Annotated in this window: 451 protein-coding genes, 3 tRNA genes and 8 pseudogenes (2 of these 462 running past the window's edge); 236 read left to right on the top strand and 226 right to left on the bottom strand. The window is 64.5% G+C overall.

What is annotated here, in order from left to right:
- The 26 genes from ACQY4Y_RS16545 to ACQY4Y_RS16420 form a co-directional block, all read left to right on the top strand.
- A protein-coding gene (locus tag ACQY4Y_RS16545; RefSeq protein ID WP_428491698.1) for a phage portal protein crosses the window boundary here: on the top strand, window positions 1-1,776 show its 3' portion. It extends 444 nt beyond the left edge of the window; the window shows 1,776 of its 2,220 coding nt (coding positions 445-2,220); its start codon lies off the left edge, out of view; the stop codon is at window positions 1,774-1,776.
- A gap of 61 nt (window positions 1,777-1,837) precedes the next feature.
- The gene (locus tag ACQY4Y_RS16540; protein ID WP_428491697.1) at window positions 1,838-3,340 is read left to right on the top strand and encodes a hypothetical protein; all 1,503 of its coding nucleotides are present in this window, start codon (window positions 1,838-1,840) and stop codon (window positions 3,338-3,340) included.
- Between the two features lie 45 nt (window positions 3,341-3,385).
- Entirely contained in the window at window positions 3,386-4,939 is a 1,554-nt protein-coding gene (locus ACQY4Y_RS16535; protein ID WP_428491696.1) for a hypothetical protein, read from the top strand.
- Between the two features lie 69 nt (window positions 4,940-5,008).
- On the top strand, window positions 5,009-5,212 hold the full coding sequence (locus ACQY4Y_RS16530) for a hypothetical protein (protein WP_428491695.1): 204 nt from the start codon (window positions 5,009-5,011) through the stop codon (window positions 5,210-5,212).
- Window positions 5,205-5,975 carry a hypothetical protein gene (locus ACQY4Y_RS16525; RefSeq protein WP_428491694.1) on the top strand — a complete coding sequence of 257 codons (771 nt, stop codon included), beginning with the start codon at window positions 5,205-5,207 and terminating at the stop codon, window positions 5,973-5,975. The genes ACQY4Y_RS16530 and ACQY4Y_RS16525 overlap by 8 nt, the downstream gene beginning before the upstream one ends.
- Complete coding sequence (locus tag ACQY4Y_RS16520) at window positions 5,972-6,394, top strand: phage virion morphogenesis protein (RefSeq protein WP_428491693.1); 423 nt, start codon at window positions 5,972-5,974, stop codon at window positions 6,392-6,394. Before ACQY4Y_RS16525 ends, ACQY4Y_RS16520 begins: the two co-directional genes overlap by 4 nt.
- Complete coding sequence (locus tag ACQY4Y_RS16515) at window positions 6,391-6,834, top strand: hypothetical protein (protein WP_428491692.1); 444 nt, start codon at window positions 6,391-6,393, stop codon at window positions 6,832-6,834. The genes ACQY4Y_RS16520 and ACQY4Y_RS16515 overlap by 4 nt, the downstream gene beginning before the upstream one ends.
- Before the next feature lie 18 nt (window positions 6,835-6,852).
- Window positions 6,853-7,491 (top strand): hypothetical protein, encoded by a 639-nt coding sequence (locus ACQY4Y_RS16510; RefSeq protein WP_428491691.1) that lies wholly within the window; start codon window positions 6,853-6,855, stop codon window positions 7,489-7,491.
- 122 nt (window positions 7,492-7,613) lie between these two features.
- On the top strand, window positions 7,614-7,931 hold the full coding sequence (locus tag ACQY4Y_RS16505; protein ID WP_428491690.1) for a hypothetical protein: 318 nt from the start codon (window positions 7,614-7,616) through the stop codon (window positions 7,929-7,931).
- Between the two features lie 104 nt (window positions 7,932-8,035).
- Complete coding sequence (locus ACQY4Y_RS16500; protein WP_428491689.1) at window positions 8,036-8,176, top strand: hypothetical protein; 141 nt, start codon at window positions 8,036-8,038, stop codon at window positions 8,174-8,176.
- Complete coding sequence (locus tag ACQY4Y_RS16495) at window positions 8,169-10,349, top strand: phage tail tape measure protein (protein WP_428491688.1); 2,181 nt, start codon at window positions 8,169-8,171, stop codon at window positions 10,347-10,349. Before ACQY4Y_RS16500 ends, ACQY4Y_RS16495 begins: the two co-directional genes overlap by 8 nt.
- Window positions 10,346-10,948 (top strand): DUF2460 domain-containing protein, encoded by a 603-nt coding sequence (locus ACQY4Y_RS16490; RefSeq protein WP_428491687.1) that lies wholly within the window; start codon window positions 10,346-10,348, stop codon window positions 10,946-10,948. The genes ACQY4Y_RS16495 and ACQY4Y_RS16490 overlap by 4 nt, the downstream gene beginning before the upstream one ends.
- Window positions 10,949-11,812, top strand: coding sequence for a DUF2163 domain-containing protein (locus tag ACQY4Y_RS16485; RefSeq protein WP_428491686.1), 864 nt, complete (start codon window positions 10,949-10,951; stop codon window positions 11,810-11,812).
- Window positions 11,772-12,485 carry a C40 family peptidase gene (locus tag ACQY4Y_RS16480; protein ID WP_428493729.1) on the top strand — a complete coding sequence of 238 codons (714 nt, stop codon included), beginning with the start codon at window positions 11,772-11,774 and terminating at the stop codon, window positions 12,483-12,485. The genes ACQY4Y_RS16485 and ACQY4Y_RS16480 overlap by 41 nt, the downstream gene beginning before the upstream one ends.
- Before the next feature lie 149 nt (window positions 12,486-12,634).
- Window positions 12,635-15,142, top strand: coding sequence for a phage tail protein (locus tag ACQY4Y_RS16475; RefSeq protein WP_428493654.1), 2,508 nt, complete (start codon window positions 12,635-12,637; stop codon window positions 15,140-15,142).
- Between the two features lie 19 nt (window positions 15,143-15,161).
- Complete coding sequence (locus ACQY4Y_RS16470) at window positions 15,162-16,496, top strand: hypothetical protein (protein ID WP_428491685.1); 1,335 nt, start codon at window positions 15,162-15,164, stop codon at window positions 16,494-16,496.
- Between the two features lie 39 nt (window positions 16,497-16,535).
- Window positions 16,536-16,859, top strand: coding sequence for a hypothetical protein (locus ACQY4Y_RS16465; RefSeq protein WP_428491684.1), 324 nt, complete (start codon window positions 16,536-16,538; stop codon window positions 16,857-16,859).
- Window position 16,860: 1 nt separating this feature from the next.
- Entirely contained in the window at window positions 16,861-17,130 is a 270-nt protein-coding gene (locus ACQY4Y_RS16460) for a hypothetical protein (protein ID WP_428491683.1), read from the top strand.
- Window positions 17,131-17,304: 174 nt separating this feature from the next.
- Window positions 17,305-17,766 (top strand): M15 family metallopeptidase, encoded by a 462-nt coding sequence (locus ACQY4Y_RS16455; protein ID WP_428491682.1) that lies wholly within the window; start codon window positions 17,305-17,307, stop codon window positions 17,764-17,766.
- Window positions 17,767-17,782: 16 nt separating this feature from the next.
- Window positions 17,783-18,052 carry a hypothetical protein gene (locus ACQY4Y_RS16450; protein ID WP_428491681.1) on the top strand — a complete coding sequence of 90 codons (270 nt, stop codon included), beginning with the start codon at window positions 17,783-17,785 and terminating at the stop codon, window positions 18,050-18,052.
- Between the two features lie 44 nt (window positions 18,053-18,096).
- The gene (locus ACQY4Y_RS16445) at window positions 18,097-18,513 is read left to right on the top strand and encodes a hypothetical protein (RefSeq protein WP_428491680.1); all 417 of its coding nucleotides are present in this window, start codon (window positions 18,097-18,099) and stop codon (window positions 18,511-18,513) included.
- A complete protein-coding gene (locus ACQY4Y_RS16440) occupies window positions 18,514-18,732 on the top strand; it encodes a hypothetical protein (protein WP_428491679.1) in 219 nt (72 codons plus the stop codon).
- 61 nt (window positions 18,733-18,793) lie between these two features.
- Window positions 18,794-18,982, top strand: coding sequence for a hypothetical protein (locus ACQY4Y_RS16435; RefSeq protein ID WP_428491678.1), 189 nt, complete (start codon window positions 18,794-18,796; stop codon window positions 18,980-18,982).
- Window positions 18,983-18,999: 17 nt separating this feature from the next.
- A complete protein-coding gene (locus ACQY4Y_RS16430; protein ID WP_428491677.1) occupies window positions 19,000-19,302 on the top strand; it encodes a hypothetical protein in 303 nt (100 codons plus the stop codon).
- Window positions 19,302-20,042, top strand: coding sequence for a hypothetical protein (locus tag ACQY4Y_RS16425; protein WP_428491676.1), 741 nt, complete (start codon window positions 19,302-19,304; stop codon window positions 20,040-20,042). Before ACQY4Y_RS16430 ends, ACQY4Y_RS16425 begins: the two co-directional genes overlap by 1 nt.
- Window positions 20,039-20,371, top strand: coding sequence for a hypothetical protein (locus tag ACQY4Y_RS16420; RefSeq protein ID WP_428491675.1), 333 nt, complete (start codon window positions 20,039-20,041; stop codon window positions 20,369-20,371). Before ACQY4Y_RS16425 ends, ACQY4Y_RS16420 begins: the two co-directional genes overlap by 4 nt.
- Before the next feature lie 113 nt (window positions 20,372-20,484).
- Here ACQY4Y_RS16420 and ACQY4Y_RS16415 read toward each other — a convergent pair whose 3' ends face one another.
- Window positions 20,485-21,561 carry a heme-binding protein gene (locus ACQY4Y_RS16415; RefSeq protein ID WP_428491674.1) on the bottom strand — a complete coding sequence of 359 codons (1,077 nt, stop codon included), beginning with the start codon at window positions 21,559-21,561 and terminating at the stop codon, window positions 20,485-20,487.
- A 449-nt stretch (window positions 21,562-22,010) separates the two neighbouring features.
- On the opposite strand from ACQY4Y_RS16415, the gene ACQY4Y_RS16410 reads away from it, so the two are divergent.
- The 4 genes from ACQY4Y_RS16410 to ACQY4Y_RS16395 are packed head-to-tail and all read left to right on the top strand — an operon-like array spanning window position 22,011 to window position 25,234.
- The gene (locus ACQY4Y_RS16410; protein WP_428491673.1) at window positions 22,011-22,400 is read left to right on the top strand and encodes a hypothetical protein; all 390 of its coding nucleotides are present in this window, start codon (window positions 22,011-22,013) and stop codon (window positions 22,398-22,400) included.
- The gene (locus tag ACQY4Y_RS16405; protein ID WP_428491672.1) at window positions 22,397-22,597 is read left to right on the top strand and encodes a hypothetical protein; all 201 of its coding nucleotides are present in this window, start codon (window positions 22,397-22,399) and stop codon (window positions 22,595-22,597) included. The genes ACQY4Y_RS16410 and ACQY4Y_RS16405 overlap by 4 nt, the downstream gene beginning before the upstream one ends.
- On the top strand, window positions 22,597-23,838 hold the full coding sequence (locus ACQY4Y_RS16400; protein ID WP_428491671.1) for a hypothetical protein: 1,242 nt from the start codon (window positions 22,597-22,599) through the stop codon (window positions 23,836-23,838). The genes ACQY4Y_RS16405 and ACQY4Y_RS16400 overlap by 1 nt, the downstream gene beginning before the upstream one ends.
- A 22-nt stretch (window positions 23,839-23,860) precedes the next feature.
- Window positions 23,861-25,234, top strand: a complete 1,374-nt coding sequence (locus tag ACQY4Y_RS16395; protein ID WP_428491670.1) for a hypothetical protein — start codon at window positions 23,861-23,863, stop codon at window positions 25,232-25,234.
- A gap of 46 nt (window positions 25,235-25,280) precedes the next feature.
- On the opposite strand, the gene ACQY4Y_RS16390 is transcribed toward ACQY4Y_RS16395, so the two are convergent.
- Window positions 25,281-25,841, bottom strand: coding sequence for a hypothetical protein (locus ACQY4Y_RS16390; RefSeq protein ID WP_428491669.1), 561 nt, complete (start codon window positions 25,839-25,841; stop codon window positions 25,281-25,283).
- Window positions 25,842-26,031: 190 nt separating this feature from the next.
- Between ACQY4Y_RS16390 and ACQY4Y_RS16385 the strand changes: the two genes are divergently transcribed.
- Both ACQY4Y_RS16385 and ACQY4Y_RS16380 read left to right on the top strand, forming a co-directional pair.
- Window positions 26,032-26,919: an SOS response-associated peptidase gene (locus tag ACQY4Y_RS16385; protein ID WP_428491668.1), complete on the top strand. Its 888-nt coding sequence runs from the start codon at window positions 26,032-26,034 to the stop codon at window positions 26,917-26,919.
- A gap of 63 nt (window positions 26,920-26,982) precedes the next feature.
- Window positions 26,983-27,195 (top strand): DUF2945 domain-containing protein, encoded by a 213-nt coding sequence (locus ACQY4Y_RS16380; protein ID WP_428491667.1) that lies wholly within the window; start codon window positions 26,983-26,985, stop codon window positions 27,193-27,195.
- 219 nt (window positions 27,196-27,414) lie between these two features.
- Here ACQY4Y_RS16380 and ACQY4Y_RS16375 read toward each other — a convergent pair whose 3' ends face one another.
- From ACQY4Y_RS16375 to ACQY4Y_RS16365, 3 genes are all read right to left on the bottom strand, one after another.
- A complete protein-coding gene (locus ACQY4Y_RS16375) occupies window positions 27,415-28,266 on the bottom strand; it encodes a hypothetical protein (protein ID WP_428491666.1) in 852 nt (283 codons plus the stop codon).
- 217 nt (window positions 28,267-28,483) lie between these two features.
- Window positions 28,484-28,858 (bottom strand): hypothetical protein, encoded by a 375-nt coding sequence (locus tag ACQY4Y_RS16370; RefSeq protein WP_428491665.1) that lies wholly within the window; start codon window positions 28,856-28,858, stop codon window positions 28,484-28,486.
- Between the two features lie 91 nt (window positions 28,859-28,949).
- A complete protein-coding gene (locus ACQY4Y_RS16365) occupies window positions 28,950-29,309 on the bottom strand; it encodes a single-stranded DNA-binding protein (protein ID WP_428491664.1) in 360 nt (119 codons plus the stop codon).
- Between the two features lie 43 nt (window positions 29,310-29,352).
- Between ACQY4Y_RS16365 and ACQY4Y_RS16360 the strand changes: the two genes are divergently transcribed.
- The gene (locus tag ACQY4Y_RS16360; RefSeq protein ID WP_428491663.1) at window positions 29,353-29,484 is read left to right on the top strand and encodes a hypothetical protein; all 132 of its coding nucleotides are present in this window, start codon (window positions 29,353-29,355) and stop codon (window positions 29,482-29,484) included.
- A gap of 210 nt (window positions 29,485-29,694) precedes the next feature.
- Here ACQY4Y_RS16360 and ACQY4Y_RS16355 read toward each other — a convergent pair whose 3' ends face one another.
- Window positions 29,695-29,850, bottom strand: a complete 156-nt coding sequence (locus ACQY4Y_RS16355; RefSeq protein WP_428491662.1) for a hypothetical protein — start codon at window positions 29,848-29,850, stop codon at window positions 29,695-29,697.
- A 150-nt stretch (window positions 29,851-30,000) separates the two neighbouring features.
- On the opposite strand from ACQY4Y_RS16355, the gene ACQY4Y_RS16350 reads away from it, so the two are divergent.
- From ACQY4Y_RS16350 to ACQY4Y_RS16320, 7 genes are all read left to right on the top strand, one after another.
- Window positions 30,001-30,372, top strand: a complete 372-nt coding sequence (locus ACQY4Y_RS16350) for a hypothetical protein (protein WP_428491661.1) — start codon at window positions 30,001-30,003, stop codon at window positions 30,370-30,372.
- Entirely contained in the window at window positions 30,372-30,734 is a 363-nt protein-coding gene (locus ACQY4Y_RS16345) for a hypothetical protein (RefSeq protein ID WP_428491660.1), read from the top strand. Before ACQY4Y_RS16350 ends, ACQY4Y_RS16345 begins: the two co-directional genes overlap by 1 nt.
- Window positions 30,735-30,947: a hypothetical protein gene (locus tag ACQY4Y_RS16340; protein WP_428491659.1), complete on the top strand. Its 213-nt coding sequence runs from the start codon at window positions 30,735-30,737 to the stop codon at window positions 30,945-30,947.
- A complete protein-coding gene (locus ACQY4Y_RS16335) occupies window positions 30,944-31,246 on the top strand; it encodes a hypothetical protein (RefSeq protein ID WP_428491658.1) in 303 nt (100 codons plus the stop codon). Before ACQY4Y_RS16340 ends, ACQY4Y_RS16335 begins: the two co-directional genes overlap by 4 nt.
- A gap of 133 nt (window positions 31,247-31,379) precedes the next feature.
- Window positions 31,380-32,300, top strand: coding sequence for a hypothetical protein (locus tag ACQY4Y_RS16330; protein WP_428491657.1), 921 nt, complete (start codon window positions 31,380-31,382; stop codon window positions 32,298-32,300).
- Window positions 32,297-33,172, top strand: coding sequence for a hypothetical protein (locus ACQY4Y_RS16325; protein WP_428491656.1), 876 nt, complete (start codon window positions 32,297-32,299; stop codon window positions 33,170-33,172). The genes ACQY4Y_RS16330 and ACQY4Y_RS16325 overlap by 4 nt, the downstream gene beginning before the upstream one ends.
- A gap of 62 nt (window positions 33,173-33,234) precedes the next feature.
- Entirely contained in the window at window positions 33,235-33,597 is a 363-nt protein-coding gene (locus ACQY4Y_RS16320) for a PRC-barrel domain-containing protein (RefSeq protein ID WP_428491655.1), read from the top strand.
- Between the two features lie 310 nt (window positions 33,598-33,907).
- On the opposite strand, the gene ACQY4Y_RS16315 is transcribed toward ACQY4Y_RS16320, so the two are convergent.
- Window positions 33,908-34,456, bottom strand: coding sequence for a thermonuclease family protein (locus ACQY4Y_RS16315; RefSeq protein WP_428491654.1), 549 nt, complete (start codon window positions 34,454-34,456; stop codon window positions 33,908-33,910).
- A 44-nt stretch (window positions 34,457-34,500) separates the two neighbouring features.
- Here ACQY4Y_RS16315 and ACQY4Y_RS16310 point away from each other — a divergent pair, with 44 nt between their 5' ends.
- From ACQY4Y_RS16310 to ACQY4Y_RS16300, 3 genes are read left to right on the top strand one after another with little or no spacing between them, the layout of a single operon-like run.
- The gene (locus ACQY4Y_RS16310) at window positions 34,501-34,719 is read left to right on the top strand and encodes a hypothetical protein (protein WP_428491653.1); all 219 of its coding nucleotides are present in this window, start codon (window positions 34,501-34,503) and stop codon (window positions 34,717-34,719) included.
- Window positions 34,720-34,776: 57 nt separating this feature from the next.
- Window positions 34,777-35,058, top strand: coding sequence for a hypothetical protein (locus ACQY4Y_RS16305; protein ID WP_428491652.1), 282 nt, complete (start codon window positions 34,777-34,779; stop codon window positions 35,056-35,058).
- A complete protein-coding gene (locus ACQY4Y_RS16300; protein ID WP_428491651.1) occupies window positions 35,059-35,424 on the top strand; it encodes a hypothetical protein in 366 nt (121 codons plus the stop codon).
- On the opposite strand, the gene ACQY4Y_RS16295 is transcribed toward ACQY4Y_RS16300, so the two are convergent.
- The 9 genes from ACQY4Y_RS16295 to ACQY4Y_RS16255 all read right to left on the bottom strand — a co-directional run bounded on the left by ACQY4Y_RS16295 (window position 35,421) and on the right by ACQY4Y_RS16255 (window position 41,329).
- Entirely contained in the window at window positions 35,421-35,765 is a 345-nt protein-coding gene (locus tag ACQY4Y_RS16295) for a hypothetical protein (protein ID WP_428491650.1), read from the bottom strand. The genes ACQY4Y_RS16300 and ACQY4Y_RS16295 overlap by 4 nt on opposite strands.
- A complete protein-coding gene (locus ACQY4Y_RS16290) occupies window positions 35,758-36,372 on the bottom strand; it encodes a hypothetical protein (RefSeq protein WP_428491649.1) in 615 nt (204 codons plus the stop codon). The genes ACQY4Y_RS16295 and ACQY4Y_RS16290 overlap by 8 nt, the downstream gene beginning before the upstream one ends.
- A gap of 278 nt (window positions 36,373-36,650) precedes the next feature.
- Window positions 36,651-37,046 carry an H-NS family nucleoid-associated regulatory protein gene (locus ACQY4Y_RS16285; RefSeq protein ID WP_428491648.1) on the bottom strand — a complete coding sequence of 132 codons (396 nt, stop codon included), beginning with the start codon at window positions 37,044-37,046 and terminating at the stop codon, window positions 36,651-36,653.
- Between the two features lie 53 nt (window positions 37,047-37,099).
- Window positions 37,100-37,666: a hypothetical protein gene (locus ACQY4Y_RS16280; RefSeq protein ID WP_428491647.1), complete on the bottom strand. Its 567-nt coding sequence runs from the start codon at window positions 37,664-37,666 to the stop codon at window positions 37,100-37,102.
- A 31-nt stretch (window positions 37,667-37,697) separates the two neighbouring features.
- Window positions 37,698-37,901 carry a hypothetical protein gene (locus ACQY4Y_RS16275; RefSeq protein WP_428491646.1) on the bottom strand — a complete coding sequence of 68 codons (204 nt, stop codon included), beginning with the start codon at window positions 37,899-37,901 and terminating at the stop codon, window positions 37,698-37,700.
- 62 nt (window positions 37,902-37,963) lie between these two features.
- Complete coding sequence (locus ACQY4Y_RS16270) at window positions 37,964-38,401, bottom strand: hypothetical protein (protein ID WP_428491645.1); 438 nt, start codon at window positions 38,399-38,401, stop codon at window positions 37,964-37,966.
- Window positions 38,398-38,907 carry a hypothetical protein gene (locus ACQY4Y_RS16265; protein WP_428491644.1) on the bottom strand — a complete coding sequence of 170 codons (510 nt, stop codon included), beginning with the start codon at window positions 38,905-38,907 and terminating at the stop codon, window positions 38,398-38,400. The genes ACQY4Y_RS16270 and ACQY4Y_RS16265 overlap by 4 nt, the downstream gene beginning before the upstream one ends.
- Window positions 38,904-40,595 carry a type IV secretory system conjugative DNA transfer family protein gene (locus tag ACQY4Y_RS16260; RefSeq protein WP_428491643.1) on the bottom strand — a complete coding sequence of 564 codons (1,692 nt, stop codon included), beginning with the start codon at window positions 40,593-40,595 and terminating at the stop codon, window positions 38,904-38,906. The genes ACQY4Y_RS16265 and ACQY4Y_RS16260 overlap by 4 nt, the downstream gene beginning before the upstream one ends.
- The gene (locus ACQY4Y_RS16255; RefSeq protein WP_428491642.1) at window positions 40,592-41,329 is read right to left on the bottom strand and encodes a hypothetical protein; all 738 of its coding nucleotides are present in this window, start codon (window positions 41,327-41,329) and stop codon (window positions 40,592-40,594) included. The genes ACQY4Y_RS16260 and ACQY4Y_RS16255 overlap by 4 nt, the downstream gene beginning before the upstream one ends.
- 58 nt (window positions 41,330-41,387) lie before the next feature.
- On the opposite strand from ACQY4Y_RS16255, the gene ACQY4Y_RS16250 reads away from it, so the two are divergent.
- Window positions 41,388-42,299 carry a hypothetical protein gene (locus ACQY4Y_RS16250; RefSeq protein ID WP_428491641.1) on the top strand — a complete coding sequence of 304 codons (912 nt, stop codon included), beginning with the start codon at window positions 41,388-41,390 and terminating at the stop codon, window positions 42,297-42,299.
- Entirely contained in the window at window positions 42,296-42,652 is a 357-nt protein-coding gene (locus ACQY4Y_RS16245) for an ankyrin repeat domain-containing protein (protein WP_428491640.1), read from the top strand. Before ACQY4Y_RS16250 ends, ACQY4Y_RS16245 begins: the two co-directional genes overlap by 4 nt.
- Here ACQY4Y_RS16245 and ACQY4Y_RS16240 read toward each other — a convergent pair.
- The 13 genes from ACQY4Y_RS16240 to ACQY4Y_RS16180 all read right to left on the bottom strand — a co-directional run bounded on the left by ACQY4Y_RS16240 (window position 42,647) and on the right by ACQY4Y_RS16180 (window position 49,040).
- Window positions 42,647-43,102, bottom strand: a complete 456-nt coding sequence (locus ACQY4Y_RS16240; protein ID WP_428491639.1) for a hypothetical protein — start codon at window positions 43,100-43,102, stop codon at window positions 42,647-42,649. The genes ACQY4Y_RS16245 and ACQY4Y_RS16240 overlap by 6 nt on opposite strands.
- 50 nt (window positions 43,103-43,152) lie before the next feature.
- Window positions 43,153-43,229: transfer RNA gene (locus ACQY4Y_RS16235), tRNA-Leu, on the bottom strand.
- A 7-nt stretch (window positions 43,230-43,236) separates the two neighbouring features.
- A complete protein-coding gene (locus ACQY4Y_RS16230) occupies window positions 43,237-43,491 on the bottom strand; it encodes a hypothetical protein (protein ID WP_428491638.1) in 255 nt (84 codons plus the stop codon).
- Window positions 43,492-43,560: 69 nt separating this feature from the next.
- Window positions 43,561-43,803, bottom strand: a complete 243-nt coding sequence (locus ACQY4Y_RS16225) for a hypothetical protein (RefSeq protein WP_428491637.1) — start codon at window positions 43,801-43,803, stop codon at window positions 43,561-43,563.
- Between the two features lie 11 nt (window positions 43,804-43,814).
- On the bottom strand, window positions 43,815-43,997 hold the full coding sequence (locus tag ACQY4Y_RS16220; protein ID WP_428491636.1) for a hypothetical protein: 183 nt from the start codon (window positions 43,995-43,997) through the stop codon (window positions 43,815-43,817).
- On the bottom strand, window positions 43,994-44,392 hold the full coding sequence (locus ACQY4Y_RS16215; protein ID WP_428491635.1) for a hypothetical protein: 399 nt from the start codon (window positions 44,390-44,392) through the stop codon (window positions 43,994-43,996). The genes ACQY4Y_RS16220 and ACQY4Y_RS16215 overlap by 4 nt, the downstream gene beginning before the upstream one ends.
- Entirely contained in the window at window positions 44,389-45,372 is a 984-nt protein-coding gene (locus ACQY4Y_RS16210; protein WP_428491634.1) for a DUF6551 family protein, read from the bottom strand. Before ACQY4Y_RS16210 ends, ACQY4Y_RS16215 begins: the two co-directional genes overlap by 4 nt.
- 28 nt (window positions 45,373-45,400) lie before the next feature.
- The gene (locus ACQY4Y_RS16205; RefSeq protein WP_428491633.1) at window positions 45,401-45,790 is read right to left on the bottom strand and encodes a hypothetical protein; all 390 of its coding nucleotides are present in this window, start codon (window positions 45,788-45,790) and stop codon (window positions 45,401-45,403) included.
- A complete protein-coding gene (locus ACQY4Y_RS16200) occupies window positions 45,787-46,527 on the bottom strand; it encodes a hypothetical protein (protein ID WP_428491632.1) in 741 nt (246 codons plus the stop codon). Before ACQY4Y_RS16200 ends, ACQY4Y_RS16205 begins: the two co-directional genes overlap by 4 nt.
- 36 nt (window positions 46,528-46,563) lie before the next feature.
- Window positions 46,564-47,064: a hypothetical protein gene (locus tag ACQY4Y_RS16195; RefSeq protein WP_428491631.1), complete on the bottom strand. Its 501-nt coding sequence runs from the start codon at window positions 47,062-47,064 to the stop codon at window positions 46,564-46,566.
- Window positions 47,061-47,726 (bottom strand): hypothetical protein, encoded by a 666-nt coding sequence (locus ACQY4Y_RS16190; protein WP_428491630.1) that lies wholly within the window; start codon window positions 47,724-47,726, stop codon window positions 47,061-47,063. The genes ACQY4Y_RS16195 and ACQY4Y_RS16190 overlap by 4 nt, the downstream gene beginning before the upstream one ends.
- 44 nt (window positions 47,727-47,770) lie before the next feature.
- Window positions 47,771-48,088, bottom strand: a complete 318-nt coding sequence (locus ACQY4Y_RS16185) for a hypothetical protein (protein ID WP_428491629.1) — start codon at window positions 48,086-48,088, stop codon at window positions 47,771-47,773.
- A gap of 415 nt (window positions 48,089-48,503) precedes the next feature.
- Window positions 48,504-49,040, bottom strand: coding sequence for a hypothetical protein (locus ACQY4Y_RS16180; RefSeq protein WP_428491628.1), 537 nt, complete (start codon window positions 49,038-49,040; stop codon window positions 48,504-48,506).
- Between the two features lie 359 nt (window positions 49,041-49,399).
- Here ACQY4Y_RS16180 and ACQY4Y_RS16175 point away from each other — a divergent pair, with 359 nt between their 5' ends.
- Together ACQY4Y_RS16175 and ACQY4Y_RS16170 are read left to right on the top strand one after the other, a co-directional pair.
- Window positions 49,400-49,903, top strand: a complete 504-nt coding sequence (locus ACQY4Y_RS16175; RefSeq protein WP_428491627.1) for a hypothetical protein — start codon at window positions 49,400-49,402, stop codon at window positions 49,901-49,903.
- Window positions 49,904-49,905: 2 nt separating this feature from the next.
- On the top strand, window positions 49,906-50,331 hold the full coding sequence (locus ACQY4Y_RS16170) for a GFA family protein (protein WP_428491626.1): 426 nt from the start codon (window positions 49,906-49,908) through the stop codon (window positions 50,329-50,331).
- Here the strand turns inward: ACQY4Y_RS16170 and ACQY4Y_RS16165 are convergent.
- Together ACQY4Y_RS16165 and ACQY4Y_RS16160 are read right to left on the bottom strand one after the other, a co-directional pair.
- Complete coding sequence (locus ACQY4Y_RS16165) at window positions 50,319-50,501, bottom strand: hypothetical protein (RefSeq protein WP_428491625.1); 183 nt, start codon at window positions 50,499-50,501, stop codon at window positions 50,319-50,321. The genes ACQY4Y_RS16170 and ACQY4Y_RS16165 overlap by 13 nt on opposite strands.
- A gap of 91 nt (window positions 50,502-50,592) precedes the next feature.
- Window positions 50,593-51,072, bottom strand: a complete 480-nt coding sequence (locus tag ACQY4Y_RS16160; RefSeq protein WP_428491624.1) for a hypothetical protein — start codon at window positions 51,070-51,072, stop codon at window positions 50,593-50,595.
- Window positions 51,073-51,340: 268 nt separating this feature from the next.
- Between ACQY4Y_RS16160 and ACQY4Y_RS16155 the strand changes: the two genes are divergently transcribed.
- A complete protein-coding gene (locus ACQY4Y_RS16155) occupies window positions 51,341-51,988 on the top strand; it encodes a DUF3597 domain-containing protein (protein WP_428491623.1) in 648 nt (215 codons plus the stop codon).
- A 206-nt stretch (window positions 51,989-52,194) separates the two neighbouring features.
- On the opposite strand, the gene ACQY4Y_RS16150 is transcribed toward ACQY4Y_RS16155, so the two are convergent.
- The 10 genes from ACQY4Y_RS16150 to ACQY4Y_RS16105 form a co-directional block, all read right to left on the bottom strand.
- The gene (locus ACQY4Y_RS16150; RefSeq protein ID WP_428491622.1) at window positions 52,195-53,439 is read right to left on the bottom strand and encodes a hypothetical protein; all 1,245 of its coding nucleotides are present in this window, start codon (window positions 53,437-53,439) and stop codon (window positions 52,195-52,197) included.
- Window positions 53,440-53,829: 390 nt separating this feature from the next.
- Window positions 53,830-54,009, bottom strand: coding sequence for a hypothetical protein (locus ACQY4Y_RS16145; protein ID WP_428491621.1), 180 nt, complete (start codon window positions 54,007-54,009; stop codon window positions 53,830-53,832).
- Entirely contained in the window at window positions 54,006-54,338 is a 333-nt protein-coding gene (locus ACQY4Y_RS16140; protein WP_428491620.1) for a hypothetical protein, read from the bottom strand. Before ACQY4Y_RS16140 ends, ACQY4Y_RS16145 begins: the two co-directional genes overlap by 4 nt.
- Window positions 54,335-54,517 (bottom strand): hypothetical protein, encoded by a 183-nt coding sequence (locus tag ACQY4Y_RS16135; protein WP_428491619.1) that lies wholly within the window; start codon window positions 54,515-54,517, stop codon window positions 54,335-54,337. The genes ACQY4Y_RS16140 and ACQY4Y_RS16135 overlap by 4 nt, the downstream gene beginning before the upstream one ends.
- The gene (locus ACQY4Y_RS16130) at window positions 54,514-55,419 is read right to left on the bottom strand and encodes an ArdC family protein (RefSeq protein WP_428491618.1); all 906 of its coding nucleotides are present in this window, start codon (window positions 55,417-55,419) and stop codon (window positions 54,514-54,516) included. Before ACQY4Y_RS16130 ends, ACQY4Y_RS16135 begins: the two co-directional genes overlap by 4 nt.
- A gap of 40 nt (window positions 55,420-55,459) precedes the next feature.
- Window positions 55,460-55,963 (bottom strand): hypothetical protein, encoded by a 504-nt coding sequence (locus tag ACQY4Y_RS16125; RefSeq protein ID WP_428491617.1) that lies wholly within the window; start codon window positions 55,961-55,963, stop codon window positions 55,460-55,462.
- Window positions 55,964-56,190: 227 nt separating this feature from the next.
- Window positions 56,191-56,463 carry a hypothetical protein gene (locus ACQY4Y_RS16120; protein WP_428491616.1) on the bottom strand — a complete coding sequence of 91 codons (273 nt, stop codon included), beginning with the start codon at window positions 56,461-56,463 and terminating at the stop codon, window positions 56,191-56,193.
- Window positions 56,463-56,744, bottom strand: a complete 282-nt coding sequence (locus ACQY4Y_RS16115) for a hypothetical protein (RefSeq protein ID WP_428491615.1) — start codon at window positions 56,742-56,744, stop codon at window positions 56,463-56,465. Before ACQY4Y_RS16115 ends, ACQY4Y_RS16120 begins: the two co-directional genes overlap by 1 nt.
- 11 nt (window positions 56,745-56,755) lie before the next feature.
- The gene (locus ACQY4Y_RS16110) at window positions 56,756-57,103 is read right to left on the bottom strand and encodes a hypothetical protein (RefSeq protein WP_428491614.1); all 348 of its coding nucleotides are present in this window, start codon (window positions 57,101-57,103) and stop codon (window positions 56,756-56,758) included.
- 272 nt (window positions 57,104-57,375) lie between these two features.
- Window positions 57,376-58,710 (bottom strand): DUF4942 domain-containing protein, encoded by a 1,335-nt coding sequence (locus ACQY4Y_RS16105; RefSeq protein WP_428491613.1) that lies wholly within the window; start codon window positions 58,708-58,710, stop codon window positions 57,376-57,378.
- A gap of 300 nt (window positions 58,711-59,010) precedes the next feature.
- Here ACQY4Y_RS16105 and ACQY4Y_RS16100 point away from each other — a divergent pair, with 300 nt between their 5' ends.
- From ACQY4Y_RS16100 to ACQY4Y_RS16075, 6 genes are all read left to right on the top strand, one after another.
- Entirely contained in the window at window positions 59,011-59,307 is a 297-nt protein-coding gene (locus ACQY4Y_RS16100) for a plasmid mobilization protein (RefSeq protein ID WP_428491612.1), read from the top strand.
- Entirely contained in the window at window positions 59,304-61,328 is a 2,025-nt protein-coding gene (locus ACQY4Y_RS16095) for a relaxase/mobilization nuclease domain-containing protein (protein WP_428491611.1), read from the top strand. Before ACQY4Y_RS16100 ends, ACQY4Y_RS16095 begins: the two co-directional genes overlap by 4 nt.
- Window positions 61,329-61,373: 45 nt before the next feature.
- Window positions 61,374-61,577 (top strand): DUF433 domain-containing protein, encoded by a 204-nt coding sequence (locus tag ACQY4Y_RS16090; RefSeq protein WP_428491610.1) that lies wholly within the window; start codon window positions 61,374-61,376, stop codon window positions 61,575-61,577.
- Window positions 61,558-61,911, top strand: coding sequence for a hypothetical protein (locus tag ACQY4Y_RS16085; RefSeq protein WP_428491609.1), 354 nt, complete (start codon window positions 61,558-61,560; stop codon window positions 61,909-61,911). Before ACQY4Y_RS16090 ends, ACQY4Y_RS16085 begins: the two co-directional genes overlap by 20 nt.
- Before the next feature lie 304 nt (window positions 61,912-62,215).
- Window positions 62,216-62,716, top strand: coding sequence for a CRISPR-associated protein Cas4 (locus ACQY4Y_RS16080; RefSeq protein ID WP_428491608.1), 501 nt, complete (start codon window positions 62,216-62,218; stop codon window positions 62,714-62,716).
- 284 nt (window positions 62,717-63,000) lie between these two features.
- Window positions 63,001-63,074, top strand: a tRNA-Gly gene (locus ACQY4Y_RS16075).
- A gap of 37 nt (window positions 63,075-63,111) precedes the next feature.
- Here the strand turns inward: ACQY4Y_RS16075 and ACQY4Y_RS16070 are convergent.
- The 4 genes from ACQY4Y_RS16070 to ACQY4Y_RS16055 form a co-directional block, all read right to left on the bottom strand.
- Complete coding sequence (locus ACQY4Y_RS16070) at window positions 63,112-63,600, bottom strand: hypothetical protein (protein WP_428491607.1); 489 nt, start codon at window positions 63,598-63,600, stop codon at window positions 63,112-63,114.
- Between the two features lie 240 nt (window positions 63,601-63,840).
- Window positions 63,841-64,242, bottom strand: a complete 402-nt coding sequence (locus tag ACQY4Y_RS16065) for a response regulator (RefSeq protein WP_428493653.1) — start codon at window positions 64,240-64,242, stop codon at window positions 63,841-63,843.
- A 276-nt stretch (window positions 64,243-64,518) separates the two neighbouring features.
- Window positions 64,519-64,974 (bottom strand): hypothetical protein, encoded by a 456-nt coding sequence (locus ACQY4Y_RS16060; RefSeq protein ID WP_428491606.1) that lies wholly within the window; start codon window positions 64,972-64,974, stop codon window positions 64,519-64,521.
- 1 nt (window position 64,975) lies between these two features.
- Window positions 64,976-66,304, bottom strand: coding sequence for a FliI/YscN family ATPase (locus tag ACQY4Y_RS16055; protein ID WP_428491605.1), 1,329 nt, complete (start codon window positions 66,302-66,304; stop codon window positions 64,976-64,978).
- Window positions 66,305-66,497: 193 nt separating this feature from the next.
- Between ACQY4Y_RS16055 and ctrA the strand changes: the two genes are divergently transcribed.
- On the top strand, window positions 66,498-67,235 hold the full coding sequence (gene ctrA / locus ACQY4Y_RS16050) for a response regulator transcription factor CtrA (RefSeq protein ID WP_428491604.1): 738 nt from the start codon (window positions 66,498-66,500) through the stop codon (window positions 67,233-67,235).
- Between the two features lie 10 nt (window positions 67,236-67,245).
- Here the strand turns inward: ctrA and ACQY4Y_RS16045 are convergent, their stop codons facing one another.
- Window positions 67,246-67,515 (bottom strand): hypothetical protein, encoded by a 270-nt coding sequence (locus ACQY4Y_RS16045; RefSeq protein WP_428493728.1) that lies wholly within the window; start codon window positions 67,513-67,515, stop codon window positions 67,246-67,248.
- Between ACQY4Y_RS16045 and dapF the strand changes: the two genes are divergently transcribed.
- Genes dapF through ftsY form a run of 3 tightly spaced genes read left to right on the top strand, consistent with a single transcriptional unit; the run spans window position 67,402 to window position 70,324 of the window.
- Entirely contained in the window at window positions 67,402-68,169 is a 768-nt protein-coding gene (dapF, locus tag ACQY4Y_RS16040; protein WP_428493652.1) for a diaminopimelate epimerase, read from the top strand. The two genes, ACQY4Y_RS16045 and dapF, sit on opposite strands and share 114 nt — an antisense overlap.
- Window positions 68,166-69,395 carry a tRNA (N(6)-L-threonylcarbamoyladenosine(37)-C(2))-methylthiotransferase MtaB gene (gene mtaB, locus ACQY4Y_RS16035; protein ID WP_428491603.1) on the top strand — a complete coding sequence of 410 codons (1,230 nt, stop codon included), beginning with the start codon at window positions 68,166-68,168 and terminating at the stop codon, window positions 69,393-69,395. Before dapF ends, mtaB begins: the two co-directional genes overlap by 4 nt.
- Complete coding sequence (gene ftsY / locus ACQY4Y_RS16030) at window positions 69,395-70,324, top strand: signal recognition particle-docking protein FtsY (protein ID WP_428491602.1); 930 nt, start codon at window positions 69,395-69,397, stop codon at window positions 70,322-70,324. Before mtaB ends, ftsY begins: the two co-directional genes overlap by 1 nt.
- Before the next feature lie 77 nt (window positions 70,325-70,401).
- Here ftsY and ACQY4Y_RS16025 read toward each other — a convergent pair whose 3' ends face one another.
- The 3 genes from ACQY4Y_RS16025 to ACQY4Y_RS16015 all read right to left on the bottom strand — a co-directional run bounded on the left by ACQY4Y_RS16025 (window position 70,402) and on the right by ACQY4Y_RS16015 (window position 72,328).
- A complete protein-coding gene (locus tag ACQY4Y_RS16025; RefSeq protein WP_428491601.1) occupies window positions 70,402-71,256 on the bottom strand; it encodes a class I SAM-dependent methyltransferase in 855 nt (284 codons plus the stop codon).
- A 103-nt stretch (window positions 71,257-71,359) separates the two neighbouring features.
- Window positions 71,360-71,566 carry a hypothetical protein gene (locus tag ACQY4Y_RS16020; RefSeq protein WP_428491600.1) on the bottom strand — a complete coding sequence of 69 codons (207 nt, stop codon included), beginning with the start codon at window positions 71,564-71,566 and terminating at the stop codon, window positions 71,360-71,362.
- A 3-nt stretch (window positions 71,567-71,569) separates the two neighbouring features.
- Window positions 71,570-72,328 (bottom strand): hypothetical protein, encoded by a 759-nt coding sequence (locus ACQY4Y_RS16015; RefSeq protein ID WP_428491599.1) that lies wholly within the window; start codon window positions 72,326-72,328, stop codon window positions 71,570-71,572.
- A gap of 262 nt (window positions 72,329-72,590) precedes the next feature.
- On the opposite strand from ACQY4Y_RS16015, the gene pyk reads away from it, so the two are divergent.
- The gene (pyk, locus tag ACQY4Y_RS16010) at window positions 72,591-74,024 is read left to right on the top strand and encodes a pyruvate kinase (protein WP_428491598.1); all 1,434 of its coding nucleotides are present in this window, start codon (window positions 72,591-72,593) and stop codon (window positions 74,022-74,024) included.
- Window positions 74,025-74,155: 131 nt separating this feature from the next.
- On the opposite strand, the gene ACQY4Y_RS16005 is transcribed toward pyk, so the two are convergent.
- Window positions 74,156-75,742 (bottom strand): ABC transporter substrate-binding protein, encoded by a 1,587-nt coding sequence (locus ACQY4Y_RS16005; protein ID WP_428491597.1) that lies wholly within the window; start codon window positions 75,740-75,742, stop codon window positions 74,156-74,158.
- Window positions 75,743-76,762: 1,020 nt separating this feature from the next.
- Here ACQY4Y_RS16005 and ACQY4Y_RS16000 point away from each other — a divergent pair.
- Window positions 76,763-77,593 (top strand): hypothetical protein, encoded by an 831-nt coding sequence (locus ACQY4Y_RS16000; RefSeq protein WP_428491596.1) that lies wholly within the window; start codon window positions 76,763-76,765, stop codon window positions 77,591-77,593.
- Between the two features lie 60 nt (window positions 77,594-77,653).
- Here the strand turns inward: ACQY4Y_RS16000 and ACQY4Y_RS15995 are convergent, their stop codons facing one another.
- Window positions 77,654-78,475 carry an isocitrate lyase/PEP mutase family protein gene (locus ACQY4Y_RS15995; protein ID WP_428491595.1) on the bottom strand — a complete coding sequence of 274 codons (822 nt, stop codon included), beginning with the start codon at window positions 78,473-78,475 and terminating at the stop codon, window positions 77,654-77,656.
- A complete protein-coding gene (locus ACQY4Y_RS15990) occupies window positions 78,475-79,620 on the bottom strand; it encodes a CaiB/BaiF CoA transferase family protein (RefSeq protein WP_428491594.1) in 1,146 nt (381 codons plus the stop codon). Before ACQY4Y_RS15990 ends, ACQY4Y_RS15995 begins: the two co-directional genes overlap by 1 nt.
- Window positions 79,621-80,025: 405 nt before the next feature.
- Here ACQY4Y_RS15990 and ACQY4Y_RS15985 point away from each other — a divergent pair, with 405 nt between their 5' ends.
- Window positions 80,026-80,970 (top strand): radical SAM protein, encoded by a 945-nt coding sequence (locus ACQY4Y_RS15985; protein ID WP_428491593.1) that lies wholly within the window; start codon window positions 80,026-80,028, stop codon window positions 80,968-80,970.
- Here ACQY4Y_RS15985 and ACQY4Y_RS15980 read toward each other — a convergent pair.
- From ACQY4Y_RS15980 to ACQY4Y_RS15965, 4 genes are all read right to left on the bottom strand, one after another.
- The gene (locus ACQY4Y_RS15980) at window positions 80,853-81,929 is read right to left on the bottom strand and encodes a hypothetical protein (protein WP_428491592.1); all 1,077 of its coding nucleotides are present in this window, start codon (window positions 81,927-81,929) and stop codon (window positions 80,853-80,855) included. The two genes, ACQY4Y_RS15985 and ACQY4Y_RS15980, sit on opposite strands and share 118 nt — an antisense overlap.
- 4 nt (window positions 81,930-81,933) lie before the next feature.
- Window positions 81,934-83,343 carry an MBOAT family O-acyltransferase gene (locus tag ACQY4Y_RS15975; protein WP_428491591.1) on the bottom strand — a complete coding sequence of 470 codons (1,410 nt, stop codon included), beginning with the start codon at window positions 83,341-83,343 and terminating at the stop codon, window positions 81,934-81,936.
- 5 nt (window positions 83,344-83,348) lie between these two features.
- Complete coding sequence (locus tag ACQY4Y_RS15970) at window positions 83,349-83,597, bottom strand: acyl carrier protein (RefSeq protein ID WP_428491590.1); 249 nt, start codon at window positions 83,595-83,597, stop codon at window positions 83,349-83,351.
- Between the two features lie 176 nt (window positions 83,598-83,773).
- A complete protein-coding gene (locus ACQY4Y_RS15965; protein ID WP_428491589.1) occupies window positions 83,774-84,334 on the bottom strand; it encodes a YqgE/AlgH family protein in 561 nt (186 codons plus the stop codon).
- A 222-nt stretch (window positions 84,335-84,556) separates the two neighbouring features.
- Here ACQY4Y_RS15965 and ACQY4Y_RS15960 point away from each other — a divergent pair, with 222 nt between their 5' ends.
- The 3 genes from ACQY4Y_RS15960 (at window position 84,557) to ACQY4Y_RS15950 (ending at window position 87,317) form a co-directional block, all read left to right on the top strand.
- A complete protein-coding gene (locus ACQY4Y_RS15960; protein WP_428491588.1) occupies window positions 84,557-84,940 on the top strand; it encodes a Zn-ribbon domain-containing OB-fold protein in 384 nt (127 codons plus the stop codon).
- Window positions 84,940-86,106: an acetyl-CoA acetyltransferase gene (locus ACQY4Y_RS15955; RefSeq protein ID WP_428491587.1), complete on the top strand. Its 1,167-nt coding sequence runs from the start codon at window positions 84,940-84,942 to the stop codon at window positions 86,104-86,106. The genes ACQY4Y_RS15960 and ACQY4Y_RS15955 overlap by 1 nt, the downstream gene beginning before the upstream one ends.
- Before the next feature lie 68 nt (window positions 86,107-86,174).
- Window positions 86,175-87,317: a hypothetical protein gene (locus tag ACQY4Y_RS15950; RefSeq protein WP_428491586.1), complete on the top strand. Its 1,143-nt coding sequence runs from the start codon at window positions 86,175-86,177 to the stop codon at window positions 87,315-87,317.
- A gap of 57 nt (window positions 87,318-87,374) precedes the next feature.
- On the opposite strand, the gene ACQY4Y_RS15945 is transcribed toward ACQY4Y_RS15950, so the two are convergent.
- A complete protein-coding gene (locus ACQY4Y_RS15945) occupies window positions 87,375-88,145 on the bottom strand; it encodes a pentapeptide repeat-containing protein (RefSeq protein ID WP_428491585.1) in 771 nt (256 codons plus the stop codon).
- 166 nt (window positions 88,146-88,311) lie between these two features.
- On the opposite strand from ACQY4Y_RS15945, the gene ACQY4Y_RS15940 reads away from it, so the two are divergent.
- Window positions 88,312-89,316 carry an alpha/beta hydrolase gene (locus tag ACQY4Y_RS15940; RefSeq protein ID WP_428491584.1) on the top strand — a complete coding sequence of 335 codons (1,005 nt, stop codon included), beginning with the start codon at window positions 88,312-88,314 and terminating at the stop codon, window positions 89,314-89,316.
- A 26-nt stretch (window positions 89,317-89,342) separates the two neighbouring features.
- Window positions 89,343-89,693 carry a hypothetical protein gene (locus ACQY4Y_RS15935; RefSeq protein ID WP_428491583.1) on the top strand — a complete coding sequence of 117 codons (351 nt, stop codon included), beginning with the start codon at window positions 89,343-89,345 and terminating at the stop codon, window positions 89,691-89,693.
- Window positions 89,694-89,702: 9 nt separating this feature from the next.
- On the opposite strand, the gene ACQY4Y_RS15930 is transcribed toward ACQY4Y_RS15935, so the two are convergent.
- Together ACQY4Y_RS15930 and ACQY4Y_RS15925 are read right to left on the bottom strand one after the other, a co-directional pair.
- Window positions 89,703-90,644: a LysR family transcriptional regulator gene (locus ACQY4Y_RS15930; RefSeq protein ID WP_428491582.1), complete on the bottom strand. Its 942-nt coding sequence runs from the start codon at window positions 90,642-90,644 to the stop codon at window positions 89,703-89,705.
- Window positions 90,645-90,901: 257 nt separating this feature from the next.
- Window positions 90,902-92,011 carry a M20/M25/M40 family metallo-hydrolase gene (locus ACQY4Y_RS15925; protein ID WP_428491581.1) on the bottom strand — a complete coding sequence of 370 codons (1,110 nt, stop codon included), beginning with the start codon at window positions 92,009-92,011 and terminating at the stop codon, window positions 90,902-90,904.
- A gap of 91 nt (window positions 92,012-92,102) precedes the next feature.
- On the opposite strand from ACQY4Y_RS15925, the gene ACQY4Y_RS15920 reads away from it, so the two are divergent.
- The 4 genes from ACQY4Y_RS15920 (at window position 92,103) to ACQY4Y_RS15905 (ending at window position 96,418) form a co-directional block, all read left to right on the top strand.
- On the top strand, window positions 92,103-93,236 hold the full coding sequence (locus tag ACQY4Y_RS15920) for a threonine synthase (protein WP_428491580.1): 1,134 nt from the start codon (window positions 92,103-92,105) through the stop codon (window positions 93,234-93,236).
- Window positions 93,237-93,294: 58 nt separating this feature from the next.
- The gene (locus ACQY4Y_RS15915) at window positions 93,295-94,854 is read left to right on the top strand and encodes a M81 family metallopeptidase (RefSeq protein ID WP_428491579.1); all 1,560 of its coding nucleotides are present in this window, start codon (window positions 93,295-93,297) and stop codon (window positions 94,852-94,854) included.
- A gap of 328 nt (window positions 94,855-95,182) precedes the next feature.
- Entirely contained in the window at window positions 95,183-95,653 is a 471-nt protein-coding gene (locus ACQY4Y_RS15910; RefSeq protein ID WP_428491578.1) for a TspO/MBR family protein, read from the top strand.
- Between the two features lie 150 nt (window positions 95,654-95,803).
- On the top strand, window positions 95,804-96,418 hold the full coding sequence (locus tag ACQY4Y_RS15905) for an ankyrin repeat domain-containing protein (protein WP_428491577.1): 615 nt from the start codon (window positions 95,804-95,806) through the stop codon (window positions 96,416-96,418).
- A 59-nt stretch (window positions 96,419-96,477) separates the two neighbouring features.
- On the opposite strand, the gene ACQY4Y_RS15900 is transcribed toward ACQY4Y_RS15905, so the two are convergent.
- Together ACQY4Y_RS15900 and ACQY4Y_RS15895 are read right to left on the bottom strand one after the other, a co-directional pair.
- Window positions 96,478-97,002, bottom strand: a complete 525-nt coding sequence (locus ACQY4Y_RS15900) for a UGSC family (seleno)protein (RefSeq protein WP_428491576.1) — start codon at window positions 97,000-97,002, stop codon at window positions 96,478-96,480.
- A 41-nt stretch (window positions 97,003-97,043) separates the two neighbouring features.
- The gene (locus ACQY4Y_RS15895) at window positions 97,044-98,114 is read right to left on the bottom strand and encodes a hypothetical protein (protein ID WP_428491575.1); all 1,071 of its coding nucleotides are present in this window, start codon (window positions 98,112-98,114) and stop codon (window positions 97,044-97,046) included.
- Between the two features lie 207 nt (window positions 98,115-98,321).
- Here ACQY4Y_RS15895 and ACQY4Y_RS15890 point away from each other — a divergent pair, with 207 nt between their 5' ends.
- A complete protein-coding gene (locus tag ACQY4Y_RS15890; RefSeq protein ID WP_428491574.1) occupies window positions 98,322-99,167 on the top strand; it encodes a formate/nitrite transporter family protein in 846 nt (281 codons plus the stop codon).
- A gap of 13 nt (window positions 99,168-99,180) precedes the next feature.
- Here ACQY4Y_RS15890 and ACQY4Y_RS15885 read toward each other — a convergent pair whose 3' ends face one another.
- From ACQY4Y_RS15885 to lipA, 3 genes are all read right to left on the bottom strand, one after another.
- Window positions 99,181-100,257 (bottom strand): threonine aldolase family protein, encoded by a 1,077-nt coding sequence (locus ACQY4Y_RS15885; protein ID WP_428491573.1) that lies wholly within the window; start codon window positions 100,255-100,257, stop codon window positions 99,181-99,183.
- Window positions 100,258-100,319: 62 nt separating this feature from the next.
- Entirely contained in the window at window positions 100,320-100,805 is a 486-nt protein-coding gene (locus ACQY4Y_RS15880; RefSeq protein ID WP_428491572.1) for a type II toxin-antitoxin system RatA family toxin, read from the bottom strand.
- 13 nt (window positions 100,806-100,818) lie between these two features.
- A complete protein-coding gene (lipA, locus tag ACQY4Y_RS15875; RefSeq protein WP_428491571.1) occupies window positions 100,819-101,865 on the bottom strand; it encodes a lipoyl synthase in 1,047 nt (348 codons plus the stop codon).
- A 260-nt stretch (window positions 101,866-102,125) separates the two neighbouring features.
- Here lipA and ACQY4Y_RS15870 point away from each other — a divergent pair, with 260 nt between their 5' ends.
- The 5 genes from ACQY4Y_RS15870 (at window position 102,126) to ACQY4Y_RS15850 (ending at window position 106,791) form a co-directional block, all read left to right on the top strand.
- A complete protein-coding gene (locus ACQY4Y_RS15870; RefSeq protein ID WP_428491570.1) occupies window positions 102,126-103,514 on the top strand; it encodes a hypothetical protein in 1,389 nt (462 codons plus the stop codon).
- The gene (locus tag ACQY4Y_RS15865; protein ID WP_428491569.1) at window positions 103,514-104,161 is read left to right on the top strand and encodes an HAD family hydrolase; all 648 of its coding nucleotides are present in this window, start codon (window positions 103,514-103,516) and stop codon (window positions 104,159-104,161) included. The genes ACQY4Y_RS15870 and ACQY4Y_RS15865 overlap by 1 nt, the downstream gene beginning before the upstream one ends.
- Before the next feature lie 140 nt (window positions 104,162-104,301).
- Window positions 104,302-104,592, top strand: a complete 291-nt coding sequence (gene hfq / locus ACQY4Y_RS15860) for an RNA chaperone Hfq (RefSeq protein ID WP_428488584.1) — start codon at window positions 104,302-104,304, stop codon at window positions 104,590-104,592.
- Between the two features lie 95 nt (window positions 104,593-104,687).
- Window positions 104,688-105,995, top strand: a complete 1,308-nt coding sequence (hflX, locus tag ACQY4Y_RS15855; protein ID WP_428493651.1) for a GTPase HflX — start codon at window positions 104,688-104,690, stop codon at window positions 105,993-105,995.
- A gap of 43 nt (window positions 105,996-106,038) precedes the next feature.
- Window positions 106,039-106,791, top strand: coding sequence for a haloacid dehalogenase type II (locus ACQY4Y_RS15850; RefSeq protein WP_428491568.1), 753 nt, complete (start codon window positions 106,039-106,041; stop codon window positions 106,789-106,791).
- Between the two features lie 44 nt (window positions 106,792-106,835).
- On the opposite strand, the gene ald is transcribed toward ACQY4Y_RS15850, so the two are convergent.
- On the bottom strand, window positions 106,836-107,966 hold the full coding sequence (gene ald, locus ACQY4Y_RS15845) for an alanine dehydrogenase (RefSeq protein ID WP_428491567.1): 1,131 nt from the start codon (window positions 107,964-107,966) through the stop codon (window positions 106,836-106,838).
- A gap of 163 nt (window positions 107,967-108,129) precedes the next feature.
- Between ald and ACQY4Y_RS15840 the strand changes: the two genes are divergently transcribed.
- The 9 genes from ACQY4Y_RS15840 to ACQY4Y_RS15800 all read left to right on the top strand — a co-directional run bounded on the left by ACQY4Y_RS15840 (window position 108,130) and on the right by ACQY4Y_RS15800 (window position 120,896).
- Window positions 108,130-108,834 carry a haloacid dehalogenase type II gene (locus ACQY4Y_RS15840; protein ID WP_428491566.1) on the top strand — a complete coding sequence of 235 codons (705 nt, stop codon included), beginning with the start codon at window positions 108,130-108,132 and terminating at the stop codon, window positions 108,832-108,834.
- 71 nt (window positions 108,835-108,905) lie between these two features.
- Window positions 108,906-110,162, top strand: coding sequence for an ABC transporter substrate-binding protein (locus tag ACQY4Y_RS15835; RefSeq protein WP_428491565.1), 1,257 nt, complete (start codon window positions 108,906-108,908; stop codon window positions 110,160-110,162).
- A gap of 99 nt (window positions 110,163-110,261) precedes the next feature.
- A complete protein-coding gene (locus tag ACQY4Y_RS15830; protein ID WP_428491564.1) occupies window positions 110,262-111,038 on the top strand; it encodes a glutaminyl-peptide cyclotransferase in 777 nt (258 codons plus the stop codon).
- Window positions 111,039-111,367: 329 nt separating this feature from the next.
- Window positions 111,368-116,008 (top strand): glutamate synthase large subunit, encoded by a 4,641-nt coding sequence (gene gltB / locus ACQY4Y_RS15825; protein ID WP_428491563.1) that lies wholly within the window; start codon window positions 111,368-111,370, stop codon window positions 116,006-116,008.
- A 146-nt stretch (window positions 116,009-116,154) separates the two neighbouring features.
- Entirely contained in the window at window positions 116,155-117,606 is a 1,452-nt protein-coding gene (locus ACQY4Y_RS15820) for a glutamate synthase subunit beta (RefSeq protein ID WP_428491562.1), read from the top strand.
- A 148-nt stretch (window positions 117,607-117,754) separates the two neighbouring features.
- A complete protein-coding gene (locus tag ACQY4Y_RS15815; protein ID WP_428491561.1) occupies window positions 117,755-118,696 on the top strand; it encodes a phosphate/phosphite/phosphonate ABC transporter substrate-binding protein in 942 nt (313 codons plus the stop codon).
- Between the two features lie 11 nt (window positions 118,697-118,707).
- Window positions 118,708-119,472: a phosphonate ABC transporter ATP-binding protein gene (locus tag ACQY4Y_RS15810; protein WP_428491560.1), complete on the top strand. Its 765-nt coding sequence runs from the start codon at window positions 118,708-118,710 to the stop codon at window positions 119,470-119,472.
- Window positions 119,469-120,293: a phosphonate ABC transporter, permease protein PhnE gene (gene phnE, locus ACQY4Y_RS15805; RefSeq protein ID WP_428491559.1), complete on the top strand. Its 825-nt coding sequence runs from the start codon at window positions 119,469-119,471 to the stop codon at window positions 120,291-120,293. The genes ACQY4Y_RS15810 and phnE overlap by 4 nt, the downstream gene beginning before the upstream one ends.
- 63 nt (window positions 120,294-120,356) lie before the next feature.
- Window positions 120,357-120,896 carry a flavoprotein gene (locus ACQY4Y_RS15800; RefSeq protein ID WP_428491558.1) on the top strand — a complete coding sequence of 180 codons (540 nt, stop codon included), beginning with the start codon at window positions 120,357-120,359 and terminating at the stop codon, window positions 120,894-120,896.
- 25 nt (window positions 120,897-120,921) lie between these two features.
- On the opposite strand, the gene ACQY4Y_RS15795 is transcribed toward ACQY4Y_RS15800, so the two are convergent.
- Complete coding sequence (locus ACQY4Y_RS15795) at window positions 120,922-121,926, bottom strand: VOC family protein (protein WP_428491557.1); 1,005 nt, start codon at window positions 121,924-121,926, stop codon at window positions 120,922-120,924.
- A gap of 504 nt (window positions 121,927-122,430) precedes the next feature.
- Here ACQY4Y_RS15795 and ACQY4Y_RS15790 point away from each other — a divergent pair.
- From ACQY4Y_RS15790 to katG, 5 genes are all read left to right on the top strand, one after another.
- The gene (locus ACQY4Y_RS15790) at window positions 122,431-123,702 is read left to right on the top strand and encodes a phospholipase D-like domain-containing protein (RefSeq protein WP_428491556.1); all 1,272 of its coding nucleotides are present in this window, start codon (window positions 122,431-122,433) and stop codon (window positions 123,700-123,702) included.
- A 203-nt stretch (window positions 123,703-123,905) separates the two neighbouring features.
- The gene (locus ACQY4Y_RS15785; RefSeq protein ID WP_428491555.1) at window positions 123,906-124,391 is read left to right on the top strand and encodes a (2Fe-2S)-binding protein; all 486 of its coding nucleotides are present in this window, start codon (window positions 123,906-123,908) and stop codon (window positions 124,389-124,391) included.
- A gap of 35 nt (window positions 124,392-124,426) precedes the next feature.
- Window positions 124,427-126,808, top strand: a complete 2,382-nt coding sequence (locus tag ACQY4Y_RS15780) for a xanthine dehydrogenase family protein molybdopterin-binding subunit (protein ID WP_428491554.1) — start codon at window positions 124,427-124,429, stop codon at window positions 126,806-126,808.
- A 107-nt stretch (window positions 126,809-126,915) separates the two neighbouring features.
- On the top strand, window positions 126,916-127,710 hold the full coding sequence (locus tag ACQY4Y_RS15775; RefSeq protein WP_428491553.1) for an FAD binding domain-containing protein: 795 nt from the start codon (window positions 126,916-126,918) through the stop codon (window positions 127,708-127,710).
- Between the two features lie 226 nt (window positions 127,711-127,936).
- Window positions 127,937-130,135: a catalase/peroxidase HPI gene (katG, locus tag ACQY4Y_RS15770; RefSeq protein ID WP_428491552.1), complete on the top strand. Its 2,199-nt coding sequence runs from the start codon at window positions 127,937-127,939 to the stop codon at window positions 130,133-130,135.
- A gap of 546 nt (window positions 130,136-130,681) precedes the next feature.
- On the opposite strand, the gene ACQY4Y_RS15765 is transcribed toward katG, so the two are convergent.
- From ACQY4Y_RS15765 to ACQY4Y_RS15755, 3 genes are read right to left on the bottom strand one after another with little or no spacing between them, the layout of a single operon-like run.
- Window positions 130,682-131,266: a nitrile hydratase subunit alpha gene (locus ACQY4Y_RS15765; protein ID WP_428491551.1), complete on the bottom strand. Its 585-nt coding sequence runs from the start codon at window positions 131,264-131,266 to the stop codon at window positions 130,682-130,684.
- Window positions 131,263-131,541: an SH3-like domain-containing protein gene (locus ACQY4Y_RS15760; RefSeq protein WP_428491550.1), complete on the bottom strand. Its 279-nt coding sequence runs from the start codon at window positions 131,539-131,541 to the stop codon at window positions 131,263-131,265. The genes ACQY4Y_RS15765 and ACQY4Y_RS15760 overlap by 4 nt, the downstream gene beginning before the upstream one ends.
- Complete coding sequence (locus tag ACQY4Y_RS15755; RefSeq protein WP_428491549.1) at window positions 131,541-131,849, bottom strand: nitrile hydratase; 309 nt, start codon at window positions 131,847-131,849, stop codon at window positions 131,541-131,543. Before ACQY4Y_RS15755 ends, ACQY4Y_RS15760 begins: the two co-directional genes overlap by 1 nt.
- A gap of 46 nt (window positions 131,850-131,895) precedes the next feature.
- On the opposite strand from ACQY4Y_RS15755, the gene ACQY4Y_RS15750 reads away from it, so the two are divergent.
- Both ACQY4Y_RS15750 and nth read left to right on the top strand, forming a co-directional pair.
- Window positions 131,896-132,672, top strand: coding sequence for an N-formylglutamate amidohydrolase (locus tag ACQY4Y_RS15750; RefSeq protein WP_428491548.1), 777 nt, complete (start codon window positions 131,896-131,898; stop codon window positions 132,670-132,672).
- Window positions 132,672-133,394, top strand: coding sequence for an endonuclease III (nth, locus tag ACQY4Y_RS15745; RefSeq protein WP_428491547.1), 723 nt, complete (start codon window positions 132,672-132,674; stop codon window positions 133,392-133,394). Before ACQY4Y_RS15750 ends, nth begins: the two co-directional genes overlap by 1 nt.
- 11 nt (window positions 133,395-133,405) lie before the next feature.
- On the opposite strand, the gene ACQY4Y_RS15740 is transcribed toward nth, so the two are convergent.
- The 8 genes from ACQY4Y_RS15740 to ACQY4Y_RS15705 all read right to left on the bottom strand — a co-directional run bounded on the left by ACQY4Y_RS15740 (window position 133,406) and on the right by ACQY4Y_RS15705 (window position 139,940).
- Window positions 133,406-134,686 carry an MFS transporter gene (locus tag ACQY4Y_RS15740; protein ID WP_428491546.1) on the bottom strand — a complete coding sequence of 427 codons (1,281 nt, stop codon included), beginning with the start codon at window positions 134,684-134,686 and terminating at the stop codon, window positions 133,406-133,408.
- Between the two features lie 193 nt (window positions 134,687-134,879).
- Entirely contained in the window at window positions 134,880-135,170 is a 291-nt protein-coding gene (locus tag ACQY4Y_RS15735; RefSeq protein WP_428491545.1) for a hypothetical protein, read from the bottom strand.
- Window positions 135,171-135,282: 112 nt separating this feature from the next.
- Window positions 135,283-136,326 carry a DUF2125 domain-containing protein gene (locus ACQY4Y_RS15730; protein ID WP_428491544.1) on the bottom strand — a complete coding sequence of 348 codons (1,044 nt, stop codon included), beginning with the start codon at window positions 136,324-136,326 and terminating at the stop codon, window positions 135,283-135,285.
- Entirely contained in the window at window positions 136,326-136,517 is a 192-nt protein-coding gene (locus tag ACQY4Y_RS15725; protein ID WP_428491543.1) for a hypothetical protein, read from the bottom strand. The genes ACQY4Y_RS15730 and ACQY4Y_RS15725 overlap by 1 nt, the downstream gene beginning before the upstream one ends.
- 70 nt (window positions 136,518-136,587) lie before the next feature.
- Complete coding sequence (locus ACQY4Y_RS15720) at window positions 136,588-137,289, bottom strand: lysophospholipid acyltransferase family protein (protein WP_428491542.1); 702 nt, start codon at window positions 137,287-137,289, stop codon at window positions 136,588-136,590.
- The gene (locus tag ACQY4Y_RS15715) at window positions 137,286-137,900 is read right to left on the bottom strand and encodes a YdcF family protein (protein ID WP_428491541.1); all 615 of its coding nucleotides are present in this window, start codon (window positions 137,898-137,900) and stop codon (window positions 137,286-137,288) included. The genes ACQY4Y_RS15720 and ACQY4Y_RS15715 overlap by 4 nt, the downstream gene beginning before the upstream one ends.
- Before the next feature lie 370 nt (window positions 137,901-138,270).
- Window positions 138,271-139,191: a cell division protein FtsX gene (locus ACQY4Y_RS15710; protein ID WP_428491540.1), complete on the bottom strand. Its 921-nt coding sequence runs from the start codon at window positions 139,189-139,191 to the stop codon at window positions 138,271-138,273.
- Entirely contained in the window at window positions 139,188-139,940 is a 753-nt protein-coding gene (locus tag ACQY4Y_RS15705) for a cell division ATP-binding protein FtsE (RefSeq protein WP_428491539.1), read from the bottom strand. Before ACQY4Y_RS15705 ends, ACQY4Y_RS15710 begins: the two co-directional genes overlap by 4 nt.
- A 275-nt stretch (window positions 139,941-140,215) precedes the next feature.
- Here ACQY4Y_RS15705 and ACQY4Y_RS15700 point away from each other — a divergent pair.
- From ACQY4Y_RS15700 to ACQY4Y_RS15690, 3 genes and pseudogenes are all read left to right on the top strand, one after another.
- Window positions 140,216-140,389: pseudogene (locus tag ACQY4Y_RS15700) on the top strand (zinc-ribbon domain-containing protein); the annotation flags it as partial.
- Window positions 140,390-140,551: 162 nt separating this feature from the next.
- Window positions 140,552-140,884 carry a hypothetical protein gene (locus ACQY4Y_RS15695; protein WP_428493727.1) on the top strand — a complete coding sequence of 111 codons (333 nt, stop codon included), beginning with the start codon at window positions 140,552-140,554 and terminating at the stop codon, window positions 140,882-140,884.
- A gap of 170 nt (window positions 140,885-141,054) precedes the next feature.
- Window positions 141,055-143,550, top strand: coding sequence for a glycogen/starch/alpha-glucan phosphorylase (locus ACQY4Y_RS15690; RefSeq protein ID WP_428491538.1), 2,496 nt, complete (start codon window positions 141,055-141,057; stop codon window positions 143,548-143,550).
- 56 nt (window positions 143,551-143,606) lie between these two features.
- Here ACQY4Y_RS15690 and ACQY4Y_RS15685 read toward each other — a convergent pair whose 3' ends face one another.
- Window positions 143,607-144,389 carry an SDR family oxidoreductase gene (locus ACQY4Y_RS15685; RefSeq protein WP_428491537.1) on the bottom strand — a complete coding sequence of 261 codons (783 nt, stop codon included), beginning with the start codon at window positions 144,387-144,389 and terminating at the stop codon, window positions 143,607-143,609.
- Between the two features lie 392 nt (window positions 144,390-144,781).
- Here ACQY4Y_RS15685 and ACQY4Y_RS15680 point away from each other — a divergent pair, with 392 nt between their 5' ends.
- The 7 genes from ACQY4Y_RS15680 to ACQY4Y_RS15650 all read left to right on the top strand — a co-directional run bounded on the left by ACQY4Y_RS15680 (window position 144,782) and on the right by ACQY4Y_RS15650 (window position 156,672).
- Window positions 144,782-146,095 (top strand): MFS transporter, encoded by a 1,314-nt coding sequence (locus ACQY4Y_RS15680; protein WP_428491536.1) that lies wholly within the window; start codon window positions 144,782-144,784, stop codon window positions 146,093-146,095.
- Window positions 146,096-146,673: 578 nt separating this feature from the next.
- A complete protein-coding gene (gene glgC, locus ACQY4Y_RS15675) occupies window positions 146,674-147,939 on the top strand; it encodes a glucose-1-phosphate adenylyltransferase (protein ID WP_428491535.1) in 1,266 nt (421 codons plus the stop codon).
- The gene (glgA, locus tag ACQY4Y_RS15670; RefSeq protein WP_428493650.1) at window positions 147,939-149,384 is read left to right on the top strand and encodes a glycogen synthase GlgA; all 1,446 of its coding nucleotides are present in this window, start codon (window positions 147,939-147,941) and stop codon (window positions 149,382-149,384) included. Before glgC ends, glgA begins: the two co-directional genes overlap by 1 nt.
- Window positions 149,381-153,664, top strand: a complete 4,284-nt coding sequence (gene glgX / locus ACQY4Y_RS15665) for a glycogen debranching protein GlgX (RefSeq protein ID WP_428491534.1) — start codon at window positions 149,381-149,383, stop codon at window positions 153,662-153,664. The genes glgA and glgX overlap by 4 nt, the downstream gene beginning before the upstream one ends.
- 28 nt (window positions 153,665-153,692) lie before the next feature.
- Window positions 153,693-154,070 (top strand): hypothetical protein, encoded by a 378-nt coding sequence (locus tag ACQY4Y_RS15660; RefSeq protein WP_428491533.1) that lies wholly within the window; start codon window positions 153,693-153,695, stop codon window positions 154,068-154,070.
- A complete protein-coding gene (locus ACQY4Y_RS15655) occupies window positions 154,067-155,386 on the top strand; it encodes a glutamate--tRNA ligase (RefSeq protein WP_428491532.1) in 1,320 nt (439 codons plus the stop codon). The genes ACQY4Y_RS15660 and ACQY4Y_RS15655 overlap by 4 nt, the downstream gene beginning before the upstream one ends.
- Window positions 155,387-155,715: 329 nt before the next feature.
- Window positions 155,716-156,672 (top strand): peptidyl-alpha-hydroxyglycine alpha-amidating lyase family protein, encoded by a 957-nt coding sequence (locus ACQY4Y_RS15650; protein WP_428491531.1) that lies wholly within the window; start codon window positions 155,716-155,718, stop codon window positions 156,670-156,672.
- An 18-nt stretch (window positions 156,673-156,690) separates the two neighbouring features.
- On the opposite strand, the gene ACQY4Y_RS15645 is transcribed toward ACQY4Y_RS15650, so the two are convergent.
- A complete protein-coding gene (locus ACQY4Y_RS15645; RefSeq protein WP_428491530.1) occupies window positions 156,691-157,497 on the bottom strand; it encodes a DsbA family protein in 807 nt (268 codons plus the stop codon).
- Between the two features lie 185 nt (window positions 157,498-157,682).
- Between ACQY4Y_RS15645 and ACQY4Y_RS15640 the strand changes: the two genes are divergently transcribed.
- The 3 genes from ACQY4Y_RS15640 (at window position 157,683) to ACQY4Y_RS15630 (ending at window position 160,962) form a co-directional block, all read left to right on the top strand.
- Window positions 157,683-159,257, top strand: a complete 1,575-nt coding sequence (locus tag ACQY4Y_RS15640) for a gamma-glutamyltransferase (protein WP_428491529.1) — start codon at window positions 157,683-157,685, stop codon at window positions 159,255-159,257.
- Between the two features lie 50 nt (window positions 159,258-159,307).
- On the top strand, window positions 159,308-159,661 hold the full coding sequence (locus tag ACQY4Y_RS15635) for a hypothetical protein (RefSeq protein WP_428491528.1): 354 nt from the start codon (window positions 159,308-159,310) through the stop codon (window positions 159,659-159,661).
- A 140-nt stretch (window positions 159,662-159,801) separates the two neighbouring features.
- Window positions 159,802-160,962: a pyridoxal phosphate-dependent aminotransferase gene (locus tag ACQY4Y_RS15630; protein ID WP_428491527.1), complete on the top strand. Its 1,161-nt coding sequence runs from the start codon at window positions 159,802-159,804 to the stop codon at window positions 160,960-160,962.
- Between the two features lie 33 nt (window positions 160,963-160,995).
- Here the strand turns inward: ACQY4Y_RS15630 and ACQY4Y_RS15625 are convergent.
- From ACQY4Y_RS15625 to ACQY4Y_RS15610, 4 genes and pseudogenes are all read right to left on the bottom strand, one after another.
- Window positions 160,996-161,392: pseudogene (locus ACQY4Y_RS15625) on the bottom strand (IS21 family transposase); the annotation flags it as partial.
- A 288-nt stretch (window positions 161,393-161,680) separates the two neighbouring features.
- Window positions 161,681-163,075: an LLM class flavin-dependent oxidoreductase gene (locus ACQY4Y_RS15620; protein ID WP_428491526.1), complete on the bottom strand. Its 1,395-nt coding sequence runs from the start codon at window positions 163,073-163,075 to the stop codon at window positions 161,681-161,683.
- A 44-nt stretch (window positions 163,076-163,119) separates the two neighbouring features.
- Window positions 163,120-163,875, bottom strand: a complete 756-nt coding sequence (locus ACQY4Y_RS15615; RefSeq protein ID WP_428491525.1) for a hypothetical protein — start codon at window positions 163,873-163,875, stop codon at window positions 163,120-163,122.
- Between the two features lie 52 nt (window positions 163,876-163,927).
- Window positions 163,928-164,098, bottom strand: a complete 171-nt coding sequence (locus ACQY4Y_RS15610; protein WP_428491524.1) for a hypothetical protein — start codon at window positions 164,096-164,098, stop codon at window positions 163,928-163,930.
- A 363-nt stretch (window positions 164,099-164,461) separates the two neighbouring features.
- On the opposite strand from ACQY4Y_RS15610, the gene ACQY4Y_RS15605 reads away from it, so the two are divergent.
- On the top strand, window positions 164,462-164,896 hold the full coding sequence (locus ACQY4Y_RS15605; protein ID WP_428491523.1) for a hypothetical protein: 435 nt from the start codon (window positions 164,462-164,464) through the stop codon (window positions 164,894-164,896).
- Between the two features lie 205 nt (window positions 164,897-165,101).
- On the opposite strand, the gene ACQY4Y_RS15600 is transcribed toward ACQY4Y_RS15605, so the two are convergent.
- Entirely contained in the window at window positions 165,102-165,614 is a 513-nt protein-coding gene (locus ACQY4Y_RS15600; protein ID WP_428491522.1) for an SRPBCC domain-containing protein, read from the bottom strand.
- Between the two features lie 38 nt (window positions 165,615-165,652).
- Window positions 165,653-166,114 (bottom strand): winged helix-turn-helix domain-containing protein, encoded by a 462-nt coding sequence (locus tag ACQY4Y_RS15595; RefSeq protein WP_428491521.1) that lies wholly within the window; start codon window positions 166,112-166,114, stop codon window positions 165,653-165,655.
- Here ACQY4Y_RS15595 and ACQY4Y_RS15590 point away from each other — a divergent pair.
- Together ACQY4Y_RS15590 and ACQY4Y_RS15585 are read left to right on the top strand one after the other, a co-directional pair.
- Window positions 166,095-166,976, top strand: a complete 882-nt coding sequence (locus ACQY4Y_RS15590; RefSeq protein ID WP_428491520.1) for a TauD/TfdA dioxygenase family protein — start codon at window positions 166,095-166,097, stop codon at window positions 166,974-166,976. The genes ACQY4Y_RS15595 and ACQY4Y_RS15590 overlap by 20 nt on opposite strands.
- 103 nt (window positions 166,977-167,079) lie before the next feature.
- Window positions 167,080-167,991, top strand: coding sequence for a tyrosine recombinase XerC (locus ACQY4Y_RS15585; protein ID WP_428493649.1), 912 nt, complete (start codon window positions 167,080-167,082; stop codon window positions 167,989-167,991).
- An 88-nt stretch (window positions 167,992-168,079) separates the two neighbouring features.
- Here the strand turns inward: ACQY4Y_RS15585 and ACQY4Y_RS15580 are convergent, their stop codons facing one another.
- Window positions 168,080-168,946, bottom strand: a complete 867-nt coding sequence (locus ACQY4Y_RS15580; RefSeq protein WP_428491519.1) for a universal stress protein — start codon at window positions 168,944-168,946, stop codon at window positions 168,080-168,082.
- Between the two features lie 295 nt (window positions 168,947-169,241).
- On the bottom strand, window positions 169,242-169,832 hold the full coding sequence (gene pdxH, locus ACQY4Y_RS15575) for a pyridoxamine 5'-phosphate oxidase (protein ID WP_428491518.1): 591 nt from the start codon (window positions 169,830-169,832) through the stop codon (window positions 169,242-169,244).
- 173 nt (window positions 169,833-170,005) lie between these two features.
- On the opposite strand from pdxH, the gene ACQY4Y_RS15570 reads away from it, so the two are divergent.
- Together ACQY4Y_RS15570 and ACQY4Y_RS15565 are read left to right on the top strand one after the other, a co-directional pair.
- Window positions 170,006-171,172, top strand: coding sequence for an acyl-CoA dehydrogenase family protein (locus tag ACQY4Y_RS15570; protein ID WP_428491517.1), 1,167 nt, complete (start codon window positions 170,006-170,008; stop codon window positions 171,170-171,172).
- Window positions 171,173-171,221: 49 nt separating this feature from the next.
- The gene (locus ACQY4Y_RS15565; protein WP_428491516.1) at window positions 171,222-171,686 is read left to right on the top strand and encodes a hypothetical protein; all 465 of its coding nucleotides are present in this window, start codon (window positions 171,222-171,224) and stop codon (window positions 171,684-171,686) included.
- Window positions 171,687-171,797: 111 nt separating this feature from the next.
- On the opposite strand, the pseudogene rsmD reads toward ACQY4Y_RS15565, so the two are convergent.
- From rsmD to purD, 3 genes and pseudogenes are all read right to left on the bottom strand, one after another.
- Window positions 171,798-172,412: pseudogene (gene rsmD, locus ACQY4Y_RS15560) on the bottom strand (16S rRNA (guanine(966)-N(2))-methyltransferase RsmD); the annotation flags it as partial.
- 98 nt (window positions 172,413-172,510) lie between these two features.
- Complete coding sequence (locus ACQY4Y_RS15555; RefSeq protein WP_428491515.1) at window positions 172,511-173,281, bottom strand: pseudouridine synthase; 771 nt, start codon at window positions 173,279-173,281, stop codon at window positions 172,511-172,513.
- Window positions 173,278-174,543 carry a phosphoribosylamine--glycine ligase gene (gene purD / locus ACQY4Y_RS15550; protein ID WP_428491514.1) on the bottom strand — a complete coding sequence of 422 codons (1,266 nt, stop codon included), beginning with the start codon at window positions 174,541-174,543 and terminating at the stop codon, window positions 173,278-173,280. Before purD ends, ACQY4Y_RS15555 begins: the two co-directional genes overlap by 4 nt.
- A gap of 156 nt (window positions 174,544-174,699) precedes the next feature.
- Here purD and xseA point away from each other — a divergent pair, with 156 nt between their 5' ends.
- Window positions 174,700-176,235 carry an exodeoxyribonuclease VII large subunit gene (gene xseA, locus ACQY4Y_RS15545; protein WP_428491513.1) on the top strand — a complete coding sequence of 512 codons (1,536 nt, stop codon included), beginning with the start codon at window positions 174,700-174,702 and terminating at the stop codon, window positions 176,233-176,235.
- Here the strand turns inward: xseA and ACQY4Y_RS15540 are convergent.
- From ACQY4Y_RS15540 to ACQY4Y_RS15510, 7 genes are all read right to left on the bottom strand, one after another.
- Entirely contained in the window at window positions 176,230-177,078 is an 849-nt protein-coding gene (locus ACQY4Y_RS15540; RefSeq protein ID WP_428491512.1) for an SDR family NAD(P)-dependent oxidoreductase, read from the bottom strand. The two genes, xseA and ACQY4Y_RS15540, sit on opposite strands and share 6 nt — an antisense overlap.
- 23 nt (window positions 177,079-177,101) lie before the next feature.
- Window positions 177,102-177,488, bottom strand: coding sequence for a carboxymuconolactone decarboxylase family protein (locus ACQY4Y_RS15535; RefSeq protein ID WP_428491511.1), 387 nt, complete (start codon window positions 177,486-177,488; stop codon window positions 177,102-177,104).
- A gap of 53 nt (window positions 177,489-177,541) precedes the next feature.
- Complete coding sequence (gene ureG / locus ACQY4Y_RS15530) at window positions 177,542-178,165, bottom strand: urease accessory protein UreG (RefSeq protein WP_428491510.1); 624 nt, start codon at window positions 178,163-178,165, stop codon at window positions 177,542-177,544.
- On the bottom strand, window positions 178,162-178,812 hold the full coding sequence (locus ACQY4Y_RS15525) for an urease accessory protein UreF (RefSeq protein ID WP_428491509.1): 651 nt from the start codon (window positions 178,810-178,812) through the stop codon (window positions 178,162-178,164). The genes ureG and ACQY4Y_RS15525 overlap by 4 nt, the downstream gene beginning before the upstream one ends.
- A 64-nt stretch (window positions 178,813-178,876) precedes the next feature.
- Complete coding sequence (locus ACQY4Y_RS15520) at window positions 178,877-179,350, bottom strand: urease accessory protein UreE (RefSeq protein ID WP_428493648.1); 474 nt, start codon at window positions 179,348-179,350, stop codon at window positions 178,877-178,879.
- Window positions 179,350-181,059, bottom strand: a complete 1,710-nt coding sequence (gene ureC / locus ACQY4Y_RS15515; RefSeq protein WP_428491508.1) for an urease subunit alpha — start codon at window positions 181,057-181,059, stop codon at window positions 179,350-179,352. The genes ACQY4Y_RS15520 and ureC overlap by 1 nt, the downstream gene beginning before the upstream one ends.
- A complete protein-coding gene (locus ACQY4Y_RS15510; RefSeq protein ID WP_428491507.1) occupies window positions 181,059-181,367 on the bottom strand; it encodes an urease subunit beta in 309 nt (102 codons plus the stop codon). The genes ureC and ACQY4Y_RS15510 overlap by 1 nt, the downstream gene beginning before the upstream one ends.
- Window positions 181,368-181,462: 95 nt before the next feature.
- On the opposite strand from ACQY4Y_RS15510, the gene ACQY4Y_RS15505 reads away from it, so the two are divergent.
- Together ACQY4Y_RS15505 and ACQY4Y_RS15500 are read left to right on the top strand one after the other, a co-directional pair.
- Entirely contained in the window at window positions 181,463-181,792 is a 330-nt protein-coding gene (locus tag ACQY4Y_RS15505) for a BrnT family toxin (RefSeq protein ID WP_428491506.1), read from the top strand.
- The gene (locus tag ACQY4Y_RS15500; protein ID WP_428491505.1) at window positions 181,776-182,042 is read left to right on the top strand and encodes a BrnA antitoxin family protein; all 267 of its coding nucleotides are present in this window, start codon (window positions 181,776-181,778) and stop codon (window positions 182,040-182,042) included. The genes ACQY4Y_RS15505 and ACQY4Y_RS15500 overlap by 17 nt, the downstream gene beginning before the upstream one ends.
- A 158-nt stretch (window positions 182,043-182,200) precedes the next feature.
- On the opposite strand, the gene ACQY4Y_RS15495 is transcribed toward ACQY4Y_RS15500, so the two are convergent.
- From ACQY4Y_RS15495 to urtA, 7 genes are all read right to left on the bottom strand, one after another.
- Window positions 182,201-182,503, bottom strand: a complete 303-nt coding sequence (locus ACQY4Y_RS15495) for an urease subunit gamma (RefSeq protein ID WP_428491504.1) — start codon at window positions 182,501-182,503, stop codon at window positions 182,201-182,203.
- 21 nt (window positions 182,504-182,524) lie between these two features.
- Complete coding sequence (locus tag ACQY4Y_RS15490; protein ID WP_428491503.1) at window positions 182,525-183,376, bottom strand: urease accessory protein UreD; 852 nt, start codon at window positions 183,374-183,376, stop codon at window positions 182,525-182,527.
- Window positions 183,339-184,034: an urea ABC transporter ATP-binding subunit UrtE gene (gene urtE, locus ACQY4Y_RS15485; protein ID WP_428491502.1), complete on the bottom strand. Its 696-nt coding sequence runs from the start codon at window positions 184,032-184,034 to the stop codon at window positions 183,339-183,341. The genes ACQY4Y_RS15490 and urtE overlap by 38 nt, the downstream gene beginning before the upstream one ends.
- Window positions 184,034-184,783, bottom strand: coding sequence for an urea ABC transporter ATP-binding protein UrtD (gene urtD / locus ACQY4Y_RS15480; protein WP_428491501.1), 750 nt, complete (start codon window positions 184,781-184,783; stop codon window positions 184,034-184,036). The genes urtE and urtD overlap by 1 nt, the downstream gene beginning before the upstream one ends.
- Window positions 184,780-185,898 carry an urea ABC transporter permease subunit UrtC gene (urtC, locus tag ACQY4Y_RS15475; protein WP_428491500.1) on the bottom strand — a complete coding sequence of 373 codons (1,119 nt, stop codon included), beginning with the start codon at window positions 185,896-185,898 and terminating at the stop codon, window positions 184,780-184,782. Before urtC ends, urtD begins: the two co-directional genes overlap by 4 nt.
- Window positions 185,895-187,487 carry an urea ABC transporter permease subunit UrtB gene (gene urtB / locus ACQY4Y_RS15470; RefSeq protein ID WP_428491499.1) on the bottom strand — a complete coding sequence of 531 codons (1,593 nt, stop codon included), beginning with the start codon at window positions 187,485-187,487 and terminating at the stop codon, window positions 185,895-185,897. Before urtB ends, urtC begins: the two co-directional genes overlap by 4 nt.
- A gap of 126 nt (window positions 187,488-187,613) precedes the next feature.
- Window positions 187,614-188,951: an urea ABC transporter substrate-binding protein gene (gene urtA, locus ACQY4Y_RS15465; protein WP_428491498.1), complete on the bottom strand. Its 1,338-nt coding sequence runs from the start codon at window positions 188,949-188,951 to the stop codon at window positions 187,614-187,616.
- A 427-nt stretch (window positions 188,952-189,378) separates the two neighbouring features.
- Here urtA and ACQY4Y_RS15460 point away from each other — a divergent pair, with 427 nt between their 5' ends.
- Window positions 189,379-190,347 (top strand): NAD(P)-dependent oxidoreductase, encoded by a 969-nt coding sequence (locus tag ACQY4Y_RS15460; protein ID WP_428491497.1) that lies wholly within the window; start codon window positions 189,379-189,381, stop codon window positions 190,345-190,347.
- On the opposite strand, the gene ACQY4Y_RS15455 is transcribed toward ACQY4Y_RS15460, so the two are convergent.
- From ACQY4Y_RS15455 to ACQY4Y_RS15445, 3 genes are all read right to left on the bottom strand, one after another.
- Complete coding sequence (locus ACQY4Y_RS15455) at window positions 190,325-191,545, bottom strand: MFS transporter (RefSeq protein ID WP_428491496.1); 1,221 nt, start codon at window positions 191,543-191,545, stop codon at window positions 190,325-190,327. The genes ACQY4Y_RS15460 and ACQY4Y_RS15455 overlap by 23 nt on opposite strands.
- Window positions 191,546-191,552: 7 nt before the next feature.
- Entirely contained in the window at window positions 191,553-192,308 is a 756-nt protein-coding gene (locus ACQY4Y_RS15450; protein WP_428491495.1) for a PRC-barrel domain-containing protein, read from the bottom strand.
- A gap of 74 nt (window positions 192,309-192,382) precedes the next feature.
- Complete coding sequence (locus ACQY4Y_RS15445) at window positions 192,383-193,309, bottom strand: DMT family transporter (protein WP_428491494.1); 927 nt, start codon at window positions 193,307-193,309, stop codon at window positions 192,383-192,385.
- Window positions 193,310-193,374: 65 nt separating this feature from the next.
- Between ACQY4Y_RS15445 and ACQY4Y_RS15440 the strand changes: the two genes are divergently transcribed.
- A complete protein-coding gene (locus ACQY4Y_RS15440) occupies window positions 193,375-194,688 on the top strand; it encodes a UdgX family uracil-DNA binding protein (protein WP_428491493.1) in 1,314 nt (437 codons plus the stop codon).
- Window positions 194,689-194,715: 27 nt separating this feature from the next.
- Here the strand turns inward: ACQY4Y_RS15440 and ACQY4Y_RS15435 are convergent, their stop codons facing one another.
- The gene (locus tag ACQY4Y_RS15435) at window positions 194,716-195,099 is read right to left on the bottom strand and encodes a VOC family protein (protein WP_428491492.1); all 384 of its coding nucleotides are present in this window, start codon (window positions 195,097-195,099) and stop codon (window positions 194,716-194,718) included.
- A gap of 278 nt (window positions 195,100-195,377) precedes the next feature.
- Between ACQY4Y_RS15435 and ACQY4Y_RS15430 the strand changes: the two genes are divergently transcribed.
- Window positions 195,378-195,466, top strand: a tRNA-Ser gene (locus ACQY4Y_RS15430).
- 283 nt (window positions 195,467-195,749) lie between these two features.
- Here ACQY4Y_RS15430 and ACQY4Y_RS15425 read toward each other — a convergent pair.
- The 4 genes from ACQY4Y_RS15425 to ACQY4Y_RS15410 form a co-directional block, all read right to left on the bottom strand.
- Complete coding sequence (locus ACQY4Y_RS15425; RefSeq protein WP_428491491.1) at window positions 195,750-197,744, bottom strand: acetyl/propionyl/methylcrotonyl-CoA carboxylase subunit alpha; 1,995 nt, start codon at window positions 197,742-197,744, stop codon at window positions 195,750-195,752.
- 5 nt (window positions 197,745-197,749) lie between these two features.
- The gene (locus tag ACQY4Y_RS15420; protein WP_428491490.1) at window positions 197,750-199,345 is read right to left on the bottom strand and encodes a carboxyl transferase domain-containing protein; all 1,596 of its coding nucleotides are present in this window, start codon (window positions 199,343-199,345) and stop codon (window positions 197,750-197,752) included.
- Between the two features lie 24 nt (window positions 199,346-199,369).
- A complete protein-coding gene (locus tag ACQY4Y_RS15415) occupies window positions 199,370-200,557 on the bottom strand; it encodes an acyl-CoA dehydrogenase family protein (RefSeq protein ID WP_428491489.1) in 1,188 nt (395 codons plus the stop codon).
- A gap of 80 nt (window positions 200,558-200,637) precedes the next feature.
- Window positions 200,638-200,883, bottom strand: a complete 246-nt coding sequence (locus tag ACQY4Y_RS15410) for a GDCCVxC domain-containing (seleno)protein (RefSeq protein WP_428491488.1) — start codon at window positions 200,881-200,883, stop codon at window positions 200,638-200,640.
- A gap of 144 nt (window positions 200,884-201,027) precedes the next feature.
- Here ACQY4Y_RS15410 and ACQY4Y_RS15405 point away from each other — a divergent pair, with 144 nt between their 5' ends.
- The 4 genes from ACQY4Y_RS15405 to ACQY4Y_RS15390 all read left to right on the top strand — a co-directional run bounded on the left by ACQY4Y_RS15405 (window position 201,028) and on the right by ACQY4Y_RS15390 (window position 205,032).
- Window positions 201,028-201,663, top strand: coding sequence for a TetR/AcrR family transcriptional regulator (locus tag ACQY4Y_RS15405; protein ID WP_428491487.1), 636 nt, complete (start codon window positions 201,028-201,030; stop codon window positions 201,661-201,663).
- Window positions 201,642-203,570, top strand: a complete 1,929-nt coding sequence (locus ACQY4Y_RS15400; RefSeq protein WP_428491486.1) for an AMP-binding protein — start codon at window positions 201,642-201,644, stop codon at window positions 203,568-203,570. The genes ACQY4Y_RS15405 and ACQY4Y_RS15400 overlap by 22 nt, the downstream gene beginning before the upstream one ends.
- Before the next feature lie 319 nt (window positions 203,571-203,889).
- Window positions 203,890-204,459 (top strand): DUF4337 family protein, encoded by a 570-nt coding sequence (locus ACQY4Y_RS15395; RefSeq protein ID WP_428491485.1) that lies wholly within the window; start codon window positions 203,890-203,892, stop codon window positions 204,457-204,459.
- A 72-nt stretch (window positions 204,460-204,531) separates the two neighbouring features.
- A complete protein-coding gene (locus tag ACQY4Y_RS15390) occupies window positions 204,532-205,032 on the top strand; it encodes a hypothetical protein (RefSeq protein ID WP_428491484.1) in 501 nt (166 codons plus the stop codon).
- 541 nt (window positions 205,033-205,573) lie between these two features.
- Here the strand turns inward: ACQY4Y_RS15390 and aat are convergent.
- Window positions 205,574-206,242 carry a leucyl/phenylalanyl-tRNA--protein transferase gene (aat, locus tag ACQY4Y_RS15385; protein WP_428491483.1) on the bottom strand — a complete coding sequence of 223 codons (669 nt, stop codon included), beginning with the start codon at window positions 206,240-206,242 and terminating at the stop codon, window positions 205,574-205,576.
- Between the two features lie 73 nt (window positions 206,243-206,315).
- On the opposite strand from aat, the gene ACQY4Y_RS15380 reads away from it, so the two are divergent.
- On the top strand, window positions 206,316-206,723 hold the full coding sequence (locus tag ACQY4Y_RS15380; protein ID WP_428491482.1) for a VOC family protein: 408 nt from the start codon (window positions 206,316-206,318) through the stop codon (window positions 206,721-206,723).
- 27 nt (window positions 206,724-206,750) lie between these two features.
- On the opposite strand, the gene ACQY4Y_RS15375 is transcribed toward ACQY4Y_RS15380, so the two are convergent.
- Window positions 206,751-207,395 carry a hypothetical protein gene (locus tag ACQY4Y_RS15375; RefSeq protein WP_428491481.1) on the bottom strand — a complete coding sequence of 215 codons (645 nt, stop codon included), beginning with the start codon at window positions 207,393-207,395 and terminating at the stop codon, window positions 206,751-206,753.
- A gap of 121 nt (window positions 207,396-207,516) precedes the next feature.
- Between ACQY4Y_RS15375 and ACQY4Y_RS15370 the strand changes: the two genes are divergently transcribed.
- Together ACQY4Y_RS15370 and ACQY4Y_RS15365 are read left to right on the top strand one after the other, a co-directional pair.
- A complete protein-coding gene (locus ACQY4Y_RS15370) occupies window positions 207,517-209,217 on the top strand; it encodes a dihydroxy-acid dehydratase (protein WP_428491480.1) in 1,701 nt (566 codons plus the stop codon).
- A 369-nt stretch (window positions 209,218-209,586) separates the two neighbouring features.
- Window positions 209,587-210,405, top strand: coding sequence for a TauD/TfdA dioxygenase family protein (locus tag ACQY4Y_RS15365; RefSeq protein ID WP_428491479.1), 819 nt, complete (start codon window positions 209,587-209,589; stop codon window positions 210,403-210,405).
- A gap of 156 nt (window positions 210,406-210,561) precedes the next feature.
- Here the strand turns inward: ACQY4Y_RS15365 and ACQY4Y_RS15360 are convergent, their stop codons facing one another.
- Window positions 210,562-211,398, bottom strand: a complete 837-nt coding sequence (locus tag ACQY4Y_RS15360; RefSeq protein ID WP_428491478.1) for an NAD-dependent epimerase/dehydratase family protein — start codon at window positions 211,396-211,398, stop codon at window positions 210,562-210,564.
- 32 nt (window positions 211,399-211,430) lie between these two features.
- Here ACQY4Y_RS15360 and ACQY4Y_RS15355 point away from each other — a divergent pair, with 32 nt between their 5' ends.
- Window positions 211,431-212,774 (top strand): amidase, encoded by a 1,344-nt coding sequence (locus ACQY4Y_RS15355; RefSeq protein ID WP_428491477.1) that lies wholly within the window; start codon window positions 211,431-211,433, stop codon window positions 212,772-212,774.
- Between the two features lie 58 nt (window positions 212,775-212,832).
- On the opposite strand, the gene ACQY4Y_RS15350 is transcribed toward ACQY4Y_RS15355, so the two are convergent.
- Window positions 212,833-213,528 (bottom strand): ABC transporter ATP-binding protein, encoded by a 696-nt coding sequence (locus ACQY4Y_RS15350; RefSeq protein ID WP_428493647.1) that lies wholly within the window; start codon window positions 213,526-213,528, stop codon window positions 212,833-212,835.
- Window positions 213,529-213,629: 101 nt separating this feature from the next.
- Window positions 213,630-214,424 (bottom strand): ABC transporter permease, encoded by a 795-nt coding sequence (locus ACQY4Y_RS15345; protein ID WP_428491476.1) that lies wholly within the window; start codon window positions 214,422-214,424, stop codon window positions 213,630-213,632.
- Between the two features lie 377 nt (window positions 214,425-214,801).
- Between ACQY4Y_RS15345 and ACQY4Y_RS15340 the strand changes: the two genes are divergently transcribed.
- Complete coding sequence (locus tag ACQY4Y_RS15340) at window positions 214,802-216,052, top strand: lytic transglycosylase domain-containing protein (protein ID WP_428491475.1); 1,251 nt, start codon at window positions 214,802-214,804, stop codon at window positions 216,050-216,052.
- 120 nt (window positions 216,053-216,172) lie between these two features.
- On the opposite strand, the gene ACQY4Y_RS15335 is transcribed toward ACQY4Y_RS15340, so the two are convergent.
- From ACQY4Y_RS15335 to ACQY4Y_RS15310, 6 genes are all read right to left on the bottom strand, one after another.
- Window positions 216,173-216,427 carry a CBU_0592 family membrane protein gene (locus ACQY4Y_RS15335; protein ID WP_428491474.1) on the bottom strand — a complete coding sequence of 85 codons (255 nt, stop codon included), beginning with the start codon at window positions 216,425-216,427 and terminating at the stop codon, window positions 216,173-216,175.
- A gap of 12 nt (window positions 216,428-216,439) precedes the next feature.
- A complete protein-coding gene (locus tag ACQY4Y_RS15330) occupies window positions 216,440-216,691 on the bottom strand; it encodes a CBU_0592 family membrane protein (protein WP_428491473.1) in 252 nt (83 codons plus the stop codon).
- Window positions 216,692-216,828: 137 nt separating this feature from the next.
- Window positions 216,829-217,977 (bottom strand): hypothetical protein, encoded by a 1,149-nt coding sequence (locus ACQY4Y_RS15325; RefSeq protein WP_428491472.1) that lies wholly within the window; start codon window positions 217,975-217,977, stop codon window positions 216,829-216,831.
- Window positions 217,977-219,326, bottom strand: coding sequence for a hypothetical protein (locus tag ACQY4Y_RS15320; protein ID WP_428491471.1), 1,350 nt, complete (start codon window positions 219,324-219,326; stop codon window positions 217,977-217,979). Before ACQY4Y_RS15320 ends, ACQY4Y_RS15325 begins: the two co-directional genes overlap by 1 nt.
- Window positions 219,327-219,345: 19 nt before the next feature.
- A complete protein-coding gene (locus ACQY4Y_RS15315; RefSeq protein WP_428491470.1) occupies window positions 219,346-220,272 on the bottom strand; it encodes an OmpA family protein in 927 nt (308 codons plus the stop codon).
- Window positions 220,273-220,443: 171 nt separating this feature from the next.
- A complete protein-coding gene (locus ACQY4Y_RS15310) occupies window positions 220,444-221,007 on the bottom strand; it encodes a carboxymuconolactone decarboxylase family protein (protein ID WP_428491469.1) in 564 nt (187 codons plus the stop codon).
- A gap of 533 nt (window positions 221,008-221,540) precedes the next feature.
- On the opposite strand from ACQY4Y_RS15310, the gene ACQY4Y_RS15305 reads away from it, so the two are divergent.
- The 3 genes from ACQY4Y_RS15305 (at window position 221,541) to ACQY4Y_RS15295 (ending at window position 224,904) form a co-directional block, all read left to right on the top strand.
- Window positions 221,541-222,332: an arsenite methyltransferase gene (locus tag ACQY4Y_RS15305; RefSeq protein ID WP_428491468.1), complete on the top strand. Its 792-nt coding sequence runs from the start codon at window positions 221,541-221,543 to the stop codon at window positions 222,330-222,332.
- Between the two features lie 93 nt (window positions 222,333-222,425).
- Window positions 222,426-223,748: a chloride channel protein gene (locus ACQY4Y_RS15300; protein WP_428491467.1), complete on the top strand. Its 1,323-nt coding sequence runs from the start codon at window positions 222,426-222,428 to the stop codon at window positions 223,746-223,748.
- A 286-nt stretch (window positions 223,749-224,034) separates the two neighbouring features.
- Window positions 224,035-224,904 carry a DMT family transporter gene (locus tag ACQY4Y_RS15295; protein ID WP_428491466.1) on the top strand — a complete coding sequence of 290 codons (870 nt, stop codon included), beginning with the start codon at window positions 224,035-224,037 and terminating at the stop codon, window positions 224,902-224,904.
- 64 nt (window positions 224,905-224,968) lie between these two features.
- On the opposite strand, the gene ACQY4Y_RS15290 is transcribed toward ACQY4Y_RS15295, so the two are convergent.
- Complete coding sequence (locus ACQY4Y_RS15290) at window positions 224,969-225,847, bottom strand: oxygenase MpaB family protein (RefSeq protein WP_428491465.1); 879 nt, start codon at window positions 225,845-225,847, stop codon at window positions 224,969-224,971.
- 232 nt (window positions 225,848-226,079) lie between these two features.
- Between ACQY4Y_RS15290 and ACQY4Y_RS15285 the strand changes: the two genes are divergently transcribed.
- The 5 genes from ACQY4Y_RS15285 to ACQY4Y_RS15265 are packed head-to-tail and all read left to right on the top strand — an operon-like array spanning window position 226,080 to window position 232,609.
- Complete coding sequence (locus ACQY4Y_RS15285) at window positions 226,080-228,053, top strand: hypothetical protein (RefSeq protein ID WP_428491464.1); 1,974 nt, start codon at window positions 226,080-226,082, stop codon at window positions 228,051-228,053.
- Entirely contained in the window at window positions 228,050-228,967 is a 918-nt protein-coding gene (locus tag ACQY4Y_RS15280) for an NADH-quinone oxidoreductase subunit H (RefSeq protein WP_428491463.1), read from the top strand. The genes ACQY4Y_RS15285 and ACQY4Y_RS15280 overlap by 4 nt, the downstream gene beginning before the upstream one ends.
- Window positions 228,964-230,595: a hypothetical protein gene (locus tag ACQY4Y_RS15275; protein ID WP_428491462.1), complete on the top strand. Its 1,632-nt coding sequence runs from the start codon at window positions 228,964-228,966 to the stop codon at window positions 230,593-230,595. The genes ACQY4Y_RS15280 and ACQY4Y_RS15275 overlap by 4 nt, the downstream gene beginning before the upstream one ends.
- On the top strand, window positions 230,592-232,115 hold the full coding sequence (locus tag ACQY4Y_RS15270) for a hypothetical protein (protein ID WP_428491461.1): 1,524 nt from the start codon (window positions 230,592-230,594) through the stop codon (window positions 232,113-232,115). The genes ACQY4Y_RS15275 and ACQY4Y_RS15270 overlap by 4 nt, the downstream gene beginning before the upstream one ends.
- Window positions 232,115-232,609: an NADH-quinone oxidoreductase subunit B family protein gene (locus ACQY4Y_RS15265; RefSeq protein WP_428491460.1), complete on the top strand. Its 495-nt coding sequence runs from the start codon at window positions 232,115-232,117 to the stop codon at window positions 232,607-232,609. The genes ACQY4Y_RS15270 and ACQY4Y_RS15265 overlap by 1 nt, the downstream gene beginning before the upstream one ends.
- Window positions 232,610-232,981: 372 nt before the next feature.
- Here the strand turns inward: ACQY4Y_RS15265 and hpnD are convergent, their stop codons facing one another.
- From hpnD to hpnA, 4 genes are read right to left on the bottom strand one after another with little or no spacing between them, the layout of a single operon-like run.
- Window positions 232,982-233,845, bottom strand: coding sequence for a presqualene diphosphate synthase HpnD (hpnD, locus tag ACQY4Y_RS15260; RefSeq protein WP_428491459.1), 864 nt, complete (start codon window positions 233,843-233,845; stop codon window positions 232,982-232,984).
- Window positions 233,846-233,871: 26 nt separating this feature from the next.
- A complete protein-coding gene (gene hpnC / locus ACQY4Y_RS15255) occupies window positions 233,872-234,723 on the bottom strand; it encodes a squalene synthase HpnC (RefSeq protein ID WP_428491458.1) in 852 nt (283 codons plus the stop codon).
- Window positions 234,720-235,835, bottom strand: a complete 1,116-nt coding sequence (locus tag ACQY4Y_RS15250; RefSeq protein WP_428491457.1) for a glycosyltransferase — start codon at window positions 235,833-235,835, stop codon at window positions 234,720-234,722. Before ACQY4Y_RS15250 ends, hpnC begins: the two co-directional genes overlap by 4 nt.
- Window positions 235,832-236,824, bottom strand: a complete 993-nt coding sequence (hpnA, locus tag ACQY4Y_RS15245; RefSeq protein WP_428491456.1) for a hopanoid-associated sugar epimerase — start codon at window positions 236,822-236,824, stop codon at window positions 235,832-235,834. Before hpnA ends, ACQY4Y_RS15250 begins: the two co-directional genes overlap by 4 nt.
- A gap of 15 nt (window positions 236,825-236,839) precedes the next feature.
- Between hpnA and ACQY4Y_RS15240 the strand changes: the two genes are divergently transcribed.
- The 3 genes from ACQY4Y_RS15240 to ACQY4Y_RS15230 are packed head-to-tail and all read left to right on the top strand — an operon-like array spanning window position 236,840 to window position 239,532.
- Window positions 236,840-238,000, top strand: coding sequence for a lysylphosphatidylglycerol synthase domain-containing protein (locus ACQY4Y_RS15240; protein ID WP_428491455.1), 1,161 nt, complete (start codon window positions 236,840-236,842; stop codon window positions 237,998-238,000).
- Between the two features lie 58 nt (window positions 238,001-238,058).
- Complete coding sequence (locus ACQY4Y_RS15235) at window positions 238,059-239,192, top strand: bifunctional 2-C-methyl-D-erythritol 4-phosphate cytidylyltransferase/2-C-methyl-D-erythritol 2,4-cyclodiphosphate synthase (protein WP_428491454.1); 1,134 nt, start codon at window positions 238,059-238,061, stop codon at window positions 239,190-239,192.
- A 28-nt stretch (window positions 239,193-239,220) separates the two neighbouring features.
- The gene (locus ACQY4Y_RS15230; RefSeq protein ID WP_428491453.1) at window positions 239,221-239,532 is read left to right on the top strand and encodes a hypothetical protein; all 312 of its coding nucleotides are present in this window, start codon (window positions 239,221-239,223) and stop codon (window positions 239,530-239,532) included.
- 180 nt (window positions 239,533-239,712) lie between these two features.
- Here ACQY4Y_RS15230 and ACQY4Y_RS15225 read toward each other — a convergent pair whose 3' ends face one another.
- The gene (locus tag ACQY4Y_RS15225) at window positions 239,713-240,777 is read right to left on the bottom strand and encodes an Ldh family oxidoreductase (protein ID WP_428491452.1); all 1,065 of its coding nucleotides are present in this window, start codon (window positions 240,775-240,777) and stop codon (window positions 239,713-239,715) included.
- Between the two features lie 117 nt (window positions 240,778-240,894).
- On the opposite strand from ACQY4Y_RS15225, the gene ACQY4Y_RS15220 reads away from it, so the two are divergent.
- From ACQY4Y_RS15220 to ACQY4Y_RS15210, 3 genes are all read left to right on the top strand, one after another.
- On the top strand, window positions 240,895-241,719 hold the full coding sequence (locus ACQY4Y_RS15220; protein WP_428491451.1) for a nitroreductase family protein: 825 nt from the start codon (window positions 240,895-240,897) through the stop codon (window positions 241,717-241,719).
- 97 nt (window positions 241,720-241,816) lie between these two features.
- Complete coding sequence (locus ACQY4Y_RS15215) at window positions 241,817-242,491, top strand: NUDIX domain-containing protein (protein ID WP_428491450.1); 675 nt, start codon at window positions 241,817-241,819, stop codon at window positions 242,489-242,491.
- An 87-nt stretch (window positions 242,492-242,578) separates the two neighbouring features.
- Window positions 242,579-243,970 carry an amidase gene (locus ACQY4Y_RS15210; protein WP_428491449.1) on the top strand — a complete coding sequence of 464 codons (1,392 nt, stop codon included), beginning with the start codon at window positions 242,579-242,581 and terminating at the stop codon, window positions 243,968-243,970.
- A 48-nt stretch (window positions 243,971-244,018) separates the two neighbouring features.
- Here the strand turns inward: ACQY4Y_RS15210 and arfB are convergent, their stop codons facing one another.
- Window positions 244,019-244,435 (bottom strand): alternative ribosome rescue aminoacyl-tRNA hydrolase ArfB, encoded by a 417-nt coding sequence (gene arfB / locus ACQY4Y_RS15205; protein WP_428491448.1) that lies wholly within the window; start codon window positions 244,433-244,435, stop codon window positions 244,019-244,021.
- A gap of 142 nt (window positions 244,436-244,577) precedes the next feature.
- Between arfB and ACQY4Y_RS15200 the strand changes: the two genes are divergently transcribed.
- Entirely contained in the window at window positions 244,578-245,915 is a 1,338-nt protein-coding gene (locus ACQY4Y_RS15200; protein WP_428491447.1) for an ABC transporter substrate-binding protein, read from the top strand.
- A gap of 125 nt (window positions 245,916-246,040) precedes the next feature.
- On the opposite strand, the gene ACQY4Y_RS15195 is transcribed toward ACQY4Y_RS15200, so the two are convergent.
- Window positions 246,041-247,057 (bottom strand): C-terminal binding protein, encoded by a 1,017-nt coding sequence (locus tag ACQY4Y_RS15195; protein WP_428491446.1) that lies wholly within the window; start codon window positions 247,055-247,057, stop codon window positions 246,041-246,043.
- Between the two features lie 68 nt (window positions 247,058-247,125).
- On the bottom strand, window positions 247,126-247,347 hold the full coding sequence (locus ACQY4Y_RS15190) for a hypothetical protein (RefSeq protein WP_428491445.1): 222 nt from the start codon (window positions 247,345-247,347) through the stop codon (window positions 247,126-247,128).
- A gap of 136 nt (window positions 247,348-247,483) precedes the next feature.
- Between ACQY4Y_RS15190 and ACQY4Y_RS15185 the strand changes: the two genes are divergently transcribed.
- Window positions 247,484-248,239, top strand: coding sequence for an SDR family NAD(P)-dependent oxidoreductase (locus ACQY4Y_RS15185; protein WP_428491444.1), 756 nt, complete (start codon window positions 247,484-247,486; stop codon window positions 248,237-248,239).
- Window positions 248,240-248,241: 2 nt separating this feature from the next.
- Here ACQY4Y_RS15185 and ACQY4Y_RS15180 read toward each other — a convergent pair whose 3' ends face one another.
- Window positions 248,242-248,982: an AraC family transcriptional regulator gene (locus ACQY4Y_RS15180; protein WP_428491443.1), complete on the bottom strand. Its 741-nt coding sequence runs from the start codon at window positions 248,980-248,982 to the stop codon at window positions 248,242-248,244.
- A 217-nt stretch (window positions 248,983-249,199) separates the two neighbouring features.
- Here ACQY4Y_RS15180 and ACQY4Y_RS15175 point away from each other — a divergent pair, with 217 nt between their 5' ends.
- From ACQY4Y_RS15175 to ACQY4Y_RS15145, 7 genes are all read left to right on the top strand, one after another.
- Entirely contained in the window at window positions 249,200-250,435 is a 1,236-nt protein-coding gene (locus ACQY4Y_RS15175; RefSeq protein ID WP_428491442.1) for an MFS transporter, read from the top strand.
- Window positions 250,436-250,489: 54 nt separating this feature from the next.
- Window positions 250,490-251,119 (top strand): LolA family protein, encoded by a 630-nt coding sequence (locus tag ACQY4Y_RS15170; protein WP_428491441.1) that lies wholly within the window; start codon window positions 250,490-250,492, stop codon window positions 251,117-251,119.
- 87 nt (window positions 251,120-251,206) lie between these two features.
- Window positions 251,207-252,007 (top strand): gamma-glutamyl-gamma-aminobutyrate hydrolase family protein, encoded by an 801-nt coding sequence (locus ACQY4Y_RS15165; protein ID WP_428491440.1) that lies wholly within the window; start codon window positions 251,207-251,209, stop codon window positions 252,005-252,007.
- A 182-nt stretch (window positions 252,008-252,189) separates the two neighbouring features.
- The gene (locus ACQY4Y_RS15160) at window positions 252,190-252,750 is read left to right on the top strand and encodes a NifU family protein (protein ID WP_428491439.1); all 561 of its coding nucleotides are present in this window, start codon (window positions 252,190-252,192) and stop codon (window positions 252,748-252,750) included.
- 146 nt (window positions 252,751-252,896) lie between these two features.
- Complete coding sequence (locus ACQY4Y_RS15155) at window positions 252,897-253,484, top strand: malonic semialdehyde reductase (RefSeq protein WP_428491438.1); 588 nt, start codon at window positions 252,897-252,899, stop codon at window positions 253,482-253,484.
- Window positions 253,485-253,532: 48 nt separating this feature from the next.
- Entirely contained in the window at window positions 253,533-254,186 is a 654-nt protein-coding gene (gene tsaB / locus ACQY4Y_RS15150) for a tRNA (adenosine(37)-N6)-threonylcarbamoyltransferase complex dimerization subunit type 1 TsaB (protein ID WP_428491437.1), read from the top strand.
- Window positions 254,186-254,608 (top strand): GNAT family N-acetyltransferase, encoded by a 423-nt coding sequence (locus tag ACQY4Y_RS15145; RefSeq protein WP_428491436.1) that lies wholly within the window; start codon window positions 254,186-254,188, stop codon window positions 254,606-254,608. The genes tsaB and ACQY4Y_RS15145 overlap by 1 nt, the downstream gene beginning before the upstream one ends.
- 5 nt (window positions 254,609-254,613) lie before the next feature.
- Here the strand turns inward: ACQY4Y_RS15145 and ACQY4Y_RS15140 are convergent, their stop codons facing one another.
- Complete coding sequence (locus tag ACQY4Y_RS15140) at window positions 254,614-254,808, bottom strand: sulfurtransferase TusA family protein (RefSeq protein ID WP_428491435.1); 195 nt, start codon at window positions 254,806-254,808, stop codon at window positions 254,614-254,616.
- A gap of 150 nt (window positions 254,809-254,958) precedes the next feature.
- On the opposite strand from ACQY4Y_RS15140, the gene ACQY4Y_RS15135 reads away from it, so the two are divergent.
- From ACQY4Y_RS15135 to ACQY4Y_RS15115, 5 genes and pseudogenes are all read left to right on the top strand, one after another.
- Window positions 254,959-255,372, top strand: a complete 414-nt coding sequence (locus tag ACQY4Y_RS15135; RefSeq protein WP_428491434.1) for a MucR family transcriptional regulator — start codon at window positions 254,959-254,961, stop codon at window positions 255,370-255,372.
- 198 nt (window positions 255,373-255,570) lie between these two features.
- Window positions 255,571-255,978, top strand: a pseudogene (locus tag ACQY4Y_RS15130) (Fur family transcriptional regulator); the annotation flags it as partial.
- 221 nt (window positions 255,979-256,199) lie between these two features.
- Window positions 256,200-257,027 carry a GNAT family N-acetyltransferase gene (locus ACQY4Y_RS15125; protein WP_428491433.1) on the top strand — a complete coding sequence of 276 codons (828 nt, stop codon included), beginning with the start codon at window positions 256,200-256,202 and terminating at the stop codon, window positions 257,025-257,027.
- 19 nt (window positions 257,028-257,046) lie between these two features.
- Window positions 257,047-258,594 (top strand): apolipoprotein N-acyltransferase, encoded by a 1,548-nt coding sequence (lnt, locus tag ACQY4Y_RS15120; protein WP_428491432.1) that lies wholly within the window; start codon window positions 257,047-257,049, stop codon window positions 258,592-258,594.
- Between the two features lie 168 nt (window positions 258,595-258,762).
- On the top strand, window positions 258,763-259,218 hold the full coding sequence (locus tag ACQY4Y_RS15115) for a helix-turn-helix domain-containing protein (RefSeq protein ID WP_428491431.1): 456 nt from the start codon (window positions 258,763-258,765) through the stop codon (window positions 259,216-259,218).
- A gap of 35 nt (window positions 259,219-259,253) precedes the next feature.
- On the opposite strand, the gene ACQY4Y_RS15110 is transcribed toward ACQY4Y_RS15115, so the two are convergent.
- Both ACQY4Y_RS15110 and ACQY4Y_RS15105 read right to left on the bottom strand, forming a co-directional pair.
- A complete protein-coding gene (locus tag ACQY4Y_RS15110; RefSeq protein ID WP_428491430.1) occupies window positions 259,254-259,754 on the bottom strand; it encodes a DUF2244 domain-containing protein in 501 nt (166 codons plus the stop codon).
- An 84-nt stretch (window positions 259,755-259,838) separates the two neighbouring features.
- Entirely contained in the window at window positions 259,839-260,336 is a 498-nt protein-coding gene (locus ACQY4Y_RS15105) for a hypothetical protein (protein ID WP_428491429.1), read from the bottom strand.
- Between the two features lie 214 nt (window positions 260,337-260,550).
- Here ACQY4Y_RS15105 and ACQY4Y_RS15100 point away from each other — a divergent pair, with 214 nt between their 5' ends.
- On the top strand, window positions 260,551-262,065 hold the full coding sequence (locus ACQY4Y_RS15100; protein WP_428491428.1) for a peptide ligase PGM1-related protein: 1,515 nt from the start codon (window positions 260,551-260,553) through the stop codon (window positions 262,063-262,065).
- A gap of 20 nt (window positions 262,066-262,085) precedes the next feature.
- Here the strand turns inward: ACQY4Y_RS15100 and guaB are convergent, their stop codons facing one another.
- A complete protein-coding gene (gene guaB / locus ACQY4Y_RS15095; protein ID WP_428491427.1) occupies window positions 262,086-263,606 on the bottom strand; it encodes an IMP dehydrogenase in 1,521 nt (506 codons plus the stop codon).
- A gap of 152 nt (window positions 263,607-263,758) precedes the next feature.
- Window positions 263,759-264,991, bottom strand: a complete 1,233-nt coding sequence (locus ACQY4Y_RS15090) for an ABC transporter substrate-binding protein (protein WP_428491426.1) — start codon at window positions 264,989-264,991, stop codon at window positions 263,759-263,761.
- A 200-nt stretch (window positions 264,992-265,191) separates the two neighbouring features.
- Between ACQY4Y_RS15090 and ACQY4Y_RS15085 the strand changes: the two genes are divergently transcribed.
- Both ACQY4Y_RS15085 and ACQY4Y_RS15080 read left to right on the top strand, forming a co-directional pair.
- Window positions 265,192-265,722 carry a DUF3833 family protein gene (locus ACQY4Y_RS15085; RefSeq protein WP_428491425.1) on the top strand — a complete coding sequence of 177 codons (531 nt, stop codon included), beginning with the start codon at window positions 265,192-265,194 and terminating at the stop codon, window positions 265,720-265,722.
- 406 nt (window positions 265,723-266,128) lie between these two features.
- The gene (locus ACQY4Y_RS15080; RefSeq protein ID WP_428491424.1) at window positions 266,129-267,421 is read left to right on the top strand and encodes an ABC transporter substrate-binding protein; all 1,293 of its coding nucleotides are present in this window, start codon (window positions 266,129-266,131) and stop codon (window positions 267,419-267,421) included.
- A gap of 58 nt (window positions 267,422-267,479) precedes the next feature.
- On the opposite strand, the gene ACQY4Y_RS15075 is transcribed toward ACQY4Y_RS15080, so the two are convergent.
- Window positions 267,480-269,135, bottom strand: coding sequence for an ATP-binding response regulator (locus ACQY4Y_RS15075; RefSeq protein WP_428491423.1), 1,656 nt, complete (start codon window positions 269,133-269,135; stop codon window positions 267,480-267,482).
- A 605-nt stretch (window positions 269,136-269,740) separates the two neighbouring features.
- Between ACQY4Y_RS15075 and ACQY4Y_RS15070 the strand changes: the two genes are divergently transcribed.
- Entirely contained in the window at window positions 269,741-270,808 is a 1,068-nt protein-coding gene (locus ACQY4Y_RS15070) for an amidohydrolase family protein (protein WP_428491422.1), read from the top strand.
- Between the two features lie 83 nt (window positions 270,809-270,891).
- On the opposite strand, the gene ACQY4Y_RS15065 is transcribed toward ACQY4Y_RS15070, so the two are convergent.
- The 3 genes from ACQY4Y_RS15065 to ACQY4Y_RS15055 form a co-directional block, all read right to left on the bottom strand.
- Complete coding sequence (locus ACQY4Y_RS15065; RefSeq protein WP_428491421.1) at window positions 270,892-271,461, bottom strand: N-acetyltransferase family protein; 570 nt, start codon at window positions 271,459-271,461, stop codon at window positions 270,892-270,894.
- Window positions 271,458-272,747 carry an RsmB/NOP family class I SAM-dependent RNA methyltransferase gene (locus ACQY4Y_RS15060; protein ID WP_428491420.1) on the bottom strand — a complete coding sequence of 430 codons (1,290 nt, stop codon included), beginning with the start codon at window positions 272,745-272,747 and terminating at the stop codon, window positions 271,458-271,460. Before ACQY4Y_RS15060 ends, ACQY4Y_RS15065 begins: the two co-directional genes overlap by 4 nt.
- Window positions 272,748-272,822: 75 nt before the next feature.
- Window positions 272,823-273,194, bottom strand: a complete 372-nt coding sequence (locus ACQY4Y_RS15055; protein ID WP_428491419.1) for a nuclear transport factor 2 family protein — start codon at window positions 273,192-273,194, stop codon at window positions 272,823-272,825.
- Between the two features lie 185 nt (window positions 273,195-273,379).
- Between ACQY4Y_RS15055 and ACQY4Y_RS15050 the strand changes: the two genes are divergently transcribed.
- The gene (locus ACQY4Y_RS15050; protein WP_428491418.1) at window positions 273,380-274,711 is read left to right on the top strand and encodes an MFS transporter; all 1,332 of its coding nucleotides are present in this window, start codon (window positions 273,380-273,382) and stop codon (window positions 274,709-274,711) included.
- A gap of 31 nt (window positions 274,712-274,742) precedes the next feature.
- Window positions 274,743-275,345, top strand: coding sequence for a carbonic anhydrase (locus ACQY4Y_RS15045; protein WP_428491417.1), 603 nt, complete (start codon window positions 274,743-274,745; stop codon window positions 275,343-275,345).
- Here ACQY4Y_RS15045 and ACQY4Y_RS15040 read toward each other — a convergent pair.
- On the bottom strand, window positions 275,325-275,981 hold the full coding sequence (locus ACQY4Y_RS15040; protein WP_428491416.1) for a cation transporter: 657 nt from the start codon (window positions 275,979-275,981) through the stop codon (window positions 275,325-275,327). The genes ACQY4Y_RS15045 and ACQY4Y_RS15040 overlap by 21 nt on opposite strands.
- Before the next feature lie 148 nt (window positions 275,982-276,129).
- Here ACQY4Y_RS15040 and ACQY4Y_RS15035 point away from each other — a divergent pair, with 148 nt between their 5' ends.
- Window positions 276,130-276,516, top strand: coding sequence for a MerR family transcriptional regulator (locus tag ACQY4Y_RS15035; protein ID WP_428491415.1), 387 nt, complete (start codon window positions 276,130-276,132; stop codon window positions 276,514-276,516).
- A gap of 62 nt (window positions 276,517-276,578) precedes the next feature.
- On the opposite strand, the gene mfd is transcribed toward ACQY4Y_RS15035, so the two are convergent.
- Both mfd and ACQY4Y_RS15025 read right to left on the bottom strand, forming a co-directional pair.
- On the bottom strand, window positions 276,579-280,100 hold the full coding sequence (mfd, locus tag ACQY4Y_RS15030) for a transcription-repair coupling factor (protein WP_428491414.1): 3,522 nt from the start codon (window positions 280,098-280,100) through the stop codon (window positions 276,579-276,581).
- Window positions 280,097-280,408: a succinate dehydrogenase assembly factor 2 gene (locus tag ACQY4Y_RS15025; RefSeq protein WP_428491413.1), complete on the bottom strand. Its 312-nt coding sequence runs from the start codon at window positions 280,406-280,408 to the stop codon at window positions 280,097-280,099. Before ACQY4Y_RS15025 ends, mfd begins: the two co-directional genes overlap by 4 nt.
- Here ACQY4Y_RS15025 and recG point away from each other — a divergent pair.
- Window positions 280,407-282,509: an ATP-dependent DNA helicase RecG gene (gene recG, locus ACQY4Y_RS15020; protein ID WP_428491412.1), complete on the top strand. Its 2,103-nt coding sequence runs from the start codon at window positions 280,407-280,409 to the stop codon at window positions 282,507-282,509. The two genes, ACQY4Y_RS15025 and recG, sit on opposite strands and share 2 nt — an antisense overlap.
- Before the next feature lie 10 nt (window positions 282,510-282,519).
- Here the strand turns inward: recG and ACQY4Y_RS15015 are convergent, their stop codons facing one another.
- The 6 genes from ACQY4Y_RS15015 to ACQY4Y_RS14990 all read right to left on the bottom strand — a co-directional run bounded on the left by ACQY4Y_RS15015 (window position 282,520) and on the right by ACQY4Y_RS14990 (window position 289,304).
- Window positions 282,520-282,699 (bottom strand): hypothetical protein, encoded by a 180-nt coding sequence (locus tag ACQY4Y_RS15015; RefSeq protein WP_428491411.1) that lies wholly within the window; start codon window positions 282,697-282,699, stop codon window positions 282,520-282,522.
- A 4-nt stretch (window positions 282,700-282,703) separates the two neighbouring features.
- On the bottom strand, window positions 282,704-282,925 hold the full coding sequence (locus ACQY4Y_RS15010; RefSeq protein WP_428491410.1) for a hypothetical protein: 222 nt from the start codon (window positions 282,923-282,925) through the stop codon (window positions 282,704-282,706).
- 129 nt (window positions 282,926-283,054) lie between these two features.
- Complete coding sequence (locus tag ACQY4Y_RS15005) at window positions 283,055-286,240, bottom strand: efflux RND transporter permease subunit (protein ID WP_428491409.1); 3,186 nt, start codon at window positions 286,238-286,240, stop codon at window positions 283,055-283,057.
- Window positions 286,241-286,336: 96 nt separating this feature from the next.
- Window positions 286,337-287,575 carry an efflux RND transporter periplasmic adaptor subunit gene (locus ACQY4Y_RS15000; protein WP_428491408.1) on the bottom strand — a complete coding sequence of 413 codons (1,239 nt, stop codon included), beginning with the start codon at window positions 287,573-287,575 and terminating at the stop codon, window positions 286,337-286,339.
- 240 nt (window positions 287,576-287,815) lie between these two features.
- Window positions 287,816-288,370 carry a TetR family transcriptional regulator C-terminal domain-containing protein gene (locus tag ACQY4Y_RS14995; protein ID WP_428491407.1) on the bottom strand — a complete coding sequence of 185 codons (555 nt, stop codon included), beginning with the start codon at window positions 288,368-288,370 and terminating at the stop codon, window positions 287,816-287,818.
- Between the two features lie 160 nt (window positions 288,371-288,530).
- Window positions 288,531-289,304: an SDR family NAD(P)-dependent oxidoreductase gene (locus tag ACQY4Y_RS14990; RefSeq protein WP_428491406.1), complete on the bottom strand. Its 774-nt coding sequence runs from the start codon at window positions 289,302-289,304 to the stop codon at window positions 288,531-288,533.
- A gap of 273 nt (window positions 289,305-289,577) precedes the next feature.
- Between ACQY4Y_RS14990 and ACQY4Y_RS14985 the strand changes: the two genes are divergently transcribed.
- Both ACQY4Y_RS14985 and ACQY4Y_RS14980 read left to right on the top strand, forming a co-directional pair.
- Window positions 289,578-291,062: a DHA2 family efflux MFS transporter permease subunit gene (locus ACQY4Y_RS14985; RefSeq protein WP_428491405.1), complete on the top strand. Its 1,485-nt coding sequence runs from the start codon at window positions 289,578-289,580 to the stop codon at window positions 291,060-291,062.
- Between the two features lie 93 nt (window positions 291,063-291,155).
- Window positions 291,156-292,190: a glycosyltransferase family 9 protein gene (locus tag ACQY4Y_RS14980; protein WP_428491404.1), complete on the top strand. Its 1,035-nt coding sequence runs from the start codon at window positions 291,156-291,158 to the stop codon at window positions 292,188-292,190.
- Between the two features lie 25 nt (window positions 292,191-292,215).
- Here the strand turns inward: ACQY4Y_RS14980 and ACQY4Y_RS14975 are convergent, their stop codons facing one another.
- From ACQY4Y_RS14975 to pgeF, 3 genes are all read right to left on the bottom strand, one after another.
- Window positions 292,216-292,641, bottom strand: a complete 426-nt coding sequence (locus ACQY4Y_RS14975) for a CHRD domain-containing protein (RefSeq protein ID WP_428491403.1) — start codon at window positions 292,639-292,641, stop codon at window positions 292,216-292,218.
- 162 nt (window positions 292,642-292,803) lie between these two features.
- A complete protein-coding gene (locus ACQY4Y_RS14970; protein ID WP_428491402.1) occupies window positions 292,804-293,727 on the bottom strand; it encodes a hypothetical protein in 924 nt (307 codons plus the stop codon).
- A gap of 168 nt (window positions 293,728-293,895) precedes the next feature.
- Complete coding sequence (gene pgeF, locus ACQY4Y_RS14965; protein ID WP_428491401.1) at window positions 293,896-294,657, bottom strand: peptidoglycan editing factor PgeF; 762 nt, start codon at window positions 294,655-294,657, stop codon at window positions 293,896-293,898.
- Window positions 294,658-294,831: 174 nt separating this feature from the next.
- Here pgeF and ACQY4Y_RS14960 point away from each other — a divergent pair, with 174 nt between their 5' ends.
- On the top strand, window positions 294,832-295,716 hold the full coding sequence (locus tag ACQY4Y_RS14960; RefSeq protein WP_428491400.1) for a 2-dehydro-3-deoxygalactonokinase: 885 nt from the start codon (window positions 294,832-294,834) through the stop codon (window positions 295,714-295,716).
- Window positions 295,717-296,143: 427 nt separating this feature from the next.
- Here the strand turns inward: ACQY4Y_RS14960 and ACQY4Y_RS14955 are convergent, their stop codons facing one another.
- On the bottom strand, window positions 296,144-297,418 hold the full coding sequence (locus tag ACQY4Y_RS14955) for an ISNCY family transposase (RefSeq protein WP_428489471.1): 1,275 nt from the start codon (window positions 297,416-297,418) through the stop codon (window positions 296,144-296,146).
- A gap of 695 nt (window positions 297,419-298,113) precedes the next feature.
- Between ACQY4Y_RS14955 and ACQY4Y_RS14950 the strand changes: the two genes are divergently transcribed.
- Complete coding sequence (locus ACQY4Y_RS14950) at window positions 298,114-299,265, top strand: calcium-binding protein (RefSeq protein WP_428491399.1); 1,152 nt, start codon at window positions 298,114-298,116, stop codon at window positions 299,263-299,265.
- Between the two features lie 224 nt (window positions 299,266-299,489).
- Here ACQY4Y_RS14950 and ACQY4Y_RS14945 read toward each other — a convergent pair whose 3' ends face one another.
- Window positions 299,490-300,926 (bottom strand): trypsin-like peptidase domain-containing protein, encoded by a 1,437-nt coding sequence (locus tag ACQY4Y_RS14945; RefSeq protein ID WP_428491398.1) that lies wholly within the window; start codon window positions 300,924-300,926, stop codon window positions 299,490-299,492.
- A gap of 245 nt (window positions 300,927-301,171) precedes the next feature.
- Here ACQY4Y_RS14945 and ACQY4Y_RS14940 point away from each other — a divergent pair, with 245 nt between their 5' ends.
- The 6 genes from ACQY4Y_RS14940 (at window position 301,172) to rho (ending at window position 309,463) form a co-directional block, all read left to right on the top strand.
- Entirely contained in the window at window positions 301,172-301,708 is a 537-nt protein-coding gene (locus ACQY4Y_RS14940; RefSeq protein ID WP_428491397.1) for a GcrA family cell cycle regulator, read from the top strand.
- Window positions 301,709-301,848: 140 nt separating this feature from the next.
- On the top strand, window positions 301,849-302,535 hold the full coding sequence (locus tag ACQY4Y_RS14935; RefSeq protein ID WP_428491396.1) for a protein-L-isoaspartate O-methyltransferase family protein: 687 nt from the start codon (window positions 301,849-301,851) through the stop codon (window positions 302,533-302,535).
- 278 nt (window positions 302,536-302,813) lie between these two features.
- A complete protein-coding gene (locus ACQY4Y_RS14930; protein WP_428491395.1) occupies window positions 302,814-304,355 on the top strand; it encodes a TolC family outer membrane protein in 1,542 nt (513 codons plus the stop codon).
- A 15-nt stretch (window positions 304,356-304,370) separates the two neighbouring features.
- Window positions 304,371-305,027, top strand: a complete 657-nt coding sequence (locus tag ACQY4Y_RS14925) for a DUF2497 domain-containing protein (protein WP_428491394.1) — start codon at window positions 304,371-304,373, stop codon at window positions 305,025-305,027.
- Between the two features lie 173 nt (window positions 305,028-305,200).
- Window positions 305,201-307,900, top strand: a complete 2,700-nt coding sequence (locus tag ACQY4Y_RS14920; protein ID WP_428491393.1) for a valine--tRNA ligase — start codon at window positions 305,201-305,203, stop codon at window positions 307,898-307,900.
- 288 nt (window positions 307,901-308,188) lie between these two features.
- Complete coding sequence (gene rho, locus ACQY4Y_RS14915; RefSeq protein WP_428491392.1) at window positions 308,189-309,463, top strand: transcription termination factor Rho; 1,275 nt, start codon at window positions 308,189-308,191, stop codon at window positions 309,461-309,463.
- Window positions 309,464-309,478: 15 nt separating this feature from the next.
- Here the strand turns inward: rho and ACQY4Y_RS14910 are convergent, their stop codons facing one another.
- On the bottom strand, window positions 309,479-311,089 hold the full coding sequence (locus ACQY4Y_RS14910) for an acyl-CoA synthetase (protein WP_428491391.1): 1,611 nt from the start codon (window positions 311,087-311,089) through the stop codon (window positions 309,479-309,481).
- 123 nt (window positions 311,090-311,212) lie between these two features.
- Between ACQY4Y_RS14910 and ACQY4Y_RS14905 the strand changes: the two genes are divergently transcribed.
- From ACQY4Y_RS14905 to ACQY4Y_RS14890, 4 genes are all read left to right on the top strand, one after another.
- A complete protein-coding gene (locus ACQY4Y_RS14905; protein WP_428491390.1) occupies window positions 311,213-311,965 on the top strand; it encodes an SDR family NAD(P)-dependent oxidoreductase in 753 nt (250 codons plus the stop codon).
- Window positions 311,966-312,140: 175 nt separating this feature from the next.
- Entirely contained in the window at window positions 312,141-313,517 is a 1,377-nt protein-coding gene (locus ACQY4Y_RS14900; RefSeq protein ID WP_428491389.1) for an NtaA/DmoA family FMN-dependent monooxygenase, read from the top strand.
- A gap of 148 nt (window positions 313,518-313,665) precedes the next feature.
- The gene (locus tag ACQY4Y_RS14895; protein WP_428491388.1) at window positions 313,666-314,730 is read left to right on the top strand and encodes a zinc-binding metallopeptidase family protein; all 1,065 of its coding nucleotides are present in this window, start codon (window positions 313,666-313,668) and stop codon (window positions 314,728-314,730) included.
- Window positions 314,731-314,796: 66 nt separating this feature from the next.
- On the top strand, window positions 314,797-315,876 hold the full coding sequence (locus tag ACQY4Y_RS14890) for an NAD-dependent epimerase/dehydratase family protein (RefSeq protein ID WP_428491387.1): 1,080 nt from the start codon (window positions 314,797-314,799) through the stop codon (window positions 315,874-315,876).
- Here ACQY4Y_RS14890 and ACQY4Y_RS14885 read toward each other — a convergent pair.
- From ACQY4Y_RS14885 to ACQY4Y_RS14865, 5 genes are all read right to left on the bottom strand, one after another.
- Window positions 315,836-316,651, bottom strand: coding sequence for an HpcH/HpaI aldolase family protein (locus ACQY4Y_RS14885; RefSeq protein ID WP_428491386.1), 816 nt, complete (start codon window positions 316,649-316,651; stop codon window positions 315,836-315,838). The two genes, ACQY4Y_RS14890 and ACQY4Y_RS14885, sit on opposite strands and share 41 nt — an antisense overlap.
- Before the next feature lie 118 nt (window positions 316,652-316,769).
- On the bottom strand, window positions 316,770-317,555 hold the full coding sequence (locus ACQY4Y_RS14880) for a fumarylacetoacetate hydrolase family protein (protein WP_428491385.1): 786 nt from the start codon (window positions 317,553-317,555) through the stop codon (window positions 316,770-316,772).
- Window positions 317,556-317,571: 16 nt separating this feature from the next.
- Window positions 317,572-319,248, bottom strand: a complete 1,677-nt coding sequence (locus ACQY4Y_RS14875) for an AMP-binding protein (RefSeq protein WP_428491384.1) — start codon at window positions 319,246-319,248, stop codon at window positions 317,572-317,574.
- Between the two features lie 169 nt (window positions 319,249-319,417).
- The gene (locus ACQY4Y_RS14870; RefSeq protein ID WP_428491383.1) at window positions 319,418-320,218 is read right to left on the bottom strand and encodes a hypothetical protein; all 801 of its coding nucleotides are present in this window, start codon (window positions 320,216-320,218) and stop codon (window positions 319,418-319,420) included.
- Between the two features lie 165 nt (window positions 320,219-320,383).
- The gene (locus ACQY4Y_RS14865) at window positions 320,384-321,274 is read right to left on the bottom strand and encodes a VOC family protein (protein WP_428491382.1); all 891 of its coding nucleotides are present in this window, start codon (window positions 321,272-321,274) and stop codon (window positions 320,384-320,386) included.
- Between the two features lie 255 nt (window positions 321,275-321,529).
- Between ACQY4Y_RS14865 and ACQY4Y_RS14860 the strand changes: the two genes are divergently transcribed.
- Complete coding sequence (locus ACQY4Y_RS14860; protein ID WP_428491381.1) at window positions 321,530-322,828, top strand: MFS transporter; 1,299 nt, start codon at window positions 321,530-321,532, stop codon at window positions 322,826-322,828.
- A gap of 194 nt (window positions 322,829-323,022) precedes the next feature.
- Here the strand turns inward: ACQY4Y_RS14860 and ACQY4Y_RS14855 are convergent, their stop codons facing one another.
- The gene (locus ACQY4Y_RS14855) at window positions 323,023-324,708 is read right to left on the bottom strand and encodes a thiamine pyrophosphate-dependent enzyme (RefSeq protein WP_428491380.1); all 1,686 of its coding nucleotides are present in this window, start codon (window positions 324,706-324,708) and stop codon (window positions 323,023-323,025) included.
- A 216-nt stretch (window positions 324,709-324,924) separates the two neighbouring features.
- Here ACQY4Y_RS14855 and ACQY4Y_RS14850 point away from each other — a divergent pair, with 216 nt between their 5' ends.
- The 7 genes from ACQY4Y_RS14850 to ACQY4Y_RS14820 all read left to right on the top strand — a co-directional run bounded on the left by ACQY4Y_RS14850 (window position 324,925) and on the right by ACQY4Y_RS14820 (window position 334,727).
- Window positions 324,925-326,535, top strand: a complete 1,611-nt coding sequence (locus tag ACQY4Y_RS14850) for an AMP-binding protein (RefSeq protein ID WP_428491379.1) — start codon at window positions 324,925-324,927, stop codon at window positions 326,533-326,535.
- A gap of 97 nt (window positions 326,536-326,632) precedes the next feature.
- On the top strand, window positions 326,633-327,211 hold the full coding sequence (locus ACQY4Y_RS14845; RefSeq protein ID WP_428491378.1) for a YqaA family protein: 579 nt from the start codon (window positions 326,633-326,635) through the stop codon (window positions 327,209-327,211).
- Between the two features lie 113 nt (window positions 327,212-327,324).
- Complete coding sequence (locus ACQY4Y_RS14840) at window positions 327,325-328,887, top strand: glucan biosynthesis protein (RefSeq protein ID WP_428491377.1); 1,563 nt, start codon at window positions 327,325-327,327, stop codon at window positions 328,885-328,887.
- Between the two features lies 1 nt (window position 328,888).
- The gene (gene mdoH / locus ACQY4Y_RS14835; RefSeq protein ID WP_428491376.1) at window positions 328,889-331,114 is read left to right on the top strand and encodes a glucans biosynthesis glucosyltransferase MdoH; all 2,226 of its coding nucleotides are present in this window, start codon (window positions 328,889-328,891) and stop codon (window positions 331,112-331,114) included.
- Between the two features lie 189 nt (window positions 331,115-331,303).
- Window positions 331,304-331,540, top strand: coding sequence for a hypothetical protein (locus tag ACQY4Y_RS14830; RefSeq protein ID WP_428491375.1), 237 nt, complete (start codon window positions 331,304-331,306; stop codon window positions 331,538-331,540).
- Window positions 331,541-331,740: 200 nt separating this feature from the next.
- Entirely contained in the window at window positions 331,741-333,138 is a 1,398-nt protein-coding gene (locus ACQY4Y_RS14825; protein ID WP_428491374.1) for a carotenoid oxygenase family protein, read from the top strand.
- Window positions 333,139-333,299: 161 nt separating this feature from the next.
- Window positions 333,300-334,727, top strand: coding sequence for an MFS transporter (locus ACQY4Y_RS14820; protein WP_428491373.1), 1,428 nt, complete (start codon window positions 333,300-333,302; stop codon window positions 334,725-334,727).
- Window positions 334,728-334,738: 11 nt separating this feature from the next.
- On the opposite strand, the gene ACQY4Y_RS14815 is transcribed toward ACQY4Y_RS14820, so the two are convergent.
- The gene (locus ACQY4Y_RS14815; protein ID WP_428491372.1) at window positions 334,739-336,025 is read right to left on the bottom strand and encodes an MFS transporter; all 1,287 of its coding nucleotides are present in this window, start codon (window positions 336,023-336,025) and stop codon (window positions 334,739-334,741) included.
- A gap of 160 nt (window positions 336,026-336,185) precedes the next feature.
- Here ACQY4Y_RS14815 and ACQY4Y_RS14810 point away from each other — a divergent pair, with 160 nt between their 5' ends.
- Window positions 336,186-336,770 (top strand): ferritin-like domain-containing protein, encoded by a 585-nt coding sequence (locus tag ACQY4Y_RS14810; protein WP_428491371.1) that lies wholly within the window; start codon window positions 336,186-336,188, stop codon window positions 336,768-336,770.
- Between the two features lie 175 nt (window positions 336,771-336,945).
- Here the strand turns inward: ACQY4Y_RS14810 and ACQY4Y_RS14805 are convergent, their stop codons facing one another.
- Complete coding sequence (locus tag ACQY4Y_RS14805; RefSeq protein WP_428491370.1) at window positions 336,946-338,133, bottom strand: iron-containing alcohol dehydrogenase; 1,188 nt, start codon at window positions 338,131-338,133, stop codon at window positions 336,946-336,948.
- Between the two features lie 187 nt (window positions 338,134-338,320).
- Between ACQY4Y_RS14805 and ACQY4Y_RS14800 the strand changes: the two genes are divergently transcribed.
- Window positions 338,321-338,599 (top strand): hypothetical protein, encoded by a 279-nt coding sequence (locus ACQY4Y_RS14800; protein WP_428491369.1) that lies wholly within the window; start codon window positions 338,321-338,323, stop codon window positions 338,597-338,599.
- A gap of 28 nt (window positions 338,600-338,627) precedes the next feature.
- Here the strand turns inward: ACQY4Y_RS14800 and ACQY4Y_RS14795 are convergent, their stop codons facing one another.
- From ACQY4Y_RS14795 to ACQY4Y_RS14785, 3 genes are all read right to left on the bottom strand, one after another.
- Entirely contained in the window at window positions 338,628-343,772 is a 5,145-nt protein-coding gene (locus ACQY4Y_RS14795) for a beta strand repeat-containing protein (RefSeq protein WP_428491368.1), read from the bottom strand.
- A gap of 262 nt (window positions 343,773-344,034) precedes the next feature.
- A complete protein-coding gene (locus tag ACQY4Y_RS14790; protein ID WP_428491367.1) occupies window positions 344,035-345,231 on the bottom strand; it encodes a formyl-CoA transferase in 1,197 nt (398 codons plus the stop codon).
- A 41-nt stretch (window positions 345,232-345,272) separates the two neighbouring features.
- Window positions 345,273-346,163: a TauD/TfdA dioxygenase family protein gene (locus ACQY4Y_RS14785; RefSeq protein ID WP_428491366.1), complete on the bottom strand. Its 891-nt coding sequence runs from the start codon at window positions 346,161-346,163 to the stop codon at window positions 345,273-345,275.
- A 161-nt stretch (window positions 346,164-346,324) separates the two neighbouring features.
- Between ACQY4Y_RS14785 and ACQY4Y_RS14780 the strand changes: the two genes are divergently transcribed.
- Together ACQY4Y_RS14780 and ACQY4Y_RS14775 are read left to right on the top strand one after the other, a co-directional pair.
- A complete protein-coding gene (locus ACQY4Y_RS14780; protein WP_428491365.1) occupies window positions 346,325-346,699 on the top strand; it encodes a hypothetical protein in 375 nt (124 codons plus the stop codon).
- A 459-nt stretch (window positions 346,700-347,158) separates the two neighbouring features.
- Entirely contained in the window at window positions 347,159-347,860 is a 702-nt protein-coding gene (locus tag ACQY4Y_RS14775) for an ATP-binding protein (RefSeq protein ID WP_428491364.1), read from the top strand.
- 9 nt (window positions 347,861-347,869) lie between these two features.
- Here the strand turns inward: ACQY4Y_RS14775 and ACQY4Y_RS14770 are convergent, their stop codons facing one another.
- Genes ACQY4Y_RS14770 through ACQY4Y_RS14760 form a run of 3 tightly spaced genes read right to left on the bottom strand, consistent with a single transcriptional unit; the run spans window position 347,870 to window position 350,425 of the window.
- The gene (locus ACQY4Y_RS14770; protein WP_428491363.1) at window positions 347,870-348,364 is read right to left on the bottom strand and encodes an N-acetyltransferase family protein; all 495 of its coding nucleotides are present in this window, start codon (window positions 348,362-348,364) and stop codon (window positions 347,870-347,872) included.
- Between the two features lie 29 nt (window positions 348,365-348,393).
- On the bottom strand, window positions 348,394-349,638 hold the full coding sequence (coaBC, locus tag ACQY4Y_RS14765) for a bifunctional phosphopantothenoylcysteine decarboxylase/phosphopantothenate--cysteine ligase CoaBC (RefSeq protein WP_428491362.1): 1,245 nt from the start codon (window positions 349,636-349,638) through the stop codon (window positions 348,394-348,396).
- A 37-nt stretch (window positions 349,639-349,675) separates the two neighbouring features.
- Window positions 349,676-350,425, bottom strand: a complete 750-nt coding sequence (locus ACQY4Y_RS14760) for a class I SAM-dependent methyltransferase (protein ID WP_428491361.1) — start codon at window positions 350,423-350,425, stop codon at window positions 349,676-349,678.
- 28 nt (window positions 350,426-350,453) lie between these two features.
- Here ACQY4Y_RS14760 and mutM point away from each other — a divergent pair, with 28 nt between their 5' ends.
- Complete coding sequence (gene mutM / locus ACQY4Y_RS14755; protein WP_428493646.1) at window positions 350,454-351,353, top strand: bifunctional DNA-formamidopyrimidine glycosylase/DNA-(apurinic or apyrimidinic site) lyase; 900 nt, start codon at window positions 350,454-350,456, stop codon at window positions 351,351-351,353.
- A gap of 3 nt (window positions 351,354-351,356) precedes the next feature.
- On the opposite strand, the gene ACQY4Y_RS14750 is transcribed toward mutM, so the two are convergent.
- Window positions 351,357-352,034, bottom strand: coding sequence for an ABC transporter substrate-binding protein (locus ACQY4Y_RS14750; RefSeq protein WP_428491360.1), 678 nt, complete (start codon window positions 352,032-352,034; stop codon window positions 351,357-351,359).
- 374 nt (window positions 352,035-352,408) lie between these two features.
- Between ACQY4Y_RS14750 and ACQY4Y_RS14745 the strand changes: the two genes are divergently transcribed.
- Together ACQY4Y_RS14745 and ACQY4Y_RS14740 are read left to right on the top strand one after the other, a co-directional pair.
- Window positions 352,409-353,188: an enoyl-CoA hydratase gene (locus ACQY4Y_RS14745; RefSeq protein ID WP_428491359.1), complete on the top strand. Its 780-nt coding sequence runs from the start codon at window positions 352,409-352,411 to the stop codon at window positions 353,186-353,188.
- Window positions 353,189-353,339: 151 nt separating this feature from the next.
- Entirely contained in the window at window positions 353,340-354,542 is a 1,203-nt protein-coding gene (locus ACQY4Y_RS14740) for an EAL domain-containing protein (protein WP_428491358.1), read from the top strand.
- Between the two features lie 39 nt (window positions 354,543-354,581).
- On the opposite strand, the gene ACQY4Y_RS14735 is transcribed toward ACQY4Y_RS14740, so the two are convergent.
- Entirely contained in the window at window positions 354,582-357,194 is a 2,613-nt protein-coding gene (locus ACQY4Y_RS14735; RefSeq protein WP_428491357.1) for a CoA transferase, read from the bottom strand.
- Between the two features lie 40 nt (window positions 357,195-357,234).
- Complete coding sequence (locus tag ACQY4Y_RS14730) at window positions 357,235-358,101, bottom strand: alpha/beta fold hydrolase (RefSeq protein ID WP_428491356.1); 867 nt, start codon at window positions 358,099-358,101, stop codon at window positions 357,235-357,237.
- 167 nt (window positions 358,102-358,268) lie between these two features.
- On the opposite strand from ACQY4Y_RS14730, the gene ACQY4Y_RS14725 reads away from it, so the two are divergent.
- Together ACQY4Y_RS14725 and ACQY4Y_RS14720 are read left to right on the top strand one after the other, a co-directional pair.
- The gene (locus ACQY4Y_RS14725; protein ID WP_428491355.1) at window positions 358,269-358,517 is read left to right on the top strand and encodes a type II toxin-antitoxin system Phd/YefM family antitoxin; all 249 of its coding nucleotides are present in this window, start codon (window positions 358,269-358,271) and stop codon (window positions 358,515-358,517) included.
- Entirely contained in the window at window positions 358,514-358,936 is a 423-nt protein-coding gene (locus ACQY4Y_RS14720) for a type II toxin-antitoxin system VapC family toxin (protein ID WP_428491354.1), read from the top strand. Before ACQY4Y_RS14725 ends, ACQY4Y_RS14720 begins: the two co-directional genes overlap by 4 nt.
- 15 nt (window positions 358,937-358,951) lie before the next feature.
- Here ACQY4Y_RS14720 and ACQY4Y_RS14715 read toward each other — a convergent pair whose 3' ends face one another.
- The 8 genes and pseudogenes from ACQY4Y_RS14715 to rplU all read right to left on the bottom strand — a co-directional run.
- Window positions 358,952-360,151, bottom strand: a complete 1,200-nt coding sequence (locus ACQY4Y_RS14715) for an acyl-CoA dehydrogenase family protein (protein WP_428491353.1) — start codon at window positions 360,149-360,151, stop codon at window positions 358,952-358,954.
- 60 nt (window positions 360,152-360,211) lie between these two features.
- On the bottom strand, window positions 360,212-361,129 hold the full coding sequence (locus ACQY4Y_RS14710) for an LLM class flavin-dependent oxidoreductase (protein WP_428491352.1): 918 nt from the start codon (window positions 361,127-361,129) through the stop codon (window positions 360,212-360,214).
- A gap of 10 nt (window positions 361,130-361,139) precedes the next feature.
- The gene (locus ACQY4Y_RS14705) at window positions 361,140-361,793 is read right to left on the bottom strand and encodes a VOC family protein (protein WP_428491351.1); all 654 of its coding nucleotides are present in this window, start codon (window positions 361,791-361,793) and stop codon (window positions 361,140-361,142) included.
- A complete protein-coding gene (locus ACQY4Y_RS14700) occupies window positions 361,790-362,170 on the bottom strand; it encodes a hypothetical protein (RefSeq protein ID WP_428491350.1) in 381 nt (126 codons plus the stop codon). Before ACQY4Y_RS14700 ends, ACQY4Y_RS14705 begins: the two co-directional genes overlap by 4 nt.
- 94 nt (window positions 362,171-362,264) lie before the next feature.
- Window positions 362,265-363,380: a glutamate 5-kinase gene (gene proB / locus ACQY4Y_RS14695; protein ID WP_428493645.1), complete on the bottom strand. Its 1,116-nt coding sequence runs from the start codon at window positions 363,378-363,380 to the stop codon at window positions 362,265-362,267.
- 14 nt (window positions 363,381-363,394) lie between these two features.
- Window positions 363,395-364,414, bottom strand: coding sequence for a GTPase ObgE (gene obgE, locus ACQY4Y_RS14690; RefSeq protein WP_428491349.1), 1,020 nt, complete (start codon window positions 364,412-364,414; stop codon window positions 363,395-363,397).
- An 87-nt stretch (window positions 364,415-364,501) separates the two neighbouring features.
- The gene (gene rpmA / locus ACQY4Y_RS14685) at window positions 364,502-364,771 is read right to left on the bottom strand and encodes a 50S ribosomal protein L27 (RefSeq protein ID WP_428491348.1); all 270 of its coding nucleotides are present in this window, start codon (window positions 364,769-364,771) and stop codon (window positions 364,502-364,504) included.
- A gap of 177 nt (window positions 364,772-364,948) precedes the next feature.
- A pseudogene (rplU, locus tag ACQY4Y_RS14680) lies at window positions 364,949-365,257 on the bottom strand (50S ribosomal protein L21); the annotation flags it as partial.
- A 258-nt stretch (window positions 365,258-365,515) separates the two neighbouring features.
- Between rplU and ACQY4Y_RS14675 the strand changes: the two are divergent.
- Genes ACQY4Y_RS14675 through ACQY4Y_RS14660 form a run of 4 tightly spaced genes read left to right on the top strand, consistent with a single transcriptional unit; the run spans window position 365,516 to window position 369,246 of the window.
- Entirely contained in the window at window positions 365,516-366,292 is a 777-nt protein-coding gene (locus ACQY4Y_RS14675; RefSeq protein ID WP_428491347.1) for a glucose 1-dehydrogenase, read from the top strand.
- A gap of 46 nt (window positions 366,293-366,338) precedes the next feature.
- On the top strand, window positions 366,339-367,556 hold the full coding sequence (locus ACQY4Y_RS14670) for an amidohydrolase family protein (RefSeq protein WP_428491346.1): 1,218 nt from the start codon (window positions 366,339-366,341) through the stop codon (window positions 367,554-367,556).
- The gene (locus ACQY4Y_RS14665) at window positions 367,553-367,855 is read left to right on the top strand and encodes a DUF4387 domain-containing protein (RefSeq protein WP_428491345.1); all 303 of its coding nucleotides are present in this window, start codon (window positions 367,553-367,555) and stop codon (window positions 367,853-367,855) included. The genes ACQY4Y_RS14670 and ACQY4Y_RS14665 overlap by 4 nt, the downstream gene beginning before the upstream one ends.
- Complete coding sequence (locus ACQY4Y_RS14660; RefSeq protein ID WP_428491344.1) at window positions 367,852-369,246, top strand: acyclic terpene utilization AtuA family protein; 1,395 nt, start codon at window positions 367,852-367,854, stop codon at window positions 369,244-369,246. Before ACQY4Y_RS14665 ends, ACQY4Y_RS14660 begins: the two co-directional genes overlap by 4 nt.
- A gap of 20 nt (window positions 369,247-369,266) precedes the next feature.
- Here the strand turns inward: ACQY4Y_RS14660 and ACQY4Y_RS14655 are convergent, their stop codons facing one another.
- Window positions 369,267-370,853, bottom strand: a complete 1,587-nt coding sequence (locus ACQY4Y_RS14655) for an ABC transporter substrate-binding protein (protein ID WP_428491343.1) — start codon at window positions 370,851-370,853, stop codon at window positions 369,267-369,269.
- A gap of 118 nt (window positions 370,854-370,971) precedes the next feature.
- On the opposite strand from ACQY4Y_RS14655, the gene pncA reads away from it, so the two are divergent.
- The 5 genes from pncA to ACQY4Y_RS14630 all read left to right on the top strand — a co-directional run bounded on the left by pncA (window position 370,972) and on the right by ACQY4Y_RS14630 (window position 375,136).
- Window positions 370,972-371,622 carry a bifunctional nicotinamidase/pyrazinamidase gene (pncA, locus tag ACQY4Y_RS14650; protein ID WP_428491342.1) on the top strand — a complete coding sequence of 217 codons (651 nt, stop codon included), beginning with the start codon at window positions 370,972-370,974 and terminating at the stop codon, window positions 371,620-371,622.
- A gap of 46 nt (window positions 371,623-371,668) precedes the next feature.
- Window positions 371,669-372,187 (top strand): DUF2147 domain-containing protein, encoded by a 519-nt coding sequence (locus ACQY4Y_RS14645; RefSeq protein WP_428491341.1) that lies wholly within the window; start codon window positions 371,669-371,671, stop codon window positions 372,185-372,187.
- 226 nt (window positions 372,188-372,413) lie between these two features.
- Complete coding sequence (locus ACQY4Y_RS14640; RefSeq protein ID WP_428491340.1) at window positions 372,414-373,346, top strand: NAD-dependent epimerase/dehydratase family protein; 933 nt, start codon at window positions 372,414-372,416, stop codon at window positions 373,344-373,346.
- Between the two features lie 64 nt (window positions 373,347-373,410).
- Window positions 373,411-374,088, top strand: coding sequence for a YdcF family protein (locus ACQY4Y_RS14635; protein WP_428491339.1), 678 nt, complete (start codon window positions 373,411-373,413; stop codon window positions 374,086-374,088).
- Entirely contained in the window at window positions 374,066-375,136 is a 1,071-nt protein-coding gene (locus tag ACQY4Y_RS14630; protein WP_428491338.1) for a GNAT family N-acetyltransferase, read from the top strand. The genes ACQY4Y_RS14635 and ACQY4Y_RS14630 overlap by 23 nt, the downstream gene beginning before the upstream one ends.
- Here the strand turns inward: ACQY4Y_RS14630 and ACQY4Y_RS14625 are convergent.
- The 7 genes from ACQY4Y_RS14625 to ACQY4Y_RS14595 form a co-directional block, all read right to left on the bottom strand.
- Window positions 375,110-376,258: a GNAT family N-acetyltransferase gene (locus tag ACQY4Y_RS14625; protein WP_428491337.1), complete on the bottom strand. Its 1,149-nt coding sequence runs from the start codon at window positions 376,256-376,258 to the stop codon at window positions 375,110-375,112. The two genes, ACQY4Y_RS14630 and ACQY4Y_RS14625, sit on opposite strands and share 27 nt — an antisense overlap.
- Window positions 376,252-377,592 (bottom strand): glycosyltransferase, encoded by a 1,341-nt coding sequence (locus tag ACQY4Y_RS14620; protein ID WP_428491336.1) that lies wholly within the window; start codon window positions 377,590-377,592, stop codon window positions 376,252-376,254. The genes ACQY4Y_RS14625 and ACQY4Y_RS14620 overlap by 7 nt, the downstream gene beginning before the upstream one ends.
- Before the next feature lie 672 nt (window positions 377,593-378,264).
- Window positions 378,265-379,467: a DNA methyltransferase gene (locus ACQY4Y_RS14615; protein WP_428491335.1), complete on the bottom strand. Its 1,203-nt coding sequence runs from the start codon at window positions 379,465-379,467 to the stop codon at window positions 378,265-378,267.
- Between the two features lie 47 nt (window positions 379,468-379,514).
- On the bottom strand, window positions 379,515-380,240 hold the full coding sequence (locus tag ACQY4Y_RS14610) for an MBL fold metallo-hydrolase (protein WP_428491334.1): 726 nt from the start codon (window positions 380,238-380,240) through the stop codon (window positions 379,515-379,517).
- A 6-nt stretch (window positions 380,241-380,246) separates the two neighbouring features.
- Window positions 380,247-381,221 (bottom strand): S1C family serine protease, encoded by a 975-nt coding sequence (locus ACQY4Y_RS14605; protein WP_428491333.1) that lies wholly within the window; start codon window positions 381,219-381,221, stop codon window positions 380,247-380,249.
- Window positions 381,222-381,422: 201 nt separating this feature from the next.
- Entirely contained in the window at window positions 381,423-381,968 is a 546-nt protein-coding gene (locus ACQY4Y_RS14600) for a hypothetical protein (RefSeq protein ID WP_428491332.1), read from the bottom strand.
- A 264-nt stretch (window positions 381,969-382,232) separates the two neighbouring features.
- Entirely contained in the window at window positions 382,233-383,306 is a 1,074-nt protein-coding gene (locus tag ACQY4Y_RS14595; protein ID WP_428491331.1) for an NADH:flavin oxidoreductase/NADH oxidase, read from the bottom strand.
- Window positions 383,307-383,839: 533 nt separating this feature from the next.
- Between ACQY4Y_RS14595 and pdxY the strand changes: the two genes are divergently transcribed.
- Window positions 383,840-384,700 carry a pyridoxal kinase PdxY gene (gene pdxY / locus ACQY4Y_RS14590; protein ID WP_428491330.1) on the top strand — a complete coding sequence of 287 codons (861 nt, stop codon included), beginning with the start codon at window positions 383,840-383,842 and terminating at the stop codon, window positions 384,698-384,700.
- Between the two features lie 3 nt (window positions 384,701-384,703).
- Here the strand turns inward: pdxY and ACQY4Y_RS14585 are convergent, their stop codons facing one another.
- Window positions 384,704-385,564, bottom strand: coding sequence for an N-acetylmuramoyl-L-alanine amidase family protein (locus tag ACQY4Y_RS14585; protein WP_428491329.1), 861 nt, complete (start codon window positions 385,562-385,564; stop codon window positions 384,704-384,706).
- A 116-nt stretch (window positions 385,565-385,680) separates the two neighbouring features.
- Here ACQY4Y_RS14585 and ACQY4Y_RS14580 point away from each other — a divergent pair, with 116 nt between their 5' ends.
- Window positions 385,681-385,890, top strand: coding sequence for a hypothetical protein (locus ACQY4Y_RS14580; RefSeq protein ID WP_428491328.1), 210 nt, complete (start codon window positions 385,681-385,683; stop codon window positions 385,888-385,890).
- 63 nt (window positions 385,891-385,953) lie between these two features.
- On the opposite strand, the gene ACQY4Y_RS14575 is transcribed toward ACQY4Y_RS14580, so the two are convergent.
- Together ACQY4Y_RS14575 and ACQY4Y_RS14570 are read right to left on the bottom strand one after the other, a co-directional pair.
- Window positions 385,954-387,204, bottom strand: coding sequence for a pyridoxal-phosphate-dependent aminotransferase family protein (locus ACQY4Y_RS14575; protein WP_428491327.1), 1,251 nt, complete (start codon window positions 387,202-387,204; stop codon window positions 385,954-385,956).
- Window positions 387,205-387,349: 145 nt separating this feature from the next.
- Window positions 387,350-387,946 (bottom strand): TetR/AcrR family transcriptional regulator, encoded by a 597-nt coding sequence (locus tag ACQY4Y_RS14570; protein WP_428491326.1) that lies wholly within the window; start codon window positions 387,944-387,946, stop codon window positions 387,350-387,352.
- 158 nt (window positions 387,947-388,104) lie between these two features.
- Between ACQY4Y_RS14570 and ACQY4Y_RS14565 the strand changes: the two genes are divergently transcribed.
- The 4 genes and pseudogenes from ACQY4Y_RS14565 (at window position 388,105) to ACQY4Y_RS14550 (ending at window position 391,686) form a co-directional block, all read left to right on the top strand.
- Window positions 388,105-389,223 (top strand): HlyD family secretion protein, encoded by a 1,119-nt coding sequence (locus tag ACQY4Y_RS14565; RefSeq protein WP_428491325.1) that lies wholly within the window; start codon window positions 388,105-388,107, stop codon window positions 389,221-389,223.
- Window positions 389,224-389,260: 37 nt separating this feature from the next.
- Window positions 389,261-389,554 carry a hypothetical protein gene (locus tag ACQY4Y_RS14560; protein ID WP_428491324.1) on the top strand — a complete coding sequence of 98 codons (294 nt, stop codon included), beginning with the start codon at window positions 389,261-389,263 and terminating at the stop codon, window positions 389,552-389,554.
- A gap of 27 nt (window positions 389,555-389,581) precedes the next feature.
- Window positions 389,582-390,838 (top strand): annotated as a pseudogene (locus ACQY4Y_RS14555) (DHA2 family efflux MFS transporter permease subunit); the annotation flags it as partial.
- Between the two features lie 140 nt (window positions 390,839-390,978).
- Window positions 390,979-391,686 (top strand): DJ-1/PfpI family protein, encoded by a 708-nt coding sequence (locus ACQY4Y_RS14550; RefSeq protein WP_428491323.1) that lies wholly within the window; start codon window positions 390,979-390,981, stop codon window positions 391,684-391,686.
- A 65-nt stretch (window positions 391,687-391,751) separates the two neighbouring features.
- Here ACQY4Y_RS14550 and ACQY4Y_RS14545 read toward each other — a convergent pair whose 3' ends face one another.
- The 5 genes from ACQY4Y_RS14545 to ACQY4Y_RS14525 all read right to left on the bottom strand — a co-directional run bounded on the left by ACQY4Y_RS14545 (window position 391,752) and on the right by ACQY4Y_RS14525 (window position 396,992).
- Window positions 391,752-392,567, bottom strand: coding sequence for a DUF72 domain-containing protein (locus tag ACQY4Y_RS14545; RefSeq protein WP_428491322.1), 816 nt, complete (start codon window positions 392,565-392,567; stop codon window positions 391,752-391,754).
- Window positions 392,568-392,569: 2 nt separating this feature from the next.
- On the bottom strand, window positions 392,570-393,700 hold the full coding sequence (locus ACQY4Y_RS14540) for an alpha/beta fold hydrolase (protein ID WP_428491321.1): 1,131 nt from the start codon (window positions 393,698-393,700) through the stop codon (window positions 392,570-392,572).
- 3 nt (window positions 393,701-393,703) lie between these two features.
- Window positions 393,704-394,006: a hypothetical protein gene (locus ACQY4Y_RS14535; RefSeq protein ID WP_428491320.1), complete on the bottom strand. Its 303-nt coding sequence runs from the start codon at window positions 394,004-394,006 to the stop codon at window positions 393,704-393,706.
- Window positions 394,007-394,279: 273 nt separating this feature from the next.
- Complete coding sequence (locus ACQY4Y_RS14530) at window positions 394,280-395,104, bottom strand: polysaccharide biosynthesis/export family protein (protein ID WP_428491319.1); 825 nt, start codon at window positions 395,102-395,104, stop codon at window positions 394,280-394,282.
- A gap of 313 nt (window positions 395,105-395,417) precedes the next feature.
- Window positions 395,418-396,992, bottom strand: coding sequence for a hypothetical protein (locus ACQY4Y_RS14525; RefSeq protein ID WP_428491318.1), 1,575 nt, complete (start codon window positions 396,990-396,992; stop codon window positions 395,418-395,420).
- A 234-nt stretch (window positions 396,993-397,226) separates the two neighbouring features.
- On the opposite strand from ACQY4Y_RS14525, the gene ACQY4Y_RS14520 reads away from it, so the two are divergent.
- The gene (locus tag ACQY4Y_RS14520) at window positions 397,227-397,718 is read left to right on the top strand and encodes a sigma-70 family RNA polymerase sigma factor (RefSeq protein ID WP_428491317.1); all 492 of its coding nucleotides are present in this window, start codon (window positions 397,227-397,229) and stop codon (window positions 397,716-397,718) included.
- 135 nt (window positions 397,719-397,853) lie between these two features.
- On the opposite strand, the gene egtD is transcribed toward ACQY4Y_RS14520, so the two are convergent.
- Window positions 397,854-398,807, bottom strand: coding sequence for an L-histidine N(alpha)-methyltransferase (gene egtD / locus ACQY4Y_RS14515; RefSeq protein WP_428491316.1), 954 nt, complete (start codon window positions 398,805-398,807; stop codon window positions 397,854-397,856).
- A 12-nt stretch (window positions 398,808-398,819) separates the two neighbouring features.
- Window positions 398,820-400,022, bottom strand: coding sequence for an ergothioneine biosynthesis protein EgtB (gene egtB, locus ACQY4Y_RS14510; protein ID WP_428491315.1), 1,203 nt, complete (start codon window positions 400,020-400,022; stop codon window positions 398,820-398,822).
- A gap of 257 nt (window positions 400,023-400,279) precedes the next feature.
- On the opposite strand from egtB, the gene ACQY4Y_RS14505 reads away from it, so the two are divergent.
- Entirely contained in the window at window positions 400,280-400,456 is a 177-nt protein-coding gene (locus tag ACQY4Y_RS14505) for a DJ-1/PfpI family protein (RefSeq protein WP_428491314.1), read from the top strand.
- Window positions 400,457-400,463: 7 nt separating this feature from the next.
- Here ACQY4Y_RS14505 and ACQY4Y_RS14500 read toward each other — a convergent pair whose 3' ends face one another.
- Window positions 400,464-402,110: an FAD-dependent oxidoreductase gene (locus ACQY4Y_RS14500; RefSeq protein WP_428491313.1), complete on the bottom strand. Its 1,647-nt coding sequence runs from the start codon at window positions 402,108-402,110 to the stop codon at window positions 400,464-400,466.
- Complete coding sequence (locus ACQY4Y_RS14495; RefSeq protein WP_428491312.1) at window positions 402,107-403,531, bottom strand: MFS transporter; 1,425 nt, start codon at window positions 403,529-403,531, stop codon at window positions 402,107-402,109. The genes ACQY4Y_RS14500 and ACQY4Y_RS14495 overlap by 4 nt, the downstream gene beginning before the upstream one ends.
- A gap of 81 nt (window positions 403,532-403,612) precedes the next feature.
- Between ACQY4Y_RS14495 and ACQY4Y_RS14490 the strand changes: the two genes are divergently transcribed.
- Window positions 403,613-404,299, top strand: coding sequence for a helix-turn-helix transcriptional regulator (locus ACQY4Y_RS14490; RefSeq protein WP_428491311.1), 687 nt, complete (start codon window positions 403,613-403,615; stop codon window positions 404,297-404,299).
- Window position 404,300: 1 nt separating this feature from the next.
- On the opposite strand, the gene ACQY4Y_RS14485 is transcribed toward ACQY4Y_RS14490, so the two are convergent.
- Genes ACQY4Y_RS14485 through ACQY4Y_RS14475 form a run of 3 tightly spaced genes read right to left on the bottom strand, consistent with a single transcriptional unit; the run spans window position 404,301 to window position 407,818 of the window.
- The gene (locus tag ACQY4Y_RS14485; RefSeq protein WP_428491310.1) at window positions 404,301-405,542 is read right to left on the bottom strand and encodes an ABC transporter substrate-binding protein; all 1,242 of its coding nucleotides are present in this window, start codon (window positions 405,540-405,542) and stop codon (window positions 404,301-404,303) included.
- 39 nt (window positions 405,543-405,581) lie between these two features.
- Entirely contained in the window at window positions 405,582-406,427 is an 846-nt protein-coding gene (locus tag ACQY4Y_RS14480; protein ID WP_428491309.1) for an FAS1-like dehydratase domain-containing protein, read from the bottom strand.
- Window positions 406,424-407,818 (bottom strand): class-II fumarase/aspartase family protein, encoded by a 1,395-nt coding sequence (locus ACQY4Y_RS14475; protein ID WP_428491308.1) that lies wholly within the window; start codon window positions 407,816-407,818, stop codon window positions 406,424-406,426. The genes ACQY4Y_RS14480 and ACQY4Y_RS14475 overlap by 4 nt, the downstream gene beginning before the upstream one ends.
- A 171-nt stretch (window positions 407,819-407,989) precedes the next feature.
- Between ACQY4Y_RS14475 and ACQY4Y_RS14470 the strand changes: the two are divergent.
- Window positions 407,990-408,390, top strand: a pseudogene (locus tag ACQY4Y_RS14470) (RidA family protein).
- 124 nt (window positions 408,391-408,514) lie between these two features.
- Here ACQY4Y_RS14470 and ACQY4Y_RS14465 read toward each other — a convergent pair.
- The 6 genes from ACQY4Y_RS14465 to ACQY4Y_RS14440 form a co-directional block, all read right to left on the bottom strand.
- Complete coding sequence (locus ACQY4Y_RS14465; protein WP_428491307.1) at window positions 408,515-408,994, bottom strand: hypothetical protein; 480 nt, start codon at window positions 408,992-408,994, stop codon at window positions 408,515-408,517.
- Window positions 408,995-409,697: 703 nt separating this feature from the next.
- Entirely contained in the window at window positions 409,698-410,345 is a 648-nt protein-coding gene (locus ACQY4Y_RS14460; protein WP_428491306.1) for a hypothetical protein, read from the bottom strand.
- A 63-nt stretch (window positions 410,346-410,408) separates the two neighbouring features.
- Window positions 410,409-410,870, bottom strand: coding sequence for a glycine/sarcosine/betaine reductase selenoprotein B family protein (locus tag ACQY4Y_RS14455; RefSeq protein ID WP_428491305.1), 462 nt, complete (start codon window positions 410,868-410,870; stop codon window positions 410,409-410,411).
- 67 nt (window positions 410,871-410,937) lie between these two features.
- Window positions 410,938-411,657 carry a pyridoxamine 5'-phosphate oxidase family protein gene (locus ACQY4Y_RS14450; RefSeq protein WP_428491304.1) on the bottom strand — a complete coding sequence of 240 codons (720 nt, stop codon included), beginning with the start codon at window positions 411,655-411,657 and terminating at the stop codon, window positions 410,938-410,940.
- 93 nt (window positions 411,658-411,750) lie between these two features.
- The gene (locus tag ACQY4Y_RS14445; protein WP_428491303.1) at window positions 411,751-412,386 is read right to left on the bottom strand and encodes a glutathione S-transferase family protein; all 636 of its coding nucleotides are present in this window, start codon (window positions 412,384-412,386) and stop codon (window positions 411,751-411,753) included.
- A gap of 204 nt (window positions 412,387-412,590) precedes the next feature.
- Window positions 412,591-413,112, bottom strand: coding sequence for a hypothetical protein (locus tag ACQY4Y_RS14440; RefSeq protein WP_428491302.1), 522 nt, complete (start codon window positions 413,110-413,112; stop codon window positions 412,591-412,593).
- Between the two features lie 175 nt (window positions 413,113-413,287).
- Here ACQY4Y_RS14440 and ACQY4Y_RS14435 point away from each other — a divergent pair, with 175 nt between their 5' ends.
- From ACQY4Y_RS14435 to ACQY4Y_RS14375, 13 genes are all read left to right on the top strand, one after another.
- A complete protein-coding gene (locus ACQY4Y_RS14435; protein ID WP_428491301.1) occupies window positions 413,288-414,175 on the top strand; it encodes a S1C family serine protease in 888 nt (295 codons plus the stop codon).
- Window positions 414,172-414,714: a response regulator transcription factor gene (locus ACQY4Y_RS14430; protein ID WP_428491300.1), complete on the top strand. Its 543-nt coding sequence runs from the start codon at window positions 414,172-414,174 to the stop codon at window positions 414,712-414,714. The genes ACQY4Y_RS14435 and ACQY4Y_RS14430 overlap by 4 nt, the downstream gene beginning before the upstream one ends.
- 98 nt (window positions 414,715-414,812) lie before the next feature.
- Window positions 414,813-416,183, top strand: coding sequence for a transcriptional regulator PpsR (gene ppsR / locus ACQY4Y_RS14425; RefSeq protein WP_428493644.1), 1,371 nt, complete (start codon window positions 414,813-414,815; stop codon window positions 416,181-416,183).
- A gap of 20 nt (window positions 416,184-416,203) precedes the next feature.
- A complete protein-coding gene (locus ACQY4Y_RS14420) occupies window positions 416,204-418,354 on the top strand; it encodes a GAF domain-containing protein (protein ID WP_428491299.1) in 2,151 nt (716 codons plus the stop codon).
- Window positions 418,355-418,507: 153 nt separating this feature from the next.
- Window positions 418,508-419,524, top strand: a complete 1,017-nt coding sequence (gene bchI / locus ACQY4Y_RS14415; RefSeq protein WP_428491298.1) for a magnesium chelatase ATPase subunit I — start codon at window positions 418,508-418,510, stop codon at window positions 419,522-419,524.
- Entirely contained in the window at window positions 419,521-421,278 is a 1,758-nt protein-coding gene (locus ACQY4Y_RS14410) for a magnesium chelatase subunit D (RefSeq protein WP_428491297.1), read from the top strand. Before bchI ends, ACQY4Y_RS14410 begins: the two co-directional genes overlap by 4 nt.
- Before the next feature lie 8 nt (window positions 421,279-421,286).
- The gene (gene bchO, locus ACQY4Y_RS14405) at window positions 421,287-422,159 is read left to right on the top strand and encodes an alpha/beta fold hydrolase BchO (RefSeq protein WP_428491296.1); all 873 of its coding nucleotides are present in this window, start codon (window positions 421,287-421,289) and stop codon (window positions 422,157-422,159) included.
- Window positions 422,143-423,450 (top strand): DUF3422 family protein, encoded by a 1,308-nt coding sequence (locus ACQY4Y_RS14400; protein ID WP_428491295.1) that lies wholly within the window; start codon window positions 422,143-422,145, stop codon window positions 423,448-423,450. Before bchO ends, ACQY4Y_RS14400 begins: the two co-directional genes overlap by 17 nt.
- On the top strand, window positions 423,434-423,802 hold the full coding sequence (locus tag ACQY4Y_RS14395; protein WP_428491294.1) for a hypothetical protein: 369 nt from the start codon (window positions 423,434-423,436) through the stop codon (window positions 423,800-423,802). Before ACQY4Y_RS14400 ends, ACQY4Y_RS14395 begins: the two co-directional genes overlap by 17 nt.
- 140 nt (window positions 423,803-423,942) lie before the next feature.
- On the top strand, window positions 423,943-425,406 hold the full coding sequence (locus ACQY4Y_RS14390; protein ID WP_428491293.1) for a phytoene desaturase: 1,464 nt from the start codon (window positions 423,943-423,945) through the stop codon (window positions 425,404-425,406).
- A complete protein-coding gene (locus tag ACQY4Y_RS14385; RefSeq protein WP_428491292.1) occupies window positions 425,390-426,421 on the top strand; it encodes a phytoene/squalene synthase family protein in 1,032 nt (343 codons plus the stop codon). Before ACQY4Y_RS14390 ends, ACQY4Y_RS14385 begins: the two co-directional genes overlap by 17 nt.
- 12 nt (window positions 426,422-426,433) lie before the next feature.
- Window positions 426,434-426,787: a hypothetical protein gene (locus ACQY4Y_RS14380; protein WP_428491291.1), complete on the top strand. Its 354-nt coding sequence runs from the start codon at window positions 426,434-426,436 to the stop codon at window positions 426,785-426,787.
- The gene (locus tag ACQY4Y_RS14375) at window positions 426,784-427,002 is read left to right on the top strand and encodes a hypothetical protein (protein ID WP_428491290.1); all 219 of its coding nucleotides are present in this window, start codon (window positions 426,784-426,786) and stop codon (window positions 427,000-427,002) included. The genes ACQY4Y_RS14380 and ACQY4Y_RS14375 overlap by 4 nt, the downstream gene beginning before the upstream one ends.
- Window positions 427,003-427,162: 160 nt before the next feature.
- Here ACQY4Y_RS14375 and ACQY4Y_RS14370 read toward each other — a convergent pair whose 3' ends face one another.
- The 3 genes from ACQY4Y_RS14370 to crtD all read right to left on the bottom strand — a co-directional run bounded on the left by ACQY4Y_RS14370 (window position 427,163) and on the right by crtD (window position 431,231).
- On the bottom strand, window positions 427,163-428,731 hold the full coding sequence (locus ACQY4Y_RS14370; protein WP_428491289.1) for a c-type cytochrome: 1,569 nt from the start codon (window positions 428,729-428,731) through the stop codon (window positions 427,163-427,165).
- A gap of 77 nt (window positions 428,732-428,808) precedes the next feature.
- On the bottom strand, window positions 428,809-429,717 hold the full coding sequence (locus ACQY4Y_RS14365) for a carotenoid 1,2-hydratase (RefSeq protein WP_428491288.1): 909 nt from the start codon (window positions 429,715-429,717) through the stop codon (window positions 428,809-428,811).
- Window positions 429,714-431,231 (bottom strand): 1-hydroxycarotenoid 3,4-desaturase CrtD, encoded by a 1,518-nt coding sequence (gene crtD, locus ACQY4Y_RS14360; RefSeq protein ID WP_428491287.1) that lies wholly within the window; start codon window positions 431,229-431,231, stop codon window positions 429,714-429,716. Before crtD ends, ACQY4Y_RS14365 begins: the two co-directional genes overlap by 4 nt.
- A 136-nt stretch (window positions 431,232-431,367) precedes the next feature.
- Between crtD and ACQY4Y_RS14355 the strand changes: the two genes are divergently transcribed.
- The 12 genes from ACQY4Y_RS14355 (at window position 431,368) to ACQY4Y_RS14300 (ending at window position 443,051) form a co-directional block, all read left to right on the top strand.
- On the top strand, window positions 431,368-432,237 hold the full coding sequence (locus ACQY4Y_RS14355; protein WP_428491286.1) for a polyprenyl synthetase family protein: 870 nt from the start codon (window positions 431,368-431,370) through the stop codon (window positions 432,235-432,237).
- 179 nt (window positions 432,238-432,416) lie between these two features.
- The gene (locus ACQY4Y_RS14350) at window positions 432,417-433,529 is read left to right on the top strand and encodes a methyltransferase (RefSeq protein ID WP_428491285.1); all 1,113 of its coding nucleotides are present in this window, start codon (window positions 432,417-432,419) and stop codon (window positions 433,527-433,529) included.
- 92 nt (window positions 433,530-433,621) lie between these two features.
- Window positions 433,622-434,557, top strand: a complete 936-nt coding sequence (gene bchC, locus ACQY4Y_RS14345; RefSeq protein WP_428491284.1) for a chlorophyll synthesis pathway protein BchC — start codon at window positions 433,622-433,624, stop codon at window positions 434,555-434,557.
- Window positions 434,554-435,546, top strand: coding sequence for a chlorophyllide a reductase iron protein subunit X (locus ACQY4Y_RS14340; RefSeq protein WP_428491283.1), 993 nt, complete (start codon window positions 434,554-434,556; stop codon window positions 435,544-435,546). The genes bchC and ACQY4Y_RS14340 overlap by 4 nt, the downstream gene beginning before the upstream one ends.
- Window position 435,547: 1 nt before the next feature.
- The gene (gene bchY / locus ACQY4Y_RS14335) at window positions 435,548-437,023 is read left to right on the top strand and encodes a chlorophyllide a reductase subunit Y (RefSeq protein ID WP_428491282.1); all 1,476 of its coding nucleotides are present in this window, start codon (window positions 435,548-435,550) and stop codon (window positions 437,021-437,023) included.
- A 3-nt stretch (window positions 437,024-437,026) separates the two neighbouring features.
- Complete coding sequence (gene bchZ / locus ACQY4Y_RS14330) at window positions 437,027-438,472, top strand: chlorophyllide a reductase subunit Z (protein WP_428491281.1); 1,446 nt, start codon at window positions 437,027-437,029, stop codon at window positions 438,470-438,472.
- Between the two features lie 129 nt (window positions 438,473-438,601).
- The gene (gene pufB, locus ACQY4Y_RS14325; RefSeq protein ID WP_428491280.1) at window positions 438,602-438,832 is read left to right on the top strand and encodes a light-harvesting antenna LH1, beta subunit; all 231 of its coding nucleotides are present in this window, start codon (window positions 438,602-438,604) and stop codon (window positions 438,830-438,832) included.
- 12 nt (window positions 438,833-438,844) lie between these two features.
- Window positions 438,845-439,030: a light-harvesting antenna LH1, alpha subunit gene (gene pufA, locus ACQY4Y_RS14320; RefSeq protein ID WP_428491279.1), complete on the top strand. Its 186-nt coding sequence runs from the start codon at window positions 438,845-438,847 to the stop codon at window positions 439,028-439,030.
- An 86-nt stretch (window positions 439,031-439,116) separates the two neighbouring features.
- Window positions 439,117-439,944, top strand: a complete 828-nt coding sequence (gene pufL, locus ACQY4Y_RS14315; protein WP_428491278.1) for a photosynthetic reaction center subunit L — start codon at window positions 439,117-439,119, stop codon at window positions 439,942-439,944.
- Between the two features lie 21 nt (window positions 439,945-439,965).
- On the top strand, window positions 439,966-440,943 hold the full coding sequence (pufM, locus tag ACQY4Y_RS14310; RefSeq protein WP_428491277.1) for a photosynthetic reaction center subunit M: 978 nt from the start codon (window positions 439,966-439,968) through the stop codon (window positions 440,941-440,943).
- Window positions 440,940-441,956: a photosynthetic reaction center cytochrome PufC gene (gene pufC, locus ACQY4Y_RS14305; RefSeq protein WP_428491276.1), complete on the top strand. Its 1,017-nt coding sequence runs from the start codon at window positions 440,940-440,942 to the stop codon at window positions 441,954-441,956. Before pufM ends, pufC begins: the two co-directional genes overlap by 4 nt.
- Window positions 441,957-442,082: 126 nt before the next feature.
- Window positions 442,083-443,051, top strand: a complete 969-nt coding sequence (locus ACQY4Y_RS14300; RefSeq protein WP_428491275.1) for a c-type cytochrome — start codon at window positions 442,083-442,085, stop codon at window positions 443,049-443,051.
- A gap of 96 nt (window positions 443,052-443,147) precedes the next feature.
- Here the strand turns inward: ACQY4Y_RS14300 and ACQY4Y_RS14295 are convergent.
- The 12 genes and pseudogenes from ACQY4Y_RS14295 to bchL all read right to left on the bottom strand — a co-directional run.
- Window positions 443,148-444,087, bottom strand: a pseudogene (locus ACQY4Y_RS14295) (IS630 family transposase).
- 127 nt (window positions 444,088-444,214) lie between these two features.
- Entirely contained in the window at window positions 444,215-444,484 is a 270-nt protein-coding gene (locus ACQY4Y_RS14290; RefSeq protein ID WP_428491274.1) for a high-potential iron-sulfur protein, read from the bottom strand.
- A gap of 38 nt (window positions 444,485-444,522) precedes the next feature.
- Entirely contained in the window at window positions 444,523-445,734 is a 1,212-nt protein-coding gene (gene hemA / locus ACQY4Y_RS14285; RefSeq protein ID WP_428491273.1) for a 5-aminolevulinate synthase, read from the bottom strand.
- Window positions 445,731-446,558, bottom strand: coding sequence for a putative photosynthetic complex assembly protein PuhE (puhE, locus tag ACQY4Y_RS14280; protein ID WP_428491272.1), 828 nt, complete (start codon window positions 446,556-446,558; stop codon window positions 445,731-445,733). The genes hemA and puhE overlap by 4 nt, the downstream gene beginning before the upstream one ends.
- A gap of 7 nt (window positions 446,559-446,565) precedes the next feature.
- The gene (gene acsF, locus ACQY4Y_RS14275; protein ID WP_428491271.1) at window positions 446,566-447,612 is read right to left on the bottom strand and encodes a magnesium-protoporphyrin IX monomethyl ester (oxidative) cyclase; all 1,047 of its coding nucleotides are present in this window, start codon (window positions 447,610-447,612) and stop codon (window positions 446,566-446,568) included.
- Window positions 447,609-447,887 (bottom strand): hypothetical protein, encoded by a 279-nt coding sequence (locus ACQY4Y_RS14270; protein WP_428491270.1) that lies wholly within the window; start codon window positions 447,885-447,887, stop codon window positions 447,609-447,611. Before ACQY4Y_RS14270 ends, acsF begins: the two co-directional genes overlap by 4 nt.
- Window positions 447,884-448,327, bottom strand: coding sequence for a photosynthetic complex assembly protein PuhC (puhC, locus tag ACQY4Y_RS14265; protein ID WP_428491269.1), 444 nt, complete (start codon window positions 448,325-448,327; stop codon window positions 447,884-447,886). Before puhC ends, ACQY4Y_RS14270 begins: the two co-directional genes overlap by 4 nt.
- Window positions 448,328-448,340: 13 nt before the next feature.
- Window positions 448,341-448,994, bottom strand: a complete 654-nt coding sequence (gene puhB, locus ACQY4Y_RS14260) for a photosynthetic complex putative assembly protein PuhB (protein ID WP_428491268.1) — start codon at window positions 448,992-448,994, stop codon at window positions 448,341-448,343.
- A complete protein-coding gene (gene puhA, locus ACQY4Y_RS14255) occupies window positions 448,991-449,755 on the bottom strand; it encodes a photosynthetic reaction center subunit H (RefSeq protein WP_428491267.1) in 765 nt (254 codons plus the stop codon). The genes puhB and puhA overlap by 4 nt, the downstream gene beginning before the upstream one ends.
- A 4-nt stretch (window positions 449,756-449,759) precedes the next feature.
- Window positions 449,760-451,196, bottom strand: coding sequence for a PucC family protein (locus tag ACQY4Y_RS14250; protein ID WP_428491266.1), 1,437 nt, complete (start codon window positions 451,194-451,196; stop codon window positions 449,760-449,762).
- Entirely contained in the window at window positions 451,193-451,879 is a 687-nt protein-coding gene (bchM, locus tag ACQY4Y_RS14245) for a magnesium protoporphyrin IX methyltransferase (RefSeq protein ID WP_428491265.1), read from the bottom strand. The genes ACQY4Y_RS14250 and bchM overlap by 4 nt, the downstream gene beginning before the upstream one ends.
- Window positions 451,879-452,469, bottom strand: the 3' portion of a protein-coding gene (gene bchL, locus ACQY4Y_RS14240; RefSeq protein ID WP_428491264.1) for a ferredoxin:protochlorophyllide reductase (ATP-dependent) iron-sulfur ATP-binding protein. Its footprint extends 300 nt past the window's final position; only the last 591 of its 891 coding nucleotides appear in the window; its start codon lies beyond the right edge, outside the window; it ends in the stop codon at window positions 451,879-451,881. Before bchL ends, bchM begins: the two co-directional genes overlap by 1 nt.

Here is a 452,469-nt window from a genome sequence, read left to right as displayed (position 1 = left end):
GCCGTGGCGATCTACAAATGCCGCGACATGAAAGGGAGACTTTACTCCCTCGACCTGCTCCCGGGCGACACCATCGCACTCCTCGGTGACAGCACGGGCCGCCGGCCGCCCCCGCCGGACCCGGCCTACCATCAGGTGCACAAGGGCTCTATCGTCAACAACTTCACGACCGACGAGCTTCTCTACGCCGCCCGAAATGTCAGCACGCGCGACATTTACGGCTACAGTCCTGTCCGGTGGATATACACGACCGTCAATACCGCCATCGAGCGCGCACAAACGCAGCTGAGCCACTACACCGACGGCAACCTGAACAAGGGCATTTTCTGGATCGACCCAAGCGTCAGCGCCGATCAGATGTCCACGCTGCAGTCCTGGTGGAGTTCCCTGATGAAGGGGAACAACAAGGCACGGCAGGAAGCCGCGTTCCTGCCCGGCAAGCCCGGATCCTTCCAGGCGATCGTCGACGCGACGCTTAAAGACGACTTCGACGAATGGCTCGCCCGCATCATCTGCTTCGCCTTCTCGGTATCGCCGACGCCGTTCGTCAAGCAGGTAAACCGCGCCACCGCGGAATCCGCACAGCAGGCGGCTTTGGAAGAAGGCCTTGGCCCGCTCCAGAGCTTCATCAAGGGCCTGATCGACCGCATCATCTTTCAGGACTTCGGCTTCGACGACATCGAATTCCAGTGGAAAAACGATGCCGAACAAGACCCGCAGGTCGCGGCGAACATTCGCAAGATCGACGTCTCGACCGGGATTATCAGCATCAACGAAGCGCGCGCCGATATCGGCCGCGATCCGATCCCCGGCGCCGCGGATCAGTTGGCGATCATCACCGCAGTCGGCTTCATGCCCCTGCCCTCGCCGGAATCCATCCAGGCCCAGGACGACGCCAAGGTCGCGGGCTCGCAGGCGGCGACGGATACCGCGAAGAACCCGCCCGAACCCGTGAATAATCCGCCGCCCGCAAACGACGATAAGCCCGTCCCCGACAAAGAGGAGGGCAAGCCGGCCAAGGCCCTCGGAAAAAAGCGATCCTACACCAACCCGCTGGATCGTGCGGTTGCGAAGACTGCGCGGGCCGCTATCCATAAGCGGGTCAGCACCAACCTTCATCACGCGGCCCAGCATACGGCCGCCCAGCTGCGTGGCATGGCGATCATGCGCAAGGCCGACGAGACGGACGACGAGCGCAAGGCCCGCGCCGACAAGATCGCCGACCAGCTGAATTTTGACTTCGGCGACCTCAACGCGCTCTCAGGGCCCATGTCCGACGTGGCTGTCGACGCCGCCGGCGTTGCCCTCGACAACACGGGCGCGACGATGGGCACCGGTTTGTTTGGTCAGGTCAGCCAGAAATCAGTGTCATGGGCGCAGGATCACGCTGCGGATCTCGTGACGCAGATCACGGACAGCACCCGCGACAAGCTGCGGGCGGTCATTGCCGATGGCCTGCAGGACACGGACATCCACGGCATCGCCGATCGGATTGCGGCCTCGGCACCGTTCTCGGATGAACGGGCATTGTTGATCGCCAACACCGAAACGGCCATCGCCAGCGGACAAGGCGCGCTCACCGGCCTCCATCAGGCCCGTGACCTCGGCATCAAGATCAAGAAGCAATGGCTCGACGATCCGACCGCGTGCCCCATCTGCGTCGGCAATGCTGAAGACGGCCCGATTGACCTCGACGACGTGTTCTCCAGCGGCGATTCGACGGTTCCCGCGCACCCCCGCTGCAGCTGCGCGATTACGTCAATCATCGAAGACTGACCCCATTCCTACCCCAACTCGAAGCCCCGTCCTGGGGCTTTTTTCTTTTCAGAGGACCTCAATGGAAAACCTTAACGCATTCATGCGCCTGACCAAGGCCGACGCCGCGCAACAAATGGTCTGGGGCGTTCTCGCCGCCGAAGTCGCCGATCATTCCAGGGAGATCATGGATTATGAAACAGCCGTCCCGGCGTTCAAATCCTGGTCTGTCGACCGTGAACAGGCCACTGGCGGCAAAAGCCTCGGCAATATCCGTGCGCAGCACGGCAATGTCATTGCGGGTGTCTTGAAGGAAATCACCTACGACGCCGATACGAAATCTATTCTGGGCAAAGCTCACATCATAGACATTAACGAATGGAACAAAGTTGCCGGGGGTGCCTACACCGGCTTCTCCATCGGCGGCGCCTACGCGAAATGCTGGGCTGATGCAGCGGACCTCAAACTAACACGCTACACGCCGATCCTGAAAGAAATCTCCATCGTCGATGTGCCGTGCATCCCAGTGGCAAAGTTCGAATACGTCAAGGCCGACGGCACCATGGAGATGCGCAAGTTCAAAGCCGTCGTTGACGCTGAAGAAGTCGGCGTTGCCGTTCAGCAAGGCTGGCAGGCCAAAGACGGGACATTCTTCAAAGCGAAACAGGACGCTATCGACCACAATCTGTCCGTTGAGCTGACCAAGGCCAGCGATGCGGTCACGGGCGCGCTCGATGCCTTGGCAAAAGCGAAGGAGGCTTTGGCGTCCCCCACCGAGGCGCCGCTTAAGAAGGCCACCGAAGCCGAACCGGCCAAGGATGGCGAAGGCAAAATCGTCACGGAAGCAGACGTCAAGAAGGCCGACGATGCCGATGCGCTGAAGAAGGCCGCGCTGGCCGAATGCGTTAAAGCGGCATCGGATACTCTAGGCAAGCGCCTGATCGACATCGGCACCGTTGTCGATGCCATCACCAGCCTGAGCTGGCTTCAGGACGGCCTCGAGTGGGACACGATTTTTGTCGGCAAGGAAACCACGCTGCCTGCCGACTTAAAACCGATCCTCGGTTCTCTTTGCGACTTCCTGTCTCAGGTCGTGGCGGACGCCACCGCCACCCTCACCGCCGAGAAAGCCGCCGGCCTCTCTCTGAACCAGGTCGAAGCCCTGCGCAAAGCCACTGGCAACGCTGAGTTGCTGAAAGACTTCAAGCCAGCGGATCCCGCACCCGACAACACCGCACTCGAAAAGGCCGCCGCCGACGCCGCGGCGCTGACCACCGAACTTGAAGCCACGAAAACAGCGAAAGGCGATCTTGAAAAGACCGTCACTGAACTGACCGATGGCATTAAGGAGATGACCAAAGGCATCACCGATCTGAAATCGGTCAATGTCGATATGGCGAAACGCCTTGAGCATCTCGAAGCCCAGCCAGCCATGGCCAAGGGCGTCAAGTATCAAACCCTTCTGAATGGCCACGAGGGACCGGACACCACCGAAGTCCCCGTCGAGGTCGATATGCGCAAATACAACGGCATGTCCCCGGACGAGGCCCGCGAACAGATGCGCAAAGACAGCAAGCGCAAGTAACCCCCCTTTCCGACCATTTCAGCCCCATAACGGAGAATTATCCAGATGCGTAAGATCAACCCCACCGCCATCGAAAAGATGCGCAAAAGCCTCGACGCCCCGCTGAACAAGGGCAACGCCGAAGGTGACCTGAACAAATCGGGCATCACCCAGTCGCTCGGCCTGAACGCCTACGACCTGCGCGCCCCGGCTCTCGAACACATCCCGTTCCTGACGCCTGTCCGCGACATGCTGCCCCGCACGGCCCGCAACGCCCCCGGCATCGCGCTGAACTGGAAAGTCCTGACCGGCATCGTCGGCTCCGGCGTCCAGAACATCGCCCTGGTCCCCGAAGGACAGCGGAGCGCCACCAAAAATATCCTCACCCGCGACGCCAACGCGAAATACGTGACCCAGGGCGAGGAAGGCTTCACCACCGACGAAGCCAAGCTCGGCTCCCAAGGCTTCATGGATGTCGAAGCCCGCGACCGCGTGCTGACGATGGAATCGCTGTGGCTGAAAGAGGAGTCCACCCTGCTCGGCGGCAACCGTAACCTCCGCCTGGGCACGCCCTCCGCTCTGACCACGAGCGCCGCCGCCGACGCCAATTCGACGGTCCCCGCCGGCACCTACTATGTCTGCGCCGTCGCCCTGACGTTCGAAGGCATGGGCAACTCGACCGCCGTGGGCGGCCTGATCCAAAGCGTCACCATCAACGGCAACGACCGCAAGACCTATACTGTCAACGGCGGCAGTTCCAACCGCTCGCCGATCTCCGGCGCTCAGGCGGTCAGCACCGGCCAGGCGCTCATCGGCTACGTCCCGAACGTCCAGGGCGCGATGGGCTATGCATGGTATGTCGGCACCACCGGCGCGCCGAACGCTATGTTCCTGCAGGCCATCACCACGGTGAACTACCTGAAACTGGAATCGTTTGTGACCGGCACCCGCCAAACCGCCGATTACGTCACCGCCGACTGCAGCTACAACGACGGCACCCAGACGGGCGCCAACGCCGTTTCTTCCTTCGACGGCTTGTCCACCACGGCCCTGATCCCCGGCAACAACGCCTATTTCTACTCCATGCCCTGCACCGCGGCGGGCGGCCCGACCAGTCTCACGCCAGACGGCGCCGGCGGCATCGTCGAGATCAAAAACATGTTCAAGACGATGTGGAACAACTATCGCTGCGGCGTCGACATGCTGATGATGAGCGCCAACACGGCGGACTCGATCTACACCAAGATCCTGAACAACAGCTCGGCACCCCTGCTGCGCATCAACAAGGATGACAACAGCGGCGCCATCGAGCTGTCCGCCGGCGGCACGATCCAGGCTTACTTCAGCCCCATCGGCAACCCGTACGGCGGCATGAAAGCGTCGATCATGGTTCACCCGAACCTGCCGGACGGCACGATCCTGGGCTGGGCGACGACCCTGCCCTCCTGGTACCGCAACAACGAAACCCCTGTCGTTGCCGAGGTGCTGACCCGCCGCGAATACTACTCCGAAGACTTTGCCCGCACCACGCGCGGCACGGAATACGGCGTGTATGTCGATGAATGCCTGGCAGTTTACGCGCCCTTCGCCATGGGCGTCATCACCAACATCGCGGTCTGATAACCACCACGGCGCGCGCGGGTTTTGCTCCTTTCCCCGCGCGCGCCGCCAGTTTCCGGGAGTGCAGCGATGGCGGCCTATTATCACGGGATCAAGGACTTTCGTCTTGTCCATTGCCTTGAGTGCGGCGCACCGATGCACGCCATTTACGACCCCGACATCCGGGACACCTGCAGCGACTGCGGCGGCGAATCCAAGTCCATCGACGCCAGCGAAGCCCGAGAGCAGATCCGGCGCGAGTATCTCGCCAGAATGAGAGAGCGCCGTGCCTGACCTGACCACTTTGAAGGCCTTCAAAGCCTGGCTCGGCCTCGCCAATCAGGAACAGGACGACGCCCTCTTCTCCGGCCTGATCAGCCAGGTCAGCGGCATGATCCTCTCCTACCTGTCCCGTCCCGACATCCTGAAGCGCCAATGGACGGATCAGTTCATAAGTTCCGGCCAGTCGGTCCGGATGTTGAAGAATTACCCCGTGATCTCAGTCTCCAATGTCACGGCGTGCGCTCAGTCCCTCACTGGCTACTGGCTCGACCCCGACGACGGCGTGCCTCCAGGCCGCCCGCAGACGGTCAACCTGACCTGCGGTGGTTTCCGCCAGATGTGCTCGATCACCTACCAGGCCGGCTACGCCGTTATCGGCGAGCCACAGACCGCCGCCGCAATCGTCACCGCTGACGCTCCATACGGCTCATGGGCGCGTGACGAGGGCGTGACCTATGGCAGCGGCCAGGGGATGATGAAGGTCGCCGCAGCGCCTTCCCTGGGGCAATACGCGCTCAATGCGAAGGTGCCGGGGCAGTATGTGTTCAATCCCGGCGAAGCGGGGTCACCGATACTGCTCAGTTACAGCTATGTACCATACGTCCTGGAGCAAGCCTGCATCGAGACTGTTGCCGAGCGATACAAATACAAGAGCCGCATCGGGCAATCGTCGCAGAGCGCCAATGGCATGACGACATCGGCCTACAGCCTGAAAGACATGCAGGATTACGTGAAGCTCTCCCTGCAGCCCTTCAAACGCATGGCGCCGATATGATCACCGTCGAGGTCGATGACCGGACAATCATGACCCGGCTTCAGTTCATGCCGGATCGCCTGCGGGACAGCCTGCGCAAGGAGATCACGAAGCTGGCTTTAACACTGGTCAGCCGGATCCAGCAGGACAAGCTTAGCGGGCAGGTTTTGAACGTCCGTACCGGAAATCTGCGCCGCAGCATCACGGACGAAGTCACAGCGACGGCAACCTCCGTCACCGGGCGGGTATTTTCCGACAAGAGCGTCAAGTACGCGGCGATCCATGAATTCGGCGGCACCATTCAGCGCGTTGGACGGATCAAGGGTCCGTACGAAATCAAAATGCCGCAGCGAGCCTACATGCTGCCCACGTTCCGGGACATGCAGCCTGAAATCGAAGAGGGCATGAAGGAAGCCGTCAAGGAAGGATTGCTGCCATGATCACCCGCGAACCGATCATGCGCGCGCTCAAACAACGCCTTACAGATAACCTGCCCGAATTTAACACGATCTCCCGCCGCTTTCGGTTGCCGGAGAACGTCACGTCGCCCGAAATGCCGGCCCTGTTCATCGTCGAGCCGTCCGAAACGCATGTTCAATCCATCGAGGGTCTCCCGGACAACGCGACAATCGACATCTCGCTTTATCTATACACCAACGCCGGACTCGATCCGAACGAAGAGCCCATCACCACCCTCAATCTCTTGATCGACAAGGTTGCCGCCGCGCTGACGTCGGACGCCCCGCCCCCGTTCGACCAAGTCTGCACGCTTGGCGGCATGGTCCAGCATTGCTGGATCGAGGGGACGCTCGCCAAGGATCCAGGCGACCTTGAAGGTGTCGGCCTGGCGCGCATTCCACTGAAAATTCAAGTCCCTTAACATTTCACGGAGATATCCATGACCCAGACAACCTCGTACGCCTTCGGGGCGGGGGACGTGTTCCTGACATCCGCCGGCAACGCTCCAGCCCTTGTCGGCACGCTGCAGGACGTCGAGATTGATATCTCGGCCAGCACGCAAATGCTTTACGGCCAGAACCAGTTTGCCGAACTGGTCGCGCGCGGCGAAGGCAAGATCACCGGGAAAGCCAAGACCGGCAAGATCGACCTTGGCTTGATCTCGACGCTCTATAGCGGGCAGTCCCCTGACCTGACAGGCTACGAAAAGCTGGTTAAGCTTGAAGCTCATACGATTCCGGCCTCCAGTTCATACATTGTCACCGCGTCGCATATTACCGGTGGCATTACCGACCAGGGCGTCTATTACGCCGCTGGCGGCCAACTCACACCCGTCACGGCAGGCAGCGAAGCAACCGGCAAATACAGCGTCAACCTGACGACCGGCGTCTATACGTTCGCCGCCGGAGATGAAGGCGTTGCGATCTTCCTGAATTATACATATGTCGCCACAACTGGCAGCCAGATGTTGGTCACCAACCAGGCCATGGGCGTCAATCCTGTCTTCCAGTTATTCATGCAGCAAGGCGCGACTGCCGTCGCCGGGCGCCAGAACGTGACCATGCGCCTGTATGCCTGAGTCTTTAGCAAAATGACGTTCCCGTTCAAAAATAACGGCTTCATGATTTCGGAATTCGACTTCGATGCGTTCGCCGATGGCAGCACCCCGCCGAATGTCTACAAGATGGGAGTTGGCACCTAATGGACCCGACAATCACGCTGGCCGGCAAAGAATATCCAATCCCTTTACTGGCACCGAAACAGCAACGCATCATCGGCCCGGCCTTGGGCCGGCTGCGCGGCATGAAGGTCGACGCGATGACCACCGAACAGTTCGACGATCTTCTGGAGTGCGTATTCCTGGCCGTCCAGCGCGGCACGCCTGACTTCAGCAAGGTGGCGTTCATGGACAGCCCCATTGGAACCCGTGAACTGTTCGAGGCAATCCCTGTCATCGTCCAGCAGACAGGCTACATGAAAAAGACGGAGGCGCAGGACAGCCAGGGGGAAGCGCAGTAGGCGGTGAACTCCCTGACTGGGATAGGATCATCGCCCGCGCCTGCAATAATCTTCCGGGCACGACATGGGATTATTGGGAAGACAGCCTGACCTGGACCCGTCTGATGGCCCTGCACGAGGAATGGTCTGAAAACCCGCCCACGCATCTGATATTGGCAGCGGTTCACATGGCGAGAAAATCCAAGGTCAAGGGCGATCCGGCTGACCTGCTGAACGTGCAAGAAGGCGGAACGGTTCATGGCTGAAGACGTAAGTGTGAAATTCGGTGCTTCCATCGAAGGCGTGGTTGCGGGCGTCAACGCCGTAAAGGAGCAGCTCGAAGGACTAGCTGAATTTAGCAAAGGCGTTCAGGACACCTTCACCGAACTTGGCGAGGCGATGATTGCCGCTTTCGCCATCGAGAAAATTGACGATTTCCTCGAACACATTACAGACTTGGGCCTGCAGGTCGAGCGGACCGCGCAACAGATTGGCTTGTCGGTTGAACAAGTCAGCCTTCTCCAGTACGCCGCATCGCTGTCTGACGTTTCGCTCGAAGAACTACGGCACGGCCTTGAGAGATTTTCGGTCGGAATTCAGGACGCAGCTAAGGGCACCGGTACACAGGCCGCTGCGTTTGAGACATTAGGCATTTCGGTCCGTAATGCCAGCGGTCAGATAAAACCGCTGGATGCCATTTTAACGGAGGTAATGGACGCCTTCGGGAAGACAGCAGACGGCGGCAACAAGACGGCCGTTGCGATGATGCTGTTCGGGCGGCAGGGCGCCGACTTAATACCAGTCCTCGACCGTGGCAGCTCCGGTCTTGAGGACCTAAAGGCCGCGCTTACGGACACCGGCGCCGCCATGACGACCGAAATGGACGATGCGCTTGCGCAGACAAAACAGGGCATAACGAATATGCATGCGTCCTTTCAGGGCGTCAGCAACACCCTCTTCGAACAATTTAAGCCGGCGATCGACGCGGTCGTCAGCGAACTTACCTTCCTTGCCCAAGGCTTCGTAGCTTCCGCTCGCGACGGCGGTACGGTTTCCTATGTTCTCACGGCGATCGAAGTAGCAATCGACACCCTGATTACGGCGATCACCGGCCTTATCTCCATCTTCGATGTGATGTGGGATGTCGCAAAAAACACATTCCTCAATATCGGGGAGATGGCGTTGAAGACTGCGGTCATGATAAAGGATGCCGCAACCTTCAATATGAAGGGTGCTTCCGAAGCCTACGACCAGATGGGCAAGGACATGGCCGTCCGAGACAAGGAGATGGTCGATAACGCCACCAATGTCTGGACTGACTACGCCACCAAGATGAAGGCTTTGTGGCAGCACGCACTTCCACCGAAACCATCTGAAGATAAGCAGCCCAAGCCTGGTATGGGCGCGCCCGGCGACCACATGGGCAAGGAAGGCGACAAAGATCAGATGCAGGCCTGGCAGGCCGAGCTCGACAACATGCTGATAGCGCAGCAAATCTTTGGCGACAAAGCCAAACAGGTCGAGGAGGATTTCTGGAAGGCCAAACTGGCGACGGCGGACAAGGGGTCGAAAGAATACAACGCCCTCGTCGAAAAGGTTTATTCGTTCGAAAATCAGGAATATCAAAAGGACGTTCAAGCCACCATTGCGGCCTACGACCAGAAAATTAAAGCTGCCCAAGGCAACTTTGCGCAGGTCGAGGCCCTTGAAAACAAGAAGCTGGCCTATCTGCTGCAAATATACGGCAAGGACGCCAAAAACTACCAGGACGAGCTGCGAAAAAAGCAGCAAATGGACAACCAGCATGTCCAGCAAGAACAACAGAAGTTCCAGCAGTTTTTCAATTCGATGTTCAGCGGATTCAACTCCGCTATCACAGGGATGATCAAAGGCACCGAAACGTTCGGACAGGCCGTTGCTTCGGTCATGGACGGAATGCTCACCGCCGTGTTGGGTGTGCTGGAAAAGTGGGCTGAGCAACAACTAGCCACCCTTATCTTTGGTGAAACCAGCACGCAGGCCGCCGCACGAGCCAACATTGCGGCAAATGCTGCGCAGGCAGGCGCGGGCGCTTATGCTGCCACGGCCGCTATCCCGTACGTCGGTCCAATCCTGGCCCCGGCGGCAGCTGCCACAGCCTACGCCAGTGCACTGGCCTACGAAGGCCTCGCCTCCTACGACGTCGGCGCTTGGAAGATCAATTCGGATCATGTCGCCATGGTGCACGCGGGCGAGACGATCATGCCAGCCAGCGCTGCGGAGGCGTGGCGACAGGGCCAGAGCGGTGCAGCCGGAGGCGGCGACATCCACGTCCACATTCAAACCCACGACGCGAAGTCCTTTCAGGAAATGTTGCGCTCCAACCCCGACGCCATCGCCAGCGCGGTCAGGACCGCTCATCGCAACGGCAACAGTGACCTACGGGCTGCAATGCGATGACCGCCATATTCCCGACCCTCCCCGGCCTCGGCTGGGACGTCCAGCACGACTTCGACTGGACGGGAAACAACGTCATTGAGTCGGTGTCCGGCCAGCGGTCGGCCATCGGCAACCGGCTTTACCCGCGCCACCGCTGGACGCTGGCCTACAACTTCCTGCGGGCCGACTCCAACGCCGAGTATCAGGCCCTCGTCGGCATCTATAACGCCTGCAACGGCATGTTCGGGACATTCCTGTACCAGGACGCCACGGACAATGCAGTGACCGGCCAGGCCATTGGGACCGGCGACGGGACGAAGACGGCGTTTCAGCTCGTGCGTTCATGGGCAAATTTCGTAGAACCAGTCCTCGCCCCGCACACGGTCAGCAAGGTCTATCTGGACGGCGTTAACCAAACGTCGGGTTGGTCTGTCTCGGCCTACGGCACCGCGACGCCGGGCGTTCTGACATTTACGTCCGCCCCGGCAGCCGGAAAGGTCATCACGGCTGATTTCAGCTTCTATTTCCCGTGCCGGTTCGACAACCCGACGTTATCGACGAAAAATTCGTACGCCGGAATTTATACGTCGGATACGGTTCAGTTTTCGAGCGAGTTTTGAATGAAAGCCGTATCCTCGGATCTGCTGGCATTATGGGCGAGCCGGAATTTTTTCGGAGCCACACTTTACACAATCACATTATCCTCCGGCACGGTGCTGCGTTACACCTCGTATGGAATGGACATCGTCCATGACGGATTCACCTTCTCCGCTGGACTTGGCGGCGGCGCGGCGTTCGAAACCAGTCCGGCAAAATCGACCTGGAAAAACGGTCTCGATGTCAGCACGCTGTCGTTCGACGTGATGCCGAAGCAGGCCACGATCAACGGCGTTCCATTCATTGTCGCTGCCGTCAACGGTGTTTTCGACAACGCGACCGTCATGCGCGAACGGGCTTACATGCCGACCGGATCGGCCGCGGCGGTCGGGTCGATCATTCTCGACGGCGGCCAGGTGTCCGAGATCGATCTGGGCCGGGAAAAGGTGACGTTCAACGTCGCCGACTTCCGGCAGCTTTTGGATATTCAGATGCCGCGCAGGCTGTATCAAGCTAGTTGCAGCAATGCCTTATTTGACGCATCCTGCGCCCTGAATCGCGCAACATTTACGGCCGTCGGAACCGCGACCAGTGGATCAACCGCCAGCGTTGTGAGCGCCAGCTTGGCGGCCTCATCTGGTTATTATGATCTCGGTGTCATCACCTTCACAAGCGGTGCAAACGCCGGACTATCACGGACCGTCAAGACTTACACGACGGGCACGATTCAGGTCATCGTACCGTTCCCGAGTGCGCCGGCGACGGGGGACGGGTTTAGTATTTACGTCGGCTGCGACAAATCATTATCGACGTGTGGCAGCAAGTTTTCAAATCAGGCCAACTTTCATGGCCAACCCTTTATTCCGATTGCAGAAACGGCTTCTTGACATAATGGATATCGAGCAGGAAACCCGCGCCGCAATCGTCGCCGAAGCCCGCACTTGGGTGGGCACGAAGTATCATGTGTTAGGTCAACTCAAACGCGTCGGCGTCGACTGCATGACGCTGGTCGTTCTTGTCGCCAAAGCTTGCGGCCTACTCGGCGATTTCGAGATTAAATACTACAGCCCGCAGTTCAACCTGCATCGCTCGACGGAAACCTATCTCGACGGGGTGCTGAAATACTGCCGCGAAGTCGAAACACCGCAGCCAGGCGATATCGTCCTATGGAAATTTGGTCGTTGTTATAGTCATGGAGCGATCGTCGTCGACTGGCCGACCGTCATCCACGCGCACGTCAAGCAGGGCGTGGTGATGGAGAACGTCGAGCAGGCAGGGTGGCTGACCATGAACGGCAGCAAGCCACGGGAGCGCAAATTCTTCAGCTATTGGAAGTGTGAATGTCCTTTTTCGGTAAACCAAAGGTTCAGGCGCAGCAACAGCCCGCATATACCAGCATCAACCTTCAGACATCCACGGCCGGCCAGGCGATCGCCATCGTCTACGGCAGCGTCCGGCTCGCGCCCAACATTATCTGGTACGGCGATTTCGCTTCCCGGTCCTACAAGACGGGCGGGGCGGCGGGCAAGGGTGCAGGCGGCAACAGCGGCAGCACTCTGAACTACATCTACAGCATCTCTGCCCTGTTCGCGGCCTGCGAAGGGCCGATTCAAGGCTACGGCAAGCTATGGCGCGACAAGGAAGTCGACGCCGCGCTGCAGTATTTCAACCGCTTTACCGGCGGCTACGACCAGCTGGCGTGGGACTTCATGACGGTCCACCACCCGGACGTCGCTCTGAACTATCGCGGCCTGGCCTATGCCGGGACGGCCGGATACGAACTGCCGAACGGTTCTCCGTCCATGCCGTCCCACAATTTCGAAGTGCTGGGCTTCTATTCGGACACCATCAACGGTTACGACGCCGACGCATCGCAGGTCGTCACGCACTTCCTGTCCGATCCACACTGCGGCTGCGGCTTTCCCGCGGCGATGGTCGGCGATCTGACCACCTACCAGAATTACGTTATCTCGACGGGCCTGTTCGTGTCCTTCATGCTTGACCAGCAGCAGGCCGCGAACAGCACGCTCGCCGACCTGATGACCGCGACCAACAGCGAATTCGTCTGGTCGCAGATGCAGCTGACCGTCGTGCCCTATGGGGACGAGACGGTTACCGGCAACGGCAAGACCTACACGCCGCCGTCGGAACCGCTGTTCGATCTTGACGACGATGATTTTCTGCCAAAGGACGCCGGACCAGTTCAGTTAAAACGGACGCGTCCCTCCGACGCCTACAATTCGGTTCAGGTCGAATATCTGGACCGCACGAACGACTACAACACCCAGATCGCGCAAGCAGACGATCAGGCCTCGATAGATGCCAATGGTCTGCGTCAGATCACCGCGTCGGCAAGCCATATCTTCTGCAACGCGACCGCCGCCAACTTGTCCGCCCGCCTGCAGCTTCAACGGAACCTGGTCAGAAACCAGTACACGTTCAGCACCGACGAGCGGTACATCGCGCTCGATCCGATGGACATCATTTCAATCACGGATGCCAAGCTCGGCCTCAACAAGCAGTGGGTCCGCATCCTTGAGATGGATATCAACGGCGACGGCACGATTGATTTCACCGTCGAGCAATACCTTGCCGGGACCGGCCACGCCCCAGCCTACTCGTTCCAAACGAGTTCGGGCTACAGCCAGAATTACAATGCCGATCCCGGCGACTGCAATGTACCGGTTATCTTCGAGCCGCCCGTGCAACTTGGAACCACCTCCGGCCTCGAAGCATGGATGGCGATCTCCGGCGGCGACCTGTGGGGCGGCGCCGAGGTCCACATATCAAGCGACGACGAGAACTATAAGCTAGCCGGCCGAGTCCTCGACAAGGCCCGCCAGGGCGCGTTGACGGCCACCCTGCCTTCGTCGCCGGACCCGGACACGATGCACACGCTGTCGGTCGATTTGAGCGAGAGCGACGGCCAGTTGCTGTCCGGGACGCAAGACGACGCGGATCAGGGCCATACGCTCTGCTACGTCGGCGGCGAACTTGCTGCTTACCAGACCGCGACGCTGACCGGCGCGAACACTTACGACCTGACCTATCTGCGCCGGGGGATGTACGGGACGACGGCCAGCTCCCACGCCTCCGGCAGCCAGTTTGCCCGCCTGGACGACGCGATCTTCGTCTACGGCTATGACAAGAGCCAGATCGGCCAGACGATTTACGTCAAGCTGCTGTCGTTCAACCTGTTCCAGGCGGGCGAGCAATCGCTCGCCGATGTCGAGCCCTATTCGTACACGATCCAAGGGCCGCCGCACCCGGACGACGTGGCCAACTTCGTCGTCCAGCAGAACGGCAACACGGTGAACTTCACCTGGAGCCAGGTCGCCGATTACGCCCTCAAGGGCTATGACATCGGCTATGCCGCGATGGGCGAGACCGACTGGCATGAATTCACGCTGCTGACCGAGGCCAGCCGCGGCACGGAGATGACCAACGCCGCCGTTCCTCCGGGGACATGGACGTTCGGCATCAAGGCCCGCGACATCGCGGACCAGGTTTCGGCCCACATCGCGACGTTCGACCTTGTCGTAGTGAACAACAATGACACCACGACGGTTCAAGTCCAGGAAGCGGACTGGGCCGGGACAATGGTCGGCTTCGTCCGTCACTGGACGGGCGTTCTCGTTCCAGACAGCACAACGCTGGCGAACTCGACATCCGATTTCACGATCTTCAACAACTTTGTCACCGATCCAGTTTCGACGGCCTATTACATCACACCGTCTTTCGACATTGGGTACATCAATAGCCTGCGGATTCACTCGGCCTACCAGATCACGGCGGGACCGGGGCAATCGGGCGGCGCGACGGCCTCGACCCAGCTCGACGCCTGGACGACCGGCAGCGATCCGGGGACGTATGTTGACTGGACCGTCGGCGAAGTCCCGGTCCGCTACCTGAACATGAAGATCATCTACAATCCGAGCGCCGGGGCAGTCGGGTATTTGAATGACTTCACCTACACCGTGGATCGGTCGCCGCTGATCGAGCAGGTGCAAAACGCCACCATCGCGGCGGGCGGGACGACAGTGACCTTCCCGCAGCCATTCCATGACGTTCCGTATGTCGTGCCGACGGCGATTTCCTCTACCGCGCTTTTTGCGGCGGCATCGATGATAACAACCACCGATTGCGTCATCCACGTCTGGAACGCCAGCGGCACCGACGTCGGCGGAACTGTGACGATTCAGGCCAAGGGCATCTAGCTGCCCGGAAAGACTACCCATGACGATCGCGCCTTATAGCCTGCTCAATAATACCGCCGTCACCGGGTCCGTCTATAAAAATAACATCGATAATAACAGCGTCGCCGCGCAGCGCATCGTCGGCCGGTTCGCGCCGCATGCGCAGACTTCCCCCAACATGACGATCATGCTGGACGCCGGCAGCCTCTTCGACGGGACGACGCTGACCGAGAAGACCGCGCAGAGCACGGGAACGATCACCGCGCCTGCTTCCCACCCCCGGATCGACCGGGTGGTGATCGATAACGTGACAGGCGTCGCATCGGTCGTCACCGGCACCGAAGCCGTTTCGCCGACACCACCGGCGATTCCGTCCGGCAAAAGCCCGGTCGCTCAGATCCTGCTTCAGACCAGCACGACCTCGATCACCAACGCCATCATCACCGACGAGCGTAACTTTGCGGCCCTCAGCCCCGGCGGGTTCGGCGCGCAAGGGTCGATATCCTCGGCCTCTACCTGTGATCTCGGCAGCATCCTCAGCCGGAACGTCATGATCACCGGCACGACGACGATCACATCGTTCGGATCGTCTGCAGCTTTAACTTCGCCGATCTACCTGATCGAATTCACGGCGGCGCTGACCCTTACGCACAGCTCGAACCTGCTTTGCCCCGGCCTGGCGAACATCGTCACGGCGGCTGGCGATACCGCGATAGTCGAATATCTGGGCTCCGGGGCTTGGCGAATTCGCACATATCAGAGGGTTAGCGGCAAGCCGTTGGTGTCATCCACGCCGACCTATCAATACCTGACCAGCGGAACGACCTACACGCGCCCGGCGGGCGTGACTTCCATCCTTGTCGAGATGGTCGGCGGCGGTGGTGGTGGCGGGGGTTACGGCGGTTCGCGTTATGACGGCGGCAATGGCGGCGCGACTAATTTTGACACCATTTACGCGGTTGGCGGAGGCGGTGGTGGAGGTTTCAGCAGCACAGCCTATCCAGGCCCAGGCGGGACAGGCGGTTCCGGCTCGGCGGATAAACGGCGCGCTGGACAGGCCGGAAGTTTCATCGCGGCGGATAGCACCACGGGCGGCAACAGCGAGATGGGCTTTGGTGCGGCAGGAACGGTGACTGGCGGGGCCGCATCGTCAGCAGCGGCAAATTCCGGCGGCGGTGGAGGTGGCGGCGCGTCCGGCTCCGGGTCCATTAACAGCTCCGGCTCCGGCGCGGGCGGCGAATATGCACGCAAGCTCATCTCGTCTCCGGCATCCACATACACCTTCAACATCGGTTACGGCGGATCCGCTGGCGGCGGCACAAATCCCGGCGGAAGCGGCGGGTCCGGCTACATCGAAGTGACTGAATACTATTGACACCAGCAGAACCCGCTCAGAAACGGGTGGAGTAAAATCATGATAGAATACCTCATCGAATACAAGGAGATCACCGGCCTCATAACCCTGATCCTGTCGGCCTTCGGGTTCGTTCTGAGCCTCCTTCTGTGGGCATTCATCCGGCGCTCGCGGGCCGAGATTGCCCGAAGCATGTCCCGCGTCTATCTGGCCGACTCGATGATGTTCCTGATTACCGCCTGTTTTGGTATGTCGGGCGCTTTTAACGCCGGCCATACAACCTGGACCATTATATATTTTATACGTCCCTTCGTTATAGCGTGTCTGATCTGGGCCTTATGGAGGCAGTACCGGAACTTCCGCAAAATCGGAAAAAGGCTGTGATATGCCTCAACAAGCCCTTGAAATAGCCAAGGACTTCGGGCCGTGGTGCTTTTTAACCGTTCTAATTATGTTATTAGCTGCGGGACTAATTGTCCTCCTGATGCGTTGGCATAAAAGCGAACGGGATGAATGGAGGACGGATATGAAGACTATTCAGGATAGTCATCGCCAGGAACGCAAGGACTGGGCTGAAAAACAGGAAAAGCACGCCGAGAAAGTGACGGATAAAATTACCGAAGTGCTTATTCAAATCGGCAAGAAAACGCGTTAACAAACCGAGTAATCTCATGCGGACCAGCATTATAGCCGTGCTGGTCCTGACCAGCTGCGCATTCAAGCCATACTGCACCCCGCATATCATCTGCCCCCTAAATCACCAACGCGGCCATGGCGCCTGCAATCTTTCCCTCGATTGCGGCATCAAGGTCGAGAAAGCGTCTGACAATTGACCTTCCAGCTCTCGCATCACTCCCTCGTAAATCTTCAAGGCGTCCATCCCGATCTCCAAAAACTGGTCGTCCGCACGCTGCAAATCTCGCCCCTCGATTTCGCCATCATCGAGGGCTTGAGGACGGAAGAGGAAGAGGCTCAGTGCGTCGCGTCCGGGAAGTCTGAGACGATGAATTCCCGCCACCTGACCGGCAAGGCCGTGGATTTTATGGCCTTCGTTGATGGCAGGGGAACGTGGGATGACGCGCCTTACCACGTCATCGCCGAGGCATTCCGCCAGGCCGCTGTGGAACTTGGGATCGCGATTGAGTGGGGTGGCTGTTGGAATTGCCGCCTCGACCAACAGCCATCCGCAGACGCCGCTTATTCAGGCTACGTCGCCGGGCGCAAAGCCCTCGGCAAATCCTGTTTTACCGATCTCGACCACATTCAACTCGACCCCACCGTTTACCCCTGATTTAAGGACACCATTCATGAAAGTAGTCATGGGCAATACCGCGATGGCGGCAACCCTCATAACCAACTGCGTCGTCACCATCATGAACGACAGCGGCTTCACCGTCACCGACGCCATCCAGGACCAAATCAATACGGTCGCCATGACAGTCGTCGGCCTGGCCATCACGGCATTCATTCAGTGGGCGCACGACCATATGAGAACGCAAAAGGACAAGACCATCGTCAGCCTTGTGGCATCCAATCAGAAGTTAGCTGAAACGCCCGCTGTACAACGGGCGAAATAGACGGTACCATAGCGCATCGAATTAACCAATAACAGGGCATCATCATGACCGACACATCAACCGGCGGCGGCTTTCATAATATCATCAGCGGCATCGAACACATCCCGGCCCATATCGAGGCATGGATTGCCGGCGAAAGCGAGCTCAGCCCGCAGGTAAAAGCCGTCCTGGCCCTGATCCCGAAAACAATTGCCAAGCTGGCGGCTGAAGCGGCGGCCGTTGGCTTACCGGTCCTTGAAAAGGCCGGCGCGACCATCGCTGAAAATGTCGCTGGAGTTTTGACCGGCGCGGAAAGCAAGGGCGCGGCTGGCTCGGCGGTCATCGCGGACGTCAAGGCGACCGGCACGGCTCTTCTGGACGACACGCTGCACATCCTGACCACGGAAGCCCTAACGGACGTGACAGCTGTTGAAACCGCGCTGACGCCCCCCACCCCCGCAACTGAAACCCCGGCGGCTTAAATGGGCCCGATCATCGCGGCGGTCATCGGATTTTTCGGTTCGATCATCTCCGGCATCATGGGAAAAAACAAAAGCCGCGATGACGACGTTCAATTGGGGAAGGATGAGAATGAGTTGCAGCACGTCAAACAGGAAAACGCCGACCGCGCGTCCATGGAGGCCGTTCCTCCTGCTACCGCTGCTGACACTGCTGACAGCCTGCGCACTGGACGGTTTTAAGCCTGTTGTAGCCGTTCGATCATCCGCGCCGGTGCAAAGCGCAGCCGCACGCGTTCCCCGCGTGCTGCCGCCTCTTTATGCCTATTCCGACGACGTGCAGCTCAAAGCCCTCGACGAGCTGAACGTCCTTGCGACGGGCTGCGCGCGGCTTGCCGTTGATACATCGCACTGCTCTGCCCTGCAAACCATGATGCCGGACTATTTGACCGTCCGAAACAAGCTGCGCGATCTCGGCGCGAAACCCCAATAGCATTTTAGGAGATCCGAATGGCCACAACCATGTACGTCGCATGGCATAAATGGAACCGCGTCTTTATCGCCGGGGTCGATATGCAGACCGAAGGCCCTTTCATTGCCAGCGAGACGATCGACATCACCACCGGCGGCTCCACCAATCCCGCACCGGCTGGCGCTGAATATGCGGCGGTGTGGGCCGACGCGCCGTTCGAGTTCGCCATCGGATTAAGCCCGACTGCCGCCAAGGGTAATGCCAGCAAGGCCTATCCTGGCAACGATCCCGTGCAGGTGCCGGTGATCGGCGGCAATAAAATTGCCGGGATTATTATCTGATGCGGCTTGGTCTTGGTTTAGGGCTGGCCCTGCCCCAGTCTGGAACGCGCCCGTTCAAGCCGACCTCGATCCCCAACATTGCGCTCTGGCTTGACGCCGCCGATGCCTCGACCATCGCGCAGGTATCCGGTTCGGTCAACCAGTGGAACGACAAATCCGGCAATGGTTATAACGCCATGCAACCAACTGGCGCGAAGCAGATGGTCAGCGGCAGCAACACCATCAACGGCTTGAATGTTTTATACGCCAACGCCAAAAACATGATTCTGCCCGCAGGGCTATATTCGTATTTCGGCCCCAGCCAGCCATGGACGATGTTCATCGTCAAGCAGGACCTGATAGCGCAAGGCGCAAGTCAGTTTTTTTATCTCGGCTCCAACGGACTGAGCAATATCAACGAGGCGAGCGGCGTGCTTTCCAACAAGCGCGGCAACTCGGATCACGGTGGGCAACTGGCGATCACCCAGGACCTTTTGCCGCACATTGTTGGCGGGATCAGCCGGGCGAATAACTTCCTTTATGCCATACGTGACGGCGTCATCGGGTCTTTCTATGCGGAACCCACAGCAGGTACGCAGACGCAAATGTATATCGGATCTTATAATAGCGCCACTTCGGCAGCTGTAGTCGTGAACTACGCAGAGATCTTGTTGTATGCGCAAGAGTTTAATAATGGAAACGGCGGCCCTGACTTCGATGCGGTAAACAGCTATTTGAAAACCAAGTGGGGCATTTCATGAATGAGACGCTGATCCTCGAATTTCAAACACAAGATGCAGCCCAGGCATGTCTGAATGCGGTCAATTCCGCCTATGCCGCAAAGGCCCGCGCCGGTGGCTATACGGTCATGGATGACGGATCAATCATCGGAAAGATCGACGCCACCGGTCAAAATGTACTGGCCGCGCTGACGACCGCCTGGGACACCGTCAAAGACAGCCCTGACGGCACGTTTTATTTCACCCAGCCCGACGATGACGCAATGTCGCAGCTGGGGGGATTCGCGTTCGAGTCGAGGGCGATGCCGGATGCGTGGAATACAGACGCCTCTACTCCGCCGCCGATATAGGTGCAACATTGAGGCCCGTGGTGCGGGCGGCTGGAACGAGGCCGATCACGACAAATACGCGCTGATTCGAGCAGCGGCTGACGGAACCGATTCGTCAGCCGCGCCCGAAAGGGTCAGTCGCAGAAGGTAACGGTATTGCAGGTGACGTGCGGGAAAACGTATTCCTTGACCCTTTCTGTTTGTGCGATTGGAATCCTCAGGATCAAAATGATCGTCTGGGTATAGGCCAGATACTTTTTCCCATCCTTAAAAAGGAGCCAGTAGTCGGCAAAGTAGTCTTTGACCTTCGAAACTTCCTGTTCGAACGGGATGTTTGTTACCACGCCTTTGCCGCCCAACAGCGGTTGGGTTGTAACACGCCAGTGCATGAAAGATTCGGGCCGGATGATTGCGACGGCCTCCTGAAGCGGCTTGTTGGGAAACTGAGTAAGTTGCGGATGGGGATTCTCGAAATCAGCGGGATCTGCCCGGAGCGCGGAATAGCGTTCATCGGCATTGAGAATTGATTCTAATACTGGCGGAATCGGATCGCCAAGGGGAAGCGGAACCGGTACTTCTGGCGCCGGATAAGGGGATGCGCCATCAGGAATTACAGGACTTCCGTTTATGATGGAGGTTCCGTTCCATGCCCCGGCTCCGTTGGGTCCCGGCACCGTGTCAAAGTTGCCAAGGGCGAGAATTGAATTGCCGTGCGGCACCGAAATCTGCTTGGCAATCGTCATATTCGATGGCTGTTGAAGCGCATTCGAGACTAGCGTTCCTGGCGGGTCAGCGGGATATGGTCCAGGCTGCTGAATATACCGGGGTAGCCACAGCCAGGCTCCGTTCTCCACATGCACTACCGTGCCCGCGCCGGGACCTTCGGCAAATATGACCTGTTGTTCGTAGAACAACGCGCGCGCGTCCTGATTCACCTGTCCTCCCCGGTTGGGAGCGCGGGCCGCGACGGCAAGAGTGTGTTCAACATCGTCATTGTTGAAATGCAGCCTCTCGTGATACTTGAAATTCTTCAAGATGTATCCATCCGGATCGGATGTCTGCGGCAATGGCATAATATTGTAGGATAGCGGGTGCTCCTCTCCGCCGACGGCAACACCATGAGCATTTTGCCCAAAGTCCTGATTTCTCCAGTTTCCAACGAGCTGTTGCTGGAATTCAGCCAGTATGGCAATCGGTGCAAGGGACGGCATTATTTGCTCCTGTTGACTTCAAAAACATGTCGGGCTGCGCCCGCATGGACCGGTCGTGCGCGGCGAGGGCACACGGTTTCCCGAATGCTCCATGGAAAAACGGCGGGGTGCTTGCGCTCGTTCTGGAACTACATTGCATTCAATTGAGAGTTTCGACTGTGACTTAGATCACACCTGATGCGGACGACCGCAGGCGGCACGGCACATCAATGGTTTGCCTTTAGAGCGTGTCCACAATTTCAGGTCGGATGTACGAGACGCGGTGCAATTACCAGACACGCGTCGCAATCATGTAGATCACCCGTCAGGAATTTGTCAACGCCGGTCTCGTGGTCATCGAGGTCAAGTCGCGTACCCGCGTATTGTGGGCCTCAGAACTTCAACGCAATCCCGCTTGGCCGCAGGTCCAGTCAAAGCTGGGCCTTCAACACTCAACAGATAGCAAAACCATGACGCCGCTGCTCTACGAAATGACGCAGGGCGATTCCTTTTACGCGGAACTCGCCTTCGTCGATCAATATGGGTCGGTGGTGGACGTCTCCACCTGGACGTTGAGCGTCGGCTTCAAAACCGCCTATGCCGATGCGGTTCCCGCATTCTCTCTCACCGTTTCGAACGGCGGCATCATCGCGGTCGAGACCGGCGTCATCGCCCTGAATATTCGATCCGCCATTCTGACCGACATCGACATCGACCCCCGGCCAAAGAACGGTGATCTCATCCCGTGGCGCTGGCTGTATGGAGAACTACAGATGACGCCGCCTGCCTTAATCGAGTTTTCGCAGGGCGACGGAGCGCGGACGTCAATTCTCATCAAGGTTTACGCGGGGATCGCATGACTTTTACTCCCCGCCTGCGCGCGACGATCATCCTGACCATCAAGGCCGCGCCCTACACCGGACTGCTCGACCAGAACGGCGCGCCGATGCAGGACGAGTCCGGCCAGATCCTTGAAGATAGCGGTTCGCCGGCCATGCAAGACCAATCCCTCAATTCAATGCAAGACGAATCCCAGAACCCGATGGAGACTATTTGATGCGCCATTTTACCGCCGCCTTCCTGCTTTCCCTGCTGGCTTTCACCGCCCCGGCCAATGCCGTGCAGATCAGCGCTTATCCGGCGGCCGGGACGCTGACCGGCACCGATATCATCCCGATGGTGCGCGCCGGCACGCCGGGCGGCTTTCAAACCAACCCCGCTGCTTTCGCCGTCTATGACCAGACGCACGCCCCCGGCACGAGCGGTCAGTTTCTGTTCAACTCCGCTGGGTCAATGACCACCATCGCGCCGGCCTCCGCCGCCTCGCTGCTCGGCCTGGCTTCAGTGGCATCCACAGGAGCCTACGGCGACCTCACGGGTAAGCCGACCCTCGGCACAGCCGCGACGGCAAACACCGGCACCAACGGGGCCACGCTGGGTCTGCTGAACGGCAATCTGACCCTATCGGGCGCGGTCGCCTTCACCAGCGCCCTTACCATCGATCGCAACGCAGCTGCGCTTTCAGCCCCAAGAACGGGCACGATCCTGCAGGGAGGCAACATAGACGGCACCGCAACACGCCTGGAGGCCGACGCCTTCGCGGCCCCGGCATTCTTTACCGCCGTCCGATCCGACGGCACAGCGGCCTCCCCAACGGCCGTACAGGCCAACGATGAGATGGGCGGCTTCAACGCCTATGGCTACAACGGCACAGCCCTGGTCGGCCCGCAGGCGTCCTTCCGGGCCTATGCGTCGCAGAACTGGACCACCGGGGCGACGGGCACCTATGGCGATATCGCCATCACGCCACCGAACAGCATCACGCTGACGTCCGTCATCCGGTTCGAGAGCGACACCGGGGTTACCGTGCCGCCGACGGTCACGGGCGGCGACAAAGGCGCGGGGACGATCAATGCGACGGGTCTGTATGTGAACGGCGCGGCCCTGATCACGGCAGCCACTCCGACCACATACACCGCCCAGCAGAATTTCGGCACGGCCACCCTGACCGATGCCGCTACGGTCACCTGGAACCTGAATACCGCTCAGACCGCCAAAGTCACTCTGGGCGGCAACCGAACCATGGCGACTCCGACGAACATGATCGACGGCGGCAATTATATGCTTCGCGTCATCCAGGACGGCACGGGCAGCCGGACGATCACCTGGAACGCGGTGTTCAAATGGCCGTCGGGGACGGCGCCGACATTATCGACGGGGGCGGGCAAGGTTGACTTGCTGTCCTGCACCTCCGACGGCGCCAGCATGTTGTGTGTTGCCACGCTTGATTTGCGCTAACGGGTAGAAAGGCAGCACGATCATGTTTTTGAAACCATCGGGCTTGGGCTCGAAGAATGTCCTGAAAACGCTATTTATTGCGCTAATGCTATTGACGACGCCCATCGCACAGGCTGGCGTCGTCAATCCTCTAGGCTTCAACCAAAGTTCCGCCCTGCTTCCGTTGAGGGTAGCGTCTGTCCAGAACAAGATAGCCAACAGCTCGCAGACTATGTCGAGTTTCACAAACTTGATTGATCGAGAGCCTGAGGTTCTAGGCCAAGACATGCGCACCCTGACTGCCATGTTTTATAATTGGTACGACAGCGGCGGCGAACAGAATACCGGCAATGCGGTCACGATATTGAAAGTCTCGATTGAGACTAATACCGGCCTTTCTATACCGTTGTATAAAAACGGCTCACGCTCATACACGATGGCAAGCGGCGAGAACAATGTGGTGTTCGATACGGTTTCAGCAGCGGCAAACGGGCTGACCGTATTTCCGCGTGGCGCCGTGTACTGGTTGCGCTACGAGCTGCAGACGAGCGGAAGCGCCAACACGATCAGCAATTATATCCCGACAGCAGATTACTCGGGTTCTCAATCGATATTCTACTTGCCAGCTAATACTACAATCACCAACGGCGTTGATGGCACCGGACTAGTTACATACAGCGGCACGACGCCTGCGGTCGACAATAAACTGTCGGGTGTGCCGATGCTTTTGGGCAACCCTTCTAGCGATAGTATATCTGTCTTTGGCCTTGGCGATAGCACCATGGTTTTGGGCACTGAGAGCGGTAATGCTCAGGGACCTTATGGAATCGGATTTTTCCAGCACTCCATGCACGACGCTTCCGGTTTCACCAATCCCCGCCCCATCAACGTGGCCCGCTCGGGCACTACTGCTGCGTTCTTCACCGGGACCAATACCAAGTGGCAAGTGCTGGCAAAATACTGTAACGCGGCGATTGTCGGCATTGGCACCAATGATATTGGCAACTCCGGCACGGCGAACGTCGCTACGATCGAGACGAACATCCAGACGATCGTCGCCGGTCTTCAGGCAAATGGAATTACAAGCAATCGGCTGATGTTCTTCAAGCTTGGGCCGCGCACCACATCGACAGGCAGCGTATGGAACCAGGATAGCGATCAGACCTACGTGGCCGGATGGGCCGTGGCAGATTATTCGTCCCAGCTCAATTCCTGGGTCGATACCAAGGTATCTGACGGAACGTTCATATACGCCTTCCCCAGGGTCAATATCAGAAGCACGACGGATGCTCTCAAATGGCGAGGCAATGGATCTGGCGGACCTGCGAACCTTATGACCCTTGATGGGCTGCATCAGGATGCCTACGGCAATGAGCAGGACGCCATCGAAGTTCGCGCGTTTCTGTCAGGCTTGTGAGAAAGCCTGCCAACCCTTCCCTGCGGACTCCATAACCATTGGCCGGCTACTTGATCTTATCTGCGGGCGGCATGCCCAAGTGATCGCTAAACCAATTATGCGGATGGGAGTCGGTTATCAGGTTTCTGCATACTTCCGCGTTGAAGTGCTCCTTTATGTCCGGCGGCGGACTCGGTGGGTGATTGATTGTCCATTCGAGGCCGTAGATCAGATTGAAAAATACCACGACGCCGGCGACCCCGGCAGCCAACCATAACAAAGCCGCAGAAAACCTCACAATGCAGAGCCGCCTCGGCATGCGGATTTCTAGGAAAAATCGCGCTAGCCGAAAAATGGTGGCGATTAGCACAATTGCGCCCATCCCTCCTAAGATAATCGCCTCGAGTGTAATCTGCGTAACCGCCAACGCGCCGCATCGCATCATAGGCTCGTCGGCGTAGAGATTCGGCACCGCCGCCGCGAACACTGCGATGCCCGCGCCTATTAAACCGAGCCACAGGCCTAAAACCACTTTCTCGACGAAGCGAGCGCCTGACAGAAAGCGGCTCCAGGCGCGCACCTTCATAGTGGGGGTCGTATTTTCTGCCTGTTCGGATGGCGGCTGCATTTCCATCTTATGAGCACGCACATATAGCAGTTAGCAATCTCTGGCCGGGGCCAACATCCCTCCGGCTGGATAGCTTCGATCAGCCCCGCCCTTGGCTTATGCCGGGGCGGGGCTTTTCTGCGTTTACTTCGAACACCGCCGTTCACCGGCGCTTCCAGCTTTCCCGGTCCCGCACCATCACCACGCCGTCTTGGCGCGCGGCCGGCTTGCACCAGAAGCAAATGACAGCTGCCGGACACTTAGCCTGGGAAGGGCGTTCCCATGCCCGACCTGCTATAGAGGCGCCATGTGCAACCTCTACAGCGTGACCAAGGGCCAGCAGGCGATCCTTGCCGCTACCCGCGCGATGACGGACCGAACCGGCAATCTACCGCCACTGCCCGGCATCTTCCCGGATTACGGCGCTCCCATCGTCCGGAACGGCCCGGACGGCAAGGAACTTGTCCTGGCGCGATGGGGCATGCCGTCGCCGGTCTTTGCCCTGAAGGGCAAGAAGACCGATCCCGGCGTCACAAACATCCGCAACGTCGGATCCCCTCATTGGCGACGGTGGCTTGGACCGGAAAGCCGGTGCCTGGTGCCGTTCACCAGCTTCTCCGAAAACGAATTAGCTCCCGGCGGATCGAAACAACCGATCTGGTTTGCGCTAAGCGACGATCGTCCGCTGGCGTTTTTCGCCGGCATATGGACCCGATGGACCTCCGTCCGGAAGATAAGAGAGAGCGAAGTGGCGGCCGATCTGTTCGGGTTTCTGACAACCGAGCCGAACGCCGAGATCGCAACCGTTCACCCGCAGGCGATGCCTGCCATTCTGACGACCGAGGAGGAACGGGAGGCCTGGCTGCGGGCGCCGTGGTCCGAGGCTAGCGCTCTCCAGCGCCCGCTCCCCAACGGTTCGCTCAGCATCGTGCTTCGCGGCGAAAAGCAGGATGGAACGATGGAACTGGTGAATCTTGCCGCCGCAGCTAGTGTCGAACGCGCCGCGTCTCCATTGCCGTTGCTTGAAGGAGATCCCGGATCATCCGAACGACGCGGGGACGATGGCGAGCAGAAAGAACCAATATTGACAACACCGTGAGCCAGCGTAGGCAGGCCGCCTTTGGCCCTCATTTCCATCGCCAAGAGCGGCAGGAGTACACCGATGGCGAAATCACTGAAAGCTGGCGACAAGGTCGAGTGGAACACCGCCCAGGGCAAGACGAGCGGCACGGTTGAAAAGAGGCAGACCTCTGCGACGCAGATCAAGGGCCACAAGGTGGCGGCTTCGAAGAACGAACCCCAATACATCGTCAAGAGCGCAAAGACCGGACGGAAGGCCGCGCATAAAGCCGAGGGACTTGCGAAGAAAGCCTGAAGCGAGTCTCACACCGCCGCTGGCCCCGGCAGTGCTATCGGCGCGCCGCCGGGACGCGCCTTGTAATGGCCCGAGGCCGACCGCCTTCGGGTATGGCCGGTTGGGCGGAACGTCAGCAGCGTCCGGAACGACGGGCCGGGACTGCTGGAGGCGGTAGAGGTCAAGGACGACGAACCGCTGTTGATTTAGAGTCGCAGGGCTCGGATGCGCCCTTAGCACTTAAAGCCGCGACTGTATCCAGTCATCAACCTGGTGGATCAGACCCTCGGCGACTGGAATGACCGCTTGAACAAACGCCAAAGTCGCTGGCCCATCCAGGAGTATCTTGTCGCCCATTTTGGCCTTTGGCAGCGCAGGATACGAATCAACCCGGTTCAAATACTCAAGATCGCAATAACCGGCATTGTGTTCCAGCGCATGGCGCAGCGAAGACAGGATATCTAACGCCTGATCACTCATAGCGGCTGGAATTGGATCGGGACCAAAAACCTGACGATAGCTTTTCCGGGCGGAAGGCAGGCTCGCAAACCGCAACGCGTCTGGATCAATTGGCTTGATCGATGGCACCGAGTGCAGATCACGCACATGACAGGCTTCCCGACAAAGACGGCGGTATAATGATTCGACCGCCGTCCAGGTATTTGTGACCTGGTTCTCCAGCGTGGCCTGCAACGCCGCGCCCCCATCAGCATATGCGATTACCGAACCAAGGATATCTTCCCTATCCCCCGGCTCAAGCGGATCACCGGGAATATCCCGCTCGCCTGGAAAGGCCAATGTCCTAAACGTAAGCCACTCAGCTTTTGCCATCGCCCGAAGGCTGTCTTTAACAACTTGCAAGTCATCAGAGTTAATGAAGGGCCGTGCAAGCGTCTGCATCCGTACGCGATAGCGCGCCCGCTCATGCAATCCTGTAGAATGCATGACGCAATCCAGGAGCTCGTGCGAAAACAGCGATCGATGGACATTCGCGACATACGCCAGAATCAAGGGACGGAGTGCCTGTGTTTTCACGGTGTCGGCGAAACTCTTTGAGGTCCAATGAAGCTGCGATGCGCTCGAGAAGTTCATGACGGACGGGTCCTTTGGGCTGAAATGGGCGGCAGTTCTAATCGGCGCGATGATTGCCCGTCAAGCAGTCTAAACGTCCATCACAGTACGGATTCGCGCCACCTCAATCAGGCCCTCGTCGCCCTGCAGCAACGCTTTATCCGCCAGATAGACCTCCGTAAACCCTCGATAGCCCCGAACCCTCTCAACCTTAACTGGTCGAGGGTGATGTTATATTTCATCGCCGATATAGGGGCGCTAACAGCGTCCTCGCCTTTTCGATATACTCTTTGGCATTATCATCACTTGCGTCTCTCATGCTGTTGGCATCTTCAATCTGCTCGATCACTCTGAAATTAGCGTCAACGAGTTCCTCCAACGCAGCGTGAACGACATCGAGATAGTCGCGTTCTTCACCTTCAGGCATACAATCAACCAACAAAGCCAATCCAATAGAACTGAATTTCTCCGCGCTTCCGTCCGCTCCCATGCGAACGTGCGCGGCACCCCCGACACCATCAAATCCAATGATAGCGACCGGCTCTGTGCCTCCTGCCTCAAACTTGATGAGCTCAAACCGTCCGACTGCTTTGAAGTTTCCGTCCGAAGACATCCCGTTCTCCCCTGGTATTACGCACAGCGGGCTTGCATACCACACCCTCGGCCCTAACCGGTCGAGGGTGCTTCTTTGCATTCAAACCGCCTCACCCAGGCTCGCGCTTTGAATTTAGCAACCCGATCGACGCCCTCGGCCCGCGCAAGACGACCTCGGTGACGGAGCGCTTCGAACCATCCTTCTCATACTCCCGCGTCTCGTTCTGGCCGACCACCTGCACAAGGTCGCCCTGCCGCACGTAATCCGAGACGATGTTGGCGACGGGGCCGAACGCGACTACCAAATGCCACTGGGTCTTCTCCTGTTTTGCGCCCTCGCCGTCTTTCCAGCTTTCAGACGTTGCCAAACTGAACGCCGCGCGCTTGGAGCCGTCATTGAAGGTGTGCGTTGTCGGATCCTTGCCGACGCGGCCGGTGAGGATTGTTTGGCTGAATGTTCCGTTGGACATGGGGGTTTTCCTTTGTTGTTGGACCGGTTGGTCAGGAAGGAGAATGAATGAAAATCTCCGCCAGTACAACCTTTTCGACTACCGCCTCTTCCAGCTGTTACAGTCCAACACCATTACCAGACCGAAGACCCAAAACCCGGCCTGCCAGATGCCGGGTAGCGGCATCCCGTCCTGATGGGCCGCCGAGAGGGCCAGCAGTGACACCCCAACCCAAATGCAGGCGAGAACGCGGAGCCAAAGCGGCGCGCGTCGACGCTGTTTTTTGATCTCGACAGGCACGGCATAAAAAACGATCCTGTTTGATCGCATCGGAGTTATCTTTCCCATCACCATCTCCCGTTGATCTCCTGAAGGAATACGGCAGGACGACCGGACACAGACTGGACTAGGCAATCGGTTCAATCCTCGCCGATACGACCGTCGGGACCATGATCACGCCGGCGCGCTCTTTGTCGGCTTGCGTGAAGCTGGGAAAGGTGTGGGTTTCCGTGCGGCCTGATCGATACGTGACGACAAGTTTGTGCGTATGCGGCTTTGCCATCCGCTCGTCCTCTTGAAAGAGGCCCCAGACTGGCATAGGCCTGTTGGTCAGCGGATGGACAGAGCGCACGTAATTTAATTACTCAAATACGCAACAGAATTACTCAACATCCTTTTGCCGTTTGTTTCGATTTGTGATTATCCTGTTCATATGATTTACAGTGTAACAGACAGACAAAAGTCCGTGCTCGACGCCATCACCTCCTACACCAAAGAGCATAACGGCCTGTGCCCGACGCTACGGGAGATCATGGCGGCAACCGGGCTCAACAGCATTTCGGGCGTAGCCACGCATCTGAAGGCCCTCGAACGCCGGGGCCGGATCAAACGCCTGCCCGGCCTGGCGCGCGGCATCGCCATCCTGGAGCCGCAGGACGACAGGATAGACGCCTACAACGCCGTATATCTCGCGCTCGACCGAGCCAAAGCCGCAGCGTTTAAACACCATGGCGTCGCGGGGATGCGCGAGTACAGCCATGCGATTGACTGCCTTGAGGTCATCAAGCCGGAGGGGATTATCTAATGGAACACTGCGATTGCCGATACGACCCCTGCGGCGACGGCTGCGAGATATGCGATCCGGGGACAATGAGGGCGCCGGATGCGATTGCCGAACTGCGGACAAAAACCCAAGGCAAATGCGACGCATTCTATCATGTATCGCTTGGTTTTTCGCTTGAAGTCTTGGCGGCGTACGACGCCCTCCACGCCGAGAACGCCCGGCTGCAAAAGCGGTGCGAGGAGGCGGAGGAGATGGCACGGTTTTATGGTGATCTTAAGAACTACGAGTTTCTTATCGATAATAAAGACAATTGGCAGGTAATAATTATTAAAGAAAATGGCAATCGCGCCCGCGCATACCTGGAACGGGTGGGGGAGAAGTAGATGGACGACATGCCATTTATGGCCATAGGCACCGATGAATTGGATGCCTACATAGGCGAAAAAGCAATCTGCCCAAATTGCCGTCAGATGCATGATGTTCAATATGCCGACGAAGTAAGGGACGGAAAGACGTATCCATCCAAACTGCTTGGCTTCGTGAAATGTGGTGAAAACGCCTACGTGGTTGCTATCGATGGAAGGGCTCTATCATGACCCACCTCCCCCAACTGAAAGCCGTTATCGCGGCGAGAGAGAAGGCCTCGGCACGGCTTTCTATTGTCCTGCAAACACGCGGCTACACGATCATCGACACAGATTACAAGCCTGATGATGTGAAATTTTATAACATTGCGTCCGCATTCTTCCTCACCGACGCCCCGAAGCTTGTGGCGGAGATCGAGCGGTACAGGGCGGCGTTGCAGAAATGCTCTGCACATACAAGCCGCACCGAAAAAACATTAAAGGCTGAGTGCATTGCAGCCCTGACCGGCAAAGGGGAAACGGGATGCTGACATGGGCAATATGCTGGCTCTCGGCGGCTGCCAGTAAAATCAACAATAAATTCGCTGATCCCGGCCATTTGGTTTTTATCGCCATGATCTGTGATGTTCTCATATTCTACTTCATCGGAAAGGCGATACGGCCATGACCCAGGACAAATTTGAAAAGGCGCTGCAATTCCTCAAAAGCAAAAATGAGTGGCGCATGTATACGGGCGGACATGCCGACACTGTCCTCGAATCCCTGCAAATCGCCTCACGCTGCGCCGGGCAGACGGATGGGGAGGCGGTGGCATGGCAGGTAACAATAGACGCGGAAGTTGTTCATACAGGGGATAGTAAAGAATACGCCGATGAACTAGTGGATCGCTATACTAGCGCAACGCAGCCGGTTATTATCCGCCCGCTATACACCCAATCCCCCGCGCCCGCAAAGCCGGATTTGGAGGCGTTGCTGGGGCAGGTGCTGGAAGGATGGCGGCTAGATTTCTTACGACAGTATCTGGACGAGGATACTTTTGCCTGCTGCTTTTATCGCCGCAATGACGGCAAAATTGATCAAATAAGAGGCACAGGCCCAACCCATACGCCGCAATCGCCGCCGCGATGGATGGGGTGCGGGGTGGTGCGTGATGGAATGCCTGACTGGTATCTCACCAAAGACGGGGACGCCTCCTGCCTCGCAATGTATGAGCGGCATTATTCCGCCTATCAGTACAAAGACGGAAGGGTGCGCAAACTATTCTGCGGGCCGGGAGAAAAGATTGTCCTCCGAACCCGCGCGGCCGAAGCAATCTTTGTTTGGCGAAAGTTTATTGATGCGTCGGGACAGACAGGAATTAATTGCGCAGTTTTCAGAAATGAAGGGCCAATTAGATCATCGGACCTTATCCGACAAGCTGACGAAATCGCTGATTTCTGCTGGCCTGGTCAAAGGCATTACACCTATGTCCGTGCGTCGGCGGTGCGGAGTGCCAATCCCGGATTTTGTTTTATATCTGCCGGATGGAACCCGTGTGGAGCAACTAAATCTGGATTGAGAATATTGGAAAGGATTAAGCCATGACCGACGCGAAAAACGAGATGCCGGAATGCCGCGATGCTTTTGAAGCGTGGGCTAAGCATAGAACCATGCAAAGAACTGCGGAAACGCATTGGGAAACATGGCAAGCCGCATGGAACGCCCGCCCCAACACCGCGCCACGGTCGGGCGGAGATGATTTGTATGTGCTTATGCGGCAAATTATTAAAGATATCCTCGGTTTTGAGCCGGATGACGATTTAGAAAATCACCTTAACTACGGGTGTCATTCTACTTTAGAGCACGCCTTGAAATATCTGACGCAGCGCGGCCTACTCCGCACCAATCCGCCAGCCGACGCGCTGCCGGGTGTGACGGTGGAGGATTTATGCGACGATTGCCCGCCGATCGGATACCCTACCGATAAAACGCGATGCTTGCCTTGCCCGCGCCGCAACGCCATCGCCGCCAGCGGGGATTGGGTTATGGTGCCGAGGGAGCCGACGGTAGAAATGAATTGTGCTGCAGTAGATGAGTTCAGAAGAACATTGTCTGCACCGTCGATCTGGAATGCCATGCTCGCCGCCGCGCCCGCGCCAGAATTGGCCCGCGAGGTAAATTTACGTGAAGGGGTAAGCGGTAATAAATCCATCCCCGCGACAAACGGATCGTACCAGGTGGATGACGCCGCGACCGGCGCGCAGGAAATGCCACCGGGGCGCACAGAAACGGACCGGGGCGCACTCGAAGTTGCGCTCAAGGCAGCAGATGCGCTGGCGGAAGCAGCCGGCGAACTTGCGACCGACGATATGCACGACAGGATTGGCATAGCGTACATGGCCTATATCTCGGCGCGTGCCGCTGTCACCGGCGGTGAATCAGCTCCGCAACCCGCTGCCTCCGAGGGCGTTTACTGATTGCAAACAACGCAATATGGGAGACGGCGCACATGCTTCGACATTCGATGGCTGCCTTGGCCTTGGCAACGCTGGCGGCAGCGGCGCCCGCCCTGGCGCAGCCAGCCCCCGGAACCCCGAGCCACCCTAAGCTGACCGTCGCCTCCGTGCGCCTCGACAATGGCTATCGAGCCTCCAAGATCATCGGCGCCGCGGTTTACAATGATCAGAACCAGCAGGTCGGCGATGTATCGGACCTCTTTCTGAGCAAGCAGAACCAGGTCGCAATGGCCGTCATATCGGTCGGCGGCTTTCTCGGCATCGGCGCGAAGCTGGTCTCGGTGCCGATCGACAAGCTCCAGATCGATGGCAAGAACAAGGTCATCATGGCAGGGGCAACCAAGGACGAGTTGAACCATATGCCGAATACACAGTTCAGCAATTAGGTCCTCTGACCACTATGTGTCCTGCCCTCGTGCCCTACGCTTCGGGCGGAGGTACATATGTTTGAAGAAACCCGTCACATCATCCGCGCCACCCGCATCGCGGGTTTGCGCCGACTCCTAACAGTCGCAATCCAGAAGGACAGGCGGCTTGAAATTACGCTTGCTGAAGCACACAAGTCGCTCCGTATCCCGGACGGATGGACCTATTCAGATGCCGGGCTGAAGGCAATGGTCAGGCAATGCCGCCTTCCCATCCAGGAGACACTGGAGGCGGCGTTAATGGTGTATGAGGCGCATTACTGGCCGGAGGTCAACGCCCGCCATGCCGCCACTCCCACGGCGGTATCCGCCGACCCGCCTGAAGCCCCCATAGCCCTCTCCCCGCCGCCTGCGCGGCAGCCTGGAGGTCCGGCATCCGCTGATCGCGGTCATGGGCCGGCTCGAATTGAATCGCGCTCCACGCCCAGCCCTCGCTAACCAGAGCCTCGCTCACGTCCACCGGATTGCCGTCAATCCTGACGGTGGTCCGGCAAACGTCGCGGCGGTAGCTGTGTTGGCCGGTGCATTCAAGATCAACCGTCTTATCTCCGATCATCTTCCATAGGGCATCGCGGGCTTCATCCGCGCCGGGTTGTTTGACCCAGCGGCCGGGCCATGGATCTTCCGGCGCGTCCAAACCAGCCATTCGGACATTGATAATGCCCTCGGCTGTCAGGACATGGCACGTATCTCCGTCATGACATGCCAGAACCCTACCCGGTTCCGCCCGCGCCGGAGCCGTAAGGCCGACCAGCGCAACGCATAGCATGATAATCCTGCGCATTTTAACTTCTTTCTTTTCCATTCGTTCCGGATACATTATAATAAAATCGGAATTCGATCACCTAAATAATCGGAGACGCGATGCGCCATAAAACACCCGCACACGACCCAGGCGTAATCCGGAACGAATTCAGCCGCATCGTCCTGACCGACGCTTGGAGTCTTGCGCGTCACGGCGCAGACCGCTTCGGCGGCCGTGCGGCCGAATACCGCGACCAGGCTATGGGAATGTCATGGCGTGACACCAAGGCCAATCCGCGTTCGATAGCGACGGCCATGCTGGCGGCGGATTTCCGGTAACTGTCCATCTCCTGACCAGCCACACCTCGGTAAGCTTCGCATTTTCCGCGAGGCACCATGCACCAATTTACCATTTACCACTTCGGCGTCGCCTTCATGGCCATGAGCCCGGCCTATTTCATCCTCGCGAAGATCACCGACCAGTTCAAAGTCAGCGACAACGTTCTGATGAACATCGCCAGAACGGTCGCCGCGCTCTACGTTGGGATGATCGTCGCCAACCTTGCGCTTGATCACCATTTCAAGGTCGGCAAGATCGGCGTGGCGACAATGGAGGCGAATCATGATGTCCGGGATCTTTGGAGGTGGGGAAAGATGGTGCGGAAGGAATATGGTTGATTGGCGGTATTACTCTGTTACACTATGCGCATGGAAGAACGATGGAAAGAAACTGTCCGCGCGATTTACGATGAACTGCATTTTGGCACGGACAATATTTTCAACAGCAATTTAGCCGACCACATCGTGCGGATGATCGAGGAGCGGCACAGCGCCTATTTTTCTGAAGCGCACGCCTGTCCGGCCAACGGTCTCAATACGGCCGAGGGCGCCCGCCAATACTACGCCGCCCACGCTCCTATCACGCTGGCGGACGCCCTCGGCCAGTATTCAGAAACCGATAGGCCAACCAACGAGGCCGTCATGCGCAGGCTAGCGCGGATGCGCTGGCACTACGCCGACGCGATGATTGCGATGGAAAGCTAACGCTCCCAGCCAGTATCCCGCTCAATCTTGCGCACCCCTGAAAAATCCACCCGTTCAACCCGCGCGAGCTGGATCCCAAGATGTTCGTACCGCCGCTCCATCTGCCTAATCGCGGACACGAACCCGGACCAGCGTTCAGCGTCGGGAGTCTTATCCGCTTTTCCAGATTGCCAGTCCTTATGCGCTTCCTGGGCCTGCTTTGCGTCCTGGGCGGTCCGGAAATGGCCCTGCATCCATGTGAGGACTTTTTGGGTCGAATAGTATTCCGATGCCCGGCTGTATACGGGCTTGTTAGATTCATGGTATTTGGTTTCAATACTGACCTCGTGCCAGTTACTCATGGTCCAGCACCTTGGCACCGACTGTCCGATATTTTAATTCGCGGTGGACGTCATGCCAAAAGCTCCAGTCGCGGCCTTGGCAACCGGAATGGAGAAGATTTGCTATTTCGATAGCCTCAAAAACATCCCCGGTTTCCGCAAGGAGGTCCGTGATCACAACCTCAACCGTCGCCTTATTGTCTAGGGCGTAGGAGTTTTGTTGCCGAACGATCATTTCGGCACAGTTTTCAGCGGTCCTTACATCCAGTCCGCATATCTCCACCGCAAATCGGACGATGCAGACTGGGTTAGCGATCTCAACCCCCTTCCGGAACCGGACGTATTTCTCCCGATACAATAGCCGGTCACGGTGGCGATTTTGGCTATCCTCCGTCGTCGGGCAGTCTTGCCATCCGGCCAACCTGCAATATCGTTCAATGGCGATTTGCATTTTTTCTGTGCTAAACGGACTATACCGAACGTCCAGTAGACCGTGCTTTGCGTTCTCTTCCTTTCTCTTTTCGATGGTGGCCCGCTGGATGAAAATGACGACCAGCATCACGGCGACAGAAATCGACATGATAACCGCGGTGACATGCACCAGGACGTTCTCGATAACCCAAACCATGCCCTATCCTCCGAAAACGGAAGAATAGAGCGCCTAGGCAGGACACCGTTTGGTCAGTATCGAGACCAGTCGGTCAGGCCCTTCCGCTCCCCACAATAAAGGCAGTTTATCGTGACCCAGGTCCCCATCATGGAGGGCGTAAACGTATATGAGAACGTCTCCCCCATTGACAGCGGCACATCGATCACCGGCTTGCATTCATGCGCCTCCGCCCACGCATGAGCTGCTGCGGCCTCTTTGGCCGATATCGTAAAGTAGTATGGCTCCTCGGGCATGGCCTACCTCTTTCGAACCAGAAATTCATCCATCTTCCGGCCCTGAGAGACCAGATCCGCAAATACCCGAGGCGTACGGCCCCTTCCGCTCCAGGACGTACCGTCAGGACCGCGATATTTGACCGGAGCCGGTTTTCGATTTCCTTTGCCCGCCGACAGCGCGGGCTCCCGCGGCACCAGCGCATTCAGAGGCAGATCCAGTTCCTGAAACCTCGCGCGGGTTTCCTCCAACAGGGTTTTTCGGGCCGCCTCGAGCTTCCCGGCTTTCGCCGCCGTCGCTCGCGCGATCAAAGCATTCAAATCCGGCATGGACATGGATTCGATAGCCCCGGGCTGCGCGAGTTCCCCGATAATCCCATCCGGCACCGCAGCCTTTTTCTTGCGTGGCGACGCTGGCATAGCTGTCACTCCCGTAAAATCAGGAGCTATTTAACGCAATTGGTCGGATATGTCTAAAAGGGGATTAAATCGTCGAAATCTCCGCAGCCAGGTTCCCATTGGGGAAGATCGTCAGGCGATCCATCTGATCGCTCCCCAAGCGCCCGACGGGCCTTCGCGCGCCAGCCATCTATTTCCCGCGCGATATCGCGTCCCGGCGCGACGGCCTGCCAGGCCTGCAGTAATGGCCCCTTGTCTGCCTCCGGAATCCGGTCGAACTCTTCGACGGCGGAAAGAGGCGAGCGGCTGAACTCTGCCCACAGGGCCGCAGCCTGCAACAGCAATCCCGATTCCCGCCGCGCGTCATCCCCCATTTTGCCGTACATCGCCTCGACCGGCGCGATGCATTGATTCCGGGCCATGACGTGCAGCAGTGTGGAGATGCTGATATCGCCCTTCATCGCACGGATGCCGGTGACGATAGCTTCGTTTACGGAGAACGTAAGCGAGTCCGGCCCAACCACCTCGCGTAGCCATTTCAACAACCTTGGATCCAGCCGAATCGTCACAGGTATCGTGGACGCGTCCTCGTACTCCTGCGGTTCGGGATACAGGGCGCGACGGCGGGCTTTGGTAACCATGATCAGTGCCCGCCGCGCTTACGCCGGATACTCACCGCTCAATCTCAACATTCCGGCTGCGCGGCTGGCTATTAGCCGCCTCCTGCTCGCCCTTTTCCCGCGCGATCCGCGCATCCCGCCCAGCGATATCCTTTGAGATCCGCTCCGGGGTTCGCGGCACCAGGACGCCTGCTTCGTTGTACACCCAGGCGGGCTTTTCGGCGTTCTGATCTTTGTATTTGTCATCGGGTGACATGATTTTACCTATTATCTCGGGAACAAGACCGATTTAGCCAAAAAAACATGGACAGAGCGTGGTCACCTGAGTCTTTTCACCGGTGCGCCGATCTGTTTATTTGCGGGACCGCCAAGAGCCGCGCGGCGTCCGCCACTGCCATCCACCGCATCACAGGTCATCGCGGGTGTCGTCGAACCGAACGCGCCGCAGCTCTTGCGGCACATGAACGACCCCTTTGGCGACAGCGCACCGCAGACATGCGCTTGGCAATCCCCGCAGATAATCCACACCGTGTCGCGGCAGCCGGGACATGGCGGGCGGTCGAGTTCGGCGAGATTGATGGAAGCTGGCCGCTCAACCGCCGCCGATTCGCGCCGCAGCATGGATTGAAATCCGCCCTTGAGCGTCGGCTTTGCTCCGGGAGCATCCGGAATGGGCTTGAAGCGACCGTCGATACGCTCGTAGCTGATTGTAAAGTTCTCGTCCTTCAGCGCGCAGGCGTGCTTAATTTTGATCACTTCTTCCATCCTTTCACGGCGCGAAGTTCGTCCCGCGCCTGGTTGAGCCGTTGCGACATCCAGGCGACGCCAGTCACGTCCTGATGGCAGATCTTCATCAGGCGTTTGAACTGGTCCTCCATCTCCTGCTTCGTGAACTCGCCTGACAGACCAAGGATCGCCGGCGCGTCCTCAATGACCTTCTCTTTCTCTTCCGGCGTCATTCTGTCGGCCATTCTCTCCGCGCTGCGGTCAATGGCGTTTCCGAAGGGCGCCCACGCTTTTCCGCATCCCGCCGCAATAAGGAACAGCAGCATGGCGCCCACCTGAATGATGCGGCCCGCAATCGCCGGGACCGCTGCCCTAACGAAAGCGGATATGCCGTAGGCGATGGCCGCCAGTATCACCCCGCAGACGCCCAGAAAGACCCTGACCGACACGAAGGCGATCACGATGGAGGCGATCCCCACCGGGATCATCGCCAGCGGGGGCAAAGCGATGAACCACAGCCATAGCGCGTCGATCACAGGAAGCCTCCGAAGGCGACAGCGGCGGCGATGGCTGCGACAACGGCACCGGGGCCGATCAGCCCGGACAGGACGCGCAACCCGAAGCCGAGCAGGGCTTGGAGGGGGAACGATAGGGGAAGGCCGGGTGTCCGCTCTGGGTAATAAAACGGGTTGTCATAGAACTTGCCCCGTAACCCAGGACGTTCCCAGTATGGACGAATTCGCAGCTTCACGGGCGACAGGTTATTGATGAAGACAATCTGCTCCATCATCGACATGCGCATGACCTCGTCGGGCGTGATCAAGTGGCGAGATATGAGTTGTTCACCGTTCGCGGTTTTCTCTACGATAGACGTATCACCGCACATTTTCGAAACGTGTTCTGCCGTATCGAGTCCCCAGGCCGACAGATACTGCCGAACGTCACACGAACCCTCGATCACCTTCCATCCGGCCTCGCCATACGTATCCTTGGCCTGCGCGATGCTCTGCGTGACCAGGTGAATGCGGAGCTTGTACTTGCCCATCTCCGACAGCGCCTGGACAAGTGCGTCAAATTTCCCCAATGAATTAAATTCATCCACTTGGAGCAACACCCGGGATCGCGCCCTTTTCTCGGTATCCATCATGGTCCGCAGAACGCTCGTGATAGCGAGACGAACGAACGCGGCATGACTGGTCTTGAACTCCAGCGGAAGGATGACCGCGAACACCGCGCCCTTGATTTTCCTGCCCTGCTCGTCGTAGCCCTTCAGATCTTTTAGCCGAATGTTCGAGTGGCGAACCGAGTTCTGGATTGCCACGTCATCAAGCCACTTCGTGGCGATTTCCATGGTCGAGATGATGCCGCCGAATGCCTTCGGCTCGTTTATCATCATTCTTTGCCATTCATGGCCCTGAGCCTTGACGATCGCGTCCTTACTATCGGTCATGTCGGTAACGAGTTGGGCCCATTCGAGCATACTGCCGCGAAGATATTGGCGAATCCGCACAAGATTCTGACGCTCTGGCGCCTCCTTGATCTTCACGTGCATGAATAGCGCCTGATACGCGCCGAAGCTTTTCTGGTGGAAGTAGTTCCCGTCCTCCCCGCGTGGCGCGGAGCCGACCATTTGCGACGCATACAGCAGAGCGGTGCTGGCGAACGAATCGCTGTTCGGGTCGAGATCGTCACACACATTCAAGCTGCCGGACGCCAGGTTGTGCGGAAGACCGGTGTGAACACCCATCGGATTCAGCAGATGGATGTTGAGGCCCTGCCTCCGCCATTCCTTGACGCAGACGGCGGAGATTTCGCCTCCAGGATCAACAACGGCCAAGAACTTATGGCGAAGGGCGTTGGGGATGATGACGCCGGCACCCTTCATCGAGCGCGGTGAACCAACCGTGAGGATGTTCGACGCGCCCCTGTAGTAAACGCCCAGGAGGCAGGGAATGTGGAAGCGCCACACTGGAATGCCGCGCCAGTCGCCCAGCAGGAAGCCAGGATTGCCCTGGAGATCGACCCACAGGAACAGGCCGATACCAGCGGCGGCGGCGCCGACCCGCGCCCACGCCGCCTGCCACAGCTTCATCCAGTGCGCCGAGCCGCGCGTGGTCCCGCCCATCCGATAGCGCCTGGCAATCAGGATCAGCCCGGCGATGAAAACAACGCCAGCCCAGAACTGGCCTGCGGTGATGCTGTCGATGATGTCGTCGAAGGTCATTCTGCGGCCTCCAGACGCGGGACAGTCGGGATTTCCTCGGCGGCGCCGTCGATGGTGAAGGGTCCGGAGGGCTGTTCAGGCTGTTCGCCATCCGGCCATTCGATACGTGTTGGACCATGTTTCGGGCAGCCTGGAGGCCCTACACGCGCCCATTCCGCAGACACTCGTACCAGATAACCGCAACGCTTCTCGTTCTCTACGAATACACATTCCGCGCGCAGCATGCGTGTTCCTTGCTTTGGCGGACGGTTCGTCGCACCCTTCACGCGAACTTTATCGTAGTCGATGGCCTGATGAGGGATCGGCCCCACTTCCTTCGCTATCGCGTCTAAACGTGTCTGTAGATGCGGCTTTGGTCTGGCATTTTTCAGCCCAGCCGAGACATCCATCCCAATACTAAGTGCGATATCCCGGTAGGCCTTGTTCCGCTCAGGCCCCGTGATCGTATGGATAAGCTGGTTAAGCATCGCGCAGATGATCTCGCACGGGTCATCAATTGCGCTTCGAATGATGACCTCATGCGGGCCACCGGTAGCCTCAGGTCCGATCCATTCGCCTACAACCTTCGACTTCTTACCGCCGGACGGAAAACCAAAGCTGGGAATGATGTTTTCTGCGATGCGGTAGCCCGATTCCTCGAAGATCGGCCTTGTCAGGTCAATCGCCTGACGCTGCCATACTTCGCGGATATCGTGGTTGTTCTTCCTGACCTTTTGCTCCATGGGGGCAGCCATCGACCTTGCTCCTCGATTGTGGTAGCGAGGCGCGTATCAGAATGTGGCTGGACGGATTATGGACGCGTCGGAATCATGGAGTATCGCCCAGCGCCTGGTGGCCTATCAGCGGGAACACGGGCTGAGTTACGCTGACCTGATCAAGCGGATAAACACTGAGACCGAGGCGCTCGTCACAGAACCGCAGATAGCGGTTTTCCTGGCAACGGAGAAACTTCCCGGCGCGACACCCCGTGAGTTGCAAGCCTTCCTGACCGAAGTGGCCGCGTTTCTTGATGGACGGAAGCTGGACAGGGAAAAAGCGCCATCCGAGGAGACCAAAGATGCCTATGACGGCCCGGTTTTCACCGAGGACGAACGGGCTGTGATTCGGCAGAAGTTTATATATTACGGGCAGGAACATGGGATCGGCGTGCCGACAATCGCTAAACGGGTCGGCGCGCCACTCAAGACAATGCAGCGATTCCTGACGCCCATACCTCCCAAAAAAGAAGAAGATAAAGATAAACCGCCTGTTTATATGCGATCAGCCGATAGTTTCACCGCTGCTTGCGCTGAATTCGCAGCAAAGAATATTGAGTATCATGATCCCGCGTTCGATATCGGCATGGCGCTGTGCCGTATATATCCGCTGACGCTTCCATTCGAAGATAAATATACAACGATCCAATTCGGCAGCCACGAAAGCCGTACCCGTGAGGATCTTCTTATCCTTTTTCTGGGCGAGCTACAGACACGATCATATCTTGGGCACTTATTCATCGGACTTACCAATAAGGACTATGACGGAGCTTTAATCAACACTGCAGAGGGCTATATAGCGACGGTACGTGATAGATTTGAGTCAACGTCGTACTTTGTCCGCGCCGAGAATACCGAGGACGGTTTTTGGGTTGGGAAGCTGTCTGACAGACAGTTTAGCAGACTAGAACTTATGGCGGTAAAAACTCCTATTAGGTTTATAAAATGAGCGACGTTCTCGTATGCGGTGGCTATGACTACACGATTTTTGAAAGCGCCGCCGACGGCGATGTAGGGAAAATGTCGATCCTCTTAAGCCGGGGCGTGGACGTCAATTCCGTACACCCGACAAATGGCATGTCAGCTTTGCATTACGCTATAGGCCGACATCAATTCCAAATGTCGCAATATCTGATCGAGAAAGAGGCAAATTTCTTTCCTGATCGGCTAGGGCGCATGCCATCTATTCTCGCTCGTATAATGGAATGCAGCGAGGAGATGTGTGACCTGATTGATGAGGCGGAAGCCGCTCAAACCACTGGCGACAGAGTTCCTGATCTGTCATCCAATAGACGGCTATAGTCGCCCCCGCATCTCCCCAATCTCCACCTGCACACACGCCTCAAACCCCGGCGCGTCGGCACTTCCCCGCATCCTGAGAACGCGGCGTTCGGCTTCGGCGCGGTAGAACTCTTCGCGGGTCATCGGGCGCATCGGCGCCGGGTCGGGCGGCCGTTCGGTGATCTGGGACGGCTCCGGCATCACTCCGCAGTTTCTGGAGCCGTACCGCGGCGGTGCTAGCTTCGACGGCCTGGCCAGCCTCTCCGCAAACACCATGAAATGCCCGACCACCAGCATCATCCGGTACCAATCGCGTTCCCCGATATCGGCCCGCCAGCACAGGATTTGCTCGGGCAGGAGGTCGATGTCATACAGGAGGCTTTCGACTTCAGGCGTGACCTTGATGAAGGCGCGAACGCGCTCGAAAGCGGCAGATTGGGCGGGGGATAGGGTGAAGGGTTGGTCTTCCATGGTGACGCTGCTTTCTCCGCCTGTTCCCCGGCGGCGGCTAAATAAAATAGTGGTCCCCACGGTCGGAATCGAACCGACATTCTTACGGTTTTTGAGACCGGTGACTCTACCATTCGTCTACGTGGGGGATGATTTCAAATGCTCCAAAACCGCTGCACGATCCCATGCGCCCGCACCGGATCCGCTTCACTGACAGCCTCCTCCGCAATCTCCATCCGCTGCCCGGCGTTGTGAACGTCCGGATCGCCAAGATCGATCTCGGCATGGATCAGGGCGTCATGGGCAAGGGCGCGGATCAGCTTCGGATTGAGGGTGATAGGGTCGGCTTCAAGGGCCTGGCGCACGAGGCGGTTGGCGACGTGGGCGAACGATTGAGTTGTGGTAGGCATGGTCTAGTCTTTCTGCCCTTCAGGGCTTTCGTTGCACATACGCCCGCAGATCATCCACGGTTTTGATCTTCATGCGCGGCCCGCCGTTCTGATTGTCCAGTTCTTGAGGAAGCCACCACATGCGGTTCCTTTTATTCGAATACCCGCGGGTGATGTGGCAATGAAGCCGTTCCTGAAAAGATCGTTTTGGTCGCATCCGAAGACTACTGGGCCTGTCAATTGAATCTCGGTATACCCTTGTTCAATTAGAGCTTCGCGTGCCTCATCTTCACGGCAAGCGCACAACGTCAATACAGTGAGCAGGCCAAGCATCAAGGTCGTTCTCATTCCAGCCCCGCCTTCAGCCGAATCATCGCCTTCCGCCACGCCAGCACCGCCTTCACCGCCCGCATCTCATCCGGGGTCAGTTCGCCAGCGGCTAGCCGGATATCCTGTTCCGAAACATCGAGCATCATGGAAGCCGCGCCCATGCCGTCGATCAGGCCTTGGTCATAGGGTTGGGTCATGCCGCACCCCGCTTGAACGTAGATACAACAGCATTCAGTACTTTACGGACGCGATTATCGGCTTTTATCCCCAGAGCCTCTTTCAACGCGGCAAACTGCCCCTCTTGAAGTCCCGCGACCGGTGGAACGGCTACAGCGTGCCCACGGGCAACCGCCAGCAGCAGTTTTTTATTGGCGATTGACCGGCAATCGTTGCGGGCTCTCTCCGTTATCGACAGCCAGTATGTTTCAGGTGTGTCTTGCCGCTCTTCGGCATTCGCGAATTCCGTCCAACAATAGGCGCAGGCCAAGGCTTCGCGGGCGGTCCAGCAGGACGGGCGCAGTTTGAGGTCTGATTTCGGCTCGCCCGCCAGAGCATCGGCCTTGATGGTCCGCATATCGATGTGGTCTGTCATAACCGCCCACCAATCCCGACCAACGAGGCCTGAGTAATTGGCAACGCATGTCTTCCGGCTGGTAGCGCCTCGTTATAGGCCTCGGCAAGGGCAGCGATCATCCATGGCGTACGGCCGGTCGAGTTTGTCGACCGTTGCGAAGCTTCTTCCCGCAATTGATCAAGGTCTTTATCGAGCAGCACGGACTGGATCGTATTGTCGTGAATCGGGAAGTCCGCATAGGCCGCGTAAAAAGCCGACAACAACCGGACGGCAGTGGCGGTGATCATGCCTGGTTCATCGGGATAAACGTCGCGGAGCAGGCGCAGCGCCCAAATGAGGGCATCGTCACCGTGAACACGCATCGCAGTTTTCAGCGCTGCAATGGCCATCGTTTCATTAGGTTTGCTCACGGTCGCCATCTTCGGATATCGAGGGATCGAAACGCCGGTTTTTTCGCAAATGGCGGCCAGGCGGGCGCTTAATGGGTCTTCGGCCGCTACCATCGCATGATGGATGGCATAAGCGTTGACGGAGACTCGCTTGCCATTGATGCCGGCGAACGCCAAAGCCTGCTGCGCCGAAGTGAGATTATCGAGCAGCACAGCTGGGATTTCGCGGATACCGATTTGCTGTGCAGCGATCATCCGGTGCTGGCCGTCGATCACCCAGTATCCAGCTTCATCGCGCTGCGTGATTGTGATCGGCTGGAAAAGCGGCCACTGGAAGTGTGCGACAATGTCCTTGATGACCGCCTGACCGCGCTTCGTCGACACGTTCCGCTGATAGCTTTGATTAATATGGAGTTCGGTTGCAGGAACCCACATGAGGACCGGCTTGGCGCCCAAGTCACGCGGCGGCGCTAATTTCTTTGGAGGCGGCGGCGAAGCTGGTGCCGGGATTGGCGCGGGCGACGGAGCTTTCACTTGGGCCGGCGGCTCGACGTTGCCAGCCGGCAAACACTTCGTAACGCCGTTTCGTGCAATAAAGATCGCTTTCATAGCCGCAAGGTCGGCGCTAGATGTCTGTTTAGACTGCTTCACTTTCTCCTTCTTTCTGGCCCAAGGCCTTTATCTCCGACGCCCTCGGCATCCCCAATTTCCGCCAGTCCCCGCCAGGCTTCCCGGAGGGCAGCCCCGCCTTCCTGCACGCCATGCTGACCGCCTGCCGGGTCACGCCGATCTTGCGGGCGATCTGTGCGATCTGCATGCCCCTACGCCGCAGCCTCACAGCCTCCCTGGGCCAGTTGGGGTCGATATCCCTGCCCTGCAGGTGCGCGGCCCTCTGAGGGCTTGCGGAGACGCCCCTGACCGCCCTGCGGACCTGTGCGGCGCTCTTGCCCGTCGCCGCAGCGATATCCGGGACGCTCAGGCCGGTGCGGTGGAGGCGGACGGCCTCTTTGTGCCAGGCAGGGGTCATGACGGGCCTCCGGGCGTCGGGGGCGACGGCACAGAGGGGTATTCATCCTCCATGAGATCGACGGTCGCCGCGCCCCCTGCCTCGTCTGTGACGGAGAACACCGTGGCGATGCTGTCAGGGTCCTGGATCTTCCGGTCACTAGGAGTTGTCCTGACGAATTCACGGGGGCCATCTTTGTAGATGCGGGCAGCGATACTGACCGCTGCGCCAAATTGCGCACCAGATAAGCCCAAACTGGAGAGTTTGTCGCCGATCTTTTCGTGCAGAGTGTCGGCATAGGCCCGCATCCCACCGCCCTTATCCCAGCAGGAGGCATCAGCGGTTTCCGCGATCATCTGCCGCAGTATCTCTATCGCCGTGACCTGGATGGCCTGTTCATATCCCGGACCGAAACCGCCCATCTCAATCGACCAGACTGTTTTACCTGCGTCCCACTTGTCGATGACGTCCTGGGGCAACGTGCCGTAGGACTCATGCTCCTGGTGATCCTGTTCCTCATCCAGCGTGCGGTAGAAGACGACTTCGCCATTGATCGTCAGGCCGCGCACAGCGTAGCCAATGCCTTTGCCGTAAAAGCGGCATGTGTCGCCAACTTTCGGGGTAGCGGGGCTGTTGGCGGGTACGAAGAAAGACCAGCCATCGTCGCGTCTTATATTCCATCCACCGTCCGGGTAGGCAGTTACCTCCCCAGCTTTTACTTCCTCAAACTCTGTGTCGCTTTCATGTTTCCGTTCCACGATCTCCTGGCTTTCTCCGGCCTCCGCCGGGGTTGGTTAAAACAAGTCGAGTTGCATCGCCTTGGCTACCGGCTTTGCCACGTTCGCCGGAGCAATCCCGCCCTCGACCATCTTCGACAGCACGCCCGTCAATTCCCGCGCATCGCACTTAAGAGATTCAGACGCACAGCTGCTCGTCTCGTTGGCGATCTGGTCGAACCATGCCGCCGCTGCGGCCAACTCGTGCTGGAGCGCCTCTTGTCGCGTCTCGAAGGCATATCCGGCCCAGACAGATGGACCGCCGGATGTCGAAGCGAAGCCCTGGGCCTCGAAATCATGCCCGGAAAGCCAATGCCCACGGCCATTGAGCATCAACATGACGCGTGCGCTGCATCCGCGCACCTTCGCTAACACCACGGTTTCGCATTCCATATCCGATCCGTGCTCATTCGCACCGCCGCCATGCCACTCACAAAGGAATGCAGCTGCCGCATCACGCGCATCTCCGTTCAGGCCCCGGCCCCCGGCTTCGCGGACGATGGGTTCGAGGTCGATCACAGCGTCAACTCCATCTGCCGACCGGCAGATGCGCCTGGACAATAACGGCCCAGATCACCCCATTGACTTGCCATCGCACTTGCTACGCCACTGAAGAACCGCGACCGTTCGCGCCACCTTTCCGGCCCCGGCGACGCACGGTGAACCCTGTTTTCCCTGCCATCGACGATATCAGTCGGCGTCAGGGGCGGAAGGTTTTTCAGCCAGAAGCATGTGCGTTTCGTCTCTCCGTGACCAAATTGCCAAGGCTGTACGCTTTGCGCGAATTCTTGATAATTGCGAATCCGCTCTTTCGCGTGCCTGTGCATAACTGGATTCTCAATGCAAATCCGATCGATGGGGGCATTCCAGAAGGCGGAGAATAAGCCCGCGCCTTCATCCAGTTCCCGCCACATCTGTTGCAGCGTCTTGCCTTCAGGCGGCTTGGACAGCCAGCGCACGCCGCTATTGCAAAGACGGGTGCAGGGAGGATGGGCAACCATCAACAAATCCCACCCATCATCCAGAACGTCCCGCGCGTCGCCCCGAATATGACGGTTGCTCCCGTCCTCGGTTGGCAGAAGGTCGCAGGACCAAGCATCATGGCCTTTAGCCAAAAATGCGTTACGGACCGTTCCTGAAAATTCGCATGCGATCAAAACGCGTAAAGGCTCAAATAGCACAATCTCCTTATTCTTTCTCCGACACACCCTGTCGGCGGCCTCGTTTAGACGCTCTCGTATTTCAACTTCAGCCGCCGCAGCGTATCCAGCTCCTTCAGGCGATGACGCTCCAGATCAGCCTTCTCGCGCCCTTCCCGTTCCGCCCGCTCCTCCGCTGTTTCCGGGCGTTCGTACGTGATCCGAATGCTTGTGCTGTATTCGTCAGTGTTGAACTCCACCTCCGCGATCTCGCGGTATTCAAGGGGGACTGATTTCAATTTTTCCTGAAACCACATAATGACATCACCCAATTTTTCGCCGGGCATATCGCCGGAAATATCGCCGGGGTTGTAGGTGCATACGTTCATTGTGGGTGGCGACATTTTCTCCTTTGACTTTCTCCAACTGCATCCGCGTTGGCCGGTGTTGAACGTGCCTCGACGTGCCATGACTGTCCGCCGGAAACGGACACCCGGAAGGAACCAGGCTGTTGCGGCACATCGAGAAAGGCCGGGCCGAAGCGCCTTCCCCTAGAAGATTATCTTGTGCCGAGTGACCACGTACAAAACGGGCGATTTGCCCTGATCCTGGAGGTCTTTGTAGCGCCCAGTCGCGGCGGTCGCTGTATCGAATTCTTCCGTAACCCCGTCACAAACGACTTCGATTGTTGCGCCTTTTTCCATCATCTTTTTCCTTCTTCTTGGGCCGCTCCATCGCCGCCGTTGATTAGTTGTAGCAAATCCGGACTGAATGTACACGCCTAGAATGGGTAATATCGTTGCGTTGTTTTAGACATAGTCAGCCATTCAGCCGGTAAACCTCGACGCCCTCATCATCGCTTGTCATTTCGATCATCCCATTGGGGGCGACGACCAGCTCACAGCGATGCAACCTCCCCTCATGGACCATCGCCGCCGCAAGTGTGAAACTACGCGGATAAGATGATACCGCGATCACCTTAAGCGGCGCGGGCTGAATGGTCGACTGATCCGCTGTCCTATAAAGCCCGTCGGTCTCAACGATGACAAACGGGCTGCGCCCCGCGCCCGCGATCCAGAGGAAAAATCGAACGTACTCGGCAACCGTCTCCTCGCTCAGACGCAGACCGCCGATGGAATTGAGATCGTCGATCCAGATATCTTTTGCATCCAGATGATGGAGATCATCATCGACGGATAAAAAGACATGTTTTCTTGCTGCCTGCATCACGTATATTAGGACGCCCTCTTCATAAAATCGCGGCTTCTCATAGGTCGCGATAAAATCCCCATGAATGCCGTAAATCTCAAGCCGATCAGCCAGGTTTTTCAACTTGCAATCATCAACCCCGCCCATGACGACGATAAACTCCTCTCCTGTCGCGTTATATACATCAGTGCGAAGATGTACAACAGGCGAAGTAATGGGCGCATTGAGCCGGAGCCCCACTTAAGCGCGAAATGTCGTTGCGCAAAATCCTCAGAGCAACACAGGCGGCCACAGAACAGCAAAACGAAATCTTCTGTCGAGCGAAAAGCATTGACTCCAACAGCGGATTGTGAAGACTCCACGCATCAAGAAAAATATTGCGGGAGGATTCAATGTCTTATGTGGTAGCACGCATATACTCAGGGTCCGGCGGCGCGAGCGTAGAGGAACTTTGCTCGATAGCGAATGAGGACCTCCTCCCCAGGCTGAAGAAAGGCCCGGGTCTAATGCTCTATTCCACACTCGCTCTGACGGATGGCCGCTTCGGATCGTCTTCGCTCTATCAGAGCCGAGGGGACGCCGACCGTGGACGTGAAATCGCCAAGGATTGGGTTCAAGCAACCCCGATCATGCGGGACTATAAGATCGATGAAAACATCGACGGCGAGGTTGGCCTCATGATCGAAGGCCGCGTGAAACCCGAAGGGCGTCATCACCGCATCGGCAGAATTTACAAGAGCGCCGCGACCGTCGATGAGGTCACGACCGCGCTTGAAGAAGAGGGTGGCGAGATCATCCGGTCGTTTCCCGGCCTTATCCGATATTCGGTCATGCATATCTACGATGGCCGGATCGGCACCTTCGGCTCGTTCGATACCCAGGAGAATGCACGGAACTCCTCAACGCAGGCGGCAGCGCTGCGAAACAAGAGCGATTCGAAGATTGCCCGCGTTTTTCCAGGCGAGCCCGAGGTTATGGAAGCGACGATCCTGAGCACCTATCGGGCGTAGCCATGGAACTGCCCCTGACCGGCGGATGCCTGTGCGGCGCGATCCGCTACCAGATCACGCAAAAGCCGCCCGACGTCTACACCTGTCACTGCACTGATTGTCAGCGCATGACGAGCAGCGCTTTCTCGCTGGCCATGTTGGTGCCGACCGAGACGTTTCATCAAACTGGCAAGGAGGCCGTTGCCCTTCCCGGCGGCGTCACCGGTAAGGGACGCGCCAAGAGCCGCTGGGTCTGTCCAGACTGCGGGGTGTGGCTCTATAGCGGCCCGAAGCTGGGCGCCGAGCCGCCGGGATACCATCGCAATGTTCGTGGCGGTACATTGGATGATCCATCCTGGCTGCGTCCGACCACGCATTACTGGACAAGAAGCGCCCAGCCGTGGGCGCTGCCGACGGACGGCATGATCTATGAGACTCAGCCGGACTGAATCTCAGCTAGAAAGATCGGCGCTTCCGGCCTTTCTTCTTCGCCGCCACCGGCTTCATCGCCGCAGCCATATTCCGCTTCGCCGCCGCTGCCGCATGACCACGAAACGCGCCGCCCCAGGCGTTCGCCGCGCTTAAAAACATGCTCATTGCCGGGTTTTTCTTGAGCCATGGGTTTCGCATCGGCTGTCCCTACTCACTGCAATACAACCGTAGCATGAGTTTTATCCGAGGAGCACCCCCTATCCCACGACCGGCGACGGCTATCGCGCCACCGGCGTCGGCGCGGGCAACGTCAGCGGTGGGCCGCCAGTAAATACCTCGACGTGATAGGTCGCCCACATGGCCATGTAGTCGGCTGGCAGGGGTATCACGGCAGACGCCACATACTGATTGCTGACTTCTGCTGGCGTGGGCTTTCCAACCGGCACACCGACACCGAGGCCAGAGCCAAATCCGCAACAGCCGCTGAACCCGAATCCGCCGATGCCAAGACCAATCGTCGGGGGCTGATTGTAAAGCACATGCGGGCTGCTCAAAAGCGACAGGCCGGCAGCTGGATACCGCGCCCCGGATGCCGACACCAACGACGCCGAGGTCGGCATGGCGAAGCTGCTGATCGTCACCTGCACCGCCCGGGCGCGACCGTCATACGTCGCCTGGGCGGTATTCGGCGGCGGCAGTTTAGGCCCGGAACAGGCCGCTATGGAGAGGATCGCAAGCAACGAAAGAAGACGCAGCATGTCGCGGACTCCTGACTGAAGACCAACGCAGCCTGGCCAAAATGGCTGCGAACACGCGAAAAAATGATTGCGAATGATCTCCGGATTGTCAGCGGGTTTGCCATCCGGAAATAGGCGTCCAAATATCGGCTCACCGCAGGGAAGCTTTCAATTATGCCACATGAGACGTCGCCCCCCGATCTCGCCGCCGCACCGCCCCCATCGGATCACCGACAGCTGCTCCGCATCCAGAGGAGATGAAAGGGACCGTCAACGTCGGCGTCGGTAAATGGATTTCGGTCTCCGCTACCTGGCGCGCCACCCCGGCGGGACTGATTTGCGCCGCAATGCTCGCGTGCGCGATTCTGGTGCCTGTGTTGCGGTCAAGGGGGCGGAAGTAGGGCGATTTGCAGCGGCCGCTTCTTCACGGGCAGGCCCCAAACTAAGCAACCGCCCGGCCACGGCGGCGTTGCTTGATGACAAGCAGCCAGTCGGGGTCCTCATGAGCATCTTCGGTTCGATCATGTCCAAAATCTTCTCGTCCGCCGAGACGGCTGTCGGGATGGGACAGACGGCGTCCAAGCCCGCTGAGGTGCCCCCGTCCGCCCCGGCATCATCGACCGCCGGCAGCCCGGCGTCGCCGAGCCAGAACATCTCAGCCGCAGGCCAGGCGCAGGCGCCTGTAGACGTCGGGGCGGTCCTGTCGCAAATGGCCGAGCAGAAAGGCGGCGGTGGGAATTACCGGAGCTCGATCGTCGATCTGCTCAAGCTGCTCGACCTGGACTCCAGCTTGAACGCCCGGAAGGAGCTGGCCCAGGAGCTGAACGTCCATGCCGGCGCAGACGGTTCAGCCGAGGAGAATGTCGCCCTTCATAAGGCCGTCATGCAGAAGCTGGCGGAGAATGGCGGCAAGGTGCCTGAGAACATGAAGCGATGACTTATCGGCGGCGGACAACCATAAGTGCCCTCAAAGCGGCCCGAATTCAAGCCGCGACCGCACGGCATACGCCAGCGGCCCGCTGATCTTCCTATCCCCTGTCTTGTATTGCCGGATGGAGCGACTGTCCTTGATCCCGAACTCCCTGGCCGCCTCCGATTCCGAGAGGCCAAGGGTTTTCAGGGCTGCGGTAAATTCAACCGGGCTCAAAGGATCTGCCCCGTCACAGTTTCACCCAGCCGGACAACCAACTCGAACAGGTGGCTTTGCATAGACCGGCTGCAATCGGTGTAACCGTATTTCAAATGGATAAATTCTTCCAGCAGACCCAGGGCCAGCATCTTCCGGCCCATATTGAATATCTTTTGCGTCAGAACGATCTTTCCATCTTCTGCTATCGCTAGCGTGCTTTCGCCCAGCGTCTCGACGAAAATGATCGGATATTCGTCGATGTAGTAGCCCATCTTAGCGAGAAAATCGATTGCATCGGTCAGAATAGCTTGCTCGTCCTGATCCGGTTTGAACGTCTTGAATTTATCGACGACTTTCAGATCACGTTCGAATAACCGCATGGCCGATGTATTTGATTTGTCTGGCCTTGTCCGGCGCAGCTCCCCCGCAACCTTGCGGAAGGTATCCGACGCCACAGCCCGGTTATCCATGAAGTCAAGCGTGGATTCATGGGTGTGATCCGGCGCGGTCAGGATGCTTTCAATAAATTCCTCATCGTCGCTGGTTAGAACCGTATCGACGATTGAGTCGCTCACTTGCCAGGAAAACTTAACCGTCCGGTCTTCCGTAAGATCGATGTGTTTTTGAATATCGTAGCGATACATGAGCGGTTTGTGCATCGTACTAATACGGATACCGCGATAGAAAATATGGTTTGACTGACCACCGTGAATTTTCGCATGTTCGGTTTCTTCAAACGGTTCGCCCTGGATAAAGATTTCCGACCGATTAACGAAGAGTTCGACAAACTTGTCGCTTTCAACGATGATCTGGGTGACGCCTTCTAGCGGTTCCGCTAGGTCCGAATCTGCTTCGGTCTTGCCAAACTCATCGACGCAGTTTGAGTAGAGTTCTCGGAACGCCTGCCACAGTTCCCAGTTCTTTCCGAGATCTGTCGTAAACCCGATAAGCTCGCCATTCATGCACACCAGCTCGAACGGCTTTGAACGAACAATATCCCGGCGGACGCTGAATTTATAAACATCCAGCCCGCTCATGATGGTGATAGGTATGTCATGGCGCAGCAGCACGGCGATAGCGTATTTCAGGCCCGTGCCAAAGTAGCCGATTGGATTTGTATTGTTGGGGTCTTTAGCCGATATTCCAAAGGTCGTAATGGCCCGAACATCGATCAGCCCGCGATTGCGAAAGGTGACGAAACGGGGACGCTGTAATTCTGTTTGGATTGGTTCTTCGTACTGGACTTTTGCGATATACATCTTCAATCTCCTTGGCGTTGAAATACCCGGTCAACATGACCTGATGACCTGGACTGTACCGGAGCAATATACTAGGTACAATACCATATTTGAGTTATATTCTTTCATTCTTCTAGCGATAATCCCGGATCGTTTATAGCCCCAACTCCATCTGCTTCCCCCGATACGCAGCGACCCTGTGCCAATCGCTCAGACAGGCCGGATTGCCGCACATGATCTCAATCCCTCGCATGAGGACCGGATCGCGCCGCGCCTTCTGCATGAGCGCCCAGCGCAAGCTTCACCTCGTCGATTGATACGGCCTTTTCCCCGGTAGCCGGGTGGATGATGTTCATTGTCTCCTTGCTCTTTCCCCAGCTGGTCCGCGCTGGCCGGGTTGTTTAAACGGCTTCAGATCAGCCCCTTCTCCATGGCCAGCCACTCCGGCATGGCGAACGTGCCATCCGCCGGATCGTGCTCAACCATCGATTTCGCCAGCCATACCGGCTTCTCCAGCCCAGTATCGACCAGATAGGCTTTATCGGTTTCGTGCTGGATCGTGCCGGCTATGTCGATCAGGTCGCTTTTCATAGCCCGACCCCCGCCTCATACCAAAACGTAATTCTCGGCGGCTCCGCATATACCGCGACCAGATGCGGGTTCGCATCGCCGTATTTCTTCGCGGCCTTGCGCAGCGTCCGACCGCTTTGAATCGCCGTGTCCACAATCAGCATCCGGCCCAGCTCTGGCGGGCACGACTGACCGAACGGGATAAACGGGACGCCGAGGATGTGGGAGGCGTAGACAGCCGCTACAGCCCCCGAGCGGCCTGGCCCGGTGACCGCGCCGATATCGGCGGAAACTTCGGAGAGGGATTCGCGGATGCGCTGCGCGAATTCTGGTTCGGCGATGGTTCTCATGGCGCCGCCCCCGCATCAGCCTTGCTGCCCATGAAGACCTTTTTGCTAACGCACATCGGGCAATAGGACTTTCCAAACTTCGCCAGGTCATGCGCATCGATTGGCGTATAAAACAGCACCCATTCATGCGTGCAGTCTCCGCAGTGAACCCAGACGGCACTTTTCTCTTCCGCGCTCATACCGCCACCCCCGGCGCGGCATGCTGGATGGATGCAGCTTGCGGCTGCTTGCCGTGCAGGAAGTCCACCGCTTTCTGCGCATGGCTGGCGGCAGTGAAAATCGCACGCTTGTCTTCCTTCAGCACCTTAAGCCAATGCTCAATATAACTGGCGTGATCCGGGCGAATCTCCGGCGTCAGGCCGAGGTCGGCGCACAGGAAAGCCGCACCGAGTTCGGCCACCAGTTCCTCAGCCGCATACCCCTCATCGCCCCACCGCTTGCGCCCGAACTCCCGGTTCAACCTACTTTCGTGCCGCGTCCAGTGCGTCAGCTCATGCGCTTCGGTCGCGTAGAAGCTGGCGGCGTCCCGGAACGCCTCGAAGGGCGGAAGCTGCACATGGTCCGTGCTGATCGAATAATAGGCCTTGTTGCCGCCGGTCTTGAGGTTCGCGCCCGTTGCCTTGAAGAACGCATCCGCCATGGCGTCACGCTGGACAGGATCGATCTGCGGCGCGGCCACGGTGTAAAAATGCGCCGGTAGATTATCGACTTGTTCAACATTAAAGACCGTGTAACCCTTCATGAAGGAGATGATCTTTTCTTCATCAGTCTTTTCGTCCCGTCTCTTGATCTTGTCGGCATAGACGACCATCGAACCATGCTCACCCTTGCGGACGCTGCCGCCGAGTTCGAGGGCCTGCTTAAACGTGCACCATACCGGGGCTGTGAAGCTTTTCGTCATCGCCTCGCCCCACAGCAGGAGCACGTTTATTCCGTTATACGGGACACCGTTGGCGCGGAGGGGCCGGGTAATGCGCCCGGCGGCATGTTCGGCGTTCCATGGCTGCGACCATGGGCGTGTTCCGGCCTCTAATGCCTCGATGATTTTCGCGGTGACTTTTTCGTAGATATCTGTTTTCACGTTCTCCTTGATCTTTCTCCGGCGAGCCGCGCCGGGCGGGTTAAGCTGCTACTTCGTGCGGATATTCATGGTCATCTTCATACCTGCACCGGAAGGTGAACTCGACATCCGGGAACATCTCGCACATTTTTGCTAATACGGGTTCCGGGGCCGACCAAGCGGTTTGATACCGGATTTCTATCTGTCCGAATTCCTTGCTGTCTTCATTAGTCTCGGTCCCGCTAGCGTTCCACTTCGTTCCCCAGTTCGAGCATGACCACTCATACCAGTCTGTAAATCCGATCTTGGCGAGTTCGGCTTTTTCTTCATCGGTAAAGGGCCTGTTCAGATCATCCTTGCCATGGCCCTCGCTATACCATGCGGTATGCTTTTTCCCGTCAAATTCTCGGGTTCCATGTCCTGTTTTTGAGAGAATGGCGGGCATGGGGATGAGCTTGTTAAAATCGACTTGATGTATGGCGTCTAAAATACCATCAAGCACTTCGTCCAGCTTAGCTTTGTCACCTGATTCAATCAGGATGTAATTTGAACACCAGTTAGGCACGTTCTCCTTCAGCTTTCTCCAACGCATCCCGGTTGGCGGGGTTGTTTAAACGGTTTCAGGGATCAATCGCTGCCCGGTCATCCGGCGCGTGTTCGCCGATCAACGCATCCCGGCAATAGCAGCACCGGCAGATATCCCCCGGCACCTCAATCCCGTTCTCATCCATCAGGCTATAGGCTTCCGGTTCGTCGTCGGTATCGACGGGGGAGCCGCAGCCAGCGCATCTATCAAGCGACATCGACGATCTCCCCACACTTACAAACGATCCCGTCCTCATCCCGGGAAATCAGGTCCATGGGGTTTTCGTTCTCTGTTTTGCTGACATGGCCGAAGTCCGCATAGACCAGATAGGGCAGTTCCGCCGGATAGCTGGAGCCGACCGCAACGGCGCGGACACGGCCATGCAGTTCATCGGATATAATGACCGCCTGTTTTCCGTCCCGCCGCTTCCAGATTGAGCCGAGGATGTAGGGCGGTGGGCGTTTGTTTTGTGTTTCCATCACGTCCTCGCAAAATGGTTTATCAGGTCCAGAATGGCATCGCGTTTCGTCTTACCCCATCCATAGTTCCCGCTTTCTTCCGTGCCTTCAAAGTAAGCGCACCAGTCATGCGAGCAGTCAGGGATTGGCGGGAAGACATGGCTTGTGACGATATTCATCCGCTCGGAAAATCTATCCTCCCATGCCTCAAGGTTTTTGCGGACATCGGCATAGACCTTTCCCGCATCCATACATGCAATGTGTAAATCTTCCGCTGCTTGCTGGACGGTTTTGGTTTCCATGATATCCCCCCTTATGCCGTTATGCGGTGATCGACGACCGATACGCCAGGCATCAGGTCGAAGTGTTTCCCCGCATCAAACACATGAACCGTCACGCCATCCGTCATTGAAGCGGGCAGGACAGCCGCAGGATCGAAAACCTCAAGCGCGTATGGACCTGCGCCCGTGATGACAGCTTTACCAGCACCGGCAAGGTCAACGCTATTGGGACGAAACAGGCTGTTTATTTCCACACCATGCTTTTCACACGCGGATTTCAGGGCGGCGTATGAAGCGTTTTCTGCTTCTATCGACCAGCCGCGCTCCCGATTTTGATCGACACGGTAGTTATTCAGGGCGGTTTGAATTTCGGTGTTCATGGCGTTCCTCTTGTTTGTTTGTCGTTCCGTTGATTATTTATACGAAACTCATTGCTTACTTGCACGAAGAAAAGGCGTAATATCGTTGCGTTGTTCTGGTCATAATCCTGGGATATAGCAGCTTCAACATCAGTGACAGACTTGCACACATATCCACAGGCCGCCTCCGTCATGCTCGTTGGGAGCACTGCGGCGGCCTGTGGATATGTGCACAAGTCGCAGCCGGAGAGGGACGGCGAGGGGGTAAGGCGGGACCGTGTAAACGGTCTGGCTCACCCCTTCGGCGCATACAGCGTCAGCACGGTCGTATTGATATTCGTCCCGCTTTCACTGAATGACCCGACCGGCAAATCGGACCATGGCGAACTATAGCGGCCTTGGCTTTTAATCAGATCATCAAGCGCCCCGTGGTCATACCGCGCCGTAATTGGGAGGATCGCCGTCAGCTTGCCGCCCGGTTTCAGAAACATCAGCGCATGCTTAATGTGCTTGGCGTAGTGCCGGCCAAAAAATGGCGGGTTCATAACCACCTGATCCATGTCACCAGTCGGCACGGTTTCGAGGAAGTTGGCGGTTAGGACGTTGTGGCCCTTGTCGCGGCACATCCCGGCTCGCACTGGATCGACTTCAACGCCCCAGACATCTGCACCGGCAGCGCGTAAAGCATCAAGAAAGCGACCACAACCGCATGATGGTTCAAGAACGCGCTCTCCCTTCTGGATATGCAGATTCCCTATAACCCGCTCAACAACGGCTTTCGGTGTCGGATAATATTGCAGGTCTTTCGATATCGCCGTGCTTTGCCGCTTTTCCGGTTCATCGTCATCGCTGCAATCGGCCAGCACTTCGCCATAGTATTCAGCGAGAGCGCGGTTGATGTCCCGGAGCGTGTCAGGTTCAAAAAATAGGTGGCCGTTGCCGTTAGAGAAGGTGCGGAGGCGGATTCCACGGGAGGACAGTAACGCGTTTTCGTCCTTTCTCAGCGCATCTATTTCTTGATATTCAACGAGCGGCTTTGCCTGATACACCGCGAGCGCGTTGATTACGTCCGTGAGTTTCTCCCTGCCCCATGACCCGTAGCTGTATTCCCCAAAGCCGGACAGGATCACCCGCTTAGGCAATCCAGACACACCGATTTTCACCTTGTCATGCGACTTGTAAGCCGGATCGAGGGACGCGAACACTTCCGCCAGACCGCGCAGGATGTTGCCCCGTGGATCAATGATATACTTCCCGAATTTATCCCGGATGTTCTCGATGGTGAAGGGCGGCGGGCTGGTCATCATTTGCGCGAGCCGCTTCTTATCTTCAGCCGATGCAATGCACTCGATAGGAAGATAATTGTAGACGTGCAGCCATGCTGACTTCAGGAGCGAGCTTAAAACATCCCGTTCATCTACGCGGCCAGTTTCAATCGTCGTCTGTCCCCACGTTCCACCGATGCAGCAGGCCGTTTTGAGAGTTGACCCGGCTTCGGCGAAGGCACTGACTACGCTTTTAACAGCGGCGGTCTTTTCATCGTATTCGTCCAGGAAGTCGGACAGTTTACGTTTTAGGGCGAGTTGGTTTTTCGTGTTGTCGATGTTTCCGATATATGCGGTTTGCACGTTCTCCTAGCTTTCTCCCCACTGTGGGGCTGCGTTTCCCTACCTCTATTTCTACCAAACCCACTTATATTTACCAGCAATATCAGCACAACAATATTGCTTTGTTCTGTTCATGATATGCGTATAAACGGGAGGGAATTCGGAATTATAGTCAGGCAATTTTAGCCGGTTCTATACACATTTTATGCACGGTTTTACTTAATGTGGCATTGGGAGTTGTAAGTAAGGAGCAGGGTGATTATTTGGGGCGTAGGTCAGGTGGTCAACAGTGCTTTTGGGCCACAAACAGGAACCCTATCCGTGCCCTTAAAAGAGAACCGCACAGAGTTTATCAAGGCCCGCTTAACGCCGGATGAGCGCATTCAGGCCGAGCAAACCGCGGCCATGCTCAACGTCACCATGTCGGACCTGATTCGCCTTCTCATCCTTGAAGGCACGCAGGACCGACCAAGTGGTTTAAGCGCTGACGATCGAAATACCCTGAATCTTATCCTGCGCTATCTCCAGCAGATTAAGGGTGCGCCAATATCGCCCGAAATGCTGACCGCAGTGCTCGGGCAGCTCGGGGCCCTCATTCAACGCATCGACGACACATGAACGTTGCTAGGGGCGGTGGAACGGGACGCGGCAGTTCCTTCAAATCCACCGTCGCTTACGTGCTGCACGATAAGGACCGCGATACCAAGGAACGCGTCGGCGCGGTCAAGATGCTCAATATGGGCGGTAAAGTCCCGGAACGATCCTGGCGCGAAATGCAAACCACTTGCGAAGCCTCCACCGCCGTCAAGGCGCGGAATGGCATCAAGCAAACCGGGCGCAAAAACGAAAAACCCGTGTACCACTACTCGCTCAGCTGGCACCCGGACGACAAACCAGATCCCACGCACATGATGGAAAAGGCACGGGACACACTCAAACTGCTCGGCCTGTCAGAACACCAGGCGCTGATCGTCCAGCACACCGACCGGCCTCATGCGCATGTCCACGTCGTGGTCAATCTTGTCCATCCAGAAACCGGCCGGACCGCGTCGCTCGCCCACGACGGCTTGAAGCTCGACCGCTGGGCTCATGAGTATGAGGTTTCCCGCAACACCATCCGCAGTTTTAAGCGCGCGGCAAAGCACGAGAGAATCATGGAACACAAAAAGGATGCAGCCCGTGACGGGTTTGAAAAGGCAAAGGCCGCGCGGGAGCAATTCGGGCCGCCGAAGCCTGAGCCCGCGCGCGCCGGGCTTTCAGGAGCGCATGACGCCGCGATGAGGGCCGTACACGTTAAGGCCGACAGCCTGAGGGAACAGCTGGCAACCAAACGGACCGCTCTGGCCGAGAAACATCGCACCGCTGCACAGGGGCGGTTGGCCCAGCAGAAGGCCATCGAGCGGGAATACGACGACCTCAAAGCCGACATCAAGACCGCCTTCGCACCGCGCAAGCCGAAAGCGCCCGTGCTTGAACTCACTCCTCCCTATACCCCGCATCGACGTCACGAGGGACTTAGGCTGGCGCGCGCCATGCTTGAACAGGGCATGTTCAAGGGCCGAAACCCAATCCGCCACGCCTTCACTCAATCACTTTCCCGCATTGGTTCCAGCGAGCATCTGACGATGTTGGCGGGCAAATTCCGCAAGATCATCGAGGGGCGGGACGTCATGGCGCCGATCCGCAGCTCCCCGGAAGTCAGGAAATTCTCCGAGCCGCATCTCAGGGAGAGAGCAAAGGGCGAACTTAAGCGAGCCGCGAACTTCGCTCTGGCAAATGCGGCGATGGATTACAAGATCACGCGCTTCAAACTGCAAGAAGCGCACGCGAAGGAAGCTGGACAGGAAAAAGCCGAGAAACAGCAATTCAACGCCCAAAAGAATCGCGCCTGGGCCGACTTCCGCAGAGAGAACGGCCTGCCCACGCGAGAGAGCGAATGGGAGGCGAAACGCCAGGCCAACAAGGTGCGGTTCAATGAAGCTGCGAAAGAACCTGTCAAGCCTGAAGTAACGAAGGAGCCCGTGGATCGCCGCGTCACCGCAAAGGTCCTGGATCAATCCCCCGACCTGCCGCAAGCCAACGATAACGCAAAATCGCTGCCCACGGCGCAATCCCCCGAGGTTCAGACCGAGATGACGACCGATCTGTGGCAAACCGGCAGGGTCGGCGATCACACTTACCGCGCCAAGGTCTGGGCCGAGCCGTCTGTCCACGGGATTCAGCGCGGGCACATATCCAAGTTGGAGATACACAATGCCCAGGGCGAACGCGTCGCACTCTATGACGGCGGCTGGGATAAGCGCCCGAGCCCGTGGAAAGCCGAGCGCGGCGTCACCGAAAAAATCATTCAGTTCTATTCCGACCATGCCAGGGAATTACCGACGGTCCCGTCAGACCTGGGAAAGGGGCATGAAGCACAACAGGATGGGCACAGGCGATTGGAGCCGACTCAGACGAAGATCCCGGAGCAGGAACAGGCCGCGCCGAATACGGAACAGCCTTCGCGTCAGAAGTCGCCCGAGGAAATCGCCGCCGATACGCCGGACGTCGCGAGATACCAAGAGGACCGCGCATCGGATCTTGTCCGCCAGTGGCAGGACGCGGCGGCGCTGGAGAGGGGGAACGGGATCGAGCGGTAGGCCGATGGAGCAATTCGTGCTAAGATCTGCTTGAAAGGGCGGCGCATGTCATTCATCGAAACCATTCCCGGCAAGGTGTCGGGCGTCCCTCTGGTTAAGGGAACCCGCGTTCCTGTTCAGGCTGTGGTCGACAACGCCGAGGCCGGTGTTTCGCCGGCCGAGATCGCGGGCTTATTCGACGTGCCGGTCGAGACCGTAACGGCCGTGATCCGGCAGGTCAGGGAGCAGCGTGGCCCGCGTCCTGATTGACCAAAGCGCGCCGCGGCGCATCGCACAGTTCCTGACCGCCCATCACGTTGAGGTCGCCTATGACCGTGGTTGGGCAACTCTGACAAACGGCGATCTTCTGGATGCCATCGAACAAGCAGGCTTCGAAGTGTTTGTGACGGCCGACCAGAATCTGCGATTCCAGCAAAACCTCCGTCACCGTCGCGTCGCCATAGTGGTCATTGGCACGAACACCTGGCCGGTGATTGCTGGCAACTCTGCTCCTGTCGTCCGAGCGGTCGCCGATGCAAAGCCGGGCGCGGTGAGTTTTGTGCCGTATCCAAAGCCGCCGCGGCCGAAAGGGCCACAGCCCTGATTGCACCGTCAGCAAGCGGCGCAATCGCTCTGGCTTTTTCGTCACGTCCGCCCCACCCTCGCGCCATGCCCGAACGCTACATCCGAGCCTCGGATATCGCTACGCACAGTTTTTGCGCGCGCGCGCTCCACCTGAAGGATCGAGGCGCTCCGACGTCTCATACACAGCTGCAGGCGGCCGGGACCGACTACCATGAAGCGCACGGCACTCGCGTTCACTCCGCCGCCCTCACGCCCCGGCTATCAGGATGGCTCATACTAGCCGCCATTCTGCTGATCGGACTGGCACTGATCCTTGCTGCGCGATGATCGGCGCCCTTCTCATCGCTGGCGTCTCCTTGCTGATCCTCGCGCTGGTCCTGCGGGCCAGATCCGCGCCGCGCTTTGTCGGTGAGCTGGTTTATTCGGATACCGACAAACAAAGCATCACGTCACCGATCAACTCGCACACGAGCCGACTGACCGGCAAACCCGATTATGTTTACGAGTCCCAAGGCCATGCGACGCCAGTCGAAGTGAAAAAGCGCCGGATAGGACGTTTCCCTCCACGGGAATGGGACACCGACCAATTAATGGCCTACGCCGTCCTGCTTGAGGATAACGGCGCGATCGTCCGCAACGGAATTCTGGAATACTCGGACAGGCAGTTCAGGCTCCCCTACGCCTCAAACGACCGGCGCCGCGTGTTGGAGCGGGCCGAGCGGATACGGCAGGAGCGGCTGGCAGAAACGGTAGACCGAAGCCACCGCGATGCCTGGCGCTGCCAGCGATGCGGATTCAAGGCCGTCTGCGGCCAGGCGCTTTAGGGATTCCGCCGGAAATGGCGGCGTTACGCCGGCACGACAGAACTGCTGTTCAGAACGGTTGCTCGCTTCTGGCGGTGCCTCTGATTAGTTTCATCAGTTTGACGAGAGGCCGTCGAAGCTTGACCGCACTAACGCCCGCTGGCATATCCGCCACAGCAGAAGCTCGTGGATCAATCTGTATCACCATCTCTGAATGGTGGGACCACACCACGGATCGCCACGAACCTCTGCGAAACTCGGCCAACTACGATTAATGACGGTTTACCTAGCTATATTAATGGCTTGCGGGTGTAGTTCAATGGTAGAACGGCAGCTTCCCAAGCTGCACACGAGGGTTCGATTCCCTTCACCCGCTCCAGCCGACCACGCGCTCCGGCCCCTCATACGGTCCCGCCCTATCGCGGTGTGCCTGTGATCGATCGGTTGGAGCCCCGATCAGCGGTATCCGAACCGTCGTCGAACAGCGGCGTTTCAGTGTCCTGCGAACGGGTGCCGGCGATTTCTGATCCGTCGGTCGTGGTATAGAGCGGTGTTTCGGTGTCGGAGCGGCCGACCGAACGCGGCTTCGGCAAGCGGAACGGCGCCGGATCCCGGGAAAACGGCGATCCTTCGGACGGCGGCGTCTCTTTGAAGAAGTCGGTTGCAGGCGGCGTTACCTTGGCTGGTGCCATGGTTTTCTGCTGATCGGAACCGGGCCCGCCGAGGAACGACAGCCCGTAATCCTTGTCCAAGGTCGATGGTGTTTCAGGCGAATCCCCCAACCCCTGATACTGTGACTGGGCCTGCTGGGAAGCATCCTGGGCGCGCAAACCGGCCGCCGGTAACGCCAGCGCCGCAACACAGGTCGGCAGCAGCCATGCCCGCGAGATCCGTGACCGCTTCATATCGCCTCTCCTTTGCAGACAGCCGACCAGACCCGATGCAGTGGGCGCAAAGCAAATCGCTCCTGCGTGAAACGGCGCAATTCCGGCGCAGGTTCTCGCCACCGGACGGGCCTCGGTCGGGAACCTGAAATATGCCCCACCGCCGCCCGGCGGATTAATCTGGAAACCTGAGAGCCGGACGCACTATTTGGCTGGCGCACGCCATTGCGGCACCGCACACAATCGACAATGCTGAAACGGTCACGAGTCGAGCAGCGCGGCGATGCGATGCGCGACCTGGGTCTGCGAGTACGGCTTCTCAATGAACCTGGCGCCGGGGATCGTGGCCGCGGGAACAGTTCTTCCGCCGTAACCCGAGGTCAGCAGCACCGGCACAGTTGGGTAATGAAAACGGAACCATTCGGCCAATGCAAACCCATCCATTTTTCCCGGCATGCGGACGTCGCTGAACACCAGGCTGACCGGGTCGTCGCTGTCCATCGCCGCAATCGCCTCGCTGGCGTCGCCGGCCTCGACCACGTTGTAGCCACAATCGCGCAAATACTCCGCAATCGGCATCCGCACCATCATTTCGTCCTCGACGACGAGAACGGTGTGTATGCCGTTCGGCTCCGTGAAACTACAGCTTCTTGCAATAGACATCGTATTCATAACTCTCGATCTAATGCAGAGGTCCTGGGAATGCCGGGATTGTCGCGGCAATTTCTCGTGATGAAACGGGTTTCTCGAAGCTGACCGAAACGACTTTGCGGCATGAATTCGTTTCATACTCAAAAAACCCGATGGGTGCGCGCCTTACCCGACTGAGTTCTGACGGGGCATTTCCTGACCGCCCACCACTTGCGGGACGATCATAGCCCCCCCCGAATGGGTCGTCCGTGTCTGGCGTTCGAGCGCCTCGAAGGTTCGCCGGCGCAATCATTTGCTATTTGTCGGGGCGCGCGGGCGAGCGGCGCGCCGACGGGCCGAACGCGCAATGTCGTCCAACTCGTGTTGCGCCCGCCTGGCGGCATCGGCCTGACTGGCCGCCGCCCGCTCGGCGATCAACTGGTCCACCGCCTCCGCCGCGGTTCGCGTAGCTGTGAGAATGCTTCGTGCCTGCTCCGAAGCGGTCGCGGCCTCAGACAGTTGCAATGCGGCCATGTCGCGTTCCTCCCGCCTGGCCGCAGACCGGATTGCCGCCATCTCCTGGAAGTGATGGCCGTCCTCCCAGGTATCGCTGATTGCCAGATCCCGCCGTGCGGATGCATCAAGCAGGCCGATCCGCGCGGCAATTTCGGCCTCGGCGCGCAGGCAGGCTGCGAGCGCTTGGCGGGCGGACTCAACCGCCCGACGCCGCACCGCCTGCAACACAAGCAGCCGATCGCCGGGCACTTCAGCCCGCCAATGCCAGGTTCAGCCGCTCGAACGATTCAACGAAGTCGGACCGCTCGCCCGGCGCCTGTCGCAGAATTTCCTCGATCGCCGGGGTCAGCCGCAACGCTTCGTCCACGGTCGCGTCGGTGCCGGGTCGATAGGCGCCCAACCGGACCATGTCTGCCATTTCGCCTTGCAGCGACAGGATCGCCCGCGCGCGCCGCAGCGTGGCGGTCTGCGCTTCGTCAAGACAAGAAGCAGCGACCCGCGACAGCGACCGTAGCACGTCGATCGCCGGATAGCGGCCGGCCTCGGCGATCTTGCGGTCCATGACGATGTGCCCGTCCAGGATCCCACGCACGGCATCCGCCACCGGCTCGTTATGGTCATCGCCTTCGACCAGCACGCTGAACAGCCCGGTGATCTGCCCGGCGCTGCCATCCGGACGCACCGGACCGGGTCCGGCGCGTTCCAACAGCCGCGGCAGTTCCGCGAACACGCTGGGCGGGTAGCCGCGGGTTGCCGGCGGCTCGCCCATCGACAGCCCGATCTCACGCAGCGCCAGGCAGAACCGGGTGACGCTGTCCATCAGCAACAGCACCGAAAGTCCTTGATCACGAAAATGTTCGGCAATCGTCATAGCGGTGTAGGCGCACTGACGGCGCATCAGCGGCGGTGAGTCCGAGGTCGCCACTACGACAACCGCGCGCGCCAGCCCGTCCGGGCCAAGCTCGGTCTCGATAAAGTCGCGCACCTCGCGCCCACGCTCCCCCACCAGCGCCAACACAACCACATCACATGCGGTGCCCCGGGTCAGCATCGCCAGCAGCGTCGATTTCCCGACGCCCGATCCGGCAAACAGACCCAGGCGCTGCCCCTGTCGGCAAGTGGCGAAGCAGTTGAGCGCGCGCACGCCGAGATCGATGCGCTTACCAAGACGGGCGCGGGTGGTTGCCTCGGGCGGTGTGACGCGCGTCGATCTGGGTTGCGACCCGCCGAGCAGAATCCCCGCCTGGTCGAGCGGGTTGCCCAGCGGATCGATGACTCGGCCGAGCCAGCAGGACCCGACGTCCAACATCGCTTCGGACCCGCCGAGCAGCAGCGCCTTGGCGCCGTGCGCCAGGCCGTCGAGCGAGCCATACGCCATCGCCTGCAGCGCGGCGTCACGAAACCCGATCACTTCGGCCGGAACGATACGATCTTGACGGGTGCGAAGCGCCAGCCGATCGCCAATCGCGGCAAGCCCGGTCAGTCCTTCCACCTCGACGACGAGGCCCAGCAGGTTGGTAACGGTTCCGCTGATTTCGGCGATCTGGGTGCGACGCAGGCGTGCTTTACAGGCGTCCACTCTCTTAACGAGATTATAACGTATTATTGACACCTAAATGTCCAAATAATATTCATGTTCTGTGTACATTCGCATGTAATTCGGCCGATTCAGCGATCATCAGCAAAAATTACATGATTTCGTTGAGAAAATGTTAGCCAAAAACACGCAATGGTGATATACATTCATTCATGTTTGGTTAAGGAGAGGCCGGATGCGCGTCCTTCTGGTGGAAGAAGATTTGATCGCCGCCCGCGGCATCACGCTGATGCTGAAGGCTGCCGGTTCGGTGGTCGATCAGACCGACAGCGGGGAAGACGCGTTGGAGCTGCTGCGCCATTATGAGTACGACATTGTTCTACTCGATCTGGCGCTGCCCGATATCGAGGGTTTCGAGGTCGTGCGGCGCATGCGGGTGTCGCGCAACGACACCCCGGTCTTGATCCTGTCCGGCCTGACGCTGCCGCAGGCTCGGGTCAAGGCGCTCAGCCTCGGGGCCGACGATTTCATCACCAAACCATACGACAAGGCCGAGTTGCTGGCGCGGATGCAGGCCATCATCCGCCGCAGCAAAGGCTTCAGCCAGCCAACAGTGCGGTTCGGCCGGTTGGAACTGAATCTCGATAGCCGGGAAGTGTCGGTGGACGGCAAGGACGTGCACCTGACCGGCAAGGAATACGCGATCCTGGAGCTTTTGGTTCTGCGCAAGGGCATGGTGTTGACCAAGGAAGCATTCCTCAACCATCTCTACGGCGGGATGGATGAACCAGAGGTTAAGATCATTGACGTTTTTGTCTGCAAATTGCGCAAGAAGCTGGCCCGCGCGGGCGCTGACGGCATCATCGGAACGATCTGGGGCCGCGGCTACATGATCCGCGAGGTGGCGCCGCAGGAACCGATGACGCCGGCGCTCGAACCACTGCGGATTCCACGTTTGTCGCCCGCCGCCTGATCTGAACCATTCACGCGCCGGCCGCGCTGTAATCGGCGCGGCCGGCGACGCCGTGGTCGAGGATGCCCGGCGGGACCGCCGGCTGTGCGCCAGCGGCAATCTGTTCTATATCCGTGGCATGACCATCTGCTTCCTGAAGATGCATGGCTGCGGCAACGATTTCGTCATCCTCGATCAGCGCATACATCGCTTCGACATCGATCCGGCACAAATCGCGGCGCTGGCCGACCGCCGCTTCGGGATCGGCTGCGACCAATTGATTGTCATCCAGCCCGCGCAATCGGCGGACGCCTTCATGCGCATCTATAATCAAGACGGCTCCGAGGCGGGCGCCTGCGGCAATGCGGCGCGCTGCGTGGCCGACATCCTGCTGCGGCAAACCGGACGCAGCGACGCCTCCATTTGCACCGTTTCGGGGGATCTGACTGCCACTCGGCGCGCCGATGGGCTTGTCGAGGTCAATATGGGGCCGGTTCGGCTGGACTGGGCCGACATACCGCTCGCCCGTCCGATGGATACGCTGCAACTGGAGCTACTTGGCGCGCCCGCCGCCGCCAACATGGGCAACCCGCACGCGACGGTGTTCGTGCCCGACCTGGACGCCGCGCCGGTCACCACGCTGGGTCCAACGCTGGAACGCGATCCGATGTTCCCCCAGCGCGCCAACATCGGCTTCGCCCAGGTGCTCGATCCCGAAACCATTCGACTCAAGGTCTGGGAGCGTGGCGCCGGCCTGACCCTGGCCTGTGGTTCCGGCGCCTGCGCCGCACTGGTCAACGCCCATCGCCGGGGACTGACCCACCGGCGCGCCACGGTCATCCTCGACGGCGGTGCGCTCGACATCGAATGGCGCGACGACGGCGACGTGCTGATGACCGGACCGGTTGCCACCAGCTTCCAAGGCCAGGTCGCACTGAAGACCGACCCGCAATGACGGTCGAAATCCTGACCTTCGGCTGTCGCCTGAACACCTACGAAAGCGAGGTGATGCGCGGGTTGTCGGCGAACCGCGCCGATACCGTCGTGGTCAATACCTGCGCCGTGACGGCGGAGGCCGAACGTCAGGCGCGCCAGGCGATCCGCAAACTGGCGCGCGAACGCCCCGGCGCGCGCATCGTCGTCACAGGCTGCGCGGTGCAGATCGATCCCGCCGCCTGGGCGGAATTGCCCAACGTTCACCGCGTGCTGGGCAACGACGACAAACTGAGGCCCGAAAACTGGCTGCCGGACGCCACATCAGCGGTATCCGACATCATGGCGGCGCGCGAAACCGCGGCGCACCTGGTCACCGAATTCACCACGCGAGCCCGGGCGTTCGTGCAGGTGCAGCAGGGTTGCGACCACCGCTGCACGTTCTGCATCATCCCGTTCGGCCGCGGTCCGAACCGATCGGTGCCGATCGGCGCGATCGCCCAGCAGGTGCGCATGCTGGTCGCCGGGGGATATCAGGAGATCGTGCTGACCGGGGTGGATGTCGCCTCTTACGGCGCCGATCTGCCGGGAGCACCGTCGCTTGGCCAGATGATCCGGCGGTTGCTGCTGGCGGTGCCGGAGCTGCCTCGGTTGCGGCTGTCCTCGATCGACCCTGCCGCGATCGACGTCGATCTGTGGCGCCTGATCGCCGAGCAGCCGCGGCTGATGCCGCATTTGCATCTGTCGCTACAGGCCGGCAGCGACCTGATCCTGAAACGGATGCGTCGCCGCCACTCGCGCGCCGAGGCGATGGCCGTGGTCCGTCGCGCCCGCGACCTGCGCCCCGGCATTGCCATCGGGGCCGATCTGATCGCCGGCTTTCCGACCGAGACCGAGGCGCTGTTCGAAGACACGCTGCGTTTCGTGCAAGAGGCCGCCCTGCCCTATCTGCACGTGTTTCCCTATAGCGAACGCCCCGGCACCCCGGCCGCGCGGATGCCCGCCGTCGCCAAGCCGGTGCGCCGGGCTCGTGCCGCCGCGTTGCGCGCCGCGGGGGCGTCCGAAGCGGGCCGTTTCTTCGCCCGTCAGATCGGGCGGCAGATCTGGTTGCTGACCGAGGCTAATCAGTCCGGCCACAGTGAACATTTCGCCCCCGTCCGCCTGGCGCGGCCAATCGAGGCGAACCGGCTGGTCCGCGCGACCGTCACCGGATCGACCGGTGACCTGCTGCTGGCCGAGGTCGCCTGATGGCGCTCGGTGGTTTCATCTCGCGCCTGAAGGAAGGCCTGTCGCGCAGCACGCAGAAACTGTCCGGCGGCATCTCTGCGGTGTTCCGGAAGCGCCGGCTGGACGACGAGGCGCTGGAAGAACTCGAGGAACTACTGATCTCGGCTGATCTCGGCACCGCAGCCGCCGCCAAGGTGATTGCCGCGTTCCGCCGCACCCGTTTCGGCAAGGAAGTGACCGACGAGGAGATCCGGCAAGCCCTGGCCGAGGAAATCGTAGCCATCCTGGAGCCGGTCGCCAAGCCACTGGAACTCGACCCGGCGCACCGCCCGCACGTGGTGCTGGTGGTCGGCGTTAACGGCACCGGCAAGACCACGACGATCGGCAAGCTGGCGCAGATCTACAGGGAGCAAGGCAGGCGCGCGGTGATGGCGGCCGGCGATACCTTCCGCGCGGCAGCGGTGGAGCAGTTGCAGATCTGGGGTGACCGCAGCGGAACCCCGGTGGTGGCTGGCGGCAAGAACGCGGACTCGGCCGGCCTGGCGTTCGATGCGCTGACCCGGGCGAAGGCCGACGGCGCTGACGTGCTGCTGATCGACACCGCCGGTCGGCTGCACAACAAGGCCGCGCTGATGGATGAATTGGCCAAGATCATCCGGGTGCTTCGCAAACAGGATCCAACCGCGCCGCACTCGGTGCTGCTGGTGCTGGACGCGACCACCGGACAGAACGCGGTGCAGCAGGTCAGGATCTTCAAGGAGATGGTGGCGGTGAGCGGCCTTGTTGTCACCAAGCTGGATGGCAGTGCCAGGGGCGGCATCGTGGTTGCGCTGGCGGAAACCTTCGGGCTGCCGGTCCATGCCGTGGGGGTTGGCGAGAAGGCAGGCGACCTGCGCCCGTTCGACGCCGAGGAGTTTGCCCGCGGCCTGGTCGGCGCCGAGGCCGGATGATACCAGCGCCGGTTCGTCGCCGGACCGCCGCGAGCATCGGCGTCATGCGGGTCAACGGTCCGGCTTGCGCGTAACAGTCAAAATGGTTTTTGGGCCACGATCTCCACTGCCCGCGTGCGGCCGTCCTCAGCCGCGCGCTGCGCATTCATCCGGCACCGCTGGTATTGTTCGCCCATCAGCACATGCACCCCGACCGGCGGCAGACCTTGTTGCTCGATTCGCTGCCGCATGGCCACGCCATCCGCAAGGTTGGCTTGCGAGACATCGCGGAACGCCAGGATCTTGAACCCAGCCGCGGCCAGATCCCGACTCGTTTCCGCATCCGTTGCCAGGAAGCTGTTTCGCGCCACCGCCGCCCATGGCACGGGAAATTCGGGCGGCCTGTTTGGTCCGGCGCCGTTTGATCCGGCGTTGATATGGCATAACACCAACCGTCCACCCGGTTTGATCACCCGAAAGGCCTCGCGATAGACTGCCGCCTTGTCGGCGATATTCATGACCGCGTTGTGCGAATAGGCCCGATCGAAGCTGGCATCGGGAACCGGCAGATCGAGTGCGCTGCCGTGCATGATACTCACCCGGTCCGACATTCCCGCCGCGATGTTCAACGCCCGCGCCGCATCGCAGAAGGCCGGGGTAAGGTCCACGCCGGTGACGCCGCAATTAAACTTCATGGCGATCCATCGCGCCGGTCCGCCGATGCCGCTGCCGATGTCCAGGATCGACTCGCCCGGCGCTGGGTCCAGCAAGTCGACAAGCTGCTGGGTGGCCCGCACGCCGCGGCCGTGGACATGGTCCAACGGCGCCAGTGTCTCGGGGTTGATCGCGACATCCGTGCCGTGGGCGACGCGCAGCGCCTGCAGGAGGCGGGCAGCGATTTCGAGTCCGGTGCTTGACCCGGCGTAATGGTCCTCTACGCGATGGCCTGGCATCGGGTGTTCTCCGCTGCGGATGTGGGCGCTTGCCGTGATTGCGGGAACGCCATGTCGATGGCGTCCGCGGTTGTGTCCGGGATGCCGGCCACGGGTGATCCGGTTACAGGTCGGCCAGCCGGATCCAGACGCCGATTGCCACCGCCACGAAAAGACCGCTGGCGATCAAGGTCAGGCTAGGTGGCCATCGCGTCAACTGAGCGGCGCACAAGAGCCATAGCACGAAGCAGCCGACGGCGATGACATAGCCGCCGACCAACGAGGCGACGTTGCGCTTGCGCGGCGCGATGTCCCGGATGGTAACGGCCACGGTCTATTCCCCTGCCATCGCCGGCGCGGGCCGATCGCCGGGGCGTGGTTTCGGCATCTCGGCGCGGATGAAGCGCGTGTCGTAGCCGTTGAACAAATGCCCGAGCAGGCCGCGGTTCAGGTCGCTGGTGCCGAACAGCCAGTCGGCGAACGGGTAGGTCAGGTTCATGTTGCGGTGCATCATGATCGCCGTGTTGTGGTGGGCGATATGGTGCCGCCGGATGGTGTTGACGAACGGCACACGGCGCAGCACGCGGTCGTCCCGCACATGGCAGCACCAATGGAAGAATTCGTAATTCATATACATGCCGGCGGCGGTGCAGACGACGAACCAGCCGGCGTTGGCCGACCACAGCAGCGCCAGAATGGAGCCCAATACCGCGGCCATCACCAGGAAGGCGATCAGCGCGTATGGCGGAAAGAACACGATACGGTAATCGCGCGTGGTGTCATGATATGGCGCGTCCTGGGTGAAGAACTGGTGATGCGCCAAGGTGTGGCGGTTATAGATGCCCATCAGGCCGGGACGTGGGCGGTGCATGACCTGGGCGTGTAACAGCCATTCGAACAGGTTGGCCAGGATCACCACGGCGGGGGCGACCAGCCATTGCGCCAAAGTAGCGTTGCGAATCTGGCACGCCGCGTACCAAAGCGCCGCGCCGCCGATTAGATAGATCAGCGCGACGTGGATCACGCCATGATAGGCGGGTGCGATCTGAGCACGGTAGGCGGCTCGAAATTCCGCCTGACGAGGGGACATCATGAGGCGTCTCTCCGGATCGGTGACTGAGGCTAACATATCAGCGCCATGTTTCAATCCGGGCAGCCGCGTGGGCAGTCCTATGATCTCTCGTGATGACATCCCGATCTCGTTTTTATCGCGCGATCCAGGCAACCGGGACGTTCCGCTCAGCGCCATGATGCTTTAGCCATGATCGCTGACGGGCGGTCGCGCCCGGCGGAACATTCACCACGTGCGAACCACGCGACAAAACAAAAAGCTTGAGCAACACGAAGGAATTTCCATGGCTGTTCGCCCGAAGATGCGCCGCCGCCGCCGCACCAAGATCATCGCCACGCTCGGCCCGTCGAGTTCCTCGCCGGAGGTGATGACCCGGTTGTTCCAGGCCGGTGCCGACGTGTTCCGGCTGAATTTCTCGCATGGCAGCCACGAGGATCACGCCGCGCGCTTCACCATGATCCGCGAGCTCGAGGCGCGCTTCGACCGCCCGATCGGGATCCTGGCCGATGTGCAGGGGCCAAAGCTGCGGGTCGGACGGTTTGGCGGTGGACGGGTCCACCTACAGACCGGTCAACGGTTTCAGTTGGATCTGAACGCGACTCCGGGCGACTCTCAGCGCGTCAACCTGCCGCATCCCGAGATCATTGAGGCGGCCTTGATCGGTTCCTCGCTGCTGCTGGACGACGGCAAGCTGCGACTTCGCGTGGTGCACAAACGCGGCGAGGCGTTGGAGACCGAGTGCGTTGTCGGCGGCCCGCTTTCGGACCGCAAGGGCGTCAACGTGCCGGACGTGGTGCTGCCGATCCCGGCGCTGACGGCGAAGGACCGCGAGGACCTGGAATTCGCCGTCTCGCATGGTGCCAACTACATCGGCCTGTCGTTTGTGCAGCGGCCCGAGGATGTGGTCGAGGCGAAGCGTCTGATCGACGGTCGCGCCTGGGTCATGGTGAAGCTGGAAAAACCGCAGGCGCTGGACAACCTGCCGGCGATCCTGGCGCTGACCGACGCGGTGATGGTGGCGCGCGGGGATCTGGGCGTCGAACTGCCGCCCGAGGAAGTGCCGCTGGCGCAGAAACGCATCGTGCGGCTATCGCGTGCGCTGGGCAAGCCGGTCGTGGTGGCGACGCAGATGCTGGAGAGCATGATCAGCGCCCCTGCCCCGACCCGCGCCGAAGCCTCCGACGTCGCCACCGCGGTGTTCGACGGCGCCGATGCGGTGATGTTGTCGGGTGAAACCGCGGCCGGCCAATACCCCTATGAGGCGGTCAATATGATGGACCGCATCGTCGCCAGGGTGGAGCAGGATGGTGGCTGGCGGGCCGGGATGGATGCCTCGCGCGTGTTGCCCGAAAAGAGCGCGGCGGATGCCATTGCCGCGGCAGCCGCTCAGGTTGGACGCACCATCGAAGCCAGCGCGATCGTGGCGTTCACCGCGCTGGGCAGCACTGCACTACGAGTGGCGCGCGAACGCCCGGAAGCGCCGGTGATCGGGCTGACACCGAACCAGAATACCGCGCGGCTGCTGGCGGTGGTGTGGGGCGTTCATGCCGCGATCACGCCCGACGTGCATTCGATGACCGAGGCGGTCGCTCGGGCGGGACGGGTGGCGCTGTCGGAAGGGTTTGCCGCGCACGGCGACGAGATCGTGGTCACCGCCGGTGTGCCGTTCGGTCATTCCGGGACCACGAACGCGCTGCGGGTGGCAACGGTCAAGTAACGATAGTTTGGTATCTTTCGTTAGCCCATTTCGGACTTTCTGTTTACGTGCCGGAGCGCCGCACACCGGCGACGCCGCAACACTTGCCACTGCCGCAAAGGACGCAGAGGCTCGCATCATTGTTCGGCCGGTCAACTCCGGCGCACGTTCCAGAAGATCGCAAAGCCGTCCATCATGTCATTGATATCCTTACGGAAAGCGGTTGGCTGATAAGCGAACCCGAGCGGGAAGTAGGGGACGAAGTCGAATGCTTCGGTTTGGATTTCGGCGCCGATCTTTTTCTGGGCCGTCAGATCGGAGGCTTCAAACCAGGCGTTGCGCAGATCTTCCATCTTCGAGTTAGTCGGCCAACCGAACCATGCGCTTTTTCCATTGCCGCGCAGCGGCAGGTCGCCGGCCGGATTCGACAGATCCAGTCCAGCAAACCCAGTAATAAACATGTTCCAGCCGCCATCAGCGGGTAACTTCCGCAGCGACCGGCGTTGCACAACCGAGCCCCAGTCGGTCGCCTGATACTCCAGATCAAGGCCGGCGCGCTTCAGCACGTCGTCGGCTACCTCATCGAGCGCGTTCAAGTTGGCCTGGTCGGTGGATGCCATGAAAACGATCTTTTCGCCCTTGTAGCCCGCCGACTTCAGCGCCGCCTTGACTTTCGTGTAGTCGGGCGGCCCGGACGGTAGTGCTGAGATGCCGGCGTCGTTGGCCAACGGCGTACCAGGCGGGAAATAGCCACACGGAACCTTCCACAGCGCCTTGTCGGTTCCCATCATCGCCGTCATGAACTCGGATTGGTGGATTGCGCCCAGCAAGGCGCGACGGACGGCCGGATTGTCGAAGGGCGGATACAGGAAGTTGGGCCGCATGATCATGCACTCGCCGGTTGGATCCTTGATCGCGACGTTCACATCACCGCTCTTGGGAAACATCGGCAGTAAATCGCTGGTCGGGTCCTCCCACCAGTCGACCTCGCCCGATTGCAGTGCATTCGCCTTAGTGGCCGGGTCGGGTATCACGTGCCACTCAACGCGGTCGAAATGAACGAGTTTGGGTCCCGCGGTCCAGTCCGGTTTGCCGGTTGGGCAAGGCTTGTATAGCTCGAATCGCTGATATGACACGAACGAACCCGGAACACGTTCTTTGACATTGAACTGGAATGGTCCGCTGCCCACCACCTCGGAGATCTGCTGAAAGGCATCTGTCTTAGCCACACGCTCCGGCATTATGGCGCACATGTTCGAATAGGAGTGCCCCAGCGCCTCGGGCAACAACGCGAAGGGCCGTTTCAACTTGAACACGATCGTCTTGTCATCCGGCGCGGTGAGCGCATCCGTCCGCGCCATCAGAGCCTGGCCAAATGCGTCCCGCTTCGCCCATCGCTGGATGCTGGCCACACAGTCCCGCGCCAGCACCTTCTCCCCAGTATGGAACAGCAACCCGTCACGCAAGGTCAACGTCCAGGACTTGCCGTCATCCGCGATGACGTGACCCGCCACCATCTGCGGCGTGGCCTTGAACGCGTTCGCTGGCCCGGTTTGGCCATACAGCGTGTCCCAGACCATGAACCCATGGTTGCGGGTCACGTAGGCCGTGGTCCAAATAGGATCGAGCACTGCCAAATCCGATTGTGGCACAAACTTCAAAGTTCGATCCGCGGCTCGGCTGAACGCCGGCACGGCGAGTTGCGCGGCGGCTGCCGCCATGAACGTCCGTCGCCGCATGCTTGCTTCCCTACTTTGCTTCACAGACTTTTATTAGACCCCAGCCGATCAGTTCAGGCCATGCGGAATCGAGTGTTACCGTGGCTACAATCATTAATATTTTTGTCATGCAGAATGTCGGTCGGTATCCGGGAGCAAATCCGGCGACCCACGGTGTTACGCTCACTGACGCTGGTTGCGACGCGAGTAGTACCGCCGCAAGCTCCAAGATTGGCAATAGCTGGAACGCCCAGCGCCAAACGAGGGCGGCGGGAAAAGCCGCCTTGGCCAGACCAAGGAGCCGCACAAAACGGACGGCCCACCTATCCCCGCATGAACGCATTCAGCGCCGGGTCACCTCGGTCGAGGTAAACGTCCCGCATCGACCGCATCGCTGCCAAGGCGGCGACGATACGCTTGACTAACTGCTTCGGCGCAAACAGCACTTATGCCAGATCACCAGTCGCATCCTCGATCGAAGCCCCGACCACTGTCGGCGACGAACCGGTTGGCATTTGCAGTGACCCGCGGCGTATCGCCAAAACCCTTGTATAGGTGGGCCGGACCGGAAGATCTGTGGCATCAGCTCGCTAGAGTTAATCCATGCAAAATGCAACCGAGTCAACGAAGCGGCGTTATCCCGTTGATCGTAACAGGTAGACGACAATCCGCCCAACTAGAGCCCGCTCAGGCAAATCGCAGACGTGTCTGCGAGGCTTGTGCGGAATGAAGCCGTAGAGCCACAGGCGGAAACCTTGGAGATCACGCTTTTTCGAAAAGCCTGTTCTGACACCCAGATCGAGCGGATTCCGCCACGCGATCAAGCGATTCCGGCCGCGCGTTACGAATAGAAGAGATATAAAAATACCCTTTCGGGTGCGCGGTTGCGCTCTCGATCTGCTTCAGGAGGAAGCTTTGTCCACTAGCGCCTACAGTCCCCAAATGTCTCGACCAACCGCTACAGACGTTGCAGCGGCCAACTCGTTCTCCGGCCGGTCCCATTTGCATCGACGAATTTCCTGGGGCGCCATCTTTGGCGGCGTGGTTCTTGTTGTTGCCATTCAACTGCTGCTCAGTCTGCTGGGCGCGGGAATCGGCTTGGGAACGGTCAATACGACGGCCGCCAGCACACCCGCCGCCGGCAACCTTGGGATGGGAGCTGGGATCTGGTGGGTGGTCAGCAGTTGCATCGCGCTGTTTGCCGGCGGCTATGTCGCCGCTTGGCTTGCCGGAATCGAAATTCGTTTCGACGGCATCCTGCATGGCCTGGTCACCTGGGGCATCGCGACACTGCTGATCTTTTGGCTATTGACCTCGGCGATCGGCGGCATCATCGGCGGTGGATTTTCGGCACTGGGCACGCTTGCCGGCGCGGCCGGGAGCGGCATCAGCGACGCAGCCAAGCCGGTGGCCCAGGCGGCCGGAATATCGCCCGACATGGTCAAGCAGGAGGCTCAGTCATATCTTCAGCCCGCCAATTCTGACCCGGCCACCATGTCGCCGAAGGATGCCCAAAAAGAGGTTGCGTCGAATCTTGTCACCTACGCCAAGGGCGGCAGCGATGCCCCCGCCGCCAAGGAGAAGGTCATCGCCATCATGGCTGCGCAATTGAAAATCAGCCACGATGACGCGGCCAAGCAATTCGATGCCAATCAGGCCAAGCTGAAGCAAGTCCGCGACCAGGCGGTCCAAAGCGCCAAAGTCGCGGCCGATGACAGCGCGGCGGCGGTCTCCACCGCGTCGTTCGCCGGCTTCGGCGTATTGCTGCTCGGCCTGATCGCCGCGGCAGTCGGCGGGTCGCTTGCCGTCCAGCGGCGCACTCTGATCACGTCGCAAACTGACGGTCGGGTCTCCGCGTCCACCCCGGCCTGATATACACCCGCCTTTTCGAATGCCGCCCGAATCGCCGATAGCAGGGTTCGGGCGGTCGAGCTATTCGCGCATGAACGCGTTGAAGGCGGGGGTTGGCAAGGTGTTGTCGAGATAGCCGAACGTGCCGGTTTCGCAGACCTCCTTCGCCGCGTTCAGCAAGCCAGTCATCGCCGCCCGATACAGCGACGTCGCCAGGCTGATGCGCTTGACGCCGGCACCGGACAGCGCCGCCACGGTGAACGACTTGCCCTTGATGCCGGCCATGAAATTCACCGGCCGCGACAATGCGGCACAGACCGCACGCACCGCATCGAGGTCCGGCAGACCCGGCGCCATCAGCACGTCGGCGCCGGCGATTTCGAAGGACTGCAAGCGCCGGATCGTGTCATCCAGATCGGGATTGCCGCGCAGATAGTTTTCAGCGCGTGCGGTCAAGGTAAACGGAAACGACATCGCCCGGGCCGCTTCCACCGCGGCGACGATACGCTCAGCCGCTTGGGCGGGTTCGAACAGCGCTTGCGCCGGATTGCCGGTCGCATCCTCGATTGAGGCCCCGACCAGCCCGATTTCGGCGGCGAGCCGGATGGACTCGGCGGCTGCCTCCGGCGTATCGCCGAACCCTTTCTCCAGGTCGGCCGAAACCGGCAAGTCGGTCGCCTGCACGATCGCCCGGCAATGCGCCAGCGCTTCGGTCCGCGACACCGCGCCGTCACGCCGTCCCAGCACACCGGCACAGGCACCGCTCGATGTGGCCAGGGCCTTAAAGCCCAGCGCGGTGAGCATGCGAGCCGATCCGGCGTCCCAGGCGTTGGCGATGACGAAGCTGTCGGCGGCCTGATGCAACGCGCGAAACCGGTGGGCTTTCTCGGCTTGGTTGGACATCATTCGGCGGCCTTGGGTTGGTTCAGGACTTCGTCGGTGTGCTCACCCAGACGCGGAGCGGCACGACGCACCGACCCTGGCGTGGCGGACAGTTTGACCGTCACGCCCATGGTGCGAAACGGCCCGGTAACAGGGTGATGGGTCTCGACCACCATGTCGCGAGCCAATATTTGCGGATCGGTGTAGACCTCATCGTAGTGCAGCACCGGCCCGGCCGGGATGCCTAACCGCTCCAGTGCCGCCAGCCAGTGTGCCGAGGGCTGCGCGCGCAGCCTGCCGGCCAGCAGCGCCACCAGCGCATCGTTGTGGCCAACCCGTTCGGCGTTGCTGGCGAAGCGTGGATCATCGACCAGCTCCGGCGCACCGACAAGCTCACAAAACTGGATGAAGAATTTCTGTTGCGAGGCACCGACGGTGATGTAGCCGTCAGCGGTCTGGAAGCACTGGTACGGCGAACTGCCGCGATGCGCCTGGCCAATCCGTTCTGGCCTTGTCCCGGTGGCGAAGTAATGCGCGGACTCATAGACCGCGAGCGACGTTGCCGCTTCCAGCAAGGAAGTCTCGACGTGCTGGCCCTCATCGGTGCGATGCCGAGCCTCGACCGCGGCGAGCACCCCGAACGCCAGGAACATGCCGGCGGTGACGTCGGAGATCGCGATCGGCAGCCGGTGGGGCGGTCCGTCGGCGGGTCCGTTGGTGCTCATCAGGCCCGACATCGCCTGGGTGATCAGGTCGAAGCCGCCGCGCCCGCTGTATGGGCCGGTCTGGCCGAACCCCGAGATCGATGCCAGGATCAGCCGCTTGTTGCGCTGATGCAGCACCGGCCAGCCAAGGCCGAGCCGATCGAGCACGCCGGGGCGGTAGTTTTCCACCAGTATGTCAGCGCGATCGATGAGCTTCAGCAGCGCGTCCTTGTCGGTGGGCTGCTTCAGGTCCAGCACAACCGAGCGCTTGTTGCGGTTCCACGTCATGAACGGCGCGCTTTCGCCGTTGATGAAGGGTGGCATGCCACGCGCGGAATCGCCCTTTGGCGGCTCGATCTTGATGACCTCGGCGCCGTGGTCGGCCAGCAGCATCGCACAGTACGGTCCGGACAGATGGCTCGTCAGGTCCAGAACCAGAAGGTGATCGAGCGCAGCGGCCATGACGTTTGCTCCGTTGTTGCGGCGGTCGTGACGGCAGGATGCCGACTTGGCTACCTGCCGGTTTCCAGCATCATCCGGTTCGGATGCGACATCGAGCGCGCCACCATCTTTTCCATGATAAGGGCGCCAATATTCTGATGTCCTTGGCCGCATATCAAGCTTCGCCATCCACGAGGCTTTGGCCTGTGGCGTGGATCTTCTGTCCTGGCCTTGGTTTGGAACTGCCTCGCAACGCGCGACTTGATGCCCACACCGCGTTCAGCGATGGATATCAGCCCCCGCTTCAACGCTTCGCTCTTGTGCGATCGATCCCGCCGGGATAGTGGCCGCTGCCTGCCTAGGTTCGCCCAACCCGCGCCCGGTCACCGACCCATCCGCCGGCACGCACCTGACCGGAGAAAGCCCGTGGACCAGATCGCCCGCACACTGGACCCAGCCAAGTTCCGCGACCCCTTGGTCACCGCCGGCGGCGACAACCGCGCCACCGTCGCCCTGCGAGCGCTGGAGACCTTGTGGTTCAACACCGGCACGCTGTGCAACCTGACCTGCCGCAACTGCTACATCGAATCATCGCCGCGCAACGACCGCCTGGCCTATCTCACCGCGACCGAGGTCGAGACCTATCTGGACGAAATCACCCGTGACCGGCTGCCCACCCGGCTGATCGGTTTCACGGGCGGCGAGCCGTTCATGAACCCCGCCATCATCGCCATGCTGCGGGCCGTGCTGTCACGCGGGCTGGACGCTCTGGTGCTGACCAATGCGATGAAGCCGCTGCGCAAGCTGCGCTCCGACCTGCTGACATTGCGCCAGCGCTACGGCGACCGGCTGACCATCCGGGTCTCGATCGACCATTACGACAGCGCCATCCATGAGCAGGAGCGTGGACGCAGAAGCTGGGCTCCGGCGTTGGACGGGCTGATCTGGCTGGCGCGTAACGGCTTCAGGATCGATGTCGCCGGCCGCCGCTTCACCGGCGAAACCGAAGCCTCCTTGCGCCAAGGCTTTGCCGCGCTATTTGCCGCGCACGACATCCCTGTGGACGCTCATGACCCGGTGCGGCTGATGCTGTTCCCGGAGATGGAGCCGGAGCGCGATGTGCCGGAGATTACCACCGGCTGCTGGGCCATCCTGCACAGATCGGCCGACGACGTGATGTGTTCGGGCGCCCGCATGGTGGTGAAGCGCCGCCACGCCGCCTCCCCCGTCGTGCTGGCCTGCACTCTGCTGGCCTATGACCCGCGCTTCGAGATGGGGACCACCCTGGCTGGGGCAGCAGCGCCGGTTTCGCTGAACCATCCATTCTGCGCCTCGTTCTGCGTACTGGGTGGCGCGTCCTGCAGCCGCTGACCAAGCTGATCGCTGAACCGTTCGGCACCGGCGGGATTGAGGTGGCCAAATCGATCGCCGAACCACCGGTCAGGCCAATGCGGCATTATATCGGAGGCGACATGAAAATGTTTGTAGCGACGCTCGTATGCCGCCAGGTAGTGGGCGAAGCCGTCGCGCACCGCCGGGTGGACCTCGCGCCACGTCGCGTCATTCACCGGCATGGCAATGAAGCGGGTCTCGATGCCGTGCCGATCCAACGTCGCCAGTAGCGTGTCGAAGTAGTGGTCCAAGATCGGCAGCGGCCGAAACCGGTCCATATGGGCATCGACGGTGACCGTGCTGGAACCTGGATCGGTGCCGAAATAGTAGTGCCCGCGCGAGGCCAGGGTGCCAGCCAGTATGCGCTCGTTCCGCCGCCAGCGAAACACCAGGCCGCCATGCGCCAGGCTGGAGAAATACAGCGGCGGAAATCGGACATTGTACAACCACGCCCGCACCGCCAAGGGCACGCCATCGAGCGGATGGGAGGCATATACCGAGGCATCGCCGGTCCGAAGCGATGCCTCACGCAACCCGGCAATATCGGAGCCGGTCACGAACCCGAGGCGGACGCTGCGGTCCCAGAATTGATCCGGCCGGCTGAAATGCCCCGGATCCAGCGAGATGATGACCAGCCGCGGCGGCGTCGGACAGGCCAGCGCCCGGTTCAGCGCCGACAGTGCCTCGATCGCCTCGCCACCGCCCACCGCGAGGTTGGTGACGCGCATCGGCAGTCTTGCGGGAAGGATGTCGGCGGCGGCGCGGGAATCGCCAAGAATAATGGCCTCCCCAAGGTCGCAACGGTCCAGCATCCGCTGCTTGGCCTGCCAGGACGCGTATTCGATGTCCATGTAGGCCATCGGCATCGCCGCCACCCAACCCCAGACCAGGGCAAAACTTAGCCCGGCGGACAGCGCGAAAAATCGCAGATAGCGCACCGGGTCAGAACCGGAAATAGAGGAATTCGCCAGTTCCCCCGGCTGCCAGCACACCCAGCGTGGTTGCGCATCCTAGCACCATCGCCCACTGCGGCGATGGCCGCCACGCGAGCCACAGGCGTCGATCGCCAAGCATCCATTGCCGCGTGGTCGGGGCCAGCCAGACGATGGCATAGAGCGCCAATAGCCAGGCGACGTCGGTGGCCAAACGGATATCCGGGTGGATCGCGCCCACTCCGTGCAAGCCGGCCATTCCAGCCAGCATCGATGCCGCGGCTTCGACACTCGTGGCGCGGAACAGCACCGATCCGACCAGCACGCAGAGATAGGTCAACGCGACGCTCGCGAGGGTCGGCAAAGCCGGACCGCGCTTTATCCGCCAGAGATGATTGACCAGCAGGAAGGTGGTGTGCAGCAGCCCGAACAGCAGGAACGGCAAACTCGCGCCGTGCCACAGCGAGATCAGCACCATGGTCACCAGGATTGGCCCGGCGATCATCGTGGAGAACCCGGCCCAACTCGCCTGCGCAGCCTGACCGATCGGCCGGTGGTGCCGCTTGCGCCAGCGCAGCACCGCCATGGTCAGCGGCGCATGCACGTTGCTCATGAGGAACCGGGTAAGCGACATGTGCCAGCGCTGCCAATATTCGATCACGGAGGCGGCCCGATACGGCCGGTCGAAATTATCCGGGAACCGCAGGCCGAACATCCACGCCAGCCCGATCGCCATGTCGGTGTAGCCGGAGAAATCAAAGTAGAGCTGCAACGAGTAGGCCATCGCGGCCTGCCAGGCCGGAAACGCCGTCAGAGCGGCGGGATCGGCGAAGCCCTGCCCGACCACGCCGGAAAGCGGATCCGCCAAAACGGTCTTTTTCAGTAGACCTACAAGGAAAAAACCGCTGCCGACCGTCAGGTTATCGGCGGTCAGCCGCCAGCCGCCGCGGCGGGCGAATTGCGGCAACAGCTCTCCCGGATTGAGGATCGGACCAGCCAGCAGGGCCGGGAAGAACGCCGCGAACAGGGCATAATCGCGTGCCTTCGGCGGATCGGTGTCGCCGCCGGCGTGATACAGCAGGCAGCCGATCTGGCTGAAAGTGAAGAAACTCAGCCCGAGCGCGGGCATCGGGTCAAGATATTTGAACCAACCCAGAACCGCCAGGTTCAGCGCGACGCCGAGCATTGCCCAGCGGCCGGGCCGGGCTGATTGGTGCATCGCGTGCAGCAAGGCGAAATTGCCGCCGACCGATAGCACAAGCAGCGGTAGGAACGCCGGGGCGCCGAGGCCGTAGAACAACAGCGACGCGGCGATCAGCCAGGCTTTCGCCCATGCTTCCCCGCAGCGCGCAGCCAATGCGAAGCCGCACAGCACCAGTGGCAGAAAGCCGAACAGGAATGGAAAACTGCTGAACGTCACCGCGGTCAGGCCGCGAAATGCGCCTGCTTGGCCGTGATCATACGCAGCAGATCACCAACGGTGGTCAGCCGATCGATCTCGACAAGCTCGAACTGGACATTGAACCGGCATTCAGCCTCGACCACGACGGCGACCAGATCCATCGAGTCCCAGCCGGGCAGATCCTCGAAGCGGGTGGTCGCGGCGACTTCACAGCTATTGTCCCGCAACACTTCGCGCAGGATGGCGGTGATTTCGGGTAACGCTGCGGCCACGACCAATTCCTCGGCATATGTCGCAGGGGGTTGTACCGAGGAAATCTTAGCGGAAACTTAACGCGTCAACGCCGAATTTAGCGCATCAGAGACGTGATGCATCGCGTTTGTCTGAAACTACGCCTCATGCGCCGAATGGTTGACGCTCGGCCTCTCGGCGTCTTTGCGAGCGGATACTAGGCGTGGCCGGCTGTATCGGACAGCAACAGCGGGTCAACCCGCAACTTGGCGAAGGCGCGCCGCCATTTCGTGTCATGCTGGGCATCGAACAGCAGCGTCTCATCCGGCTGCACCGACAACCAGGCATTCTGTTGGATTTCCTCGTCGAGCTGGCCCGGTCCCCAGCCGGCGTATCCCAGCGCCAGCAGGCACTCCCGCGGGCCGCCGCCTTCGGCGATAACCTTCAACACGTCCAGGCTGGCGGTGAGGGCCATGCTGCTTCCGACCTTCAGGCTTCCCTCCCCGGTCCAATCGCTGGTGTGCAGGACGAAGCCGCGGGCGTTTTCGACCGGGCCACCGGCGCACAGCTTGATCTGACGGACCGGCGGCAGTGGTTCAACGCTGAGTTGCTTCAGCAAGTCGTCGAACGTCGGTTTGACCACCGGGCGGTTCAATACCAGCCCCATGGCGCCTTCCGGGGTATGAGCGCAGACGTAGATCACGCTTTGCTGAAACCGCGGATCCGCCATGGCTGGCATGGCGATCAGCAACTGGCCGGTCAGAAAACCCTCGGGCAACGGCGCATCGGTAGCGGCGCGCCTGAACGATTCAGGCTTGGGGGCATCCGTCCTGGAGGCAACGGGGCCGGGAGCATCGGTTTTGGAACGGGTCGTCGCCATTCGCCGAATTTGGTCTCAACCCCAGCCTGGTGCAAGAGTCCTGTGCAGGCAGCTCCGGTAGGTTTGTCCACGGTCGCTTGGGTTGCTAGCCTGAAGTTCAAACGCCGGGGAAGCAACGCCATGCCGAATGCAGCCGAATCGCCACTGGCGACCTACATCGCCCATCTGAAGCGCGGCGAATTGGGCTACCAATTTAGTCCGTCGGCGGGTCAGACGGTATTCTATCCTCGCGTCATTGCCCCGAAAACCGGCGCGGCAGATCTGGAATGGCGGGTCAGCAGCGGGCTCGGCACGGTTCACGCGACCACCGTCGTCCATCCGCAACAGGGTGCCAACTATAATGTGTGCCTGGTGGATGTGGATGAAGGCTTCCGCATGATGACCAGGGTGGAGGACATCGAACCGTCCGCGGTGAAGATTGGCATGCGAGTAAAATTCCGCGTCCACACCCCAGGCGGCGACGAAGACCCCTACCCGGTGTTCACGCCGGCGCAGGGCGTCTGATGACCGCCGCGCACACAACCCCAACTCGCGGCAGCGTCGCGATCGTCGGGGCCGCCGAATCCGATCTGGGCGCGGTTGCCGCGCTAATGAGCCCGATCGACCTGATGGCGCAGGGCATCCACCGCGCGCTGGATGACGCCGGACTGACCCTGGCGGCGGTGGATGGGCTGTTCTGCGCGACGACCCAGGCTCGAACCTCGGCAATGTCGCTGGCGGAATACCTGGGTCTGCCGAATGCCTACACCGACAGCACGATCGTCGGCGGATCGTCGTTCGAGGTCCATGTCGCCCATGCCCATGCCGCGCTGGAGGCTGGATTATGTTCGGTCGCGGTGGTCGCCTATGGCAGCACGCAGCGCACCGTGGGCCGGCGTGCCTCCAGCGCTCGGGAGTTCAATCCGTACGAGACCCCATACAAGCCGTTCCTGCCGGCTTCCGCCTACGCCATGGCGGCCAGCCGGCACATGCACGAATACGGCACCACCCGAGAGCAGATGGCGGCGGTCGCAGTGGCCGCCAGGGCGTGGGCACTGCTGAATCCGGTGGCATGGGAAAAAAAGCCGCTGACCATCGCCGACGTGCTGAATGCCCGCCCAATCAGCGACCCGTTCACCGTGCGTGACATCTGCCTGGTCACCGACGGCGGCGGGGCGATCGTACTGGTTCGGTCCGACCGAGCCCGCGCCGGCAAACGCGCGCCGGTCTATGTGCTGGGCAGCGGGCAGTCGATCACCCACGCGTCGATCACCTCGATGCCGATGCTGACCCATACCGGCGCGATCGAATCCGGGGCGCGGGCTTACCGGGCAGCCGGCGTCCGGGCGTCCGACATCAACGTCGTGGCGCTGTACGACGCGTTCACCATCAACACCATCCTGTTCCTGGAGGATCTGGGCTTCTGCGCCAAGGGCGAAGGCGGCGGCTTCGTCGAGGGTGGCCGCATCGCGCCGAACGGGTCGCTGGCGGTCAACACCAATGGAGGTGGGTTGTCGTACTGCCATCCCGGCATGTATGGGCTGTTCCTGCTGATCGAGGCGGTGCGGCAGTTGCGCGGCGAATGTGGGCCGCGCCAGGTCGCGGGGGCTGAACTAGCGCTGGTGCACGGCAATGGCGGCGTGTTGTCGGCACAAGCAACAACGATACTGGGTGGTCCGACGACGGTTTAAGTGGGCGGCCCTGATACGGGATAACCAAGAACCGCGATCAATGCGGATCAAACTGGGAGGCGAATGACATGCCGATTCCAACCGAACCGGTCGGCTCGCTGCCGCGGCCGATCGCATTGCAACATGCGCTGGCTGATTATGACGCCGGCAAGATCACCCACCCGGAACTGGAACGCGAACAGGATGCGGCCTGCCTGGATTCGATCAGGCGGGGCGAAGCGACGGGCGCACCAATCATATCCGACGGCGAACAGCGTGTATCGAGTTTTGCGACCTATCCGCTTGCCGATACGCTTGCCGGAACCGGTTTGGCTGCCAATCTAGCAGGTGACGGGCAGTATTTCGCGATCTTTTCCGATGGACATCATCGGCAACTGCCGCGTTTGACCGGCGGCCCATTCAACTACAGAACGTTTTCGTCCTACTACGTCGAAAAAGCCATGAAAATGGCGACCAAGCCGCTGAAGCAGGCGGTCATCGCGCCTTCGATGCTGGCATTGCTATATCCGCTCGATGGCGAGGTCCCGGGTTATACGCGGGATGCCTTTCTGTCCGACCTGGTCGAACAATGCGAGCAGGACATCCGCGGCGCGTTCGCCGCCGGGGCCAAGCGGGTGTCGATCGACTTCACCGAGGGTCGCCTTGCCTGCCGCAACGATCCCGCGAACCCCTGGACCGGCCGCGGGATGCTGTCGCAATTCATCGCCTTGAACAATCGCGTGCTCGATCGCTTTTCGCCCGAGGAGCGGAAGAATATCGGGATTCACACTTGCCCGGGTGGCGACTGCGATGCAACGCACAGTGCCGACGTCGACTACGCCGAACTGCTGCCCAGCATGTTCAAGATGAATGCTGGATATTTCCTGATGCAACTGTCCAGCGAGAAGGACAAGGAACGGGTCTATAAACTGTGCGGACAGCACAGCCGGGAGGATGCCAACGGTGTCGGCCAGGTTTGTTTCATAGGTGTGATAAATCCACAGAATCCACGCGTCGAAACACCGGAGGAGGTGTGCGAGGATCTGATCACGGCGTCGAAATACATCGCCAAGGAGCGTCTCGGTTCGACCGACGATTGCGGCTTCTCGCCGTTCAGCATCGACGTGAAGCCGAAGCACGGATCACCCGACGTCGCTCGAGACATCGCCTTCCAGAAGATCGCGTCGCGAGTGCAGGGTACCGAGATGGCATCGGAGAAACTTGGTTTGTGACGATTGCGCTGCGGGCAGGCCAATGACGGCTTCTTGTCCGTCAGCGCCTGCCACCCTTCACGGCGGCGCGATCTTCAGCCCTTTCACGCCGGTCAAGGTGGCCGACTCGAAATCGGCACCGTCGGTTTTTGCTCCGGTGAAATCAGCATTGTCGAGATAGGCGCCGATAAACTCCGCCTTGGTGAGGTCAGCGCCGCGGAAATTCGCGCCGTGCAGCCGAGCGAAGTGGAACGCCACGTGACCCAAGCCGGCAGCGGCGAAATTGGCGCCATCCAGATCGCAGCCGTTGAACTCGGTGCGCAACAGGCCCATCGACTGGTTTGCCATCACCACGGTCATGTCGGCGTGGGAAAAATTGGCGCCGCGCATGTCATACAAGCTGAAGTGAACCGTCGTATGCGTATCGGAAAGGTCGGCCCCGACGAACTTGGCTGCCTGGTCCTTGGTGTTTTCCATCCCGCGGGAGGTGACCACGGTCTGCAGCGTTGCACCGTGCAGATCGGCGTGGGTGAAATTGGCCCGGATGAACCAGGCGAAAGTCAGGTCGGCGTTGACCAGACGGGCGCCCGTGAGGTCGCTGTCCACCAGTTTCACGCCATGCAGGTTGGCGCGCGACAGGTCGGCTCCGGTAAGGTTTGCGCCGCTCAGGTCAAGTTCGCTCAGGTCATCGCCTGACATGTCCTTGCCGGACAGATCGACCCTCCCCCCGTGTGCCGCAGCTACGGCGGCACGCACCTGATCGGCCCCAAGATGCTTATCCGCGAGCGCGGGTCCCATGCCTAGCAACATGGCCAGCGGCAGCGCGATCGTGCGGCGACTGATGGGCATGGACAATCCCCCCTTTATTGCCCGGGTCAGGTGCATCGACGGCATTACGTCGTCAACCGTACGCTGCGGTCCGCGACGCGGAATCGCTGTGCACGGCCGTTCGCTCCCTGGACGCAGCATGCAAATCGGTCCTCAATATCGCCGAGCAAAACAAAGAAGGCTAACCATGGCGGGGAAAAACCAGACAACCACCACCTCCAGACGCGGCGTTCTCCTCAGCGCTTCACTCTCAGCGGCCGCGGTCGCGGTGCCCGCCGTTGCCGGCGAGTTATTCTGGACCGCGCGCTACCAGGCCAGGAAGGGCGACGTCACGTTGGCGATGTATCGCAAGCGACTACATGCCCCAGGGCCGAACGAGGCGAAACTGCCGGTGCTGTTTCTGGTGCACGGATCTTCGATCTCGGCGTTGCCCAGTTTCGACCTGACGGTCCCTGGGGCTGGCGAATACTCGTTGATGAATGTCTTCGCGCGTTATGGTTTCGACGTCTGGACGATGGATTTCGAGGGTTACGGCAAATCGAGCGTGACCTCCGGCAACTCCGACATCGCATCGGGCGTCGCTGATTTGCGGGCCGCGACCCCCGTTGTCGAACACGAGACCGGACAGTCTAAATTCCATTTCATGGGCGAAAGCAGTGGCGCAATCCGAGCCGCGGCGTTCGCGGTGGCGGAACCTGGCAGGGTGGATCGCCTGGTGCTGGAGGCGTTCACCTATACCGGCAAAGGGTCGCCGACGCTGTCCAAGCGGGGCGAGCAGACCGAATTCTACCGCACCCACAACCGCCGCCCGCGCGGCGAGAATATGATCAAGAGCATCTTCACCCGCGACAAGCCCGGCACTTCTGACCCACGTGTGCCGCTGGCCATCGCCAAGGCCGAGATGCCGAACGGCGATAGCGTCCCTACCGGCACATATCTGGACATGACCGCCAACTTACCGCTGGTCGATCCCACCAAGGTGCAGTCCCCGGTGCTGATGGTTCGAGGCCAGTATGACGGTATTTCCACCGAGGAAGACCTGCTCGACTTTTTCACCAAGCTGCCGACACCGGACAAGCAATACGCGGTCATTCCGGGCGCGGCACACGCCGTCGGCATGAGCCTGACACGGGCCGATCTCTGGCATGTGATGCATGAGTTCCTCACCATGCCGAAGACCGCCCCGGCGTAGATCTCGATCAAAAGCGGAGAAGAACAATGCGCATCCACAACATATACGTCGACGGGACCGGTGAAACTCACTGGCGCGACATTGAGGTTCAATGGGTCGAGGATCGCAACAGCAGCAGGCTATCGGCCCGCCTGCCGGCCAATGGCATCATCTTCCGTGAAACCGCCGGCGATTACGATCTTAGCTGGCACCCGGCGCCGCGCCGTCAGTACATCATCAACCTGGACGGCGGCGTGAAGATCACCGCCAGCGACGGCGAGGCCCGCGAGATCGGTGCCGGCGAGGTCATTCTGGTCGAGGACATAAGCGGCAAGGGTCACCTGTCAAAGTCGATCGGGGGGACGATGCGGCATTCAATATTTGTCCCGATCGAATAACAAATAAACTCACGCCAGCCAGGTGGCGTCGTTGTCCCCCCACTCCCGCCGGTCGCGCATCCGGGAGTCCAGTTCCCGGAACTCCTCGATCAGGAAATCAATTACCAGCCGCGTGCGCTGCGCAAGGTGCCGGCGGGACGGATAGACCACGAACGATGGCCGGCGCCGCGCCACGTAGTTTGGTAACAGACGATACAATCGTCCGGCACGGACTTCGCTGAAGGTCAGCGGATCACTCAGCAGCGCGATGCCGTGGCCGGCCAGTGCCGCCTGGCGCACGACCAGGCTGTTGTTTGATCTGAATGAACCCGTGACCTCGACCTCGACCGCGCCGTCGGGGCCGGAAAACGCCCAGTGCGTGCTGTCCGGCCCGGTATCCTGGATGATGCAGGCATGATCCAGGAGGTCCGAAGGATGCTCCGGCGCGCCGTGGCGTTCCAGATAGGCCGGCGCCGCCACCGCCGTGGACCCGACCGTCGCCAACGCCCGCGACACCAGCGAGGTATCCGCCGACTGACCGAACCGCAGCGCCACATCCAGCCGCTCCGCCACCAGGTCATCGGAGACTTCGCTGACCACGAGTTCGACCGCCAGGCCGGGGTGCTTGTCCAGCAGCGCGGCAAAGTCCGGAACCAGCAACAGCGCAGCGCCCACCGGGACGCCGACCCGGACTAGGCCGGTGGGAGCACCGCCATCCTTGCCGAACGTGTCTTCGAGATCCTCGGCTTCCTCCAGCAGGTGCCGCGCCCTTACGACCAGGTCCTGACCCTCGTCGGTGAGGCTAAGCTTGCGGGTCGTGCGATGCAGCAGCCGAACCCCGAAATGCTCCTCGAGTTGGGCTACCTGACGGGTGACCGCTGACTGGCTGGCATTGGTCTCGCGCGCTACGGCGGAGAACGACCCGGTTTCAACCACACGAAGGAACGTGTGCAGACCGTTGATCAGGTCCATCGGGCGCCTAGCATCGGTCGCTTTCGCTTTTTCACGGTGATTACAAGGGCCCATCGGGCCGGTTCTTCAACGGGTGCATGGCAAGCGTCCAACACATGTCACTTAGGCACGCAGTTCATAATGAAGAGAGTTGCAATTTCCGGTACAGGCACCCGCTAGGGTGGGTCTCGCCATCGGCAGCCCTTGCGTTCGGTTGTTCGTACACAGGCCGCCGCCTACCCGCCTCAGCGCCGGGCATTGCACCGGCCTCCGGTTGCTCAACCCGACAGCCGCGCGGCCAGCGCCTGGAATACCGGCACCGCCGCTGCCAGTTGAGCAATGCGAACCGCCTCGCCGGGCTTGTGGGCGACAGCGATATCGCCGGGTCCCATCACCACGCAGGGGGCAATCGCCTGCAGGATCGAGGCATCGGTGCCGAACGGAGCGGTGGTGGCAGACTGACCGCTGACCTCGATGCATTGCGCCACGAAGGGATGGTCCGCCGCCAGCTCGGGCGGACACCCCTCCTCCGCCTCGGTCACCGTCACGCCATGGCGAGCAGCCGCGTCGTGCACCGCCGCCCGGACCGACGTCGGGTCGATCCTCGCCGAGTAGCGAAACTTGATCCGCGCCGTCGCCACCGGCACCGTGACATTGACCGCCGTGCCGTGATTGTCGATCACCAGATTGAAGTCACTGAACGGCGGGTCATAGGCGTCGTCCTGCAGGGACCGGTCGGTCAACAGCTTCTCGTGGACTGATTTCATCTCGGCCAGGAATGGTATAAGCGCCCAGTTCGCATTGCGTCCCTTGCCCATCGAACTGTGGGCCTGCACCCCTAATGACACGCAGCTGAACGCAATGTGGCTGCGATGACCGCGCACCGGGCGCATTGTGGTCGGTTCCACCACCAGTATGCCTCTCGGCCGAACCGAGCGCGCCAGTTCCGACCGCTCGACGATCGCCCTCGCGCCCTGTTTGGTGGTTTCCTCATCGGTGGTCAGCAACAGGGTCACCGGCAGCGTTGCCACCAGTCCGCGCGCCGCGATCAGCGCGGCCGCCACCGGCCCCTTCATGTCGGTGCTGCCCAGTCCGTACAGCATGCCATCGCCGTTGACCCGCGCCGACCACGGATCGTCCTGCCACCCGGTGTCCGGCACCGTGTCCATGTGGCCGGAGAACGCGATCCCTCCGCCACCGCCGCGATGCGCAACGATCACCCGCTTGGTGACACCCGCGCGATCCGTATAGTCGATGCGTTCGACCTCGAACCCACGCAGTTCCGACTCCAGCCGCTCGGCGACGGCAAGGTTGGAGACCGAGCTGCGGCTGTCCAGCGCCACCAGGTCGCGGGTCAACTCGGTGATCAGAATCGTCGGATCGATCATGGCCCTGGATAATGCCGCATCCGGCCAGACCACAACACCCTGGCCGTCTCGCTGGCTTGAGAGTCGGCGCGGTTCCGACCAAACTCCGGCTATGATCCCCGATTACATCGATCCGCGCTCCGGCGCGACCTTCCCGCTCGACCAGCCGCGCTGGTGCGGCGAGGAGCGCGCGCCCCTGCTGCTCACACCGCTGCCCGGCCTGACGCGTGAACAGATCGACCCGGCCACGCGCAGCCTGTGGCGCTATCGAGCGGCTTTCCCGCTGCAGTCGGACAACCCGATCACTCTGGGCGAGGGCGCGACCCCGCTGATCCCCGGCAGCGTCGCCGGTGTTCAGGTGCACCTGAAATGCGAGTGGTTCAATCCGACCTGTAGCTTCAAGGATCGCGGCGCCAGCGTCATGCTGTCGCTGCTGCGGACGCAAGGCGTCGATCACGTCCTGGAGGACAGCTCCGGCAACGGCGGCGCCGCGATCGCGGCCTATGCGGCGGCCGGCGGGATGGCGGCAACGATCCTTACTCCGGAATCGACGAGCGCGGCCAAGACGCTGCAGATGCGGGCTCACGGCGCAACTGTGGAACTGGTTCCCGGCAGCCGCCAGGACACCGCCGACGCCGCCCTCGCCCGTTCGGCGGAGATCTTCTATGCCAGCCACAACTGGCACCCGTTCTTCCTGCAGGGCACCAAGACCCTGGCGTACGAACTGTGGGAGGATCTTGGTTTCCGCGCCCCCGACAACGTCATCGTGCCATGCGGCGCCGGTTCCAACGTCCTGGGTTGCGAAATCGGCTTCTCCGAGCTGCTGCGGGCCGGCCAGATTGAGTTCCTGCCGCGCATCTTCGCGGCACAGCCGGCGAACTGTGCCCCGATCGCTGCCGCCTTCCTGGCCGGTTCGGATGAGCCGGTGGCGACCGAGATCACCCCCACCATGGCGGAAGGCACCGCAATCGCCAGACCAATTCGCCTGCGCGAGGTGCTCGGCGCGCTGCGCGAAACTCGCGGCGGTGCCGTGGCGCTCACCGAGGCGGACATCGCCCAGGCCACGCTCGATCTGGCGCGCACCGGGATCTATGTCGAACCCACATGCGCCCAGGTTGCAGTGGCGTTCGCCAAATTACTGAGTACCGGCACCATCACGGCGGAGCAAACCACCGTGCTGGTGCTGACCGGCACCGGGCTGAAGGCGACGCCTCGGATCGCTGAATTGATGGGGATCGCCCTGTGATCGCGGCCGGCCTGTCGGACTGGTGGAAAACCGGCGCCATCACCTGGGCGTATACAGCGTGAGAGAGCCGCCCCGCATCGCCCTGCTCGGCTTCTCCATTGAGTGCAACCGCTTCGCCCCTGTCGCGACCGAAGCCGATTTTCGCACCCGCACGCTGATCGGCGGCGCGGAACTGATCGCCGAAGCTCGCTCCCCTGCCCCGCGGATGCTGGGCGAACTGCCCGGCTTCCTTGCCGCCATGGACCAGTCGGGCGGGTGGCAGCCGCTGCCCAGCCTGCTGGCGATGGCCGAACCGAACGGCCCGGTCGACCAGACATTTTTTGATGGACTGATGCGGCGCTGGGAAGCCGATCTGACCGAGGCAGGCGGTCTCGACGGCGTCTACATCGTGCTGCACGGCGCCGGTCTCACCACCGAAGACCACGACCCGGAAGGAAGTCTGCTGGATTTGGTCCGCCGCATCGTCGGCCCAGACACTCCCGTGGTTGCCACCTTCGATCTGCATGCCAACGTCTCCGATGCCGATGTCGGGCTGCTGAACGGTTTCGTCGGTTATCGCACCAACCCGCATCTCGATATGCGCGAGCGCGGCGCCGAGGCGGCGGTGCTGCTGCGTCGCCTGATGTCCGGGACAAGAAGCTTTCTGGCCCATATCCGCCTGCCGATCGTGCCGCCGACGGTGACCCAGCTCACCGGCAAGGACGCAGCTCAACGGCCATACGGCGAACTGATCGACATCGGCCAACGGCGCATGGCGGAGCCGCCTTACGCCGGACGAGTGTTGAATGTTTCGGTGATGGGCGGGTTTGCCTATGCCGACACTCCGTTCAACGGCCTGACTGTGGTGGTGACTGCCACTGATCAGGCCGCGGCTGACGCCCTCGCCGGCGAAATCGCCCAGGCCGGCTGGGATCGTCGCGACCGGTTCCGCCCTGCCCTGACCAGCCTCGACGACGCCGTTCGGCTGGCCAAGACCACCGAGACGCCGCTGATTTTCGCCGATGTCGCCGACAACCCAGGCGGTGGCGGCCGCGGCAATACCATGGCGATCCTGCGGTCGTTCCATGCAGCTGGCGTGGAAGACGCCTTGATCGGCGTCATCCACGACCCCGCGCTGGCTGCCGAAGCGCACGAGCAGGGCATTGGCGCCGCGTTCCAGGCGCGCTTCAACCGCGACGGCGGGGATATGTTTTCGCAGCCCTTCGCTGCGCCGGCCATAGTCACCGCGCTGCGCGACCAATCAATCCGCGGCCGGCGCGGGATCTACGCCAACAACACACTCGACATCGGCCAGGCAGCCGCGCTGACGCTCGCCGGGATCACCGTCATAGTGCTGACCCACCGCTACCAATGCGCCGACCCGATCTTTTTCGAATGCTTCGGCCTCGACATCGCCGCGGCCCGTGTCGTGGTGGTCAAATCGCGCGGCCATTTTCGCGGCGGCTTCGACGAGTTCTTCCGCCACGACCAGGTTATCGAGGTCGATGCACCGGGCCTTACCAGCCCGATCCTGTCGCGTTTTGCCTGGCGGCATATGCCGCGCCCGGTTCTGCCGATCGACGACACCGCCGATTGGGCGCTGCCCGCCGGGAGGCGCCATATTCCAGCGCACAAATAATTGTGATAGAAACTGTCGCGGTCGCGGCAAGAGGGCAGCTGATGTCGCCGCAACTGTCGTGAGTAGGCGCGGTCCGCGACCCGCAGCCCACTTCCTCGCTGATCAGGCGTTGCGATGCTGGCGGGCAGCAGCGATCGGGCGACGCCGCGATCTTGCCGTGGCGATAACATCGGCCCCGAACAACCCGGATCAGCCCAGTTGAAACTTGCGGATTTCCGTGAAGCTACCCAATGTGATCACATAACTTAAAGCTCTATCGGATCACGAAAGGAAACGTGTCTTCCAGCAATCTGGTCCAAACGACTGGGGTTCGTATCCGGGCTCATCCATGCCGGTCTCGCCGACGCTTGCGTTAGTGGGCTTTGTTGGGTTGTGCCTGCTGGTTGGGCTGGTCGGCGGATCGATGACCGCGCGGGCGGTCCAGCACTGGTACCTGACGCTGCACGCGCCCGCGGGGACGCCGCCGAATTGGTTGTTCGCGCCGGTCTGGGGGGCGCTCTATGTGATGATTGGCGTTGCCGGCTGGCTGGTATGGAGGCGAATCGGCGCCGCACCGCCGCTGCGACTTTGGGGCTGGCAGCTTGCGGCCAACGCGATCTGGGCACCGACGTTTTTTGGCCTCCACAGCCCCGCCATGGCGATGGGCGTGATGATCCTTCTGCTGCTTCTAATTGCACTGACGATCCGGTCATTCCGGCGGATTCACCGACCCGCCACGATCCTGATGATCCCCTATGGTGCATGGTGCCTCTACGCTGCCTATCTCAACGCGGGTTTCCTGGTGCTGAACCGCGGCTGATGTAGAGGGGCGGTCTCACCAACTGTCGACGCAATCGACCGATCGCTGCTATGGAAGCCACCGACTCGCGCTGAGAACACGGCTGATGCCAGGAAGGTCTGGGCCATGAACCGATTTGCCAGGACTGCTTGCCGGTGCCCACGGATTTCCATGCTGGCTCTGGGACTCACCCTGGGCGTGATAAGGCCTTCCGCGGCATGGGCACAGCTCGGTTCCGGACCGGTCGGCACCACCGGTCACGCCGGACAACTTCCCAATCGTCCACAGAAGCCGCCCGAGCCGGCGCCGGAGGCAATGCCGGGGTCCAGGGCGAAAGAGCCCGCCGCGCCGGCCACCAGGCCCGCCGGCGACATGCAGCCGACCGACGCGCTGTTCGACGCGATCAATCGCGGCGATATCGCTTCAGCACGAGACGCATTGAATCGCGGCGCCGACCTGAATGGCGTCAATGTTTTGGGCATGACGCCGATGGAGCTATCGGTCGATCTCGGCCGCAACGATATCTCATTCCTTTTGTTGTCGATGCGCGGCGAGGACTCCAGCCGCGGTTCACGGGCGGTCGGGCTCGGCGCCCAGCCGGCAAATTTGTCGGACAACACCGCCAAGGCCAGCCCGGGCAAGAAGGTGCCGGTTAAGCTGGTTCAGACGGGGGGAATTATCCCGGCCAAACCGGTGGCGACACCAAAGCTGTTCGCCAATGACGGCGGCACGCCAGTCCCAAGCGCCGGTTTCCTTGGCTTCGGCTCGCGCTCCGCATCGAATTAGCGGGTGATCGCGACGGACGGAACGCCCCGTTGCACAATGGGCGGTCCGCTCAGCGCGGCCTATCGCAGCGACAGCAAACCGCGGGCCTGTTCGATCGTAGCCTGTGCCATCGCAGCAAGGGCCTGGTCGCTGGCGCTGCTGACCGGATGGTCGATCACCGCGAACGCGAAGCCCGGCATACCCAGCACCCGGCTCATCAATTCGGCGGCGCTGACGAACCTCGTGGTCATCACCGCCACCGCGGGAACGCCCATACGCTCAGCAACTATGGAGTCATGCAGACTGCACGACGAGCAACTGCCTCAGTCGCCGATGCCGGTGACGATGGCATCCCAGTTGGCGATCTCTCCGACGATATAGCCATCCGCCGGCGCGCTGTAGTTCGACTTGACGCAGCTGACCACGTCGTCCACGCCTAACTCTTGCCGCAACATCCGATCCAGGTGGGCGAAGAAGCCCTTCGTCCCCTCCTTGCCGTTGGAGATGAAGCCAACGGTCTTGCCGCGCAGCGAAGTCGGCCGTGCCGCCAACTGCCCAAGCGGTGGCGCCGCTTCATTGGTCGGATCAAGAACCTTGAAAACCATGCAAGCGTTCTCCTCGGCGTTGCAGATCCACTCAGGCGGATTTACTCGGGGTCGGCTCGGCCGTTCGGGGGCTCGCAGTCAACACACACCCCGACCGGCATCGTCACCGCGCGGCTTTTATGTCCAAGCCAGGGCGGGATCACCGCGCCGAACCCCCCGGCCGGGCCGCCGGCGGCGACGACCAGCAGATGGTCGGATGAGGGCAAAGCCGGATAGATCGTGTCGCCGCGGTCGCGCACAACCGCCGCCTTGCCGACGTCGGCCCATTCGCGCCGGGGGATTCGCGCGCGCTGGTGGATGAACGCGGCGACATCGGTCTTGCTCCAGCCTGCGGTCTGCAGATGGTCGCGCAACTGCGTTGGGATGACCAGCGCGTAGTTGCCGGGATGCAGCGAGTAGTGTCGTAGATTGGCGCGCATCTCGGCGGCGAAGGTTTCGAGGATCTCCTTGGGCTGAGTGGTCCATTCGTTCATGATCTGACGCGGTGCGCCGGCGGCCATCACCGTTACGGCAGAGGCGCCGGGCGGCATTCCGCGCTGGCTGGCGACCGACTGCCACGGGCTATCGTCCTCATCCTCGGCGACGCAATAGCTGAACTTGCCCGGATGGCCCAGGGTGGACCGATCGATGCCGCCGGGCCTGACATCGAGGATATTGATCAAGGCCAGCCTCAGCGCGCGGCCGATCACCGCGGTTGCGCGATCGGAGTTGCCCAGCGCGTTGAAGCCGCCCGATGCACCGATCTCGTGGCGGATCGGGCCATTGAGGACGACAAAAACCGCGCAGCCGCCGGTGCTGGCGGTGGCGCCGTGCAGCAGGAACTTCGCATCCAGCATGGCGGTGACGGCGGTCACCACGATGGGAAAATGCATCGGCAGGCAGCCGGCCATCACCGCGTTGATCGCCAGTTTCTCGGCGGTCACCGGCTGCGCCCGCACCGGTTCGATGCCGAGAAGCTGGTCGGGCGGAATCATGGCCCATTCCAGACAGGCTTCGACCGACGCCTGGGTCGGTGGCACGATCGGCAGTCCGTCTGTCCAGCCGTTGGCGTGATACAGCTCCTGAACCGCCGCGATGTCGTCGGCTCGATGGAGTCTGGATGCCAGTTGCACGTGGATGATCCGTTCGCTTCTCAGGCGCCCGGCAGCCGGCGTGTGGCCGAAACAGCGACGCAACGGGCCGGGGCTGAGCGACTAACCAAGCATGATCCGCCGCCGTTGTCACCGGTGGCGGCGGACCGGCCGGCGCAAACCGAGACCGCGTCAGGATCCTTGCATCGCTCGGAGCGTTACGCTCGCGCATATCAGTGGGAAGCAGGCATGGCCGAGGCCGGAGAAGAATCACCACATCTAGATCGAAAGGAGCAGCGCCAGGCCGCCGCCGGAGCACCGATCGGCGCGCTGGTCATCCACGAAATCGTCCGCGACCAGGGCGAGGAGGAACTCGAGCGTTCGTTCAGCGGCCTGGCCTGGTCAGGTATCGCCGCCGGCCTGTCGATCGGGTTTTCGTTCCTGGCTCAGGCGACGCTGCAGGCGCGCCTGCCCGACACATCATGGCGGCCGCTGGTTTCCGGCTTCGGCTACTCGATCGGGTTCCTGATCGTCATCCTGGGTCGCCAGCAACTTTTCACCGAGACCACGCTAACCGCGGTGATCCCGACGCTGACACGACGCAACCTCGGCACCGTCCTGCTGACCCTGCGGGTCTGGGTCATCGTGCTGATCGCCAACATCGCGGCCACCTGGATCTTTGCCGCGATCGCTGCCCAACGGAGCATTTTTCCCGCCCCGACAATGCAGGCGATGGAGCAGTTGTCGGCCATCACGATGAAGGGGCCGTTCTGGCATACGATGATAACCGGTGGGTTGGCCGGCTGGCTGATCGGCTTGATGGTTTGGCTGCTGCCGGCCGCCAACGCCAGCCGGGCACCGATCATCATTCTGCTGACCTACGTCATCGCGATCTGCCAGTTTCCGCACATCATCGCCGGATCGGTCGAAGCGGCGTTCGGTGTATTGGCGGGACACGCCAGCGTCGATGATTACTTGTTCGGCTTCCTGGTGCCGACCTTCCTTGGCAATGTCGCGGGCGGCACGATCCTCGCGGCGCTACTGAACCACGCGCCGCTGGCCGGCGAATTGAGGGATCGGAACGGGGGTGCATGATGCGCCGCCGGTTTCATGCCTTGGGCGATCTCACCGCCTGGGCAATGACCGCAGTGGCGAGAGTCACCCCCGCGGCGTCGACGTCGAGGTGGGTGCAGGCCCGCAGCCGATAGGCGCCAACCGTGGAGACCGATACGCCCTGGCGCCGCGCCAGCCGCGCCAGGGTCTCGGCGGTCAGGCCGGTGGCGCTGCTGTCGAAGAACACCAGATTGGTTTCCGGTTGCTCCACTGCTAGCCCTGGCACACGCGCCAGGCCGCTTGCGAGGTCGCGGGCGTTGGCATGATCCTCGGCCAATCGATCGATGTTGTGGTCGAGCGCGTAGAGGCAGGCCGCCGCGCATAGACCGGCCTGCCGCAACGACCCGCCGAGCCGCTGTTTCCAGCGCCATGCCTGGTCGATGAATGCTTCGGACCCGCACAGCGTGGCCCCTAGCGGCGCGCCCATTCCCTTGGTGAAATCCAGCCACACGGAATCGCAGTGCCGCGCCATTTCGCTGGCCGGCACGCCGGCGGCGACCGCCGCGTTCATCAGCCGGGCGCCATCCATGTGGGTTTGCATGCCTTCGTCATGGGCCAGGCACAACACCTCGGTCAGCAAAGCCAAAGGCCAGACCGAACCGCCGCCGGCGTTCGACGTTTGCTCCACCGCGACCAGGGTCTGCGTCGGCGCGTGCCGGCGTTTTTCCCGCAGCGCGGCCGTTAGCGTCGCAGCTTCGAACATGCCGCGGGCGCCTTGCAGACCGAGAACCACGGCCCCGGCCAGGGCCCCGGGGCCACCGCCCTCGTTGGCGACGATATGGGCGTCCTGGTGGGCCAGGATCTCATCACCCGGACGGCAGTGCACTAGGATGGAAATCTGGTTGCACATGGTACCGGAGGGCAGGAACATTGCCGCCGGCTTGCCCAGCAGCGCCGCCATCCGATCGCACAGCGCGTTCACCGTGGGATCATCGCCGTTCTGCTCGTCACCGAGTTCGGCGCGCATCATCGCGTCCTTCATGGCGGCGGAGGGGCGGGTCTGGGTATCGGAGAAAAGGTTGATCCGCATCGGCGGCAGAGATTGGTCCGGCTGAACGGGCGCATAAACCATGCGGCTATCCTCTTATGTGAGATGGGTCTGTCGTTGGATGGGCCGATTGTGCCAGCGACCGGCTACGAGACTGGCGTGCCGGGAGGCTGGCCACGCAGAGCCACTTCAGTAGACACCGGGGGTCCATAGACGTCGCGGGCGCGCTTGCGAAAAGCGTTCACCATGCGACGCACCGCCTCGTTGAAAACGACACCGATGGCGGCCTGCAGGATCCGGCTGCGAAATTCGAAATCGACGAAGAACGCGACCTCGGTGCCGCCTTCGTGTGGCGCGAAGTCCCATTGGTTGTTGAGATACCTGAACGGACCGTTTTCGTATCTCACCATGACCCGCTTGGGCCGATCGAGCGTCACGCGGCTGGTGAAGGTCTCCCGGAACGGCCCGAACCCGATCGTCAGGTCGGACACCAGAACGGTGTCCGTACGACTGCGCACCCGGGAGCCCACGCACCAGGGCAGGAACTGCGGATAGGAACCGACGTCGGCGACCAGATCGAACAGTTGTTCTTGGCTATAGGGGAGGATCCGCCGCTCCGCGTGCGTTGGCATCAGATACCGGGCATCAAATGGCGCTTTGAGCCGGTTGCTCGTCGCGAGGTATCGGCGCGCTCTGCTCTCGCGTTGTCGGCACTTTCGCTTCCCGAGCTGCCCGTAGTTTTTCTTCCCGAACCGCCCGCAGCGAAGCGAAATCGGCATCGGCATGATAGGAACTACGGGTCAGTGGGGTGGCGGAAACCAACAGGAACCCCTTGGCCCGCGCGATCGAGGCGTAGTCGGCGAAATCGTCCGGGGTGACGAAGCGGTCCACCGCGGCGTGCTTGACCGACGGCTGCAGGTATTGGCCGATGGTCAGGAAATCGACCTCGGCGATGCGTAGGTCGTCCATAACCTGCATGATCTCGGCTTTTGCCTCGCCCAAGCCCACCATCAGTCCGGACTTGGTAAAGATCGATGCATCGATCTGCTTCATCCGATCCAGCAGCCGCAGCGATTGGTAATAGCGGGCGCCCGGCCGCACCGACGGGTAGAGCCGCGGTACCGTTTCGAGGTTGTGGTTGAAAACGTCGGGACGGGCGGCGGCAATGATTTCCGCCCCGCCTGGCTTGCGCAGGAAGTCCGGCGTCAACACCTCGATCGTGGTGCCGACGGCGGCCTGGCGGATGGCCCCGATAACCGCCGCGAAATGCGCCGCGCCGCCGTCCGGCAGGTCATCCCGGTCCACCGAGGTGATCACCACGTGCCGCAGACCCAGCTTGGCGACAGCGTCGGCGACGCGGGCGGGTTCATCGGCGACGAGCGGCAGCGGTTGACCGGTGCGAACGTTGCAGAAGCCGCAGGCGCGGGTGCAGGTGTCTCCCATGATCATCATCGTGGCGTGACGCTGCGACCAGCACTCGCCGATGTTGGGACAGGCAGCCTCTTCGCACACCGTCACCAGACGGTTGTCGCGGATCAGCGCCTTGGTCTGGTGGTAGATCGGGTGGGTCGGCGCCTTGACCCTGATCCATGCCGGCTTGCGCTGAATCGGGTTGTCCGGCCGGTGCGCCTTTTCAGGATGCCTGAGCGGAACCTGGGTACGATGATCGATGACAAGGCGGGTTGTTGACATGGCAACGCAGATGTGGACGGCGGCCGGCGACCCGTCAAGCAGTGCCGCGGTGTGATCCGGCCAATCCCCGCGACAGCGAGACGACGTCTTATGTCGCGGGATCCTTATCGTTTTGTGGAGAGTGCGCCAATTGTATCGATTTTTTAGCCGTTCGCGGCGCTTGTCAAATGGGGCTTTCATCAAATAGTAGTCAATCCTTTGGAACCGGCGCGCAGACGTTGGACATTGGCGTTTTAGGGATCGGAAACACGAGGCATCAGATGGCAGTCGAATGTGACCTGACGATCAGCTTCGCGGCAACCGGCAATAGTCTGGCCTATCTCGGTGGCGGCTGGGCGCGGGCCGAGGATACCTTCACCTGGTGCGTCGGCGCGGAAAGCCATCTGGTGTTTCCCCGGCTCGCCGAGGCGGACGAGTATGTGCTGATGCTCGATGTTGTTCCGTTCGTTCACGCGCCCGAATTGCCCGGTCAGCGGCTGATCGTCTCGGTCGATGACAACGTCGTCGGGTCGAGCGAGATTAGCCGCCCGACCCTGCTGGGCTACCGTATTCCGGCCAGCCTTACCCGTCGGGCCGACCGGATGGTGGTCACGTTGCAACACCCGGATGCGGCCTGCCCGCAAGATTTTTTCGATATCGCCGACGATCGGTCGTTGGCATTCGCCGTGTCCGGAGCGAAGCTGCTTAGGATCGCGTATACAACCGCCGCTCGGCACGGGCGTCTGCCGACCGGGTTGATGCTGGGTGCGTCGCAAGCGTCGAATTTTGGCGTGCATACCGGCGGCGAACTGGCGCAATGGGCAACGAGCCGTACCGGGCTCACCCTTCCGCAAATCGCACTGGCGTTCGAATCACTTGGCGAGAACTGCGAGTTTGGCCTGTTCCAGCGCCGCTGCGACGCCGAACCGCTGGGTTTGCTGCGATTCTCCAGCACGTTCATGCGCAACCTTATTCGCGGCATCGATAGCGGCTTCGCCGGCCTGGGCGAGATCGACGATATCGATCCGCGACTGGAGGGGGAATCCCGCAAGGAGTACATGATCCACGAAAGAAAGTTTGGCCTAGTGTATCATAGTTTCGTCTATGAGGGGCAGCGCAGCGTCTGGCTGATGCGCGAACAGGAATCGGCCCGGCTGCGGTTTCTGCGCCGCAAGTTCATCGAGGAACTCGAAGCCGCGGACAAAATCTTCGTCTATCAATTTGGGTCAGCGGTTTCCGAAGAGGAAATTCTGCCGTTGCACATGGCGCTGAACCGCTATGGCGAAGCGACCCTGCTATGGGTGGTGCAGGCCGAACGTGACCGACCGGCGGGGATGGTGGAGGTGGTCATGCCCGGCCTGCTGAAAGGCTACATCGACCGCTTTGCCCCGGAGAAAAATGCCCACGACCTGTCGTTCGACGGCTGGCTGCGGGTTTGCGCCAACGCCTGCGTGCTGGCGCGCCTGCAGCGCCCGGCGTCCAAGTTCGATGATCCGGCCCCAGACATGTCGACCGGTGGCGACCCGGGGTCCGGCGTCTTGACCGGCGGCGTTTCGAACGAAGGCGTCGGGGCCCCCAACGGGTTGAACCCCGACGACCCAATGTCCCCAGCCGACAATGACGATCGGCGCGAACAGTCCATGACGGTGCCGATCAGCGTGCAGCCCTGATGTGGGATCGTCGACCGTCTGTGCTGCTGTATGATTGGGACAACACCCTGGTTGACGGGTGGGCCGGCATCACCGCCGCGCTGAACGCGGCATTCGCCGCGTTCAGCCGCGAGCTTTGGAGCGTGGACGAAACCCGAAATCGGGTCCGCGTCTCGTTGCGGGACAGTTTCCCGGTGATGTTTGGCGACCGATGGGAGCAGGCTCGCGACATCTTCTACGAAACCCTGAGGCAGCAACACCTGAATAATGTCAGCCCGATGCCCGGAGTGCCAGAGGTGCTGGAGGCGGGAGTCGGCTGGCCGCAAGGCATCATTTCCAACAAGGCCGGGGCCTTCCTGCGGCGGGAAGTCACCCATCTGGGGTGGGATGGGTTTTTCGGCGCCGTGGTGGGTGCCGGCGACGCCGCCGCCGACAAGCCCGACCCGGCGCCGATCCAGCTTGCCTTGTCGCATTTGCGCCGCGCCAGCGACGCCTCAGTTTGGTACATGGGCGACACGGCGCTGGATATGCAGGCGGCGCGCGCCGCCGGTGTGACGGCCGTGCTTATCGGCAATGCGGATCACAATGGGGGCGTTGAACGCGCCGCCCCGCATATCCATTTCACATCCGCTCATGACCTTCGCGCACGATTACGTGACCTTGCGTGAGGAGGGTGTGCTGTTAAAGTAGCCGAACTCGGTGGGCCATGCCACGAACCCCCGGAACTCGGTTCAAGTGAACTTGCGCTAGAATTCGCATCCAGAACTCGCACACAGAACTGACATCTAGAAAAAGAAGGATTGTGGCCGTGGCCAACGAAAAATCGCAGAATGTTCAGGACGTGTTCCTGAACCACGTGCGGAAAAGTAAAACGCCGGTAACGGTTTTCCTTGTGAACGGTGTCAAACTCCAGGGGATCATCACCTGGTTTGACAATTTTTCCGTTCTGCTGCGCCGGGATGGGCATACCCAACTGGTGTACAAGCACGCCATCAGCACCGTCATGCCGGGCGCGCCGATTCAGTTGTTCGATGCTACCAAGGTGGAAGGCGCCGCGGCGCCTGCTCGGGAACTCAGCGGCGTGACCGGGAACGACTGATCATCCGCCCAGTGAAATCCCGATCGATCAATCCGGGGTACCCGGACATGGCGGGTCCACCAGGCGCTGATACCGCCAGTCTGCATCCGGCTGGCTTGGATAGCCACGCGGATGCGATCCGCGCGGCTGTCATATTGCCTTGGGAACGACAGGTTCGGGATGTGCCCGGTCGGGATTTGCCCGGTGCGGAGCAGCCGCGGGCGGCCGAAGCCAGACTGGCCGAGGCGGTGGGTCTGACCGCGTCGATCGGGCTGATCATCTCGCATACGGCGATACTGCCACTTCGCACCCGGCGCCCGTCGATGTTGTTCGGCGAAGGCCAGGTGGCAACCCAGGCAGAAGCGATCAAGCAAAACGACATCGAAGTGGTAATCGTCGACGCTGCGCTGTCGCCGGTGCAGCAGCGCAACCTGGAACGCGCCTGGAGCTGCAAGGTTATCGACCGCACCGGCCTGATCCTGGACATTTTCGGCGAGCGCGCCGCCACCAAGGAGGGCACGCTTCAGGTCGAGCTGGCGCATCTGGCGTATCAGCGGTCCCGGCTGGTACGATCCTGGACCCACCTCGAGCGCCAGCGCGGCGGCTTCGGCTTCCTCGGCGGCCCTGGCGAGACCCAGATCGAGGCCGACCGGCGGTTGATCGATGATCGCCTTGTCCGGTTGCGCAAGGACCTGGAGCAGGTCCGGCGGACCCGCGGGCTGCACCGGTCAGCCCGCCGGCGGGTGCCGTTTCCGGTGATCGCCCTGGTCGGCTACACCAACGCTGGGAAGTCGACGCTGTTCAATGCTTTGACCGGGGCCGAGGTCACCGCCAAGGATCAGTTGTTCGCGACGCTCGATCCGACGATGCGCGGACTGCGGCTGCCCTCGGGCCGGCGAACGATCCTGTCCGATACCGTCGGTTTCATCAGCCAGTTGCCGCACGAACTGGTCGAGGCGTTCCGGGCGACGCTGGAAGAAGTGTCCGAGGCCGATGTCATACTGCATGTCCGCGACGCCGCTCACCCCGAGACGGTGGCGCAGCGCGGCGACGTCATCAAGGTGCTGGACGACATGGTCGCCGACGGCACGCTGGACCCGGGCTGGCCGGAGCGAACGATCGAGGTGCTAAACAAGGCAGACCTGTTGGGCGGCGCGGTTCGGGTTCCGCTGCGCGATGGCGCGGTGGCGGTTTCGGCCATGACAGGCGACGGCCTGGTTGCGCTGAAGGCGGCCATCGACCAGCGTGTCGCCGAGGGGATGGAGGTCGCGGACTATGACATTCCGCCGCAGGACGGCGCTCGCATGGCGTGGCTTTATCAGCACGGCGAAGTGGTGGAGCGCCATGACGATGATGCCGCAGTACATATGAAAGTGCGGCTATTGCCGGCAGACCGCGCCCGGTTCGAGCGTGAATCACCATGAGGACCGACGACATCCGCGACGGGGCAGCCACGGCGGCAAGGCCATGACGACCAAGGCGATCGTATTCGACGCCTATGGCACACTGTTCGATGTTCAGACGGTCGCCGTCGCCACAGAGGCGGCGTTTCCCGGTCACGGCGAATACATCACCCAGGTGTGGCGCCTGAAGCAGTTGGAATATAGCTGGCTGCGCTCGCTAATGGGCCGCTATCAGGATTTCCGTGTCGTCACCGGGGACGCACTTCGCTACACACTGGGTACGCTTGGCCTTCCAACCGACGCCGCGGTCGTCGAGCCAATCGTCGATGCCTACGACACGCTGTCGCCCTACTCCGAGACGGAGCAAGCGCTGCGGCAATTGGGACAGTACCGGCTGGCGATTCTTTCCAACGGCAGCCCGAACATGTTGGACGCACTGGTCCGCAACAGTGGGCTGGCGCGATATTTTCAGGCGGTGATCAGCGTCGATGCCAAGCAGGCCTTCAAGCCGGACCCGCGCGCCTATGAACTGGTGCAGGAACGGCTTGGCGTCCGGCCACAGGAGGTCATGTTCGTATCCTCAAACGGATTTGACGTCGCCGGGGCGCGCGGCTTTGGCTTCAAGGTGGCGCGGATCGAGCGGGTGACGCCGGCGGCACTCCGCCAGGAGCTGGCGGCGGCCCAGATTGGCCCGGCGGCAATGTACCGGGCCCTGCGGTCACAAACCGAGATGCTGGACCTGGCACCCGACGCCGTGGTGCAGTCGCTGCTTGATCTGCCTGGACTGCTTGGCACCCGCCCTGACGCCCCGCCCTGACGCCTCGCGGGCAAACTGGGCGTGCCGGTCGTTTGACGCGTGATTCAGGTCTGCACCATCGGCACCAGGGCGTCCCGCACCGCCGTGTAGTGCAACCCGAGTGCCTGGGCGACGGCCAGGTGGGTCACCTGCCCGGCGTGAATGTTGAGGCCCGCAGCCAGATGCGGATCGTCAAGCATCGCCTGCCGCCAGCCCTTGCCGGCGAGCGCCAGCACGAACGGCAACGTGGCGTTGGTCAGTGCGAACGTCGAGGTCCGCGCCACCGCCCCAGGCATGTTGGTGACGCAATAATGCACCACACCCTGTTCGATAAAGACCGGATCGGAGTGCGTGGTCGGCCGGCTGGTCTCGAAACAGCCGCCCTGATCGATGGCGATGTCGACGACGACCGCGCCCGCCCGCATGCGCCCGATCATCTCGCTTGTGACCAATTTGGGCGCGGCCGCGCCCGGCACCAGCACGGCACCGATCACCAGGTCGGCCGCCAGAACTGCCTGCTCGATTGCCTCGCTGGTGGCGAACAGGGTTGTCGCGCGCGGGCCGAATTGCAGGTCCAGTTCCTTCAGCCGGGTCAGTGACTTGTCGATGATGGTGACACTAGCTTCCAGGCCCACCGCCATTCGGGCGGCGTTGGTGCCGGACACTCCGCCACCCAGCACCACCACCTTGGCCGGCGGCACGCCGGGAACCCCGCCCAGCAGGATGCCAGCCCCGCCCTGCTCGCGTTCTAGGCAGTGGGCGCCGACCTGAACCGCCATGCGGCCGGCGACCTCACTCATCGGCGCCAGCAGCGGCAGCGATCCGGCGCGGTCGGTGACGGTTTCGTAGGCGATACAGGTGGCGCCTGACTGCCGCAACCCCTGGGTCTGAGCCATGTCGGCGGCCAAATGAAGGTAGGTGAACAGCACCTGGCCACGGCGCAGCAGGGCGATCTCAGGCGGTTGCGGCTCTTTCACCTTGACGATCATCTCGGCGCCGGAAAACAGTTCGGCCGGGTTGTCAACGATGCTGGCGCCCGCCGCGCGATAAGTGTCATCGCCGAAGCCGATACCGACGCCGGCGTCGTGCTCGACCAGCAGAGCATGGCCGTGCTGGACCAGTTCGCGCACCCCGGCGGGGGTCATGCCGACGCGATACTCCCGGGTCTTGATCTCTTTCGGAACACCAACCTTCAACTGCCTGCTCCTTACGATGACGATCCTGAGATCGGCGGCGACGCGGCCAAATTCAATACGACCAAGGGACATTCGGTAGGGACATTTGGCGCGGATATTCGGTTTTCGTATATTCGACTTCGGGCCAGCGGTTCGCCAACATGGTCCACGCCGGGGAACAGCCATGACCGATATCGCAACACTGAAGTCATCCGTCACGGTCTGCATGTTCGACCAGTACGGCACCGTCGTCGACATGCAGGGCGGGCTGAGTGAAGCCGCGGCCGAATTTCTCCGCGCAAAGGGCTGGGCCGGCGATCCCAACAGCTTCGTCACCTGGTGGCGGCGCACGCATTTCGAAAACTCGATGATCGACGCGCTGCTGCAGCGTGAGCATATGGCGTATCGCGAGATCGGCGAGCTTTCGGTCCGTCAGGTGATGGACCGGGCCGGCATCGCCCACACCAAGGACGAGGTTCGCCGGCTTGTCGCCGCCATCGAACGGCTGCGTTGCTTCCCCGAAGTTCCCGAGGCGCTCGGCCGTCTGCAGACGCGCTTCAAGCTGGCCGTGCTGTCCAATGGCGATCCGGACATGCTGGAGCGGGCAAAGCCGTATCACGGCATTCCGTTCGATGCGGTGATATCGGTGGCCGAGGCGAACGCGTTCAAGCCGCACCGGGCAACCTACGAAATGGCGGCGCGCAAGCTGGGTGTGGCGCTGGATCGGGTGCTGTTCGTGGCGAACCACGAGTTCGACTGTGTAGGTGCCAAGGCGGCCGGCATGGCCACGGTGTTCATCGACCGCCGCCGTCGTCCGTTCGCGCGCTGGCCGTATCAGCCGGACCTGATCGTGTCCAGCATGACCGAACTGGCCGACCTGATGGCCTGACCGGGGTCGGCCCGTTCCGCTCGGCGCGATCATGCTCTATGCATATCCAGGGACCTGCAAAGGGAAACGAGATGCCGAACGCCACCCGCCGATCGATCGCCCGCTTGGGTCTGGCGGCGCTTGCGGTGCTGCCGCGGCGGTCGCGCGCCGCCGATGCGCCGGTGCGGATCGGCGCGCCCTATCCGCTAACCGGGGGCGCTGCATCGGCCGGCATCTCAGTCAAGCAGGCGATCGAGGTCGCCGTCGATATCATCAATAATCCGCACCCCGATCTGCCCAACCTGCCGCTTGCGCGTGGCGCCGGGCTGACCGGTCTCGGTGGCCGCAAGGTGGAGGTGATCTTTGCCGACCACCAGGGCAATCCGGCGATCGCACAGAGCGAGGCGCTTCGCCTGATCACCCAGGACAAGGTCGTCGCCTTGGCCGGTTGCTATCAATCCAGTTGCACGTTGACCGCCAGCGCGGTCGCGGAACGATACGGCATCCCTTTCATGGCCAGCGAGTCGTCGGCCCCAAGCCTGACGGAACGTGGTTTCAAATGGTTCTTCCGACCGACGCCAATCGGCACGGATTTTGGTGCGGCCTATGCATCGTTCCTCACCGAGCGCAAGGCGGCGGGGCTCAAGATCGACAAGGTCGCGCTGGTCAATGAGAATACCGAATACGGCACCTCGACCGGCAGTGCGATCGTTGCCGCGGCCACCGGCAAAGGGCTGAAGGTGGATCCGCGAATCGCCTATAACGCCAATTCCAGCGACGTCAGCGCACAGGTCTTGCAATTGAAAGGCGCTGCCCCGGACGCGGTGATCTTCGTCAGTTACACATCAGATTCGATCTTGTTCATGAAGACGATGCACACGTTGAACTGGAAGCCCCCGGTGTTGATCGGCGATGATTCCGGCTTTTCCGACGACGCGTTCATCGAGGCGGTGAGTGATCTGGCGCAGGGTGCGGTAAACCGCAGTTCGTTCGAAATTGGCAAGCCCGGTTCGGCGTCCTATGTGGTGAACGGACTCTATCAGAAGCACGCCGGGCACGCGCTGGACGATACATCGGCGCGCGGAATGGCGGGGTTCCTGGCGCTGATGGACGCGATCAACCGAGCTGGGTCGACGGTGCCGGCTAAGATTCAGGCGGCGCTGGTGAGCCAGGACTTAAAGCCGGAACAATTGATGATTGGCTACAACGGCATCAAATACGACAAGAAGGGACAGAATACCCTGGCGGCGACATTGCTTGTCCAGTTGGAGGGCAAGAAGTACTTCGCCGTCTGGCCGGACAAGGCGGCGGTCCAACCAGTCGCGCTGCCATTCAAGGGCTGGACCTGACCGACGAGGCTTCGGCGTTCAATCGGGCTTCACCGGCTAGGCGGATTGAATTTGGGGGGCATGGCAATGACGATGCGAATGTTCGGAGTGGCTGCGTTGATGATGGTCGGTCTTGCCGCGGCAAGTCCCGGCCGGTCGATCGCCGCGGTCGCTGAATATAATGCGGTGATCGTCAAGACCTTCCCGCACGATCCGACTGCTTTTACCGAGGGACTGCTTTACCAGGACGGTTTCCTGTATGAGAGTACCGGGCGGAACGGGAAATCCTCGATCCGCAAGGTCGCGCTGGATACCGGCACCGTGCTGCAGCAATACGATCTCGATCCAAAATACTTTGGCGAAGGTATTGTCACCTGGAAGGACCGAATTGTCGGTTTGACCTACAAGGCCGAGACCGGATTTGTTTACGACCTCGGCAGCTTCAAGCCGCTGTCGGACTTCCACTACAGCGGCGAAGGATGGGGCATGACCAAGGACGACGCCCATCTGTTCATGAGCGACGGAACCAGCGACCTGCGCGTCCTGGATCCGGCGAACGAGAGCGAGATTGGCCGTATCCACGTCACCTGTGAGGGCCGGCCAATCAAGAACATCAACGAGCTGGAATGGATCAAGGGCGAGATCTACGCCAATATCTGGCTGACCAGTGAGATCGTGCGGATCAACCCAAAGACCGGGGATGTCGACGGGCTTATCGATGTCAGTAACTTGTTGACGCTGGCCTCGCAGTATCGGGCGGTGGATGTGGCGAATGGCATCGCCTACGACGCGGCGGGCGATCGGGTTTTCGTTACCGGCAAGCTGTGGCCGTCACTATATCAGATCACGCTTTCGCCGCGGCCAAGCGAGGCTGATCCTTGCCATGGCTTGCCGTGACCCGGTTCACGCCGGTGCCGAGTTGTCGTGCAAGCAGTGGCGGCCTTGGATCGGTGTCGCGGGAGGCGGGCACCGCCGGTCTTGAGATCTGGGCGGCCACGCCGAGCGGGGTCGGTGACGGGGTAAGACTGGCTTATAGCGCCGGGTTTCTGCTCAACGGCACGTCGTCTGCCGGCGCCGAACCGATCGCTTGCCGCTGGCGCGGAAATTAGCTTACGCTGCGGTGCGTCAGGACCATTGCCTTTCGTTCATCCAGCAGGCAGAACGGTCCATTGCGCCCGCGCGCACCCCGCAACGGCAGATACGTTACGCCAAGGAAAGTCGTGGCTATGCAGAAGGATGTCAGACAAGGCCTGTACGATCCGCAAAACGAACATGACGCCTGTGGCGTCGGCTTCGTGGTGAACATCAAGGGACGAAAATCCCACGACATCATCACCCAGGGTCTGAAAATCCTGGAGAACCTCGATCATCGCGGCGCGGTCGGGGCTGATCCGCTGGTCGGCGACGGCGCCGGCATCCTGATCCAGATGCCGGATGCGCTGCTGAATGACTGGGCACGGGCCAACAGCAAGTCCCTGCCAGCCGCTGGCCGTTACGCCGTGGCGATGTGCTTCCTGCCGCGCGACGCTGCCGCGCGTGAGCACGTCATCCAGCACTTCGAGCAGGTCGTGGCCAAGGAAGGCCAGACCATTGTCGGCTGGCGCGACGTGCCGATCGACCTGACCGGGCTCGGCAAAACTGTCATCGAAACCATGCCGGTGATCCGCCAGGCGATCGTCGGGTCCAGCATGTCGATCCGCGACCAGGCCGCGTTCGAGCGCAAGATCCTGGCGATCCGCAAGCAGATCCTGAACAACCTCCGCGCCCTGGCCGAGAAGCGGAAGATCCCGGGCGTCACCGAACTCTACATGCCGTCGTTCTCCACCCGGACGATCGTCTACAAGGGCCTGCTGCTGGCGACCCAGGTCGGCAGCTTCTACCAGGACCTCGGCAACCCGCTGACCACTTCGGCGCTTGCGCTGGTTCACCAGCGCTTCTCCACTAACACCTTCCCCTCCTGGAAGCTGGCGCACCCCTACCGGTTCCTCGCGCACAACGGCGAAATCAACACCGTCCGCGGCAACGTCAACTGGATGTACGCGCGCCGCCGATCGATGGAATCCGACCTGATCGGGCCCGACCTGAACAAGATGTGGCCGATCATCCCGCACGGCCAATCCGACACCGCCTGCATCGACAACGCGCTGGAGATCCTGGTGGCCGGCGGCTACTCGCTGTCGCATGCGATGATGATGCTCATCCCGGAAGCATGGGCGCACGATCCGCTGATGGATCCGGAACGCAAGGCGTTCTACGAGTACTACGCCGCATTGATGGAACCCTGGGACGGTCCCGCCGCGATCGCCTTCACCGATGGCCGCCAGATCGGCGCGACGCTGGACCGCAACGGGCTGCGGCCGGCGCGTTATGTCATCACCGACGACGACTACGTCATCCTGGCATCGGAATCCGGCGTGCTGGCCGTGCCGGAGGAAAAGATCGTCCGCAAGTGGCGGCTGCAGCCCGGCCGGATGCTGCTGATCGACCTGGAAGAAGGCCGCATCATCGACGACGCCGAGATCAAGCAGAAGCTTGCCCGGAAGCACCCATACGCGGAGTGGCTGAAGCAGACCCAATACAAACTGGAGGAACTGCCCGAAAGCGAGGAGCAGCGCGCGCTGCCCCGGCCAAACGATCTGGACGCCCTGCTGCACCATCAGCAGGCGTTCGGCTACACCCAGGAAGACATCCAGTTCTTCCTGCAGCCGATGGCAACGCTGGGCGACGACCCACTGGGATCGATGGGCACCGACACGCCGCTGGCGGTGCTTTCGGACAAGCCAAAGCTGCTGTTCAATTACTTCAAACAGAACTTTGCCCAGGTCACCAATCCGCCGATCGATCCGATCCGCGAGGAACTGGTGATGTCGCTGGTCTCCATCATCGGGCCGCGGCCCAACCTGCTGGGGCACCACGCCGGCAACTACCTGCGGCTGGAGGTCGCACAGCCGATCCTGACCAACACCGACCTGGAGAAGATCCGCGACATCGACAACGTTGCCGGCGGCGCCTTTCGCACCCGCACCATCGATATCACGTGGCCGGCGGCTGACGGCGCCGACGGGATGGAGAAGGCAATCTCGCGGGTCTGCCAGGAGGCGACCGAGGCGGTGCTGGCCGATTACACCATCCTGATCCTGTCCGATCGCGAAGTCGGCGAGGACCGCATCCCGATCCCGTCCCTGCTAGCCACCGCATCGGTGCACAACCACCTGATCCGCCAGGGCCTGCGTATGAGCACCGGCATCGTGGTGGAGACCGGCGAAGCGCGCGAGGTGCATCATTTCTGTGTGCTGGCCGGCTACGGCGCCGAGGCAATCAATCCATATCTGGCATTCGAAACGCTGGAGCAGATCCGCGTCCGCTCCAAGATGACTATCTCGGCTGTCGAGGTGAAGAAGAACTACCTGAAGGCGGTCGGCAAGGGCATCATGAAGGTGATGTCCAAAATGGGCATCTCCACCTATCAGTCGTACTGCGGCGCGCAGATTTTCGACGCCGTCGGGCTAAGCTCGGCATTCGTCGAACGTTGTTTTACCTGCACGGCAACCACCATCGAAGGCGTCGGTTTCACCGAGATCGCCCAGGAAGCTGTGGCGCGCCATCGATCGGCCTACGGCAATAACCCGATCTATCGCGGCATGCTCGACGTCGGCGGTGATTACGCCTTCCGCCTGCGCGGCGAGGCGCATGCCTGGACCCCGGAAACCGTCGCCAAATTGCAGCACGCCGTGCGCGGCAACCTGCCGGCCGACTTCCACGCCTTCACCCGCACGATCAACGATCAGAGCGAGCGCCTGCTGACCATTCGCGGCCTGATGGACCTGAAGTTCGCACCGACCCCGGTACCGCTGGCCGAGGTCGAACCGGCGAAGGAGATCGTCAAGCGTTTCGCAACCGGCGCGATGAGCTTCGGGTCGATCTCGCGCGAAGCCCACACCACTCTGGCGGTCGCGATGAACCGGATCGGCGGCAAATCAAACACCGGCGAGGGTGGCGAAGAATCCGATCGCTACGTCCGGCTGCCAAACGGCGATTCCCAGCGTTCCGCGATCAAGCAGGTGGCATCCGGGCGGTTCGGGGTGACGACCGAATACCTGGTCAACGCCGACGACATCCAGATCAAGATGGCGCAAGGCGCCAAGCCCGGCGAAGGCGGCCAATTGCCCGGCCACAAGGTGGACCGCAACATTGCCCGCGTGCGCTATTCCACGCCGGGCGTCGGACTGATCTCGCCGCCACCGCACCATGACATCTACTCGATCGAAGATCTGGCGCAATTGATCCACGATCTGAAGAATGCCAACGCGCAGGCACGCATTTCCGTCAAACTGGTCGCCGAAGTCGGGGTTGGCACCGTCGCCGCCGGGGTGTCCAAGGCGCGGGCGGATCACGTGACCATCTCGGGGTTTGAAGGCGGCACCGGGGCCAGCCCGTTGACCTCTCTGACCCATGCCGGTTCACCTTGGGAGATCGGCTTGGCCGAGACCCAGCAAACCCTGGTGCTGAACGAACTGCGCTCGCGGATCGCGGTTCAGGTCGATGGCGGACTGCGAACCGGCCGCGACGTCGTGATCGGGGCGCTGCTCGGCGCCGACGAGTTCGGCTTTTCCACCGCGCCATTGATCGCCGCGGGCTGCATCATGATGCGCAAGTGCCACCTGAACACCTGCCCGGTCGGCATCGCGACGCAGGACCCGGTATTGCGCAAGCGCTTCACCGGCGCCCCCGAACACGTCATCAACTTCTTCTTCTTTATCGCCGAGGAAGTGCGCGACCTGATGGCCAGGCTCGGCTTCCGCACCTTCAATGAAATGATCGGCCAGGTTGGCAAGCTGGACCCGCGCCGAGCGGTGGAGCACTGGAAGGCGCACGGCGTCGATCTTAGCCGAATCCTGTATCAGCCCGCCTTGAAACCTGGCGTTGGCACTCACCGCAGCGAATCGCAGAATCATCACCTCGACAAGGCGCTGGACAAGGAGCTGATCCAGGAAGCGGCGTCCGCGCTGGAACAACAGATGCCGGTGCGGCTGGAACATCCGATACGAAACGTCAATCGAACGGTCGGCGCCATGCTCTCGGGCGAGGTCGCGCGCAGATACGGCCATGCCGGTCTGCCCGAAGACACAATCTCGGTCCATCTCGATGGCAACGCCGGCCAGAGTTTCGGCGCGTTCCTGGCACGCGGCGTGTCGCTTTACCTGAGCGGTGATGCCAATGACTACGTCGGCAAAAGCCTGTCAGGTGGCCGTGTTGTGGTGCGCCAACCGCCGGCCGCGAAGCGAGATCCGGCGAAGAACATTATTGTCGGCAATACGGTTCTGTACGGCGCGGTTGCCGGCGAGGCTTATTTCCAGGGCGTCGCGGGCGAACGGTTCGCGGTGCGCAACTCCGGCGCCGTGGCGGTAGCCGAGGGCTGTGGCGACCACGGCTGCGAATACATGACCGGCGGCGTGGTGGTGGTGCTGGGCGAGACCGGGCGCAACTTCGCTGCCGGCATGTCTGGCGGCGTCGCCTATGTCTACGACGAAAACGCTCGGTTCAGCCGGCTTTGCAATATGGCCGGCGTCGAGTTGGAGGCGATCGGCGTAGCCGAACTCGGACTTGCCGACGAACCCGGGCGGCCGCGGCAACGCGCCGCCAGCGTCGATGACAGCGGCATGGGTGACCCGCTACGCTTCGACGCTGAACGGCTGCGCATCGTCGTGGAGCGGCATTTGCTGTTCACCGGCAGTGCCAAGGCGCGGGCGTTGCTGGAGGATTGGGACGGCGCCCTATCGCGCTTCGTCAAGGTGATGCCGCGCGACTACAAGCGCGCCCTGCTGGAACAGCAAGCCGAGGCCACCGCCGCGGTCGCCGCCGAATAGCTTGGGCTGCGCTGAGAAGAACCGGTCGATTTGCGGCGAGCGCAGATCGACAAACATCGGTGGCGGTTCAGTCGGGCACAAAATTGACAAACGGTCGATGCGGCATGGGTTGAATGCTCGGAGCCGTAATCGGTGTGGAGACGATCATGGGTAAAGTAACCGGCTTCCTGGAAATCGAGCGGCACGATCGCATTTACGAAAAAACCGAGCTGCGGCTGAAATCCTTCGGCGAATTCGTCAAGCCGCTGCCGCCCGTTGAGCTCAACGCCCAGGCCGCGCGCTGCATGGATTGCGGCATTCCGTTCTGTCACACCGGCTGCCCGGTCAACAACCAGATCCCCGACTGGAACAACTTGGTTTATCATGACCAGTGGCAGCAGGCGCTGATCAACCTGCACTCGACCAACAATTTCCCGGAATTCACCGGCCGCATCTGCCCGGCCCCGTGCGAGGCGGCCTGCACGCTGAACATCGACGACAATCCCGTCACCATCAAGACGATCGAGTGTGCCATCGTCGATCGCGGCTGGGAGGAAGGCTGGATCGTGCCGGTTCCACCGACCGCCAACACCGGCAAGACAGTCGCGGTGGTCGGGTCCGGGCCGGCCGGAATGGCCTGCGCGCAACAACTGGCTCGCGTCGGTCACGCGGTTACGCTGATCGAGCGGCAGGATCGCATCGGCGGCCTGCTGCGCTACGGCATTCCCGACTTCAAGATGGCAAAGCATCTAATCGATCGCCGGATTGACCAGATGGCGGCCGAAGGGGTGACGTTCCGCACCAATACCGAAATTGGCTCCGACGTCTCGATCGACCAGTTGCTGAGCGAGTTCGACGCCGTCGTGCTGACCGGGGGCGCCGAATGGCCGCGCAACCTCGACATCACCGGGCGCGAGCTCACCGGCATCCATTATGCGATGGATTTCCTGATCCAGCAGAACAAGCGCGGTGCCGGCGACGACGAGGCGGAGGCGGCGCCCGAGGGCGGCATCAGCGCCAAGGGCAAGCACGTCATCGTGGTCGGCGGCGGCGATACCGGATCGGACTGCATCGGCACCTCGGCGCGCCAGAGCGCGGCTTCGATCACCCAGATCGAGATCATGCCGAAGCCGCCGGTGAAGGAGAACAAGGCGTTGGTCTGGCCAGACTGGCCAGTCAAGCTGCGCTCCTCACACGCGCACGACGAGGGGGTGGAACGGGACTGGGCGGTGCTGACCAAGAACGCCGTCGGCAAGGACGGCAGGATTGCGGCCTTGGACTGTGTTCGAGTCGAGTGGCAGCGCACGCCGGACGACCGCATGACGATGCGGGAAATCCCCGGTAGCGAATTCCGAATCAAGGCCGATCTCGTGCTTTTGGCGATGGGGTTCCTGGGGCCGCGGCGCGGCGCGTTGCTGGACCAGGCGGGGGTGGAGCTGGACCAACGCGGCAACGTTCTGGCGAACACGGTCGAGTACCGCACTTCGCGGGAGGCACTGTTCGCCGCCGGCGACATGCGGCGCGGGCAGTCGCTTGTGGTCTGGGCGATCCGCGAGGGCCGCCAGTGCGCCAGGGCGGTGGATCAGTTCCTGATGGGGGAAAGCAGCTTGCCGCGGTAGCGGGCTAGCGTCGGCACGTCCTGCGCCCCGGTGCGTCAGCCATCTCCAACGATGGATACGCCCGCCAATGTTCATGGCTTTGTCATCCAACTAAGCGCCCTGTGGCCTAAAGAAGTCCGTCAGAAAAAAGATCTGCCAGGGGTCGAACATGCAGATGAAACCGCAACGCAACCCGGCGCTGGCGGCGGTGTTGGCTGCCGCCATTGCTGCGGCCATCCCGCAAGCCGCACGCGCAGCCGATGCCCCCGCCGCGCGAGCGGCCGATGCCAAGGACTGCCCCAACGACGGCGTCGTTCGCTTCGGCGTGGAGCCATTCGATACCTCCGCCAAGCTCGTCCCGATCTACGACCATATAGGCAAGTTGCTGGGCGAAAAGATCGGCTGCCAGGTGAAGGTCTATATCGCCACCAACTACAACGCCGAAATCGAGGCGATGCGAAACGGCAAGCTCGAAATCGGCGAATTCGGTCCGCTCGGCTATGTACTGGCGCACCAGGTGGCCAAGGCCCAGGCGGTCGCCGCGTTCAGCAGCAAGGACGGCAAGCCCGATACTTATTGGGCCAGCCTGGTCACCTACCCTGGATCAGGCATCAAGACGGTGGCCGAAATCCGCGGCCATTCGTTCGCCTTCTCCGACCCGGCATCGACTTCGGGCCACCTGTTTCCGGCCTACGGGCTGCGCAAGGCCGGCATCAATCCCGACAAGGACATCAAGGCGCTCTACGCTGGTAGCCACACTGCGTCATACGAGGCGCTATACAACCACAAGGTCGACGCCGGCGAACTCAACAGCGAGCAGTTGCAGTCGGCGACCCAGCGCGGCCACTACAAGGACGGCGATCTGATCTTCCTGTGGAAGTCCGACCCGATCCCGACCGACCCGATCACCGTGCGCGGCGACCTGTCCGAACCATTCAAGGACCGGGTAACCAAGGCACTGCAGACGCTCGACCTCAGCACGCTGCCCGAGGCCGACCGCAAGATCATGGGCCTCGGCGGCGCACGCTTCGTGCCGCAGACTGACGCCGCCTACGACGGCGTCCGCGACCTGGTGAAGACGCTGCACATCGACCTGGACAAACTGAGCTGAACCGGCCAGCGATGGACCGCCCGTCAGACGTGCGTTTGTCGGTGCGTGGGCTGACACTGTGTTATCCGAACGGCACGCAGGCTTTGCGCGGCATCGATCTGGAGGTGCGCGCCGGAGAACTGCTGGTCGTCCTCGGCGGCAACGGATGCGGCAAGACCACCCTGCTCCGTTGCATCACAAGAGCATTGCGGCCAGGCACCGGCGATGTCTGGCTGGGCGGGCGCAATCTGGCGGATCTGAATGGACTGCAACTCCGCCAGGCGCGCCAGGTACTGGCGCTGATCGGCCAGCACGCCGCCCTTGTCCGGCGCCGCAGCGTCATGGCCAACGTGGTCTGCGGCGCCCTGGCTCGGCACAAGACGGCCTGGACCGCACTGGGCGGCCTTCCGGCATCTGAACTGCCGGGCGCCCTCGCCTGCCTGCAACAAGTCGGGCTGGCACACTTGGCGGACCGACGCGCTGCCACCCTGTCAGGTGGTCAGGCGCAACGCGTGGCGATCGCGCGCGCCTTGCTGCAGCATCCCCTAGTGGTACTGGCGGACGAGCCGGTCGCCAGCCTCGACCCCGGGGCGGCCAACGACATCATGCGGCTGCTTCGCCGGCTCGCTCATGACGAGGGTCTCGCGGTACTCTGCGTCCTGCATCAGGTGAACCTGGCGTTCGCTTATGCCGACCGCGTTGTAGGCATGCGCGATGGCACGGTGGCCTTCGATCGCCAACGCGCCCGCCTCGCCGTCGACGAGGTCAATAGTCTCTACGTTGCGCGCGCGGCGTGAGCGCCAACAATTCTCCCATCGCTTCGCGGATAGCAGACATCACCACGCCCGGCTGGGCACGCTCGCTGGCGATCGCCCTGCGTGCCGTCTTCGTGGTTCTGAGTATGGCCGTCTTGGTCCAGGCACTGATCGTCGTGCAGGCCCGGCCACAGGATCTGGTCAGCGGTTTCCACGGCATGGTGGACATCGTCCGTCGCTCGATGCCGCCCGACTTCTCCGCGCTGCCCGATGTCGCGTGGCCGACACTGGAAACCCTCGATATCGGCCTGTTCGGCACCGTCATGGGCATCATCCTGGCGTTGCCGCTTTCGGTGCTCGCCGCCGCCAACGTGACGCCATCTCGATGGCTATACTATCTGGCGCGGGGCGTCATCGGCTTCACCCGATCGGTGCCCGACCTGGTATGGGCGCTGTTGTTCGTCACCGCCGTCGGGCTCGGTCCGTTTCCGGGCGGCCTCGCCTTGGCCGTTCATTCCGTCGGCATGCTGGGCCGCCTGTTTGCCGAAACGATCGAGAATATGGACATGTCGCCGATCGACGCGCTGTCGCTGACCGGAGCCAGCCGGATGCAGGTTTTCACCCACGGCGTGGTGCCGTCGGTGCTGCCCGCGCTGGCCGGTATCGGCCTGTATCGGCTTGACGAGAACATCCGCTCGTCGCTGGTTTTGGGCTTTGTCGGCGCCGGCGGCATCGGGTTCCAGCTCCTGACGGCGATGAACCTGTTCCAATACCGGCAGGTCTCTCTGCTGCTGATCATCGTGTTCGTCATCGTCTTCCTGGCCGAACGCCTGTCGGCGATCTGCCGCGAGCGGTTGGCCTAAGTCAGCGCCCCGCCTGGACGGCCCACCTGGGCTGCACCGGCCATTTCAGGTAATCCACCCCGGATGCCCAACACCCCTGCCCCTGAGCAATTTGACGTCGCCTACCTGCTGCTGAGCGGCGCGACGACCGCAAACCGGGCACCGGAGTTGTTGCGCGGTCTGCTGACGCTCGGCTTCCAGACCATGATGGTGGTGCCAACGCCCAATGCGTCGCGCGTCATCGCGCAGCGCGAACTCGCGGACATCGCAGGCGTGCAGGTCGTCGGGTCTTACTTTGACCAGGCGATCCGCCCACGGCCACCGCGCGGTGTAATTATGTTCACGCCGTGCAGCTTCAATTCGCTCAACAAGCTGGCCAACGGCATTGCGGACAATCTCGCTTTGTCGATCGCGGCGGAGGCAATCGGCCGCGGCACGCCGGTAATCGTCGGCCCGTCGTTGAACCAGCCACTGTTGGACCATCCCGCCGCTCAGGCGTCCCTGGCGACGCTTTCGCGATGGGGCGTGACCGTCGTAGCACCGGTCGATGACGGCAGCGGACCGCGACTGCCGCCATTGGATGATTTGCTCAACCTCGCCCGACCCTATGCTCGCAGCAAATGACGCTCCGTCTGAGCTTCACTCAGTTCTACCCGGACGCCCCGACCGCGGCATCCCACCAGGGGCAAACCCCGGCCATCCGGTTGTAGTTGCCGTCGATCACCTGCAGCGGCTCCCGAGTGCCGTCGGCCGCCGCCTTCAGGCGCATGTCGCGCGCCCGCCGGCGTTGATCCTCCGGCAGCCAGGCGCGGTCGTGGCCCCACAGGCTGGGCCCCACGGTCACCTCGCTCGGCGTCCAGTCCCCGGGCGTGACCACCTTGCCGCCCCACCCGTATTCCAGCATGAAGCCGCCCGGCGAGCGCAGATAGTACGACGTGACCGCATCATTCGGGTGGCGACCCAGCGTGGTGGCGATTTTTTCCGGCTCACCCAGCGCGATGTCATAACCCTGACCGACGTCGTCCAGCGAAAACAGCTCGACCATCAGATGGTGCAGGTCCTGCCGACCGGTCTCGATCAGCGCCACCGAGTGGTGCCGAGAATTGGTGTGCATGAAATAGGCTCTGAATGGCGTGCTGATGTAATCGCTAACGCCGAAACCCAGCAGGTCTCGATAGAATCCCAGCAGGTCGTCGATGTTCTTCACATGGAACACCACGTGCCCCATCCCCAGCGCGCCGGTCCGAAAGCCAGAGATCGCTCGACCGGGCCGGAACGGCTGATCGGCAACGGCGGCACCCCAGAACGCCTCCAGGTGATTGCCACCGGGGTCGTCAAAGCTGATCAGTTGCTGGACGAAGCGCTGATCGGCTAGTGATTTCGGCTCCTGCCGAACCGCAACTCCAGCCGCATCAAGCCGAGCGGCCAGGGATTGCAACGCGATGGCGTCGGCGACCTCGAAGCCGAAATATCGGTCTCCCTCGGCCAGCGACCGATCCACCACCAGGCGCTGGGTGCGATCGTCCATCCGGAAGGCGCGGGCCGTATTGCCGCGCTCTATCATCTGCATGCCCAGCCAGTCGGTGGCAAACGTCGTCCAGTCGGTGAGGTCCGAAGCACCGACGCCCATGTAGCCAAGGCCACGGATTTCCATTGTTGTCCCTCCTGGTCGCGTCGCGAAAATAGTTTTCGCCGCTGCACGCCATCTTTCGCGCGCTATCGATTCAAGCTTAGCAGCGAGCGCGTGTCTGGCAATGGCTTACCGACGTCACGCCGCGGCCGCGCAATCAGGTGTGTCACGGCCGGATCGGCACAACAACGATTTGCCGCCGCCCGATCAATGCTATGCTCGCCGCATATCGGTGACAAAGGATATTCCTTGTCCGTTTGTTACATTACGTCTCGGTTATAATACTATTAGATATTGGCAGAAATCGGTCTGAACTGACGCTGATTTGTTCGCGGTAGGCTTGAAGCTCGCTTAAAATTCGGCTTATGGGGCACGTTTGTTGCTGCGGAACCAAGGGGATGACGTTTGCCTGTTTCAGGATCGAGACCACTTAGCAGGCGCCGAATTGCCGCGATCAGCGCCGCCGGCCTGCTCAGTCGGTGCGCGTCAGTACCGAACATCGACGGCCTCAGTGGACACGACGTCGGCTTGTCTCGGCGTCCGCCGCAGCCCGATTTAGCGCCGGGGGCGGATCGCTCGCCGCCGGCCGACCCCCGGCCCGGCACTAACGCCGATCCGCTGCAGCAGCAATATGACCTGCAGCGCCGGCTGTCCGCGGCCCCGATCGTGTTCGGCAACCAGGTGACCCTGTTGTCCAGTGGCACCGAGGCATTTCAGGCGATCTTCAAGGCGATCGGTGAGGCCCGCGACAGTATCAATATGGAATATTTCATCCTCGCCGACGTCCAATCCGATGGCGTGCAGCTATCGAGCCTGCTGCATGACCGGCTGGCGGCGGGCGTGAAGCTGAACATGATCTACGACGCCTACGGGTCACGCCACACGCCGGCGGCGTTCTTCGACGCCTTGCGCAAAGCCGGCGCCAAGGTGCTGGAGTTCAACCCGATCAACCCCTTCGCGGACCGGATCGGCTGGTCTCCGAACGACCGTGACCATCGCAAGATCACCGTCGTCGATGGCCGCATCGGCTTGACCGGCGGTGTCAACCTCGACACCGCCTATCAGAACCCGCCCAGCGCGGGAATTCCGGCCAACGGCGACACCAGCAAGGCATATTGGCGGGATACCGCGATCAGGATCGAAGGCCCGGCGGTAGCGGAGTTGCAGAAGTTGTTCTTCGGCACCTGGCGGGAGCAGAAGGCGCCCGCTGCCGCTCCGGCCGACTATTTCCCCTCGCTGCCGCGAAAGGGCGTGCAGACCATCCGCATCATCGGCAGCTCGCCGGGCAACCGAAGTCCATTGTATTACGCCTCGCTGATGACCGCCATGCAAGCCGCCCGCCGACGGGTCTGGCTGTGCAGCGGCTACTTCATCCCACCGCATCAGGAACGTCAGGAACTCGCCCGGATTGCCCGCGCCGGGCTCGATGTCCGGATCGTGGCGCCGGCTTTCAGCGATGTGCAGAGCGCGGTCTATGCCTCCCGCTCCGCCTATGGCGACCTGCTGGAGGCCGGCGCGCACATCTACGAGATGCGCGACGCCGTGCTGCACGCCAAGCTGGCGGTGGTGGACGATACCTGGGCAGTGATCGGCTCATCCAACCTCGACCGCCGCAGCGTTGTGTTTAACAACGAGGTCGACGCGGTGGTGCTCGGGCACAACACCGCGGGGCAGGTTGAGGCGGTCATGCGGCACTACATGCAGGTCGCGCGTGAGGTCGATCTCGGGCGATGGGATCGACGCTCGCTGCCCGAGCGACTGCGGGAAATGCAGGCCAGGGTGTGGCAATACTGGATGTGAGCAACGCCGGTTCTTCGCCTCTCATCGCGGCTCGCCGGGCGAGCACTCCGGGGCAGGCGGACCGATATCGCCCCCCGGCTTGACCACGCCTGCCCTGATTGACCAAACTCTTATCAGCGGGATCGTCCACGGGCATCGGCCACGCGCCGGCTTAAGGCCCCTGGCGGCTCGACGCGTAGAGCGACACCACGAAAGGGAAAGCGATGCCTCAGGTCAGCTTGACGGTCAACGGCAAGCAGCACACGGTAGAGGTGGAAGGACGCACCCTGCTGGTTGAATTACTGCGTGAGAAGTTGGGCCTCACCGGCACCCATATCGGCTGCGATACCAGCCAGTGCGGCGCCTGTGTCGTGCACGTCGATGGGATTTCGGCGAAAGCCTGCACCATGCTTGCGCTTCAGGCGGACGGCACCAGCGTGCTGACGATCGAGGGCCTCGCCGCGGCGGACGGCACGCTGCATCCGATGCAGGAAATGTTCCGCGAACATCACGCCCTGCAATGTGGCTTCTGTACCCCTGGCATGGTGATGACCGCGGTCGACCTGGTGCAGGCGCATCCGGACGGGCTGACCGAGAAGGAAATCCGTGAAGGCCTGGAAGGCAACCTGTGCCGCTGCACCGGCTACCACAACATCGTCAAAGCGATCGCCGCCGCACATCCGTTGATGCACGCCAAAGCGGCCGAATAATGCGCCGCGGCCGATAACAATCGGGGGGAACACTTATGGGATTCGAGGGCATCGGCGCAGCCGTTCGCCGCAAGGAGGATGTCCGATTCCTCAGTGGCCGCGGGAACTACACCGACGACATCAACCGCCCCGGCCAACTGCACGCCATCATCAAGCGATCGGACCGACCGCACGCCACGATCAACGCCATCGACATCGCCCAGGCGTCAGCCGCGCCGGGCGTGGTGAAGGTATTCGTCGGCGCCGATATGGTGGCGGAAAACATCGGCGGGCTGCCGTGCGGCTGGCAGATCCACAACCAGGACGGCTCGCCGATGGCCGAACCGCCGCATCCGGTGCTTGCGGTGGGCAAGGTGCGCCATGTCGGAGACCCGGTCGCCGTGGTAATCGCGGAAACCAAGCAGGCCGCGAAGAACGCCGCCGAATTGATCGAAATCGACTACACCGACCTGCCGGCGGTGGCAAACCTGACCGACGCGGTCGCCCCTGGCGCGGTTCAGCTGCATGACGGCGCCGCCGGCAACCTCTGCTACGACTGGGTGATCGGCGACAAGGCGGTGGTGGACGGCGTGTTCGCCAACGCCGCGCACGTGGTGAAGCTGGACCTGACCAACAACCGGCTGATCCCCAATGCCCTGGAACCGCGCGTCGCGCTCGGTGACTTCGATCCATCCTCGGGCGATTTCACCCTCTACACCACCAGCCAGAACCCGCATGTGATCCGCCTGCTGATGGGCGCCTTCGTGCTGCACATTCCGGAGAACAAGCTACGCGTCGTGGCACCGGATGTCGGCGGCGGCTTCGGGTCGAAAATCTACCATTACGCGGAAGAAGCGATCGTCACCTGGGCCGCCGGCAAACTGCGCCGCCCGGTGAAGTGGACCTGCGAGCGCAGCGAAAGTTTTATGAGCGACGCGCACGGCCGCGACCACGTCAGCACCGCCGAGATGGCGGTCGATAAGGACGGCAGCTTCCTCGGCCTGCGCATCACCACGCTGGCCAACATGGGCGCCTACCTGTCCACATTCGGGCCGGCCGTGCCGACCTATCTGTACGCCACACTGCTGGCCGGAGTTTACAAAACCCCGGTGATCTACTGCAACGTCAAGGCGGTGTTCACCAACACCGTGCCGGTGGACGCCTATCGCGGTGCCGGCCGCCCCGAAGCGACCTTCCTGCTGGAGCGGCTGGTCGATGTCATCGCCCATGATACCGGCCTCGACCGGATCGAACTGCGGCGCAAGAACTTCATCCCGGCCAACGCCTTCCCCTATCAGACCCCGGTGGCGCTGCAGTACGACAGCGGCGACTACCAAACCACACTGAAGGTTGGCCTAAAGAACGCCGATTGGGACGGTTTCGCGGCTCGTCGTGCCGAGGCCAAGGCGCGCGGCAAGCTGCGGGGCATCGGCATCTCCACCTATGTCGAGGCCTGCGGCATCGCGCCGTCGGCGGTGGTCGGGTCACTGGGCGCCCGAGCCGGACTGTATGAGGTGGCGGAGATCCGGGTTCATCCGACCGGCAGTGTCACCGTGTTCACCGGCACCCACAGTCACGGCCAGGGACACGAAACCACCTTCGCGCAACTCGTGGTCGATCAGCTCGGGGTGCCATTCGACCAGATCGAGGTCGTGCACGGCGATACAGCGAAGATTCCCTTCGGCATGGGCACCTATGGCAGCCGCAGTCTTCCGGTCGGCGGATCGGCCATGGTCAAGGCGATGGACAAGGTCATCGCCAAGGGCAAGAAGATCGCCGCGCATCTGATGGAAGCCTCGGTCGAGGACATCGAGTTCAAGGACAACACATTTCGCGTCGCCGGCACCGACAAGTCGAAGACGCTGACAGACATCTCGCTGGCCGCCTACGTGCCGCACAACTACCCGATCGAGGAACTGGAACCGGGACTCGACGAAACCGCGTTCTACGATCCGAAGAACTTCACCTTCCCCGGCGGCTGCCACATCGCCGAGGTCGAGATCGATCCGGAAACCGGTTCGGTGGAGATGATCAACTTCACCGCGGTCGATGACGTCGGCCGCGTGGTCAACCCGATGATCGTCGAAGGCCAGGTGCAGGGTGGCGTCGCCCAGGGCATCGGCCAAGCGCTGATGGAGGCCTGCAACTACGACCCCAGTGGACAACTTCTGACGGGGTCGTTCATGGACTACACGATGCCCAGGGCAAACGACATCCCCAGGCTGTCGGTCGCCACCGAGAACACCATGTGTACGCACAACCCGTTGGGGTCGAAAGGCTGTGGCGAAGTCGGTGCGATTGGTTCCCCGCCGGCGGTAATCAATGCCGTGATGGATGCACTGAAGGACTACGGTATACGACATCTGGACATGCCGGCGACCGGGGCCAAACTCTGGTCCATCATCCAAGGTGCCCAACCGCGGATTGCGGCGGAATAGACCAGCCAGGGCCGCGCGCCGGATTTAGCTGCCGCGACCCGACCGGAACGACAGCGACCAAACGCCGCAAACAGCGGCCGGAACGAAGAGGCAGAGGGAATACCGCAATGTACGATTTCACCTATCAGAAGCCCGGCAGCCTTGCAGATGCGGTGAAGATCCTGACAGACGACCCGGAGGCGAAGGCGCTTGCCGGCGGTCAGACCTTCATTCCTGTACTGAAACAACGACTGAACAAGCCGTCCACGGTGATCGACCTGGCCAAACTGGGACTTTCCGGAATCACTGTTTCCGGTGACAAGATAACCATCGGAGCGATGACCACGCACGCCGCAATCGCCAGCAATCCCGACATCAAGGCCAAGATTCCCGGTCTGCAGCATCAGGCCTCTATGATCGGCGACGAGGCGGTGCGCCATCGCGGCACCATGGGCGGTTCTCTTGCGAATAACGATCCGGCCGCTTGCTACCCATCCGCGCTGCTGGCGCTCGGCGGCACCATCAAGACCGACCGCCGCTCGATCCTCGCTGACGATTTCTTCCAGGGCATGTTCACCACCGCGCTGGAACCGGGCGAGATCATCACCGCCGTCGAGCTGCCGATCCCCGAGAAATCGGCCTACGAGAAGTTCCGCAACCCCGCTTCGCGCTACGCCATCGTCGGTGTGTTCGTGGCGAAATTCCCAACTGGCGCGCGGCTGGCCATCACCGGCGCGAGCCAGGGCGGGGTGTTTCGCCACGCCGAGATGGAAAAAGCACTGTCGGCCAATTTCTCGCCCGACGCGATTGGCGGCATCGTCAGTCCGGCGGATGATCTGAACAGCGATATCCATGCCAGCGCCGAATATCGGGCGCACCTGATCGGCGTGGTGTCGAAACGAGCGGTGGCAAAGGCGGCTTGAGCACGGGAATCCCGCCGCCTGCGTTCGCCGCGTCCATCCGGCAAACGCCGGCGGTTGTTGACGATCTGCCCCGGCGATCCAGATATGTCCCATCTGGCTAGCGAACTTTCCAGCCTATTTTGATCGAATCGTTCTCAGTTTGCGGATAAAACCAACTGGATCGACCCACGCCGACGGGCTATGCCCTCGGACACGTGGAACAACGCGCGCGATGATCGGAGAGAAGATGGACGACGAGAGCAAGTGCCCAGTCATCGGCAAGACCGATAGGAACGCGGTCGTTCTGGAAATGTCGAACCGCCTATGGTGGCCGAATCAGCTCGACCTGAAGATTCTCCACCAGAACCCGCCGCAGTCCGACCCCTTGGGCGAAGGATTCAACTACGCCGAGGCGTTCAAGAGCCTCGACCTGCACGCGGTAAAGCAGGACCTTTTCGCACTGATGACGACGTCGCAGGACTGGTGGCCGGCCGACTATGGCCACTACGGGCCGTTCTTCATCCGCATGGCATGGCACAGCGCGGGCACCTATCGCATCGGCGACGGCCGCGGCGGCGCTGCGTCCGGCACCCAACGCTTCGCGCCGCTCAATAGCTGGCCCGACAATGCGAACCTCGACAAGGCGCGTCGATTGCTGTGGCCGATCAAGCAGAAATACGGACGCAAGCTGTCCTGGGGCGACCTGATGATTTTGGCCGGTAATTGTGCCCTGGAATCGATGGGTTTCAAGACGTTCGGTTTCGGCGGTGGGCGCGCCGACATCTGGGAACCAGAAGAGGACATCTACTGGGGGTCCGAGGACACCTGGCTCGGCGACAAGCGCTACACTGGCGACCGACAGCTGGAGAACCCCCTCGCCGCCGTCCAGATGGGTCTGATCTACGTCAATCCCGAGGGACCGAACGGCAACCCCGATCCGCTCGCCGCGGCCCGCGACATCCGCGAAACCTTCGCGCGCATGGCGATGAACGACGAGGAGACGGTTGCCCTGATCGCCGGGGGACATACCTTTGGTAAAACCCATGGCGCCGCCGACCCCAACCAATATGTCGGCCCTGAACCCGAGGGCGCCAGCACCGAACAGCAGGGCCTCGGCTGGAAGAATAGCTTCGGCCACGGCAACGCCGGCGACACCATCACCAGCGGGTTGGAAGGCGCATGGACGACGCAACCGGCGAAGTGGGACAACAACTTTTTCGACAACCTGTTCAACTTCGAATGGGAACTGACGAAGAGCCCGGCCGGCGCGTCACAATGGACGCCGAAGGATCCCTCCGCCGCGGGCATCGTGCCTGACGCGCACGACCCATCGAAGCGCCATGCCCCGATGATGCTGACCACCGACCTGGCCCTGAAGGTGGACCCGATCTACGCGCCGATTTCGAAGCGCTTCCACGAAAGCCCGGACGCGTTTGCGGACGCCTTCGCCAAGGCCTGGTACAAGCTGACGCACCGTGACATGGGGCCGTTCAAACGCTGCCTTGGCGCACTGGCTCCGACGCAGCCGCAACATTGGCAGGACCCGGTCCCCGACGTCGATCATGAACTGATTGGCCAGCAGGACATCGCCGCCCTCAAGGGCAAGATCCTCGCCTCCGGCCTGACCATTTCCCAACTGGTCACCACCGCCTGGGCGTCGGCGTCAACCTTCCGCGGCACCGACAAACGCGGCGGGGCGAACGGGGCCCGCCTGCGCCTCTCGCCGCAGAACGCTTGGGAAGTCAGCCAGCCGGCCGAATTGGCGAAGGTCCTGCAGACGCTGGAGCCGATCCAGACCGCATTCAACAGTTCGCAGTCCGGCGGGAAAAAGGTTTCGCTCGCCGACCTGATCGTTCTTGGCGGGTGCGCGGCCGTCGAGCAAGCCGCGAACAAAGCCGGCCACGCTGTCGAGGTGGCCTTCACGCCAGGCCGCACCGATGCGTCGCAGGACCAGACCGACGTGGAGTCGTTCGCCGTACTGGAACCGACCGCGGACGGGTTCCGCAACTACCTGCGGCCAGGACAGCAGCAACCGGCCGAGAAGCTGTTGGTGGATAGGGCGCACCTGCTGACGCTGACCGCCCCTGAAATGACGGTTCTCGTCGGCGGCCTGCGCGTGCTCAACGCAACCGTCGGGCATAGCAAACTCGGTGTCTTCACCAGCCGGCCCGAGACGTTGACCAACGACTTCTTTGTCACCCTGCTCGACATGAATCTGACGTGGCAGCCGTCGGCCACGTCCGAAGGGGCGTTCGAGGGGCGCAGTCGCGCGACCGGTGAGGTCAAGTGGACCGGCACCAACGTCGATCTCGTCTTCGGTTCGAACTCCCAACTTCGAGCCCTGGCGGAAGTCTATGCTAGTGACGACTTCGGGCGGGCGTTCGTGCACGACTTTGCCCGCGCATGGACCAAGGTGATGAACCTCGATCGCTTCGACTTGACCTGACCGTGGCGGGAAGATCTTCTTTCGGCGCCTGCAATATCCTGACTCAGGCTGGGATATTGCAGGCCGCGAGGGCTGACCACCCCTGCTGACACCGATGCCAACGCTGCCGCCATTTCAACGCGGTGGCCACGTCGCGGCTGTGCTACAGCCCGCCCAAAAGGGCGTTGGCGCATTGGCACGAAAACGAAAACCGATGTCGCCCAGCAAGTGATCCCGACAATGCGGGCGGACCAAGCCGGTCTCAGGGCTGCCGGCATTATCCGCTTGTCGCTGTCTGGCTCCGCCGCGCGCGGTGATGCCGACGCCGGCGTGAAACTCGCGGCCGGGTTTGATCCAGAGGCCCACATGAACTTGCTGAGCCTCGCGGCGCTGCAGAGCATGGTGGGACGGTATCCGTGGTATGGATAACCGGTTGCGCCACCTACGACCCCATCAATCTCAAAATCTTATGGAAAGCCGCCCGGAACGCACCGCCCGGAACGGGTGCCCTCGTTCGGAGCGGATGCGCGGCAAGTGCTGGAGCGGCGGCGAGCAGCAGGCTATGTTCTAAGCCATCCTCGGCACTGTCACCCCGATCATATCCCCCTCCCGCACAATCCCTGCCAGCCGCGCCTCATCCCAATCATCCGTGCCTGCGGGCCTGGCCGGCAGCACCATCCAACGATAATCCGCCGTCGAATCGACGACGCGAACCTTGACTGCATCCGGAATGACCGTCTTCCACTCCGCCGCCAGCAGCCCCCTCGGATCGCGCACCGCCCGCGCCCGGAAAGCCGCCGACTTGTACCAGAACGGCGGATATCCCAACACTGCGCGCGGGTAGCAACTGCACAGCGTGCAGACCACCAGATTGTGCACCTCGGCAGTATTCTCCAGCACCCCCAGCGGAGGCATGCCGCGCATCGGAATCCCGAGTGCCTCGGCGGCCTTTGCCCCATCCTCCAGCATCGACACCCGATACCCGGGATCGACCCAGGCGCGAGCCACCATCCGCGCGCCCTGCCCCGGGCTGGCCGCATCGGTCGCCGCCATGCGCTGCCGGACTTCCTCGGTCGACACAATACCCTTGTTCTCCAACAACGACCGAACCGCCAACAGCAAACGGTCGCTATCCGTGTCCAGGATGTTCATGGCCGCTCCAGCCAATGTTCGAAGATCTCGATCAGCAGCTCGTCATCCGGCCTGGCTTCCAGCCAGATCGCGCCTTTGCGGAACCGCACATGATAAAGCCCCTGGCGCTCAGCTGCTCGGCCGAACGCCAGGTCCTCGGGATTGGGGAACTCGCCCAGACGCCGCACCACCTCACCGGTCACGCCGCGCACGTAATGCGGCGTACGAATGTGCACCGGGCCGGTCGCCTCGGGCCAGGCGTCCTTGACCCGCACGGTATCGCCGGCCGCGAACATCACAAACCGCCCATTGCCGTCTGAAGTTCCTCTTGAGTAATGACCCTGCTGCGCAAAAGGTTGTCGGCGATCGAGCGTATCCAGCGCTGGTAGTAGCTCAGCCGATGATATTCGGCCTCCGGGATCGCCTCGATTCCGCGGCGCAGTTCATCAACCGACATCAGCTTCTTCGCCGCCAGCATCTGGCGCAGCGCATCGACCTCGCGGTCGAAATCTGTCAGCCCGTGCGGCTTGGTGTCCACCGGCTCGCACATGAATTTCGACGCCCCGCCCAGGTCGTGGTGCGCCCGCTTGGCTTCCTTGTCCATGCGCCAACGTTAGCGCATTGTGCAACCGCTGCAACCAGGGGCGCCGATGCTGCTGACTGCCGACGATCCGCCGCCGTTCCGTGTGCTACGCGAAGCCGGTGCCTCCGACCTGTTGCTCACCGCCGACCACGCCGGCCGGGCGATACCCACCGCGCTCGGCGACCTCGGCCTGGCCGAGGCTGAACGCGCACGCCACATTGGCTGGGACATCGGCATCGCCGCGGTCACCGAACGGCTGGCGGACCTGCTGGATGCCACCGCGGTGCTGCAGACCTATTCCCGGCTGGTGATCGACTGCAACCGCGACCCGTCCTGGCCAAGCGCGATGCCCGAGGTCAGCGAATATACCGAGATCCCCGGCAACAAGGACCTGTCCGCACAGGCGAAAGCCACCCGTGTCGCCGCCATCTTCACCCCCTACCACGACCGCATCCGCGGCCTGTTGGACGCTCGCGCGCACCGCCGTTCGGTGCTGGTCGCGATGCACAGCTTCACGCCTTCGTTCAAAGGCGAAGCCCGAGCCATGCAGGTCGGCATGCTGTACAACAAGGACGCGCGGCTGGCGCGCATCCTGCTGGATCTGCTGCGCAACGAACCCGATCTGATTGTCGGCGACAACGCGCCTTATGCCATTACCGACGACAGCGACTACAGCGTCCCGACCCATGGCGAGCAGCGTGGGCTGCCGCATGTCGAGATCGAGATCCGCCAGGACCTGATCGCCGACGCCAACGGCCAGAACGCCTGGGCGCATCGTTTCGCCCGCCTGTTGACCACCGCCGATGCGATGCTGAAAGCCGCCGCCCAAGCGGACGGCCGCTGATGCCGACCGCGGCGGCCAGGACCGCGCCCCGCCCGCCGCCACAACGGCCGCGCAAGCCGAAGCCGATGACCAGGGCCGAGGTCAGCGCCTTCATCGACGCTCTGGCGGCGCATAACCCGGCGCCGGAAACCGAACTCAGCTTCGCCGACCCGTTTACCCTGCTGGTGGCGGTGGTGTTGTCGGCGCAGGCCACCGACCTCTCGGTGAACCGCGCGACCGAGACCTTGTTCCAGGTCGCTCCGACGCCGAAGGCGATGATCGAACTCGGCGTGGACGGCGTGGCGTCCCACATCCGCTCGATCGGCCTGTGGCAGACCAAGTCCCGCAATGTCGTGCAACTCGCCCGTGAATTGGAGTCAAGCCACGACGGCAAGGTGCCCGCCGATCGCACGGCGTTGGAAGCGTTGCCCGGGGTCGGCCGCAAGACCGCCAATGTCGTGCTTAACGTGGCCTTTGGCGAGGCCACGATGGCGGTGGACACCCACATTTTCCGCCTCGGCAACCGCACCGGCCTGGCCCCCGGCAAGACCCCGCGCGAGGTCGAGGACGGCCTGCACAAGCGCCTGCCGCGCCGACGTCTGCGTGACTCCCATCACTGGCTGATCCTGCACGGACGTTACGTCTGCAAGGCGCGACGGCCGGAGTGCTGGCGCTGCGTGGCGGCAGCCTGGTGCCATTACCGCGACAAGGTTACGGCGCCCGAAACCGAACAACGGCCCTGAGCCTTGAACCGTCAGGCGCCTCGCACCGCGCCGACCGGCGCCGCGGCGATCCGGTGCCGGAGGATGCGCTCACGATCCCGGGCCGGCCACATCAGCAACAGCCCGGCGATCCCGCCGATGATCTGCGCCGAACCGCTCACCATGTAGCCGTTCTGATAGCCATCCAGCACCGTGGTCGCGCCCTGGATCAGGCTGCCGCTGACATAGGGCGCGATGATGCCGGCCAGGGTGTAGATCGCCCCGAAGATGGCGATCACCGCCCCGCGCTGCGCGATCGGAGTGAATTCGGCGATCATCGGCGCGCACACCACGTAGATCGGACCGGTCAGTCCGCCGCCGACGACCAGCAGCGCCAGTTTCCCGGCCGCATCGGACACGTGCGGCACCGCCAGCACCAGCAGGCCGCCAACGATCATAGGCACGCAGCCCAATACTCCACGGGCGATCCGGCTGCTGACCCCGCGCGCCACCAGTATCTGAGAGGTCCAGCCCGCCAGCATGACCGTACAGGCGCCCATCAGCCAGGGCAGTGTCGAGATGAAGCCGGCGCTGGCCTGCGAGAAGCCCAGCGCCTTGATCACGAATGGGGTGAACCAGGTCAGCCCAAGCGACAGTGCCCAATAGGCCCCGAAGCAGGCCACCACGCTGCCGATGAAGGTCGGCGCAAGCAAGATTCGGGAGTAACCGACCCGTGAGGAGCCCGCCTCCGGCATCGGCGGGTCGACGATCGGGCCTTCCCGGCCCAGCAACCACCAGCCCACCACCCAGCACAATCCGACGATCCCGAGCGTTCCGAAGGCCCAGTGCCAGGAGGCGTGGACGATGATCATATTCAGCAGCGGCAGCGCGACGACGACGCCGACCGCCGCGCCCTGCGACAGGATCGCGGTCGGGATGGTGCGTTTCTCGTCGGGGAACCATTTGTAGATGGCGTGCAGCCCGACCGACCCGGCCGGTCCCTCGCCGGCGCCCAACACGATCCGGCAAATCAACAGCGTGGCGAAGCTGACGGTCCCGATCATGGGAAATTGCGCCAGTGCCCATACCATTGCTATCAGCAGGATGATCCGGCGGGTCGAATAGCTATTGGCGGCGAAGCCGACCAGGATGCCGGAGATCGAGAACAACAGGAAAAAGCTGGATCCCAGCAGGCCATATTCCCGAGGCGATAGGCCAAGTTCGCGCATGATCGGCACGGCGGCGAGGCCGACGACCGCCTTATCGGCGAAATTCACCAGCATGTACAGGAACAACATGCCGGCGACTGTCCAGGCGCCTTTGGGGGTCTGCATCCGGTTTCCTCGACGTCTGGCTCGCTCTGTTCGGCGATTTGTTGGGCTCGATCAGCCTCGGACGCAGCCTATGTCCAATCGGGATCGCCAACAACGGCCGTCGCGACCTGCCGAACCGGCGGCCTGGCCTAGGCCGAAAGTGTGTGGCCCACGCCGGCTTGTTCGCCGGATCGGAACGAACGGAAACCGGTTTCTAGGCTACCTGACGCAGGCAGGATCGGGCGACGCGCGATACGCTGCGCACGCCTACCACCTGGGTCAGGTTGCCCTCCACAAGGTGGACGACCTCCGCCGGCATCGCCTCCATGGCGATCTCCACGTGAACCGTATCGCCGGCACGGTGGGACCACATCCGGTCAGGCACAAGGTCACGCTTTGCATAAGGCTGCAACAGGCGCGATAGAAGCCCCGGCGAAACATCGGCATCGAGCAAAAATCGGACGAAAACGACGGACGGCTGTTCAGGTGTCAGGTCAACGGACATCAGAAGAATCTCCAGGCGGATGATCAAAAAAGCGGGACTATCCCCGGCTGCTAGGCAGCCGGGCCGCTAATTCGAAGGCTCTGGAACCCGTTTCGCATAAGTCTGTATACCACTACCGCGCCGGCCAGTCTACTTCCGGCAGCCTCAGCAAGGGCACCAACCCTATAGAGAGTGTGCGATATTGTAGCTTCAGAGGTACATCTACCGACGACGGGTCATCCGCGTCGCTGGTAGCCGCCATCAGCGAAAGCACCGCCTTCGCAGCCGTCGCCGCCGGCCGGGTCAGCGCTCCCGACGCCGCTAGCCTGTCAAGCGTCTCGGCATAGCCGATAATCCGCCCGTTGCCGCTGCCCATCGGTTGAAGCTGATCATCCAACGCTAGCCTGGCCGAGGATGTCAGACCCAACGGCCCCCACCCCATCGCCAGATGGGCTATGTTCAGCGACCCCCCGGCATTCCGCCAAGCCTCGGCCCATTGCCTGCTGTCTTGGCCGTCAGACTGCGGCAGGTCGGTCAGCGTCCCCTCCGCCGAAAGCGACGAGACATTGGTCCCAAGCGGCCATCTGACGACCGCCGGCAGGGCAATCGCCTCCGAACCGATGGAGAATGAGGTGCCCGGCTTGGGCTGGCCCGCGGCGGCAGAGTCAGCGATTTCCGCCTGGGCGTTCAAAAGGCCGACCGTCAAGTGCCAGGCGCCGGTCGCCGGTTCCAGGCGCAGCCCGCGCGCGTGCAGCGCGACCGATTGCGGTCCGGTCGGTTGCAGCGGCACCGTCGCCACCGCGGTCTCACCGGTGACGATCACATCAGGCAGTTCGCCGGCTCGCACATGCATCGGTCCGTCCAGCGACAGGCCCAACGTGGTCGGATCGAACAGCGCGACCGAAAGATCTAGCCCAGCCAACGCCAGTCTCACATCGCCCGGGACCATCGGCCCCGCATGGCGGAGTGTCAAGTTAGGCACCGTCACCACAGCCGACCGAGGCCAGCCGCCGATCGACGGCGGCCCCGATTCGATTTGCCAGCCGTCAGCAACCTGTTCAGCCGCCCACGCCTGATACCCTGACCGCAGCCGTTCGGCCGCGATTCGCCAGTAGATAGCCTCGCCCACCAGCAGAACGATCGGGACAATGAGAACGATCCAGAATCCCCTGCGCATCATGCGCCCGGCTGACGGGCGGGCATTTTTCCGGGAATACCGCGGCTTCGGCGACAAAGTAGCAGCCGGTGTTCGGCCTTCAACCTGGAGACGAACGTGAGCGTTTCGTCCACAAACTCGATGATTATGTGCAACTCAGTAATGTTCATCATTAATGCCATCGTTTCAGGTGATTGCAGGATGTTTTTCAAGCCTTCTCAAAACCGTGAGCAAATCTTCCGCACAGAGTTCTCCACAGGGTCCGCGCGGCCTCAGCGGCGGCTATTCGGGTCCGCGATCCAGCGCCGTCATGCCGTCCTCCAACGCCCGGATCAGCGCTTTCCGCTCGGTCCGCGAAGGAATCGCTGGCCCGATCAAGATCCGGATCGTTCCCGGCCGCTTACGGAATGCCCGGCGGCCCCAGAGGTGGCCCGAATCGGTGGCAACCGGTACCACTGGCAGGCCGGTGCGCGAGGCCAACGCCACGATGCCGGATTGCAGGCTGCCCGGACTTCCGGGGTCACGGCGAGTGCCCTCGGGGAAGATCACGATCTGGCGCTGCTCCCGCACCGCCCGTTCCGCCCCACGCAACAAGCCGCGGATCGCGGCGCCGCCGCCGTTCCGGTCGACCTCGATCATGCCGCCCGCGCTGATCGACGGACCGAACAGCGGAATCCGCGACAGGTCGTCCTTGAACACGTAGCAGCAGCGCGGCAACAACGTCAGCCACACGAAAGTGTCGAACGCGGATTGGTGGCGCGAGGCAATCAGTGCCGCACCGCGCGGGATGTGCTCGAGCCCGCTCACTTGCAGTCGGATGCCGCAGATGATCCGAACCGAGATCAACAGGCAGCGCGCCCACAACATGGCCACCCCGAGGACCCGCTCCGGCGCCAGGTAGCGCGCCCCGGTGGCCAACACGGCCATCGCCAGGCTGACGGCAAAGAACACCACATTGAACAGCGCAGAACGCAAAACCATCATGCCCCGGCCCCACCCGGCATCACAGGCGCGGACAGCGGCTCGCGGCGTGGGAACCATGCCGAAAGACCCGACAGGGTCAGCAGGTATTTCGTATACTCCTCCGCCTCCATCCGCATGCCGGGACCCTTTTCGACGACATCGGTGCGCGCGGCCAGCACCGGCTCAGGATACAGCCTGACATCGGGCACCGCTCGGCGCAGTTCCGCCAACGCGCGCGGCATATGATACCCCGCGGTCACCACGATTAGCGAACGGATGCGGTTCTGCTCCGCCCAGACGGCGGTCTCCACGCCATTGCCGCGAGTCGAGGCGGCGTAGCGGCCCAGCGTGATGCGATCGGCTAAACCCGCCGTGTCGACCCCTGCTAGGCGGCCCAGGGTGGCCAATTCGGTGCCCCCGCCGATGCCGCTCAGCAACAGCCGGCGCGCCTGACCGCTCGCCAGCAGGCGCAAGGCCAACTCCACCCGGCCAGCACCGCCGGTCAGGGCGACGATACCGTCGGTGTGAGGTGGCGATCGGGCCGGTCGACCGGTGACCGTCGCGAACCAGACGAAGCCGCCCACCCAGGCGGCGACCATGACCGCGATGAGCGCGACCAACAGACGCGGCATGACGCGGCGTCGCCACCTCCATTCCCGGGGATGATCATCGTCCGGCCGCGCCCGTCTGTTCGGGACCAGTCCGTCAAGGCTTCCGCCTGCCATCGTCGTTCCATCCGGTTTGCCGGGCGCCGGCTTCCCAGGCACCGGCGGTCCCGTCGTGGATGCCCCGATCACGACATCTCCAGTCACTGGGGTTCCAGTCACTGGGGTTCCAGTCTTGGGGGCTCCAGTCTTGGGGGCTCCAGTCTTGGGGGCTCCAGTTACGGTGGCCCCACTCACGGGCGCTTCAGCCACCGGGGCCCCGGCCATGGTTTCGGCCGCGGCGTGGTCGTCGCCGATCGGCCGCCATCCCGCGTTGCTGGTCATTGCACCAGGCCGGTCATGGCAATCGCCGCAACCAGCGACGGACCGCACCCTGAGCGGTGGCGAAGCCGATTGCCGCGGCGACGACCGGCAGCCCCGGCAAGGCCAGCCAGAGCGGTGCCGGAAGAGTTGCTAGCGCCGCCTGCAATCCGTCCCAGGCGGCGTCGCTGTCACCGGAAAACGGCGCTGCCATGCGCGCCAGGGTCAACAGGATCGGCAACGCCGCGAATGCGCCCCCTGTTGCCCCGACCGCCGCCAATATAGTTGCCCTGGCGGCAAACCGGCCTGCGATGTAGCTGTCGGTCGCACCCAGGCCGTGGACGATCTCGATCGCCTCCCGCCGGGTCGATAGGCCGGCCCGGGTTGCCACCGAGATCACCGCCGCCGCCACCCCGGCCACCATCAGCAGCGCCAGCCCGGCGCAGGCCTGCAGGCTGCGCGCCAGCACCGCGACCCGCCGCAGCCAGACGCCGTGATCCTCGACCAACGTGCCTGGCGCGGCCTCGGACAGGCGCCGAGACAGTGACGACAGGCTGGCATCGCTGTCGGTCAGTCGAACCGCGATCACTGCGGGAATCGGGATCGCCAACCGTTCGGCTCCCTGGCCTAGCCATGGCTTCAGCAAGTCCGACAGTTCCTGATCCGACAGCGCGTGCGCCGAGGCGACACCGGGGGTACCGGTCAGCAAGCCCAGCACCGCGGTCAGGCGAGTCTCGCTGGTGCGCGCCGATGCGGCGGACGGTTGCGGCACCTGAACCGTCAGCGACGACCCGGCGCCCTGCCGCCAGTGTCGCGACAGCGCCGCGGTACCGAACCAGCCGGCCATGGCGAGCGCCGCCAGGAACGCCATCGCCGCCACCAGCAGCGGCAGCATGCGCTCGGACAATGCGCGGCGCAGACCCAACTCGTCGAAGCCGGAAGGCCGCAGTGAAATCACCGATTCGCTTCCTCCCCAAGCAGATGCCCTCGCATCAAGCCACCATCACGCCCGATCGCGGGGCCGGTGCTGGCGGCGAGACGGCCGCCGGCAATGTGCAGGGCCGGCGCCGGATGTCGCGCCACCAACGATTCGTTATGGGTGGCAACGATCACCGTGGTGCCGATACGGTTCAGTTCCTTGAACAACTGCATCAACCGTTCGGCCTGCCCGTCGTCCAGGTTTCCGGTCGGCTCATCCGCCAGCAACAGCGCCGGACGGGTAATCACGGCTCGGGCAATGGCGACGCGTTGCTGCTCGCCGCCAGCCAGTTCCGCCGGTCGGGCGTCGAGATGACCTGACAATCCCACCCAGCGCAGCAATTCCCCCACATCGGCGCGGATCTGGCCTTCCGGGCGCCCGCCGATACGCAACGGCAGGGCAACGTTGTCGAACGCCGAAAGATGCGGCAGTAGACGGAAATCCTGGAACACCACGCCGATCCGCCTTCGCAGCAGAGGCAACGCCCGCCGCGGCGCGGTGGTGACATCGGTGCCAAGCAAGGTCAACTGACCGCGAGTCGGCCGCTCCGCGAGATAGAGCAGACGCAACAAGCTGGTCTTGCCTGCCCCGGACGGTCCCAGCAGCCAGCGAAAGGCACCGGCTTCCAGCCGGAAGCTGATGTCGTGCAGCACCTCGGGCCCGGCGGCCGCCGCTGACCGACCGCCGCTTCGCTCGTAGCGCAACCCGACTGCCTCGAATCGTAGCATGCTGGCTAATTACCCGGACTGCATGGTTCTTGCCATTTCGCTTCGTTCGGCGATAGGTTTTTGCCTGCCCGGTGTTGCGCCAACCCGCCCTGTCAGAGCCACCTGGCAGCATCCCACCGACGCAACGGCAATTGATCTGATCCCGGCACTCTCCCTGGCTCTGGCCGAGGCGCCCGGCTCGGCTGGGACGGCCTTCCCACCACTGGCAGCCTCGGTTGCGGCGACCGTGTCATCTCCGGACATCCGGTCGCCGCGCCGCGACTCGGAGGCCTGTAATGCCAGCCCGGCCCGGCGCGAATCCCGTTGGAACGCCGCGCGGTTCGCCGCATTATACCCGGCGCCCTTGGTCATGGAACTCAATGCGTATTGCCTGCCCGAGCTGCGACGCCGCATACGAGGTGCCGGACTCCCGTCTAACACCCGGGAAAATGGTCCGTTGCGCGCGTTGCGACAACCAGTGGCTTCCGGCTGCCCAGGCCGACGACAATGTTTCACCGCCGGACCCAGCCGGCGCCAGCGCACCAGCGGTAGCGGATTCCGATGCGGCTTTGGCGGATAGCGCCCCCGACGCTGAGCCGGCGGCCGCGTCCCCGGCTCCGACGGCGACCGCGATGGACCGGCTCACCGCCTCCACCACGGCCGGGTTGAGCCGGCAGCGTGGCTTGATCGGCGCCTGGGCCATGACCTTCGTCGTGCTGGCTCTGGCCGTTGCCGCCGCGGTGGTTTGGCGCAACGCGGTGGTGCGGGCATGGCCACCGAGCGGCCGAATCCTGGCGACCACCGATCCCACGCGGGCCGCAACCCCGGCTAGTCAAACCCCGCCCAGTCAGACCCTGCCCAGCCAAACCCCGCCAGGTCAGGCACAGCCCGGCCGGCCCCCCCTGGCCACGCCCCCAGCCGGGCAATTTCCGCCCGCTCAAACTGCCCGCGCAAAGCCGCAATGAATTGTCGCGAACCACGCGGATACCGCCAGTTGCCAGGCATCCGCGTGAAACGATCCCGGTCCCGCTGATCAACCAACACTTTGCCAGACGATTACTACGCAAACGGTTGCTGCGGACCAAGCAAACATGCTTTCGTGGCGTCGGTCGAGGTCGCGCAAAGGTAATTGATAGTGGAGCTTGGATCAGACGTGTCGGCGCAATTCACCGACAACGCGGAAGATTTGGTTGGCGACGAAGAAGACGTCGCCGCGCTGCAGACCGCGATCCTCGAGAAACTGACCTATCAGGTTGGCAAGCGCCGTTCGATCGCGACCGAGCGGGATTGGCTGATGGCGACCGCGTATGCACTGCGGGACCGGATCGTCGATCGCTGGCTGGCGGGCATCGACCTTGCCTATCAACAGGGGTCCAAGCGGGTGTATTACTTGTCGCTGGAGTTCCTGATCGGCCGCCTGCTGTTCGACAATCTGAACAACATGAACCAGTTGGGCACGATGCGCGCGGCATTGGCGGGCCTCGATGTCGATCTCGACAAGCTGCGCGCGCTGGAACCTGACGCGGCCTTGGGCAACGGCGGCCTCGGCCGTCTCGCCGCCTGCTTCATGGAAAGCATGGCGACGCTGAACATCCCCGCCCACGGCTACGGCATTCGCTATGAGCATGGGCTGTTCCGTCAGGTGATGAAGAACGGCTGGCAGCAGGAATATCCCGAGGATTGGCTGGCGCTCGGCACGCCGTGGGAATTCCACCGCGCCGACATCAGCTACGAGATCGGCTTCGGCGGCTCGATCGAGGCGGTACCGATCTCGGAAGCGGCGGTGCGCCATGTCTGGCATCCCGCCGAAAGGATCGAGGCCGTGGCTTACGATACGCCCTCGGTCGGCTGGCGCGGCCGCCGGGTCAACACGTTGCGGTTGTGGTCGGCGCGATCGGCCGACCCGTTACGACTGGACGCGTTCAACCATGGCGACCACGCCGGCGCGCTGGCCGAGCAGGTGCGGGCCGAATCGATCTCGAAGGTGTTGTATCCGTCCGATGCCACGCCGGCGGGACAGGAACTACGGCTGCGCCAGGAATACTTCTTCGTTTCGGCATCGCTGCAGGACCTGGTGCGCCGGCACATCAAGGCGTTCGGCCATATCGGCAACCTGCCGGACAAGACCGCGATCCAGTTGAACGACACCCATCCGGCGATCGGCATTGCCGAGATGATGCGCATACTGCTCGACCTGCATCAGATCCCTTGGGAAGACGCCTGGCGCATGACCCAGGCAACCTTCAGCTACACCAACCACACCCTGCTGCCCGAGGCGCTGGAGGTCTGGCCGGTGCCGCTGATGGAGCGCCTGCTGCCCAGGCACATGCAGATCATCTACCTGATCAACGCGTTGCACCTGGGCAACGTGCGCCAGCTTCATCCCGACGATGAAGCGCTGCTGTCCAGCGTGTCGATGATCGACGAACAGCAGGGCCGGCGTGTCCGCATGAGCCACCTCGCGTTCCTTGGGTCGCACCGCGTCAATGGCGTTTCAGCGTTGCACACCGGCCTCATGCGGGAAACCGTGTTCCGCGATTTGCACGACCTGTTTCCCGACCGCATCGTCAATGTCACCAACGGCATCGCGTTTCGCCGCTGGCTGCACGAGGCAAACCCGCGGCTGACCCGCCTGTTGGTGAATGAGGCTGGCCCCGATGTGCTGGACAACGAAGATGCGCTGACCCGGATTTGTCCGCTGGCCAATGACCGAGCCTTCCAGACCCGCTTCGCCGCCAGCCGCTTTGCCAACAAGCTGGTGTTGTCCGAATTGATCCGACGCGAGCTGGAAATCCGCGTCGATCCGGCCGCCCTGTTCGATGTCCACATCAAGCGCATCCACGAATACAAGCGCCAGCTTCTGAACGTCCTGGAAGCCATCGCGCTGTATAACGCCATCCGCGCGCGGCCGATGGACGATTGGACGCCGCGGGTAAAAATCTTCGCCGGCAAGGCCGCCGCCAGCTATCAGCAGGCCAAGCTGATCATCAAGCTGATCCACGACGTCGCCAGGGTGATCAACAGTGATCCCACCGTGCGCAACATACTGAAGATCGTGTTTCTGCCAAACTACTCGGTCAGCCTGGCCGAAGTCGTCATCCCCGCAGCGGACGTGTCGGAGCAGATTTCCACCGCCGGCATGGAGGCGTCCGGCACCGGGAACATGAAGTTCGCGCTCAACGGCGCGCTCACCATCGGCACGCTGGACGGCGCCAATATCGAACTGCTGGAACGGGTCGGCGAAGACAACATGTTCATCTTTGGTCTGACCGCGGAGCAGGTGGCGGCGCGGCGCGGCACCGGGGTCGATTCGACCGATCTGATCGCCGCCTCGCCGATCCTTTCCGAGGTGCTGGCCAGCGTCGAGGAAGGGGTGTTTTCGCCGGACGAACGCGACCGTTACCGCGGGCTTGTGGATCAATTGCGCTACCACGACTACTTCCTGGTCTGCGCCGATTTCGACGATTATTACACCAAGCAGCGCAAGGTGGCCGATCTGTGGCGTCGGCCGCAGGATTGGTGGCAGGCCTCGATCCTGAACACCGCGAATGTCGGCTGGTTCTCGTCGGACCGCGCGATCCGGGAGTATGCCGATCTGGTGTGGGACGTGCCGACCCACGTCGAGCGCTGAGGGGCCAGCTTTTGCCGCGCTTCAGCCCTCAGCGGCAATGACCGGACCCGGCGTGGTCACACCACCGGGCTGGCGCCGCCGTCCATGTTGATGGCTGTCCCGGTAGTGAAGCCGGCGTGATCGCTGCAAAGAAAACAGGCCATCGCCGCGAACTCCTCTGACTTGCCGATACGCCCCAGCGGCACGTTCGCGCCCATTTTCTGGGTGAACGCTTCGTACGGCTCGTTTGACCCCTCACGCTGATGGCGGCGCTTGTGCTGATCAGAGTTGATCAACCCCACAAGCATGCCGTTGACCAGGATCCCGTGTGGCGCGCCCTCTCCGGCCAGCACTTTCATCAGTGCCATGCCTGCCGCGCGTGACACCGCCGTTGGTGCGCCATTGGCACGAGGGGCTTTGGCACCGGTGTTCAATACGTTGATGATGCGGCCCCATTTGCGTGACTTCATCCCTGGCCAGCACAGCCGGGCCAGCCGGATCGCCGCGAACAGCTTCAGGTCGAGGTCCTCTTGCCAGGTTTCATCGGTGATCTGCTCGGATGGCATTGCGCGCGATATGCCAGCGTTATTGATCAGGATATCGACCTGGCCAAACCTTTTCACCACGTCATCGAACGTCTTGGCGATGTCGCTGGCCTTCGAGACATCGCACTTAAACGTGGCGACCTGTCCGGAGGCGCCTTCGGACGCGATGGCAAGGGCTTCCGCCAGCGAATCCGGGCTGCGCGCCAAGATTGCAACGTTCGCTCCCGAGGCAGCGAATTCCTTTGCCATGGCAAGGCCGAGGCCTTTGCTGGCGCCGGTGATGATTGCGCTGCGGCCGTCCAGACGAACTTCCATGTGTGTTCTCCCTATCGACCGCATGAGTTTGGGGGGAGATGCCGGTGGCATGCAACGTATGCCCTGAAGGTCCGGGCAAGTCGACGATTTCAGTCAATATTTTGGTCGTTACGGGAGTGTTTCAGATGAGGATTTGAGACGGATCGCGGCGAACTAGCCTGAGGCCACCGAGCGCGAGTTGGCTACGGACGGTGGCTGGTTTCTCGAAGTTCATGCCTGACGCGCTTTGTGCCGACCCCGGATCGTCGGTGACGGCTTTTCCAGCGCCTCGGGGCGATGTCTACTGCCGCCACGTCGCGGCGGGGGCTGCCGCGATAACAAAAAGCGCCGGCACACGTCGGCTACTGCGGCAGGGGCCGCGAGGCAGCGATCTCGACAACGAGATCGGTTGGTTGAGGGGGGAAGCTGTGGTCGAGGATATCGAAAGCGCGACGGTCCGGACCGTCGCCTGGCGTCTGTTGCCGCTGGTCTTCTTGCTGTACCTGTTGAGCCTGATCGACCGGGTGAACCTCGGGTTCGCCGCGCTGACGATGAACAAGGACCTCGGCCTTACGGCATACACCTACTCCCTTGGCGTCGCTGCGTTTTTCTTCGGCTACATTCCGTGCGAAGTGCCAAGCAATCTTCTGCTGGAGCGGATCGGCGCCCGGCGCTGGATCGGACGCATCGCGATCACCTGGGGACTCGCAGCCAGTGCCATGGCACTGGTGTCCGGAGAGCGCAGCTTTCTGCTGGTGCGCTTCCTGTTGGGAACCGCCGAGGCCGGGCTGTTCCCGGGGATGCTGCTGTATCTGACCTACTGGTTTCCACGAGGCTATCGCGCCCGGGTCAATGCCGCGCTGGTACTGGCGATTCCGGCGTCCGGCGCGTTGGGCGCACCGCTGGCGACCAGCCTGCTCGAGCTCAATGGCACCCTCGGGTTGGCCGGATGGAAATGGTTGTTCCTGTTAGAAGGGATCCCGACCATCGTGCTGGGCTTCGTCGTGCTGCGCCTGCTGACCGACCGGCCGGCGAATGCTACCTGGCTGACGCCCGAGAGTCGGGCATGGCTCGCGGCGACGATGCAACGGGAACGCGCCTCGGTGGAAGCCGCGCATAGTCAACTGAGCATTCGGCGGGGGCTGGTGGATCCGCGTGTGCTGCTGCTGTGCATTACCTATTTTGGCTTTGGCTCGATATCCTATTGCATGGGCTATTTCCTACCGCTGATCGTCAAAGGCTGGGGGTTTAGCAATTTCGCTGTCGGATGGGTCGTCGCGGTCCCGTCGCTGGTTGGTATTTTCGCCATGATCAGCGGCAGCTATTTCGCTGACCGCATCGAGGACAAGCGCCCGCTTCTCTCGGCCTTGCTGGTTTTGTGCGCGGTGGGTTGGATCGGCATGGGATTCTACGCGACATCCGCATGGGCTTTGATCGCGGTCACGCTGGTCGAGATCGGCATCGGCATCGCCCGACCAATGTTCTGGACCGTGCCGCCGATGTTCCTGAGCGGTGCCGCCATGGCGGGGGCGATCGCGATGATCAGCGTGTTCGCCAATTTCGGTGGGATCGTCGGTCCGGTGGTGATTGGCTGGCTTAAGACCACCACGAACAGTTTCTCCGGCGGGCTGTATTACGTGGCTTGCTGCGCGTTGGTCTCGGCGATCGCAATCGTCGCGCTGCGCACCGCGCCGCGTGCGGCGAGGTTGCCGAGGAGGGGCGGTTGAGCTGCCGCCGTCATCCGCGGGGCCGCAACTACCGGGCCGCATCAATCAGGCCAGATTGCGATCTTCGTGTTGACATTGAACCAGCAGACAGTATCGGCGCCGACGCGACGTGCATGACAGTAAACCCTCCAAGCAAATGCTCCGGCTTGGGGGCTCGGGCTCCTGCAAAACTTCAACCGACCGACCTTGAAGGATGGCATAATGCGAATGCGACTCAAATTTGGCAGGCGGCAGTGGCGTCGAGCAGCCTCGTCAGGTCATTGCCGTTGCCGAAGCGGGAGGTTTCAAGCTCGCGGCTGGTAGAAGGCCACCTCCGGCGCAAACCTCGCTCAGCCGAGGAACTCTTAGCAGCCGCGGCCCCACCGGTTGGCGCAGAATCGAGCCCTCCCGGGGATCCAACCCGATGCGGTCAGCGTCAAGTTGATGCAAGCCGCGCGAACCCCGTCGCGGTTATCGGTCACGCCTGGCGCTGACCGAACCGTGTCACTCGCCGTTCGGCATCGCGCGCCCTGGCATGTTTTTGCACTGCCGGGTATTGTTCAAATATCGACCAGAATGTTTATAACGGAGAGGACGTGATGCCCCGGCGTCCCGGACTGCATGCCCCGATCGTCCGCGACGCCATGGCCTACGTCCTGGCCGGCGGCCGCGGGTCGCGCCTGCTGGAACTCACCGATACGCGCGCCAAACCGGCGGTGTATTTCGGCGGCAAGAGCCGGATTATCGACTTTGCCCTGTCCAACGCCCTGAATTCCGGCATTCGCCGGATCGGCGTGGCAACGCAATACAAGGCGCACAGCCTGATCCGCCACCTGCAACGCGGCTGGAACTTTCTGCGCCCCGAACGCAACGAGGGGTTCGACATCCTGCCGGCATCGCAGCGTTCGGGGGACAATTGGTACGCCGGCACCGCCGACGCGCTGTACCAGAACATCGACATCATCGAGGGCTACAATCCCGAGTACATCGTCGTCCTGGCCGGCGACCACGTCTACAAGATGGACTACGCGCTCATGCTGTTGCAGCACATCGAGCAGAATGCCGACGTCACGGTCGGCTGCATCGAAGTGCCCCGCATGGAGGCTACCGCGTTCGGCGTGATGCATATCGACAGCACCGACCGCATCATCGCCTTCGTCGAGAAGCCCAGCGATCCGCCGCCGATGCCCGACAACCCCGACGCCGCCCTGGCCAGCATGGGCATTTATGTGTTCAGCACCAAGTTCCTGATCGATCAGTTGCGCCGCGACCAGGCCGACCCGGCATCCAACCGGGACTTCGGTAAGGACATCATCCCCTATCTGGTGCGGCACGGCAAAGCCGTCGCCCACCGGTTCCAGACCTCCTGCGTGACTTCGGGTGCCGAACGTGAGGCCTATTGGCGCGACGTCGGCACCCTGGACGCCTATTGGGAAGCCAACATAGACTTGACTGCCATCATCCCAGCCCTGGACCTGTATGACCGCGACTGGCCGATCTGGACCTACGCCGAGATCAACCCGCCCGCCAAGTTCGTGCACGAGGAAGTCGGCCGGCGCGGCGAAGCGATCTCGTCACTGGTCTCGGGCGGATGCATCGTATCCGGATCGTTCCTGCGCCAGTCATTGCTGTTCACCGGCGTTCACGCGCATTCCTATTCTCGGGTCGAGAACGCGGTGATCCTGCCCGACGCCGATATCGGCCGCGGTGCCAGGCTGCGCAACGTGATCGTGGAGAAAGGCGTCCGCATCCCCGCCGGCATGGTGGTGGGTGAGGACGCAATAGACGACGCACGCCGATTCCGCCGCACCGAGCGCGGCATCTGCCTGATAACGCAGCCCATGATCGATCGCCTGCAGGCTTGATTCGGGTTCTCGCTGTCGCGTCCGAAATCTACCCGCTGGTCAAGACCGGCGGCCTCGCCGATGTCACCGGCGCGCTTCCGCTCGCGCTTGCGTCAGTCGGCGCCGAGACCGCCACGGTGGTGCCAGGCTTTCCCGCCGTTCTGCAGGCATTAAGCAACGCCACTGTCATTCATCGCTTTGCCGACCTGTTCGGCGGCCCCGCCGCGGTGTTGCGCGGCAACGCCGCCGGGCTCGACCTGCTTGTGGTGGAGGCACCACATCTGTATGCGCGCGACGGCAATCCCTATCTTGGCCTCGATCGCCAGGAATGGCCAGACAACGGCTTGCGCTTCGCCGGCCTCGGTGCCGCGGCGGCAGCGTTGGCGGCGGGGATCGTCCCGGACCTCGAATACGACATCGTACATGCGCACGACTGGCAGGCGGCGATGGCAGTGGTGTATTTGCATTTCCATTCCGGCCCCCGGCCAAGCACCGTCATGACGGTGCACAACCTGGCCTTTCAGGGGCGCTACCGGGCCAGCCTATTTCCCCGATTGGGTCTGCCGACATCCGCTTTCAGCCTGGACGGTCTGGAATACCACGGCGATGTCAGCCTGCTGAAAGGCGGCCTGGCATACGCCGACCGAATCACCACCGTCTCGCCCACCTACGCACGCGAAATCACCGGCATCGACAACGGCATGGGGCTGGATGGGCTACTGCGCCGTCGGGCGGACATGACTTCGGGGATCCTGAACGGCATCGATGACACAATCTGGAATCCCGCGACCGACACACTGATCGCCGCCAACTATACGCGCGACAAACTCGTCAGACGCGCTATCAACAAGACCGCCCTGCAGCGGCACATGAGCCTGGACCAGAGCGTGGAAAAACTGCTGGTCGGGGTTATCAGCCGGCTGACATCGCAAAAGGGTTTGGACATGCTGGTGGACCAGATCGACACTCTCGTCGCCGACGGCATGCAGTTCGCCATGCTCGGTTCCGGCGACCCGTGGCTGGAGCGGGCCTTTGCCGCCGCCGCCGATCGCCACGCCGGCTCGGTCGGCTGCACGATCGGATACGACGAAGTGCTCGCCCATCTGATCCAGGCCGGCGGAGACGCCATGCTGGTGCCGTCGCGGTTCGAGCCCTGTGGACTGACCCAGCTTTCGGCGTTGCGCTACGGCGCGATCCCAGTAGTGTCCCGCGTCGGCGGCCTGGCGGATTCGGTGATCGACGCCAACCCGGCCGCACTGGCCGCGGGGGTCGCCACCGGCCTGCAGTTCTGGCCGGCCACACCTCAGGCGCTGAGATACGCGCTGCAAACGTTGCTCGTGCTTTGGCAAGACAAGCCCGCCTGGCGGCGCATGCAGCGTAACGCAATGGCGGCCCACGTGTCCTGGCGTGCCTCCGCCCACCGATACGTCGCCCTGTTCGAGTCGCTGCTCGGGGACCGGCCGTGAGACTGGCCGGCCCCGGTTCCCCCGACACACCGGGCGTCAGCATCCTCGGCGATGGCATCGACGTCGCGATACACGCGCCCGACGCCGAGGCTGTCGCTGTTTGCCTGTTCGACGCCGCTGACCTGGAAACCGCCCGGATCCGCCTGCCCGCCCGTACCGGACCCATCCACCACGGCCACATCGCCGGCGTCCCGGAGGGCACACGATACGGGCTGCGCGCCTACGGCCCGTGGGACCCGGCCAGCGGCCACCGGTTCAATCCGGCCAAACTGCTGCTGGACCCCTGGGCGATCGCCATCGACCGGCCGTTTCGCCTCGATCCGCTGCTATTCGATGGCGATGGTCCCCGCCACGACGATACCGCACGGCTGATGCCGAAGGCGATCGTCACCGCCACACCGCCCGCGTCGGCTGGCAAACGAACAGCCTTCGACTGGGACCGCCAGGTGATCTACGAATTGCACGTCCGCGGCTTCAGCATGACCAACCCGGACATTCCTGCAGGCATCCGCGGCACCTATGCCGCCCTCGGCCACCCCGCCAGCCTCCGTCATCTGACGCGGCTCGGCATCACCACGGTGGAGCTGATGCCCAGCGCCGCCTGGGTCGATGAGCGGCATCTGCCGCCGCTGCACCGGTCCAACTACTGGGGCTACAACCCGATCGCTTTCCTCGCCCCCGATCCAAGGCTGGCGCCAGGTGGCTGGCCCGAGGTCCGTGCCGCGGTCGATGCGCTGCACGACGCCGGCCTAAGCGTCATCCTCGACGTTGTATTGAATCACTCCGGCGAAAGCGATGAGCTTGGCCCGACCCTGTCCATGCGCGGCCTGGACAACGCCGGCTACTACAGGCTGACGGCGGATCGCTCACGCTACGCAAACGATGCTGGTTGCGGCAACATCCTGGCGATGGACCGCCCGCACGTGCTCCGGCTCGGAATGGATGCACTGCGCGCCTGGGCGATCCACGGCGGGCTGGACGGGTTTCGACTGGACCTGGCGACCACGCTGGGCCGCCGCGACAGCGGCTTCGACCCCGACGCCCCGTTCCTGGCCGCCGTCGAGCAGGACCCGGTGCTGTCGCGCTGCGTCATGATCGCCGAACCCTGGGACATCGGTGCCGGAGGCTATCAGCTCGGGGCGTTCCCGCCACGCTGGGGCGAGTGGAACGACCGCTACCGCGACACCGTCCGCCGCTTCTGGCGCGGCGACGCCAGCATGGTCGGCGCGCTCGCCACGCGCTTCGCCGGGTCGGCCGACGTTTTCGCGCCGAGTACTGCGAGACAGCGCCCGTTATCCCGCAGCATCAACTATGTCATCGCGCATGATGGTTTCACCCTCGCCGACCTGGTTGCCTACGAGCAAAAGCACAACCAGGCGAACGGCGAGGATAACCGCGACGGCACCGACGACAACCTGTCGTGGAACAACGGCGCCGAGGGTCCATCCTCCGACCCGCAGATCGCGGCAGCGCGGTCAAGCGACGCGCGGGCGCTGCTCGCGACGCTGTTGCTGTCCCGAGGCACGCCGATGCTGTCGATGGGTGACGAGCTTGGGCGAACGCAGCACGGCAACAACAACGCCTACGCGCAAGACAATGCCGGATCGTGGATCGACTGGGCGTCCGCCGATCACGCGCTGATCGAAACTACCGCGGCTCTGATCTCGCTGCGCCGCTCGCTGGGTCCGCTGTTCGACGGCCGCGAACTTACCGGCCAGCCGGCCGACGGCGATGTGATACAAGACGTGACGTGGCATGCCCCCGATGGTGCCGCGATGACCGTGCCGGATTGGAACAACGCCGCCAGCCGCACGCTGATCGCCGTGCCTTATGCCGCCGGCCTGCGTACGGCACTGGTATTCCATGCCGACCATACGCCGATCGAGATCATGCTACCGGCGGCGCGGCCGGGGTATTTCTGGCGTGGGGTGACAAACGGCCCGGCGGTGGATCAACACCTCACCATAAATCCACGATCGGTAACCGTTTTCCAGGAAAAAGCAGAGCGCTCGTCCGACCCCTTGGCCGATTTACCGCCGAACGCGACACCCCAGCCGGCGCAACCGCACCTGGGCGGCGCGGCCAACTCTTCTTTGTCCGTTCACGACACCCAGGGGTATATCGGCGCGCCGAAAAACCCTACCGCGTCGAAAACCCAGGGCGTGGCGAGCAGCCTGGACGCGGGCGAACCCAGCAGCGCGGCGCAAGGTCGGATCCGCGGCACCGGACAGTCTGTGGAAATAGCGCTGCATCGACCGGCATCAGGCAAGACCACTGATGCGCAGCTCGACCGGATTGCCGCGATGGCCGGCATCGACCCGATCTGGTGGGACGTCGGCGGCGGCTATCACCGGGTGCCGGTCGATACCAAGCGTGCCCTGCTGGCTGCGATGCGGCTTCCCGCGGCAACCCCAGACGACCTGAACGACAGTTTGGCCCGGCTCGCCCTGCTTTCCCCGCTACCGCCAGTGCTGACCGCCCGGCAGGGGCAGGCCATCCCTGTCCGCCTCGGCCAATCCCGCCCAGCCTGGATCACGCTGCTGCGCGAAGACCACAGTGTGGAGCGGTTCCACACCCAGGACAAGGACCTGGTTCTGCCGCCGCAACCAATCGGACGGCACCGCATCCTGAACGAGGATCGGCCAGAGCGGCCCTGCCACCTGACGGTCGCGCCGGACACTTGCTACCTGCCGGCGGAACTGTTGGACGGCGAGCGGCGCTTCGGGGTTTCGGCGCATCTTTACGCAATGCGGTCTGCTGGTGACCAGGGCATCGGCGACTTCACCACCCTGACGCGGCTGGCGACGGCAGCAGTCAAGGCCGGCGCTTCAATGATCGGCCTCAACCCGCTGCACGCGCTGTTTCCGCACGATCGGGACCGAGCCAGCCCGTATCAACCGTCCGATCGGCGGTTCCTAGACCCGATCTACATCGACGTCTCCAGATTTCCAGGTGGCGACGACATCCCCTCGCCGCCCGGCCCGGTCGATTATGCAGCCGTCTGGCAGGCCAAACGCGCGGTATTGCGCGCCGCCCTCAGGCCGGGCAACAGCCGACCGATCCCGCCCGCGCTGCTTCGCTTCGCCACGTTCGAGGCGATCGCGGAAATCCGGGGCAGCTCCGACTGGAAGAAATGGCCCACGGCACTGCGCCATCCCGACGCTCGGGCGGTCGCTGCTTTCGCCGCCCAGCACCGCGAGACAATCGAGTTCCACGCCTTCATGCAATGCCTGGCTGACCAGCAACTTGCCACCGCCGCCGCCTCGGCGTCCGAGACCGGCCTGTCCCTGGGTCTCTACCGGGACCTCGCGGTCGGCGCCGCTCCGGACGGCGCCGAGGCCTGGTCGGCGCAGGACACCCTGATGCGAGGCGCGTCGATCGGCGCTCCGCCCGATCCGTTCGCCGCCCAAGGCCAGAATTGGAGCCTGCCGCCACCCGATCCTATCGCCATGCGGCGCGATGGCTACAGCGGCTTCCAGCAACTGCTGGTCGCCAACATGCGGCACGCCGGTGCGCTGCGGATCGATCACGTCATGGGTCTGCGCCGCCTGTTCGTGATCCCGGAGGGTGCCGAGGGCAAGGATGGCGCCTATGTCACCTATCCGCTGCCCGACCTGCTCGCCCAGGTCGCGCTGGAAAGCCATCGCGCCCGCTGCCTAGTGGTCGGCGAGGATCTGGGCACCGTCCCCGAAGGCATGTCGGAGGCGTTGGCCGCCGCCAACATCCTGTCATACAGCGTGCTGTGGTTCGTCCGCCGTGACGGCTTGATCCGACCGGCGGCGGAATGGCCCCGGCTGGCCGCCGCCTGCGTCTCGACGCATGACCTCGCAACGCTGGCCGGCTGGTGGAACGGCACCGATATCGCCGAGAAGCGGGCCCTGTCACTACTGGACGATGCACAGGCCGAGCAGATTCGCGACGATGAAAAGACCGCCCTGATCCAGTTGTTGCGGAGCGAGGGGTGGCTGGCCCAGGCGGTCGATCCGCGTCAGAAGATGCCGGTGGCGTTCGCCGCCGCGGTGCACGCTTTCGTCGCCGCCACGCCGGCTCTGCTGGCGCTGGTGCAGGCCGACGACCTGGCTGGAGAAAGGATCGGGGTCAACCTGCCCGGCACCGACCGGGAACGTCCGAACTGGCGTCGGCGGCTGACTCCTGACGTTGCCGATTTGTTTCGAACTCCCCTCGCCCGCGCCATCCTGGACGCGCTGCGATCACGCGCTGGCGCCGTTTCGCGGGCGCGGTTGATTCAGCCCACCTCGGACCGTACCTTGTCGGGATGAACAAGAGCATTTCCCCACTGTCGAGATCATGAGCGACCTGTTCGCGCCTGACGGCGGCTGGCGCGTGCGTATCCTGGACCTGTCCGGCGGCGCGCAAGACAACATCACCGAGGAAGTCGGCGGCTTCGACACCCTGATGCATGCCAATGCGTTCGCCCGCCGTTATGTTCGCGATTCGGTCGAACGCTGCCGGGTTCCCGGCATGTCATCCAAGGACTTGCTGGAAGCCTGGTTTGCCTTCGGTGAAGACGCGGTCGTGATTAATGCCGACGAGGGCGGCTGGAAAAGTGCAACCGAGCTCGGTGACTTCGTTGACAGTCGGTCCAGTCAGGAAGATCGCGATTGGCGTTCCCTCGACCCGCGCCGCGACGACATCGATCCGGATTTCGACGAGGATGATGCGTGATTCGCGTCCGCTTTGCAGTAGCTCCGGTCGGCAATCTGTCGATCAGCAGCGCCCGCATCGCTCTGGCCAACGACCTGCTCGGCCGTCGCGGCAACGGCCAGATGTTGCTGCGGCTGGACGATCTGGATGCGGAACGCTCGCGTCCCGCCCAGGTCGACCAGATCATTCGGGACCTGCGCTGGCTGGGCATCGATTGGCATTGCTCGTTTCGCCAATCCGAACGAATGGCAGTCTATCAGCCCGCCATTGACCGCCTGATCGGCGACAAACTGCTCTACCCGTGTTTTGAATCCGAGCAGGAACTCATGGCCAAGCGGGAGTTTCGCCGCAAGCGGAACCAGCCGCCGATTTACGACCGGGCGATGCTTTCGCTGACGGCAAAGCAGCGTCAGGACGCCGAGGCCGGCGGCAAGCGGCCGCACTGGCGGCTCAAGCTGTCAGGCCGAACGCTGCAATGGAACGATCTGATCCTTGGCCCGCGGCAGGCGGCATTGTCCGCGGTCTCGGACCCCGTGCTGGTGCGCCCCGACGGCCATCCGACGCCGATCCTCGCCAGTGTGGTCGATGACCTTGATTTTGCCACCACCGACATTATCCGCGGCGACGATAGCACGGGAAACACGGCCATCCAGATTGAGTTGTTCGAAGTCCTGGGCGGGACGAGAAAACCGCGCTTCGGCCATGTTCCCGCTCTCAGCGATGAGCCGAAGGCCGGGCGGCGCCGAACTGGCAACGCCCCGCTGCGCGGCCTGCGCCACGACGGCATCGAACCCGTGGTCCTCGCTGCTTGGTTGTGCGGCAAGGGGGCGCCATACGGCGACCCCCTGACGCTCGATGAATTGGCGAGGCGGCTGCAACCGGCAGACTTCGCGGCCTCGCGCTTCGATGCGGCCGCGCTGCTGCGAATCAACCGCTGCGTCCTCGGGAAACTGGATTTCACTGCCGTTGCCGATCGCCTACCGCCTGGCGCCACTGAGGATTTCTGGTTGGCTATCCGAGGCAGCCTAGACCTGTTGGATGAGGCACGTGTCTGGTGGAATGTGGTCAGTGGCATCATCGTGCCGCCCGGGATCGAGGGCGCCCGCGACCTTTTGCTGACCGCCGGGACGCTGCTGCCACCGGAACCCTGGGAAAGCGCGGTCTGGGACACTTGGATCGCCGCTTTGCGACGCCATACCGGCCGCCCGGAGAATGCCTTGCTTCCTCCGTTGCGGCTGGCATTGACCGGCGACGACACTGGCCCCGATCTCGCCTACCTGCTGCCGCTGATCGGCCGGTCGCGCGCCCTAAGCCGGCTTGCGATAGCAGCGGCCTGAGCAGTTAGTCTGGCCGCCCCGCGATACTCGATTCGCAGCGAACGTACGCTGAAATTTCACCAACATTACGTATTGGCGAAGGCGGCTGAGGTTTGCGCAGGGGCGGCAGTTGCTCAGCTTCAGTCGCTCTATTAGCAGACCGGGGGGAAACGGGCCACGCCCAAGCGATACCGCGCTTTCCTCGAATCTACTGTCCCCCAATGGATTTCTCCTAAACGGCAAAGCTTTCATCGCCATGCCTTGGAAGAGCCGCCCCCCGCCGACGCCCTGGCCGAACCGCACCCCCCATGACAAGCTTCCCCTCGGACCAATCAACAGGGGAAACCAAAATGACCACCATGGGCAGCGGCGATTTCACCTACGAACCGGTCGACGACTGGGCCAAACTTCCCCCCGGCTGGTCGTTCAAGGAAATCGGCGGCATCGGGGTCGATAGCCACGACAACGTCTACGTCTTCAACCGCGGCGAACACCCGATGATCGTGCTCGACCGCGACGGCAACTTCCTGCGCTCGTGGGGCGAGGGCATCTTCCCCCGCGCCCACGGCGTCTTCGTCGCCCCCGACGAAACCCTGTGGCTCACCGACGACGCCGACCACACCGTCCGCCAGTGCACCACCGAAGGCAAGATCCTGCTCACCCTCGGCACGCCGGGAAAACCCGCCCCTTACATGAGCGGCGATCCATTCCACCGCTGCACCCACACCGCGATGTCGCCGCAAGGCGATCTCTACGTCTCCGACGGCTACGGCAACGCCCGCGTCCACAAATACGCTCCCGACGGCAGGCCACTGCTGTCATGGGGCGGCCCAGGCACCGATCCGGGCGAGTTCAACATCCCGCACAACATCACCTGCGACGCCGACGGCTGGGTCTACGTCGCCGACCGCGAGAACCACCGCGTCCAGGTGTTCGACGCCGACGGCAAGTACGAAACCCAGTGGAACAACCTGCACCGCCCCAGCGGATTGTTCATGCCGCCCGGCAAATGCCCAGTCTGTTACGTCGGAGAAATAGGTCCGGTCGCCGCGGTGAACCGCAACGTTCCCAATCTCGGCCCCCGGGTCTCCATCCTCGATCACACCGGCAAACGCCTCTCCAGGATCGGAGGCATCGGCCCGGGACTCGGACCCGATCAATTCCTGTCCCCGCACGGCCTATGCGTCGACCGCCACGGCGACATCTACGTCGGTGAGGTATCCTGGACCAATTGGCCACAGACCTTCCCCAACCAGCCAAGACCCGACAACCTGCGAAGCCTGAGGAAATTCCGCAAAACCACATAGCCAGATCGGCCCCAGCCGCTACCCGCCCCGCGCCTCGGCGACCGCCTTCTGCAGCTCCGCGAGGTTCACCGCCCCCGGCACCAGGTTGTCGCCGATCACCAGCGCCGGAGTCCCCTGAATCCCCAACCGATGCGCCAGCGCCAGGTTGGCATCGATCCGCGCCTGCACCGACGGTGCATCCATGTCGCGCACCATCCTCGGCCAATCCAGCCCCAGTCCGCGCGCCGTCGTCTCGAGCTGACCGATCGTCGTGTCGGGCGGCAACTGCATCACCGCCTCGCGCATTTTGTCATAGGCGCCCTGCTGCTGAGCCGCCAACAGCGCCTTGGTTCCCAGCACGCTGGCCGGCCCAAGAATCGGCAGATCCTTGTACACCAGGCGAACCCGGTGATCGGCTGCCAGCAGTTTATCCATAACTGGCTCCAGCCTGCGGCAATACGGGCAGCGAGTGTCGAAGAACTCGACGATCGTCACGTCGCCGTGCGGGTCACCCGCCACCGGGTCGGCCGGCGTGACCAACTGGTTCTGGCTCTGCGCGATCGCCACGCGTGAGGCCTGCTGGCCGCGCTCGCCCTCGTCCGCCTGCAGCGCCACCACCGCATCACGCAGGATCGAGGGGTCCTGCTTCAGCGCCTGGCGCACGATCGACACGATCTCCGCCCGCTGCGCCGGCGTGAACTCCGCCGCCCTGGACGCGCTCACGCAGAACATCGACGACAGCACCACACCGCCAAGCGTCACGACGCCAAGCGCCACACCGCCAAGCCTTGGGCCTCGAAGCCTATGACCAAATGACGGTCGCGCGGAAAGCAACAGGCGGATCATGGCAGGTTCCTCGACCGGACGGCGGTGTCCTCGCGTTAAGCCTCGGAACCAGCCGCGACGCAAGTCAAACCGCCCAACCCCCGCCCAGCCGTGTGGTTGCCGCTGATGCCGAAGCCGTCTATGGCAACCTCGCTTGAGATTACAACGCGGTCCCCTGGATCGGCGATTCCACGATTGAAAACCCGATGGCTGGCGAGACCGACAAGATGAATAAAATGCGTCGCGGCACAATAATGGATACACCGCAGTCCCCGACGCCGCAGTCTGCCACCTTGTCGGCAGCAACCTGGCCGGCCGCCACGCCTCCAACCGAATCGACCCGCCGCCTGGGGCGCATCGGTCCAGCCGGAGTCTGCCTCGCCCTGCTGACCCTGTTGCCCGGCTGTTCCACTCTCAACAGTGTCACCAGCAGCGTGCTGGGTAACAACGGCCCGCCCCCGGGCCAGCCCGGCTACGTCGCCGGCTTCCTTGGCGGCGTCGTCGCCGATGAGCCGCGCGCCGTGCTCGCTGGGCGTGAGATGCTGTCCGCCGGCGGCACCGCCGCCGATGCCGCGGTCGCCGTCGGCCTGACCCTGGCGGTTACCTACCCCTCGCGCGCCGGCCTGGGCGGCGGGGGCGCCTGCATCGCCTACGGACCAGACCCCAAATCCACCGCCCGCGGCCTGCCCGAGGCGGTGATGTTCACACCCGCCGCCCCCGCCAGCCCCGGCGCCGACGCCGATCGCCCTGCCGCGGTGCCGCTGATGGTGCGCGGCCTGTTCCTGCTGCAAGCGCGCTACGGCAATCAGTCGTTCGACTCGATGGTAACACAGGCCGAGCAACTCGCCCGCGCCGGCGTGCCGGTATCGCGCGCCCTGGCCAAGGACCTCGCCGTAGTGTCCGGCCCGCTGCTGGCCGACCCAAACGCCCGCGCGGTGTTCAGCCACGACGGCCAGGTGCTGACCGAGGGACAGTTGCTGCAGCAGCCCGACCTCGCCTCCACCCTGGCGCAGATCCGCACCGCCGGGGTTGGCGACATGTATCAGGGCAACCTGGCGCATCGCATCGAGGTCGCCTCGGCCCAGATCGGCGGCCCGCTGCAGTTCTCCGACCTGCGCGGCGCGCTGCCCAAGCTCGCGCACCCGCTGGTGCGCAATTACCGCAACGACAAGGTCGCTTTCCTGCCGCCGCCTGCCGACGGCGGATTGGGCGCCGAGGCCGCGTTCGACGTTCTCGCCCGCAAACCGAACGACACCACCGCCGCGATGGCCCGAGCCCTCGCCGTGGTGGCGCGCTTCCGCGCCGGCGGCATCACCGCCGAGGCGGCGCTCGCCACGCATGACCTGCCCAGCCCCGAACCGACCCTGTTCCCCGCTTCCACCAGCTTCGTCACCTTGGATCGGTATGGCGATTCGGTGGCCTGCGCGCTGACCATGAACAACCTGTTCGGCACCGGGCGCATCATGCCCGGCCTCGGCTTCTTGGCCGCCGCCTCGCCCGCCGCCGTGCCGCCGCCGCTGCTATCGGCCGGACTGGTGTGGAACGACAACATCAAGGCGTTCCGAGCCGCCGCCGCCGGGTCGGGTCAGGCGGGGGCTCCGCTCGCGGTCGCCGACGCGCTGATCAACACGCTAAGAACCGATCGTCCGATGTCGGTGCCGGTCCCCGATCCGGGACGCGCCAACGTCATCGCCTGTGGACAGTATTTGCCAGGGGAGAACGGCCGATGCGGCTGGGCCAACGATCCACGACAATACGGCCTGGCGCTGGGCGCCAACTGACTCAACCACCGACTTGCGCCGGGCGCCAACCGTCCCGACGCGGCAGCGCAATGCTGATCGCCGCTCTCGCCACCGCCGCTCTCGCCACCGCCGCTCTCGCCACCGCCGCACTGCCGGCCCTCGCAAACGTGCAGGAGGCGGCTGAACCGACAACCGTCGGACCGGGCCGCATCGTCTGCAACGCCGCATTCTGTGAAATGGGCAGCGGCGCGCGCCCAAAACAGCGTGTCCGCGTCATTGTCTCCAACTTGCAACCCGATGAGATCCATCGCTTAGGCAAATGCACCGGCGTGGCGAAGCCCTGCATCGTCACCATCCAGGGCACCCAGCAAGGCGACGCCCTGAAGATCATGGCCACCGCCATAAGCTGGCAGATCGACCAAGGCCAAGGCGACCAGCGATAGCACCGCGAACGCGGATCCCGTGTCATGACCCGGCTCGGCCAGGTCATCCACGACGTGCCGCCTCAATCCCCGGTGGCTCAACCGCGCCGTGCATGACAAAGTAAATCCGCCGTCACCACGCCGGCCCGAGGAGCTATCCGATGACACTGAAAATCGGCAGCGGCGCCACCGCGCCACCCTTCATGGTGATGGACGTGATCGCCGCGGCCAACGACCGCCAGGCCGCGCTGCCCCCCGGCGCCCCCCACATCATCCGCATGGAGGTCGGCCAGCCCGGCACCGGCGCCCCCGCCGGCGCCGTCGCCGCCGCCCAAGCCGCCCTCCGCTCCGGCCACCCACTCGGCTACACCGAGGCGCTCGGGCTGCGCTCGCTGCGCCAACGCATCGCCGCCCACGCCGCGTCCTGGTATGGCCTGGACCTGCCGATAGAGCGCATCGCCGTCACCTTCGGCGCCTCCGGCGCCTTCCCGCTGGCGTTCCTTGCCGCCTTCGATGTCGGCGACCGCATTGCCCTGACGGCGCCATTCTACCCGCCCTACGTCAACATCCTGACCGCCCTCGGCATGAGCCCGGTGATCCTGCCCGCCGGCCCCGAAACCCGCTTCCAGCCCAGCCTGGCGATGCTGCAGCAACTGCACCCGCCACCCGACGGCTTGATCGTCGCCAGCCCGGCCAACCCCGCAGGCACCATGCTGCACCCCGACGAACTCGCCGCCATCGCGCGCTGGTGCCACCATAACGGCATCCGCCTGATCAGCGACGAGATCTATCACGGCCTGAACTACGACAGCCCGATCGCCTCGGCCGCCCAATACAGCGATAGCGCCATGGTGGTGAACAGCTTCTCGAAATACTTCTCGATGACCGGCTGGCGCATCGGCTGGATGGTGCTGCCGCTCGACCTGGCCCGCCCGGTCGAGCGCCTGGCGCAGAACCTGTTCATCAGCGCCCCCTATATCTCCCAAATCGCCGCCGAAGCCGCCTTCGACTGCCACGACGAACTCCAGGCCAACGTCGCCCGCTACCGTCGCTCCCGTGATCACCTGCTGGCGGCGCTGCCGGCCGCCGGCTTCACCCGCCTGTCACCGGCCGAGGGCGCGTTCTACCTGTTCGCCGACATCGCCGACCGTTCCAACGACAGCGCCGGATTCTGCGCCCGCATGCTGGCCGAAGCCGGCGTCGCCGCCAGCCCCGGCCTCGATTTCGACCACGCCCGCGGCAACCGGTTCGTTCGCTTCAGCTATTGCGGCCTCGAATCCGATATCCGCGCCGCCGCCGAACGTCTCGGGACCTGGCGCTAGCCCGGAGCGGACCAGAGATCATATGTTGTCTTAGATGCCGCGAACGTAGGTGCCTTTGAAAAAGCCGAGCGCCCGGTCATGCGCGTCGAACACCATCTCCTGGGTCTCGTGAGAATACGCACGCACGAGCAGCACGGTCACGCTGCCAGGCTCGGGCATAGCGCCGCACCGCATCGTAGCCGCCTGCGTAACCAAGACCGCGCAACGCCTCGAAGACCCGGATCAGCGTCAAACGTTCGCGCACCGGCTTGGCCTCGTTCGACGCCAAGATCCCATCCAGCGTGTCCTGCCAGGGACCGATCCGCGGCAGCGGCTGCTCGCTACACTCGTACTGGATTTCCGTCGCCGCAGATCGCAGAACCTTGCGCACCACCTTCCGCGAAACTCTCAACTCGCGGCAGATCGCCTTGATGGTCTTCTGCTGCACCATCGTGAACCCAACCGCCGGAGGCAATCCCTTTTTCCACGCCGAAATCCATCGGCAAAAATCGACGCAGCGTCCGGCGCCGCAGATTGAGGCAATCGTCAGGATATCCAGAAAGTTGTGCCGACGGGCATTACCGTTTCGCGAATCCGGCAGCTCAGCCACACGCCGAGGCCATACAAATCCTCGAGATATAGGGAGGATAAATAAGAATCTATCCATTCGAGCCGTGTCCATCGCTGGCTGGAAATCCTTATGCGATTCGCCTGTGGCACGGGGGGTGAATGCGTTGGGCTACACCGGGTCGCGGTGCGGTGGATGGGCGGCGAGCCTAACCGCGGCAGCAGGGTGGGTAGCGGGCAGGCGGGGGCCGCGGCCGAACAGTTTCTCTCGGAACGTGCCGGGGGCGTAGTCGTGTTTAAACAGGCCGCGCGATTGCAGTTCGGGTACCACCAGGTTGGCTATATCGGCGAAGCTGGCGGGGGTCAGCGTGTAGGCCAGGTTGAAGCCGTCGATATCGGTTTCCTCGACCCAGGCGCGGAGGTCCTCGGCGACTTCGGCGGCGGAGCCGATTAGCACCGGGCTGCGGCCGCCGATGGCGGCGTGGCGGGCGATCTCGCGCACCGTCCATTGGCGATCGGGATCGGCGGTGGTGAAGGCCTCCAGCGCCGAGGTCTGGGCGTTGGATTGGCCGTTGAAGCGTACCACCTCGTCGGGGGCGAGTTGGGAAAAGTCGAGGCCGGTCCAGCCCGACATCAGGGCCAGCGCGCCTTCCTCGGACACGTAGCCGAGGTAGTCCTGGTATTTGTCCCGAGCCGTCTTGGAGGTGGTGTCGGTGATGATGGTGAGCATGGTGAAGATGATCAGATCGTGCGGGTCTCGGCCGGCTGCGGCGGCGCGGCGGCGCAGGTCGGAGACGGTGTTGCCGATGACAGTTTTCGACGGGCCGTTGATGAACACGCACTCGGCGTGGCGGGCGGCGAAATCGCGGCCGCGTTTGGAGGCGCCGGCCTGGAACAGCACCGGGGTGCGCTGCGGCGAGGGCTCGCAGAGGTGGATGGCGTCGACCTTGAAGTGCGGGCCTTCGTGCAGGATGCGGTGGATCTTGTCAGGGTCGGCGAAGCGGCGGCCGGCGCGGTCGCGCAGCACGGCGCCGTCTTCCCAGCTTGCCTCCCATAGTTTGTAGGTGGCCTGCATGTAGTCCTCGGCCAGGTCGTAGCGGTCGTCGTGGGCGACCTGCTTGGGCATGCCCATGCCTCTGGCGGCGCTGTCGAGGTAGCCGGTGACGATGTTCCAGCCAACGCGGCCATTGGTCAGGTGATCCAGCGTGCTCATGCGGCGGGCGAACGGGTACGGCAGTTCGTAGGACAGCGCGCAGGTGATGCCGAAGCCGAGGTTTTCGGTGACCAGTGCCATGGCGGGGACGACCATCAGTGGGTCGTTGACCGGGACCTGGACGGCGTGTTGCAGAACGGTGCGGGCGGACCCTTGGTAGACGTCGTAGACGCCTAGTACGTCGGCGAGGAACAGGGCGTCGAACTTGCCACGTTCCAGGGTGCGGGCGAGGTCGGTCCAGTAGTGCAAGGTGTTGTAGGTGTCGGCGCGGTCGTCGGGATGGGTCCACAGGCCCGGAGATTGGTGGCCGATGCAGTTCATGTCGAAGGCGTTGAGGCGGATTTGCCTGGACATCGGTTTTGCTGGAATCGGTGTCGGGGGCATCTGGCGTGCGGCCGTCAGTGGGTGGTTCGGCGGGGGAACTGCATGGCGATGACCTCAAGGCCGCTGGGGCCGGCGCCGGCCTGGAACGGAGCGTCGTTGGGGAACACGAAGGCGCAGGACAGCGGCGGCAGGGTCTCGCCTTGGCGGGTCAGGCTGCCCTTGGTGATGACCCAGTATTGGCCTCCTCCGTCGGCCGGGTCGGGGCCGCTGATAGGGGCACCTGGGTCCAGGCGATAGCGCCAGGCGGTCATGCCGTCGGGGTCGGGGCCGAGCAGGGTTTCGCCGGGGGCGGAGGCGGCTTGCAGTGGGCCGGCGACGGATTCGCGGTGGCTGCGGCCGGGAACGGCGCGCAGGGCGACGCGGTTTTCCGGCATGGTCATGAACCGGGCGCCGGGGTCGAAGCCGTTGCGCAGGGTGAAGTACCACACGCCTTCATCCTGGCTGGCTCTGATTGGGCCGTAGGCGGTGTGGGCGCCAGTGAAGTGGACGGTGACCGGGCGGACGTCGTGAAGGCCGAGGCTGGCGTGGCCGCGGACCACGAGTTGGAACTGGTCCTGCTGGTGGTAGTGCGCGCTGGCGGTGGTGCCGGGGTCCTGTTCAACAAGGAAGGCCATCGGGAACAGCGCGTCGGGGGCCGGGTCGGGGGTGCCTGGCGCCATGTTGTAGCGGGTGGTGCCGAGGTACAGCGTATGCCAGAAGCAGACGCCGTCGGCGGCGGAGCCTCGGCGGCGGTTCACGCGGGCGGCTTCGGCGGAGGCGGTCAGCGGCATCGGGTGGGTTTTCCTGTCGGCTGGGTTAATGGCGTGGTCGTTGCCGATCAGTTTACGCGGTTTGAGCGGCGGAGCAACGCAGGCGCGCCGCGGCGCGGTCCCAGACGCCGGCGAGCGTGCTGGGGGACTGAGGTGGGGGCGCCATGGACGGCTCGCCGGCCACCGCCGCCTCGATGGCGGACCGCACCGACGGGTTGGTCACCGGCGACGTCGCGGGGACCATTGTAGATGGCGGCTTTCATCCGGGATGCTCTCCTCCGAGTTGGCGGAATTGACAATTACCGGGATTGGCGATTGATGATCTGGGCGCCCCAGCGCGCCGGTGCTCCGCCGGCTGCTGAGAGCGTCGACCTAATAATCTGTAAAAGTCTGGACTTGATCTGACGGTCAGGTCTCCGCCGTGGTGGGTGTCCGACGGATATCGAGTGTTGTTGCTCACGCTGCCCGCAGTCCACGACTTCGCCGACCAACCCGGCACGTCCCCGGAACCCACCGCGCCACGGCCCCAACCACCAAACGCGCAAAACCGACTTGATCGAACAACCCGCAGGACGCATAGAACTTCCGGTTGAAGCGAGCGGAATCCATGAAACCAACATCGAGAATGCTGCTGATCGGCGCCTGTCTCGGCTCCCTGGCCATCACCGTGCCCGCCGGCGCCCAGCCCAACGACAGCAATGTTTCCTTCGATGCCGGCGGCCTGATGCCAAAGAAACCGGCGCCGCGCCTGCCCGACATCGCCGCCCAGCCCTTGGCCTGGCCGCGGCTGGACCCCGGCGCCGTGGTCTGTCGCACCGAAGCCGACCTCGACAAACTCGGCGCCCGCCGCCACGGCCAGCACGTCGACGGACCGATCGACTGCCAGATCGTTCGCGCCGCTACCGCCATCTCCATCGTCCAGCGCAGCGGCCCCGGACGCACCGAGGTCAAAGCCTCCGATCCCAAGGCCGATTGGTCCGGCTGGACCGACGCTTGGCTGCCGGAAAAAGGCGCCGTCGGCGCCACATCGGTGTCGCGCTAATCAGCCCAAACCCCACGACGGCCGAATCGGAGAACCGAAACGTCCTGGTGGTGGACGCCTGTCTGGCGCATGTCACCGGGACGGCAGACGGCAGACGGCGGTGGCGATGCTGGAAGCTCTGCATGAGGCAGGCCATAGGTCGGTCAGCGTCGACATGGCCAACGACGCCGCCAGCTTTGCCGCCAACAGCCGCACCGCCGGACATTTATTTGGCGCCAATCCGCATGCACTGAAGCAGACCGACGGCCACATCGCACTGTTGCTGGCCGCTGGGAAGTGATCGGCTTGCCGGGTCAGTCGGCAGAGTCGGATCGCAGTATTGTGGTGCCGTTTGCAGCAACGACTTCAGGCTGCATAGTATTGCCGGCCAACCGTTCGACACAAAGGCGATGAATTTCGAATTTGGCCGGTCGATCTCGTGGATCACTGCCAGCTTGGCCGCATCGCCGCTCGGGTCGCGCTCGAAGGTTGCGTGTGAGAAACCCTCATCGCGAAGTTCAGGGCGGAATTTGTTGCGCCATTTCAACGCCAGGCGGTTCGGCGGATCGATTTCCAGCACCTCGCCGTTGGCCACTCGGCCGTCGGGAAACATCGGTTTCCAAGGGTCGCTCTTGGCCCAGACGCAGGCCTGCCAGCATCCGAACCAGTATTTGCGGGTGAACTTGGGATCGGTCAGGGCCTGACTAAGGGCGTCTCGGGCGGTCGGGAGGTAGGTCACGTAAACAAATCGGGAGGTAGGTCACGTAGACAAAGCGGTCATTGGTCATCGGCTTTTCTTTCCAGGTCGCTTTTGAGGTCAGCGAGAGCGTCCAGGTGAGCGCGTCGGTATTTGCCGATCAAGCGTTCGCCGACGTCATGGATCGGCACCGGGTAGAGGTAATGCAGCTTTTGCCAACGGCGCTTCAGGGTTGCGATCAGATTGGCCGCCAGCAGGACGTTGAGGTACTTGGTCGCCGCCTGGCGGGTCATGCAATGACCTTCGCAAAGCTGGGTGAGGGTCTGGCCATCATGCGCATGCAACCTGTCGAGGATCCGGCGTCGGTGCGGAACGGCCAAGGCTCGGAACACCGCGTCCATGCTCATGCGGTAAATATGCAACCTAATTGTTGCCCTTTTAAGCGGCAGGCCGATCGGCTTGCGATCCGACGGCGGCAGGCCGATGATCCTGGGCGACGTTCCAACGGGAAAGGCTTCAGGCATGAGCGCGCTGCGCGGCAACAACGGTCCCCGCTATCGTCACGTGGTGGACGAGGCGGCGCCGTTTGAAACCATCACCATCGACAAGTTAACGCCGATCATTGGCGCGGTGATCGGCGGAGTTGATCTATCCGGGCCGCCACCAAATCATCAGATGGACGAGATTCACCGGGCGCTGGCCGAAAACAGCGTGATCTTTTTCCGTGACCAGCATCTGACCCAGGAACAGCACCTGTCGTTCGGCCGGAATTTCGGCAGCCTGCATCTGCATCCCGCCGCGCCTCATGCCGCGGGACATCCAGAACTGATGATCATCCATGCCGACAAGGACAGCCCTCGGGCCAACGGGGAAGGCTGGCACAGCGACGTTTCCTGCGATCCGGAACCGCCGATGGGGAGTATCCTTTATATCAAGCAGTGTCCGCCGCACGGTGGGGATACGCTGTTCGCCAGCATGTACGCCGCCTATGAAGCGTTATCGGGGCCGATGAAGCAGTATCTCGACGGCATGGCGGCGGTGCATGATGGCGAGGAGGCCTATCGCGGCACCTACAAGAACGCCGGGATTACCGATAAGCCGACCTATCCCAGGGCGGAACATCCGGTGATCCGGACGCACCCGGTTACCGGGCGGAAGGCGCTGTATGTCAATCGCGGCTTCACCAAGCGGCTGGTGGGCGTGCCGCGTGACGAGGGCGCGGCGATCCTGTCCTATCTATACAATCATGCCGAAAACCCGCTGTTTCAGTGTCGGTTCCGCTGGCAGGAGAACTCGGTGGCATTCTGGGACAACCGCTGTGTGCAACACAGAGCGATGTGGGATTACTGGCCGCACACGCGGTCGGGGTTCCGCGTGACAGTGGCGGGCGACAAGCCGGTTTGAGGCCGGCGCCGTCCATGCGTTCGGGATCGGGTGGGTCCTGATGCGGCGCCGTTCGGCAAAGGACGTGCAGAGCGCGTTGCCCGCGCAAGGGTCAATTCCGGCGATCACCGCCGAGGCGGCTCGGATCGGGTTCCTGTCTTGGTTGCAGCAGGAGCGGCACGCCGCGGCCAATACGGTTGAAGCCTATGGTCATGCGCTGGCGGGTTTCCTTGGCTTTCTGACCGGGCATCTGGGCGGAGAGGCTAATTTGGTTGAGCTGGCCGGTCTGCGGGCAGCCGATATCCGGGCTTGGCTGGCAACGCTCGCGAACGATGGCTTGGCGACCTCGTCACGGGCCCAGCATTTGTCGGCGTTGCGCAGTTTTGTCCGCTATCTGACGCGCCGGTTCGGGGTCGAGGTCACCGCCGTGCGCCTGGTCTCCACCGCCCGGGGGCGCCCTGCCCTGCCGCGAGCGCTGAGCATCCCGCAAGCTCGGGACGTACTAGCTCATGTGGGGGAGGTGTCTGACGCGCCGGCCATGCAGGCGCGCGATATCGGCTTGTTCTCGCTGCTGTATGGCAGCGGGCTGCGCATCGGCGAGGCGCTGGGACTGAATGTGGCCGATGCGGTCGCGTTGCGTGCCAGCCTGTCGGTCACCGTGACCGGCAAGGGGGCAAAAACCCGGATCGTGCCGGTGTTGGCGGTAGTACGGGCGGCGATCGAGGACTGGCTGAGCCTGCATCCGGACCGAAGCCCGGACAGCCCGCTGTTCGTGGGTGCGCGCGGCAAACGGCTCGACCCTGCGATGGCGCAGAGGGTGCTGCGGACATATCGCCAGCGCGCCGGACTGCCGGAGCACGCGACGCCGCACGCGCTTCGGCACTCGTTCGCGACGCATCTGCTGGCCGGCGGCAGCGACCTGCGCTCGATCCAGGATCTGCTGGGCCATGCCAGCCTGTCCACCACGCAGCGCTATATCGCGGTGGACAATACCGCGCTGCTTGCGGTTTGGCACAAAACGCATCCACGCGGATAGGGTGGGCGCGGACGCCGCGGGGCGTAGTACTGGAGGCCTGGAGGGTCGGCCGGCTGATTGCGCCGCCGGCCAATGTCCGCGACGGCGGCTAGCGGTTCATCATTACCGGCAGCTTGGAATGCTCCAGCACATGCCGGGTCACACCACCGAGAATGAGTTGTCGCAGCCGGGAATGCGAATACGCCCCCATCGACAGCAGGTCGCAGCCAAACTCGGCGGCGGCGCCAAGCAACCCTGCTCCGACCGAGCCGCCAGCGGCACGGAAGGTGACGATATCGGCGTGCACCTGGTGCAGCCCGAGATAAGCAGCGAGGTCAGGCGCACCCGGTCCGCGCCGCTGGTAACCGTCCGCCGACAGGATAGCGACACCTTCGGCGCGCTGCATCCACGGCAACGCCGCCTGTACCGAGGACGCGGATTCGGCGGTGCCGTTCCAGGCGAGGCAGACCCTGGCGCCGATTTTGGGTGGCGCGATCTGGGGGGCGATCAGCACCGCGCGGCCGGAATCGAACAGCACCGCATGCAGCGCATCGGACGAGGAGACGTCCTCTCCGGCGTCCGGATGCGGCACCACGGTCAGGTCGGCGAGACGGGCCTGTTGGGCGACGATGTCTTCCTCGCGCCCGGTCACCGCGGCGAAGCTGGCGGTGGCATGATCGGAGCCTGGGTGAGCTTCCTGCACGATCACGTCATGGCTGGCGACGAAACGGTCAAACATCGAGCGGACGGCGTGGGCACGATCGTTACTCTCCTTTTCGGTGGCCGACATCATTTCCTCGATCATCGCACCGGACAGGCCTTCACCGGCCAGCGGCGCGACATCGCGGCTGTCGACGCGGACGTGCAAAGCGGTGAGATGGGCGTTCCACGCCCGGGCAATCGTCAGGGCGGACGCCAGGGCGGCTTCGCCCGCCGCGGTCCCGGTCAGCGGCAGCAGTAGCTTGCGTATGGCCATGGTCAGCTCCTTCAGTCGAGTGTTGCGGCCAGGGCATGGTCGCGACCAACGGAATTTTGCGTGTGGAACCTTGCCTTTTCCGGCGGAATTCCGCGGCGCAATTTTCCCTCTGCGTGAGCCATGCGATGAAGCAAAAATCAGAGCGTTTTCAGACTGCACAGTCATTCTGGGCACGTCGCGGAGCAAGGCAGGTTTGTGCCGGCGTTGCAAGTGTGTTCGGCATCGCAAAAATCAAGCTTCGGGGAAGCCCCCCCGGGGAGGCTTGGGGCAGGCTTGGGGGAAACTTGGTGGAAGCTTATGGGAAGAGCTTGGTCTGTTCCCAGTCTTGCGCGGCCGATCGTAGATAGACAGTGCGGTCATGCAGCCGGAACGCCATGTCTTGCCAGAACTCGAACCGTTGGGGAACAATCCGGTAGCCCGACCAATAGCGTGGCCGCGGGATTTCGTCGGCGAAGCGCTGCTCGGCCTCGGCGAGGCGGCGTTCCAGGACGGTGCGGTCGGCCAACGGGCGGGACTGCTGCGATGCCCAGGCGCCGAGCCGGGAAATGCGCGCCCTGGTAGCGTAGTAGGCGTCGGCCTCGGCGTCGGTGACGTGTTCCACCGTCCCCTCGATGCGGATCTGCCGGCCCAGCGACTTCCAGTGAAACAGCAGCGCGGCATTCGGGTTGGCTGCGAGCTCGTCGCCCTTGCGGCTTTCCTTGTTGGTGTAGAAGACGAAGCCGCGCTGATCGACGCCCTTGAGCAGCACGGCGCGCAGCGACGGGCGGCCATTTGGCGTGCTAGTGGCGACGGCCATGGCGTTCGGGTCATTCGGTTCGGAATTTTCCGCCTCCGCCATCCAGGTTTGAAATTGGTCGAATGGGGAGATCGCTAAGTTTGGCGGCATGGCGCAATCCTTCTGAGCGAAGCGGTGCTGGTGCCGATAACAGCATGTTCCGGTCACCCGACAAGCGCCCCATCTGACTTTGGGCACCCCCACGGCCTTCCAAGTTGGCCCTTGCAAGTTGGCGGACCAGGGGCAAACAGCATAACCACGGCAGCCTGATCCTGGAGAGCGCCATGAAAGAGACCCTGCACCCCGACCCACACGCGGAAATCCGCGAGGAAGTCCGCAAGCTGTGCAGCCGGTTTCCCGGCGAGTATTGGCGTAGGCTGGACCAGGAGCGCGGCTATCCGACCGAATTCGTGCGCGCGCTGACCGAAGCCGGTTACCTGGGAGCGCTAATCCCGGAACAGTATGGCGGCGCCGGACTGCCGCTTTCAGCCGCCGCGGCAATCCTGGAGACGGTGCAGGCCGAAGGCGGCAATGCCGCCGCCTGCCATGCCCAGATGTATATCATGGGTACCATCCTGCGGCACGGCACCGACGAGCAGAAGCAGAGCTACCTGCCGAAGATTGCCACGGGCGAACTCCGGCTGCAGGCTTTCGGTGTCACCGAACCGACCAGCGGGACCGATACGACCTCATTGCGAACGTTTGCCCGTAGGGACGGCGGTCATTATGTGGTCAACGGCCAGAAGGTGTGGACTAGCCGCGCCGAACACTCCGACCTGATGCTGCTGCTGGCGCGGACGACGCCGAAGGACCAGGCGGGGAAGCGCACCGACGGCCTGTCCACCTTCATCGTGGACATGCGAGCAGCACGTGGCCACGGGCTGACGATCCGGCCGATCCGCACGATGATGAACCACAACACCACCGAGATATTTTTCGACAACATGGTGATCCCGGCGGGCAACCTGGTCGGCGCCGAGGGACGCGGCTTCCGCTACATCCTGGATGGGATGAACGCCGAACGGCTGTTGATCGCGGCGGAGTGCATCGGCGACGCCAAGTGGTTTTTGCGCAAGGCGGCGGACTACGCGCGGGAGCGGCAAGTGTTCGGCCGCCCGATTGGTCAGAACCAGGGCATCCAGTTTCCGCTGGCGCGGGCGTACGCGCAGATGCGGGCGGCCGAACTTATGGTGCAGGCCGGGTGCGAAAAGTTCGAAGCCGGCGAGAGTCCGGGCGAGGAGGCAAATATGGCGAAGCTGTTGGCGGCCGAGGCGTCATGGGCGGCTGGGGAGGCCTGCATCCAGACCCATGGCGGCTTCGGGTTCGCCGAGGAATACGATATCGAACGGAAATTCCGGGAGACCCGGCTGTATCAGGTGGCGCCGATCAGCACGAACCTGATCCTTTCATATCTGGCGGAACATGTTCTGGAGTTGCCGCGGAGTTATTGAGGCGCGGTGGTCCGGGGTGTCGGGCCCATCTTGTTCCTGGGTGCGTTGGATGACCGCGGCGGCACGAGAGCCGGTGGAGATGCGCGTGAAAGAGCAGTGGCAGTATCAGCTCAGGGCCTATTTGACGGACGAGGCGGCCGAGGTGGCGCGGATTGATCGCAACGACTCGACGCTCCACCCCCTCAAAGAGATTTTGGACAAACACCACGCGACACTGGTGAGCCAATTCGACGCCTTCCAAAGCTATGTCGCGGCGGCTGAGAAGGAGGGCCCGGAAAGTTTCCCGCTTTACCAGTGGACGAAGGCGACGATCGAAGACCCGGTCAAGCGCGCGAAGCATAGCCGCAGCTTTGCGCTGCGTGTCTCGGGTAAGGAGGTCTATCCAAGGGAGATCGCGGATAAGCTTGAAGCTGACCTGCAGCGGCTCGTCGGCGGCAGCTTGGTGACGCGGATTTCGAGGCACGACACCAATCCCGCGAACAACCTGCCGATACCGTCGGAATACCGGGCGTAGTCATCTTGTTTGCTCGAACTGACAGGATAGGCCGGTCAGCGCGGCAGCGGTCTGACACGGACAGATGACCATGGGCCCAGTGACATTACGATATTGCATCTTACAGGTGTCTCACCCAGCGCGGAAGATCAGCACCCGAGCCGCTCCGTGTTGACGTTCGGCCAACAGCTCAGAATCCGGCAGCCATGTTTCGCAGTGTCCAAGCTCCGCCACGATCAGCGCTCGCGGCTTGATACAATGGGTGTCTGTCAGATGACTGAGTGCGCGAGCCACAAGGTTTTGGCCATAGGGTGGATCCAAAAAGACGAGGGAAGCGCCGGTGGTCAGGCGGCCAACCTCGGGACCGTCGTAGCCCGTCCTGCCTTTGCAGGCTGCTTGTCGGGCGCCAAAAGCAGAAAGCACATCCCCCGCCACCACCTCCGCTCGCCCCTCCGCCTTGCATGCGGCCACATTGGTCCGCAGGGCGCGCAGCGCGGCGGCATCCTGCTCGATGAAGCAAGCCGTGGCCGCGCCACGCGACAGCGCCTCCAATCCCAGTGCGCCGGTCCCGGCAAACACGTCCAGCACCACGGCCCCCTCGATCAACCGACGCCCGCCCCAGGGCGCGTGCATCAGCATGTCAAATAACGCCTGTCGCACCCGATCGGCGGTGGGTCGGGTTCCCTGGCCCAGCGGCGCGATAAGCTTGCGACCGCGCCAGGCACCAGCGACGATCCGCACTAGACCATTTTCAGCATGACTGTGCGTGCGGAAAGTGGTCTAGCTCTTTGTTTTGTCGCATGATTCGCGCGCCTTGAAGGTTCCGCCGAAGCCGCGATCATGCTTTAGCGGCGATGTCGCGGCAACGGCGGGGGTGCGCCGGCCTCGGTGGGAAGTTGTTGGCGCAGTACGCGGGGCGGAATTTCCTCGATGCCGCCGCGTTCGAGCAGACCGAGCTGGAACGGCCCGTAGGCGACTCGGATCAGGCGCGAAACCGAAAGCCCGAGGTGATCCATGACGCGGCGGATTTCGCGGTTGCGGCCTTCTCGCAGGCTGATGCTGAGCCAGGTATTGTCGCCGGTGCGGGCGTCGATTGCCGCCTCGATCGGGCCGTAGCGCACGCCGCCGACGGTCACGCCTCGGCTGAGCGCGTTCAGCGCGGCGGGGTTCGGCGCGCCGAACACGCGCACCCGGTAGCGCCGCAGCCAACCGGTGGACGGCAGTTCCAATTGGCGTGCCAGACCGCCGTCGTTGGTCAGCAGCAGCAATCCCTCGCTGGTCAGGTCCAACCGCCCGACGCTGATGACCCGGGGCAACTGATGCCTCAGCTTGTCGAACACGGTGGGTCGGCCTTCGGGATCCTTGTGGGTGGTGACCAGGCCTTCCGGCTTATGATAGCGCCAAACCCGGGTGCGATCGGGCTGGTCCACCACCTTGCCGTTCACCTGCACGACGTCGCCAGAGGCGATGAATGTCGCCGGATGGGTGACGGTCTTGCCGTTCAGCCTGATCGATCCGTCCGCCAAAAGGCGTTCGGCGTCGCGCCGGCTGGCGACACCGGCGCGCGACAGCCACTTGGCGATGCGGTCGCCGCGCGCCGCCTCGGTGGCGCTCACGGCGGGGCGCCGATGTCGCGGCGACAGAAGCCCCCGGGCCAGGCGATCTCATCCACCGCGGCGTAGGCGCGTTCCCGCGCCTGGCCGATGTCCGCACCGACACCGCAAATCGTCAGCACCCGGCCGCCGGCAGCAACGACTGTGCCGTCCGGCCCGGCCTCGGTTCCGGCGTGGAACAGCGAGACATCCGGCATCGCCGCGGCCCGATCCAATCCGTTGATCGTCGAGCCAAGCGTCGGCGTCTCGGGGTAGCCGTTGGCGGCCAAAACGACTGCGACGGCGGCCCGGTCGATCCGCCGCAGGTTGAAGTCACGTAATTCTCCGTCGCAGGCCGCCTGCAGCGCCGGCAGCAGGTCGGATTGCATGCGCGCGAGCAGAACCTGGCACTCCGGATCGCCAAACCGGACGTTGAACTCGATCAGCTTCGCGCCCTCCTGGGTCAGCATCAGGCCGGCAAACAGGATGCCGCGAAACGGCATTCCCTTGCGTTTCATCTCCACCAGCGCCGGGCGGATGATCAGTTCGAGACAGGCATCCTCCAATTTGACCGGGAAACGCGGCAGCGGCGAATACGCCCCCATACCGCCGGTGTTGGCGCCAGTGTCGCCGTCGCCGACCCGCTTGTAGTCCTGCGCCGATCCCAGCAACAGCGCGTCGGTGCCGTCGCACAGCGCGAGCAAGGACACCTCCTCGCCCAGCAGACATTCCTCGATGACGACGGCGGATCCGGCTTCTCCGAAACGTTTTTGCTGCATTATGGAATCTATCGCAGCGATTGCCTCCTGCACGGTCGCGGCGACCACGACGCCCTTGCCGGCCGCTAGGCCATCCGCCTTGACCACGATCGGGGCGCCGCGCCGCTGCACGAAGGCAAGCGCCGCAGCCGCGTCGTCGAAGCGTTCCCATAGCGCGGTCGGGATACTGGCCGCGTTGCACACCTGCTTGGCGAACGTCTTGCTGCCCTCCAGCTGAGCGGCCGCTCGGGTAGGCCCGCAGCAAGCGATGCCCACCGCTTCCATGGCGTCGGTGATGCCGGCGACAAGCGGGGCTTCCGGGCCTGGGACCACGAGGTCGATGGCATTGTCCTGGGCGAAGCCGACCAGGGTGGCGATATCCAGCATACCGATCGGCACGCATTCGGCCAGCGTGGCGATCCCCGGATTGCCTGGCGCGCAATACAGCTTGGTCAACAACGGACTGCCAGCGATCGCCCAGCACAACGCATGCTCCCGCGCGCCCGAGCCGATGACCAGCACCTTCATCGCGTTCTCCCGTGTCCATGCAGGCTTGGTGTAGTATCGTGCATCAGAGAGGCTCGACGCGACGGTGTTTTCTTGAGTATCCGATTCACGCGCCGAATTGTCGGCGCGCCGCGTCTGGCGCTTCTCTGTGTCTGGATACTAACATAGATTAGGGTGATGGACGATCCACGCCCCGCCCCGGTTTCGAATATGCCGGAATACTCCGTGTCGGAGATTTCCGGCGCGGTAAAGCGCACGCTGGAGACCACCTTCGGCCGTATCCGCGTGCGCGGCGAACTGACCGAGGTGAAGCGTTACCCCTCGGGCCACATCTACCTGTCGCTGAAGGACGAAGGCGCGAAGATATCGGGCGTAGTTTGGAAAACCACTGTGCCGCGGCTGGGCATGATGCCGGAGAACGGCATCGAGGTGATCGCCACCGGCCGGATCTCGGCCTACGGTGAGCGGTCATCCTATCAGTTGATTATCGAACGCATGGAGTATGCGGGGGTCGGCGCGCTGCTGGCCCGCATCGAGATGATCCGTCAGCGGCTGGCGGCCGAGGGCCTGTTCGACGCCGTCCGCAAATCCGCCATTCCGCGCCTGCCCGGTATTATCGGCGTGGTGTCGAGCGAGCGCGGCGCGGTCATTCAGGACATCCGCACGACGATCGCACGGCGGTTCCCGCGCCGCATCCTGCTGTGGCCGGTGCCGGTGCAGGGCGAGGGGTCGGCGGAACGCATCGCCGCGGCGATCGCCGGTTTCGATGCGATGACGGCGGCCGGCGATCCGCCGCGGCCCGACGTGTTGATCGTGGCTCGCGGCGGCGGCAGCCTGGAAGACCTGATGGCGTTCAACGAGGAAATCGTCGTGCGCGCCGTAGCCGCTTGCTCCATCCCGCTGATTTCCGCGGTTGGCCACGAGACCGACACCACGCTGATCGATCATGTCTCGGACCGCCGCGCGCCAACGCCGACGGCGGCGGCGGAGATGGCGATCCCGGCGCGATCCGACCTGGTGGCCGACCTGACACACCAGGCGTCGCGGCTGGTCAGCGGGCTGAACCGGTTGGCGCAGGAGAGCCGGCTTCGGCTGAACCGCGCCGAACGAGGCATTCCCGACCTGCCGGCCTTGCTGGGGTCGGCGCGGCAACGGCTGGACGATCGCGTAGACCGAGCATTACTGGCGCTGCCGACGCTGGTGGCACACCGGCGGGTAGTGTTGACCTCGACCGAGCGCCGGCTGCCCGACCCACGCCAGCTCACAACGGCAGCGCGCGAGGCTGTGCGCGACCGCGGCTTGAGGCTCCGGCTGTCGGCCCCGAACCTGCTGGCGGGTCGGCGTTCCGGGTTGCAGTTGGCGTCGCAACGCCTGGCCGGCGGGGTGCACCGCGCGCTGACGACGCTGCGCGCGCACGCTGATCGGACGATCGCGCGGCTGTCGGAGGCACCACTGCGGGCGTCGCTGCGCGAGGCCCGCGCCCATCTTTCTGGCCTTGGGCCTCGGCTGGAGGCGGCATCGCCACTGGCGCTGCTGCGGCGTGGCTACGTGCTGGTCACCAATCCGGCGGGGCTGCCGATCACCAGCGCCGCTTCGGTCAAGCCGGGCGGGCGGCTGCGGCTGACGTTCGGCGATGGCGAGGTGGATGCGGTGGCGCAGGGCGGCCCGGGGCGGGGGCGCGCTACGGTGGAACAGGAACGGCTGCTGCTATGATCGGTCGATGGTCGGCATCACCGCATCGGCGCGATCGAAGGCAGCTCTGATCCGATCCAGCCGCGCGGTGATGACCTTGCGTTCTCCGGTATGGGTCAGGATGTAGAATTCGTTGTCCTTGATCGCCTGCAGCACACGGCGGCCGACGACGGTGGGAGACAAGGCGTCGGCGGCGAATGCCGACTTCATTGCCTCTTGCTGCGGGCGCCGATAGCTGCCACCGAAGCGCTCTGGCCGGGTAGCCGCCGAATCGAAGATCGATGTCGTTACGCCGCCAGGACATAACACCGACACGCCGATGCCGGAATCCGCCAGTTCCTGCTCCAGCGCCTCGGACAGCGCCAGCACGGCGTATTTTGACATTGCGTAGGCGCCCTGGTTGCGGCCCTCGCGGACGAACAGGCTCGACACCGACCCGGTGTTGACAACGTGACCGCCCTGCCCGTGGCGGCGGATCATCGGCACGAAGCTGCGGATGCCGTTGATCACTCCCCGGACGTTGACGCCGATCACCCAGTCCCACTCTTCCGGCCTGACCTGTTCGAGCGGCGTGCCATGCATCGCCACGCCGGCGTTGTTGATGGCGATGTGCAGCGCACCGAAGGCGTCGAGCGCGGTCTTGGCGGCGAGGTCCACCGAATCCGGATCGGACACGTCCGTGGTGACCGCGATGGCGCGAACGCCGATGGTTTCGATGGTCTTGCGCGCGGCCTCCAGCGGTTCGGGCCGAAGGTCGGCGAGCACGATGTTGGCGCCGGCATGGGCCAGCGCGGTGGCGATGCCCAGGCCGATGCCGGACGCCGCACCCGTTACGATCGCGGTCTTGTTATTGATGTCTCGCATGTCTGTCCTGTCGGCTACGGTAGCTAGTCCGCGGCCATCTCCTTGAACGTCTCGATCGCTGCCAGCAGGGCTTCGCGCACCAGCGGTGCGCCGATATAGCCGGCAAGATGAAGCAGCGCTTCGGACAGTTGCTCCTCGGTCCAACCCTGGTTGCGGGCGAAACGCAGGTGGATTTTCAGTTCCGCCTCCCGCCCCTGCGCTGCATCCGAAATTACGCAGATCAGCGCTCGGGTTTTCAAATCCAGGCCGGGTCGATTCCAGAGCGTGCCGAAGACCGCCTCTTGGGTGTAGGCGGCGAATTTCTGCATGATCGGATGCTGATAGAGGCCGTTGTCGATTTTGTCGGCATACGCCTCGCCCATCAACTTGCGGCGTATCGCCTTGCCCTGTGCGCGTCTGTCGTCAGCCATGTATCCCCCCTCCGATTGCTGCCTTGTAGTGTCGGCCAGTGGGTGGGTTTTGGCTAGAGCGGCGGGAGGCCGCCGCGGTTCTGGATGAACGCGGCGATGTCATCGACCCCGGTGCCGGCGCGGACGTTGGCGAAGACAAACGGACGATCGGCGCGCATCCGCTTGGCGTCGCGTTGCATGACTTCGAGGCTGGCCCCGACATAGGGTGCGAGGTCGATCTTGTTGATCACCAGCAGATCGCTGCGGGTGATGCCGGGGCCGCCTTTGCGTGGGATCTTGTCGCCGGCCGACACGTCGATCACGTAGATCGTCAGATCCGCCAGTTCCGGACTGAAGGTCGCGGCAAGATTGTCGCCGCCCGACTCGATCAGGATCAGATCGAGAGCGGGGAATTTTTGCCGCAAATCGGCGACGCCGGCGAGGTTGATCGAGGCATCCTCGCGGATCGCGGTATGCGGGCAGCCGCCGGTTTCGATGCCAACGATACGATCGGGCGGCAACGACCCGGCTCGGGTGAGGAATTCGGCGTCCTCCTTGGTGTAGATGTCGTTGGTGATCGCGGCGATTTCGTAACTTTCACGGAATTTCCTGCAAAGCGCGTCCATCAGCGCGGTCTTGCCGGTGCCAACGGGGCCGCCGACGCCGACACGCAGTGGGCCGTGCGGGGAGGAGGTCATGAACGGAACAACCTTGTGTGTTGGGTTTCGTGACGCATGGCGGCGAGGTCGGATCGAAACGCGCAGCCGCCGAGGTCGTCGAGCGTGGCGGATTCGGTTTCCGTTGCGGCCGTCAGGATAGTGACTTCGAGCGCCGCCAAGACTCGCAGACCGGCGGTTTGACCGAGTGGCACAAGGCGAACGGCGGCGGAGATCAGATTGCTGGCGAAGGCTTGCAGAAAGGCGGCTGCGATTGTGTTTTCTGGGATGCCATGTTGGCCGGTAACCGCGCCAACCGCGACGGGATAGGGGATGTGCTGGGGTACTGGCGGCGTGCCCCAGGGTGCGGCGGCCAGCATGAAGGCGCGCCCCTGGTCGAGGGATTCGCTCTGGCGCTCGCGGCAGGACGCGGTGGCGCGGGCGAGTTCGGCCATGTCGGTCAGCGCCGCCAGGTTGGCGCCGGCGCGGTGAGCGTGGCGCAACAGAATGGTGTCGGTTCGGCCGGTGCCGTGGGTGATGATTTCGCTCAACCAGGCACGCAGGGTGGTTTCGTTGCTGATGTCACCGTTTTGGACCGCCCATTCGATGCCGTGGGAGTAGGCGAAAGCGCCGGTCGGAAAGGCCGGGGACAGCCAGGCTAGCAGGCGCAACAGGGCTGGTGCGGCCATGGGTTGTCGGAAGCGACATTGCGGATATGTGGCTTCAGCAGTTGGCGTCGTGGGGTCGCGTTTTTCAGAGATGAGGATGGTCGTCATCGTCGTGGTGGTGGTGAGGGTGGCGGCCGGCATACGCGCCTACTTCCGGGTCGAACGGAGCCTGGATTGAATCGACATGGCCGCCGAGACGCTGGACCATTTCGCCGATGACGTGATCGGTTCGAATACGGATGCGATCGCCCAGCAGTTGTACCGGTAGATGGCGATTGCCGAGATGCCAGGCGATGCGGACGAGTTCGCTCGCCCGATGGGCATAGATTTCCATCAGTGGCTCGGGCTGCGCGCAGACCCGGACGATGCCGGCCTCCACGAGCAACCCGTCACCGTCGCGCAGCCGCACTGCCTGAGGCAGGTCGATCAGTAATTCGGTTCCGCACAGCGTAGAGAGAACGATACGGCGTCGGAAGCGAAGGTCGTAGTCGATCTGCACGCGATCGACCTCTTGGCTGGTGTCCCAGCATCCTTGGGCCAGGATTTGCGTGACGTGCATCAAAACAGGAAGTACCGCTGCGCCATCGGCAGGATGGTGGCCGGGTCGCAGGTCAGCAGCACGCCGTCGGCGCGGACCTCGTAGGTTTCGGCATCGACCTCGATCGCCGGGGTAGCGTTGTTGTGGATCATGGCCTGCTTGCCGATTCCGCCGCGGGTGTTCGACACTGCCACAAGCAGGCGCTGCAGGCCGAGCGTCTGGCCGATTCCGGCGTCGAGTGCCGCGGCCGAAACGAAGGTTACGCAGCTCGCCCCCCTCGCACGGCCGATGGCGCCGAACATCGGGCGGTAGTGCACCGGCTGTGGCGTGGGGATCGAGGCATTCGGATCGCCCATCGGCGCGCAGGCGATCGAACCGCCCTTGATCACCAGATCGGGTTTCACTCCGAAGAACGCCGGCGACCACACCACCAGGTCCGCCAACTTGCCGACAGCGATCGAGCCAACTTCGTTGGCGAAGCCCTGAGCGATCGCCGGGTTGATAGTATATTTTGCAACGTAACGTTTTATCCGGGCATTATCGTTTCGATCGGTATCGGTGGGAAGGGGGCCGCGCTGGGTTTTCATCTTGTGCGCGGTTTGCCAGGTGCGGATGATGACCTCGCCGGCGCGCCCCATTGCCTGGCTGTCGGAGGACATCATCGACAGCGCGCCGAGGTCGTGTAGGATGTCCTCGGCGGCGATGGTTTCCTTGCGGATGCGGCTTTCGGCGAAGGCGACGTCCTCGGGGATCAGGCTGTCGAGGTGATGGCAGACCATCAGCATATCGAGATGTTCGTCGATCGTGTTGGTGGTGTAAGGACGCGTCGGATTGGTCGAGCTTGGCAGCACGTTGGCAAGGCTCGCGACCTTGATGATGTCGGGGGCGTGGCCGCCGCCGGCCCCCTCGGTGTGGAAGGCGTGGATGGTGCGGCCCTTGAAGGCGGCAATGGTGTCTTCCACGAAGCCGGATTCGTTCAGCGTGTCGGTGTGGATCATGACCTGGACGTCGAAACGATCGGCTACGGTCAGGCAGTTGTCGATTGCCGCCGGGGTGGTGCCCCAATCCTCGTGCAGTTTCAGACAGGCGGCGCCGGCGCGGAGCATTTCCTCCAGCGCCTGGGGCTGGGATGCGTTGCCCTTACCGGCGAAGGCGAGGTTGACCGGCAGTGCCTCGGCGGCCTGCAGCATGCGCGCGAGGTGCCATGGCCCGGGGGTGCAGGTGGTCGCCGCGGTGCCGGTGGCAGGGCCGGTGCCGCCGCCGACCAGGGTGGTGATGCCTGAGGCGATGGCGTCATCCACTTGCTGTGGGCAGATGAAATGGATGTGCGAGTCGATGCCGCCGGCGGTGAGGATCTTGCCCTCGCCGGCGATGATTTCGGTGCCAGGGCCGATTATGAGATCGACGCCGGGCTGCACGTCGGGATTGCCGGCCTTGCCGATGCCGGCGATGCGGCCGTTGGTGATCGCCACGTCGGCCTTGACGATGCCCCAATGGTCGATGATCAGGGCGTTGGTGATGACGGTATCGACGGCGCCTTGGGCCTGGGAGAATTGCGACTGGCCCATGCCGTCGCGGATCACCTTGCCGCCGCCGAATTTTACTTCCTCGCCGTAGATGGTGAAGTCGTTTTCGACCTCGACGATCAGGTCGGTGTCGGCGAGTCGGACGCGATCACCGGTGGTGGGGCCGAACATCTCGGCATAGGCGGCGCGGGTGATGCGGGCCATCAGTCGAGCGGTCCCATCACCTGGGCGCGGAAGCCATGCACAATGCGGGTGCCGCGATAGGGTATCAGGGTGACCTCGCGGGTCTGTCCGGGTTCGAAGCGGACCGCGGTGCCGGCGGCGATATCGAGACGTTGGCCCTTGGCGCGGTCGCGGTCGAAGGACAGGGCGGGGTTGGTTTCGGCGAAATGATAGTGGCTGCCGACCTGGATCGGCCGGTCGCCGGTGTTGGCGACGGTCAGCACCGAGCGGGGCAGGCCGGCGTTGAGTTCGATGTCGTTGGGTTCGGGGAGGAGCTCACCGGGGATCATGGACGGGCCTGTGGTCGGTCGATCGAGGGATGCAAGCGATCTTGGCATGGGTGCGGGTGGACCGATAGAGCCGAATGCGGGTGCCTTGACAATCGATGTATATTTCTGACATATACATCTGCGTGATCGACTTTGCGCTCATCGAAGGCTTTGATTGGGATGCGGGCAATGACCGAAAAAGCGCTCAAAAGCACGCCGTTAGCCAGGCAGAAGCGGAGCAGATGTTCTTCAACGATCCGCTTTTGCTGGCCGTGGATGAACGGCATGGACAAACGGAGAGCCGCTTCCATGCTTTGGGGCGGACCGACGATGACCGTCGCTTGCACGTCACGTTCACGCTCCGCGACCGCGGCCGTCTCATCAGAGTCATCTCTGCACGCGACATGCATCGCAAGGAACGACTTCATTATGAACAAACCGCCTAAGCCGGCCCCCAGTTTCGTCACCGAGGCCGAGGAACGCCGCTTCTGGGAACAAAATGATTCGACGGACTATGTCGACTGGAAAACGGCGGAGCGGGTTCGCATGCCCAATCTCAAGCCCAGCACGCTGGCGATTTCCCTGCGTCTGCCGCTTCCGCTGCTGGAGCGGATCAAGATCGCCGCCAATAAGCGTGATGTCCCGTACCAGTCGCTGATCAAGATGTGGCTGGCGGAAAGGATCGACAGCATCTGACCACTCGGGGTCCGATGCGCGGTGTACTTCCTTGGGTCTCCATTAAAAGGACCGTAAGGGTTAGCAAGCGGCACTATCCGCCACGATGCCGTTCTAAACCACGGAAGCGGCCAAGATGGATCGATACGACGACGCAAGATTGACGTCCTGTCTCGCCCCTACCGAATCGGGTCATGCACGGTGACCAGCTTGGTTCCATCCGGGAATGTCGCCTCCACCTGCACGTCATGGATCATTTCGGCGATCCCGGGCATCACCTGCTGGCGTGTCAGCACCTGAGCGCCGGCCTGCATGAGGTCGGCGACGCTGCGCCCATCGCGTGCCGCCTCGACGACGAAGTCGGTGATCAGCGCGACCGCCTCAGGGTGGTTGAGCTTGACGCCGCGGTCCAGTCGGCGACGGGCCACCATGGCCGCCATCGATATCAACAGCTTGTCCTTCTCTCGCGGGGTCAGGTTCATCCGGGCAGCCTCTTTGTTCGATCAGCAGAACCACACCCGCGGCAGCGGGCGATCATCGCGCAGCGCGGCCAGCACGGCAATCACTGTCGCGCGCACCGAGGCACTGTCGGCGCCGAGGATACGGGCGACCAGCATGCCATTCCAAGCGCTGGCCGCGGCGTCGGCCGCGCCCAACGCCGCTCGCAAGGCATCCAGTCTGATTGGGGCATCGGGTGCGGCGTAGATCAGGGTGGCCGACGCCACCGCCCCGGCCCCGACCGCGGCTCGGCGCAGCAGGTCGTCGATCGGACCGTCGATACGAACCGCGTCATGCAACAGCAATTCGCCGCCGCGTTTCACCCGAATCAGATCACGCAACCAGCCTTGCCGCACACGCTCATTCATCGCGGTGCGGCCGAACACCACGGTCTCGACGCCGAGAAACCGGGCATCGTCGGCCAGATCGATTTCAAGCCGACGGTCGAGTGCGCTGCGATCGAAAAGGATCGTTTCCTGCGGCAACCATTCCAGCGCCGCGCCCGCTTTCACCGTCACCCGCGTCCGCACCATCGACGGCGCATCCCCGGTCAGCGCTCGGTAGAACCGGTCGGCGGACTGCGCGGAAACTGTGGCGTGGCAATCCGGGTCAACGACGACCGACACATCCAGGCGGTCTCCGCCGGCCACTCCGCCGCCGGTGTTCAGCATCACCATGTCGATCCAGCCGGCGGCGACGCGACGCGGAAACCTGGCCTTCAGGCAGCCGACCTGACGCAGGTCTCGCAGTACCGTATCGGTTCCGTAACGCTTGACCGCGACGTGCAGTTCGCCAACCGCGCGCTGCAGCGAAACGATTTCAGACAGACAGCCGGCGCCGCACATCGGCCTCGTCAAGGTCCTCTCGCCGACCCGCCAGCACGATATCGCCGCGATCCATCACCACCATGGTTTGCGCCAGTTCGTGAGCGAAATCGAAATACTGTTCCACCAGCAGGATGGCCATGTCTCCGCCGGCACGCAACAGCGCGATGACCCTGCCGATATCCTTGATGATGCTGGGTTGAATCCCCTCGGTCGGCTCATCCAGAACGATCAGACGAGGCTTCGTCACCAGCGCCCGAGCGATGGCAAGCTGCTGCTGCTGGCCGCCGGACAGATCGCCGCCGCAGCGGCGCAGCATGGTCTTCAGGATCGGAAACAGGTCGAATATCTGATCCGGCAGCCTGCGTTCGCGGCGCGGTAGAACGGCGAATCCGGTTTCCAGGTTTTCCTTCACCGTCAGCAACGGGAATATGTCGCGCCCTTGCGGTACCCAGGCAATGCCGCGCTTCGCCCGTTCGTACATCGGCAGGCGGGAGATCTCCTCGCCCTGCCAGCGGATCGACCCGGCCGAGATTGGGTGCGCGCCGACGATGGCTCGCAACATCGAGGTCTTGCCGACACCATTGCGTCCCAGCACGCAGGTCACCGCGCCGACATCGGCGCGGATCGAAACCTGCCGCAGCGCGATCGCGGCGCCGTAGTGCAGATCGACTTTCTCCACTTCCAGCATCAGCGCCCCAGATACACTTCGATGACCTTGGGATCATCGCTGACGAAATCGATCGAGCCTTCGGACAGCACCGAACCTTCGTGCAGTACTGTGACCTTTACATCCAAGGCGCGGACGAACGCCATATCGTGCTCGACCACAACCACGCTACGCGTCCGATTGATCTCACGCAGCAACGCCGCGGTCTGCTCCGTTTCGGCATCGGTCATGCCGGCGACAGGCTCATCGACCAGCAGTAACGAAGGCTCCTGTGCCAGCAGCATGCCGATCTCCAGCCACTGCTTCTGACCGTGCGACAGATCGGCAGCGCGGCGGTAGCGATGATCCTGCAGCCGGGTGGTCTGCAATATCGTTTCGATCCGACGTTTTTCATCCGGCGTCTCGCGCGCGAACATCATGAACCTGGTGCCGCGATCGCCCGCCAGGGCGAGCAACAGATTGTCCCATACGGTCTGCGGTTCGAACACCGTCGGCTTCTGGAACTTGCGGCCGATGCCCAATGAGGCGATTGCCGGCTCATCCAGCTTGGTCAGGTCGGTGCCGCGCGAGAACACGACCTTGCCGCTGTCGGGTCGCGTCTTGCCGGTGATGACATCCATCATCGTGGTCTTGCCGGCGCCGTTCGGGCCGATCACCGCGCGCATCTCGCCCTCGCTCAGTACCAGCGAAAGCGCATTCAGCGCGCGGAATCCATCGAACGTGACCGTGACGCCATCGAGATACAGCAGCGTGTCGGCGGTTTCACTCACCCGGTCACCTCGTGCGCTGCCGCAACCGCAGGTGCCTCGGGTTCGGGTTCCTTGGGCGCGCGCGAGCGGAACAGACCCATGACACCGCGCGGCAGGAACAGGGTGACGAAGATGAACATCGCGCCCAGCGCGTAGAGCCAGATCTCGGGCAGTGCGCTGGTGAACCAGGTCTTGCCGAAATTGACGAGGATCGCACCGAGGATCGCGCCGACCAAGGTGCCGCGACCGCCGACCGCGACCCAGATCACCGCCTCGATCGAATTGCCGGGGGCGAATTCGCTGGGGTTGATGATGCCGACCTGCGGCACATACAGCGCGCCGCCGATCCCGGCCATCACCGCCGACAGCACCCAGACCACCAGTTTGTAGGATTCCGGGCGGTAGCCGAGGAACCGGGTGCGGCTTTCAGTATCGCGTACTGCGATCAGGATCTTGCCGAAGCGGGAGTCGACGACAAAGCGGGCGAGCAGCAACTGCCCGCACAAGACCACGGCCGAGATCACCAGCAACGCCGAGCGGGTCGTATCGGCTTGCACATTGAATCCGAGGATGTCCTTGAAATCGGTCAGCCCGTTGTTGCCGCCGAATCCCATGTCGTTGCGGAAGAACGCCAGCAGCAGAGCGTAGGTCAGCGCCTGGGTGATGATCGACAGGTAGACCCCGGTGACCCTGGAGCGGAACGCCAGCCAGCCGAACACCCCGGCCAGCAGCGCCGGCACAAGCAGGGCCATCAGGATGGCGAAGCCGAACCAGTCGAAGCCGTGCCAGTACCAGGGCAACTGCTTCCAGCCGAGGAAAACCATGAAGTCGGGCAGCATCGCGTTGCCGTAGACCCCTCGGGTGCCGATCTGGCGCATCAGATACATGCCCATGGCGTAGCCGCCCAAGGCGAAGAAAGCCGCATGGCCGAGCGAGAGGATACCGGCGAAACCCCAGACCAGATCGACGGCCAGTGCCAACATGGCGAAGCAGAGGTATTTTCCGGCCAGCGCGATGACGTAGGTCGGCACATGCAGGGCCGAGGCAACCGCCGTCAACTGGTTCAGCAACGCCAACAGCAGCGCCGCGCCGATGACCACGACCAGGGTGATGGAGGTGGTGCGATCGAGCTTCATGCCTCCACCGCTCGACCTTTGAGCGGGAACATGCCGCGAGGATTCCGTTGCACGAACAGTATGAGTAGCACCAGCACGACGATCTTGGCCAGCACCGCGCCGGCGATCGGTTCCAGGAACTTGTTGACGATGCCCAAGGTCAACGCGCCGATTGTGGTGCCCCACAGATTGCCAACGCCGCCGAACACCACCACCATGAAGCTGTCGATTATGTAGCCTTGGCCGAGATTGGGTGACACGTTGTCGATCTGCGACAATGCCACGCCGGCGATGCCGGCCACGCCCGAACCGAGCCCGAAGGTCAGCGCATCGATCCACGGCGTGCGGATGCCCATTGCGGCGGCCATCCGGCGGTTCTGGGTGACCGCGCGCATGCGCAGCCCGAGCGGGGTGTAGCGCAACGCCGCCATCAGCGCCGCGACAACCAGGAACGCGAACAAAATGATATACACTCGGTTATAGGTCAGCGTCAGGCCGCCGAGTTGGAACGCACCGCTCATCCAGCCCGGCGTATCGACTTGGCGATTGTTGGCTCCAAATAATGAGCGCACCACTTGCTGCAGCACCAGCGACAGGCCCCAGGTCGCCAGCAGGGTTTCCAGCGGCCGGCCGTAGAGCCAGCGGATCAGGCTGCGCTCGACCGCGACGCCTACGGCGCCCGAGACCAGGAAGGCCATCGGCACCGCGATCAGCAGACTGATCGCGTAGAGCGACGGCAGATAGGCATGCATCAACTGCTGCACGACGAAGGTTACGTAGGCGCCGATCATCACCATCTCGCCGTGCGCCATGTTGATGACGCCCATCACGCCGAAGGTTATCGCCAGTCCGGCGGCCGCAAGCAGCAGCACCGAACCCAAGCTGATGCCGTAATACACGCTTTCCGCCAGGCTCCAGATTTGCAGGACGCGATCGATCGAGACCACGGCGGCGGCGGCGGCGTTGGCGACCGGGCCGGACTGGCCGGCGAGTGCCGCCAACTGGCTGCGTGCGTCCTGATCGCCGCGCGCCCGCAGGGTCGCCACGGCGGCGAGTTTACCGCTCTGGCTGGCATTTGGCGCGGACAGCATCGCGGCGGCCTGTGCCTGCTGCATGCGTCGCTTGACCTCGGGTTTGGTTTCCTTGGCCAATGACTTGTCCAAGGCAGGAAGAGCGGCGGGGTCGTGCGAGGTGAACACCGCCGAGGCCGCATGCAGCCGGGTCGACGCATCCGGGGCGAACAGTTGCAGCACACCTAGCGCCTCGTCGATAGCGCTGCGCACGGCGTTGTTGACCCGAACCGCTTTCACATCGTCATCGCTGACGTCCGGCGCCGGGGCTCCGGTGCGGGCGTCGATATACTTGCCGTCGGGCTGCTGAATGAACAGCGCGCGATCATCGCGGGCATACAGCAGGCCGTCATGCAGCGCACCAATCACCGCGGCGGCACGCGGATCACCCGATACCGCGAGTTGCTCGACACCGCGGCGCACCGAATCGAACGCTACCGGAGATATCGTCAGGGCCGAGGCGGCGAGTTCGCCATAGACATCGTCGCTGGCCTCGGCGCGCGCCGGTGATGGGGCCAGAACCGCGACAGCCAGAACCATCACAGCTAGACCCACGACTATCGGCAAGAGCCATGCTGGGATCAGCCGACGCATCGCGCATCCTTCGAAGGATAGAAACGGGGGCGGCCGGGAGGAAACGGCCGCCCCCTTCCGGCAATCAGGCGATTAAGCCTTCTTGCCCGCGGTGCACGTGCCGGTCTTCACGTTGAACGCACCGCATCTCATTGGCGCTCGCCAGTCGCCGATCAGGTCCTTCGTGTCCGCGACGTAGGGCGACCATTCCTGGGCCACGAGGAGGCCCGGCGTCTCGGAAACGATGTTGAATTGGCCGTCGGCCTGAATCTCACCGATCAGCACCGGCTTGGTAATGTGATGGTTCGGCATCAACGCCGAGTAACCACCGGACAGGTTGGGCACGGAAACCCCGATCATTGCATCGATGACCGCGTTGGCGTCGGTGGTGCCGGCCTTCTGTACGCCTTTCAGCCACATGTTGAAGCCGATATAGTGCGCCTCCATCGGGTCATTGGTGGTGCGTTTCGGATTCTTGGTGAAGGCCTTCCATTGCTTGATGAAGGCTTTGTTTTCGCGGGTATCGACGCTCTCGAAGTAGTTCCAGGCCGCCAGGTGCCCGAGCAACGGTTTGGTATCGAGGCCGGCGAGTTCTTCTTCACCGACGCTGAACGCCACCACCGGAATGTCAGTGGCTTTGATCCCCTGGTTGCCGAGTTCCTTGTAGAACGGCACGTTGGCGTCGCCGTTGATGGTCGAGACCACCGCGGTCTTCTTGCCGGCGGAGCCAAACTGCTTGATCGATGAGACGATGTTCTGCCAGTCGGACTGGCCGAACGGCGTGTAATTGATCATGATGTCGCTTGGCGCGACACCCTTCAACTTCAGGTAGGCTTCCAGGATCTGGTTGGTGGTGCGCGGATAGACGTAATCGGTGCCGGCGAGGACCCAGCGTTTGACGTTGCTTTCCTGCATCAGGTAGTCCACCGCCGGGATGGCCTGCTGGTTCGGAGCGGCGCCGGTGTAGAAAACGTTGCGGCTGCACTCCTGGCCCTCGTATTGCACCGGGTAGAACAGCATGCCGTCGAGTTCCTCGAACACCGGCAGCACGGATTTTCGCGACACCGAGGTCCAGCACCCGAATACCGCGGCGACCTTGTCGACCGAGAGAAGCTGGCGCGCCTTTTCCGCGAACAGCGGCCAGTTGGACGCCGGGTCGACCACTACGGGCTCCAGCTTCTTGCCGAGCAGGCCGCCTTTCTTGTTCTGCTGATCGATCAGCATGAGCATGACATCCTTCAGCGTGGTCTCGCTGATTGCCATGGTGCCGGACAGCGAATGCAGGATGCCGACCTTGATGGTGCCGCCGGCGGCTGGCGACTGCGCCGTGGATGTGGCCGACTTGGCGGTGCCGACCGCGGCCAGCGTTGCCGCGGCAACTCCGAGGCGACCTAGACCGCGGCGGGATAGAAAGGGTTCGTCCAGTGACATCAGTGACTGTTCCCGTGCCTGTTGTTGCTTCGGTTTGTTGTTTCGATGTCCCGTCCTGATGGACGGCAAGGCTACCTATGCAATGTTGACAAGCAACAAACGTGCCAGAGACTAAAGGCCGACTGGTGGCTTCGCGCTGCATCGGTGCCGGGTTCTGCCAGCGGCGTCCGGCGTGGTCAGGGAAACATCCGTTTTCGGCAGGTTCTGGCGGGAGACAGCAATTTGAGCGGTGTCTGGGTTCGTGCCGCTTGCTTGGCGCGCGATGATCCGAATTACTCAACTGCCCAGAATTTCAGCATCGTTGACCTTAACGGATCTGCCCGCGGCTTGGGCACGCGGCGGGGCCACGATTTTGGCGTGCCGGGAAAACCGGTCTACGCTCATCGATCGAAGACCGGACCTAAAGACCACAGCCTTGGGGGGAACGATGGCCAAGATTGTAATCGCCGACAATCCGCTGAACGAAATCAGCGTCGCGCGAGAGTTGCTGCCGGCCAATCTGGACACGGTGATCGCTCGTCACGGCAGCGCCGAATTCAACGCGGCGTTGGCCGATGCTGTTTGCCTCGTCGGCTTCGGCGACGGCACCATGAACGATGCGTTCTACCGATCCGCCCCGAAATTGAAGCTGATTCAATTGCTTTCGGCCGGTTACGACCGCTGCGACATCGAAGCCGCGCGACGGGCCGGCGTGCCGATCTGCAACAATGGCGGCGCCAACTCCACCGCGGTGTCGGAACACGCAATCCTGCTGATGCTGGCGGTGTGCCGGCGCCTCGTCTGGCAGCACGGCAACGTCGCCGCCGGCCGCTGGCGCGGCAACAATGTCGACGACGTCAAGCTTTATGAACTGAAGAACCGCACGCTGGGTATCGTCGGGCTGGGCACGATCGGCAAGAAGACCGCGCGGCTGGCGAAAGCGTTCGGAATGCACGTGCAATACTACGACATCGTCCGACTGACCGAGGATCAGGCCGATGAACTCGGTGTCCGATTCGCGCTTTTCGAGGAGGTTCTGCGCAGTTCGGATGTGGTGTCGCTGCATGTGCCGCTGAGCAAGGCGACCCGGCACATGATGGGCGCGGCACAGTTCCGGATGATGCAGCAATCGGCCTATCTGGTGAACACCTGCCGCGGCCCGGTGGTGGACGAACCGGCGCTGATCGAGGCGCTTTCGGCTGGCACCATTGCCGGCGCCGGATTGGATGTGTTCGACAGCGAGCCGCCGCCGCCCAACAACCCGCTATTCGCGCTGCCGAACGTGGTGTTGAGCGCGCATCTCGCCGGCCCGACCTGGGACAATCAGTACACCAGATTTCGCAACGCGTTCGACAACTGCCAGCGCGTGGTCCGCGGCGACAAGCCGCTATGGATCATTCCTGAACTGCGGAACTGATCGACGATCGATCCGGCCGCGTCTCCGGCATCGCCAACCAGACTGCAAGAAACCCGACCGCGCCGACCGCGGCCAGCACCATGAAAGCCGTCTCCATCCCGGCGCTATCGGCGATCCCGCCCGACAGCGTCGTGCTGACGGCCGCACCGAGATACATCGCCAATCCCAAAATCCCCATGCACAGGTTGAAGTGCGAGGTGCCAAGCGTCAGGTCGGCGGCCAGCAACGGCAGCAACACACCGAACACCGCGGCGCTGACACCACTGATCGACTGTCCCATGACCAGCGGCCAAGACCCGGGCAGAACCGCGAGCAGCAGTCCACGCAACGGCAGTGCCCCCCAGCCCAGCAGCAGCAGGCGCTTGCGCCCGACGGTCTCGGCCAGGCGCCCCACCCAGGGCGACATCAGCGCGACGACAATCTGCGGCACGACGATGCAGGCGGCGATGATCAGGTTGGCAAGATGGCCCGCCCGCATGGTCACCTCGGCGCCGGCCAACGGCAGCATGGCGGCGTTGGACAGATGGAACAGCATCACGCAGATGGCGAAAATCAGCAGCCGCCGATCGACCAACAACCGCTTCAGGCCGGCAAGATCCAGCACTCGACTGGTGGTCTGCGCCCTGGCATGCTCTCCGGCACCGATCGACCACAGCGCCGCCAGCGCCGGCAGGCACAGCGCGGCGGTCAGCAGAAACACGAAGCGGGTGGAGAAGTACGCGCCGGTTGCGCCCATGACGGCGGCGGCTAGGCCGTTGCCGATCGATGCATAACGGGCGTTGCGGCCAAGCCGCTCGCCCAGCGCGGCGTGCCCAACGGTGTGCAGGCTGATCGCCGCGATCGCAGGCGTCATGACGCAACTGGCGAAACCGTGCAGCATTTGCGCCACCAGCACCGGCAGTTGCTGCGGCTGCACCGCCAACAGCAGGGCGGCGGCGATGATGCCGACCAGTGCCCCGGAGGCGGCGATCCGCTTGTTGCGCAGCGCATCGACCAGCGCGCCGGCCGGAAGTTGGCTGACCAGCGAGGTCATGGTGCCCAGCGTCAGGGCGTAGCCGATCTCGATCTGGGTCCACTTATGGGTGGTCAGATAGACCGCGACGAACGGGCCAAACCCGGTCTGCACATCGGCGACGAAAAAATTGACCAGGTCGAGGGCTCGGTTCGCTCCCGGTCGCCGTAGAGCGAGGCGCGGCATCACGCGATCAAGGCGATGCCGCGGCGGTGTTCGCCGGGGTGACCACGGGGGCCGCCTTGTCGGTATTGAGGAATTCTGGCGCCGCCTTGATCTGGTCGGGCGTCATCTCCAGCGTGACCTTGCGCTTGGGGTCTCCCGGGGTGAAATGCAGCGCGCCCCAGTGGACCGCGATCTTGCGGTTGCCGACGCCCATGAAACCGCCGAAGTCGATCACCGCCGCCTGCGGCTGGCCGCTGACGTTAACCAACACGTCCACCAGTCGGCCGATGTCCTTGCCCTCCTGATCGGTGACGCGCTGGCCCAGAATGGCCTCGGCCGCCTCGGGCGACACCGACTGCACCGCGCTTTTTGCGGGTGGCGGGGGCGGCGAGGCGGTGGCTGGCGGCAGGGCTTCGGCCGCGCCGGACGCCGGTGCCGCCTTGGCGGCGGTGCCCTGCGGCGGCGAGGGTGCTTCGGTGGCGGGGGGTGCCGTCGCAGGCCCGGGAGGTGGTGCGGCGTGTACGGCGCCCGCAGGAGGCGGGGCCTGCGTCGCGCCAGGCGCCGGGGGAACGCCGGTTGTCGGGGCGGACGTTGTCGAGGGCGCCTGCGCGGCGCCACGCGGTGGTGATTGGGTGGTGCCCGCGGTTGTCGGTTGGACCGCGGTTGACGGCGGTTGCGGAGCCGCCGTCGGCTGGTTGACCTGCGGCGGCGTCACCTCCGCGGCGACGGGCAGACCGCCCAATAGCATCGCCAGCATCACAATAACAAAAGACGATCGTTGCATCAGGCCCCCGGATCGAAGGCAATCACGTGCGCGCGATGACGCGCCTTGATCAAGCATTCCGTGTCTTTACCGGATCACGTTGTGGTGGGACTTCGTACTACCGCGCGGCCTGGCGCCGAGCGGATCGAGGCCAGACCAATGCCTGCGGCGATCGCCGCGATCCCGAATAGGTGGTAGATGTGGAACGTCTCGTGCAGAAACAGGACGGCGAGGACGCTGCCGAACAGCGGCATCAGGTGCATCGACTGGCCGGCTCGCGCGGCGCCGATCAACTCAACTCCGCGGTTGAACAGTAGGTAGGCAACGAACGACGGCAGCACGGCTGTGTAGGCGATTGCCGCGTAGGACCACGCACCGCCGTGGATTCTGGCCCCGGCGGCATACTCCCAAAGCATGAACGGTAGCATCATGACCGATCCGATGCCCATCGCGACGACCAGGAAGCTGAGTGGGCGAACCGCCGGGCGCTGGCGCAGGGTGACGCAATAGAAGGCGTAGATCAGCAGCCCACCCAGCACCCAGAGATCACCGCTGGCAAGATGCAGGCGCGCCAGCATTTGCGGCGATCCGTGACCGGCGATGGCGGCCACGCCGGCCAGTGAGACCAACACGCCCAGGCCCTGCCAGATGGTCGGCGTTTCGCGAAACAGCAGATAGGCCCAGACGATGATGATCAGCGGTGTCGCCGACTGCAGCAACAGCACGTTCAGCGCCGAGGTGCTGGTCAGGCCAATATAGGACATCGTGTTGTAGCAGGCGATGCCGGTCGCCGACAGCAGCAGCATCATCTTCCACCGTCGCAACATGATCGGGAGATCATGCTTCAGCCCCGGCCAGGCAAACCCGACCGAAACGAGAAAGGCTCCGGTCCAGCGCCAATACGCCAGCGACACCGGCGGAACCTGCCCGGCAAGCCCTCGGGCCAGCACGATATTGCCGGCCCAGAACAAGTTGGCCGCCGCCAGCAGCCACCAGGCCGAATGCCAAAAAGAACGCGCCATGCGGGCCGCACAATAGTCGCAAACCCGGGCTTGGAAAGCCATCCATCCTGGGGTTTGCTGCACCGATGCAAACCATTGTGCTGCGGAACGAAACCGATTGGGACGGCTGGCGCCGGGTCACACGCGGGCTGATTCTGGCCGGCGTCGCGCCGCAGACGCTGGCCTGGACCATCGGCGGCGAGGCGACCGATGCAACGGCTGGGTCAGGCAGCTTCCAGGTTCCGCGTGAACTGGTATCGCTGGCCGCGTTGGCGATCCAGGCGCGCGAAGCGGACCGCTTTGGCCTGCTTTACGGCCTGTTCTGGCGGTTACACCAGGGCGAAAAGCTGCTGGGCGGCGACCCCGACCGCGACCTGGCAACGGTCCGGCGCATGGCGCTGGCGGTTCGCGCCGACGCCCATCGCATGCGCACCCACATGCGCTACCTGGCGGTGCAAGAGGGCGGCGCGGCCCGCTTCGTCGGCTGGTTCGAACCGGCGCATTTCGTGCTGGCGGCAAACGCGCAACTGATCGTGCGGCGGTTCCCCGACTTGGCGCTGTCGATCGTGACCCCGGATGGCGCGGCGCACTGGGACCGCCGCGAGCTGCGGTTCGGGTCCGGGCTACGCCAAGTGGCGGACGACGGGGCGTTGCGGGCCTGGTGGGAAGCGGAGCACGAGACGCTGCTGCGGGCGGCAGTGCCGGGGGTCTCGGTTCCCGAGGCCGAGGCCTTGGACGAGATACCGCGGCCGCCGGATCGTGCGCCTCTGGGTCCTGTCGTGCTGCACCCTAAGTCCGACCCAGCGTTGCGCGATTCGGCGAACGAGGCCGCGGGGTGCCAACGCTGCCCGCTGTATGAGCCGGCGACCCAGACGGTGTTCGGGGAAGGACCGGCCGATGCGGTGGCGTTGTTCGTCGGTGAGCAGCCCGGGGATCAGGAGGATACGATCGGGCGACCGTTCGTCGGACCCGCGGGACAGATCATGGACCGGGCGATGGAAGAGGCCGGACTCGACCGCCGGATGGTTTACGTCACCAATGCAGTCAAGCACTTCAAGTTCTCCCAGCGGGGGAAGCGGCGGATCCACCAGACGCCGGAGGTGCCGGAAATCCAGGCCTGCAAGTTCTGGCTCGATGTCGAGCGGGTCCACCTGAGGCCACGCCTGGTGGTGCTGATGGGCGGGTCGGCGGCGCGTGCCGGGCTGGGCCGCAGCGTGACCATCAGCCGCGAGCGCGGTCGCCCGATGCGTGCGCCGGACGGGCAGGCCGTGTTCGTCACGGTGCATCCGTCGTATCTGCTGCGCATTCCCGACGCGGCGGCGAAGGCTCGGGAATACGAGGCGTTTGTCCGCGATCTGGGGGCGATCAAGGCGCTGATCGCGGCGGAGGATCGGGTTTAGCGCCTTGGTGCGTGGCGCACGGGCGGCTTAGCCGCGTTGGATCAGTTCGATGGAGACGTTCTCGGGGGCCTTCAGGAAGGCCATTCGCACCCCTGGGCGATTGGTGGTCACATCCATTGTGAAGTGGACGCCCTTGGCCTTCAGGTCGGCGACGGCGGTGTCTATGTCATCGACTGTCAGCCCGAAATGGTCGAGCCCGAGATAGGGCGACGACGGCGCCTGGGCGGCCGAACCGGGTTGAGCCTTGGCGATGAAAACTTTTTGTCCGGCCAGGTTCAGGTCGATACGCCAGGACCCGTCGGGCTGTCTGGATTTGATGACCTCCGCCCCCAACTTGTCGTGGTACCAGCCGGCGGTGGCCTCGGGGTCGGTTGAGCGCAGATGGATGTGTTCCCAGGTCAGCTTGGCCATGTTCCGCCCCCGATGCGTGGTCCCGGGGGTATTAGTTCACCACGTTTTGGCATGGGCAAGGGGATGCCGCCGGTACTGGCGTTGGGGGGCTCGCTTCGTGCCCGACGGAAGGAGTTTGCCAGGCATCGTTGGACCGGCGGGCGAACGACAGGGCGCTTGACCGGCTGGGACATCCGGGAGCTCGAGACACGTTGGAGTATCTTGCCGGCGCTTGCATCGGCGAGGCGTTAGCGGCTAGGTCACGGTGCTGGTGTGCCGCTTGCTGGGCTGGTTGTGATGGAGAGGTGCCGGAGCGGTCGATCGGGGCGGTCTCGAAAACCGTTGTACTCTTTGCGGGGTACCGAGGGTTCGAATCCCTCCCTCTCCGAATTTGTTATGCCACACAAACCGATCGAAATTAAATCCGGGCGCTACGGGGCTTGGTCGAACAGAGGGTCGGCGACAATGTGGTCGGTTCAGTTCGTTGCGAACCGTGTTGGAAGGCGAATTGAGCGTCCCTGCTGTGTGGGATCGCAAACCCCACAGCCGCTGCGAAGATGATGGCGAGAACGAGTCGATGGGCTTTGTTGGCGGCCCGACCTCTCTCTCATCTCCTCGGCCTCCTGGCATTAGCCCGCCCTATCCCGGCCAAGCAACGTGCCGTGCCTCGATCACCCGGGGTCGGCCGCAACCGATTCGATCAGGATCAGCCGCCGCCCGGCCGGCACGGCATCGCCGACCTGGCACGCAACATCCACCACCACGCCGGCGATGTCGGCCGCCAGCGAGGCGAACAGCTTCATCGATTCCAGGACGACGACCACCTGCCCGGCCTCGACCCTGTCGCCGACGACCGCCCGTAGTTCGGCGATGACGCCAGGCATTACAGCGACGACCGCGCTCGATCCAGCCGCCAGACCTGCCGCCGCGGATACCGTTTCCAGTTCGGATCCGACGACTAAACTATAGGTCTCGCCGGCAAGTATCAAGCAAATCGTATCGTTTGTCCGGCAGTACAGGGCGCTGACAATTTGACCACCGGTGTCGATCTCGACCTCACAGCCGTCGACCCGCACGCGAAATTCCAGCGCGCCGTCATCGCTACTGACCCGCCGGCGGCCGTCGGCGAGTGCGGCGACGACGACAGTAGATACATCACCATCCTGGGTGACCATCACGCGTGCTTCCGCCAAGCCTCCCGAGGGTTGCAGAACGCGAAACCCGGTCAGGCTGTCCCAGGCGGATGTGGCGGGGCCGCCGTCACGGATGGTCAGCGCGCATGCCACCGCGCGGGCCAGTTGCGCGTGCCGCCGCGACGGTTTCCAGCCGCACGGGAAGGCATCGTCGATGAACCGGGTCGTCGCCCGGCCTTGCGCGAATATCGGGTGCTCGACGGCATCGGCCAGAAACGGCAAGGTGGTTGCCGGCCCCAGAATGATGAAGTCGCGCAAGCCGGCTGCGAGCTGCTTCCGCGCGGCATAGCGCGTGTCACCAGCCCCGACCGCCTTGGCCAGCAGCGAGTCGTAGAACAGTGTCACGTCCGACCCCGTCGTGACCCCGCTATCGACGCGGATCGATGGAGGCTGGCGATAGCACCCGACCCTACCGGCATCGGGACGGAAACCAAGCTCGGCCCGTTCGGCGGTGATCCGAGCCTCGATCGCGTGGCCGTGGGCGGTGATGGTGTCCTGGTCGAGCGGCAGATTCTCCCCCGAAGCGATGCGGATTTGCCATTCCACCAGGTCCAGCCCGGTAATCGCCTCGGTAACCGGGTGCTCGACCTGCAGCCTGGTGTTCATCTCCAGGAACCAGGGCTCGTCTTGGCCCTGTTCCAGGATGAATTCCACGGTGCCCAGATTGTCGTAACCGATGGCCAGGGCCAGCGCCACGCCGCGATCGAGCAGCTTGGCGCGGATCGACGGGGCGAGGTTTGGTGCCGGCGCCTCTTCTAGGACCTTCTGGTGGTTGCGCTGCACCGAGCAATCGCGCTCGAACAGATGCACCACGTGGCCGTGTTGATCGCCGGCGACCTGAACCTCCAGGTGGCGCGGACGCGCGACCAAGGTTTCGATCAGCAGGGATGGATCGCCGAACGCCGACTCTGCCTCGCGCCTGGCGAGGTCCAGCGCGGGAATCAGCTCTGCCATGGTGAAGACACGGCGCATGCCACGGCCACCGCCGCCGGCCGACGCCTTCACCATCAGCGGAAAGCCCAGGCGCTGGGCTTCGTCGGCCAGGCGGGCGTTGGACTGATCGTCGCCGGCGTAGCCGGGGACGCTAGGCACGCCGGCAAGCGCGGCGATCCGCTTGGCGCCGATCTTGCTTCCCATGGCGGCGATGCGGTCGGCCGACGGTCCAACGAAGACCAGGCCCGACGCAGCGCACATGGTCGGCAGCTCCGCCTGCTCGGACAGGAAGCCATAGCCGGGGTGGATCGCCTCGGCGCCGGCCCCGACCGCGGCCTGCATGATGGCATCGGCGCGCAGATAGCTGTCGCGCGCCGCCGCCGGGCCGATCCTGATCGCCTGATCGGCGGCGGCGACATGGCACGCGCCGCGATCAGCGTCGGAATAGACCGCGATGGCGCGAATACCGAGGCGCCTGCAGGTACGGATGATGCGCACGGCGATCTCGCCGCGGTTGGCGATCAGCAGCGAACCGATCATGCCGGCTACATCCGGTAGACCGGGCGATGGCCCGGAAGCTCGATCTCTCGGGCGGCCAGTGCCAGGCAAAGACCGATGACGTCGCGGGTCTGGCCAGGCTCGATGATGCCGTCATCCCACAACCGGGCGGTGGCGTAATACGGCGTGCTCTGCGCCTCGAACTGGGTGCGGGTCTGCTGGTCGATGCGGGCGATTTCCGCTTCGTCGGCATCGTCACGGGTCAGGCTGGAGCGGCGCAGGTCGGTCACCACGCCGGCGGCGATGTCGGCGCTCATGGTGCCGATCCGCGCGTTCGGCCAGGAGAACAGGAACCGCGGCTGGAAGCCGCGGCCGCACATGCCGTAGTTTCCGGCGCCGTAGGACCCGCCGATGATCAAGGTATAGCGGGGCACCCGGCTGTTCGACACCGCGTAAACCAGTTTGGCGGAGTGCTTGGCGATGCCGCCCCGTTCGGCCTCGGTGCCGACCATGAAGCCGGTGATGTTCTGCAGAAACAGGATCGGGGTGCGCCGCTGATCGCACAACTCGATGAAGTGCGCGCCCTTGACCGCACAGTCAGAAAACAGCACGCCGTTGTTGGCGAGGATGCCGACCGGTTCGCCGTGAATCCGGGCGAACCCGCAAACCAGGGTGGGGCCGTAGCCGGGTTTGAACTCCTGAAATTCGCTGCCATCGACGATCCTGGCGAGGACCTCGCGCACGTCGTACGGGCGTCGCAGGTCAACCCCGACGATGCCGCCAAGATCGGCCGGGTCGTGCAGCGGTGGACGGGTCTGGCGCGGTGGCCGCGGCTTGGCGGGCCAGTTCAGCGCGGCGACGATGTCGCGCAGTTTCAGAAGCGCGGTGAGTTCGGTCTCGGCCAGGTAGTCGGCGACGCCGGAGACAGTGGTTTGCATGTCTGCGCCGCCGAGTGTCTCGCCGTCGACCACCTCCCTGATCGCGGCCTTGACGATCGGCGGACCGCCGAGGTGGATGCGGCCGGAGCCGCGCACCATCACCGCCTCATCGCTCAGTGCGGGGATATAGGCGCCGCCTGCAGTTGCGGCCCCGAACACGGCGGACAGTTGCGGCAGGCCGGCGGCCGACATGCGGCACTGCTGGAAAAAGGTGCCGCCGAAATGATCGCGGTCGGGGAACACCCGGTCCTGCTCGGGAAGATAGGCGCCGCCGCAGTCCACCAGATAAAGGCAAGGCAGCTTGTTCTCGAAGGCGATCTCCTGTGCACGCAGGTGCTTCTTGACCGTTTCGTGGAAGAACGAACCGCCCTTCACGGTTGCATCGTTGGCGATGATCATACAGGGGACGGCGCTGACTACGCCGATGCCGGTGACGATGCCGGCGCTAGGGACTTCGTTATTGTAGAGTTCCCAGGCCGCCAAGGGCGACAGTTCCAGAAATGGCGAGAGCGGGTCCACCAAGGTGTCGATGCGCTGCCGCACCGGGATCTTGCCGCGCTCGATGTGGCGCGCGCGCAATTTGTCGCCACCGCCGCGGAGGATTTGGCGGTGGCGGCCGCGCAGTTGCCGCAGCACGTCGGCATAGGCATCGGCGTTGCGATCGAACTCCGGCCCGCGGCGCGATCTGGATTGCAGAACCGGCATCGAATGTTCCCTGACTGACCGGGGTCAAAGCCGCTTGGCGACTTCTTCCAGCATTACCTCGGTTGCGCCGCCGCCGATCGACTGGACGCGCGCATCGCGCACCATGCGTTCGATGGCGCTGTCGCGCAGGTAGCCCATCCCGCCGTGGAATTGCTGGCAGGTGTAGGCGACGCGGTTGACCAGTTCGCCGCATAGCGCCTTGACCTGGCTGACCTCGCGCACACAGTCGCGGCCTTGGGCGTCGAGCCATGCGGCGTGGTAGACCAGGCGGGTGGCGGCCTCGACCTCGGCCGAGTGCATAGCCAGGCGCTGGCGGACGGTCTGCTTGTCCCACAGCGTGGCGCCGAACGCGGAACGGGTGCGAACCCAATCCAGGGTCATCGACAGCATGGCCTGGGCCTCGCCCATCGCCTGGGCGCCCAGCACGATGCGCTCGTTCTGGAAGTTTCGCATGATGGCGTAGAAGCCATGGTTTTCCTCGCCGATGCGGTTATCGGCGGGGACGCGGCAGTCCTGGAACACCAGTTCGGCGGTGTCCGACGACAGCCACCCCTGCTTGTTAAGGGCTCGGCCGACGCCAAAGCCGGGGGTGCCACGCTCGACGGCAAAAATGGAAATGCCTCGGCTGCCCTTTGCGGCGGTGTCGGTCTTGGCGGCGACAAACACCAGATCGGCGAGCACGCCGTTGGTGATGTAGAGCTTGGTGCCGTTCAGCACGTAGTGGTCGCCGTCGCGCCGCGCGATGGTGCGGATGGCGGCGACGTCGGACCCGGCATCGGGTTCGGTAACCGCGACGGCGGTGATGGTGGTGCCGGCGATGATGCCGGGCATCCAGCCTGCCTGTTGGACAGGGGATCCCGCATTGGCCAGGTGGGGGGATGCCATGTCGGTGTGGACCAGCACGGTAATGGCGAAGCCGCCGAAGGTGGAGCGGCCGAGTTCCTCGGCGAGCACCGCGGTTGCAACTGTGTCCATGGCGCTGCCGCCATGGGTTTCGGGGTAGCGCACGCCTAGGAAGCCGAGGCTGCCCATTCGGCAGAGCACGTCGCGGGGGACCGAACCTTGCTGTTCCCAGGGTTCGGCGTGCGGCTTGACCTCGGTGTTGACGAAGCGGCGCAGTTGGGCGCGGAACAGGTCGTGTTCGGGGGTGAGGTAGGGGTCTGGACGTGTGTTGTTCGCGTCGGGCTTGGGCGCTAAGGAATCAGGGGCCAAGGGGTCCTCCGGCGACTACCTGTCAAACGTTAGGTAGTTCAGGCGATGGGTGTCAATGTATGGGTGTGATGGTTGGCTGGTCACATCGGACTGTCACCACCGCAGCCGCATATGGCAGCCTTCCCGCCTGCCTGTTGGATCGGCGGGCACGGGACGGTCCCGTAGGAGCAAAAAACGCAGCAGTCGCCGGATTTAGGACGCAGCAGCACTCCACATCCGGTGCAGTCGTAGAAAAACTGGCAGGCGTCTGTCGGCATCATCTGGGTTTTGGAGGTGCCGCAGACGGGACAGGTAATGGTGGATTCGGCGGTCACTCGAAGCGTCATTTGCATGTTCCATGAACAGTTTCATAGAGACCCAGCGGGGGAAAACCACAACCTTGACAACGGCAAACCCACCAAACTAACGTTCGGTAGATGAGTGCCGCCCTGAAGCCCATCCCAGATCCATCGCATACCGGGTCCCGCCGCATGATCCTGGACCACGCGGCTCGGCTGTTCCGCCAGCGCGGCTACGCCGAAACAAGTCTGCGCGACATCGCCACCGTGTGTGGCATGAAGACCGCGAGCCTGTACTACCATTTTGCTTCCAAGGAAGAGATCGTCACCGAGGTGCTGAACACCGGGGTTGCCACGGTATCGGAGGAAGCGCGTCGGCGGGTCGACCTTCTAGGCCCCGACGCCGCGCCGGCGGAACGGGTGCACGCCGCGATCAGTGCCCATCTGCATGCGCTGTTGGAACAGGACGACTATACCGGCGCCAACATCCGCATCTTCGGCCACGTGCCGCCTCATGTGCGCGCCGCAACGATGCAAAGCCGCGAACAGTATGAGCAGTGGTGGCGCGATGTTCTGGCAGACGCCGCCGAGCGTGGCGCGATTCGTCCCGGCACCGACCTGGCCCACCTGCGCTTGCTGCTGCTGGGGGCGATGAACTGGTCGGTGGAATGGCACACGCCGCGCCCCGGTAAGAGCGTCGCGGCCATCGCGGCCAGCCTGACCGCGCTGGCGCTACACGGGGTGTTCGTCGAAGGCTTAAAACTACGGAAGCGGCCGCTCCGCACAAAAACCAGGAAACCCAAGTCATGGAAGCCGTCACTGCCCTAACCAGTGCGAAACTGACCCCGCTGCCCGACCGCTGGCGCCTCGACACCCAGGCGGAACTGCTGGCCGAGGCGCGCGCCGCCGAGGCATTGGGGCCGGACCAGTACTGGGAATGGGCGGCGCGGCACATGCGCTGGATGCGGCCCTGGGACGAGCTTCGGAACGGCGAACTTGGCGATTTTCGTTACTATGCCGGCGGTCTGCTCAACGTTGCCGACAACTGCGTCGACCGCCATGCCGAAAACCCCGCCACCGCCGACCGTGACGCCGTCATCTGGGAGGGCGAACCGGGCGATGTGCGCCGCATCACCTACCGCGAACTGCGCGAGCAGGTGGCACGATGTGCCAACGGCCTGCGCAGCCTGGGCGTAAACCGAAGCGACGTCGTGGCGATCTACCTGACGAATCTGCTGGAAGCGTTCGTGGCGATTCACGCCTGCAACCGCATTGGTGCGATCTACACCGTGCTGTTCGCCGGTTTCGCCCCCGAAGCGGTGGCGCTGCGGTTGGCGGCATCGCGGGCCAAAGTCGTGGTCACCGCGGATGCCGCCTGGCGCCGCGGTCGCGCCGTGCCGCTGCTGGCCAACCTGCGTTCCGCGCGGGCCGGGATCGGCACACTGCGCCACACCGTTGTTGTCGATCGCACCGGATCGAAGCCAAATCTTCAGCCGAGCGAAGTCGGCTGGGACGCTCTGCTGACCCAGCAGACCGCCGACTGCCCATGCGTCGCGCTGGAGGCAAATGACCCGGCGTTCCTGATCTTCACCTCCGGCACTGAAAGCAAGCCGAAGGGCGTTGTGCACAGCAGTGCGGGTTTTCTGATCGGCACCTGGGCGAACGTGCAGTGGCAGGTCGGACCGCAGCCGGACGACATCTATTGGTGCGCCGCCGATGTGGGCTGGCTGACCTTTCCGATTCAGGCGGTGATCGGCGGTTTGGCTCACGCCATGACGCTGTTCTGTTTCGAGGGCGCACTCGACTATCCCGATCGCATGCGCGTCTTGGACATGGCTCAGCGCCACGGTGTGACCAAGATCCTGGTTGCGCCAACGGGCCTGCGCATGCTGCGCGCCGCTGGTGATGATGTGGTGCGGGCGAAGCGGCCACCGCGACTGCGGCTGATCACCGCGCAAGGCGAGCCGCTGGATCCGGAAACCGCGGAATGGACCGAGCGCATCCTGGATGTGCCGGTGATCAATGCCTATGGGCAAACCGAAACCGGGTCGACCTGGACCTATCCGGTGCATGGGGTGGACCCGACCAAGCCGGGTAGTTGCGGCACGCCGGTCCCGGGCCACGCCTACACGGTGCTGGACGATCTCGGCCGGCCGGTGGCGGCGGGCACACGCGGCAACCTGGTGCTGACCGCTCCGTTCCCGACGCTTGCCCGCACCATCTGGGACGATCCGGACCGCTATCAGGCGACTTATTTCAGCCGCTTCCCGGGCGCCTACGCCACCTCCGACGAGGCGGTGCTGGATCGCGACGGCCAGATCTGGGTGTTGGGCCGCGCTGATGACGTGATCAACGTCGCAGCGCACCGGATCAGCACGATGGAAATCGAAGGCGCGGCGGCCGCATCGCCGGGCGTTGCCGAGGCCGCCGTGGTGGGTGTCAACGACGCGGTGCGGGGCACCATGCCGGTCGCTTTCATCACCTTGCGGCAGGGAGCCGAACAGAAGGTGGTACGAGCCGACGTGTCGGCGGCGGTGGAGCGCGCGATCGGCGGCATCGCCCGGCTGCGTCAGGTCTACGTCGTGACCGCTCTGCCCAAGACGCGGGCCGGCAAGGTTATGCGACGGCTGCTGCGAGAGGCGGCCGAAACCGGTTCGGTGCGCGGCGATCTCACCGGCCTTGATGATCCAGCGGCGCTCGACTTCGTGCTGGAGGCGGTACGGTCCGCCGGGTAGCGTCGATCGCCCCGCCACAACCTGACACGAAGCCGGCCGACGAAAGAAGCTGCAAGCCTGGCAACTCATCCCGCCATGCGGCTAATCCTGATATTTGGTGTCTTTGGCGACATCTTCACCGCGACTTGTGCCGGGGCTTCGGGCCCGGCGATGCCGAGCACCATCGCCAGCGAAGGGCGGCACGACACTACCGGTAGCCAGGCTGTCACGGCCCCTCGCCCATCCTCGCCACGTAGCATTTCCGCGTCGCGCTTTCGTCCGGCCACGGTCTCCGTTTATGAACTATTCAAACCGCAACGACCCCAGCAGGAGACCCCCGATGAGCGAATCGATGGAACGAGCGCATGAGACGATCGAGGAACACGCCCCGCACGCCGATCCCTGGGCGCGCCGGGTCGCCATGCTGGTCTCGCTGCTGGCCGCCGCGCTCGCGGTCACCGAAATCGGCGGCAAACAGGCGCAGAACGCCTATCTGACCCATCACGTCTCGCTGTCGAACGACTGGGCCTTCTTCCAGGCGCGCAACGTCCGCGCGGTGGTGCGGACCTCGGAGGCCGAGATGCTGGCCAGCCTGCCCAACGCCGCCGATCCGGCGATCCAGGCCCGCATCAAGGATGCCAGGGACAACGCCGCCCGCATGCACGACGACCCCGCGAGCGGCGACGGCATGAAACAGCTTCAGGCCAAGGCACACCAAGAGGAAGCCGACCGCGACCACGCCGCGCACCGCTATCACAGCTTCGAATACGCCGTCGGCGGCCTGGAGATCGCCATCGTGCTGGCATCGGTCTCGGTCATCACCCGGATGCGCGCGCTGACCATGGGCGCCGCCTTGATCGGAGCCGGCGCCGCCACCGCCGCGCTCGGTGTGGCCGCAAATTTGTTTTGATTTGCTTGACATTGGCCGCCGCAATCTGCCTAGGGTTACGATCTCGTGATAAATCCCGTGGGGGTGCCCGCCATGCCGACTACCCTCGCAACGCTCGACGACGCAATCATTGAACGGCTATTCCAGCCAGCCGCCGATCTGGTTCGCGACCGGATCGGAGTCCACCGCGAAACGGCCGCCTGTTTCTGTATCGATAGTGCCGCGCTGGCGTGGATCGTTTCGCGGACACCGGGATTTTCCGAATTCGTGACCGCTTGGAATGCCAGCGCGGCGGTCGCCAATCTGCTGATCCTTCTGCTCGGCCTTGTTGCCTTGGTCGGCTTGCGCGCAGTGTTCCGCCGAGCGACCGCCGGCCGTGGCAATCCGTTGCGCCCGGCGATGCGGCCACATCGTGCCGGCGTGCTGCTGATGTTGGCCGCCGATCTGTTGCCGCTGCACGTTCCGGGGCTAGCTAACACCGCCGACATCGCCATGCTGGTGTTCGCGGCATCAGCGCTGTATCTCGCCGCCTGCAGCGAACAGTCGCCGCTCCGCCGCGGCTGGCCCGCCCTGGTCCGGATTTCGGCGCGATAACCGCCGAACCCCACCGTTGCGCCACCGCTCTTTCGTGCCCGGCTACCGAGTGCGCTATTCCAGCCGCGCGCTCTGCCCGAATGAGTAATCCAGACTTCTGCGAGTATTATGCTCTCGTCGAAACCTTGTTGCCAAAAATGCCGATCTGGAGAATGTGTTATTTTAACTATTTGCACCAAGGCCGCAGAAACGTTCTCATAAATATCTTAAGATCTTCCGTTTGGTGGCCCAGCTCTGGGTGGGACGTATCGATAACCTCTCTGCTCGCGCGGTTATGGGACGCCGACAAGCGTGGCGTCCCGTCAAGCTCTCGCCTCAACGGTGGTGGCCCGGTGGGCCCGAAAGCGGCGTACGACATCGACGCCCTTAAGACCCACCACAAACAGCCGGGTCATGAGCGTTGGATGTTGGGCGCCGACGCGGCCTTGTTCGCTCGTCTCGAGACCGGGGCGGGTTCTCGCGTGTGCTACGGTGCGTTCGCATTCGGCAAAGCAACTGAACTTCTGCATCGTCATGCGTCCCGCCGCCCTGGCGCCGCCGGCTAATCCGTGCCGCGCCGCGCCAGCCCGCGAAACTCAGCCGCCAGGGCGGCCCCACCCGGGTCAGCCAGCCAGATCGCCGGACGATCCACCGCATCGGCGAGTTGCTGCTTGTAGACCTCGCGCGGGATCTCGGCCGCGCCGAACTGCGCCAGATGCGCGGTCACAAATTGCGTGTCCAACAGCGTGAAGCCACCCAGCCGCAGCCGGGCCACCAGATGCACCAGCGCAACCTTGGAGGCGTCACGGGCAAAGCTGAACATGCTCTCGCCAAAGAACGCGCCGCCGAGGGCAACCCCATAAAGCCCGCCAACCAGCGTGCCGCATTGCCAAGCCTCGACGGAATGGGCGTGACCCATGCGGAACAACTCGGTGAACAGCCGCTCGATCTGCGGATTGATCCAGGTGTCGGTGCGATCCGGCAGCGGTGTCGCGCAACCGGCGATAGTACCGGCGAAGTTACGGTCGGCGGTGACGGTGAAGCTGTCCGACAGCACGCTACGCAACAGCCGGCGAGACAGATGGAACCCATCCAGCGGCAGCACGCCTCGCTTGATCGGATCGAGCCAGAACAGCTTGTCGCCGGCGCGTCCCTCAGCCATCGGGAACAGCCCATGGCGGTATGCCCGCAACACCAGGTCCGTCGTGACTTCTACCGAGCGTCGGGACATGGTCATATTGTGAGGCTTGGCCAAGCGGATTGGAAGGCCAGATCGGAAGGCCGAAGTGGAAAGGCGCGAAACAATGCTGACCATCACGCATCTGGACCATCTGGTGCTGCGGGTGATCGATCTGCGCGCGATGATGCGCTTCTATCAGGAAGTGCTGGGATGCCAGGTGGAGAAAGTGCAGGAGACCCTGGGCCTATACCAGCTTCGGGCCGGCAGTGCGCTTATCGACCTGGTGCCGATCGATGGCCCGTTGGGGGCGAAAGGCGGCGCCGCGCCCGGTGCCGAAGGCCGCAACCTGGATCATTTCTGCCTACTTGTCGATCCGTTCGACGCTGAAGCTATCGTCGCCCATCTGCGAGACTGCGGCGCCGACCCCGCGCCCGTGGCGTCCCGCTACGGCGCCGAAGGTCAGGGACCATCGATCTACGTTTCCGACCCCGAGGGCAACGTCGTCGAACTAAAAGGGCCACCTGATTCGTAGCCCCGGCCGTTCAGCGCCGGCGCGAAGCTAGGGCGCTGGGCTGGCACCCGATCCGGCGGGGTCGGCCGAGCCAGGCAAGCTTGTCGCAGTTCGCAGTGCGCCGGCTGACGGATTTGCGGCTGGCTGCGGCGTTGCCGGCGTCGCCGCCACCGGTGCGCCAACCGCCGTGACCGCCGATACCGGGATGGCGCCCGGCTTGGCCAGCGACGCCGCCGGAGGCACCGTATAGTCGGGCACCACCCTGGCCTGGAGGCCTGCGATCACGAGCACCTTCTGTCCGAGAACCAGCGGCATCTTGTCGTTCTGCGTCACGCTGACCAGATCGCCGTTCGGCTTGCGAACGATATACTCGAACGCCCGGGTGTCCGCTGTCACGTGTTCGGCGGCCGACCCGGCAAGGCCGCCGGCGAGCGACCCACCCAGCGCCGCGAGCGCGCTGAACGGCCCGACGCCCACCTGCGAGCCGGCGACGCCTCCGGCGGCGCCGCCGGTCAGCGCGCCGACCGTACCGGCGGCACTGACCGCGACGGGGCGCAGGCCGACGACCACGCCTTGTTCGACCTTGTTCGCCTGCTGCGCCGCATTGCTGGCGTAGGAGTCCGGCGAATAGGTCGGCGCGCAGGCGGACAAGCCAAACAGGGCAACGATTCTGACAAAAATACGGAGATTCAAGCCGCCGGCTCCCTCAGTTTCCGGGGCTTGGTAGCCGATGAGATAGCCAAAGTCACAATTATTTGATAATGGACCCTTGGCGCACTTCACCATCGGATCGTCCAGGACTATCGTTCCCTGCATGACAAACACCCCAGCGACGCGCGGCCTGGCCCGCAACACGGCCAACTACGGCGACAAGGATTTCGCGCTTTATTTGCGCCGGTCGTTCGCCAAATCGATGGGCTATTCGCAGGCCATGCTGGACCGTCCGGTGGTGGGGATCGTCGATACCGGATCGGCCTACAACAATTGCCACCGAACGATGCCGGAACTGATCGAGGCGGTGAGGCGCGGCGTGCTGGCCGCCGGCGGCCTGCCGATGCCGTTCCCGACGGTATCCTTGTGCGAACCGTCACTGTTTCCGACATCGATGCATTATCGCAATCTGGCCGCCTTGGATACCGAGGCGATGCTGACGGCACAGCCGATGGACGCGGCGGTGCTGGTCGGTGGCTGCGACAAGACCGTGCCGGCGCAACTGATGGCGGCAGCCTCGGCCGACGTGCCGGCCGTGCAACTGGTAACCGGGCCGATGCTGGCCACGCCGTTCCAAGGCGAGCGGTTGTCGGCCTGCACCGACTGCCGACGCTACTGGGCGCAGTACCGCGCCGGTACCGTGACCGAGGACCGCATCGGTGTGCTCGAGGGTCGCCTGGCAACCACCGCCGGAACCTGCGGGGTGATGGGCACGGCCTCCACCATGGCCTGCCTGGCCGAGACCCTCGGCATGGTGCCGCTCGGCCACGGTTCGATCCCGGCGGTACACGCCGACCGGCTGCGTGCTGCGGAAGAGGCCGGCGCGCTCGCGGTGCGGCTGATCGAGCAGCCGATCCGGCCGTCCCAGATCATGACCGCGCATGCGGTGGAGAACGCTCTCCGGGTGCTGCTGGCGCTGGGCGGGTCGACCAACGCGCTGATCCATCTGACCGCGATCGCCGGCCGGCTGGGCGTGCGGATGGATCTGCACGCCCTGAACGTGCTTTCGGATTCCACCCCGGTGCTGGTCGACCTCAAGCCGACCGGTGACGGCTACATGGAGGATTTCCACGCCGCCGGCGGCATGCCCGCACTGCTGTGGGAGTTGCGCGACCTGCTGCATCTGGACCCGATAGACGTGACCGGGCTGCCGTTGGGTGAACGGCTGCTCGAACCGGCTTTTGTCGATCGGAGATATATCCGGCCGCTCGCCGAACCGGTGTCGCCAGTCGGCGGGATCGTTGCGCTGTTCGGGTCCCTGGCACCTCGGGGTGCGATCCTCAAGCGCAGCGCCGCCACCCCTGCGCTGTTCGAAACCGAGGCTCGGGCGGTGGTGTTCGACGGGCTGGAGGATCTGGCGGCCCGGATCGACAATCCGGAACTGGAGGTGACCGGGTCGGATATCCTGGTGCTAAAGAATGCTGGGTCGCTGACCCCGGCGGGAATGCCGGAAGCGGGCTACCTGCCGATCCCGTCCCGTTTGGCTCGGGCCGGCGTAAAGGACATGGTGCGGATGAGCGACTGCCGCATGTCGGGCACCGCGTTCGGCACCATTGTGCTGCACATCACGCCCGAGGCAGCGGCCGGTGGGCCGCTGGGATTGGCGGAGAGCGGCGACCGGATCCGCCTGTCGGTCAAGGCGCGGTCGCTGGACCTGCTGGTTTCCGATGTGGAGCTTCAGCGTAGGCGAGCAGGCTGGAAGCCGCCAGCCAAGCCGAAACGGGGCTGGGACCGACTGATCGCCGATCAGGTCTTGCAGGCCGATGAAGGCTGCGATCTGGCGGTGCTGCGCGCCGAGGGGTGATTTACCCAAGGGTGATGGGCACAAGAGCACGGCACCGCGTAGCGGGCGCTACGCATCGAAACGATTTCGCCGTGAGCGTTGACGTCGTGACACAGGCCGCCTTCGTTGCATCCCTCCCCGATGCCCTCCCCATTGCGACCGGTGACGCAGCCGATTGCGTTCCTGCCAAGTTCAGCGTCGGCCTTCCTGGCCAGCGCAATCCGGTGTCTCATCTACCTCGCGTCATCATCGTTCCAGCCCATCCGATACCTCCGCCGCTCAATCAGGATCGGAACGCCAGGGCGTCAAGCCGGCCAACCGTGACGTGACCCGCCGGTGCGGTTAGACTGCCCGCCGATACGGGGGAGATCGGCGATGGAGATCAGGCGCTTGACCGGCAATACCGGCGCCGAGGTGATCGGGATCGACCTGAGGCAGTCGATTTCTGTTCAAGAACGGACGGCGCTCAACAGGGCCTTTGTCGAACACGGAGTGCTGGTGGTGCGCGACCAGGATCTGGCGCCGACGCAGGTGCTGGGCGCGGCGGAACTGTTCGGGACGGTGTTCCACCAGCATAATACTCGGTTCGCCATCCCCGAATGCCCGGAAGTTCATTACATCTCCAATCAAGACCGGTATCCCGATGGGACTCGATACATTCCCGGCGAGGGTTGGCACACCGATCATTCCAACGACACGAGGCCGCCGAAGGCCACATTGCTGCACGCGGTCACGCTGCCCGATGTCGGCGGAGACACCCAGTACGCCAACATGGCCGCGGCCTATTCTGCGCTCCCGGCAGGGATGCGGGAGCGGATCGCCGGGCTGATGGCGATCCATGTTTATCAAAGCAGCCACAGCGACCGCCAACTGATGCGGCTATCCGAGGCAAACCGGGAACGCGTGCCAAATGCGGTGCTGCACCCGATCGTTCGCACGCATCCCGAAAACGGCCGCAAGTCGATCTACATCAATCCGATCCGGATCGAGGGGATCGTCGGCTTCGACCATCGGGAGGCGCTGCCGTTACTGGAAGAACTGCTGCACCACGCGACGCAAGAGGCATTTCAATACCGTCACGAACGGCGCTCGGGCGATCTGGTGATTTGGGACAATAGATGTTTGTTACATAAGGCAAATGGCGATTATGACATGGGCCAGGCGCGTTATTTATATCGGTTGATGCTGCAGGGCGACGTACCGACCTAAGGTGGATACGGTATCGGAGCTATCCCGTGGGGTCGGCCCCGGACGCTCGAACCGGATCAGCCGGACATCGACGTCAAGACCGGCAGGTCGCACCGCCAGCCAGCCCCGCACATCGACCAGGACGAGTATCGCCTCTGGCCGACATGCAGCACGCCGTCAGACATCGCTGTGACCCCAAATCGATGCCGGCTGGGTGCGCGAATACTCGATCGAGCAATAGGCGCCGCCCATGTAACGTTCTTCCACCGGATCGCCGCTCACCGCACCGGCGAGCTGCCCGGCGAACGGGTCGGCGCTGTCGATCGGGGTCCAGCCCAGTGCGGCGCGTGCATCATCGCGCCACCACGTCATCCGGGCGTTGTTCGACGCGCCCCAGATCACCGCATGGCCGACCTTCGGCGTCAGCACGCAGCGTTCCACCAGCCGGGAGAAGTCCGGATACGACAACCAGGACGCCAACATCCGCGCATTCACCGGTTCGCCGATCGCAGAACCGATGCGCAGGTTGACGCTCTCGACACCATGCTTGAACCAATACATTCGGCCGATGAGTTCGCCATAAGCCTTCGACAATCCGTAATAGCCGTCGGGCAGGAACTGGGTGTCGGCGGGCAGGCTCTCGCAGCGTTCGTGGAAGCCGACCGCGTGGTTGGAGGAAGCAAACACCACCCGCGCCCGTTCCCGCCGCGCCGCCTCGTAGATGTGATACAGGCCGCGGATGTTGGGGCCGATGACCTCCTCGAACGGCCGTTCCACTGACACGCCACCCAGATGGACGATCGCGCCGCAACCCTCGGCCAGGCGCAGCATCGTAACCCCGTCGGACAAGTCGGCCCGGGTGAACGCCGCGCCCGGGGGTATCGGATCGGGAAACGGCGCGATATCGGTCAATACCAGCGGCCAGCCCAGAGCACCCAAAGACCGGACCAGGACGCGGCCCAGCGCGCCGGAGGCTCCGGTCAACAGAACCGGCTTGGCAGGCGTGTCAGTCATGGCATGCTCCATGGGTTCTCAGCGGAGGCATCATGCGCAGGATCGACGAACTCGCCCAGGCCCTGGCCGCGGGAACCATCACCAGCCGATCGCTGATCGAGGAAAGCCTGGCCCGCATCGGCGATCCCGACGGCGAGGGGGAGCGAACCTTCATCAAGGTGCATGCCGAACCGGCGCGCGCCATGGCGGACGCGGTCGATCTGATGCGACGTGATGGCCGGCCGCCTGGGCGCTATGCGGGCATCCCGGTCGCGCTAAAGGATCTGTTCGACGTTGCCGGTGAACCGACGCCGGCCGGTTCGGTGGTCCTGGCGGAAGCGCCAGCAGCCGAGGTCGATGCCCCGGTCGTTGAACGCCTGCGGCAAGCCGGCTTCATCCCGATCGGCCGGGTGAACATGACCGAGTTCGCGTTTTCCGGCCTGGGCATCAACCCCCATCACGGCACGCCGGCAAGCCCGTGGGAGCGGTCGTCGCGGCGGATTCCGGGCGGCAGCTCCTCGGGTACCGCGGTGGCGGTGGCGGACGGCATGGCCGCGGCCGGCCTGGGCACCGACACCGGTGGATCGTGCCGCATTCCGGCCGCGTTCTGTGGCATCGTCGGCTATAAACCCACCGCACGGCGAGTGCCGATAAGCGGTGTGCTGCCGCTGGCGCCGTCACTGGACTCGGTCGGACCCCTCGCACCCAGCGTCGCGTGCTGCGCGCGGATCGATGCAATTCTGGCAGGCGAACCTCCAACGCCGCCAATACCGGCCAGGCTCAACGGCTTGCACCTGGCGGTGCCCGAGAACGTTGTGCTCGATGGCATCGACGCCAGCGTCGGCGCGACGTTCGACAAAGCGCTGTCCAAACTGTCCGCCGCCGGCGCGCGGATCGAGCGCACCCGCTTCACCGAGTTTGACGAACTGCCCACGCTCAATGCACGTGGCGGGTTCGCCGCCGCCGAAGCCTATGCGTGGCACCGCCGGCTGCTGGCGACCCAAGGCTCGCGTTACGACCCGCGCATCCGCGTGCGCATCGCGCGCGGTGAACATATCAGCGCGGCCGACTATATCGATTTGCTGCAGGCGCGCGTCCGGCTGATCGGCGGCTTCGACAGCGCGACCGCCGGGTTCGACGGTGTTCTGATGCCGACCGTGCCGATCATCGCGCCGCGGATCGCCGATCTTGACGACGAGCGCGCCTACAACAGCGCCAACATGCTGATCCTACGCAACACCGCGCTCGGCAACTTCTTCGACCGATGCGCCATTTCATTGCCCTGCCATCATCCAGGCGAGGCGCCAGTCGGGTTGATGCTGATGGGCGAGACGATGGGCGACGCGCGGCTGTTCGGCATCGCCAACGCGATGGAGAGAGCCCTGAGCCCGAAGTAAGGCTTTTTGCCCACAGCCGGGAAGCTCATCCAGCCACGGAGGCGCCCCATAGCCCTGGCTATGCCAGCGCCGCCACCGGCTGCTCGGTGACCGCCCCGCGATAGCGATCGAGCACCTCCTCGGCCGGACCGTCGGCGAGGACATGACCTTGATCAAGCCAAAGTACCCTGGTGCACCAGCTTTCGACGATGTCCACCTGATGGCTGGACAGCACCAGGATGTCGGCGCCACGGACCATCTCCTCAAGCCGCTGACGGGCTTTCTCAAGAAACGACGCGTCGCCGGCCAGGAACCATTCGTCCATCAGCAGGATCTGCGGCTTGATCGCGGTGGCCAGGGCAAATCCCAGCCGCACCACCATGCCGGCCGAATAGATTCGCACCGGCAGATCTATGAAATCGGCTAGTCCGGCGAATTCGATGACGTCTTCCTCCAGCCGTGGCACCGCCGATCGCGGCAGGCCGTTGTACAGACCGCGCAGCAGGATATTCTCCCGCCCGGTCAGGTCCAGGTTCATCCCGAGGTTGGGGTCGAGCAGCGCATTCAGGCTGCCCTTGACGCGCAACCGGCCGAGCACGGGTTCGTAGATGCCGGCCAGCACCCGCAGCAGCGTAGTCTTTCCCGCGCCATTGGACCCGACCAAACCTAGCCGATCGCCGCTTTGCAGGTGGAGGTTGATGTTGCTCAGGGCGCGGACCACGACGCGCTGCTGCTGGTCCTGTGCCAGCCGCCCGGACGCCGCGGCGACAACCATCTTTTTCAGGCTACGGGAACTGCCGTGATACAGCGGGAACAGCACCGAGAGATCCTGCACGTCGATGACAGCCGGGGGATGCAGCGGTTTGACGGCCATGGTCAGACCCAAAACGTGACGCGGCCACGGGCGCGAACGAAAAATGCCCAGGAAATGACGCAGAGCACCACGCTGAAGCCGATCGCGCCGATCCAGGTCGTCGCAGCGATGTCGCTGTTGAGCAACGGGCCGCGGACGATCTCCAGCAGATCGAAGAACGGGTTCAGGGCCAGCTTCTGCATACTGGATGGACTCAACTGGCTCGGCTTCCAGATCACCGGGGTGACGAAGAAGGCGATCTGCATCACGCTGTTGACGATTGGCTGGATGTCGCGGAAGCGAGCGCAGAAAGCGCCCAGCAGGAGGGTCAAGGCCAGCCCGTCCAGCACCCAGACCAGCAGCCCAGGGAGCGCCAGCAGCGCCTCCCAGCCGGGCCACGTCGAGAAGAATGCGAAGACGGCGACGATCACGACGATATTGTGGGCCAGCGCAATGACATTGCGGATCAAGGCGCGCATCGAGAACACGAAGAACGGCATCCGTACCGAACGGATCACGCTCTCGGCGTCGGTGAAGGTGGTGCATGCTTCCGACACCAGGACCGACAGAAAGCCCCACAGCACTTGCGACAGCGCCAGGAACGGCAGGTAGTCATGCATATCCAGCTTGAACAGCGCCGAATACAGCAAGCCGAGGGAGGCGACCATGACGCCGGTGGAGATGGTCAGCCAGAACGGCCCCAGCATCGAGCCGCGATAGCGCAGTCGGATATCCAGCCAGCCCAGTGCCCAGGCCAAGCGCCAAAGCCTGATCCCGCCGGCGATGTCGGCCAGTGCCCGGCGGTTTCGGGTGGCCATTGTCCCGTCCGCCCGCAGGCTCAGCTCCATGGCGGGAGCGATCGTTGTGGCAGCACTGCTCATATCGCGCGGCGCTTAACGCATTCGACGCAGCGGCACAACACGCAGGTGGTTCGCATGCGGTTTTGCTGCGGTCGCGACGGCTAGAAATTGCCGGATTGTAACTTTTCACCTCCGTGGGATGAGGGGAGATCCGACGGCGAAATCCCGAATTTTGCCCCGCGATTTTATTCGCTCGCCACCTAGTCGAGATGACTTGCTTGAAACATAGAAGTCGTTTAGGGGCTTAGACACCGTTCCTGAGTGATAGGATAAACGGCAGCCGATTCTATGCCGTATCGGTCCGATTCGCCCCGACGCCTCGGAGTCGCCAACGTATGACCGAACCGGACCAAGTTGTCATCTTCCGCGGCGTTGGCGGCCGCCGCAATGCCCTCGCGGCCGCGACTTGCCGAGCTGGCGCTGGCCGATCCGTAACCTTCGACCTTGGCAAATTGGTTACCCCGTGGCGTCTTCGCGCCGCCGGGACGGTCGCCGTGCTGACCGCGCTGGCGGCTTGCGGCACGGTCCCGCACCAGGACGCCGTCAGGGAGTCTGCCCGCTACGTCGCCCACGCCAGACACAATTACACCGCTCCCGGCCCGGCCGAGGACCCGTGGGGACCCTATATCCGGGAAGCCGCAGCCCGGTTCGACATTCCCGAGATCTGGATCCGCTCGCTGATGCGGGTCGAGTCCGGCGGCAATGAATACCGCAACGGAGACCTGATCACCTCGGGCGCGGGCGCAATGGGACTGATGCAGGTGATGCCGGAGACCTATGACGAGCTACGCAATCGCTACAACCTCAGCGACGATCCCTTCAATCCGCACGACAACATCATCGCCGGCGTCGCCTACATGCGGGAAATGTACGACATTTATGGCTCACCGGGCTTCCTGGCGGCGTACAACGCGGGTCCAGCCCGGCTGGACGATTACCTGGCGAATGTGCGGCCGCTGCCGGACGAGACCCGCCACTATGTCGCGATGATCGGCCCCAACCTGCGCGGCATCTACCCCAACAGCCGCTCGGCCGCCGACCAGATGGCGATGAACACGCTGCCGATCAACATTCCGCCCGGCAAGCGCTACAGCCGCCCGGTGATGCTGGCGCGGGCAAAGCCCGGCCGCGGCGGACGAGTGCCGCGGCGCCTGCCGGTGGAGGTCGCGCAGCTGCCGGAGGCGCCGCGCCACGGCATGCCGGCGCCGCAGCGATACGCCCTGGTCAGCACGCCACCGATCCCGCCAGCCCCGCCGCGCGGCGGTTTCCGGCTGATCGCGTCGGCCAATGCCGCCGACGCCGCGCCGGTCCGTCACGGGCCCGCCGCGCCGGGTCCGTGGGCCATCCAGGTCGGCGCCTTCGCCAACCAAGGTCAGGCGCACGGCGCGCTGGCGGCGGCACAGCACCACGCCCACGTCGAACTCGCGGTCGCGCATCCGTTCGTCACCAGCGTGCACCAGGGCCGCACGGTGCTGTGGCGTGCGCGGATGACCGGAATGTCACGCGAGACCGCGATCGGGGCCTGCCAAAAGATCACCCACGGCCGTTCGAGCTGCATCGTTCTGTCGCCAGAATCACAGTCGTAGAATCGGCGTCGCGCACGGGCGAAATAAGCCGGCGTAACGGGTGGCGAACAGAAGCCTGCATGCTGGTGGTCGTGGCCTGTCGTTGGCCTGCGAGGCAGCCTCGTTTCGGATCTTCCATGGTCAGCGCTGTGGCCGCGATGGTCGGGCGCCCCGCGGACGCCGTATCAATCCCCAACCAGCGACGACGGCCCACACGGCTTGCAGCAGCACGAATCCGTATTGATGTTCCAGCCATGCATCGACGGTGAGCAGCGCCGCGCCGGCCAAATTCAGCACGAGGTAGGCCCGATCCTGGCGTCCCATTCGTCCCAGCAGCATAAGGCCGAAGGCGGCCAGGATGGCGATGGCGCCGGCGAATTGCAGGGCGAGACCCATGAATCCCCTGCCTCAGTGTAATGCCGGCGGCGGAGCGCCGAGCAGCTTCCGCGCCAGACCGTAGAGCGAGACCAGCGCCCAGCATCCCTCCAGCAGCAAGAAACCCCATTGGGCAGCCAGAACGGCCGTAGCCGCCATCATGGCGGACCCGATCAGGTTGGCGCAGAGGTAGGCCCAGGTATTCTCCGCCAGCAAGTCGAACTGCCCCAAAACGAAGGCAACCAGCATCAACAGCGCCGCAACTATCTGTATCCATTCCTGCATTGGTGCGCAGCTCTCTCGAAGAATCGAATGTGTTTGGATTTCTGTTTGCACTGGCCGATTCGGGCCTGGCGGTCACATTTCGGATGAAACAAGACGCAATCGACCGCCGGCGGCCTGGACTTGTGCGCCGGTCCGGATCAGTCGTCCGACTCGCCGGTCTTCAGTGCGAATGTGGTGTTTTGCCCCCTCACCCCCAGCTTGCCGGCCAGCGCTTTCACGCTGCCCCTCAGGCTGAGCAGTTCCGAGGGTGCGCTGGTGGCGATCCCAGTTGCCGTCTCGGCTTCCAGCCGGCACGCGGTAGCCTGATCGGCGCACTTGAAGGTGCCGCTGAGCGCCGCCGAACCCAGCCGCGAAATACCCAGCGAACTATCGACCAGGTTGCCGTCCTCGCCGACCAGCAGCGACAGTCTGCCATCCAACGGCTGGCCGTCGAACGTCAGCGTCACCGGCCAGGAATAGGCCTGCGTCGGCAGGGTGTTGGGAACGTTGAGATCCGCCCCCAATCCGATTACCGTAGCCGCCATGGAACGCAGGGCCGCGTTCCAGAACGCCCGCGCGCGCTCCGGGAACGCGGGGTCGCCGTGAACGTCCTGACCCATGCCGTAATCGTAGAACACGCCATGGCGCAGATAGGACCCGAGCCGCTGGCCGTATGCCGGCGGTTCGGCCGGTGCGGGTTGGAACACCGAACCCAGGTCGCTGTTCTCGGCCAGGTCGGAATAGACGATCGCGCGGATCGTCGTGGCACTGTCGGAGAAGCGGCCTTCGTCGGAAGCGAGGGCGCGCAGGATCTGCTTTTGCGGCGGACTGGCGGCGGAGATGCCCACCGCCTGCGGCGGACGCTTGCTGTCGAGGTAGATTCGCGTCACCGCCGCGCCGAGATCGCGAATGAAGTATTTCTTCTGGTCGGCGATCCGATCGAGCGGGTTCTGCTCCAGGATGTAGGTTTGATTGGCCAGCGCCGCCTTCCTGGCAGCCGGGTAGTCGGGCCAGCAACCCGACCAATACTCCTTGCTCTGACCGTTGGCAGGCGACAGCCGCACCACGGAAACCCGCTCTCCGGGTGTCAGTGTCGCGCGCAGCTTGGTCGCCAGCTTGGTCGCCCACTCGGTCTGACCGTCGGCCATCATCATGTCGTCGATATAGACGACGGTGCTGCGCAGCGTGGGCTGCTGGCAGAACGAGGCGTCGAGGCCGTAATTGTCGAACAGCGCCCACGACGGCGCGCACAGCAGGTTGCCGGCGCCAACAATGATCAGCAGGGCGATGATCCGGGCGATTCGCATCAGCCCAGCCCGCGGATCATATCGGGGGTTACGGTGACGGCCTCGTTGCGGAAGTCGCCAAGGCTGATCTGACCGGCACGCGGACCGACGCGCTCGATGGTGACCGCCCCGCGCGGCGACGCCGCCAAGGATGCCGCCATTTGCGCCAAATTGGCGTGATAGAGCTGCGCGTTGCCGCGCACCACGGCAGCCAGGGCCGCGAGGATCGCCGCTTCGTGCCTGTCGACCTGCGACAACAATGCGCGTTCCTCGGCGACGTCGGCGGCCTTGGTGCGGGCCGCCGATTCCAGTCGCTCGATGTCCTTGGTCAGCCTGGCCTTGATCTGGCTGATCCGATTGACCATCGGCCGCCGCCGCCGCCGATAGCGCCGGTGCGCCCGGTTGAACTGGCGGGTCGCGTCCATGAAATCGGGATCCTTGTCGTGCGCCATATAGGCGATGAATACGCCGACCGCCCAAGCCATCAGATTCCACAGCAGACTGAGCAGTACATCGCGCATCGGGTCGACCGAGATCTGCGCATCCGCCCCCAGCAGATTGATATCCGGTTGACCGGCAAGCTGGTGCATCACCGCCGCGTAGCGCGACCCGGCCGCGGCGAGCAGCACGATCAGCAGGGAAAACGTCGATAACGCCAGCATGCGCCAGTCGCCGCGGCGATCGATCGCGTCGCGATGCTCACCGAAGCGATACGACCACTGCTTGAACAGCGACCCATGGCCGTCCGCGGCGAAGGCAAGCAGCACGCCCATGATGATGGTTGCCCCGGCGGCGATCGCGACGACACCGGCGAACAGGAAGAACACGTCGTAATTGATCAGCCACTCGGCCACGCCGATGCAGAGCAGTGCGACCCAGTATGCCGGATAATAGGCCGACAAGTTGGCATCGCGGTTTTCGTGATCGGCCTTGATCCGCTGATAGCGGGTATCCGCGACACGGAAATCCTCGCGCAGGCGGCGGTAGTGCTCGTCACCTTCCAGCCCGGCCTCGGCATCTCGCTCATCGCGTTCGGCGCGCTGCCGCGCGGCGGCGATTTCGTTCTCCACGTCCTGAGCGGCGCGGATCGCGCGCATCTTCGGCTCGATCGCCACATCGAACGGTCGCCGCGTCTGACGCCATCGCGCCAGCAACGCTCGGGCCGGCTCGATCACATGCAGGCGGCCGCCCGCGGTCAGCCCGTCGTCGTTGACGCTGATCCGGCCGAACGCGGCTTCCTGGCCAGCCTGTTCCATCAACGACTCGGGCGTGGCGCGTAGCGCGTTTACCTGCTCGACCGGGAAAGCCATCGCGGCGCCGAACGCCGGCTTCAGCGCATCGAGTGCGGTCTGGTTGGTGACACCTGCCAACGGCTTGCCCCCTTCGTGTTCAGAACGGCACGGCCGGCCCGAGCGGGTTGCGCTGGACTTCGGGCGAAAGCGTCCGGGGTTGATATTGGGGAGCCGGTGCCGGACGTGCCAGTGCGACAGGTGGCGACATGGCCGACGGCCGCGCCGGAGCCGAGACCCGCAGCGCGGCAGCCCGCGGCTGGTCCGCCTCGGGTGATCTGAGCAACACATTGGTCAACGGAACCATGCCGTAGGCGCCGGCGGGGTCCAGCCGCAGCACCTCGACCGGTCGGTTAGCCTCGTCCTCGGGCGCCAGCAACGCGCGGTCGCGGGGCGCGGCCGCCACCACGGCCAGATTGGCCGCGAGGCAGCGGGAGACCAGGAATTCGACGCGCCGGTTGCGGGCACGCCCCTCGGGCGTGAGGTTATCGGCGATCGGCTGGCGCTTGCCGATGGCGATCGCGGTCAGATGGTTCGGATCAAGTCCGCGGTGGACCAGTGCGTGCAGCACTGTAACGGCGCGGCGTTCCGACAAATCCATGTTGTAGGCATCCGAACCCACCGAGTCGGTATGTCCTAACACCGTGACCGCGGCGCCAGGCACCTCCCGTTCGGCCCGGTCAGCAATGTCATCCAGCGCGCTGGTCGCCTCCGGCGCCGGCTGATCGCTGGCGGTGGCAAACAGCACCGGTTCGGGGACGACCAGATGAACGACAGGCGCGGCGGCGGGGCCGCACGTGCCGGGTGGTGCGGAAACCATGACCGTCCCCGGCATATCAATCGCAAGTTGCGACGCGAACCGGGCAAACTGGGCATTCAGCTGGGTATCCAACGGTTGCGCTTGGGTGGCGTCCGAGGGCGCATAAACCGGCGAAGCCGACGGGATGGTGCATCCCGCAGTCAACAGCGTCACGCCCATCAGGGTAAGCCACGCGGGCAAAGCCGCCCAGCCCATCTGTCTCGGCATCCACACCTCCGCTCTGAGGTTGGTGCCCGAAGCAACGATGAAATTCAAATTCCTGCCGCTCTGGCGACCCCGCCGATCACGTTCGTGGCAGGCGATTCGCGCCACGCCTGGGCGTTCCGCGGGGCGGATCGTTGGTTGCCTGCCCGCCGCGAACCCCGGGCAGGTCGAACCTCAAAGCGGCTTCAGTGGCGTCGCCTCGCCTTCCGGCAGTGGCACCTGAGCCACGTTCAGCACCATCGAGACCAGGCTGTAATAGCCGACTGCGCCCACCAGATCCATGATCCCACGCTCATTGAAGCGATCCATCGCGGCCCCGTAGCGGGCTTCGGAGACCTGTCCGGTGGACAGCAGGTCGGTGACGAACTCATAGACGATGGTTTCGTCACCGCTCATTCCCGCCGGGCGCCGGCCTTGCGCGATGGCGTCGAGGATCGCCGGGTTCAGGCCGGCGTCGATGCCAAGCCGGCGGTGGGCATAGAATTCGTATTGAGCGCCCCATTTGCGGCCTGCCATGCAGATCGCAAGCTCATTCAGCGGCGCCGGAATCGAGCTGCCGAAACGCACATAGGCGCCGACCCGCTGCACCAGGTCGCACAGCGCCGGGCTGCGCAGCAAGGCGTTGAACGGCCCGCGCAGGCCGGCGCCGCGCGGTCCGGATTGGATCGCATCGACCACGGCACGCTGCTCGTCCGTCATCTGCTCGTGCGACAATGGCGGGAAACGGGTTTCGGGCATGTTGGCTTGGTTCCCTTCTGATCAAAGTCTCTGATCGGCGATGCGCCGTTGGGATACCAGCTTAGACCGGCTTGGCGGATTGAACGAGGCCGGGGTGGTAAGCCGCGACGCACGGAGCAATGCGGATGGTGGAAGAACGCGCCGATCAGGGATCGAGATCCTTCAGCAGCCCCAGCTTGATCGGCAGGCGGGCACCCTGAACCTTTTGTCGGACCGCAGCATCCGCGGTCACGAAATCGCATCCGTAGGGCTAGATAGCAGCAGTCACATACGGCGTGCCCGAGCAGGCTCCCGCTCGGCGCTTGAGGCGAGCCAACAGGTCATCGTCGAGATCTCGAACGCTGATAGCGCCCATTGCAATCAACTCGCTGTCACTGATGGCGGTGATGCCACATCGACATAGAACACGCCCATAGCTTTCACTGATGGCAGCGACAGCATAACCTCTCCTGCGGCACGGATTTCCGCCTCTCGATGATCGTTGACGGGAAAGCCGGATCGGTCCGCTGGACCAGCAACAAGGAGCCCTCTCGATGGACAGCCCCGACGTCAAGACGCTGGTCCGCGCCCGCTACGGCAGCATTGCCGCCACCGATCCGGCGGAGTGCCCCGCCACGGCCTCGTCATGTTGCGCGCCAACCACCCCGGCGGACGCTGCCGACAAGGCACGGGCAATGGGCTACTCCGACACTGACCTGGCGGCGGTTCCCGAAGGCGCCAACCTAGGCCTCGGTTGCGGCAACCCGCGGGCGATCGCGGCGCTGCGGCCGGGCGAGACGGTGATCGACCTAGGCAGCGGGGCCGGGTTCGACTGCTTCCTCGCCGCCCAGGCGGTGGGGCCGACCGGGCAGGTGATCGGGATCGACATGACGCACGAGATGCTGGCCAAGGCGCGCGACAATGCCACCCGGATCGGCGCGGCCAATGTCGAATTCCGGCTGGGCGAACTGGAACACCTTCCGGTCGCCGACAACGTCGCGGACGTCATTCTGTCGAATTGCGTGATCAACCTGGTGCCCGACCAACAGCAGGTATTCCGCGAGGCATTGCGGGTGCTGAAGCCGGGCGGCCGGCTGGCGATCTCCGATGTCGTGAACACCGGCCCGCTGGCGGCCGACCTGCGTGGCGACGCCGACCTGATCTGCGGTTGCGTGGCCGGGGCGGCGCCGGTGGAACAGCTTCAGGCCTGGCTGGCGGCGGTGGGTTTCGAGCGGATCAACATCGCTGTAAAGCCCGAAAGCCGGGAGCTGATCGCAAGCTGGGCGCCAGGGCGCGGTGTCGAGGACTGCGTTGCCTCGGCGTTCATCGAGGCCCGCAAGCCCTAGGCGCGGCAGGCGTTCGAGGACGTGGCGATCGACAATCCAGGCGGCGAGGAGCCAAGCCGGCTGCGCTGGCACGATGGCTGATATCGGCCGGCAATGATCCAGCCCATCCTGGCGCAGCGCAGCGCCGCCGGATTCTGGATCGCGATCGTGCTGACCGGGGCGGGAACCGGCCTCGGCGCCGCCGCGCTGACCGGGCTGCTTGAGCTGACACAGCATATGGCGTGGGGCGGCGAAGGATTGGATCTGCTGGCGGCGGCATCCCAAACGCCGCCGTGGCGCCATCTGGCGGTGCTGGCCGGCGCCGGGCTGTTGACCGCAGCCGGCCAAGTGCTGCTGCGACGGCTGACGAGCGGCAACGCCATTGATATCACCGCCGCGATCTGGTTCCAGGCGGGCCGGCTGCCAGCCCTGCGCACCTTGGGCAGCGCCACCTTGTCGGTGCTGATCGTCGGCATGGGCGCGGCCCTGGGACGCGAGGGCGCACCCAAGCAGGCCGGCGCGGTGATTGCCAACTTGATGGCGGACCGGACCTGCCTGAGCGACGAGGAACGCCGTTTGCTGGTCGCCTGCGGTGCCGGGGCGGGGATGTCGGCCGCCTATGGCGTGCCACTAGGTGGGGCGCTGTTCGCGCTGGAAGTGCTGCGCGGCGCTCTGGCTCTGCGCTTCGTGCTGCCAGCACTGGTGGTTTCGCTGGTGGCAACCGGGGTTTCCTGGGCGTTCCTACCCGACGCGCCGACCTATGCGATCCCGGCCTTTCACGGCTCGCCTTCAAGCGCCGCCTGGGCCGTGCTGGCCGGACCCGTCATCGGCGTGGTCTCGGTGGCGTTCGTTCGATCCGTCGCCTGGGTCGACGGCCACAAGCCAACGGGTTGGCGCCGACTACTGGCGCCCGTCGTTGCGCTTGCCTGCCTGGGCGCGGCCTCGATCCGCTTCCCGCAACTGCTGGGCAACGGGCGCGACGTCGCCGAACTGGCGTTCAATGGACAGGTTGGCCCGACGCTGCTGATCGCTCTGGCGCTGCTGCGCCCCGCCGCCACCTTGCTGTGCCTGGGCAGCGGCGCCCCCGGCGGTCTGTTCACGCCGTCGCTGGCGTTCGGGGCGATGCTGGGTGGCGTATTGGGCTTGCCCTGGGCATGGGTCTGGCCAGGCGTGCCACCCGGACTCTTCGCGCTGCTCGGCGCCGGGGCGATGCTGGCGGCGACCACGCAAGGACCGGTCTCGACCATGGTGCTGATGATGGAGCTGACCGGATACGCCCGCGCCGCGGTCGTGCCGATGCTGCTGGTGGTTGCCACCGCTACACTGGTTGCCCGCACCATCGAGCCGCGGTCGATCTACGACGCCCGCTTGAGCAACGCTCAGGTTCGCGGCCGCCAACGACTCCGCGATCAAACTCCGGATACGATGGTATCCTGACCTGCGCTGGGAGCCATCCGGGCGCTGCTGACGCGCAGCGGCTGCGTTGCGATAAGATGCGTCGGGATGCAAGATCGCGCCGAACCCGAAGGCGCGGGATAAGGCCGAAACAGGGTGGCGGATTCGAGGATGATCGGTTTGACTCGTCGTTCACTGATTTTCCGGCCGCAACCGCTGGGGCCGGATAGGTTCAACGAGCACACCGGCAATCTGGGGCAAGCCGGGGTACGTCACGCTTGATCGCAATCCTGAAAATCCGTCAGTCCGCGGACAGCCGCCCGCTGGCATGCTGACACGGCTTGCCCCATTGTTGTTCGTGCTGCTGTGGAGTTCATCGTTCATCGCCGCCAAGGCGGGTCTGCGACACATTTCGCCGTTGCTGTTCGTCGCTGTCCGCATGGCCGGCTGCGCCGTCGTGCTGGTGGCGGTCATGCTGCTGCTGCGCCGGTCCTGGCGGCCGCTGAGCGGTTGGCGTTGGCTGCATTGCGCGGTCGCCGGCGCGTTGCTGAACGCGATCGGCCTGATGGCGCCGCATGTCGGGCTGCTACTGGCACCAGCCGCCCAGATTGCGTTGGTGCAATCGCTGACGCCGCTGCTGACCGCGGTGCTCGGGGTCGTGCTGCTGCACGAGCGATTGCACTCCCGTCAGTGGCTTGGACTGGCGCTGGGAATGGCTGGCGTCGGACTGGTCGTGGGATATGCCGCGTTCGAAAGCACCTCGCGTTTCCAGGGCCTGCTGCTGGCGTTTGTCGGTGTGTTGGGTCTGGTCGCCGGGACGCTGTATTTCGGGCGCTTCTGCCGGGGCGTTCCGCTGCTTCCCGGAGCCACCGCGCAGTTCATTGCCGCCGCCGTGGTCTCGGCGCTCGGCGCGTGGCTGCTTGAAACGTCCCGAGCCGACTGGACCACGGGCGCGGTCGTGGCAACCGCGTGGAACACGGTGATGGTTTCGCTGGGCGGGATGGGGCTTTATTTCGCCATGCTGACGCGCGGGTCGGCGGCGCGGGTTAGCGCCAACTTCTACCTGGTCCCGGGCACCGCCGCGCTGCTTGCCTGGGTTATTCTGGGCGAGCGACTCAGCCTGCTGGCAGTGCTGGGCCTCGTGGTCGCGTCGGCCGGTTGCTGGCTGGTCGCCGCGCCACCGCGTGAGGCGGCCTGAAACGCGGACGCCCACGCTTCGCCGAGGGCGGCTGGGTCAGCGAGTGAACGCAAGACGGGCGGGTTCATTGGAACGCCCAGCGCAGCGTGCGGGCGATCCCAAGCGTACCAGCACGCACCAGCGGACGGCTCACTGTCGGTACCGCCAAGCGGTGCATTTGTCGCGCCCAAGACGGCAGCAGGTCGACGCCGGCCTGCATCGTCAGCGCCTGCAACGGCTCCGCCATGATGCGCGGCGCTTGCTGCGTCAGAACCAGCCGGGCGACTTCCCGGGTGCGCGCATCGCACACCAGATTGGGCCGCGTCCGCCGGATCAATTCGCGCGCCTCGGTGCGGCTTCGCGGCACCGGATCGGCGCCCAGTGCCACGGCAATCCTCGCCATCTCCCGGAAGTAGCGGTCCTGATCCGCCGCCGACATGCGCGGTTCGGCATAGCGCATCCAGGCGTCGAGGAAGCTGGTCGCCTCGGTAACGTGCACCCATGCCAGCAGTGCGGGATCGTTCGCGGCATAGGCACGGCCGTCCGGCAAGGTGCCACGGACGCGGTTGTGGATCGCGCTGACCCGGGCGATCGTTGCCTCGGCCTCGGCCCGGCCGCCATAGGTGGTGAGCGCGATGAAACGGGCCGTGCGCCGCAGCCGGCCACGCATGTCGGACCGAAAGTTGGAATGATCCCACACCCCTGCCAGGACCGCCGGGTGCAGCATCTGCAACAACAGTCCCGCGACGCCGCCGACCATCATTGAGGTGACATCGCCGTGAACCCGCCAGGCGACCGCATCTGGCCCAAACAGGCCGTCGGGACGCCGCACCACCGGCTTCTCGCCGCGCGATCGGTCATTGAACAACGCAACCACCTCGGTGGCGATCACGTCCTTGATCGGCCGCGTCACCAGCGTGCGCAATGAGCGAGATGGAAACACGCTGGCCACCGGATACGGCATCAGCGGTCACCGTTTGGATGGATCGGCGCCCAGGGCGCGGCGCGTGCCGAGGAGAATGTCATGCAGCTTCAACGATAAATCCTGCGCCACGTTGCGTCACCCCTGACTCTCAGCGTGTGACTCTCGGCGTGCCGTTACGATGTCGCAGTCCTTGAAAAGCCGTAGGCAGACAATGCTTCACCAATCGCTGACCGTCCCCACGAATCCGGGCAGTGGTGTTACCTTATCGCCGGTGAGCAACCCGATCCTCCTGTTCGTGGCGTTGGACGCCGTTGCGCTGGTTTTGCTGGGCGGTTTCGGCACCCGCTTGCAGCCTGCCGTTGGCCGGCTGCTGGCGATGCTGCTGACCGGCCTGGGCATGCTGGCCTGCGTCGGGCTTCTGCTGATACGCGCTCCGGCGGCGGCGCTGACGCTGCCGGTGGGGCCGCCCGGCCTGGCGCTGCATCTGGCTCTCGATTCGCTATCGATGTTCTTTCTGGGGGTGGTGTTCCTGGCCGGCTTCCTCACTGCGGCGTTTCCGGCAACGGACGCCGCCCCGAGGCTGGACGCTGGCCCGCGGAGCATCGCTTTATGCCTCGCCGGCACCGTTCTGGCACTGCTGGCGGCAGACGGCATGACCCTGGCGATCGGTCTCAGCGTCACCTGTGGCGCGATCCGGTTCGCGGACGCCAACCCGCACCGTGCGGCGACTTTGCTGGTCCCGTTGCTGTTGCTGGCGGCGGTTTGCCTGCTCGCCCCGGTCGGTTTCGCCCCGCGATTCGATGCCATCCGCGCCGCGCCGATCGATCCCGGCCGCGCGACCGCCGCCGCCGCGTTGACCGCCGTCGCCGTCGCCGGCCTGATCTGGCACCGATCCAAGCAGCGATGCTGGACCCACAATGCGCTAACCGGGGGCGTGCTGATGCCCTTCGGCTGCTACCTGCTGCTGCGAATAATCGCCGACCTCGCGGGCGCGGCCAATCAAACCACCTTCGGCTTCGTCCTTTTGCTCGGCGGCGGTGCCCTCGCGGTCATCGAGGGCTGGTCGGCCGCGCGCCATGCCGAAATCGACCGGTCGGTGTTGTGCCTGATACGCAGACAGGCTGGCCTGGCAACGGCCGGGATCGGACTTGCGTTGATCACCCGGGCCGCCGACTTGCCTGGAGCCGCCGCCTTTGCATTCGCTGCCAGCTTTCTGTCCGCGGTCGGCGGCGCCGTGGCCGGAGTGCTGACGGCACTGGCGACGCACGCGATCGGCGCCAGTGCCGGCACCTGGCGGTTGTCGCGGCTGGGTGGCCTGGTGCAAGCGATGCCGGCCTCGTCCGGCGCCCTGACCGTGGGCCTGCTGGGTCTGTCCGCGCTGCCTCCCGGCCTCGGCTTCGCCACCCTATGGCTGCTGTTCGAGTCGATCCGATCGGCGCCACGAACCGGAGGCCTGCTGTTCCAGTTGCCACTGGCGTTGATCGGTGCCGCCATCGCACTGTCGGCGGCACTTGCCGCCGCCGCCGCGGTCCGCCTGCTCGGCACAGCGGTGCTCGGCCGACCGCGCACGCCGCAGGGTGCCGGTGCGACGGAGACCAAGTCAGCCGCCCGCGGCGTCCTGCTCGCGCTGGCTGGTCTCTGCCTGGTCGCCGGCCTGCTACCCGGACCGATCATCTGGGCTTTCGGCGAACCAGCGATCCGAGCGCTGAGCGGCACTCCGCCGGGCGGCGGCTTCGGGCTGTCATTGCTGCCGCCCTCGGTCTCGTCGCCGAGCTATCCGGCGCTTTCGGTGTTCGCATTGCTGGCACTGGGAACTGCGATCGTGCTGCAGACACCTCGCTGGTCGCGCAAGGAAGCCAAGACAGCCGGGATCTGGGCGGATGGGATGCTGCCTCCGCTCGGGCTTCCGTTCGGCGATCCGGCGGCGCAATCCGCCGGCGAGGGGTTCGTGCCAGCGCCGCCCGTGCCGACCCGGCCCCTAGCGGCATCGCCCCGAGCGCCATCGCCCCGAGCTGGATCGCCCCCAGCGGCATCACCCGGAGACCCATCACCCGGCGCAGCATCGCCCGCCGTCGCATGGCTTGGCCTCGCGTTGCCTCGCCCCGCATGGACCCGTGCCCCGTGGACTGGCGTCGAATGGCCGACATCAAGGGCAATGTCGCGGCCGTTTCCAGGCGTCGCCGGACTGTGGATCGTGCTTGCCGGTTTTGGCGTGCTGCTGCTGGCACGGGCGCTGACGGGATGAGCTCGCTGTTGTCGCTGCTGACGCAAATCATGCACATCGTCCTGATGCTGGCCGCCGCACCGACATTCGCTGGCGCACTCGACTGGGTCAGCGCCCGACTGGGCGGCCGAACCGGCCCACCGCTGCTGCTTCCCTGGCAGGATCTGGCGCGTCTTTGGCGCAAAACCCCGATGGCGATGGACAGCGCTTCGGTCGTCTCGCGGCTGGCTCCGGCGGTTGCACTTGGCGCGACCCTGTCCGCCGCCGCCCTTGTGCCGTCGTTCACCCTGGGCATGGCGCTGGCGCCGCTGGCCGACGTTCTTGTGATCGTCTCGCTTCTGGCACTGGCGCGTATCGCCAGCAGCCTCGCCGCCCTGGATTGCGGCGCCCCGCTGCCGGCGCTGGCCGCGCAGAGTGCCAGCGCCCGTGCCGTGCTGACGGAACCCGCGTTGATGCTGTCCGTGGTCAGCCTCGCGCTGATCGGCGGCAACTTCAATCTCGATCTGATCATCGCCCAGCAGCGGGAGGGGCTGCTGCTGCCGGCCGCGGCCTCGGCAGTCGCACTGACCGCGATGCTGGCGCTGCTGTTCGCCGAGGCGAGCGCGGACGACGACGGCCTGCGGCAGATGGCAAGCGGTACCGACCTTGCGATATCGCGGATCACCGTCTGGCTGCGGCGGCTGGTGTGGATCGATCTTATCGGCGGCCTGTTCCTGCCGATCGGGATGGCCGGCGCCGGCGGCTTTCCGCTGGGCTGGCTGATCGGCTTGGCGTGCTGGGCGGTGAAACTCGCGGCGTTCACCGTCGGCCTATCGGCGGTCCAGACCTTTCTGGGCCGGGTTCCCCGCCGAGGCCTGTCCGACCTGGTCGGCGTCGCGGCGCTGTTGGCGCTGTTGGCCACCATCATGGTCCTGGCCAGCACGGGGACCGTATGACCGCGATGGCCACTCCATTGGCGCAAGGCAGCGCCGGGCTGGCGCTGGTGATGGCCTTTGCCCTGCTCGTTACCAGGCAGCTCAGCATCGCGGCGCTGCTGCTGGCGGTACAGTCCGCCGCGGTCGCGGTCACCGCCGCGGAGCTTCACCGCCCGCTGTTGGGGCTGCCGCCACTGATCCTTGGCGCGGGCATCTTTCTGGCCCGGCATATAACGCCCGTGCCGGAGCGACGCGCGGCCGCGGTCGGAGGAGCCAAAGTTGCAATCGCCGCTGCCGCCATTCTGGCGACCCTGTGCCAATCGCAAGGCAGCCTCGCCCTGGCGCTGACGGTCGTCCTGTTGTCGGTGTTGCTGGCGGCAAACCGCTCCCACCCGCCCATGCAGGTCATCGCATTGGTCGCATTGCAAAACGGCATCGTGCTCGCCGGATGCCTGGTTGCCGAACCGCCGACGCTGGCAGCCTCGTTGCTGCTGCCCACGGCTTGCCTGGTGCTGCCGCTGCCGCTCGCCGCCGGCCTGCTGGTGCCGGCCATCGCCTCCTCGCCACGGCATGAGCCTCCCGGCCGGGGCAAATCCTGGATGCCCAGCCTGACGTTCGACGCAAGCTGGCTGCGACGGATCGATCTGACGCTGGCGGCGGCCCTGTTCGCCGCAACGCTGATCGTTCCGCTCGATTCGCTAGCCTCGGTGTTCGCACCGCTGCTCGGTCTGGATGGCGTGCTGCGTGTCTGCGCCCGGCGAAACCGCGAAGCGCGCAGCCCCATGCGCCGAGCAACCGCATGGACGCAGAGCGCCTGTGGCATAATCGCGGTGTGTGCGCCAGATCCGATGGTGGCATGGCTGGCGGTGGTGGCCGCGATGGCGGCGGCGTTGCTGCCGACTCTGTCGCGCCGTTGGCGCGGCGGAGTGCTGGCGTTCACCGCCGCCGGCCTGGTCCTGTTTGGCATGCTGCTGCCGGCCACGCCGCCGGTTGCCGCACCGTCCTTGCTTGGTGCGTTCAGCCTGTTCAGCGGTCTTGCAATGATCGCGGCCGTGGTTCCGGATCTGGCGGTGATTCTGGTGGTCCTGATATTGCGCCTGGCGAACCTGACCGCGTGGCCACCCGAGGTGGAGGGGATCGCCGCCGGAATCGCCCTGGTTGCCTTGCTAGCCTGCGCCATCCGCCTGGCCAACCCGGTTCGGCTGCATCGCGTGGCCCTGCTGCAATTGGCCCAGGCCAGCATCGCCGCGTTGAGCATCAGCATCGGCCACGCCGAGGGACGCTTCGCCGCACTGGCCCTGCTGGTCCTGCTGATCCTGTCTCGCTCCGCCGCCAGGTTCAACGGCCGTCCGGCCCGGTCACTGGCGATCGCCGCACTGGGTGGCATCCCGCCGCTGGGGGTTTTTCCCGGCCTTGCCCTGGTGGTGCTGACAATCAGCGCGCACGACCCTTGGCTGCTGCTTGTCGTTGGCGCGGCGCTGGTTCCGATCATGCTCGCCAGCATGCCGCGCCGCTGGCCTGAACTGCCGACACGACTGATGGTGCCGTCGATTGTCTGGCTGCCGTTGTTGCTCGCGGTGTTCGCCGGCTACTTCGCCCCCAACGGGCTGGTCCATTGGTGGCGCATCCTGACGGCCGGCCGCACATGACGCTCGACATCGGGCGCCACCGGCCAGGCACCGCCAGCGATATCGTGCGGTTGGCACACGCGGAAGCGTGCCAGCCCTGGCGGCGCAGCGTCCTATCGCACACAGGCTGGACCGCCCTTGCCAAGGCTTCGATGACCGAGTCATGGACGCTGCTGGCCCATTGGGCCGACACCACACAGGCCTACGCACTGTTCCAGAACCCCGAAGCGCTGACCATAGTGCCGGTCTCGACCCCGGTTGAAGCCGGGCGCTATCCGGCGTTGTCCCCGGCACTGCCCGGCGCCGTGCCGTATGAGCGGATGATCCGCGACCTTTGGGGACACGAGGCGCAGGGCGGCATTGACGCGCGTCCCTGGCTCGATCACGGCCACTGGCCGCAGGTCCGGCCGATGGCGATCCGGCCGCAGCCTCGCGACAGCGCCGAAACGTCGCTGCTGCAAGCCACCGATCGGCCGGACTCGATGCTGCTTCCGCTCGGGCCGCTTTGGGGTCTGGTCGACGAAGCAGCGCATCTTCGCCTGACCCTGAATGGCAATGCCATCCGCCACGCCGAGGAGGTGCTGGGCTTCACCCACAAAGGTGTGCTGAGCCTGATGCGCGGCAAATCGCCACGCACCGCTGCCCGCTTCGCCGCCCGCCTGTCGGGTGATGCCACCGTGGCCCATTCGGTTGCGTTCGCCCAGGCCACCGAGGCAGCGATGCAGGTTACCGCACCGCCGCGCGCCGCCACGCTGCGGATCGTGTTGCTGGAGATGGAACGGATCGCCGCCCACCTCGACAACCTTGCCGAGGTGGGCCGCCTGGCGGGCGCTCGACTGGTGTGGACGCGATGCGGCATGCTGCGAGAAAACCTGCTGCGGACGTCGCACATGGCATTCGGCCACCGGTTGTTGATGGATTGCGTGGTGCCCGGCGGTCTCGCGGTCGACATCGCCGACGGCGGCACCGAGGTCATCCTGCGCTCGCTGGGCGCGATCGCCTCCGAGTTGGACGGCATCCGCCGACTGCACGAGCGGCCCGCGCTGTCCTCGGTGCTGTCCGGTTTGGGCCGGGCATCCGGGGAACTCGCGGCCACGCTGGGCGTCGGCGGCACCGTGGGTCGGGCGTCGGGTCGGGCGTTCGATGGCCGGATGGTGGTTTCGACCGGCTATGGTGGCTTGAGCCCGCGCCTGGCGATTCGTTCCGAGGGTGATGCTTCGGCCAGACAGCAACTGCGGATTTTCGAGATCGGCGAAAGCCTGCGACTGATCGCGGCGGCGTTCGACGGACTGCCGGACGGACCGGTCGGCATCGTTCTGCCGCAGCTCAGCGGCGAGGGCATCGCCTGCGCCGAATCGCCTCGTGGCGATGTCTGGCACTGGCTGCAACTCGATCACGGCCAGATCGCCGCCGCCTTCCCCCGCGATCCCGGCTGGGCGCTATGGCCGCTGGCCGAACGAGTGCTGCGGGATGCCGAGGCCACGGACGTCGCGCTGATCCGAGCCTCCTTGGCATTGCCCGCGTCCGGAATGGATTTGTGATGACACTGAAACCCCGATCCGAAGCCGTCGGTCCGGCCGACCCCGAAACGACGGCGTCGCTGCGCGCCCGGCTGGAGGCCGCCGCGCAAACCCGACTCGGCCGCAGCCTGGCAATACGCCACGTCAACACCGGAAGCTGCGGCGGCTGTGAACTGGAGCTGCGAGCGCTGAACAACGTGGTGTATGATCTGGAACGCTTCGGACTGCGCTTCGTAGAGAGCCCGCGTCATGCGGACATTCTGCTGGTCACCGGCCCGTTGACCCGAAACTTGAAGGCGGCGCTGGAACAAGCCTGGGATGCGACGCCAGACCCGAAATGGGTGGTCGCGGTCGGTGACTGCGCCTTGGACGGCGGTGTATTCAAGGGCAGCTACGCGGTTCTGGGCGGCACCGGACTTTCCATCCCGGTGGATTTGAAAATCGGTGGATGCCCACCGCCTCCAACACAAATTCTGGCCGGGCTGCGATCGTTGCTTGAGGCCAACGCAAGCTAGAACCACCTCTCCCGCGAACGGGAGAGGTCAGCACGGGCTTATCAGCCAGCGGTCGACCGGGTGGACTTCCTGGCATGGCTGGTCTTGTGTCTGCTGGACTTGTGGGCCGACGAATGGTGCTTCGTCCGGTGATGGCTGGACGCCATGACCGGCGACGTAGCCAGGGCTGCCGCCGGCACAACGAATGCCAGCGCGACGATCAGGCGCTTGAACGAGGGTATCACGGGCATGGCTCCGGATGGGTTTGACGGGGGCGGGGGCGAGCGGGTTGACGGTCGGGCCAAGATTTTTCACCTAACCGACTGAGATTATTTTGCATCGGCATAGGGTCTGATGGCAAGAAAATTTAGCCGCAAAGCCGCCATCCTGGCGCTAAAACAGCCCGTAACGGCACGCCAGCCACAGTTTCTTCCATTTCGGCAAACTGACCCTCTGATCCAGCCGTTTCCAACCTCGTCGTTCTAGCAACGAGAGGATCGCATCATAGGTCGCTGCCATCAGCCGAGCCGGTTTCATCGCCACCGGATCGCATTGCCGCATCGATTCGCGGGCTTGGCGAAAGTAGTCATGAGCCAGTCGCGCCAGTCGCTCGCAGACCTCGGGCAATCCCGGCGCGATCAGGATGGTTGCCGGATCCGCAGCTACGCCGGCAGCACGCAAATACTCCCGTGGCAGATAGATCCGCCCCCGCTGGGCGTCCTCTTGGATATCGCGCAAGATGTTGGTCATCTGTAACGCTCTTCCAAGCGCATGGGCGACACGATCGGCCGCCGGAGTCGCATCGCCGAACGCCCGCACCGACAATCGTCCGACGGCGGAGGCGACACGATCGCAATAAAGGTCCAGCACGGCCATATCCGGCGCCACCACAACCGTTTCGGCATCGCTCTGCATCCCGTCGATGACGGCGATGAAATCATCGGCCCGCAATCCGAACCGCGGTATCGCCGCCGTCAGCACGCGGGTGACCGGCCCGTCGGCACGGCGCAGATACGCGGCGGCAATTCGATCGCGCCACGCAGCCAGGCCGCGGCGTTTCTCCTCCAGCGATCCAGACTCGTCGGCGATATCGTCGACGATCCGGCAGAACGCATAGATCGCATACATCGCGTGGCGACGGTCCGGCGGCAGCACGCGCATGCCGTGGTAGAACGACGTCCCCGCCGCGCGCACGATCTGTTCCACCGCGTCCAGGTCCTGTTGCGCCGCACCCAGTGGCGTCGGTCGGGCGGTCATTGTACGCGCTGTCGTGCCGGATGCAGTCATAGCAGATTGGGCGCCGCGGCCAGCACACTGAAAACCGCGTCAGCGGGCTGCAACTTGACGCGCTTCGCCAACGGATCGTTACGGGTCAACCGCTTGGTTAGGCGGGTCGCCAAACCGCATATGATCGCGGTTTCCGCGCGAAGGCGGCGGTCGCGGACAGCTTTCGGCAGCGCCGATGCTTCAAGGTTCATCCGATCGACCTGTTCCAGCAACGCCATGAAAACGCGGCGCAAGGCGGCTGTCTCGTCCGGCCGGCGCAAATCCTCGATGGAGGCACCGAACTGCGCCAGCAGGGCCTGCGGCAGATAGCAACGATCAAGCTCGGCCAGGTCGGTGGCGCAGTCCTGAATATGATTTATGATTTGCAACGACGTGCAGAGCGCGTCCGATGGCGCGTGGCAATCGCTGCTCTCGCCATGCACGTCCAGCACGTAGCGGCCCACCGGAACCGCCGAATAGCGGCAATAGTGGTGCAGTTCCTCGACTGTCGCATAGCGCAGCTTGGTCGCATCCTGGCGGAACGCGACCAGCAGATCCGTCGCGTGTTTCGACGTGATCCCGGTCCGCGACAAACTAGCCCGCAACGCCGCCGCGCTCGGCGAACCGGTCTGCCGGTGCCCAAGCAGGACGTCTTCCATGATGTCGAGACGGTCGATTTTCTGCTGCGCGGAAAGCGAAGCCGAATCGGCAATGTCGTCTGCGTTCCGGGCAAAGCTGTAATAACGATGGATCGGTTCGCGGTGGCGGCGCGCGATCAACCGGGACCCGACGGGAAAATTCTCGTCGTGACGGCCCTTGCCCGACCACGTCTCGACATCGGCCAGAGTGGATACGTCCGTTTCGGTCATCCGCCGGCACCCTCGTAGGCGCGTCCCTTCCAGGCCACGCCGCGGCCGCGAAAATGGTTCACCGCCGATCCGATCGTCGCGGCCATGTAGAACCCAGCGATCGCTGGCAGCAACGGCGCCCAAAGCCATGAGCGCCCGAATCGACGCAAGGTAGGAAGATACGACCCCGAAAGCATCATCCACGCCGCCAAGCCGCACCAAAATGCCCGCCCGTGCCCGAGCAACGTCGTCGCCGGGGGAGCCAGGAAGATCAGCGCCAGGCCAAGCGTGGTGGCGGCTAGCAGGAGCACCGAGTAGCGAAGCTGCACGAAGGCGGTGCGGGCGACCATCCGCCAGATCTCGGCAACCGAAGGATATGGCCGCACCGATCGCGCCAGATCGGCGTGCCCGAGCCAGATCCGGCCGCCTTTTTTCACCGCCGCCGCGAGCGCGACATCGTCGATCAGGGCATCTTTCACGCTCTGTACCCCACCGATCCGCTGCAAGGCGCGGGTCCGGATCAGAATCGTTCCGCCAGCCGCGGCGGCAATGCCCCGCAGACCGTCGTTCACCCAGGCGAACGGATACAGCAACTGGAAGAAGTACACGAACGCCGGCACCAGCGCTCGCTCCGCCGGGCTGTCGCAAGCGAGCCTGACCATTTCGGAAACCAGATCGAGGCCGTATCGCTCGATGCGGGCAACGAGCGATGACAGATGCGCCGGTTGGTGCACGATATCGGCATCCGTCAGCAACACCAGGTCGGCCTGGTCGGCCGCCGTGACAGCTTGCGAGACCGCCCACAGCTTGCCGCTCCAGCCCGCCGGTCGCGGCGCGCCGGCCAGCACCGTCAGGCGCGGATCGCCGATGCCGCGGGCGATGGCGCCGGTGCCGTCGGTGCTGGCGTCGTCGGTCAGGATCACTCGCCACGGCCCGGCGTAATCCTGTGCCAACAAGGAGCGCAGCGTGGCCTCGATCAGGGGTGCCTCATCGCGCGCCGGCACCACGATCGCCACCGACGGCGCGGTGACCGGGTGGGCCACCGGCAGCACCGGCCCGGCCTGCCAGAAGCTGCCGCGGGCAAAGATCAGATAGATCCAGATCAGCAAGGCGAGCGCCGCCATCGTGGTCATTGCGCCAGCATTCCGTTGGCGCGGAACCAGGCAACCGCATCCTGCACCGCCAGGCGCGGGGGCCGCGCGTGGTAGCCCAATTCGGCCGTCGCCTTGGCCGATGAATAGAACATCTTCTTGCGCGCCATTTTCAGATGGTCGCGCGTCACCAACGGTGCGATGCCGGTCAGGTTCGCCAGCTTCTCCATCACCAACGCCACCGGCCAGACCGCTGCCTCGGGCAGCCGCAGTGAGGGCGGCCGGCGGTTCACGACATCGGCGACCAACGCCAGCACGTCCTTCAGCAGCATGTTTTCCCCGCCCAATACGTAGCGCTCGCCCGGGCGGCCGTGTTCCAGCGCCAGCACATGACCCAGGGCGACGTCGTCGACGTGAACGATGTTCAACCCGGTATCGACATAGGCCGGCATGCGCCCGGCGGCCGCGTCGCGGATCATCTTGCCGGTGGGTGTTGGCTTGATGTCGCGCGGACCGACCGGGGCCGCCGGATTGACCACCACCACCGGCAGCCGGTCGCGTCCGGCAAGTTCCAGCACGGCTTTCTCGGCAAGGTATTTCGAACGCTTGTAGACACCGACGAAATCGGCCTCGTTGGTCGGCGTTGCCTCGTCCGCCACGCTGCCGTCGCCGATTTGTCCAAGCGCGGCGACCGAGCTGCAATGGACGATGCGTTCGGCTCCGGCCTCCGCGGCGGCGCGCACCATCGCGACCGCGCCATCGACGTTGGCCCGCAGCATCACCGCCGGATCGGGCACCCAGACCCGGTAATCGGCGGCGACATGAAGAACATAACGGCAGCCGGCAGCGGCACGTGCCAGCGAATCGGCGTCGGTAAGGTCGCCGGTGACGACGTCTGCGTCCAGCCCGGCGATATTGCGGCGATCACTGGTCGAGCGAACCAGCAGGCGCAGGCCATGGCCGCGAGCCGCAAGAGCTCGCGCGACCGCCGACCCGACAAAGCCCGTCGCGCCTGTCACCAGGGTTGTCATGGCGCCTCCCTTCCGATGCCTGGGCTTCTGCCCGTGTCGTGGCGCGACGGCAAGACCGGGGCTGCGCGGGCTCGCGGCACGAAGTCCAGGCTTGCTCTGGCGCCGCGGCGCGGGCAGAAGCCGCCGAGAATGAAACGCCTGTCCTACATCCTGGCCCTGCTCGGGCTGCTCGTCGCAGTACTGCTGGTATCCTACTACGGCTTCGGCAACATCGTCACCGCGGTCAGCCGAATCGGCTGGCCAGAGTTCGGGTTCATCGTCGGCTGGCAAGTCCTGGTGTTCGTGGTTCTCGGCCTGGCCTGGGATGTGATCATCCCCTCACCCCGCATGCGTCGGCCGCTGGTGCTGATCTGGGGCCGCATGGTGCGCGACGCGTCGGCCAACTGCCTGCCGTTCTCGCAGATCGGCGCGTTCGTGTTCGGCGCCCGGGCGGTCACCCTGCATGGCATCGATTGGCACACCGCCACAGCCTCCACGGTGGTGGATGTGACCGCGGAATTCCTGGCCCAGATCGCCTTCACCTGTATCGGTCTCGGCATTCTGCTGGCCCGCGCGCCGCAATCGGCGCTTGCCGTGCCGCTGGAGGTCGGGGTCGGACTGGCGGTGCTCGCCTGCTTCGGCTTTGTCTGGGTGCAGAAGGGTGCCGCGCCGGTATTTGCCCGCATCGGCCGCCGCATCGCCGGCAGATGGTTCGCCGATGCCGGGGACCGCTTTGAGCTGCTGCAGGCCGAACTTGACCGGATCTACCGTCACACCGGACGGTTGGCAATGGGCTTCGTGATCCACCTGATCGGCTGGATCGCCACCGGCGCGGCGGGCTGGATCGCCTACCGGGCGTTGCGCGTTCCGATCGACTTCGCCAACGCCCTGGCGATCGAGGCGCTTTTGAGCGCCGCGGCTGCGGTTGCCTTCCTCGTGCCAGTGAACGCCGGCGTGCAGGAGGCGGGCTATGCCGGCCTGGGCGCGATTTTCGGTGTGCCACCGGAATTGTCACTGGCAGTCTCACTGCTCCGCCGCGCCCGCGACATCGTGCTGGCAGCGCCGATCCTGCTGATCTGGCAGTTGGTCGAGATGCGCCGGCTCCGCCTGCGCCGGCCGGACAAGCAAGGCCAAGCCTCTGTTGCACCGGCGTCGCCACGGCTTGCTGAGCCGCGACCGGGGCAACGGCGGGGTTGATCCCGAGGCGCCTGCTTCTCATTGACGAACGGGGCGCGTAACGGCATCTGTCGGCGCCATGCGCATCGCCGCCATCCTCGTCGCCGCCGGAACCGGCTCGCGCTTCGGTGCCGAGACCCCGAAGCAGTTCCTTAGCCTCGCCGGCAAACCGGTGATCCGCCATGCCGCCGAGGCGCTGGCCGCGCAGGTGTCCCTGCTGCAGCCGGTCGGCGATGCCGGTGCGATCGAAGCCGCGCTGAGGGGGGTCCCCAACTGCCTGCCGACGATCGCCGGTGGCGCGACCCGGCAGGACAGCGTCGGCGCCGGGATGGAGGCGCTGGTCCCACACACCCCAGACATCGTGTTGGTGCACGACGCCGCCAGACCGGTCGTTCCGCCCGCTACGATCCCTGCCCTGCTGGCTGCATTGCGCCAATCATCCGGCGCCATCCCGGCGGCCCCGGTCGCCGATACACTGAAGCGAGTGGTGCGCAGCGTGATCACCGAGACGGTGCCGCGCAGCGGGCTGTTCCGTGCCCAGACGCCGCAGGCGTTCCGGTTCGAGGCGCTGCTGGCGGCCTATCGGTCAGGCCTGGAGGAGGCCACCGACGACGCCTCGTTGCTGGAAGCGTTGGGACAAACGGTCGCGGTCGTCGCCGGATCGGACGACAACATCAAATTAACCTATCCCGAGGATCTGGTCCGGCTGGAGCGCATCATGGCGGAGCGATTGATCACGCGTATCGGCACCGGCTTCGATGTCCACGTGCTGCAAGCCGGCCGCCCGTTATTCCTGTGCGGGGTGCAGGTGCCTCACGACAAGGGTCTGGCCGGGCACTCCGACGCCGATGTCGGCATCCATGCGCTGTGCGACGCGATCTATGGTGCGCTCGCCGAGGGTGATATCGGCCGCCATTTCCCAGCCAGCCAGTCCCGTTGGAAGGACGCCGACAGCGCCGACTTCCTGGCTCATGCGGCGGAACGGATCGCCGCCCGCGGCGGCCGCCTGGTCAACGCCGATGTGACGCTGATCTGCGAGCGGCCGAAGATCACCCCGTACGCCCCGGCAATGATCCAGCGGCTGGGCGATCTGCTTGGCGTCGATCTCGGCTGCGTCTCGGTGAAGGCCACGACCACGGAACAATTGGGCTTTACCGGCCGCGGCGAGGGTATCGCCGCCCAGGCCGCGGTATCCATCGTCGTGCCGGAATGATCCCCCACCGCAGGAGACCCGCGAGACCATGACACGATCCTTCACCCTGGCCGCGCTGCTGACCGTCAGCCTGCTGGCGGGCTGCCAACAGCCGTCGCCATCTGAGGCCAACAACTACCCTCCGGTGCCGCCGCTGATCAGCGAGGTGATCCCGAGGCCGCCGGTGACGGCTGAACCATTGATGTGGCAGCCGGGACACTGGAACTGGAACGGCACCGGCTATGTGTGGGCGAAAGGCCAGTATGTGCCGGCGGCCGGGCACGGCAATCTATGGATGCCCGGCTGGTGGTCGCCGACATCCTCGGGTTGGAACTGGCAGCCGCCGCACTGGACGTCGTGAACGTTGGCCGCGCCAGGGTCGCGAAGCCCGATGAGATTGCGTTGCTCGTATATCGTCGCATCGCATTCAGGAATGGTCTCGCGCGTTGGATTGGTCTTGATCACCGCGACGCTCCCGCGCGCGTCCAGAAAGACGCGCAGCCGGTCTTCGTCATAGGCGGTATCGCCGAGAGCATGCCCGCTAATCCAACAACCATGGCGCCGCGGCGGCCTGGGCGATCTGGCGGACCTGGCGCATCAGCCCGACGCCGACCGGAATCCCATTCGCCATCCGGGTCTCGGCATGTTTCCACTGTGGATCGCCGGCCACCATGACCGGACGCGCCGGATCGACTGGCGTGGTTCCGCGTAGTGCCGCCATGAAGCTCGCCACGTCAGCCTCAAAATCCCCCGACTCGCGAAACAGATTGGGGTCGATCGCCATGAAAAAATGCCCAATATCCATGCCGACCGGCCGTTTGGTGTGCATCGGATCGGTGATCAACGTCGCACCCGACAGGCAGGACGCCAGAATGTTGACCATCACCGCCAGGCCGTAGCCCTTGTAGCTGGAATTCTCAGGCGACCCGCCCAGCGAGGTCAGGAAGCCGCCCTTCTCCTTAGCGACCAGCGGGTCGTTCGACGGCCGCCCCTCGGAATCGAGCACCCAGCCATCCGGCGTCGGCAGTGCCTCATTGACTTTGTTGCGGATCCGCCCGGCCGCCACCGTCGTCGTCGCCATGTCCAAGAGGAACGGCACCCCATCCGCGCTAGGTGCGGCGAACGACCACGGATCGGTGCCCAGCCGGGCCTGCTTGCCGAATGTCGGCGCCACCTGGATGCCCGACGCCGAGGTGCAGGACATCCCCACCAGCCCTCGTCTGGCCGCCATCAGCGAATAGTATCCGGCGGCGCCAAAATGCGCCGAGTGCTTCACCACGGCGATCCCGACCCCGACGCCGGCGGCTTTTTGGATCGCCATCGACATGGCGAAATGTCCCGGCACATGACCGAGGCCACCGCCGCCATCCACCAGCGCCGCGACCGGGGTCTGCTTGATGATCGTCGGCCGCGCGTCCATCCGCGCCCGTCCGGACCGGCGCAGCGCGTCGTAGCCCGGGATCATCGAGATGCCGTGGCTGTCCACCCCGTGCAGGTCGGCCCAGGACAGGATCTCCGATGTGGTCTCGGCGTTGTCGGCCGGCATGCCCCAAGCCAGCAGAATGGCTTTCAACTGGGCTCGGTGATCGGCATAGGATGCGGGCATCGACGACTCCTTGAAGCGTTGACTTGACAGGGAACGTTGGCTTGGCGGCGAGCCTTGCGCCTGGCGAGTGTTCCGGCAAGGGTAACGTGCGGCGACCACAATGCGGAGGCATCGACCATGGCTGACACCCAGGCCCTGCTACAGGGTCGCTTCGGCATCGACCTGCCGAGGGCCGAAATCCCCGATTCGGTCGCGCCGTTGATCGATCGGCGCGTGACCAGGCGCTACACCGATCAGCCGGTCACCGATTCGCTGCTGGATGCATTGCTGGCGGCGGCACAGTCGGCGCCGGCCAAATCCGACCTGCAGCAGTTCTCGGTGGTGGTGATGCGCGACCCCGGGCGGATCAAACAGATCGCCGACTGGATCGGCACGATGGACTGGATCGCCACCGCTCCGGTGTTCCTGGTCTGGTGCGGCGACATGCGGCGTGGCCAGCGTTTGTGCGAGATGCATGGCATGCCGCACGCCAACAACAACCTGGACACCTTCCTCAACACCGCCGTCGATTGTTCGCTGGCGATGGCGCAGTTCATCACCGCGGCCGATGCGGTCGGCCTGGGCAGTTGCCCGATCAGCTACGTGCGCAGCCATATCGAGCGGGTGTCGCCGCTGCTGGGTCTGCCGTCGGGCGTTTATCCGGTTGCCGGCTTGAGCGTGGGCTGGCCGGTGTTCCGTCGGCCGCTCTCGATGCGGCTACCGCCGTCCGTCGTGGTGCATCGAGAACGCTACGACGACAGCGGGCTGGACGCCGAGATCGCGGCCTATGATCAGCGCCGCACCGCCCGCGATCCGGTGGCGGCGGCCGCACTGAAGAACAACGACGTCTACCCGCCGCGCGAGGGCGTCGGCTGGAGCGAGAACGCCGCCCGCCAACTTTCGGTACCAGAACGTTTCGGCTTTTTGGCGTACTTGAAAACCAGGGGCTTCGATCTTGCCTGATGAGGCCTTCCCGGTCGGACCCAAGCACGCCGCCCGCAACCGAACAGACGGTCACGGCGATTTCGGTGCAACCGCCGGACACGCAGCAGGCGCCCCCGTGGCCACACACTCGATCCCGCCCGCCGACGCGAACCCGGGCGCCCCGGTCGGCGCTAAACCCCGTGCGCCTGGGGGCGCGGCGGTCCGAGCCAAGCACGCCGCAAGCCTGATCGTGCTGCGAAGCGGGAACAGCGAGCCGCACATGTTGATGGGAATGCGCGGCGCCAGCCATCGCTTCATGCCGAACCGCTTGGTGTTTCCAGGCGGCCGGGTGGATCGCGCCGACCTGAAAGCGCCGTGCGCGACGTCGCTGTCCCCGGCGACCGAGAGAGCGTTGCGAAAGCGAACCAACGGCGCGATGGCCCACGGCTTGGCCGCCGCTGCGGCCCGCGAACTGCTGGAGGAAACCGGTCTCTCGCTTGGCCATCCGCCCCGGCTGGATGTGCTGCAATACCTCGCCAGGGCGGTCACCCCTCCTGGCCTGCCGATGCGCTTCAACGCCAGGTTCTTGGTGGTTGAAGAACAGCACGTCCACGGCAAACTCGCCGGCGACGGAGAACTGGAAGGACTACGGTTCTGGGGCATGACCGAGGCGCTGGCGCTACCTCTGGCGCTGCCCACCCGGCGCGTGCTGGAGCGGCTGCGGCAATGGCTCGCCATGACGCCGACCGAGCGCGACGCAGAGACCTCGATGCCGGTCCTGTTGCGCGACCGCGGCTGGCTGATGGAGTGATTCAATTGCGTGATAAGATCGATACCGTCCTGTGGTATCGGTCTTGCTAACCCTCGGCCTACGATTGCAAGCCGAAGGCACGTTTGAATGACCGACCTGCATTTCCTGACCATCGCGCAGGCATCCTCCCAGATCAAAGCCCGCCAACTATCGCCGGTTGAGCTGACCAAGGCCTTCATCGCGCGCATCAAGCTGCTCGACACCGTGTTGCACAGCCATCTTCTGGTGCTGGAAGAACAGGCAATCGCTGACGCGGCCAAGGCAGAATCAGAGATCGCCGGCGGTGGCTGGAAGGGACCGCTGCATGGCATCCCGATCGGCCTGAAGGATATCTATAACACCGCCGGGATTCGCACCACCGGGCACTCGGCGCTGTTCAAGGACCACATCCCCAGCGACGACGCCTTCACCGTAAACCTGATGCGTAGCGCTGGTGCTATCATTACCGGCAAGCTGGCGACCTGGGAATTCGCCATCGGCGGATCGTCGTTCGACCTGCCGTGGCCGCCGGCGCGAAATCCGTGGGACGTGTCGCTCGACCCGTCCGGATCGTCATCCGGATCGGGCGCCGCGGTTGCCGCCGGATTGTGCATGGGCGCGATGGGCAGCGACACCGGCGGATCGATCCGCGGACCAGCCGCCTGGTGCGGCATCGCCGGCCACAAGCCGACCTATGGCCTGCTCAGCCGGCGCGGCATCCTGCCATTGTCGTTCTCGCTCGATCACGCCGGGCCGATGTGCTGGACCAGCGAGGACTGCGCGCTGATGATGCAGGTGCTGGCCTCCTACGATCCGGCCGATCCCGGCAGCGCCGCGGTGGCGGCGATCGATTATACCGCCGGCCTCGGCAAGTCGCTGGCCGGGCTGCGGATCGGCGTGGTGCGGCACTTCTTCGAACAGGACCTGCGCACCGATCCGGAAACAATCGCGGCGCTGGAAACAAGCCTACGGGCGCTGCGCGACCTCGGCGCGGCGGTCGGCGACGTGACGTTGTCGCCGTTCGCCGCCTATGCCGACTGCGGCAGCCTGATCGCCCGCGCTGAGGCCTATGCGATCCATCAACACTGGCTGCGTTCGGCGCCGGAACTCTATGGCGCGTTCGGCCGCCACCGGCTGATGGCCGGCGCCTTCATCTCGGCCGTCGACTACATCAACGCGCAGCGCGAGCGCGCCCGGTTGGTCGCCGAATTCCTCGACGTGATGACGACCGTCGACGTGGTGGTTTTCCCCACCGCTCGATGTCCGGCACGACCGATCGGCGAGGATTCCATGGCTTCGGGATTCCAGCCATTCTTCAATCGCGCGTTCAACGTCACCGGCGCACCGGCACTGTCGATGTGCAACGGCTTCTCCAGCAAGGGCCTGCCGCTAGCGTTGCAGATCGGCGGCCGGCCGTTCGAGGACGCACTTGTCTTGCAGGTCGGCGACGCGTTGGAACGCGCGCTGGGAACCAGGACACGGCGCCCGATGGCGGAATAGCCCAGCCGGCGCCCCTGTGGCGCTGGCACGGCCGCCACTGGACAACAATCATTCCGGGTCGCTCTTGCCGCGCCCGCGCTTCAGCCGTCCCCGGTGCGCCTTTTGCTCCAGCCGCCGCAGCTTTGAACCATGGCTTGGCTTGGTCGGCACCCGCCGGATCGGCGCAACGCCGGCGCGCCGGATCAACTCGATCAGCGCCGCCATCGCCTCGGCGCGATTGCGCTCTTGCGTGCGGTGTTGCTGGGCGGAGATCAGGATGTCGCCGTCCAGCGTGAGCCGGCGGCCCGCCAACCTTTCCAGCCGGGCGCGGACCGGCGGCGGCAGACCGGCATGATCCAGGGACAGTCGAAGCTGCACCGCGGTTTCAACCTTGTTGACGTTCTGCCCGCCGGGTCCGGAGGCTCGGATGAACGTCTCCTGCAACGCCCGCTCGTCGATCGCCAGCGTCCTGGTTACTTGGATCATCGACCGTCCCGTCCGTCACGCTTGTTACCATAGGCCGGTAAACGCGGCCGCTTGCTTGTTCAATCGCCGATGTTGGGGAATACTCCACCCATTCAAAAAACGGTCGGCGACAATGTCCGGCTCTCCGGGAGGAATCACCACAATGAAATCCCGCCTCAGCCGCCGCAAGGCCCTGCATCTGGGTGCCACCGCGGCCGCGCTTCCGCTGGTCAACATCCGCTCCGCCGGGGCCGCCGGCCGCCTCAGCGTTGCGCTGTGGGACCATTGGGTTCCGGCCGGCAACGAAGCAATGAAAAAATTGGTCGGCGCCTGGGCGGAGAAGAACAAGGTCGATGTCACGCTCGATTTCCTGACCTCCATCGGCAACAAGATCAACATCACCATGGCGGCCGAAGCGCAGGCCAAGACCGGGCACGACGTCTATGCCTTCGATATGTGGTCGGTGCACGAATACGCCGATGAGCTCGACCCGGTCGACGACATCATGCACGGATTCATCGCCAAGTATGGCAAGATCGGCCGCGCCTACGAGTATCTCGGGGTATCCGACGGGCATTGGCGGGCGATCCCGGTGGCCTGGGGTTCGGCGCCGCTGACCAGTTGCGCGCGGATCAGCATGTTCAAGAAATACGCCGGAATCGACGTCGAGGCGTGGTTCCCGAATCATCCATCGACGCCGGCGGCGTCCGCCGACTGGACCTATGAGACCCAGTTGAAAGCGGCGGAGGCCTGTCACAAGGCCGGCTTCCCATTCGGCTTCGGCTGCGGCTCCACCACTGACTCGAACCAGACCTGGGGCGCCACGTTTGGCGCGTTCGGCGCCGATCTGGTTGACGCCAAGGGCAACATCACGGTCGATTCCGACAACGTCCGGACAGCGCTGGAATACGCCAAGCGCATGGTGCCGTTCCTGCCGTCAGACACCGTCAGCTACGACGATGCCTCCAACAACCGAGCGCTGATCTCCGGCAAGTCGGCGATGATCTGGAACCCGCCCTCGGCGTGGGCGGTGGCCAAGCGCGACGCACCGCAGGTGGCGGCGGACTGCTGGACCTTCCCCAACCCGCGCGGGCCCAAGGGCCGCATGGTGCCGATGCGGCCGTATTTCTTCGGCCTCTGGTCGTTCGCGCAGAACAAGCCGGCGGCGCGCGAGCTGTTGGCCTATCTCGGCGCCCGCGAGCAGATGGAGACGCTGACCACGGCGGTCTCCGGCTACGACATTCCGCCCTATGCCTCGATGGCCGACTTCAAGATCTGGGAGCAGGTCGAGCCGCCCAAGGGCACGGTATACAACTATCCGATCCGGCCTTGGCACGACGCGGAATATTATGTCACCGGATCATCCGGACCACCAGATATCGGCGTCCAGGCGTGGAACCGCGGCCTGATCCCGACGATGGTGTCGAAGCTGGTCTCGGGACAGACGATCAAGCAGTCGATCGACTGGGCGAAGGACGAACTCGAAGGGTTCACCCGCTAAGACACGATCGGATCAGGTCGAACCGATCGTGCCTTGCAACTCTTTGTTCACCAGAGCGATTCACGCTTTTGGTGATGCCACCAAAAGCGATCGCGCTCTGATCCGAGCTCGGCACGGACAACCGTTCAATCGCTCTCCGGCGGGATCACATTCTGCGGCCGCGGGCCCAGCAACGCGGCGCGCATGGTCTCGGCGGACTTGCTGCGAATGTCGTCCCACGCCTGCGGGGTATAGAACGCCGAGTGCGGCGTGATGATCAGCCGGCCCAGCGTCCAGCCCTCGCGCGCCCGATAGGCCCGCAGCAGCTCGGGCACCGGCTCGACCGGTGGCTCCACCGGCACCACGTCCAGCCCGACCCCGGCCAGGTGCCCACTCTTCAGCAATGTCGCCAGCGCATCGATGTCGATGATCGGCCCGCGCGCGGTGTTCACCACTACCGCCCCTTTCGGCAGCAGAGACAATTGCCGCAGCCCCAACAGCCCCCTGGTGTCGCGCGTCAACGGCGCATGCACCGACAGCGTGTCGGTCTGCTCCAGCAATGCCTCCAGCGTCGCCGCACGCTCGATGCCGAGGCCGAGTTCCACCCCGTTCGGCAGATACGGGTCATGGAATACCACCCGGAAGCCAAACGCCTTGGCGCGCAAGGCAACGGCCGTGGCGATGCGGCCCATCCCGACAATGCCGAATGTCTGCACCGCCGAACGCCGCACCAGCGGGTCATCGACATACCGCCAGACCGCCGGCGGCGAGGTACGCTGAGCCTCATGATGCAACAACAGGCCCCGGCGCAGTGAAAGCGCCAGAGCCATTGCGTGATCGGCAACCTCGGTCGTTCCGTAGTCCGGCACATTCAGGATCACGATCTGCCGGTCCGCCGCCGCCGCCCGGTCCAGGTTGTCATACCCGACGCCCATCCGGCAGATCGCGCGCAACCGGGGGAACCGCTTGAGGTCGGCGGCATTCACCTTGAACCGCAGGATCATCAATCCCTCGGCAGCCGCGCAGTCCGCATCCGAAAGATCGGCCAGCGAGGCGGTCGGCGCCGGCGGAAACATCACCCGCACGTCCGGGCCGTAGACCCGCTGCTCCACGCTGTCGTCGGCATAGGATTTTTCCGAATACAGCACGCTGACCCGGGTCATGGCGGTTGCTTCCTTCGTTGCCTTTCCGCCGTCCTATAACGAGCCGCCAAGTGACGCAATCGGCGCGGTTATTTCGACTTGGACTCCTCGGCCTTCTTCGACTGATGATGTCCGATCGCGGCCCCGGTGGCGGCACCAGCAACCGCATGGCCGCTGCCAACTTCGTGTCCAGCTAGCGCGCCGACCGCGGCGCCCTTCGCGGTTCCCGCTGGCTTCTTGCTGCTGTCGTCCGCCGCGTGCGCCGAGACGGTGAAGCCGATAAGCATGGCGGCGAGGATGATACGTCGCATCGAAACACTCCCTGGTGGTGACGCATGCAACGCCATCACCCGGCAAATGTTTCCCACCGCCGGTTCATCCTGCGGCCGTGTTGCCGATTTACCCACCATCTCGACGCCAGGCCGAACGGCGTGCTTCTCTGCCCCAATGGAGCGACCGCGCAGCATTCTGGTCACCGGCGCGGCCAGCGGCATCGGCGCGGCGATCTGCCGGGCTATGGCCGGGCCGCGGAGCGCAATCCTGGTACACACAAGACGCAACGCCACGGGCGCCGAGACGGTGGCGCGCCAAGTCCGCGAGGCCGGGGGTTTGGCTGAAGTTGCCCTCGGCGACCTCGCCGATCCGGCCGCAGCGGCACAGTTGGTGCTAAGCGCGACGCGCCATTTCGGCGGTCTGGACGTGTTGATCAGCAACGCCGGCTTCGCCGATCGCACCACGTTCGCCGACCTGACCGACCAGGCGCTGACGGCCTCTACCCAGTCGATCCAGGGCGCCTTCTTCCGCCTCGCGCAGGCTGCCCTGCCGCATCTGCGCGGCGCGGCCGACGGCCGGATTGTCGCCATATCCAGCTTTGTCGCGCACGCCTATCGCGTCGATCTGCCCGGCTTCCCCGCCTCCGCCGCCGCCAAAGCCGGGCTCGAGGCGTTGGTCCGCGCGCTGGCCATCGAACTCGGCCCCAGCGGCGTGACCGTCAACGCGGTGGTGCCTGGTTTCATCCGCAAGGACCCGAACGCCCACCGAGCCATCGGCCCGAACGCGCTGTCGCCGCAGACCGCCCGGATCCCGCTGGGACGGATCGGCCTACCGGAAGATGTCGCCGCCATGGTCGAGTTCCTTGCCTCGCCGGCCGCCGGCTACGTCACCGGTCAGACCATCCATGTCGATGGCGGACTGGTGATCTGAAACTAGGCGGGTGCGACCCCGGCTTTGGGCGCGGCCATCGCCGGCGTGGTGCCGAATGTCTCGCGGAATGCCGCCCCGAACGCCGGCACGCTGGCATAGCCGACGGCAACCGCCACGCGGTTCGCAGGGTCGCCGCGGGCAATCCGCGCCAACGCCTCGGTCATCCGCAACTGCCGCCGCCACTGCTGGAAGCTCATGCCGGTCTCGGCCCGGAATAGCCGCGCCAGGGTGCGCACCGACGCGCCGGCGACCGCCGCGTGGCCCTCCAGGTCGCGCGGGTCGGCGGGATCGGCGATCAGCACCGCCACCACCCGCAGCAGCCTGGGATCGCTGCAGGCGGGTAACGACAGCGGCCGGGTGCCGGCACGCCTGATCTCGTGCAGCACCAGTGCCGCCACCAGCCGGATCGGCCCACTCGCGTCCCACACCACCGGCTCCCCGCACACCGTCAGGATCAGTTCGCGCAGCAGCGGCGATACCGCGATCACCGTCGCCGACGACGGTCCCGAGGCCGCCGCATCGGCGCGCAGGAACAACGCCCGCATCCGCACCAGGCCGTCCATGCGAACGCCGTGCGGCGTGTCCGCCGGCACCCAGAGCCCGGTTCCCGGCGGCACGGTGAACAGCGCCGCGTCGGTGTTGATCCGCATCACCCCGGAGGTGGCAAACAGCAACTGCGCCCGGGGATGCCGATGCAGTCCGGTCTCGTGCCCCGGCGCGTAGTCAAAGGCGTAGCCGACCATCGGCCGTGGTGCCCGTTCGAATGGCCGCAAACGACTTTGGCCGGTACGCGACAAATTTTGGCCAGACATCGCCATAACGACAGCCTACACTAAGGCATTATCGGTTCAGGTTGTACCGATAATGCTTGGCAACTCATTTCGCGAGGGCGATTCACGCTTTTGGTGATGCCGCCAAACGCGATCGCACTCCAGCGCCGAAGCGAAGGAAACGCCGTTCATGACCCCAGCGACCCGCCAGATCGTGTTCATCAACACCGCCCACACCATAACCCACTACAGCCTGCTGATCCTGCCCACCGCGGTGTTGGCGATGGCGGTTCGCGGCGGTCCGTTCGGCGAGTCGTACGGCCCGATCCTGGCGCTGGCGACGGGCATGTTCGTGTTCTATGGCCTGTTGTCGCTGCCGCAAGGCTGGCTGGTGGCGCGGTTCGGTCGCAAGACGCTGATGACAGCGTTCTTCCTCGGCACCGGGGTCAGCCTGATCGGCGCCGGCGCCGCACACTCACCGGCGATGCTGGCCGTCGCGCTGTCGCTCGCCGGGGCGTTCGCCTCGATCTACCATCCGATCGGCACCACGATGCTGGTCGAGGCCGCCGGCGACAAGCCCGGCCGCTCGATCGGCGTGAACGGCGTGTTCGGTAACTTCGGTGTCGCGCTGGCGCCGGTGGTGACGGCGTTTCTGGCCAACCAGGTCGGCTGGCGGGCGGCGTTCGTCGTGCCCGGCTTGCTGTGCGCGGTAGCCGGGCTGTGCTGGATGCGTACGCCGCTGGCCCATGTCAGCGCCCACGCCAACGCTCGTCCGTTTCCGCCGATCCCGCGCCATCTGGTCCGCCGCGCCGTCGTCGTGCTGATGCTGATCGCGATCTCGTCCGGCCTGGTGTTCAACGCCTACACCATCCTGCTGCCCAAGCTGATGCAGGAACGCCTGGCGAGTACTGCCAGCCTGTTGCCGCTGGTCGGGTTGGCGGCCTTCTTGGTCACCCTGTGCGGCGCGCTGACCCAGTTCTCGATCGGGCGAATGATCGACCACAGCACGCTGAAGCAGGTGTTCCTGCCGGTCAGCCTGCTGCTCGCACCGGCCATGCTGGCATTGTCCTTTGCGCAAGGCTGGCTGGTGCTGCCGCTGGCCGCTGTGGTGGCGGCGTCGATTTTCGGCCAGGTAACGGTGAACGAGACCATGGCGGCGCGCTACATTTCGCCGGCGTTACGCGCGCGGATCTACTCCGTGCGGTTCTTCGTCGGCTTCCTGGGCGCCGCCGCCGCCGCCCCCGTGGTTTCCATACTCTATGAGCGCACCGGCAGCGTGGCGGTGGTCACCATGGTTTTATCGGCGTTCTCGGTGGTCACGCTGGGCTGTGCGCTGTTCTTCCCGAACCGGCGCGAGGAACTGCGGCCCGAGCTGTGGGCTGAAGCCTCCGCCGAGACCGCCGCCCTGCCGGTCGCCGCGGAATAGCGGCGGCACGGCGCCGGGTTTGCAAACCACGAACCAAAGCGCCACATCTGGCGGATGCTTCGTCGCCGCATCCTGCAATTGTCCGCCGCGCTGCTGCCGTTCAGCCTAACCGCCAGGGCAACAACATCGATCGTGCTGTCCGCCCAGGACCAGGCGGATATCGTCCGCATCCAGGATTACCTGAACGGGCTCAAGACGCTCAAGGCGCACTTCCTGCAGGTGGCCGGCGACGGCGGGGTTTCTCAAGGCACCGCATGGCTGCAACGCCCAGGCCGGATGCGCTTCCAGTACGACCCACCGTCTCCCTTCCTGCTGATCGCCGCCTACGGCGTGCTGACCTTCCACGACTCGGCGCTGCAGCAAACCACCAATATCGGGCTGGGCCGCACGCCGTTGGGCATCCTGCTGGCGAAGCACGTTGAATTGTCCGGCCATGGAGTGACGGTGACCAGCATCCAGCACGTGCCGGGCCAGATCCAGTTGACGCTGGTGCGCACCAACAGCCCCGGCGATGGCTCACTGACGTTGATCTTCTCCGATCCGCCGCTCAGTCTGCGGCAATGGACGGTGGTGGACGCGCAACGGCGCGAAACCCACGTCACCCTCTACAACATTCAGCTCGGCGGCAGCTTCGACCCGCAACTGTTCGAGCAAATCAGTCCGCCAGCGGCGAAACAGGGATGAAATGGCCGGCTTGCATGACGGGCATGTGTCCCGCGGGACGAAAAACCCTTCTTTTTGTCGCCAAGATGGGGAATGATATTTCCTGACATGAGGTCTGCCCGCGTCGTCAAGCCGTTAATCGGCATCAGTTGCTGCACCAAGCAGTTCGGTGTTTTCGGAATGCCGAACCATGCCGCCTCCGACACGTACGTGCGAGCAACCGACGAAGTGATCGGCGGCGTCCCGGTCTTGCTGCCCGCCAACGGCCCAACCGCCGACATCGAGACCCTGCTTGAGCGACTCGACGGCATCGTCCTGACCGGCAGCCGCTCCAACGTCCAGCCCACGCTGTATGATGGTCCGCCGCATGCCGAGGGCACGCACGAGGATCCCAACCGTGACGGCATTACGCTGCCGCTGATCCGAGCGGCGGTGGCGCGCGGAGTTCCGTTGCTGGCGATCTGCCGTGGGTTTCAGGAGTTGAATGTCGCTCTCGGCGGATCGCTGCACCAGCGGATCCAGGACCTGCCGGACCGGATGGATCATTCCACGCCGATGCAGCCGTCCGCGCGGCTGCGCCAAAGCAAGGCGCACTCGATCCGGGTCACCCCGGGCGGCTGGCTGCACCACCTGGCCGGCACGACGCGGATCGCGGTGAACTCCTTGCACAACCAGGGGATCAACAAGCTCGCTCCGGGACTGGTCGCCGAGGGCATCGCGCCGGACGGTCTGATCGAGGCAGTCTGCGTCGCCGCCAGCCAAGGCTACGCAGTGGGTGTGCAATGGCACCCGGAATACGATTGGCAGACCGACACGCTGTCGCGCGCAATCTTCGAGCAGTTCGGCACCGCGGTGCGGGCCTACGCCGATGCCGCTCGGCTAGGCGCAGTGCGCCTAGCCGCGGAATAACTGGCGCGGGCCGGTTGGCGCCCGCCGGTCGCCGCGGATTAATCGGGGAGTGCATAGGCGGTCCGCCGCCGCAGTCTGCCTTTCCCCTTGTCAGGCGGCCTGTTTCGCCCGATGTATCGGCATAACCAGACAGGACCAGCGCGGTCCGGATTAGTCAAACCCGCACAACAGGACAGGTTGCCATGTTCATCGAAACCGAAGGCACGCCGAACCCGGCCACGCTGAAGTTCCTGCCGGGACGCGACGTGATGGGTGTTTCCACCGCCGACTTCGCTTCCGCCGTCACGGCCGTGCGCAGTCCTCTGGCCACCGACCTGTTCGCGTTGCAAGGCGTGGCGCGCGTGTTCCTCGGCGGCGATTTCGTCACCGTCACCAAGAACGACGAGATTTCCTGGCAGGCACTCAAGCCGCAAGTACTTGGCGTCATCATGGATCACTTCGTCGCCGGCCGCCCGGTGATCGAGGGTGACGAAGCCGATTTCAACGAGGAAGACGTCGATCCGGCCGATCGCGAAGTGGTCGATCAGATCAAGGAATTGCTCGACACCCGGGTCCGCCCAGCGGTCGCCGGCGATGGCGGCGACATCGTGTTCCGCGGCTTTCGCGAGGGCGTGGTCCGTCTGCACATGCAAGGCGCTTGCTCGGGCTGCCCATCCTCCAGCGCCACGCTGAAGCACGGCATCGAGAACATGCTGAAGCACTACATCCCGGAAGTCGTCGGCGTGGAGCAGGTCGAATTGTGATCCCCCACGGTTGACGACAGCGGGCGCATCATTCACGCTGCACCGCAGCACGAATTGTCGAATGCTGCTTTGGTGGCACAAGCCGATACCGGATCGACCGTGTCTGTTTCGCTCTGCGCGATCATGTCACTGATCAGGAGTTGCCTATGACGATTGACGCCGTCGGTCTCGATCTGCTGTTCAGAGAGGCTCGTACCCACAATAAATGGTTCGATACGCCGATCACCGATGACACCTTGCACCAACTTTACGACACGCTGAAGTACGGACCGACTTCGGCCAATACCTCGCCGGCACGCTTCGTCTTTGTGCGTAGCAAGGACGGCAAGCAGAAGCTCGCTCCGGCGTTGTCGGCGGGAAATACCGAGAAGACGATGTCCGCGCCGGCAACCGTGATTGTTGCATACGATCCAAAATTCTACGAGAAACTGCCGAAGCTGTTTCCGCACAATCCCGATGCGGTCTCCTGGTTCACCAGCAACGACGCGCTGGCGGCCACCACGGCGTTTCGCAACGGCACGCTACAGGGTGCCTACCTGCTGATCGCCGCGCGATCGCTCGGCCTTGACGTCGGCGCGATGTCGGGCTTCGACAATGCCAAGGTCGATGCGGCATTTTTTGCCGATAACGGCTGGCGGTCGAACTTCCTGGTCAACCTCGGCCAGGGCGACCCAACGGGGGTTTTCGACAGGTCTCCCAGACTGCCCTTCGACGAGGCCTGCCAACTGGCCTGATGCGTTCGCGCTTGCGCGAACGGCCAGCCGAGATAGCCTGATCGCGGCATGCGGATATTGGCGCTCGATTCGGCGGTGGCGCGCTGCTCGGCGACCATCGTCGCCGACGGCATGGTGGTCGCCGGCTTGCAACGCGATCTCGAGCGTGGTCACGCCTCGGTGCTGCCGGTCATGACCCGGGATTGCCTGCGCGAGGCCGGGATGGATGCGGTCGACCTCGATCTCATAGCGGTAACCGTCGGTCCCGGCAGCTTCACCGGCATCCGCGGCGGCGTGGCGCTGTCGCAAGGAATCGCCGTCTCCGCCGGTCGTCCCCTGATCGGTGTGACCGTGGGCGAGGCGCTCGCCGATTCGCTCCCCCTGCTCGGTAGCCGGACGTTGTGGTGTGCTACCATCAGCCGACGCGGCCGAATCTTCCTCGAAGTCGGAGACGAGGTGGCGTCGCTGGGGTTGACCGAATTGCCACACCCGTCAGGGCCGATTGCGATGGCTGGCGGAGCCGCAGCCGAGGTTGCCAGTCGGCTTGCCGCCCAAGGATGTGACGTGATGCTGACCGATGCCCGGTTGCCGACCGGGCGCCACATCGCCCAGGTGGCGGAGCGGCGCCATCGCGGCGAAATCCGCGCGCTGCCCGCCGCACCACTGTATGTCGATCCGGTGGAGGCCAGGTTGCCGGGCGGGGCACCGCCGCCGCCGAGGTGATGTATCGCGCGGCGGCAGCCGATTGCGGCCTGATGGCGGCGATCCACGCCGCGGCCTTTGCCGCCGCCGATGCCTGGAGCCGCGATGTCTTCAGCCTGCAATTGGCGCTGCCGAACGTATTCGGACTGATCTGTCCGCGCGGTGGAATGATCCTCGTCCGGGTGGCGGCGGACGAAGCCGAGATCCTGACACTCGCCGTGCGCCCGGAGATGCGGCGGGAGAAGATCGGCAGCGCTTTGATTGACGATGCAACAATCCGGGCAGCGGCGATGGGTGCCGCGAGGATGTTTCTTGAGGTGTCGGTCGCCAACGAGCCGGCTCGCCTGCTCTATGCGCGGGCGGGCTTTGTCGAGGCAGGAACGCGGCCGCATTACTATTCAGATAATTCCGACGCGCTGGTGTTGCGCCTCGACCTGATCTGAACCGATCAGCGGGCGGTGCCGCGCCGGATCAATAATCGGCTGATTCCTGCTGCGTCGGTCTCCAGCGACAGGATCTCGTGGCCGTGTTCCGCCGCTGTGCGGGGAACATTGCGAAACGGCTCAGCACCCCGCAACGAAACCAGAAGCGTCTCGCCCGGCGCCATTCGGTCCAAGGCCAAACGGGTTCTGACGAAAGTCATCGGACAAATCTCGCCTGTAATGTCCAATTCTCGGGTTACATGTTGCACAGATGACACGACGACCTTTATTGAAATTATCCAGTCGCCGTTGCGCGACCGTGATTCGCTTTCATATATATGTGCAAGAAAACAATCTAGAAAGGTCCTGCAATGGCTGACAAGCCGGTTGACACCGCAATTCTCGGGCTGACCGCGCAGATCGTTTCGGCGCACGCGGCCAATAACGACACCGACACCGGCACTCTGCCGAATGTTATTAAAGTGGTATACGACACCTTGTCTCGTATCGGCGATGCGCCCGCCGCCCCGGCGGAGAAGGCTCAGCCGGCGGTGCCGATCCGCAAGTCGGTATTCCCCGACTACATCATCTGCCTTGAGGACGGCAAAAGGTTGAAGATGCTGAAGCGACACCTGTCTACGTCCTATAATCTGACCCCTGAGCAGTATCGTGAAAAATGGGGGCTCGACTCGAGCTATCCGATGGTTGCTCCGAACTATGCCGAGAAACGCTCGACGCTGGCCAAGCAGATCGGTCTGGGCACGCATCGCACGTCAGGCCGCTGACCACGGTTATGCCCTGAAGCAGCCGTCGGTCCAGCGCCGAACGGGTCGAGGCTCACAGCGTTCCGGCGGATCGGTCACTGACTTGGTGTTGGGCGCTGCCAAAGGCACAGGCTTCCCTGAGACTGCCTTGGCATTGTATGCGGTTGCTCGGGACGTTCGCAGGCAGGGACGGACCGGGGAATGACCGCAAGGAACCGTATGGAATCGCGGATCGAGCGCCTGTGCATCTCACGTGGCCTGAAGATGACCGGCCAGCGACGGGTGATTGCTCGGGTTCTGTCCGAGGCCGGCGATCACCCCGATGTCGAGGAGTTGTATCGAAGGGCCTCGACGCTCGATCAGCACATCTCGATCGCGACGGTCTACCGCACGGTCCGCTTGTTCGAGGAGCAGGGAATCCTCGAACGGCGCGACTTTGGCGGCGGACGAGCGCGTTATGAGCCGTCCGAGGATGGTCCGCACTATCATCTGATCGATGTCGAGACCGGCAAGGTCATCGAGTTCCAGGACCCCGAACACGAGCGTCTGATGCATGCGATCGCAGCCCGCCTGGGGTTTGACGTGGTGTCGCTGCGGCTTGAATTGTTTGGGCGGCGCCTTGGGGCGCAACTTGGCGCGCACCACCGACGGTCCGAGGATGAACGGGGTTTCGACGGTCATCCGGGCGGCGATGGCGATCGCGGCGTTGCAGCCCCAGTAAGCCCCGACGATAAAGCCTCCGGCGACGACGCCCTCGGAAATGACCGGTCGGATCTGGCCCCCAGTCGCGGCGCCACCGCCGGCGGCGGTGATCCGCGGCTCCGCGGCACGATCAAGGGACCCAGCCGATGAGCCAGGCGAGCGTCACCACGGACCCGATCGAACCATTTGCCGAGCTTCGTAGCGGCAGCCTGGGGGTTCGGCTGGCGGCCGGCCCGGACGAGATCGACGCAGTCCAGGCGCTGCGCTACCGTGTGTTCTATCAGGAATTGGGCGCCAAGGCTGATAGCGAAACCTCCCGGACCCAGCGCGATAAGGACATCTATGATACCGTAGCCGACCATTTGCTCGTGGTCGATCATGGCCTCGGCGAGGGTCTGCGCAACGTGGTCGGCACCTATCGGCTGATCCACCGCAAGGCGGCCCGCCGGATCGGGCGTTTCTATTCCTCGAGTGAGTACGACATCGACCGGATCGAAGCGATCCCAGGGAGCATCCTGGAGCTCGGGCGATCCTGCGTCGACGGCTACTATCGTAACCGTTCGGTCATGCAGTTGTTGTGGCGGGGAATCGGCGCCTATGTGTTCTTGCATAAGATTGAGCTGATGTTCGGTTGCGCCAGCCTGCCCGGTATCGATCCCGACGCTCTGGCGCCGGAATTGACCTATCTTTACTATAACCATTTGGCACCCGTTTCGGTGCGTCCGCGCGCCCTGCCTCACCGCTACGTCGAAATGCGCCGGCTCGATCCCGACGAGACCGAGGTCCGCGCCGCCTTGACCCGCCTGCCGCCGCTGATCAAGGGCTATCTTCGTCTGGGCGGCTTTGTCGGTGACGGCGCGGTGATCGATCCGCAGTTCAACACGACGGATGTGGCGGTGGTGGTACAGACCGATCTGGTAACCGACAAATACATCAAGCATTACCAACTTCTAGGCCGGGACACGCCGGACTGATCCGCCGATGCCGCGCTCCATGAGCAGCCGCCTGAAGACGCTGACCGCTCGGCTGTCCGCGTTGCGCGGCTGGCGTGCCGATGTCACCGCGGTACTGGGCGGGGCAAGCTCGGCGTTGGCGCTGCCGCCGATTTTTGCCCTGCCGGCTTTGCTGATCGGCATTCCGGTTCTTTTGTGCCTGATCCAGGGCGCTCCCGGCCCGGCGGTGGCGGCCAGACGGGGCTGGTGGTTCGGCTTCGGGCTGCATCTGGTCGGGCTGTACTGGATTACCGAGGCGATCCTGATCGAGGCAGCACGCTTCTGGTGGCTGGTGCCGTTCGCGGTACCGGGGCTGGCGGCGGTGCTCGCGGTGTTCATCGCCGTGCCCGCCGCTGTGGCTTGGTGGGCACCCCCCGGCTGGCGCGCCGCGCTGACGCTCGCCGGCGCCTGGGTACTCGGCGACCTCGCCCGCCAATTCGTCGCCACCGGCTTTCCCTGGAACCCGCTCGGCAGCGTTTGGGAATTCCCGGGCCGGCTCGGCGACATCATGATCCAGCCGGCGTCACTGGTCGGGGTGCATGGGATGACACTGGCGACCATCCTGCTGGCCGCGACACCTTTGCTGAGCCGGGCATGGCGCTCCGGCGGCCTGGCGCTGCTGGCGCTGTGGTGCGGGTTCGGCATCATCCGGCTGGACCAGAAAGCACCGCCCGGTCCGGACCTCACCGTGCTGCTGATCCAGGGCAACGTGGCCCAGGGGCAGAAATGGAACCAAGCGCTGATGGTCTCGATCTTCCGCCACTATCTGGCCCTGACACGCCAGGCGGTGGCACAGGCAAAGGGGCGTCCGGCGGTGGTGGTGTGGCCGGAAACCGCCAGTCCGGCGTTGTTGCAGACCGACGGCCCGGCGCGCACCCTGATCGCCGACGCAGCCGGCGGGGCCACCGCGCTGGTCGGTGCGGTGCGTTTCGATGCCACCGGACATCCGCGCAATAGCCTGTTCGCGCTGGGCCCGACTGGGCAGATCGAGGCGATCTACGACAAATGGCACCTGGTTCCACTCGGCGAGTATCAGCCGAACTGGCTGCCGCTGGGATTTCAGGTGGTGCCGGGGGGCGGCTTCGCACCGGGTCCGGGGCCTCGGACCTTGCATATCCCCGGCATTCCTCCGGTCGGAGCGTTGATTTGCTACGAGGCGATCTTCTCGCATCAGGTCGTCGACGAGTCGGATCGGCCTGACTGGATGGTCAATGTCACCAACGACGCCTGGTTCGGCAACTCCAGCGGTCCGCGCCAGCATCTGGCGGCAGCCCGGTTGCGGGCAGTGGAAGAAGGCCTGCCGCTACTTCGAGCAGCGAATACTGGCATATCAGCCGCATTCGACAGCAAAGGCCATGAATTGGGCCGTATCGGGATGCAAACAACTGGGATTTTGCCGGTGGATTTGCCGGCGCCACTTGCAATGCCATTGTACGCAAGGCTGGGTTTGATTCTACCTGCGGGCGCAGCCGTTCTCTCTTTGGTTACCGGACTATACGGAAATTGGCGGAGACGACCCAGACTTCGTGCTAATTTTTGTATTAGTTGACAGATATATTATCACTTGCTGTAAAATTTCCCGCGAGTTGACAATTTTTGGTTGCAGACCAATCGCAGTTCCTCTAATCAGTAGTCTAGTTCCTTGTCCGAAAACCGCAGGCGGTGCGATAAGCAGGGGACAGACTATTGGGTCCGCCACGGAAAGAGGACGAAACTCATGGTAGGGGCCGAACAAGTAGTAGGAAGTGAGCGGGAATCGCGCCCCAGCCCGATCGACGTACACGTTGGTTCTCGGATCCGTCTCCGCCGCACATTGCTCGGGATGAGTCAAGAACGGTTGGGCGAGTCTCTTGGTCTGACATTTCAGCAAGTGCAGAAGTATGAACGTGGTGTCAACCGGGTGGGCGCGTCTCGTTTGTTCGACCTGTCCCGTGTCCTCGATGTACCGATCAGCTTCTTCTTTGACGACATGCCCGACAGCCTGGCGGCAAACTTCGGTGGCGTGCCAAGCCGCCGGGTCGGCGGCTCCGAACAACAGGATCCCTTCGGCGACGACACCTTGAGCCGGCGGGAGACGCTTGAACTGGTGCGGGCCTACTACCGCATAACCGATGCCGCGATCCGAAAGCGTGTGTTCGAGTTGATCAAGTCCATGGGCCCCGCCGAGAGCTGAAGCGGCGCGCCTCGACCCGACCCAATAGTTTCCGATCAGTTTTCGCGAAGTTGCGGATTGTCGAAACGCGGGTTTCTAAGCCCGTGCAGCGCATCGCTTAGCGCGGCGAACAGCGACCGCTTCTCCGCCTCGTGCAGGAACGCACCAACTTCCCAGCCTCGCCCATGACTGCTCAGCATCACGCGCGGGATACCGCGGCCAGGATCGAGGTCGACGCGCAACCAGGCAGACGGCAGCGACGCCTGTTGCCGCCGTCCGGTGGGATCCGTCCGAACCACAGTCACCGCCTGCGCGCTCAGCATGATCAATTCGCTGGCCCGTGCCCGGCGCAGATTGATCGTCAGCAACAGCACCACCACGGGCACTTCGACAACGCTGAAAACAACCACCGGCCACGCGCCGATCAACCAGAAACGCAACGCCATGGCCGCGGTCAACACCGCCAATAAACCAACCACTACCAGGACACCTTTGGGCGTCAGACTGCGGTGGGGAACGATGAAAGCCTCGAACACGGGCGCCTGAGTCACCGACATCAGACATCCTAACAGTCCAGGCGCACGCGCATCCAGAGGCTCCCGCGCGCAAAGCACTGCGCCACGGGCCGGCGGGCGGGTCTGTTACTGAACGATCCCCTTATCGCCGACGCCAAATCCGCCCGCCGCATTGGCCAGCCGCTGCAGATCGGTGCGCGATACCAGGAGGTTGGCGGACGCACCGCAGTTGCCCGACGCCGAAGCGGTCTCGGACCCTGCCCAATGCACCAGATAGCCCACCGACGGCTCGTCCCGGCGACCCTCGACAATCAGACTGCCGCCCTTCTGGGCTATCACGTTCGGATCAAGCGCGCAGGCCGCGCCTGGCGCCCCGGCAACCAGCGTCGCGGGAACGCTCATCTGCCACATGTCGGTGTCCTGCGATCCGGCGCGGAAGGCGACGATGTCGCCGACCTTGGGACGAAACTCATCGAGCTGAAGCACCAGGAAGGTACTGAGGCAACCTGTCACCATGATCGCCATTGCCGCCAGAACCGGCAGCCAGGCGGCCCATGACGACCCGTGGGATGTGCCACCAGGATTGGAGTTTCGGCTGGGATCGTGGCGGTCCGGTTGTCGCATTGCTTTAAGGGCCTTCATCACAATAACGCGAAGATGCAATCCGCTTCATATTGTGCAGCGCAGCATCATTGCAAGCACGGAGTTTGGCATCCTGGTCGAAGCTGCCATCTGTCTGACGCAAGACGGTGGGCGTGCCCGGGCTTGCGTGGACTATCGCCGCGTCCCGATCACCGACAGACTCGGATGTCCGCTAAGCCCGACAGGAGGTGAAACGTTGACCCGCCAACACAAAACACCACTGCTGAATGAGCAGGCAGCCTTCGCCAAACTCCAGTCCGCCCTGCCGGCGTTATTCGACAAGATCATTCCGGACCGCACCGCATCGCGGACGATCGTGGTGGTGCCCAGCATGAGCGTCGATCCGGAAATGGCGTCCGGCATTGCCGGCGTGCACCATTACGAAGAGCGCATGCTCGGCATGCTGATGCTGCTCCGCCTGCCGCGGGCGCGGCTGATCTACCTGACCAGTCAGCCTGTTTCAGAAACGATTATCGACTACTATCTGCATCTGCTGCAGGGGGTTCCGGCCCAGCATGCGCGCGCACGACTGACCATGCTGGCCTGCTTCGACGGCACCACCCGCCCGCTCAGCGAAAAGGTCCTGGCGCGTCCGCGTCTGCTCGCCCGTGTGCGCGAAGCGATCGGCGATCCAGGCAACACCTACATGACCGCCTTTACCGTCTCCACCTGGGAACGCAGCCTGGCCGTTCGCCTCGGCGTGCCGATCTACGGCTGCGATCCGGATCTGCAGTCCCTCGGATCGAAAACTGGCGGCCGCCGATTGATGCGCCAAGCCGGGGTCAGCGTGCCGGATGGCGCCGAGGACCTGACGAGCGAGGCCGATATCGTAGCCGCCCTGACCGCGTTGAAAGCACGCAACCCTGCTCTGCGGCGCGCTGTGGTAAAGCTCAACGAAGGCATTTCCGGCGAAGGCAACGCCGCGTTCGAATTCGAAGGCGCCCCGACCGGCGACGCCCTGGCGCCCTGGATCGCCGACCGGTTGCCGAACCTGACGTTCCAGGCCGAGGGCATGACCTGGGACGGCTTCCGCGCCAAGGTGTGCGAGATGGGTGCGGTCGTCGAGGCCTTCATAGAGGCGGATGAGAAGCGTTCACCATCGGCGCAGTTCAACATCGACCCATTCGGTTACGTCGAAGCCGTATCCACCCACGATCAGGTGTTGCAGGGCCAGGCCTTCCTGGGCTGCCAGTTCCCGGCCGATGAGGCCTACCGGCTGCAGATCCAGGAATCAGCCGCCAAGGTCGCCAGACTGCTTGGCCAGCGCGGCGTACTGGGGCGCTTCGCCATCGATTTCATCTCCACGAGGCGGGGCAGCACCTGGCGTCACTACGGCATCGAACTCAACCTGCGCAAAGGCGGCACCACGCATCCATTTCTGATGCTGCTGTTGCTGACCGGAGGCGCCTACGATCCGGTCTCCGGCCTGTTCCGAACGCCGGCCGGCCAACCGCGGTTCTACTACGCGTCGGACAATCTCGAAGCACCGCACTACAAAGGTCTGACACCGTCCGATCTGGTCGACGTCGCGGTGCTGCATGGACTGCATTACGACGGCACGGTGCATGAAGGCGTCGTCTTCCACCTGATCGGTGCGTTGTCGGAGTACGGCAAGCTGGGCGTGGTCTGCGTTGGCGCATCGCCTGAGCGCGCCGAGGCGCTGTATCGGCGGACCGTCGAAGTCCTCGACCACGCGCAGGACCCGGACTAACCGGCCGTCCGACGAGGATCTCAATCCTGGCGGTAGTTCGGCGCCTCTCGGTCGATCGCCACGTCATGCACATGGCTCTCGCGCAAGCCGGCGCCGGTCACCCGCCGAAATCGCGTATTCGCCTGCAGTGAGCCGATATCCGCGCTGCCGGTATATCCCATACCGGCCTTCAGGCCGCCGACCAGTTGATGCACGACATTGCCGACCGGCCCCTTGTAGCCAACCCGGCCCTCGATCCCCTCCGGCACCAGCTTCAACTGATCCCTGATATCCTGCTGGAAATAACGATCGGCCGAACCCCGCGCCATCGCCCCCAGGCTGCCCATGCCACGATACGATTTGTACGACCGTCCCTGATACAGAAACACCTCGCCCGGAGCCTCATCGGTGCCGGCGAACAGGCTGCCGATCATGCAACAATCCGCCCCTGCCGCGATCGCCTTCACCACATCCCCGCTGGTCCGCATGCCACCATCGGCGATCGAGGGTATGCCGTGTTCCCGGCACGCCGCGGCCGTCTCCATCACCGCGGTGAACTGCGGCACGCCAACACCGGCGACGATACGGGTGGTGCAGATGCTGCCCGGGCCGATACCGATCTTGACCGCGTCGACTCCGGCCTCGATCAGCGCCAGAGCACCCTCGGGGGTGGCGACATTGCCGCCGATCACCTGGGCGGTGTTGGACGCTGTCTTGATCGCCTCCACCGCGCGCATCACCGCCGCCGAGTGGCCATGCGCGGTATCGACCACGATGATGTCGGCCTCGGCGGCGATCAGCGCGCGCGCCCGGGCCTCACCGTCCGGCCCGACGCCGGTGGCCGCGGCGACTCGCAGGCGGCCAAGCTCGTCCTTGTTGGCGAGCGGATGCGACTCGGCCTTGTCCATGTCCTTGACGGTGATCAGCCCGATGCAGCGATAGCTGTCGTCGACCACGATCAGCTTCTCGATGCGGTGCTTGTGCAGCAGGTGCCTCGCCCGGTCCGCGCCGACATCGGCAGTGACCGTGACCAGGTTCTCCCGTGTCATCAGCTCATAAACCTTGAGGCTGGGTTCGACGGCGAAGCGGACGTCGCGGTTGGTGACGATGCCGACCAGCCGGTTGGTTTCGCGCTCCACCACCGGGATGCCGCTGATCCGCTGTGTGGTCATCAGCAGCTTGACGTCGGCCAGTGTCTGGTCGGGATGGATCGTCAGCGGGTTCACCACCATGCCGGATTCAAATTTCTTCACCCGGCGCACCTGGGCCGCCTGCTCAGCGGGTGTCAGGTTCTTATGAATCACCCCCATGCCGCCAAGCTGAGCCATGGCGATCGCCATTTCCGCTTCGGTGACAGTGTCCATGGCGGCCGATATCAACGGAATGTTCAGCGTGATGCCGCGGGTCAGCCGGGTCGCGGTGCTGGTGGAGGATGGCAACACCTGGGAATAGGCCGGCACGACAAGCACGTCGTCGAACGCCAAGGCCTCCTCCACCCGAGGGTACGCCACACCCGACGGGGTGGACTCGGGACGCGCCTGTTGGGGAATGTCGAACGCCATGGGCGGGGGAAGCCTTTCCGCTACCTTGGCGCCCCCACATAGGCGGGTGTCGGGGAGTCTGCAAGCGTCCGGTTGATGACAGGTGGCAATCCCGGCCGACGCGGCGCCCGCCGCGTTTACGCCCGCACATTCACGCCCGGGCGAAAACTCCGTTATGCCTTCGGCCAGACCGCCGCCGCCTGCGCCATTTCCGGTGGGTAGGTCGTGACGATCCGCCCATCCTGCCATTGCACGATCATCAGTTTGGCATCGACCCGCCGCCCAGCCTGGTCGTATTGCACGTGACGCCCCGGAAATAGCAACGCGGGACCATCGCGCAGATCGAAGCCGCGGATTTGCGCCACCACCTCGCCACGGTCGGTGCTGCCCGCCCGCTCCACCGCCAGAGCCAGCAGCTTGATGTGGCCGTAAGCCATGATCGGTTCCTGCAGCGTCCAGGGCTCCTTGGTCCGGGCGGTATATCGCCGCTCGATATCACCGAGCCCTTTGCCGGCCCCTCCGGCGGTGATGATCATCAGGCCCTGCACCACGCCGCGGCCGGCATTCGCAACCAGTTCCGGCGTCGCCCAGTGACCGCCGCTGCCGACCACCGGCAGCTTGCCGCCACCCATGCCAAACTCCGCCAGCTTGTCCAGGATGATCTTGTCGTCCGGCACATTCGACGGCAGCGCCAACAGGAAGTCCGGCCGCGCCGAACGCACCCGCTGGATCAGCGTCGTCGCATCGGCCAACGGCGGCGTGAATACCTCGTCCACCACCGCCGTCAGCCCGAGATCGGTCAGAACGTGGGCACGGATCGGTTTCAGGAAACTGACCGAGGATGCGGTATTGTCGGAAATGATCGCCACCCGCTTCAGCCGCTTCCCCGTCGTCCGCTGCGCCAGGTCGAGGATGGTTGGCAGCGCCTTTTCCGCCTGATCCACGGCGGTCGGCGACGACTGGAAGATGTAGTGGAATCCCCGGCTGGTGATCAGGTCCGAATAAGACTGGGTGAACCAGGGTATTTTCGCCCGCTCGGTGACCTCGGTCACCGCCAGGGTGAAAGTTGAAAGCCACACGCCGAACCCGCCACAGATATTCGGATGCTGTGAGATCATCCGCTGCGCCGCGTCCTTGGCTTTCTCGGCCGTATCGCCGGCATCGAACTGTATTAACCGAACCCTGGCGCCCCCAAGCGCCTTGATCCCACCGGCCGCATTGAGGTCGTCGATCGCCATCTCGGCGCCCCCACGCTGTAACTCGCCTTCACGCGCCCACGGGCCGGACAGCGGGCTGATCATGCCGAAGGTCACGCTGGGCGGGTCGGCACGAGCGGTCCTCAACATGGGAAGCGTGCCGGCCGCCGCGAGCACGCCGCGGCGCTTCAAAGTGGCTTGCTTCGCCATCGTTTCCTCCCCGTCCCTGCTTGCTGTCACCACCGCACGGGCATGGCCGGCTGTAAAGCCCACACGCGATCTGTTACTTGATGCTAATTGGAAACCATGACAAAGAGGCCATAGGCCGTTTGTGGATGTCTTCAGCCACTTCCGATCGCCGCCGTGACGAAACTTTGCCCCAGCGTGATGTAACCAGCGGTAAGGCGACCATGATTGCAAGACCAATCCGCATTTTCCTGCTCTTGGCAATCTGCCTTACAGGCTGCGACCGGGTGCTGTCGCCGCGGAGTTTTGCAGGCAGCGCGCCGCGCATGCTGCCGGAAGACTTCTTCGCCGGAGCCACCGCTTCGACCGGAGTGCTGCAGAACCGGGCCGGTGCGCCAACCGGGCATCTACGGGTTGTCGGGCTCGGGCAGGCGCTGCCAGATGGCATCTTCCGCCTGGTACAGACCGTTACCGTCGACCAGGATGCGCCGCAGACCCGGACTTGGCTGATGCACCGCCTCGACGCCCATAACTACACCGCGACCCTCACCGGGGCCTCCGGACCCGTGCGGGGTCAGGCTTACGGCAACTTGTTTCATCTACGCTACGCGATGAAAACCCCGTTCGGTGGAGAAATGGAGCAATGGCTCTATTTGCAGCCGGATGGTCGCACGGTAATGAACGAGGCGACGATCCGGGTGTTCGGGATCGTTGTCGCGCACATCTCGGAACGGATCACTCGCCAAGGCTCTTGAAAGCCACCTAGCGATCGGCCGTCCTCTCACGCGCCGGTCGATCTCACCCCGGGTTTTGCGGCGGACCCCGCCCACTCGATTGGCCCGGTTGGGGGTCAACCACCACCCCCTTCCAGCCAGTTATGCCCAGCGGCAACTCCCGTCGGGGCCGGGGCAACATGATAATCACACCCGCTCAGCCAGAGCGCGACAGCCAGATAAGACAAGGTGATCATACGATTCATAACGGTCCTATCGGAAATGGCCCCTCTCCAGCACTGCCGCGTCCTGTGCGTCTTGTCCAGCACGCCCGCCATCCGGCCTTCGGCCGGCAGCGCACGCTGGCACCGACCCTCGGACAACCGTCGCTTTACGCCATTCGGCGGTTTGGTTCATGCTCGCGGCCAACAATAACCCGGAGGAAACCATGCCGCTCACCCGCCGAAGTGCCCTGCAATCCGTGGCACTCGGCACCGTGCTGCTCGACTGGGCCAATACCTGGGCCGCCGAACAGCCATTCACGCCAGAGAAGGGCGCCAGTCTGCGACTGCTTCGCGGCTCGACCTTCCTGCCCGCCGAGGGAGAAACCACGGCCGCCAACATCGCCGCGTTTTCCGCCGCCACCGGTGTCGGCGTGCGGATCGAGAATATCAACCAGGACGATCTGCCATCGAAGACCGCGCTCGCCGCGCAGGTCGGATCCGGCCCCGACATCATCTGGACGCAGAACACCACCGCCCACCTTGTCGCCGACAAACTGGTGGACGTCACCGACCTCGCCAATCATCTCGGTGACAAGCATGGCCCCTGGTATCAGGTCTGCGTCGACTACGGCACGCAAGACGGACGCTGGATCTGCATCCCCATCTTCGTCGTCGGTTCGCTGCTGAACTATCGGATGTCCTGGATGCGCCAAGCCGGCTTCGACAGCTTTCCGACAACCACCGATGCGCTGCTGAAACTGTGCCAGGGTTTGCGGCGCATCGACCATCCGGCAGGCTTCTCCTTCGGACACGCAGTCAACGATGCCAACAACTTCAACTACTGGCTGCTCTGGGCTTTCGGCGGAAAGGTTACCGATGAAACCGGCAGGCCGGCGATCGAGTCACCGCAGACGCTGGCGGCCCTGCAATATGCCCAACTGCTTTATCCGACGCTGATCAATGGTGTGCTGTCCTGGATGGATATCAACAATAACCGCGCGTTCCTGGCAGGCGACTGCTCGCTAACCAATAACGGCATCTCGATTTATACGCAGGCAAAGAAGACCGCCCCAGACATCGCCGCCGACATGGATCATGCCGCAATGCCGATCGGTCCGGCCAGCGTGCCCACGGCGCAGAACCGCGTCGACCCAATGGTCATTTTCCGCTACACGAAGTATCCTGCGGCGGCGAAGGCGCTGATCAACTTCTTGATGGAAGCGCCACAGTATCCGACGCTGATCACAAAGTCGGCCGGGTTTACCACGCAAAGCCTGAAAGGATTCGCCGACAATCCGATCTGGCAAAGCGATCCGAAGATCGCGCCATTCGCCAAAGCCGCTCAGGACACCCGCTCGGTGTCCTGGCCGCAGACCCCCAACCCTGCGGCAGCGGCGGTGTTCGCCAACTTCATCGTGGTCGATATGTTCGCTGCCACCGTTTCGGGAACCATGGATCCGAAGCGCGCCATGCATCTCGCCCAGCAACAGGTCGAACGGATCTACAAGAAACCGTAGCCGCCGGGCCGCGTCCGGTTTGCCCTGTTGCCGCGCGCCGCCGCGACGCTTTGCGTCCTCATCCAGGCGGTGCGCCGGAGGCCGGGCACGCATCGACCGAAGCTGCTTCCGCCGGCGGTTCAGCCGCACGGGGCAGCAGGATCGTGATCGTGGTACCCTGCCCAAGAGTGCTCGCTACCCTGACAGTCCCGCCCGACTGGCGGACAAAGCCATAGACCTGGGCCAATCCGAGGCCGGTGCCCTTGCCGACTTCCTTGGTGGTGAAGAACGGTTCGAATAGGCGTGCCTTGGTCTCCTCGGACATGCCGACACCGCTGTCCTGGACCGTCAGGCAGGCATACGCACCGGCCGCAACGTCAGCCTCGGCGTCCCCAACCCTGACATTGCCGCTGGCGATCCTTAGCGTGCCGCCATCCGGCATCGCGTCACGCGCGTTGATCGCCAAATTCAGCAGCGCGGTCTGGACCTGGTTGGCGTCCGCCATCACCGGCCACGCATCGGGCGCCAGATCATAGACCATGCGAACCGCTGTGCCGACGCTCCGCTCCAGCAGTTCCTGCATCTCCCGCACCAGCGTATTCAACGGTAGATACTCGACATGCAGGTTCTGCTTGCGGGCGAACGCCATGAGTTGCGCGATCAGCTTCGCGCCGCGCTGCGCGGCACTCATCGAGCTGTCGATCAACCGCAGGCTCCTAGGGTCGTCGGTGCGGCGGCGGGTCACCTCCAAACCACCGAGAATCGCCGTCAGCAGGTTATTGAAGTCGTGCGCGATGCCGCCGGTGAGCTGCCCGAGCGCCTCCATTTTCTGCAATTGGCGGATCTTCTCACCGTCGCTCGCGCGTTCGGCGAGCTGCGTGTCGACTCGCTCGTTGGCCTTGACCAGATCGCCGGTGCGTTCGGCGACGCGGTTCTCGAGGTCGGCGTTCAGAGCCTCCAGTGCGTCGCGCGCCTGCCTCTCGATCGAGTGGTCATGCAGGATCTTCAGATATCCGGCGACGTCGCCGCGGCGGTCGCGCAACGCCGCCATTCGGCCGCTCGACCAGAACAGCGTGCCGTCGCGCCGTCGGTGCCAGCGCTCGGCCCGCACGCTGGCGCAGGAGTCGGCGGCGCGCATTTCCGCCTCAGGCACCCCGGCGGCGATGTCGTCAGCAATGAATATGCAGGACCACGGCTCGCCGATGATCTGGTCCGGCAAGTATCCGAGGATCGCCTGAGCGCCACAATTCCAACTCGTTATCCGAGCGTCCAAACCCAAGGTGAAGGTCGCACAGTCGACGGCACTTTCGACCATCATCCGATACCGTTCGCTCGACTCTTGCGCCTGGCACTCCGCCTGTCGCAGTCGAAGCATCGCTCGGGTGACGGCGATCAGTTCCACCGGCTCGACCGGCGCCCGCAAGTAACAGTCCGCATTGCTATCAAGGCCAGGAACCTGTGCGGTGGGCCTGACCGCGCTGGCGGAAAGCTGGATGACGATGATATCGGGCCATTCGGACTTGATGCGGCGACAGACCTCCACGCCATCGGCGCCAGGCAATTCGAGATCCAGCAAGACCAGCGCTGGGCGCCGTCGGCCAATGACCTCTAGCGCCGTGACGCCGCTGTCGGCTTCCAGAACCTCCATCTCGCCGCCTTGCAGTGACCGGGTCTTGAGGTCGCGGCTCCCCGAGGCGGCGTCGACATTCAGCACCAGCGGTAGCGATCTCGTCATTTGCATTGCAACATCGCACCCATGGTTAAAGGCAGGCCGCCATCCCAGGAGTCTCTCAGCCCGCGCGCCAGTATTGGTCCGTATCGACTCAGCATCGGGCATAGGATGTGGTGCGAGATTTATGTAACATAGAAGACAGAACGCCGCGCTGCTGTTCGGGTTGAGACACAACCTTAGGAAGCACGGCCGCCGGCTGACCCTGCGAGCTTGGCGGAAGCAGGAAAAACGCTGCCCTGCCGCCGCTCCCGTTATGCGGCGTCAGCCTGGCATTTTGGCACATCAGCGGCAGCCCGAAGCCGGTTTCGCTCGCGTCAATCCGTGGCCAATGTGCCAACCTGGTCGAACCGCCTGAAACACCAGTTCGTGATCTTGCGCATGCTGCTAAGACCGGCGTCGGCGACCTCCAGGCGGCGGTGCCGCGTCGCATTGTCGAAACAGGCGACGCGGAATAGGGTCGGGGGCCTAGAAATTCGCCGGGCCTGGTTCGCGGAGAAGTCCGCTTCAAGTTCACACTAAAGCCATCCGATTGAACCTGAATATTCGATAAGTTTGCTGCGAAGTAGTGGGATAGTGCGCAATAACGAATTTCAGCGGAGAACAATGTGATGGCTGCTCCGAATAACCGCTACGATCTTACGGCGGCACGCCAGCATGCGCGTCCCGGAAGCGAATTCAGGCCGCGCGGCCTGTCGGTCGATATCCATTCGCATGTGCAGGTGCCAGCCGCGGCTGATTGTGCTCGGCCGCACCAGAACCCCGATCAGCGAGCCAGCGTCTATACCGAGGAAACCCGCATCCTGACCCGAAGGCAGGACGAGGACCGCATGCCAAACCTGGTGGATCTGGCACTGCGAATGCGGGATTTCGACGCCATGGGAGTGGAGGCGCAAATCATCAGCCCCGCCCCGGCGCAGTGTTATTACGCGGTGCCCACCGAGGTCGGCATCGAGGCAACTCGCATGGTCAATGAAGGCGTCGCCACCATCGCCGCCCAGGAACCACGACGGATCCCCGCCGCCATGGGGTCCGTGCCGCTGCAGGCCGGCGGCGAGGCAGCCGCCACCGAACTGGAACACGCGGTGAAAGTGCTCGGCTTGAAGGGCGTCGAAGTGCTCGCCCACGTCGGCGACTTGGAACTCTCCGATCCGTCGTTCGAGCCATTCTGGGCAAAAGCCGAGGCGCTCGGCGCGGTGGTGTTTATCCACCCCAGCGGGTTCACCGAACCCAGGCGATTCGGCCGGTTCTACTTCAGCAATGTCATCGGCAACCCGCTGGATACCACGATGGCACTGCATCACCTGATCTTCGATGGAGTGCTGGAACGCTATCCCGATCTGCGGATCATCGCCTCACACGGCGGGGGCTATCTGCCGGCATATTCCGGGCGAGCGGATCATGCATGGGGAGCCCGCAGCGATGCGCGCGGACGCTTGCCGAAGCCGCCGAGTTTCTACCTGAAGAAGATTTATCTCGATACCATTGTATTCACCCCCGAGCAGTTGGAGGCGTTGGTAAAATTGTTCGGGCCGGAAAAAATCCTGCTTGGGACAGATTACCCATACGACATGGGTGAGTATGACCCGCTCGGTCACATCGCGTCCGTGACATCGTTCGACGATGCGACCCGAGCGGCGATTGCCGGTGGCAATGCGAAGCGGCTGTTTAAGTTATAGAGCGTCATCGGTGAGGACCTTATCGAGCGTGGCCTTGACACCTTATCGATCGTGACCTGTGACGACTTATCGGGCGCGGCCGGTCAAGACGCTTGCGGCGAAGCGGCCAGCAGTTGCTCGATCGGGTCCCAGACGAACGCCGTCTGCGCCACCGACTGACCGGCGATCTGGATCGTCTGTTCGGCAACTGATCGACCGCCAAGGCGCTGGTAGAACCAGCGGCTGGGGTTGTCGCGCAACACCCAAAGGAACGCCGACCGACAGCCGATGTCCACTAGATGCGCGGCGGAGGCGCGCATCAGCCGGCGACCCACGCCGCGTTCGCGCCAGTCGTCCAGCACGTACAGGGTCTCGACCTCGCCTTCCGCCAGACGTCTGCCGGCGATCTCGATGTAGCGCGCCCGCCCGGCGGTGGTGAAGCCGATAATGCGAGGACCGCTGCCGACCGGAACGTCCGTGCCCGACGCGGTGGCCACGGTGACGCCGGTGCCGCCGCGGATGGCCGCATCGTAAAACGCCGCCTGCCGCGAGACCGACATCCGGGCAAGAAATGCGTCCGGCAGAATGCCTGGATAGGCGCTCCGCCATGCGGCGACGTGGACCGCCCCAATCGCGATCGCGTCAGCGACACGCGCTTTGCGCAGCGAAATCACGCCGAGCGCTCCAGCACCGCAGCAAAAAATCCGTCCGTGCCGTGCCGGGCCGGTGTCAGCGACAGGAAGTCGCCGCCATTGGGTGGCGGTTGATCAAGCGGCCACGCCCGAGCCAACGAGACGATGGCGAACTCGGGGTGGCGGAGCAGAAAGCTGGTCACCTGAGCCTCGTTTTCCTCTGCCAAAATCGAGCATGTAGCGTAAACCAATCGCCCCGCCTTGCGAACTAAACTCTGCGCCGTGTCCAGGATCGCGGCCTGTTTTGGCAGCAGCTCGGCCAGATCGGTTTGTTTCAACCGCTGGCGGGCGTCAGGATTGCGACGCCAGGTTCCGGTGCCGGTGCAGGGTGCGTCGACCAGCACGCGGTCGAAGCTTCCGGCGCGACGTTTAACCCATTTGTCGCCGGGTTCGACCAGGTGGCGCTCGACATTATGCACACCGGCCCGGCGCAACCGGCGCAGCGCGCCGTCCAGGCGCGCGGCGGAAACATCGCAGGCGACGATCTGGCCGCGGTTGTGCATCGCGCCAGCCAGCGCCAGGGTCTTGCCGCCGGCACCGGCGCACCAGTCCGCCACGCGCATGCCGGGCGCGGCCCCGACCATGGCGGCGACGAGTTGGCTGCCCTCGTCCTGGATCTCGACCAGGCCGGACTGAAACGCCGGACCGCTGGTGACCGGGCGGCGGCCGTCGATCCGCAGGCCCCAGGGCGAAAACCGGGTCGGCACCGCATCCCACCCCTCGGCGGCGAGCGCCGCTCTCGCCTCATCGCGGCTGGTCTTCAGCAGGTTGACGCGCAGGTCAAGGCTGGCGGGCCGCGACAGCGCGGCGAGTTCCTCGGTCAAGTCGCGGCCAAACCGGGCGGCGAGACGCGGCAGCAACCAGTCTGGGATTTCCAACCGAACCGCGTCCGGCATGTCGGGATAGTCCAGCGTGTGGCCCTCGATCCGGTCCAGCGCGGCCGCCTCGACCCGATCCAGCCGGGCCGCTGCGAACTGGCCGCCGGAGAAGGATTGCTGGACACCTGAATGGGTCCAGCCCTCCAGCAGCAGCGACGCGGCGACCAGCAGACGGGGGGTGCTGGACGCCTCACCCAGCCACCAGCCCAGCCGGCGACGGGCACGCAACACCGTCCACACCCGTTCGGAAACGGCTCTGCGGTCACCCGAACCGATGTAGCGGCGGCCACGAAAGAAGTCGTTGGCGATGGCATCGGCGGGGCGTTTCGCCGCACCCTCCACCACCTCCAGCAGTTCGATGGCGGCGGCGATCCGCGCGGCGGGGGTCAAGCCGGCGGGTCGGGCAATGCCGACGGATCAGACGATTCCAACATCCTTGGCCGCAAACCGAGACGGTTGCCAGGGTCAACCCAGGCGCGTGCTCTGCCAGGTCACCATCTGCCACTGGCCGGCCTTGCTGGCATAGACATCGGTGAAACGGACCCGGAACGAGTTCGTCTTGCCGGCCGAGTTGACGCTGATCGCAGCGATACCGGTCAGCACCACCGCATCACCCAGATCCTGTGCCACCACATCCGACGGTTCAACCGAAGTATAGACGGTGGCGCCCGATTGCATCGCACCGATCAGGCTCTGCTTGGTATCGAGGCGCGCCGATGAGTGGGTGTAGATCAGATCATCCGCCAGCACCTTGTCCAACATGGCGACGTTCTGCTCGGCCATCGCCGTCATCCGCTGACGATCGAGGTCGATGATTTTTTGCGCGTTGCCAGCCATTGTCTTCCGTCCCTGCTTCCAATTTCACTGCCGTGGGCAAACCTACCCGAGACATGCCGTCAATGTCGAACCGGGGCGGCTTGGCACCAAACCAACGTGATCGCACTCGCCATTGTCGGGTCGACATCACCCTGTATCATGTCCCTGAAGCGAAGCCGTAACAGACCTTCGCGGGAGGACGTTGCATGCCTAGACCAACCGCTCCAGCCAGTATCAAGCGCCGACAACGCTCTGCTCTGATCATACTGGTGATCGCGGGGACATTGAATTATCTCGATCGGTCAACATTGTCGATTGCCAATCCGCTGATTCGTAACGAGTTGGGTTTGTCGATCGCCGACATGGGCTTGCTGCTGTCGGCGTTCCTGTGGGCCTATGCCTTCGCCCAACTGCCGGGCGGCGCGCTGGTCGATCGGGTGGGACCGCACCGATTGCTGGCGGCCGGGCTTGGATTGTGGTCGATCGCCCAGGCCGCCGCCGGATTTGTCACATCGTTCTGGCAATTTTCCATCGCTCGGGTGTTCCTCGGGCTTGGCGAGGCGCCGATGTTTTCCTCGGCGGTTCGCGTGGTGCGCGACTGGTACAACGTACGCGACCGAGGCTTGCCGACCGGGACATGGAATTGCACCTCCTCTTTGGGGCCGGCGATCGCGCCACCGATCCTGACCGTGCTGATGATCGGCTTCGGCTGGCGCTGGATGTTTGGCATCATGGGAGTGGCCGGCGTGGTGGTCGCCGCCGTCTGGTTCCTGCTGTATCGCGATCCGACCGAACAGCATTTCACCGACGAGGAACATCACTACCTGACCGACGGCGAGGAGCCGCGCAGCCAGGCTCCGGTGCGGCTGGCGGAATGGCTTGGCTTGTTCCGGTTCCGCACGACCTGGGGTCTGGTGCTAGGCTTTTTCGGCGTGGTCTATATGGGGTGGCTCTACCTCGCCTGGCTGCCCGGCTACCTGGAAATGCAGCGGCACATGTCGATACCGAAGACCGGGCTGGTCGCTGCCATACCGTTCGCCTTCGGGGTGGTCGGCAGCATCGGCGGCGGCTGGATTGCGGATTGGCTGATGCGGCGTGGGTTCTCGCCGGTCAACAGTCGCAAGATCCCGGTCATCGTCGGCCTGCTGGGGATGGTGGCGTTCACCGTGGCCGCCGCGGAGACCCCAAGCGACTTCATGGCGGTGGCGGCGATCTCGGCGGCGTTGATGTTCGGCGCGTCGGCCAGCGGCATGTCGTGGGCGCTGGCATCTGTGGCAGCACCGGCAAATTGCACGGCGTCACTGGGCGCCATCCAGAATTTCGGCGGCTATCTGGGCGGCGCGCTGGCCCCGACGGTAACCGGCTTCATCGTCCAGGCGACCGGCAGTTTCACCCCGGCGCTGCTGGTCAGCGCAGCAATCGGATTGTTCTCGGCGCTGATGTACCTGGTGGTGATCCGCAGCGAACCGATCACCGTCGCGGAACTGGATGCCGTGTCGGGTGTCGATACCGCACGTCCGACAGTGCAAGGGCCTTGACCGAGCGGCGGATCGCCTCTTGGATCAGCGAATGCTGGACCATCTGAAAGCCAACAACCGGGCCTGGGCGACGCGCAAAATCGCCGCCGATGCCGGGTTCTTTAAGCGACTGGAGAGCCAGCAGGCGCCGGACTATCTATGGATCGGCTGCTCCGACAGCCGAGTGCCGGCGAACCAGATCGTCGATCTGGACCCCGGCGAATTGTTTGTCCATCGCAATGTCGCCAATCTGGCGTCGCCGCAGGATGCAAACTACCTGTCCGTTCTGCAGTTCGCCGTCGACGTGATCAAGGTCAAGCACATCATCGTCGTGGGTCACTACGGGTGTGGTGGCATCGCGGCAGCTGTCGACGGACGGCGACGCGGCCTGGTGGATCACTGGTTGCACCCGATCCGAGAGGTCTACAGCGCTAACCGAGGCGAACTCGAAAAGATCACCGATCAGCGCCCGCGGCTAGATCGGTTATGTGAACTCAACGTCAAGCGGCAAGTGGAAAACGTGTCCTCCGACCTGTTTGTGCAGGATGCCTGGGCACGCGGGCAGGATCTTTCCGTGCACGGCTGGGTCTATTCACTGGCCAACGGACTGGTGACTGATCTAAATGTTACGATTTCAGAGCATCGGCGAGGATGAACTGGGGCGGTTTCGTCGCAGCCATGACCGCACCGTCGCAGGCAGGACATGCGCGTTGGGGGGATGATTGACCTCCACGCCCGAGGCGCTTGCACGATCGGCGCGGAGTTCGCTGCATGCGCGACTGACAATCTGCCATCCGCCCCACAGGCCAAGACCTCCCATGACAGCGGCGACCACCACATCCGGCCAGCCGGTACCGGTGCCGAAAACGCCCATTGCAGCGAGCATCACGATGGCATTGCCCATGGCATCGTTTCGAGAGCAAATCCAGACCGCGCGCATATTCGCCTCACCGTTCCGGAACCGATAAAGCATAAGCGCCACGCTCCCGTTGGCGATCAGTGCGGCAAGCCCGACTACGCCCATGACCTCGGCGCGTGGCACGGTGCCATGGACCCCGTGCCATACTGCACTGGCCAACACCCAAAGTGCGAAGCCGAGCATGGTGGCACCCTTCGCGATTGCAGCGCGGGAGCGCCACTTGAGCGCCTTTTTGGCGACGCCAAGGCTGATTGCGTAGTTCGCGGCGTCGCCCAGGAAGTCCAGGGCATCGGCCTGCAAGGCCGCCGACCCGACAGCCGCGCCAGCCACCATCTCGACCAGGAAGAACCCGGCATTGATGGCCAGCGCCACCCATACCGCGCCCCGCCATGACGGGCCAGGCGCATCGCAGCCAGCGCCGGGGGAACAAGCAGAATCGTGACAGCAGGCCATGCAAACGCCTCAACAACGCGCAATGGCGCACCATCTAAACTTTGTAGTCACTACAAGGTCAAGCGCGATGAATATCGGCCAACTGGCTCGGGCGGCGGATACCAAGACGGAGACGATCCGCTATTACGAGCGCATCGGACTGTTGCCGGCACCGCCCCGAACAGCGGCAAACTATCGGGATTATTCAGCTCCCCATGTCAGCCGTCTTAGCTTCACCCGGCGTGCCCGTAATCTGGGCTTTTCCATTGAACAGATCCGTGCGCTGCTCGATCTGGCCGACCAGAACGAGCAATCCTGTGAAGCCGTCGACGTTATTGCCCGCCAGCATCTGGCCGAGGTGAACCAAAAGCTGGCCAACTTGACGGCGTTGCGCCAGGAGCTGGAATCGCTCATCGGGCAATGTCGCCGCGGCACAATCGCCCAGTGCCGCATCCTCGAAGCTCTCGCGTCATAGGATCGCCAAGATCGGCTCACGCGCCGACGGCTTCAATACCCCAGGGTGCCACGAGCATTGCCTCAAGCCGCCTTCGCCTGCCGCACGATCTGATCTAGCGCCCCCAACGTATCGCGCGCAAACCGCAGCCGTGTAACCACATCCATATCGCGCGAGATCGCCAGCTTATGGTCCGGCCGCAGCCGCACCATGCCGCCCTTGCTCGACAGCCAGCGAATCAGGCCAGCGGGGTTGGAGAATGCGTTGCCGCGGAACGTCAGCACCATGCCCTTCGGCCCGGCCTCCAGCTTTTCGACTCCGGCCTCCCGGCAGGCGCGCTTCAACGCAACCACCCCCAGCAGGTTGTCGACTTCCTCGGGCAACTTGCCGAAACGATCGACCAGTTCCGCCGCCATCGCATCGCTCTCGGCATCGGATGCCAGCGCGCCGATGCGGCGATACAGCCCCAGGCGCACCGGCAGGTCACGCACGTATTCCTCGGGGATCAGCACCGGCAAACCGAGCGAGATGTTGGGCGTCCAGTCGCGCTCCTGGCTGGTATGCTTGCCCTCCCCTGCCCTGATGTCGCTGACCGCGTCCTCCAGCATCTGCTGATACAACTCGATCCCGACCTCGCGGATATGGCCCGACTGTTCGTCACCCAGCAGATTGCCGGCGCCGCGGATATCCAGGTCGTGCGATGCCAAGGTAAAGCCGGCGCCCAGCGCATCCAGCGTCTGCATCACGGTCAGTCGTTTCTCTGCCGCGACGGAAAGCCGATGGTTCGGCGGCCAGGTCAGATAGGCGTAGCCGCGCTGCTTGCCGCGCCCGACACGGCCGCGCAGCTGATACAGCTGACCCAGTCCGAACATGTCGGCGCGATAGATCAGCAGCGTGTTCACCGCCGGCATGTCGAGGCCGCTCTCGACGATGTTGGTGGACAACAGGATATCGTATTTGCCGTCGCCGAACTCGGTCATCACTCGTTCCAGTTCGGTCGGCGCCAGCCTGCCATGCGCCTGGATGGTGCGGGCTTCCGGCACGATCTCGCGCAGCCGGTCCGACATCCGCTGCAGGTCCTCGATCCGAGGCACGACGCAGAACACCTGCCCGCCACGGAACCGCTCGCGCTGCAGAGCCTCGCGGATCACCACTGAATCGAACGGCATGATGAAGGTGCGCACCGCCAACCGATCGACCGGCGGCGTGGCGATCACCGACATCTCGCGCACCCCGGTCAGAGCGAGTTGCAAGGTGCGTGGAATCGGCGTCGCGGTCAGCGTCAGCACGTGTACATCGGACTTCAGCGCCTTCAGCCGCTCCTTGTGAGCGACGCCGAAATGCTGCTCCTCATCAACGATCAGCAGACCCAGGTCGGAGAACTCGACCGACTTCGCCAGCAGGGCATGCGTGCCGACGACAATGTTGATCTCGCCGTTGGTCAGCCCGCGACGGACCTCGGCCGCCTCGCGCGCCGTGACCATGCGCGACAACTGGCCGATCTTGACCGGCATGCCGGCGAAGCGGGCGGTAAATGTCCGAAAATGCTGGCGGGCCAGCAGCGTGGTCGGCACCACCACCGCGACCTGCGACCCCGACATCGCCGCGACAAACGCGGCACGCAGCGCCACCTCGGTCTTGCCGAAGCCGACATCGCCGCAGATCAGCCGGTCCATCGGCTTGCCGACCGCGAGGTCCTCCAGCACGTCGGCGATGGCGCGAGACTGATCCTCGGTCTCGGCGAACGGAAAGCGCGAGCAGAACTCATCCCAACTGCCCTCGGGCGGCGCCATGGTGTCGGCGTCGCGCATCTTGCGCAGCGCGGCGATGCGGATCAGTTCGCCGGCCATGTCGCGGATGCGCTGCTTCATCTTGGCTTTGCGGGTCTGCCAGCCAACGCCCCCCAGCCGGTCCAGCGCGGCGCCCTGGTGCTCACTGCCGTAGCGGGACAGCACCTCGATGTTCTCCACCGGCAGGAACAGCTTTTCGCTGCCGTCGTAGATCAGCCGCAGGCAGTCATGCGGCGCGCCTGTGACGTGCAGAGTGGCCAGCCCGTCGTAGCGGCCGATGCCGTATTCCTGATGCACCACCAGGTCACCCTCGGCGATCTCGGTGGCCTCGGCGATGAACTGATCGGCCCGCTTGCGCCGGCGCGGCGGCCGCGAGATGCGTTCCCCCAGCAGGTCCTGCTCGCCGACCAGGGCGATGCGTTCGGCGACGAAGCCGCGCTCGACGCCCAGCACCACCAGCGACACCGATCCGGCCGGCTTGCGTCGGATGCTGGCGTAGTCTTCCTCCTGGGCGAAATTGTTGAAACCGTGCTCGCGCAGCAGGCTGGTCAGCCGTTCACGCGACCCGCGGGTCCAGGCGGCGATGACGATCCGCCTGCCCTCGGCCGTCCAGCGTTCGGTCTGGCCGCGAAGCTGCTCGAACACGTTGATGCCTGGCCCGGAAGCGGACAGGCCGCCCGCCGATTGGGCGAACACCGGGCCGGGACGCCCGCCGCCGTCGATGCCATCGGCCGCATCGGGCTTGACGAACGGCGTAAACCCCAGCAGCGGCCCGAACGACAGCATCTCGTCCCAGCCGGCGCGATCGAGATACAGCATCTCCGGCCGGATCGGCCGATACGGCACCTCGCCATCGCGCGGGATGGCTTTGCGAGCCTGCGCGTGGTCCGCGATCATCTCCAGCCGCGAATCCAGCACCTCATCGGCCTGGTGATCCAGGCTGACCGCGACGTCGGGCAGGTAGTCGAGCAGGTTCTCCATCGTCGGATGGAACAGCGGCACCCAGTGTTCCATGCCGGGATGGCGCCGTCCGTCCGAGATCGACAGATACAGCGGATCGGCAGCCGCCTCCTGGCCGAACAGCTCGCGCCAGCCGGTGCGGAAGCGCGCGATCGAGTCCCTGCCCAGCGGCACCTCGGAAACCGGGCGCAGCGACAGCGATTTGCGCCGCCCGGCGCTGCGCTGGGACGACGGGTCGAACACCCGGATCGATTCGATGGCATCGCCGAACAGATCCAGCCGGACCGGCTCACTCTCGCCCGAGGCGAAGATGTCGATGATACCGCCGCGCATGGCGTACTCACCCGGCTCCATCACCGTGCCGGCGCGGCCATAGCCGTTGGCCTCCAGATAAAGGGCAAGCTGCTCCGGCTTGACCTGGCCGTTGACCGACAGCTCCATGCTGGACCCGGCAAACGCCGAACGCGGGGGGACGCGCTGCACCAGGGCATTGACCGTAGTCAGCACGACGCGCGGGCCGCTGGGTTGCTCCAACAGCCTGGCCAGCGTGGCGATGCGTTCGGACACCAGCGCCGGATTCGGCGAGACCCGGTCGTACGGCAGGCAGTCCCAGGCTGGGAAGCGCAGCACCTCGGCCTCGGGCATGACGAAAGCCAGCGCTTCGACCAATCGAGCCATACGGGCATCGTCGCGGGCGACGTGCAAGACCGACCCAGGATGTTCGCGACGGCGCTGCGCCAGCAGGAAGGCGTCCCACCCCTCCGGCGCACCCCACACCCTGATTCCCGGGGCCTCGATCCCCGGGGCTCTGATCGCCGGGCCCTTGGCCACCGGCAGCCTGATCGAATCGCTCATCGTGCCAGAAAGTCCCGCATGCGCCGCAGCATCGGCGTGTCCTCCTCCGGCGGGATCGGCACGCGTCCGGTCAGCCAGTCAGCCAGGTGGGTGTCAGGGATCTCCATAACCGCCTCTAACGCATCGAGGTCCGGTTCGGTTAACATCGCGAGGTGCGCTCGTACGAATCCGCCGATCATCAAGTCGTTTTCGAACGTCCCGCGATGCGTGGCACGAAACAGCAGCCGCCTGCGGCGGACGTCGGACGCCGGGCCTCCCGAGTCCCCGCTATCCGAGGCGCCCGGGGTTGGATGATCTGGTTCGGTCATGTCCCGACCGTCATATAACCGTGCCCACCCTGGCTGTCAGCCCGTGAACGCCGATCCGCTTGCCGCGCTTTTTGCGCCCCTGACCAGTTTGCGCGGCATGGGACCAGTCGTAGCCGGGCTGATCCAGCGCGCGACCGGCGGGGACCGGGTGATCGACCTTTTGTTCCACATGCCCGAATCCTATCTCGATCGCAGCGCCAGGCCGACCATCCGCGCGGCCAGGCCCGGCACGGTAGCGACGCTCGCCGTGGAAGTGGTGCGGCACGAACGCCCGGCAACCTCGCGCCAGCCCTGGCGGATCATCGTCAAGGACGACACTGGCACGGCCGAACTGGTGTTCTTCCGCTTCACCAGGGAAACACAGACACCGCCCGGCGCCAAATTGCTGGTGTCGGGCAAGCTCGATCTGTTCAACGGCCGGCTGACCATTCCCCATCCCGACCACCTGGTGCCGGCGGAGCAGGCCGACCGGATCCCGCGGATCGAACCGATATGGCCGATGACCGCCGGCCTGTGGCCACGCCAGGTCGCCAACGGGCTGGCACAGGCGCTGGATCTGCTGCCGGCGTTCCCCGAATGGCACGATCCAGCGCTGCTGAAGCGGGAGAGATGGCCGCCGTTCGCCGAAGCGCTGCGGGCGGTCCAGGCCCCGGCCGGCGAACCACCCCCCCGCCGGATGCGAGCGCGCCTGGCCTACGACGAGTTGCTGGCCGGCCAGATCGCGCAGGCGGTAATCCGCGGCCGGGTGCGCGCCCGCTCGGGCCAGCCGCTGATCGGCGATTCCCGGTTTCGCGCCGTCGCCATGCAACGCTTCGGGCTGGCGCTGACCCGATCTCAGCAACAGGCCTTGGGCGAGATCGACGCCGACCTGGCGTCGCCGCGGCGGATGCTGCGGCTGCTGCAGGGCGATGTCGGGTCGGGCAAAACCCTGGTGGCGCTGCTGGCAATGCTGCGCGCGGTCGAGGCCGGCAAGCAGGCCGCCCTGATGGCACCAACGGAATTGCTGGCGAAGCAGCATTTCCGCACCCTGACCCGGCTCTGTCCGTTGCCGGTGGCGCTGCTGACCGGGTCGATCAAAGGCCGCGAGCGAGCGCGGCTGCTGCGCGGCATCAAGGACGGGTCCGTGCAGATCGTCGTCGGAACCCATGCGCTGTTCCAGGACGCGGTGGAATATCGCGATCTGGCGGTCGCGGTGATCGACGAACAGCACCGTTTCGGCGTGACCCAGCGGCTGAACCTGGGGGCCAAGGGCGAGCGCACTGACGTGCTGATCATGACTGCGACACCGATCCCCCGCACCCTGCTGCTGACCCAGTGGGGCGAGATGGACGTCAGCCGGCTGACCGAGAAGCCGGCTGGACGGCTGCCGATCCGCACCACGCTGCATTCGCTGGGCACCATGCCGACCGTTCTGGAGGCCGTTGCCCGCAAACTCGACGAGGGTGCGCAGGTGTTCTGGGTCTGCCCGTTGGTGGCCGAAAGCGAGGTGCTGGACGTCGCCGCGGCGGAGCAGCGCTGCGTCGATCTGCGGCGGCTGTTCGGCAATCGTGTCGGCCTGGCGCACGGCCAGCAGACGGCCGAGCAGCGCGATGCCGCGCTGGCCGCGTTCGCCGCCGGGACCATGCGACTGCTGGTGGCGACCACGGTGGTCGAGGTCGGGGTCGACGTGCCGCAAGCCTCGGTGATGGTGATCGAGCACGCCGAACGCTTCGGACTGGCACAGCTCCACCAACTGCGCGGGCGCGTCGGACGCGGCGCCTCTGCCTCATTCTGCCTGCTGCTGCACGAGGACTGGGTGAACGAAACCGCTCGGCGGCGGCTGACGCTGTTGCGCGATACCGATGACGGCTTCTTGATCGCGGACGAGGATTTCCGCCTGCGCGGCGGCGGCGATGCGTTGGGCACGCGCCAGGCCGGATTGCCCGGCCACCGACTGGCCGATCCTGTGGAACACGAACCGTTGCTGCACATGGCGCACAGGGACGCGGCGGTGCTGCTGTCGCGCGACCCGAAACTGGAGACACCGCGAGGCAAGGCAATACGGCTGCTGCTGCGGCTGTTCGAGCGTTCGGCGGCGATGCGCACATTGGCGGCCGGGTAGGTACACCGACCTATTGGCCATCGGGTCGGCATTCCGCGCCGTGAAAATGGCTGTCGGCCTCAGCTTTGACATCACCCGGCACGAACGGATTGGACATGGCGCCGCGCTCGCCGCCAGCGGGCCTACCGTCGAGCAAACTACTGACGATCAGCGCCAGCAGAAGCGCGCAGCCAGCGACGATGAAGCTCACGATTCTAACCCCAACCGAATCCGACGGGGACAAAGTCGTCGTCGCGCCCGCCATCGGCCGGCGCCGCTGCATCTGAGGACGAGGCGGACGCCGGATGGGCCGGAGGCTGCTTGACGAGCGCCGCGGCCTCACCAGGCACCGCCGCGCTGACAGGTTCGGCAAAGCCGCGCTGCGCCGCCACAAGAACCGTGGCAAGCGCAAGCAGGGAAACCGCAAAGCGTCGCATCTGAGTTCCTCGGTGTTGGAGAAATCGATGAACGCAACTTACGCCAGTCGGCGCATTACTTTGGTGAGGTAGGTCACATCGAATAGATTCAAAAGCGGCAAAGGCAGCCTTCAGCAACGGCGACCGCGATCATTCGGCCGGCGCGCCGATCGCCCCCTTGGCAGCCCGTGACCGACCTCTGCGCCCGGCGAACACGCGGCGGATCACCGCGTAGAACACCGGGGTAAAGATCAACCCGAACCCGGTCACGCCCAGCATGCCGGCGAACACCGCGGTGCCGAGCGACTGGCGCATCTCGGCACCGGCGCCGCTGGCCAGCACCAGCGGGATCACTCCCAGCACGAAGGCGAATGACGTCATCAGGATCGGCCGCAACCGGGTGCGGGCTGACTGTATCGCCGCCTGGCCCGCGCTGGCACCCGCCTGCTCTGCCTGCTTGGCAAACTCGACGATCAGAATGGCGTTCTTTGCCGCCAGCCCGACCAGCACCACGAAGCCGATCTGCGCCAGGATATCGACGTTCAGCCCGCGGATCAGCAGGCCGGTCACCGCCGCTAACAAGCACATCGGCACGATCAGCACCACCGACAGCGGCAACGTCCAGCTTTCGTACTGCGCCGCCAGTACCAGGAACACGAACAGCACCGAGGCGCCGAAGATCAGCAGCGCGGTGTTGCCGGCCTCCCGTTGCTCATAGGCCAGATCGGTCCATTCGAAGCCGATGCCGGGCGGCAACCGCCGGGCGGCGAGCTGCTCCATCTGGGTCAGCGCATAGCCCGATGACACGCCGGGCAGCGTGCTGCCCTGCACCTCGGCCGCCGGAAACAGGTCATAACGCGGCACGCGGTACGGCCCGGTCGAGGAATGCAGCCGCGCCACCGATCCGATCGGCACCATTGCACCGGCGGCGTTACGGGTCTTCAGCCGGGCAATATCCTCGACGCTGGAGCGGAACCGGGCGTCAGCCTGCGCGGTCACCTCGTAGGTCCGGCCAAGATAGTTGAAGTCGTTGATATAGGCGGACCCCAGGTAGACCTGCATCGCCTCGAACACCTGACTGGGCGTGACCCCGAGCTTCTCTGCCTTGACCCGATCGATATCGGCGAACACGCTCGGTGTGCGGGTGCTGAACGGAGTGAACACACCGACCAGCCCAGGGATCTGGTTGGCGGCGCCGACCAGGTCCTGCGCCGCCGCTTCCAGCGCCTCAGGTCCAAGCCCCTCGCGGTCCTGCAACATCATCTTGAAGCCGCCGGCGGTGCCGATGCCGGCGACCGGTGGCGGCGGGATGGTGATGATAAAGGCGTCCTGGATGCCGGACAGCCGCTGGCGCATCTGGTTCAGCACGAAACCGACGTCCTGTCCCTTGGCATGACGCTCCTCGAACGGCTTCAATGGAGAGAAGATCGCACCGGCGTTCGATGCGTTGGTGAACGTCGCGCCATCGAAGCCGGCGAACGGCACCGCGTGCGCCACCCCTGGGGTGCCGAGGATGATATCGGTCGCCTTGCGCACCACCGCATCGGTGCGCTCCAACGATGCGCCTGGTGGCAACTGGATAACGGTGATCAGATACCCGAGATCCTGATCCGGAATGAACCCGGTGGGCGCTCGGCTGAACTGCAGCCCGGTCAGTCCGATCAGCCCGGCATAGACCGCCAGCACCACCGCACTCATGCGGATCAATCGCGCGGTCAGTTTGCCGTAACGATCGGACAGCCACTCGAAACCGCGGTTGAACACCCGGAAAAACGCGAACAACGGCCGCGCCAGCAACGCCCGCCGCTGCGGTTGGTCGTGCGCCGCCTGATGCGGCTTGAACAGCAGCGCGCACAGCGACGGGCTGAGGGTCAGCGATATCAGGCACGAGATCACCGTCGAAGCGGCGATGGTAACCGCGAACTGGCGGAAGAACTGCCCGGAAATGCCGCTGATGAATGCCGAAGGGATGAACACCGCGCACAACGTCAGTGCGATCGCGATCAGCGCGCCGCCGACCTCGTCCATGGTGCGGTGCGCCGCTTCGCGCGGGGCCATGCCCAGGCGAAGGTTTCGTTCAACGTTTTCCACCACCACGATGGCGTCGTCGACCACGATTCCGACCGCGAGCACCAGTCCGAACAGCGACAGGTTATTCAGCGAGAAGCCCAGCGCCGACAGGATCGAGAATGTGCCGATCAACGAGATCGGAATCGCCACGATCGGCACGATCGAGGCGCGCCAAGTCTGCAGGAACACGATCACCACGACGACCACCAGGGCGACCGCCTCCAGGATCGTCTTCACCACCTCATGCACCGACTGGGCAATGAACAGGGTGGTGTCGTATACGATGTCGTATCGCAGCCCTTGCGGAAAATCCTTCGACAGGCGTTGCATCGTTTCGCGGATGTGGCGCGCCGTGGATAGCGCGTTCGATCCCGGCTGCTGATAGACCAGGATCGGCACCGCGTTCAGCCGGTCGAGGTAGCCATTGGCGCCGTAGTCCTGCGCACCTAGCTCGACCCGGCCGATATCGCGCACCCGCGTCACCCGGCCGGCACCGTCGGATTTTACGATCACGTTGCCGAACTGCGCCGGATCGGTCAGCCGGCCAAGGGTCTCGACATTCAGTTGGAACGCGCCCGGCTTGGATACCGGCGGCTGGCCCAGCACGCCGGCCGAGACCTGCACGTTCTGCGATTGCAGGGCGGACACCACCTCGCCGGCGGTCAGGTCGTGCTCCGCAACCTTGTCAGGATCCAGCCAGATCCGCATCGCGTAGTCGCGCCCGCCGAAGATCTGCACGTCGCCAACGCCCTGCACGCGCGACAGTTGGTCCTTCACCCGCAGCGTGGCGTAATTCGACATATAGAGCTGGTCGCGCGATCCGTCCGGCGAGGACAGATGGATCACCATCAGCATGTCCGGCGAGTTCTTCTTCACCGTCACCCCAAGCCGCTGCACCGCGTCCGGCAGCCGCGGCAGGGCGATCGAGACCCGGTTCTGCGTCAGCACCTGCGCGGTATCGAGGTCGGTTCCCAGCTTGAAGGTCACCGTCACCGTCAGCCTGCCGTCGCCAGTGGCCTGGCTGGTGAAATATTGCATGTTCTCGACGCCGTTGATCTGCTGCTCCAGCGGCGTGGCGACGGTCTGGCTGATCACCTCGGCCGAGGCGCCGGGATAGGTCGCGGTCACCTGGATGGTCGGCGGCGCGATCTCGGGATACTGCGCCACCGGCAGGGTGAAATAGGCGACGGCGCCGACGATGGTGACGAACGCCGCCAGCACGGTGGCGAAGATCGGACGGTCGATAAAGAAATGAGATAGGCGCATGCAAGCCGCTCCTGCGGCCGCGACTGCTTCCGACGGAAGTCATCGCGGTCTGGTTGTTTGATCCTGTCGCGGGCGACCCCGCGGTCATTGTTCCATTCAGCTTTGTGCCGGGGCGGCAATCCTGCCCGGCTGGGGCGTCACCTTGGTGCCGGGACGGGCCCGCATCAGGCCGTTGATGATCACCCGGTCGGTCGGGGCAAGACCGCCATTGATGATCCGCAGGCCGCCGCTGAGCGGCCCGAGCTCGACCGGTTTCGCCACCACGCTGCCGTCCGCCGCGACGGTCATCAGCAGCTTGCGCGACTGGTCGGTCGACACCGCCGAGTCCGGCACCAGAAGCCTCGGTCGAGCCGCCGAGGTGGGCAGCCGCAACCGGGCGAATTGGCCCGCGGCAATGAACAGATCCGGGTTCGGCAGCGTCGCCCTGGCATGGATCGTGCCGCTGCCGCGATCCATCTGGTTGTCGATAAAATCGAGCGTGCCGCGCCGGGTCCAGGTTTTCTCGTCGCTCAGGCTGGCTTCGACGGTATGATCGATCGGGCCGCCGTGCTGGCCCTGCAGATAGCGCTGGTAGGCCAGGTAGTCATTCTCGCTCATGTCGAAGTCAAGATGGATCGGGTCGAGCGAGACGATGGTGGTCAGCAGTGTCGGTGTCACCCCGCTTTGGCCGCCGCCGATCAGGTTGCCGATCGAGGCGCGATGCGAACTGATCCGCCCGGTCAGCGGCGCGGTGATATGGGTGAACTCCAGGTTGAGCTGAGCCGAACGGACCGCGGCCTCGGCCTGGTCAAGCGCGGCCTGTGCCGCTCGCTGCTGCTGCACGCGCTGGTCCAGCAATTCACCGGAGGCGAAGTCGCGGCGGTGCAGTTCCGTGGTGCGGGCGATTTCCTGGTTGGCGAGCTCAAGCCCGGCGGCCGCTGTCAACATCTGCGCCGAGGCCTGCTGCAAGGCGATCTGATAAGGTCGCGGATCGATCACGAACAGCAGGTCGCCTTTGTGAACGATCTGGCCGTCGGTGAAGTGGATCTCGGTGAGATAGCCGCTGACCTGGGCGCGGATTTCGACGTAGTCCACCGCCGAGAACTGGCCGGTAAAGGTGGTCCAGCTCGCCAGGTCGCGCTGCACCGGAGCGCTGACCGTCACGGTTGGCGGCGGCGGCGCTGACGGCTGGGCGGCGGCAGTGTGCGCGTTGTGCAGCAATTTCGGGCCGACCAGCGCGGCCCCTCCGGCAAGCAGCACAATCGCCATGCCCCCCAGCCACAGCCAGGGACGCCGGCGTAGCGAAGCCGGTGGGGCGTCGCGGTCGAGCACTACGCTTTCAAGCTGACCAGTCATCTTATTTCCTGATGCAAACAGAGGTCTCGTCTCGGTTCCGGCGCGCTTCCGGGCGACTTTTGCCCGGCAACGCTGGATGCTTTGTTTAATCGCGTGATCCACGGGCTTTGAACGCTCCGCCCGGCAGCATCACGCCACACAATACTTTCCGCTCGACTGTGCACGCTGAAAGTATTCTGGCGATTTGTCCGATGGCTCGATTCAGGCGCTGTGGACGTTCAGTTCAGCGCGATCGTGCTTCTAATGTAGCAAACTGGTAAACAGCGTCTCGACGAATTGCCGCAGCGGACGCTCGGTTTTCTCAATTCGGGCCCGCAGCACCGCTCCCTCCCACGCGTTCAGGACGAAGGCGCCGAGTTGGTATGGATCGGCCGTCGATTGTATCTCCCCGGCGGCCTGGGCGTCGCGGATGCAGGCACCGACCTGTCGGCTCCAACCCCTGAAGATGTCGGAAAGCTTGGCCGCGATGACCGGGCTATGGTCGGACAATTCGGCCGCCATGTTGCCGACCAGACAGCCGCAGGTGAAGTTGACCTTCGCGATATCCGAGGCTGCCACCTCGAAATACCGACGCAGACGTTGGCGTGGCGACAGACTGGCGCAGGTCAGGATACCTAGTTGGTCGCAGGTCCCCGAGGTCCAATAGTGCTCCAGTGCCGCCGCGGCGAGAGCCTCCTTGCTTTCGAAGTGGTTGTAGAACGAGCCTTTCGGCACGCCGGCGGCGTCGGTGATGTCCTGCACGCTGCAACCGTTGAACCCGGACTTGCTGAAGGTCTGGACACCGGCATCGAGCAACCGTTCTCGAACATCATGGGATGACGATCTCGCCATGCGGGCCAATATGACCGGTCATCTTAAAACTTCAAGGGGTGCTGTTGCGGCGCTTCAGTCGCCAAGTCGTCACCGCCCGCGTGGCGCCGCGAACATCACCCCTGCCGGCCTGCAAGAACGGGCGTCAGCGCCCGACATAGTCCATTCGGCCGCCGTCAACTGCCAGCACCTGCGCCGTCACCCACCCCGAATCCGGTGATGCGAAAAATGCTACTGCGTTGGCGACATCATCCGGGTCGCCGACACGGCCAAGCATAGCGCTGGCGGCGATCTTCTGGGACCGCTGCTTCCAGGCCTCCTCATCCGTGCCGCGGGTCATTTCGGTCTGGATGAACCCAGGCGCGACGGCGTTGACGGTGATGCCGTGCGGTCCCAGTTCCATGGCAAAGCGCAAGGTCAGGATTTGCGCCTCGGCCTTGGTCGCGGCGTAGAACGCATTGCCCGGCAGCGCGGTACCGATCGCGGCGATCGAGGTGATGTTGACGATGCGGCCGTATTTCTGCCGCCGCATATCGGTCATCACCGCGCGCGTGGTGTGGATGACGCCGTCGCCATTGACCTGGCGCATACGCTCCAGCTTCTCCGGATCGTAGCTTTCCAGCGAGGCCGGATACGACAGCCCGGCGTTGTTCACCAGGATCGTCACCGGCCCGAACGCCGCCGCGACGCGGTCCACCATGCCCTCCACCGCGGCGTCATCCGCCACATCGGCCGCCACCGAAATCGCCCGCCCGCCATTGGCGACGATGTCGGCCACCAGCGATTCGGCGGCATCGGCGCGCGATAGATAGTTGACGCAGACCGATGCACCTTCCCGCGCCAACCGTCGTGCAATGGCCCGTCCAATGCCGCGGCCGCCTCCCGTCACAAGCGCCACCTGATCGCGCCATGTCGCCATGCGAGCCTCCAAGAACCACAACTGTTCGCGGGCCGACAGATTACCCGAAGACAACAGCCTGCGTGGTCACAAGAACCGGACAAACTCGGAAACAGTCATTAATTGACCGCGATCAGACATTGCCTACATCCTGCCGGCACCCGCGATCTCAATCAAAGGTGGCGCCGTGGGTCGTCGGTGCACGCAAAAACCAGTGCGGAAAACCCTCTTCCGAGGGCCGTTGGCGCACCCCCGCCGCGGCAAATGACCGCGTCGGACACACCGCACCGAGCTATGATCACGGCGGCCGCGATCGGCGCGACGCTTTTGCAATCCTTGGATCAAACCATCGCGAACGTCGCGCTGCCTTACATGCAAGGCAGTTTCTCCGCCAGCTTCGACGAGATCACCTGGGTACTGACCTCCTATATCACGGCGGCCGCGATCATGACCGCGCCGGTCGGCTGGCTCGCCACCCGGTTCGGTCGCAAGCGGCTCTTCATCGTTTCCATCATCGCGTTCACAATGACGTCGATGCTGTGCGGCGCGGCCCAGTCGTTGGCGCAGATTGTCGCATTCCGCCTGTTGCAGGGCATGTTCAGCGCTGCCCTGGTGCCGCTGTCGCAGGCGACGCTGCTGGACATCTACCCGACCGAGCGGCGCGGCTTCGCCATGGCAATCTGGGGCATGGGGGTGATGATCGGCCCGATCATGGGCCCAACACTCGGCGGCTATCTCACCGAGTACTATGACTGGCGATGGGTGTTCTACATCAACCTGCCGTTCGGATTGCTGGCCGCGGCGGGGCTGATCATCTTCCTGCCCGACGCCCGCGACGACAACGGCTTGCGCTTCGACTGGCTGGGGTTCGCCGTGCTGTCCACCGGGATCGCCGGTTTGCAGTTGATGCTCGATCGGGGCCAGGACCAGGACTGGTTCTCCTCCAGGGAGATCATCATCGAGGCCATCCTGGCCGGCCTTGGGCTATATCTGTTCGTCGTCCATCTGTTCTCCGCGCACCAACCGTTGCTGCGCCCGACCCTGTTCCGCGACAGGAATTTCGTGTCCGGGCTGGTGCTGATGTTCGCGGTCGGCACGCTGCTGGTTTCCTCCCTGTCGCTGATGACGCCGTGGCTGCAGGTGTTGAGCAACTACCCGGTTGAAACCGCCGGCCTGGTCATGGCACCGCGCGGCCTCGGCAATTTTGTTGCGATAATGATAAGCGGGCGCCTGGCCACCCGGATGGATGCGCGCTACCTGGCAGGCGCTGGCTTGATCCTGCTGTGCTTGTCGTTCTACATCATGACCGGTTGGACGCCGGATGTCGCTGAACGCACCCTCGTCCTGACCATTGTCCTGCAAGGCTTCGGCCTGGGTCTGGTCTTCATGCCGCTGCAGATCCTGGCATTCGCCACCCTCGCCCCCGCCTTGCGAACCGAAGGGGCGGCGTTGTTCGCACTGCTGCGCAATATCGGCGCGGCGATCGGCGTGTCGGTCACCTCCACCGTGCTGGCACGCAACACCCAGGCGCTGCGCGAGATGATCGGTGCGACGCTGACCCCGTTCAACAGAGCACTGTTGGCCGTCCAGGCGTTCAATCCCGGCACACGCGATGGCATGGCGCTGCTCGACCAGGTGGTGAACCGGCAGGCTTCGATCACCGCCTATACGGACGACTACATGCTGCTGATCGCCACCACGTTGCCCGCGGTCCTGCTGCTGTTGCTGATGCGAAGGCCGCCCCCAGGCACTGCGGTCGATGCAGACCCGATCGAGTAGGTGCGGATCGTAACGCGATCTACCGGTTGGGACCCGAAGCGGTCCGTGCCATGCTGGGCCCGTGTCAGTGATCGAAACAACCGGCGGCGGGCGTTGACAGAGGCCGCATGGCCGCCGTACCGGCATCCGGTCGCGGTAGTTCAGCCGCTGCCCGGCATCGGCGATATGGTCTGGCATGTGGCCCATATCCGCGCCATCGCCGCCCAGGCCTGCACCTCGGTTACCCTGCTGGCCAAGCCGCGGTCGCTGGCCGATCAGCTTCTGGCCGGCGATCCGGCGATCGCCGACGTCATGGCTGTGGACCTCAATCCCGGCGACCGCCGGCGAGGCGCGCATGACGGCATCAGCGGGTTCCGCCGCCTGGTCCACGGCCTGCGGGAGCGCGGCTTCGGCTCGATCGTGTTGTTGCACCATAGCGACCGTCTGGCGGCATCAGCCTGGATGGCGGGCATCCCCGATCGGCGTGGCTACGGCTGGGGTCGGCAGCTTTGGTTCCTCAATACCGGCCCGTTCCTGCCACCGGATGTGAAGGCGCTGCATCAGCACACCAGGGCGACCCGCTATCTGCGGGCTGCCGGCATCATGCCGCCCTCGGTCGAACCGCGGCTCAAGGTTTCCCAAGCCGCACTGCGGGCGGCGTTGCCGCGCCTGGGCGCCACGCCGGGTGGCTTCGTCGCCATCGGCATCGGCAGCAGCGAGCGTTTACGCCAATGGGGCACCGACCGTTTCGCCAGCCTGGCAGCGACGTTGCTGGACGCCGGATGGCCGATGCTGGCGCTGGTGGGAGGCACCGAGGACCAAACCTCGGCGACTACCATCGTGCGGCTTTTGGGTGAGCGCGGCGCGCGCGCCCGACCGATGCTGGGATGGGATCTGCCTGAAGTCATCGCGGTGCTGTCGGCGGCCGCATTCTATGTGGGCAACAACACCGGGGCAATGAACATCGCCGCGGCAACCGGCACCCGGACCTATGCGCTGTTCGGCACCACCCGGGCGTTCGACCACGCCAACCAGATCGTCCCGGTGACCGCGTCCGATATCGGCGTGCATGACGGGATGGCACGGGTCACGCTGGCCTCGGTGTTACACGCGATCCGCATCGACCGGGGACGCATCGCCCCCGGTTGATACCCGTTCAAAGCTGCGGCGGCGGCTACTCGGCCTTCATCAACTGGCCCCGGATCGCCCCACTCGGATTGCTCTTGGTGTGGACGTTGATATAGTACATTCCGGCCTCGAGCTGCTGCTCCTGCTCCGAGGTCAGCTTCTTGCTTCCATGTATCGGGCTGGTCGGCGCGTTGCCCAACGGCACGACCACGCCGGCATTCTTGCCAGCCGCGGCCGGGCCGTGGATATGGGCCGCGGTGACCGCGCTGCTGAAGCCTTTGAAGGTTACGTTCCAGGTGATCTCGTGCGTCGCGGTGTCCAGTGTGACACTGGCCTCGCCCGATCCGGTGGATTTAGTCGGCGGAACCTCGGCAGAGGGCGTCAGAGCGGCATCATATTTCATGCTCGCCGCATACACCGGACCGGCGAACAAAACAGCGAGGCTGGCAACAGCCAATGAGCGACGAATCATGCAATCTCCCTTTTCTGCCAACGCATTCTTGGTCGACGGCAAACCGGCAGCGATTTTCCGTCCACGCAACTTGCTATGCCGGAACCACGGGCCCAGGGCAATAGTTCCCTGTTGGATCGTGACGCCGGCGTTCCCCGACCCATCGCTATTTGGCGGACTTGGTTACTTGGCGGACTGGCGGGTCTGGTCCGGGTTGGCGGACTGGCGGGTCTGGTTCGGGTCGTGACCGGACTGGCGCAGGATCACATCGTTGACCCCGGCCGATGCCTCGGTGGCAACAACCACCGCGACATCCCCCCAGTAGTGGTCCAGCGTGCCGGCCGGGATCTCATTCAACTGCACGACCCGACCGCGCTCGTCTCCCGACGCGGTCTTCACCACCCACTGGATCTCGACCCGCTGTTTCCGTTTTGGAATGGGAACTACCTTGACCTGGCCCTGAACCACGAAGTCGGCCCCGGTCGGCGTGGTCAGTACGACCGGCCCCAGCACCGCCAGCCGCGCCCGCATCTGTTGCGTCAGGGTCTGGTCCCCGTCACCCGGGGCGCCGGTGACATCGACGACCTCCACCTTGGCCGCCCTGTTGTACAAACTGGTTGGATCAGCCTTGTCGTGCGCGATCCGAATGCTGGTCAGGACAGCTCCGACCCTGGGCGCCGCCTCGGCGGCGACCTGCCGTATCAACGCCGGATCGGCGTTGGCCCAGGCTTTCAGAGGCACCACCTCGCCCACCGCGCTGCCGCGCTCCTTGCCCTGAGGATCCTGCACGCTGAACATCGGTTTCACGCCCTTGCCGTCGAGTTCGGCTCGCGTCACCAGGCGCCAATCGGTCTTAGCCGGTTGCCGCACCATCGCCGGTACCTCGGTGGCCTGTAGCGCGGTGGCAAGCTGTTTCGCCAGATCCCGGTTGGCGGCGTCCGGCAACAGCGTGTCAGTGCCCGGCGGCACCGCCAGCAAAGGAGTCAGCGGCTTCGCCAGCCGCTGCGCGGTCGCGCCGGGATTGCCCAGGAACGGCTCCGGCAGGTCGCCACAAGCGGATACGGACAAGCAAAGCAACAGCGCCAGAAGGCCGAGACGAGCAATCATCCGCCAGCTTCAAGCAGATGCCGAACGACGCCGGAAGAGGCTTTCTTTTTGTGCCTACGGCTCGCGGCGGGACAAATTGCGTTTCCGCAAATACTCCCGCTCGGGTTCGACGCACGAAGCTTCGCGCGCTGGGTCGGCGCGGCATGCGCAGCCGCAGGAGCGGCCGGCTCAAGCTGGCCGAATTACCGAGATCTGGTGCCCGATCGGGCCGCCATCAGCCAGCGTCCTTCGGCGGTGACTGAAAAAGCGGTCCTCCGCGGCCAGGGTGTCGATGCCGGTCACGATGACGTGCCCGACACCGGCGCCGTGCAGGCGCCCAGCGCAGTAGCCCGGCAGGTCGAATTGCCAACGATCCTGCCGTCGCCCGGCGGCGAACCACGCCGCATCGGCGATCGAGCGCCCCAGCACGGCGTCGCGCAGATCAGCCCCGACCTCGTAGGATTGTTGCGCGATGCACGGGCCGACGGCGGCAACGATGCCGCCGGCCGAGGCTCCCAGCGCCACCATGGCCGCGACGGTGGCCTCCAGCACGCCGGCTACGGCGCCGCGCCAGCCGGCGTGCGCCGCGCCGACGATGGCCCCGCCCGCCGCGGCGAATAGCACCGGCGCGCAGTCGGCGGTCACGATGCCAAGCCCAAGGTCGCCTTCGGCGGTGACCATGGCGTCGGCCGATTCGCCCGCGCCGGCGCCCCAGGGTTCGGTCGCGGTAATCACCCGAATGCCGTGCACTTGTGTCAAACCCAGCAGCCGCCCCGGTTCGATCGCCAACGAAGCGGCGACCCGGGCGCGATTTTCCAGCACCGCGATGCGCTCGTCGCGGCTCGAGAGGCTGCAGTTGAGGCTGGCATACGGACCGCTCGACACACCACCGCGGCGGGTGAAAAACCCGTGCGGCGCCCCCAGCCCGTCCGCGGTCAGCGCTTCCGCCATGCTATGCGACTCCGGTCCAAGAGCATCAAGCTGGTGTGCGGACTTGGCAGCCGCCGGTCAACCGATGTTATCGGCTGGCGGCTATGAAGGCTTCGGCGCTGACGACGACGTTTTCGCCTCGGCGCCAAACGGTATTACGCTGCAACGCGATTCAAATCCGGAAGAGGAAACGCGATGATCGGGATCGATTGGGGCAATACCAGCTTCCGCGCGTTTCGCGTCGGGCGCGACGGCGCCATCCGTGACCGGCGCGCCGGCCCGAAAGGCATCCTGAACGTGCCGGACGGACGTTTCGGCGACACGCTGCGCGAGGAAATCGGCCCCTGGCTGGCGGCCGGCGAAGACCGCGTGCTGCTCTGCGGCAGCATCGGCAGCCGCCAGGGCTGGAAGGAGACGCCCTATCTCCCCTGCCCGGCCGGCCCGGCCGAACTCGCCGGCGCGCTGGTCGATATCGGCTTCGACTGGGCTCGGGTGAAACTGGTTCCCGGGTTGTCCGGCGTCGACGACGCCGGCGTCGCCGAGGTCATGCGCGGCGAGGAGACCCAGGCGCTGGGCATCGCCCCGCTGCTGCGCGACGGCGGTCTCGCCTGCCTGCCGGGCACGAACTCGAAATGGGTACGGGTCGAGGGCGGTCGCATCGTCGGCTTCACCACCCACATGACCGGCGAGGCATTCGGCGCGCTGCGCGGCCATACCATCCTGGCCCGAATGATGCGCGACGGCCCCTCCGACGGCACGCCATTCGATGCCGGGATCGCGCGCTCGGCCGATCCTGGTGGCCTGCTGCATCACTTGTTCGGCGTGCGCGCCCTGGCGTTGGCGAACCGGCTGAACGAATCCGACGCGCCGGCCTATCTTTCCGGCATCCTGATCGGGCACGAGGTGCGCGCCGCGATGGCGTCCGCCGCTGCCGAGGTGGTGCAGGTGATCGGCGCACTGGAACTGACTGCGCTGTATGCCAAAGCGATCACCGCCTGCGGCGGTTACGCCGAACGCCATGACGGTGAGGCTGCCGCCCGCGGACTGGCACTGGTGGCGGAACACGCGCAATGGAACTGACACACTGGCCGCACCGGCGCGACCGGATGCCGATCCTTGCGCGGAATTTGGCCGCGCCAATCCGTTCCGGTCACCGCTGCGTCACTATGGACATCCATATTTAAGTCAATACGACAAGCCCGGCTTTGGTCGGAACAACCGTCACGATGTCCTGCCGACAAAGGTGGCCGATCGCGTCATCCGCTGCCGAATACCTTTCTCCATGACGCATCGCCGGTACTGCCTGTCAATGCAAAGTAGAGATGTCCCCTGACTCCCCAAAGTTAAAATGTCCCCTGTGGGCTGGGCGGGGGGTGGGCACCGGTCAAGCGTTAGTCCAATCGCGGTGTTGGAGCGGTGGGTAAGTGGCCCGCTGGAGTGATCGTTCAGAATCGGGCGCAAGCGGGCCACTTATCCACGGCTGCGGCGGCTGTTACGCGGGCTGTACTCACCCCGGGACGGTTTCAACCGCGGCGTTGGGGATGTGCCGCGCAGCGATCATTGCGTCGATCCGGGCATCGATGGTCTTGCCGTCCACCGCCGGGGCGGGCATGGCATAGCGGGCATAGGCCGTTACCGGCAGGATCCGGTCTTTGTAATGCACCCTCAGCGCACCGTCGGGAAAGTGATGCAGCGTCACCTTCGCGCCGCGCAGCGCGGTGCCAGGCCCGGGTGTCTTGACGCAATACATCGTCCCGCCGGAGCGGAAGGTCAGCGCCTTCGACAGCACCCGCTGCTCGCGCCGTGCCAGTTCGTCGTCCAACGCTTGCGCGGTCTTCGTCCACGGCCGGTGCGCCGAAGCCGGGTCGCGCGGCGGCACCGCAAACTTTGCGTTGAAGCGCGCCATGAACGCCGGCGCGAAGCCATTCGCCGCCTCGATCGAGCCAATGCCGGCCAAACGCATCTCCTTGACCAGCCGGTCCTGCAGGGTCTGGTTGGCGCGCTCGACACGACCCTTGGCCTGCGGGGTCAGCGCATGGATCGGCTCGATCCCAAGCCGATCCGCCACCCGTCCGAACTCGGTCTTGCCGTCGCCGCTCGTGGCGTCCTTAGCGTTGATCCGGAAGATGCCGTGCCGGTCGGAGTAGAACGCCAGCGGCCGGCCATGGTCCAGCACGTGGCCGCGCAGCGCCGCCAGATAGGCCGCCGTCGTCTCCGCCGGGGCGAAGCGTAGCGCGGTCAGCCGGCCGCTGGCGTCGTCGATGAACACGATCAGCGCACAGCGCGGCCCGCGCCGCTCGAACCAGTGGTGCGCACTGCCGTCGATCTGGATCAACTCGCCAAACCGCGGACGCCGCTGGCGGAGCTGAAACACCCGCCTGGCCCGGCGGCGCTTGGGCCGCCACAGGCCAAGGCCGATCTGCATCTGGCGGATCGTCTCTGCCGAAACGACGATCCCGTCCAACTCCAGCAGCTTCTCCGCCGCCAGCGTCGCGCCGAAGTCGGGGTATTTGTCCCTCAGCAGCGTCGCGATACGACCGCGCAGCGCCGCCGACATCCGGTTGTTCGATGGCCGGCCGCGCTGATGCGAAACCAGACCCGCGTCGCCCTCAGTCTTCGCCTTACGCACCAAGCGCTTGAATTGGCGGACACTGAGGCCAACGCGCTCCGCTGCTTCAGCCTGGCCCAACCGACATTCGATCGACTGGCGCACCCAATAGGCGCGATCGCGCTCCGCCTGCGTCATCCACAACCCCGTCTCGGCCATTGCGTCCCCAAGCATGCGCAAAAGGGGACATTCTAACTTTGGACGGAGGGGACATTCCTACTTGGGGCTAACAATCGCCGGTACTGCCTTGACTTATGTCAAGTTAATGCGTCATCGTCGACTGGCGACACGTCTCGTACGTATCGACCTCGCACCACTCATTTTCTTCCGCCGCCGACCTTAGCCGCCATGGCGCGCACGGAATCGCCTGATCGGTCTCCATCCGCGGGCCGTTTCAACGACGCAAAATCCTGTCCCAAATCAGCCCGGATGCACGTTCACGCCTTAGTGAACACGCTCCGACAACATCTAAATTTTTGTCAACGGCATAAGGCGGCCTCGTTCAGCCCAATACGACACCGCAGCTCGGCGCCCGGAGAGACAATACATGGCTGAAATCGTTCAAACAAGCGCAGGTTTGTTGTCTTTACATAATGACCGCCGGGATAGGTTTTGAACAAATCGGTATAATTAATCAAAAATCATACGATGTGATATAGATAATATTGCCTAATCAAACGGAGCCCAACCGCCTGGCTTTGGATAATACTGTTTTCGTGGTTGCCATGATCCGGCTTGCTCGGGATAGTAGAGCAAGATGAACCATACCGGCGCGGGGAGCCAGCATACCCATGGTTTCGTACGTTACTATTCATGGAAGTCAAAACCAGACCATCAGCATAGGTTACGACACCACATCTAATTTCCTTTTGGCACAGCAAGTCGCGGCTGGCATCAATGCCGGTATCGTAGCCGGAACGATACTGACTGATCCCGACAACGGCGTGCCGCCGCCGACGGTTCCGGCAAGTGTTACTGGCGCTTTCGTGCAAACCCAGAACCCGTTCTTCATCATGCCGCAAGGCTATTCCATAGACCTCGTCACCAAACCTGGTCCGGCGCTGGTGTTTGGTAACGGAACATCTGGCGAAACGATCCTGTCCGACGTGACGACCGATCTGACATTCGTTGCTTCGGCCGGATCCGGATCAGTGCTGGCCGGCGGCGGCGATAATCGGCTGTTCACCAGCGGAACCGGTGACTGGTCGCTTTACTCCGGCGGCGGTAACGACGTCATCTCGGCACTCAATGCAGTGAATGCGACGATCGGCGCCGGTGGCGGCAGCAACGCGATCCTGCTGGGCAGCGGCAAGGATCTAATAGTCTCCAATGGGGACGATTCGATCTCGGGCGGGTCCGGCGCCGAGACCGTCGATGCCTCCGGCGCTACTCGGGACCAGGTCAGCGGCGGCGACAGCCAGTTGCTGTTCATCGGCGGCGCCGGCGGTTCGACAATCTTTGGCGGCACCGGCAGCGATACCTATCTCGGGTCGGCTGGCTTTACCGGATCGCAATATATCGTCGGCGGATCGGCGGGAAACAACTACCTGATGGCCGGCGACGGTCCGGCAACACTGGTCGGTGGCGGCAACAACGACCAGCTGATGGCCTATGGCATCAGCGATCAGGTACTGACCGCCGCATCGGGCAACGAAACCCTCAGTGCCGTGGCATCATCCGGCAACGATTCGATCAGCGCCGGAAGCGGCAATGATCTGCTGATCGGCGGCAGCGGCGCCGACACCTTCGTCGGCGGTGCGGGAACCGCCACGGTGAATTCACCATTCGGCAACGGCGTGTTCGAGTTCATCAACGGCCAGGCCGGCGGGACCGAATTGGTGACCGGAATCTTCCAATCCTCCTCGATCAAGATCGATCTTGTTGGATATAGCGCCAGCGAGGCCGACAACGCACTGGCAAACCAGACCTCGGCCAACGGATCGGTAACCATCGGCCTGACAGATGGAACCAAAATCACCTTCCAGGATATCAACTCGTTGTCGAAGTCGAACTTCAGCTAGTGCCCTGCCCCAGAAGTTCGCCGCACTTTGCGGCGGACGGATGGGATCGGCAGGCCACTGGAAACAAAAATCGAGTGTCGCCAGGTCAATGTTCGCCTGATAGGGCGAACTTCGGATTCGGGACACCAGGTGCTGGTCCCGGAGTGTGATGGTGCAAACGTACTGCTGACCCATCAGCGAGAGGGTGCGCGATACTAGTGTGCGCCTGATAATCGGCCGCCAGGCTACCCGCCGGCCGGGTCCAACTGCAGCGCAACCCATTTCGGCCCCGCCACTTTCGACTTCTTTGGCAGAACCAGCATCAGCACGAAGCCGCGCTTCTCGGCGCGGACCGCATCCACGCCCTGCTTCACCTCGTCCGGCGTCGCCACCGGCTTGTCCTGGACGCGCAGGATAATATCGCCATTCGCCATCCCCCGGGTCGCCGCGTCGGAATTCGCCACCACATTCGTCACCAGTACGCCCTCCATCCCGACCGAGGCCGCCAACTTGGCTTTGTCATCCGGCGGCAGCGGCGCCAACGAAAGCCCCTGGTTGGGCGGTACATTGATCTTTGGCCGCTGCACCGGCGTCGGCGCGTCATTCTTGTCCCATTGGTTGCGCGGCCATTCCTCGGCGGCGAGAACAACGTCATGCTCTCCACCGTCATGCCTGACCAGCAACTTCATCTTGTCACCCGCCCGGGTGTGAGCAATGTCGCGCAGCAAGGCCCGCTCGTCGCTTGGTGCGGCGCCGTTATAGCGCAGGATGACGTCGCCGATCGCTAACCCGGCCTTTTCCGCCGGCCCGTTCGGCAGCACCCAGGACACGATCGATCCCTCCGGCCGCGACATACCCGTCGCGTCGGCGATATCATTGGTCACCGTCTGTATCTTTATGCCGATCCAGCCGGGACGAACCCAGCCGTAGGTATGCAACTGGTCGATCACGAAATGCGCGCTGGCCGATGGTATGGCGAAACCGATACCCGATGACCCGGTAGTGGGCGAGAGGATCGTCGAGTTCACCCCGATCACCGCGCCCTGCATATTGAACAACGGACCACCTGAGTTGCCGTGATTGATCGTGGCATCTGTCTGGATCAGATCGTCATAGGGCGAATTCTGGATGTCGCGATTCAACCCGCTGATGATGCCAGCGGATACCGACAGACCCACCCCGAACGGATCACCCGCCGCGAACACCTGATCGCCCACCTGCAATTTGTCGCTGTCGCCCCAATGCGCCGCCGCCAACGGATGCTTGGGCTGCACCCGCACCAGTGCGAGGTCGGCCAGGCGCGACGCGCTCAGCATCCTTCCCGTCAGACGCTCGCCGTCCGAAAAGGTAACGGTGATCTCGAACGCGTCCTCCACCACATGATAGTTGGTCACAACCAGCCCGGACGGATCGATGACAAAACCCGACCCGACATAGGATTTGATGTTGGACCCGGCGTCCGCCGGCGGCGTTGGCGAACTCACGCTCGCCGAGGAAGCGTCAGGCCCCGGCGGCTCGTTCTTCTTGACCGCGATGTTGACCACGGTCGGCAGTAGCCGATGGATCAGTCCGGCCTGATTAGGGCCGATCTCGTCAGCCACCGCCAGGCCAGCGTTGATGCCGCCTACCATCAACATGATCGCGACCGCGGAAAAAATCCGGCCGGCTTGGCGTCTGTCCATCGTAGGTCCTCCGGTGTCGAGGTCCGCCGTGGCACTCGGCGGCGCTGTATCAGCGGCATCCTCGCCCGAAATCCTAGATTGAAGCCGGGACAAAATCTCCTCCCCCGAATGGCCGGGCCTGACGACGACCAGCAGCAGCCCGCTTTGTCCACAGGATTCTGCCACTCGGACCGATTAACTCGTTGCCACCGCTTCACTGACCCAATACTGTATCTAGTGGGTAGAGTCAGAAAAGGGTCCAGCATATGGTATGGGACGAGAACACGATCCGAGATTTGAGGGATCTCTGGTCGCAAGGGCTTTCCACCGCAGCAATCGGTCGTCGGCTCGGCGTCTCCAAAAACGCCATCGTCGGCAAGGCCCACCGGCTCGACCTGGACGCTCGTCCGTCGCCGATCCGGCGCGACGTCATGAAACCCGCGGTGGACCGCCCCGCGCCGTATTCCAGAGTGGCAGGACCGACGCTCCCGCCGCTGGCTAGCACCGGCATCGCCTCCGTGGCGCCCGCCGCCAACGTCCAGTCGCTGCGATCGACGCCGAGTTTCGTCCCAAGGGCGCTGCCCCCGGCACCGGTCGCGGCGCCGGCCCCGCGCCCGATCATGCCGTCCGCGCCGATCCAGGCCCGGCGCTCCGCCCCGTCCTGCTGCTGGCCGATCGGCGAGCCTGGAACAAAAACGTTCCGTTTTTGTGATGATGTCTCGGTCTCCGGCAAGCCCTACTGCGGCGAACACGCCAGGCTGGCTTACGTCAAGATCCGCGATCGCAAGGAAGACGCGGCCTGAAGTCGGTCGAGGCGAAAGCCCGTCAGCAACGATCGGCAACACCAGCGGCCAAAATCGCAGGTGGCCGGATAAAGCTGGGTTTGCCGCCCGACGACGCGCGTATATAAGATCCGCCGCCTCCCCTGTAACCGAGTCACGAAATGGCAACCCCAGCCGAGGATATCGCCCCCGCCGACAACTTTGCCGGCGCCCGCAAGTGCATGGTGGACAGCCAGGTCCGTCCCAACCGGGTCACCGACCCGCGCGTCCTCTCGGCGATGCGTCGCCTGCCGCGAGAACGTTTCCTGCCGGCCAGCGTGACGGCGCTGGCCTATGCCGACCAAGACGTGCCTTTGGGCGACGGCCGTTTCCTGATGGAGCCGATGGTATTCGCCAGGCTGCTGCAGGCCGCGACGCTGCGCGACAACGAGCGTGTTTTGGTGGTCGGCGCCGGCACGGGCTATGGTGCCGCCGTGCTGGCCGCCTGTGGCTGTCGCGTCACCGCGCTGGAGGAATCAGCCCCGCTGCTGGCGATCGCCGCCGCCGCTTTGTCGGTCGAAGCGCCCGGGGTGACCCTTGTCGCGGGTCCCTTGGCTGCGGGCTGGCCGGCTCTGGCGCCCTATGACCTTATCCTGATCGAAGGCGCCGTGCCGAGCATTCCCGCCGCCCTCATCGCGCAGACCCAGCAGGAGACCGGACGGATCGTCGGCGCGATCCATGCCGAGGGGCGAATCACCCAGGCGGTAGTCGCTGAGGCAACCGCCGCCGGACTTGGCATCTCCCCGCTGTTCGACTGTGCCACCCCGCCGATCCCGTCGCTGCGACCGACACCGGCTTTCGTCTTTTGACCGCAACAGCGGCGATCCGGTGAAGCCGATGCCGAACAGAAAAAAACCAACGTATTGCGCTTCTCTGATTCGCGACACCTGTGCTCTGCCCCACAAATTCGCCGCACTTCGCGCCGGACGTATCGCATCAGCAGGCCACGGAAAGCAGAGAGCTCGGGGACACCAGGCGGAATCTTATTTCACGACGACCGCGGCCGTTCCATAATAAACCGAGCCGCCGATGGTCGTCCCATAGGCCAGCAACGCGGCCGGCGATTTGCTGAAAGAAGGGGTCCGGAATGGGTTTGCGTCACGGTTTGCTCGCCGGCTTCAGCCTGCTTGCCCTCATCGCCTCCGCCTCGGCTCAAACCTCACCCGAGGCGCCGGTCAATCGGACAGCGAGGCACATCAGGCTGGCGCAGAGTTCGGGTCGTCGGATCGCGCCAAGGGTCGCGCCGACATCGTCGGCCACCGCCAAGCCGCCGACCATCGCGCCGGCGCCCCACGTTCCACACACATTGAGCGAAGCACTGGCCGCGACCTATTCCAATCAGCCCGCGCTGCAGGCTGAACGCGCCAAGCTGCGAGCGACCGACGAAAACGTGCCGACGGCGCTGTCCGGTTGGCGCCCCACCGTGGTGCTGGCCGGAAGCACCGGGTACGGCGACGGCGTCTCTCGCGCCTACAACGGCCTGACCGGCAACATCCTCAACGTCCAGACCGACCGCCTGATCGGCACCGCCCAGGCAACCGTGACGCAAAACCTCTACAACGGCGGCAAAACCCAGGCCAACGTCAACCGTTCCAAAAACCAGGTGTACGCGGAACGCGCCACTCTCATCGCGCAGGAGCAGACCAGCTTCAACAACAGCGTCAGCGCCTATGTCGGGGTCATCCAGGCGCAGCAACTGCTGGCGCTCGATATCAACAACGAGCAGGTGCTGGCCAAACAGCTGCAGGCCACCAACGATCGTTTCCGGGTCGGTGAGATCACCCGCACCGACGTGGCCCAGGCCGAAGCCGCGCTGGAAGGCGCCCGGGCGACGCGTGAGACCGCGGTCGGCAACCTGCAGACCGCCCGCGGCACCTTCCAGCAGATCATCGGCGTGTTCCCGCCGGATAATCTGGTCGAACCACAGCCGCTCAATCTGCCGGTGCACAGCGAGCAGCAAGCCTCCCAGCTCGCCACCATCAATAACCCCAACGTGATTACCGCGGTGTTCAATGATGCCGCCGCCAAGGACGCGATCGACGTGCAGTTTGCCGCGCTGTTGCCGCAGATCAGCCTGCAGGGCCAGACCTTCCAGCAGAACAACGCCGGCAGCCGCAGCACCAATGCCAACGGCTACCAGGTGGTCGCCCAGCTTTCGGTGCCGCTGTATCAGGGCGGAGCCGAATACGCCGCCGTTCGCCAGGCGCGCCAAACGGAGCAGCAAACCCAGCGGCTGATCGATGACGCCAAGCGCACCGCCGTGCAGAACGCGGTGCAGGCCTGGGACACCCTGGCGGCCGCCAAGTCCTCGGCCGACAGCACCCGAGCCCAGATCCGCGCCAACGACGTCGCCCTGCAAGGCGTCGAGCGCGAGGCCATCGTCGGCAGCCGGACGACCCTGGACGTATTGAACGCAACCCAGCTTTTGTTGCAGTCACGCACCACGCTGGTGCAAAACCTTTCGCAGGTGATCACCGCCTCCTACGCGGTTGCCGTGGCGATCGGGCGGCTGACCGCGAGGGACCTGCATCTTCCGGTGCCATTGTATGACGAAACCGCGTATTATCAGGCGGTCAAGGACCGCTGGGTTGGTCTAGCCGACTACGCCACCAGCCAGCCCGGCCGATGAACCCGAGTTGTAGCCATGAAAAACCAACCGCCTTCCCCTGCGACAGCCGATGGTGCCGACCCATCAATGGAGGAGATCCTCGCCTCCATCCGACGCATCCTGAACGATGACGACGCCCCCGCCGAACCGGCGTCCGCGCCCGAACCGCCGGCTGCGGAGAAACCGCCAGCCCCGGACAGAAGGCCAGCCCCGGACAGACCGCCGGCCCTGGACCGACCCGCCGTCGCCGAACCCCCGCCGGCGGATGACGATGTGCTGCTGCTGGATCAGTCCATGATGATCTCCCAAACCGGCGCAGCCGATCATCCGACCGCGAACCCGCAACCGCCGGTCGCCGCGCAGCCGGACCCGATAGCGCCGGAACCCGAACCGCCGCTCCACGAAAACGACGCGCCGACCCCCGCGCACGCTGACCCGTTTGAACCGTTGATACCCGGCTTGGTGGCGCCCGAAGCGGCGGCGGCGGCGGCGTCCTCGGTCGACAGTCTGGTCCGCACCCTCGCCGCCGGACGCGCGACCCAGGTCTATGCCGGCGGACCGACGCTGGAAGATATCGTGCGCGCCGAATTGCGTCCGTTGCTGAAGCAATGGCTGGATATCAACCTGCCGCCGATGGTCGAACGTCTGGTCCGCAGCGAGATCGAAAGGGTCGTCAGCCGCGTGGCTCCTTGATCGACCCGGCGAAGCTCGCCGATGGCGGAACCGGCAAAGGCGATCGTTTCGCGGACTGGCTCAGCAATCGATAAACCGCCGGCTCGCGCCAGAGTGTCGCCTGGAAAAGTCGCGCGGAAAAGGGCGGCGCACAAAGGATTATCGCGCGCAAAAGTGTCGCGCGGGAGAAAATCATGACACTGGATAGCCGGTTCGCTCCGGGCGATACCGAACCCCGGCTCTACGCCGGCTGGGAAAACGCGGGCAGCTTCGCCTGCCATCCCGACTCCAACGCACCGCCCTTCACCATCATGATCCCGCCGCCGAATGTCACCGGCAGCCTTCACATGGGACACGCGCTGACCTTCACCGTGCAGGACGTTTTAGTGCGTTGGCGCCGCATGCAGGGGCGCGACGCGCTGTGGCAGCCGGGCAGCGACCATGCCGGAATCGCCACCCAGATGGTCGTCGAGCGGCTGCTGGACGCCGAGGGCAAGGACCGGCGAACCGTCGGACGCGAGGCCTTCGTCGACCGCGTCTGGCAATGGAAGGCCGAATCCGGCGGCACCATCACGACCCAGTTGCGGCGCCTCGGCGCCTCGCTTGACTGGCCGCGCGAACGATTCACCATGGATGCGGGCCTGTCCGCCGCGGTGAAGGAAACCTTCGTCAAACTGTTCAACGAAGGCCTGATCTATCGCGACCGCCGACTGGTGAACTGGGACCCGAAGCTGCAAACGGCAATCTCAGACCTCGAGGTCGAAAACCGCGAACTGAAGGGATCGCTGTGGCACATCCGCTACCCGATCGAGGCTGACCCGGGCAAATTCATCATCGTTGCAACCACCCGGCCCGAGACCATGCTGGGCGACACCGCGATCGCGGTGCATCCCGATCACCCGACCCTATCGGCGCTGATAGGCCAACACGCGATTCTGCCGCTGGTCGGGCGGTCGATCCCGATCATTGGCGACGCCTACGCCGATCCCGAGAAAGGCACCGGCGCGGTCAAGATCACTCCGGCGCATGACTTCAACGACTTCGAGGTCGGAAGGCGCCACGATCTGGCGATGCCATCGGTGCTGGACCGGCAGGCCAATGTCACGCTCGCCGAGATCGAACCGCTGCTGCAATCGCGACCCAAGGTGGCCGACCCACGCTTCGTGCGCTCCCTGGCCGGGCAGTCTCGGTTCGCCGCTCGCGCCGCCATCGTTGCGGAATTGGAGCGGCTGGACCTGCTCGACAAAATCGAACCGCACACCAACCAGGTGCCGCACGGTGATCGCGGCGGGGTGCCGGTCGAGCCGCTGCTGACGACGCAATGGTATTGCAACGCCGAGGCGCTGGCCAAGCCGGCGATCGAGGCGGTGCAAACCGGCAAGACCGTGTTTGTTCCGAAACAATGGGAGAACACCTTCTTTGCCTGGATGCGGGAGATCCAGCCGTGGTGCATCTCCCGCCAGCTTTGGTGGGGGCACCGGATCCCGGCCTGGTACGGGCCGGACGGGACCGTGTTCGTCGCCAAGGATCAGGACGCCGCCGCGGCCCAGGCGCGCAATCATTACGGCCGCGACGAGACCCTGACCCAGGACGAGGACGTGCTCGACACCTGGTTCAGCTCGGGCCTGTGGCCGTTCTCCACGCTGGGCTGGCCGGACCGGACCAAGGAACTTGAACGTTACTACCCCGGCGATGTGCTGGTCACCGGTTTCGATATCATCTTCTTCTGGGTCGCCCGGATGATGATGCTGGGCCTGCACATGATGGGCGATGTGCCATTCCGCACCGTCTATATCCACGGCCTGGTGCGCGACGAACGCGGCCAGAAAATGTCGAAGTCCAGGGGCAATGTCATCGACCCGCTCGACCTGATCGACAGCTACGGCGCCGACGCGCTGCGTTTCACCATCTGTGCGCTGACCGGGCCAGGACGCGATGTCAAGCTGAGCCCATCCCGGGTTGAGGGCTACCGCGGCTTCATCACCAAACTGTGGAACGCCGCCAGGTTTTGCGAACTCAACGGCGTGCGGCCGGAGCCCGGATTTGATCCCACCACCGCGCGTCTACCACTGTCGCGCTGGCTGCTGGTGGAGGCCAACACGACGATCGGCGAGGCGACCACGGCGCTGGAGGCCTATCGCTTCGACGACTATGCCGCCGCGGGATATCGTTTCGTCTGGAATACATTCTGCGACTGGTTCCTGGAATTCGCCAAGCCGTTGCTGAGCCCGGCGGCAAATCCGGCCGACGCCGCGGAAATCCGCGCCGTCGCCGCGCACGTGCTGGGGCTCATCCTGCGCCTGCTGCATCCGGCCATCCCGTTCGTCACCGAGGAGTTGTGGGATCGCTTCGAATACGGCGAAGCGTGCAGCCTGATCGGCACCGCGTGGCCTGACCCCACCCCGGTACCTGACGCCGCCGAGGCTCGCGCCGAACTCGACTGGGTGGTGCGCCTGATCGGGCTGGTCCGCTCCGTCCGCACTGAGATGAACGTGCCACCGTCGAAGCCCTCGCCATTGCTATTGCAGGGTGCCTCGGACGAGAAACTGGGACGCGTCGATCGCTGGAACGAAGCGATCCGGCGCCTGGCCCGAGCCTCCGATGTGCGGCTGCTGACCGGTGAAGTGCCACAAGGGTCCGCCCAGGCGGTGCTGGATGAAATCACCATCGTGCTGCCGCTGCAGGATCTGATCGATATTTCCGCGGAACGGAACCGCTTGCTGAAGGACCGCGACAAACTGATCGGGGAGGCAAACAAGCTGCGGCAGAAATTGGCTAACGCCGATTTCGTCAACCGCGCGCCCGAACCAGTTGTGTCAGAGAACCGCGAACGGCTCGAGACGATGAACTTCGAGATTGGCCGGCTGCAGGCGGCGCTTGACCGTCTGGGATGAGATTCGCCAGCCGACGCCGGCCGCTCTCGATCAGCCAAATCCGATAGCCCCGCCAAATCCGACAGCCCCAGGGCCACCGTAACAGAGCAACGTATCTAAAGCATTGACGAACCCCGGCCTTGTTCCTATTATATGGGTCCCTCCTGAATTTCAGGCCGTCGCGCATTTGCCGACCCGGCCTCGAACCCAGAAATCCGATCCGCCACGAACCTCGGGGCATTGCTCGCCCATTATTCGTTCAGGCTCTCCCCACGCCCGTCTTGCACCTTCACGTCCAGGCAACACATCATGCATCTTGCTGAACTGAAACAAAAATCGCCAGCCGAACTGGTGAACTTCGCCGAATCCCTGCAAGTCGAGAACGCGTCGTCGCTGCGCAAGCAGGACATCATGTTCGCGATCCTGAAAAACCTGGCCGACAACGATCAGGCGATCCATGGCGATGGCACGCTGGAAATCCTTTCCGATGGTTTTGGCTTCCTGCGCAGTCCGGAGGCCAACTATCTCGCCGGTCCCGACGACATCTATGTCAGCCCCAGCCAGGTTCGCCGCTTCGGCCTGCGCACCGGGGATTCGGTCGATGGCCAGATCCGCGCGCCGCGCGACGGCGAGCGTTACTTCGCACTACTGAAAGTCGATGCGGTCAATTTCGAGCCGCCCGACGCGGTGCGCCACCGCGTCAACTTCGATAACCTGACCCCGCTATATCCTGAAGAACGCCTGAAGATGGAGATGGAGAACTTCCAATCCGTCGCCAAGGGGCCGGTGAAGGATTTCACTCCCCGGGTGATCGACCTGATTTCTCCGGTCGGCAAGGGTCAGCGCGCTCTGATCGTGGCGCCCCCGCGCACTGGCAAGACGGTGATGCTGCAGAACATCGCCTCCGCCATCGCGGCGAACCACCCCGAAGTCTTCCTGATCGTCCTGCTGATCGATGAACGGCCGGAAGAAGTCACCGACATGGCCCGCAGCGTGAAGGGCGAGGTGATCAGTTCCACCTTCGACGAACCGGCTACCCGGCACGTCCAGGTGACCGAGATGGTGCTTGAAAAAGCCAAGCGCCTGGTCGAGCACAAGCGCGACGTGGTGATCCTGCTCGACAGCATCACCCGCCTGGCTCGGGCCTACAACACCGTGGTCCCCTCGTCCGGCAAGGTGCTGACCGGCGGTGTCGACGCCAACGCGCTGCAGCGGCCGAAGCGCTTCTTCGGCGCCGCCCGCAACATAGAGGAAGGCGGGTCGTTGACCATCATCGCCACCGCGCTTGTCGACACCGGCAGCCGCATGGACGAGGTCATCTTCGAAGAGTTCAAAGGCACCGGCAACTCCGAAATCATCCTGGATCGCAAGCTGTCGGACAAGCGCTCCTTCCCCGCCATCGACATTACAAAATCGGGCACCCGCAAGGAAGAACTGCTGGTCGAGCGCGGCACGCTGACGAAAATGTGGGTGCTGCGGCGTATTCTGAACCCGATGGGAACGGTGGATGCGATGGAGTTCCTGCTGGACAAGCTGAAATACAGCAAGACCAACAATGATTTCTTCGACGCGATGAATACCTGATCACGCGCCCGCCGATCATCCCCGCCGCGCCCGCTCCCGCAGGTCGAACTTCTGGATCTTCCCGGTGGAGGTCTTCGGCAGCGTCCCGAACGTCACGAATCGCGGGCACTTGTAGTGCGCCAGGTGCTGCCGGCACCAGGCGATGATCTCGCCGTCCGTCACCGCATCGGCGCCGGGCTTCAGCGTCACGAAAGCTTGCGGCGTCTCCCCCCACCTGTCGTCCGGACGCGCAACCACGGCCGCCTCCATCACCGCCGGATGCCGGTACAGAACCTCTTCGACCTCAAGCGAGGAGATGTTCTCGCCACCGGAAATAATGATGTCCTTGGCGCGGTCCTTGATCTCGACATAGCCGTCCGGATGCGTCACCGCCAGGTCGCCGCTGTGGAACCAGCCACCGGCGAACGCCTCCTCGGTGGCCCCTGGATTTTTCAAATACCCCTTCATCACCGTGTTGCCGCGCAGCATCAACTCGCCCATCGTCGCGCCATCCGCCGGCACCTTCTGCATGGTCGCGGGATCCAGCACCGCGGCTTCCTCCAGCATCGGCGTATTCACACCCTGCCGAGCCATGAAGGCGGATTTGTCATCGATCGAAAGGGCGTCGAGGCCGGGCTGCGACAGGCATACCGTGGACGGCCCATAGCTCTCTGTCAGTCCATACAGATGCAGCACGGAAAATCCCATCGCCTCCATCTGCGCGATCACCGCCGACGGCGGAGCCGCACCGCCGGTGGCGATCCTCACCGTCTGGTCAAAGTCGCGGCGAGCCGCTGGCGGGGCATGGATCAGCATCGTCAACACCACCGGCGCTCCGCACATATGCGTCACCCGGTGCTCGGCGATCGCGGCGAAGATCGGCGCCGGCTCCACCCGGCGCAGGCAGACATGCGTGCCCCCCGCCAGTGTCACCGCCCAGGTATAGGTCCAGCCGTTGCAGTGAAACATCGGCAGCGTCCACAGGTAAACGCTTTCCGGCGTCAGCCCGAATGTCAGCGCATTGGCGCAGGCGTTCAGGTAGGCACCGCGATGATGCGCCACCACGCCTTTCGGATTGCCGGTGGTGCCAGAGGTATAGTTCAGCCCGATCGCTTGCCACTCATCGTCCGGCAGCCGCACCGGATGCGCCGGATCACCGCGGCGCAGAAAGTCCTCATATTCGATCTGGCCGATCCGCTCACCGCCGGCATCGTCGATATCGACCACCAGGATCGCGGCCTCCGCGATCGCCGGAGCGATCACCGCGGCGAACTCGGTATCTGTCAGCAGCACCTTGGCTTCCGAATGACGCAGAATGAAACCGACCGCGGCGCCATCCAGCCGCACGTTGATCGAGCACAACACCGCGCCCAGCATCGGCACCGCGTAGTGCGCCTCCAGCATCTGCGGCGTGTTCGGTGCCATGATCGCCACCGTATCGCCGGTCCCGACGCCCGCTTGCGCCAGCGATGACGCCAACCGCCGGGCGCGCTCCAGGAACTGCGCATAGCTCAAGCGCCGTTCGCCGTGGATCACCGCGACCCGATCCGGCCAGATCCGCGCCGACCGGGTCAGGAACGAAACCGGCGACAGCGGCACATGGTTCGCCGGCCGGCGATCGAGGTTCTGCTCGAAGATGGACATCATGGCTCCTCCGGTCCGCTGCTGGACCACGCGTCGAAGCTATGGCACCACGGCTTCTGTTGCCAATGTGGCGGCGATCAAGCGCCAGCGCGCCGAGCGGATCAACACCAAAAGGGGGATCAACACATGGATCTGCAACTCCACGGCAAGACCGCCCTGGTGACCGGCGCCAGCATGGGCATCGGCCGCGCCATCGCCAAGGCCCTGGCCGCCGAGGGTGTGCGGGTGGTCGCCGCCGCTCGCCGAATCGAACTGCTGGAGACGATGGCCGACGAAGTCGAGGCCGCCCAGCATCCGCGCCCGATCCTGCTCAAGCAGGACGTGATGCAGGATGATGCCGCAACGCGACTGGCCGAAGCTGCGCTGCACGCCCTGGGACACATCGACATCCTGGTCAACAACGCCGGCGGCAGCCGTGTGCTACCGATCGACGCGCCAGAGGAACGCTGGACCGAGGCGATGACGCTGAATTTCACCCGCCCACGGCAACTGACCCACGCGTTGTTGCCAAAAATGATCGCGAACCGCTGGGGCCGCGTCATCAACATCACCGGCAAGAGCGAACCGGAGCACCTGAACGCCGCGTTCTCCGCCAAGGCCGGCATCCATGCCTGGGCCAAGGGACTATCACGCGAGGTCGGCCAGTTCGGCATCACGGTCAATTCGATCCCGCCGGGGCGGATCATGAGCGAGCAGATCCGGCGCAACTACCCGGAAGACTACCGCAAGCACTTCGCCGAGACCGAGATTCCGGTTCGTTACTGGGGCGAGCCGGAAGACCTCGCGGTGATGGCCGTCTGGCTGGCGTCACCGCTGGCGCGCTACGTGACAGGTGCGGTGATCCCGGTGGATGGCGGATTGCGGCGCTATCAGTTCTGAACCGCACTACGCAAACCGCAACGCGCTGCCCGGGCCGAGCCTGCCTGGACATTGCCGTGGTTCGGCCCAGACTACTACCGAAAGCGTGTAGCCCTCGGCACTGTTCCGCCGGTCAGCGCGTCCAGCCGGACCGCCGTTCGGCGCGACCACCGCCGATAGGATAGGAGACGAATCAATGCGGCAAATGGTCCTGGTGGGCTTCCTGCAGGCGCAGAACTGCACCACCCTGGCAAGCGCCTGGCGGCATCCCGACGCCCGCAGCGACTTTACCACCGCCGCCTACTACCAGAGAATCGGCCAGGTGCTGGAGGAAGGAAAATTCCAACTCGCCTTCTTCGACGACCGCCTGGCGATGCCCGACATCTACGGCGGCAACCCCGCCGAGGTCGTCGCCAACGGCGTCCGCGTCGTCAAGATCGATCCGGTCGCAACCATGATGGCGATGGGCTTCGGCACCCGGTACCTCGGCGTCGGCTCCACCGCGTCGACCACCTATTACGAACCGTTCGACGTCGCCCGCCGGTTCCAGACCGTCGATCACATGCTGGGCGGCCGCGCGGCATGGAACGTGGTCACCTCGGTCAACGACGGCGAGGCGCACAACATGGGCCGCGAAGTCCATATGGACCACGACCTGCGCTACGACCGCGCCGACGAGTTCATGGACATCGTGCTCAGTTGCTGGGACGGCTGGGAAGACGGTGCCCTGATCGTCGACAAGGCCTCCGGCCGGTTCGCCGATCCGTCGAAGGTGCACCGGCTGGATTACCGCGGAAAATTCCTCAATTCATCCGGCACCTTCACAGTTCCGCGCTCGCCGCAGGGCCATCCGGTGATCATCCAGGCCGGCGCCAGCGCCCGCGGCAAGACATTCTCGGCACGCTGGGCGGAAACCGTCTTCGTCGGCTACGCCGACCTGGAAGAAGGCAAACGCCAATACACCGAATTCAAGACCGAGATCGCCCGGCTCGGCCGCGATCCGGACCTGACGACAGTCAATACCATCGCTTATCCGGTGGTGGCCGAAACCCGCACCGAGGCGGAAGACAAAATGGCGCTGATCGACTCGCTGTATAAAGAGGTCGATGGTCTTTCGCTGCTGTCCGAGGCACTCAACTTCGACTTCAAGAAAAAGGCCATGGATGAAGCCTTCAGCAAGGACGAACTCGCCGGCATGTCGGGCATGCAGGCGATGCGCGATCGGGTGATGCGGCTGACCGGCCGCGACCCCACCGTGCGCGACTTTCTGGAAATCACCCGCCGCGGCCGCCCGCGTGAGGCGATCGTCGGCAGCGCCAAAGACATCGCCGATCGACTGGAACTCTGGTTCAGCGAACGCGCCTGCGATGGCTATGTGGTGGCGGGCACCCACATGCCAGGCAGCTTCGAGGACTTCGTCCGCCTCGTCGTACCCGAACTGCAACGGCGGGGTCTCTTCCGCAAGGACTATGCCGGCGCCACCCTGCGCGAAAACCTCGGCCTGCCGATCCCTCGGCGAAACGCTTGGCGGCTATCGCCTGATTTTGCCGGGCGAACCGTTCAAGGCGGGTAAATCATATCGATAACACAATCGGCTAGACCAGGCCACAGCGGCATCCGACCACTGGCCTTGCGCTGACGTGATCTCGGGCACGCCGTCGCCACATTGGTCGCAGCCCGCCGATGCCCATATCCCGCCCTGATAGACGGGGAAATGCCGGATGCGGCTGTTCGAGTGCCAAAGCTGCGGAAGCGCGCTCTACTTCGACAACACACGCTGCGAATCGTGTGGCCATCGGCTCGGATACTTGCCGACCGAGATGATCATATCCGCACTCCGACCCGAGCACGACCTGTTCCGCGCTTTGGCGTCGCCGGAACACCCAATGCGGTTCTGCGGCAATGCCACGCATTTCGCCTGCAACTGGCTGATTCCCGCCGACAGCGACGCAACCCAGTGCCCGGCGTGCCGCCATAATCGCATCATCCCCGACCTGACGCAGCCGTCGAACCTGCAGCGCTGGCAGCGCCTGGAAGCCGCCAAGCATCATCTGTTCTACTCGCTGATGCGGTTGAAGCTGCCGCTGAACAACCGGATCGACGACCCTCGACATGGGCTGGCGTTCGACTTCCTCGCCGACAGCCCCGATCCGACCGGCCCCAAGGTGATGACCGGACACGACAACGGCATCATCACCATCGCCCTGATCGAGGCCGATGACGCCGAACGCGAACGCCGCCGTACCCAGATGAACGAGCCATACCGTTCCCTGCTGGGCCATTTCCGTCACGAGGTCGGCCACTACTTCTGGGACGTGCTGATCCGAGACGGCGGCCGACTGCCGCAATGCCGAGCGATGTTCGGCAATGAAACCCAGGACTATCAGGCCGCGCTGCGGACGCACTATGCTAACGGTCCACCCCTCGACTGGCAACGGCACTATGTCAGCCAATATGCCAGCACCCACCCGTGGGAGGATTGGGCGGAGACCTGGGCGCACTACCTGCACATCATCGATACACTGGAAATGGCCCATGCGTTCGGCATCAGCGTGCAGCCGCGGTTAATCCGCGATCAGGCGCTGTCGACCTCGATCGATCTCGATGCCTACCATACCATCAGCATGACCGAGATCATCGCCGCCTGGCTGCCGCTGACCTTTGCCATGAACAGCCTCAATCGGGCGATGGGAAACCCCGACCTCTACCCGTTTGTGCTGACCTCGTCCGTGGTCGCGAAACTGGGTTTCGTGCACAACGTGGTGCATGGACGAGCGGCCGATTGATTACACCGGGGACAATGGTGTCGCGGCGCCCGGCAGTGGTAATCTGTGCTCCGGAGTATGAACACCATGGCGCAAAAGACCGTGCTGGTGGCCGGGGCCACCGGGCTTGTGGGATATGCCGCGCTCAAGCACTTCTCTCAGGCACCGGACTGTGAGGTGATTGCCCTGTCGCGGCGCTCGCCGCCGGGGATCAAGGCGCGGCACGTCACCCTGGATCTGACCGATGCCGCCGCCTGTCGGGATGCGGCGGCATCCCTGTCGCACGTCACCCACCTGGTCTATGCCGCCTTGTTCGAACTGCCCGGCCTGGTCGACGGATGGCGCGACGACCGCCAGATCGAAACCAACGGCCGGATGCTGAGCAACCTGCTGGATCCGCTGCTAAAGGCGGCCACCGGCCTGCGGCATGTGACCCTGCTGCAGGGCACCAAGGCTTACGGGGTGCACGTCCGCCCGCTCGCGGTGCCGGCCCGCGAAGGCCGGTCCGACATGCGCGAACAGCCCAACTTCTATTGGGCGCAAGAAGATTATCTGCGCGGCGTCCGCGCGGCGAGGACCTGGTGCTTCACTATCCTGCGCCCGGTGCTCATCATCGGCGAGGCGATCGGCGGGGCGATGAACCTGATCCCGGCGCTGGGGGCGCATGCCGCGGTGATGCGCCAGCGCGGCCCGATCCTGCCCTATCCGGGCGGTGCCGAACGGGTCAGCCAGGCGGTCGATGCCGACCTGCTGGCGCGCGCGATCGCCTGGGCTGGTGACGCCGACGCGGCGCGAGACCAGACCTTCAACGTCACCAACGGCGACGTCTTCAGTTGGCCCAATATCTGGCCGGCGATCGCCGAGGCGGTCGGCATGCAGCCCGGCCCTGACGAGCCGTTCCTGCTGCAGTCGCTGGGCAGCGCCGACTGGGACAGCGTCCGTCAGCGCCACGCGCTGCTGTCCCCCGCGCTGGCCGATTTCGTCGGCCTGTCACTGGAGTACGCCGACTACCAGATGCGCTATGGGCACACCGAACCGGGATCACCGGCAATCGTTTCGACGATCAAGCTCAGGCAAGCCGGATTTCACGAAGTCATGGACACCGAGCTTATGTTTCGTAAATGGTTCAAGCTGTTCCAGCACCAGCGGCTGCTGCCACCGCCCTGATCTGCGCCACATCCGCCCGCCCGCCGCTCAGGATATACAGCGTGTCGGACCCGCTGGTCAGGTAGCGAACACCCAGTCCAAGCAGCCAGGACTGGAATTCGACATCCTGGCGCACCCCGCCGACGCCCATCGACTTGCCGTGCGTCCTGGCGGCGCGAGCGATGGCCTCATAGGCATCGCGCATCCGCTCGTGCCGGTAGTCGCCGGGAATCCCCATCTCGGTGGACAGATCGGTGGACCCAATATGCAGCGTGTCGATGCCCTCGACCGCGGCGATGGCCTCGGCGTTGGCCACTGCCTCTGGGGTCTCGATCATGGCGATCAGCAGGGTCTCCTGATTCAGCCGGCGGCAGATATCCGGCTGCGACAGTTGCGCATAGCCCAGTGATGGCACGGTTCCGGCGGCGGAACGGTGGCCAGACGGGGCGAACCGGCAGGCCTCGACGATCGCGCGCGCCTCGGCGGCGGTGTTGACGTGCGGCACCATCACGCCTTGCGCACCGCAGTCCAGGATGCGGGTGGAATCATGCGGATCATGCGACGACACCCGAGCGATCGGAGTGATGCCCAGTCCCATCGCGGCGACACAGATGCCGGAAGCGGTTTCCAGCGATGTCGGATTGTGTTCAAGGTCGATGTAGAGTGCATCGAAGCCGCAGGCCGCCGCCATCATCGCGATGTTCGGGGTGCGCAACTGGTTGACCCCGAAACACAGCACCAGGTCGTTGGCCGCGAGCTTCTGCTTGGCGAGGTTGCCGCCGGTCGCTGCTTGCATAGTTGATCCACCTTCTCCGACGTTATGGACTTCAGCGTCGCAATCCGGCATCGCGGCATCCACAGGCACCGCCGCTGCCGGCTTCACCAGCCGACCCGGAACGATCAGATCGGGGCCGTCACTTCCCCTGCCGCACGACCGGATTGCTCAGCGTGCCGATGCCGCTGATCTCGACCTCGATCCGGTCACCATGCTGCATGTTGGCGGTCGCCCCCTCGGTGCCCATCCACACCACGTCGCCCGGATACAGCGTCAGGGACGTCGTCATGTTCACCAGGAAGTCGACGACACCGAAGATCATATGGTTGGTCGGGAAGGCGATCCGCTGCTCGCCGTTCAGCCTGACCTTGGTCACCAGGTCCTCGAGCTTCACCTCGGTCTCGATCCACGGCCCCATCGGCTTGAAGGTGTCGGTGTTCTTCGCCCGCCACAGGGTGCGGTCCGCCTTCTGCCAAGTACGCTCGCTGACGTCGTTGCCGATGCTGTAGCCCAGCACCGCGGATAAAGCGTTGTCCCGCGTCAGGCCCTTGCACTTGCGGCCAATCACCACCACCAGTTCACCCTCGTACTGAACCTGGTCGGTCGCATCGGCCGGAATCACGATCGCCTCGCCCTGCGCGATCAGCGCGTTGTTGGCACGATAACCGACATCGGCCCGCGCCGGCAGGTTGGGCTTCTGCCCCACCTTTTCCGCAACTTCACGCACATGTTCGGGGTAGTTCATCCCGGCCGCGTAGAACGTCGGCGGCACCACCGGCACCAGCAACCGCACGTCGGCCAGTTTCAGCCGCTGCCCGCTGCGCTCCCACGCCTCGAACGGAGAGCCGCGAACCGGAATGACGGTGTCGCCCTCGACAACCGCGTAACATGGCGAGCCATTTTGGTCGAAGCGTGCCCAGCGCATCTGATTTCCTCCAATCTCAGGTTAAACCTAGTTCTTCAATCATCGTCTCACGCATCAGATATTTTTGCATTTTCCCGGTTACGGTCATCGGGAATTCATCGACAAACCGGACGTAGCGCGGGATCTTGTAATGCGCGATCTGGTCCTTGCAGAAGGCCTTGACCTCGTCCTCGGTCAGGGTCTCCCCGGCCCGCGGCTTCACCCAGGCGCAGAGTTCCTCACCGAACCGCGGGTCGGGAACGCCGAACACCTGAACCTCGACGATCGCCGGATGGCGATACAGGAATTCTTCAATTTCACGCGGATAGATGTTTTCCCCGCCACGGATCACCAGGTCCTTGATGCGCCCGACAATGGCGCAGTAGCCGTCCTGGTCCATTGTCGCCAGATCCCCGGTGTGCATCCACCCGGCGCTGTCGATCGCCTCCGCGGTGCGTTCCGGTTCGTCCCAGTAGCCCAGCATCACCGGGTAGCCGCGGGTGCACAATTCGCCGGTGAGGCCACGAGCCGCGATACGGCCATCGCTGTCGATGATCTTGATCTCCACGTGCGCGTGCGGGCGACCAACCGTGCCAACCTGTTTTTCCAGCGTATCGCCGATCCGGGTCTGGGTGCTGACCGGACTGGTCTCGGTCATGCCGTAGCCGATGGTCATCTCGCTCAGGTGCATGTCGCGGATCGCCCGCCGCATCACCTCCACCGGACACGGCGACCCCGCCATCATGCCGGTGCGCAGGCTGCTCAGATCATATTTCGCAAAATCAGCATGATCCAGCTCGGCGATGAACATCGTCGGCACCCCATAGAGCGACGTGCAGCGGTACTCGGCGACCGCCTGCAGGGTCGCCAGTGGATCGAAACCCTCGCTTGGGAAGACAATGGCGGCGCCGTGAGTCATGCAGGCCAGCGACCCGATCACCATGCCGAAGCAATGATACATCGGCACCGGGATACAGACCGCGTCCTGCTCGCCGTAACGCATCACCTCGCCGATGAAGAAGCCGTTATTCAGGATGTTATGGTGGGTCAGCGTGGCGCCCTTGGGCAATCCGGTGGTGCCCGAGGTGAATTGGATGTTGATCGGATCGTCGAATTGCAACAGCGGGGCCAGGTCCCGCAACCGCTGCCGGTCGGCGTCCCGCCCCAGTTCGGCGATCTGATCGAACCGAAAGCAACCGGGGTCGTCGCCACCGATCTGGATCACCGAGCGCAATGCGGGCAGCCTGGCCGCATGTAACGAACCCTGCCGCGCCGAGCGAAGTTCAGGCGCCAAAGTGTTGATAATACCGACATAATCGCTGGTCTTGAACCGCGTCGCGGTGATCAGCGCCTGGCAGCCGACCTTGTTCAGCGCGTACTCCACCTCGGTCAGCCGATAGGCCGGATTGATGTTGACCAGGATCAACCCGGCCTTGGCGGTGGCATACTGGGTGATGATCCACTCGGCATTGTTCGGCGACCAGATGCCGACGCGCTCGCCCGGCCGCAGTCCCAACGCCACTAGCCCGGCGGCAAAGGCCTCGACCCGGGCCGCCAATTCCGACCACGTCCAGTTAATCCCCTGCTGGCGAGCGATCAGCGCCGGACGAGCGCCGTGGCGCGCGACGGTGCGGTCGAAATGCACCCCGATCGTGTCGCCGAGCATCGGCTGGTCAGAGGCGCCGTGCAGGTAACTGGGCGCGGCGTCGGTCATTGGTCTGCTCCCGGAAGCGGCATTGTTGTTTGCCGGCATAATGCGTATGCGGCGGCCGCGTTACAACCGGGGAACCACCCACCAGAGCGGTCCTCCCTGGCCGGTCAACTCGCCTCACGGGCGACCGCGCAGCGGCGCCTGTGGTCTTGAACGCCGCCAGAATTGGCGGCTACGCCGCCTCGGCTACCTGTCGCGGGCGGTAGATCGCGATGTGGCTCGCCCGGATGATCGGTGTCGTCTCATTGGCCACCACCATGACGTCGAGTTCGACCCATTTGTGGCCCTTGTGCTCGTAGTTCTTGGTGATCCGCCCGCGCGCGGTCAGCGTGTCCCCGACCCGCGCCAGGCCCAGGTTGCGGACGTCGCTGCCCATGTGCATCCACGCTGGTAGCATGACGTTATGACTCAGCGCCCAGTTACAGCACCGCATGATCGTGACGGGATGGACGATCTGCTCCCGCGCGTAGATCGGATCGGTTTCACCGATGTCGGCCAGGTCCTGCGCGTGCGACGCCGCAGTGACCGGCTGCGGAATCATCCCCAACCAGTCACCAATCCTGAGGCTTGCCTCATCGGCCACGGCACGCTCGGTGCGCACCGGCACGGATTTGAAGTCGCCCAGCACCGGCGCCGGAGGCAGCTTCGACGCCAGCGCCGCCCGCCCGGTCGCACACAGGATGCCCTCGCTGTGAACGGTCAGGGCCAGCCCGTCGGCATCCGCCACGCCGGCAACCTCGGCCGCGGCATCGGCATAGACCGGCTTGGCGAACTTCGCCTCCCCGGTGCCGCGTTGCAGCCAGTCGACACCCCACTGCCGCACCGGCAGGTGAGTCATGAACGCATAGACGTTGACGCCACCGACGAAGCCGGCTTTGAAGCCGAACCGCCGCGCGGTGGCGTCGTCATGAATTTTGTTCTCCGACGCCTTCGAGGTATTGACCGCTACGACGTGATACGGCTCCAGCGCCATGATCGGATGCTCCGCTTCGATTGCCTTGGATGCTGACCGTCACCATCCTGCCGACCAGGCCACGCGACGCCCGACCACACGACCCGCAGCCAAGTCACGCCCGGCCAGCCATCACGCCGCGCCGGACATCACGCTGCCGATCGTCCAGCCCTCAGTTCGCAGACCTCAGTTCAGCGCCCACAAACCGACTTCGTAGCCCGGAACGAAATTGCGGTTGGTCATGTCTGGGTTGCGGTTGATGAAGGTGCGGCCGAACATCGGATGACGCATGCTGCGGGTCTCGTGCTCGATGCGGAACAGTGGCTTGTTGCTGTCGACATCGACGATATCGAGGAAACGATATTGGTGCTGGTCACTTTCCTCGCTGATCAGGCCGCGCTCCAGCAGTTTCTGGTGCGGGCCGGAGAAGTCCACCAGGGTGATCTGGATGTGGTGGCCGTCGAACTCCGGCAGCGGCGCGATGGTCTCACGGTAGATCACCTGGCTCTCCGCCGATGTGCGCGCCCAGGCGTAAGGACCCCGGTCGTCACTGGCGACACCGGCGATGGCACCGAGGATCTCGACGTAGAACTTGGCGATCGCCGCCAGATCGGTGCCCGAGGGGATATCGAATTCGACATACGGCATGCCGACGCGCATAGCAGCGAAGCGCGCCGCATCAGGCGCGTGCACCCGGATGCGGTTACCCCAGGGACACACCGTTTCCACCGTGTCGCCCGCCTCGCGGAAGCTGAATTTGGTGCCTTCCAAATATTTCTTTGTTGAGTCCAGACGTTTCAACAGCGCCTCAAGGTCGGGCATCACCAGGGCGGTGGTGCCGCGCACCACGTCGGCGCCGCGCGTCGGCAGATGGAACTGGCCGCGGCCGACATTGACCCACATGTTGTCCAGCCCAGCCATCAGATACGGGTCACGCGTAAGGCCGAGACCCATCAGATAGTAAGCGATCGCCTTGCTCTGATCCGGCACCCGCACATTCACGTGGCCTAACTCGACGATGTTGCCTAGGTCTTCGGTGGTCCGGTCGAAAGTCGGGGTGGCGACATTGGTGTCCATCTCGATGGTCTCCCCTCGGTCTGTGTTCAAGGATCTGCGTTCAATCTCAATCCGCATCCTATCCCTGGCGGGTCGTCCGGTCCATCCCGCCACCGCACGCCCGCCACAGCGCCGGCCCGGGTCGAGCGGTGATGCCGGGCGCCGATCACCAGGTCCCGGCACCGTCGTTTGCAAAGCTGGCGAAATACGCAACACTTTGCGGCCTAAGCGCGGCGTTCCCCACAAGCCGCAACTCATGCCCGGGAGGCAACATCGATGGATAGTGCGATCGAGACGTCGGCGATGCGCAAGGTTTACCTGCGCATTCTTCCGCTCACCATGCTGCTTTACTTGCTTTGCTACATCGACCGCATCAACGTCGGCTTCGCCGCCCTGACCATGAACAAGGACATCGGTCTCGACGCCTGGACCTACGGGCTCAGCTCCAGTGCGTTCTACCTCGGCTACGTGCTGTTCGAGGTGCCCAGCAACCTGGTCATGGACCGGGTCGGCGCGCGGCTCTGGCTGGCACGCATCATGATCTCCTGGGGCCTCATTTCAGCCCTCACCGCCGTCGTCTGGGGACCGTCCAGCTTCCTGGTCATCCGCTTCCTGCTCGGCGCCGGCGAGGCCGGACTGTTTCCCGGCGTGTTGCTGCTGTTCACCTATTGGTTCCCCGACGGCCATCGTGCCCGCATCATCAGCGCCTTCACCCTGGCTCTGCCGGTCTCGGTCGCCCTCGGCGCCCCGATCTCCACCGCCATTCTCGGCATGGACGGCGTGCTCGGCCTGAAGGGCTGGCAGTGGATCTACATCCTGGAGGCTCTCCCCACCGTCATCATCGGCTGCTTCGTCCTGGCCGCGATGACCGACAGGCCGGCGCAGGCAAGCTGGTTGACCGAACCGGAGCGGAACTGGCTCGCCGGCACCATGGAAACCGAGCGCCGCGCGGTCGAGAGCGGCGGCAAGTTCAATATCCTGCAATCGATGACCAATCCGAAAATCCTGCTACTCTCGCTGAACTATCTGGGGATCGTCACCGCCAGTCTCGGGCTCCTGCTGTTCGTGCCGCAGATCATCAAGGCGTTGGGTGCGACCAACATGGGCGTCGGCTACGTCACCAGCCTGGCCTATGTCTGCGGTGCGATTTCGATGTTCGGCTTCGGCTGGCTGTCCGACCGCCTGCGCGACCGCCGCTGGCTGCTGTTCCTGACCTGCGCGATGTCGACACTGGGCCTGGTGATCGCCGGAGCCACCATAGGCACCTGGTGGTCGCTGTTCGGTATATGTCTCGCAACCACCGGCTTTTACGGCACGAAAGGCCCGTTCTGGGCGATGCCAACGATGTTGCTGACCGGCGCCGCGACGGCCAGCGGCCTCGCCTTCATCAACGCCTTCGGCAATATCGGCGGCGCCCTGGGACCGGCGATCGTCGGCTGGCTGAAGGCCGAGACCGGCAGCTTCTCCGGCGGCCTTTACGGCCTTGCCGCCTTCACCGGCGCCAGCATGGTGATCTGCGCCGTGGGATTGCACATCCCACGCCGGGTCGGCGTCGAGGTGGCGGCAGCCCAGTAAGGCCAACCCCTCGGGGGCGTCGCTGTGCTTTAGTGTCGTCCCGGACGGACATCGGACCGCTGCAACGCGTTACTATCATCCGGCGTCAACGGTATGGAGGATTTGGCTGACAGCCTCGGCCGAACGAAATATGGAAAGGGCGCCATCGAATATCGTTTTGGCCGCCGTGTTGGGACCTTCGGACCGGACATGCCCTACGCCAGCGCCCCATCACCCTGAAACCGCCGCCATGCGCTCATCTGCACTGCCGAGGTCAGGCAGTGCAACACCACCGGCCGGGTCTTCACCGCGAACGCCCGGGCAACACCCTCGGCAACCTCGGACTCCTCGCGGATCGTGACTCCCTCCGCCCCGAACGACCGCCCCCACGCGGCAAAGTCGGGGTTGGTCAACCGCGTCGCCTCCATGAACTTGCGGTCCGGATAGCGCACATAGCTGTGCATACCTATCGTTCCGTACATGGAATTATCAGAGATCACCACGATCGGATTGCCGCCGTATTGACACGCCGTGGCGATCTCGTTGCCCATCATCAGCGCGCCGCCGTCACCCACGAACGCGACGACCTGCCGCCCCGGCCGGCGCAAACATCCGGCAACCGCCATGGGCACGCCGGACCCCATCGCCCCCACCACTGACGACAGAAACTCCTGCCCCGGCTTGAAACCGATATACCGATGCAGAAACGACCCAAAATTCCCCGCGTCCGAGGTGACCACCGCGTCATCCGCCAGATGCTTGTCGATCTCGCAGACCACGGCCGCGAAGTTGACCCCGTCGGTGGTCGGCTCCCAGGTCTTCTCCAGCAACGACAGATGAATCTTGTGCAACCCATCGACCCAGCCGCGACGCTTACCCGCGTCGACTGGAGTCTTCAGCGCCAGCAGGCTCTTCACCACCTCATACGGATCGCACGGCATGCCAAGATCGGCGCGCCAGACCCGGCCAACCTCGTTCGGGTCCGGCCAGATATGCACCAGCGGAAGCTGCGGCTGAGGCGCCGCCGGAAAGCTATAGGACTGGCTGACAGTGTCGCTCAGCCGCTCCCCCAGCGCGACGATCAGGTCGGCCTTCTTCATCTCCGCGATCAGCGCCGGAGGCACCCGAATGCCCATGTAGCCGCCATAATTCGGATGCCGAGCATCGAACAACTGCGGCCGCCGATGGGTCGGATTGATCGGCAGCACCCAATGCTCCGAAAGCCGCCGCAGATCGGCATAAACCGCCCGATCGTACAAACTGTCCGCCAACAGCGCCCCGCCCGCCAGGATCAGCGGCCGCTCCGCCTGCGCCAGCATCTCGGCCAGCCGCTCCAGGTCCTGCGCCCGAGGTCCCGCGACCACCCGGGGCCGAGGCAGGTTCAGTTCCGCGTCGGTCGGCTGGTCGAAAATATCCTCCGGCAGGATCACCGCCACCGGACCCGGCGTTCCGCTCTCGGCGAGGTGGAACGCCCGCGCGATCGCCTCCGACGCCTGCTCCGGTTCGTTGACCTCGATGACGCTCTTGGTGACGTCGGACAGCAACTTGGAGTAGTTCTGCTCCTGCAACGCAAGCCGCCCGAAATCGCGGCGCTCGACCTGCCCCACCAGCATCACCAACGGCGTCGCGTCATGAAACGCCGAGTGCAGCGACACCATCGCGTTCGACAGCCCCGGCCCGCGCGACACGATGCAGACCCCCGCCCGGCTGCGCAGCCGCCCATCGGCCACCGCCATGAACCCGGCCCCGCCCTCGTGCCGGCAAACGATCATCCGGATCGAGTTGCGCTCGCTCAGCACGCTGGTCAGACCGACATAGCTCTCCCCCGGCACGCAGAAGATCTGGTCGATGTCATGCGCTTCAAGACTATCCGCCAGCAGGCGGGCAACAGTGGTGGGCATCGTGGCTGCGTCTCCGTTGGCAGGGCGCTCTGCTTCAGCCGGCACCTGGCTTTGCCGACAAGACGTCCCCGACTTGGCGCCATATAGGACCGCGATTTTCCCGCGGACAAGCCCGGCGGCGACCCTACTCATTGCCGCAGGCGCCGTGACGCGGCAATCTGCGCCCGGCACGGCCGCGGCGGACTTCCCGCCGCTGGCTGGCGCCTGGAACGCACCATGCTGGGATTCTCCGCCCACGCCGATAGCTTCACCCGCGACCGCCTGCCGCCGCCGGACCAATGGCCGGAACTGCCGCTCGATGGTTTCAGCTACCCCGAACAACTGAACGCCGCCGTCGAGTTGACCGACGCCATGGTCGCCAAGGGCTTCGGCGACAACACCGCGCTGATCGGCAACGGACGCCACCGCACCTACAAGGAACTGACCGACTGGACCAACCGCATCGCCCGCGCCCTCGTCCAGGACTACGCCATCGTTCCCGGCAACCGGATCCTGATCCGCTCGGCTAACAATCCGGCGATGGTGGCCTGCTGGCTCGCCGCCACCAAGGCCGGCGCCGTGGTGGTCAACACCATGCCCATGCTGCGCGCTGGCGAACTGGCCAAGATCGTCGACAAGGCCGAGATCGGCCTCGCGCTCTGCGACACCCGCCTGATGGACGAACTGGTCGACTGCGCCAAGCACAGCGCGTTCCTCAAAACCGTCGTCGGCTTCGACGGCACCGCCAACCACGACGCCGAACTCGACCGCGTCGCTCTTGGCAAGCCGGTGCGGTTCGACGCGGTGCCGACCGGACGCGACGACGTCGCATTGCTTGGCTTCACCTCCGGCACAACCGGCGAGCCAAAGGCGACGATGCACTTCCACCGCGACCTGCTCATCGTCGCCGACGGTTACGCAAGCGAAGTGCTCGGGGTCACCCCACAGGACGTGTTCGTCGGCTCGCCGCCGCTGGCGTTCACCTTCGGACTCGGCGGACTGGCGATCTTCCCGCTGCGCTTCGGCGCCGCGGCAACCCTGCTGGAACATGCCTCGCCGCCGAACATGATCGACATCATCCAGACCTACCGTGCGACCATCAGCTTCACCGCGCCGACCGCCTACCGAGCGATGCTGCAGGCAATGGACGAAGGCGCTGACCTGTCATCGCTGCGCATCGCCGTGTCGGCCGGCGAAACCCTGCCGGCGCCGATCTTCCACCAATGGCTGCGCCAGACCGGCAAACCCATCCTGGACGGCATCGGCGCCACCGAGCTGCTGCACATCTTCATCACCAACCGGATCAACGATCTGGTGCCAGGGTCCACCGGGCGCCCAGTCACCGGCTATCAAGCCCGCGTCGTGGACGACGACATGACCGACGTCCCCGACGGCACCGTCGGTCACCTGGCGGTGCGCGGCCCGACCGGGTGCCGTTACCTCGCCGACCCTCGCCAGCGCATCTATGTCCGCGACGGATGGAACCTGACCGGGGACTCCTTCGTGCGCGACGCATCCGGAAGCTTCCATTTCGCCGCCCGCTCGGACGATATGATCGTTTCGGCCGGCTACAACATCGCCGGCCCAGAGGTCGAAGCCGCACTGCTGTCCGCGCCCGAGGTCAACGAATGCGCCGTGATCGGCATCGCCGACGCCGACCGCGGCCAGATCGTGCAGGCTCACGTGGTGCTGACCGACGGCATACCGCCGAATGACGCCACCCGATTACGGCTGCAGAACCATGTCAAGGCCGCGATCGCTCCCTATAAGTATCCCCGTTCGGTGGTGTTCGTCCCCGCCCTGCCGAAAACCCAGACCGGCAAGATCCAGCGCTTCCGGCTGCGATAGTTTCCCCCATTTGGTTCTTGCACCGAACGTCCCGCAAGCGCACCACGATCCGCAACGAGTGCGTGACCCGCTCGGCCCCGACTGCTAAGGCCCACCCATGCTGCGCAGATTCTACAACCGCGTCATGATTCTCGCCGCCTCGCCCTACGCGGACTGGTGGCTGGCGCTGATCGCCTTCGCCGAGGCCAGTTTTTTTCCGATCCCGCCGGATGCCCTGCTGGTGCCGATGGCGCTGGCCAAGCCGCGGTCCGCCTGGCGGTTCGCCGCGATCTGCACCGTGGCCAGCGTCATCGGCGGCGCGCTGGGTTACCTGATCGGGTTCGCCGTGTTCGACCGGGTCGCACAGCCGATCCTGCACCTCTACGGCTATGGCCCGGCCTACCAGGTATTCCAGGCTAGATTCCAGGAATACGGACTGTGGATCATCCTGATAAAGGGCCTGACACCAATCCCTTACAAAATCGTTACAATAGCCGCCGGCGCCGCCGGCTTCGATTTCTGGTTGTTCATGACCGCCAGCCTGCTGACCCGAGGCGCGCGGTTTTTCCTGGTGGCGACCCTGCTGCATTTCTTCGGCGACGCGGTTCGCCACTTTATCGAGAAATGGCTCACCCTGGTGACAAGTGCCCTGGCAATCGGGGTGATCGGCGGCTTCATGGCCCTGAAATTCCTGTAAGCCGAAGTTCCTGCAAGCCACCGCGCGACGAGGCGACCCCATGTGCGCCATAGCGCCACAATTCAGCACCGTTGTGCCCCTATCCATACCGCCCATCCGTTCGGAGGTTACCTTTGCTTCGTCGCGTTTTCCTCGCCGCCGGCGCATCCTTGCCGGTCGTCTCCGCCGCCCATCATGCCGCCGCCGCCGATCCGGCGCCCGCAGCCACGCCGGCCGCCGCTACGCCGCCCACCGCTACGCCGCCCACCGCTACGCCGTTCGACGGCGCCACGGTGCGCAACATGGCGCGCCAACTTTCGCTGCAGCCCTACAAGGCTCCCGACAGCACCTTGCCGGCGCCGTTCAAGACGCTGGATTACGACACCTACCAGGGCATCCGCTTCGATCCGGCAAAGGCGCTATGGCACGGACAGGGGCGCAAGTTCACCGCCCAGTTCTTCCACCGTGGCTACATCTATCATGACCGCGTCAACATCTTCCAGGTCGCCGACGGCAAGGCCGAACCGATCCCCTACAGCTCGGATATGTTCAGCTTCGAAAAGCTGGCCCCCAGCACCGGCGACCTCGGTTTCGCCGGGTTCCGCATCCAGTACCCCCTGAACCATCCGAATGGCTCCGACGAACTATGCGCCTTCCTCGGCGCCAGCTACTTCCGGGCGGTGGCGAAAGGTCAGGGATACGGGCTCTCGGCACGCGGACTGGCAATCAAGACCGCCGATTCCAGCGGCGAGGAGTTCCCGGTGTTCCGCTCGTTCTGGCTGGAACGCCCGGCGCCGGGCGCCGACATCATCGTCATCCACGCGCTGCTCGACAGCCCCAGCACGACCGCCGCGTTCCGCTTCACCATCCGCCCCGGCAACGACACCGTGTTCGACACCGAAACGGCGATCTATCCGCGCACCGACATCACCCAGGCCGGCCTGGCACCGCTGACCAGCATGTTCCTGTTCGATGCCAACGACCACATGCGCTTCGACGACTGGCGCGCCGCGGTTCACGATTCCAACGGCCTGCAGATCCGCACCGGCCATGACGAGGCGCTGTGGCGCCCGCTCGCCAACCCGCGCGACCTGCAGATCAGCGCCTTCGCCGACACCAGCCCGCGCGGCTTCGGCCTGGCCCAGCGCAAACGCGCCTTCATCGACTATCAGGACCTGCAAAGCCGCTACGAGAAACGCCCTACACTTTGGGTCGAGCCGATCGGCGACTGGGGCCAGGGCGTCGTGGAACTGGTGGAAATCCCCAGCGACCGCGAGGTCAACGACAACATGGTGGCATTCTGGCGCCCGCACGACCCGCTCAGGGCCAAGGGCGAGTATCTGGGAAGCTATCGGCTGCACTGGTGCTGGGCACCACCCGGCGAGGTCAGACTGGCGCAGACCCTGCAAACCCGCTGCGGGCTGTCGTTCGACCAGAAACACCGTCAATTCATCATCGATTTCGTCGGCGACTCACTGAAATCCCTCAACCCCGAAGCCCCACCGGCGCTCGATGTCGGCAGCGACAAGGGCAAGATCGTCAGCGCCGTGACACAACCCAACCCCGATGTCAGCGGTTGGCGGGTCAGCATCGAACTCGATACCCAGGACAACAAGTTGGTGGAACTGCACGCCAAGCTGATGCAGGCCGATCAACCGCTGACCGAGACCTGGATCTATCGCTGGACCCAAGGCTGACATGGACGCCGGCGTGCCATTCCAGCCGCTGCCGCCGGATGCGCCGCTGGCGATGCCGACCCAGTCGCTGCGCCAAACCTCGCCGCACCAAGCGTCGCCGCATCAGGCGCCACCACCGCAGTCGTCCCAGCACTACGCCCCGCCCCGCTCCGGCCGCTTCGCATCCGCGCCACGCGCCATGGCCCTGCGCCGGCTGCTGGTCATCGGCGGCGCCATCGTCATGACCGGATTCGGCGCTCGGGAAATGTACCGCGTGCTGGCCGTTAACGGCGCCACCCCGCTGGCGGTCTTCATGCTTGCCCTGTTCGTCGCGCTGTTCGCCTGGATCGCGCTGTCGTTCACCAGCGCGATCGCCGGTTTCGCCTCGGTCCTCACCCGCGGCGGACAACGCCTCGCCGCGCCGGGCGCCCTGCCCTCGACCCGGACCGCGCTGCTGATGCCGACCTACAACGAATCCCCATCCCGCGTAACCGCCGGCCTGCAAGCAATCGACGAAGCGATCCAGGGCCTCGGCGCCGCCCATCTGTTCGATATCTTCATCCTCAGCGACACCACCAACCCCGAGGTCTGGGTCCAGGAAGAAAAAGCGTTCCTCGATCTGTGCCGCCAAACCGGCGGTCCCGGCCGCATCTTCTATCGCCACCGCGCCAACAACACCGCCCGCAAGGCCGGCAACATCGCCGAATGGGTCACCCGGTTCGGCGCCGCCTACCCGCAGTTCCTGATCCTCGACGCCGACAGCGTGATGCGCGCCGACACGCTGCTCGCCTTGGTCCGCGCGATGGAGGCCCATCCCGACGTCGGCCTGATCCAGACCCTGCCGATCATCACCGGCGGCGCCACCCTGTTCGCCCGGATGCAGCAGTTCGCCGGCCGGGTGTACGGCCCGCTGATCGCGCACGGCATCGCCTGGTGGCACGGCGCCGAGGGCAACTACTGGGGCCATAACGCGCTGATCCGCACCATCGCCTTCGCCGAACAGGCCGGACTGCCCGAACTGCCAGGCCGCAAACCGTTCGGCGGCCATATCATGAGCCACGACTTCATCGAGGCCGCCCTGATGCGCCGCGGCGGCTGGGCCATCCACATGATGCCCGGCCTGGAGGGCAGCTACGAGGAAAGTCCGCCGTCATTGATCGACCTGGCGGTGCGCGACCGGCGCTGGTGCCAGGGCAACCTGCAGCACATGGCGGTGCTCCCGGCACGCGGCCTGCACATGATCAGCCGGATGCATCTACTGACCGGCATCGGGTCCTACATCACAGCTCCGCTGTGGCTGCTTTTCCTGCTGACCGGCGTGCTGATCGCGCTGCAGGCGCGCTTCATTCCGCCTGACTACTTCCCCGGCAACGGCAAGTCCCTGTTCCCGCAATGGCCGGTGATCGACCCGGTGCGAGCCATGTGGGTGTTCATCGGCACCATGGCGCTGCTGCTGGTGCCGAAGCTGCTGGGCATGCTCACCGTCATGGCCCATCGCGATCTCCGCCGCGGCTGCGGCGGCTTCCTGGGCCTGCTCGGAAGCCTGCTGCTGGAGACGCTGATCGCCGGCCTGATGGCCCCGGTGGTCATGCTTACCCAGTCGATCGACGTCGTCGCCATTCTGCTCGGCCGCGATTCCGGATGGAACGCGCAACGCCGCGACGATGGCGGCGTGCCGTTGCGCGACGTCGTCCGGCTGTATCGGCGCCATACCATCCTCGGCGTGCTGCTTGGCATCGGTGCCTGGGCGGTCTCGCCCTACCTGGCGCTATGGATGCTGCCTGTGGTGCTGGGTCTGGCGCTGGCGGTCCCGCTGGCCGCGCTGACCGCCCGGCGATCCCTGGGCATGGCGCTGCGGCGCATCGGCCTGCTGCGCATCCCTGAGGAAGTGCACCCGCCCGAGGTGTTGCGTCGGGCCCAGGCGCTGGCTCGCACGTCGGCAATCGAACCGTTGGCTAAGCCGGCGCCCAACAGCGTCTCGGCGCTGCTGCACGACCCGGCGCTGCTGGCCGCCCATCGGCAAATGCTGCCGCCGCCGCGCCGGCCGCGCATCGATCCGCTGAACGTCGCGCTGCTGACCGGCATCGCCCAACTGACCGAGGCCGACTGCCTGGACACCGTATGGGCCGCCCTGACCGCGGCCGAGAAGATCGCCGTGCTGTCCGACGGCCCAGCGCTGGACCGGCTGCTGGCGCTGGCGAGACGCGATGCCGACCCGATCGGCCGACCGGCGGAAATTGCCCGGTAGAGCTTGCCCATCGGCAAAATCCGCCGGGCTCCCCACCAAGTGTTTTTCGCTGAATCAAGCCGGTAACCGTGGCACGTCGATTGCTGCTTCGGTTGCTGCCAACCGATTGCTTTCTATCGGTGCTGCCGATCTTGCCTGCTACTTACGGCTGCTTTGCGTTATTGGGGACATCAGACAGGATTATCACTAATGTCGATCGATACCGTATCCGCAACGGGCGGAACTGCGTACCCGCCGCTTGACCGCGCCGCCTCGGTGACACCGGTGTCCGCCACGTCGTCCGCCGGGACCGAGACCTCAACCAACCCGCCGGCAGAGCCCAAGCAACCATTTCTGCTGGTGCCGACGATACCCCTCTCGCCGACCGTACTCGCCGAACTGGTCGGCCGTCAGTTGTCGTTGAACGGCCCCGTCGCCGGCCGATAACGCGGTCACCAATCCGGGACGGATCCATTGTACCCCGGCACGCGATCCACGTCCACGCCGCGGGATCCAACCGGGCACATGATCGACACCACGCTGTCGCTTGCCGGCCCGGGCTGACCCCGGATGCGCCATCGGACTTGTCATCCGCCACGTGATCGAACAATGTCTCTATAGACTGTATCGATCCCGCGAGGCCTTCGATGTCGGACAGCGCCAGCCTCGATACCGAATCAAACTTCCTGCCGATCCACCAGGAATACGACCTGACCGACCTGCCGGTCATCGGCGAGTTGCCGCGCGGGCTAAACGGCACGCTGTTCCGCAACGGCCCCAACCCGCAGTTCATGCCGCTCGACCCAGCCCAGCACCACTGGTTCGCCGGCGACGGCATGATCCACGCGTTCCGTCTGCACGATGGCCGCGCCAGCTACCGCAACCGCTGGGTCCGCACCGACAAATGGCGCGCCGAAAACGCCGCCGGTCGTTCCCTGCCACCGGCCTTCGCGGGCCCCCCCGACCCGGACGCCAGCCTCGCCGATACCGGCGTCGCAAACACCAGTATCGTCTTCCACGCCGGTCGCCTGCTGGCGCTCGAGGAAGCGCATCTGCCGTTCGAACTCGACCCCGCGACGCTGGCCACGCGCGGCGTGCAAAGTTTCGCCGGAGCGCTCCGAGGTCCCTTCACCGCCCACCCGAAGATCGATCCGATCACTGGCGAAATGGTGTTCTTTGGCTACGCATCCGGTGGCGAAAAGGCCGCTGGCATGACCTACGGCACCATCGCAGGGGCCGGCCAGGTGACCCGCTTCGACCCGTTCGAAGCCCCATACAGCAGCATGGTGCACGACTTCGCGGTTACCGACCGACACGTGCTGTTCCCGGTGCTGCCGCTCGGCTTCAGCCTCGCACGCGCCCAGTCTGGACAAATGCCCTACGCCTGGGACCCCGACCTCGGCGGCCATATCGGGGTGATCCGCCGCGACAAGGGCGTTGCCTCGCTACGCTGGTTCCGCGCCGAGACCTGCTTCGTGTTTCACGTCATGAACGCCTGGGACGACGGCAACCGGATCGTCGCCGATGTCATGCAGTACGACGAACCGCCGCTGTTCCCCCGCGCCGATGGCCGCCCATCAGACCCGGCCGCCACCCGCGCCAGGCTGAAGCGCTGGACGCTGGACCTCGACGCCGGCACCGACGCCTTCAAGTCCAGCGATCTTGACGACATGACCGGCGAATTCCCGCGCTTCGACGAACGCCGCGCCGGCTCGGCCAACCGGTTCGGCGCCTTCGCCGGCAAATCCCGTCCCGACGGCACCCTCGATACCATCGTCTGGCTCGATCTGGCGTCCGGGCGCCGCGACCAACTGACGCTCCCGCCCGGCGACGCCGTGTCGGAGCCGATCTTCGTGCCGCGCACCCGTTCCGCGCCCGAGGGCGACGGCTGGCTGATGACCGTCGCCTGGCGCGCCGCGGACCGCCGCAGCGACCTGCTGGTCCTGGATACCAATGCAGTTCAGCAAGGACCGATCGCCACGGTCAAGCTCGGCCATCGCGTGCCTTTCGGCTTCCACGGCAACTGGGTCGCCCGCGACGCCTGAGCGACCGCAACCGTCCCCCACGCCCATCAGGCTGAAAACGGACTATTGCGCGCAATCCAATCCGGCTTACCCTCCACCCCGCCGGCGATGTATTCCGGCCAAGGCTGACGCCCAAGCAAGCAGCAACCGGCTCGATCGGGAAAAAACCAGGAGGAAACACGATGGATTCCGTGACCACAGAGGCCATGCTGGGACACCTCGATCGCGGCCGCCTCGATACCCGCTACTGGATCCTGTTCGCCCTGCTGGCGGTCGGCGCAGCACTCGATTTTTTCGACTTCTTCGTCGTCGGCTATCTCGTCGCCGTGGTCGGGCCGCAATGGCATCTCACCTACGGCCAATCATCGCTCATGCTGCTCGGCGGCGGCCTGGGTGCGATTTGCGGCGCCCTGGTCTGGGGACCGCTCAGTGATGCCTGGGGTCGCAAGAAAATGCTGGTCGCCGGCAGCTTCGTCTGCGCCATCGCCGCCGGCAGCATCGCCTTGGTCCGCGACGGCGACTGGATGACCTTCACCGTGCTGCGCTTCTTCGTCGGCGTCGGCCTGGCCGGATGCGCCACCGCAATCACCGCCCTGATCGTCGAGTACACCCCGACCCGATACCGCACCGTCGTCACCAGCCTGCTGATCGTGTTCGCCACCTTCGGCAGCTTTCTCTCCGCGCTCACCTCCGCCAACCTGCTGGGCGTGCTGGGCTGGCGAGGCGTCGCCACGCTCGGGGTGGTCCCCGCCCTGATGGGCTTCGTCTATATCTTCGCGCTGCCGGAATCCGCCCGCTGGCTGGCAGTCAAGGGCCGCTTCGCCGAAGCCCGAGCCACCGTGGCGTGGACGCTGCGGGTGCCGCCGGAGACGATACCGCTGCCCACCGTCGCGCCCCCTGTCACGCCCCGCGCCAGCCTCGGCGAACTTCTGCACCACCCGCGGCTGTTCGCCTTCGTCGGCCTGACATGGCTGGGCCTCGCCACCGCGATCTACGGCATGCTGCTGTGGGGGCCGACCGTCGTCGCCCTGCTGCTGGGCATCACTGCCCGCCAGGCCGCCGTCTATTTCGTCTACGTCACCGCCGCCGGATTGATCGGCAAGGTGCTGTTCTCGTTCCTCGCGCAATGGCTCGGCCGCAAACGCTGCGGCGAAATCACCGGCTATGGCGCCGCCGCGGCCCTGGCACTGGCCGCGTTCTCCTACCAGCCGGTCTTCATGATCGGCGTGCCGGTGTTCGTACTGGCGATGATCGTGACCTCGCTGTTCCTGGAAGGCGAGGCCTCCGACATCACCCCCTGGGCCGTCGAGGCCTACGGCGTGCGCCTCGGTGCCCGTGCCGCCGGCCTGTCCCAGGCCGCCAACGGCTGCGGCAAGGTGGTGGGCCCGCTCTGTCTCGCGCTGATCGCGGGAGCGGATAATCTCGTCTCACCCAAGGCAACGGCGCAGGCCGTGACACCCGCCTTCCTGTTCCTGGCCGCCTGCATGCTGGTCGTCGGCCTCGCCTGCACCTTCCTGGGGCCGGAGACCGTGGGCAAACCGATGGCGCTGGAAGCCGATCCAGGACCGCCCGACACCATCGCCAATCCCACCTCGGGCGCGACCTATTGACCCGGCGGCATTCACAACCGGGTGCCGACCACCGCCAAACCCGCCGAACCCGAGGGTGCCCGCACGAACACCGCGACCGACAGCGCCCCTAGCACGGCGATGCCACCCGCCAGACCGAACGCCCCGGCATAGCTGCCCCCGGTCGCCTGCACCATGAACCCGGTGACCGAGGGTGCGACAATCCCCGCCAGGTTGGCGATCAGATGCACGAACCCGCCAACCCCGCCAACGCGGTCCCTCTCGACCGTGTCCAGGATGATCGCCCAATAGGTATTGCCGGTCAGATACATGAAGAAAACCGACACCGCCATCAGCCCGACCGCGGCCTGAACGGTCTCGACACTGCCGGCCAGCGCGACACACAAGGCAGCAATCAGCAGCCCCACCACCAGCACCAGCTTGCGCGCTCGCACCGCGTTGCCGGTGATCCGGAATATGGCATCGGACACCGATCCGCCGGCCGCCAACCCGATGAACCCCAACAACCAGGGGATGGTGCTGACGAAACTCATGCTTTGCAGGCTCAAATGCCGAGCCGTGGTCAGGTAGGTCGGAAACCAGGACAGAAAGAAATACAGGATGTAGGCGTAGCCGAAAAACGCGAACGCCGTGGCCAGCACCGCGGGCCGAGCCAGCAGCGACCCCAGCGATACCGCCGGCCCACCCGTGGTGGCATCCTGATCCGCCGCGATTTCAGCCGCCTCCGCCGCGCTGATATGCCGGTTCTGCTCGGGGCGTTCGGTCACCATCAGCATCCAGACCGCGGACCAGCACAGCCCGATCGCGGCAATGATCACGAACGATGCGCGCCAGCCCCAGGTCAACGCGATGAATCCGACGATCGGCCCAGCCAGCGCCCCACCCAATGGCGTTCCGGCATTCGCCCATCCCACGGCGGTCGCCTGCTGACGGCGCGGAAACCAGTTGCTCACCAGCTTGTTGGCCGCCGACCCATACGGCCCCTCACCCATGCCGAAAATCAGCCGCACGACCAGCAGCGACCCGAAGCTGAACACCATCGCGGTCAGGCCACAGAACACCGACCACACAACCGATGCGATGGCGAACACGTTCCTGCCGCCGATCCGATCCGACGCATAGCCGCCAACGAAGCAGAACGCCGCATAACCGAAGAAGAACACGCTGAACACAATCCCCAGTTCGGCCGGCGACAGGCTCAGTTCCTTGCTCAGCAACGGTGCCGCGACCGACAGCGCCGCGCGATCCAGGTAGTTGATCATGCCGCCCAGGAACAACAGCCCCACAACGGCCCAGCGAACGGTGCCGAACAGTTTCATCGTCTCCCCCCTGTTGCCAGCCTGGAAAGCGCCAGCCTGGAAAGCGGATGACAGGAATGTCAAGTCAACCGGCCGACCCAGCGCACTTGCCGCCTCGCCAACCCGGCCAAGCGGCATTAGGTAGCGGTCCACACAGTTCGACCAATAACGGGAGATCGCGGTGAGCAACGCCCCAATCAGCAAAGACGCCCCCAAAAAGCCGTTCCTGACCGACGTCAAGACGTTGCGCCAGCGTGCTCGGCAGAACATGTCCGATGGCCTGATCACCAAGACCTACGGCGGCGACGTGGACAAGGCGATCGAGATCCTGCAATCGGTGCTGGCGACCGAGATCGTCTGCGTGCTGCGCTACACCATGCACGCCGTCACCGCGACCGGCATCTCCAGCGAGGGCGTCAAGGCCGAGTTCGCCGACCACGCCAGGGAAGAACAGGCCCACGCGATGTCGGTCGCCGAACGCATCGACCAGCTCGGCGGCAAGCCCAACTTCAACCCCGAGGGCATGGCCACGCGGTCCGCATCGCAATACGCCGAGGGCGAGAACCTGATCGACATGATCAAGGAAAATCTGATCGCCGAACGCATCGCGGTTGACCACTATCGCGAACTGATCCGCTACTTCGGCGACGACGACCCGGCAACCCGGGTGATGCTGGAAGGCATCCTTGTGGTCGAGGAGGAACACGCCACCGACATGCATGACCTGCTGATCGCCCACGAGGGAACTCCGCCGCTGAAGGACTGATCGCTGGCGGATCAGCGCTGCACGGCCAACCCGGCCACAGCATGATCGCGTTGGTCGGAACGTTCGTCTTCCGAAGGACGCGCTGTTCGCGCGAGGCGCGTGAATCGCGCGACAAAACAAAGAGCTAGACCAGGGTTCGCCTGCCGCGGCGAACTTCAAACCCGGGGCGCACCCGTCAGCGATTGGCCGCCGCGCCCCGCCACACCTCGCGATACAACCCAACGATCTGCTCCGCCGTCGGCACCGTCGGATTGTTCGCCGGGCTCCCCGAGGCCAGCGCCTGCTCGGCCATTAGCGCCAGCTTGCCGCTCCAAGCCGCCTCGTCGATCCCCCAATCGGCCGGCGTCGGCACCGCAAGATCCCGGTTCAGCCGCTCCAGTCCGGTGATCAGCTTCGCCGCAGCCGCCCCGTCACCATCCTGTGCCGCGGCGAACCCGATCCGCCGCGCCGCCTCGCCATAGCGCGCCTCCGCTCCCCCGACCGAGAAACTTGTCACCGCCGGCAGCAGCATGGCGTTCGACAGCCCGTGCGGCACATGAAAATGCGCCCCGATCGGCCGCGACATGCCATGCACCAGCGCCACCGAACTGTTGGAGAACGCCAGCCCGGCCTCGCTTGCCCCCAGCATCATCGCCTCCCGCGCCAGGGCATTGCGCGGCTCGCCGTACGCGACGCGAATATTGGCGCCGATCAACCCCATCGCCGACAGCGCCAACGCATCCGAAACCGGATTGGCGCGCTTCGACACATACGCCTCCAGCGCATGGGTCAGGCTGTCAACACCGGTATCGGCGGTGGTCCGCGGCGGCACCGAATAGGTCAGCTCGTAATCCACCAGGGCCGCCAGCGGCAGCGCCCCCAGACCGGTGATCAGCATCTTCTCGTCGCGTTCGGTGTCGGTGATCACCGTGAAGCGGGTACACTCGCTGCCGGTGCCCGCCGTGGTCGGAACAGCGATCACCGGCAGCGCCCCCCGATCGGCGGCGAACGGAGCCTTGTAGTCGCGCATCTTGCCCCCACCCGCCGCCAGGATCGCCATCGCCTTCGCGGTATCGATCGGCGACCCGCCGCCAAACCCGATCAGGCAATCGAACGCGCCCCGCTTCAGTTCCATCACCCCGGCCTCGATCACCGTATCGGTCGGGTCCGCCACGGTGTCGCTGAACACCGAGACCGCCAGACCGGCCGCCGCCAGCGGGTCAAGACAGTGCCGCAGGTGCCCCGAACCGACCATGAACGGATCGGTCACCACCAACGGCCGCGACAGCCCGAACTTCGCCAGCACCTCGGCGATCTGGCGAACCGCCCCGGCCTGGACCAGCAACAGGCGGGGTGAAGCGAAATTCATCGCGATCGCGGTCATGGCCGTTCCTCCGATTGGTCCCCCGGTTTAGCGCGCGGGACGGTGCGCGTCACGATTGCCGGTGATATGCAATGGCTGAGCGCACCGACAAGACGTAGCGATACCGTCACGATCCGGTGACAAAATCTTTAATTCACCACGCTTCGGCACGATCTCATTTGCCGATGGTGGCCCTGGGAACAGCACGATGAACAGCGTCTCGAATTTCGTCCACAGCCTGCTCGACCTGCTGGTCTCGCTGGGCAACATTGTCGTCGCCGCCCTTGTCACCGTCGAGGTCTGGCTGCGCGCCCAGCTCACCCAGCTCGGGCTGCCGCCGCCAATCCAGACCGCGATCCTGGTCGCCGTCGCCGTGCTGCTGATCATCGGCGCGCTGCGGCTGTTCGGCGGCCTGATCCGGGTGGCCGTGGTACTGGTGCTGATCCTGATCGCCATCCACATCGCACTGCCGGTGCTGCAGCACTGACACCGACCAACCGTCGCTTAACCCGGGGTCAATGCCAGGTCAGGTTGGTCCCCCCGGCGCCGTCGCTGGCGATGTGAAACGAACCCGTCGCCGGCACGCTGGAAAACCCAAGACCCAGCATCGCCGAATGCGTGCCATCACTGACCGATAGCACCCCGTTGCCATAACTCACCACCGCACCGGCGGCCCTCAGATCGGTGAAATCAACACTGTCGGAGGTGGCAAAACTGCTGATCGTGCTGCCGCTCAGCGACGCGGTGACATCCTTGAACACAAGCCCGCCAAACCCGCCGCCACTTAGCGTATCGCCGCCGCCAAGCCCGGTCAGGGTCTGCCCGCTCGCGGTCGCCGTCAGCAGGTCGGACCCGACGGTGCCCTGGATCAGCGTCGGCTGCATCGGCGCGATCTGCAGCGACTGCAGGGTAATCACCGCCGTCGCCCCGTTGGCCGCCGAATCGAGATGGAACGCATTGTTGCCGGCACTGTAATTGCCCGCCAGCTTCAGCGTCCCGACATAGTTGAAACCATTGTTCAGGGTCAGCGTGGCGCTCGACCCGCTCACCTGCCTGAACACCAGGCTGGTCACCGTCTGGTCAACCTGGATGGTATCGCCGGCGACAAAGCCGCTGATCGAGGCGGTGGGCAGCGCCGCCAGCAGCAACGTCGCGTTCGGGCCAGCGAACTGGATCGCAGTACTGTCAACTACACCAAGCCCCAGCGTGCTGCCCTCGGTCAGAAAGAAGCTGCCGGACCCGCTGACCGTCGGATTGGCCTCGTACGGATCGCTCTTGGCGGTTCCCGTCATGTCGATCATCAGCGAACCCCCGGCATTGACCCAGAACGCGCCGTTCGCCACCACGCTGCCGTAGATCGAACCGGAGAACACCGCGGTCGCCGAGGGCGACAGCGACAGCGTCCCGGCATAGGCCGTCGTCGGCGACCCGACGCGCACGCTGGAGTTGGCGTCCACCACGATGATGTCGCCACCACCGTTGCCGATCAGTCCGCCGGCCTGCAGGCTGCTGCCGCCCAACGCAAGCAACGACCCGCCAAGCAATGTCGCATTCCCCGCAATCGTCGCCGAACTACCAGCCTCGACCTGCAGCCGACCCGTCACCGTAGCCCCGCCCCCGACGGTCAGCCCGGCACCATTGGCCAGCACCAGCGCGCCGGACAGCCCCGACCCGACAACCACCTGCACCTGGCCGCCAACCGAGATCTGCCCGGTCAGCAGCACGTTGCCGCTGATCGTCAGGCTGGCGGCGGACCCGTTGCCACCGATGCTGGTATATTGTCCGGCAACCATGCTGCCGGCGATGCTGACCGGATCCAGCGTCCCCGGCATGGTGCCGGGCACCACCCCGGCGGTGGTGTCGATCCAGTTGCCGCCCGAGCCCCAAGTGCCGCCGCTGGCGCCGGCCCAGCCATAGGCATGCGACCCGGTATCGGCAGCCGCGCCGCCCGCGCCACTGGTTGCGTTCTGCACCGAGATCGTCGCAAACCCAGTCGCCGCGGCAAGGTCGAGCTGAAACAGATTGGCCGCATAGTTGCCGCTCAGCGTCAGAATGCCGACCGTCGTGGCGCCGTTGGTCAGCGTCAGCGTGCCCTGACCGGAAGACGTCTGGGTGTAGGCCACGCCGGTAGCGGTGCGTCCCACAATGATGCTGTCACCGGCTATGAAGCCGCTGATCACCCCGGTCGGCAGCGGACCGTTCAACACCAGCGTCTCGGTCGAAAAGGCGACGCCGCCAAGCAAATACGGCTGGAACGCAATCGCGGCGCTGTCCGAGGCGTTCAGCGTCAGCGACCCCGACGGCCCCAACGCCCCGATCGTGATCGTGCCGCCACCGCTGATCGACCCGACCGACCCGGCAAAACCGCCGATCGTTCCCGAATAGACCAGCAGGTTACCGTTCACCACCAGCCGACCCGCGATCGTCGCCACCCCCTGCAGCGTCGGCGCCTGCCCGGCATCGATCGTCACCGCGCCCGCCGCCGCACCGCCCACGCCACCAAATTCGAAGCTCGAGGCAGCATCCACCGCGATCGTCCCGGTCAGAACGCTGGTGCCCCCGGTCACCGCCACCGCGCTGCCGCCAAACACCCCCAGGCTGCCCGAAACGAAGCTGCCGCCGCCCGACCCCAGCACCGTCAGCACGCTGCCGCCGGAGAGCTGCAGCGGCGACGTCACGTTCAGGCTGCCAGCCATCAGAGTCGCGCCGTTGCTCAACCCCACGTCACCCGAACCGGCGCCGAAACTGGCGACGGCAAACTGCCCGGCTACCGATATCGTCCCGGTCAGCACTGTGTTGGCGGCGCCGGCAATGGTCAGCGAAGCCGCCGCCCCATTGCCCGAGATCACCTGTGCCGCGTCGATCCCGGTCGAGTCGTTGATGATCACCGCGTTGCCGGCGCCCGGCGCGGTTGACAGCGTCGCGCCAAGCGTCGTGTCGGTCCAGTTGCCGGAATTGCTCCAAACCCCGCCACCAGTGTTGTTCCAACTGTAACTATCACCGCTGCCGCTGATCTGGTTCCCACTCACCGTGCTCGGCGCCGGCGTGTAAATGATGCTGCTGGAAAGCCCGCTGGCCGCCTCCTGCACCTGGAACTGACCGGCGGCATAAACCCCCGCCAGGTTCAACGTGCCGACCGTGCTCGCACCGTTCAGCAGCGTCAGCCTGCCGCCGCCGCCATTCTGGCTGTAGCTGACACCGGTCACCGCCCGCGCCACGGTGATCACGTCGCCCGCGGCAAATCCGCTGATCGTCCCGCTCGGCATGATAGCGGACAGCGCGAGCGTTTCGGCACTGCTGGCGGCGACGCCCGATGCAGCCTGGCTGAACAGGATCGAGGCGCTGTCCGCCCCGGTCAGCGTCAGCATGTCGCCCCAGGTCAGCGCGATCGTGCCCGCCCCGGCGATCGACCCCTGCGCCGAACCGAACGGCGCGATCGCCAGCGTGCCGGCAACGATCAGCGTGCCGTTGACTACCACGTTGCCGTCGATGGTTCCGGCCAGATCGACCGCCACGCCGCTATCGATCGTCAGCGCACCCTTGGCCACTGTGCCCAGCGTGCCGAACTCGATGCTGGAAGCACCGTCCACGCCGATCACCGAGGTGTCATACTGCGCCCCGCCGGAGTAACTCGCCACCGGCAGCACCGCCGCCGCCTGCACAAAGCCGCCGTTGATCGCCAGCAACGACCCGGCATTGGCGGAAAACACCAACCCGGCCGCCGTCAGCGTGCTGGCACCGCCCACCTCGACCAGGCCACCGGTCGCGGCAGTGCCCGCCAGCAACAGACTGGCCCCGCCGTCCAGCACCAGCGCACCGCTCTGCGTCAGCCCACCGCTGACCTCGCCTACCTTGGCCCCGATCACCAGGCTGCCCCACAGCAGCACGCTGCCGCTGGTTGTCAGGCTGGCGGCGAAACCGGTCCCGGTGACGTCGCTGCTCACCGTCCCGCCACCCGCGATCGTCACCGCATTGCCATAGCTCGGCGCCAGCACCGCGGTGCCGCCAGTGGCGACATCCTGCCACTTGCCCGCCGTGGCAAACCCGCCCACCGTCGATCCGAACAGATAGGCGTCGGTATTCACCGCGGTGAATTGAACCGATGTCCCCCCAGCGCCATCCGGCCCAGCGGAGAAATAACCCGGCGGCAGCGCAGTGCCCATCAGCCCGATGCTCGCCGCATGCGTACCGTCGCTGACGCTCAACGTGCCAAGACCGCCGGCGCCTGAAGTATAACCGACCGACACCGTCGCTACATTCATGTCGGTCAGGTCGATCACCGACGATGTGCCGAACCCCGTTATCGTCGCCCCGGTCAAGTCGGCACTGGTATCCTTGAAGTCGATCCCGGTGAAGCCGCCACCGCCAAGCAGGTCGTTGCCGCCCAATGGGATCAGCGTCTGGTTGTTCGCCGTCGCGTTCAGCGCGTCATAACCCGCCGTGCCGACGATCAGGCTGGGCTGCGCCGCCGCGCTGCCAATGGTCTGCAGTGAGATCAGCGCATCGCCATACGGATCGACCCCGAGGTGAAACAGGCTGCCCGCGTAATTGCCCGCCAGCGCCAGCGTCCCCACCGAGACACCGCCCCTCGACAAGGTCAGCGTCGCGACACTACTGCCGGTCTGCGTGTAGCTGACCCCGGTTGCCAGCGCACTGCCATGACCGACAATCTCGATCACATCGCCCACGGCAAAGCCGCTGATCGTCCCGCTCGGCAGCACATTCAGCGCCAGCGTGCCGGCCGGTCCGGTAAATCGGATCGCCGAGCTGTCAGCGATGCCAAGCGTCAGCAAACTGTTCTCGCTCAACGCCAGCGTGCCGCTGCCGGAGATGCCCTGCGGATTGCCGAACGGGTCCGCCAGATCGATCGCCAGCGCACCGTGCGCCTGCACGCCCAGCATCCCGTTGACCACGACGTTGCCGTCGATCACACCGCTCACTGCCGCCGAAAAACCGCGATCGATCGTCAGCGCGCCCAGCGCCGCCGCGCCGGTGGTGCCAATCTCGATCGAGGAATTGCCATCCACCGCGACAGTGCCCCCGGCGTTGACAAACCCATTGTTGATGCTGTTGGCGATCAACGAGCCAAGCTGCACCTTGCCGCCGTTGGTGGCGACCAGGAAACCGGCCGCCAGCGTCGCCGCCCCAGTCACCACCGCGGTGCTGCCGCCGCCAACCTCCAGCGATGCGCCGTTGGCAACGCTCAGCGCGGCCGCCGACAGACTGGCCCCGCCGTCGAGTTCCAGATCGGCGGCGCCGGCAAGCGCCACGGTGCCGCCGACCGCGACGCTTCCCCAAAGCAGCACCTCGTTGCTGATCGCCAGCTGTGCCGCCGCCCCGCCGCCGACGATGTCGGTGAAATTCTCGCGCACCCCGCCGTTGATGCCGACGCTGGCGCCGCTGCCTGGCGAAATCGCGGCCACAGTCCCGGCGCTGGCGTCGAACCAGTTCGCGGCGGTGCCCCAGGAGCCGCCATATCCATTGGCCCAGTAATAAGTGTGGGTCCCCGAGGACTGCATGTCGCTCATGTGCGTCGCCGCTCGCCGGTCATGGCTGCCCCCGGCCCGGACCCGAGGCTGATCGACCGCTCGCTCGGCTCGATACCGCGCCGCCACCGGACGACCCGCTCGGAACGCCTGCAACGGCTGATCCGCCGGCATCCCTCAGTCAGAATGTGTTGATCCAAATGACCCTCGGTAAGACGCATCAGGGCTTTCAATATCTGCCCGAATGGGCAAACGGTCCGGCCGAGCCTCGTCCTGGGACCGCGAGCAGATCAGCAGTCTGCGATGACCCCATCATCACAAGTCGATGCTTGAATGTCAAATTCGTTTTTTGAGAATATCTATTAGCAATTACTTAACACGGCATACTATAGTGCCCAGCTATACAGTCACCCTCGCAAACGGCGGCAAATCATACCTACACCACGCCCCCATCGCGCAACCGCCGCAACTCCTCCGAATCCACCCCGCAAAGCGCCCGCAGCAACTCATCGGTATGTTCGCCAAGCAGCGGCGGACGCGTAATCTCGGCCGGAGACGCCGACAACTTGATCGGACATCCAACCGTTTGGTATGTGCCCCGGGTCGGGAAATCGACCTCCACGATCATCTCCCGAGCACGCAGATGCTCGTCGGCCAGTACCTCGGCGGTGTCCTGGCAGGCGCCGCTCGGCACTCCGGCCTCGCCCAGGATCCGCATCACCTCGTGCTTGCCGCGCGCACCGGTCCAGCGACCGACGATGGCATTCAGCGCATCGCGGTTCTCCCACCTTGCATCGGCGGTCGCGAACCGCTTGTCGTCAGCCAATCCGGCTTGCCCAATAGCGGCAAGAAACGGTTTCCACATCTGCGGCTGAACGAAGATATAGACATAGTCGTTCGCTCCGCCCGGCGCGCAAGGATAGGTCGTCCCCGGCACCGTGCGCCCAAGCTGGTTGCCGACACGCGGTAGCGGATGGCCATGACGCTGGTGGTCGCGCAGGCTGACGCGAATCAGATTGACCACCGCATCCTGCATCGACACTTCCACATGCTGCCCCACACCGCTCGCATGCCGCTGCTGCAGCGCCGCCAGGATACCGATCGCCATGTGCATGCCGGTGCCGGAATCGCCGATCGCGGGGAACACATAGGTCGGCGGATTCTCCGGAAACCCGGTCACCGCCATCGCGCCGCCCATCGCCTGAGCGATCGGCTCGAAACTCTTGTAGCCGCTATACGGGCCATACGTCCCAAACCCCTTGATCGTGGCATAGATCAGCCGCGGGTTGAGTTTCGCCAGCGCATCGTAGCCCAGCCCCAGCCGATCCAGCGCACCGGGGCCGAAATTCTCCAGCAGCACGTCGGATTCGGCGATCACCTTGCGAAACAGCGCCTTCCCCTCCTCGCTCTTCAGATTCAGCGTCAGGCTGCGCTTGTTGGCATTCAGCATCAGGAAGAACAGGCTGTCGCTGTCGGGCTTGTCACGCATGTTGGTGCGCGCGACGTCGCCGCCTTTCGGCTCCTCCAGCTTGATCACATCGGCCCCGAGGAAACCCAGTATCTGGGCGCAGGCCGGTCCCGCCTGGTTGTGCGTCATGTCGATGACGCGAATCCCGTCCAACGCCAAGCTCATGCCATTCCCCTATGATCCATACCGAACCTGGAACACGCCCTCTACGCCGCTTCCTCGAAACTCGACCCGGTATCCAGCGTCGTCGCCCGGCGCAGGTCGCGCGGCTGGTCCTCCTGGTGCGGTCGGCCGCGATGCATCGTCCATCGATTGTCCCAGATCACCAGGTCGCCGACCCGCCAACTGTGACGGTAAACGAAGCCAACCTGCGTCGCGTGCGCGTTCAGGTCGAACAGCAACAACCGCCCATCCGCCACCGGCCAGCCGTCGATGTGGGAGGCATGTGCCGACAGATACAGGCTTCGCCGCTCGCTACCCGCCTGGCGCCGCACCAGCCGCTGGCGCGACGCGGGATACCGCTCGCGCTCGTCCGCGGGGAATTCGCTGAAGCCGATCTGCGCGCGCGACCAGAACACGTCATGCACCGCGGTCAGACCGTCGATCGCCTGCCTGGTCTCAGCCGACAGACTATCGTATGCCGAGCGCATATCGGCGAACTCGGTTTCGCCGTTGCCCCAAGGGCTGGGTGGCGGCAGCGCCACCGCATGCAACAAGCCCAGCACCACCGGTACCGGCATATAGGACGCATCGGTATGCCACAACCGATTGCCCAGGCTATCGAGTCGCCTGCGGTCGTTCAGCCCCCGGACCCCGCCGTCCTCGTCCAGGTTCGAGATATCGCCGATCTGCGGAATCGCCAACCGCCGGCGCCCCGGCCGAGCGGCCGCTCGGCCAATCTCCAAAGGCCCGAACCGGGCGGCGAAATCACGCAAGCGCTCGTCGCTCAGACACTGCTCGCGAAACACCAGCACCGGGTAGTTATCCAGCACCGCGCGGATCGCGCCGATCGCCTCGGCCGGCTGCGGCCGCGACAGGTCGATCGAACCGGCCTCGGCGGCAAAGCCAGGATGCAGCTCTTGGATCTCAATTCGCATCGCTGTCGCCTCCCGGCGCATCCTGCGAAGGTTGTGGCCCTGGTGCAAGCCGCGCTGCCAACCGCGCAGCGCCTTCGCCAAATCGCCGCGGGTCAATCGCCGCGGGTCAATCGCCACGGCAAGCTGCCGCAACGCACGCCCCGCCACGTCGGCGTCCGCGCATGCCCTTGACCGACGCCATGCGCCCATCCATCTCGGCACTGACGCGCGACTTCGATCCGATCCATCGCAAAGGCGGCCTGACCATGGACCCTGCGCAATTCCGCGACTCGCTCGCCGCCACCACCCCCCCGCAAACCGCCTCGTTGTCGCTGCAGGCACTGTGGTGGGATGCCAAGGGCGACTGGGCCAAAGCCCATCAATGCGCCCAGTCCGATCCTGGTCCGACCGCCGCGGCGGTGCACGCCTATCTGCACCGCAAGGAGCCGGACCCGTCCAACGCAAAATACTGGTACGGTCGCGCCGGTCGGCCACCAGCCGACAATACGCTGCAGCAGGAATGGCACGCGCTGGTCTCCGAATTGCTGCCCGCCTGATCACCCCAGAATCGGCGAATCGCATCGGTGCCGGCCGCCGAGGGTCGGGCAATGAAAGCGACCCGATCGACCCCGACAGCCAGCAAACCGGCCTCAGCCGCCAATCCGCGCGCCAATCTGGACCTCGCCGATCGAACTTGCTGCGAATAACGCCGCAATCCGTCAGCTAGCACTGGAAACGCCGATGCGTTTTGCTTCATAAGGCGCCCAACCAACGCCCAGGCCGAAACACGGGCAGGAGGAGGGAGGCATTTTTGGGGCGATTACCACCGTAATCGAAACATGCTGTAGCATGATGTGGTAAAACTGCCACCAATTAGCAAAAAACAATTGACGTAGGTAACTTTCCCGCGTACGATTCGCACCATCCCAGGAAGAACGCCCTTAACCGTATTTTAAGGCGTCATCGTTCATATGCGCCCAGAAACGACAGCGCATCGAAACCAGAAGGCTTTTGCCATGTCGCAAGTCGCTACCTTCATGCCTGCCGTGCGGCGCCACACCGACGCCCAACGGGACCAGCCACTTCCCCGCTTGGCCCGTCGTATGCCGGACGGCAGCGAAGATCATAACGCCGCCGAACAGGAACTCGACCTGCGCCAACTGCGCCATCACACCAAGAACGCGCTGCAGCGAATCATCGCCGTTTTCGCCGAGGCCCCGGGCATTGGCGACACCCCTCAAGGCGAAAGAATCGTGCAGGAACTGGAACACCGCATCGGCCTATCAGCGACGATCTCCGACGCGCTGTTCGGGCTTACCAACGCACCCGGGCCAATGGCGGAACGGCTTCGCCAACTGGCCGGCGCGGTGGTCGACATGATGCGCCATTCCGATCAGGTGATCCGCGTCGGTATATCGATCCGCGGTTATTGCCCGGTGAATCTGCGCGAAGCGGTGTTGCGCAGCGCCCACGAACTGATCAGCAATGCGGTCAAGCACGGCATGAAGGGCCGCCCCGCCGGGCGTATCGCCGTCCGCCTGGTCAGTGATGACCGGCGCACCACGCTGACCGTGCTCGACAACGGCTGGGGTTTCGCCGGCAAGCTTCGCGCCGGCGAAGGCCTGGCCTTGGCCCGCGGTCTGGCCGCCCGGCACGACGGTTCACTGGCGATGGACGGCGACGATGGCACCGTCGCGACCCTGGCGTTGCCGCACTGAACCCACCGTTCAGAGCGTGCCGCCGGCCGCCCGATCCAGCCGAAGCGCCATCAGTTCCGCATCCACGAACTCGTCCCCGACCCGCAGGCTCATAGGCTCCACGCCATACGCCGAGAACCCGGCGCCGCTATACAGGCCCCGAGCCGCCGCATTGCCGAGGGTGACCGATAGCGTCAACAGCACCAGGCCCTGCGCCCGCGCCTGCTCGACCAGCGCGTCCAGCAGCGCCCGCGCCAAACCCGCCCGCCGCCACGCCGGAGCAACGTAAAACGCCACGACGTGACCCTTATGCCGCTGTTTCACCCGCTGCGAAACGACCATGCTGGCCGACCCGACCAGCACGCCGCCGCCAAAGCCGCCCAACGTGACACTCGGCGGCTCGCCGATCAGGCGACCCGGATCGTCGGCCTGCTCCTCCTCGAACGCCACACCGAACGCCGAGGGATGCCGACGCAGCGCCTCCAGCCGCAACGGCCGCAGCAGCGGCAGGTCCTGCGGCCGCAACCGACGGATCAGCCAAGGCCGCTCCCCGCTCAGCCGAACGTCTCGGCAATGCGCCGAGCCAATCGCCGGGCCACATCGTCCTTCGGCAGGCGCGGCCACGTCTCGATGCCCGAGGCTGAAACCAGATGCACGGCGTTCTCCGCGCCACCCATGATCCCGCTGCCGGGCGAAACATCGTTGGCCACGATCCAATCGGCGTTCTTGCGGGCCAACTTCGCCTGGGCGTTGGCCATCAGGTCATCGGTTTCGGCCGCGAAGCCGACCACCAGTCTGGGACGCTCCGGGCCGGCGGCGGCAATCGAGGCCAGGATGTCCGGATTCGCCACCAGCGCCAGCGTCGGCGGCTCGGCGCCCGGCTGCTTCTTGATCTTGCCGCTAGCCGCTGTGGTCACCCGCCAATCCGCGACGGCGGCGGCGAACACCGCGATATCGGCGGGCAACGCGGACTTGCAGGCGTCCAGCATCTCGCGCGCACTCTCGACACGCAGGACGCTGACGCCGGCCGGGTCAGCCACGCTGACCGGACCCGACACCAGTGTCACCCGCGCACCCAGTTGCGCCAGCGCCGCCGCGATGGCGTGGCCCTGCCGACCGGACGAACGATTGGCGATGTAGCGTACCGGGTCGATCGGCTCATGCGTCGGGCCGCTGGTCACCAGCGCGTGCCGACCCGCCAGCGGCGCCGACGCCACACCGATCGTCTGGCCCGCCAGCAATAACTCGATCGCGACCAGGATCTCGGGCGGCTCCGCCAGCCGGCCAGGACCGAATTCGTTGCACGCCATCGGCCCCTCATTGGGCTGCACGACATGCACACCGCGCCCCGCCAGCGTCGCCATGTTCGCCCTCGTCGCCGGGTGCAGCCACATGCGCACGTTCATCGCCGGCGCCACCAGCACCGGCTTGTCGGTCGCCAGCAACACCGTGGAGGCCAGGTCGTCGGCCACGCCGGCCGCCATCTTCGCCAGGATGTTGGCGGTCGCCGGCGCCACCACCAGAAGGTCGGCCGCGCGCGACAGTTCGATGTGCCCCATCTCCGACTCGTCGGTCAGAGAGAACAGGTCGGCATACACCTTGGATTCACTCAGCGCCTGCAGCGACAGCGGCGTCACGAACCGCCCGCCATTGTCGGTCAGCACGCAACTGACCCCAAAGCCGGCTCGACGCAGCAGGCGGATCAACTCCAGCGCCTTGTAGGCCGCGATGCCGCCCGAGATGATCAGCAGCACCGTCTTGCCGGTCGTCCTCTCGCCAGTCATCTCCTCAACGGCCATCGCGACCCACCCGACCCAGCAACCCGCGACCGCCAGGTCACAGCCGCCATCCCGAATGGATCGCCGCGATTCCGCCCGACAGGTTGCGCACCTTGACCCGGCCAAGCCCGGCATCCTGCATCATCGCCGCCAGTTCCTGCTGGCCTGGAAAGGTGCGAATGCTCTCGGCCAGATAACGGTAGCTCTCGGCGTCCCCCGCCACCATCCGCCCCAGCCGAGGCAGCACCCCGAACGACCAGGCGTCATAGACCGGACCCAGCGCGTAAACCCGCAGGCGGGAAAACTCCAGGCAGAGAAACCGCCCCCCAGGCCTCAGCACCCGCCGAGCCTCGCGCAGCACCGCTGCCTTGTCGGTGCAGTTGCGCAGACCGAACGCGATCGACACCCGATCCACGCAGCGATCCGGCAGCGGCAGCGTCTCGGCATCCGCCGCCAGCAGGCTGACCTCGCCGCCAAAGCCCCGTTCCAGCGCGCGGTCGCGCCCGACAGACAGCATGGCCTGGTTGATATCGCTCAGCAGCACCGGCCCGCCACCACGCCGCAGCCAGCCGAAGCTGATATCACCGGTCCCGCCCGCGAGATCCAGCAGCATGTGCCCCGCATTCGGCTGCAGATCGCTGATGAAGATCTGCTTCCAGACCCGATGGACGCCCAGCGACATCAGATCGTTCATCAGGTCGTAGCGTGCCGCCACACTGTCGAACACGCCACGCACCAGCGCCGCCTTTTCCCCACGCTCCACCTGTCGGAACCCGAAATCGACGCTGCCTGCGGGATGGTCGCTCATGGCCGAGGTGTATATCCTGGAACCACCCATGCCGGAACTCCCCGAAGTCGAGACCGTGATGCGAGGCCTGCGCCAGCGCCTGCAAGGGCGCATGCTGCTGCGCGCCGTCGCCCGCCGTCCCGACATGCGCTGGCCGCTGCCCCCCGGCCTCGCCGCCACGCTGACAGGCGCCCGCGTCACCAGCTTCCGCCGCCGGGCCAAATACATCCTGATGCGGTTGGATAACGGCTGGTCGGTGCTGCTGCATCTCGGCATGTCGGGCCGCATGCTTCTGGAACCGGTCGGGCACCCAGGGGGGCGCCCTGGGGGAGGCCCCGAGGGACGCAACGCCATCACCCTGCACGAACATCTCGAACTGGAAACCGACGACGGCTGGCGCGTCGGCTTCGTCGATCCGCGCCGCTTCGGCTCCGTCGACCTGGTGGAAACCGAGCGCGAGGACCGCCATCGCCTGCTGGCGGGGCTGGGACCCGAACCGCTGGACGAAACCTTTTCGCCCGCGGTGCTCGCCACCGCCCTGTCCGGCAAGAAGACACCGATCAAGGCCGCATTGCTCGACCAGAAGATCGTCGCCGGCCTCGGCAACATCTACGTCTGCGAGGCCCTGTTCCGCGCCGCCATCTCGCCCCAGCGCCTGGCCCACACCGTGCCCGGCGCTCGCACCCAACGCTTGGTCCCAGCCATCAAGCAGACCCTGACCGAGGCGATCACCGCCGGCGGATCGTCGCTGCGCGACTACGTCCAGACTAACGGCGAACTCGGCTACTTTCAGCACACCTTCAGGGTCTACGGCCGCGAAGGCGAACCTTGCCCCGGCTGCCCCGGCATCGCCTCACGCGGCGGCCCGGCCGATCCGTTCTGCCCGGGTGTCAGACGCATCGTCCAGTCCGGCCGCAGCACCTTCTATTGCCCCAGGACCCAGCGATAAGTCCTACACCACCGCGCCACCCGAAAGGTCCGAGGTCTTGCGCTGCAGGCTCGCCAGCAAAGCGCCGCCGCCGCCGCTCGATAACAGGTGGCGGAAGTCCGACCGCTGCACCGCCACCCGGCTGATCGTGCCCGCCGCCAGCACGTCCACAATCTTCCAGCCCGATCCCGTCTGCTGCATCACATAATCCAGCTCGGTCGCATCGCCGCTCACCGGTTGGATCCTGCTCTGCACCACCAGCCTGCCGGCACCGACTTCGCGCGTTTGCGGCAGCACGTTGAAGCTCTGGCCCGAGTAGTGGTCGAAATTCGAAACATAACTGGCCACTGTGTAGCGACGAAACGCATCCAGCAGGCTGTCGCGTTGCGCCGACGGCAGGCTGGCCCAGGACGGACCCACCGATACCGCCAGCACCGCCGGCAGGTCGAACGCCCGATCCACCGCCGGTTTCAGGGCCTGGAAGCGTTGCCCGAAATCCGCTCGAGCGCTGGCCTTCATCGTGCTCAGCAACGCTGCATTGAATTGCCTGACCGTGGCGATCGCGTCTGCCTGCGAGCTATCCGCCGCCGCTGGCCGCGCCACGGTTAGCGCCGCCAGCGGCAGCGCGGCGACTGTCAGTATCCCCAGCACCTCGCGCCGGCCCAGCACCGCCGCGGCATTGGTTTTCGCAAGGCTAAACATGGCAAGGTTCCTATTTGCTCAAGATCACCGGTCCGACACCCGCGCTCTGATCGTCCCACCGTGATCGCGATGATTGTGCCCACATGCCGCCTCCACGACGGCACTGCGGGCCGCCCCGTGGACGCATCACCGGGCTGGACCGTTGAGATGGAGCTCCGAGGTCCGAATAATTACCGGGGATCGCGGCATCGCAGTTATGCCGCCGAAGCGGAAGTCAAACCCGCCCCCGCCCGGCCCTCGCTGCCAGCGTCCCAGGCCATCGCCGCCCAGCACCACCCCGCCTGTGCGCACCGCCACGCTCTGCTATAGGGACGCGAAATCGCCTCGAACGTCCCCGACCAACCACCGATCCGCCACCTCCGGGAGCACCGCGCATGACCAGCCACGAGAACATCATCGTCGAAACCCAGGGCCGCGTCGGCCTGATCCGCCTGCACCGTCCCGCCGCGCTGAACGCGCTGTGCGACGCCCTGGTGCGCGAAATGGGCCAGCAACTGCTCGCTTTCGACGCCGACAAGGCGATCGGCGCCATCGTCATCACCGGCAACGACCGCGCCTTTGCCGCCGGCGCCGACATAAAGGAAATGCGTGAGCGCACCAACCCCGCGGCCATGGTTGAGGATTTCATCGGCGCCGCCTGGGAAACCGTGCTGCGCATCAAGAAGCCGGTGATCGCCGCGGTCGCCGGATTCGCCCTCGGCGGCGGCTGCGAACTGGCGATGATGTGCGACATGATCTTCGCCGCCGACACCGCCAAATTCGGCCAGCCGGAAATCAACCTCGGCGTCATCCCCGGCGCCGGGGGCACCCAGCGGCTGACCCGCGCCGCCGGCAAGTCGAAGGCGATGGACATGGTGTTGACCGCGCGCATGATGGACGCCGCCGAGGCCGAGCGCGCGAACCTCGTGTCACGCGTGTTCCCGGCGGACCAACTGCTACCCGAGGTCGTGAAAATCGCCGACCGAATCGCCAGTCTATCGCCGGTTGCGGTGCAGTTCGCCAAACAGGCCGTCAACCGCGCCTTCGAATCGACCCTGATCGAGGGCGTCCGCCACGAAAGAGCGCTGTTCCTTTCGCTTTTCGGCACGCCCGACCAGAAAGAAGGCATGGCCGCCTTCGTTGACAAGCGCAAGCCGAACTTCCACCTCGATTGACCTGTGCTCGGTTGCAAACTCCCACTGCTCGCACCACCGCAGGCGCTCCGAGGAGGACGCTCTAACACCTTGCGGTGATTGACGAGCTATTAACGTCTAATTACCGGGATTTCTCTCGCTGAATTCTTCGATGTCGTGTAACGGACTGGGCATGGACAAAAGCCTGCCCGCACCAACCGATCCATCTGGCAGACCCAGTTGGCGCCGCGATCCGGGCACGTCGATAATCAACCTGCTGCTGGTCAGCCGCAGCCGCGAATGGTTCACCGCGGTGCGCGGCGCCTCCATCGCATTGGGCGGCGGGGAAGTCCTGACCTGCGACGCCCGCAATGCCCTCGCCCGGCTTGCCGGAACCAGCTCGCACTATTCCCACCTCCTGGTCGATCGCAACGATGCCGAGGGACTGCTCGACGAACTCGCCGGCCTCGTCACCGAAGTCGCCGCCCCCGACACCGATATGCTCGTGCTCGGATCGCCCGACTCCCGATATCCGTGCATCCGATCCGTTCCGACCGCCACGTCCAGCTCGGTGCAGGCGGCGTTGATGGCAGCGTCCCCTTGCCGCGCCGGACCCGCCATGGGCGTGACCGAACTCACCACCGCCCTGCAAGGCGCGATGATCGAGAACCGATACCAGCCGATCGTCCGCGCGGCCGACCGCAACCCGGTCGGGCTCGAAGCCCTCGCCCGCCTCAACCACCCGCAACGCGGCACCCTCTCCCCCGATCGCTTCGTGCCCCAGATCGAGCACGCCGGCCTCGCCGCCGAACTCACCAGCCTGGTATCGGCGCGCGCCTTCGCCGACCTCGCCGGGCCGTTCCTGGCCCGGCACCGCCCGCGCATGTCGGTGAATTTCCCGCTCGACGTGCTGCTGCAGCCCGCCGCCCTCGACCTGCTGGAGGCCCAGCGCATCGCCACCCGCCTGCCGGCTGAGCGTATTGTCATCGAACTGACAGAAAGCCGCCCGGTCGATGACTTCGCCAGGCTGGGCCGCTCGCTGGACCGGCTGCGCCGCCTCGGTTACCACGCCGCGATCGACGACGTCGGCCCGGCCGTGCCGCGCTTGGCGCCACTGCTGGATCTCCCCTTCACCAGCCTGAAGCTCGACAAGGAAATGGTCCAGCAGGCCGACCACCCGGCCGTCCACGACTTCCTGGCAACCACAATCGCCCAGGCCAAGGCACACGGCCTGACCGTGGTCGCCGAAGGCGTCGAGACCGAATCGATCTGGCAGCGGATATGCGCCCTCGGCGCCGACGAAGTCCAAGGCTTTCTGGCCTCCCGTCCGCTTCCCCTGGCCGCGGTCCCGATCTGGTGGGATGCCTGGCTCGGACAGTCCGAATCGATCATATGACCCACGCTGGGATCGCCAGGCCGACTGACCCCCGACCTGTCAGATAACCCCCTCTTCCGCCAGCCGCTGAACGTCCGAACCGCTCATCCCCAGAAGCTCGCTCAGCACCCAGGCGTTGTCCTCCCCATAGCCGGGCGCGCCGCGATCGATCGGACCGCCGATATAGGCCGGCGTACGAGATAGTTTCATCGGCAACTCATATACCGGCCAGGTGCCAATCTTGCTGCCGGTCACGTCGGTCAGCCATTGCAGATGTCGTAGTTGTGGATCGTTATCGCAACGGTCCTCCGCGGTCTGGCAAACCCCGGCGGGAACCGACGCAGCCTGCAGTGCCATCATCACCTGTTCGGCACCCCGAGTCGCGGTCCAACCGCCGACCGCGACCTCCAGCGCGTCCTGCTGAACCATCCGATCGGCCAGAGTGGCGAACCGCGGGTCCTCCAGCCACTCGGGATGACCGGCCACCCCGGCCAGCGCCCGCCATTCCTGTTCGCTGAAGCAGGCGATCGCCACCCAGCGGTCGTTGCCCATGCAACGGAACGCACCATGCGGCGCGGCCGGCTTGTATGGCGAGCGGTTGCCATACCGACTCCAAGCCCGGCCATTCGCCGACCAGTCCAGAATCGAGGTGCCGGTCAGGAACAGCCCCGATTCGCACTGCGATGCGTCGATCCACTGCCCCTCGCCGGTGCGCTCACGGTGATACAGCGCCCCCAGCAACGCCAGCGCATAGCCATAGGCACCCATCCAGTCGAGGTAGGAGTAACCCCACCCGACCGGCATCGCCGGCTCCGGCAAACCCGACATATCCGCCTGGCCGCCGAACGCCGCGGCAACCGGACCCACCGTGCGCATCCGCCCATAGGTGCCGTGCGCGCCCATCCCGGCCTGCTGGATATAGATGATGTCGGGGCGGATCTTCCGCATCTCGTCGTAGCCAAGGCCAAGCCGGGCCAGCACGCCGGGCGAAAACCCCTCGGCAACGATGTCGCAGACCCGCACCAGGTCGCGCGCGATCGCCAGCCCCTTCGGGTGGCGGATGTTCAGCGAAATGCCCCGCTTGCCAGCGTTCTTGTTATTGAACTGGCCGCCCATGTCGGGGTCCTTCACCCCCGGCAGCGGTCCGGTCGCGGCGTCCCGCGCCGCCCGCCCACCAACCGGGGCCATCGCCGCCAGCCTGGTGTCGGGATTGTCCTTCCACTCCACCTTGTAGCTCTCGGCCCCCATCGCGGCGAGGAAACGCGTCCCCCCCGCCGAGGCCAGGAACCACGCGAAATCCAGGATCTTCACCCCCTGCAAGGCAAACGGCTTGCCGTGCAGCGCCGACTTCACCGCGCCCGCATCACCGCGCGGCCGCGCCGGAACCGCCGGCGCACGCCCCCGCTCCGCCATCATCGCATTGGTGTCCTCACCCAACAGCGGCGCCCGCCGCCCGACCTGCCAACTGGTCCTCGTCGCCAACCACTTGCTGGTGGGATAGCGGAACGACCGCCCGTGTTCGGGATGCTCGACATCGGCAAACGATCCGCGCGCGATCCAATGCGGGTCCAGCGCGTTCTCATGCGGCTTGCGAATCGGAGCCCACAGCAACCCAGCCTCCTGCGCCTCCAGCCACGGCATGTCCTGATAGGTCCAGGCACGCGCGAAACGCTGCACGACGTCGATCATGTGCGCCCGCGTCTCGTCGCTGGCGGTCGAACCCGGCACCGCCCTGGCCTTCAGATCGGCATCCGGCGGCGGCGGTTGCAGATCGGCCTGCATGCCGTAGTTGGACAGTAACGGCACCAGCGCCTTCAGGTCGCGCGCGCCCATGCCATGCGAGATATACCAGCGGCCATCCTTGGTGTGCATGATGCTGGGCGAATGGTTCGGCGTCTCCAGCGCGTGCCGGCACGTCAGACGCCACAGCGGCACCCGCCGCATCACCCAATGCATGATGTCCAGCTCGGGATTCTTCGATACCGCCTCGTGCACCGCGACAGATACGTCCTGGCCCTGCCCGTCGCGCTGCCTGGAGATCAGCGCAGCGATCACGCCGGTGGCCAGTTGCTCCCCGGCGATGTGGTAGGCGTGCCAGACCTGCGGCGCGATCGGCGGCGTATCATATTCCAGCCTCGGATCGGGGTCGTAGCCGCAATTCATCATCACCCCGCCCAGCGCCAAGTGGATCAGGTCAGACGCCTTGAAGTCGGCCCACGGGCCGTCATCCCCGAACGGCGTCATTCGCGCCGTTATCAACCCCGGAAACCGCGCATTCAACGCCGCTCGGTCGAGCTTCAAGGCCGCGTTGACCGCACCGCAGGACGAATCCAGCAAGATGTCGGCCCCCTCCAACAGCCGCAACAGATCGTCCGGCCGCGCCTGCACGTCGATGACCACCGACTTCTTGTTGCGGTTGTAATTCCAGAAGAACAAGGACCGTTCCGGACCCGGTTGGTCGTCCAGGAACGGTCCGATCCGCCGCGTCGCGTTGCCCTCCGGCGGCTCGATCTTGATCACCTCGCAGCCCAGTCCCGCGAGCAGCAGGCCGGTATACTCGGCGCGCTCATCGGCGATCTCGATCACCCGCAGCCCGGCCAGCATGCCGGGTCCGGCATTGCCCATCATTTCACCCGGCCCGGTGAACCGGCCGCCGTCAGATCGTTCTGTCATCGTTTTTTTCTCCCGCCGGCGTCCCCACTCGGCGCCCACTTCAGGGCCGAGTACGCGCCAGCATCTCCAGCAGAAACGCGTTCACCGTCTCGGCCGATTCGTACGCCGCCCAATGGCCGGTCTTCGGGATCAGCCGGATGTCGGCGTCCGGGCAGTGCGCCCGCAGCGTCGCCACTCGTTCCGGACCCTTCGGGTTGGCCGGCGCATCGAACTCGCCCCACATGCCGTTCAGCGGGCACACCAGGCGATCGATCGCCGCCATGATCGCCCCGCTGCGCGAGATCGCCGGAGTCCGCAGCCGCGACCGCACCGTGTTCCAATCCTGGATCAGGATCGCCAGTTCGTCGATCTTCGCCGGGTCCGCGATCATCAACCGACCCAGGTTTGTACGATGGGTGTCATGCCGCGTCTGGCCCTGTAGATGACGCACCTTCTCCAGTTTGACCGAGGATCCCAGGGCGCCCACCCCCGACGACCCGATGATGGTGACCGACCGCACCCGCTCGCCACGCAGCGCGCCGACACAGGCCGCCATCGTGCCGCCGAAGGAAAACCCGACCACCTCGAAGCTTGTGCCGGCACCAACGATGGCATCGATGCCATCGGCAACGATCCCGGCGATCGCAAACGCATCCTCGCCGTCGGGCGGGAAGTCGGATTCGCCCAGGCCCGGAAGATCCGGCACCAGCACCCGATAGGTCGGAAGCAGCGCTGGAATGGTGCGGACCCAATGGCGCCACGACCCAGCCCCACCGTGGAACAGCGCCACGACCGGAGCGGTACCGCCCGACCGATCCCACAGATGCCAGACCATCTTGCCGTCCCCGCACGGTGTTTCGTGCCGGCTGGCCTGGCTCTGGATGCAGTCCAGGATAAGTTGCGGGTCTTCGCTCAACTGGTCGTTCATTCCGGGCGGATCCTTCGCGTCGCGTCGCCGCGCAGTTTACCGACAGGGCAAGTCCGGCGCCAAATCCCGGCACGTGCCAAGTCCCGGTACGTGTTGAACGCCCGTTGCCGGATCAGCCGACGGTCACCGCTCGACAATTGGCTATCCAATAGCCATAATCTGGATCAATGACCCAGCACAGTGTTGCCGAAGCGAAAAACCGCCTCTCCGATCTGATCAACCGCTCCCTGGCGGGCGAGTCAGTGGTCATCACCCGCCACGGTCATCCGGTCGTGGAACTGAAGCCGCTTCAGCCAGTATCCCGTCCGGTTACCCGCGAGGATCTCGATTGGCTCAGGGCGCAGGTTGCCGACGCGTCTCCGAAGCACGACGCCGGGACGCTGTTGACCCGGATGCGCGATGAAGACGAGCGGTGAAGCTGTATCTCGATGCCAGCGTCCTCGTCGCGATGCTGACGACCGATCCGCTGACCGCACGCGCATTCCGCCATATCAACGACACGACCCCGAATTTAATCATCAGCGACTTCGCGTCCGCCGAGGTCGCCTCAGCCATTGCTCGCAGGGTTCGCAGGGGCGAAATGACGGTGGCCGCCGCGCGCAAATCGTTTGCCACGTTGGACAGTCTGACCTCGCGTGGCTTTGAGCGAATCGAAACCTCAGCCGTAGACATTAAAGGCGCGGAAACGTTTCTTCGCCGCTTGGATCTGACACTCAGGGCGCCGGACGCGATCAACATGGCGATCACGCAGCGCCTTGGGGCATCGCTGATGACGTTCGACGACAAAATGGCGGCTTCGGCACGAATGCTCGCGATCGAGGTCGCCGCGGCCTAAACTAGCGGCAGCGCACTAAGCTTCCCGCAACGGAGGCAGCAAGTCCGCGGGGTCAAGCCCAAGTTCGTGAATCCCCACGTTCCACAGACAGAAATCCGCCGGCGGCGGCTGAATTTCCGCCACCGCGCCATCGCGAAACAGCTGCTCCAGCCGCGACCCCTTGAAGATTCCGTGCGCCCCGCCCAGCGTCAGCGCGGTCCGGGTGATCCTGCTCACCGCATCCCCGACCAGATACTTCGCCCGATACAGAGCGGCGGTCGTCTCAGGCGTCGGGCCGTCGGTATCGCTCAGCCAGGCGGACCGGTAGGTGACCAGCCGCGCCGCCTCCAACGCCGCGCTCATTTCGGCGACATGGCGGCGGACGTCGGGATGGTAGGCCAAGGGTTGCGCATAGCCCGCCGGCCGGCGATCGGACACCACGCGCCTGATCTCATCGTAGGCCGCCACCGCCAGCCCCAGGTAGACCGCGGTATAGGACCCCCAGAACCAATTCAGATAAGCCAACCGAAACGCTCTCGTATCGTCCGATTGATACATCACCGCACTGTCCGCGACCGGGCAATCCTCCAGCACCAACTGATCGCTGCGGGTCGCCCGCATCCCCAGCGTGTCCCAGTTCGGATTGACCCGGCGCCCCGGCGCATCCTGCGGCACCAGCAGCAGTATCCCGGCCATCGGTCCGGTGGCATCCTCGGGATAGGCCATCACCAGCACGTAGTCAGCCGCCTCCAGCATCGAGGCAAACATCTTCCGCCCGCTGACGCGCCAGCCGCCCTCGACCTTGCGCGCGCGCACCGCCAAAGGACGCGCCCCGATCAGCGACGTGGTGCCCGGTTCGGAAAAATTGCCGCCGATCATCTTGCCCTGCCGCACAACAAGATCGGCCAGGAAGCGTTTTGCCGCTGGCGTCACCTCCGGGCTCCGCAGCACCGGCATCACCACCGAGGCGTGCATGTTGAACGCCAGCGCGGTCGCCGGGCAGCCCTGCCCCAATGCCTCATAGGCCAGCGTATGACCCAGGAAATCGAAGCCCAAGCCGCCAAGCGATGACTCGATCGTCAGCGCCAGGAAACCCTCATCACGCAGCCGGTCATAATTCTCGATCGGATGCGACGCATCGCGGTCGTGCTCGGCCGATCGAGTGGCGAAATCGGCCGCCAGTTGAAGGCAACGCCGGCGCAGCCGCTCTTGCGCCTCGGTGATCCGGAAATCCACGGCCAACCCTCCTGAAACGGATCAGCTTAACCGGGTCTGCACCGCTGTATAGACACGGACTCACGCCAGACCAACGACCTCCGCCAATGCCTCGAGCTGCCCCACATACCGGCACACCGGGTTGAGCAGCAGATGGTTCGCCCCGGCGTCGATCATCGCCTGCAACTGCTCCGCCACCTGGCGCGGCGTGCCGTGGATGCCCGACGTGTCGGTGCCCTCCGGATTGCGATAAACCTCGCCATACCAGCGCGCTAGATCGGCACGCGCGACATCGGGGTTGTCATCCACCGCGATGAAAATCCGTTTCGAAATCGGAAACCCACCCGGATCGCGACCAGCCCGCTCCAGCGCCGCCCGCAACAGCGGCACCGCGCGGCGGAAATCCTCCGAACTCGACCCGCCCGCCCCCATCCAGCCGTCCGCCAGTACCGCCGCCCGGCGGATCGCATCGGGGTGGCCGACACCCATCCAGATCGGCAATCGCCGCTGCACCGGCCGCACTCCCAGCCCAGCCTCGTCCAGATCGTAGAACCGCCCGTGATGAGTCGTCTTCTCCTGGCTCCACAGCGCACGGATCAATTCGATCTGCTCACGAAACCGACCAACCCTTCCCTCACCCGGGATCTGGAACTCCTGCAGATGCCGCGGCTGGCCGATGCCAACCCCCATCAACGCGCGCCCATCGCTGACGTAATCCAGTGTCGCCCACTGATGCGCCACCATCCGCGGATCATGCACCGGCAGCACCAGCACCGACGCCCCCAACCCGATCCGCGACGTCACCGCCGCGGCATAGGTCAGCACCACCACGGGATCGAACGACGTGACCCGATCCAGCGTATTCTCGGTCACCCAAAGATCGCGAAACCCCAACGCTTCGGCCCGCACCGCCACTGCTCGCACCGCGTCCATGCCGATCGGCTCCGGCGATCGATGCGGCAGCGACATCCCAAACGGGATCAGATCCTTCAACGCCATCGCCGCGATCCTAAAGTTTTTCGATGATTTCCATCTGCGAGTCATCGGTCGCCGCCACGAAGGCAACCCGATTGCCCCGATCCCCCTTCAACTCCTCCAGCACAGCCACGCCGTTCTCCCGCAGCTTCGCCAGCGTCCCCGGGTAATCGTCGGTCACCACCGCCATGTGCTCGATGCCATGATGCTGCGCGTGCTTCTGTTCATTGATGATGCCGGTGATATTCAGCTGAGTGCCAGCCAGATCGACCTGCCACCCGCGGCCCGGTATCTCCGCCTTCTTGCTGGCGCCGAAATTTTCGATGTAATATTGCACCGTCCGCGCCACGTCACGGGTTTTGATGTGAACATGCTGGAAGCTGATCGTCATCGTCGCCTTCCCCCTTCGCTGCATCACCGTGGACGTCATTTTAGACCGATGTTGGCCACTCCCGAAAGCTGCCGTCCGCTTATGCCGCCTCATCACGGCCGGCACCGACCATCCGTAACGGTAATAAGGAGTGGTTTGCCGCCAGTCCGTCCTCGAATTCCAGATCGCCGGAGCGGGCGTTGGATCGTTCGTGCGGGTCATCACGCTGTTCGCTCGGCGACGATCGATCGGCGTAAGCAGCGTATGATAGCCGAGATCACACTCGCCCTCCATGACGCCCGACCTGATGGCGATCACGCCTCGTCCAGCCACCTCGCCGCCGCATCGGCGGTATCGTTTGGAGAGGTATTGAACGCGATCGGCGTTCCCGCCGCGCCACGGCGGATGGCGTTGACGACCCGCTCGAACAACGGCAAGCCCTTTGATGGTATGCGGATGCCGCCGCCGATAACGATGCAGTCCCACGGCTCGGCCAGCGACTCGGCAATCGTCGCCTCGGCGCTGCCGTCCGTCAGGATCGAGCAGAAGCCTCCCTCCCAACCGCGCGCCTTCATGTCCGACAGGGTCGCATCAATCCCAGCTGCGATCTTCTCCGACGTGGTCCCCGGCGGCAGGTCAGGATCGGAGACGTCGACGGCCTCTGGCTTGATGCCAATAAGAAGAACGCGCGTCATGCTCCCAACTCCTCTGTCGCTCTTGCTGTTCCTCGATTATCGACCGGAAACCACGACAGAACGTCCGAACGGAACGCCAATTGGCACACGCTTGCTACCCTAGCACCAGGTCGTCACGATGTACCATCTCGTCGCGGCCGCGCCAGCCCAGTATCGCCTCGATCTGATCGGACCGATGCCCGGCGATGCGTTCGGCATCCGAACTGGCATAGGCCGAAAGTCCCCGCCCCAGCGCAACCCCGTCCGGCCCGGCAATCGTCACCGGATCACCTCGCTCGAACACCCCCTCGACCCCGTGCACCCCCGCCGGCAGCAACGATCGGCCATTGGCCAAGGCCCGCGCGGCACCGGCATCGACCGTCAGCGTTCCCAGCGCCGAAAGCGATCCCGCTATCCAGCGCTTGCGCGCGGTGCGCCCCTCCGGCACCGGCAGGAACCAGGTGCAGCGCCCGCCGCGCTCCAGCGCCTGCAGCGGCCGCTCGACATCGCCCAGAGCGATCGCCATCGCGCACCCGGCATGGCTCGCAATCCGCGCCGCAACCAGCTTGGTCCGCATCCCCCCCGAGGAGTAACCCGGCGGTGGCTCCCCGCCCATCGCCTCGATCTCCGCCGTCAGCGCCTCCACCACCGGAATATGCACCGCGCCACGGTCCCGCCGAGGGTCCGCGCTATACAGCCCATCGATGTCCGACAGCAGGATCAGTTGATCGGCATGCACCATCTCCGCCACCCGCGCCGCCAACCGGTCATTGTCGCCAAACCGGATCTCCGCCGTCGCCACGGTGTCGTTCTCATTGATCACCGGCACGCAGCGCAGCGATAACAGCGTTTTCAGCGTCTCCCTGGCGTTCAGATAGCGCCGCCGATCCTCGGTATCATCCAACGTCAGCAGCAACTGCGCCGCCGTCAACCCACGCGCCGAAAGCGCTTGGCTCCAGGCCTGCGCCAGGCGGATCTGCCCAACCGCCGCCGCCGCCTGCTGCTCCTCCAGCCGTAGCCGCTTCTGCATCAGCCCCAGGCTGCGCCGAGCCAACGCAATCGCGCCCGAGGACACCACGATCACTTCGGCGCCGCGGTCGCGCAGCGCCTGAATGTCGGCGGCGACACTGTCCAGCCACGCAGTGCGCGGCGCGGCGTGCTTCTGGTCCACCACCAGCGCACTGCCGATCTTCACCACGACGCGTTGCGCCGCACCGAGGCTGGGAATCATCGCCTCACCCACGATCACGCCGCCCGTTCCGCGCGATCATCCCGCGCCGTGCCGATCGCCCCCTGCAGCGCCCGCAGCACCTCCGCCACCCCCTGCCCGGTAGCACCCGAGACCAGATACACCGGCCGCCCCGACGCCCTGCGCAACGCGGCCATCCGTGACGACGCCTCGCGCGCCGACATCGCGTCGCTCTTGTTCAGCCCGATGATCTCCGGCTTTGCCGCCAGCCCCCCGCCATAGGCCGCCATCTCGCCGCGCACCGTGCGCCACGCCCGCACCACGTCCCCGGCGGCGCCATCGATCAGGTGCAACAGCACCGCGCAGCGCTCGACATGACCCAGGAAACGGTCGCCCAGACCGGCGCCCTCATGCGCCCCCTCGATCAGCCCCGGAATATCCGCCAGCACGAACTCCTCCGCCGCCGACAGCCGTATCACCCCCAACTGGGGATGCAGCGTGGTGAACGGATAATCGGCGATCTTCGGACGCGCCGCCGACACCACCGACAGCAAGGTGGATTTCCCGGCGTTCGGCAGCCCCACCAGCCCGGCATCGGCGATCAGCTTCAGCCGCAGCCACACCCAGAGTTCCGCGCCTGGCCACCCCTTCGTCGCCTTGCGCGGCGCCCGATTGGTCGAACTCTTGTAGTGCGCATTGCCGAAGCCGCCATCGCCGCCGCGCAGCAGCGTGATCCGTTTGCCCGCTCGGTCCATGTCCGCCAGCAGCGTCTCCTGGTCGTCGGCGAAAATCTGCGTCCCCACCGGCACCGTAACCACCACGCCGTCCGCGCCCGCGCCGGTGCGATCCGAACCAGCCCCGTTGCCGCCCTTGCGCGCCCGGAAATGTTGCGAATAGCGGAAGTCGATCAGAGTGTTCAGATTGTGCTCGGCGACAAACACGATATCGCCGCCCTTGCCGCCATTGCCGCCGTCCGGCCCACCGAACTCGATGAATCGCTCGCGCCGGAACGCCACCACGCCGTCGCCGCCATCACCGGAGCGCAGGTAGATCTTGGCCTGGTCGAGGAACTTCATCACATGCCACCAAAAACACCACGCCAAAAACACCACAGGGGCCGGCATGGCGCCGGCCCCCGCAAACGACAACCAGCGGAGTTAGCGCTACTCGGCCGCGAGCGGCACCGGCTCCACCGAAATATGCACCTTGCCCTCGGATTTGCGGGTAAACTTCACCCGCCCATCGACCAGCGCGAAGATCGTGTGATCGCGGCCCAGCCCGACATTGCTGCCAGGATACCACTTGGTGCCGCGTTGACGCACCAGGATGTTGCCAGCGATCACCTTCTCGCCGCCGAACTTCTTGATGCCGAGCCGCCTTCCCTCGGTATCACGCCCGTTGCGCGAGGACCCGCCCGCCTTCTTGTGTGCCATGACAGACTACTCCTTGGTCTCATGCGCTGACGCTTCGCCGCTTGGTTCGGCGCCATGCGAAGCCACCGGTGCAACCGCCTCCGCCCGCGCTTCCCCCGGCGCGGCCTCCGCCAAGCGTTCCCCCGGCTCGGTCGCGCCTGATTCCGCCCCCGCAGCCGCGCCAAAAGTCTGGCCGTTGGCGCTGATGCCGCCGATCCGCAGCACCGTCACGTGCTGGCGGTGACCGTTGCGGCGACGGCTGTTTTGCCGACGCCGCTTCTTGAAGATGATCACCTTGTCCAGCCGGTCCTGCGCGATCACCGTCGCCGTCACCGACGCATCGGCAACCACCGGTGACCCAAGCGTCAGGTTACCGTCCACACCGACCGCCAACACATCGTTGAACGTCACCGTGCCGCCCGCCTCGGCATCCAGTTTTTCGACCTTCAGCACCGCGTTGGGGGTAACGCGATACTGCTTTCCGCCGGTGCGGATGACAGCGAACATGGGACCAAACTTTCCAGAAACTCGTTCCAGCCAACAAAAGCCGCCCGAAGCGTTTAACCGCCCCGGCGACCGGACCCGCGCGTTATAGCCGCAAGCACCGCGGAGTCAACCGCCAATGCCGCCAAAATACCAAACCAGTCAGCAACTTGCCTATCTCACCGCGGCGACGCCACCGCAACCCATCGGTCAAGCCCTGGCTTGACAGCCCCCCGTGGAACCGGCCCGCTTACCTCAACGCAACCAATCGGAGGAAACCCCATGGCCCTACTCGATGGCAAGGTCGCAATCGTCACCGGGGCAGCGTCCGGTATCGGCGCCGCCACCGCCCACGTGCTGGCGCGCGAAGGCGCGAAACTGTTCCTGACCGACATCGACGACACCGCCGGCGAGGCGCTCGCCAAACAACTCGACGCCACCTACCTGCACCACGACGTCAGCCAGGAAGACGGCTGGCCCGCCGTGATCGCGGCGGCGGAACGCTTGGGGCGGCTCGACATCCTGGTCGCCAACGCCGGCATCGGCATCATGGGCAGCGCCATCGACATGTCGCTCACCGATTGGCGCCGCCAGATGGCGATCAACGTCGATGGCGTGTTCCTCTCGGTCAAATACTGCATTCCAGCGATGCGCCGAGCCGGCCATGGCGGTTCGATCGTCATGCTGTCCTCGGTCGCCGGTCTGCGCGGGTCGGCCGGCCTCGCCGGCTACAGCGCAACCAAGGGCGCGGTGCGGCTGTTCGCCAAGTCGATGGCGCTGGAATGCGCGATGGCCGGCGACGCCATCCGCGTCAACTCGGTGCACCCCGGGATCATCGCCACCCCGATCTGGACCAAGATCCCGGTCGGCCAGAACCGCCCCATCGACCCCTACGCCGTCGCCGAAAACAGCGTCCCGCTCGGCAAGGCCGGCGAGGCGTCCGAGGTCGCCGACGGCATCCTGTTCCTCGCCTCCGACATGTCCAGCCACGTCACCGGATCGGAACTGGTCATCGACGGCGGCATGACCGCCGGACGCATCACCCGCCTCACCCAGTGACACAATCGCCGAACACGGCGACGCCGCCGACCTGCAAGGACAAACCATGGACCTGATCATCCGCAACGCCCGCCTGGCCGCCGGCCCAGTCGTCGACTTCGGCACTGCCAACGGCAAGATCGTTGCGATCGAGCCAAACCTGTCCGCCGACGCCCGGCAATACCACGCCGAGGGCAACCTCGCCTGCGCCGGCCTGGTGGAAACCCACATCCACCTCGACAAATCCCGCATCATCGATCGCTGCCCGCCCGAGGATGGCCGCAACGCCAACGCCGTGCCCCGCGTCGCCGCCGTCAAGTCAAGCTTCACCGAACAGGACGTCTACCACCGCGCCAGCACCACCCTGGAAGCCTGCATCAAGCACGGCACCCAGCGCATGCGCGCCCACACAGAACTCGACGCCGGCGTCGAGATGCGCAGCTTCGACGCGCTGGAAAAACTCCGCCGCGACTACGCCTGGGCGATCGACATCGAGCTGTGCGTGTTCCCCCAGGAGGGCCTCACCAACAACCCAAGCTCCGACCAACTGCTGGTACAGGCCCTGCGACGCGGCGCCCGCGTCATCGGCGCCGCGCCGAACTACGATCCCGACAAATCCGCCCACATCCACCGCATCTTCGACCTCGCGCGCGATTACGACGCCGACATCGACATGCATCTGGATTCCGGCAACAGCCCCGCCGACATGGACATCCACCTGGTCTGCGAACTGACCCGGAAATACCGCCTCGGCGGCCGCGTCGCGGTCGGCCACGGCTGCAAATATTCCACCCTGCCGCCGGCCGATCTGCGCACCCTGGCAGCCGAGATCGCCGATGCCGGCGTCGCCGTCAGCGTGCTGCCCGCCACCGACCTCTACATGATGGGCCGCGACCAGGACCACAGCGTGCGCCGAGGCGTCGCCGACGCCAACCTGCTGGTCGAACACGGCGTCAACTGCTCGATCTCGTCGAACAACATTCTCAACCCGTTCACCCCCCTGGGCGACGGCAACCTGGTCCGCATCGCCAACATGCAGGCCAATGTCTGCCAGGTCGGCGAACCGCACCGCCTGCGCGAATGCTTCGCCATGCTGACCGACCGTTCCGCCCGGATTATGAACCTGCCAGACTACGGCATCGCCATCGGCAACCCCGCAGACATCGTGGTGTTCGACGCCATATCTCCCGAACAGGTGATCGCCGAGGTCAAGGCCCCTCTGGTCGCCTTCAAGCGCGGCACCCTGACCGTGACCCGGCCCAGGGCGGAGTTGCACCGGCCATGAAACTGTCCGACATCGCCCAGGTTATCCGCAGCAAGAACGCCGGCCCCAGGCGCCTGACGCTCGACATCATGCTGGCCACCGACGCCGACTACCACAGCGTCGCCCAATCCCCCGCGCTCAGCGCCGAAAACATCGCCCGCCTATACAGAGTGTCCCCGGAACAACTCGCCATCATCCCCTACCCGGTCGGCAGAGCCATCAAGATCGTCATGGCCCGCGCCATCATGGCCGGCGATCCGGGTGATTACGACGTCTACGGCGCGCAACAACACGCCCCGCTGCTGGGGATCGAGATATGACCGCCTCCACCCGCATCATCGCCGAACTCCGAAACAACCCCCGCCCGATCCGCCTGCTCGGGGCCTCCGGCCAACTCGGCTACGGCATCCCCGCGGCATCGTTCCAGGCAGGTATCGACCTCAGCCCGGACCTGATCGGGGCCGACATGGGATCGATCGACATCGGCCCCACCTATCTCGGCAAGGGTGAGATGGCGACCGCGCCCGAGGCAACCCGCCGAGACCTCCGCCGCGTGCTGCTCGCCGCCCGCCAACTCGACGTTCCGCTGGTCATCGGCAGCGCCGGATCCGCCGGCGCCGCGCCCCACCTCGACGCTACGCTGGCTATGCTGCGCGACATCGCCAACGTCGAAGGTCTGCACTTTCAACTGGCCTCGATCCGCGCCGACATCCCCCGCGCCCTGCTGCAAGACGCCGTTCGTTCCGGCAAAGTCACCAGTTTCGACGACATGCCCGACCTTACCGCCGAAGACATCACTGAGGCCGCCCAAATCGTCGGCCAGATGGGCATGGGACCATTCCGCCGAGCGCTGCAAGCAGGCGCCGACGTCATCGTCGCCGGCCGAGCCTGCGACACCGCGATCTTCGCCGCGCTGCCGGCAATCCTGGGTTTCCCGGTCGGCCTCGCCATGCACATGGCCAAGATCATCGAGTGCGGTTCGCTGTGCTGCGTCCCAGGCGGACGCGACCCGATCCTCGCCGAACTCGACCACGACGGCTTCGTGCTGGAAAGCATGAACCCCGAACGCAGCGCTACCCCCACCTCGGTCGCCGCCCATAGCCTGTACGAGCAAGCCGACCCGTTCACCATGCGCGAACCCGATGGCACGCTCGACCTCACCCACGCCCACTACCAGGCTATCGACGACCGTCGAACCCGGGTCAGCGGCGCGACCTGGCGCGACACCACCCAACCGACCATCAAGCTCGAAGGCGCCCGCAAGATCGGCGAACGCGCGGTGCTGCTATGCGGGTCCGCCGACCCCAGGTTCATCGCTCAATGCAAGACCCTGCTGCCCAAGGTCGCCGACCTCGTCCAATCCCTGGTCTCGGAATCCCACCCGCCCGACTACACATTGCGCTTCCGGGTCTACGGCATCGACGGTGTCCGCATGGTGGTGCCTGACAACGAACCGCCCCCCAACGAGGTCTTCATCATGGCCGAATGCATCGCCGCCACCCCGCAGCGCGCCGCCGAAGTGGTGCGCACATGCAAGCAATATCTGCTGCATTTCGGCTACCCCGGCCGCCTGTCCACCGCCGGCAACCTGGCGTTCCCATTCACCCCGCCCGAGGTCTCGCTCGGACCCGCCTACCGCTTCAGCGTCTATCATCTGCTTCAGGTCGATGACGCCGACGCACTATTTCCAATCGACACAGAAACAACCTGACAGCGCGGCACCGCCGACCCTCACTTCACCCGCACCAGCCGATAGGGAAAGAAATCATCGGCCGGCTGCGCCACATCGACGTTGTCTTTCATCGCCCACACGATCACCTGCTGGTGCAACGGAACCGTCGGCAAATCCTTCTGCAGGATCAGGATCGACTGGTGAATCATCGCATTCCGCTTCGCCTCGTCGGTTTCGACGCCGATCTTCTCGGTAAGCTCATCCAGCGCCGGATTTGAATAACCGCCGACGTTGACCTCACCCCGTTTGCCGTTGCGCGTCCCCAACAGCGTATACAACACGTTTTCAGCGTCATACGTCGCCGGCGTCCACCCCAGCAAATAGAAGTCGGTATTGTAATTCGGCGACAGTATCTTGTTGAAATACTTCGCCTTCGTCTGCGCGTTCAAATCAACCTTGATGCCAATACGAGCCATCATAGAAACGATCGCGGTGCAGATCTGCTCGTCCATCACATAGCGGTCGTTCGGACAGTCCAGCGCCACCCGAAAGCCATTCGGATAGCCCGCCTCCGCCATCAATTGCTTGGCCTTCGCCGGATCGACCTTCGGCCGCACATCCAGCGCCGCGTCATAGCCGTTGACCCCAGGTCCCCACATCTCCCACGTCGGATGCCCCAGCCCCAGCATAACCCGACTGACGATCGCCGGCTCGTTGATCGACAGCGCCACCGCTTCCCGCACCCGGCGGTCCTTGAACGGGTTCTTGCCCTTCACGTTCGACGTCGCCAGTTCCGCCCGGTCCTCGTTGAAGCCCAGATAGATCGTCCGCAGCTCCGGCGTTTCCAGGACCTTCAATCCCGAGGCCTGCTTGATCCGCGCAATGTCCTGCGGCGGCACCGAGTAGATCATGTCCACCTCGCCCGACAGCAACGCCGCCACCCTGGTCGGGGCCGAGGCGATCACGTCGAACTCCACCCGATCCAGATTACCCTGCGGCTTGTCCCACCACAGCGGGTTCTTCTCCACCACCGTCTTCCGGTCCGGCTCCCGCGACACCAGCTTGAACGGCCCGGTGCCCATCGCATGGTGCAGAGCGTAGTTATCGTCCTTGCCGATCGTTACCGGTTCCGCCGAATTGTGCGCCTCGCACCACGCCTTCGACATGATTAGCATGTTGGTCTGTTCTTGCAGGAAGATCGGGTCAGGAACATAGGTCTCGAAATCCACCGTCAGGTCATCGACCTTGCGCGCCTCCTTCACCGGCGACATCGGCGCGCGCATCGACGAATCCGGCGACAGGATCCGCTTCAGCGTGAACACCACGTCGTCGGCGGTGAACGGCGACCCGTCCTGCCACTTCACCCCAGGGCGCAGATGAAATCGCCACACCGTTGGAGACATCTTTTCCCACGACGTCGCCAGCGCCGGCTCCAGCCCCAGCTTGGCGTTGCGCCGCACCAGGGGCTCATAGATGTTGGCCAGGAAACTCAGCTGCACCGTCTCCTGCCGGGTCGCCGGGTCCATCGCGTTGACATCGCCGTCATTCGCCCAGCGCAACACCGCGGCCTTGGCCGTCGGTACCGCGACAGCGGACGCCGTCAAAGCGGCCAGCAGCGCCATCCCGGATAGCGGTAAGCGCGACATACGATTTTTCCCCACGGTTCGCCTCGGTCGTTATTGTCGGTCCAGCTCAACCGCACGAAGTTAGCCCGGCGGCACCGCGCCAAACAAGAGAGACCGCGCCAAACAAAAGAGACTGCGCATGCAATTCGATCCCCAAACCGACATCCTGGGCCTGGTCGATGTCCAGCCCACCTTCATGCCCGGCGGCGAACTCGCGGTCACCGACGGCGATTCGATCGTGCCGATCGTGAACCGTCTGCTCGGCCGTTTCGATCACGCCTTCGCCACACAGGACTGGCACCCCGCCGACCACGCCTCCTTCGCCAGCGCCCACCCCGGCCACCGCCCCTACGACACCATCAAGCTGCCGTACGGCGACCAGATCCTCTGGCCCGATCACGCCATCGCCGGCACCCCGACCGCCGCCATCCACCCGGCGATCCAGCAGACCCGCATCGAGGTGATCGTCCGCAAGGGCTTCCGCCGCGCCCTCGACAGCTATTCGGCGTTCTTCGAGAACGACCGCCAGACCCCCACCGGCCTGGAGGCCTGGCTGCGTCAGCGCGGCTTCACCCGGCTGTTCCTGTGCGGCCTCGCCACCGACTTCTGCGTCGCCTGGTCAACCGAGGATGCCGTCCGCCTCGGCTTCTCGGTCACCATCATCCAGGACGCCTGCCGCGGCATCGGCCTGCCCACCGCATCAGGCCGCACCACGCTGGATGACGCCCGCGACAGACTGACCGCCTTGGGCGCCGACTTCATCGAAAGCCGCGAGTTGCATCCTATATAGGAACCACCCCGCCAGACCGGCGCGGACAAACCACCATCGACCGGACATGACTCGCCGCCTCGCCTGCCGCCTTCTCGGCCTGATCCTCCTGCTGCTGCCGCTCCAGCCATCCCAGGCCGCGAGACAAGCCACACCCGCACCCACCGGATTGTGGCTCACCCCAGGGCGCGGCGCCGTGATCGCCATTTCGTTCTGTGGCACCAACCTCTGCGGCCGCTTCGTCGGCCTGTTCCTGGACCGCCCGACCGACCCGATGCCGGTGGATTATCGCGGCATTTCGCAATGCCACCTGCCGCTGATCACCGACGCCAGGCGCATTCGCCCCAACCTGTGGAAAGGCCACATCACCGATCCGCGCAACGGCCACGTCTGGGGTGCCGAACTTCACCTCGACCCAAACGGCAACCTCGCCTTGCGCGGTTTTTTTGGCGTCCCCCTGCTGGGCCGCACCCAGACCTGGACCCGATACCCCGGAACAACGCCGGCGGACTGCCGGATCGGGCCGCCCGCCGCCGTGGCCGTGGCGCGCCGACCCTCGCCGCACGGCCAAACCCTCCAACGATAGGCCGATCACCGACCCCGCCGGCCATTCCGCGCTTCATCTCGCCCCGACAACGTGGCACACTGGCAGTGCAACGATTGTCGCCGGGAAGCACCACTTTGACCCAACCCACCACGGTTTCCACCGCCGCCCGCATCGCTCCATGCCACATCGCCAATAGCGATCCGAACCGGCCATCGCCCGACGCGATCCGCTCAGCCCGCGTCCCGCATCACCAGGCACCCCGCCGTTGAGCACATACCTCGTCACCGGCGGCGCCGGCTTCATCGGCTCCCACCTGTGCGACGCGCTGGTCGCCAAGGGCGACGCCGTCCGCGTGCTGGACGACCTCTCGACCGGCCTCCGATCCAACCTGCCACCCGCCGCCACCCTGATCCAGGGCGACGTCGCCGACCCGGCGGCGGTCGCCCAAGCCATCCAGGGCGTTGACGGCTGCTTCCACCTCGCCGCCATCGCCTCGGTCGAAAAAGGCGTCACCGACTGGCTCGGCACCCACCACGCCAACCTGACCGGCACCATCACTGTATTCGACGTGATCCGCCGCCAGGACAGCACGATACCCGTGGTCTACGCCTCCTCCGCCGCGGTTTACGGCGACGCCGCCCGCGTCCCCATCGCCGAAACCGACCCCTGCCGGCCCTTATCGGCCTATGGCGCCGACAAATACGGCTGCGAATTGCACGCCAGGGTCGCCAGCCACGTCCACAGCGTACCCACCGCCGGCCTGCGCTTCTTTAACGTCTACGGACCGCGCCAGGACCCGAAATCGCCCTATTCCGGCGTGATTTCGATATTCTGCCAGCGCATCGCCGCCGCCAGGTCGGTGAAAATCTTCGGCGACGGCCAGCAAACCCGCGATTTCATCCATGTCGCCGACGTGGTCCGAGCGCTGCTCGCCGCCATGGCCCTGCGCCCGGCCGACGCCCCGGTGTTTAACGTCTGCACCGGCACCGCTACCTCGGTCGAAGCCCTCGCCCGCCTGGTCGCCGACCTGACCGGCCACCCACTCGATGTCGAGACCGCCCCGCCCCGCGCCGGTGAAATCCGCCACTCGGTCGGCCTGCCCACCTTGGCCAACAGCATCCTGCGCCTGGCGGACCGCGTGCCGCTGCGCACCGGCCTGGCGGACGTGCTGGCCTGGATCAACGGTTCAGCAGCCTGATCGCGACGTGCGGGAACTCCTCTCCGGCCTGATCCTGCCGCCCACAGGCTTGGTCATCCTGGCCGTGGCCGGCCTGACCATGCGCGCCGGCTGGCGTCGCTTCGGCCGCCGCCTTACCTGGACCGCATTGATCGCCCTCATCCTGCTCGGCATGCCGATCGTATCCGGCAGCATGCTCCGCGCGCTCGAGCCCAACCTGCCGACGACCCCGCCCGCCGACCACCCGCCGCAGGCCATCGTCGTCCTCAGTGCCAACGAAATCCACACCCACCAGGAAAAACTCGGCGCCCGGCCCGGACTGCTTACCCTCGACCGACTGCGCACCGCGGCGATGATGCACCGGCGCACCGGCCTGCCGATCCTGGTCAGCGGCGGCGTCCCAGGTCCTGACGACCCGTCCCTGGCCGCGGTCATGGCGCAAAGCCTGCAGGACGATTTTCAGACCCCAGTCCGCTGGGTCGAGCCAAAATCCGCCGACACTTGGCAAAACGCCCGCTTCAGTGCCGACATCCTGCGCGCCGACGGCATCGACTCGATCTATCTGGTCACCCATTCGTGGCATATGCGCCGCGCCGTTCTCGCCTTCCGGCAAGCCGGCCTGACGGTCACCGCCGCGCCCACCGACCTGGATGACCCGCCCACGCTCGAGCTCGGCGATTTCATTCCCCGCGCCAGTGCCTGGCAGACCGGCTATTACGCGCTGCACGAATGGATCGGATATGCCTTTTACAAGCTGCGCTGACCTCCAGGTCGTCACCACCCTGGAACACCTGCCGCCCGAGGCGCTGGCACTGCTCGACGACGCCCCCGGCATCTTCGCCAGCCGGTCGTGGTGGCAGGTCGTTCTCGCCCACGCGATGCCGGCCGGCGCGACACCCGCCTTCGTGCAGATCCGCTCGGCCGGCCGCGTCGTCGCGCTACTGCCGCTGCTCCGCACCGCCAACCGGCTGACCAGTCTGACCACGCCCTATAGCTGCGACTACACTCCCCTGCTCGCCGCCGGTCTCGACCCGCCCGCCCGGCTCGCCGCCATGACCGCCTTCGCCAGATTCTGCCGCGGCCATGGCATGGTCCGCCTCGACGCCCTGCCCGTCGAATGCAGCGCCCTGGAAGATCTGCGGGCCGGCGCCCGCCAAGCCGGCCTGCGCGTCCTGCACTTCGAACATTTCGGAAACTGGCAAGAGGAGGTGAAGGGCCTCGATTGGTCAACCTACCTGCACCGCCGCCCCGGCGCGCTGCGCGAGACCATCCGCCGCCGGCTGCGCCGCGCCGAGAAACTGCCCGACGCCCGGTTCGACCTGCTCACCGAGCCCGATCAGCTTGACATCGCGGCCGGGGCATTCGAATCGGTCTACCGCCGCAGTTGGAAGCAGCCCGAACCCTTCCCCAGCTTCAACGTCGCCCTGATGCGGGCGATGGCGACCCAGCGCACACTGCGCTTCGGCCTCTGGTCGATCGGCGCGGACCCGGTCGCGGTGCAGATCTGGGTGCTGAAGGACGGCCATGCCATCGTGCTGAAACTGGCCCATGACGAGGCGTTCAAGGCGCACTCGCCCGGCACCGTGCTGACCGCGCTGATGTTGCGCCACCTGCTCGATCACGACCACGCGGAGCACATCGATTTCGGCCGCGGCGACGATGCCTACAAGCAAGGCTGGGCCACTCAGCGCCGCCGGCGCATCGGATTGCTGCTGATCAATCCCCGATCCGCCGCCGGCGCCGCCCACCTGCTGCGCCACGCCGCCGGACGCCTCCGCGACGCCCTACGCCGCCGAACCGCCACCGCTTGAACCGGGCCGTAGACTACGCCAGCGAGCACCGCCTGAACCCGACAATATCGAAGCCAACCGCACCGACCGAAACCGCTGCAGCCCGACCCGGAGCAATAAGCCAGGCGACCACACCGGACCCCCAACCAGCCAGATCTGCTGCTGCGTTTCATCCGCGAGGCTGACCTTGTAGCGATCCTCCCCCGCGAGAAAGTCATAGACCGCCAGCCCCTGCTCGCTCGCCGTTCGGATTGCCTGATGATGGCAGGTCAGCCCCGGCTTGGCCGCCGCATTCGCCGCCCGATAGGCGAACCCGCTCTGGTACGCCAGCATCCGCCCGCGATGGACGAAATTGTACAGAATCCCGATCACCGACCCACCGCATATCACTCTCAGCAAAGCCGCCTCGCCACGCGGCACCGCGGTTGCGATCAACTGCCGATGAAACCGCCGAAAGAACGGCGCGGCAAAGCAACCCGGCTCACCACGCGACCGCCATGCCGCTTGATGCAGCACCGCCATCTCATCCAGCATCGCCCAGGCTGCCGCCACCGAGTCTGCCCGTTGCACCACGATCGGTCCCTCGCGCTGGTAGATCCGGTCGGATCGGCGGATCTGCTGGCGAGTATTCGCGCTGCGCTCCTCCAGATAGTCCTTCCCCGCCTCGCGCAGACCGGCCAAATCGACGAAACGCGACGCCTGCGACCGCTGCACCCGAACCAACCCCGCCACCCGCCGCAGCGTCGCCTGTTGCGTGCTGCCCACCCCCGGCAAAACCACCTCGTACCGAGACGTCACCGCACCCAGGCACCGCTCGGTCAGCTCCTCCGCCCGCCCTGCCTCGGCCAGCACGCCGTTGTGCTCCACCCAGGGGCTGTCGCGGTCCGCCGACCCGCTTGCCCCCAGGAACAGCACCGCCGGACCCGGCCAGCGCCGCACCCGGTTGAACAAAGCCAATGCAACGGTGCGCCCCGCCTCGGTCGCCGCCACCAGCACCGGGTCGTCAAACCGCTCCGCCGCCAGGCACCCCACCCAGGTCCAACTCTGGAAAAACGACAGCTCGGCGCGCCGTTCCAGTTCCCGCCAGCACCTGCCCAGTTCGGTGAAATCCGCGACCCCGCCGACCCGAACCGCGATCACCACGGCGCCGGCCGCGACCCCGCCACCGCGTCCTGCCCGGCCCTTACCGCCGCATCCCGCCCGGCCCCCACCAGCGCCTGCCGCCCGACTCCCGCCACGGCGTCCTGCGCGACCCCCGCCAATGCCTCCTGCGCGACCCCCGCCGACACGTCGCGCCCGGCCTCCGCCGAGGCGTCCGCCTCCCCGCGCCACAACGCCGCGTAAGCCGCGAACATCGCCGACTGATCGAAATCCCGCCGCGCCTTCGCCAGGTTCGCCACCCCAATCCGCAGGCACAGATCGGGGTCCGCCATCAACCCCCCCAGCGCCGCCGCCAGCGCCGCATCGTCCAACCGCGTCACGTAAGGCAGATTCTCCGACGTCAGCATCTGCCCAATATCGCCGACATCGGTCGAAACCACCGGCAACCCGCTGGCCATTGCCTCGATCACCGACAGCGGCATCTGTTCGGTGTCCGACGACAGAGCGAAAATGTCGAACTGAGCATAAAACCCCGGCGTGTCCTGATGATGACCCGCGAAACGCACCCGCTCCGACACCCCCAGAGCGGCCGACAGCGCCTCCAGCGCACCGCGCTCCGGCCCATCGCCGACTACCACCAGCCGCCCCGAGGACAGCATCGCGAACGCGCGCAACAGCCGCCCGATGTTCTTCTCCCTCCGCAACGCCGCCACGGTACCGATAACCGGCCCCCCCGAACTGACCCCCGTGCCACCCCCCGGAAAACGCCCCGGGAAACGCCCCGGAATACGCCCCGGAAAACGCTGGCCACCGCCGGTAGCGAACCGCGCCAGGTCGATCCCGTTCGGCACGTAACGCACCACGCTCCGCGGCAACTTCCATACGTCCGCGGCAATCCTCACCAGCCGACGCGAGGGCAGCACCACCGGCGTCCGCCGCAATACCAACCGCCGCGTCAGCACCCGCCGTGCGATCTGCGCCTCGCGTTCCTCCGGCCCAAAGCCATCGACCACATGCAGATGCCGGGTCACCGGCAAGACATTGGCCAGCGCGAACTCGATCGCACCCCAGTTGCAGGTCACCAGCACATCCGGCCGCCAAGCCCGCAACAGACCCCGATAGCGCCATGCATTCGCAATCATCGCGCCCCTGGCCGCCGCGACCGCGGGAAATGTCAGATCCAGATCGGGCCGCAACCGCTCCCGGCACGCCAGATCCCCGTCCAGCGCCACCACGAGGTGACGAAACGCCGGCCCGAAATGATTGGCGATGGCGGCAAACCGCACTTGCGCGCCGCCCACGGCAAAGCTCGGAAACACATGCGCGACCAGCGGTGCCCCCCTGGCCTCGCCCATCAGTCCCGTCGCTCCATCCACGGCAAGATTTTCCTCAGCTTGTCGGCACCCGACCGATACCGCAAACTCTTTCGCTGACGCAATGCTTACAAATCCGCCGCATGTTGCGCCCGTTGAAAAATCCCATCGCAGCCACCCCCGCGCCGGGGCCGGCAACAATGGGCAATTGAATGCCAAGGCGGCGTCGATTAGCCGATCAAGCGCTTACTTTGGTTGATTACCTTTTGGGAACGCGGAACAAAACCCAAGCGCATAACGCGCGACGATCCGCCGTCTTTTCGGCCTTAAACGTTAGAAATTGCCTGCTCTGCCAAATCGATGTCAGACTGCCTCCACAATGTCTTCGACTATGGTTTTACTCATACCTCTCTCCAAGACATTCTGGGTCGTCTCTTCCCTCGCGGCTCCGTGAACATTCTACCGTAACATGGCCGCATAACCTCGCGGCGAGCAACCGTAGTCCTTTTTGGGACGAAAGGTGAACTAATCCAAGCCATGGCGGACGCTCGTCAGAAAACGAACGCGGAAGCATGCCATTTGTCGTGTTCATTCTGCCCGGGCGCCATGAGGTACCTCGCAAATGCGCCGCCACCACAGCGCAAAAACCCGCCGGGCAAGAAATCGGCCAGTGCGGCGATCCCATGGTGAACATGGCTTGCGCCGTTTCGCAGCGGCAAACACCGGCGTCCGCCGCTACCGCCGAACCGCCATCACGATCCGATTGGTGTTCGTGCCCCCGCGATTGTTCCCCACCCCCCAGCAATTCGCCGTCTTGGTAAAACTCTGCTGATTGACCATCACCCCCAGGACATCGAACGGCAGCCCCTCGATCGCCGCGACAACGTGCCGTTCCAGCAACACCCGGCCACCTCGCACCTCGCCCACCTCGAACGCCACAAACCCGCCCGGCCGCACCACCCGGGCAAACTCCGCGAAACCCCGCCGCACGAAACCCTGCCACGCCAGCACGTCGCGATGCCGGTCGATCCGCACCCGCCCCGCATCGATCCCGGCAAACCAGCAGCGCAGCCAGTTGTCACCCGCGTAATCCACCACATCGAGAAACGGCGGAGACGTCACGATCAGGTCCACCGACGCATCAGCCAGCCCAGGCGTTTGTTCGGCCGCCCCGGTCAGCAGCAGCGCCGGCGGATGCAGCGGCGGCGCACCATCGGCCAGCAAACTCACCGTCTTCTTCAGGATGATCGCCCGCACGTCACGGGGCGGCGGAACCCGCCCACGCGCCGCGTTGATCCTGCGCTGCGACGCCGCCGAGACCGCCTGGTTCGGCGGCATCGTATAGACCGAGAAGAACCCGTTCGAGTGCCCAGTCAGCCGGTTGATCGCCACCATCCGGATCCACTGGTCCACCGCATCCGGCACCCCCGGCTCCAGCAGCCCCCCGCTCAGCAGCCCCCCGTTCAGCAGATAACCGCGCAAAGCGCGGATCTGGCGCAACGTGTCGGGATGATAGAACGCCAGTAAATCCGCCTCCGCCGGATCGCCCCCCGCCCCGGAAAGGTCGATCCCCGCCAGCCGCGTCCGCACCTCGGCAACCGATGGAGGATCCAGTCGAGGTGCGCACAACATCGCACTCAACGGATTGACGTCATTGGCCACCGGCGCCCGGCCCAGCAACGCCGCCTGCACCGCCGTGGTGCCGCGACCGGAAAACGGATCGAACACCCGATCGCCCGGTTCGGTCAGCCGCTCGATGAAAAACCCCGGAAGCTGGCCCTTGAAGCAGGCGCGGTAGCTGATCTCGTGCAGACTGTGCCCGCGCCGCTGTCCAGCGGTCCAGAACGCATTGACGAAATAGCGCAGCCCGGCCTGCTCGAACGCGCCCGTCGGCACGCCATCGAAGCTGAACCGGCGCAGCCCCTCGACGAAGTCCAAACCCCAACTCTTCCCCGGCAGCGGCGAACCGAAGCCCCGGGCCGCGATCAGCGCAGGAATGGATTGGCCGCCTTCTCCGCCCCGATGGTCGACCCCGGACCATGGCCGCACACGAACGACAGATCATCGCCCAGCGGCAACAACTTGGTCTTGATCGCCGCGATCAGCGCGGCGTGGTCGCCGTACTCGAAGTCCGTCCGTCCGACCGAACCCTGAAACAGCACATCGCCCACCAGAGCGAACCGCGCCGCCGCGTTGACGAACACCAGTGACCCCGGCGTGTGCCCTGGGCAATGCAGCACATCGAAACGATGCGGCCCCAGCGCCAGCACGTCGCCCTCCGCCATCCAGCGATCCGGAGTCACATTCCGCGCCTCGAAACCAAACGCCGCCGCCTGCTCTGCGATCCCATCCAGCAGGAACCGGTCACGCAGGTCCGGACCCTCGATCGGCACCGGCCGCCCCAACCGCTCCTGCCCAAACCGCGTCTGTAACGCATCGCGGAGACCCGCCGCCCCGCCCGCATGGTCCAGATGACCATGGGTCAGCACGATTTTCTCGATCGCCGCCCCGGTTTGCTCCACCGCCGCCAGGATCCGCTCCACATCGCCGCCCGGATCCACCACCATGCCGACCTTGCTCGCCTCGTCCCACAGGATCGAGCAGTTCTGCTGAAACGGCGTCACCGGCACGATCGCACCGCGCAGCTTGGTTTCGCCGCCAGCCCTATCGCCGCCAGCCCTATCGCCGCCAGCCCTATCGCCGCCAGTCATATCATATCAGTGCAACTTGGGCGATTTCAGGAAACTCGCCCGATCCGCCGACCGAACCGACACCCGCTTCGGCGACCCATCGCGCTCCAGCCGCAGCCGCACCTCCGCCCCGGCGCTGCCCGATGACCACACGCGCCGCCACAGCCCCGCCAGATCAGGGATTTCCTCGTCGTTCACGGTCAGGATCCGGTCGCCCGCTCGCACCCCGGCCTGTTCCGCCGGACCATTGTCCGACAGGCCGCCCACCACCAGGGTTTCGTCCGACTCGGTGGCATAAAGCCCCAGCCAAGGCCGAGCCGGGCGGTTAACCCGGCCATAACTCAGCAGATCCTCCATGATCGGCGCCAGCAATCCGATCGGCACCACCATGTTCATGTCCAGCCGACGACCCTTGCCGTCACCTTGCTGCAAGATCAGCGACCCGATGCCCATCAGCTTGCCATCACCACCGATCAGCCCACAGCCGCCCCAGAACGGATGCGCCGGCGCGGTGAATAGCGCATCATCCAGCACGTATTCCCAATACCCAGCAAATTCCTGCCGCCCGACGATCCGCGTCTCGATCGAGTGATGACGCCCGCCGCCGGCCGACAACACCGCCTGATCGCCGACCTTCAGCCGATCCGAATCGCCAAGCTCCAGATGCGGCACATCCAGCTTGCCCAGCGCCTGCACCAGCCCGAACCCGCTCTCCTGGTCGTACGCCAGCGCATGACCAGGGACCGCCTGGCCATCGTTCGATGTGATCCACAGCGTCTCCGCCTCGGTGATCAGGTAGCCGATGGTCGCGATCAGCCCGGTGCCCGAAATAACCACTCCGCTGCCCGCCCGCTCGGTACCCAGCGTTCCGGCGGTGAAGGCGTCGGCCGGAACATAGGTCTTCAGGCTGACCACAGCCTTCATCGCCCGTTCGAGGTCGAACGAGTAATCGCCTGGATCGGGCTGCAGATTGGACGGGATCTCCCAGTCGTCTTTCTTCATGCCTCGACGTCTTCCCTGGTTGGGACGGCCTTTCGGTGAGGTATCGGTCATGCCCCTCCTATATCGGACCTTTCGACCCCGCCGACAATGCCGCCGCCGGCTAAGCTGGCAAAGCCCCCGCCGGTAATCCTGACTCCGACCCTGCCGACAAGCCGGACTCCGGCCCCGCCGGCAAGCCCGCCAGCCGCGAATCGCGCCCGATCAACCCCCGCCAGCCTGGCGGTTCGCCGCCAATTCCGCCGCGGAAAGCTGGAATCCGGCGATGACACTGTACGACGCACCCGTTTTATTGGCCGAAACCGGCAAGTCCAGATCGATGTCAGGGCTGGTGATGGTCAGGCGGTCAACGTTTGGCGGAAACCTAAGATGCAGCGGATACACCTTCTTGTCACGCACCGTCTCGCCCTCGGTCACCGCCAGGAACAACGGCACGTCGGCCTGCCGCCCCTTCATCGCCGGGCCGCGCTGGATCGAGATCGAAACCTTCACCTTCGCCGCCAGCGTATTCTTCTCATCGCCGGCCTGGCAGCTTCCGTTCACCGCGATCACCCGCGCCTGCAGGATCAGGTCGGTCACGTCATGCGCCGGCCCAGGACCGCCGTAGCGCGTCACATCCGCCAACGCCGGTATCAGCCGAGGCGTCGGGCACACCGGAGCAAACGTGTTGGCAGGGGGAACACACCCCAGCAGCGGCAGCATCAGCAACCCGACGCAAACCAGGGCGCCCAAACGTAAACCAGAAGACATCCAAAACTCCGCCAGCCGGACCGACTCCGGTAGATCCCGGATGGGGACACGTCATTGTGCCGGGCGCCGCCGCAATCGGCAATGCGCACCCAAACGCCGGTGCCGGCGCGACCGCAAAGCGCGCCCCGTTACGACCGGCAACGCCCGCCCACCACGACCGGCAACGCCCGCCGCCGCGACCGCAAAGCGCGCCCGGCGCGACCGGCAATGCGCACCACGGCGCGATCGGCAACGCGGACGCCATCCGCCGGCGCCGATCAGGCGCTACAACCCGGCGCGGAGATATTGGCTGGGAACGTCCGCCGGCACGCCCAGCGCCCGGGCCGCCCGCCACGCCCACCCCGGGTCGGCCAGAATCGCCCGAGCCAGCAGCACGACATCCGCCCTGCCATTGGCGACGATCTCGGCCGCATGTGTGGGTTCGGTGATCAACCCGACCGCCCCTGTGGCGATCCCCGCCCGATGGCGAATCGCCTCGGCGAACGGCACCTGATAGCCCGGATGCGACGGAATCGTCTGCTCGTGCGACACCCCACCAGACGAGCAATCGATCAAATCCACCTGCCCGGTGGCGGCCAGCCTGCGCGCCAGCGCCACGGTATCCTCGATCGTCAGGCCGCCCGCCACCCAGTCAGAGCAAGACAGCCGCACCCACAATGGCAACTCCGACGGCCACTCGCCACGCACCGCCTCCACCACCTCCAGCAGGAAGCGCGATCGCCCATCCGCGTCGCCGCCATAGGCGTCGTTGCGCCGGTTCGACACCGGCGACAGAAACGAATGGCCCAGATAGCCGTGCGCGCCGTGGATCTCCAGGATCTTGAAGCCGGCCTCCCGCGCCATCGCCGCGGTAGCGGCAAACTGGCCGATAATGTCGCCGATCTCGCCGCCGGAAAGCGCGCGCGGATCTGTCGCCCCCGGCACCGAAGGCAAGGCGCTCGGAGCCAGCGGCACCCAGCCGCCTTCGCTAAGCGGAATCGGCTTGCCGCCCTGCCAAGGCACCTGCGACGACGCCTTCCGCCCGGCATGGGCAATCTGGATCCCCGGCACCGATCCGCCCTGCGTAATCACACCCGCGAGCCGCCCCAACAGCGCCTGGTGCTCGGCATTGTACAAGCCAAGACAGTGCGGCGTGATCCGGCCAACCGCCGACACATGCGTCGCCTCGGTGAACACGATCCCGGCACCCCCGGCGGCGCGGGCCCCCAGGTGCTGAACGTGCCAGTCGTTGCCCAGCCCGTCATTCGCACTGTATTGGCACATCGGCGAGACCACGATCCGATTGCGCGCGGTAACCGAGCGGAAGCGGACCGGCTGGAACAGCAACGGCGTTGACATGCGGCATGATATCCTTGGTGTGCAACCGACCCGGCAATATCCGGATCTCGGGCGCGGATGCGCCAGCGCCGTATATAGCCTGCCGCACCAAGCATGAAACGGCACCTCCGCCGACTGTCTCGCAAGCCCACCAGACTCTGCGCCCAGAGCCCACCCAAGGTGCCCACCCAATCAGCACCGACCGGGTTCGAAACCGGGCACTCCGCCGACCACCGACCCGATGCACCTCGACCGCCAAGCCCGCGACTCGTTCGGCAACGCGCCACGCGCCAACACCCACTGCGCCACGCGCCAACACCCGGTGCGCCATGCACCGCCACCATGAAACGCCGGGGCGCTCCGTGCCCCGCGTAGCCATCTCCGTGCCATAGCTTAACGAATCCCAAAACGGCAAGCTATCGACCGACCGTACCAGCACCCATCGGCGCCGCGCCAACCAACCGACACCCCGTCGGGGCCAGTTCTCGACACAGCCGACGAAGCGGCCCAAGCCACAGCCAGACAGTCACCGTCAGAACAAAGCCACCACCGCCATGAACATCCTCTCCATCCAATCCTGGGTCTCCTACGGCCACGTCGGCAACACCAGCGCGATGTTCCCGCTGCAGCGCCTCGGCGCCGAAGTGTGGGCCATCAACACAGTGCAGTTCTCCAACCACACCGGCTACGGCGACTGGCAAGGCACCGCCTATTCCGGTCAATCGGTGCGCGATCTGGTGGACGGCATCGCCGCAAGAGGCGTGCTGCCACGTTGCAACGCCGTATTAACCGGCTACGTCGGACAGGCCGACATCGGCGACGCCATCCTGCACGCCATCGCCTCGGTGCGCCACGCCAACCCAGCCGCGCTATACTGCTGCGACCCGGTGATCGGCGACACCGATACCGGCGTCTACGTCCGCCCCGGGATCGAAGATTTCCTGCGCCTCCAAGCCCTGCCGGCCGCCGATATCGCCACCCCCAACCGATTCGAGATCGAACGCCTGACCGGGCTCGATTGTTCCACCCTGGCCGGAGCCAGGCAGGCAATGCTGCGGCTCCGCTCCATGCTGCGCCCCGGCGGCCCGGCCTGCGTGCTGCTGACCAGCCTGGAAACCGACACCACGCCGCCCGATTGCATCGACATGATGACCGCCGCCGAGGACGGCTTCCACCTGCTGCGCACCCCCCGCCTGCAACTCAACATCAACGGCGCCGGCGATGCGATCGCCGCCCTGTTTCTGTTCCACTACCTGCGCACCAACAGTGCGGTGGCGGCATTGCAGGCCGCCGGGTCATCGATCCACGGCGTGCTGCGACAAACCGCGCAGGCCGCATCACCCGAGATCCTGACCGTCGCCGCGCAGCAGGAATTCGTCACACCGACCAAGAGCTTCAAGGCGACCGCCTGCTGACGATCACCCGCGCACCGCCCGCTGGCCGCGAACAGTCCGGAAATAGGCGTCGATCGCATCGACGATCGCGCGCGCCAGCCCAGCCCGATGCGCGGCCCGCCGCAACTGACGCTCATCCCCCGGATTGGACAGAAAACCCAGTTCAATCAGCACGCTCGGGATGTCCGGCGCCCGCAGCACCGCGAAATGCGCGTGCCGATCCGGATCGGGCAGCAGCGTTGTCCGGCTCGCCAGGTACCGCACCATGCTGGCCTGCAGCACCGAGGAATGCAGCCACGTCTCCCGCCGCATCAGACTGGACAGAATGTCGGCGACAGCGGGCGGCATGCGGCCAAATCTCGGCCCCGGAAGCAGTCCGGCGCCATTCTCCCGCTCAGCCAGTCGCGCGCTGCTCAGGTCCGATGCGCGATAGGCAAAACGGTAGATACTGGCGCCATGCACCAAGTGGTTACGTGCGTGGTTCGCGTGCAACGAGATGAACAGCGCCGCATGATGCTGCTGCGCGAACACAACGCGTTGACGCAGCGCTATGAACTCGTCCCCGGTCCGCGTCATGGCCACACGATAGCGGTGTCCAGCCTCGATCCGATGGCGAACCGCCAGGCCGGTGGCAAGCACGACATCCTTCTCCCGCGTGCCACGCAGCCCGATACAGCCAGGGTCTTTGCCGCCATGGCCAGGGTCCACGACCACCAGCGGCCGCCCGCGCCCCGGCGGACCATGATGTGGATGCGTCACATGATGATCCGCCAGCGTGCGAGCACCGGCCGCGTTCGCTGCCCAGAGCGAAACCACACCCACCGCGAGGGCCTGGACAAATGTCCGGTATCGCTTCGAACATCCGGCCATCATCACCCGCGCCATGTCTCCAAATCGATCACCGCGATGCCAGACCGAACCGGCGCCGGCCCTCCGACGTCTGGACGAATCACCGCCAGCGTGAATACATCGCTCGAACCGACATCGAGTGGAGCCATGACATGCGAAACATCACCCTGGGTACCCTGGCGATCCTCGGCCTGCTCCTCGCCACCGCCAGCATCGCCTCCGCCGCCCCGGCCACCGGTCTGATCGGGCGAACCACCCTGTCGCAGGCCACGTCGATCCAGCCGGTCTACTACTACTGGAACCACCACCGCTACCGCCACCGCTCATGGGACCGCCGCCACCGCCGCTGGCGCTACTACTGAAATCAAGCGAACCCCAGGGGTCGATCTAGGGCCGATCGGTGAACCAGGATCGGCCCCGACCCGCTACCCCTCCGCCAGGAACGCCATCGCCGCCTCGACCCCACCGCGCGCATGCGGCACGCCCTCGATCCGCATCCCCATTTCCACCGCCGCCAACGCTCCCAGCAGCATCGGCTCGTTCAGATCGCCAAGATGCCCGATGCGGAAAATCTTGCCGCCCAGCTTGCCCAGACCCCCGCCCAAAGAAACATTGAACCGCTCCCGAACCGTCTTGCGCAGCGCGTCGGGGTTGAACCCCTCCGGCATCAGCACCGCGGTCACCGAGTTGGAATACCGTTCCGGAGACAGACAGAACAGCCTCGGCCCGTCATTGCCGGCCCACACCTGAACCGCCCGCCGGGTCGCCTCCGCCAGCCTGGCATGACGATCCACGACGTTGTCCAGGCCCTCGTCATCCAGCAGACGGATCGATTCCTGCAGACCATAGAAAATGTTCACCGGAATGGTGCCGATGAAGCTCTTCTGCGCCCGGTTCGCCATCATCGTCCAGTCGAAATAGAAACGATGCAGCTTGGCCTGCCGATGCGCGGCCAGAGCCTTGTCGGATACCCCGGTGAAGCTCATGCCGGTCGGCAGCATCAGCCCCTTCTGGCTGCCGCCGACTACGCAATCCACCCCCCACGCGTCCATCCGGAACTCCAGCGACCCCAATGAAGAGATCGTATCCACCAGCAGCAACGCCGGATGCCCCGCCGCGTCGATCGCCGCTCGGATCGCCGGCAACGGCAGCATCATCCCGGTCGCAGTCTCGTTGTGTACCACGCACACCGCCTTGATCGCCCGCGCGCCGTCCGCCGCCAACGCGCGGCCTACCTCGGCGATGTCCACACCGCGGCGCCAGTCGGCCGCCACCAACCGCACCTCCAGCCCATGGCCGCGCGCCATGGCGGCCCACTCCTCCGAGAAGTAGCCCGACTCCAGCACCAGGATCACATCCCCCGGCGACAGCAGGTTGGTCAGGCTGGCTTCCCATGCGCCATGCCCCGAGGCGTTGTACATGAACAGATGCTGCTGAGTTTGCAGCACCCGCTTCACGCCGGAGAACGCGGCGTCATAAACCTCGACGAATTCCGGATCGTTGAAGTCGATGCTGTTGCGGTCCATCGCTCGCAGCACGCTGTCGGGGATGTTGGTCGGGCCGGGATTGGCAAAGAAATGCCGCCCGCGCGCCCGCGAGGCTCCAGACGCCGACCCCGAAGACGCGGACCCGGAAGACTTTGACCCCGAGGGGGATGACATCGAAGGCTTGGACATGTGCGACGATCCTACCAAGGTCCTGACCAGCAGGCTTATAGACCATCCTCGCGAACCTGCCCCCGCCCAGCAAGGGTAGCTGCCATGCCCGCCTGTCCGCCGCCGCCGCCCGGGCCTGCCAAAACACGTCAAATCGGCGCCGCGATCAACCCGCCCCCGACAGGCACCCCGCCAGAACGAAGCCGGACAACCGGTCCACCCACGTGTCGTCCACACCCTCGTTCAACAGCATGCGCAAATACAGCGGACCGAATAAGCTGGAGCAGGTGATCTCTACATCCAGATCACGCCGCAACTCCCCCGACGCAATGCCCCTGGCGATCACCGCCCTCACCTCGGCGCGCCGAGGCTTCACGAAACCGGTCAGAAACGCCTCGATTGTCTCCGGATCGCCCTGACCCTCGGCAATGATGCAGCGAATGATCCGTCCCGCCCTGCCGCGCACCAGCCTGGCGAACAGCCGCAACGTCGCCTGCAGGTCAGCCACCACCGAGTCCGATGCCGGCAACGCCAGATCGGCCGCCGTCGCCTGCAGGAACCCCTCCATCGCCAACGAACCCTTCGACGGCCACCAGCGATAGATCGTGCTGCGCGCCACCCCCGAGCGCACCGCCACGCCTTCGATCGTGAACCGGCTCAGACCACCCTCGGCCAACAAATCATACGCCGCCGCCAGCACTGAGGTGCGCGTCGCATCGCAACGCGGTCGTCCGGGCGGTCGGGCAATTTCCAAAGACTGCATGACGGGCTCCTGCAAGCAATATGGCGACCGATCGCCCGAGACAAGCCATTCCAATACAGCATGTCGCGTATTTCCAACCAGCACGGGTTGTATACGGCGGAATCCGGCACACATCCCCGCCGCTACATTGTGTAGCGAAATAGGCGGCAAGAACTCTCATGGACCAGGCTACCACAGCACAAAGAGCCGCAACCGGCCTTCCGGAAACCATTCGCCAGCCCGTCGGCACTCGCCGCAAGGGATGGGCCAAGCGCGCCGCCCTCGGCACCCTCGTGGTGCTGGGCTTGGCCGCGGCGGCGCAATACGCCACCCAATACTGGCGCACCGGCCGCTTCATGATCGACACCGACGACGCCTATGTGGAGGCCGACAACACGCTGATCGCCCCGCGCGTGCCGGGCTACATCGCCCAGGTCCTGGTCACCGACAACCAGCCGGTCAAGGCCGGCCAGGTGCTCGCCAGGATCGACGACCGGGACTACCAGACCGCGCTGCACCAAGCCGTCGCCGACCGCCAGACCGCCGAGGCCGCGATCGGCTCGATCGATGCCCAGCTTGCCCTGCAGGCCTCGCTGATCGAGCAGGCCAACCAGCAGGTGATCGGCGCTGATGCCGCGCTGCGCTTCGCCCAGCAGGACCATGCCCGCTATCAGACGCTGTCCCGTTCCGGAGCCGGCACAATTCAGTCGGACCAGCAGAGCCAATCGCTGCTCACTCAGCGCACCGCCGACCTCGGCCGGGCCCAAGCGTCGCTAATGGCGGTCCGCCAGCAGATCGACGTGCTGAAGGCAGACAGGGTCAGGGCCACGGCCCAACTGCAGCATTACCGCGCCGCCGAACAGCAGGCCCGGCTCAACCTCGGCTACACCGAACTCACCGCGCCGATCGATGGCACCGTCGGCGCGCGCACGCTGCGGGTCGGCCAATACGTCCAGGCCGGCACCCAACTGATGGCGATCGTGCCGCTCGACGCGGTCTACGTCGTCGCCAACTACAAGGAGACCCAACTCACCGACGTGCATCCCGGCCAATCCGTCGAGATTTCCGTCGACACCTTCCCCAGCGCCGAGATCCACGGCCATGTGGATAGCATCGCGCCGGCCACCGGCCTGCAATTCGCATTGCTGCCGCCGGACAACGCCACCGGCAACTTCACCAAGATAGTCCAGCGCCTGCCGGTGAAGATCGTGCTCGATCAAGATTCCGGAACCGCGGCCGACGTGCTGCGCCCCGGCATGTCGGTCGAGCCCTCGATCGACACCCGCCCGCCGCGCTGATCCAACCCGTCCGGCACCCACCCAGTCCCGCACCGCCATGCCCAATTCCGCGCCACCCGCCGACAGCGAACCCCAGGCCGACATGAAGACCTGGATGGCGGTATCCGCGGCGATGATCGGCGCCTTCATCGCCGTGCTCAACATCCAGATCACCAACGCCTCGCTGCCCAACATCCAGGGCGCGATCGGCGCCGGCATCGACGACGGCGGCTGGATCTCCCACCGCCTATCTGGTCGCCGAGATCGTCGTCATCCCGCTCACCCGGCTTCCTCGCCCCGGTATTCTCGCTCCGGCGCTATCTGCTCGCCAACACCTTCATGTTCCTGGTGATGTCGGTGGCCTGCGCGTTTCGCCCACAACCTGGCCCAGATGATCGTGCTGCGCGCCCTGCAAGGCTTCTTCGGCGGCGTGCTGATCCCGCTCGCCTTCACCCTGACGCTGACCATGCTGCCGCGCGCCAAGCAACCGATCGGGCTGGCCCTGTTCGCCATCTCGGCGACTTTTGCCCCGGCGATCGGCCCCACCATCGGCGGCTACCTGACCGAGACCTACGGCTGGCAATACATCTTCTACGTCAACCTGATCCCCGGCGCCTTGATGCTGGCCACGCTGTGGCCCACCCTGCCCAAGGCGCCGATGCAACTCGGCATGCTGCGCCACGGCGATTGGTTCGGTATCGTTACACTTGCCACCGGGCTGGCCTCGCTGCAGACGGTGCTGGAGGAAGGCAACAAGGACGACTGGTTCGGCTCCACCTTCATCGTCCGCCTGTCGATCATTGCCGTGGTTTCGTTTGCATTGTTCTTCTGGACCGAGCTGACCATCCGCGACCCATTGTTGAACCTGCGCCTGCTGCTGCGGCGCAACTTCGGCCTCGGCAGCCTCGCCAATGTCATCATGGGCATGGCACTGTATGGATCGGTGTATCTACTGCCGGTCTATCTTTCGCAAATGCAGGGCTACAACGCCGAACAGGTCGGCTTCGTGCTGGCCTGGACCGGGCTGCCCCAGCTCGTGCTGATCCCGTTCGTGCCCACGCTGATGCGCTATATCGACACCAGGCTGCTGGTCGCCGTCGGCTTCGCCCTGTTCGCCACCAGCTGCTTCATGAACTTGTGGATCAGCGCCGACTACGCCGCTCCCCAGCTGCTGCTGCCCAACCTGGTGCGCGCCGTCGGCCAGGCCCTGATAATGACCCCGCTCTCGGCGCTCACCACCGGCGGCATCGAACGCCAGTTCGCCGGTTCCGCCTCGGCCATGTTCAACATGATGCGCAATCTCGGCGGCTCGATCGGCATCGCCGCGCTGGAAACCTTCGTCACCAAGCGCGAGCAGTTCCACTCCAGCATCATCACCGCCAACGTCTCGCTGCTGAACCAGGCGACCAGGCAGCGCATTGCGTCACTACAGGCGTATTTCATGTCGAACGGCATCAGCGATGCCGCCTCCGCCTGGCACGAAGCGGTGGTGCAGATCGGCCGCGGCGTGCGGGCGCAGTCCTATTTCCTGGCCTACAGCGACGCATTCTACCTGATGGGCGCGGCCTTGCTGCTGGCCCTGGTGACCTCGGTCGCAATGCGCAAATCCACCGCCAGCGGCGCCGGCGCGCACTGATTTCCAGCTCGGCGTGAAGGCCAAATGCCGACCCGTTCAACCCGCCGATTTTTGGCCGGAAGCGAGGGGGTTTTGGCATGCACGCCAACGCCGCCGGCCCCATCTTCCGCCTCAACACAGAACCGTCCGAAAGACCGCACATGATCAAGCCCGATACGCATCTGACCATAGGCTCCCTGCTGTTCGAGGCATTGGACCAGATCGACCTCACCGGCCCGTTCGAGGTGCTGTCCCGCATCCCGAACTCCACCTACCGGATATACGGTAGGACGGCGGAACCGGTGCGCGACATGAACGGCCTCCGCCTGACGCCGGACGCTGCGCTGGCCGATGCGCCACAACTGGACGTGCTGCACGTCCCGGGCGGTCCCGGCCAGGAAGCGCTGATGCAGGATCAGGCCGTGCTCGGCTGGATCGCCCAGCAGGCCGCCGGCGCGCGCAGCGTCTTCTCGGTCTGCACCGGCGCGCTGCTGTGCGGGGCGGCCGGTCTGCTGCGCGGACGCCACGCCACCACGCACTGGGCGTCGCTCCACCTTCTGCCCTGCTTCGGAGCGATCCCGGTGAACGACCGTGTCGTCGTGGACGGCACCTGGGTGTTCGCCGCCGGCGTCACCTCAGGCATCGATGGTGCGCTACGCCTGGCCGCGGAGCTGCGCGGCGAGGCGGCAGCGCAAGCCATCCAACTCGACATGGTCTACGCGCCCGAACCGCCCTTCAACAGCGGTACGCCCGAAACCGCACCGCCGGCCATCCTGTCCGCGGCGCGGAATGCGCTGCGAGACCTCACCACGCGGCGCGAAGCCACCGCCAGACGCATCGCCGCCCAGCTTGGAATCAAGCAGAACTGAACCATCGCCGTTAGAGGGTCGGCAACAGGGCGATACGCGAATCCCGTACCCGAAGCGCCGGCCGCTCAGGCGCCGCGGCCTACCCGCCCGACCATCGCCATCGCCGCCGCCGGATTCCGCTGTTTGAAGCCGCTGATCACGAACAGGAAGACGTCACGCGGCGTGCTCTCAGGTCTGGCCGGACCTGCCGTTTCAAGATCATCCGGGACCTGACCCACGGACCATTGGCAAGCGCGATCGACCCACCGGTCCAGCGCCCCCGCGCTATACCCCAGCGCCTCCCCCTCCGCCGTCCCCATGATCCGGGCATACACGAAAGGCGCAGTCGGATCGGCGATCTGGGGAAACACCGAATCCCCCGCAACCACGATCGCAACCCCATGCTCGCGCGCCAGCGCGACAAACTCCGGCGTGCGGAAACTGTCATGCCGCACCTCGACCGCATGACGCACTGCTCGGCCCTCCACCGATCTCGGCAGCCGCTGCAAGAAGCCCTCGAAATCGGCCAGGTCGAATTTCTTGGTCGCCATGAACTGCCACAGGATCGGCCCCAGCTTGGCCCCCAGATGCATCACACCGCTGCTGAAGAACCGATCGATCGACTCGCCGGCCTCGGCCAGCTCCCGGCGGTTGGTGGTGAAGCGCGACCCCTTGACCGAGAACACGAAATCCTCCGGCGTCTCATCATGCCACTTGATGAAACTCGCCGGCTTCTGCGACCCATAATAGGTGCCGTTGATCTCGATCGCCGTCAGCTTGCGGCTGGCGAATTCCAGCTCCCGCCGGTGCGCCAGACCATCCGGATAGAACGCCCCGCGCCAGGGTTCATAGGTCCACCCGCCGACACCGATCCGGATCCGTCCCCCGCCACCCGGCGGCATGATCAACCGTCCCGCCAGACGTCGGCCAGCTTGGTCGCCAAAAACCGCGCCAGCGCCGCGTTCACGGCGACCGGATTTTCCTGCGCCATCCAGTGCCCCGATTGAACCACCACTTCGCTCAGATCCGCACAAGACGCCCGCATCGGCTCCGCCAGGCGCGAGTCCATCGTCTCGCAGGTGTAATCAAACGCCCCGTGCAGGAACAGCACCGGCATCGACAGCCGGCCGCCATCCCGCGCCTGCCGCGCGAACGCACCATTCCGAGCATGATTCATGTACCAGGAATCCGGCCCGAAAAACCCGTTGCGCTGCAACGACGCCACATAAACGCTGCAATCCGCCTCGCTCAGCACCTCGCCATCCCGAGGCACCGAGGGCGCTCGTCCCGCGCCGCCGAACCAGCCGCCGTCACGCCGCACCAGCGCGGTGCGCGACGGCTGCCCCTTGCCCGCGGCACTGCCCTTGCGGAACAGCGCCTTCACCGTGGCCGCCACATCAGCCTCGAAATCCGCCCCCGCCTTGGCGAAATTCTCCTGGTAGAACAGTTGATAGTCCCACTGGCCAGCAGGAAACTCCGCCTCGGGATACACACCGCGATCGATCAGCGGACCCGTCTCCCCCGGCGTGAATCCGCCCGGCAGATACGGCACGCACAGATTGACCAGACCGAGGCAACGCTCGGGATGATGACTGCCCAGGCTCCACACCACCGGGCTGCCCCAGTCGTGGCCCACCCACACTGCCTTGTCCCGCCCCAGCGCGTCCAGCAGATCCAGCATGTCGGCCACACTGTGCTCCAGCGCATAGTCCTCGTGCCGAGGGTAAACGCTGGACCGGCCATAGCCCCGCATATCCGGCGCGATGGCACGAAAACCCAGCGCCGCGAACACCGGAAGCTGATGCCGCCAACTGATCGACAGCTCCGGCCAGCCATGCACAAAGATCAGCGGAGGCGCATCGGCGGCGCCGCAACTCAGATAAAACGTCGAATGGCGTTCGCCGCCCGCCACATGCTCGGTGATCGGAAACATCATTGCCTGAGCATGATCGCGCTGGGCGGACCGTTCAAGCCGGGTGCATTCCGACCCCGCCCGCCGCACCGATGCGCCCCGCCCACCGGCAAGGCGCGCCACCCTTCAGCCGCCGCGCTGCCTGTCGATCAGCCGCAGTACGTCCGCCAGCCGGCTCGTTAAGTTAGAAATGGAACCATCGCGACACCGCAACAAAATCCAGCCCGACCCTTCCCGCACGATCAGCCACGTCGCGATCTCCCTGCCGGCCTCGAAAACACCAAGGATACCGCGCGCCCCGGCAACGTTCCACCGTCGAGGGGAAAAATCCATCACCGTATCGATCCCGTCGGCATCCTCCAGCCAGTCAGCCAGCGTCTGACGGTCCGCGATATCCAGCCCGGTGAAGGTGCCTGCCGGCAGCGCCAAGGTTGCCCCGCTTTCCAAGGCGGTGAAACGAACATCCCCCGGAAGCGCAAAGGTCATGCCAACGAATCGCGGCGCCCCCGCCCGTTCATCGGCTCGCGTTTTCCACCCTGATGCACCCATGAATGGTTTACTCGACCTTTTGTCTCGCCACGTCGCGGCCAACACTCAACCCACGCGCAACCCCAGGCACCCGTCCCGGCAAACGACAGGCCCAGGGCAACGTCTATCAGCGGATCGAAACGCGGCGCCGGACCACCCGACGCCGCATTCGCGTTATCGCGCGGCTGCGCCCGCCACCGGCGCGGCAACAACCGAACCCCCGGTGCTGGTCGGGTTGAGCAGGTAGGAGAACCCGAAGCTGGGGTTGGCGAACTGCCCGATATACTGGTTGTAGAACTGATAGACCTCGGCGATGCCAAGCTTTGGCACATACACCACGTCATACGGCGCCAGCCGGATATCGGCATCCGGATCGCGACCCTGGCGCAACGCCCGCCATTTCACCGACAGGAACTTCGGCTTGTCGCCGGGACCGCGCCGGATAATGAACACCGACCCATCGTCGCTGCTCAGCTTGGTGCCGCCCGCCCGCGCAATCGCCTGCGACAGCGTCAGCGTCGGCCCGACCGTGATGAACTCGCCCGGCGTGTTCACCTCGCCACCGACATAGACCCTGGTTGGAGCAAACGACTTCACTTCCACCGTCACCCGCGGATTCTGCAACTCCTTCGCGTAGCCCTTGCGCAGCGTCTCCGCCAGTTCGGCCGGCGTGCGGCCATACGCCACCGCGTCCGAGACCGCCGTGGTCGAGATATGACCGTCAGGCCGAACCGTCACTTCCTCGTTCAGTTCCGGATTCAGCAGCAGACGCACATCCAGCGTGTCACCCACCTGGATCCGATACGGCGGCAGATTGGCCGTGTAGGTCGACGCCGCCGGCTCCATCGGCGCCGGCGGCAGGTCCGGCACCGGGGAACACGCCGCCAACGCAACCGCCCCCGCGAACACGATCCCGGCCGGAGCGATCACCCGGGGGCGCCGAACCCAGCGTCCGGTTTCGTTGCTTGGGAGCACCATGCGGATGGCTTCTTCATTCATGTGTTGTTAACCCCTGTCGGTTGGTTCAGCGAAGACTCTGACGTTCGCCCAAGGCGGCTTTACTAAACCCGTGTGGCACCTGTCATCCGGCAACTCTCATCGCGCGACCCGCATCTCGCCCCTCGCATCCACTTCAGGGCCAGGCGCGAGCCTCGAAACACGATCACCAACGCCACGCAGCAAGCCTTATGCCAACCAAGGTCAGCCGATTCCAGCCAAATCCCAGCGCCCCTTGACGTAACGGCAGCGTCACCTGTTGCGTGCTAGTCCTGAAAGCGAACAGCAATGTATCGCGCTTTCTTGATTCGCGATACTAGCGCGGAGGGTAGGCCGGCGCATAGCCGTTCGCGCGGATTTCCGATTGCTGAACCGGCTCGCGCGCACCGCCACCCGACAAATCAGCCGCCGCCACATCGATATAGCGCCGGCTCAATGCAACGTCGTTGCCACTCAATGCATCGAGCGCATGCGCCACGTCAGCCGAACTCCTCGCCGCGCCCGGCGATTCGTCGCCGGCTCCATTGACCGGACGAAAGACCAGTTGCAGCTGCGCTTCCTGCAGCAAGCGCCGCGCATCCTCGATCCGTCCGGCCGCTAACGCCGCCCGCGCCGCGTTCAGCTTGGGCAAGGTCGGCGATGAGACGATCCGCGGTCTTGGCTCCGCCGGCGGATTGTCCGGTTGCTGCGGAGCAACATCGGGCGCGGCAAGCTGGCGCAAACGCGCCAATACCGATTGCGCATCGTCGGGCTGCTCCTGACGAGCCGGTGGCGGTGGTGGCGGCGGTGCCGGCCTCGCCAACGCAAGCTTCTGCGGCGCCGACTTCGCCGGCTCGGTCCTGGAAACCCCGCCCCTGGCCGATCCGTTCCTGCCCGAGTCGGTCCTGCCCGAGTCGGTCCTGGCAACGTCGGTCCTGGCCACGTCGGTCCTGGCTGCGTCGGTCCTGGGCGCCTGTGGCCTCGCCGCCCCTGCCCTGGCCGCCTCCGGCCTGCCTGGTCTGGTCCTCGCCGCCTCGGTCTTAACCGCCGCGCCCGAATCCGCCCCACCCGGCGCCCCGCTCGGCACCGCCTCGATCGGCGCCGGCTCTGCCTTCGCCGGCTCTGCCTTCGCCGTATCGGCCCGTTCAGCCGCGGTCATCGCCGCCACGTCCTTTCTGGACCCGGGCCCAGCCGCTTCGACGCCAGCAGGCACCGGCCCCGACGAAGCGGCAGCGATTTCATTCCGTTCCGGCACCGCGACCGCCGGCGCGGCAGCCGCCGCTGGACGCGCCTCCGCGCCTTCAGGCGCCGCCGACCGAGGCGCTGCCTGTTGTGGCGCCCCCACTTGTGGTGCCGGCGGCACAGCCGAGGCGGGCAAAGCCACCGGCGGCGCGGGCGGCACCGGCAAAGCCGGCGGTACCGGCAAAGACAGCGCCGCCGCCGAGGCCAGCACCGAACCTTGCGGCGGCAAATTCCGCGGCACCGCAACAGCCGAAGGCGCCGCACTCTGACCTGCCGCACTCGGCGGCGGACTACTCGGGGGCGGACCGCTCAGCGGCGCAACCGCCGGCGGCGCGGCGGCCAGCGCAGCCTCCAGTTGACTTGTCCCCAGCCGAGCCGTCTCGGGCGGAGCCGGGGACGACGGCGCCACAGCCTCCGGACTCGCCGGCGACGGCTCCGGTTTGCTGGCTAACTCGTCCTCGAGTTGCGTCACCCGCTGTTGCAGTTGCGCCACACGCCCACCCGCGATATCGTGATCGGGCTCGGCCGTCGGCTCCGCCGGTGCCCCGTCCAGCAGCGAATTCCACTGCTCACGCGCCTGATGAAGATAGATCGCGGGCTGCCCGTAGATCGAAAGACCCAGCAGAGCAAGGCCGGAAACCGCTGCCACGGCCGAAATGGCAAGACGCACGTTGATCCCCCGCTGTGTACGGCGTTGCCTCAGTCATGCGGCGCCCCGAGCGCGGGCACAATAAAAGTGATTGTGTTCATGCCGACGTGACATCACGCTAACGCGATCGTTACATCTTACGTAAACCGTAACGCAACCTGTTCATCACCGTCATGTCAGCCGCCTTGCACACCTCCGGTTCAGCCCACAGGTCCACAAGGCCAGCCACAACTGAACGATCAGGAGGCGTCGACCATGCCACAGGAATTTCACGATCAACTCATTTCGTTCATGCCGAAGATGCGTGTCTGGGCGTTGGCTTTGACCCGTAACCGCGCGGCTGCCGACGACCTGACGCAGGACGTCGCCACCAAGGCCCTGGTCGCGCGCGATTGCTTCATCCCCGGAACGAACTTCTCGGCCTGGGTCCATCGCATCATGATCAACCATTTCATCAGCAGCGTTCGCAGCAAGCGCGAATTCACCGATACCGAGAACATGCCCGAGGTTCCCGTTGCCGCCGCGCACGAAGATCGCACCGCGCTGCGCGAACTCGGCTGGGCGCTCGAGCGTCTGCCGCCCGACCAGCGCGAGGCGCTCTTCATGATCGTGCTGCAAGAGAAATCTTATGAGGACGCCGCCGAGCAGACTGGCTGCGCCATCGGCACGCTGAAAAGCCGCGTCCACCGCGCTCGGCTGCAACTGCGCGCCTACCTGATGGGCGACCAAACCAAAATGGCCGCCTAACCGCGCCACCCCCGCCGTTACACCGGGCGGGACCATCGACCTCCGGCAAACATCGCAAATCGACATGTGGGGGCGCCGGACCCCCACCAGCCGGCGGATGAACCCCGCCCTCCCAGCAAACCGCAAATCCGTGGTCTAGCCACCTCGAAGCAGGAAAATCCCAAACCACCCGGCCGGATCCTTCCAGACCCGCTGAGCCTCCCATCCGCCATCGCGTGCGATCGCTACCAGTCTCTGCTCGGTGTGCTTGTAGCTGTTCTCAGTATGAATCGATTCCCCTTCGAAGAAGTCGATCCTACGCCCAGCCAGGCAAACCGACTGCTCCCGATCCGATACAAGATGCATCTCGATCCGGCTGTCACGGTCGTTCCAGATCGCCTCGTGGCGGAACCCATCAAGCTTGAAATCCGCCGCGGCCTCGCGGTTCAGCCGCCGTAGCAGATTGAGGTTGAACGCCGCCGTCACTCCGGCAGCATCGTTGTAAGCGGGCAGCAGAACCCTGGGGCTCTTGCGCAAATCCGCCCCCAGCAGGAACCACGCGTCCGCGCCAAGCGAGACCCGCGCCGCCGCCAGGAACCGTGTCGCCGCCGCTGGATCCAGGTTGCCGATCGTCGATCCAGGGAAGAACCCCATGCGTGGCGACCCAAGCGCCGGCAACTGGAGCGGTTGCATGAAATCGGCAACCACCGGAACTACCGTCAAGCCGGGATGCGAAACCTCCAGCCGGTCGCGCATCGCCCGCAATGCCACCTCAGCCACGTCAATCGAGACATAGGTCTGAAACGACGTGTCCGGGCGGTCCAGCAGAATCCGAGCCTTGCTCTCGTCGCTGCCGCCGAATTCAACCAGCACCGCATCGCCGAAGCCATCCGGCACCAGCGTCGGTGCGATTGAGCGCAACAACACGGTTTCCGTTCGCGTAAGGTAATATTCCGGCTGCCTGGTGATCTCGTAGAACAGCCGGCAGCCTTCGGCATCATAGAACAGGGTGGGCGGCAGCGTCTTGGGCGAAGCGCTCAACCCCGAGATCGCAGCATCAACCACGTCTGCCCGCGTATCATGCGGCACAAATCCGGTATCGTTCGGCACGTTAGCCTCCGATTATAGGTCTTTTGCCAGACGAAGGCCGCTGAACTGCCATCGCTTGTCGGGGTGGAAGAAATTCCGATAGGTGGGGCGTCCATGGCCACGAGGCGTGGCCATCGACCCACCGCGCAGAACCATCTGATTGATCATGAACTTTCCGTTATACTCGCCGATCGCACCCACCGCGGCCCGGTACCCGGGGTATGGCCGATAGGCGCTTTCAGTCCATTGCCAGACATAGCCGGTGGTCTCGTGAATCGCCGGATTGGTGCGCCCCGCTTCCCATTCCGCCTCGGTCGGCAAACGAACCCCGCTCCAGCGAGCGAACGCGTCGGCCTCGTACCAACTGATGTGGCGCACCGGCGCGTCCAAAACCAGATCCGCCAGGCCGCCCGGCCCGAATTGCAGCCATGTCCCGTCGTGTTCACGCCAATGCAGCGGTGCCCGCCACTCATTGGACTGCGCCGCGGCCCAGCCGTCCGACATCCACAGCGACGAGGTCCGGTAGCCGCCGTCGCGGATGAACTCGACCCAGTCCCGATTGCGCACCAGGCGCGAGGCCAGGGCGTGGGGATGCAAATAAGCGTCATGCGATGGAGTTTCGTTGTCGAAACAAAACCCAGCGCCCTCGTGGCCGATCCGATGTAGTCCGCGACCGCATGCCACGAACGTCGTTTCGCCATCATGACCGATTGGTTCGCGCCAATCCGCGATCATGGCCGGATCCAGCGGGTTGGCGGCGAACGCGTGCAGCATGTCGGTAATCAGCAGTTCCAAATGCTGTTGTTCATGGTGCAGGCCAAGCTCGACGATGCCGAGCACATCCGCCCCCAGCAGTGGAATCGCCTGGCGCAGCGCGCTATCGACGTGCCGGCGGTATTGCGTCACCTCCGAGGCGGACGGCCGCGTCACCAGGCCGCGTGTTGGGCGCGGATGCCGCGGTCCAACAGCCTCGTAATAGGAGTTGAACAGGAAGCAGAAAGCCGGATCGAACACCTGGTAATCCGCCACCTGCGGAACCAGCACGAACTGCTCGAAAAACCACGTCGTATGGGCTCTGTGCCATTTCACCGGGCTGGCGTCGGGCATCGACTGGACGCACTGGTCCGCCTCGGTCAATCCGCCCGCGAGAGCCTCGGTAGCGGCGCGTATATCCCGGAAACGATTGGACAATTCCTTGGCGCGCGAAGGTTCGTGGGAAAGTCCAACGTCGTCCATCGTATCCTCCACTGGCGTGTTACCGCCGGCACTTACTGTCTAAACTCGAATAAGCCAGAATTTTCTTGTCATTCTATGGTGAGCAATCGCGGTTTAGTAAGAGTTGACCTGAGATCACAAACCGCCTCACCGTGCATCCACATGGCGGCATTTTAACGCAACGCGCCGCGGGCGCGCCCGTTGCCACGAATTCGGAGGAGCCTGAGGCTTGGAAGACATCGCCAGCGGAAAGATTGCCGTGGCGTGCGCGTCATCACATGACCTCGTGGCCGTCACTGCGCGCCGACCTGACCAACGCCGGCGCGATCTGGGAAGACAAATCCGTGGTCGTTGGGGGTAATCTGGTGACCTCGCGCAGTCCAGACGCTCTGCCCGATTTCTGTTGCGAGATGATGAAACTGGTCGGCGCCACCGGGGACCGCAAGGCAGCCTGACGCCGGTTCATCCGCGCGCGCCCCGTGCCCCGCGGATCTGGTCGATCAAACCGGCCGGGTCCGCCGGTGCGGCGTTGCCGCGCCAGGCGACATGCTGGTCCGGCCGCGACAGCACCAGTTTCTCTGCATAGACGGGCTCGTTTGTCGAAACATCGACCACCTTCAGCGGCACCCGCTTGCGCGCCGCCGCGGCGGCGAAATCCCCGACATCGATGTCCCGATCGAATCGCAAAAGCGTGAAGTCGGGGCCCATCACGTCGTATAGTGATTCGCGATCCGCCAGCCAGATATGCGGCGTGCGACAACCCGGAACCGTTGACGCCGTGAAGTCGTAGATCGTGTAGCCCGGCGCGACCGACGCATCGCCGGCAATGATCGGTGATTGTTCTATGAACGATCCGAAATTCAGGCCGCCGCAACAGAACTGACCGACATTGATGTCGTAGGCGTCCTGACCAAGCCTGGCGCGGGCGGCGTCGCCGTCGGGGCCGGGGTGCTCGATGTTGTCGGGCACAACGCCGCGTTGCCGCGCCAACGCGGTGGACGTCGCCATCGCGTAACGAGACACCTGATCGGTGATCGGCATCCGTTCGATCTCGTAGCAATCGAGGATGGCTGGCGAAGCCCAGCCTTTCAGCACGCCGGCCAGCATCCACGATAGGTTCATCGCGTCGGCAATTCCGGCGTTCATTCCGTATCCGGCATTAGGCACCCAGATATGCGCGGCATCGCCGCACAGGAATACCCGCCGGTCGCGGAACCGGTCAGCGATCATTCTCCGAGCGGTCCAATCCTCCTTGGCGATGATCTCGATCGGGAACGACGGGCCGACGCCCAGAACGGTACGGATGCACCATTCACGATCGACGGTGTCGAACGTCTCACCGGGGCGCATGTAGTTGTGGACCAGCCAGGTCTCTCGCCCATCGATGGCAAACATGTTGGCGCTGCGCCGCGGATTGAGTGACGTGTTCGCCCAGGCCGGCTTGGTCGGCGTGGCCCGCAGCAGATCCGGTGCTCGGATGTAGCTGGACTGCCGCTGCTCCAGCATCGCATCGCCGCTCAGGGTGGCGCCAATGTGCCGTCGCACCAGCGAATGCGCGCCGTCGGCGCCGATCAGGTAGTCGGCCGAGATAGTCAGGTCCTCGCCGCCATCCAGATCGGCCGCGCTCGCCGTCACGCCATCGTCATGCTGCTTGAAGCCGGTCAATTGCACACGGTTCAGGATGCGTAGGCCGGGCATCGATCCGGCATGGGCGAATAGCACCGGTTCCAGATAGATCTGGTTGATCCGGTGCGGCGGTTCCGGTGTCGGCCACCAGGTATCGGGGCCGCCGGTTGCACTATAGCGGTCGGCCCGGCAAGGGATCGGAATCCGCGAAAGCTCGGTTCCCGTCGTCGTCGTTCGGAACGCCACGTCATTGGGGTAATCCGCCGGCAGGCCGGCATCGCGGACCGCCCGCGCCACGCCTAGGCGGCGAAAGATCTCCATCGTCCTGGCGCTGACATGATTGCATTTGACACTAGGTGGTTCGCCGGGCGCGCGGCTTTCCAGCACCAGCACGGCGATGCCGCGCCAGGCCAGGTCCATCGCCACTGTCAGCCCCACCGGACCGCCGCCGGCGATCAGCACCTTGGTCGCAACTTGTCTCACACCCGCTGCCTCCTGTTTGATCCCAGTCTGCTCGCTTCGGCAGACCCCCGAAAGAGCCCGGCCCGGCGTTCGCCGCGGATGCCCAACGCGGCGCAGCAAGCGGCAACGAAAAGCAATGCAGCGGACACCGTTACGGCAATCCTGAAACCGCCCACCATGTCGCCGCGCATCAGCGCGCCGAACAGCGCCACCCCGACAGCGGCGCCGGCCTGGCGCATGGCGTTCAGCAGGCCAGACGCCGAACCCGATCGCGCACGCGGCACCGTCGCCAGCAGTGCGGCGGTCATCGGTGGCACCGCGAAGCCGATACCAAAACGAACGAACAGTTGCGCCGGCAGCATCGACGCGTAAGCGGCATCGGCACCGAGGCCGCGCAACAGCCAGAACCCCGCCGCCGCCAGCAGCAGGCCGCCGGCCATCGGCACCCGGGCGCCCACCCGCGCCGACAGCCATCCGCCGGCAAGGTTCGACACCGTTACCCCGAGGGCGAAGGGGACAAACGCCCAGCCGGTCTCGGCCGGCGTGTAGGATAGCACTTTCTGGAAATACAGCGTCAGCGCGAAACTCAGACCGTAGATGCTGACACTGATCAGGAAGCCGGCGATCGTTGCTATGCTGAAGATTGGGTTCCGGAAGAACTCCAGCGGGATCGCCGGTTCGCGCGCCCGGCGTTCCACCCAGGGCAGGCAGGCGGCGGCACTCGCGCTCAGCGCCAACCCAGCCAGCACGACGGTCGCGGTCCAGCCCCGCGTGCCGGCCTCGATGATAGCCCAGACCAGCGCCAGCAGTGCAACGATTGTCAGCACCTGGCCAAGCGCGTCGATGCCGCGCCGAGCCGGCTCGACCGTATCGACGGCAAAACGGCCGGCCATCCAGACCCCCAGCGCCGCGATCGGCAGGTTGGCCAGGAAGATGGAGCGCCAGCCGAATGTGGTCAGCAGGATACCGCTGGCGACCGGGCCCACCGCCAGCGCCACCCCTCCGGACGCGGTCCAGATGCCGATCGCTCGTGAACGCGCTGCGGTGTCGTCTGCGCAAGCGTGATTGATCAGCGCCAGCGAGCAGGGCACCAGCAGCGCCCCGCCGATCCCCTGCACCGCGCGGAAGCCGACCAGCATGGCGGTCGAGGTGGCCAGGCCGCAGGCCAGCGAGGCGGCGGCGAAGATCCAGAAACCGCCGATGAAGGCGCGCCTGGCGCCGATCCGGTCGGCCAGCGCCCCGGCCGAAAGCAGCAGTGCCGCGAACACCAGCAGGTAGGCGTCGACCGCCCATTGCAGCCCATCGAGGCTGGCCCCAAGAGCCGCGCCGATCCGCGGCAGCGCCACGTTCAGGATCGATGTATCCAGTTGCACGACGGCGAATCCCAGGCTGGTCGCGGCGGTGATCCGCGCTACTCGGTTCGGCTTGGCGGTCGGCTGCATGCCCACTCCTCCCGTGATGAGGAATTGCATGCTAAAACCGCGCTGCTGACAGCGTTGTGTCAGCAGTCTCGGGGGGCCGCCATGCGCCGAGCCGATCGGCTGTTTGATATCATCCAGGCGTTGCGTTCGGCGAAGGGTCCGATGACGGCGGCGGGGCTGGCCGAACGGCTGGAGGTGACCGCCCGCACCGTGTATCGCGATGTCGCCACGCTGCAGGCAAGGCGGGTGCCGATCGAGGGCGCGGCCGGCATCGGCTATGTGCTGCGCCGCGGCTTCGACCTGCCGCCGCTGATGTTCACCACCGAGGAGGTGGACGCCATCGCGGTCGGCGCGCAACTGGTCAAGCGGCTGCGCGACCCGGCCTTGCAAGATGCCGCCGCCAGCGTGTTGTCGAAGATCGCCGTGGTGCTGCCGGACCAGACGCGCGCCTATTTCGATGCGGCGCCGTTCTATGTTTCGGGCGGTAGCGCGCTGGTGTCCGACGGTGTCGATCTGTCGGAGATCCGCGGCGCCATCCGCGATACACGGAAGCTGCGCCTGGCCTATGTCGACGAGCGGAACCGCCGCACCAGGCGCACGGTGTGGCCGATCGCGCTGGCCTACTACGTGGACGTGACGCTAATCGCGGCCTGGTGCGAGATGAGAAACGATTACCGCCATTTTCGGATCGATAGAATCGATCAAATAACGGTCATGCCGGATCAATATCCGCCCGACAACGGTCGACTCGCGGGCTGGCTGGCGCTGCGCAAGGAGCGCTCGGCCTGAGCTATCGCCATCCGGTCATCGGCCATTGCACCTTGGCCACCGCGGCGTCAGCCGGCCAGATGGTGACATAGGCCTTGCCCTGAAGCTGAGTCAGGTAGGTCGCACTTTCGATGTTCTGGCCGCTGGCATCGAACTTGACGCCGTCGTAGCCGATGATCATCGCGCTGCGCGGCATGTCGGTCGCGCGCAAGGCGGCTTGCAGCTTGGCGGGATCGGTTGAGCCGGCGCGGTTCAGGGCATCGGCCAGCACGAAGAAAGCCTGCAGCGAACGGCCGCTGACATCGCCGATTTCGTTGCCGGTCTTGGCCTGGTAGATCGCGTTGACCTGGGCCGACAGGCTGCCCGGCGGCCCCTTGCTCCAAACGCTGCGATTGACCAGCCCGTTGGCCAGGTTGCCCACGGTCGGCAGGAACGCGGGGTCCGAGAAGCCGGCCGAATCGCCGATGATCATCGGCGGCAGGTAATCCAGCGTCTTCATCGTGCGCATGAACAGGATGGCGTCGGAGGCATAGCTGACGAACAGTGCGACCGACGGGTTCTTGGCCTTCAGTTGCAGCACCTGGGCCGAGACGTCGGCGCCGTTGGCGCTGTATGGCACGCGTATCGACACCGGCAATCCGACCTTGGCGGCTTCGGCGGCGATCGCATCGCCGACCGAGCTGCCGTAATCGGTGTTCTCGTTGACGATGGCAACATCCTGAACGCGGCGCCCGGCTTTCTTCTGGTCCAACAGGAATCGCATGTAACTATCGGCGAAGTTGGCAGCGATCGGGGTCACCCGGAAGGTGTATTTGAAGCCTCGCCCGGTGATGTTCGCGGCTACCGAATCGGCCACCACGAACGGCACGCCATACCGCTCGGCCACCGCGGTCGCGGTCATCGCGGTGGAGGACTGGTAGGAGCCGAACAGCGCCGCCACCTTGTCGCCGGTGATCAGCTTCAGCGCCAGGCTCTGTGCCATCGATGGATCGCCGCGGTGGTCGACGTAGATCGGCTCGATCCTGGCGCCGCCCAGGCCGGGCAGGCCGGCGGTGGTGCCCACGGTCAGGCCCTTCAGTTCGGGGTGGCCGGTGTTGATGATCTCGGCCGCGACTTCGACGGCGGCCTTCGCCTCGGCACCCGAGGCCGCCGAGTTGCCGGTCAGCGGGAACATCACCCCGACCTTCACCGCCGGGGCGGCGGCGGCGCTTCGGGCGGCGATCACGGCGGGGGCGGCGAGCAACAGGGTGCGGCGGCGCATCATCGTTATGTTCCTATCGTTGTGCGCGTGTCCGGCGCTTGGTCAGAAGGTGGCCTCGGCCTGCATCGCCAGGTTGCCGTCCGGATTGGCTGCCCAGAGCGAGGCGCCGTGATCGTTGGGCACGCCATGCAGCGAGAACGGCGCAGTATCGAACAGCGGGCTGACGGCGCGGAAGCGGAACGTCGCCACCGCGCGGTCGGTGTTTCGGCGCAGCAGGTCGATCAGCAGGGTGGCGATCAGCGGGCCATGCACGATCAGCCCGGGATAGCCCTCGGTCTCGGTCACGTAGCGCCGGTCGTAGTGGATACGATGACTGTTGAAGGTCAGCGCGGAGTAGCGGAACAGCAGCGCCTCGCTGGGCTGGACCCGACGGCGCCAGACATCGTCGGTCGGCGCCGGGGCGGTTGGGCTGGGCGGGTCGCCGGGGCGCGGCGGGGCGCGATAGACGATGTCGTGCTCCTCGACCAAGGCCAGGCCAGAGCCGGCGGAGACCTCGTGGCGCACCAGCACGAAGCAGAGCGTTCCGTTGCGCCCGTGCTTGACGGTGACGTCTTGTATGGTGGAGGTGCGGGTGATCGGTTCGTCCACGCGCAGCGGCTGATGGAAGGTGAACCGGCCGCCGGCCCACATCCGGCGCGGCAGCGGCACCGGCGGCAGGAACCCGCCGCGTTCGGGATGTCCGTCTGGACCGAGCACCGATTGTGGCGCGGTGGGCAGGAAGTACAGCCAGTGCCACAGCGGCGGCAGCGCATCGCCTGGAACGGGGGGCGAATCGTCACGGTCAAGGGTGGCGGCGAGGGCGGCGATCGGGAAGCGTGTGACCCGATCGTGCAGCGTTTCCTGGCGGCCGATCCAGGACCGCAGATGGGTGACGTCGAGTTCGGTCATGTCGGCTGCTCCGTCGCGGCAGGGCGGGCGGCGGGGCGGCCCAGATGTTGCGCGGCCTGGCGCGCGCGTGCCGCGCCCTGGCGGGCCATGTCGGCGCATAGTCCGGTATAGGCGGTGGGGTCGAGCAGTGCCTGGATCTGGTTCGCGTTCAGGTGCGCCCGCACGCGGGAGTCAGCGGCCAGCAGTTCGCCGAACGGGCGGCGCTCTACAAAGGCCTGCTGGGCGGCGTCATACACTGCGTCATGCGCGTGTTGGCGCCCGATCGGGCCGCCGAGTTGCAGCATCACCGCCTCGGCCATGATCAGGCCGCCGCCGAGGTCCAGATTGGCCCGCATCCGGTCGGGGTCGAGTTGCAGTCCGCGCATCACCTCGGCCATTCGGGCCAGCATGTCGCCAGTGGCAATGCAGGCGCGCTGCTCGGCGGTGTCCATCATCAGGCTGGTGGTGCGGTCGGCCTCGTGTTCGGTCATCATCGCTTCCAGCGCCAGCGGGACCTGGGATCGGATGTCGGCGGCGGCGGCGATGATGTCCTGGCACAGCTTGGGATTGCGTTTTTGCGGCATGGTGGAGCTGCCGACGGTGCCGGGGGGCACCGGTTCCTCGAGTTCGGCGAACTCGGTCTTCATCAGGGTGTAGATTTCGCGGCCGATCTTGCCGCTTGTGGCGGCGAGCAGGCCGAGCAGCATGATGTTTTCGGCGAGGTGGTCGCCGATGGCGCGCGACGGCACGGTCATCGAGCCGAATCCGAGCAGTCGGCCGATGCCCTGTTGCACGGCGGGTCCGTTCTGGCCGAGCGAGGCGAAGGTGCCGGCGCCGCCGCCCAGCATGGCGACGAACAGTCGGGGTGCGGCCTGTTGAAAGCGTTCGGTGTGGCGCAGCAGTTCGTCGATCCAGACCGCGACCTTGTAGCCGAAGGTGGCCGGCACCGCGTGCTGGCCGTGGGTGCGCCCGGCGATCGGCAGGTCGGCGCCTCGGTCGGCCAGATCGGCCATGGCGGTCAGGATTTCACCGATCTGGCGCAGGAACACGTCGTGTGCCTGGCGCAGCACCAGCAGGTCGCCGGTCTGGGTGATGTTCTGCGTGGTGGCGCCCCAATGCACCCAGCCGCCATGTGGATCGCCGACGATGCGGCCGAGTTCCCAGACTAGCGGAACGATGGTGTGGCCGGTGCGGGCCAGGGCTTCATCGATGCGGTTTCGGTCCATCTTGTCCAGCCGCGCGGCGGCGGCGATGGCGGCGGCGGCTGGTGGTGGGATGATGCCGAGTTCGGCTTGGGCGCGGGCGAGTGCGGCCTCGACGTCGAGCCAGGCCTGCCAGCGGTTTTCCAACCGGTAGAGTGCGCGGATTCCGGGGTCGGAGACCCGCGTGGCGGTGGGCAAGGTGTCGCTCATGGCGCGCTCCCGGGCGAAGTGCTATTGCCGCGGAGGATCGCAGCCGGGGGGACGGGCCGCAACCCCGGCGCGGCGCCGGATCAGCGTGACGGGCAGGCTTGGGGCGGAGCAACGCCGCCGGGGCCGAGAAGCTTGATCGACGTCTGGCCAATCTCAAAAGGAGTTCATGGCATGAGCACAGTGGACTATCCACGTCCGGAAGGGCTGCTGCACAACGCGGCATTCTCGCAGGTCGTCGTCGCGTCGGGCCGGCGCATGATCTATGTGTCCGGGCAGGTGTCCATCGACGCGGGCGGAGCGCTGGTCGGCGCGGGTGACCTGGCGGCGCAGACCGAGCAGGCAATGCGCAATCTGGGTCTGGCGCTGGGCGCCGCCGGGTGGGCTACGCCGACATCGTCAAGACAACGACCTTCGTGGTGAACTACAAGCCTGAATACCGAACCGTGATCGGCGGCGCGCGGATGCCGTTTTTCGCCGGCCGGACGCCGCCGGCCAGCACCCTGGTGGGGGTGAGCGCGCTGGCAATGCCAGAGTGGCTGATCGAGATCGAAGCGGTGGCGGTGGCGGACTGAGCGGGACCCTTGGTCGCGGCGACTTCGGGTCATCAACGTGGCATCGACGGGGATCGCGACGGCCTGCCGGAATGATGCCACCTTCGGCCTGATCGCGAGCGGCAGTCGCGGGGCGGGCGTCGGGTCAGGCCGGATGGTGGCCGGCTGTTTCGACGTGCGGGGGCGGGACGGATTGAGCTGGGACGGAGGCGAGGGCGGCGACGCGGGCTTCGGCGCGTTGCAGGCTGGCGGCGATGCGGGCGTCGCGCTGGCGTTGTTCGTGCGCCTGGTCCCAGGTCTGGTTGCTGGCTTCGGCGGTGGCGGCGATTTCGGCGGTGTCCTGAATCAGGGCGATGGCTTTCTCAATCCGGGGTTGGGGGATCTCGGGCTGGGTTTCAAGGGGTTGGGTGGCCGTCGGTTGGGTGGCCGTCGGTTGGGTGGCCGTCGGTTGGGTGGCGGGGGCGCTGCGGCGGGCGGTCTGCAGTTCGCCGAGGCGGCGTTCGGCCTTGGCGGATTCGCGGCTGAGGGTGACGGCGCTGCCGCGCAAACGCAGGATGCGGGTGAGCGACATATCGGCGGTGGCGGCCTGGGAGAGGGCTTCGAGCGACTGGAAACTGAACGCCACGATGTTGGCGGCGAGGCGGAGTTCCTCGCCGGTTTTGGGTGATAGGCGACGAGCATGTGGGCGGCGGCGTGGCGGGCCGCTTCGGCGTTGCCCGCGGCGCCGATGAGGAAGAGCGGGGCGAGACGGGTGATAATGGTTTCGAGGAGGGCGGTGGGAAGGGTTTTCGGCAGCGTGGCGGGAAGTGACATGGTGGGAAGTGACATGGCGGGAAGTGACATGGGTTCGGCTTCGGGTTCGATGTTTGTTCGGCCGGGGTATAGGGGGGTTTTCCTGGTTACGAAAGAATAATTTCCGGCCCAAGTGACGAGGCCGCAGAGCCGGGCGGGTTGTTTCGGGGTTATGGTGGGGACGGTGATTGGTGGCGTGGAAAGGGCGTGGTTGACCCAGGTCGCGATGCCGGCTTTTTGGCGATCTGGGCGGGCTTGGGGTGTCGAAAACACGGAATCAGGCTGATCAACGCGGATTATTGTTACTTTGCCGCGGTCCTTACCCTCGGATAGCAATCGGTCGGATCGATGCCGACTTGTGCGGCGAGTTCTCAGGGGGTTTAATCGCCGCGGCGGCGGGATTTGATCGAGATAACGGACGTCTGTCTTACCGTGTGGCCGCTGCCTTTAATTGTTTGATGTAACATGAGATCCCGTTGTGCGACGGCGACGCACTGGCAATGAGCCGCCCTCTCGCCCGCGCGGACGCCCCCGACCTACCCTTCCACCCAGGGCGCCGGCACGAAAAACCGTCCCCCCACCGTCTTCAGCGCATTGTTCTCACTCTGCATCGCCACCAGCCGCAGCCGCCGCAACAACCCACCCGCCGCGGTCCGCCGCCAGAACCAGCCATCCACTTGCCGCGCCGAAGGCGCCGGCCCCACCGCCTGGGCCGCCTCGCCATACAGCGCCTTGATGTCATCGCACAGGAACCTGGCGGACAAAGCCGTGGTGCCCAGCGCCGCCACCGTCGGCAGACCCCCATCCAGCAGCGCCGCCACAAACCCCGGCCACGCCTCGGGCGCCTGGAAGCTCAACCCCACCGAGGTGCGGCCGAACCGCGCCTGCGCCACCTGCCAAAGCGGCAGCATCGCCGTCAATTCCGCCGCAAACGCATCCGATGGATCCGTTCCCGGCGCCGTCCAGCCCGGATGATCCACCCACCCCGGCGGGTCATCCGGGAAATCCTCCAGGATCACCGGCCCATCCGTCCGCTCCAGCAACCGCAACGCCGCCCGAATGATCCGCAGTTGAAACGCCGGATCCTCCGGCTCCCCGACCGGCCGCCCCAGCATGGCCGAGGTCCACAACGCGCGCGGCGGCCGCGTCTTCTCCGCCTGCGCCCGCACCGACGCGAGTGCCACCGTCGAAAATCCGCGTTCTTCCAGTTTGTGCCCGAGCGCGCACACGGCGCGCGTGCAAAGCGGTCAGACCGGGCTGAGCAGTACGGAATCGATCCGTTCCTGCCGCAGTTGCCCCTCGATCTGGTCCACCGCCGCTGCCATCTCCGCCGGGTCGGTCGACCCCATCACGGTGTAATGCGTCTCCGCCACGCCGCCGATCTCACCCATCCCGGCCAGATCGCGCAGCCGATCGATCGGAAACACCACGTTGATGTCGCGCTGCCACCCGGCGCGGTCGAAGTTGATCGACACGTGGCTGAGCAATAGATCGGCTGCCGGCGTGTCAGCCGCAACAAAGCGGCACTCCCCGGACCCGAATGCAAACGGCTTGTCGCCGCGTCGGATCAGCGCCGCGCTGGACACGATCGCAACCCGGCGCTGCGCCAGCGGCGGCCCGGATACGAACGGCGTCGTCTCGAACGCCGGACAAGGAATACTCAACACCGCGTCGCGGGTCGGCTGGGGAAGGTCTTCGATGCGTGCCATGACGCGACCCTGCCACACAGGGCGGTGTGGCGCAAGCTCCGGCAGGCGTCCGCAAGTCCCCCGGCAATCAGTCCGGATACGTCACATCAAACGCGTCCCGCAAAGCCTCTTCCAGCAGACGCCCATCACGATACCCCGCCATGCCCGGCGAAACCTTCAGCCCAGGCAGTTGCCGAGGACACGGTTCAGCCTCGCCCAGCACCTGACGCAGCGGAATGCGGGCCGTCCAAATCGGCAGCGAATAGTCCTCCTCGTCGTCCGAAACATGGGTCGAACGGATCTTGCCCGACGCCTGGTCGATCGGCATCACCACGAAGCTGGTCGCCTTCATCTCTTGCGCCGTCGGCGGCCGGATCTCGCCCGATCGGCCAGGGAACAGCCGATCCACGAAGCGATCCATCAACCGACGCTTCTCAGCCTCGCCGTCAACCAGGCGCGCCGTGCCGAAGGCCATCACCGAACGGTAGTTGACCGAGTGATGGAAGCCGCTGCGCGCCAGCACAATGGCGTCGAAGTGGGTCACCGTCACGCACACCGGCACGCCCCCCGACTGGCTGCGGATCATGCGGCTGGCCGACGACCCGTGCCAATACAGACTGTCATCCTCGCGCCAGAACCCGGTCGGCGTGCAGTACGGCTGGCCATCGATCACATAGGCGATGTGCGCCAGCATCGCGGAATCCAGGATGTCATACACCGTCGCCTTGTCGAACCGGCCGCGTTCGTGCCGCCGCCGCAGACGGTTGCGGTTAGAGATCGGAAAACTCGCTGCATCGCTATCCGGCATCGCGCCTGGCCCTGAGCAAAATTGATCTGCTGTTTTCGGCAATATTCGGCCAAATTGATCCGACCAATTCCAGGCGCCGTCATCGTTCCAATGTCATGACGTCTTGTGCTGTGCCGCCAGCGCCGCGTCCTGCTGCCGAACCCGCACCGCCGCCGGGCGCTCGCTGACCCGGCCGATATAGGCCTTGATCTCCGGCGTTTCGGCAACCAGACCGAACTGCGTGGTCCACCCCAACGCCGAACCCCACAGCACATCGGCCACCGAGAACGCCTGGCCCAGCATGAACGGAGCAGCCTGAAGCTGCGTATTCAACGTTGCCATGACAGTGTCGAACGTGCCGTAAGGCGACATCGCCAGCGGCCCGGGTTCGCGCTTCATCGCACGGTCCACCACGGCGGGCTCGAAGCACCCGGCATAGAACGCCATCCAGCGCAAATACGAACCGCGCCTCCGATCACCAATAGGCGGCGTCAAACCCGCCCCCGGAAACAGATCAGCCAAATATAGATAAACCGCCACCTGCTCGGTCACCAGCACATCGCCGTGCAGGATCGCCGGCACCTTGCCCATCGGATTGACACCCAAATAGGCCGGCTGCCGCTGCTCGCCGGCCTGCATGTTCATTACCCGGAGTTCGAAGGGGGCGCCAAGTTCCTCGAGCAGAACCAGCGTTCCACTGGACCGCGAATTTGGGCAATGAAACAGCACGATCTTGTCCGCATCGGTCATGCGCTTGCTCCTTCGAGGTCGCCCGGGGCCGGCCGCATCGTCACCGTCGCTTCCATAACAGCCGCCGGCTTACCAGGAACAGCAGGCCGACCACCCCGACCGCGACCGCATCCCGATGACGGCTGGTAAACATCTCCCAGCTTTCGTTACGCGCGCCCTCCGGGCCAAACCGTCCGTGCGTGCCCACATCGCCCGCAACCGGGGTCAATAGGTTGGCCGGCGCGTCGGCCGCCTGCGGTTCGCCGGTGATCTGCCAAGTATAGAGCCGCTGCCCGCCAGATACCAATCGGCCAGGCCAGGCGCAATGCGATTCGCCAGGATCGCCACCACGGTGGGAAAGCCGACCCAGATCTCACGCCTGGGATGAAACGCCGCGAACACGATGGCGCGCGCGGGAACCTGCGGCTGGTCGATCGGCGGCACCGGCTGCATCCGTCGGCCCAGCTTGTTCAGCGCCCAATCGACCCGCGGCGTGTTCACCGCCGGCAGATGCACCATACACAAGCCGATCCCCGCCCGGTCGTGGATCAACTCGGAGGGCAGAGTGTCGGTGAAGCCGCGGATCGCCGACTTGGCGCCGCAATACACCGCCTGCAGCGGGATCGACCAATACGCCAGCGCCGACCCGATAGCGATGATGCCACGACGGTTCGCTTTGTTGCCAAGACGCGAGCGGGCGGTAACCCCAGGGGTTGCGCCGCAACCGCCCCAGGGGTTGCGCCGCAACCGTCAGAAGCCCGTGAACACGCCGGCCTGCCGAAGGCATGGAAGTCGTCCCGTCTTTGCCCAAATCAAACGCCGGCACCCGGCCATCAGGCGAGGCGGCGTCCCGGCCATCCGCCCGATGCCAGCGCCGGCAAAACCAGCGCAAGCTGCGACCATGCAAGGAGGTCATCAGCGCATGGATATGATCGAGCAATTATCGTCCGTTCTCGCCGACCGCATCGCCGCCGCGGCACCGGTCGTCGTCGGCATCCAGACCGGCCGGCAGCCGAGAAGTGGCATCCTGTGGCGCCCCGATGTCGTCGTCGCCTCGGAACAGACGTTGCCGCAAGACGCCACCGCGTGTGCCGTGGTGCGCGGCGGCCAAATCGTGCAGGCGACGCTGGCGGGCCGCGACCCCAGCACCAACGTAGCCGTGCTGAAGCTGCAGGCACCCCTGGAAGGCGCCCTACCACCGCCGGCCGGAGCGGTCCGCGTCGGCAGCCTCGCGTTGCTGGCCGGAGCCGATGCCGCCGGCCATCCAACCGCGCGGCTGGCAATGGTGCACGCACGGGGCGAGGCCTGGCAGAGCATGGCAGGCGGCCGGATCGATGCGCTGATCCGGCTCGATACCAGGTTGGGCATCGACGAGGGCGGCCCGGTGCTTTCGCTGACCGGCGACCTGATCGGCATGTCCACCTCCGGGCCGCGCCGGCGCACCATCGTCATCCCGACCGCCACGCTCAGCCGCGTCATCGACCCGCTGCTCAAAGATGGCCGAATCCCCCGCGCCTGGCTCGGAATCGGTCTGCAACCAGTATCAATTCCGGATAGTTTCCGTCAGTCCGCTGGCCGCGACAGCGGGCTGATGGTGGTCAGCCTCGCCGGCGGCGGCCCAGCCGAGACGGCCGGCATCCTGCCCGGCGATATCGTACTCGACATCGATGGCGGCGCGCTCGATCGGCCGCGCGCCCTGTCGGCCGTGCTGAATGCCGACCGCATCGGCCAGGCCGCCGCGCTGCGAGTGCTGCGCGCCGGCGCGGTGCAGGCGATCAGCGTGACCATCGCCGCTCGTCCGCCGGCATGAGCGGGACCGGTGGTCTGCGGGTCCGTGTGCACGCTACCGATCCGGTGCGCCGCCACGGCCTCGCGGCGCTGCTGCAGGCCGCCGGCCATACCCTCACCGACGAAACCCCGGACGTGGAGCTATGCGATATGGATCGGGGGTCCGCGCCGTTACCGAAAGAAGCCGAGGCGCCGGTCGTTGCACTTACCCGAGGCTCACCCGCGGGGGCACCGGCCGGCGTGCTGACGCCCGACGCCACCGCCCAGCAACTGGATGCCGCGCTGCGCGCGGTGTCCGCCGGCCTGCTGGTGCGCTCCACCGCCGCGCCCGATATCAAGGGCTTCGCGCCGGCCGACGACATGCCGCTGCTGACGCCGAGGGAGCGCGAAATCCTGGGCCTGATCGGCGAGGGCCTTAGCAACAAGGCCATGGCCCGCCGCCTAGGAATTTCGATCCATACCGTCAAATTCCATCTCGAGGCCCTGTTCACCAAGCTCGACGCCACCAGCCGAGCCGAAGCCGTCACCAAGGGCCTGCGCGGCGGTGTGATCGAACTTTAACCTCCAGGACCCCGGAACGCGGCCTAAATCGCTCGTCTTGGGCTGTAAACCGCCGTGGGCTGACCCACTTCGGAAGGTGACGTCTACAGGAGGTTACGATTACCATCGCGCTGCCGCCCGGCATCAACATTGCACAGCCCGACGTCACCTTGATGATGGACCTCGACGGCGTCATTCAGGACGTGATGGTCTCCAACACCGTCTGCGACGAACCGATCGACGATTGGCGCGGCCGACCATGGGTCGAAACCTTTGGCGACGACCTCGGCGGCAAGGTCATGGGCATGCTGGCCGACGCTCGCGAAAACGGCGTCTCCGCCTTCCGTCAGGTCAACCAGCGCTTCCCCAGCGGCCTCGAAGTCCCGATGGAATACACCACCGTCCGTCTCGGCGGAAAGGCCGGGATGATCGCCGTCGGGCGCAACCTGAATGCCGTCGCCGACCTGCAGTCGCGGCTGGTCGCCGCCCAACAGGCAATGGAGCAGGAATATTGGAAGCTGCGCGAGGTCGAGACCCGCTACCGCCTGCTGTTCGACGCCTCGAACGAGGCCGTGCTGCTGCTCAACGCCGACAGTTTGCGCATTATCGAAGCCAATCCGGCGTCGATGCGCGCGCTGGGCCTTGCCCGTGGCCGCGACCTGCTGCCGGAAATGGCCGCCGAGGAACGCGACCAGTTCCAAGCGATGCTGAAACGGGTCAGCCAGGCCGGCCGCGCGCCCGGCGTGCTGTTGCACCTCGGGCCGCAACGCACCCCATGGCTGGTGCGGGCCTCGCTGATGACCAGCGACCCGGGCCCGATGTTCCTCGTTCAACTCGCCCCCGCCGGCGGCGCTCAGGCACCGGCCGTGCGCGACACCGATCGCTCCAAGCTGGATACCTTCATCGATCGCCTGCCCGACGCCTTCGTCGTCACCGATCGCGACGGCGTCATCCGCCGGGTCAATCGCGCGTTCCTCGACCTCGCCGAGGCCGGTGCCGAGGGCGCCGTGCTCGGCGAACCGCTCAGCCGCTGGCTGTCCGAGCCGGGAGCCGACTTGGCCGCCCTGCTCGCCAATCTGAACCGTTACGGTTCCGTCCGCCTGTTCGCTACCAGCATCCACGGCGAACTCGGCGGCGATACCGCTGTCGAAATCTCCGCCGCCGGCGATTCCGCTTCCAAGCCAAACGACATCGCGCTGTTGTTACGAGACGTCAGCCGCCGCGTCCCGGTCAGTGAAAATTCCCCCAGCCTGCACGCCGCGCTCGCCGCGATCATCGAACAATCCGGCAAGGCCTCGCTACGCTCCTTGGTTCGAGACACGGTCGGCCTGGTGGAACGCCACTACATTGTCGCCGCGCTCGACCTCACCGACGGCAACCGCACCGCCGCAGCCGAAATTCTCGGCATGAGCCGACAAGGCTTTTACAAAAAACTGGCTCAGTACGAGATGGACGGACATTCACGCACGGGTCCATACTCCGACGCATAAGCAAGTCGGGAGGATGAACTGTGCCGACTAGTGCGGCCGCGACGCCTGCCTTCGGGCAGGCCGATCTTCTAAACTGCGAACGCGAACAAATTCATCTGGCTGGTTCGGTTCAACCGCATGGCGCTCTGTTGCTGGTGCGCGAAACCGACAACGCAATCATCCAGGTCAGTGACAACGCCGCTTCGTTCCTCGGTCTCGACAGCAATCCCATTGGCAAATCGTTGGAGCAGATTCCAGGGAATTTGGCCGAACGGCTGCATCCCCATTTCGCCGATCCGCTGCACGAAATCATCCGTGGCGTCCGCTGCAACGTCGGTCGCAGCCGCCGTGAATTCGATTGCCTGATCCACCGCCCACTCGGCGGCGGCCTGATCATCGAACTCGAACGCGCCGGCCCCGCCGTCGAGCTGTCGCATCACCTGGAAAAAGCCCTGCAGGCGATCATGGCGGCGTCAACCCTGCGCGCGCTGTGCGACGAAACCGCCCGCATCTTCAGGAATCTCACAAGTTACGATCGCGTAATGGTATATCGTTTCGACGAGGAAGGCCATGGCGAGGTGTTCTCCGAGGCCAGGGAACCAACGCTCGAACCGTTCCTCGGCAATCGTTATCCCGCCACCGACATCCCCCAGATCGCCCGGCGCCTGTACGAGCGCAACCGAGTCCGCGTGTTGCGTGACGTCGAATACACCCCGGCTGCCCTGACCCCACCTTTGTCGCCGATCACCGGTGATCATCTGGACATGTCGCTCTGCTCGCTGCGCAGCATTTCGCCGATTCACGTGCAGTACCTGAAGAACATGGGCGTTCGCGGTACCCTGGTGGTCTCGCTGCTGGTCAACGGCAAGCTGTGGGGGCTGGTATCGTGCCATCACTACGTCCCCCGCTTCATGCACTTCGAGGAGCGCGCGGTCTGCGAATTGCTGGCCGAAGCGGTGGCAACCCGGATCGCCGCGCTGGAAAGCTTCATCCAGGCCCAGGCTGAATTCTCGGTCCGTCGCCTGGAACAACAGATGGTCCGGGTGATCTCCAAGGAAGGCGACTGGCGCAACGCCCTGTTCGATCGATCCACCGCCCTGCTCGAACCGCTTGGCGCAACCGGCGCCGCACTGATTTTCGAGGGCGAGGTGCGTACCGTCGGCGAAGTTCCGAGCACTGCCGCGCTGCGCGACATCGCCGCCTGGCTGGATAAGCAACCGCGCGCCGCTCTTGTCTCCACCACGGCCTTTGCCAAGGACGCCCCGCAATTCGCCGCGCTGACCCCGATCGCCAGCGGCCTGCTGGCGGTTCCGGTCTCCTCGGTGGCGGGCGAATATCTGATCTGGCTACGGCCCGAGCGAATCCGCACCGTCACCTGGGGCGGCAATCCGTTCGAGCCGCATCTCGCCGGCGACGATCCCCTGACCCTTTCCCCGCGTCGCTCATTCGCCCAGTGGCACCAACTGGTGGAAGCCACGGCGGAGCCGTGGGGTCCAGCCGACCTCGCCACCGCGCGCATGATCGGTGAGAGCGTGAGCGATGTCGTTACCCAGTTTCGCTCGGTGCGCGCCCTGATCGCCGAGGATCAGGTCGAACAGGTCCGCCGCCAGGTGCAGCAATCCGGCAATCCGGTGGTCATCACCGACCCCGACGGGATCATCCTGCAGATCAACTCGGCATTCGACGCGTTGCTGCCGCCGCACACCAAGCGGCCATCCTCGGTGTCTGATCTGCCGACCCTGTTCGCCACCCCTGAGCCCGCGCTGCAAGAGGCGGTGAAAAACCGCCGCGGCTGGCGAGGCGAGGTCGAACTCGAAGGCCGCTTCGATACCCCGATGCCGTTCCTGGTCCGGGCCGACCCGGTGTTCGCGCCGCAGGCCCGCCTGCTCGGCTTCACCCTCATGTTCACCGACCTGACAGAGCGCAAGGCGGCCGAGAGCGCGCGCCGGCGTTTCCAGGAAGGCGTGATCCAGCAGCCTCGCCCAGTAATCGGCCGGCTCGATTCGAAATCCGATCTGGTGTTCCGCAACCTTCTCTCCACCGTGCTCGAAAACGCCCAACTCGCCGCCCTGGAAATCGCTGATGGAGTCGATCCGGCGCAAATGCCGAACATGCTGGAATCGATCCGGCAGTCCGTCACCCGCACCGCCGAGATGCTGGGCTACCTGATCTGGCATTCCTCCAGCGAGTGAAAGCCCGGCGAGTGTCATCCGCGCATGACAGTTGGTTGCATCATTGACAACCGGGCTTGACCCTCCCAACCGCCCACGTGATAACGCTGCGATGCATCCCAGCCGATCCGTCAGTCCGAGCGGTGCCCCAGCCGTCAGCCAAAAGCATCGCCGGTGACACGCGCCGCCTTCCCGTTCGCCGCGATCGTCGGGCAAGAGGACATGAAGCTCGCGATGCTGATCGCGGCCGTCGATCAGGGCATCGGCGGCGTGCTGGCGTTCGGCGATCGCGGCACCGGCAAGTCCACCACGGTGCGGGCGCTCGCCGCCCTGCTGCCGCCGATGAAGGTCATGGCCGGCTGCCGCTACCGCTGCGATCCGGCCTCACTCGATCGCTGGTGCGCCGAATGCCGCGCCGCCGGCAAGGGTAAAAGCGAGACCGCGCCGGTGCCGGTCGTCGATCTGCCACTCGGCGCCACCGAGGATCGCATTGTCGGCGCGCTCGACCTCGAACGCGCGCTGACCGGGGTCAAGCTGTTCGAGCCCGGATTGCTGGCTCGCGCAAACCGCGGATTCCTCTACATCGATGAAGTCAACCTGCTCGAGGATCACCTGGTCGATCTGCTGCTCGACGTCGCCGCGTCCGGGGAGAACGTGGTCGAGCGCGAGGGGCTGAGCGTTCGCCATCCCGCCCGTTTCGTATTGATCGGCAGCGGCAACCCCGAAGAGGGTGAACTCCGGCCGCAGTTGCTCGACCGCTTCGGCCTCTCGGTGGAAGTGCGCACGCCGATGGATCTGCCGACCCGGGTCGAGGTGATCCGCCGCCGTGACCGGTTTGAATCCGATCCGGTAACGTTCGCCGAAAGCTGGCGCAAACCGCAGGACAAGCTGCGCCGCCAGATTGTTGCTGCACAACACCGACTTCCTTCCGTCCTGGTGGCCGACAGCGCGCTGGAACAAGCCGCCCGGCTATGCATGACCCTCGGCACCGATGGCCTGCGTGGCGAATTGACGCTGATCCGCGCCGCACGCGCCCTGGCAGCACTGAACGACGATGCTCAGCTCGCCGACACCCATTTGCGCCGGGTCGCGGCGATGGTGCTGGGCCATCGCCTGCGTCGAAACCCGCTAGACGAAGCCGTCGCCAGCACCCGCGTCGCCCGGGCCGCCGAGGAGATCCTCGGCCCATGAGCGGGGCGGCCGCCTGGGCCGACGCGCTGCGATCCCTGGAGCTGTTCACGGTCGACCCGATCGGCCTGGGCGGGCTGTCGATACGCGCCGCGGCCGGGCCGGTGCGCGATCATTTCCTGAAGCTGCTGCATCAATTCCTGCCGCCGGAACGACCGGTGCGCCGATTGCCGCTGCACGTCGGTGACGACCGCCTGCTTGGCGGACTCGATCTCGCCGCGACGCTGCAGGCCGGGCGCCCGGTGGCGCAAAAAGGCCTGCTGGCGGAGGCCGATGGCGGCGTCGTGATACTCGCCATGGCCGAACGGATCGATGCCGCCACCCAGGCCCGCCTGCGCGCCGCGCTCGACACCGGCGCCGTCACCCTGCAGCGCGATGGACTGGCGCGGGTCCTGCCGACTCGTTTTGCCATCGTGGCTCTGGACGAAGGTGTCGAAAGCGACGAACGCACGCCGGCATCACTGTTGGATCGGATGGCGTTCCACATCGATCTTACCGAGGTCTCGCTACGCGACATCGCCCGCTCGGCCGCCACCCCGCCAGCCCCGACATCGCTCGACCCCACATCGCTCGACCCCACATCGCTCGACCCCACACCGCTCGAAACCGCGCCTGCAACCGCCGCCGAAGCCCTGTGCCACGCCGCACTGGCACTCGGAATCGACTCGCTTCGCGCCCCGCTGCTGGCTCTGCGGGCAGCCCGCGCGGCTGCGGTTCGATCCGGCAGCGGTCAGATATCCGACGCTGACCTCGGACTAGCGGCGCGGCTCGTTCTCACGCCGCGCGCGACCCGATTCCCCGCCCCCCAGCAGGCCGACGCCGCCGAACAGCCGGACCCATCCCCGGAGGACCCGCAAGACCCGACCGCGGACCCGCAAACCTTGCCCGACCAAGCTCTATCCGACGTCGTGCTCGACGCCGTCAAGGCGGCCCTGCCAGTCGATCTGCTGGCAACCCTGGTGGCGAACGACGCGCCAAGAGGACCCGCCCGCGCACCCGGACGCGCCGGTCAGGTCCGATCCTCCACCACCCGCGGCCGTCCGATCGGCACCCGCCCAGGCGAGCCGCGCAACGGCGCTCGGCTGCATGTACTGGAAACCCTGAAAGCCGCCGCCCCGTGGCAGGCGCTGCGCCGGCGCTCCGGCCGTTTCGAAGTGCGCAAGGACGATTTTCGCATCGTCCGCTTTCGCCAGCGCATCGGCGCCACCACCGTGTTCGCGGTCGACGCATCCGGGTCCGCCGCGATGCACCGCCTGGCTGAAGCCAAGGGCGCGGTCGAACTACTGCTGGCTGATTGCTACGTCCGCCGCGATCAGGTGGCGCTGATCGCGTTCAGGGGCAATGCCGCCAAGCTTCTGCTGCCCCCCACCGGATCCCTGCTCCGCGCCAAACGCAGCCTGGCTGGCCTGCCCGGCGGCGGTCCCACCCCGCTGGCAGCCGGCATCGAGGCAGCGACCACGCTGGCCGAAACCGTCCGCCGCGCCGGCCGCACCCCGGTGATCACACTGCTGACCGACGCCCACGCCAACATCGCGCGTGACGGAGCCGGCGGCCGCCCGCGCGCCGAGGCCGAGGCCATTCAAGCCGCCCAAGCGCTGCGCGCTTCCAGGGTTGCCGCGCTGTTGATCGACACCTCTCCGCGGCCCAACCCGTTCGCCCGCCGCATCGCCACCGAGATGGCGGCGCACTACCTGCCGCTGCCGTACGCCGATGCCGGCGCTCTTTCACGCGCGGTCCGAGCCGCCGCCGCGGCGTGAGCGGGCGGTTGAACTGGGAGCGCGACGGTCGCGACTGGCCGAACCGTGCCTCCAGCCGGTTTGTCCGGGCCGGCGGTCTGCGCTGGCACGTCCAGGTGCTGGGCCAGGGACCGGTCGTGCTGCTGCTGCACGGCACCGGCGCGTCCACCCACTCGTTCCGCGCCCTGGCGCCGATGCTGGCAACGGATTTCACCGTCGTGGCGCCGGATCTGCCCGGACACGGTTTCACCGCCTCGCCGACCCGCGCCTCGGGCTATTCGCTCGTCGCGGTGGCCAACGGCATCGACGCCATGCTACGCGAACTGGGACTGCGGCCCGCCCTCGCCGTCGGACATTCAGCCGGCGCCGCGATCGCCGTGCACATGACCCTGCAAGGCGCCATCGAACCGATCGCCGTTGTCAGCCTGGCCGGAGCGCTGCTGCCGTTCCCCGGCATGGCCAATGATTTCTTCGGCCCTGCCGCCAGGTTCCTGGCGAGCTCAACTGTCACCGCCAAGGCGTTCGCATTGTTCGCCGGGTCCCGCCCCAGCGTCGAGCGCATGATGCGGTCCACCGGGTCCATCATCGATCCCGAAGGCATGCGGCTGTACAGCCGGCTGGCCGGCAATTCCGGCCATGTCCACGGCGCGCTGTCGCTGATGGCCAACTGGGACCTGCGTCCGCTGCAGCGTGATATGCCAGTCCTGCGTTGCCGCCTGGTCCTGGTCACGGGCAGTCGCGACGGCATGGTTCCGCCGGCCGAAGCCCATCGGGTGCGTGCCCTGGTGCCGACCGCGGAACTGGTCTCGCTGCGCGGATCGGGCCACCTCGCGCACGAAGAGCGTCCCGCCGAGATCGCCGCGCTGCTGCGCCCGCTGGTGCCGCATGAAGCTGCCGGCTGATCACCCCCAGCGGATCGAACTGAACGACGAGGTGCACGCCCGCCCGCCGGAGCCGCTGATCGCCCCGTCCCGGCTGTCCTACCTGGCGCTGCTCTGCGACACGCCGCAGCGCGAAGCCGGCTGGGCCGCGATCAGCGACCTGTGCCGCCGCCACAACCTGGAACCGCCACCGCAAAGCGTGCTGCACTTCAGCGCCCAGCTCGGCCCGCTGCGGGTCAAATGGGAGCGGCACACCGAGTTCGTCCGCTTCACCTTCATCGCCGAAGGTGATGCCGACGACGCCTTCCATCGCCCCGCGATTGCCGAACTGCCCCCCGATTGGGTCGCCGCCCTTCCAGGCCAGGTCATGGTCGCCGCCCACGTCGCCCTGATCAAGACCGAACCGAGCCCGCTTGACCTGGCCGCCATCGCGACCCGTTGGTTCGACGGCAACATGCCGGTCGGCGCCGCCGTGTCCGGTGCCGCCGTCACCGCGCTGACCGATCTTCAGATCCACGCCGACGGCTTCAGCCGCCACCTGATGCTGGACCACGCGACAACACCCTGGCAGGCCGGGCGGATCGCGCAACGTCTGCTGGAAATCGACACCTACCGCCTCCTGGCGCTGCTGGCACTTCCGGTGGCCCGTCACGCCGGGCCCGTGCTCGCCAACTCCGAGCGTGAACTCGCCAGCATCACCGCGCTGCTGGTATCGGTTAAGCCAGCCGAGGAACCCGCGCTGCTCGACCGCCTGACCCAGCTTGAGGCCGAGATCGAAAATCAGCAGTCGGAAATGCGCTACCGATTCGGTGCCGCCGACGCCTATTACGAGTTGATGCGCCGGCGCATCGACGAACTGCGTGAACAGCGTATCACCGGCCTGCAGACGTTCGGTGAATTTACCGAACGTCGGCTGGCACCGGCGATGAACACCTGGCGCTCCATCGCCAGCCGCCAGGAATCGCTTTCCCTGCGGGTGGACCGCGCCACCCACCTGCTGTCGATCCGGGTCGACCTGACGCGCGAACAACAGAACCAGCAACTGCTGGCCTCGATGAACAGCCGAGCACGCTTGCAGTTGCGCCTGCAATCGACCGTCGAGGGCCTGTCGGTCGCCGCGGTGACCTATTACGTCTCCGCCCTGGTTGGCCACGCCGCCGAGGCGCTGCGCTTCGCCGGCCTGCACATCGACCCCGCGCTGGCGATCGGCGTCAGCATACCCGTAGTCGCGGCGGTGGCATTCCTTGGCATCCACCATATCCGCCGCACCGTGACGCGCCCGAGCGAGAGCGAGCATGCAGCGGATTTTTAGCTCGCCGCACATCGTTGATCTGGTGCTCGCCCTGACGCTGCTGGAGGCGATCGGCCTGCTCCTCGCATGCCGACGCGTCGCCAATCGTTCGACCCCGCCGCGGCCGCGCGGTTCGTCAGCCTCCGCCGCCCATGGCGAGACAGCGCCCCCTGGCTCCGTCGAACCCGCGCAAGCAACGGAACGCCGTGCGATACGCCCGATCGGAATCGTGCTGATGCTGTTGCCCGGTGTGTTCTTGATGTTGGCAATCCGCGCGGCACTGGATGGAACCACCTGGCCCTGGCTGCCGGCTGCTCTGGCGGCATCCCTGGTGGCGCATCTGGCCGACCTGAGGCAACGCTGGTTCGGCTGATCACCGCTCTTCGGGTGGCAAAACTGCAAGCTTGGACCCCTAGCCAAAACTGTCATCCTAAGCTTACACTTCGGTGTATGGACTTGTTGACGGAACCATCCCTCCACGCTCCAACACTCCCGGCCCCGCCGCATGCGGTCGTGATCGGCGCCGGCTTCGGCGGCCTCGCCGCCGCGATCCGGCTGCGCGCCCGCGGCTACCGGGTCACCGTCGTGGAAAAACTCGATGCCGCCGGCGGCCGGGCCTCGGTGTTCCGCCAGGATGGCTTCACCTTCGACGCTGGCCCGACCATCCTGACCGCGCCCTTCCTGCTCGAGGAGCTTTGGCAACTCTGCGGCCGCCAGATGCAGGACGACCTGACCTTGCAGCCGGTATCGCCGTTCTACCGTATCCGATTCGATGACGGCTCCAGTTTCGACTGCAGCGGCAACCCGGACGCGATGCGCCGCGAAATCAGCAGGTTGTCCCCCGCCGACCTCGACGGCTACGAGCGGTTCATGCGGCTCAGCGAAGTCACCTGCCGCGTCGGCTTCGAACAACTCGGTGCCGAACCGTTCAACTCGCTTGCGGACATGGCCAGGATCGCCCCCGATCTCATCCGGCTGGGCGGCTACCAAAGCGTCTATCGGTTGGTCAGCCGTTTCATCAAGAATGAGAAGCTGCGCATCGTTTGCAGCTTCCACCCGCTACTGATCGGCGGCAATCCTTTCACCGCCAGCGCGATCTATACCCTGATCCCGTATCTCGAACGCCGCTGGGGCGTGCATTTCGCCATGGGCGGCACCGGAGAGGTCGTCCGCGGCCTGGTCAACCTGATCGAAGCCCAAGGCAGCACCATGCGCTACGACGCCGAAGTGTCCCGCATCACCGTCGCCGGCAACCGCGTCCAAGGTGTCCAATTGGTATCGGGTGAAACCATTTCGGCCGACATCGTGGTATCCAACGCCGACGCCGCCTGGACCTACGCCAAGCTGCTGCCGCCGGCATCACGCCGCCGCTGGACCGATCGCAAGCTGCGACGAGCCCGCTATTCCATGAGCCTGTTCGTCTGGCACTTCGGCACCGACCACCGCTACGAAGACATCGCACACCACACGATCCTGCTCGGTCCGCGCTATCGCGAACTGCTGGCCGACATCTTCAAGCGCAAGCTGCTGGCCAAGGACTTTTCGCTCTATCTACATCGCCCGACGGCAACCGATCCTTCGCTCGCCCCACCGGGCTGCGACGCATTCTACGTGCTGTCGCCGGTGCCCAACTTGGCCGGCGCGACCGACTGGCAGACCGCCGCGGAACCCTACCGCGCAGCGATCGAGGCACACCTGTCGGCCACCGTGCTGCCCGACTTGCGCCGCCACGTCGTCACCTCGAAACTGATCACCCCGCTGGATTTTCAAAATCGGCTGTGCGCCTGGCAAGGCGCCGCCTTCGGGTTGGAGCCGGTGCTGCGCCAAAGCGCCTGGTTCCGCCCGCACAATCGTAGCGAGGACATAAAAGGGCTCTATCTTGTCGGCGCTGGTACTCATCCCGGCGCCGGCGTGCCGGGCGTGCTGTCGTCGGCCAAGGTGCTGGATCGGGTGGTGCCGCATGCCGCCGCGCGTTGACCTCGAAACCGCCGACCAGCGTGCCTGCCGCGCACTTTTGCGAGCGGGGTCGAAGAGTTTCGACGCGGCGGCAAAGCTGCTGCCGGCGACGATCCGCGACCCGGCGGTCGCGTTGTACGCATTCTGCCGCGACGCCGACGACGTCATCGATGGCGGCGGCGGCAATCTGGCCTGGCTGCGCGAACGCCTCGATCTCGCCTACCTCGGACGACCGCTCGCGCTGCCCGCCGATCGCGCCTTCGCAAGAGTGGTCGATCGTTTCGCCATCCCACGTAGTCTGCCCGAAGCCCTGCTGGAGGGCTTCGCCTGGGACGCCGAGCGACGCCGCTATCCCGACCTCGGCGCGCTGCGTGCCTATGCCGTCAGGGTGGCGGGAACCGTCGGCGCCATGATGGCCATGGTGATGGGCGTGCGCGACCGCGCAAGGCTCGCCGCCGCCGTCAATCTTGGCGTGGCGATGCAACTGTCCAACATTGCCCGCGACGTCGGCGAGGACGCCGCCGCCGGCCGGCTTTACTTGCCGTTGGACTGGCTCGCCGAAGCCGGCATCGACCCCGACCGTTTCCTCGCCGATCCGACTCACGGCACCGCGCTTGGCCGCGTCGTCTCCCGCCTGCTCCAGGTCGCCGAGCAGCACTACCGCGGCGCCGCCGCCGCCATCACCCGTCTGCCACTGACCTGCCGCCTCGGCATCGGCGCGGCGGGTCTACTCTATGCCGAGATCGGACGCGAGGTTGCCCGCCGCGACCTGGATGCAGTCTCCGCCAGGGCAGTGGTATCCAATCGCCGCAAGCTCCGGGTGCTGGCCACCGGCCTGCCGGGTATGCTGCTGCCCCGGCGGCTGGCTGGCGGCTGCGTTCCGGAAGGGGTATTCCTGGTGGATGCCGTCGTCCAGGCATCGCCTCGGCCGACCGAGCCACAGCCATCGCCGCCGTGGTGGGCGGTGCAGCAGCGCGTGCGGTGGACCATCGAACTGTTCGAACGTCTGGAACAACAACAGCGTGTGCAATCCTGAAGGAGGCCTCAGATGCATGACTGGCTTGGTATCGGATTGATCGCCACCGGGCTGGCGCTGATCGCCGCCGGTCTGGTCAAGCACCGCAGTCGCCGGCTGTCGCCCGCGCGCCCCGGCTCGATCCGCCCGGAATTCGCCGCGATGGGCCAGATCGTCCGGCCGTTGATTTTCTTTGCCGTCGGCGTTTTCGCCCTGAAGCTGTCGCTGTTCTACTTCGTGTTCGGCGGCGCCGGACTACTGACCGCGCTTGATTACGCCGGCCTGATGTTCGTGCTGGCGACCTATTGCGGCTACCTGGTCGCCGCCACCGCGAAACCGCGCCAGGCGCCAGAGCGGCGTCCCGCCGAAGCGACCTGGGCCGCATGAAATGGCCGCACGGCGCCCAATGGGAATGGGCGCTCGGTGAGTTCGTCGTGCTGGGCTTCCTGTTCTGGGAACTCTACAGCCTGCGCCGAACCAAACGCCGCGACCGCGAAAAGGCCCAAAACAGCGATCCCGCCCTGGGTATCCAACCCCTGGGCACCCAACCATCCGCCGGCAGTGAACAAGCCCCGGGCGGCACAGGCCCTCCCGCGGCCTAACCTCCCCGCGTCACCACGGGCCATTCCCTTCTCGTAAAGTCGTCGACACCCGAAACCGCGGGCCATTCCTGCCGTGTGATGACCGGACCTCGCCGGGTCATCACACGACTTCCTGCCGCGACCTAACGCCCAGCCCGGACCGACAACGATCCGGCCGGACCTACTCCTTCCCTTTGCTGTGCAGTTCCGAGTAGACCCGCTCGCCGAACTGGCCGATTTCGGTGGCCTTCTGTTGCTGCGGAATCGTCGCGTCCTGCCGCAGCACCGGGCAATACGCCAGCGTCAGCCCGTTCACGATGTCCGCCGGCTTGGCCTGCGGCACCGCCGCCTTCAGCTTCGGCACGATCTGTTCCACCGTCTGCAGCACCGTGGCCTGTGTCGTCTTTTGCAGCGCCTCCTGGATGCCGGTCTTCGGATCCTTCACCGCCGCGGCGATATCCGCCGGCGCGACCGCCGGACACGGGCCATGCAACGTTCCATACATCGCCACCGGCGTCGACTTCCGCAGTTCCCCGGCCGTGCCCGAACCGGCATTCGGCGGAGCCTTGTTGCCCCAGGCCTGGCGCACGTAGTTGGCCACATCGGCGACCTGCTGATCGGTCATGCCCTGCCCGATGGCCGGCATCGGCGCGTCGGAATTCTTCGCCGGTATGCCGCCCAGGATCGAGCGCAGCACATCCTGCGGCCCCTTGGCCAGCACGGCACCGTTGTTGACCAACGGCGCGACCGCGCCCTTCAGACCCTTGCCATCAGGCTGGTGACAGGACGAGCAATAGCTCAGATAGGTCTCCCGCCCGGCCGGCGCCCGCCCGGTGTAACCCGTTCGCTCAGTGCTGACATAGGTGGCCTCGGCCTTGGTCGACTTCAGATAGGCGACGATCGCGTGAAGGTCGGCATCGGTCAGCTTGCCAAGACTGTCGTGGACGACCTCCGCCATTGGACCGGTGGCCGCGCCCATGCCCTGCGCCTGACCGGTCTTCAGATAGCTGACCAGTTGGTCGTCGGTATATTTGCCGACGCCCTGATGCACGTCGGACGTGAGGTTCGGCGCATACCAGTTCTGGACCGACCCGCCCTGCAACTGTCCGGCGGCACCCCCGGCGCCCAGCAGACTGTTACCGTTGTGGCACTCGCCGCAATGTCCAAGCCCTTGCACCAGGTAGGCACCACGGTTGATCTCGGCCGACTTGCTGGGATCGGGCTTGAACGTGCCTTCGTGAAAGAACGCCTCGTTCCAGGCCAGCATTCCGGTGCGGATATCGAACGGGAACGACATCTTGTTCGGCAACCGGGGTGAATGCACCGGCTTCAGCGACATCAGATATGCCTTGATCGCCAGCACGTCATTGCGGGTCACCTTGGTAAACCAGGGATAGGGCATCGCCGGATAAAGATATTCGCCGCCCTCGCCGATGCCCTGATGAAACACCCGGTAGAATTGGTCATCGGTGATCTTGCCGATCCCGGTGTCACGGTCAGGCGTGATGTTCGGCGTCGACAGCGGACCAAACGGCGTGTCCAGATACTGCCCTCCGGCAAACGGCTCGCCACCCTTCTTGGTGTGGCAGGCCATGCAGTCACCCGCATCGGCCAGATATTTGCCGCGCGCGATAAGGTCGGCGTTGGGCGCATCCGCCAGGCAAACCGAGCCCATCATCGCCATGGCGAACAAACCAAGCATCGCCGAAATCCCGTGCCGCCGGACCAGCCGAACCCGTCGATCCACCATGCTTCATTCCATCCCTGTCACAGAGTGTTGTCACCAGCCAACGCAGAACGGCGCCCCGCCGTCTCGGTTCCGCCGCATCAAACACGAGGCATCCGAAACGGCAACATCGCCTGCACCCACGTGGTGGCGAATCGTTCCATGGAAAGGCTCTCATGCATCGCGGTGACACGCTGCCCCATGATCTCGGCGCCAACCAGCGAACGCGCATAAAACGGCGTGTCCTCCAGCGTTTCGACGACCGCCGGGGCCACCGCGCTGATCTTGCGCGGCACCCGCCACATCGTCGCCGGCAGTTCCACCGCGGCGGGCGGCTCGAAATCCGTCACCCCCCCGGCATCGTCATACCGCATCGCCAGGCTCATCGGTCCGTCCCGCCGCTCCACGTCGTACAGCACCGCCGTCCCGCCCGGCACCCGAGCCCGGCCCCAGTGCCAGCGAACGAAATCCGCCTCCAGCGGCCGGTCGCCATCATTGCTGTCGAAATATGCCGGCCCGGACCACGCCACACCCGGCCGATCCAGCGCCACCTCCACTCGCGCGCAGGGCGCGATCGGCTGCCAGCGATGCCGCCCGGCCGAGTCCAGCGTCCGAACCCGGGTCTCGATCGCCGACGGATAAAGCCGCACCTGGCCCCGGATCCGCCGAGGCGACGGCGCCCCGACCTCGTCGATCAGCACCGTCAGGCCCGACCCATCCCACGACATCGAGCTCGGCCCAATCCCCAGAAAGTCCGAACCCCGCCTGATCGCGGCCGCCCGACGCTCGGTCATCGCCCAGCGCCTGGTCTTGCCATACAGCGCCACGTTCAGCGCGCAGTGCTGCAGCGGATCAGCCTCGCCGCGCCCTCGCTTCCAGGCCCGTCGCTTCCAGGCATAGTAGGGTGAGAACACGCTGCCCAGGAATGCGATCAGGGTGATCCCGTACGCCCCGTCGTCGCTCAGCGCATCGACATACCACCAGGCATAGCCGCCCGCCGGCGGCGTCACCGAGAAGTCAGGTCCCGCAGCACGCTCGCCGCCGCCAGCCGACCCGACAGCAGCGCCATCGGAACCCCCGGACCCGGATGCACGCTGCCCCCCGCCAAGTACAGCCCCGGCAGCGCGCTGCGCGACCCCGGTCGGCGAAACGCCGCCATCGACCCGTGTACCGCCTGCCCATACAGCGCCCCCCCGGTCGCCGGAAACAGCCTGGCGAAGTCCGCCGGCGTCGTCACCACCGCCTCCCCCCGGCGTTGTAGCGTCAGCCCGCATCGGGCCAACTGGGCGAACGTCCGGGTCGTGCATTGCTCAATCTCCGATGCCGAAAGCTGAACCCGGTCGCCATTGGCCGGGGCATTGATCAGGACCAGCAGCCGTTCGCCTTCGCCCCCGCTTGAGATGCCTTGGGACACCCCGGCCGCGGCGGTTCGGTCACCACCAGGGTCGACGCCGGCGCGGTCTTGGGCACAGACATAGACCGTCGGTTCGGCGGTGATCCCGCCGCGGCGGAACACCGCATCGAACTCCGCCGCGTAGTCGCCACCGAAGAACACGTTGTGCCGGGTCAGCGGAAACCCCTCGGTCAGCGCTGAAAACGTCCAGGTCATCGCCGAGGCCGAGCGTCGCTCGCGCATCGCCACAGGCGCCGATCCCACCACCGCGGCGCCCAGCACACCATCGGCCAGCGCGGCATAGTCGGCGTTGCAAACCACCGCGTCCGCAGCGACCCGTTCGCCGCCGGCCAGCACCACGCCGCTCGCCCGCCCGTCGTTCACCATGATCTCGGCAACCGGAGCCGACACCCGCACCGTGGCCCCAAGCCGCGTTGCCAGCCCGCCAAGCGCCGCCGCCACCCGAACCATGCCGCCCTCGACCAGCCAGACCCCCTGCTGCTCGACATGCGCGATCAGCATCAACGTCGCCGGCGCCTGGAACGGCGATGATCCGCTGTAGGTCGCGTAACGGCCAAACAATTGGCGCAGCCGAGGATCACGAAAATGCTCACCCAGCGCCTTCCATAGCGTGGCGAACGGTGAGATGCGGAACATCGGCGCCAACCCCGCGGCCGCGGTCAGCGACATCGCCGACGGCTTCTGCACGGTCATGAACGGCGCTTCCAGCGTGCGATAGACGGTTTGCGCGCGGGCACAGAACGACCGGAACCCATCCGCCTCGGCCGTTCCGGCGAAGGCGCCGATCGCCTCGGCCGACCGGGCGGTATCGCCGAACAGATCCAGCCGCTGGTCCGGTCCCCAGGCGTGACGCGCCAATAGGTCAGCCGGATGCAGCGTCAGATGATCGGCCAGTGTTGCCCCGGCGTCACTGAACAACGATTCCAGCACCCATCGCATCGTCAGCACGGTCGGGCCAGAATCGATGCCGGCGGTATCGACGCGGATCTTGCCGCCCACCGCCGGCTGTTTTTCCAGCACGGTCACCTCCGCCCCCTGCCGCGCCAGCTCGATCGCCGCCGCAAGGCCGCCCGCTCCAGCACCGATCACGATGACTCGTGGCGTTCGCACCCGTTCGGACCCCAGATCGCCGTTGACTTATGTGTCAATATGATCTGACACTCTGATCGACAACTAAAATAGACACCAAAGAACCGACGCCCAAGAACAGACACCCGAAAATCAACACGCCGAGGGGAGGATCGCCATGGACGCCATCACCCGGATCGAACGGACCCTGTCGGCCTCGATCGATCGCGTCGATACCGCGGACGCCCCACCGCTGCTCGCCGCCGCCATGCGGCATGCGGTGTTTCCCCGCGGCGCGCGCATCCGGCCCAGGCTCTGCCTCGCTGTCGCAGCGGCCTGCGGGGACGACCAGCCGGGCGCCTCGGACGCCGCCGCCGCGGCGATCGAGCTGATGCACTGCGCCTCGCTGATCCATGACGATTTACCCTGCTTCGACAATGCCGACACCCGCCGCGGGCGCCCGTCGGTTCATCGAGCGTTCAACGAGCCGCTGGCGGTGCTGGCCGGCGACGCGCTGATCGTGCTGTCGTTCCAGGCCATCGCCTGGGGCGCCACCGACGCCCCGGCACGTTTGCCGGCGCTGTTGCTGATCATGGCCGGCGCCACCGGCCTGCCGTCCGGCATCGCCGCCGGCCAAGCGTGGGAATGCGAGCCAAGCGTCGATCTGGCCCGCTATCAGCGCGCCAAGACCGGCGCCCTGTTCGCCGCCGCCACCGCGCTCGGCGCCGCCGCCGCAGGAGCCGAACCACAGCCCTGGCGCGAACTGGGCGAACGCCTCGGGGAGGCCTATCAGGTCGCCGACGACATCGCCGACGTGCTGTCCGGCGAGGCCGACCTCGGCAAACCGATCGGCCAGGACCTGGCCCTCGGCCGTCCCAACGCCGCCCTGACGATGGGTGTCGACGGCGCGCTGCGCCATCTCGAGGCGCTGGCCGAGGCAGCCGCCGATTCGATCCCGCCCTGCCCCGGCGCCTCCGCCCTGAAGGCGCTGACCCTTAGCGAGGCTCGCCGCCTGCTGCCCAAGGACCTCTCGCAACGCGCGGCGTAGAGTAACTGATTTGGGTCGGCTCGGAGCGCTTCATGACCCCGCCCGGCTGAGCCATGACCGCACCGAGGCATGACCGCGCCGAGTTTTGGCCGGGCTTGGCCAGGCTCCTCACGTCCTGCCGGGGCCAGCCCCCAACGCGCGCGCAGCCTGCCCGCGTTGGCCATGACGCAAAAGCCCCTGTGCTACAAACCCTGACCTCCCGCTGGTTCGATCTGCGCAACCGGCTTTTGGCCAATCCAGGGTTTCAGCGCCGCGCCACCGCGTTCCCGCTGACCCGGCCAATCGCCCGCAGGCGCGCCACCGCGCTGTTCGACCTCTGCGCCGGCTTCGTCTACAGCCAGGTGCTGCAAGCCTGCGTTCAGTTGCGGCTGTTCGAAATCCTGCGCGACGGCGCACGCACCACTGACCAGATCGCCGAACGACTGTCACTGCCGCCAGCCGACACGTCCCGTCTGTTGCAAGCCGCCACCGCACTCCGTCTGCTGCAGCACCGCGGCCCAGACCGCTTCGGACTCGGCGTGCTCGGCGCCGCGCTGGTCGGAAATCCCGCCGTCACCGCCATGATCCAGCACCATGCGCCGCTCTACGCCGATTTGCGCGATCCCGTCGGCCTGCTGCGACGCCAGCACCTCAGCACCGAGCTCGGACAGCTATGGCCCTACGCCGCCGGGTCGAATCCGGCCAACCTGCCGGCCCAGGATGTCGCCGCCTACACCACCCTGATGGCCGCCTCGCAGCCGCTGGTCGCCGCCGATGTGCTGGCCAGCTACCGGCTCGACCGCCATCACTGCCTGATGGATGTCGGCGGCGGTGACGGAACCTTCCTGGTCCAGGCCGCCACCACCGCGCCCCGCCTCGACCTGATGCTGTTCGATCTGCCGGCGGTGACCGAACACGCTCGGACGCGCTTCACCGCAGCCGGCCTCGACTCGCGCGCCCGCATCTTCGGCGGCGATTTCCGCACCGATCCACTGCCGCAAGGCGCCGACATCGTCAGCCTGGTGCGAGTCGTTCACGATCACGATGATGAGGCGGCCGCTTCCATCCTGTCGGCCTCCTGGAATGCCCTTCCCCAAGGCGGCACCCTGCTGCTGGCCGAACCGATGGCCGGCACACCGGCCGCCGGCGGCATGGAGGCCTACTTTCTGTTCTACCTGCTGGCGATGGGCAGCGGCCGCCCGCGGCGCCCCGACGAACTGACCTCCATGCTGCACACCGCCGGCTTCACGCGGGTCCGCCTGATGCCCAGCCCGCAGCCGATGCTGGTGCGAATCCTTGCCGCCGTGAAGTGAAACCGTAAATCCCGGTTGACAGATCAACCCGTCAACTTAAGATGACAGACATTCTCGTGCTTAGCGGCCAAACGGCTCGGCAAGAGGTAGGGATGGAAGCCTTAGCAGTAGTGCTCAATAGACCTGGAAGTCTCTCCCTGGACCGGATTGGCCTGACACCGCCTACCGTCGCGGACGTGGTCGTCGATATCGCCTTCAGCGGCATCAGCACGGGAACCGAGCGGCTATTGTGGCATGGCACCATGCCGCCGTTCCCCGGCATGGGTTATCCGCTGGTCCCCGGTTACGAATCGGTCGGCTGCATCGCCGCCGCCGGTGTGGATTTTCAGCAACGCATTGGCGAAACCGTGTTCGTCGCCGGAGCCAGTTGCTTCGGCGAAATTCGCGGCCTGTTCGGCGGTGCCGCATCCCGCCTCGTGGTGCCCGCCGCCCGCGCCGTGACGATCGACCCGGACCTGGCCGAACGCGGCACGCTGATCGCGCTGGCGGCGACCGCGCAGCACGCTATCGCCGGAGGCCAGCCGCCCGACCTGATCGTCGGCCATGGCGTCGTCGGCCGCCTGCTGGCAAGGCTGACACTCGCTGCCGGCGCTCCGCCGCCGGTTGTCTGGGAAACCAACCCCCAGCGCGTCAGCGGCGCTACTGGCTACCAGGTGCTGCGCCCTGACGACGACCCGCGCAAAGATTATCGTTGCATCTGTGATGCCAGCGGCGATCCCGGCCTGCTCGACACCCTGATCGCCCGCATCGCCCCCGGCGGCGAGATCGTGCTGGCCGGGTTTTACGCCGAGCGGCTGTCGTTCGCCTTCCCGATGGCCTTCATGCGCGAAGCCCGCCTGCGCGTCGCCGCGCAATGGCAGCCTCAAGACCTGCAGGCTGTCCGCCAACTGATCGACCACGCCAAGCTGTCGCTCGACGGCCTGATCACCCATCGAGCCGAAGCCGCCAATGCCGATGCTGCCTACCGCACCGCGTTCGGCGATCCCGCCTGCCTGAAAATGATCCTCGATTGGAGAGCCTGCGCATGAACGCACCCTTTGATGCGGCCCTTTCCCTGCTCCGGACCGAGGCGGCGATCGAACCCGACGCCCCCGCCACCGGTCCGGTGAAGAAAGAAACCCAGATCATCGCCATCTACGGCAAGGGCGGCATCGGCAAGAGCTTCACCCTCGCCAACCTGTCCTACATGATGGCGCAACAGGGCAAGCGCGTGCTGCTGATCGGCTGCGATCCGAAAAGCGACACCACTTCGCTGCTGTTCGGCGGCCGCAGCTGCCCGACCATCATCGAAACATCCTCGAAGAAGAAACTGTCCGGCGAAGCCGTCAAGATCGGCGATGTCTGCTTCAAGCGCGACGGCGTCTTCGCCATGGAGCTCGGCGGTCCCGAGGTCGGCCGTGGCTGTGGCGGCCGCGGCATCATCCACGGCTTCGAACTGCTGGAGAAACTCGGCTTCCACGAGTGGGGCTTCGACTACGTGCTGCTCGACTTCCTGGGCGACGTGGTGTGCGGCGGTTTCGGCCTGCCGATCGCGCGCGACATGTGCCAGAAGGTGATCGTTGTTGCATCGAATGATCTGCAATCGCTCTACGTCGCCAACAATGTCTGTTCCGCCGTCGATTACTTTCGCAAGATGGGCGGCAATGTCGGCGTCGCCGGCATGGTCATCAACAAGGACGACGGCACCGGCGAGGCGCAGGCGTTCGCCGGCGCGGTTGGAATTCCCGTGCTGTCGGCGATCCCCGCCGACGACGACATCCGCCGCAAGAGCGCCAACTACGAAATCATCGGCAAGCCCGGCGGCCGCTGGGCGTCGGTGTTCGAACAACTCGCCGAACAGGTTGCCCTGGCCCCGCCGGTGCGCCCGACCCCGTTGACCCACGACTCGCTGCTGGGCCTGTTCGCCGGCGACGCGGTCGGCCGCGACGTGGTGCTCGATCCGGCCACCACCGAGGACATGTGCGCCGCCACCGTGCTCGATAAGCCGTCGCTCGAAGTCATCTACGAAGGCTCCTGACGTGGACGGCGACATCACCTCGGGCTGCCACGGCGGACGCGAAACGATGCTTGAAGCCGCGCGCGCCGCCGGCAAAAGCCAATCGCTCGAGCGACTGATGACCGACTATCCCAAGGGCCCGCACGACCAGCCGCAATCGATGTGCCCGGCGTTCGGATCGCTGCGCGTCGGCCTGCGCATGCGCCGCACCGCGACCATCCTGTCCGGGTCGGCCTGCTGCGTTTACGGCCTGACCTTCACCTCCCACTTCTACGGCGCCAAACGCACCGTCGGCTACGTGCCGTTCAATTCGGAATCCCTGGTGCGAGGCCAACTCTACGAGGACATCCGCAACGCGGTGTTCGAGACCGCCAAACCCGACGACTATGACGCCGTGGTTGTCATCAACCTGTGCGTGCCGACTGCCTCCGGTGTGCCGCTGGATCGCCTGCCGAAAGCCATCGACGGGGTGCGCATCATCGGCATCGACGTCCCTGGCTTCGGCGTCCCAACCCACGCCGAGGCGAAGGACGTGCTGGCCGGCGCCATGCTGCGGTACGCCCGCACCGAAGTCGAAGCCGGCCCCGTTGCCCGCCCACGCGCACAGGCCGGACTGCCCACCGTGACATTGATCGGCGAGCTGTTCCCGGTCGATCCGGTGGCGGTCGGCGCCCTGCTCGCACCGATGGGCCTCGGCGTCGGGCCGCAGGTGCCTTCACGCGAGTGGCGCGACCTCTACGGCGCACTGGACTGCGCCGCCGCCGCCGCGGTTCATCCTTTCTATACCGCATCGATCCGCGAGATGCAGGCCGCCGGCCGCCCCATCGTCGGCTCCGGCCCGGTCGGCGTCGAGGCCACCGCCGACTGGCTGGACGCCATCGCGCGCGCCACCGGCATCAGCGCCGACGCCGCCAAGGCCAAGGCCCTGCCGCAGATCCAGGCCGCCTTCGCCGCCAACCGCATCGACGCCTGTGTCACCGTCTCCGGCTACGAGGGATCGGAACTGCTGGTCGCCCGCCTGTTGATCGAAGCCGGCGCACGCGTCCCCTATGTCGGCACCGCCCTGCCGAAGACCGAATGGAGCGAACCCGACCGCGCGTGGCTCGACGCCCACGGCACCCACGTGCAGTACCGCGCCTCGCTGGAACAGGACATCGCCGCGATGGTCGACGTGCAGCCCGATCTCGCGGTTGGCACCACGCCGCTGGTGCAAAAAGCCAAGGCGCTCGGCATCCCGGCACTTTACTTCACCAACATGGTCTCCGCCCGGCCGCTGTTCGGCGCCCCCGGTGCCGCCGCCCTGGCCGCGATCGTCGCCGCGCAGACCAAGGGGCGCGAGCGCTTCGCCCGCATGGTCAGCTTCTTCGACAACGTCGGCGCTGGCGAAACCGCCGGCTACGGCTGGACCGCCATACCCAAGGACCCGCCCGGATCAAAGGACCGCTACCGCCGCGCCCGCGAGGCGAAAGCCAAGGCAACCCAAGCGGTGGGGACCTGACCGATGCTGGTGCTGGATCATGACCGAGCCGGCGGATACTGGGGCGCGGTCTACACCTTCACCGCGATCCGCGGCCTGCGGGTGATCATCGACGGACCGGTCGGCTGCGAAAACCTGCCGGTGACCGCCGTGCTGCACTACACCGACGCGCTGCCCCCACACGAATTGCCGATCGTCGTCACCGGCCTGTCCGAGGAAGAACTTTCCCGGAATGGCACTGAGGACGCCATGCGCCGCGCCGCCGCGACGCAGGACCCCGACATGCCGGCGGTGGTGGTCACCGGCAGCATCGCCGAAATGATCGGCGGCGGCGTCACCCCCGAAGGGTCCAACGTGCTGCGCTTCATCCCGCGCACCATCGACGAGGACCAGTGGCAGGCCGCCGACCGCGCGATCTACTGGCTGTGGACCGAATTCGGCGCCAAGCGCGCCAAGCCCAAACCCTATGTGCGTCCCGAGGGCGCCAAGCCCCGCGTCAACATCATCGGCCCGATCTACGGCACCTTCAACATGCCGTCCGACGTGGCCGAAATCCGCCGCCTGGTCGAAGGCATCGGCTGCGAGATCAACCTTACCTTCCCGCTCGGTGCCCATATCGACGACATCCAGCGCCTGCCCCAGGCCGACGCCAATATCTGCATGTATCGCGAGTTCGGCCGCAAGCTGTGCGAGGACCTCGACCGCCCCTATCTGCAGGCCCCTATCGGGCTGTTCACCACCACCAGCTTCCTGCGCGAACTCGGTCAGATCACCGGCCTCGATCCGGAACCGTTCATCGAGCGCGAGAAGCACACCACGATCAAGCCGATCTGGGATCTGTGGCGCAGCGTCACCCAGGATTTCTTCGCCACCGCCTCGTTCGGCGTCGTCGCCACCGACACCTATACCCGCGGCTTGCAACGCTTCCTGGAAGCCGAGATGGGCATTCCCTGCACGCTGGCGGTGTCGCGCTGCGCTGGCGTCAAGCCCGACAACGCCGCGATCCGCGCCGCGCTGAAGACGAAACCGCCGCTGGTGGTGTTCGGATCGTACAACGAACGCATGTACGCAGCCGAAGCCGGCAATCGCAGCATGTATATACCGGCGTCCTTCCCCGGCGCCATCATCCGCCGTGCCACCGGCACCCCGTTCATGGGCTACGCGGGCGCCACCTATATCGTGCAGGAATTCTGCAATGCGCTGTTCGACGCGCTGTTCACCATCCTGCCGCTGGGGACCGACCTCGACAAGATCGAACCGACACCGTCACGGCTGAACACCAGCACGCCGTGGGACGACGACGCCCAGCAGTTGTTCGACGATCACCTCGAAACCGAACCATTCCTGATCCGCATCTCCGCCGCCAAGCGGTTGCGTGACCGGGTCGAAACCACAGTCCGCCAGGCCAATGAGGATCGCGTCACCGCGATCCGCGTCGCCGCCGCGCTCGCCGAAAGGCAGCTCGCGTGACCGCCGGCCTATTCGGAATTCCGTCGGGTCTCCGAACGGAATGGGCGCCGTGGCCCGCTTTTACGGCAAGCCCAGTTGCGCGGGATGGGCGCAACAGCGGCCACGAGGCCGAGACTGGAGAGTAACCACATGGCTATCACCCCAACAGGAACCTCGGTAACGGGGTTGACGGAGGCGGAGGCAAAAGAGTTCCACGGTATCTTTATCACGAGCTTTATTGTCTTCACCGTAATCGCCATCGTCGCGCACTTCCTCGCGTGGCAGTGGCGGCCTTGGCTGCCCGGACCGAACGGCTATGCCACCTCGTGGCTGTATAATGCCGGCGGAACGGCGTTCCACGCGATCTCTCATCTCGTCTAGGAGGAAGCGATCATGTGGAGACTTTGGCTGCTATTCGATCCCAGGCGGGTGCTCGTCGCGTTGAGCGTCTTCCTGTTCGTGCTGGCGTTGCTGATCCATTTCATCCTGCTCAGCACCGACCGGTTCAACTGGCTGGAAGGGCCGCACCATGGTGCGACCGCGGCACAAATGGCGCCTTTGCCACCCACCGCGAAGTAACTGTGTTCGACCACGGTGGCGGACACGGGATGCCCGAGCAGCCCGGTCCGTCACCGCTTCTCGCCCATCGATAGGAGACCCTGGCAATGGCCATGCTGAGCTTTGAAAGGAAGTACCGGGTCAGGGGAGGCACCCTGATCGGTGGTGACCTGTTCGACTTCTGGGTGGGACCGTTCTTCGTCGGATTTTTTGGTGTCACGACAGCGTTCTTCGCTATCCTTGGCACCGCGCTCATCGTCTGGGGCGCCGCCATCGGGCCAACCTGGAACCTGTGGCGCATCAGCATCGCCCCGCCGGACCTGAGCTACGGCCTGGCCCTGGCACCGCTGGCCCACGGCGGCCTGTGGCAACTGATTACCATCTGCGCGCTCGGCGCGTTCTGCTCCTGGGCGCTGCGCCAGGCCGAGATCGCCCGCAAGCTGGGCATGGGAATGCACGTCCCGGTCGCCTTCGGCTTCGCCATCCTGGCCTATTTCACCCTGGTGGTCGCGCGCCCCCTGCTGATGGGCGCCTGGGGCTACGGGTTTCCCTACGGTATCATGAGCCATCTCGATTGGGTATCGAATACCGGATATCAGTATCTGCACTTCCACTACAATCCGGCGCATATGATCGCCGTCAGCTTCTTCTTCACCAATTGCCTGGCGCTGGGCCTGCACGCCTCACTGGTGCTGTCCGCCGCCAATCCACGCAAAGGTGAGGCGGTGAAGTCGGCGGAACAGGAAAACGCCTACTTCCGCGACACCATCGGCTATTCCATCGGCACGCTGGGCATCCATCGCCTCGGCATGTTTTTGGCGGTCTCAGCCGCGTTCTGGAGTGCCGTCTGCATCATCATCAGCGGACCGTTCTGGAGCCGCGGCTGGCCCGAGTGGTGGAGCTGGTGGCTCAATCTGCCGATCTGGGCGCATTGATCGAAAAGCGGAGAGGAAACCATGGCTGAATATCAAAACATCTTCACCCGAGTCCAGGTCCGCGGACCGTTGCACGGCGGCATCGCCCTGCCACACGGCAGTTGGAAGCGCTCCGGCAAACCGTTCCATTCCCACCTGCTGGGCTTGATCGGTGACGCCCAGGTGGGGCCGATCTACCTCGGCTTCACCGGCGTCGCCTCTTTGATCTGCGGCTTCTTCGCGATCGAGATCATCGGCCTGAACATGTGGGCCTCGGTCGACTGGAGCCCGATCCAGTTCGTTCGCCAGTTGCCGTGGCTCGCGCTGGAGCCGCCGCCGCCGGCCTACGGCCTGTCGATCCTGCCACCTCTGGCCCAGGGCGGCTGGTGGCTGATGGCCGGCTTCTTCCTCACCGCCTCGATCCTGCTGTGGTGGACGCGGATGTATCGCCGGGCCATTGCACTCGGCCTCGGCACCCACACCGCCTGGGCGTTCGCCGCCGCGATCTGGCTGTATCTGGTGCTCGGCTTCATCCGTCCGATCATGATGGGAAGCTGGGCCGAGGCGGTGCCATTCGGCATCTTCCCCCACCTGGACTGGACCGCTGCGTTCTCGATCCGTTACGGCAACCTGTTCTACAACCCGTTCCACATGCTATCTATCGTCTTCCTCTACGGCTCCGCCGTGCTGTTCGCGATGCACGGCGCCACCGTGCTCGCCACCAGCCGTTTCGGCGCCGAACGCGAGGTCGAGCAGATCGTCGATCGCGGCACCGCCTTCGAGCGTGGCGCGCTGTTCTGGCGCTGGACCATGGGCTTCAACGCCACCGCCGAGTCGATCCATCGCTGGGCCTGGTGGTTCGCCGTGCTCTGCCCGCTGGTCGGAGGCATCGGCATTCTGCTGACCGGAACGGTCGTCGATAACTGGTACCTGTGGGGCGTGAAGCATGGCATCGCACCATCCTATCCCGCGGTCTTCCCACACGTCACGGACCCCGCCACGTTGGGAGCGATGAAATGAACTTCCCGCTTCGCTCGACCCTCGGCGGCTTCGTCCTGGCCGCCGCTGCGGTGATCTTGTTCCAGACCGAACGTCCGCCGATGGACAGCGTCCAACGCGGCTATCGCGGCACCGCGATGGACCAGATCTACAATCCAAGAATCGTTGCCGACCAGCTTGCCGCCAACAAGGTCCCGGTCTCGCTGCCGCGACTGCCCGACAGTGGTCCCAAGGCCAGCGCTGTCTATAAGAACGTCAAGGTGCTGGGCGACGAAAGCGTCGGCAACTTCACCCGCCTGATGGCCTCGATCACCAATTGGGTGTCGCCGGCGCAGGGCTGCGCTTACTGCCACGACGTCAACAACATGGCCTCCGACGGACTCTATACCAAGGTCGTCGCGCGGCGCATGATCCAAATGGTGCAGAACGTCAACGCCAACTGGAAGTCCCACGTCGCCGAAACCGGGGTGACCTGCTACACCTGCCACCGCGGCCAGCCGGTTCCGGCCAACATCTGGTTCAACAACCCCGGACCGCTGCAGGCCGGCGGCATGGCCCAGTCGCCCGCGGGCAAAAACCACCCGACCGCCGTGGCCGGCGGCAGCTCCTTGCCGTTCGATCCGTTCACCCCGTTCCTCGAAGGCGACGCCGACATCCGCGTCGAGTCGACACAAGCCCTGCCCGGCACCGACAGATCGTCGATCAAGCAAACCGACTGGACCTATGCGCTAATGATGAATTTCTCCCAGTCGCTCGGCGTCAACTGCACGTTCTGCCACGAAACCCGCTCCTTCCGCGACTGGAATCAGAGTTCGCCGCAGCGCGCGGTGGCCTGGTACGGCATCCGCATGGTGCGCGACCTGAACAACAACTACCTCGGCCCGCTGCACGGCGTCTTCCCGCAGGCCCGGCTTGGGCCGGAAGGCGATTCGCCGAAAGTGAACTGCGCCACCTGCCACAACGGCGTTTACAAACCGCTGTTCGGCGTCAGCATGGTTAAGGATTTCCCCGAACTGCAGACCGTGTCGCACTGAACGCAAAGCCAAACCAAGTGCGTGTCCAGGCGGTAAAATTCGCCCTGGGCACGCACTAGCTAAATTGACGTCCACCACAATGTCTGCGAGGAAACCGCGGTACATGTGGACTGGGAGCTTGGCTGAATGGACTCGATGGAGGTCAACAAAGGGATCGCGGCGGTCCTGGTCGCGGGGATCACCTTCTTCCTGACCGGAACCGTCGGCACGATCCTGGTCCAGGAACACTATCCGGCCAAACCGGCGATCACGATCGACATCCCCAAAGTCGCACCCTCCGGCAAGCCGGCCGCCCCGCAACTGCCACCAATCGCGCCGCTGCTGGCGAAGGCTGATCCGGCGGCCGGCGAGGCCGATACCCATAAACTGGGCTGCGTCGCCTGTCACAGCTTCAATGACGGCGGCAAGGCTATCATCGGACCGAATCTATATGACGTCGTCGGCGGCCCGCATGCCCACATGAAGGGCTTCGAATATTCCGCCGCGCTGAAGGCTAAAAAGGGCCCCTGGACGTTTGCTGAGCTGAACGAATGGCTGCACAAGCCCAGCGCCTACGCACCAGGCACGAAAATGACCTTCGCCGGCATCAAGAACGATAAGGAGCGCGCCGACGTCATCGACTACCTGCACACACTCTCACCACACCCCTTGCCGTTGCCTTCGCCGACCGCAGCACCACCGGCTGCCGCCCCTGCGGCTGCGGCCGGAGCTCCCCCAGCCGGTGAACCCCCGGTTGAGACATTGCTCGCGTCCGCCGACCCCAAGCTGGGCGAAGCCGACACACATAAGTTGGGCTGTATCGCCTGCCACACCTTCAACGATGGCGGCAAGGCCGGCATCGGCCCTAACCTGTATGGCGTCGTCGGCGGACCGCACGCGCATATGAAGGGTTTTGAATATTCGGCCGCGCTGAAAAGCAAGCAGGGTCCCTGGACCTACGACGAACTTTACCAGTGGCTGAAAAAGCCCAGCGCCTACGCGCCGGGAACCAAAATGACCTTCGTCGGCATCCCTAACCCGAAGGAACGCGCTGACGTCATCGCCTATCTGCGCAGCCTGTCACCCAACCCGGAACCGCTGCCGGCTAAGAAGTAGGCCAGAGCCCGATAGCGCCGGGCGAAACGTTCAAGGCGCGTGAATCATCAGACAAAACAAAAGGCTAGACCGGAATCACTCTGAGTGTGCAAAGCCTCAGTGACGGATGTAGTTGGCGCACTCGGTAGGGGTGAACCGTGTTAGAAGCTGGCCGATCGTCGTCCATAGCGCTTCGACTGATCGGGTTGCCGCCTCTCGCAGCAGCCGTTTGAGCTTGGAGAACGCGAGTTCGATCGGGTTTAGGTCGGGGCTGTAGGGCGGTAAGTAGAGCAGTTTGGCACCGGCGGTCTCGATCGCCTCTCGCACGCCAGCGATCTTGTGCGAGCTGAGGTTGTCGAGAATGACGGTGTCGCCTGCGGCCAGGGTCGGCACCAGGAACTGCTCGACATAGGCGAGGAACGTGTCGCCGTTGATAGCGCCATCGAGCACCAGGGGCGCCACCAGCCCGGTCGTGCGCAATCCGCACAGAAACGTCGTCGTGTGCCAATGCCCGTGCGGCACGGAGCACATCAGACGCTGTCCTTTCGGTGCTCTGCCGTGCGATGGCGTTATGTTCGTCGTGGCCCAGGTCTCGTCCAGGAACACCAGGCGGCGTGGGTCCAGCGTCAATTGCAACTTGGACCAGGCGAGCCGGGCCTCGACTATGTCCGCGCGGTCCTGTTCGGCGGCCCTGAGATTCTTTTTTTGTGTGTCAGGCCGAGCCGGGCCACCACCTTCCATATCACAGCGTGGCTGACGCGCACGTTGTGGGTCGCCTGCAGCCAGTCACGCAGATCACGCAGATCACGCAGCTTGGCGTCCGGGACGGCCGTCACCCCTTCAAGGCGTCGCGGAACGGTTCGAGCCGGAGCGGCACATGGTTGTGCTGTGGGCCGGGTGTCGACTGACCGAAGTTGCGCAACCGTGCTCGCGCCTTCGAGACATACGATTTGCTGACGCCAAACCGCTCCGCCACCGCAGCCAGCGTCGCATCCGGACAGGCCAGCACGCGGTCGCGCAAATCCTGATCCAAAGCCTGTCCACGTCGCCACGCCATAACCGCCTCCGAACAATGCCGGAGTCCCTCGAATCACAGATTACAGCCGTTTCGGAAGAGGGATTCTCGATTCCAGTCAGCGCAATTCCGGTCTAGACCGCGCCGGAATGCCGGCGCGGATCGCGCCCTATCCCTTGGTCTGCTCCTTCGGCGCGTAGGCAATGCACCAGCCATTCGGGTTGATCGTACCGGCGACGATCTTGCACGCATTCGGCGGTTGAAAGTTCACGCAGGTGCTGCATTTGTTGCCGTCCTTCGGCGTCTGCTGATACTGCACCTGCGCCTGGGCGATCTTGTCCTCGGCGCTGGCGCTGCTCACAGCCACAATACCGCCGACCACCGCAAGCCCCGCCCGCATCATCTGTCGCCGGGTCGCCTTCTCGAATTCTCTGCTCACGTCGGCCGTCTCCTCTTGTTGTGCCGCTGCATATTAGCTTAAGCCGCTTTCAGCACACTAAGTTCCGACCAAATCGTGCCCAGCGCATTCACCAGATGGTCAATATCCGCATCTGAGTGCATCGGCGACGGTGTTATCCGCAGACGCTCGGTTCCGTGCGGCACGGTCGGATAGTTGATCGGCTGCACGTAAATCGCGAAATCGTCCAGCAACCGGTCACTGATCTGCTTGCAAAGCACCGGATCGCCAACCATAACCGGAACAATATGACTGGGGTTGTCATAGTGTGGAATCCCCGCGGCATCAAGCCGGCGCCGTAATGTTGCCACCTGCCTTTGCTGCTGCCCACGCTCGGCCTGGCTGCCTTTCAGATAGCGGACGCTCGCCAGCGCCCCCGCCGCCACCGCCGGCGGCAACGCCGTGGTGAAGATAAACCCCGAGGCAAAGCTGCGCACGAAGTCGCACATCGACGCCGACCCCGCGATATAGCCGCCGACAACGCCGAACGCCTTGGCTAGGGTCCCCTCGATCACCGTCAGTCGGTGCGCCACCCCGTCGCGTTCGCTTACCCCGCCGCCACGCGGACCATACAGCCCCACGGCATGGACCTCGTCCAGATACGTCATCGCACCGAATTCGTCCGCCACGTCACAGATCTCCGCGATCGGCGCGATGTCACCATCCATCGAGTAAACCGACTCGAAGGCAACCAGCTTCGGCACCGCCGGATCGAGCTGCGCCAGCTTACGCCGCAAATCCTCCGGATCGTTGTGCGCCCAGATCCGCTTCTCGGCACGGCTGTGGCGAACCCCCTCGATCATCGATGCATGGTTCGATTGATCCGACAGCACCACACAGCCCGGGATCTTCCCGGCCAGCGTGCTCAATGTCGCCCAGTTCGACATATAGCCCGAGTTGAACAGCAGCGCGGCCTCGGTCCCATGCAGATCCGCCAACTCCCGCTCCAGCATCACGTGGTAGTGGTTGGTGCCGGCGATGTTGCGAGTGCCACCTGCGCCGGCTCCGCACCGATCCAGCGCCTCGTGCATCGCGGCGATCACCGACGGATGCTGGCCCATGCCGAGATAGTCGTTGGAACACCACACCCTGATCTGGGCCTCCCCAACCCCCTTGTGGTGCGTCGCTCGGGGGAAGCTACCGGCCACGCGCTCCAGGTCCGCGAATACGCGGTAATTGCCCTCGCGGCGGAGGCCATCGATCTGCTTGCGAAAGAATTGCTCGTAGTTCATGGGCGTCCCCCGATCGTTGCTTGTTTCGTCGTTGGTCTAGGCGCCTCGGCCGGTGTCCCGCGTACGCCAAGGCTCCACTGCCATAGGCCGTTCCAAAGCTTCGTCGCCGACACCGGCAGCACCAGGAACCAGTGCTCCAGGATCGCCAGCACCATCATCGTGGTGACCAGCGTGTAGCCGGTGCGCCGAAACAGATCCGCCGCGCCGAACGCCCGTTCCGCCAGCAGCACGGCCGCGATGGTGGACAGCGTGACCGAGAACGGGAACAGCAGGTTCATCGGCGCGCTGCGAAAGAAACTTCTGATATGCGCCAGATGCTCGGGCAGGAATTCGGCATTCAGGTTGCTGACGCCCAGGAACACGTTCAGCCGCGCGCTCTGATGCATCCACCACAGCACGACGAATGTCCACGTCCCGAAGTGGTTGCTGCCGTGCCAGGTCAGACCGAGCACCATCGCGGCCAGAACCAGAACGGCGATCTCGTGATATAGGCTGGCCTGAACCGCATGCCCGAAATGACGCCAGCCGGCGCAGCCATGCTTGCAGTGATGGGTCCGAGGCCCAGTGACAAACCCCATGTAGAAGCTGATTTCCAGCCATCCCCAGATCAGCACCGCACAGGTGAATGCGGTATAGGCACCCGTCACGCTGGTGTCGGACGCGCTGGTCACCAGCCCGAACACCGAAACGATCAGCACCGCGGTCGCCGCCGCCATGCTCCACCGGAAGGTCCGCGTCGGCAGACCATCCAGCACCAGGATCAGCCCGGTGCTGAACCACCAGATCAGCAGGCCGTGCAGCGCCGGGAGCCCGAATTGCGCCATCCCTGCCCTACCAGGCTGGTGCCATGCGGATTTCCCTCGGCAGCTCGTGCTGTCGCGGCCGCATGAAAAACAACCGCCCCAGCGTGACCGCCGCCGAGGCCTTCAACCCAAGCCCCTTCAGAATGCCGCCCAGGCCATACTGTCCCTTGTTAGCCTCGATCCGGCCACTCAACCGCAACAGCCGTTGCAGCCCGGCCAGGAACGCCGGATTGTCTAGATCCAGCGTCACCGGGAACACCTGCTTGCAGATCTCGGTCGTGATGCGGAAAACCTGCATGTCATATTGCGTCGGGTCCAGCCCGAGCGCGCGGTGAAACACCGGGCGGCCATGATCACGCACGAACATCGTCGCGAATACCGCCAGCAGGAAAAACCGGATCCAAATCCGGTTGACCCCCGAAAGCATATCCGGATTGGCCCGCATGATCAGCGCGAACGCCTCGCCGTGGCGGAACTCGTCGTTGCACCACTCCTTGAACCATTTGAAGATCGGGTGGAATCGCTTGTCCGGATGACGTTCCAGTTGCCTGAATATCGCGATGTAACGGGCGTAGCCGATCTTCTCGGACAGGTACACCGCGTAGAAGATGAATTTCGGCCGGAAATAGGTGTATTTCTTCACCTTGGTCAGGAAACTCAGATCGACACCGACACCAAAATCCTTCAGCGTGTCGTTGATGAAGCCCGCATGTCTGGCCTCATCGCGGCTCATGAAGGCGAACCAGTCGCGGATGTCGGGATTGCTCACCCGCTTCTTGATCTCGGCATACAGCACACAGCCCGAGAATTCAGAGGTCACCGAACTGACCAGGAAATGGATGAATTCCTCGCGCAGATCCGCCGGCATCAGCGACAGGTCGATGTCGTAATCCGCGTTGCGGACAAAATGATGCTTGTTCGCGTCGCGCGCGAATTCCGCCATCAGCTCGTCCCAGTCCTTGCGCACCGGCGTCACGTCCAGCCGGTCCATGGCGGCGAAATCCGTGGTATAGAACCGCGGGCTCAGCACGGTATCACGTTGCGCCAGTTGCGTGGTTTCGGTGACCGGCTTCATGGCGCTTCCCTCCGCTCGAACCCGACTTCATACAACGCAGTGAACTCCAGCAGTCCGCTGATCTGTGCCCACAGCCGGCCAAGGGCGGTCGCCCTGATCACCGTGGCCGAACAGCGCAATTCCAACCGATCGCCAAACGCAACCCGAGACGGGGCACCGTGAACCAGCACGCGATCACCCGGCTGAATCTCGATGCCCTCCGGCACGACATGAGCATGCAGACTGTCAGCCGTCTGCTCGATGTCCACCGTGCAGGGAACCTCCACCCGCCTCATGACTTGGCCCGCGCGGTCAGCAGCTGGGCGAACACCGACTCGTTGGTGATGCCAAACGCCTCCATCTCCACCGTTCGCCCCGTGGTCGGATCGGCCAGCGTCAGACGCCCGTCGGCCCATTCGGTCAGCCGGAACGGAACCGACACGCTCGCGTCCTGCCGCAACCTCTGCTGAGCCAGCCCGCGTACCGTTGCGCGCAGGAAACCGTTGGTCTCCGGCGCGATCATTTCGATCGGCACCTTGGTATTGCGCGCATCATAAACCGCCACGGCACCGTTCGGCCGATCGCGGAACAACAGCTCGCGCGACACGACCGCCGGCGCGGTCGGCGTGCTGTTGGCCGCTCCGGTCAGCCGTCCCACCGCTGCCGTAACGATCGACAGCAGGATCACTGCGCCGCCCGCAAACAGGATCGGACGGGGAAACGGAGCTTTGCTCATCGACCCTACTCCCTTACGCCGCTGCCGGAACATGCGCGCCGCCGGCGGCAGTTTCGCCCACCGGAACCGTGATCGCCCTGGCCGGCTGCGCCGCCGAAGCCGACAACGCCCGCCCCAAAATCAGTGCAACCGCGCCCGCATCCCCAACATCGCGCAGCGCCGGTTCCGCTTTGCCGGTCCGCCACGGACGAGCGTGCGGCCACAGCACCGCATAGCCGATCTTCTGGCCCGCGAGCAGCGTCAACGCGATATCGCCTGTGCTATCCGGCCAGCTACGCGCGCCGGCCGATGCAATCATTCCGAACGGAATCTGAATGGTGATCGGCATCGCGATGCCGAAGCGCATCACCACCCGGCGCGTGGTGATGGTGTAAAGCGTGGTGCGGGCAACCAACCAGGAGAACAGCACAAGCAAGCCGATCGCCACCGCTGCCAACCCCGCAAGCCGAAGCGTTGACAGCAAAACCTGTTCTGGCGGCGTTCCAGACGATAGTCGCCCGAAAATACCCCATATCGCCAGCAACACAAAATACCCGGTAACCCACCGCACCCGCATCGCGCGCCGAGCAAACGCCTGCCAGCGTGGGGCGCCCTGCCACAGAATTGTTTCGCCCTTAGGCAGTGGTCCCGGCAGCCCCGGTACCGGCTCGTAATCGTGCTCGTTCATAGCAGTGGCTCCACCCGGCTCGGCGTCGCGTACATATAACCGCTGGCGTAATAAGCCTGGATGCGGTCCTCCTCGCGCAGCGTCACCGCGTCGGGATTGGCCCGGTTCGGCGCGTCGGCGAATTGCGATCCCAAAACCGAGGCCACCATCACCCGCCCGGCCGCGTCGACCTTCGCCAACGGCATCGGCACCAGCACCGACACCCCCGCCGGCAGCGTTACCTCAAGATAACGGATTTGCGTCTCGGCACGGTCGACCCAAAGATCCGACACCACACCTCCGACGACACCATCCGCGCCAACCACCTCCTTGCCGCGCGGATCAGGACTTTCCTCGTCCACCGTATGATCCGTGGCAACCCGTAACGGCACCACCCGGTGCTCCGGTGTTTCCTGCATCAGATCCGGCACGTCGGCTCGCAATGCCGACGCCGCGGGTCCCGCCCCGGCCAGCATCGCGTTGCCCACCGGATGCATCGGCGCACCCGGCCAGGATGCAACCGGCTGCGCATCGAAAGGCGGCTGCGGCGGATCGACCCTAGGGGCGGAAACCATCTCCCCATTGGGCAACAGAAAGGTCTTCGGCGACGGCATCACCGGAAACCCCTGCAAGAACACCCCGGACCGCTCGGTCACCAGCGGATAGCCCTCGCGCTTGTCCTCCTTGCGCAAATAAAACACCAGGCCGGCAAAAAACAGCCAGAACGTGTAAAGTGCGACCTGTGCGACATCGATATAGCCTGTGATGGCTCCGGTTTGCATGACATCACCTCGGAAGGCTGAGCGAGTGGGACGATAGTTCACCAAGCCCAATGCTTGGCATGCTTGGCCGCCTTACCAGCGGACCAATGGCAATCAAGGTCGTGAACAGCAACGCTATTTCGATATGATAGACAACCGAGTATCCGGTCGCCGGATTGTTCATCGCCTGCCCCAGCACACCGTTGCTGGCCAGGATCGATACCCCGTCGCGGATCAGGCCGCCGGCGGCAACCGCGGTGCCGGCGGCCGACGCCTGCACCGCGCCCCATACCCCCAGCGCCAACCCGATCTGCCCACTGCGGGCGGTGCCCATCGCCGCGGTCAGCGTGCAGTGCGCGAAAAGTCCGGCACCAAAACCGATCAGCACGGTTCCCATCGCGAACAGCGCGATCGAATTCAGCGGCGCCGCGAATACCACCAGGCTGAACGCTGCCAGCCCGGTCAGCGCACCGCACGCCGCCAGACGATACGCATCCACACCGCGTCCCAACAATCGTGCCGCGACCCCGAAACCACTCAAGCCACCGAACGCCAGCACCGCGCTCAACAGCGTCGTCGTTCCCACCGCGAGGTGCAGAACCTGACCGCCGTACGGCTCCAACAAAATATCCTGCATGCTGAAAGCAACCGTGCCGGTGCCAAGCGCAACCAGCCGCCGGGTCGCATACGGCGTCGCGCTGAACGACTGCCAAGCCTCCTGGAACGTCGGCTGCACCCGGTCGCGCGCGGTCAGCGACGGATCCCTGGCCTCCTGCTTCCACAAGGCGCAGACATTCAGGATCATCGTCACCAGTGCGGTCCCCTGCACCACCTGGATCAGCTTTATCTCGGTGAAATGAGCCAGCAGCGCGCCATAGGTCAACGCACCGCCAACCATGCCAACCAGCAGCATCATGCAAAGCAACGCAACGACCCGCGGATGCGATTCCGGCGGCGCCAGGTCGGTGGCCAGCGCCAGCCCGACCGTCTGAGTCGTGTGCAGCCCCGCGCCCACCAGCAGGAACGCCAGCCCCGCCCCCAGGTGGCCGATGATCGGCGGGCCATTGCTGTCGCCCGACAGCACGATCAGCGCGAACGGCATGATCGCCAGCCCGCCGAACTGGATCAGCGTGCCCATCCAGATATACGGCACCCGCCGCCAACCCAGCACCGATCGATGCGTATCCGACCGAAACCCCACCAGCGCCCGGAATGGAGCAAACACCAGCGGCAGCGAAATCATCACCGCCACCAGCCAGGCCGGCACACCAAGCTCGACGATCATCACCCGGTTCAGCGTGCCGATCAGCAGCACCACCGCCAACCCGACCGACACCTGGAACAGCGACAGACGCAGCAGACGACCCAGCGGCAGTTCCGGCGTCGCCGCATCTGCGAACGGCAGAAACCGCGTCCCCAGATGCGTCCACCCCCGAGCAAATTTTGTCCCGATCGCACTCACCGGCGGACCAGCTCCATCGCTTGAGAGATATAAAATCCTCGCGCCACCCGATGCCTGCCCCGGACACCCCAGCCCGAAACGGCCTCGCCAATCAGACGCTCGATGCTGCGCGGCCGAACCGGCTCGATTGCCGGTGCGCGGTCACTGCGCGGAAACAGCCGGCCCACCGCATGCATCGCGCTCAACGCCGCGGTGCGCGGCGCGAAGGTAAACAGCACCCCCCGATCACTGCGCTGACACAACCCCTCCAGCACCCGAACCGTGTCACGCGGCCGGTAATGAATCAGCGAGTCCATCGCTACAACGTAATCGAAACGACCGAGCTCGGGATCCAGCATGTCGCCGACTCGAAAGTCGATGTCGAGATCAGCCGGCAGCCGCTCCCGGCCCAGCCCGATCAGCGAAGGCGAAAGATCGATCGCCACTACCCTGGCGCCGCGCCGCGCCGCCTCCACCGCCAGTGCCCCGGTGCCACAACCGGCATCCAGTAACCGCACGCCGTGCAGATCATCGGGGAGCCAGCCCAAAAGCGTGCGCCGCATGTCGTCCCGCCCGGCACGAACCGTGGCCCGGATGCTGTTCACCGGCGCATCCGACGTCAGCCGCTTCCAGGCTTCGACCGCGGTGCGATCGAAGTATTGCAGCAACTCCCCGCGGCGGGCCGCATAAGTCAGCGTCGGCATCAGTCAAATCCCAGCAGGTCGAAAATGTCCCGGTCCTTCAGCGGCCGAGTCTCCAGCGCTTCGGTTCCAGCCAGCAGCGTCGCCGCCAACCGGAGGTATTCGTTCTGCACCGCCGTGATTTCCGGCGTCGCGTCCATTTCGAACAACGTCGACTTCTTCAGCCGAGACCGGCGGATCACGTCCAGGTCGGGAAAATGCGCCAGCGTCTTCAATCCGGTCCGGTCGTTGAACTTATCGATCTGGTCGGTCGCGGCGCTGCGGTTGGCGATCACGCCGCCCAGTCGAACATCGTAGTTGCGCGCCTTGGCCTGGATCGCGGCAACGATCCGATTCATCGCGAAGATCGAATCGAAATCATTGGCCGCCACGATCAGCGCCCGACCGGCATGCTGCAGCGGTGAGGCAAACCCGCCGCACACCACGTCACCCAGAACGTCGAAGATCACCACGTCGGTGTCTTCCAGCAGATGATGCTCCTTCAACAACTTCACCGTCTGCCCGACAACGTATCCGCCGCACCCGGTGCCGGCCGGCGGACCGCCCGCCTCGATGCACATGACGCCGTTGTAGCCTTCATAGACGAAGTCCTC

It is taken from the genome of Rhodopila sp., from assembly GCF_965277165.1.
Lineage (GTDB): Bacteria > Pseudomonadota > Alphaproteobacteria > Acetobacterales > Acetobacteraceae > Rhodopila.
The sequence above is the reverse complement of the archived record's forward strand: the minus strand, read 5'-3'. Positions and strand labels throughout refer to the sequence as shown.

Coding starts and splice junctions, on each gene's coding strand:
- ACQY4Y_RS14675 (WP_428491347.1), top strand. CDS start 365,516: ATGGCCCTACTCGATGGCAAGGTCGCAATCGTCACCGGGGCAGCGTCC.
- ACQY4Y_RS16415 (WP_428491674.1), bottom strand. CDS start 21,561: ATGCCGTCCCTTGCACCGATTGCCATACTGGCTGAATTCCAGCAACAG.
- ACQY4Y_RS15640 (WP_428491529.1), top strand. CDS start 157,683: ATGGCTGGCGAGACCGACAAGATGAATAAAATGCGTCGCGGCACAATA.
- ACQY4Y_RS16295 (WP_428491650.1), bottom strand. CDS start 35,765: ATGAGTAACTGGCACGAGGTCAGTATTGAAACCAAATACCATGAATCT.
- ACQY4Y_RS15785 (WP_428491555.1), top strand. CDS start 123,906: ATGCCTCAGGTCAGCTTGACGGTCAACGGCAAGCAGCACACGGTAGAG.
- hemA (WP_428491273.1), bottom strand. CDS start 445,734: ATGAACTACGAGCAATTCTTTCGCAAGCAGATCGATGGCCTCCGCCGC.
- ACQY4Y_RS15325 (WP_428491472.1), bottom strand. CDS start 217,977: ATGCGAATCGCCCGGATCATCGCCCTGCTGATCATTGTTGGCGCCGGC.
- ACQY4Y_RS15135 (WP_428491434.1), top strand. CDS start 254,959: ATGGCTGACAAGCCGGTTGACACCGCAATTCTCGGGCTGACCGCGCAG.
- ACQY4Y_RS15005 (WP_428491409.1), bottom strand. CDS start 286,240: ATGCGCCTATCTCATTTCTTTATCGACCGTCCGATCTTCGCCACCGTG.
- ACQY4Y_RS14830 (WP_428491375.1), top strand. CDS start 331,304: ATGTCGATCGATACCGTATCCGCAACGGGCGGAACTGCGTACCCGCCG.
- rpmA (WP_428491348.1), bottom strand. CDS start 364,771: ATGGCACACAAGAAGGCGGGCGGGTCCTCGCGCAACGGGCGTGATACC.
- ACQY4Y_RS15405 (WP_428491487.1), top strand. CDS start 201,028: ATGATCCTGGACCACGCGGCTCGGCTGTTCCGCCAGCGCGGCTACGCC.
- urtE (WP_428491502.1), bottom strand. CDS start 184,034: ATGCTGGAAGTGGAGAAAGTCGATCTGCACTACGGCGCCGCGATCGCG.
- ACQY4Y_RS15930 (WP_428491582.1), bottom strand. CDS start 90,644: ATGGACCTGATCAACGGTCTGCACACGTTCCTTCGTGTGGTTGAAACC.
- ACQY4Y_RS14600 (WP_428491332.1), bottom strand. CDS start 381,968: ATGTCTTCTGGTTTACGTTTGGGCGCCCTGGTTTGCGTCGGGTTGCTG.
- ACQY4Y_RS15230 (WP_428491453.1), top strand. CDS start 239,221: ATGACACGATCCTTCACCCTGGCCGCGCTGCTGACCGTCAGCCTGCTG.
- ACQY4Y_RS16240 (WP_428491639.1), bottom strand. CDS start 43,102: ATGGAAGACCAACCCTTCACCCTATCCCCCGCCCAATCTGCCGCTTTC.
- ACQY4Y_RS14480 (WP_428491309.1), bottom strand. CDS start 406,427: ATGACCGAACTCGACGTCACCCATCTGCGGTCCTGGATCGGCCGCCAG.
- ACQY4Y_RS15510 (WP_428491507.1), bottom strand. CDS start 181,367: ATGATCCCCGGTGAGCTCCTCCCCGAACCCAACGACATCGAACTCAAC.
- ACQY4Y_RS14505 (WP_428491314.1), top strand. CDS start 400,280: ATGACCTCGTGGCCGTCACTGCGCGCCGACCTGACCAACGCCGGCGCG.
- coaBC (WP_428491362.1), bottom strand. CDS start 349,638: ATGGCCGTTGAGGAGATGACTGGCGAGAGGACGACCGGCAAGACGGTG.
- ACQY4Y_RS15180 (WP_428491443.1), bottom strand. CDS start 248,982: ATGGTCGGCTACGCCTTTGACTACGCGCCGGGGCACGAGACCGGACTG.
- ACQY4Y_RS15435 (WP_428491492.1), bottom strand. CDS start 195,099: ATGGCCAAGCTGACCTGGGAACACATCCATCTGCGCTCAACCGACCCC.
- ACQY4Y_RS15695 (WP_428493727.1), top strand. CDS start 140,552: ATGGACCGGCTCACCGCCTCCACCACGGCCGGGTTGAGCCGGCAGCGT.
- egtB (WP_428491315.1), bottom strand. CDS start 400,022: ATGGACGACGTTGGACTTTCCCACGAACCTTCGCGCGCCAAGGAATTG.
- ACQY4Y_RS15590 (WP_428491520.1), top strand. CDS start 166,095: ATGAGCGCGCTGCGCGGCAACAACGGTCCCCGCTATCGTCACGTGGTG.
- pufL (WP_428491278.1), top strand. CDS start 439,117: ATGGCCATGCTGAGCTTTGAAAGGAAGTACCGGGTCAGGGGAGGCACC.
- ACQY4Y_RS14560 (WP_428491324.1), top strand. CDS start 389,261: ATGCCCAATTCCGCGCCACCCGCCGACAGCGAACCCCAGGCCGACATG.
- ACQY4Y_RS15370 (WP_428491480.1), top strand. CDS start 207,517: ATGACAAACACCCCAGCGACGCGCGGCCTGGCCCGCAACACGGCCAAC.
- ACQY4Y_RS16305 (WP_428491652.1), top strand. CDS start 34,777: ATGCACCAATTTACCATTTACCACTTCGGCGTCGCCTTCATGGCCATG.
- ACQY4Y_RS15225 (WP_428491452.1), bottom strand. CDS start 240,777: ATGCCCGCATCCTATGCCGATCACCGAGCCCAGTTGAAAGCCATTCTG.
- ACQY4Y_RS15175 (WP_428491442.1), top strand. CDS start 249,200: ATGACCCCAGCGACCCGCCAGATCGTGTTCATCAACACCGCCCACACC.
- ACQY4Y_RS16490 (WP_428491687.1), top strand. CDS start 10,346: ATGACCGCCATATTCCCGACCCTCCCCGGCCTCGGCTGGGACGTCCAG.
- purD (WP_428491514.1), bottom strand. CDS start 174,543: ATGAAGGTGCTGGTCATCGGCTCGGGCGCGCGGGAGCATGCGTTGTGC.
- puhC (WP_428491269.1), bottom strand. CDS start 448,327: ATGAGCAAAGCTCCGTTTCCCCGTCCGATCCTGTTTGCGGGCGGCGCA.
- ACQY4Y_RS15495 (WP_428491504.1), bottom strand. CDS start 182,503: ATGAACCTGACCCCGCGAGAGAAGGACAAGCTGTTGATATCGATGGCG.
- ACQY4Y_RS15910 (WP_428491578.1), top strand. CDS start 95,183: ATGCCGGTCTCGCCGACGCTTGCGTTAGTGGGCTTTGTTGGGTTGTGC.
- hpnC (WP_428491458.1), bottom strand. CDS start 234,723: ATGACCGAAACGGACGTATCCACTCTGGCCGATGTCGAGACGTGGTCG.
- ACQY4Y_RS14990 (WP_428491406.1), bottom strand. CDS start 289,304: ATGGCGACATGGCGCGATCAGGTGGCGCTTGTGACGGGAGGCGGCCGC.
- ACQY4Y_RS15300 (WP_428491467.1), top strand. CDS start 222,426: ATGATCCAGCCCATCCTGGCGCAGCGCAGCGCCGCCGGATTCTGGATC.
- ACQY4Y_RS16480 (WP_428493729.1), top strand. CDS start 11,772: ATGGCCAACCCTTTATTCCGATTGCAGAAACGGCTTCTTGACATAATG.
- ACQY4Y_RS14730 (WP_428491356.1), bottom strand. CDS start 358,101: ATGAACGACCAGTTGAGCGAAGACCCGCAACTTATCCTGGACTGCATC.
- ACQY4Y_RS15340 (WP_428491475.1), top strand. CDS start 214,802: ATGACCGAACCGGACCAAGTTGTCATCTTCCGCGGCGTTGGCGGCCGC.
- ACQY4Y_RS16165 (WP_428491625.1), bottom strand. CDS start 50,501: ATGGCTCAAGAAAAACCCGGCAATGAGCATGTTTTTAAGCGCGGCGAA.
- ACQY4Y_RS16015 (WP_428491599.1), bottom strand. CDS start 72,328: ATGATGTCCCCTCGTCAGGCGGAATTTCGAGCCGCCTACCGTGCTCAG.
- pufA (WP_428491279.1), top strand. CDS start 438,845: ATGTGGAGACTTTGGCTGCTATTCGATCCCAGGCGGGTGCTCGTCGCG.
- ACQY4Y_RS15720 (WP_428491542.1), bottom strand. CDS start 137,289: ATGATGGTTTTGCGTTCTGCGCTGTTCAATGTGGTGTTCTTTGCCGTC.
- bchC (WP_428491284.1), top strand. CDS start 433,622: ATGGAAGCCTTAGCAGTAGTGCTCAATAGACCTGGAAGTCTCTCCCTG.
- ACQY4Y_RS15740 (WP_428491546.1), bottom strand. CDS start 134,686: ATGCAGACCCCCAAAGGCGCCTGGACAGTCGCCGGCATGTTGTTCCTG.
- ACQY4Y_RS14760 (WP_428491361.1), bottom strand. CDS start 350,425: ATGAGCGACCATCCCGCAGGCAGCGTCGATTTCGGGTTCCGACAGGTG.
- ACQY4Y_RS15500 (WP_428491505.1), top strand. CDS start 181,776: ATGAACAAACCGCCTAAGCCGGCCCCCAGTTTCGTCACCGAGGCCGAG.
- ACQY4Y_RS15460 (WP_428491497.1), top strand. CDS start 189,379: ATGGCCAAGATTGTAATCGCCGACAATCCGCTGAACGAAATCAGCGTC.
- ACQY4Y_RS14375 (WP_428491290.1), top strand. CDS start 426,784: ATGAAATGGCCGCACGGCGCCCAATGGGAATGGGCGCTCGGTGAGTTC.
- ACQY4Y_RS15615 (WP_428491525.1), bottom strand. CDS start 163,875: ATGCCGCTGACCGCCTCCGCCGAAGCCGCCCGCGTGAACCGCCGCCGA.
- proB (WP_428493645.1), bottom strand. CDS start 363,380: ATGATTCCCAGCCTCGGTGCGGCGCAACGCGTCGTGGTGAAGATCGGC.
- ACQY4Y_RS15760 (WP_428491550.1), bottom strand. CDS start 131,541: ATGTTCGCGGCCGGCGATACCGTGCGGGTCAAGGACGCCTGGCCCGAG.
- ACQY4Y_RS16185 (WP_428491629.1), bottom strand. CDS start 48,088: ATGTCGCCACCCACAATGAACGTATGCACCTACAACCCCGGCGATATT.
- bchZ (WP_428491281.1), top strand. CDS start 437,027: ATGCTGGTGCTGGATCATGACCGAGCCGGCGGATACTGGGGCGCGGTC.
- ACQY4Y_RS14820 (WP_428491373.1), top strand. CDS start 333,300: ATGGATTCCGTGACCACAGAGGCCATGCTGGGACACCTCGATCGCGGC.
- ACQY4Y_RS15540 (WP_428491512.1), bottom strand. CDS start 177,078: ATGCGAGACATCAATAACAAGACCGCGATCGTAACGGGTGCGGCGTCC.
- ACQY4Y_RS15850 (WP_428491568.1), top strand. CDS start 106,039: ATGACGACCAAGGCGATCGTATTCGACGCCTATGGCACACTGTTCGAT.
- ACQY4Y_RS16220 (WP_428491636.1), bottom strand. CDS start 43,997: ATGACCCAACCCTATGACCAAGGCCTGATCGACGGCATGGGCGCGGCT.
- tsaB (WP_428491437.1), top strand. CDS start 253,533: ATGCGGATATTGGCGCTCGATTCGGCGGTGGCGCGCTGCTCGGCGACC.
- ACQY4Y_RS14985 (WP_428491405.1), top strand. CDS start 289,578: ATGATCACGGCGGCCGCGATCGGCGCGACGCTTTTGCAATCCTTGGAT.
- ACQY4Y_RS14575 (WP_428491327.1), bottom strand. CDS start 387,204: ATGTCCAAGCCTTCGATGTCATCCCCCTCGGGGTCAAAGTCTTCCGGG.
- ACQY4Y_RS15330 (WP_428491473.1), bottom strand. CDS start 216,691: ATGCAGGAATGGATACAGATAGTTGCGGCGCTGTTGATGCTGGTTGCC.
- ACQY4Y_RS16170 (WP_428491626.1), top strand. CDS start 49,906: ATGGAACTGCCCCTGACCGGCGGATGCCTGTGCGGCGCGATCCGCTAC.
- ACQY4Y_RS14530 (WP_428491319.1), bottom strand. CDS start 395,104: ATGAATGAAGAAGCCATCCGCATGGTGCTCCCAAGCAACGAAACCGGA.
- ACQY4Y_RS15535 (WP_428491511.1), bottom strand. CDS start 177,488: ATGGCTGACGACAGACGCGCACAGGGCAAGGCGATACGCCGCAAGTTG.
- ACQY4Y_RS15345 (WP_428491476.1), bottom strand. CDS start 214,424: ATGGCCACCCGAAACCGCCGGGCACTGGCCGACATCGCCGGCGGGATC.
- gltB (WP_428491563.1), top strand. CDS start 111,368: ATGCAGAAGGATGTCAGACAAGGCCTGTACGATCCGCAAAACGAACAT.
- ACQY4Y_RS14955 (WP_428489471.1), bottom strand. CDS start 297,418: ATGCTTGGGGACGCAATGGCCGAGACGGGGTTGTGGATGACGCAGGCG.
- ACQY4Y_RS16225 (WP_428491637.1), bottom strand. CDS start 43,803: ATGCTTGGCCTGCTCACTGTATTGACGTTGTGCGCTTGCCGTGAAGAT.
- ACQY4Y_RS15890 (WP_428491574.1), top strand. CDS start 98,322: ATGGCCGAGGCCGGAGAAGAATCACCACATCTAGATCGAAAGGAGCAG.
- ACQY4Y_RS14545 (WP_428491322.1), bottom strand. CDS start 392,567: ATGCCGCCGGGTGGCGGGGGACGGATCCGGATCGGTGTCGGCGGGTGG.
- ACQY4Y_RS15755 (WP_428491549.1), bottom strand. CDS start 131,849: ATGGACAAGGAAGCCAAGCGGGCGCACCACGACCTGGGCGGGGCGTCG.
- ACQY4Y_RS16375 (WP_428491666.1), bottom strand. CDS start 28,266: ATGAACTTCTCGAGCGCATCGCAGCTTCATTGGACCTCAAAGAGTTTC.
- ACQY4Y_RS16180 (WP_428491628.1), bottom strand. CDS start 49,040: ATGGGCGGGGTTGATGATTGCAAGTTGAAAAACCTGGCTGATCGGCTT.
- ACQY4Y_RS16145 (WP_428491621.1), bottom strand. CDS start 54,009: ATGAAAAGCGACCTGATCGACATAGCCGGCACGATCCAGCACGAAACC.
- ACQY4Y_RS14850 (WP_428491379.1), top strand. CDS start 324,925: ATGCTGGGATTCTCCGCCCACGCCGATAGCTTCACCCGCGACCGCCTG.
- ACQY4Y_RS14595 (WP_428491331.1), bottom strand. CDS start 383,306: ATGTCAACGCCGTTGCTGTTCCAGCCGGTCCGCTTCCGCTCGGTTACC.
- ACQY4Y_RS14910 (WP_428491391.1), bottom strand. CDS start 311,089: ATGATGTCCATCTTCGAGCAGAACCTCGATCGCCGGCCGGCGAACCAT.
- ACQY4Y_RS16380 (WP_428491667.1), top strand. CDS start 26,983: ATGGCGAAATCACTGAAAGCTGGCGACAAGGTCGAGTGGAACACCGCC.
- ACQY4Y_RS14825 (WP_428491374.1), top strand. CDS start 331,741: ATGTCGGACAGCGCCAGCCTCGATACCGAATCAAACTTCCTGCCGATC.
- ACQY4Y_RS16280 (WP_428491647.1), bottom strand. CDS start 37,666: ATGGTTACCAAAGCCCGCCGTCGCGCCCTGTATCCCGAACCGCAGGAG.
- ACQY4Y_RS14570 (WP_428491326.1), bottom strand. CDS start 387,946: ATGCAGTCTTTGGAAATTGCCCGACCGCCCGGACGACCGCGTTGCGAT.
- ACQY4Y_RS16005 (WP_428491597.1), bottom strand. CDS start 75,742: ATGCGGCGACGGACGTTCATGGCGGCAGCCGCCGCGCAACTCGCCGTG.
- ACQY4Y_RS14645 (WP_428491341.1), top strand. CDS start 371,669: ATGACTCGCCGCCTCGCCTGCCGCCTTCTCGGCCTGATCCTCCTGCTG.
- lipA (WP_428491571.1), bottom strand. CDS start 101,865: ATGTCAACAACCCGCCTTGTCATCGATCATCGTACCCAGGTTCCGCTC.
- ACQY4Y_RS14735 (WP_428491357.1), bottom strand. CDS start 357,194: ATGACAGAACGATCTGACGGCGGCCGGTTCACCGGGCCGGGTGAAATG.
- ACQY4Y_RS14935 (WP_428491396.1), top strand. CDS start 301,849: ATGGCAACCCCAGCCGAGGATATCGCCCCCGCCGACAACTTTGCCGGC.
- ACQY4Y_RS14860 (WP_428491381.1), top strand. CDS start 321,530: ATGGATAGTGCGATCGAGACGTCGGCGATGCGCAAGGTTTACCTGCGC.
- ACQY4Y_RS16275 (WP_428491646.1), bottom strand. CDS start 37,901: ATGTCACCCGATGACAAATACAAAGATCAGAACGCCGAAAAGCCCGCC.
- ACQY4Y_RS16460 (WP_428491683.1), top strand. CDS start 16,861: ATGCCTCAACAAGCCCTTGAAATAGCCAAGGACTTCGGGCCGTGGTGC.
- ACQY4Y_RS14450 (WP_428491304.1), bottom strand. CDS start 411,657: ATGCCGGATAGCGATGCAGCGAGTTTTCCGATCTCTAACCGCAACCGT.
- ACQY4Y_RS15170 (WP_428491441.1), top strand. CDS start 250,490: ATGCTTCGTCGCCGCATCCTGCAATTGTCCGCCGCGCTGCTGCCGTTC.
- ACQY4Y_RS14790 (WP_428491367.1), bottom strand. CDS start 345,231: ATGAGCTTGGCGTTGGACGGGATTCGCGTCATCGACATGACGCACAAC.
- ACQY4Y_RS14805 (WP_428491370.1), bottom strand. CDS start 338,133: ATGACCGCGATCGCGATGAATTTCGCTTCACCCCGCCTGTTGCTGGTC.
- ACQY4Y_RS16425 (WP_428491676.1), top strand. CDS start 19,302: ATGCGGCTTGGTCTTGGTTTAGGGCTGGCCCTGCCCCAGTCTGGAACG.
- ACQY4Y_RS14940 (WP_428491397.1), top strand. CDS start 301,172: ATGGTATGGGACGAGAACACGATCCGAGATTTGAGGGATCTCTGGTCG.
- ACQY4Y_RS16510 (WP_428491691.1), top strand. CDS start 6,853: ATGACCCAGACAACCTCGTACGCCTTCGGGGCGGGGGACGTGTTCCTG.
- ACQY4Y_RS14520 (WP_428491317.1), top strand. CDS start 397,227: ATGCCACAGGAATTTCACGATCAACTCATTTCGTTCATGCCGAAGATG.
- ACQY4Y_RS15995 (WP_428491595.1), bottom strand. CDS start 78,475: ATGTCCAACCAAGCCGAGAAAGCCCACCGGTTTCGCGCGTTGCATCAG.
- ACQY4Y_RS15140 (WP_428491435.1), bottom strand. CDS start 254,808: ATGACTTTCGTCAGAACCCGTTTGGCCTTGGACCGAATGGCGCCGGGC.
- ureC (WP_428491508.1), bottom strand. CDS start 181,059: ATGGCCCGCATCACCCGCGCCGCCTATGCCGAGATGTTCGGCCCCACC.
- ACQY4Y_RS16475 (WP_428493654.1), top strand. CDS start 12,635: ATGACGGTCCACCACCCGGACGTCGCTCTGAACTATCGCGGCCTGGCC.
- ACQY4Y_RS15240 (WP_428491455.1), top strand. CDS start 236,840: ATGCCTGGGCTTCTGCCCGTGTCGTGGCGCGACGGCAAGACCGGGGCT.
- ACQY4Y_RS16535 (WP_428491696.1), top strand. CDS start 3,386: ATGCGTAAGATCAACCCCACCGCCATCGAAAAGATGCGCAAAAGCCTC.
- ACQY4Y_RS16485 (WP_428491686.1), top strand. CDS start 10,949: ATGAAAGCCGTATCCTCGGATCTGCTGGCATTATGGGCGAGCCGGAAT.
- ACQY4Y_RS16160 (WP_428491624.1), bottom strand. CDS start 51,072: ATGCTGCGTCTTCTTTCGTTGCTTGCGATCCTCTCCATAGCGGCCTGT.
- mdoH (WP_428491376.1), top strand. CDS start 328,889: ATGGACGCCGGCGTGCCATTCCAGCCGCTGCCGCCGGATGCGCCGCTG.
- xseA (WP_428491513.1), top strand. CDS start 174,700: ATGGACGATCCACGCCCCGCCCCGGTTTCGAATATGCCGGAATACTCC.
- ACQY4Y_RS15565 (WP_428491516.1), top strand. CDS start 171,222: ATGACCGCGGCGGCACGAGAGCCGGTGGAGATGCGCGTGAAAGAGCAG.
- ACQY4Y_RS14800 (WP_428491369.1), top strand. CDS start 338,321: ATGAACAGCGTCTCGAATTTCGTCCACAGCCTGCTCGACCTGCTGGTC.
- ACQY4Y_RS15265 (WP_428491460.1), top strand. CDS start 232,115: ATGACACTGAAACCCCGATCCGAAGCCGTCGGTCCGGCCGACCCCGAA.
- ACQY4Y_RS15840 (WP_428491566.1), top strand. CDS start 108,130: ATGACCGATATCGCAACACTGAAGTCATCCGTCACGGTCTGCATGTTC.
- ACQY4Y_RS15800 (WP_428491558.1), top strand. CDS start 120,357: ATGCCCAACACCCCTGCCCCTGAGCAATTTGACGTCGCCTACCTGCTG.
- ureG (WP_428491510.1), bottom strand. CDS start 178,165: ATGACCTCCTCCCCGCACGGCCCACTGCGTGTCGGCGTCGGCGGCCCC.
- ACQY4Y_RS14435 (WP_428491301.1), top strand. CDS start 413,288: ATGGATATGATCGAGCAATTATCGTCCGTTCTCGCCGACCGCATCGCC.
- ACQY4Y_RS16495 (WP_428491688.1), top strand. CDS start 8,169: ATGGCTGAAGACGTAAGTGTGAAATTCGGTGCTTCCATCGAAGGCGTG.
- ACQY4Y_RS14725 (WP_428491355.1), top strand. CDS start 358,269: ATGACCCAGCACAGTGTTGCCGAAGCGAAAAACCGCCTCTCCGATCTG.
- ACQY4Y_RS16230 (WP_428491638.1), bottom strand. CDS start 43,491: ATGCCTACCACAACTCAATCGTTCGCCCACGTCGCCAACCGCCTCGTG.
- ACQY4Y_RS16260 (WP_428491643.1), bottom strand. CDS start 40,595: ATGACCTTCGACGACATCATCGACAGCATCACCGCAGGCCAGTTCTGG.
- ACQY4Y_RS15290 (WP_428491465.1), bottom strand. CDS start 225,847: ATGCCGTATCCGGTGGCCAGCGTGTTTCCATCTCGCTCATTGCGCACG.
- ACQY4Y_RS16365 (WP_428491664.1), bottom strand. CDS start 29,309: ATGTCCAACGGAACATTCAGCCAAACAATCCTCACCGGCCGCGTCGGC.
- ACQY4Y_RS15355 (WP_428491477.1), top strand. CDS start 211,431: ATGCGCAGGATCGACGAACTCGCCCAGGCCCTGGCCGCGGGAACCATC.
- ACQY4Y_RS14855 (WP_428491380.1), bottom strand. CDS start 324,708: ATGCCCACCACTGTTGCCCGCCTGCTGGCGGATAGTCTTGAAGCGCAT.
- puhA (WP_428491267.1), bottom strand. CDS start 449,755: ATGCAAACCGGAGCCATCACAGGCTATATCGATGTCGCACAGGTCGCA.
- ACQY4Y_RS15335 (WP_428491474.1), bottom strand. CDS start 216,427: ATGGGTCTCGCCCTGCAATTCGCCGGCGCCATCGCCATCCTGGCCGCC.
- ACQY4Y_RS15820 (WP_428491562.1), top strand. CDS start 116,155: ATGGGTAAAGTAACCGGCTTCCTGGAAATCGAGCGGCACGATCGCATT.
- ACQY4Y_RS15010 (WP_428491410.1), bottom strand. CDS start 282,925: ATGCGACGCTTTGCGGTTTCCCTGCTTGCGCTTGCCACGGTTCTTGTG.
- ACQY4Y_RS15645 (WP_428491530.1), bottom strand. CDS start 157,497: ATGATCCGCCTGTTGCTTTCCGCGCGACCGTCATTTGGTCATAGGCTT.
- ACQY4Y_RS16155 (WP_428491623.1), top strand. CDS start 51,341: ATGGATTTCGGTCTCCGCTACCTGGCGCGCCACCCCGGCGGGACTGAT.
- ACQY4Y_RS14485 (WP_428491310.1), bottom strand. CDS start 405,542: ATGATGCGCCGCCGCACCCTGTTGCTCGCCGCCCCCGCCGTGATCGCC.
- ACQY4Y_RS14900 (WP_428491389.1), top strand. CDS start 312,141: ATGCGGCAAATGGTCCTGGTGGGCTTCCTGCAGGCGCAGAACTGCACC.
- ACQY4Y_RS15070 (WP_428491422.1), top strand. CDS start 269,741: ATGGCTGCTCCGAATAACCGCTACGATCTTACGGCGGCACGCCAGCAT.
- ACQY4Y_RS16360 (WP_428491663.1), top strand. CDS start 29,353: ATGAATGAAAATCTCCGCCAGTACAACCTTTTCGACTACCGCCTCTTC.
- ACQY4Y_RS16350 (WP_428491661.1), top strand. CDS start 30,001: ATGATTTACAGTGTAACAGACAGACAAAAGTCCGTGCTCGACGCCATC.
- ACQY4Y_RS16355 (WP_428491662.1), bottom strand. CDS start 29,850: ATGGCAAAGCCGCATACGCACAAACTTGTCGTCACGTATCGATCAGGC.
- mutM (WP_428493646.1), top strand. CDS start 350,454: ATGCCGGAACTCCCCGAAGTCGAGACCGTGATGCGAGGCCTGCGCCAG.
- ACQY4Y_RS14920 (WP_428491393.1), top strand. CDS start 305,201: ATGACACTGGATAGCCGGTTCGCTCCGGGCGATACCGAACCCCGGCTC.
- ACQY4Y_RS15940 (WP_428491584.1), top strand. CDS start 88,312: ATGGCGGGGAAAAACCAGACAACCACCACCTCCAGACGCGGCGTTCTC.
- ACQY4Y_RS15685 (WP_428491537.1), bottom strand. CDS start 144,389: ATGGAAGTTCGTCTGGACGGCCGCAGCGCAATCATCACCGGCGCCAGC.
- ACQY4Y_RS16450 (WP_428491681.1), top strand. CDS start 17,783: ATGAAAGTAGTCATGGGCAATACCGCGATGGCGGCAACCCTCATAACC.
- ACQY4Y_RS16115 (WP_428491615.1), bottom strand. CDS start 56,744: ATGGAAACCAAAACCGTCCAGCAAGCAGCGGAAGATTTACACATTGCA.
- ACQY4Y_RS15025 (WP_428491413.1), bottom strand. CDS start 280,408: ATGACCGAACCAGATCATCCAACCCCGGGCGCCTCGGATAGCGGGGAC.
- ACQY4Y_RS14670 (WP_428491346.1), top strand. CDS start 366,339: ATGGACCTGATCATCCGCAACGCCCGCCTGGCCGCCGGCCCAGTCGTC.
- ACQY4Y_RS14865 (WP_428491382.1), bottom strand. CDS start 321,274: ATGGACACCAATGTCGCCACCCCGACTTTCGACCGGACCACCGAAGAC.
- ACQY4Y_RS14970 (WP_428491402.1), bottom strand. CDS start 293,727: ATGATTGCTCGTCTCGGCCTTCTGGCGCTGTTGCTTTGCTTGTCCGTA.
- ACQY4Y_RS16540 (WP_428491697.1), top strand. CDS start 1,838: ATGGAAAACCTTAACGCATTCATGCGCCTGACCAAGGCCGACGCCGCG.
- ACQY4Y_RS14885 (WP_428491386.1), bottom strand. CDS start 316,651: ATGCAAGCAGCGACCGGCGGCAACCTCGCCAAGCAGAAGCTCGCGGCC.
- ACQY4Y_RS16150 (WP_428491622.1), bottom strand. CDS start 53,439: ATGTATATCGCAAAAGTCCAGTACGAAGAACCAATCCAAACAGAATTA.
- ACQY4Y_RS15945 (WP_428491585.1), bottom strand. CDS start 88,145: ATGCCCATCAGTCGCCGCACGATCGCGCTGCCGCTGGCCATGTTGCTA.
- ACQY4Y_RS14740 (WP_428491358.1), top strand. CDS start 353,340: ATGGACAAAAGCCTGCCCGCACCAACCGATCCATCTGGCAGACCCAGT.
- ACQY4Y_RS14370 (WP_428491289.1), bottom strand. CDS start 428,731: ATGGTGGATCGACGGGTTCGGCTGGTCCGGCGGCACGGGATTTCGGCG.
- ACQY4Y_RS14795 (WP_428491368.1), bottom strand. CDS start 343,772: ATGCCGGCGGATCAGCCGTTGCAGGCGTTCCGAGCGGGTCGTCCGGTG.
- ACQY4Y_RS14870 (WP_428491383.1), bottom strand. CDS start 320,218: ATGGCGCTGGAGCCGTATCACGTCGTAGCGGTCAATACCTCGAAGGCG.
- ACQY4Y_RS16325 (WP_428491656.1), top strand. CDS start 32,297: ATGACCGACGCGAAAAACGAGATGCCGGAATGCCGCGATGCTTTTGAA.
- ACQY4Y_RS15880 (WP_428491572.1), bottom strand. CDS start 100,805: ATGCCAACGCACGCGGAGCGGCGGATCCTCCCCTATAGCCAAGAACAA.
- ACQY4Y_RS16065 (WP_428493653.1), bottom strand. CDS start 64,242: ATGTCTATTGCAAGAAGCTGTAGTTTCACGGAGCCGAACGGCATACAC.
- urtB (WP_428491499.1), bottom strand. CDS start 187,487: ATGGTTCTGGCTGTCGCGGTTCTGGCCCCATCACCGGCGCGCGCCGAG.
- ACQY4Y_RS15045 (WP_428491417.1), top strand. CDS start 274,743: ATGCTGGACCATCTGAAAGCCAACAACCGGGCCTGGGCGACGCGCAAA.
- ACQY4Y_RS16395 (WP_428491670.1), top strand. CDS start 23,861: ATGTTTTTGAAACCATCGGGCTTGGGCTCGAAGAATGTCCTGAAAACG.
- ACQY4Y_RS15190 (WP_428491445.1), bottom strand. CDS start 247,347: ATGCGACGTATCATCCTCGCCGCCATGCTTATCGGCTTCACCGTCTCG.
- ACQY4Y_RS15075 (WP_428491423.1), bottom strand. CDS start 269,135: ATGACGAGATCGCTACCGCTGGTGCTGAATGTCGACGCCGCCTCGGGG.
- ACQY4Y_RS16215 (WP_428491635.1), bottom strand. CDS start 44,392: ATGACAGACCACATCGATATGCGGACCATCAAGGCCGATGCTCTGGCG.
- ACQY4Y_RS15220 (WP_428491451.1), top strand. CDS start 240,895: ATGGCTGACACCCAGGCCCTGCTACAGGGTCGCTTCGGCATCGACCTG.
- glgC (WP_428491535.1), top strand. CDS start 146,674: ATGCCCCGGCGTCCCGGACTGCATGCCCCGATCGTCCGCGACGCCATG.
- ACQY4Y_RS15080 (WP_428491424.1), top strand. CDS start 266,129: ATGCCGCTCACCCGCCGAAGTGCCCTGCAATCCGTGGCACTCGGCACC.
- ACQY4Y_RS15125 (WP_428491433.1), top strand. CDS start 256,200: ATGAGCCAGGCGAGCGTCACCACGGACCCGATCGAACCATTTGCCGAG.
- ACQY4Y_RS15055 (WP_428491419.1), bottom strand. CDS start 273,194: ATGGCTGGCAACGCGCAAAAAATCATCGACCTCGATCGTCAGCGGATG.
- ACQY4Y_RS14665 (WP_428491345.1), top strand. CDS start 367,553: ATGAAACTGTCCGACATCGCCCAGGTTATCCGCAGCAAGAACGCCGGC.
- ACQY4Y_RS15050 (WP_428491418.1), top strand. CDS start 273,380: ATGCCTAGACCAACCGCTCCAGCCAGTATCAAGCGCCGACAACGCTCT.
- ACQY4Y_RS14785 (WP_428491366.1), bottom strand. CDS start 346,163: ATGCGAATTGAGATCCAAGAGCTGCATCCTGGCTTTGCCGCCGAGGCC.
- ACQY4Y_RS15660 (WP_428491533.1), top strand. CDS start 153,693: ATGAGCGACCTGTTCGCGCCTGACGGCGGCTGGCGCGTGCGTATCCTG.
- ACQY4Y_RS15105 (WP_428491429.1), bottom strand. CDS start 260,336: ATGCGACAACCGGACCGCCACGATCCCAGCCGAAACTCCAATCCTGGT.
- ACQY4Y_RS15210 (WP_428491449.1), top strand. CDS start 242,579: ATGACCGACCTGCATTTCCTGACCATCGCGCAGGCATCCTCCCAGATC.
- arfB (WP_428491448.1), bottom strand. CDS start 244,435: ATGATCCAAGTAACCAGGACGCTGGCGATCGACGAGCGGGCGTTGCAG.
- ACQY4Y_RS15835 (WP_428491565.1), top strand. CDS start 108,906: ATGCCGAACGCCACCCGCCGATCGATCGCCCGCTTGGGTCTGGCGGCG.
- ACQY4Y_RS15780 (WP_428491554.1), top strand. CDS start 124,427: ATGGGATTCGAGGGCATCGGCGCAGCCGTTCGCCGCAAGGAGGATGTC.
- rho (WP_428491392.1), top strand. CDS start 308,189: ATGCATCTTGCTGAACTGAAACAAAAATCGCCAGCCGAACTGGTGAAC.
- pufM (WP_428491277.1), top strand. CDS start 439,966: ATGGCTGAATATCAAAACATCTTCACCCGAGTCCAGGTCCGCGGACCG.
- ACQY4Y_RS14445 (WP_428491303.1), bottom strand. CDS start 412,386: ATGACCGATGCGGACAAGATCGTGCTGTTTCATTGCCCAAATTCGCGG.
- ACQY4Y_RS16210 (WP_428491634.1), bottom strand. CDS start 45,372: ATGAAAGCGATCTTTATTGCACGAAACGGCGTTACGAAGTGTTTGCCG.
- ACQY4Y_RS14300 (WP_428491275.1), top strand. CDS start 442,083: ATGGACTCGATGGAGGTCAACAAAGGGATCGCGGCGGTCCTGGTCGCG.
- ACQY4Y_RS14495 (WP_428491312.1), bottom strand. CDS start 403,531: ATGCAGCCGACCGCCAAGCCGAACCGAGTAGCGCGGATCACCGCCGCG.
- ACQY4Y_RS15750 (WP_428491548.1), top strand. CDS start 131,896: ATGCTGCTGACTGCCGACGATCCGCCGCCGTTCCGTGTGCTACGCGAA.
- ACQY4Y_RS16390 (WP_428491669.1), bottom strand. CDS start 25,841: ATGCAGCCGCCATCCGAACAGGCAGAAAATACGACCCCCACTATGAAG.
- ACQY4Y_RS14395 (WP_428491294.1), top strand. CDS start 423,434: ATGCAGCGGATTTTTAGCTCGCCGCACATCGTTGATCTGGTGCTCGCC.
- ACQY4Y_RS16135 (WP_428491619.1), bottom strand. CDS start 54,517: ATGAGCGCGGAAGAGAAAAGTGCCGTCTGGGTTCACTGCGGAGACTGC.
- ACQY4Y_RS15630 (WP_428491527.1), top strand. CDS start 159,802: ATGACACTGAAAATCGGCAGCGGCGCCACCGCGCCACCCTTCATGGTG.
- ACQY4Y_RS14775 (WP_428491364.1), top strand. CDS start 347,159: ATGTCGCAAGTCGCTACCTTCATGCCTGCCGTGCGGCGCCACACCGAC.
- pyk (WP_428491598.1), top strand. CDS start 72,591: ATGGCTGTTCGCCCGAAGATGCGCCGCCGCCGCCGCACCAAGATCATC.
- ACQY4Y_RS16290 (WP_428491649.1), bottom strand. CDS start 36,372: ATGGTTTGGGTTATCGAGAACGTCCTGGTGCATGTCACCGCGGTTATC.
- urtC (WP_428491500.1), bottom strand. CDS start 185,898: ATGAAGCTCGATCGCACCACCTCCATCACCCTGGTCGTGGTCATCGGC.
- ACQY4Y_RS15865 (WP_428491569.1), top strand. CDS start 103,514: ATGTGGGATCGTCGACCGTCTGTGCTGCTGTATGATTGGGACAACACC.
- urtA (WP_428491498.1), bottom strand. CDS start 188,951: ATGTCACTGGACGAACCCTTTCTATCCCGCCGCGGTCTAGGTCGCCTC.
- ACQY4Y_RS16070 (WP_428491607.1), bottom strand. CDS start 63,600: ATGAAGCGGTCACGGATCTCGCGGGCATGGCTGCTGCCGACCTGTGTT.
- ACQY4Y_RS16445 (WP_428491680.1), top strand. CDS start 18,097: ATGACCGACACATCAACCGGCGGCGGCTTTCATAATATCATCAGCGGC.
- ftsY (WP_428491602.1), top strand. CDS start 69,395: ATGGCGCTCGGTGGTTTCATCTCGCGCCTGAAGGAAGGCCTGTCGCGC.
- ACQY4Y_RS16430 (WP_428491677.1), top strand. CDS start 19,000: ATGGCCACAACCATGTACGTCGCATGGCATAAATGGAACCGCGTCTTT.
- ACQY4Y_RS15635 (WP_428491528.1), top strand. CDS start 159,308: ATGCTGATCGCCGCTCTCGCCACCGCCGCTCTCGCCACCGCCGCTCTC.
- ACQY4Y_RS15160 (WP_428491439.1), top strand. CDS start 252,190: ATGTTCATCGAAACCGAAGGCACGCCGAACCCGGCCACGCTGAAGTTC.
- ACQY4Y_RS15315 (WP_428491470.1), bottom strand. CDS start 220,272: ATGCCGAGACAGATGGGCTGGGCGGCTTTGCCCGCGTGGCTTACCCTG.
- ACQY4Y_RS14580 (WP_428491328.1), top strand. CDS start 385,681: ATGCGAAACATCACCCTGGGTACCCTGGCGATCCTCGGCCTGCTCCTC.
- ACQY4Y_RS15270 (WP_428491461.1), top strand. CDS start 230,592: ATGACGCTCGACATCGGGCGCCACCGGCCAGGCACCGCCAGCGATATC.
- ACQY4Y_RS15275 (WP_428491462.1), top strand. CDS start 228,964: ATGACCGCGATGGCCACTCCATTGGCGCAAGGCAGCGCCGGGCTGGCG.
- ACQY4Y_RS15525 (WP_428491509.1), bottom strand. CDS start 178,812: ATGGCCGCACCAGCCCTGTTGCGCCTGCTAGCCTGGCTGTCCCCGGCC.
- ACQY4Y_RS16175 (WP_428491627.1), top strand. CDS start 49,400: ATGCTCTATTCCACACTCGCTCTGACGGATGGCCGCTTCGGATCGTCT.
- ACQY4Y_RS14585 (WP_428491329.1), bottom strand. CDS start 385,564: ATGGCGCGGGTGATGATGGCCGGATGTTCGAAGCGATACCGGACATTT.
- ACQY4Y_RS15610 (WP_428491524.1), bottom strand. CDS start 164,098: ATGGTCCCCGCGACGTCGCCGGTGACCAACCCGTCGGTGCGGTCCGCC.
- ACQY4Y_RS14340 (WP_428491283.1), top strand. CDS start 434,554: ATGAACGCACCCTTTGATGCGGCCCTTTCCCTGCTCCGGACCGAGGCG.
- ctrA (WP_428491604.1), top strand. CDS start 66,498: ATGCGCGTCCTTCTGGTGGAAGAAGATTTGATCGCCGCCCGCGGCATC.
- ACQY4Y_RS16250 (WP_428491641.1), top strand. CDS start 41,388: ATGGACGCGTCGGAATCATGGAGTATCGCCCAGCGCCTGGTGGCCTAT.
- ACQY4Y_RS16095 (WP_428491611.1), top strand. CDS start 59,304: ATGAACGTTGCTAGGGGCGGTGGAACGGGACGCGGCAGTTCCTTCAAA.
- ACQY4Y_RS14905 (WP_428491390.1), top strand. CDS start 311,213: ATGGATCTGCAACTCCACGGCAAGACCGCCCTGGTGACCGGCGCCAGC.
- ACQY4Y_RS14660 (WP_428491344.1), top strand. CDS start 367,852: ATGACCGCCTCCACCCGCATCATCGCCGAACTCCGAAACAACCCCCGC.
- ACQY4Y_RS14960 (WP_428491400.1), top strand. CDS start 294,832: ATGATCGGGATCGATTGGGGCAATACCAGCTTCCGCGCGTTTCGCGTC.
- ACQY4Y_RS15085 (WP_428491425.1), top strand. CDS start 265,192: ATGATTGCAAGACCAATCCGCATTTTCCTGCTCTTGGCAATCTGCCTT.
- ACQY4Y_RS14610 (WP_428491334.1), bottom strand. CDS start 380,240: ATGACTGGCGGCGATAGGGCTGGCGGCGATAGGGCTGGCGGCGATAGG.
- ACQY4Y_RS15360 (WP_428491478.1), bottom strand. CDS start 211,398: ATGACTGACACGCCTGCCAAGCCGGTTCTGTTGACCGGAGCCTCCGGC.
- ACQY4Y_RS14880 (WP_428491385.1), bottom strand. CDS start 317,555: ATGCGCTGGGCACGCTTCGACCAAAATGGCTCGCCATGTTACGCGGTT.
- ACQY4Y_RS15810 (WP_428491560.1), top strand. CDS start 118,708: ATGGACCGCCCGTCAGACGTGCGTTTGTCGGTGCGTGGGCTGACACTG.
- guaB (WP_428491427.1), bottom strand. CDS start 263,606: ATGGCGTTCGACATTCCCCAACAGGCGCGTCCCGAGTCCACCCCGTCG.
- ACQY4Y_RS14410 (WP_428491297.1), top strand. CDS start 419,521: ATGAGCGGGGCGGCCGCCTGGGCCGACGCGCTGCGATCCCTGGAGCTG.
- ACQY4Y_RS15950 (WP_428491586.1), top strand. CDS start 86,175: ATGCCGATTCCAACCGAACCGGTCGGCTCGCTGCCGCGGCCGATCGCA.
- ACQY4Y_RS16080 (WP_428491608.1), top strand. CDS start 62,216: ATGATCGGCGCCCTTCTCATCGCTGGCGTCTCCTTGCTGATCCTCGCG.
- nth (WP_428491547.1), top strand. CDS start 132,672: ATGCCGACCGCGGCGGCCAGGACCGCGCCCCGCCCGCCGCCACAACGG.
- ACQY4Y_RS15110 (WP_428491430.1), bottom strand. CDS start 259,754: ATGTCGGTGACTCAGGCGCCCGTGTTCGAGGCTTTCATCGTTCCCCAC.
- ACQY4Y_RS15235 (WP_428491454.1), top strand. CDS start 238,059: ATGCGCATCGCCGCCATCCTCGTCGCCGCCGGAACCGGCTCGCGCTTC.
- ACQY4Y_RS15395 (WP_428491485.1), top strand. CDS start 203,890: ATGAGCGAATCGATGGAACGAGCGCATGAGACGATCGAGGAACACGCC.
- ACQY4Y_RS14270 (WP_428491270.1), bottom strand. CDS start 447,887: ATGAGGCGGGTGGAGGTTCCCTGCACGGTGGACATCGAGCAGACGGCT.
- ACQY4Y_RS15505 (WP_428491506.1), top strand. CDS start 181,463: ATGTATATTTCTGACATATACATCTGCGTGATCGACTTTGCGCTCATC.
- ACQY4Y_RS15425 (WP_428491491.1), bottom strand. CDS start 197,744: ATGATCGGTTCGCTGCTGATCGCCAACCGCGGCGAGATCGCCGTGCGC.
- ACQY4Y_RS15935 (WP_428491583.1), top strand. CDS start 89,343: ATGCGCATCCACAACATATACGTCGACGGGACCGGTGAAACTCACTGG.
- ACQY4Y_RS15035 (WP_428491415.1), top strand. CDS start 276,130: ATGAATATCGGCCAACTGGCTCGGGCGGCGGATACCAAGACGGAGACG.
- ACQY4Y_RS16330 (WP_428491657.1), top strand. CDS start 31,380: ATGACCCAGGACAAATTTGAAAAGGCGCTGCAATTCCTCAAAAGCAAA.
- ACQY4Y_RS15605 (WP_428491523.1), top strand. CDS start 164,462: ATGAAACCAACATCGAGAATGCTGCTGATCGGCGCCTGTCTCGGCTCC.
- ACQY4Y_RS14430 (WP_428491300.1), top strand. CDS start 414,172: ATGAGCGGGACCGGTGGTCTGCGGGTCCGTGTGCACGCTACCGATCCG.
- ACQY4Y_RS15830 (WP_428491564.1), top strand. CDS start 110,262: ATGATGGTCGGTCTTGCCGCGGCAAGTCCCGGCCGGTCGATCGCCGCG.
- ACQY4Y_RS15450 (WP_428491495.1), bottom strand. CDS start 192,308: ATGCAACGATCGTCTTTTGTTATTGTGATGCTGGCGATGCTATTGGGC.
- ACQY4Y_RS14780 (WP_428491365.1), top strand. CDS start 346,325: ATGCCCTTGACCGACGCCATGCGCCCATCCATCTCGGCACTGACGCGC.
- ACQY4Y_RS15795 (WP_428491557.1), bottom strand. CDS start 121,926: ATGGAAATCCGTGGCCTTGGCTACATGGGCGTCGGTGCTTCGGACCTC.
- ACQY4Y_RS14550 (WP_428491323.1), top strand. CDS start 390,979: ATGATCAAGCCCGATACGCATCTGACCATAGGCTCCCTGCTGTTCGAG.
- ACQY4Y_RS14565 (WP_428491325.1), top strand. CDS start 388,105: ATGGACCAGGCTACCACAGCACAAAGAGCCGCAACCGGCCTTCCGGAA.
- ACQY4Y_RS15280 (WP_428491463.1), top strand. CDS start 228,050: ATGAGCTCGCTGTTGTCGCTGCTGACGCAAATCATGCACATCGTCCTG.
- pdxY (WP_428491330.1), top strand. CDS start 383,840: ATGAACATCCTCTCCATCCAATCCTGGGTCTCCTACGGCCACGTCGGC.
- ACQY4Y_RS14490 (WP_428491311.1), top strand. CDS start 403,613: ATGCGCCGAGCCGATCGGCTGTTTGATATCATCCAGGCGTTGCGTTCG.
- ACQY4Y_RS16110 (WP_428491614.1), bottom strand. CDS start 57,103: ATGAACACCGAAATTCAAACCGCCCTGAATAACTACCGTGTCGATCAA.
- ACQY4Y_RS16245 (WP_428491640.1), top strand. CDS start 42,296: ATGAGCGACGTTCTCGTATGCGGTGGCTATGACTACACGATTTTTGAA.
- ACQY4Y_RS15115 (WP_428491431.1), top strand. CDS start 258,763: ATGGTAGGGGCCGAACAAGTAGTAGGAAGTGAGCGGGAATCGCGCCCC.
- ACQY4Y_RS16530 (WP_428491695.1), top strand. CDS start 5,009: ATGGCGGCCTATTATCACGGGATCAAGGACTTTCGTCTTGTCCATTGC.
- ACQY4Y_RS15650 (WP_428491531.1), top strand. CDS start 155,716: ATGACCACCATGGGCAGCGGCGATTTCACCTACGAACCGGTCGACGAC.
- ACQY4Y_RS15715 (WP_428491541.1), bottom strand. CDS start 137,900: ATGCCGCGTCTGTTGGTCGCGCTCATCGCGGTCATGGTCGCCGCCTGG.
- ACQY4Y_RS14890 (WP_428491387.1), top strand. CDS start 314,797: ATGGCGCAAAAGACCGTGCTGGTGGCCGGGGCCACCGGGCTTGTGGGA.
- ACQY4Y_RS14895 (WP_428491388.1), top strand. CDS start 313,666: ATGCGGCTGTTCGAGTGCCAAAGCTGCGGAAGCGCGCTCTACTTCGAC.
- ACQY4Y_RS16505 (WP_428491690.1), top strand. CDS start 7,614: ATGGACCCGACAATCACGCTGGCCGGCAAAGAATATCCAATCCCTTTA.
- pgeF (WP_428491401.1), bottom strand. CDS start 294,657: ATGGCGGAAGCGCTGACCGCGGACGGGCTGGGGGCGCCGCACGGGTTT.
- ACQY4Y_RS15885 (WP_428491573.1), bottom strand. CDS start 100,257: ATGGTTTATGCGCCCGTTCAGCCGGACCAATCTCTGCCGCCGATGCGG.
- ACQY4Y_RS15580 (WP_428491519.1), bottom strand. CDS start 168,946: ATGGCCATACGCAAGCTACTGCTGCCGCTGACCGGGACCGCGGCGGGC.
- ACQY4Y_RS16025 (WP_428491601.1), bottom strand. CDS start 71,256: ATGCCAGGCCATCGCGTAGAGGACCATTACGCCGGGTCAAGCACCGGA.
- ACQY4Y_RS14845 (WP_428491378.1), top strand. CDS start 326,633: ATGCTGCGCAGATTCTACAACCGCGTCATGATTCTCGCCGCCTCGCCC.
- ACQY4Y_RS14875 (WP_428491384.1), bottom strand. CDS start 319,248: ATGACCGACGCCGCGCCCAGTTACCTGCACGGCGCCTCTGACCAGCCG.
- ACQY4Y_RS16400 (WP_428491671.1), top strand. CDS start 22,597: ATGCGCCATTTTACCGCCGCCTTCCTGCTTTCCCTGCTGGCTTTCACC.
- hpnA (WP_428491456.1), bottom strand. CDS start 236,824: ATGACAACCCTGGTGACAGGCGCGACGGGCTTTGTCGGGTCGGCGGTC.
- ACQY4Y_RS16465 (WP_428491684.1), top strand. CDS start 16,536: ATGATAGAATACCTCATCGAATACAAGGAGATCACCGGCCTCATAACC.
- ACQY4Y_RS14655 (WP_428491343.1), bottom strand. CDS start 370,853: ATGTCGCGCTTACCGCTATCCGGGATGGCGCTGCTGGCCGCTTTGACG.
- ACQY4Y_RS15185 (WP_428491444.1), top strand. CDS start 247,484: ATGGAGCGACCGCGCAGCATTCTGGTCACCGGCGCGGCCAGCGGCATC.
- ACQY4Y_RS15920 (WP_428491580.1), top strand. CDS start 92,103: ATGATCCCCGATTACATCGATCCGCGCTCCGGCGCGACCTTCCCGCTC.
- lnt (WP_428491432.1), top strand. CDS start 257,047: ATGAGCAGCCGCCTGAAGACGCTGACCGCTCGGCTGTCCGCGTTGCGC.
- katG (WP_428491552.1), top strand. CDS start 127,937: ATGGACGACGAGAGCAAGTGCCCAGTCATCGGCAAGACCGATAGGAAC.
- ACQY4Y_RS16285 (WP_428491648.1), bottom strand. CDS start 37,046: ATGCCAGCGTCGCCACGCAAGAAAAAGGCTGCGGTGCCGGATGGGATT.
- pdxH (WP_428491518.1), bottom strand. CDS start 169,832: ATGCCGCCAAACTTAGCGATCTCCCCATTCGACCAATTTCAAACCTGG.
- ACQY4Y_RS14710 (WP_428491352.1), bottom strand. CDS start 361,129: ATGGCGTTGAAGGATCTGATCCCGTTTGGGATGTCGCTGCCGCATCGA.
- ACQY4Y_RS16255 (WP_428491642.1), bottom strand. CDS start 41,329: ATGGCTGCCCCCATGGAGCAAAAGGTCAGGAAGAACAACCACGATATC.
- pncA (WP_428491342.1), top strand. CDS start 370,972: ATGCAATTCGATCCCCAAACCGACATCCTGGGCCTGGTCGATGTCCAG.
- ACQY4Y_RS16315 (WP_428491654.1), bottom strand. CDS start 34,456: ATGTATCCGGAACGAATGGAAAAGAAAGAAGTTAAAATGCGCAGGATT.
- ACQY4Y_RS14475 (WP_428491308.1), bottom strand. CDS start 407,818: ATGAGCGACACCTTGCCCACCGCCACGCGGGTCTCCGACCCCGGAATC.
- ACQY4Y_RS15765 (WP_428491551.1), bottom strand. CDS start 131,266: ATGAACATCCTGGACACGGATAGCGACCGTTTGCTGTTGGCGGTTCGG.
- ACQY4Y_RS15705 (WP_428491539.1), bottom strand. CDS start 139,940: ATGCTACGATTCGAGGCAGTCGGGTTGCGCTACGAGCGAAGCGGCGGT.
- ACQY4Y_RS16340 (WP_428491659.1), top strand. CDS start 30,735: ATGGACGACATGCCATTTATGGCCATAGGCACCGATGAATTGGATGCC.
- acsF (WP_428491271.1), bottom strand. CDS start 447,612: ATGAAGCCGGTCACCGAAACCACGCAACTGGCGCAACGTGATACCGTG.
- ACQY4Y_RS14975 (WP_428491403.1), bottom strand. CDS start 292,641: ATGATTCGTCGCTCATTGGCTGTTGCCAGCCTCGCTGTTTTGTTCGCC.
- ACQY4Y_RS16520 (WP_428491693.1), top strand. CDS start 5,972: ATGATCACCGTCGAGGTCGATGACCGGACAATCATGACCCGGCTTCAG.
- ACQY4Y_RS16515 (WP_428491692.1), top strand. CDS start 6,391: ATGATCACCCGCGAACCGATCATGCGCGCGCTCAAACAACGCCTTACA.
- ACQY4Y_RS15250 (WP_428491457.1), bottom strand. CDS start 235,835: ATGACCACGATGGCGGCGCTCGCCTTGCTGATCTGGATCTATCTGATC.
- ACQY4Y_RS16310 (WP_428491653.1), top strand. CDS start 34,501: ATGCGCCATAAAACACCCGCACACGACCCAGGCGTAATCCGGAACGAA.
- ACQY4Y_RS16500 (WP_428491689.1), top strand. CDS start 8,036: ATGGCCCTGCACGAGGAATGGTCTGAAAACCCGCCCACGCATCTGATA.
- ACQY4Y_RS15090 (WP_428491426.1), bottom strand. CDS start 264,991: ATGGCGAAGCAAGCCACTTTGAAGCGCCGCGGCGTGCTCGCGGCGGCC.
- ACQY4Y_RS16420 (WP_428491675.1), top strand. CDS start 20,039: ATGAATGAGACGCTGATCCTCGAATTTCAAACACAAGATGCAGCCCAG.
- ACQY4Y_RS14385 (WP_428491292.1), top strand. CDS start 425,390: ATGCCGCCGCGCGTTGACCTCGAAACCGCCGACCAGCGTGCCTGCCGC.
- obgE (WP_428491349.1), bottom strand. CDS start 364,414: ATGAAGTTCCTCGACCAGGCCAAGATCTACCTGCGCTCCGGTGATGGC.
- ACQY4Y_RS14630 (WP_428491338.1), top strand. CDS start 374,066: ATGCCTTTTACAAGCTGCGCTGACCTCCAGGTCGTCACCACCCTGGAA.
- ACQY4Y_RS15735 (WP_428491545.1), bottom strand. CDS start 135,170: ATGTCCGTTGACCTGACACCTGAACAGCCGTCCGTCGTTTTCGTCCGA.
- ACQY4Y_RS15310 (WP_428491469.1), bottom strand. CDS start 221,007: ATGCCCGAAACCCGTTTCCCGCCATTGTCGCACGAGCAGATGACGGAC.
- ACQY4Y_RS14455 (WP_428491305.1), bottom strand. CDS start 410,870: ATGGCACGCATCGAAGACCTTCCCCAGCCGACCCGCGACGCGGTGTTG.
- ACQY4Y_RS14815 (WP_428491372.1), bottom strand. CDS start 336,025: ATGAAACTGTTCGGCACCGTTCGCTGGGCCGTTGTGGGGCTGTTGTTC.
- ACQY4Y_RS16120 (WP_428491616.1), bottom strand. CDS start 56,463: ATGGAAACACAAAACAAACGCCCACCGCCCTACATCCTCGGCTCAATC.
- ACQY4Y_RS15420 (WP_428491490.1), bottom strand. CDS start 199,345: ATGCCGGTTCTGCAATCCAGATCGCGCCGCGGGCCGGAGTTCGATCGC.
- ACQY4Y_RS15960 (WP_428491588.1), top strand. CDS start 84,557: ATGCCGAATGCAGCCGAATCGCCACTGGCGACCTACATCGCCCATCTG.
- ACQY4Y_RS15775 (WP_428491553.1), top strand. CDS start 126,916: ATGTACGATTTCACCTATCAGAAGCCCGGCAGCCTTGCAGATGCGGTG.
- ACQY4Y_RS15145 (WP_428491436.1), top strand. CDS start 254,186: ATGTATCGCGCGGCGGCAGCCGATTGCGGCCTGATGGCGGCGATCCAC.
- ACQY4Y_RS14945 (WP_428491398.1), bottom strand. CDS start 300,926: ATGGACAGACGCCAAGCCGGCCGGATTTTTTCCGCGGTCGCGATCATG.
- ACQY4Y_RS16370 (WP_428491665.1), bottom strand. CDS start 28,858: ATGTCTTCGGACGGAAACTTCAAAGCAGTCGGACGGTTTGAGCTCATC.
- ACQY4Y_RS16410 (WP_428491673.1), top strand. CDS start 22,011: ATGACGCCGCTGCTCTACGAAATGACGCAGGGCGATTCCTTTTACGCG.
- ACQY4Y_RS14700 (WP_428491350.1), bottom strand. CDS start 362,170: ATGACGCGCGTTCTTCTTATTGGCATCAAGCCAGAGGCCGTCGACGTC.
- pufB (WP_428491280.1), top strand. CDS start 438,602: ATGGCTATCACCCCAACAGGAACCTCGGTAACGGGGTTGACGGAGGCG.
- ACQY4Y_RS14380 (WP_428491291.1), top strand. CDS start 426,434: ATGCATGACTGGCTTGGTATCGGATTGATCGCCACCGGGCTGGCGCTG.
- ACQY4Y_RS15730 (WP_428491544.1), bottom strand. CDS start 136,326: ATGCGCAGGGGATTCTGGATCGTTCTCATTGTCCCGATCGTTCTGCTG.
- ACQY4Y_RS15990 (WP_428491594.1), bottom strand. CDS start 79,620: ATGGCCGCTGCGCTCGATCACCTTCTGGTTCTGGACCTGACGAGCCAT.
- mfd (WP_428491414.1), bottom strand. CDS start 280,100: ATGAGCGATTCGATCAGGCTGCCGGTGGCCAAGGGCCCGGCGATCAGA.
- ACQY4Y_RS14605 (WP_428491333.1), bottom strand. CDS start 381,221: ATGAAGAAAGACGACTGGGAGATCCCGTCCAATCTGCAGCCCGATCCA.
- ACQY4Y_RS15955 (WP_428491587.1), top strand. CDS start 84,940: ATGACCGCCGCGCACACAACCCCAACTCGCGGCAGCGTCGCGATCGTC.
- hpnD (WP_428491459.1), bottom strand. CDS start 233,845: ATGACCGCCCGACCGACGCCACTGGGTGCGGCGCAACAGGACCTGGAC.
- ACQY4Y_RS14745 (WP_428491359.1), top strand. CDS start 352,409: ATGACCAGCCACGAGAACATCATCGTCGAAACCCAGGGCCGCGTCGGC.
- ACQY4Y_RS15870 (WP_428491570.1), top strand. CDS start 102,126: ATGGCAGTCGAATGTGACCTGACGATCAGCTTCGCGGCAACCGGCAAT.
- ACQY4Y_RS16090 (WP_428491610.1), top strand. CDS start 61,374: ATGTCATTCATCGAAACCATTCCCGGCAAGGTGTCGGGCGTCCCTCTG.
- ACQY4Y_RS16335 (WP_428491658.1), top strand. CDS start 30,944: ATGACCCACCTCCCCCAACTGAAAGCCGTTATCGCGGCGAGAGAGAAG.
- ACQY4Y_RS14355 (WP_428491286.1), top strand. CDS start 431,368: ATGGACGCCATCACCCGGATCGAACGGACCCTGTCGGCCTCGATCGAT.
- ACQY4Y_RS16140 (WP_428491620.1), bottom strand. CDS start 54,338: ATGAGAACCATCGCCGAACCAGAATTCGCGCAGCGCATCCGCGAATCC.
- ACQY4Y_RS15445 (WP_428491494.1), bottom strand. CDS start 193,309: ATGGCGCGTTCTTTTTGGCATTCGGCCTGGTGGCTGCTGGCGGCGGCC.
- aat (WP_428491483.1), bottom strand. CDS start 206,242: ATGTCCCGACGCTCGGTAGAAGTCACGACGGACCTGGTGTTGCGGGCA.
- ACQY4Y_RS15620 (WP_428491526.1), bottom strand. CDS start 163,075: ATGTCCAGGCAAATCCGCCTCAACGCCTTCGACATGAACTGCATCGGC.
- ACQY4Y_RS16470 (WP_428491685.1), top strand. CDS start 15,162: ATGACGATCGCGCCTTATAGCCTGCTCAATAATACCGCCGTCACCGGG.
- ACQY4Y_RS15000 (WP_428491408.1), bottom strand. CDS start 287,575: ATGACTGGTCAGCTTGAAAGCGTAGTGCTCGACCGCGACGCCCCACCG.
- puhB (WP_428491268.1), bottom strand. CDS start 448,994: ATGAACGAGCACGATTACGAGCCGGTACCGGGGCTGCCGGGACCACTG.
- ACQY4Y_RS16405 (WP_428491672.1), top strand. CDS start 22,397: ATGACTTTTACTCCCCGCCTGCGCGCGACGATCATCCTGACCATCAAG.
- ACQY4Y_RS15295 (WP_428491466.1), top strand. CDS start 224,035: ATGCTGACACGGCTTGCCCCATTGTTGTTCGTGCTGCTGTGGAGTTCA.
- ACQY4Y_RS15440 (WP_428491493.1), top strand. CDS start 193,375: ATGCAAACCATTGTGCTGCGGAACGAAACCGATTGGGACGGCTGGCGC.
- ACQY4Y_RS15350 (WP_428493647.1), bottom strand. CDS start 213,528: ATGGTTGTCGCCGCGGCGTCCGGGCGGCTGGCACAGGACCAGCAGCAG.
- ACQY4Y_RS14750 (WP_428491360.1), bottom strand. CDS start 352,034: ATGTTTAGCCTTGCGAAAACCAATGCCGCGGCGGTGCTGGGCCGGCGC.
- ACQY4Y_RS15400 (WP_428491486.1), top strand. CDS start 201,642: ATGGAAGCCGTCACTGCCCTAACCAGTGCGAAACTGACCCCGCTGCCC.
- ACQY4Y_RS15815 (WP_428491561.1), top strand. CDS start 117,755: ATGCAGATGAAACCGCAACGCAACCCGGCGCTGGCGGCGGTGTTGGCT.
- puhE (WP_428491272.1), bottom strand. CDS start 446,558: ATGGCGCAATTCGGGCTCCCGGCGCTGCACGGCCTGCTGATCTGGTGG.
- recG (WP_428491412.1), top strand. CDS start 280,407: ATGTCCCGACCGTCATATAACCGTGCCCACCCTGGCTGTCAGCCCGTG.
- ACQY4Y_RS16345 (WP_428491660.1), top strand. CDS start 30,372: ATGGAACACTGCGATTGCCGATACGACCCCTGCGGCGACGGCTGCGAG.
- ACQY4Y_RS14400 (WP_428491295.1), top strand. CDS start 422,143: ATGAAGCTGCCGGCTGATCACCCCCAGCGGATCGAACTGAACGACGAG.
- ACQY4Y_RS15410 (WP_428491488.1), bottom strand. CDS start 200,883: ATGACGCTTCGAGTGACCGCCGAATCCACCATTACCTGTCCCGTCTGC.
- ACQY4Y_RS16440 (WP_428491679.1), top strand. CDS start 18,514: ATGGGCCCGATCATCGCGGCGGTCATCGGATTTTTCGGTTCGATCATC.
- ACQY4Y_RS15905 (WP_428491577.1), top strand. CDS start 95,804: ATGCTGGCTCTGGGACTCACCCTGGGCGTGATAAGGCCTTCCGCGGCA.
- ACQY4Y_RS15165 (WP_428491440.1), top strand. CDS start 251,207: ATGAGGTCTGCCCGCGTCGTCAAGCCGTTAATCGGCATCAGTTGCTGC.
- ACQY4Y_RS14930 (WP_428491395.1), top strand. CDS start 302,814: ATGGGTTTGCGTCACGGTTTGCTCGCCGGCTTCAGCCTGCTTGCCCTC.
- ACQY4Y_RS15305 (WP_428491468.1), top strand. CDS start 221,541: ATGGACAGCCCCGACGTCAAGACGCTGGTCCGCGCCCGCTACGGCAGC.
- ACQY4Y_RS15155 (WP_428491438.1), top strand. CDS start 252,897: ATGACGATTGACGCCGTCGGTCTCGATCTGCTGTTCAGAGAGGCTCGT.
- bchM (WP_428491265.1), bottom strand. CDS start 451,879: ATGCCGACGCTGACTTATGCGGCCCGCCGCGGGGAGTTGCTGCAATAC.
- mtaB (WP_428491603.1), top strand. CDS start 68,166: ATGACGGTCGAAATCCTGACCTTCGGCTGTCGCCTGAACACCTACGAA.
- ACQY4Y_RS16205 (WP_428491633.1), bottom strand. CDS start 45,790: ATGACCCCTGCCTGGCACAAAGAGGCCGTCCGCCTCCACCGCACCGGC.
- ACQY4Y_RS14925 (WP_428491394.1), top strand. CDS start 304,371: ATGAAAAACCAACCGCCTTCCCCTGCGACAGCCGATGGTGCCGACCCA.
- ACQY4Y_RS15520 (WP_428493648.1), bottom strand. CDS start 179,350: ATGCACGTCACGCAAATCCTGGCCCAAGGATGCTGGGACACCAGCCAA.
- ACQY4Y_RS15570 (WP_428491517.1), top strand. CDS start 170,006: ATGAAAGAGACCCTGCACCCCGACCCACACGCGGAAATCCGCGAGGAA.
- ACQY4Y_RS15390 (WP_428491484.1), top strand. CDS start 204,532: ATGCCGACTACCCTCGCAACGCTCGACGACGCAATCATTGAACGGCTA.
- ACQY4Y_RS15925 (WP_428491581.1), bottom strand. CDS start 92,011: ATGATCGATCCGACGATTCTGATCACCGAGTTGACCCGCGACCTGGTG.
- pufC (WP_428491276.1), top strand. CDS start 440,940: ATGAACTTCCCGCTTCGCTCGACCCTCGGCGGCTTCGTCCTGGCCGCC.
- ACQY4Y_RS15455 (WP_428491496.1), bottom strand. CDS start 191,545: ATGCCGCGCCTCGCTCTACGGCGACCGGGAGCGAACCGAGCCCTCGAC.
- ACQY4Y_RS15200 (WP_428491447.1), top strand. CDS start 244,578: ATGAAATCCCGCCTCAGCCGCCGCAAGGCCCTGCATCTGGGTGCCACC.
- ACQY4Y_RS15380 (WP_428491482.1), top strand. CDS start 206,316: ATGCTGACCATCACGCATCTGGACCATCTGGTGCTGCGGGTGATCGAT.
- ACQY4Y_RS15195 (WP_428491446.1), bottom strand. CDS start 247,057: ATGACCCGGGTCAGCGTGCTGTATTCGGAAAAATCCTATGCCGACGAC.